The sequence below is a fragment of the Streptomyces manipurensis genome (assembly GCF_049570255.1).
Classification (GTDB): Bacteria; Actinomycetota; Actinomycetes; order Streptomycetales; family Streptomycetaceae; genus Streptomyces; species Streptomyces manipurensis.
In genome coordinates, this window is the sequence record NZ_CP186950.1 from 6,511,078 (window position 1) to 6,960,630 (window position 449,553).

The 449,553-nt window shown below is 72.2% G+C and carries 413 protein-coding genes, 13 pseudogenes and 3 riboswitches (2 of these 429 cut by a window edge); of the genes and pseudogenes, 199 read left to right on the forward strand and 227 right to left on the reverse strand.

What is annotated here, in order from left to right; all coding sequences use genetic code 11:
* On the reverse strand, window positions 1–2,026 hold the 5' portion of the coding sequence (locus ACPU2J_RS29520) for an ABC transporter (protein ID WP_423834383.1). The gene continues 386 nt to the left of window position 1, outside the view; 2,026 of the gene's 2,412 nt are visible here — the first part of the coding sequence; it begins with the start codon at window positions 2,024–2,026; its stop codon lies off the left edge, out of view.
* Window positions 2,027–2,056: 30 nt separating this feature from the next.
* Window positions 2,057–3,115 carry an MsnO8 family LLM class oxidoreductase gene (locus tag ACPU2J_RS29525; RefSeq protein ID WP_423834384.1) on the reverse strand — a complete coding sequence of 353 codons (1,059 nt, stop codon included), beginning with the start codon at window positions 3,113–3,115 and terminating at the stop codon, window positions 2,057–2,059.
* Window positions 3,116–3,172: 57 nt separating this feature from the next.
* Here ACPU2J_RS29525 and ACPU2J_RS29530 point away from each other — a divergent pair, with 57 nt between their 5' ends.
* Window positions 3,173–3,673, forward strand: coding sequence for an LNS2 domain-containing protein (locus ACPU2J_RS29530; RefSeq protein ID WP_420078860.1), 501 nt, complete (start codon window positions 3,173–3,175; stop codon window positions 3,671–3,673).
* 27 nt (window positions 3,674–3,700) lie between these two features.
* On the opposite strand, the gene ACPU2J_RS29535 is transcribed toward ACPU2J_RS29530, so the two are convergent.
* A complete protein-coding gene (locus ACPU2J_RS29535; RefSeq protein ID WP_361600480.1) occupies window positions 3,701–3,916 on the reverse strand; it encodes a dodecin in 216 nt (71 codons plus the stop codon).
* A gap of 163 nt (window positions 3,917–4,079) precedes the next feature.
* Between ACPU2J_RS29535 and ACPU2J_RS29540 the strand changes: the two genes are divergently transcribed.
* The 3 genes from ACPU2J_RS29540 (at window position 4,080) to ACPU2J_RS29550 (ending at window position 7,287) form a co-directional block, all read left to right on the forward strand.
* Window positions 4,080–5,342, forward strand: coding sequence for an extracellular solute-binding protein (locus tag ACPU2J_RS29540; RefSeq protein ID WP_423834385.1), 1,263 nt, complete (start codon window positions 4,080–4,082; stop codon window positions 5,340–5,342).
* A gap of 170 nt (window positions 5,343–5,512) precedes the next feature.
* On the forward strand, window positions 5,513–6,346 hold the full coding sequence (locus ACPU2J_RS29545) for a GNAT family N-acetyltransferase (protein ID WP_365138502.1): 834 nt from the start codon (window positions 5,513–5,515) through the stop codon (window positions 6,344–6,346).
* Entirely contained in the window at window positions 6,343–7,287 is a 945-nt protein-coding gene (locus ACPU2J_RS29550; protein ID WP_423834386.1) for a lysophospholipid acyltransferase family protein, read from the forward strand. The genes ACPU2J_RS29545 and ACPU2J_RS29550 overlap by 4 nt, the downstream gene beginning before the upstream one ends.
* Here ACPU2J_RS29550 and egtD read toward each other — a convergent pair.
* Genes egtD through egtA form a run of 4 tightly spaced genes read right to left on the reverse strand, consistent with a single transcriptional unit; the run spans window position 7,170 to window position 11,519 of the window.
* On the reverse strand, window positions 7,170–8,144 hold the full coding sequence (gene egtD / locus ACPU2J_RS29555; protein ID WP_423834387.1) for an L-histidine N(alpha)-methyltransferase: 975 nt from the start codon (window positions 8,142–8,144) through the stop codon (window positions 7,170–7,172). The genes ACPU2J_RS29550 and egtD overlap by 118 nt on opposite strands.
* Window positions 8,141–8,899: an ergothioneine biosynthesis protein EgtC gene (gene egtC, locus ACPU2J_RS29560; RefSeq protein ID WP_365071066.1), complete on the reverse strand. Its 759-nt coding sequence runs from the start codon at window positions 8,897–8,899 to the stop codon at window positions 8,141–8,143. The genes egtD and egtC overlap by 4 nt, the downstream gene beginning before the upstream one ends.
* Window positions 8,899–10,218, reverse strand: coding sequence for an ergothioneine biosynthesis protein EgtB (gene egtB / locus ACPU2J_RS29565; protein WP_420078855.1), 1,320 nt, complete (start codon window positions 10,216–10,218; stop codon window positions 8,899–8,901). The genes egtC and egtB overlap by 1 nt, the downstream gene beginning before the upstream one ends.
* Entirely contained in the window at window positions 10,215–11,519 is a 1,305-nt protein-coding gene (egtA, locus tag ACPU2J_RS29570) for an ergothioneine biosynthesis glutamate--cysteine ligase EgtA (RefSeq protein ID WP_420078854.1), read from the reverse strand. The genes egtB and egtA overlap by 4 nt, the downstream gene beginning before the upstream one ends.
* A 108-nt stretch (window positions 11,520–11,627) precedes the next feature.
* Between egtA and ACPU2J_RS29575 the strand changes: the two genes are divergently transcribed.
* Window positions 11,628–12,497 (forward strand): TIGR02452 family protein, encoded by an 870-nt coding sequence (locus ACPU2J_RS29575; RefSeq protein WP_420078853.1) that lies wholly within the window; start codon window positions 11,628–11,630, stop codon window positions 12,495–12,497.
* A gap of 191 nt (window positions 12,498–12,688) precedes the next feature.
* On the opposite strand, the gene ACPU2J_RS29580 is transcribed toward ACPU2J_RS29575, so the two are convergent.
* From ACPU2J_RS29580 to ACPU2J_RS29595, 4 genes are all read right to left on the reverse strand, one after another.
* Window positions 12,689–13,153 (reverse strand): type II toxin-antitoxin system PemK/MazF family toxin, encoded by a 465-nt coding sequence (locus ACPU2J_RS29580; RefSeq protein WP_423834388.1) that lies wholly within the window; start codon window positions 13,151–13,153, stop codon window positions 12,689–12,691.
* A gap of 76 nt (window positions 13,154–13,229) precedes the next feature.
* Window positions 13,230–13,889: an O-methyltransferase gene (locus tag ACPU2J_RS29585; protein ID WP_423834389.1), complete on the reverse strand. Its 660-nt coding sequence runs from the start codon at window positions 13,887–13,889 to the stop codon at window positions 13,230–13,232.
* 118 nt (window positions 13,890–14,007) lie between these two features.
* The gene (locus ACPU2J_RS29590; RefSeq protein ID WP_423835021.1) at window positions 14,008–15,444 is read right to left on the reverse strand and encodes an amidase; all 1,437 of its coding nucleotides are present in this window, start codon (window positions 15,442–15,444) and stop codon (window positions 14,008–14,010) included.
* Between the two features lie 108 nt (window positions 15,445–15,552).
* Window positions 15,553–16,221, reverse strand: a complete 669-nt coding sequence (locus ACPU2J_RS29595; RefSeq protein WP_389070884.1) for a hypothetical protein — start codon at window positions 16,219–16,221, stop codon at window positions 15,553–15,555.
* A gap of 208 nt (window positions 16,222–16,429) precedes the next feature.
* On the opposite strand from ACPU2J_RS29595, the gene ACPU2J_RS29600 reads away from it, so the two are divergent.
* Both ACPU2J_RS29600 and hemC read left to right on the forward strand, forming a co-directional pair.
* Complete coding sequence (locus tag ACPU2J_RS29600) at window positions 16,430–17,350, forward strand: DUF4344 domain-containing metallopeptidase (protein WP_420078851.1); 921 nt, start codon at window positions 16,430–16,432, stop codon at window positions 17,348–17,350.
* 99 nt (window positions 17,351–17,449) lie between these two features.
* Window positions 17,450–18,370 carry a hydroxymethylbilane synthase gene (gene hemC, locus ACPU2J_RS29605; RefSeq protein WP_420082308.1) on the forward strand — a complete coding sequence of 307 codons (921 nt, stop codon included), beginning with the start codon at window positions 17,450–17,452 and terminating at the stop codon, window positions 18,368–18,370.
* A gap of 54 nt (window positions 18,371–18,424) precedes the next feature.
* Here the strand turns inward: hemC and ACPU2J_RS29610 are convergent, their stop codons facing one another.
* Complete coding sequence (locus ACPU2J_RS29610; protein ID WP_420082307.1) at window positions 18,425–18,958, reverse strand: NUDIX hydrolase; 534 nt, start codon at window positions 18,956–18,958, stop codon at window positions 18,425–18,427.
* An 84-nt stretch (window positions 18,959–19,042) separates the two neighbouring features.
* Between ACPU2J_RS29610 and ACPU2J_RS29615 the strand changes: the two genes are divergently transcribed.
* Window positions 19,043–19,327: a hypothetical protein gene (locus tag ACPU2J_RS29615; RefSeq protein ID WP_420078850.1), complete on the forward strand. Its 285-nt coding sequence runs from the start codon at window positions 19,043–19,045 to the stop codon at window positions 19,325–19,327.
* Between the two features lie 22 nt (window positions 19,328–19,349).
* On the opposite strand, the gene ACPU2J_RS29620 is transcribed toward ACPU2J_RS29615, so the two are convergent.
* A complete protein-coding gene (locus ACPU2J_RS29620) occupies window positions 19,350–20,102 on the reverse strand; it encodes a GbsR/MarR family transcriptional regulator (RefSeq protein WP_420078849.1) in 753 nt (250 codons plus the stop codon).
* A 237-nt stretch (window positions 20,103–20,339) separates the two neighbouring features.
* Here ACPU2J_RS29620 and ACPU2J_RS29625 point away from each other — a divergent pair, with 237 nt between their 5' ends.
* Entirely contained in the window at window positions 20,340–21,482 is a 1,143-nt protein-coding gene (locus ACPU2J_RS29625; protein WP_423834390.1) for a serine hydrolase domain-containing protein, read from the forward strand.
* 77 nt (window positions 21,483–21,559) lie between these two features.
* Here ACPU2J_RS29625 and ACPU2J_RS29630 read toward each other — a convergent pair whose 3' ends face one another.
* Entirely contained in the window at window positions 21,560–22,939 is a 1,380-nt protein-coding gene (locus tag ACPU2J_RS29630) for a lipase family protein (RefSeq protein WP_420078847.1), read from the reverse strand.
* A 206-nt stretch (window positions 22,940–23,145) separates the two neighbouring features.
* On the opposite strand from ACPU2J_RS29630, the gene ACPU2J_RS29635 reads away from it, so the two are divergent.
* A complete protein-coding gene (locus ACPU2J_RS29635; RefSeq protein ID WP_420078846.1) occupies window positions 23,146–24,420 on the forward strand; it encodes a PucR family transcriptional regulator in 1,275 nt (424 codons plus the stop codon).
* An 83-nt stretch (window positions 24,421–24,503) separates the two neighbouring features.
* Here the strand turns inward: ACPU2J_RS29635 and ACPU2J_RS29640 are convergent, their stop codons facing one another.
* Together ACPU2J_RS29640 and ACPU2J_RS29645 are read right to left on the reverse strand one after the other, a co-directional pair.
* A complete protein-coding gene (locus tag ACPU2J_RS29640) occupies window positions 24,504–26,966 on the reverse strand; it encodes a CehA/McbA family metallohydrolase (RefSeq protein ID WP_423834391.1) in 2,463 nt (820 codons plus the stop codon).
* Between the two features lie 124 nt (window positions 26,967–27,090).
* Complete coding sequence (locus ACPU2J_RS29645; RefSeq protein WP_365489966.1) at window positions 27,091–27,882, reverse strand: SDR family NAD(P)-dependent oxidoreductase; 792 nt, start codon at window positions 27,880–27,882, stop codon at window positions 27,091–27,093.
* Between the two features lie 140 nt (window positions 27,883–28,022).
* Between ACPU2J_RS29645 and ACPU2J_RS29650 the strand changes: the two genes are divergently transcribed.
* Complete coding sequence (locus ACPU2J_RS29650; RefSeq protein ID WP_420078843.1) at window positions 28,023–28,613, forward strand: TetR/AcrR family transcriptional regulator; 591 nt, start codon at window positions 28,023–28,025, stop codon at window positions 28,611–28,613.
* A 45-nt stretch (window positions 28,614–28,658) separates the two neighbouring features.
* On the opposite strand, the gene ACPU2J_RS29655 is transcribed toward ACPU2J_RS29650, so the two are convergent.
* From ACPU2J_RS29655 to ACPU2J_RS29680, 6 genes and pseudogenes are all read right to left on the reverse strand, one after another.
* Window positions 28,659–29,072, reverse strand: coding sequence for an SUKH-3 domain-containing protein (locus tag ACPU2J_RS29655; protein WP_423834392.1), 414 nt, complete (start codon window positions 29,070–29,072; stop codon window positions 28,659–28,661).
* Window positions 29,073–29,093: 21 nt separating this feature from the next.
* The gene (locus tag ACPU2J_RS29660) at window positions 29,094–29,285 is read right to left on the reverse strand and encodes a hypothetical protein (RefSeq protein WP_420078841.1); all 192 of its coding nucleotides are present in this window, start codon (window positions 29,283–29,285) and stop codon (window positions 29,094–29,096) included.
* A gap of 127 nt (window positions 29,286–29,412) precedes the next feature.
* The gene (locus ACPU2J_RS29665; RefSeq protein ID WP_423834393.1) at window positions 29,413–30,294 is read right to left on the reverse strand and encodes an SDR family oxidoreductase; all 882 of its coding nucleotides are present in this window, start codon (window positions 30,292–30,294) and stop codon (window positions 29,413–29,415) included.
* 64 nt (window positions 30,295–30,358) lie between these two features.
* Window positions 30,359–30,835, reverse strand: coding sequence for a hypothetical protein (locus tag ACPU2J_RS29670; protein ID WP_420078839.1), 477 nt, complete (start codon window positions 30,833–30,835; stop codon window positions 30,359–30,361).
* 89 nt (window positions 30,836–30,924) lie between these two features.
* Window positions 30,925–31,446, reverse strand: coding sequence for a MarR family winged helix-turn-helix transcriptional regulator (locus ACPU2J_RS29675; RefSeq protein ID WP_423834394.1), 522 nt, complete (start codon window positions 31,444–31,446; stop codon window positions 30,925–30,927).
* 119 nt (window positions 31,447–31,565) lie between these two features.
* Window positions 31,566–31,799 (reverse strand): annotated as a pseudogene (locus tag ACPU2J_RS29680) (SDR family oxidoreductase); the annotation flags it as partial.
* Between ACPU2J_RS29680 and ACPU2J_RS29685 the strand changes: the two are divergent.
* A pseudogene (locus ACPU2J_RS29685) lies at window positions 31,793–32,041 on the forward strand (TetR/AcrR family transcriptional regulator); the annotation flags it as partial. The pseudogenes ACPU2J_RS29680 and ACPU2J_RS29685 overlap by 7 nt on opposite strands.
* A gap of 48 nt (window positions 32,042–32,089) precedes the next feature.
* Here the strand turns inward: ACPU2J_RS29685 and ACPU2J_RS29690 are convergent.
* Window positions 32,090–32,425 (reverse strand): hypothetical protein, encoded by a 336-nt coding sequence (locus ACPU2J_RS29690; protein WP_423834395.1) that lies wholly within the window; start codon window positions 32,423–32,425, stop codon window positions 32,090–32,092.
* 126 nt (window positions 32,426–32,551) lie between these two features.
* Here ACPU2J_RS29690 and ACPU2J_RS29695 point away from each other — a divergent pair, with 126 nt between their 5' ends.
* The gene (locus tag ACPU2J_RS29695; protein WP_423835023.1) at window positions 32,552–32,974 is read left to right on the forward strand and encodes a DUF2809 domain-containing protein; all 423 of its coding nucleotides are present in this window, start codon (window positions 32,552–32,554) and stop codon (window positions 32,972–32,974) included.
* Between the two features lie 48 nt (window positions 32,975–33,022).
* Complete coding sequence (locus tag ACPU2J_RS29700; RefSeq protein WP_399822237.1) at window positions 33,023–33,859, forward strand: SDR family oxidoreductase; 837 nt, start codon at window positions 33,023–33,025, stop codon at window positions 33,857–33,859.
* Window positions 33,860–33,928: 69 nt separating this feature from the next.
* Here the strand turns inward: ACPU2J_RS29700 and ACPU2J_RS29705 are convergent, their stop codons facing one another.
* From ACPU2J_RS29705 to ACPU2J_RS29730, 6 genes are all read right to left on the reverse strand, one after another.
* Window positions 33,929–34,810, reverse strand: a complete 882-nt coding sequence (locus ACPU2J_RS29705) for an ABC transporter substrate-binding protein (protein ID WP_361600618.1) — start codon at window positions 34,808–34,810, stop codon at window positions 33,929–33,931.
* Between the two features lie 121 nt (window positions 34,811–34,931).
* On the reverse strand, window positions 34,932–37,001 hold the full coding sequence (locus ACPU2J_RS29710; protein ID WP_423834396.1) for an ABC transporter permease: 2,070 nt from the start codon (window positions 36,999–37,001) through the stop codon (window positions 34,932–34,934).
* 52 nt (window positions 37,002–37,053) lie between these two features.
* Complete coding sequence (locus ACPU2J_RS29715) at window positions 37,054–38,157, reverse strand: quaternary amine ABC transporter ATP-binding protein (RefSeq protein ID WP_423834397.1); 1,104 nt, start codon at window positions 38,155–38,157, stop codon at window positions 37,054–37,056.
* Window positions 38,154–39,764: a GMC family oxidoreductase gene (locus ACPU2J_RS29720; protein ID WP_361600579.1), complete on the reverse strand. Its 1,611-nt coding sequence runs from the start codon at window positions 39,762–39,764 to the stop codon at window positions 38,154–38,156. The genes ACPU2J_RS29715 and ACPU2J_RS29720 overlap by 4 nt, the downstream gene beginning before the upstream one ends.
* 16 nt (window positions 39,765–39,780) lie before the next feature.
* Window positions 39,781–41,265 carry an aldehyde dehydrogenase family protein gene (locus ACPU2J_RS29725; protein WP_423834398.1) on the reverse strand — a complete coding sequence of 495 codons (1,485 nt, stop codon included), beginning with the start codon at window positions 41,263–41,265 and terminating at the stop codon, window positions 39,781–39,783.
* Between the two features lie 437 nt (window positions 41,266–41,702).
* Window positions 41,703–42,164, reverse strand: coding sequence for an Asp23/Gls24 family envelope stress response protein (locus ACPU2J_RS29730; RefSeq protein WP_423835024.1), 462 nt, complete (start codon window positions 42,162–42,164; stop codon window positions 41,703–41,705).
* A gap of 196 nt (window positions 42,165–42,360) precedes the next feature.
* Here ACPU2J_RS29730 and ACPU2J_RS29735 point away from each other — a divergent pair, with 196 nt between their 5' ends.
* The 3 genes from ACPU2J_RS29735 to ACPU2J_RS29745 are packed head-to-tail and all read left to right on the forward strand — an operon-like array spanning window position 42,361 to window position 43,915.
* Window positions 42,361–42,942 carry an RNA polymerase sigma factor gene (locus ACPU2J_RS29735; RefSeq protein WP_423834399.1) on the forward strand — a complete coding sequence of 194 codons (582 nt, stop codon included), beginning with the start codon at window positions 42,361–42,363 and terminating at the stop codon, window positions 42,940–42,942.
* Window positions 42,933–43,577 carry an Asp23/Gls24 family envelope stress response protein gene (locus ACPU2J_RS29740; protein ID WP_423834400.1) on the forward strand — a complete coding sequence of 215 codons (645 nt, stop codon included), beginning with the start codon at window positions 42,933–42,935 and terminating at the stop codon, window positions 43,575–43,577. Before ACPU2J_RS29735 ends, ACPU2J_RS29740 begins: the two co-directional genes overlap by 10 nt.
* Window positions 43,574–43,915, forward strand: coding sequence for an Asp23/Gls24 family envelope stress response protein (locus ACPU2J_RS29745; RefSeq protein ID WP_423834401.1), 342 nt, complete (start codon window positions 43,574–43,576; stop codon window positions 43,913–43,915). Before ACPU2J_RS29740 ends, ACPU2J_RS29745 begins: the two co-directional genes overlap by 4 nt.
* Window positions 43,916–43,942: 27 nt before the next feature.
* Here ACPU2J_RS29745 and ACPU2J_RS29750 read toward each other — a convergent pair whose 3' ends face one another.
* The 5 genes from ACPU2J_RS29750 to ACPU2J_RS29770 form a co-directional block, all read right to left on the reverse strand.
* Entirely contained in the window at window positions 43,943–44,644 is a 702-nt protein-coding gene (locus ACPU2J_RS29750; protein ID WP_423834402.1) for a helix-turn-helix domain-containing protein, read from the reverse strand.
* 66 nt (window positions 44,645–44,710) lie between these two features.
* Entirely contained in the window at window positions 44,711–45,595 is an 885-nt protein-coding gene (locus tag ACPU2J_RS29755; protein WP_423834403.1) for an aldo/keto reductase, read from the reverse strand.
* 210 nt (window positions 45,596–45,805) lie between these two features.
* Window positions 45,806–46,759 carry an IS481 family transposase gene (locus ACPU2J_RS29760; protein WP_420079920.1) on the reverse strand — a complete coding sequence of 318 codons (954 nt, stop codon included), beginning with the start codon at window positions 46,757–46,759 and terminating at the stop codon, window positions 45,806–45,808.
* A gap of 65 nt (window positions 46,760–46,824) precedes the next feature.
* Window positions 46,825–47,751 (reverse strand): alpha/beta fold hydrolase, encoded by a 927-nt coding sequence (locus ACPU2J_RS29765; RefSeq protein ID WP_423834404.1) that lies wholly within the window; start codon window positions 47,749–47,751, stop codon window positions 46,825–46,827.
* A 76-nt stretch (window positions 47,752–47,827) separates the two neighbouring features.
* A complete protein-coding gene (locus tag ACPU2J_RS29770; protein WP_420078828.1) occupies window positions 47,828–48,199 on the reverse strand; it encodes a hypothetical protein in 372 nt (123 codons plus the stop codon).
* Between the two features lie 86 nt (window positions 48,200–48,285).
* Between ACPU2J_RS29770 and ACPU2J_RS29775 the strand changes: the two genes are divergently transcribed.
* From ACPU2J_RS29775 to ACPU2J_RS29785, 3 genes are all read left to right on the forward strand, one after another.
* Window positions 48,286–48,900 (forward strand): hypothetical protein, encoded by a 615-nt coding sequence (locus ACPU2J_RS29775; RefSeq protein WP_420078827.1) that lies wholly within the window; start codon window positions 48,286–48,288, stop codon window positions 48,898–48,900.
* Window positions 48,901–49,064: 164 nt separating this feature from the next.
* Entirely contained in the window at window positions 49,065–49,376 is a 312-nt protein-coding gene (locus ACPU2J_RS29780) for a hypothetical protein (RefSeq protein WP_423834405.1), read from the forward strand.
* A 131-nt stretch (window positions 49,377–49,507) separates the two neighbouring features.
* Window positions 49,508–49,891, forward strand: a complete 384-nt coding sequence (locus ACPU2J_RS29785) for a hypothetical protein (protein WP_389070959.1) — start codon at window positions 49,508–49,510, stop codon at window positions 49,889–49,891.
* Window positions 49,892–50,083: 192 nt separating this feature from the next.
* On the opposite strand, the pseudogene ACPU2J_RS29790 reads toward ACPU2J_RS29785, so the two are convergent.
* Window positions 50,084–50,248, reverse strand: a pseudogene (locus ACPU2J_RS29790) (transposase); the annotation flags it as partial.
* 45 nt (window positions 50,249–50,293) lie between these two features.
* On the opposite strand from ACPU2J_RS29790, the gene ACPU2J_RS29795 reads away from it, so the two are divergent.
* Window positions 50,294–51,499: a hypothetical protein gene (locus ACPU2J_RS29795; RefSeq protein WP_423834406.1), complete on the forward strand. Its 1,206-nt coding sequence runs from the start codon at window positions 50,294–50,296 to the stop codon at window positions 51,497–51,499.
* A gap of 88 nt (window positions 51,500–51,587) precedes the next feature.
* Here ACPU2J_RS29795 and ACPU2J_RS29800 read toward each other — a convergent pair whose 3' ends face one another.
* From ACPU2J_RS29800 to ACPU2J_RS29815, 4 genes are all read right to left on the reverse strand, one after another.
* Entirely contained in the window at window positions 51,588–52,184 is a 597-nt protein-coding gene (locus ACPU2J_RS29800) for a hypothetical protein (RefSeq protein ID WP_365071144.1), read from the reverse strand.
* Window positions 52,181–53,350, reverse strand: coding sequence for an MAB_1171c family putative transporter (locus tag ACPU2J_RS29805; RefSeq protein ID WP_423834407.1), 1,170 nt, complete (start codon window positions 53,348–53,350; stop codon window positions 52,181–52,183). Before ACPU2J_RS29805 ends, ACPU2J_RS29800 begins: the two co-directional genes overlap by 4 nt.
* A gap of 1 nt (window position 53,351) precedes the next feature.
* A complete protein-coding gene (locus ACPU2J_RS29810; RefSeq protein ID WP_420078823.1) occupies window positions 53,352–54,044 on the reverse strand; it encodes a hypothetical protein in 693 nt (230 codons plus the stop codon).
* Between the two features lie 314 nt (window positions 54,045–54,358).
* The gene (locus ACPU2J_RS29815) at window positions 54,359–54,871 is read right to left on the reverse strand and encodes an XRE family transcriptional regulator (RefSeq protein ID WP_361607714.1); all 513 of its coding nucleotides are present in this window, start codon (window positions 54,869–54,871) and stop codon (window positions 54,359–54,361) included.
* Window positions 54,872–55,675: 804 nt separating this feature from the next.
* On the opposite strand from ACPU2J_RS29815, the gene ACPU2J_RS29820 reads away from it, so the two are divergent.
* Window positions 55,676–56,050 (forward strand): hypothetical protein, encoded by a 375-nt coding sequence (locus ACPU2J_RS29820; RefSeq protein WP_361607717.1) that lies wholly within the window; start codon window positions 55,676–55,678, stop codon window positions 56,048–56,050.
* A 191-nt stretch (window positions 56,051–56,241) separates the two neighbouring features.
* Window positions 56,242–56,607 carry an ArsR/SmtB family transcription factor gene (locus tag ACPU2J_RS29825; protein ID WP_361607729.1) on the forward strand — a complete coding sequence of 122 codons (366 nt, stop codon included), beginning with the start codon at window positions 56,242–56,244 and terminating at the stop codon, window positions 56,605–56,607.
* A gap of 19 nt (window positions 56,608–56,626) precedes the next feature.
* Here the strand turns inward: ACPU2J_RS29825 and ACPU2J_RS29830 are convergent, their stop codons facing one another.
* Complete coding sequence (locus ACPU2J_RS29830; RefSeq protein ID WP_423834408.1) at window positions 56,627–57,622, reverse strand: lysostaphin resistance A-like protein; 996 nt, start codon at window positions 57,620–57,622, stop codon at window positions 56,627–56,629.
* 252 nt (window positions 57,623–57,874) lie between these two features.
* On the opposite strand from ACPU2J_RS29830, the gene ACPU2J_RS29835 reads away from it, so the two are divergent.
* Together ACPU2J_RS29835 and ACPU2J_RS29840 are read left to right on the forward strand one after the other, a co-directional pair.
* Entirely contained in the window at window positions 57,875–59,074 is a 1,200-nt protein-coding gene (locus tag ACPU2J_RS29835) for a thiolase family protein (RefSeq protein ID WP_420078821.1), read from the forward strand.
* Window positions 59,075–59,285: 211 nt separating this feature from the next.
* Entirely contained in the window at window positions 59,286–60,725 is a 1,440-nt protein-coding gene (locus tag ACPU2J_RS29840; protein WP_423835025.1) for an aldehyde dehydrogenase family protein, read from the forward strand.
* A gap of 27 nt (window positions 60,726–60,752) precedes the next feature.
* Here the strand turns inward: ACPU2J_RS29840 and ACPU2J_RS29845 are convergent, their stop codons facing one another.
* From ACPU2J_RS29845 to ACPU2J_RS29880, 8 genes are read right to left on the reverse strand one after another with little or no spacing between them, the layout of a single operon-like run.
* Entirely contained in the window at window positions 60,753–61,832 is a 1,080-nt protein-coding gene (locus ACPU2J_RS29845) for an LLM class flavin-dependent oxidoreductase (RefSeq protein WP_420078820.1), read from the reverse strand.
* 34 nt (window positions 61,833–61,866) lie between these two features.
* Window positions 61,867–62,907, reverse strand: a complete 1,041-nt coding sequence (locus ACPU2J_RS29850) for an LLM class F420-dependent oxidoreductase (RefSeq protein WP_420078819.1) — start codon at window positions 62,905–62,907, stop codon at window positions 61,867–61,869.
* A complete protein-coding gene (locus ACPU2J_RS29855; protein ID WP_420078818.1) occupies window positions 62,904–64,550 on the reverse strand; it encodes an ABC transporter substrate-binding protein in 1,647 nt (548 codons plus the stop codon). The genes ACPU2J_RS29850 and ACPU2J_RS29855 overlap by 4 nt, the downstream gene beginning before the upstream one ends.
* The gene (locus ACPU2J_RS29860; RefSeq protein WP_420078817.1) at window positions 64,547–65,461 is read right to left on the reverse strand and encodes an ABC transporter ATP-binding protein; all 915 of its coding nucleotides are present in this window, start codon (window positions 65,459–65,461) and stop codon (window positions 64,547–64,549) included. The genes ACPU2J_RS29855 and ACPU2J_RS29860 overlap by 4 nt, the downstream gene beginning before the upstream one ends.
* Window positions 65,458–66,231 carry an ABC transporter ATP-binding protein gene (locus ACPU2J_RS29865; RefSeq protein WP_423834409.1) on the reverse strand — a complete coding sequence of 258 codons (774 nt, stop codon included), beginning with the start codon at window positions 66,229–66,231 and terminating at the stop codon, window positions 65,458–65,460. Before ACPU2J_RS29865 ends, ACPU2J_RS29860 begins: the two co-directional genes overlap by 4 nt.
* Window positions 66,228–67,052: an ABC transporter permease gene (locus ACPU2J_RS29870; protein WP_361607747.1), complete on the reverse strand. Its 825-nt coding sequence runs from the start codon at window positions 67,050–67,052 to the stop codon at window positions 66,228–66,230. Before ACPU2J_RS29870 ends, ACPU2J_RS29865 begins: the two co-directional genes overlap by 4 nt.
* Window positions 67,049–67,999, reverse strand: a complete 951-nt coding sequence (locus tag ACPU2J_RS29875; protein ID WP_423834410.1) for an ABC transporter permease — start codon at window positions 67,997–67,999, stop codon at window positions 67,049–67,051. Before ACPU2J_RS29875 ends, ACPU2J_RS29870 begins: the two co-directional genes overlap by 4 nt.
* Window positions 67,996–68,136 carry a hypothetical protein gene (locus tag ACPU2J_RS29880; protein ID WP_420078815.1) on the reverse strand — a complete coding sequence of 47 codons (141 nt, stop codon included), beginning with the start codon at window positions 68,134–68,136 and terminating at the stop codon, window positions 67,996–67,998. Before ACPU2J_RS29880 ends, ACPU2J_RS29875 begins: the two co-directional genes overlap by 4 nt.
* A gap of 328 nt (window positions 68,137–68,464) precedes the next feature.
* Here ACPU2J_RS29880 and ACPU2J_RS29885 point away from each other — a divergent pair, with 328 nt between their 5' ends.
* The 7 genes from ACPU2J_RS29885 (at window position 68,465) to ACPU2J_RS29915 (ending at window position 76,284) form a co-directional block, all read left to right on the forward strand.
* Window positions 68,465–69,373 (forward strand): response regulator transcription factor, encoded by a 909-nt coding sequence (locus ACPU2J_RS29885; protein ID WP_420078814.1) that lies wholly within the window; start codon window positions 68,465–68,467, stop codon window positions 69,371–69,373.
* A 299-nt stretch (window positions 69,374–69,672) separates the two neighbouring features.
* Entirely contained in the window at window positions 69,673–70,509 is an 837-nt protein-coding gene (locus ACPU2J_RS29890; RefSeq protein WP_423834411.1) for a hypothetical protein, read from the forward strand.
* A complete protein-coding gene (asnB, locus tag ACPU2J_RS29895; protein ID WP_423834412.1) occupies window positions 70,509–72,329 on the forward strand; it encodes an asparagine synthase (glutamine-hydrolyzing) in 1,821 nt (606 codons plus the stop codon). Before ACPU2J_RS29890 ends, asnB begins: the two co-directional genes overlap by 1 nt.
* Window positions 72,326–72,928 carry a flavin reductase family protein gene (locus ACPU2J_RS29900; protein WP_423834413.1) on the forward strand — a complete coding sequence of 201 codons (603 nt, stop codon included), beginning with the start codon at window positions 72,326–72,328 and terminating at the stop codon, window positions 72,926–72,928. The genes asnB and ACPU2J_RS29900 overlap by 4 nt, the downstream gene beginning before the upstream one ends.
* Complete coding sequence (locus ACPU2J_RS29905; RefSeq protein ID WP_423834414.1) at window positions 72,925–74,457, forward strand: 4-hydroxyphenylacetate 3-hydroxylase family protein; 1,533 nt, start codon at window positions 72,925–72,927, stop codon at window positions 74,455–74,457. The genes ACPU2J_RS29900 and ACPU2J_RS29905 overlap by 4 nt, the downstream gene beginning before the upstream one ends.
* On the forward strand, window positions 74,454–75,311 hold the full coding sequence (locus ACPU2J_RS29910; protein WP_420078809.1) for a class I SAM-dependent methyltransferase: 858 nt from the start codon (window positions 74,454–74,456) through the stop codon (window positions 75,309–75,311). The genes ACPU2J_RS29905 and ACPU2J_RS29910 overlap by 4 nt, the downstream gene beginning before the upstream one ends.
* 88 nt (window positions 75,312–75,399) lie before the next feature.
* Window positions 75,400–76,284: a helix-turn-helix domain-containing protein gene (locus ACPU2J_RS29915; protein ID WP_361606041.1), complete on the forward strand. Its 885-nt coding sequence runs from the start codon at window positions 75,400–75,402 to the stop codon at window positions 76,282–76,284.
* 48 nt (window positions 76,285–76,332) lie between these two features.
* Here the strand turns inward: ACPU2J_RS29915 and ACPU2J_RS29920 are convergent, their stop codons facing one another.
* Window positions 76,333–77,589: an MFS transporter gene (locus ACPU2J_RS29920; RefSeq protein ID WP_420078808.1), complete on the reverse strand. Its 1,257-nt coding sequence runs from the start codon at window positions 77,587–77,589 to the stop codon at window positions 76,333–76,335.
* 296 nt (window positions 77,590–77,885) lie between these two features.
* Between ACPU2J_RS29920 and ACPU2J_RS29925 the strand changes: the two genes are divergently transcribed.
* From ACPU2J_RS29925 to ACPU2J_RS29940, 4 genes are all read left to right on the forward strand, one after another.
* On the forward strand, window positions 77,886–78,302 hold the full coding sequence (locus ACPU2J_RS29925; protein ID WP_423834415.1) for a thioredoxin family protein: 417 nt from the start codon (window positions 77,886–77,888) through the stop codon (window positions 78,300–78,302).
* Between the two features lie 41 nt (window positions 78,303–78,343).
* Window positions 78,344–79,771 carry a dihydrolipoyl dehydrogenase family protein gene (locus ACPU2J_RS29930; protein WP_423834416.1) on the forward strand — a complete coding sequence of 476 codons (1,428 nt, stop codon included), beginning with the start codon at window positions 78,344–78,346 and terminating at the stop codon, window positions 79,769–79,771.
* A 181-nt stretch (window positions 79,772–79,952) separates the two neighbouring features.
* Window positions 79,953–80,492: a hypothetical protein gene (locus ACPU2J_RS29935; RefSeq protein WP_423834417.1), complete on the forward strand. Its 540-nt coding sequence runs from the start codon at window positions 79,953–79,955 to the stop codon at window positions 80,490–80,492.
* 58 nt (window positions 80,493–80,550) lie between these two features.
* Window positions 80,551–82,257, forward strand: coding sequence for a hypothetical protein (locus tag ACPU2J_RS29940; protein ID WP_423834418.1), 1,707 nt, complete (start codon window positions 80,551–80,553; stop codon window positions 82,255–82,257).
* Window positions 82,258–82,264: 7 nt separating this feature from the next.
* On the opposite strand, the gene ACPU2J_RS29945 is transcribed toward ACPU2J_RS29940, so the two are convergent.
* The 7 genes from ACPU2J_RS29945 to ACPU2J_RS29975 form a co-directional block, all read right to left on the reverse strand.
* The gene (locus tag ACPU2J_RS29945) at window positions 82,265–82,576 is read right to left on the reverse strand and encodes a DUF2087 domain-containing protein (RefSeq protein ID WP_420078803.1); all 312 of its coding nucleotides are present in this window, start codon (window positions 82,574–82,576) and stop codon (window positions 82,265–82,267) included.
* A gap of 171 nt (window positions 82,577–82,747) precedes the next feature.
* Window positions 82,748–83,398: a hypothetical protein gene (locus tag ACPU2J_RS29950; protein WP_423834419.1), complete on the reverse strand. Its 651-nt coding sequence runs from the start codon at window positions 83,396–83,398 to the stop codon at window positions 82,748–82,750.
* Window positions 83,395–83,868, reverse strand: coding sequence for a DUF6114 domain-containing protein (locus tag ACPU2J_RS29955; RefSeq protein ID WP_365071195.1), 474 nt, complete (start codon window positions 83,866–83,868; stop codon window positions 83,395–83,397). Before ACPU2J_RS29955 ends, ACPU2J_RS29950 begins: the two co-directional genes overlap by 4 nt.
* Window positions 83,859–84,488 carry a DUF6230 family protein gene (locus tag ACPU2J_RS29960; RefSeq protein ID WP_423834420.1) on the reverse strand — a complete coding sequence of 210 codons (630 nt, stop codon included), beginning with the start codon at window positions 84,486–84,488 and terminating at the stop codon, window positions 83,859–83,861. Before ACPU2J_RS29960 ends, ACPU2J_RS29955 begins: the two co-directional genes overlap by 10 nt.
* Window positions 84,489–84,595: 107 nt before the next feature.
* Window positions 84,596–85,363 carry a MerR family transcriptional regulator gene (locus ACPU2J_RS29965; RefSeq protein WP_420078801.1) on the reverse strand — a complete coding sequence of 256 codons (768 nt, stop codon included), beginning with the start codon at window positions 85,361–85,363 and terminating at the stop codon, window positions 84,596–84,598.
* 28 nt (window positions 85,364–85,391) lie between these two features.
* Entirely contained in the window at window positions 85,392–86,636 is a 1,245-nt protein-coding gene (locus ACPU2J_RS29970; protein WP_423835026.1) for a methyltransferase, read from the reverse strand.
* A 102-nt stretch (window positions 86,637–86,738) separates the two neighbouring features.
* Window positions 86,739–87,098 (reverse strand): tetratricopeptide repeat protein, encoded by a 360-nt coding sequence (locus ACPU2J_RS29975; protein WP_361606008.1) that lies wholly within the window; start codon window positions 87,096–87,098, stop codon window positions 86,739–86,741.
* 104 nt (window positions 87,099–87,202) lie between these two features.
* Between ACPU2J_RS29975 and ACPU2J_RS29980 the strand changes: the two genes are divergently transcribed.
* Window positions 87,203–88,168, forward strand: coding sequence for a pirin family protein (locus tag ACPU2J_RS29980; RefSeq protein ID WP_420078799.1), 966 nt, complete (start codon window positions 87,203–87,205; stop codon window positions 88,166–88,168).
* Between the two features lie 872 nt (window positions 88,169–89,040).
* Here ACPU2J_RS29980 and ACPU2J_RS29985 read toward each other — a convergent pair.
* The gene (locus ACPU2J_RS29985) at window positions 89,041–89,226 is read right to left on the reverse strand and encodes a hypothetical protein (RefSeq protein ID WP_389811169.1); all 186 of its coding nucleotides are present in this window, start codon (window positions 89,224–89,226) and stop codon (window positions 89,041–89,043) included.
* A gap of 566 nt (window positions 89,227–89,792) precedes the next feature.
* Here ACPU2J_RS29985 and ACPU2J_RS29990 point away from each other — a divergent pair.
* Together ACPU2J_RS29990 and ACPU2J_RS29995 are read left to right on the forward strand one after the other, a co-directional pair.
* Window positions 89,793–91,670 (forward strand): PAS domain S-box protein, encoded by a 1,878-nt coding sequence (locus ACPU2J_RS29990; protein ID WP_389811172.1) that lies wholly within the window; start codon window positions 89,793–89,795, stop codon window positions 91,668–91,670.
* Between the two features lie 979 nt (window positions 91,671–92,649).
* A complete protein-coding gene (locus ACPU2J_RS29995) occupies window positions 92,650–93,624 on the forward strand; it encodes a right-handed parallel beta-helix repeat-containing protein (protein ID WP_423834421.1) in 975 nt (324 codons plus the stop codon).
* A 27-nt stretch (window positions 93,625–93,651) separates the two neighbouring features.
* Here the strand turns inward: ACPU2J_RS29995 and ACPU2J_RS30000 are convergent, their stop codons facing one another.
* The gene (locus tag ACPU2J_RS30000) at window positions 93,652–93,957 is read right to left on the reverse strand and encodes a hypothetical protein (protein ID WP_423834422.1); all 306 of its coding nucleotides are present in this window, start codon (window positions 93,955–93,957) and stop codon (window positions 93,652–93,654) included.
* Between the two features lie 892 nt (window positions 93,958–94,849).
* Here ACPU2J_RS30000 and ACPU2J_RS30005 point away from each other — a divergent pair.
* Window positions 94,850–96,388, forward strand: coding sequence for a pyridoxal phosphate-dependent decarboxylase family protein (locus ACPU2J_RS30005; protein WP_423834423.1), 1,539 nt, complete (start codon window positions 94,850–94,852; stop codon window positions 96,386–96,388).
* Between the two features lie 267 nt (window positions 96,389–96,655).
* Here ACPU2J_RS30005 and ACPU2J_RS30010 read toward each other — a convergent pair whose 3' ends face one another.
* The 5 genes from ACPU2J_RS30010 to ACPU2J_RS30030 all read right to left on the reverse strand — a co-directional run bounded on the left by ACPU2J_RS30010 (window position 96,656) and on the right by ACPU2J_RS30030 (window position 99,106).
* Entirely contained in the window at window positions 96,656–97,012 is a 357-nt protein-coding gene (locus ACPU2J_RS30010; protein WP_420078795.1) for a hypothetical protein, read from the reverse strand.
* Window positions 97,013–97,065: 53 nt separating this feature from the next.
* Window positions 97,066–97,341, reverse strand: a complete 276-nt coding sequence (locus ACPU2J_RS30015) for an isoamylase early set domain-containing protein (RefSeq protein ID WP_389811189.1) — start codon at window positions 97,339–97,341, stop codon at window positions 97,066–97,068.
* Between the two features lie 398 nt (window positions 97,342–97,739).
* The gene (locus ACPU2J_RS30020; RefSeq protein ID WP_423834424.1) at window positions 97,740–98,300 is read right to left on the reverse strand and encodes a hypothetical protein; all 561 of its coding nucleotides are present in this window, start codon (window positions 98,298–98,300) and stop codon (window positions 97,740–97,742) included.
* Window positions 98,301–98,412: 112 nt separating this feature from the next.
* Complete coding sequence (locus ACPU2J_RS30025; RefSeq protein ID WP_389811194.1) at window positions 98,413–98,658, reverse strand: hypothetical protein; 246 nt, start codon at window positions 98,656–98,658, stop codon at window positions 98,413–98,415.
* 64 nt (window positions 98,659–98,722) lie between these two features.
* A complete protein-coding gene (locus ACPU2J_RS30030) occupies window positions 98,723–99,106 on the reverse strand; it encodes a hypothetical protein (RefSeq protein WP_390167710.1) in 384 nt (127 codons plus the stop codon).
* A gap of 71 nt (window positions 99,107–99,177) precedes the next feature.
* Between ACPU2J_RS30030 and ACPU2J_RS30035 the strand changes: the two are divergent.
* Window positions 99,178–100,704 (forward strand): annotated as a pseudogene (locus ACPU2J_RS30035) (GAF domain-containing protein); the annotation flags it as partial.
* A 33-nt stretch (window positions 100,705–100,737) separates the two neighbouring features.
* On the opposite strand, the gene ACPU2J_RS30040 reads toward ACPU2J_RS30035, so the two are convergent.
* Window positions 100,738–101,025: a hypothetical protein gene (locus ACPU2J_RS30040; RefSeq protein ID WP_423834425.1), complete on the reverse strand. Its 288-nt coding sequence runs from the start codon at window positions 101,023–101,025 to the stop codon at window positions 100,738–100,740.
* A 347-nt stretch (window positions 101,026–101,372) separates the two neighbouring features.
* Here ACPU2J_RS30040 and ACPU2J_RS30045 point away from each other — a divergent pair, with 347 nt between their 5' ends.
* Window positions 101,373–101,855 carry a pyridoxamine 5'-phosphate oxidase family protein gene (locus ACPU2J_RS30045; protein WP_420078791.1) on the forward strand — a complete coding sequence of 161 codons (483 nt, stop codon included), beginning with the start codon at window positions 101,373–101,375 and terminating at the stop codon, window positions 101,853–101,855.
* 44 nt (window positions 101,856–101,899) lie between these two features.
* Here the strand turns inward: ACPU2J_RS30045 and ACPU2J_RS30050 are convergent, their stop codons facing one another.
* The 3 genes and pseudogenes from ACPU2J_RS30050 to ACPU2J_RS30060 form a co-directional block, all read right to left on the reverse strand.
* Window positions 101,900–103,126, reverse strand: coding sequence for a glycosyltransferase (locus tag ACPU2J_RS30050; protein ID WP_423834426.1), 1,227 nt, complete (start codon window positions 103,124–103,126; stop codon window positions 101,900–101,902).
* Window positions 103,127–103,241: 115 nt separating this feature from the next.
* Window positions 103,242–103,943 carry a response regulator gene (locus ACPU2J_RS30055; RefSeq protein WP_420082301.1) on the reverse strand — a complete coding sequence of 234 codons (702 nt, stop codon included), beginning with the start codon at window positions 103,941–103,943 and terminating at the stop codon, window positions 103,242–103,244.
* Window positions 103,944–104,027: 84 nt separating this feature from the next.
* Window positions 104,028–104,447: pseudogene (locus tag ACPU2J_RS30060) on the reverse strand (CBS domain-containing protein); the annotation flags it as partial.
* 231 nt (window positions 104,448–104,678) lie between these two features.
* On the opposite strand from ACPU2J_RS30060, the gene ACPU2J_RS30065 reads away from it, so the two are divergent.
* Window positions 104,679–105,554 (forward strand): universal stress protein, encoded by an 876-nt coding sequence (locus ACPU2J_RS30065; protein ID WP_420078789.1) that lies wholly within the window; start codon window positions 104,679–104,681, stop codon window positions 105,552–105,554.
* Window positions 105,555–105,622: 68 nt separating this feature from the next.
* Here the strand turns inward: ACPU2J_RS30065 and ACPU2J_RS30070 are convergent, their stop codons facing one another.
* The gene (locus ACPU2J_RS30070) at window positions 105,623–106,348 is read right to left on the reverse strand and encodes a response regulator (RefSeq protein WP_423834427.1); all 726 of its coding nucleotides are present in this window, start codon (window positions 106,346–106,348) and stop codon (window positions 105,623–105,625) included.
* Between the two features lie 261 nt (window positions 106,349–106,609).
* Between ACPU2J_RS30070 and ACPU2J_RS30075 the strand changes: the two genes are divergently transcribed.
* Together ACPU2J_RS30075 and ACPU2J_RS30080 are read left to right on the forward strand one after the other, a co-directional pair.
* The gene (locus tag ACPU2J_RS30075) at window positions 106,610–106,936 is read left to right on the forward strand and encodes an STAS domain-containing protein (protein ID WP_420078787.1); all 327 of its coding nucleotides are present in this window, start codon (window positions 106,610–106,612) and stop codon (window positions 106,934–106,936) included.
* 126 nt (window positions 106,937–107,062) lie between these two features.
* Complete coding sequence (locus ACPU2J_RS30080; protein ID WP_423834428.1) at window positions 107,063–107,557, forward strand: pyridoxamine 5'-phosphate oxidase family protein; 495 nt, start codon at window positions 107,063–107,065, stop codon at window positions 107,555–107,557.
* Between the two features lie 16 nt (window positions 107,558–107,573).
* On the opposite strand, the gene ACPU2J_RS30085 is transcribed toward ACPU2J_RS30080, so the two are convergent.
* Window positions 107,574–109,256 (reverse strand): GAF domain-containing protein, encoded by a 1,683-nt coding sequence (locus ACPU2J_RS30085; RefSeq protein WP_423834429.1) that lies wholly within the window; start codon window positions 109,254–109,256, stop codon window positions 107,574–107,576.
* Between the two features lie 180 nt (window positions 109,257–109,436).
* On the opposite strand from ACPU2J_RS30085, the gene ppk2 reads away from it, so the two are divergent.
* From ppk2 to ACPU2J_RS30120, 7 genes are all read left to right on the forward strand, one after another.
* Window positions 109,437–110,231, forward strand: a complete 795-nt coding sequence (gene ppk2, locus ACPU2J_RS30090; RefSeq protein ID WP_423834430.1) for a polyphosphate kinase 2 — start codon at window positions 109,437–109,439, stop codon at window positions 110,229–110,231.
* 54 nt (window positions 110,232–110,285) lie between these two features.
* Window positions 110,286–111,986, forward strand: a complete 1,701-nt coding sequence (locus ACPU2J_RS30095; protein WP_423834431.1) for a SulP family inorganic anion transporter — start codon at window positions 110,286–110,288, stop codon at window positions 111,984–111,986.
* 427 nt (window positions 111,987–112,413) lie between these two features.
* The gene (locus ACPU2J_RS30100) at window positions 112,414–113,067 is read left to right on the forward strand and encodes a hypothetical protein (protein WP_423834432.1); all 654 of its coding nucleotides are present in this window, start codon (window positions 112,414–112,416) and stop codon (window positions 113,065–113,067) included.
* Window positions 113,068–113,704: 637 nt separating this feature from the next.
* A complete protein-coding gene (locus ACPU2J_RS30105; RefSeq protein WP_420078782.1) occupies window positions 113,705–114,928 on the forward strand; it encodes an arginine deiminase in 1,224 nt (407 codons plus the stop codon).
* Window positions 114,929–115,001: 73 nt separating this feature from the next.
* On the forward strand, window positions 115,002–116,003 hold the full coding sequence (gene argF, locus ACPU2J_RS30110) for an ornithine carbamoyltransferase (protein WP_386461497.1): 1,002 nt from the start codon (window positions 115,002–115,004) through the stop codon (window positions 116,001–116,003).
* Between the two features lie 31 nt (window positions 116,004–116,034).
* Window positions 116,035–116,988, forward strand: coding sequence for a carbamate kinase (gene arcC, locus ACPU2J_RS30115; protein WP_423834433.1), 954 nt, complete (start codon window positions 116,035–116,037; stop codon window positions 116,986–116,988).
* Entirely contained in the window at window positions 116,985–118,517 is a 1,533-nt protein-coding gene (locus tag ACPU2J_RS30120; RefSeq protein WP_423834434.1) for a YfcC family protein, read from the forward strand. The genes arcC and ACPU2J_RS30120 overlap by 4 nt, the downstream gene beginning before the upstream one ends.
* A 703-nt stretch (window positions 118,518–119,220) precedes the next feature.
* On the opposite strand, the gene ACPU2J_RS30125 is transcribed toward ACPU2J_RS30120, so the two are convergent.
* The 3 genes from ACPU2J_RS30125 to ACPU2J_RS30135 form a co-directional block, all read right to left on the reverse strand.
* Complete coding sequence (locus ACPU2J_RS30125) at window positions 119,221–120,153, reverse strand: universal stress protein (RefSeq protein WP_420078779.1); 933 nt, start codon at window positions 120,151–120,153, stop codon at window positions 119,221–119,223.
* Between the two features lie 86 nt (window positions 120,154–120,239).
* Window positions 120,240–121,037, reverse strand: a complete 798-nt coding sequence (locus ACPU2J_RS30130) for a sigma 54 modulation/S30EA ribosomal C-terminal domain-containing protein (protein ID WP_420078778.1) — start codon at window positions 121,035–121,037, stop codon at window positions 120,240–120,242.
* A gap of 305 nt (window positions 121,038–121,342) precedes the next feature.
* The gene (locus ACPU2J_RS30135) at window positions 121,343–122,029 is read right to left on the reverse strand and encodes a CBS domain-containing protein (RefSeq protein WP_420078777.1); all 687 of its coding nucleotides are present in this window, start codon (window positions 122,027–122,029) and stop codon (window positions 121,343–121,345) included.
* A gap of 345 nt (window positions 122,030–122,374) precedes the next feature.
* Here ACPU2J_RS30135 and gap point away from each other — a divergent pair, with 345 nt between their 5' ends.
* The 9 genes from gap (at window position 122,375) to ACPU2J_RS30180 (ending at window position 136,990) form a co-directional block, all read left to right on the forward strand.
* On the forward strand, window positions 122,375–123,403 hold the full coding sequence (gap, locus tag ACPU2J_RS30140; protein ID WP_420078776.1) for a type I glyceraldehyde-3-phosphate dehydrogenase: 1,029 nt from the start codon (window positions 122,375–122,377) through the stop codon (window positions 123,401–123,403).
* Window positions 123,404–123,640: 237 nt separating this feature from the next.
* Complete coding sequence (adhE, locus tag ACPU2J_RS30145; RefSeq protein WP_423834435.1) at window positions 123,641–126,298, forward strand: bifunctional acetaldehyde-CoA/alcohol dehydrogenase; 2,658 nt, start codon at window positions 123,641–123,643, stop codon at window positions 126,296–126,298.
* Window positions 126,299–126,485: 187 nt separating this feature from the next.
* Window positions 126,486–127,196 carry a response regulator gene (locus tag ACPU2J_RS30150; RefSeq protein WP_420078774.1) on the forward strand — a complete coding sequence of 237 codons (711 nt, stop codon included), beginning with the start codon at window positions 126,486–126,488 and terminating at the stop codon, window positions 127,194–127,196.
* A gap of 345 nt (window positions 127,197–127,541) precedes the next feature.
* On the forward strand, window positions 127,542–128,414 hold the full coding sequence (locus ACPU2J_RS30155; protein WP_420078773.1) for a universal stress protein: 873 nt from the start codon (window positions 127,542–127,544) through the stop codon (window positions 128,412–128,414).
* An 82-nt stretch (window positions 128,415–128,496) separates the two neighbouring features.
* Window positions 128,497–131,199: a pyruvate, phosphate dikinase gene (gene ppdK, locus ACPU2J_RS30160; RefSeq protein ID WP_423834436.1), complete on the forward strand. Its 2,703-nt coding sequence runs from the start codon at window positions 128,497–128,499 to the stop codon at window positions 131,197–131,199.
* A gap of 276 nt (window positions 131,200–131,475) precedes the next feature.
* On the forward strand, window positions 131,476–133,746 hold the full coding sequence (gene pflB, locus ACPU2J_RS30165; RefSeq protein ID WP_423834437.1) for a formate C-acetyltransferase: 2,271 nt from the start codon (window positions 131,476–131,478) through the stop codon (window positions 133,744–133,746).
* The gene (pflA, locus tag ACPU2J_RS30170) at window positions 133,743–134,471 is read left to right on the forward strand and encodes a pyruvate formate-lyase-activating protein (protein ID WP_420078770.1); all 729 of its coding nucleotides are present in this window, start codon (window positions 133,743–133,745) and stop codon (window positions 134,469–134,471) included. Before pflB ends, pflA begins: the two co-directional genes overlap by 4 nt.
* Window positions 134,472–135,812: 1,341 nt before the next feature.
* Complete coding sequence (locus ACPU2J_RS30175; protein ID WP_423834438.1) at window positions 135,813–136,718, forward strand: universal stress protein; 906 nt, start codon at window positions 135,813–135,815, stop codon at window positions 136,716–136,718.
* Entirely contained in the window at window positions 136,715–136,990 is a 276-nt protein-coding gene (locus tag ACPU2J_RS30180; protein WP_423834439.1) for a hypothetical protein, read from the forward strand. Before ACPU2J_RS30175 ends, ACPU2J_RS30180 begins: the two co-directional genes overlap by 4 nt.
* A gap of 121 nt (window positions 136,991–137,111) precedes the next feature.
* Here ACPU2J_RS30180 and ACPU2J_RS30185 read toward each other — a convergent pair whose 3' ends face one another.
* From ACPU2J_RS30185 to ACPU2J_RS30200, 4 genes and pseudogenes are all read right to left on the reverse strand, one after another.
* Window positions 137,112–138,023, reverse strand: a complete 912-nt coding sequence (locus tag ACPU2J_RS30185) for a universal stress protein (protein ID WP_420078767.1) — start codon at window positions 138,021–138,023, stop codon at window positions 137,112–137,114.
* 269 nt (window positions 138,024–138,292) lie between these two features.
* Window positions 138,293–139,183, reverse strand: coding sequence for a universal stress protein (locus ACPU2J_RS30190; RefSeq protein ID WP_423834440.1), 891 nt, complete (start codon window positions 139,181–139,183; stop codon window positions 138,293–138,295).
* Window positions 139,184–139,252: 69 nt separating this feature from the next.
* A pseudogene (locus ACPU2J_RS30195) lies at window positions 139,253–140,824 on the reverse strand (oleate hydratase); the annotation flags it as partial.
* A 341-nt stretch (window positions 140,825–141,165) separates the two neighbouring features.
* The gene (locus ACPU2J_RS30200; RefSeq protein ID WP_030648435.1) at window positions 141,166–141,366 is read right to left on the reverse strand and encodes a hypothetical protein; all 201 of its coding nucleotides are present in this window, start codon (window positions 141,364–141,366) and stop codon (window positions 141,166–141,168) included.
* Window positions 141,367–141,682: 316 nt separating this feature from the next.
* Between ACPU2J_RS30200 and ACPU2J_RS30205 the strand changes: the two genes are divergently transcribed.
* The 3 genes and pseudogenes from ACPU2J_RS30205 (at window position 141,683) to ACPU2J_RS30215 (ending at window position 144,548) form a co-directional block, all read left to right on the forward strand.
* Window positions 141,683–142,315 carry a hypothetical protein gene (locus tag ACPU2J_RS30205; protein ID WP_423834441.1) on the forward strand — a complete coding sequence of 211 codons (633 nt, stop codon included), beginning with the start codon at window positions 141,683–141,685 and terminating at the stop codon, window positions 142,313–142,315.
* A gap of 417 nt (window positions 142,316–142,732) precedes the next feature.
* Window positions 142,733–142,906: pseudogene (locus tag ACPU2J_RS30210) on the forward strand (pirin family protein); the annotation flags it as partial.
* 622 nt (window positions 142,907–143,528) lie between these two features.
* On the forward strand, window positions 143,529–144,548 hold the full coding sequence (locus ACPU2J_RS30215; RefSeq protein WP_423834442.1) for a sigma-70 family RNA polymerase sigma factor: 1,020 nt from the start codon (window positions 143,529–143,531) through the stop codon (window positions 144,546–144,548).
* Here the strand turns inward: ACPU2J_RS30215 and ACPU2J_RS30220 are convergent.
* Together ACPU2J_RS30220 and ACPU2J_RS30225 are read right to left on the reverse strand one after the other, a co-directional pair.
* Window positions 144,538–145,206 carry a DUF998 domain-containing protein gene (locus tag ACPU2J_RS30220; protein WP_423834443.1) on the reverse strand — a complete coding sequence of 223 codons (669 nt, stop codon included), beginning with the start codon at window positions 145,204–145,206 and terminating at the stop codon, window positions 144,538–144,540. The genes ACPU2J_RS30215 and ACPU2J_RS30220 overlap by 11 nt on opposite strands.
* 261 nt (window positions 145,207–145,467) lie before the next feature.
* A pseudogene (locus ACPU2J_RS30225) lies at window positions 145,468–145,758 on the reverse strand (NAD-dependent epimerase/dehydratase family protein); the annotation flags it as partial.
* A 240-nt stretch (window positions 145,759–145,998) separates the two neighbouring features.
* On the opposite strand from ACPU2J_RS30225, the gene ACPU2J_RS30230 reads away from it, so the two are divergent.
* Window positions 145,999–146,883 carry an MEDS domain-containing protein gene (locus ACPU2J_RS30230; protein ID WP_420078762.1) on the forward strand — a complete coding sequence of 295 codons (885 nt, stop codon included), beginning with the start codon at window positions 145,999–146,001 and terminating at the stop codon, window positions 146,881–146,883.
* Window positions 146,880–147,305, forward strand: a complete 426-nt coding sequence (locus tag ACPU2J_RS30235; protein WP_423834444.1) for an ATP-binding protein — start codon at window positions 146,880–146,882, stop codon at window positions 147,303–147,305. The genes ACPU2J_RS30230 and ACPU2J_RS30235 overlap by 4 nt, the downstream gene beginning before the upstream one ends.
* A 209-nt stretch (window positions 147,306–147,514) precedes the next feature.
* On the opposite strand, the gene ACPU2J_RS30240 is transcribed toward ACPU2J_RS30235, so the two are convergent.
* The 5 genes from ACPU2J_RS30240 to kdpF (ACPU2J_RS30260) form a co-directional block, all read right to left on the reverse strand.
* Window positions 147,515–147,844: a TfoX/Sxy family protein gene (locus ACPU2J_RS30240; RefSeq protein WP_420078760.1), complete on the reverse strand. Its 330-nt coding sequence runs from the start codon at window positions 147,842–147,844 to the stop codon at window positions 147,515–147,517.
* A 94-nt stretch (window positions 147,845–147,938) separates the two neighbouring features.
* Complete coding sequence (locus ACPU2J_RS30245; RefSeq protein WP_423834445.1) at window positions 147,939–148,544, reverse strand: hypothetical protein; 606 nt, start codon at window positions 148,542–148,544, stop codon at window positions 147,939–147,941.
* Window positions 148,545–148,584: 40 nt separating this feature from the next.
* Window positions 148,585–149,028, reverse strand: a complete 444-nt coding sequence (locus tag ACPU2J_RS30250) for a hypothetical protein (protein ID WP_420078758.1) — start codon at window positions 149,026–149,028, stop codon at window positions 148,585–148,587.
* 97 nt (window positions 149,029–149,125) lie between these two features.
* Complete coding sequence (locus ACPU2J_RS30255; RefSeq protein ID WP_423835027.1) at window positions 149,126–151,702, reverse strand: ATP-binding protein; 2,577 nt, start codon at window positions 151,700–151,702, stop codon at window positions 149,126–149,128.
* Entirely contained in the window at window positions 151,699–151,788 is a 90-nt protein-coding gene (gene kdpF, locus ACPU2J_RS30260) for a K(+)-transporting ATPase subunit F (RefSeq protein WP_376122898.1), read from the reverse strand. Before kdpF (ACPU2J_RS30260) ends, ACPU2J_RS30255 begins: the two co-directional genes overlap by 4 nt.
* Window positions 151,789–152,001: 213 nt before the next feature.
* Between kdpF (ACPU2J_RS30260) and ACPU2J_RS30265 the strand changes: the two are divergent.
* A pseudogene (locus ACPU2J_RS30265) lies at window positions 152,002–152,505 on the forward strand (cation:proton antiporter); the annotation flags it as partial.
* A gap of 166 nt (window positions 152,506–152,671) precedes the next feature.
* Here ACPU2J_RS30265 and ACPU2J_RS30270 read toward each other — a convergent pair.
* A complete protein-coding gene (locus ACPU2J_RS30270) occupies window positions 152,672–152,884 on the reverse strand; it encodes a hypothetical protein (protein WP_420082540.1) in 213 nt (70 codons plus the stop codon).
* Window positions 152,885–153,134: 250 nt separating this feature from the next.
* Complete coding sequence (locus ACPU2J_RS30275) at window positions 153,135–153,926, reverse strand: GNAT family N-acetyltransferase (RefSeq protein ID WP_420078757.1); 792 nt, start codon at window positions 153,924–153,926, stop codon at window positions 153,135–153,137.
* Window positions 153,927–154,638: 712 nt separating this feature from the next.
* Between ACPU2J_RS30275 and ACPU2J_RS30280 the strand changes: the two genes are divergently transcribed.
* On the forward strand, window positions 154,639–155,325 hold the full coding sequence (locus tag ACPU2J_RS30280; protein ID WP_420078756.1) for a response regulator: 687 nt from the start codon (window positions 154,639–154,641) through the stop codon (window positions 155,323–155,325).
* A gap of 66 nt (window positions 155,326–155,391) precedes the next feature.
* On the opposite strand, the gene ACPU2J_RS30285 is transcribed toward ACPU2J_RS30280, so the two are convergent.
* Window positions 155,392–156,171, reverse strand: a complete 780-nt coding sequence (locus ACPU2J_RS30285; protein WP_423834446.1) for a MerR family transcriptional regulator — start codon at window positions 156,169–156,171, stop codon at window positions 155,392–155,394.
* Window positions 156,172–156,177: 6 nt separating this feature from the next.
* Between ACPU2J_RS30285 and ACPU2J_RS30290 the strand changes: the two genes are divergently transcribed.
* Window positions 156,178–156,483 (forward strand): hypothetical protein, encoded by a 306-nt coding sequence (locus ACPU2J_RS30290; protein ID WP_420078754.1) that lies wholly within the window; start codon window positions 156,178–156,180, stop codon window positions 156,481–156,483.
* Between the two features lie 30 nt (window positions 156,484–156,513).
* On the opposite strand, the gene ACPU2J_RS30295 is transcribed toward ACPU2J_RS30290, so the two are convergent.
* The 3 genes from ACPU2J_RS30295 to ACPU2J_RS30305 all read right to left on the reverse strand — a co-directional run bounded on the left by ACPU2J_RS30295 (window position 156,514) and on the right by ACPU2J_RS30305 (window position 158,257).
* Window positions 156,514–157,290, reverse strand: a complete 777-nt coding sequence (locus ACPU2J_RS30295) for a GNAT family N-acetyltransferase (protein WP_423834447.1) — start codon at window positions 157,288–157,290, stop codon at window positions 156,514–156,516.
* Between the two features lie 71 nt (window positions 157,291–157,361).
* Window positions 157,362–157,436, reverse strand: coding sequence for a 50S ribosomal protein bL37 (locus tag ACPU2J_RS30300; protein WP_420082297.1), 75 nt, complete (start codon window positions 157,434–157,436; stop codon window positions 157,362–157,364).
* Between the two features lie 14 nt (window positions 157,437–157,450).
* Window positions 157,451–158,257 carry an SDR family NAD(P)-dependent oxidoreductase gene (locus tag ACPU2J_RS30305; RefSeq protein ID WP_423834448.1) on the reverse strand — a complete coding sequence of 269 codons (807 nt, stop codon included), beginning with the start codon at window positions 158,255–158,257 and terminating at the stop codon, window positions 157,451–157,453.
* An 845-nt stretch (window positions 158,258–159,102) separates the two neighbouring features.
* Here ACPU2J_RS30305 and ACPU2J_RS30310 point away from each other — a divergent pair.
* Window positions 159,103–159,558, forward strand: coding sequence for a hypothetical protein (locus tag ACPU2J_RS30310; RefSeq protein ID WP_423834449.1), 456 nt, complete (start codon window positions 159,103–159,105; stop codon window positions 159,556–159,558).
* A 39-nt stretch (window positions 159,559–159,597) separates the two neighbouring features.
* Here ACPU2J_RS30310 and ACPU2J_RS30315 read toward each other — a convergent pair whose 3' ends face one another.
* The 9 genes from ACPU2J_RS30315 to kdpF (ACPU2J_RS30355) form a co-directional block, all read right to left on the reverse strand.
* The gene (locus ACPU2J_RS30315; RefSeq protein ID WP_423834450.1) at window positions 159,598–162,144 is read right to left on the reverse strand and encodes an ATP-binding protein; all 2,547 of its coding nucleotides are present in this window, start codon (window positions 162,142–162,144) and stop codon (window positions 159,598–159,600) included.
* A 39-nt stretch (window positions 162,145–162,183) separates the two neighbouring features.
* Window positions 162,184–162,873 (reverse strand): response regulator, encoded by a 690-nt coding sequence (locus ACPU2J_RS30320; RefSeq protein WP_420078749.1) that lies wholly within the window; start codon window positions 162,871–162,873, stop codon window positions 162,184–162,186.
* A 124-nt stretch (window positions 162,874–162,997) separates the two neighbouring features.
* The gene (locus tag ACPU2J_RS30325; protein WP_420078748.1) at window positions 162,998–163,714 is read right to left on the reverse strand and encodes a potassium-transporting ATPase subunit C; all 717 of its coding nucleotides are present in this window, start codon (window positions 163,712–163,714) and stop codon (window positions 162,998–163,000) included.
* 6 nt (window positions 163,715–163,720) lie between these two features.
* On the reverse strand, window positions 163,721–165,823 hold the full coding sequence (gene kdpB, locus ACPU2J_RS30330; protein WP_423834451.1) for a potassium-transporting ATPase subunit KdpB: 2,103 nt from the start codon (window positions 165,821–165,823) through the stop codon (window positions 163,721–163,723).
* On the reverse strand, window positions 165,820–167,484 hold the full coding sequence (gene kdpA / locus ACPU2J_RS30335) for a potassium-transporting ATPase subunit KdpA (RefSeq protein ID WP_423834452.1): 1,665 nt from the start codon (window positions 167,482–167,484) through the stop codon (window positions 165,820–165,822). The genes kdpB (ACPU2J_RS30330) and kdpA overlap by 4 nt, the downstream gene beginning before the upstream one ends.
* Before the next feature lie 6 nt (window positions 167,485–167,490).
* Window positions 167,491–167,580: a K(+)-transporting ATPase subunit F gene (kdpF, locus tag ACPU2J_RS30340; RefSeq protein WP_037884112.1), complete on the reverse strand. Its 90-nt coding sequence runs from the start codon at window positions 167,578–167,580 to the stop codon at window positions 167,491–167,493.
* The gene (locus ACPU2J_RS30345) at window positions 167,577–167,732 is read right to left on the reverse strand and encodes a hypothetical protein (RefSeq protein WP_185921664.1); all 156 of its coding nucleotides are present in this window, start codon (window positions 167,730–167,732) and stop codon (window positions 167,577–167,579) included. Before ACPU2J_RS30345 ends, kdpF (ACPU2J_RS30340) begins: the two co-directional genes overlap by 4 nt.
* A gap of 88 nt (window positions 167,733–167,820) precedes the next feature.
* The gene (locus tag ACPU2J_RS30350) at window positions 167,821–168,243 is read right to left on the reverse strand and encodes a hypothetical protein (RefSeq protein ID WP_423834453.1); all 423 of its coding nucleotides are present in this window, start codon (window positions 168,241–168,243) and stop codon (window positions 167,821–167,823) included.
* A gap of 34 nt (window positions 168,244–168,277) precedes the next feature.
* The gene (kdpF, locus tag ACPU2J_RS30355) at window positions 168,278–168,367 is read right to left on the reverse strand and encodes a K(+)-transporting ATPase subunit F (protein WP_364852997.1); all 90 of its coding nucleotides are present in this window, start codon (window positions 168,365–168,367) and stop codon (window positions 168,278–168,280) included.
* Window positions 168,368–168,611: 244 nt separating this feature from the next.
* Between kdpF (ACPU2J_RS30355) and ACPU2J_RS30360 the strand changes: the two genes are divergently transcribed.
* From ACPU2J_RS30360 to ACPU2J_RS30375, 4 genes are all read left to right on the forward strand, one after another.
* A complete protein-coding gene (locus ACPU2J_RS30360) occupies window positions 168,612–170,495 on the forward strand; it encodes an APC family permease (protein WP_423834454.1) in 1,884 nt (627 codons plus the stop codon).
* A gap of 262 nt (window positions 170,496–170,757) precedes the next feature.
* A complete protein-coding gene (gene kdpB, locus ACPU2J_RS30365; protein ID WP_423834455.1) occupies window positions 170,758–172,908 on the forward strand; it encodes a potassium-transporting ATPase subunit KdpB in 2,151 nt (716 codons plus the stop codon).
* A 284-nt stretch (window positions 172,909–173,192) separates the two neighbouring features.
* Window positions 173,193–175,091, forward strand: a complete 1,899-nt coding sequence (locus tag ACPU2J_RS30370; protein WP_423834456.1) for an amino acid transporter — start codon at window positions 173,193–173,195, stop codon at window positions 175,089–175,091.
* A 77-nt stretch (window positions 175,092–175,168) separates the two neighbouring features.
* Window positions 175,169–175,342, forward strand: coding sequence for a hypothetical protein (locus tag ACPU2J_RS30375; protein WP_423834457.1), 174 nt, complete (start codon window positions 175,169–175,171; stop codon window positions 175,340–175,342).
* A gap of 8 nt (window positions 175,343–175,350) precedes the next feature.
* Here ACPU2J_RS30375 and ACPU2J_RS30380 read toward each other — a convergent pair.
* Together ACPU2J_RS30380 and ACPU2J_RS30385 are read right to left on the reverse strand one after the other, a co-directional pair.
* Window positions 175,351–175,620, reverse strand: a pseudogene (locus ACPU2J_RS30380) (diaminopimelate decarboxylase); the annotation flags it as partial.
* A gap of 974 nt (window positions 175,621–176,594) precedes the next feature.
* Entirely contained in the window at window positions 176,595–177,677 is a 1,083-nt protein-coding gene (locus ACPU2J_RS30385) for a polysaccharide lyase (protein WP_423834458.1), read from the reverse strand.
* Between the two features lie 500 nt (window positions 177,678–178,177).
* Between ACPU2J_RS30385 and ACPU2J_RS30390 the strand changes: the two genes are divergently transcribed.
* Window positions 178,178–180,424 carry a M4 family metallopeptidase gene (locus ACPU2J_RS30390; protein ID WP_423834459.1) on the forward strand — a complete coding sequence of 749 codons (2,247 nt, stop codon included), beginning with the start codon at window positions 178,178–178,180 and terminating at the stop codon, window positions 180,422–180,424.
* Between the two features lie 361 nt (window positions 180,425–180,785).
* On the opposite strand, the gene ACPU2J_RS30395 is transcribed toward ACPU2J_RS30390, so the two are convergent.
* The 5 genes and pseudogenes from ACPU2J_RS30395 to ACPU2J_RS30415 all read right to left on the reverse strand — a co-directional run bounded on the left by ACPU2J_RS30395 (window position 180,786) and on the right by ACPU2J_RS30415 (window position 187,104).
* Window positions 180,786–181,751 (reverse strand): DUF916 domain-containing protein, encoded by a 966-nt coding sequence (locus ACPU2J_RS30395; RefSeq protein WP_423834460.1) that lies wholly within the window; start codon window positions 181,749–181,751, stop codon window positions 180,786–180,788.
* Window positions 181,752–181,819: 68 nt separating this feature from the next.
* A complete protein-coding gene (locus ACPU2J_RS30400) occupies window positions 181,820–182,995 on the reverse strand; it encodes an RICIN domain-containing protein (RefSeq protein ID WP_423835028.1) in 1,176 nt (391 codons plus the stop codon).
* A pseudogene (locus tag ACPU2J_RS30405) lies at window positions 182,996–183,790 on the reverse strand (family 43 glycosylhydrolase); the annotation flags it as partial.
* Window positions 183,791–183,944: 154 nt separating this feature from the next.
* On the reverse strand, window positions 183,945–184,961 hold the full coding sequence (locus ACPU2J_RS30410) for a metallophosphoesterase family protein (RefSeq protein WP_423834461.1): 1,017 nt from the start codon (window positions 184,959–184,961) through the stop codon (window positions 183,945–183,947).
* Window positions 184,962–185,082: 121 nt separating this feature from the next.
* Window positions 185,083–187,104: a glycoside hydrolase gene (locus ACPU2J_RS30415; protein ID WP_423834462.1), complete on the reverse strand. Its 2,022-nt coding sequence runs from the start codon at window positions 187,102–187,104 to the stop codon at window positions 185,083–185,085.
* Between the two features lie 212 nt (window positions 187,105–187,316).
* On the opposite strand from ACPU2J_RS30415, the gene ACPU2J_RS30420 reads away from it, so the two are divergent.
* Window positions 187,317–188,363, forward strand: coding sequence for a LacI family DNA-binding transcriptional regulator (locus tag ACPU2J_RS30420; RefSeq protein ID WP_423834463.1), 1,047 nt, complete (start codon window positions 187,317–187,319; stop codon window positions 188,361–188,363).
* A gap of 7 nt (window positions 188,364–188,370) precedes the next feature.
* On the opposite strand, the gene ACPU2J_RS30425 is transcribed toward ACPU2J_RS30420, so the two are convergent.
* Entirely contained in the window at window positions 188,371–189,621 is a 1,251-nt protein-coding gene (locus ACPU2J_RS30425) for an ROK family protein (protein WP_423834464.1), read from the reverse strand.
* Between the two features lie 133 nt (window positions 189,622–189,754).
* On the opposite strand from ACPU2J_RS30425, the gene ACPU2J_RS30430 reads away from it, so the two are divergent.
* From ACPU2J_RS30430 to dgoD, 5 genes are all read left to right on the forward strand, one after another.
* A complete protein-coding gene (locus ACPU2J_RS30430; protein WP_423834465.1) occupies window positions 189,755–190,717 on the forward strand; it encodes an SMP-30/gluconolactonase/LRE family protein in 963 nt (320 codons plus the stop codon).
* A complete protein-coding gene (locus ACPU2J_RS30435) occupies window positions 190,714–191,343 on the forward strand; it encodes a bifunctional 4-hydroxy-2-oxoglutarate aldolase/2-dehydro-3-deoxy-phosphogluconate aldolase (RefSeq protein WP_423834466.1) in 630 nt (209 codons plus the stop codon). The genes ACPU2J_RS30430 and ACPU2J_RS30435 overlap by 4 nt, the downstream gene beginning before the upstream one ends.
* Entirely contained in the window at window positions 191,340–192,281 is a 942-nt protein-coding gene (locus tag ACPU2J_RS30440) for a sugar kinase (RefSeq protein ID WP_423834467.1), read from the forward strand. Before ACPU2J_RS30435 ends, ACPU2J_RS30440 begins: the two co-directional genes overlap by 4 nt.
* A gap of 61 nt (window positions 192,282–192,342) precedes the next feature.
* The gene (locus tag ACPU2J_RS30445) at window positions 192,343–193,095 is read left to right on the forward strand and encodes an SDR family NAD(P)-dependent oxidoreductase (protein WP_423834468.1); all 753 of its coding nucleotides are present in this window, start codon (window positions 192,343–192,345) and stop codon (window positions 193,093–193,095) included.
* The gene (gene dgoD / locus ACPU2J_RS30450; RefSeq protein ID WP_423834469.1) at window positions 193,092–194,237 is read left to right on the forward strand and encodes a galactonate dehydratase; all 1,146 of its coding nucleotides are present in this window, start codon (window positions 193,092–193,094) and stop codon (window positions 194,235–194,237) included. Before ACPU2J_RS30445 ends, dgoD begins: the two co-directional genes overlap by 4 nt.
* Window positions 194,238–194,262: 25 nt before the next feature.
* On the opposite strand, the gene ACPU2J_RS30455 is transcribed toward dgoD, so the two are convergent.
* Window positions 194,263–195,144: a peptidoglycan-binding protein gene (locus ACPU2J_RS30455; protein ID WP_423834470.1), complete on the reverse strand. Its 882-nt coding sequence runs from the start codon at window positions 195,142–195,144 to the stop codon at window positions 194,263–194,265.
* A 515-nt stretch (window positions 195,145–195,659) separates the two neighbouring features.
* Here ACPU2J_RS30455 and ACPU2J_RS30460 point away from each other — a divergent pair.
* From ACPU2J_RS30460 to ACPU2J_RS30505, 10 genes are all read left to right on the forward strand, one after another.
* Entirely contained in the window at window positions 195,660–197,219 is a 1,560-nt protein-coding gene (locus ACPU2J_RS30460) for a ricin-type beta-trefoil lectin domain protein (protein WP_423834471.1), read from the forward strand.
* A 429-nt stretch (window positions 197,220–197,648) separates the two neighbouring features.
* Window positions 197,649–198,701 carry a substrate-binding domain-containing protein gene (locus ACPU2J_RS30465; protein ID WP_423834472.1) on the forward strand — a complete coding sequence of 351 codons (1,053 nt, stop codon included), beginning with the start codon at window positions 197,649–197,651 and terminating at the stop codon, window positions 198,699–198,701.
* A 125-nt stretch (window positions 198,702–198,826) separates the two neighbouring features.
* Window positions 198,827–200,416 carry a sugar ABC transporter ATP-binding protein gene (locus tag ACPU2J_RS30470; RefSeq protein WP_423834473.1) on the forward strand — a complete coding sequence of 530 codons (1,590 nt, stop codon included), beginning with the start codon at window positions 198,827–198,829 and terminating at the stop codon, window positions 200,414–200,416.
* The gene (locus ACPU2J_RS30475; protein ID WP_423834474.1) at window positions 200,413–201,447 is read left to right on the forward strand and encodes an ABC transporter permease; all 1,035 of its coding nucleotides are present in this window, start codon (window positions 200,413–200,415) and stop codon (window positions 201,445–201,447) included. The genes ACPU2J_RS30470 and ACPU2J_RS30475 overlap by 4 nt, the downstream gene beginning before the upstream one ends.
* A 112-nt stretch (window positions 201,448–201,559) precedes the next feature.
* Window positions 201,560–202,369 (forward strand): DeoR/GlpR family DNA-binding transcription regulator, encoded by an 810-nt coding sequence (locus tag ACPU2J_RS30480; protein ID WP_423834475.1) that lies wholly within the window; start codon window positions 201,560–201,562, stop codon window positions 202,367–202,369.
* Window positions 202,370–202,598: 229 nt separating this feature from the next.
* Window positions 202,599–203,648: a galactose-1-phosphate uridylyltransferase gene (galT, locus tag ACPU2J_RS30485; RefSeq protein WP_423834476.1), complete on the forward strand. Its 1,050-nt coding sequence runs from the start codon at window positions 202,599–202,601 to the stop codon at window positions 203,646–203,648.
* Complete coding sequence (gene galE, locus ACPU2J_RS30490; RefSeq protein ID WP_423834477.1) at window positions 203,645–204,604, forward strand: UDP-glucose 4-epimerase GalE; 960 nt, start codon at window positions 203,645–203,647, stop codon at window positions 204,602–204,604. The genes galT and galE overlap by 4 nt, the downstream gene beginning before the upstream one ends.
* Window positions 204,601–205,734 carry a galactokinase gene (gene galK / locus ACPU2J_RS30495; protein ID WP_423834478.1) on the forward strand — a complete coding sequence of 378 codons (1,134 nt, stop codon included), beginning with the start codon at window positions 204,601–204,603 and terminating at the stop codon, window positions 205,732–205,734. The genes galE and galK overlap by 4 nt, the downstream gene beginning before the upstream one ends.
* Before the next feature lie 115 nt (window positions 205,735–205,849).
* On the forward strand, window positions 205,850–206,656 hold the full coding sequence (locus ACPU2J_RS30500; RefSeq protein ID WP_423834479.1) for a DeoR/GlpR family DNA-binding transcription regulator: 807 nt from the start codon (window positions 205,850–205,852) through the stop codon (window positions 206,654–206,656).
* Window positions 206,657–206,771: 115 nt separating this feature from the next.
* The gene (locus ACPU2J_RS30505) at window positions 206,772–208,523 is read left to right on the forward strand and encodes a beta-galactosidase (protein ID WP_423834480.1); all 1,752 of its coding nucleotides are present in this window, start codon (window positions 206,772–206,774) and stop codon (window positions 208,521–208,523) included.
* 83 nt (window positions 208,524–208,606) lie between these two features.
* On the opposite strand, the gene ACPU2J_RS30510 is transcribed toward ACPU2J_RS30505, so the two are convergent.
* Window positions 208,607–210,061, reverse strand: a complete 1,455-nt coding sequence (locus tag ACPU2J_RS30510; RefSeq protein WP_423834481.1) for an RICIN domain-containing protein — start codon at window positions 210,059–210,061, stop codon at window positions 208,607–208,609.
* Between the two features lie 279 nt (window positions 210,062–210,340).
* Between ACPU2J_RS30510 and ACPU2J_RS30515 the strand changes: the two genes are divergently transcribed.
* From ACPU2J_RS30515 to ACPU2J_RS30540, 6 genes are all read left to right on the forward strand, one after another.
* A complete protein-coding gene (locus ACPU2J_RS30515) occupies window positions 210,341–211,261 on the forward strand; it encodes a carbohydrate ABC transporter permease (RefSeq protein ID WP_423834482.1) in 921 nt (306 codons plus the stop codon).
* 4 nt (window positions 211,262–211,265) lie between these two features.
* Window positions 211,266–212,243, forward strand: a complete 978-nt coding sequence (locus tag ACPU2J_RS30520) for a carbohydrate ABC transporter permease (protein ID WP_423834483.1) — start codon at window positions 211,266–211,268, stop codon at window positions 212,241–212,243.
* A 68-nt stretch (window positions 212,244–212,311) separates the two neighbouring features.
* Complete coding sequence (locus ACPU2J_RS30525; RefSeq protein ID WP_423834484.1) at window positions 212,312–213,643, forward strand: ABC transporter substrate-binding protein; 1,332 nt, start codon at window positions 212,312–212,314, stop codon at window positions 213,641–213,643.
* On the forward strand, window positions 213,640–214,641 hold the full coding sequence (locus tag ACPU2J_RS30530; RefSeq protein ID WP_423834485.1) for an aldo/keto reductase: 1,002 nt from the start codon (window positions 213,640–213,642) through the stop codon (window positions 214,639–214,641). Before ACPU2J_RS30525 ends, ACPU2J_RS30530 begins: the two co-directional genes overlap by 4 nt.
* Window positions 214,642–214,671: 30 nt before the next feature.
* A complete protein-coding gene (locus ACPU2J_RS30535) occupies window positions 214,672–215,463 on the forward strand; it encodes a calcium-binding protein (protein ID WP_423834486.1) in 792 nt (263 codons plus the stop codon).
* Window positions 215,464–215,735: 272 nt separating this feature from the next.
* A complete protein-coding gene (locus ACPU2J_RS30540) occupies window positions 215,736–216,017 on the forward strand; it encodes an isoamylase early set domain-containing protein (RefSeq protein ID WP_420078741.1) in 282 nt (93 codons plus the stop codon).
* On the opposite strand, the gene ACPU2J_RS30545 is transcribed toward ACPU2J_RS30540, so the two are convergent.
* Window positions 215,954–216,520, reverse strand: coding sequence for an OsmC family protein (locus tag ACPU2J_RS30545; protein ID WP_420078740.1), 567 nt, complete (start codon window positions 216,518–216,520; stop codon window positions 215,954–215,956). The two genes, ACPU2J_RS30540 and ACPU2J_RS30545, sit on opposite strands and share 64 nt — an antisense overlap.
* A gap of 170 nt (window positions 216,521–216,690) precedes the next feature.
* Here ACPU2J_RS30545 and ACPU2J_RS30550 point away from each other — a divergent pair, with 170 nt between their 5' ends.
* The gene (locus ACPU2J_RS30550) at window positions 216,691–217,572 is read left to right on the forward strand and encodes a universal stress protein (RefSeq protein ID WP_420078739.1); all 882 of its coding nucleotides are present in this window, start codon (window positions 216,691–216,693) and stop codon (window positions 217,570–217,572) included.
* A gap of 126 nt (window positions 217,573–217,698) precedes the next feature.
* Here the strand turns inward: ACPU2J_RS30550 and ACPU2J_RS30555 are convergent, their stop codons facing one another.
* The 4 genes from ACPU2J_RS30555 to ACPU2J_RS30570 all read right to left on the reverse strand — a co-directional run bounded on the left by ACPU2J_RS30555 (window position 217,699) and on the right by ACPU2J_RS30570 (window position 221,522).
* Window positions 217,699–218,718 (reverse strand): 1-phosphofructokinase family hexose kinase, encoded by a 1,020-nt coding sequence (locus ACPU2J_RS30555; RefSeq protein WP_420078738.1) that lies wholly within the window; start codon window positions 218,716–218,718, stop codon window positions 217,699–217,701.
* Window positions 218,719–218,874: 156 nt separating this feature from the next.
* Entirely contained in the window at window positions 218,875–219,528 is a 654-nt protein-coding gene (locus tag ACPU2J_RS30560) for a CBS domain-containing protein (RefSeq protein WP_420078737.1), read from the reverse strand.
* Window positions 219,529–219,538: 10 nt separating this feature from the next.
* A complete protein-coding gene (locus tag ACPU2J_RS30565) occupies window positions 219,539–220,009 on the reverse strand; it encodes a Crp/Fnr family transcriptional regulator (protein WP_423834487.1) in 471 nt (156 codons plus the stop codon).
* 94 nt (window positions 220,010–220,103) lie between these two features.
* On the reverse strand, window positions 220,104–221,522 hold the full coding sequence (locus ACPU2J_RS30570) for an MBL fold metallo-hydrolase RNA specificity domain-containing protein (RefSeq protein ID WP_423834488.1): 1,419 nt from the start codon (window positions 221,520–221,522) through the stop codon (window positions 220,104–220,106).
* Between the two features lie 174 nt (window positions 221,523–221,696).
* On the opposite strand from ACPU2J_RS30570, the gene ACPU2J_RS30575 reads away from it, so the two are divergent.
* The 12 genes from ACPU2J_RS30575 (at window position 221,697) to ACPU2J_RS30630 (ending at window position 236,176) form a co-directional block, all read left to right on the forward strand.
* A complete protein-coding gene (locus tag ACPU2J_RS30575) occupies window positions 221,697–222,773 on the forward strand; it encodes a zinc-dependent alcohol dehydrogenase family protein (RefSeq protein ID WP_420078734.1) in 1,077 nt (358 codons plus the stop codon).
* A gap of 5 nt (window positions 222,774–222,778) precedes the next feature.
* Window positions 222,779–223,465 (forward strand): helix-turn-helix domain-containing protein, encoded by a 687-nt coding sequence (locus ACPU2J_RS30580; RefSeq protein WP_420078733.1) that lies wholly within the window; start codon window positions 222,779–222,781, stop codon window positions 223,463–223,465.
* Window positions 223,462–224,220: an HAD family hydrolase gene (locus tag ACPU2J_RS30585; RefSeq protein ID WP_423834489.1), complete on the forward strand. Its 759-nt coding sequence runs from the start codon at window positions 223,462–223,464 to the stop codon at window positions 224,218–224,220. The genes ACPU2J_RS30580 and ACPU2J_RS30585 overlap by 4 nt, the downstream gene beginning before the upstream one ends.
* Complete coding sequence (locus ACPU2J_RS30590; RefSeq protein ID WP_423834490.1) at window positions 224,217–226,739, forward strand: glycoside hydrolase family 65 protein; 2,523 nt, start codon at window positions 224,217–224,219, stop codon at window positions 226,737–226,739. Before ACPU2J_RS30585 ends, ACPU2J_RS30590 begins: the two co-directional genes overlap by 4 nt.
* A 6-nt stretch (window positions 226,740–226,745) precedes the next feature.
* Entirely contained in the window at window positions 226,746–227,195 is a 450-nt protein-coding gene (locus tag ACPU2J_RS30595) for a universal stress protein (RefSeq protein WP_399822331.1), read from the forward strand.
* A 558-nt stretch (window positions 227,196–227,753) separates the two neighbouring features.
* Entirely contained in the window at window positions 227,754–230,195 is a 2,442-nt protein-coding gene (gene ppsA, locus ACPU2J_RS30600; RefSeq protein WP_420078729.1) for a phosphoenolpyruvate synthase, read from the forward strand.
* Window positions 230,196–230,237: 42 nt separating this feature from the next.
* Window positions 230,238–230,735: a flavodoxin domain-containing protein gene (locus ACPU2J_RS30605; protein ID WP_420078728.1), complete on the forward strand. Its 498-nt coding sequence runs from the start codon at window positions 230,238–230,240 to the stop codon at window positions 230,733–230,735.
* Window positions 230,736–230,769: 34 nt separating this feature from the next.
* The gene (locus ACPU2J_RS30610; RefSeq protein WP_423834491.1) at window positions 230,770–231,366 is read left to right on the forward strand and encodes an Rv1733c family protein; all 597 of its coding nucleotides are present in this window, start codon (window positions 230,770–230,772) and stop codon (window positions 231,364–231,366) included.
* A complete protein-coding gene (locus tag ACPU2J_RS30615) occupies window positions 231,359–234,025 on the forward strand; it encodes a cation-translocating P-type ATPase (protein WP_423834492.1) in 2,667 nt (888 codons plus the stop codon). The genes ACPU2J_RS30610 and ACPU2J_RS30615 overlap by 8 nt, the downstream gene beginning before the upstream one ends.
* A gap of 17 nt (window positions 234,026–234,042) precedes the next feature.
* Window positions 234,043–234,336, forward strand: a complete 294-nt coding sequence (locus ACPU2J_RS30620; RefSeq protein ID WP_420078725.1) for a dsRBD fold-containing protein — start codon at window positions 234,043–234,045, stop codon at window positions 234,334–234,336.
* Window positions 234,337–234,440: 104 nt separating this feature from the next.
* Window positions 234,441–235,358 carry an ABC transporter ATP-binding protein gene (locus tag ACPU2J_RS30625; RefSeq protein ID WP_423834493.1) on the forward strand — a complete coding sequence of 306 codons (918 nt, stop codon included), beginning with the start codon at window positions 234,441–234,443 and terminating at the stop codon, window positions 235,356–235,358.
* Window positions 235,355–236,176, forward strand: a complete 822-nt coding sequence (locus tag ACPU2J_RS30630; protein ID WP_420078723.1) for an ABC transporter permease subunit — start codon at window positions 235,355–235,357, stop codon at window positions 236,174–236,176. Before ACPU2J_RS30625 ends, ACPU2J_RS30630 begins: the two co-directional genes overlap by 4 nt.
* A gap of 46 nt (window positions 236,177–236,222) precedes the next feature.
* Here ACPU2J_RS30630 and ACPU2J_RS30635 read toward each other — a convergent pair whose 3' ends face one another.
* The 5 genes from ACPU2J_RS30635 to ACPU2J_RS30655 form a co-directional block, all read right to left on the reverse strand.
* The gene (locus ACPU2J_RS30635) at window positions 236,223–237,218 is read right to left on the reverse strand and encodes an Acg family FMN-binding oxidoreductase (protein WP_423834494.1); all 996 of its coding nucleotides are present in this window, start codon (window positions 237,216–237,218) and stop codon (window positions 236,223–236,225) included.
* 23 nt (window positions 237,219–237,241) lie between these two features.
* Window positions 237,242–238,120, reverse strand: a complete 879-nt coding sequence (locus ACPU2J_RS30640; RefSeq protein ID WP_423834495.1) for a universal stress protein — start codon at window positions 238,118–238,120, stop codon at window positions 237,242–237,244.
* A gap of 108 nt (window positions 238,121–238,228) precedes the next feature.
* Window positions 238,229–238,825, reverse strand: coding sequence for a CBS domain-containing protein (locus ACPU2J_RS30645; protein WP_420078720.1), 597 nt, complete (start codon window positions 238,823–238,825; stop codon window positions 238,229–238,231).
* Window positions 238,826–238,943: 118 nt separating this feature from the next.
* Window positions 238,944–239,813: a universal stress protein gene (locus tag ACPU2J_RS30650; protein ID WP_420078719.1), complete on the reverse strand. Its 870-nt coding sequence runs from the start codon at window positions 239,811–239,813 to the stop codon at window positions 238,944–238,946.
* Window positions 239,814–239,844: 31 nt separating this feature from the next.
* Complete coding sequence (locus tag ACPU2J_RS30655) at window positions 239,845–240,513, reverse strand: CBS domain-containing protein (RefSeq protein WP_423834496.1); 669 nt, start codon at window positions 240,511–240,513, stop codon at window positions 239,845–239,847.
* A gap of 265 nt (window positions 240,514–240,778) precedes the next feature.
* On the opposite strand from ACPU2J_RS30655, the gene ACPU2J_RS30660 reads away from it, so the two are divergent.
* The 5 genes from ACPU2J_RS30660 (at window position 240,779) to ACPU2J_RS30680 (ending at window position 247,212) form a co-directional block, all read left to right on the forward strand.
* Window positions 240,779–241,687, forward strand: coding sequence for a universal stress protein (locus ACPU2J_RS30660; RefSeq protein WP_423834497.1), 909 nt, complete (start codon window positions 240,779–240,781; stop codon window positions 241,685–241,687).
* Complete coding sequence (locus ACPU2J_RS30665; RefSeq protein WP_423834498.1) at window positions 241,684–242,541, forward strand: universal stress protein; 858 nt, start codon at window positions 241,684–241,686, stop codon at window positions 242,539–242,541. The genes ACPU2J_RS30660 and ACPU2J_RS30665 overlap by 4 nt, the downstream gene beginning before the upstream one ends.
* A 7-nt stretch (window positions 242,542–242,548) precedes the next feature.
* Window positions 242,549–245,125: a cation-translocating P-type ATPase gene (locus ACPU2J_RS30670; protein WP_423834499.1), complete on the forward strand. Its 2,577-nt coding sequence runs from the start codon at window positions 242,549–242,551 to the stop codon at window positions 245,123–245,125.
* An 8-nt stretch (window positions 245,126–245,133) separates the two neighbouring features.
* Window positions 245,134–245,376, forward strand: a complete 243-nt coding sequence (locus ACPU2J_RS30675) for a DUF1918 domain-containing protein (protein ID WP_423834500.1) — start codon at window positions 245,134–245,136, stop codon at window positions 245,374–245,376.
* Between the two features lie 87 nt (window positions 245,377–245,463).
* Window positions 245,464–247,212: a GAF domain-containing protein gene (locus tag ACPU2J_RS30680; protein ID WP_423834501.1), complete on the forward strand. Its 1,749-nt coding sequence runs from the start codon at window positions 245,464–245,466 to the stop codon at window positions 247,210–247,212.
* A gap of 14 nt (window positions 247,213–247,226) precedes the next feature.
* Here the strand turns inward: ACPU2J_RS30680 and ACPU2J_RS30685 are convergent, their stop codons facing one another.
* On the reverse strand, window positions 247,227–247,691 hold the full coding sequence (locus tag ACPU2J_RS30685; RefSeq protein ID WP_420078712.1) for a cyclic nucleotide-binding domain-containing protein: 465 nt from the start codon (window positions 247,689–247,691) through the stop codon (window positions 247,227–247,229).
* Window positions 247,692–247,914: 223 nt separating this feature from the next.
* Between ACPU2J_RS30685 and ACPU2J_RS30690 the strand changes: the two genes are divergently transcribed.
* The 3 genes from ACPU2J_RS30690 to ACPU2J_RS30700 all read left to right on the forward strand — a co-directional run bounded on the left by ACPU2J_RS30690 (window position 247,915) and on the right by ACPU2J_RS30700 (window position 249,617).
* Complete coding sequence (locus ACPU2J_RS30690; RefSeq protein ID WP_420078711.1) at window positions 247,915–248,151, forward strand: SHOCT domain-containing protein; 237 nt, start codon at window positions 247,915–247,917, stop codon at window positions 248,149–248,151.
* A 54-nt stretch (window positions 248,152–248,205) separates the two neighbouring features.
* Window positions 248,206–248,676: a pyridoxamine 5'-phosphate oxidase family protein gene (locus tag ACPU2J_RS30695; protein WP_423834502.1), complete on the forward strand. Its 471-nt coding sequence runs from the start codon at window positions 248,206–248,208 to the stop codon at window positions 248,674–248,676.
* Window positions 248,677–248,915: 239 nt separating this feature from the next.
* Complete coding sequence (locus ACPU2J_RS30700; protein WP_423834503.1) at window positions 248,916–249,617, forward strand: pyridoxamine 5'-phosphate oxidase family protein; 702 nt, start codon at window positions 248,916–248,918, stop codon at window positions 249,615–249,617.
* A gap of 57 nt (window positions 249,618–249,674) precedes the next feature.
* Here the strand turns inward: ACPU2J_RS30700 and ACPU2J_RS30705 are convergent, their stop codons facing one another.
* The gene (locus tag ACPU2J_RS30705; RefSeq protein WP_423834504.1) at window positions 249,675–251,048 is read right to left on the reverse strand and encodes a nicotinate phosphoribosyltransferase; all 1,374 of its coding nucleotides are present in this window, start codon (window positions 251,046–251,048) and stop codon (window positions 249,675–249,677) included.
* A 249-nt stretch (window positions 251,049–251,297) separates the two neighbouring features.
* On the opposite strand from ACPU2J_RS30705, the gene ACPU2J_RS30710 reads away from it, so the two are divergent.
* Both ACPU2J_RS30710 and ACPU2J_RS30715 read left to right on the forward strand, forming a co-directional pair.
* Entirely contained in the window at window positions 251,298–251,759 is a 462-nt protein-coding gene (locus ACPU2J_RS30710) for an Hsp20/alpha crystallin family protein (RefSeq protein ID WP_423834505.1), read from the forward strand.
* A complete protein-coding gene (locus tag ACPU2J_RS30715; protein WP_420078706.1) occupies window positions 251,756–252,259 on the forward strand; it encodes a flavodoxin domain-containing protein in 504 nt (167 codons plus the stop codon). Before ACPU2J_RS30710 ends, ACPU2J_RS30715 begins: the two co-directional genes overlap by 4 nt.
* Before the next feature lie 72 nt (window positions 252,260–252,331).
* Here ACPU2J_RS30715 and fdhF read toward each other — a convergent pair whose 3' ends face one another.
* From fdhF to ACPU2J_RS30730, 3 genes are all read right to left on the reverse strand, one after another.
* Entirely contained in the window at window positions 252,332–255,088 is a 2,757-nt protein-coding gene (fdhF, locus tag ACPU2J_RS30720; RefSeq protein ID WP_423834506.1) for a formate dehydrogenase subunit alpha, read from the reverse strand.
* Complete coding sequence (locus ACPU2J_RS30725) at window positions 255,085–256,779, reverse strand: NAD(P)H-dependent oxidoreductase subunit E (RefSeq protein ID WP_423834507.1); 1,695 nt, start codon at window positions 256,777–256,779, stop codon at window positions 255,085–255,087. Before ACPU2J_RS30725 ends, fdhF begins: the two co-directional genes overlap by 4 nt.
* Before the next feature lie 192 nt (window positions 256,780–256,971).
* On the reverse strand, window positions 256,972–257,463 hold the full coding sequence (locus tag ACPU2J_RS30730) for a CBS domain-containing protein (RefSeq protein ID WP_423834508.1): 492 nt from the start codon (window positions 257,461–257,463) through the stop codon (window positions 256,972–256,974).
* Window positions 257,464–257,636: 173 nt separating this feature from the next.
* Here ACPU2J_RS30730 and ACPU2J_RS30735 point away from each other — a divergent pair, with 173 nt between their 5' ends.
* A complete protein-coding gene (locus tag ACPU2J_RS30735) occupies window positions 257,637–257,969 on the forward strand; it encodes a hypothetical protein (protein WP_420078702.1) in 333 nt (110 codons plus the stop codon).
* Between the two features lie 46 nt (window positions 257,970–258,015).
* Here the strand turns inward: ACPU2J_RS30735 and ACPU2J_RS30740 are convergent, their stop codons facing one another.
* The 9 genes from ACPU2J_RS30740 to ACPU2J_RS30780 form a co-directional block, all read right to left on the reverse strand.
* Window positions 258,016–258,675, reverse strand: a complete 660-nt coding sequence (locus ACPU2J_RS30740; protein ID WP_420078701.1) for a CBS domain-containing protein — start codon at window positions 258,673–258,675, stop codon at window positions 258,016–258,018.
* A 40-nt stretch (window positions 258,676–258,715) separates the two neighbouring features.
* Window positions 258,716–259,318, reverse strand: coding sequence for a CBS domain-containing protein (locus ACPU2J_RS30745; protein ID WP_420078700.1), 603 nt, complete (start codon window positions 259,316–259,318; stop codon window positions 258,716–258,718).
* A gap of 104 nt (window positions 259,319–259,422) precedes the next feature.
* Window positions 259,423–259,689, reverse strand: a complete 267-nt coding sequence (locus ACPU2J_RS30750; RefSeq protein ID WP_423834509.1) for an acyl carrier protein — start codon at window positions 259,687–259,689, stop codon at window positions 259,423–259,425.
* Window positions 259,686–261,011, reverse strand: coding sequence for a dihydrolipoamide acetyltransferase family protein (locus ACPU2J_RS30755; RefSeq protein WP_423834510.1), 1,326 nt, complete (start codon window positions 261,009–261,011; stop codon window positions 259,686–259,688). The genes ACPU2J_RS30750 and ACPU2J_RS30755 overlap by 4 nt, the downstream gene beginning before the upstream one ends.
* A 1-nt stretch (window position 261,012) precedes the next feature.
* On the reverse strand, window positions 261,013–262,020 hold the full coding sequence (locus ACPU2J_RS30760; RefSeq protein ID WP_423834511.1) for an alpha-ketoacid dehydrogenase subunit beta: 1,008 nt from the start codon (window positions 262,018–262,020) through the stop codon (window positions 261,013–261,015).
* Window positions 262,017–263,072, reverse strand: coding sequence for a pyruvate dehydrogenase (acetyl-transferring) E1 component subunit alpha (gene pdhA, locus ACPU2J_RS30765; protein ID WP_423834512.1), 1,056 nt, complete (start codon window positions 263,070–263,072; stop codon window positions 262,017–262,019). Before pdhA ends, ACPU2J_RS30760 begins: the two co-directional genes overlap by 4 nt.
* Before the next feature lie 24 nt (window positions 263,073–263,096).
* Window positions 263,097–264,887, reverse strand: coding sequence for an acetate--CoA ligase (acsA, locus tag ACPU2J_RS30770; RefSeq protein ID WP_423834513.1), 1,791 nt, complete (start codon window positions 264,885–264,887; stop codon window positions 263,097–263,099).
* A 156-nt stretch (window positions 264,888–265,043) separates the two neighbouring features.
* On the reverse strand, window positions 265,044–265,754 hold the full coding sequence (locus ACPU2J_RS30775) for a response regulator (protein WP_399822380.1): 711 nt from the start codon (window positions 265,752–265,754) through the stop codon (window positions 265,044–265,046).
* Between the two features lie 129 nt (window positions 265,755–265,883).
* The gene (locus ACPU2J_RS30780) at window positions 265,884–266,528 is read right to left on the reverse strand and encodes a CBS domain-containing protein (protein WP_420078694.1); all 645 of its coding nucleotides are present in this window, start codon (window positions 266,526–266,528) and stop codon (window positions 265,884–265,886) included.
* Window positions 266,529–266,961: 433 nt separating this feature from the next.
* Between ACPU2J_RS30780 and ACPU2J_RS30785 the strand changes: the two genes are divergently transcribed.
* Window positions 266,962–267,381 carry a CBS domain-containing protein gene (locus ACPU2J_RS30785; protein ID WP_420078693.1) on the forward strand — a complete coding sequence of 140 codons (420 nt, stop codon included), beginning with the start codon at window positions 266,962–266,964 and terminating at the stop codon, window positions 267,379–267,381.
* A gap of 240 nt (window positions 267,382–267,621) precedes the next feature.
* On the opposite strand, the gene mdlC is transcribed toward ACPU2J_RS30785, so the two are convergent.
* From mdlC to ACPU2J_RS30835, 10 genes are all read right to left on the reverse strand, one after another.
* On the reverse strand, window positions 267,622–269,208 hold the full coding sequence (gene mdlC / locus ACPU2J_RS30790; protein WP_420078692.1) for a benzoylformate decarboxylase: 1,587 nt from the start codon (window positions 269,206–269,208) through the stop codon (window positions 267,622–267,624).
* 48 nt (window positions 269,209–269,256) lie between these two features.
* A complete protein-coding gene (locus ACPU2J_RS30795) occupies window positions 269,257–269,637 on the reverse strand; it encodes a hypothetical protein (protein WP_420078691.1) in 381 nt (126 codons plus the stop codon).
* Complete coding sequence (locus ACPU2J_RS30800) at window positions 269,634–270,002, reverse strand: nitrile hydratase (RefSeq protein WP_420078690.1); 369 nt, start codon at window positions 270,000–270,002, stop codon at window positions 269,634–269,636. The genes ACPU2J_RS30795 and ACPU2J_RS30800 overlap by 4 nt, the downstream gene beginning before the upstream one ends.
* Complete coding sequence (locus ACPU2J_RS30805; protein WP_423834514.1) at window positions 269,999–271,777, reverse strand: CocE/NonD family hydrolase; 1,779 nt, start codon at window positions 271,775–271,777, stop codon at window positions 269,999–270,001. The genes ACPU2J_RS30800 and ACPU2J_RS30805 overlap by 4 nt, the downstream gene beginning before the upstream one ends.
* Before the next feature lie 395 nt (window positions 271,778–272,172).
* Window positions 272,173–272,328 carry a hypothetical protein gene (locus ACPU2J_RS30810; protein WP_420078688.1) on the reverse strand — a complete coding sequence of 52 codons (156 nt, stop codon included), beginning with the start codon at window positions 272,326–272,328 and terminating at the stop codon, window positions 272,173–272,175.
* Window positions 272,325–272,993, reverse strand: a complete 669-nt coding sequence (locus ACPU2J_RS30815) for a recombinase family protein (RefSeq protein WP_423834515.1) — start codon at window positions 272,991–272,993, stop codon at window positions 272,325–272,327. The genes ACPU2J_RS30810 and ACPU2J_RS30815 overlap by 4 nt, the downstream gene beginning before the upstream one ends.
* A 166-nt stretch (window positions 272,994–273,159) precedes the next feature.
* On the reverse strand, window positions 273,160–273,768 hold the full coding sequence (locus ACPU2J_RS30820) for a Fic family protein (protein WP_420078686.1): 609 nt from the start codon (window positions 273,766–273,768) through the stop codon (window positions 273,160–273,162).
* On the reverse strand, window positions 273,755–274,477 hold the full coding sequence (locus ACPU2J_RS30825; protein ID WP_420078685.1) for a hypothetical protein: 723 nt from the start codon (window positions 274,475–274,477) through the stop codon (window positions 273,755–273,757). Before ACPU2J_RS30825 ends, ACPU2J_RS30820 begins: the two co-directional genes overlap by 14 nt.
* A gap of 139 nt (window positions 274,478–274,616) precedes the next feature.
* Window positions 274,617–277,817 (reverse strand): Tn3 family transposase, encoded by a 3,201-nt coding sequence (locus ACPU2J_RS30830; protein ID WP_423834516.1) that lies wholly within the window; start codon window positions 277,815–277,817, stop codon window positions 274,617–274,619.
* 434 nt (window positions 277,818–278,251) lie between these two features.
* Complete coding sequence (locus ACPU2J_RS30835) at window positions 278,252–280,627, reverse strand: phosphoketolase family protein (RefSeq protein WP_423834517.1); 2,376 nt, start codon at window positions 280,625–280,627, stop codon at window positions 278,252–278,254.
* Between the two features lie 276 nt (window positions 280,628–280,903).
* Here ACPU2J_RS30835 and ACPU2J_RS30840 point away from each other — a divergent pair.
* Window positions 280,904–281,110, forward strand: a pseudogene (locus ACPU2J_RS30840) (hypothetical protein); the annotation flags it as partial.
* Between the two features lie 619 nt (window positions 281,111–281,729).
* Here the strand turns inward: ACPU2J_RS30840 and ACPU2J_RS30845 are convergent.
* From ACPU2J_RS30845 to ACPU2J_RS30860, 4 genes are all read right to left on the reverse strand, one after another.
* Window positions 281,730–282,098 carry a PRC-barrel domain-containing protein gene (locus tag ACPU2J_RS30845; RefSeq protein ID WP_420078680.1) on the reverse strand — a complete coding sequence of 123 codons (369 nt, stop codon included), beginning with the start codon at window positions 282,096–282,098 and terminating at the stop codon, window positions 281,730–281,732.
* Between the two features lie 255 nt (window positions 282,099–282,353).
* On the reverse strand, window positions 282,354–283,922 hold the full coding sequence (locus ACPU2J_RS30850; RefSeq protein WP_423834518.1) for an FAD-dependent oxidoreductase: 1,569 nt from the start codon (window positions 283,920–283,922) through the stop codon (window positions 282,354–282,356).
* A complete protein-coding gene (locus ACPU2J_RS30855; RefSeq protein ID WP_420078678.1) occupies window positions 283,919–284,638 on the reverse strand; it encodes a class I SAM-dependent methyltransferase in 720 nt (239 codons plus the stop codon). The genes ACPU2J_RS30850 and ACPU2J_RS30855 overlap by 4 nt, the downstream gene beginning before the upstream one ends.
* A 38-nt stretch (window positions 284,639–284,676) precedes the next feature.
* Window positions 284,677–285,864 (reverse strand): lycopene cyclase family protein, encoded by a 1,188-nt coding sequence (locus ACPU2J_RS30860; protein ID WP_420078677.1) that lies wholly within the window; start codon window positions 285,862–285,864, stop codon window positions 284,677–284,679.
* A 216-nt stretch (window positions 285,865–286,080) separates the two neighbouring features.
* On the opposite strand from ACPU2J_RS30860, the gene ACPU2J_RS30865 reads away from it, so the two are divergent.
* From ACPU2J_RS30865 to ACPU2J_RS30880, 4 genes are read left to right on the forward strand one after another with little or no spacing between them, the layout of a single operon-like run.
* Entirely contained in the window at window positions 286,081–287,352 is a 1,272-nt protein-coding gene (locus tag ACPU2J_RS30865) for a polyprenyl synthetase family protein (RefSeq protein WP_423834519.1), read from the forward strand.
* Window positions 287,349–288,869 (forward strand): phytoene desaturase family protein, encoded by a 1,521-nt coding sequence (gene crtI / locus ACPU2J_RS30870; RefSeq protein ID WP_420078675.1) that lies wholly within the window; start codon window positions 287,349–287,351, stop codon window positions 288,867–288,869. The genes ACPU2J_RS30865 and crtI overlap by 4 nt, the downstream gene beginning before the upstream one ends.
* A complete protein-coding gene (locus ACPU2J_RS30875) occupies window positions 288,866–289,876 on the forward strand; it encodes a phytoene/squalene synthase family protein (protein ID WP_420078674.1) in 1,011 nt (336 codons plus the stop codon). Before crtI ends, ACPU2J_RS30875 begins: the two co-directional genes overlap by 4 nt.
* Window positions 289,873–290,883, forward strand: coding sequence for a DUF5914 domain-containing protein (locus tag ACPU2J_RS30880; protein ID WP_423834520.1), 1,011 nt, complete (start codon window positions 289,873–289,875; stop codon window positions 290,881–290,883). The genes ACPU2J_RS30875 and ACPU2J_RS30880 overlap by 4 nt, the downstream gene beginning before the upstream one ends.
* Window positions 290,884–290,956: 73 nt before the next feature.
* On the opposite strand, the gene ACPU2J_RS30885 is transcribed toward ACPU2J_RS30880, so the two are convergent.
* From ACPU2J_RS30885 to ACPU2J_RS30895, 3 genes are all read right to left on the reverse strand, one after another.
* The gene (locus ACPU2J_RS30885) at window positions 290,957–291,403 is read right to left on the reverse strand and encodes a DUF2267 domain-containing protein (protein WP_420078672.1); all 447 of its coding nucleotides are present in this window, start codon (window positions 291,401–291,403) and stop codon (window positions 290,957–290,959) included.
* 29 nt (window positions 291,404–291,432) lie between these two features.
* Entirely contained in the window at window positions 291,433–291,828 is a 396-nt protein-coding gene (locus tag ACPU2J_RS30890) for a DUF2267 domain-containing protein (protein WP_423834521.1), read from the reverse strand.
* Window positions 291,829–291,933: 105 nt separating this feature from the next.
* Window positions 291,934–292,365: an Hsp20/alpha crystallin family protein gene (locus ACPU2J_RS30895; protein ID WP_420078670.1), complete on the reverse strand. Its 432-nt coding sequence runs from the start codon at window positions 292,363–292,365 to the stop codon at window positions 291,934–291,936.
* Between the two features lie 128 nt (window positions 292,366–292,493).
* On the opposite strand from ACPU2J_RS30895, the gene ACPU2J_RS30900 reads away from it, so the two are divergent.
* The gene (locus tag ACPU2J_RS30900) at window positions 292,494–293,159 is read left to right on the forward strand and encodes an HSP18 transcriptional regulator (RefSeq protein WP_420078669.1); all 666 of its coding nucleotides are present in this window, start codon (window positions 292,494–292,496) and stop codon (window positions 293,157–293,159) included.
* 53 nt (window positions 293,160–293,212) lie between these two features.
* A complete protein-coding gene (locus ACPU2J_RS30905) occupies window positions 293,213–293,581 on the forward strand; it encodes an STAS domain-containing protein (RefSeq protein ID WP_423834522.1) in 369 nt (122 codons plus the stop codon).
* A 286-nt stretch (window positions 293,582–293,867) separates the two neighbouring features.
* On the opposite strand, the gene ACPU2J_RS30910 is transcribed toward ACPU2J_RS30905, so the two are convergent.
* Window positions 293,868–294,029: a hydrophobic protein gene (locus ACPU2J_RS30910; protein WP_365490720.1), complete on the reverse strand. Its 162-nt coding sequence runs from the start codon at window positions 294,027–294,029 to the stop codon at window positions 293,868–293,870.
* A gap of 238 nt (window positions 294,030–294,267) precedes the next feature.
* Here ACPU2J_RS30910 and ACPU2J_RS30915 point away from each other — a divergent pair, with 238 nt between their 5' ends.
* Complete coding sequence (locus ACPU2J_RS30915) at window positions 294,268–294,441, forward strand: CsbD family protein (RefSeq protein WP_420078268.1); 174 nt, start codon at window positions 294,268–294,270, stop codon at window positions 294,439–294,441.
* Window positions 294,442–294,787: 346 nt separating this feature from the next.
* Here ACPU2J_RS30915 and ACPU2J_RS30920 read toward each other — a convergent pair whose 3' ends face one another.
* Together ACPU2J_RS30920 and ACPU2J_RS30925 are read right to left on the reverse strand one after the other, a co-directional pair.
* Window positions 294,788–295,078 (reverse strand): helix-turn-helix domain-containing protein, encoded by a 291-nt coding sequence (locus ACPU2J_RS30920; RefSeq protein WP_423834523.1) that lies wholly within the window; start codon window positions 295,076–295,078, stop codon window positions 294,788–294,790.
* 57 nt (window positions 295,079–295,135) lie between these two features.
* A complete protein-coding gene (locus tag ACPU2J_RS30925) occupies window positions 295,136–295,555 on the reverse strand; it encodes an arsenate reductase ArsC (RefSeq protein ID WP_399821456.1) in 420 nt (139 codons plus the stop codon).
* A 119-nt stretch (window positions 295,556–295,674) separates the two neighbouring features.
* On the opposite strand from ACPU2J_RS30925, the gene ACPU2J_RS30930 reads away from it, so the two are divergent.
* From ACPU2J_RS30930 to ACPU2J_RS30940, 3 genes are read left to right on the forward strand one after another with little or no spacing between them, the layout of a single operon-like run.
* Window positions 295,675–295,989, forward strand: a complete 315-nt coding sequence (locus ACPU2J_RS30930) for an ArsR/SmtB family transcription factor (RefSeq protein WP_399821458.1) — start codon at window positions 295,675–295,677, stop codon at window positions 295,987–295,989.
* A 41-nt stretch (window positions 295,990–296,030) separates the two neighbouring features.
* Complete coding sequence (locus ACPU2J_RS30935) at window positions 296,031–296,813, forward strand: aquaporin (protein ID WP_420078666.1); 783 nt, start codon at window positions 296,031–296,033, stop codon at window positions 296,811–296,813.
* Complete coding sequence (locus tag ACPU2J_RS30940) at window positions 296,810–297,865, forward strand: ArsO family NAD(P)H-dependent flavin-containing monooxygenase (RefSeq protein WP_420078665.1); 1,056 nt, start codon at window positions 296,810–296,812, stop codon at window positions 297,863–297,865. The genes ACPU2J_RS30935 and ACPU2J_RS30940 overlap by 4 nt, the downstream gene beginning before the upstream one ends.
* Window positions 297,866–297,879: 14 nt before the next feature.
* On the opposite strand, the gene ACPU2J_RS30945 is transcribed toward ACPU2J_RS30940, so the two are convergent.
* From ACPU2J_RS30945 to ACPU2J_RS30965, 5 genes are read right to left on the reverse strand one after another with little or no spacing between them, the layout of a single operon-like run.
* Window positions 297,880–298,263 (reverse strand): TIGR02391 family protein, encoded by a 384-nt coding sequence (locus ACPU2J_RS30945; RefSeq protein WP_423834524.1) that lies wholly within the window; start codon window positions 298,261–298,263, stop codon window positions 297,880–297,882.
* Window positions 298,223–298,627 (reverse strand): hypothetical protein, encoded by a 405-nt coding sequence (locus ACPU2J_RS30950; protein WP_423834525.1) that lies wholly within the window; start codon window positions 298,625–298,627, stop codon window positions 298,223–298,225. Before ACPU2J_RS30950 ends, ACPU2J_RS30945 begins: the two co-directional genes overlap by 41 nt.
* A 54-nt stretch (window positions 298,628–298,681) precedes the next feature.
* Window positions 298,682–299,179: a GNAT family N-acetyltransferase gene (locus ACPU2J_RS30955; protein ID WP_420078662.1), complete on the reverse strand. Its 498-nt coding sequence runs from the start codon at window positions 299,177–299,179 to the stop codon at window positions 298,682–298,684.
* Window positions 299,176–299,547: an ArsR/SmtB family transcription factor gene (locus tag ACPU2J_RS30960; RefSeq protein WP_420078661.1), complete on the reverse strand. Its 372-nt coding sequence runs from the start codon at window positions 299,545–299,547 to the stop codon at window positions 299,176–299,178. Before ACPU2J_RS30960 ends, ACPU2J_RS30955 begins: the two co-directional genes overlap by 4 nt.
* Before the next feature lie 43 nt (window positions 299,548–299,590).
* Complete coding sequence (locus ACPU2J_RS30965; protein WP_423834526.1) at window positions 299,591–300,655, reverse strand: flavin-containing monooxygenase; 1,065 nt, start codon at window positions 300,653–300,655, stop codon at window positions 299,591–299,593.
* A 105-nt stretch (window positions 300,656–300,760) separates the two neighbouring features.
* On the opposite strand from ACPU2J_RS30965, the gene ACPU2J_RS30970 reads away from it, so the two are divergent.
* The 3 genes from ACPU2J_RS30970 to ACPU2J_RS30980 are packed head-to-tail and all read left to right on the forward strand — an operon-like array spanning window position 300,761 to window position 303,617.
* On the forward strand, window positions 300,761–300,970 hold the full coding sequence (locus tag ACPU2J_RS30970) for a hypothetical protein (RefSeq protein WP_423834527.1): 210 nt from the start codon (window positions 300,761–300,763) through the stop codon (window positions 300,968–300,970).
* Between the two features lie 47 nt (window positions 300,971–301,017).
* Window positions 301,018–302,385 (forward strand): FAD-dependent oxidoreductase, encoded by a 1,368-nt coding sequence (locus ACPU2J_RS30975; RefSeq protein WP_423834528.1) that lies wholly within the window; start codon window positions 301,018–301,020, stop codon window positions 302,383–302,385.
* Window positions 302,382–303,617 (forward strand): MFS transporter, encoded by a 1,236-nt coding sequence (locus ACPU2J_RS30980; RefSeq protein ID WP_423835029.1) that lies wholly within the window; start codon window positions 302,382–302,384, stop codon window positions 303,615–303,617. The genes ACPU2J_RS30975 and ACPU2J_RS30980 overlap by 4 nt, the downstream gene beginning before the upstream one ends.
* A 410-nt stretch (window positions 303,618–304,027) precedes the next feature.
* Here ACPU2J_RS30980 and ACPU2J_RS30985 read toward each other — a convergent pair whose 3' ends face one another.
* Together ACPU2J_RS30985 and ACPU2J_RS30990 are read right to left on the reverse strand one after the other, a co-directional pair.
* Window positions 304,028–304,396, reverse strand: coding sequence for an ATP-binding protein (locus ACPU2J_RS30985; RefSeq protein ID WP_423834529.1), 369 nt, complete (start codon window positions 304,394–304,396; stop codon window positions 304,028–304,030).
* Between the two features lie 396 nt (window positions 304,397–304,792).
* On the reverse strand, window positions 304,793–305,707 hold the full coding sequence (locus ACPU2J_RS30990) for a SigB/SigF/SigG family RNA polymerase sigma factor (protein ID WP_423834530.1): 915 nt from the start codon (window positions 305,705–305,707) through the stop codon (window positions 304,793–304,795).
* A 243-nt stretch (window positions 305,708–305,950) separates the two neighbouring features.
* On the opposite strand from ACPU2J_RS30990, the gene ACPU2J_RS30995 reads away from it, so the two are divergent.
* Both ACPU2J_RS30995 and ACPU2J_RS31000 read left to right on the forward strand, forming a co-directional pair.
* Window positions 305,951–306,361: an STAS domain-containing protein gene (locus tag ACPU2J_RS30995; protein ID WP_423834531.1), complete on the forward strand. Its 411-nt coding sequence runs from the start codon at window positions 305,951–305,953 to the stop codon at window positions 306,359–306,361.
* Window positions 306,358–308,637, forward strand: a complete 2,280-nt coding sequence (locus ACPU2J_RS31000; RefSeq protein WP_423834532.1) for a SpoIIE family protein phosphatase — start codon at window positions 306,358–306,360, stop codon at window positions 308,635–308,637. Before ACPU2J_RS30995 ends, ACPU2J_RS31000 begins: the two co-directional genes overlap by 4 nt.
* A gap of 902 nt (window positions 308,638–309,539) precedes the next feature.
* Here the strand turns inward: ACPU2J_RS31000 and ACPU2J_RS31005 are convergent.
* The 6 genes from ACPU2J_RS31005 to ACPU2J_RS31030 form a co-directional block, all read right to left on the reverse strand.
* A complete protein-coding gene (locus ACPU2J_RS31005; RefSeq protein ID WP_423834533.1) occupies window positions 309,540–311,054 on the reverse strand; it encodes a hypothetical protein in 1,515 nt (504 codons plus the stop codon).
* 110 nt (window positions 311,055–311,164) lie between these two features.
* On the reverse strand, window positions 311,165–312,085 hold the full coding sequence (locus tag ACPU2J_RS31010; RefSeq protein ID WP_423834534.1) for an ATP-binding cassette domain-containing protein: 921 nt from the start codon (window positions 312,083–312,085) through the stop codon (window positions 311,165–311,167).
* A gap of 197 nt (window positions 312,086–312,282) precedes the next feature.
* A complete protein-coding gene (locus ACPU2J_RS31015; RefSeq protein WP_423834535.1) occupies window positions 312,283–312,582 on the reverse strand; it encodes a hypothetical protein in 300 nt (99 codons plus the stop codon).
* 22 nt (window positions 312,583–312,604) lie between these two features.
* Window positions 312,605–312,922 carry a hypothetical protein gene (locus ACPU2J_RS31020; RefSeq protein ID WP_423834536.1) on the reverse strand — a complete coding sequence of 106 codons (318 nt, stop codon included), beginning with the start codon at window positions 312,920–312,922 and terminating at the stop codon, window positions 312,605–312,607.
* Between the two features lie 128 nt (window positions 312,923–313,050).
* A complete protein-coding gene (gene nhaA / locus ACPU2J_RS31025) occupies window positions 313,051–314,388 on the reverse strand; it encodes a Na+/H+ antiporter NhaA (protein WP_423834537.1) in 1,338 nt (445 codons plus the stop codon).
* Window positions 314,389–314,642: 254 nt separating this feature from the next.
* Window positions 314,643–316,184 carry an alanine/glycine:cation symporter family protein gene (locus ACPU2J_RS31030; RefSeq protein WP_423834538.1) on the reverse strand — a complete coding sequence of 514 codons (1,542 nt, stop codon included), beginning with the start codon at window positions 316,182–316,184 and terminating at the stop codon, window positions 314,643–314,645.
* 682 nt (window positions 316,185–316,866) lie between these two features.
* Between ACPU2J_RS31030 and ACPU2J_RS31035 the strand changes: the two genes are divergently transcribed.
* Window positions 316,867–317,628 (forward strand): potassium channel family protein, encoded by a 762-nt coding sequence (locus ACPU2J_RS31035; RefSeq protein ID WP_423834539.1) that lies wholly within the window; start codon window positions 316,867–316,869, stop codon window positions 317,626–317,628.
* A 157-nt stretch (window positions 317,629–317,785) separates the two neighbouring features.
* Here ACPU2J_RS31035 and ACPU2J_RS31040 read toward each other — a convergent pair.
* Window positions 317,786–318,169 (reverse strand): annotated as a pseudogene (locus tag ACPU2J_RS31040) (HSP18 transcriptional regulator); the annotation flags it as partial.
* Window positions 318,170–318,267: 98 nt separating this feature from the next.
* Between ACPU2J_RS31040 and ACPU2J_RS31045 the strand changes: the two are divergent.
* The 4 genes from ACPU2J_RS31045 (at window position 318,268) to ACPU2J_RS31060 (ending at window position 321,240) form a co-directional block, all read left to right on the forward strand.
* Window positions 318,268–318,570, forward strand: coding sequence for a hypothetical protein (locus tag ACPU2J_RS31045; protein WP_423834540.1), 303 nt, complete (start codon window positions 318,268–318,270; stop codon window positions 318,568–318,570).
* A gap of 943 nt (window positions 318,571–319,513) precedes the next feature.
* A complete protein-coding gene (locus ACPU2J_RS31050; protein ID WP_365071203.1) occupies window positions 319,514–319,855 on the forward strand; it encodes a hypothetical protein in 342 nt (113 codons plus the stop codon).
* Window positions 319,856–319,939: 84 nt separating this feature from the next.
* Entirely contained in the window at window positions 319,940–321,028 is a 1,089-nt protein-coding gene (locus ACPU2J_RS31055) for a sulfite exporter TauE/SafE family protein (protein WP_420078652.1), read from the forward strand.
* Window positions 321,025–321,240, forward strand: coding sequence for a heavy-metal-associated domain-containing protein (locus ACPU2J_RS31060; RefSeq protein ID WP_365489536.1), 216 nt, complete (start codon window positions 321,025–321,027; stop codon window positions 321,238–321,240). Before ACPU2J_RS31055 ends, ACPU2J_RS31060 begins: the two co-directional genes overlap by 4 nt.
* Window positions 321,241–321,299: 59 nt before the next feature.
* On the opposite strand, the gene ACPU2J_RS31065 is transcribed toward ACPU2J_RS31060, so the two are convergent.
* From ACPU2J_RS31065 to ACPU2J_RS31085, 5 genes are all read right to left on the reverse strand, one after another.
* Window positions 321,300–321,905, reverse strand: coding sequence for a cation diffusion facilitator family transporter (locus ACPU2J_RS31065; protein ID WP_423834541.1), 606 nt, complete (start codon window positions 321,903–321,905; stop codon window positions 321,300–321,302).
* A 104-nt stretch (window positions 321,906–322,009) separates the two neighbouring features.
* Window positions 322,010–322,639 carry a methyltransferase family protein gene (locus ACPU2J_RS31070; RefSeq protein WP_423834542.1) on the reverse strand — a complete coding sequence of 210 codons (630 nt, stop codon included), beginning with the start codon at window positions 322,637–322,639 and terminating at the stop codon, window positions 322,010–322,012.
* The gene (locus ACPU2J_RS31075) at window positions 322,636–323,328 is read right to left on the reverse strand and encodes a cation transporter (RefSeq protein ID WP_420078650.1); all 693 of its coding nucleotides are present in this window, start codon (window positions 323,326–323,328) and stop codon (window positions 322,636–322,638) included. The genes ACPU2J_RS31070 and ACPU2J_RS31075 overlap by 4 nt, the downstream gene beginning before the upstream one ends.
* Window positions 323,328–323,663, reverse strand: coding sequence for an ArsR/SmtB family transcription factor (locus ACPU2J_RS31080; RefSeq protein WP_361592815.1), 336 nt, complete (start codon window positions 323,661–323,663; stop codon window positions 323,328–323,330). The genes ACPU2J_RS31075 and ACPU2J_RS31080 overlap by 1 nt, the downstream gene beginning before the upstream one ends.
* A gap of 27 nt (window positions 323,664–323,690) precedes the next feature.
* Window positions 323,691–325,862 carry a SpoIIE family protein phosphatase gene (locus tag ACPU2J_RS31085; protein WP_423834543.1) on the reverse strand — a complete coding sequence of 724 codons (2,172 nt, stop codon included), beginning with the start codon at window positions 325,860–325,862 and terminating at the stop codon, window positions 323,691–323,693.
* Window positions 325,863–326,229: 367 nt separating this feature from the next.
* On the opposite strand from ACPU2J_RS31085, the gene ACPU2J_RS31090 reads away from it, so the two are divergent.
* Window positions 326,230–326,955 (forward strand): peptidylprolyl isomerase, encoded by a 726-nt coding sequence (locus ACPU2J_RS31090; RefSeq protein ID WP_420078648.1) that lies wholly within the window; start codon window positions 326,230–326,232, stop codon window positions 326,953–326,955.
* A gap of 68 nt (window positions 326,956–327,023) precedes the next feature.
* Here the strand turns inward: ACPU2J_RS31090 and ACPU2J_RS31095 are convergent, their stop codons facing one another.
* Complete coding sequence (locus tag ACPU2J_RS31095; RefSeq protein ID WP_420078647.1) at window positions 327,024–329,198, reverse strand: protein kinase domain-containing protein; 2,175 nt, start codon at window positions 329,196–329,198, stop codon at window positions 327,024–327,026.
* A 190-nt stretch (window positions 329,199–329,388) separates the two neighbouring features.
* Here ACPU2J_RS31095 and ACPU2J_RS31100 point away from each other — a divergent pair, with 190 nt between their 5' ends.
* From ACPU2J_RS31100 to ACPU2J_RS31140, 9 genes are all read left to right on the forward strand, one after another.
* Window positions 329,389–330,024: a VOC family protein gene (locus tag ACPU2J_RS31100; RefSeq protein WP_361592827.1), complete on the forward strand. Its 636-nt coding sequence runs from the start codon at window positions 329,389–329,391 to the stop codon at window positions 330,022–330,024.
* A 149-nt stretch (window positions 330,025–330,173) separates the two neighbouring features.
* Complete coding sequence (locus ACPU2J_RS31105) at window positions 330,174–331,586, forward strand: alanine racemase (RefSeq protein ID WP_423834544.1); 1,413 nt, start codon at window positions 330,174–330,176, stop codon at window positions 331,584–331,586.
* 74 nt (window positions 331,587–331,660) lie between these two features.
* Window positions 331,661–332,641, forward strand: coding sequence for an ornithine cyclodeaminase (locus tag ACPU2J_RS31110; RefSeq protein ID WP_420078645.1), 981 nt, complete (start codon window positions 331,661–331,663; stop codon window positions 332,639–332,641).
* The gene (locus ACPU2J_RS31115) at window positions 332,638–334,152 is read left to right on the forward strand and encodes an MATE family efflux transporter (RefSeq protein ID WP_423834545.1); all 1,515 of its coding nucleotides are present in this window, start codon (window positions 332,638–332,640) and stop codon (window positions 334,150–334,152) included. Before ACPU2J_RS31110 ends, ACPU2J_RS31115 begins: the two co-directional genes overlap by 4 nt.
* Window positions 334,149–335,291, forward strand: coding sequence for a histidinol-phosphate transaminase (gene hisC, locus ACPU2J_RS31120; protein ID WP_423834546.1), 1,143 nt, complete (start codon window positions 334,149–334,151; stop codon window positions 335,289–335,291). Before ACPU2J_RS31115 ends, hisC begins: the two co-directional genes overlap by 4 nt.
* Window positions 335,292–335,302: 11 nt before the next feature.
* Window positions 335,303–336,271 carry a PLP-dependent cysteine synthase family protein gene (locus ACPU2J_RS31125; protein ID WP_420082293.1) on the forward strand — a complete coding sequence of 323 codons (969 nt, stop codon included), beginning with the start codon at window positions 335,303–335,305 and terminating at the stop codon, window positions 336,269–336,271.
* A gap of 63 nt (window positions 336,272–336,334) precedes the next feature.
* Complete coding sequence (locus ACPU2J_RS31130) at window positions 336,335–337,363, forward strand: ABC transporter substrate-binding protein (RefSeq protein ID WP_401168629.1); 1,029 nt, start codon at window positions 336,335–336,337, stop codon at window positions 337,361–337,363.
* Window positions 337,364–337,446: 83 nt separating this feature from the next.
* The gene (locus tag ACPU2J_RS31135) at window positions 337,447–338,475 is read left to right on the forward strand and encodes a FecCD family ABC transporter permease (protein ID WP_420082292.1); all 1,029 of its coding nucleotides are present in this window, start codon (window positions 337,447–337,449) and stop codon (window positions 338,473–338,475) included.
* Window positions 338,475–339,290, forward strand: coding sequence for an ABC transporter ATP-binding protein (locus tag ACPU2J_RS31140; protein WP_423834547.1), 816 nt, complete (start codon window positions 338,475–338,477; stop codon window positions 339,288–339,290). Before ACPU2J_RS31135 ends, ACPU2J_RS31140 begins: the two co-directional genes overlap by 1 nt.
* Before the next feature lie 73 nt (window positions 339,291–339,363).
* Here the strand turns inward: ACPU2J_RS31140 and rpsN are convergent, their stop codons facing one another.
* Window positions 339,364–339,669 carry a 30S ribosomal protein S14 gene (rpsN, locus tag ACPU2J_RS31145; RefSeq protein WP_399821524.1) on the reverse strand — a complete coding sequence of 102 codons (306 nt, stop codon included), beginning with the start codon at window positions 339,667–339,669 and terminating at the stop codon, window positions 339,364–339,366.
* Window positions 339,669–339,905, reverse strand: a complete 237-nt coding sequence (gene rpmB / locus ACPU2J_RS31150) for a 50S ribosomal protein L28 (RefSeq protein WP_365138326.1) — start codon at window positions 339,903–339,905, stop codon at window positions 339,669–339,671. Before rpmB ends, rpsN begins: the two co-directional genes overlap by 1 nt.
* A 158-nt stretch (window positions 339,906–340,063) precedes the next feature.
* Here rpmB and ACPU2J_RS31155 point away from each other — a divergent pair, with 158 nt between their 5' ends.
* From ACPU2J_RS31155 to rpsR, 3 genes are read left to right on the forward strand one after another with little or no spacing between them, the layout of a single operon-like run.
* Window positions 340,064–340,309, forward strand: a complete 246-nt coding sequence (locus tag ACPU2J_RS31155; RefSeq protein WP_420078640.1) for a type B 50S ribosomal protein L31 — start codon at window positions 340,064–340,066, stop codon at window positions 340,307–340,309.
* Window positions 340,309–341,460 (forward strand): CobW family GTP-binding protein, encoded by a 1,152-nt coding sequence (locus tag ACPU2J_RS31160; protein ID WP_423834548.1) that lies wholly within the window; start codon window positions 340,309–340,311, stop codon window positions 341,458–341,460. The genes ACPU2J_RS31155 and ACPU2J_RS31160 overlap by 1 nt, the downstream gene beginning before the upstream one ends.
* Before the next feature lie 47 nt (window positions 341,461–341,507).
* Window positions 341,508–341,747 (forward strand): 30S ribosomal protein S18, encoded by a 240-nt coding sequence (gene rpsR / locus ACPU2J_RS31165; protein WP_399821528.1) that lies wholly within the window; start codon window positions 341,508–341,510, stop codon window positions 341,745–341,747.
* 33 nt (window positions 341,748–341,780) lie between these two features.
* Here the strand turns inward: rpsR and ACPU2J_RS31170 are convergent, their stop codons facing one another.
* The 3 genes from ACPU2J_RS31170 to ACPU2J_RS31180 form a co-directional block, all read right to left on the reverse strand.
* Complete coding sequence (locus tag ACPU2J_RS31170; RefSeq protein ID WP_420078638.1) at window positions 341,781–342,200, reverse strand: hypothetical protein; 420 nt, start codon at window positions 342,198–342,200, stop codon at window positions 341,781–341,783.
* Between the two features lie 255 nt (window positions 342,201–342,455).
* Complete coding sequence (locus ACPU2J_RS31175) at window positions 342,456–343,442, reverse strand: DUF6193 family natural product biosynthesis protein (RefSeq protein ID WP_420078637.1); 987 nt, start codon at window positions 343,440–343,442, stop codon at window positions 342,456–342,458.
* A 98-nt stretch (window positions 343,443–343,540) separates the two neighbouring features.
* The gene (locus ACPU2J_RS31180) at window positions 343,541–343,978 is read right to left on the reverse strand and encodes an SRPBCC family protein (protein ID WP_420078636.1); all 438 of its coding nucleotides are present in this window, start codon (window positions 343,976–343,978) and stop codon (window positions 343,541–343,543) included.
* 199 nt (window positions 343,979–344,177) lie between these two features.
* Here ACPU2J_RS31180 and ACPU2J_RS31185 point away from each other — a divergent pair, with 199 nt between their 5' ends.
* Window positions 344,178–345,602, forward strand: a complete 1,425-nt coding sequence (locus ACPU2J_RS31185; RefSeq protein WP_423834549.1) for an MFS transporter — start codon at window positions 344,178–344,180, stop codon at window positions 345,600–345,602.
* 61 nt (window positions 345,603–345,663) lie between these two features.
* On the opposite strand, the gene ACPU2J_RS31190 is transcribed toward ACPU2J_RS31185, so the two are convergent.
* Window positions 345,664–346,506 (reverse strand): hypothetical protein, encoded by an 843-nt coding sequence (locus tag ACPU2J_RS31190; RefSeq protein WP_423834550.1) that lies wholly within the window; start codon window positions 346,504–346,506, stop codon window positions 345,664–345,666.
* 505 nt (window positions 346,507–347,011) lie between these two features.
* On the opposite strand from ACPU2J_RS31190, the gene ACPU2J_RS31195 reads away from it, so the two are divergent.
* From ACPU2J_RS31195 to ACPU2J_RS31210, 4 genes are all read left to right on the forward strand, one after another.
* Window positions 347,012–347,356: a hypothetical protein gene (locus tag ACPU2J_RS31195; RefSeq protein WP_361592883.1), complete on the forward strand. Its 345-nt coding sequence runs from the start codon at window positions 347,012–347,014 to the stop codon at window positions 347,354–347,356.
* Window positions 347,357–347,483: 127 nt separating this feature from the next.
* Entirely contained in the window at window positions 347,484–348,155 is a 672-nt protein-coding gene (locus ACPU2J_RS31200) for an ABC transporter ATP-binding protein (RefSeq protein ID WP_420078633.1), read from the forward strand.
* Window positions 348,152–350,362, forward strand: a complete 2,211-nt coding sequence (locus ACPU2J_RS31205; RefSeq protein WP_423834551.1) for an ABC transporter permease — start codon at window positions 348,152–348,154, stop codon at window positions 350,360–350,362. The genes ACPU2J_RS31200 and ACPU2J_RS31205 overlap by 4 nt, the downstream gene beginning before the upstream one ends.
* A gap of 216 nt (window positions 350,363–350,578) precedes the next feature.
* A complete protein-coding gene (locus tag ACPU2J_RS31210) occupies window positions 350,579–351,148 on the forward strand; it encodes an RNA polymerase sigma factor (protein WP_423834552.1) in 570 nt (189 codons plus the stop codon).
* 38 nt (window positions 351,149–351,186) lie between these two features.
* Here ACPU2J_RS31210 and ACPU2J_RS31215 read toward each other — a convergent pair whose 3' ends face one another.
* Window positions 351,187–352,566, reverse strand: a complete 1,380-nt coding sequence (locus ACPU2J_RS31215; protein ID WP_420078630.1) for a glycosyltransferase — start codon at window positions 352,564–352,566, stop codon at window positions 351,187–351,189.
* A gap of 184 nt (window positions 352,567–352,750) precedes the next feature.
* Between ACPU2J_RS31215 and ACPU2J_RS31220 the strand changes: the two genes are divergently transcribed.
* A complete protein-coding gene (locus ACPU2J_RS31220) occupies window positions 352,751–354,844 on the forward strand; it encodes a glycosyltransferase family 4 protein (RefSeq protein WP_423834553.1) in 2,094 nt (697 codons plus the stop codon).
* 186 nt (window positions 354,845–355,030) lie between these two features.
* Here the strand turns inward: ACPU2J_RS31220 and ACPU2J_RS31225 are convergent, their stop codons facing one another.
* From ACPU2J_RS31225 to ACPU2J_RS31235, 3 genes are all read right to left on the reverse strand, one after another.
* Entirely contained in the window at window positions 355,031–355,609 is a 579-nt protein-coding gene (locus ACPU2J_RS31225) for a fasciclin domain-containing protein (protein ID WP_365071266.1), read from the reverse strand.
* Window positions 355,610–357,060: 1,451 nt separating this feature from the next.
* On the reverse strand, window positions 357,061–357,720 hold the full coding sequence (locus tag ACPU2J_RS31230; protein WP_423834554.1) for a hypothetical protein: 660 nt from the start codon (window positions 357,718–357,720) through the stop codon (window positions 357,061–357,063).
* Complete coding sequence (locus ACPU2J_RS31235) at window positions 357,717–358,604, reverse strand: ATP-binding cassette domain-containing protein (RefSeq protein WP_423835030.1); 888 nt, start codon at window positions 358,602–358,604, stop codon at window positions 357,717–357,719. Before ACPU2J_RS31235 ends, ACPU2J_RS31230 begins: the two co-directional genes overlap by 4 nt.
* Window positions 358,605–358,986: 382 nt before the next feature.
* Here ACPU2J_RS31235 and ACPU2J_RS31240 point away from each other — a divergent pair, with 382 nt between their 5' ends.
* Window positions 358,987–359,556, forward strand: coding sequence for a hypothetical protein (locus ACPU2J_RS31240; protein WP_423834555.1), 570 nt, complete (start codon window positions 358,987–358,989; stop codon window positions 359,554–359,556).
* A 177-nt stretch (window positions 359,557–359,733) separates the two neighbouring features.
* On the opposite strand, the gene ACPU2J_RS31245 is transcribed toward ACPU2J_RS31240, so the two are convergent.
* Window positions 359,734–360,054 (reverse strand): hypothetical protein, encoded by a 321-nt coding sequence (locus ACPU2J_RS31245; RefSeq protein ID WP_423834556.1) that lies wholly within the window; start codon window positions 360,052–360,054, stop codon window positions 359,734–359,736.
* Window positions 360,055–360,204: 150 nt separating this feature from the next.
* Here ACPU2J_RS31245 and ACPU2J_RS31250 point away from each other — a divergent pair, with 150 nt between their 5' ends.
* Window positions 360,205–361,005: a HEAT repeat domain-containing protein gene (locus tag ACPU2J_RS31250; RefSeq protein ID WP_423834557.1), complete on the forward strand. Its 801-nt coding sequence runs from the start codon at window positions 360,205–360,207 to the stop codon at window positions 361,003–361,005.
* A gap of 6 nt (window positions 361,006–361,011) precedes the next feature.
* On the opposite strand, the gene ACPU2J_RS31255 is transcribed toward ACPU2J_RS31250, so the two are convergent.
* The gene (locus tag ACPU2J_RS31255) at window positions 361,012–361,884 is read right to left on the reverse strand and encodes a LysR family transcriptional regulator (protein WP_420078623.1); all 873 of its coding nucleotides are present in this window, start codon (window positions 361,882–361,884) and stop codon (window positions 361,012–361,014) included.
* Between the two features lie 71 nt (window positions 361,885–361,955).
* On the opposite strand from ACPU2J_RS31255, the gene ACPU2J_RS31260 reads away from it, so the two are divergent.
* The gene (locus ACPU2J_RS31260; RefSeq protein WP_420078622.1) at window positions 361,956–362,324 is read left to right on the forward strand and encodes a nuclear transport factor 2 family protein; all 369 of its coding nucleotides are present in this window, start codon (window positions 361,956–361,958) and stop codon (window positions 362,322–362,324) included.
* Between the two features lie 115 nt (window positions 362,325–362,439).
* Here ACPU2J_RS31260 and ACPU2J_RS31265 read toward each other — a convergent pair whose 3' ends face one another.
* Window positions 362,440–364,533, reverse strand: coding sequence for a S8 family serine peptidase (locus ACPU2J_RS31265; RefSeq protein WP_423834558.1), 2,094 nt, complete (start codon window positions 364,531–364,533; stop codon window positions 362,440–362,442).
* 582 nt (window positions 364,534–365,115) lie between these two features.
* Between ACPU2J_RS31265 and ACPU2J_RS31270 the strand changes: the two genes are divergently transcribed.
* Window positions 365,116–365,712: a hypothetical protein gene (locus ACPU2J_RS31270; protein ID WP_423834559.1), complete on the forward strand. Its 597-nt coding sequence runs from the start codon at window positions 365,116–365,118 to the stop codon at window positions 365,710–365,712.
* A 322-nt stretch (window positions 365,713–366,034) separates the two neighbouring features.
* Here ACPU2J_RS31270 and ACPU2J_RS31275 read toward each other — a convergent pair whose 3' ends face one another.
* From ACPU2J_RS31275 to ACPU2J_RS31290, 4 genes are all read right to left on the reverse strand, one after another.
* The gene (locus tag ACPU2J_RS31275; RefSeq protein ID WP_423834560.1) at window positions 366,035–367,354 is read right to left on the reverse strand and encodes a glycosyltransferase 87 family protein; all 1,320 of its coding nucleotides are present in this window, start codon (window positions 367,352–367,354) and stop codon (window positions 366,035–366,037) included.
* A 224-nt stretch (window positions 367,355–367,578) separates the two neighbouring features.
* Window positions 367,579–368,625 carry an ABC transporter permease gene (locus tag ACPU2J_RS31280; protein WP_423834561.1) on the reverse strand — a complete coding sequence of 349 codons (1,047 nt, stop codon included), beginning with the start codon at window positions 368,623–368,625 and terminating at the stop codon, window positions 367,579–367,581.
* On the reverse strand, window positions 368,622–369,599 hold the full coding sequence (locus ACPU2J_RS31285) for an ABC transporter ATP-binding protein (RefSeq protein ID WP_423834562.1): 978 nt from the start codon (window positions 369,597–369,599) through the stop codon (window positions 368,622–368,624). The genes ACPU2J_RS31280 and ACPU2J_RS31285 overlap by 4 nt, the downstream gene beginning before the upstream one ends.
* Window positions 369,596–369,997 (reverse strand): GntR family transcriptional regulator, encoded by a 402-nt coding sequence (locus ACPU2J_RS31290; RefSeq protein ID WP_361592931.1) that lies wholly within the window; start codon window positions 369,995–369,997, stop codon window positions 369,596–369,598. The genes ACPU2J_RS31285 and ACPU2J_RS31290 overlap by 4 nt, the downstream gene beginning before the upstream one ends.
* A 91-nt stretch (window positions 369,998–370,088) precedes the next feature.
* Here ACPU2J_RS31290 and ACPU2J_RS31295 point away from each other — a divergent pair, with 91 nt between their 5' ends.
* Together ACPU2J_RS31295 and ACPU2J_RS31300 are read left to right on the forward strand one after the other, a co-directional pair.
* A complete protein-coding gene (locus tag ACPU2J_RS31295) occupies window positions 370,089–370,796 on the forward strand; it encodes an Imm7 family immunity protein (protein WP_423834563.1) in 708 nt (235 codons plus the stop codon).
* Window positions 370,699–371,244 carry a YcxB family protein gene (locus ACPU2J_RS31300; protein WP_423835055.1) on the forward strand — a complete coding sequence of 182 codons (546 nt, stop codon included), beginning with the start codon at window positions 370,699–370,701 and terminating at the stop codon, window positions 371,242–371,244. The genes ACPU2J_RS31295 and ACPU2J_RS31300 overlap by 98 nt, the downstream gene beginning before the upstream one ends.
* A gap of 4 nt (window positions 371,245–371,248) precedes the next feature.
* Here ACPU2J_RS31300 and ACPU2J_RS31305 read toward each other — a convergent pair whose 3' ends face one another.
* Window positions 371,249–371,644, reverse strand: a complete 396-nt coding sequence (locus ACPU2J_RS31305; protein WP_423834564.1) for a hypothetical protein — start codon at window positions 371,642–371,644, stop codon at window positions 371,249–371,251.
* 134 nt (window positions 371,645–371,778) lie between these two features.
* Here ACPU2J_RS31305 and ACPU2J_RS31310 point away from each other — a divergent pair, with 134 nt between their 5' ends.
* A complete protein-coding gene (locus ACPU2J_RS31310; RefSeq protein WP_420082538.1) occupies window positions 371,779–371,988 on the forward strand; it encodes a hypothetical protein in 210 nt (69 codons plus the stop codon).
* Between the two features lie 72 nt (window positions 371,989–372,060).
* A complete protein-coding gene (locus tag ACPU2J_RS31315; RefSeq protein WP_423834565.1) occupies window positions 372,061–372,957 on the forward strand; it encodes an SDR family oxidoreductase in 897 nt (298 codons plus the stop codon).
* Between the two features lie 29 nt (window positions 372,958–372,986).
* Here the strand turns inward: ACPU2J_RS31315 and ACPU2J_RS31320 are convergent, their stop codons facing one another.
* Entirely contained in the window at window positions 372,987–373,529 is a 543-nt protein-coding gene (locus ACPU2J_RS31320) for a 2'-5' RNA ligase family protein (RefSeq protein ID WP_420078614.1), read from the reverse strand.
* 189 nt (window positions 373,530–373,718) lie between these two features.
* Here ACPU2J_RS31320 and ACPU2J_RS31325 point away from each other — a divergent pair, with 189 nt between their 5' ends.
* The 4 genes from ACPU2J_RS31325 (at window position 373,719) to ACPU2J_RS31340 (ending at window position 375,553) form a co-directional block, all read left to right on the forward strand.
* Window positions 373,719–374,231: a universal stress protein gene (locus ACPU2J_RS31325; protein WP_420078613.1), complete on the forward strand. Its 513-nt coding sequence runs from the start codon at window positions 373,719–373,721 to the stop codon at window positions 374,229–374,231.
* 241 nt (window positions 374,232–374,472) lie between these two features.
* Window positions 374,473–374,781 carry a hypothetical protein gene (locus ACPU2J_RS31330; protein WP_423834566.1) on the forward strand — a complete coding sequence of 103 codons (309 nt, stop codon included), beginning with the start codon at window positions 374,473–374,475 and terminating at the stop codon, window positions 374,779–374,781.
* Window positions 374,782–374,870: 89 nt separating this feature from the next.
* Window positions 374,871–375,098 (forward strand): hypothetical protein, encoded by a 228-nt coding sequence (locus ACPU2J_RS31335; protein WP_420078611.1) that lies wholly within the window; start codon window positions 374,871–374,873, stop codon window positions 375,096–375,098.
* Window positions 375,099–375,202: 104 nt separating this feature from the next.
* Window positions 375,203–375,553, forward strand: coding sequence for a hypothetical protein (locus ACPU2J_RS31340; protein WP_361592978.1), 351 nt, complete (start codon window positions 375,203–375,205; stop codon window positions 375,551–375,553).
* Window positions 375,554–375,643: 90 nt separating this feature from the next.
* Here ACPU2J_RS31340 and ACPU2J_RS31345 read toward each other — a convergent pair whose 3' ends face one another.
* The gene (locus ACPU2J_RS31345) at window positions 375,644–376,186 is read right to left on the reverse strand and encodes a DUF3995 domain-containing protein (RefSeq protein ID WP_423834567.1); all 543 of its coding nucleotides are present in this window, start codon (window positions 376,184–376,186) and stop codon (window positions 375,644–375,646) included.
* A gap of 77 nt (window positions 376,187–376,263) precedes the next feature.
* Here ACPU2J_RS31345 and ACPU2J_RS31350 point away from each other — a divergent pair, with 77 nt between their 5' ends.
* On the forward strand, window positions 376,264–376,872 hold the full coding sequence (locus ACPU2J_RS31350; RefSeq protein WP_420078609.1) for a TetR/AcrR family transcriptional regulator: 609 nt from the start codon (window positions 376,264–376,266) through the stop codon (window positions 376,870–376,872).
* A 25-nt stretch (window positions 376,873–376,897) separates the two neighbouring features.
* Here the strand turns inward: ACPU2J_RS31350 and ACPU2J_RS31355 are convergent, their stop codons facing one another.
* Window positions 376,898–378,430 (reverse strand): MFS transporter, encoded by a 1,533-nt coding sequence (locus ACPU2J_RS31355; protein ID WP_423834568.1) that lies wholly within the window; start codon window positions 378,428–378,430, stop codon window positions 376,898–376,900.
* 102 nt (window positions 378,431–378,532) lie between these two features.
* Between ACPU2J_RS31355 and ACPU2J_RS31360 the strand changes: the two genes are divergently transcribed.
* Window positions 378,533–379,408 (forward strand): helix-turn-helix transcriptional regulator, encoded by an 876-nt coding sequence (locus ACPU2J_RS31360; RefSeq protein ID WP_420078607.1) that lies wholly within the window; start codon window positions 378,533–378,535, stop codon window positions 379,406–379,408.
* On the opposite strand, the gene ACPU2J_RS31365 is transcribed toward ACPU2J_RS31360, so the two are convergent.
* The 3 genes from ACPU2J_RS31365 to ACPU2J_RS31375 all read right to left on the reverse strand — a co-directional run bounded on the left by ACPU2J_RS31365 (window position 379,378) and on the right by ACPU2J_RS31375 (window position 382,109).
* On the reverse strand, window positions 379,378–380,100 hold the full coding sequence (locus tag ACPU2J_RS31365; RefSeq protein WP_420078606.1) for an SDR family oxidoreductase: 723 nt from the start codon (window positions 380,098–380,100) through the stop codon (window positions 379,378–379,380). The genes ACPU2J_RS31360 and ACPU2J_RS31365 overlap by 31 nt on opposite strands.
* Before the next feature lie 58 nt (window positions 380,101–380,158).
* Window positions 380,159–380,530, reverse strand: a complete 372-nt coding sequence (locus ACPU2J_RS31370; protein ID WP_365071336.1) for a 5-carboxymethyl-2-hydroxymuconate Delta-isomerase — start codon at window positions 380,528–380,530, stop codon at window positions 380,159–380,161.
* Between the two features lie 148 nt (window positions 380,531–380,678).
* Window positions 380,679–382,109 carry an MFS transporter gene (locus ACPU2J_RS31375; protein WP_420078605.1) on the reverse strand — a complete coding sequence of 477 codons (1,431 nt, stop codon included), beginning with the start codon at window positions 382,107–382,109 and terminating at the stop codon, window positions 380,679–380,681.
* Between the two features lie 221 nt (window positions 382,110–382,330).
* On the opposite strand from ACPU2J_RS31375, the gene ACPU2J_RS31380 reads away from it, so the two are divergent.
* Window positions 382,331–382,672 (forward strand): ArsR/SmtB family transcription factor, encoded by a 342-nt coding sequence (locus ACPU2J_RS31380; protein WP_361592999.1) that lies wholly within the window; start codon window positions 382,331–382,333, stop codon window positions 382,670–382,672.
* Here ACPU2J_RS31380 and ACPU2J_RS31385 read toward each other — a convergent pair.
* From ACPU2J_RS31385 to ACPU2J_RS31415, 7 genes are all read right to left on the reverse strand, one after another.
* The gene (locus tag ACPU2J_RS31385) at window positions 382,599–383,993 is read right to left on the reverse strand and encodes a phthiocerol/phthiodiolone dimycocerosyl transferase family protein (RefSeq protein ID WP_423834569.1); all 1,395 of its coding nucleotides are present in this window, start codon (window positions 383,991–383,993) and stop codon (window positions 382,599–382,601) included. The genes ACPU2J_RS31380 and ACPU2J_RS31385 overlap by 74 nt on opposite strands.
* The gene (locus ACPU2J_RS31390) at window positions 383,990–384,904 is read right to left on the reverse strand and encodes an FAH family protein (protein WP_420078603.1); all 915 of its coding nucleotides are present in this window, start codon (window positions 384,902–384,904) and stop codon (window positions 383,990–383,992) included. Before ACPU2J_RS31390 ends, ACPU2J_RS31385 begins: the two co-directional genes overlap by 4 nt.
* Window positions 384,905–384,976: 72 nt before the next feature.
* On the reverse strand, window positions 384,977–386,743 hold the full coding sequence (locus ACPU2J_RS31395) for a thiamine pyrophosphate-binding protein (RefSeq protein WP_420078602.1): 1,767 nt from the start codon (window positions 386,741–386,743) through the stop codon (window positions 384,977–384,979).
* On the reverse strand, window positions 386,740–387,960 hold the full coding sequence (locus tag ACPU2J_RS31400) for an enolase C-terminal domain-like protein (RefSeq protein WP_420078601.1): 1,221 nt from the start codon (window positions 387,958–387,960) through the stop codon (window positions 386,740–386,742). Before ACPU2J_RS31400 ends, ACPU2J_RS31395 begins: the two co-directional genes overlap by 4 nt.
* Entirely contained in the window at window positions 387,953–388,834 is an 882-nt protein-coding gene (locus ACPU2J_RS31405; protein ID WP_420078600.1) for an alpha/beta hydrolase, read from the reverse strand. The genes ACPU2J_RS31400 and ACPU2J_RS31405 overlap by 8 nt, the downstream gene beginning before the upstream one ends.
* Before the next feature lie 15 nt (window positions 388,835–388,849).
* Window positions 388,850–390,514: a GH3 family domain-containing protein gene (locus tag ACPU2J_RS31410; RefSeq protein WP_423834570.1), complete on the reverse strand. Its 1,665-nt coding sequence runs from the start codon at window positions 390,512–390,514 to the stop codon at window positions 388,850–388,852.
* 94 nt (window positions 390,515–390,608) lie between these two features.
* Window positions 390,609–391,601, reverse strand: coding sequence for an aldo/keto reductase (locus ACPU2J_RS31415; protein WP_420078598.1), 993 nt, complete (start codon window positions 391,599–391,601; stop codon window positions 390,609–390,611).
* A gap of 342 nt (window positions 391,602–391,943) precedes the next feature.
* Between ACPU2J_RS31415 and ACPU2J_RS31420 the strand changes: the two genes are divergently transcribed.
* Together ACPU2J_RS31420 and ACPU2J_RS31425 are read left to right on the forward strand one after the other, a co-directional pair.
* On the forward strand, window positions 391,944–395,879 hold the full coding sequence (locus tag ACPU2J_RS31420) for a type I polyketide synthase (protein ID WP_423834571.1): 3,936 nt from the start codon (window positions 391,944–391,946) through the stop codon (window positions 395,877–395,879).
* Between the two features lie 124 nt (window positions 395,880–396,003).
* Window positions 396,004–396,654: a TetR/AcrR family transcriptional regulator gene (locus ACPU2J_RS31425; protein WP_420078596.1), complete on the forward strand. Its 651-nt coding sequence runs from the start codon at window positions 396,004–396,006 to the stop codon at window positions 396,652–396,654.
* Between the two features lie 42 nt (window positions 396,655–396,696).
* Here ACPU2J_RS31425 and ACPU2J_RS31430 read toward each other — a convergent pair whose 3' ends face one another.
* Window positions 396,697–398,850 (reverse strand): CHAT domain-containing protein, encoded by a 2,154-nt coding sequence (locus tag ACPU2J_RS31430; RefSeq protein ID WP_420078595.1) that lies wholly within the window; start codon window positions 398,848–398,850, stop codon window positions 396,697–396,699.
* Window positions 398,851–398,860: 10 nt separating this feature from the next.
* Window positions 398,861–399,271: a hypothetical protein gene (locus ACPU2J_RS31435; protein WP_423834572.1), complete on the reverse strand. Its 411-nt coding sequence runs from the start codon at window positions 399,269–399,271 to the stop codon at window positions 398,861–398,863.
* Between the two features lie 444 nt (window positions 399,272–399,715).
* Here ACPU2J_RS31435 and ACPU2J_RS31440 point away from each other — a divergent pair, with 444 nt between their 5' ends.
* Entirely contained in the window at window positions 399,716–400,807 is a 1,092-nt protein-coding gene (locus ACPU2J_RS31440) for a GNAT family N-acetyltransferase (RefSeq protein ID WP_420078593.1), read from the forward strand.
* A gap of 99 nt (window positions 400,808–400,906) precedes the next feature.
* On the opposite strand, the gene ACPU2J_RS31445 is transcribed toward ACPU2J_RS31440, so the two are convergent.
* Both ACPU2J_RS31445 and ACPU2J_RS31450 read right to left on the reverse strand, forming a co-directional pair.
* Window positions 400,907–401,380 carry a tRNA adenosine deaminase-associated protein gene (locus ACPU2J_RS31445; RefSeq protein ID WP_420078592.1) on the reverse strand — a complete coding sequence of 158 codons (474 nt, stop codon included), beginning with the start codon at window positions 401,378–401,380 and terminating at the stop codon, window positions 400,907–400,909.
* 176 nt (window positions 401,381–401,556) lie between these two features.
* Window positions 401,557–403,293: an amidase gene (locus tag ACPU2J_RS31450; protein ID WP_423834573.1), complete on the reverse strand. Its 1,737-nt coding sequence runs from the start codon at window positions 403,291–403,293 to the stop codon at window positions 401,557–401,559.
* 174 nt (window positions 403,294–403,467) lie between these two features.
* On the opposite strand from ACPU2J_RS31450, the gene ACPU2J_RS31455 reads away from it, so the two are divergent.
* Together ACPU2J_RS31455 and ACPU2J_RS31460 are read left to right on the forward strand one after the other, a co-directional pair.
* Window positions 403,468–404,208, forward strand: a complete 741-nt coding sequence (locus ACPU2J_RS31455; RefSeq protein ID WP_423834574.1) for a TetR/AcrR family transcriptional regulator — start codon at window positions 403,468–403,470, stop codon at window positions 404,206–404,208.
* 211 nt (window positions 404,209–404,419) lie between these two features.
* Window positions 404,420–404,665, forward strand: a complete 246-nt coding sequence (locus tag ACPU2J_RS31460) for a hypothetical protein (RefSeq protein WP_423835031.1) — start codon at window positions 404,420–404,422, stop codon at window positions 404,663–404,665.
* On the opposite strand, the gene ACPU2J_RS31465 is transcribed toward ACPU2J_RS31460, so the two are convergent.
* From ACPU2J_RS31465 to ACPU2J_RS31520, 12 genes are all read right to left on the reverse strand, one after another.
* A complete protein-coding gene (locus ACPU2J_RS31465) occupies window positions 404,645–405,997 on the reverse strand; it encodes an MATE family efflux transporter (RefSeq protein ID WP_423834575.1) in 1,353 nt (450 codons plus the stop codon). The two genes, ACPU2J_RS31460 and ACPU2J_RS31465, sit on opposite strands and share 21 nt — an antisense overlap.
* Window positions 405,994–407,016 carry an LLM class F420-dependent oxidoreductase gene (locus tag ACPU2J_RS31470; RefSeq protein ID WP_423834576.1) on the reverse strand — a complete coding sequence of 341 codons (1,023 nt, stop codon included), beginning with the start codon at window positions 407,014–407,016 and terminating at the stop codon, window positions 405,994–405,996. The genes ACPU2J_RS31465 and ACPU2J_RS31470 overlap by 4 nt, the downstream gene beginning before the upstream one ends.
* A 52-nt stretch (window positions 407,017–407,068) precedes the next feature.
* The gene (locus ACPU2J_RS31475; protein WP_420078586.1) at window positions 407,069–408,496 is read right to left on the reverse strand and encodes a YcaO-like family protein; all 1,428 of its coding nucleotides are present in this window, start codon (window positions 408,494–408,496) and stop codon (window positions 407,069–407,071) included.
* Between the two features lie 122 nt (window positions 408,497–408,618).
* Window positions 408,619–408,744, reverse strand: coding sequence for a hypothetical protein (locus tag ACPU2J_RS31480; RefSeq protein WP_361593090.1), 126 nt, complete (start codon window positions 408,742–408,744; stop codon window positions 408,619–408,621).
* A 278-nt stretch (window positions 408,745–409,022) separates the two neighbouring features.
* On the reverse strand, window positions 409,023–409,934 hold the full coding sequence (locus tag ACPU2J_RS31485; protein ID WP_423834577.1) for an ABC transporter ATP-binding protein: 912 nt from the start codon (window positions 409,932–409,934) through the stop codon (window positions 409,023–409,025).
* Window positions 409,931–411,034: a FecCD family ABC transporter permease gene (locus tag ACPU2J_RS31490; protein ID WP_423835032.1), complete on the reverse strand. Its 1,104-nt coding sequence runs from the start codon at window positions 411,032–411,034 to the stop codon at window positions 409,931–409,933. The genes ACPU2J_RS31485 and ACPU2J_RS31490 overlap by 4 nt, the downstream gene beginning before the upstream one ends.
* Before the next feature lie 5 nt (window positions 411,035–411,039).
* Window positions 411,040–412,026: an ABC transporter substrate-binding protein gene (locus ACPU2J_RS31495; RefSeq protein ID WP_423834578.1), complete on the reverse strand. Its 987-nt coding sequence runs from the start codon at window positions 412,024–412,026 to the stop codon at window positions 411,040–411,042.
* 173 nt (window positions 412,027–412,199) lie between these two features.
* Entirely contained in the window at window positions 412,200–413,066 is an 867-nt protein-coding gene (locus ACPU2J_RS31500; protein ID WP_423834579.1) for an ECF transporter S component, read from the reverse strand.
* A complete protein-coding gene (locus tag ACPU2J_RS31505; protein WP_423834580.1) occupies window positions 413,063–414,727 on the reverse strand; it encodes an ABC transporter ATP-binding protein in 1,665 nt (554 codons plus the stop codon). The genes ACPU2J_RS31500 and ACPU2J_RS31505 overlap by 4 nt, the downstream gene beginning before the upstream one ends.
* Window positions 414,724–415,911 (reverse strand): energy-coupling factor transporter transmembrane component T, encoded by a 1,188-nt coding sequence (locus ACPU2J_RS31510; protein WP_420078580.1) that lies wholly within the window; start codon window positions 415,909–415,911, stop codon window positions 414,724–414,726. The genes ACPU2J_RS31505 and ACPU2J_RS31510 overlap by 4 nt, the downstream gene beginning before the upstream one ends.
* Before the next feature lie 4 nt (window positions 415,912–415,915).
* Complete coding sequence (locus ACPU2J_RS31515; RefSeq protein ID WP_420078579.1) at window positions 415,916–416,839, reverse strand: hypothetical protein; 924 nt, start codon at window positions 416,837–416,839, stop codon at window positions 415,916–415,918.
* Complete coding sequence (locus tag ACPU2J_RS31520) at window positions 416,836–419,532, reverse strand: prenyltransferase/squalene oxidase repeat-containing protein (RefSeq protein WP_423834581.1); 2,697 nt, start codon at window positions 419,530–419,532, stop codon at window positions 416,836–416,838. The genes ACPU2J_RS31515 and ACPU2J_RS31520 overlap by 4 nt, the downstream gene beginning before the upstream one ends.
* Before the next feature lie 369 nt (window positions 419,533–419,901).
* Window positions 419,902–420,049, forward strand: a riboswitch (cobalamin riboswitch).
* Window positions 420,050–420,147: 98 nt separating this feature from the next.
* Here ACPU2J_RS31520 and ACPU2J_RS31525 point away from each other — a divergent pair.
* Window positions 420,148–421,560 (forward strand): hypothetical protein, encoded by a 1,413-nt coding sequence (locus ACPU2J_RS31525; protein ID WP_423834582.1) that lies wholly within the window; start codon window positions 420,148–420,150, stop codon window positions 421,558–421,560.
* Between the two features lie 138 nt (window positions 421,561–421,698).
* Window positions 421,699–422,412 (forward strand): alpha/beta fold hydrolase, encoded by a 714-nt coding sequence (locus ACPU2J_RS31530; protein WP_420078576.1) that lies wholly within the window; start codon window positions 421,699–421,701, stop codon window positions 422,410–422,412.
* Window positions 422,413–422,474: 62 nt separating this feature from the next.
* Here ACPU2J_RS31530 and ACPU2J_RS31535 read toward each other — a convergent pair whose 3' ends face one another.
* Window positions 422,475–422,963: a DUF4430 domain-containing protein gene (locus tag ACPU2J_RS31535; RefSeq protein ID WP_423834583.1), complete on the reverse strand. Its 489-nt coding sequence runs from the start codon at window positions 422,961–422,963 to the stop codon at window positions 422,475–422,477.
* Between the two features lie 412 nt (window positions 422,964–423,375).
* Window positions 423,376–423,546, forward strand: a riboswitch (cobalamin riboswitch).
* Between the two features lie 193 nt (window positions 423,547–423,739).
* On the opposite strand from ACPU2J_RS31535, the gene ACPU2J_RS31540 reads away from it, so the two are divergent.
* From ACPU2J_RS31540 to ACPU2J_RS31560, 5 genes are read left to right on the forward strand one after another with little or no spacing between them, the layout of a single operon-like run.
* Window positions 423,740–425,239: a CoA-acylating methylmalonate-semialdehyde dehydrogenase gene (locus ACPU2J_RS31540; RefSeq protein WP_423834584.1), complete on the forward strand. Its 1,500-nt coding sequence runs from the start codon at window positions 423,740–423,742 to the stop codon at window positions 425,237–425,239.
* The gene (locus ACPU2J_RS31545) at window positions 425,236–426,390 is read left to right on the forward strand and encodes an acyl-CoA dehydrogenase family protein (protein WP_365071421.1); all 1,155 of its coding nucleotides are present in this window, start codon (window positions 425,236–425,238) and stop codon (window positions 426,388–426,390) included. The genes ACPU2J_RS31540 and ACPU2J_RS31545 overlap by 4 nt, the downstream gene beginning before the upstream one ends.
* A complete protein-coding gene (locus ACPU2J_RS31550) occupies window positions 426,387–427,484 on the forward strand; it encodes an enoyl-CoA hydratase/isomerase family protein (protein WP_423834585.1) in 1,098 nt (365 codons plus the stop codon). The genes ACPU2J_RS31545 and ACPU2J_RS31550 overlap by 4 nt, the downstream gene beginning before the upstream one ends.
* Window positions 427,481–428,392: a 3-hydroxyisobutyrate dehydrogenase gene (gene mmsB, locus ACPU2J_RS31555; RefSeq protein ID WP_420078571.1), complete on the forward strand. Its 912-nt coding sequence runs from the start codon at window positions 427,481–427,483 to the stop codon at window positions 428,390–428,392. Before ACPU2J_RS31550 ends, mmsB begins: the two co-directional genes overlap by 4 nt.
* Window positions 428,389–429,168 carry an enoyl-CoA hydratase gene (locus tag ACPU2J_RS31560; protein ID WP_420078570.1) on the forward strand — a complete coding sequence of 260 codons (780 nt, stop codon included), beginning with the start codon at window positions 428,389–428,391 and terminating at the stop codon, window positions 429,166–429,168. The genes mmsB and ACPU2J_RS31560 overlap by 4 nt, the downstream gene beginning before the upstream one ends.
* Window positions 429,169–429,242: 74 nt before the next feature.
* On the opposite strand, the gene prpB is transcribed toward ACPU2J_RS31560, so the two are convergent.
* The 3 genes from prpB to ACPU2J_RS31575 are packed head-to-tail and all read right to left on the reverse strand — an operon-like array spanning window position 429,243 to window position 432,339.
* Window positions 429,243–430,175 carry a methylisocitrate lyase gene (gene prpB / locus ACPU2J_RS31565; protein ID WP_423834586.1) on the reverse strand — a complete coding sequence of 311 codons (933 nt, stop codon included), beginning with the start codon at window positions 430,173–430,175 and terminating at the stop codon, window positions 429,243–429,245.
* Window positions 430,172–430,864: a hypothetical protein gene (locus ACPU2J_RS31570; RefSeq protein WP_420078569.1), complete on the reverse strand. Its 693-nt coding sequence runs from the start codon at window positions 430,862–430,864 to the stop codon at window positions 430,172–430,174. The genes prpB and ACPU2J_RS31570 overlap by 4 nt, the downstream gene beginning before the upstream one ends.
* A 59-nt stretch (window positions 430,865–430,923) precedes the next feature.
* Complete coding sequence (locus ACPU2J_RS31575) at window positions 430,924–432,339, reverse strand: short-chain fatty acyl-CoA regulator family protein (RefSeq protein WP_420078568.1); 1,416 nt, start codon at window positions 432,337–432,339, stop codon at window positions 430,924–430,926.
* A gap of 386 nt (window positions 432,340–432,725) precedes the next feature.
* On the opposite strand from ACPU2J_RS31575, the gene aceA reads away from it, so the two are divergent.
* The 3 genes from aceA to ACPU2J_RS31590 all read left to right on the forward strand — a co-directional run bounded on the left by aceA (window position 432,726) and on the right by ACPU2J_RS31590 (window position 436,608).
* Window positions 432,726–434,009 (forward strand): isocitrate lyase, encoded by a 1,284-nt coding sequence (gene aceA, locus ACPU2J_RS31580; protein WP_389071300.1) that lies wholly within the window; start codon window positions 432,726–432,728, stop codon window positions 434,007–434,009.
* 119 nt (window positions 434,010–434,128) lie between these two features.
* On the forward strand, window positions 434,129–435,727 hold the full coding sequence (gene aceB / locus ACPU2J_RS31585) for a malate synthase A (protein ID WP_423834587.1): 1,599 nt from the start codon (window positions 434,129–434,131) through the stop codon (window positions 435,725–435,727).
* The gene (locus ACPU2J_RS31590; protein ID WP_365489263.1) at window positions 435,724–436,608 is read left to right on the forward strand and encodes a 3-hydroxybutyryl-CoA dehydrogenase; all 885 of its coding nucleotides are present in this window, start codon (window positions 435,724–435,726) and stop codon (window positions 436,606–436,608) included. The genes aceB and ACPU2J_RS31590 overlap by 4 nt, the downstream gene beginning before the upstream one ends.
* A 145-nt stretch (window positions 436,609–436,753) precedes the next feature.
* On the opposite strand, the gene metE is transcribed toward ACPU2J_RS31590, so the two are convergent.
* Together metE and ACPU2J_RS31600 are read right to left on the reverse strand one after the other, a co-directional pair.
* Window positions 436,754–439,078: a 5-methyltetrahydropteroyltriglutamate--homocysteine S-methyltransferase gene (metE, locus tag ACPU2J_RS31595; RefSeq protein ID WP_423834588.1), complete on the reverse strand. Its 2,325-nt coding sequence runs from the start codon at window positions 439,076–439,078 to the stop codon at window positions 436,754–436,756.
* Between the two features lie 168 nt (window positions 439,079–439,246).
* Window positions 439,247–439,472, reverse strand: a riboswitch (cobalamin riboswitch).
* A 155-nt stretch (window positions 439,473–439,627) separates the two neighbouring features.
* The gene (locus ACPU2J_RS31600) at window positions 439,628–439,894 is read right to left on the reverse strand and encodes a WhiB family transcriptional regulator (protein ID WP_423834589.1); all 267 of its coding nucleotides are present in this window, start codon (window positions 439,892–439,894) and stop codon (window positions 439,628–439,630) included.
* Window positions 439,895–440,103: 209 nt separating this feature from the next.
* Here ACPU2J_RS31600 and ACPU2J_RS31605 point away from each other — a divergent pair, with 209 nt between their 5' ends.
* Window positions 440,104–440,595 (forward strand): DoxX family membrane protein, encoded by a 492-nt coding sequence (locus tag ACPU2J_RS31605; protein WP_420078565.1) that lies wholly within the window; start codon window positions 440,104–440,106, stop codon window positions 440,593–440,595.
* Between the two features lie 137 nt (window positions 440,596–440,732).
* Here the strand turns inward: ACPU2J_RS31605 and ACPU2J_RS31610 are convergent, their stop codons facing one another.
* On the reverse strand, window positions 440,733–441,005 hold the full coding sequence (locus tag ACPU2J_RS31610; RefSeq protein WP_365071449.1) for a WhiB family transcriptional regulator: 273 nt from the start codon (window positions 441,003–441,005) through the stop codon (window positions 440,733–440,735).
* A gap of 192 nt (window positions 441,006–441,197) precedes the next feature.
* On the opposite strand from ACPU2J_RS31610, the gene ACPU2J_RS31615 reads away from it, so the two are divergent.
* From ACPU2J_RS31615 to ACPU2J_RS31625, 3 genes are all read left to right on the forward strand, one after another.
* The gene (locus tag ACPU2J_RS31615; protein ID WP_420082289.1) at window positions 441,198–442,193 is read left to right on the forward strand and encodes a magnesium and cobalt transport protein CorA; all 996 of its coding nucleotides are present in this window, start codon (window positions 441,198–441,200) and stop codon (window positions 442,191–442,193) included.
* Window positions 442,194–442,302: 109 nt separating this feature from the next.
* A complete protein-coding gene (locus ACPU2J_RS31620) occupies window positions 442,303–442,767 on the forward strand; it encodes a hypothetical protein (RefSeq protein ID WP_420078564.1) in 465 nt (154 codons plus the stop codon).
* 59 nt (window positions 442,768–442,826) lie between these two features.
* Window positions 442,827–444,071, forward strand: a complete 1,245-nt coding sequence (locus tag ACPU2J_RS31625; RefSeq protein WP_423834590.1) for a PP2C family protein-serine/threonine phosphatase — start codon at window positions 442,827–442,829, stop codon at window positions 444,069–444,071.
* Window positions 444,072–444,122: 51 nt separating this feature from the next.
* Here the strand turns inward: ACPU2J_RS31625 and ACPU2J_RS31630 are convergent, their stop codons facing one another.
* A complete protein-coding gene (locus tag ACPU2J_RS31630) occupies window positions 444,123–445,385 on the reverse strand; it encodes a S8 family peptidase (protein ID WP_420078562.1) in 1,263 nt (420 codons plus the stop codon).
* A 308-nt stretch (window positions 445,386–445,693) separates the two neighbouring features.
* Between ACPU2J_RS31630 and ACPU2J_RS31635 the strand changes: the two genes are divergently transcribed.
* From ACPU2J_RS31635 to ACPU2J_RS31645, 3 genes are all read left to right on the forward strand, one after another.
* The gene (locus ACPU2J_RS31635; protein WP_423834591.1) at window positions 445,694–446,917 is read left to right on the forward strand and encodes an NAD(P)/FAD-dependent oxidoreductase; all 1,224 of its coding nucleotides are present in this window, start codon (window positions 445,694–445,696) and stop codon (window positions 446,915–446,917) included.
* A gap of 10 nt (window positions 446,918–446,927) precedes the next feature.
* The gene (locus ACPU2J_RS31640; RefSeq protein ID WP_423834592.1) at window positions 446,928–447,956 is read left to right on the forward strand and encodes a sigma-70 family RNA polymerase sigma factor; all 1,029 of its coding nucleotides are present in this window, start codon (window positions 446,928–446,930) and stop codon (window positions 447,954–447,956) included.
* Between the two features lie 106 nt (window positions 447,957–448,062).
* On the forward strand, window positions 448,063–449,553 hold the 5' portion of the coding sequence (locus ACPU2J_RS31645) for a potassium channel family protein (protein ID WP_420082288.1). 426 nt of this gene lie beyond the right edge of the window; only the first 1,491 of its 1,917 coding nucleotides appear in the window; it begins with the start codon at window positions 448,063–448,065; its stop codon lies off the right edge, out of view.

Consider the following 449,553-nt stretch of genomic DNA (forward strand, 5'->3'; position numbering starts at 1 on the left):
GGTAGCCCAGCCCGATGTCCTCCAGCGCCCGCAGGCTGCGCGCCGCCGCCGGGACGTCCGCGAAGAACTCCGCCGCGGCCTCCACCGTCAGCGCCAGCACCTCGGCGATGGTCAGCCCCGCGTACCGCACCTCCAGGGTCCCGGGGTTGTAGCGGGCGCCCGCGCAGTCGGGGCACGGGGCGTACGTACTGGGCAGGAACAGCAGCTCCACCGAGACGAAGCCCTCGCCCTGGCAGGTCTCGCAGCGGCCGCCGGGCACGTTGAACGAGAAGCGGCCGGCCTTCCAGCCGCGCTCCCGCGCCCCCGGGGTCTGTGTGAAGAGACGGCGGACCACGTCGAACAGGCCCGTGTACGTCGCCAGGTTGGAGCGCGGGGTCCGGCCGATCGGCTTCTGGTCCACCTTCACCAGCCGCCGCACGGGGTAGTCCGGGTCGGCGGTCCGCTCGCCGACCTCCCGTGCCAGGGCCTGCCCGACGAGCGTGGACTTCCCCGACCCGGACACCCCCGTGACGGCCGTGAACACCCCCAGCGGGAAGCGGGCCTCGACGCCCTTCAGGTTGTGCCGGTCCACGCCGGTCAGCCGCACCTCCCCGGTCGGCGGGCGCACCGCCCGGCCGGACCCGTGCGGCTCCCGGGCCCGGAACAGGTGCCGTCCCGTCGCCGACTCCGCCACGCCCGCCAGGTCCTCCGGCGGTCCGCTGTGGAGCACCTGCCCGCCGCGCTCCCCGGCCAGCGGTCCCACGTCCACCAGCCAGTCCGCGTGCCGCACCACGTCCAGGTGGTGCTCCACGACGAAGACGGTGTTCCCGGACTCCTTCAGCCGGTCCAGCACGTCCAGCAGCGCTTCGGTGTCGGCCGGATGCAGCCCGGCCGACGGCTCGTCCAGCACGTACACCACCCCGAACAGCCCCGACCGCAGCTGCGTGGCCAGCCGCAGCCGCTGGAGCTCGCCCGCGGACAGGGTCGGCGCGGTCCGGTCCAGGCTCAGGTAGCCGAGCCCGAGCTCCACGACCGGCCCGATCCGGGACCGCAGGTCCTCGGCGAGCACCCGGGCCGCCTCCCCGTCCGGGACGGCCGAGGCCAGGACGGCGTCCAGGTCGGTCAGCGCCAGTGCGGCCAGCTCCGCGACGGTGTGTCCGGCGAAGGTGACGGCGAGGGCCTCCGGGCGCAGCCGGCGCCCCTCGCACACCGGACACGGGGCGTCGGTGAGGAACTTCTCGGCCCGAGCCCGCAGGGTGGCGCTCTTGGTGTCGGAGAACGTCCGCATGACATAGCGGTGTGCGCTCATGTACGTGCCCTGGTAGGGGCGTTGGATCCGTTCGGCGTCCCGTACGGGGTGCACGGTGACCACCGGCTGCTCCTCGGTGAACAGGATCCACTCGCGCTCCGCGGCGGGCAGCTCCCGCCAGGGCCGGTCCACGTCGTGCCCGAGGGCATCCAGGATGTCGCGCAGGTTCTTGCCCTGCCAGGCTCCCGGCCAGGCTGCGATGGCTCCCTGACGGATCGACAGTGCCGGGTCCGGGACGAGGAGTTCCTCGGAGGTCCGGTGGATGCGGCCGATCCCGTGGCAGGAGGGGCAGGCGCCGGCCGGGGTGTTGGGGGAGAAGGCGTCGGAGTCCAGCCGCTCGGCGCCGGGAGGGTAGGTGCCGGCCCGCGAGTAGAGCATCCGCAGGGAGTTGGACAGCAGGGTCACCGTGCCGACGGAGGAGCGCGAACCGGGGGAGGAGCGCCGCTGCTCCAGGGAGACGGCCGGCGGCAGCCCGGTGACGGAGTCCACCTTCGGGGCGCCGATCTGGTGGATCAGGCGCCGGGCGTACGGGGCCACGGACTCGAAGTAGCGGCGCTGGGCCTCGGCGTAGAGCGTGCCGAAGGCGAGCGAGCTCTTCCCGGATCCGGAGACCCCGGTGAACACGGTCAGGGCGTCGCGCGGGATGTCCACGTCGACGCCGCGCAGGTTGTGTTCCCGGGCGCCCCGCACCCGTACGAAGGGGTCGCCGGGGACCTGCGGTGCGGTGGGCTGGTGCATTCGCCCCAGTTTACGGGCCGGCCCGGGGCCCTACCCGGCGGCCCTCGCCGCCCTCGTCCCGGGCGCGGCCGCGGTCTCCGGCGCGGTGGCCTCGGGCCCGCTCAGGCCGGCGAGCCGGGCCAGGCGGGCGTGGGAGTCCAGCAGCGCCTCGCGGTCGTACGTGGAGGTGGTGACGAGGAGCTCGTCGGCGCCGGTCAGCTCCGCGACCCGCGACAGTTCCGCGGCGACCTGCGGCTCCGTGCCGTGGATGTGCCCGGCGAGGGCGCCCTCGAACAGTTCCCGTTCCTTCGGGCTCATCTCCAGCGCCTCGACCTCCTCGGCCGGGATCAGCGGCGGGAAGCTGCCGCGGGTGCGGGAGTACGCCACGGCCCACGCCTCCGGGAGGAGGATGCGCCGGGCCTGTTCGGTCGTCCCGGCCACGGCCACGGTGCCCGAGACCACGACATACGGCCGGGTGCCGTGCTCGGAGGGCCGGAACTCCCGGCGGTAGGCCTCCACGATCGCGGCGACCCGGTCGCGCGAGCGCAGGTCGCCGACGACGAGCGGCAGGCCGGCGCGGGCGGCGATGCCCGCCCCCTCGCCCGTGGCCAGGACGAAGGCCGGTATCCGCAGCCCCTCGGCGGGCCGGGCGTGCACCTCGGGGTGGGCCCGCTGGGTGCCGTCGATCCAGCCCAGCAGCTCCGCCAGCTGCTCCTCGAAGCCGTCGGCGTCGCCGGTGTCACGGCCCAGGGCGCGCCGGATGCCGCCGGTGAAGCCGACGGAGCGGCCCAGGCCCATGTCGATGCGTCCGGGGAAGAGCGACTCCAGCACCCCGAACTGTTCCGCGACCACCAGGGGCTGGTGGTTGGGCAGCATGACCCCGCCGGTGCCGACCCGGATCCGCTCGGTCGCCGCCGCGACGGCCGCGGCGAGCACGGTCGGTGCCGAGCCGGCGACTCCGGGCACGCTGTGGTGCTCGGAGACCCAGAAGCGGTGGTAGCCGAGTTCCTCGACGGTCCGCGCGAGGTCCACGGTGTCGCGCAGGGCCTGGGGGGCCGGCCGGCCCCGGCGGGTGCGGGAGCGGTCCAGTACCGAGATTCTTCCGATCACACAGGAATCAACACCGCGGGCCCGGAAGGATTCCCGGCACCCGCCTACGCTGGGCGGATGAGTGAGAAGAGCACCGCCGCGAAGCGCCCGCTGGCCGTCTTCGACATCGACAACACCCTTGCCGACACCGGTCACCGCCAGCACTTCCTGGAGCGGCGTCCGCGCGACTGGGCGGGCTTCTTCGGCGCGGCCCCGGCCGATCCGCCGCTCGCGCGGGGGGTCGCCCTGGCCGTCGAGCGGGCCGCCGACTGCGAGGTGGTGTACCTGACCGGGCGGCCGGAGCGGTGCCGGGCGGACACGCAGGAGTGGCTGACCCGGCACGGCCTGCCCGAGGGGCGGCTGTGGATGCGCGGCGACCGGGACCGCCGGCCGGCCCGTACGACCAAGCTGGAGGTGCTGGGGCGGATCGCCCGTGGCCGGGAGGTGCGCGTGCTCGTGGACGACGACGAGCTGGTCTGCCAGGCCGCGCGGGCCGCCGGCTACCGCGTGTTCCTGGCCGACTGGGCGGCGGAGGCGCCCGAGCTCAGGTCCGGACAGGAGATCGAGGGCCGGACCTGAGACGGGAGCCGCCGGGGCGGCGCGGGCTCAGTCCTCGCCCTCCAGGCGGAAGCCGACCTTGAGCCCGACCTGGTAGTGGGCGATCTCCCCGTTCTCGATGTGACCGCGCACCTGGACGACCTCGAACCAGTCCAGGTTGCGCAGGGTCTGGCCGGCCCGGGCAATCCCGTTGCGGATGGCCTGATCGATGCCCTCGTCGGACGTGCCGACGATCTCGGTCACCCGGTACGTGTGGTTGGACATGGGGTCTCCCGACAGTGGGTGGCTTTTGCCTGGTTCTACGGTGCCCCAGTAAGTCCGCCTCCGCGAACTTTGGGCGAACAATCCCGAGCGAAAGACCCTTGACCGGCCTATTGGTCTATGCCAATTTCGAGCCATCTGAGACCGAACCCCAGAAGGTGACCTCTTGAAGATGCGCTTCCTCGCCGTGTGCACCGCCCTCGTGGCCGCGACCGCCCTCACGGGCTGCGGCCAGTGGGCCGACCAGGCCGCCGGCCGGGAGAAGGTGACGCTCTGGCTGATGAAGGGCAGCGCGTCCGAGGACTTCATCGACAGGTTCACCGCGTCCTTCGAGACGGAACACCCCGGCCTCGACCTCGACGTCCGCATCCAGGAGTGGACGGGCATCGGAGACAAGGTCAACGCCGTCCTCGACGGCACCGCCACGGAGTCCGCCGACGTCATCGAGGTGGGCAACACCCAGGTCGCGCAGTACATCGAGACGGGCGGCCTCTCCGAGGTCACCCTCGAAGGGCTGCGCACCTGGGGCAGCAAGGACTGGCTCAAGGGCCTCGCCGAACCCGGATCGGTCAACGGCGCCCAGTACGGGGTCCCCTGGTACGCCGCCAACCGGGTGGTCGTCTACCACAAGGACCTCTTCGCGAACGCCGGCATCAAGACCCCGCCCCGCAACCGCCAGGAGTGGATCCAGGCCACCCAGAAGCTCGACAAGGGCGACCAGCAGGGCATCTACCTCCCCGGACAGAACTGGTACGTCCTCGCCGGACTGATCTGGGACGAGGGCGGCGAGCTCGCCGTCGAGACCGGCGGCAAATGGGTCGGCACCCTCGACGACGACAAGGCCCTCGCCGGCATGGACTTCTACAGACAGCTGCAGGCCCTCGGCGACGGCCCCCGCAGCGCCGACGAGGAGACGCCCCCGCAGTCCCAGGTCTTCGCCCGCGGCCAGGTCGCCCAGATCATCGCCCCGCCCGGCCAGGCCGCCGAGATCGAGGCGGCCAACCCCGCGCTGAAGGGCAAGATCGGCTTCTTCCCGATCCCCGGCAAGACCTCCGACAAGCCGGGAGCCGTCTTCACCGGCGGCTCCGACCTGATCATCCCCGAGCGCACGAAGCAGCGTAAGGCGGCCGTCGACGTGATCACCGCCCTCGTCAGCGAGAAGTGGCAGACCGAGCTGGCCCGGACCATGAGCTACGTACCCAACAAGACCAGCCTCGCGCACGTCGTCGCGGGAAACGAGGGCGCCGCCGCCATGGCCCCCGGAGCGGCCCAGGGCCGGGCCACCCCCACCTCCGCCCGCTGGGCCGAGGTCGAGGCCAAGAACCCGATCAAGCCCTACATGACGGCCGTGCTGACCGGCCAGGACGCCAAGCAGGCCGCCCGCACGGCCTCCGAGGAGATCGGCCGCGTCCTCAGCTCCGACCGCTAGTGCGGACCCGGCCCCGATGGGCCGGGGTCCTCCCGGCCCATCGAGTTCAGCCTCCGCACATCCGCCTGCCGCAGAGCGGTCATGTCGAATCCAGCCGGTCACGGAAGAAGTAGAGGAGCCGGGCCGGCCACCTGCCGGACCGGCCCTCCGCGCCCGGATCAGGAGCCGCCATGACCATCGCACCCCTGTCCCCGTCCCCCGCACCCGCGTCGCCCCTGACGTCCCCGCCGTCACCGACACCCGCCGCATCCCCCCTCCGCGCCGCGGCCGCCCCCGGCCCCCACTACACCGTGCGGCTCGCCCGCGACGAGGACGAGGTCCGCGCCGCACAGCGGCTGCGCCACCAGGTCTTCGCCGGAGAGCTCGGCGCCCGCCTCGACGGGCCCGAGCCCGGCCTCGACGCCGACGCCTTCGACGCCTACTGCGACCACCTCCTCGTCCTCGACCAGGAGACCGGCCAGGTCGTCGGCACCTACCGGATGCTGCCCCCGGAACGCGCCGCCGTCGCCGGCCGCCTCTACTCCGAGAGCGAGTTCGACCTCTCGGCCCTGGCCCCCATCCGGCCCGACCTGGTCGAGGTCGGCCGCTCCTGCGTCCACCCCGACCACCGCAACGGCGCCGTCATCGCCCTCATCTGGGCCGGCCTCGCCCACTACATGGACCGCACCGGCCACAACTGGCTCGCCGGCTGCTGCTCCGTACCCCTCGCCGACGGCGGGGTCCTCGCCGCCGCCACCCGCGCCACCGCCCTCGCCCGCAGCGCCGCCCCCGCCGAGTACCGCGTCACCCCGCACGTCCCCTGGCACCCCGGGGACCTCGTCGTCCCCGACCGGACGGAACTGCCCCCGCTGCTGCGCGGCTACCTCCGCCTCGGCGCCTGGGTCTGCGGCGAGCCCGCCCTCGACGCCGCGTTCGGCTGCGCCGACCTGTACGTACTGCTGTCCCTGCGCCGCACCAACCCGCGCTACCTCAAGCACTTCCGCTCGCTCATCCCGGGCGCATGAACGCCTGGCTGCCCACCTCGCCCTGCACCCCCGAGGCCTGCGCCGGACACGAGGGCCGCACCGCGAGCGTTCCGCACGCCGTCCTGCGGCTCACCACCGCCCTCCTCGTGCTCCTGGCCGGGATCCTGGGCGCCCCGTCCCTGCGGCTGCTGCCCGCCGCCGCCCGCCACACCGTGATACGGGCCTGGTCGGCCGCCCTGCTGCGGGCCTTCGGCATACGGATCACCGTGCACGGCGGGCCCGGCCCCCACGGCGGCCGCCTGCTCGTCCCCAACCACATCTCCTGGCTGGACGTGCCCCTCGTCGCCGCCGCCGCACCCAGCCGGATGCTCGCCAAGAGCGACATCCGCGCCTGGCCCCTCCTCGGCCGGCTCGCCGGCCGGGCCGGCACCCTCTTCATCGAGCGCGACCGGATCCGCGCCCTGCCCGCCACCGTCACGGAGATCGGCAACGCGCTGCGGGCCGGCGACCGGGTCACCGTCTTCCCCGAGGGGTCCACCTGGTGCGGCCGCGACCGGGGCACCTTCCGCCGGGCGGCCTTCCAGGCCGCCCTGGACGCCGCCGTCCCCGTGCAGCCCGTCCACCTCGCCTACCTGCGGCGCGAGGACGGGGACCCGGCGGGCGCCCCCGCCTTCGTCGGGGACGACCCGCTGACCGCCTCCCTCTGGCGGATCGCCCGGGCCCGCGGGGTGCGGGCCGAGGTCACCCTGCTGCCGAGGATCCCGCCGGGCCGTCACCCGGACCGGCGGGACCTCGCGGCGGCCGCCCAGCGCGCCGTGGCCGCCTGCGCCGCGCGGCGGGCTCCGGCGCGGGCGGTGGCGGCTCAGCCCAGCGGCCCCTCGGCCACCGACAGGGACAGCGCGAAGCGGCCGCCCGTGTCCGTCCACCACTGGGTCAGCTCCAGCCCGGCCGCCGCCAGTTCCTTGCGCACCCCCTCCTGACGGAATTTCGCCGACACCTCCGTGAGGATCTCCTCACCCGCCGCGAACGGCACGACGAGATCGAGCGCCCGGATCTTCACCACCAGCTCGGACCGGGCGCGCAGCCGCATCTCGATCCACTCCTGCTCCCGGTTCCACAGCGCCACGTGCTCGAAGTCGGCCGTGTGGAAGTCCGCGTCCAGCTCCCGGTTGACGACCGCCAGCACGTTCTTGTTGAACTCGGCGGTCACCCCGCTCGCGTCGTCGTAGGCCGCGACGAGCACGGACTCGTCCTTCACCAGGTCCGTTCCCATCAGCAGCGCGTCCCCCGGCGACAGCATCGCCCGTACGGACGCCAGGAACACCGCACGTTCCGGCGGCAGCAGGTTCCCGATCGTGCCGCCCAGGAACACCACCAGCCGGGGCCCGGGGGAGTCCGGCAGCCGCAGCGCCTGGGTGAAGTCCGCCAGCAGCGCGTGCACCCGCAGGCCCGGGTGCTCGGCCAGCAGGGTGTCGGCCGCCCCCCGCAACGCGCTCTCGCTCACGTCCACCGGTACGTACAGGTCCAGCGCGGGCATCGCCTCGATCAGGTGCCGGGTCTTCTCCGAGGAGCCGGAACCCAGCTCGACCAAGGTGCGCGCCCCGCTCACCGCAGCGATCTCCCCGGCCCGCTCCAGCAGGATCTCCCGCTCCGCACGGGTCGGGTAGTACTCCGGCAGCCGGGTGATCTCCTCGAAGAGCTCGCTGCCCCGCGCGTCGTAGAACCACTTGGGCGGCAGCACCTTCGGGGTGTGGCCCAGGCCTTCCGACACGTCCGAGCGCAGGGCCGACTCCGCGGCGTGCTCGTCGAGCGTCCGGGTCAACTGAAAGCTGGTCACGGGCTGTTCTCCTTGAGCGGGGTCAGGCGGACCCGGGTGGCGGTGGCGGTCAGCAGGGTCCGGTCGGGCACTTCGCACCACCGGGTGTCGTCGTCGTAGGGCTCGGACGCCACCACGGTGCGGCGTTCCGCGGGATCGGCCAGGTACCAGAGCGAGTCGCCCCAGGCCGTCGCCGCGATCGCGGCGCCGTCCGTCAGCAGCAGGTTCAGCCGGGAGCCCGGCGCGGCCGAGGACAGCTCCCGCACCGGCTCGGCGAGCGCGGTGCCCAGGTCGTCCCCCGCCCGCAGGCGGCGCAGGACCAGCGCCCACACGAGGGCGGAGTCCGTCCGGGCCGGCAGCGAGAGCAGCTCCTCGGCCGGCAGGGCAGCCGCGGCGGCCGCCACCGAACCGGGCCAGTCCCGCACGGCGCCGTTGTGGCTGAACAGCCACGGCCCGTCCGCGAACGGCGCGGCAGCCGCCTCCCCGTCCGCCCCGGCCGTGGTGGCGTCGCGCACGGCGGCCAGGAAGGCCCCGCTGCGCACCACCCGCGCCAGGTCGGTGAAGGACAGGTCGGCCCACACCGGCCCGGCCCGCCGGTAGCGGGCGGGCACCGGGTCGCCCTCCGCGTACCAACCGACGCCGAAGCCGTCGGCGTTGACCGTGCCGTGCCGTTGCCGGCGCGGCTCCCAGGACTGGCGCACCAGCGCGTGCCCGGGCTCGCTCAGCAGCCTCCCGAGCGGCACCGGCGGCCCCACGTAGGCGAGATGGCGGCACATCAGGCGTCCCTCGCGGTCCGGAAGCCGGAGAAGATCTGGCGGCGCACCGGGAGGTCCCAGTTGCGGAAGGTGCCCCGGCAGGCCACCGGGTCCACCGCGAACGAGCCGCCGCGCAGCACCTTGTGCTCGGGGCCGAAGAACACCTCCGAGTACTCCCGGTAGGGGAAGGCCCGGAAGCCGGGGTACGGGGTGAAGTCGGAGGCCGTCCACTCCCACACGTCGCCGATCAGCTGCCGTACGCCCAGCGGGGACGCCCCGGCCGGATAGCTTCCCGCGCGGGCCGGGCGCAGGTGTCGCTGCCCCAGGTTGGCGTGGGCGGGGGTCGGGTCGGCGTCCCCCCAGGGGTAGCGGGTCGAGCGGCCCGTCACCGGGTCGAAGCGGGCGGCCTTCTCCCACTCCGTCTCCGTGGGCAGCCGCCGCCCCGCCCAGCGGGCGTACGCGTCCGCCTCGTACCAGCTGACGTGCAGCACCGGCTCGTCGTCCGGCACCGGCTCGGTGACCCCGAAGCGCCGGCGCAGCCACTGCCCGCCCTCCCGGTGCCAGAACAGCGGGGCCTCGATCGCGTGCTCCCGTATCTGCTCCCAGCCGGCCGCCGCCCACCAGGCGGGCTCGTGGTAGCCGCCGTCGGCGATGAAGGCCAGGTAGGCGGCGTTGGTGACCGGCACCGTGTCGATGAGGAACGCGGCCGTGTCCCGGAGGTGCGCCGGCCGCTCGTTGTCCAGCGCCCACGGCTCCGCCGACGTGCCCATCGTGAACGGGCCTGCCGGTACGAGGACTTCGGCGGCCGGGGGCGGATCGTACGGGGCGTCCGGGTCGGGGGCGTCCAGGACCGGCACCCCTTGCCGCAGCTGGTGCGTGATCAGCATCGTCTCGTCGTGCTGCTGCTCGTGCTGGGCGATCATCCCGAAGGCGAAACCGTCGTCGAGGAGGGCGCTGCCCTCCAGCGGCGTGCGCTCCAGCAGGTCGAAGACCCGGCCGCGGACCTCGGCCGCGTACCGCCTGGCCTCGGCGGGCCCGAGGAGCGGCAGGCCCGGCCGTTCGGAGCGGGCGTGCCGGAAGGCGTCGTAGAGGGGGTCGATCTCGGGGTGCAGGGACTCGCGCCCGGCGACGCGGCGGAGCAGCCAGAGCTCCTCCTGGTTCCCGATGTGCGCCAGGTCCCACACCAGCGGGGACATCAGCGGCGAGTGCTGGGCGGTCAGGTCGGCGTCGGTGACCGCGTCGGTGAGCGCGGCCGTCCGGGCGCGTGCGGCCGTCAGCGAGGCGGCCGCCCGCTCCCGCAGCCCGGAGTGGAAGGTGCCGGATTCGGATGCGGTGGTCATCGGAGGGCCTCCTGCCCGGTGGAGGGGGCGTGCGGCGGATCGTCGCCCGGACATCGGCCGCGCAGGACGTAGCGCTCGGTGAACTCGCCCACCGTGTCGCGTACGTGCGCGCTCGCGCCGAGCCGGGGCAGCGCCTCGCCCGCGGCCCGGAAGCAGGCCGCCGCGGCGGTCCGCAGCTCCGGATCGGACAGGCCGTGCCGGGCGGCGGAACGCCAGAGGGGATTGCGCGGAGCGGGCTGCGAACCGTAGGCGTCGGCCAGCGCCTTCGTCACCCGGTAGGCGGTCTCGGCCGTCTCCGGATCGTCGAACAGGGCGTGCACGACGGCCACCGGCACCAGCCAGCCGTCGTCACCGGGCTGCGCGTCGATCATGCGCAGTTCCATGTGGCCGCGGGGCCGGACGGGCGGGAAGAGGGTGGTCAGGTGGTAGTCGAGGTCCTCGGCGGTGGGGGCCCGGGGTACGGCCCCCTCGCCCGCCCTCAGCCAGTCGCGGAAGGTCGTCCCCCGCGGGACGTCCCAGGGCTCGCCCTCGTACGAGCGCACGCACATCACCTCGGTGTCCAGCGCCTGCCGGACCCAGCCGGCCCGCGGCCCCGCGTCCAGCGGCGGGGCGAGCGAGCGGCGGCTGTCCAGGTCGCTCCAGATCCCCTGCCGGGCACACCGCCATCCGGCGTACGGGCCTTCCCGGGCGGGGGAGTTGGCGAACGCCGCCACGAGGACCGCGCCCAGCAGGTGGGCCATCCGCCAGCGCCGGCCGTGGCCGAGGGCCCCCGGCTCCTCGTGGCCCGCGTCCACGCACACTTGCACGGACGCCGAGGCGCACATCATCGCCCGGCCCGCCGGGCCGGTGCGGTCGAAGTAGGCCTCCATCGCGTCGTACCGCGGGCTGTTCAGCAGCCGGCGGTAGGGGAGGCGGGTGTCACGGCCGAGTCCCCGCAGTGCCAGTCCCCGGTCCAGCAGGGCGGCGCGGACGGCGGTGAGGTCGTCCTGCAGGGCGTCGACGCATCCGGTGAGCGAGGCCGCCGGGGCCGAGCTGAGTTCGAGCTGCCCGCCGGGTTCGACGGTCACCCGGGAGTTCAGGGGGAGGGCGCGGGCCGCGGCGTGCGCGGCCCGCAGCCGCTCGGGGGGCAGCGTGCGTCCGGGGTGCTCGGCGTCGACGACCAGCCATTCGAGTTCCGCGCCGATCAGGCGGGGCGGGCCGGTCTTGAAGCAGATGCCGTGGATCAGGTGCTCCGCCTCGGTCTCGGTGATCGAGGGGGCTGGGTCTGGCGCGTGCGGTGGAGCGGATGGGGCCTGGGGCATGACCGGGTCCTCGTCTCCTGTCGTCGGCCGTGACATCACCCGTGCCTACCCGTCCCTCCGTCACTAATTCCTTTGCCGCCGGGAACAGGAGGTGAAGAAAATGGCGGCGTGAGCAGTAGATTGCGCGAGATCGCGCGGGAGAACGCGGAGATCGTGGCGGCCGGGGGGTACCGGACGCGGTCGGGACGGCAGGTTCCGCTCGCCGCCGCCCTGGCGGAGGCCAAGGCCGGAACCAGGATATATGGGCCAAACCGGATCATTCCAGGTGAAGTGCCGCCCGGGAGGGGTGGTGTGACGGCGGTCGAGGTCACGGGGGAGAGCAGTACGGTCGCGGCCCGTAGGCTCGTCGAAACCGCCGGGGAAGCGGGTGGGCGGGCCGCCGGGCAGGCCCCGGAAGGGCCGTCGGTGGCGGTCCTGAACTTCGCCTCGGCCCGCAATCCCGGGGGCGGGTACGTCAGGGGGGCCAAGGCCCAGGAGGAGGCACTGTGCCGGGCCTCGGCCCTGTACGAGACGCTGCTGGAGGCCCCGGAGTACTACGCGGTGCACCGCGTAGGAGTCAGCACCTTCTACACCGACCGGGTGATTCACTCGCCGGGAGTGCCGGTGTTCCGCGACGACCGCGGAGAGCTGATGGAGTCCCCCTTCCGGGCCGGCTTCCTCACCTCGCCCGCGCCGAACGCGGGCACGATCCTGCGGCAGGAGCCGGAGCGGGCGGCCGAGATCCCCGCGGCACTGGCCCGGCGCGCGGAGCGGGTGCTGGAGGTGGCCGCGCTGCACGGATACCGGCGGCTGGTGCTGGGGGCGTGGGGCTGCGGGGTGTTCCGCAACGATCCCGCCATGGTCGCGGAGGCCTTCCGGGCCCTGCTCGCGGGCCGCTTCGCGGGGGTCTTCGAGCGGGTCGTCTTCGCGGTACTGGACCGCAAACCAGCCACCCGCGAGGCGTTCGAACGAGCCTTCGCGGGCTTCGGCACGGTCTGACGCCCTGCGGGCACGCTGCGGAGTGGGGCGGGCGGCCGGCCGAGCCCGCCCGGCGCTGCGTCCGGCGGGCGTGGTCCGGCGGTGTTACGTGCTCGGGGGCGGCGGGCCGGCGTGGTTCGGGCTCGGCGCGGGTCCGCGTGCTGCGGCGTGGGCTGTGGGGGTGCTGCCCCGGCCCGTGAGGTCGTCGGCGGCTACTGCCAGCCGTGGCGTTCGTGCAGTCGGTCGACGACCAGGGCGAAGCGTCCCCGGTCCAGGGCGCAGGCCTCGCGCCGCATCCCCGACTCGTGCACGCGCAGTACGCGGTCCACGTCCACCCACGACTCCCGGCCGGCGCTGTCCCACGGCCCCGTGCCGATCGGCACCCATTCCCGGTCGTGGTCGTGCCGCTTGCTGGACAGCTGCATCGCGAGCAGGGTCCGCCCGCCCGGTTCCCGGGCCACGACCAGCACCGGGCGGTCCTTGCCGCGGCCGTCGTTCTCCTCGAAGGGGACCCAGGTCCACACGATCTCCCCGGGGTCGGGGTCGCCGTCGGGATCCGGGGCGTACTCGGTGCGCACCGGGCCGATGGCGCGCGGATCGGCCTCGGTGGTGGCGGTGGCGCCGTCTCTGCCGGGCTGTTCGGTACGGCCGTCGCCGTGGTGGGAAAGTGCCGTCATCCGGGTGAGGCTACCGGCTGCGGCCGGCCCGGCGGAGCCCCGGGGAGCCGTCGGCCACCGGGCCGCCCGCCCCCGCTCACTCGGTGACCAGCGCCATCACGAGCCCGTCGTAGCCCTTGCTTCCCACGGTCTGCAGGGCCGTGGCCGTCAACTTCGGGTGCTCGGCGATCAGTTCGGTGAAGCGGCGGACGCCCTGGACGCGCGGGTCGGAGCTGTCCGCGTCGACGACGGCACCCTCCCGCACGACGTTGTCGCCGATGATGACACTGCCGGGCCGGGTGAGCCGGAGGGCCCACTCCAGGTACTGCGGGTTGGACGGCTTGTCCGCGTCGATGAAGACCAGGTCGAACGGGCCGTCGGTGAGCCCGGGCAGCAGGTAGAGGGCCCGCCCGTGCCGGATGTCCACCAGGTGGTCCAGCCCGGCCCGCGCGACGTTGGCGGCGGCGACCTCCGCGCACCGCGCGTCCACCTCCAGGGTGACGAGCCGCCCGCCGGCCGGGAGGGCCCGGGCGAGCCAGATCGTGCTGTAGCCGCCCAGGGTGCCGATCTCCAGGATCGTGCGCGCACCGCGGATGCGCGCCAGGAGGTGGAGCAACTTGCCCTGGTTCGGCGCCACCTGATGGGGTGGCAGTCCGGCGGCCTCGGAATCCGCAGCGGCGCGGCGCAGGGCCTCGTCCTCGCCGACGAGCAGCCCGTCGAAGTAGTCGTCGACGGCCGTCCACGTCTCCTGAACCATGACCTGCTCCCGTCCTGCGGTGCGCCCGCGGCGCCGCGCCTGAGTTCCCAAAGGGAACGTACAGGAGTGCCGGGCGGATCGGGAGTCCGGTCCGGCGGTTCCGCCGCGGGCGAGCCGGCTACGGCCCGGGCCACACCTCGGCCCACCCCTCCACCGCCTCCAGTTGGGCCGCCAGTCCCAGCAGCAGCGGCTCGGAGTCCGCCGGACCCAGCAGCTGGGCACCCACGGGGAGTCCGTCCCCGGTGAAGCCGGCCGGTACGTTCACCCCGGGCCAGCCGAGGACGTTCCACGTCCAGGCGTACGGGCAGGCGGCGATCATCGCCCGGTCCGTGGCCATCGCGCCCAGCCCGGCCAACGCCCCGACGCGCAGGGCCGCCGTGGCCGTCGTCGGCGTCAGGACCACGTCGAAGCGCCCGAAGATCTCCCCCACCCGCCTCCGCAGCACCGGCTCCGCGCGGCGGGAGGCCCGCAGCACCGCCCCGCCCAGGATCCGGCCCGTGCGCACCGCCTCGTGCGTGCGCGGGTCCAGCAGCGCGGGGTCGGGGACCCGCGCCGCCCAGTCCCGCACCCCGCTGGTCGCGCGGGGGACGAACGTCAGGCCGATCGGTCCATAGCGCGGGTCCGCGGGGACCACCTCGTGCCCGAGCGTCTCCAGGCGTCCCGCCAGCCGCTCCACCGCCGAACGCACCCGGGGGTCCAGGGACTTGGGGGTGGCAGTGAAGGCCATCCCGAAGGAGAGGGCGATCCGCAGCCGCCGCGGTGTCCGCGCTGCCGCCTCCACGGCCGAGATCGTCGCCGGCCGGTGCAGGTCCCCGGGGTGCGGCCCGCTCGCCGCGTCCAGCAGCAGCGCCGCGTCGGCGACCGTGCGCGCCAGGACCCCGTTCACCGTCAGCCCGTTGAACGACTCCGGCTCCGGCCAGGTGGAGATGCGGCCGCGCTGGGGCTTGATCCCGACCAGGTGGGTCCAGGCCGCGGGGATCCGCACCGAACCCGCACCGTCCGAGCCCAGCGCCGCGGGGACCAGGCCCGCGGCGACCGCCGCCGCCGAACCGCCGGAGGAACCGCCCGGGGTGTGCTCGGGGTTCCACGGGTTGCGCGTCGCGCCGAACGCCCCGCCCTCCGTGAACGGCCACTGGCCCAGCTCCGGCGTCTGGGTCTTGCCGACGACCACCGCCCCGGCCGCGCGCAGTCGGCGTACGGCCTCGCTGTCGACGGTCTTCGGCGCGAAGGACCCTCCGCAGCCGAAGGCCGTGGCCTCGCCCGCCACGTCCATGTCGTCCTTCACGGCCACCGGCACGCCGAGCAGCGGGAGCCGTTCACCGGCGGCCAGCCGCCGGTCGGCGGCGTCCGCCTCCGCGAGCGCGGCGTCGGTGCGCACGCTCCGGAAGGCGTTCAGCCGAGGCTGCGCCGAGTGGATCCGCCGCAGGGCCTCCTCGGTCAACTCCCGGGCCGAAACGCTTCCTTCGCGCAGCGCCGCGGCCATGGCCACGAGCCCCGGAGGGGGCGGGGTGCCCGCACCGGGGCTGCGGCCGGTTGTCGCACCGGAACCGGGCATGGAACCGGTGCCGGAAGAAGCGGAAGAACCCGCCATCGCCTGTCACTCCCCCTATTACCGTCCAGTAGGAAGACGGTAGCGGGCACCCCCTCCGAGGTCACGCCCCCGTCAGAGGAAGGCCGAGACGTCCTCACCCCAGGAGTGCAGCGTGTCGACCGCGCGCAGCCGCAGCGGCCCGTCGCCGAAGGCCGCCCGCAGGACGGTGTCGCGCAGGCCTGCGCGCCGGTCCGCGAGTGCGTTCAGGCGCAGGAGCGGCAGCACCGCGCCGAGCGCCGCCTCGCGCGCCGCCGGAGAACCGCCGTCGAGGAGCGGACGTACGGCCTCGTACAACTCCGGGGCGAGGTCGAGGAAGGCCTCCAGGTCCTCCGCGTCGCCGTAGGGCCGCGACCGCTGCCGCAGTGCCTCCACGGTCGAGTCGCCCAGCCAGGCCAGCAGGCCGACCCGCAGCTCGAAGGGGGTCTGCGGACCCAGGTCGACCTCCTCCTGCGGGGCGCGGTCGACCACCTCCGCCAGCGTTCGCGGATCGCCCAGGACCGCGGCCACGTAGCGGGCGGCGGGAGCCGTGGCGGTGTGGAAGACGTCTCCCCGCGTCAGGGTCTCGGTCAGGGTGCGCAGCGCGAGGCCCTGGACGCGGGGGTCCTCGTCCAGCAGCTCCAGGAGGATCACGGGCGTTTCGGGGGCCACGTCGGGGCAGCAGTGCTCCACGGTGTTCCAGTCCGTGCGCAGCAACAGGTCGCGCGGGTCGATGCGGCCGTCCGCTTCGGGGTCGTTCGTCATGGCCCCAGTGTGCCGACCGGCTACGACAGCGATGCCCGCCCCCGCGCGTCATCCTGCGGCAGCACGGCTCCGGGCCCGCTTCCCGCCGCCTCGCCGGAGCGGCGGGAAGGGGGCATGGTGGAAGCAGGGCGGGGTGTAAGGCGGTGAGGAGCCGATCGACGTGCCCGGTGGCGACGGAAGGTGCAGGGTCCCGGCGAGGGCCGTCCTCGTGGCGGCTCTGTTCGCCGGGTGCCTCGGGGTCACCGCGGCCGGGGCACCCGCCGCGGCCGGCGGCACGCCCGGTCCGGCCGGCCGGGTCACCGTCGTCTACGAGGACGACACCATCGGGCCCGAGGACCGGCCGGCCGTGGAGGCGGTGCGGAAGGCACGGGTCCTGGAGCAGCTCGCCGACTGGGTGAACGGCTCGGTCGCCCTCCCGCACGACCTGGTCGTGAAGGTCACCGCCGAGGTGCCGCCGGGGGTGACGGACGCCGTGACCCAGGCCGACGGCCGGACGATCTACATCCCCCCGTCCTTCCTCACCGAGCTCCAGGAGGCTCTCGACGGGGTGGTCAAGACCGTCAAACGTCCCGCCCTCTTCCCCGCGGACAAGTACAACGCGCGCGACCTGACCGCCCTCTCCACGCAGTTCGTCTTCGGCCACGAGATGGGCCACGCCCTCCAGCGCCAGTTCATGCTGGCCAACCTCGGCCTGGAGGAGGACGCAGCCGACGGGTTCGCCTCCTTCTACACCGTCAACGAGGTCGGGCCCGAACCCTCGATGGCGGCCGCGCTCCTCTTCGACGAGATCGCCCGCAAGCAGGGCCGGCTGACCCTGGAGGGCTTCGCGAGCGACCACCCCGTCACCCAGCAGCGGGTCTTCAACTTCCTCTGCTACTTGGACGGGAGCGATCCGGCACGGTTCGACGGGCCCCTGGTCGACGCCGGATACCTGCCGAAGACGCGCGCTCCGCTCTGCCCTCAGTCGTGGGCGATGCTGGACCACGGCTGGTGGACCCAGCTCCAGCCGCACTTCACCGAGGCCTTCAAGGCCCAGGGCGACAAGGCGCAGTCGGACGCACGGGCACGGCTCGTCGCCGAGACGAAGGCCTTTGCCGAGAAGCTCGACGAACTGCGCCGCTCCCAGTGAGCCGAGGCCCCGCCGCTCCCGGTACGCTCCGTCAACTCCCGTACCGTTCGGCTCCGGCAGCCGTCCGGCGGGGCGTATCGTGCCCCCGTGCCCGTCGAAATGATCCGCATCGTCTCCCGTGACTCGCCCATGGCCCTCGCCCAGGTCGAGCGCGTCCGCGCCGAACTCGCCGTGCTCCACCCGGGGATCGGGACCACCGTCCTGCCGGTGAAGACCACCGGCGACACCTGGATGGGTGACCTCGCCCTGGTCGAGGGCAAGGGCGCGTTCACCAAGGAGGTCGACGCGGCGCTCCTGGCCGGCGAGGCCGACCTCGCCGTGCACTGTGTCAAGGACGTGCCGGCCGACCGGCCGCTTCCCGCCGGAACGGTATTCGCCGCGTTCCTGGAGCGGGACGACATCCGCGACGCCCTCGTGCACCCCGACGGCCTGACCCTCGACCGGCTGCCGCCCGGCACCCGGATCGGCACCTCCTCCGTACGGCGGACCGCCCAGCTCGCCGCCGCGTACCCGCACCTGACCTGCGTACCGATCCGCGGGAACGCCAACAGCCGGCTTGCCAAGCTGGAACGCGGCGAAGCCGACGCCCTGCTCCTGGCCGTCGCCGGACTCCGGCGCATCGGGCGCGCCGACGTCATCTCGGAGGTCCTCTCCGTGGAGTCCCTCATGCCGCCCGTCGGCGCGGGGGTCCTCGCCCTCCAGTGCCGACAGGACGACACCGAGCTCATCGACGCCGTCAGCGGCCTCGGCCACCCCGGCACCCACCGCGAGACCGTGGCCGAGCGCACGCTGCTGCACGTCCTCCGGGGCCACTGCAACAGCCCCGTCGCCGGCTACGCGCGCACGGAACGCGGCGGGGAACTGTCCCTGCGGGCAGCGGTGTTCAGCCCGGACGGCAAGGTCGTGCTGAACGCCCACGAGTGGGCCGGACGTCTCGACCCGGCGACCCTCGGCACCTCGGTCGCGGTGGCGCTCCTGCGCCAGGGCGCCCGCGAACTCATCGACGCCATCCCCCACTGACACCCGACCACCCGCCCCCTCCGGCCCCCTCCGGCCCCCGCGGGGGCCGGAGGGTCAGGGCAGCCGGGTTTCCAGCAGGAGCGCCATGACCCCGACCAGCGTGGCGCCGCTGACGATCTCCCGGCGCGCGATCATGCCGGGGATCTGGGCCAGCGGGATCCACTCCACCCGGTCCGACTCGTTGCGCTCCGTCGGTTCGCCGACGCGGCGCACCTCGTCGGCACGGAACACGAAGTGCTGGGTGTCGGTGATCCCGGCCGCGGGCTGCGCGTAGACCAGCTCGCGCAGCGCCGAGGGCCGCCAGCCGGTCTCCTCCTCCAGCTCGCGCGCAGCGGCGGCCTCGGGGCTCTCCCCGTCCTCCACCAGGCCCATGGGCAGCTCCCAGGCCCAGGTGTCCGTCACGAAGCGGTGGCGCCACATCATGAGGACGCGCTGCCGGTCGTCTACGGCCGCCGTGACGGCGAGGTCCCGCAGCCGTACGACGTCGTAGGCCACGCGGGCGCCGTCCGGCTGCTCGACGTCCAGCGAACGCAGCCGCACCCAGGGGGTGTCGTGGACCGTCCGCTCTCCGTGAATCCTCCACCGCATGCCGTTCACGCCCTTCTTCGGTGCCTCCGCCTCCGTGAGACGGTAGGGCACGACCACCCTGTCCGAACGCCACAGGAGGCAAAGGTGGAGGAGAGCGAGGCCAGGCGGATCGCCGAGCGGTTCTGCCGCGGCCTGACCGATGCCTGGGACGAACGGGGCTTCGAGCTGGACCTGCTGGGGACCCCGGCCGTCCTGGGGGCGTTCGTCTTCGCCTGGTACCCCACGGCGCCGGACGGTGCGGGCCGCCCGGCCCGGCCGGGCGGGAACGTCCCCGTCCTCGTCGACCCGCGCACGGGCATGTGCCGGCAGGTCCGCGACCGGAAGGAGCTCAGGCCCCGGCCGGGCCCGGCCCGGTACGGCGCTTCGTGAGCCGCGGCGTCGCGGGCGGGAGTCAGGCCCGCGGGTCCGCCGGCGGGGTCCGGTCGCCCTCCGGCGCGGGCTTGGTGTGGAGTACCTCACGCGCCTGGTCCGCGGCGCGGGAGATGCTCTCCGACACGAAGTCCACGAAGCGGGCGATGTTCTCCAGGCGGTCGGCCGCCGGGGTGTGCGGGCCGAGTACGCCGACCCCCTGGCGGGCGGTCTCCGCGAGCGTGGCGGTGGAGCGGGCGCTCGCCATCATCGACTGGTACCAGACGTCGTCGTCCACGACGTACCGTTCGCGGCGCCGCTCGTCGCGCTCCCGCCGGATCAGCCCCTGGCCCTCCAGGAACCCCACCGCCTTGGAGACGGACCCCGGGCTGACCTGGAGGCGCTGGACGAGCTCGGCCGCCGTCAGGCTGCCGGTGTCGGTCGTGTAGAGGGAGACCAGGACCCGGGCGGTCATCCGGGGCAGGCCCGAGGCCATGAAGACGGCGGTGAACGCCTCCTCGTACGCCCGCACGGCCTCGGCGTCGCGGCCGTGGGCCTGCGGGGCGGCCCCGGGGCCCCTGGGCGCCGACTGCCGGCGGCGGTGGGCGCGGTGCTCGGTGGCCCGGTGGGCCAGGTCCGCGCGGTAGACGCCGGGGCCGCCGTTGCGCATCACCTCACGGGTGACCGTCGACGTGGGCCGGCCGAGACGTCGGGCGATCTCGGCGTAGGCGAGGCCGTCGGCCACGCCCAGCGCGATCTGCTGACGTTCCTGCTGGGTGAGTCTGCCTCCCGGCATCGCGGTCTCCTCCGTGTGTCGTCGGTCCGCCGGCAGCATAGCGTTCAATTCCCGTCCATTGCAATGAACCGGGCTCCTGGCGTTGCGTTGAATTCAGGAGCGATGCAACGAATTACGGCAACTGGCCTGCGGTAATTCGGAGTACGCGCAACGAAGGCGTTGCTGTAGTCGTGAACGCAACCTAGCGTTTCCCGTGTCGGAAACACCGACGGATGGTGCTGAAGCCAGGAGTTCACGATGGAGCAGGCCCCCATGTCACTCACGTCGACACCCGCCACCGGGCAGGACCGCCCGGAGCTGAGCAAGGCCCTCCGGGAGATCGCCGGTTCGGGCTGGTGCGGGGTGCAGGTGCGCGTCGACGACCCGCGCGGCGTGTGGACCGGCAGTGCCGGGTCCGCCCGGCTGGGCGAGAGCGCGCAGCCCCCGACCGACGGCCACTTCCGCATCGGCAGCAGCACCAAGACCTTCACCGCGGTGCTGGTCCTGCAGCTGGTGGCCGACGGCCTCACGGAGCTGGACCGTCCGGTGGACGACCACCTGCCCGAGTACGGCCTCGACCGCCGGATCACGGTGCGGATGCTGCTGCAGCACACCAGCGGGCTGTTCAGCTTCAGCGGCGAGGTCCACGAGGACGGGATGATCGTGCCCGGCATCCCCTGGCAGGGGCAGGAGTGGGTGGACCTGCTCTTCCACACCTACCGGCCGGAGGAGCTGGTCCGCCTGGCACTCTCCCGACCGGCCCGGTTCGAGCCGGGGACCGGCTGGAGCTACTCCAACACCAACTACGTCCTCGCCAGGCTGCTGGTCGAGAAGCTCTGCGGCCGCCCCTACGCGCAGGAGATGCGCCGGCGGATCCTCGACCCGCTCGGACTGACCGGGACCGTGGTCCCGGACGACTCGCCGGAGCTCCCCGAACCGCACGCCCACGGCTACTACACCTACCAGGACGCCGGGGAGTGGAAGACGGTCGACGTGACCCGCGCGAACGCCTCCTGGATCTCCGCCGCCGGCGACATGATCTCGACCACCCGCGACCTGCACTCGTTCTTCTCCGCGCTGATGCGGGGCGACCTGCTGCCCGGCCCGCTGCTGGCCGAGATGCGCACGCCGCACCCGACCCTCGGCTACGGCCTCGGGCTGTTCGCCCAGGAGCTGGCGGACGGCAGCACCATCTACCACCACAACGGCGGGTTCTGGGGGTGGGCCGCGCTGATGTACGGCTCCGCCGACGGGTCCACGACCCTGACGGCCTCGTTGACCACCGGCGACGCGCGGCTCGAACACGCCGCGGCGGGCGAGATGTTCGCGGTGGTCCAGCGCACCCTCGTCGAGGCGGTGTTCGGCCCCGTGGGGGCCGGGCAGACCGACCCGGAGGGCTGAGCGGCGCCGCCCCGGCCCGACGCGTCGGCCCCGCCCTGCCGGAGTGCGGCGGGGCGGGGCCGGGACCGGACGGGGACTCAGCGGAGCGTCGTGGGCTGCTCGGGAGCCAGGGAGTTGCCCGCGGGGATGCGGCCGCAGTCGGACGGGGCCGTGCGGCCCGCGAAGCGGTCGTTCAGCCAGCCCAGCGCGACGGGGGCCCAGGCGGCCGTCGCGCTGACGTGGCTGAGCACCTCGTACTGGCTGTACTTGACGGGCGAGTTGCCCGTGGCGCAGTACTGCCGGGCCAGCGTCCGTACGTCGCCCGCGACCATCACGCCGTCGCCGGTGCCGATGCCCGGGCGGTTGCCGAAGGTCCCCTCCAGGACGCCCGCGTTGCCCTGGGCGATGAACCCGGGGACGGTGGGGGTGGCGGCCGAACCGAGGTTGAGCCGGTTCATCGCCTCCACGAAGGCGGGGATCGAGTTGGGGTCGGCGTACTCCGGCTTCGCCATCTTCTGCCAGGTCAGCCCGGGGTACTGGCCGATGGCGTTGACGATGGAGCCGTGCTCCAGCTTCCGGTAGACCTCCAGGCCGTAGGCGTTGAGGTAGGACTTCAGGTCGATGTCGTAGGAGCGGGAGACCCCGATCACCGCCATGGGGATCACCCCCGACCAGGCCAGGGAGCCGCCCACGTACTTCAGGTTGTGCGCCGGGTTCACCAGCAGCCCGCCCTCGGCGTACCCGACCAGCCTGCTGTTGACCTCCGGCGCGTACGAAGGCGCCAGCGCGGCAGCCCAGTTGGTGGCGATGGCGCCGCCCGAATAGCCCACGAGGCCGAAGGCGGTCGACGGGCCCAGCCGGGTGTCGGACGACCGGGTCGCCGCGCGGATCGAGTCCAGGGTGTTCGTCCCGTACTCGGGCCCCGCGGCGAAGTTGGCCCGCTGCCCCTCGGTGTCGGGGATGACGAGGTCGTAGCCCTGCGCGAGGAGCGGGGCGATGAGGATCGCCTCGACGTTCGGGATGACCCCGCCCAGGGTCACGCCCCCGGCGATGGCCCGGGACGGGCCGTCCTCCGGGTTCAGCGAATCGTAGAACGACTGGTAGGACACCGCCTTGCTGCCGTCGCCCTTCGGACTGCGCACCACCGAGGTCACGTTGGCGGCGGGACGGCCCTGGGCGTCGGTGGTGCGGTAGAGGAGCTGGACCGCCTTGAGGGGCGTGGGGATGCCGACCAGGTGGTAGGGCACGGTCCGCGTCTTCAGCACGGTGCCCGGCGCGAAGGCGGACAGGGGCTCGCTGCCGCTGTACGCGTAGAAGGGGTCGGTGGTCCCGGCCGCTGCCGTCGCCGCGGTGCCGGCCTGCACCGACACCGGTACGGACGCGGTCGGCGCGGCCGTGGCCGTGGCGGCCGGCAGGGCGGTCAGCGCGGCGGTGACGGCGACGGCGACGGTGATCAGGCGGACGCCTGCCTTGGGCATGGATGCCTCGATTCGTGGGTGGGGGACCGACGCGCGGGGCGGGCGGAATGTGGGGATGCGGTACGGACGCGTGGCCTCGGTCCGGCACCTCTGGCCATTCACCCACCGGTCGTGTTACCAACCAGTAGGAGATGTCCCGGAAACATCATGCGGGCGGCACACGGGCTCGCCTCCCGGGTGGACTACAGAGATTGGTGGGGTGGATTGTGACCGCGTCCAACGCCGTGGAACGCGACCCGGTGCCGCAGTTCGGAGGCGTACCGGTCCACAACCTGCTGCGTTCCGCCGCCGGGGCCCTGGAACGCGCCGTCATGGTCCGGCTCGTGGAGCGGCTGCCCGTCTACGCGACCCTGCCCGCCGAGCACCTGCGCGGCGACATCGCCCGGCAGGTGGCCCTCGGCATCCGCAACGTCGCCGACGTGCTGCGCACCGGCGAGCTGCCCGGCCCGGCCGACCAGGCCGCGATCCGCGAGTCCGCCGCCCGTCGCGCCGACGAGGGCATCCCGCTGGAAGCCGTTGTCGGCGCCTACCACCTCGGCGCGGAGGTGTGCGCCGCCCATGTGTTCGCGGCCGCCGAACCGGCCGACCTGGAGCACGTGCTGCTGGTCCAGCGGCACATGCTCGCCTACCTCACCCTGGTGAGCTGCGAGGTCGCCTCCGGTTACGTCCAGGAGCGGCAGATGGCCCTGAGTGACGAACAGGTGGCCCTGCAGTCGCTGTTGTCCCGGCTGCTGGAAGGAGGGTGCCCGCAGGCCGCGGCGAGCCGCGCCGGAATCCTCCTGCCGCCCTGCTACCTGGTGCTGCGCATCGGCATCGGGCCGCACCCCGACGAGCTCGCCCCCGGCGTCAACCACACCGTGGCCGCCCGCCGCAAACTCCGGCGGCTGCGCAACGAACTGCAGCGGCGCACCTCGGGGGTCCCGCTGTCCGTGCTGTCCGCCGACGGCGGGCTGGTGCTCGTCCCGTACGACACCCCGGCCGCCGACTTCGGGCCCGCCGACCGCGAGTGGCTGAACGGACTCGTCGGCGAGCTCGAGCGGATGTGCGGCGCCGAGCTGCTGGCCGCCGCGGCCGCCGCCGCACCGGAAGGCGTCGCGGAGGCCGCCCGGCTGGCCGGCGAAGTGCGCGAGGTGGCACAGGCGTCGGGCCGCGGACCTGGCCTGTACCTGCTCGACGACGTCCTGCTCGAGTACCAGCTCAGCCGCCCCAGCCCGGCCAGGGACGGACTCGCCTCACTGCTCGGGCCGTTGGAGGCGCGCCCCGAACTGCTCGACACCGTACGCGCGTTCCTCGCGTGCAGCCTGGACCGGCGGCGGGCGGCGGCCCGGCTCCAGATCCACCCCAACACGGTGGACTACCGGCTGCGCAAGGCCGCCGACATCACGGGACTGGACGCTTCCCGCGGCTCCGACGTCCTGACGCTGCGCGCGGCCCTGGCGGCCCACGACGCCCTGCGCCAGGCCGGCCGCGAGGCCGGCTGACCCGGCGACGACGACAGGCCACACCGCCGGCCGGGCCGGGTGACACCGGCTCCGGTACCGCTCACCGCTCGTGATCCGTACGCCTACCCGGCGCTGATCGCGGTCACGTGCGTTCCGCCGTCGCGCAGGGAGCTGATGCGGACCTGCCCCGCGGGGAACGGATCGCTCCCACCGGGGCCGGGGACCTGCCCGAACGGCGTCCACGCCCCGTCCGCCCGCCTGACGGCGTGCCAGATCCGGCTGTCGAGCCCCACCGCCACCACCTGGGCCGAACCGTCCCCTGTGCCCGCGATCCCGATGGCACTGGCCCCCATCGTCGGGGTGGAGACGCCCTGCGGCGGCCGGAACCCCGTCCAGGAGCCGTCGGGCCGCCGCACCTGGTGGTAGACGATCCCGTCCAGCCCGATCGCCAGGACCTGCGAGGACCCGTCCGCCATACCGGTGATCGCCAGGGCGGGCCCGGAGAACGACGGGGCCCCGCCGGGGCCGGCGAGCCGGCCCCAGGGGCTCCACGTACCATCGCGACCGCGCACGCAGTGGTACATGGCCCCGTCCGTGCCGTAGGCGAGCAGCTGCGCGGACCCGTCCGGCATCGCGGTGATCGACACCTTCGTCGCCCCCCAGCGGCTCTGCGGCGCGAAGCCGGCCACGGCCCGGAAACCGCTCAGCCCCCCGTCGGCCCGCCGCGACTGGTGGTACGTGGTGCCGTCCAGGGCGGTCACCACCAACTGGCAGGAGCCGTCGGCGAAGCCCGCGACGTCCGCGTCCCGCACGGTGAAGCCGCTCGCGCCGTCCGGGCCCGCGACCCGCTCCCAGGGCCGCAGGACGGCGGTGCCGCGGACCTCGGTCAGCCACAGCCCGTTGTCGGGCGCGATGCCGAGCACCACCACGGAGCCGTCCGCCGTGCCGGCCGAGGCGCCGTGCAGTCCCGCGAACGACTCCGCGCCGGCCACGCCCGGAAGCGGGCGCATGCTGCGCCACGATCCGTCGGGACGCCGCTCGGTGTGGAAGAGCGCGCGCCGCTCGACGTCGTACGGGGGCAGCTGCGCGGAGTGGAACCAGACGGGGTTGGTGAGGCCCACCAGCTGGTCCAGGGTGGTGGAGGCGGGCTTCGGCCGACGGATCTCCGCGCGGGCGAACAGGGACCCCTTCCCCCAGCCCCGCCAGCGCAGCTGCCCCCTGCCGCTGCCGTCGATCCAGGTGGCGGCCATGACGCCCCACTCGGTGTACAGGGTGGCGAAGCTGTCCGGGGCGCCCGTCACGTTCAGGGTCACGTCGACGGCGTCGAAGAACGACAGGGGGAGTTCCTCGCCGGGCCCCGCGACGGCCCCGCCCGTGCGAGCCGTGAAGTCGAGCGTCACGGCCGCCGATTCGACGGCGTAGGAGCGGCCCCGGCGCAGGGCGTCGAGGACCGCGGACGTCGAGAGGCTTGCGGCGTACACCACGTTGTGGGGCCGGCCGACGGCGTCGGCGTGGCTGTGGGCGTCGCTGTTGCCGACGGCCGCGACCCGCTTGCCGAGGCAGAGCATGGCGTGCCAGGCGGCGATGTTGGCCGCGTCGTCGAGCGTCCACGGCCCGTTCCACACCTCCAGCGCGTCCACCCGGTCGAGGCCGAACTCCCACCAGGAGCCCGGGGCCGGGGTGAGCGGGTGGGCGGCGATCGTGATGCCGCCCAGAGCGTGCACGCGGCGGCTGCGCGCCTCGAACGCCCCCTGGTCCGCCGGCCCGTACCGCCAGTCGACCCACTCGCCCTGGGGCAGCCCGACCGCCAGCCAGTGGCCGTGCCGGGTCGTGACCTCCTCCGCGTTGACGACCAGCAGGTCGTCGGGGACGTTGCCGCGCCATGTGACCCCCGTGGAGCTGGTGTTGTGGTCGGAGGTCGCGAGGAAGTGCAGCCCTTCCCGGCGGGCCGCCGCGACGATCTCGTCCACGGTCCGGCTCCCGTCGGAGTGCACGCTGTGCAGGTGCAGGTCCCCCCGGTACCAGCCCGGCCCGCGCCCGGGGACCGCGGCCGGCAGGAGGTCGTACGGGGTGCCGGGCAGCGGGCTGCCGTGGTGCAGGGTGACGTCGACCCGCCAGGCCATGCCGGCCGGGGCGGAGACCATCGGGCCGAGGACGACCGACCAGCTCCCGGGCGCGACGGGACCGGGCACGTACCCGGGGGTGGCGTCCGCCGCGGAGAGGGTGAAACCGGCCCGGGCCCCTCCCGACCAGCCGCGGAAGCCGGACGGCCCGAAGATCCCGAGGTCCAGGATGCCGGCGGCGGCGTCGTGCGTGGTGTCGACCGAGATCCGCCGCACGCCCGCCGGGACCTCGAAGGACACGTACGCCCACTGGTCGTTGCCCTGGGGAGAGCGGCCCGTGTAGGTGGTCGTCACGGTGTCGCTCCCCGTTCCCCTGGTCGCGGCGTGCGCGACCGGCGCGGGAACCAGCGCGGCGGCACCGCCCGCGGCGAGGAGCGCGCCCAGCCGTACGAGGGACCTGCGGTCGAGGCCCGGCGCGGGACGGTGGCCGGGCGCGGCGTTCGGGAGGTGGTGACTCGGCACGGTCGTGTTCTCCGTTCACATGGGTGGCGGGGAAGGCGTGCGGTGCGAGTGCGAAGGCGAGTGCGAGTGCCGGTGCGGGGGAGCGGGGCCCGTACGTGTGCGGCCGCCGCCCCCCGGACATCCTCTAGCGGTGCGAGCGTTGCGCCTCGACGATCTGGCGCACCGGGCCGTCCAGGCCGGCCCGGGCCTGGACCCGCTCGGCGAAGGCGGGGAACTGCCCGGCGATGGCGCTCAGCACCCGCAGCTCCAGCGGCGCCACGTTGACCTCGCAGAGGTCGCGCCGGACGGCCCGTACGACGCCGTCGGCCACCTGACCGGGCGTCACGGTCCTGATGCCGTTCGGCGGGGCGGCACCGGTGTCCGCGAACATGCCCGCGTCGCGCACGAACCCGGGCTGCACGAGGGACACCCCGACCCCCGTGCCCCGCAGTTCCTGGCGCAGGGCGAGGGCGAACCCGCGCAGGCCGAACTTCGTCGCGTTGTACAGCGACGTCGACGGGGTCGCCGCCTTCCCCGAGATGGAGCCGACGAGCACGACGTGCCCGCGACCACGGGCCACCATCCGCTCGGTGAGCAGCCGGGTCAGCAGGACGGGCGCGCGGAGGTTGACGTCGAGGGCCCGGTCGAGCTGCTCCTCGCTGTAGTCGAGCAGGTCGCCGCTGGCGGGCAGGGCGGCGTTCGCGACGAGGACGTCCGCGTCGGCGCAGGCCTCGGCGAGCCGGACCACCTCGGCGCGGTCGGCGAGATCGGCGACGACGGTCCTGGCCCCGTGGGCCTCGGCGGTGGCCTTCAGCACCTCCTCCCGGCGTCCGGTGACGGTGAGGCGCGCTCCCTGCGCGGCCAGGCGCGCGGCGAGGGCGGCACCGATGCCACCACTGGCCCCGGTGAGCAGAACGTTCGATCCGGATATGTCCACGACGACTCCCGTGCGGCGGCCTTCTACTGTTCGTTCGAACGAACAGTAGGCATGGCCGTGCCCCGTGTCCACACCGGATCCGGCCCGGTTCCGCGGCCCCGCGCCGGTGGTGGACGGGGCGCATGGGGCAGAATGTCGACATGCCCGCTGCCTCCGACACCCGCCAGAGCATCATCGACGCCGTGCTGCGGATCATCGGGCAGGACGGCATCGCCGCCGTGACCAACCGGCGGATCGCCAAGGAGGCGGGCGTCTCCCTCGGCTCCGTCACCTACCACTTCTCCACGCAGCACGAACTGCTGCGCGAGAGCCTGCTGCACTTCGTGGCCGAGGAGACCCGGCACTTCACCGCGCTCGCCGACGACTGCTCCGACGACCGCTTCGACCTCGGCCAGGCCGCCGAGGTGGTGGCCCGGGTGGCGGGCGGCAACGCCTTCGACAGCCGCCACATCGCGCCCTTCGAGCTGTACGTCCAGGCCGGCCGCGACGAGCGGCTGCGCGCCGCGGCGACGGACTGCTTCGCCGCGTACGACCTGCTCGCGACCCGCATCCTGACGCAGCTCGGCGTGCCGGATCCCGGGCGTCTGGCGGGCGTCGCCGTGGCCCTGGTCTTCGGCCAGCAGCTGCGCCGCCTGGCCACGGGCGCCCCGGCCGAGGACCTCGTCGACACCCTCCTGGTCCTCATGAGCCTCGCGCCGGAGCGGCCCGCCGGGGACCCGTCCCGCATCTGAGCCCCCGGCCGGTCCCCGCGGCGCACGCCGCCGACCGCGGCGGGTTCACCGGCTGCCGGTGAGCCAGTCCGCCTGCTGGGCGCGATCGACGCCGCCGTCCCCGTCCACCACGTAGGCCAGGGCCTCGGCGAAGTCGGCGCCCAGGTGCCACATGACGCCCGGTCCCACGGCGATGACGCGCCCGCTCGCCGCCACGTACGACCTGAACCGGACCGACCACATGCCCAACGGGCTGTGGTTCTCGCCGTACCGGCGCTCCAGCCCGCGGGCCTCGGTGAAGCAGTCGACGCAGGCGTCGACGGGATCCACGTGGAGTGAGGAACCGGGAACGCGCGCGGGCGAACTCTCGATCCTCAGATCACCGAACTCTGCCCAGAGCGCCGGCGCAGCCCGTGGCGGAGACGGGCGGTGGGGGCCATCCCTTGTCGAGGATGGCCCCCACCGCCCGGACGCTGTCACGGGCCGTCCGCGGCGCGGCGGTCAGCGCGCGTGGTGCTGGATGCCGCGCTGTCCCGGGATCCCGGTCGACCGGGGTGCGGTCGTGCCGCGGCGGCCTGCCCGGTGGCGGCGGCCCGGGACGGGGTTGCGGCGCACGGGGGCACTGGGCGCCGCGACCAGCAGACCGACGACTGCGAGGACCGCGACGAGGATGAGCACGGTAACGAGGTTCATGTTTCCTGCCTTTCGTCGGGTGCTGACTGTCTGTCACTACATCTTGTTACCGAACTGACGAGGATTAAACACACACCGTGACAGCAATGGGGGTTTGTTCGTGGGGCGGTCGGGGTGCGAGCCTCGTCTACGGCTGGAAGTGGGCCCGGTTCCGTCGCAGGAAGGCGTCGAGGGTACGGGGCGGCCGGCCGAGCACCTCCGCGACGGTGGTGGTGGGGGATTCGGGCCGGGCGACGGCGAGTTGCTGGATCTCCGTGACGTGGTCGGCGAGCCAGTCGGGCAGGCCGGCGTTGCGGACGAGCTCGCGGCGCAGTGCGGCCGGGCCGAGGTGGACGTAGCGGACGGGGTGGCCGGTCAGTACCGCCAGGCGGGCCGCGACGTCCGGGTAGGACACCGCCTCCGGGCCGGTCAGCGTGTAGGTGCGGCCGGCCGGTTCCGGCCGGGTGAGGACGGCGGCGGCGACGTCGCCGACATCGCGGCCGTCGACGTGGTTCACGGGTGCGTCTCCCGTCGTGCCGAGGACGGCGCCGTGCGCGACGCCGGGGGCCAGGCGCAGCAGGTTCTGCATGAACGCGTAGGGGCGCAGGACGGTGTACGGGACACCCGAGGCGCGCAGGTGTTCCTCGACGGCGTGGTGGCCCCGGGAGACGGCGACGGGGGAGTCCGGTTCGGCCGCCGGGGCCGAGACCTTGACGATGTGCCGGATCCCGGCATCGGCGGCGAGGTCGACGGCCCGGGTCTCCCACGCCACCTGGGCGGGCCCGTTGGCCGTCGTGAGGAAGAGCCGGTCGGCGCCCCGGAAGGCGGCGCGCAGGGAGTGGGGGTCGGCCGCGTCGGCGTACCGGACCTCCACGGCCGCCGGCCGCGGGGAGGCCGGGCCGGTCGGGACGAGGGGGCCGGGGAGGCCGGGGAGCGGGCGGTGCGGGGTGCGGGTCAGCGCGCGGACGGGCTCGCCGAGCGCGAGGAGGCGGTGCAGCAGGGCGTTCCCGGTGGTTCCGGAGGCTCCCATGACGACGATCATCGTGTGCTCGTTTCCTGGTGGTCCGGCGGCATCCGGTGTCGCCGGCGCGGGGTCAGACGGAGGGCTTCGCGAGGGTGCCGCGCCAGCGCAGCGTGACGGCCGTGGTGGCGAGTGCCGCGGAGAGGGGGAGGTCGACGGGCAGCCGTTCCCGCCACGGGCCGTACGGGAACGGGGCGTGCGCCGGAAGCCACTCGGCGGCGCACCGGCCCAGCAGGGCGGCCGCTCCGGCGGTGGCGGCGACCAGGAGCAGGGTCAGGACGGTGCGCGGCACCTCGGTGGTCCAGGGGCGGGGCCGCCCACCCCGCCGCAGCCAGCTGCCGACGAGGAACGCCACCAGGGCGGACGTGCCCGCGATGGTGGTGCAGGCGGCCACGGCAAGATCCTGGCGTCCGCCGAGGACCCCGGCGGTGCCGGCGGTCAGGGCGGGGGCGGCGTAGGCGGTCAGTACCTCGCGCCGGAGGACGAAGCGCCGGGGTGGGCGCGGTGCCGGGCGGTTCCGGCGGCGGGCGCTGCCTCTCGTCGCTGCCATGCAGGTCTCCTTCCAAGTGGTTAGGTGGCTAACTATCGGGGCGGGAAAAGGGCCCCGCCGCAAAGGGGCGGGGCCGGATCGGTCCCGGGTCAGTCGCGGGTCAGCGCGGTGCTGCCGCGTACGACGCGGGCGAGCAGGTCGAGGAAGGTGGCCCGTTCCTCGGCGGACAGGCCGGCCACCATGGCCTCCAGTCGCCCGAAGTGCTCGGAGGCCATGTCCCGCAGGCGCTGTGCCCCGCGGGCGGTCAGGACGGCCACCGTGCCCCGTCCGTCCTCGGTGGACGGGCGGCGGGCGATCAGGCTGTCGCGTTCCAGGCCGTCGAGGAGGCCCGTGACGGTGGCCCGGGAGACGTCGAGGTCGGCCGCGAGGCGCGAGGGGGACTTCTCCCCGCCGTGGTCCTCCAGGTCGGCGAGGAGCCGGTAGCGCCCCGTCGACAGGCCGAACCGGGCGAAGTGCGCCTCGGCGGCGCGCCCCACATGGGCGCCGGCCGCGATCAGCCGCACCGCGACCAGCACCGCCTGGGGGTCGGTGTCCAGGCCGTAGTGCCGGATCTGGCGCCGGGCCTGGTCCAGGGTGGGTGCTTCGCCGTCGATCCCATCCGCCCTCGTCATGCGAGTAATATGGTGGCTAACTACTTCGGCTGTCAAGATCCCCGCTGCGGTGCGCCGGTGCGCCGCCGGACCGCCGTCAGGCCTGTGCCGTGGGCCGCACGACGATCTCGCCGACATCGGTGGGTGAAGCCGGGTGAGACGAGAGTGACGCGCAGGTCCGGGCCCGCCTCCTGGCGCAGCCCCTCCGTGAGCACCTTCACCGCCGCCTCGGTCACCGCGTAGACGGACTGCGGGGGCTTGACGGTGCAGGCCGCGGTGGAGCCGATGGCGACGAAGTGGCCCGAGCGCTGGCGGCGGAAGACCGGCAGGGCCGCCGCGATGCCGTTGAGCAGGCCGGTGACGTGGGTCCCTGCGCGCCATCGCCGCGACCGGCACCAACCCCTACGGGCACAGCCGGGAGCTGATCCGGGAGGCCGTCGCCGTCCTCATGGACGCGTGTGTCGCGGCCGGGACGATCCGTACCTACGTCGGCCCGGCCGACCTCGCCGCCGCGCTGGAGGGCATCGCCCTCACCTCGGCGGGCAGCGAGCGCCGGCCACAGGCGGAACGCCTGCTCGACCTCATCCTGGACGGCCTCGCGGTCCGCCGTCCGTGAGGTCCCGGCCCGGCAGGGCCCCGGCGGGCGTGCCGGGGCCCGGCGTGGTCACTCGGGGTGCGCCAGCGCCTCCTTCTGCAACTGCACGGCGGCGGCCAGACTCAGCCGCCGTTCCGCCTTGCGCAGCGCCTTCACCGCGGCGACCGAGGAGAGGTCCCCGGTGAAGCCGACGGCGTCCAGGCGCTCCCGGACCCAACGGGCCTTCAGCGTACCCTCCGTGGCGGCGGCGGTGGCCTCGACCAGGGCGATCGCTCGCTCCAGGCCCGGCCGTTCCCCCGGGGGCGCCTCGGCCAGGGCCCGGCCCAGTGCCGCCGCGACCGTGTCCGAGTCCCTCATGAGGAGAACGAAGTTGTGTGTGGCGATCGGAGTCAGGAATCCCGTCATACGGATCATGCTTGCGGCCGGTTTCCCCGCAGGGCAAGGCACTTGAGTATCCGCAGAGCTTCGGCCGGCGGCCGGCCCGGTCCCCGGCCGCGGCCCCGGAACGGCGCCCGGACCCGGACCCGGCTCCTGGCGGCCGCCGCCGCGGCGGCGACCGCCGCGGCCGGCCTCGCAGTGCGCGCCCTCGGGTCGGGCAGCGTCGCGAAGTACGCCGGCGACGCGCTCTACACCGTCCTGCTGATGGCGCTTCTCGTCGCCCTCGCGCCCCGCATCACCCCGCTGCGGGCCGCCGCGACGGCCCTCGCGGCCAGCTGGGCCGTCGAGTTCCTCCAGCTCGGCGGCCTGCCCGCGGAGCTCTCCCGGCACAGCACCGCGGCCCGTCTGGTGCTCGGTTCCACCTTCAACGCACCCGACCTGTTCTGGTACGCGGCCGGTGCGGCGGCCGGCTGGCTCCTCCACACCGCGGCCCGCGCGCGCCCCGGTCCGCGCCCGCGCGCCTCCGCGCGCCCCCGCGGGAGGGATGGCCGCCGGCCGGACGCCCGCCGACCATGAACTTCCGCCACCCGGCGGGCACCGCAGCACGGACACCTCGGGAGAGACATGGCTCGACGCTGGCTGGTCACGGGATGCTCCTCCGGGCTGGGGCGGGCGCTGGCCGCCGCCGCGGCCCGCGCCGGGGACGAACTGGCCGTCACCGCACGCAAGACCGCCGACCTGGAGGAGCTCGCCGCAGCCTGGCCGGGACGTGTCGTCCCCGTTCCGCTCGAGCTGCGGGACGCCGCATCCTGCGCCGAGGCCGTCCGCATCGCCGCCGACCGCCTCGGAGGCATCGACGTCCTCGTCAACAACGCCGGGGTGGGCCTGTTCGGAGCCGTCGAGGAGGTCTCCGACAGCGAGCTGCGCGACCAGCTCGAAACCCTGGTGGTGGGCCCCTGGCGGCTCACCCGACTGGTTCTGCCGCTGATGCGCGCCCAGGGACACGGGCACATCGTCAACGTGTCCTCCGTGGTCGGCCGGATGGCCTTCCCCGGGCTCGGCGCCTACGTCGCCGGCAAACACGCCCTCGAGGGGATGAGCCAGGCCCTGGCCGTCGAGGCCGCACCGCACAACATCCGCGTCACCGTCCTCGAACCGGGCATGTTCGCCACCCGCTACGGCACCTCCATGGCCGAGGCGCGCCGCCGCGTCCCCGCCTACGACGGGACCAACCGCGAGATGCTCGAAGGGGCCCGGGGCCTCGCGGAGAACCCCGGCACGGGCCGCCCCGAGGACTTCGCGGCGCACGTCCTCGACATCGTCGCGGCCGGCGCCGCCACGCCCCTGCGGATCCCCGTCGGCGAGGACGCCTACGGCTACCTGGACGAAGCCGAACGCGCCTACCGGGCCGACTTCGCCGCCGCACGGCTCCTCACCCGCACGCCGCCGCCCGCCGTCTGACCACCCGTCCGGCACGGCGGAGGGTGGGACGGCGGGCGGCGGGCGGGGTCACCGGCACGGCTGCCCGGATCAGGGCAGCCACTGCCGCCAGACCTTCTCGTTGGCCTCGACCCACTTCTTCGCGGCCTGCTCCGGCGGCAGCTTGTCCTCGGCGATCATCAAGGACACCTCGTTCTGCTCCTCGACGTTCCAGCGGAACTTCTTCAGGAACTCGGCCGCCTCACCGCCCGACTCCGCGAACCGCGTGTTCAGGAACTTCTGCAGCGGGGTGTGCGGATAGGCGCAGGCCACCTTCTCCGGATCGGCGTCGCAGCCCTCCTTGTACTCGGGCAGCTTCACCTCCGTCATCGGCACCCGCTCGAAGAGCCACTGCGGCTCGTACCAGTACGTCAGGAACGGCTTGCGCTCCTTGGCGAACTGCCGGATCTGGGTGATCTGCGCGGCCTCGGAACCGGCGAACACGACCTCGTAGTCCAGGCCCAGGTTCTTCACCAGCGCCTTGTCGTTGGTGACGTACGAGGGCGAGCCGTCCATCAGCTGGCCCTTGCCACGGCTCTCGGCGGTGCCCAGCTGGTCGGCGTACTTGTTCAGGTTCTTCCAGTCGAGGACGTCCGGGTGCGCCTCCGCGAAGTACGTCGGCACGAACCAGCCGATGTGGCCGGTCACGCCCACCTCGCCGCCCGGCGTGATGGTCCCCTTCTCCTTCACGTAGCGCTGTTCCTGCTCGGGGTGGCCCCAGTCCTCCATGATCGCGTCGACCCGGCCCTGGCTGAGCGCGTCCCAGGCGGGCACCTCGTCCACCTGGACGGTGTCCACCCGGTAGCCCAGCTCGTGCTCCAGCAGGTAGGCGGCGACCGCGGTGTTGGCCTGGGCGCCGACCCACGACTGCACGGACAGCGTGACGGTACGGGAGCCCTCCGCGGCGGCGTACGGGGACGCCTGGCGGGTCATGTCGGCCGCGCCGCAGCCCGTGAGCACGGCGAGCGCGGTGACGGCCGCCAGCGCGCCGGGCAGCAGGCGGCGGCGTCGGCCGCGCCCCTCCGCGGCGGCGGTGTTCGGCGTGTTCGGCATGTCAGGACTCCTTGGCGGGCTGGGTGACCCGGTCCAGCATCAGACCGAGGCAGACGATCGCGGCGCCGGCCACCAGCCCGGTGGCCAGATCGCCCTGGGCGAGGCCGAGCACGACGTCGTAGCCGAGCGCACCGCCTCCCACCAGGCCGCCGATGATGACGACGGCGAGCACCAGGACCACCGCCTGGTTCACGGCCAGCAGCAGCGCGTTGCGGGCCAGCGGCAGCTGCACCTGGCGCAGCTGCTGGGAGCCGGTCGCCCCCAGGGAACGCGCCGACTCCAGGGCCGCCGGGCTCACCGCGCGCAGGCCGTCGGCGGTGATGCGCACCACCGCGGGCAGCGCGTACACGACGGCCGCCGCCGCGGCGGGCGCCCGGCCCACCCCGAACAGCGCGACCACCGGAATCAGGTACACGAACTGCGGCATGGTCTGGCAGACGTCGAGCACCGGACGCAGCAGCCGCTGCGCGCGGTCGCTGCGGGCGACCGCCGCACCCACGGCGAAGCCCAGGAGCAGGGTGACCGCGACGGCCGCCAGCACCTGCGACAGGGTGTCGAGCGAGGGCTCCCACACACCGAGCACACCGATCGCGGCGAGCGCGAGGACGGCCGTGGTGGCGGTGCGCCAGGTCCCGACGAGCAGGGCGAGCGCGCCGACGACGAGCAGCAGCAGCCACCAGGGCGTCGACTGCAGGCCGGAGCGCAGCGGGTCCAGCACCCAGCCGGTGAATCGGGCCGCCCAGTCGGCGGTCCCGCCGACCACGGGCACTCCGGAGTAGAGGTGGTCGGTCATCCAGTCGACCGCGCGGTTGACGGGCGCGGCGATCGGCACGGTCCACGCGTCGGGCCACAGGGAGTGTCCCGCCATCCGGCCGACGACGGCGACCGCGACGGCCGCCAGGACGGTCAGGAGCCGTCCGTACCAGCCGCAGAACACCCGCCGCAGCAGGTGCTGCTCCTCGTCCGGGACCGGGGGGGCGCCCAGCCGGGCGCCCGCCGCGTCGGCGGTGCGGTCCAGGGCCACCGCGAGCAGCACGATCGGGATGCCCGCGGCCAGGGCGGCACCGACGTCCACGGACGCCAGGGCCTGGTAGACCCGGTCGCCTAGGCCGCCCGCGCCGATCACGGACGCGATGACGGCCATCGACAGCGCCATCATGATGGCCTGGTTGACGCCGAGCAGGATCTGGCGCCGGGCCAGCGGCAGCCGGGCGGTCAGCAGCCGCTGGCGTCCGGTCGTGCCCAGCGACTTCGCGGCCTCCAGCACGCCCGCGTCGGCCTCGCGCAGACCGAGGGCGGTGAGCCGGGCCATCGGCGGAGCCGCGTACACCACGGTGGCGAGCACGGCGGCGGGCACGCCGATGCCGAACACCATCACCATCGGCAGCAGGTACGCGAACGCGGGCAGCACCTGCATGGTGTCCAGGACCGGGCGCAGCGCGCGGCCGGCCCGCGGCGACAGGCCGGCGAGCAGGCCGAGCACCCCGCCGACCAGGACGGACGCGGCGACGGCCACGACCATCAGGGCCAGGGTCTGCATGGTCGGCACCCACATGCCGAGCAGCCCGCACGCGGCGAACACGGCCACGCAGGTCACGGCGAGGCGCACGCCCGCCAGGCGCAGCGCGACCAGGCCGGCCAGCACGGTCACACCGGCCCAGCCGGCGGCGAGCAGCAGCAGGTACACGGCGCGGACCGACACCACCACGAGGTTGCTGACGTGCCCGAAGAAGTACAGGAAGACCGGGTGGCGGTCCCGGTTGTCGATGATCCAGTCACCCGCGCGTTCCAGCGGGCCGGACAGGTCCACGGCCAGCGCCGACGGCCAGGTCCCGCTGCCGGGGAAGAGCACGGCGAGCGGGAGCAGGACCGCGGCGGCGACGGCGAGCGGCAGGATCCGGCGGGCGACGCGGGGGTCGAGCAGCAGGGTGCGCAGGCGTCCGCGGGTCCGGCCCGCGGTGGCGGGCCGGGCGCCGCGGTGCTCGCCGGCGGCACCCGCCGGCGGACGCTGCGGCCTGCCGGACCGGTCCCGGCGGCCGGGATCGCGTACGGGGGAGGTGGTCGTGGTCATCCGCACCACCGGCCCGTGACGGGGACGGCTGCCGTGCGCGGCAGGGCGCTTCTCATGCCGCCACCTCCTTGCCGCCGGCCGCCGGAAGGCCGGCGACCACCGCGAGCAGGGCCGCCTCGTCGACGACGCCCACGCAGCGGCCCTCGTCGACCACCCGGGCCGGGCCGCCGGTGCGGGCCACGGCCTCGATGGCCTCGACCACCGTGGTCGCCGGGTGCAGGGCGGCCCCCTGGCCGGCCTCCTCCCCGTTCGCGGCGGGACGCATGGCGCTGCGCACGGTCAGCACCTGCTCGCGCGGCACGTCACGGACGAAGTCGCGTACGTAGTCGTCGGCGGGGGAGCCGACGATCTCCTCGGGGGTGCCGAGCTGCACGATCCGGCCGTCGCGCATCAGGGCGATCCGGTCGCCCAGGCGCAGCGCCTCGGACAGGTCGTGGGTGATGAAGACCATGGTGCGGCCCTCCTCCTGGTGGAGCCGTGCCACCTCGCCCTGCATCTCCCGGCGGATCACCGGGTCGAGGGCGCTGAACGGCTCGTCGAACAGCAGGACCTCGGGGTCGGCCGCCAGGGCGCGGGCGAGCCCGACGCGCTGCTGCTGGCCGCCGGAAAGCTGGCCGGGCCGCCTGCCCTCGAGGCCCTTCAGGCCGACCTTGGCGACCATCTCGGCCGCGCGGGCGCGCCGTTCGGCCCGGCCCACGCCCTGGATCTCCAGCCCGTAGGCGACGTTGTCGAGGACGGTGCGGTGCGGCAGCAGGCCGAAGTGCTGGAAGACCATGGCGGCGCGGTGGCGGCGCAGTTCGCGCAGCCGGGCCGCGTCCATGGCGAGGACGTCCTCGCCGTCGACGGCCAGCGCTCCGGCGGTGGGTTCGATCAGCCGGGTCAGACAGCGGACCAGGGTGGACTTGCCGGAACCGGACAGGCCCATGACGACGAACACCTCGCCCTTGCGGACCTCGAAGCTCACGTCGCGGACGGCGGCGGTGCAGCCGGTCCGGGAGCGCAGTTCTGCGGCGGGCAGGGAGGCGAGCTCCGCGGAGGCGGGCACCGCGGAAGCCTTGCGGCGCGGGCCGAAGACCTTCCACAGGTTCCGCACGGAGAACACGGGCTCGGCGGTCTCCACCGTGGCGGCGACGGTGCGGGTGGGGGCCGTGGTCATCGGGTCTCACCTCCGGTCAGCAGGTCGGCGGCCTTCTCGCCGACCATGAGCACGCCGATCATCGGGTTGACGGCGGGCATGGTCGGGAAGACGGACGCGTCGGCGATGCGCAGGCCCTCCATGCCGCGCACCCGCAGGTCCGGTCCGACCACCGCCGTGGCGTCGGTGGCGGCGCCCATGCGGCAGGTGCCCGCCGGGTGGTAGACGGTGTGGGCCACGGAGCGGGCGTAGGCGCTCAGCTCCTCGTCCCCGGTGATCTCCGGGCCCGGGCACACCTCGCGGCGCAGCCAGCCGGCGAGCGGCTCGGCCGCGGCGATCTCGCGCGCCAGCTTGATGCCGTCGACGAGGGTGCGGGCGTCGTAGTCCTCCTCGTCCGTGAAGTACCGGAAGTCGAGGGCGGGCTTGACCTCGGGGTCGGCGCTCGTCAGGTAGAGGCGGCCGCGGCTGCGCGGCTTGGGGATGTTGGGGGTCAACGACACGCCGTGCGCGGGGCGTTCGTAGCCGATGCGCTCGGGGTTGTCGGTGAACGGCACCTGGTAGAAGTGGAACATCAGGTCCGGGCCGGGGGACTGCGGGTCGCGCCGCACGAAGAGGCCGGCGTCGCTGTCCATCGCCGAGTTCTCCGGTATCGGCCCGTCCGTCTCCCAGACGATCACCGACTCCGGGTGGTCGAGGAGGTTCTCCCCGACCCCGGGCAGGTCGTGCACGGGCGGGATGCCGAGCGCCTCCAGGTCGGCGCGGGGGCCGATGCCCGAGTGCAGCAGCAGCCGCGGGGTGTCCACGGCGCCCGCGCACACCACGACCTCGCGGCGGGCGGTGATCAGCGAGCGGGTGCCGTCCGCGGACCGTACGTGCACCCCGCGGGCCCGGGTGCCGTCCAGCTCCAGCCGGTACGCCCAGGTCTCCAGCATGATGCGCAGGTTGGGCCGCTCGTCCATCACGGGGTGCAGGTACGCCACCGAGGCGGACGAGCGCTGGTTGGTCTCGGGGTGGTAGGCGAGGTCGAAGAACCCGGCGCCCTCGTGGAAGGGCTTGGCGTTGAACCCGTCGACGTGCGGCACCCCGAGCGCGTGCTGGGCCGCCTCGACGAAGTCGCGGGCGATGGCGTTGCGGTCCTCCTCGGCGACGGGCACCACGTTGTTGAGGAGCCGGTCGAAGTAGGGGTCCATGGCGGCGGCGTGCCAGCCCTCGGCGCCCGCCTGCGACCACTCGTCCCAGTCGGACGGCAGCGGCTTGAAGGAGATGAGGGTGTTGTGCGAGGAACAGCCGCCGAGCACGCGGGCCCGGCTGTGCCGGATGTGCGAGTTGCCGCGCGGCTGCTCGGTGGTGGGGTAGTCGTAGTCCAGTTCGCCGCCGAGCAGGCCCATCCAGCGGCGCAGGGTGAGGACTTCGGGGCGGCCGACGTCGCTCGGGCCGCCCTCGATGACGGCGACGGTGACGTCCGGGTTCTCGGTGAGGCGGGAGGCGATCACCGAGCCGGCGGTGCCGCCGCCGACCACGACGTAGTCGTAGGCGTACTCGTGAACGGGTGCGTCCGCGGTGTCCCCTGCCGTGCCGCGGCCGGTGCCGGAGGTCCCGTCGGTGGTATGGCTCGTCCTGTCGTTCATGTGGCTCTCCTCCTGCTCAGCCCGCGAACCAGCGCACGGGGCGCGGAGCGAGGTTCTGGTACACGTGCTTGGTCTCGCGGTACTCGGCCAGCCCGGACGGGCCCAGCTCGCGGCCCGTTCCCGACTTGCCGAACCCGCCCCACTCGGCCTGCGGCAGGTAGGGGTGGAAGTCGTTGATCCAGACGGTGCCGTGCCGCAGCCGGCCGGCCACGCGCCGGGCGCGGCCCTGGTCGGACGTCCAGACGCCGCCGGCGAGTCCGTACTCCGTGTCGTTGGCCAGTTCCACGGCCTCTTCCTCGGTGCGGAAGGTCTCCACCGTCAGCACCGGGCCGAAGACCTCCTCGCGGACCACGCGCATCCCGCGGTGGCAGCGGTCGAGCACGGTGGGCCGGTAGAAGAAGCCCGGTCCGTCGGGGCGTTCGCCGCCGGCCCGCAGGACGGCGCCCTCCGACAGTGCGGAGGCGACGTAGCTCTCGGTGCGCTCGCGCTGCGCGGCGGAGACCATGGGACCGCACTCGACACCGGGGTCGGTGCCCCGGCCGAGCCGGATCCGCTCGGCGCGGTGGGCGAGTTCGGCGACGAAGCGCTCGCGCAGTGACTCCTCGACGATCAGCCGGGAACCGGCCGAGCAGACCTGCCCGCTGTGCATGAAGGCCGCGTTCAGGGCCTGGTCGACGGCGGTGTCGAAGCCCTGGGCGGTGGCGCAGGCGTCGGCGAAGATCACGTTCGGGTTCTTGCCGCCCAGTTCGAGGGCGACCTTCTTGACGCTGTCGGCGGCCGCGCGCATGACCTTCGTACCGCTGACCAGGCCGCCGGTGAAGGAGACCAGGTCGACGTCGGGGTGCTCGGCGAGGCGGGCGCCGACCGGGTCGCCGGCGCCGGTGACCAGATTGGCGACGCCGGCCGGCAGGCCCGCCTCCACCAGCAGCTCGATCAGCACGACTGTGCTCAGCGGGGTCAGCTCACTCGGCTTGATCACGAAGGTGTTGCCGGCGGCCAGGGCCGGGGCCACCTTCCAGCTGGCCTGGAGCAGCGGGTAGTTCCACGGGGTGATCAGGGCGCACACACCGACCGGCTCGTGGACGACCACGCTGTGCACGTCGGGGGAGCCGGCGTCGACGACACGGCCCGCCCCCTCGGCGGTGACGAGGTCGGCGAAGTAGCGGAAGGCGTCGGCGACGCAGTCCACGTCGACCCGGCCCTCTTCGTGGGTCTTGCCCGCGTCCCTGCTCTCCAGCAGGCCGATGCGCTCGCGGTCGCGCTGGAGCAGGTCGGCGGTGCGGCGCAGCAGGGCCGCGCGCTCCGCGACGGGCGTGCGCGGCCAGGGTCCGCTGTCGAACGCGGCCCGGGCGGCACTGACGGCCGCGTCGGTGTCGGCGGTGCCGCCCTCGGCGACGACGGCGAGGACGGTGGCGTCCGCGGGGTCCAGGATCTCCCTGGACGCTCCCGAGTCCGCCGACCGCCATTCGCCAGCTGTGTGGATGGTCTTCTGCTCCGACACGACGCTCTGTACCTCCGGAGTTCCGCCACCACGGCGGACCCGCGGTGACCTGACGAACGCCGCGCCTGCCCTCTGCCCGGACACTCATGTCCCATCCGCCACGAGAAGTGGCGGGAGTCACGTCCCCGGCCACGCCCGCGACCGCACGCACGGGGCCCCGCACCGGCATGCGGTGCGGGGCCCTGTGGACACGGCCGGGGGCGGGGGAGGAACGCGCGGCAGCGGCGCCGTCACCCGCCGTGCTGTGACGCGGCGCTCACCGGGCCCGTTCGTACTCGACCTGGACGAGCGGGTTGCCGTCGCCGAAGTCGAGGGCGCGCTCCGCACCCGATTAGGTGAAACCGGAGGGGACGGTGCCCGCGCGCCGGAGCCCCCGTCCGCCCCCCGTCCGCCCCCGGTCCCGCCCGGGTGCGACCGAGGGGCGAACGGGGCGGGCGTCAGGTCACCCGCGTCCCGGCGGCCTCGTACGCGTCCTCGTCGCCCGGCAGCCGGACGTCCGTGACGGCCACGTTCACCTCGACCACCTCGAGGCCCGTGATCCGCTCGACCGCGCCGATCACGTTCTCCCGGACGTCGCGGGCGACGTCGGGCACCGGCACGCCGTACTCCACCACCAGCTCCACGTCGATCGCGGTCTGGCGCTCGCCCACCTCGGCCTTCACTCCGCGCCCGACGTTGGGCCGCCCGCCGGGCACGCGGTCGCGGACGGCGCCCAGGGTCCGCGACAGCCCGCCGCCCATGTCGTGGACGCCGGGGATCTCCCGCGCCGCCATCCCCGCGACCTTCACGACCACCACGTCCGCGATGGAGGTCCTGCCCCGCGTACCCGCCGGTTCGTCCACCAGGCCGCGGCCCGGCGCCCGCACCGGGTCGGTCCCGTCGGTCTGCTCGTGCCGCACCGCATCCGTCTCCCGCGTCGCGATCAAAGCTGCTCCCTGCTCGGCTCGTCGTCGTCCTTCGCTCCCTTCGACACCCCTGCGGTGAATCCGTTACGGACTTCTTTCGCGAAAGGGGCACACAACAGTACGGATCCGGTGCCCGTAACGAACGCCGCGCGGAGGTGTCGAAGGTGCAGAAGGTGAAAGGAGCCCGCCCGTGAGCGCTCGATGGGACCCCGTGGGGACGGGGCCCGTGGTCGAAGCCGGCGACGAGCTGCTGGCCGTCCGGGCGGCAGAAGGAGACGAGGAGGCCTTCGAGGTGCTCGTACACCGTCACACACCGGCCATGCTCCAACTCGCCCAACGCCTCCTCGGCACCCGGGCCGAGGCCGAGGACGCCGTCCAGGACTCCTTCGTCAGCGCCTGGCGCGCCCTGCCGGACTTCCGCCGCGAGGCGGGGTTCGCGACCTGGCTGCACCGCATCGTCACCAACCGGTGCCTGAACCTGCTGCGCGCCCGCCGGGCCTCCGCGGACCTCGACACGGTCCCCGAACCGGCCGCCCCCGACCACCAGTCCTCGCCCGTGCGCGCCGCCGAATCACAGGCGGCGGCCCGGGACCTCCGCGCCGCGATGCGCGCCCTGTCGGCGGAGCAGCGGGTCTGCTGGGTGCTGCGGGAGCTGGAGGGACGGCCCTACGAATCGATCGCCGAGACGGTCCGGATCAGCCCGGAAGCCGTCCGCGCCCGTGTCTTCAGGGCCCGGCGCGTACTCACGGAGGCCATGGCGGCATGGCGATGAACACCCCGCACCCACCCGGCCCGTACGGCGCACCGGGACCCCGCGGCCCGTCCGACGCCGAGGAGCCCGTGCTCCTCGCCTGCGGCCGGGACCTGGCCGCACTGTGGGAGGACCCCGGCCGGGGTCCCGACCCGCACACCGACTCCTGCCCCCACTGCCGGGACGCGCTCGCGGACCTGCACCACCTGCGCACCGCGGCCCTGGCGGCCGGACCGCCGCCCGACGGCCCGGGGGACACCGACGCCCTCGCCCGGCGGGTCATGGACGCGGTCCGGCTGGAGCTGCGTCCCGGACGCAGCCTGCCGTTGGGCGACGCGGACGAGGACACCTGGATCCACGAGGCCGTCGCCGCCCGCGCCCTGCGCACGGCGGCCGAGGACGTCCCGGGGGTCCGCGCCGGCAGCTGCCGCATCGCCCCGCCCGACGGGCGCGTCGGCCCCGGGCGCGGACCCGTCACCGTCCACATCGAGGTCACCGCCGCGTACGGGTGCGACCTGCGGGCCACGTCCGGCGCCGTCCGGGACCGCACCGTGCGCGCCGCGGACGAGCGGCTGGGCCTGGCCGTCGCCGCCGTCCACGTCACCGTCACCGACCTGCACGACGCGCCGGACGACCGCGGGGAGGCCCGGAGATGACCACCGCACGGGCGGACACCGCCACCGGGGCCGTGGCCCGGGCCGTGCTCGACGTCCCCGGCGTCGCCTGCCTGCGCCCGGGGCTGCGCAGCCTGCTGCGGGCCGCCGTCCCGGGCCCGGCCGGCGGACGCACCGGCGGCCGGGCACCTGAACCGGAACGGTCGGCGGTACGCGTGACCCTCGCCCCGGACGGGACGGCGACCGGGATCCGGGTCGAGATCGTCGTACGGGCCCGGCACCGCGCGCTGGACGTGGCACGCGCCGTACGGGCGGAGGCGGCCCGCGCGGCCGCCGCACCACCGGCGGCGGTACGGGTCACCGTCACCGGAGTCGTCTGAGCCGGCCCGGTCCGGTGCGGTCGTCCGTCATGGAGCCGGAGGGCAGGTCAGCACCAGCCACCACAGCAGCGACACCAGGCAGGCCGCGGCGCCCAGCAGGCGCAGCCGCAGCAGGCGTTCGGGCGACAGCGGGTCGGCGGACCGGCGCGGGGCCGCACCCCGCCCGGGTCCCGACGGGGAGGACTTCGCGGCAGGCCCGGGCCCGGCAGGACCGGCAGGACCGGAGGCCGGGGCGGCCGCGGACGGCGCGACGGCGGCGGCGGCCGCCGACGGTGTCACGGCGGCTGGGGCGGTCGCGGCAGCCGGGGCAGCCGGGGTGGCGGGGGTAGCCGGGGTGGCGGGGGTAGCCCCGCCCGCCCCGGACGCCGAGGATGCGGGAGTGGCCGCGGGCAGGTGCCGTCGGCCATCGTCCGCGGCCGGTGGCCCGGCGGCTCCCGCGGCGCCGCGAGGCAGTGCGCTGCCGGTGGTGCCCTGCTGGGCGAGCCCCGCGAGGAAGCGCCGGTAGGCCTCGCGCCGTTCACCGCGCGGCGTGGACCGCCCGCGTTCCCAGGAACGCACGGTCGCCGGGGTCACCCCGAAGGCGGCGGCCACCTGCTGGGTCGTCAGGCCCCACTGCTCGCGCAGCCGACGCCGTGCGGACGGCTCCGGCAGCTCCCAGGGACGGAGTCCGGACGACCGCTTCCTGGCGGGGGAGCCCTGACGGGGGAAGATCTGATGCGCTGTTGTCATACAGGTCTGACAATCCGCACTGCATACCCGTGATGCCCGCACCCGACTCTTCACCCGTCCGGCCCCTCATGCCGGCGGGGTCGCGTCCAGCTCCGCCAGTTCCCCGGCGCTCAGCACGAGGTCGACGGCCCCGGCCGAATCGCTGATGGACGCCGGCCGGCCCGCGCCCGGCACCGGGATCACCGCCGGGGAGCGCGCCAGCAGCCATGCCAGCGCCACCCGCTGCGGGCTGACGCCGTGTCCGGCGGCGATCCGGTGGAAGGCGGTACCGGCGGACGTCGGACCGGAAGGGCCGTCGAGGGAGCTGCGGGAGATCCCGCCCAGCGGGCTCCAGGGCAGGAAGGCCAGTCCGAGCGCCGCGCTCAGCCGCAGCTCGGGCTCGCTGTCGCGGACGGCGGGGGAGTAGCGGTTCTGCACGGAGACGAGTCCCGTGCCGAGGATCGCCCGCGCTTCGCGGATCTGCGCCACGGTGACGTTGGAGATCCCCGCGGCACGGATGGTCCCGACGTCGAGCAGCTCGCGCAGGGCACCGACGGAGTCCGCCCAGGGCACCGCCGGATCGGGCTTGTGGAGCTGGTAGAGGCCGATGGCGTCGACGCCCAGCCGCCGGGCGGAGTCCTGGGCCGCCCGCCTGAGGTGGGACGGGCGGCCGTCCACGGTCCAACTGCCGTCGCCGGGCCGGCCCCGGCCGCCCTTCGTGGCGACCAGGACGTCGGAGGTGTCGCCGCCACGGGCGGCCAGGGCGCGGGCGATCAGGCGCTCGTTGTGGCCGACTTCGCCGGCGTGCCAGTGGTAGCTGTCGGCGGTGTCGATGAGGGTGACACCCGCGTCGAGGGCGGCGTGGACGGTCGCGACGGCCCGTGCCTCGTCTGGGCGGTGCTCGATGGACAGGGGCATGGCGCCGAGTCCGATGGCGCTCACGGTGGTGCCCGCGAGGGTCCGGTATTGCATGACGGCTCCTCAGTTGCCGTGCGCGTGGCGCGCGTCGAGGGCCGCGACGGTGGGCGGAGCGGGCGTGGTGGACCTGGTGACGGTGGCTGTGGTCGTGCCGGTGGAGGTTGCTGTCGAGTGCATGCCGACATCCTCGGCAGACGCCGTCACCGGCAGAAGTGCCCGCTTGCTGAACGGGTGTGAAGGAGAACTGCCGACGGCCGGGACCGCCTAGGTGTATTGCCCTGTGAGGTTGGGGACGCGGCTGGCGGGTGGTTTGCCTGCGAGCGCGGTGTGTCCGCGGTGGTGATTGTAGGAGTGCAGCCAGCCGGGGAACGCGTCACGTCGTTCCTGCTCTGACTGGTAGGGGCGGGCGTAGGCCCATTCGTCGAGCAGGGTGCGGTTGAGGCGTTCGACTTTGCCGTTGGTCTGGGGCCGGTAGGGCCGGGTTCGTTTGTGGGTGATCCCGGCCGCCGCCAGGGTGTCGCGCCAGGCGTGGGACTTGTAGCAGGCGCCGTTGTCCGTCAGGACGCGTTCGACGGTGATCCCGACGCTGGTGAAGTAGGCCTGTGCCCGGGCCCAGAACGCGGTGGCGGTCTCCTTCTTCTCGTCGGTGTGGATCTCGCTGTAAGCGAGGCGGGAGTGGTCGTCGACGGCGGTGTGGATGTAGCTGTAGCCCGTGCCGGACCTGGTCTTGCGGCCGGCCTGTCGGCCGAGGGCCTTGTGACCGCCGCCGTCGGGGATGTTGCCGAGCTTCTTGATGTCGACGTGGACGAGTTCGCCGGGCTTGTCGCGTTCGTAGCGTCGTATGGGCCGGCCGGTGGCCCGGTCCAGGTGAGACAGGCGGGCCAGGCCGAACCGGGTCAGCACTCGGTGCACGGTGGAGGGCACCAGGCCGAGCAGGTGGGCGATGCGGGCGGGTCCCCACCGGCGCAGGACGCGGACCTTGATGATCCGGCGTTCGGTGCGGGTCAGGGTGCGGCGCGGGCTGTGGTGCGGGCGGGAGGACCGGTCGTACATGCCGGCCTCGCCCAGGGTCCGGTAGCGGGCGGCCCACCGCTGGGCAGTGGTGGGCGAGACCTGGAACCGGTCGGCCGCGCGTCGCAGCGGCCAGCCGTCTTCGACCACGCAGCGGGCCAGGCGCAGTCGTCCGGTCTCGGTCAGGGGTGCATTACGGTGGGGCATGAGGGCCTTCTGCCGGTTGGTGTAGACGTCGCAATCCACACCGAACCCGGAAGGCCCTCACCCATTCAAGATCCCTCAGCCGAGACCTGCATCACCCGGCCACAACCTCCCTGGACAGAACACCTAGGCCCCGCGGACCGGGCGGCGGGCCGTGTGCTCCGCGAGCGCCGCGACCACGGTGTCCCAGGTGGGGCGCGGGGCATCCTGTGGCCCATGCCCGGCAACGGGACGAGGACGGCGCCGGGGATCTCCCGGGCGAGGGCCTCGGCGTGGCCGAAGGGGAAGAGCGGGTCCGCGGTGCCGTGCAGGACGAGCGTGGGGGCGGTGATCTCCCGCAGGCGGTCACGGACGGACCCGCCTCCCCCGATCAGCCAGTGGTTGCCGGCGGCGGCCGGGACGGGGCTGCGGTCGAAGGCACGGCCCGCGGTGCGGCGCAGGCGCTCCTCGTCGAGCGGGAGTGTCCCGGCGAACAGGCGCTCGGCGGAGAGGAAGTAGTCGAAGACGGCCTGCCGGTCGCTCCAGTCCGGGGCCGTGGCGGGTTCGGCGAAGGCCCGTTCCAGGGCCTCGCTCATCGGGGGCAGGGCGGTCTGCCCGCTCCCGTCGGGGCCGCCCGGAGTGGTGCACATCAGGGTGAGCGTCAGCACCCGGCCCGGATGCAGGACCGCAAGGCGCTGCGCGAGTCCGCCGCCCATCGACATGCCGACGACGTGGGCGGCGGGCAGGGCATGGGCGTCGAGGATCCCCAGCACGTCGGCGAGCAGGTCGTCCTGCGTGTACGGGGGTTCGCCGACCGGGAAGGTCGTCGAGCCGCCGGTGTCGCGGGTGTCGAAGCGGATGACGTGGTGGCCGGTCGCGGCGAGGCGCCGCGCGAACTCCTCGTCCCACCACTCCATCGACGCCTCCGCGCCGCCGATCAGCAGCACGGTGGGAGCGGCCGGGTCGCCGAACCCCTCGGTGACGATGTCGACACCGTTGACGTGGACGGAACACACGGCCTGCCTCCGGCTGAGCGGGTCGGTGTTCCCGGACCGCGCCACGGTACGTCCTCGCCGCGCCGGGCGGGCGCGATCAGACCCCTTCGACGGTGAGGACGCCGTACGCCACGAGGGCTGCCGCGGCGAGCGTCAGCAGGGCGAGCCGTACCGCCGCGAGACGCAGCGCGAAGGCGCGCGGCCGGCCGGCCGGTCCCCGGGTGACCATCCCCGTGGTCAGGGCGAGGGACGCGAGCAGGACCAGGGCACCGGCGAAGAGGGCGAGCGCGGCGGGGGAGGAGGGCCCGGCGGCCGGGCCGGGCTCCTCCGCGATCCGCGGCAGCAGGAGGCCGACCAGGCACAGGCCGAGGGCCGCCGCGGTGGTGGCCAGGAAGTCGAACGCGAGCGTGGCGGCCCAGCCGGCGGACACCCGCCGCCGCTGCGCCCGGGGCGTGGGGTGTGCTGCCATGGGGTCCTCCGTCGTGCGTGCCGCGGCCGCCACCGTACGACGGCCGGGCCCACGACGGCCGGGCGGGTTCTGCGAGACTTCCCGGCATGGATGCCGAGCAGGACGCGGGAGCCGCCCGTCACGGCGACCACGGAGCACCGCTGGAGCGGTACGCGGGCCGGATCCTGGTGGTGTGCCCCCGGTGCGGCGGACGAGCCGTCGTGGCGCCGCTTCCCGGCCTGCCCGCCCTGAGGTACTACACCGAGTACGCCTTCCGGCCGCGCAGGCTGACCTGCGGGGCGTGCGCCGCCACCGCCGCGTGGGAGGCCCGGGCCGACGGAGCGCGGCTGCTCGGCACGACCCCCGGCGGCACCACGGCCCCGTTCTTCCGGCAGCCGTTGTGGCTCCAGACCCGCTGCGCCGGACGAATCCTCTGGGCCTACGACGAGGAGCACGTCGACGCGCTGGCCGCGAACGTCGGCGCCCGGCTGCGGGAGCGGGGCGGTCACCGGCCGACCCGGGCCATGTTCGCGCGGCTGCCGGCCTGGATGAAGAGGGCCGACAACCGCGCCGCCGTCCTGGCCGGACTGGAGACCCTGCGTGCGCCGGCCGGGCGCTCGTCCCCGGCGGAGCGCTCCGACGCCGCCCACGACCGCGACGACCGCCCCCGGCCGTACCGCAGCAGCTGCTTCCGGGGCGGCCCGTACCGCCTGGAGCCCTGACCCGGGCGCCCCGGCACCGGGTGCAGAACCGGGGTGCGGAGCGGCAACCGGGCGGCTGCGCCGTACGGATGGATTCGTGCCGCACGGCGGCGGGTGCGTGGTCTCACGCCGCGATCGGGCCTACCTTCGCACTGCTCCCACAGCCCCCACGAAAGGCAGCACCCATGCGCTCGATCCGTTGCGCCCTGACCGCCCTCGCCGCCGGTGGAATCCTCCTGGCGGGCGCGTCCGCCGCCTCGGCCGACGACGACTTCACGGTCTCCGCACCGATCAGCAACACGTACTCCTTCGTCTTCGGTGACCTGAGCCAGACCGCCGAGGACGACGTCTTCAACGCGGGCCGCGACAACACGGTCGGCTCCCACAACGGCGCCGCGCCGGCCGGTGACATCGGCCTGGCGTCCCTGCCGGGGACCCAGATCCTGAGCGACGAGGAGCTGATGCAGGGTGCGGTCGGCGGCTTCCTCGCCCAGTAGCCTGTAGCACCCGCAGCAGGGGACACCCGGCGGCGGCCCTCCCGAGGCCGCGGACCCGCGGCCTCGGGAGGGCCGCCGCTCCCGTACGTGCGGCCCGCGCCGCGCCGCTCGTACGGTCGTACGCTGGAGGCATGGCCGATCACAGCCGTTTCCACCTGGACCGGGACGGCCACTCCGTCACCGTCCGGCTGGACGGCGCGTCGCGGCCCGCCGAGGTCCTGGTGGACGGGCGGGTCGTGGCCCGCGGCCGTCTGTCCCGCGCCGGCACGACCGTCCTGGACGCCGAGCTCCCCGGAGACCCGCCGTGCCCGCTGCGGGTCACCCTGGCGGGGGCGGGCGGGGAGTTCCGCTGCGAGATGGAGGCGGGCGGGGTCCGCCACCCCGTGCCGCGCGTCCCCCCGATCACCGCCGGCCGGGCGGCACCACGCCCCGGAACCCTCCGGGTCGCGCGCAGACTGCTGCGCAGAGCGGCCCGCCGCGCCGCGGGCGGCCCCGCCCGGGGCGGCCGCTTCTGACGGGCGCGGACGGCGACGGCACCGTACCGGCGGGACCCGGCCCGAACCGACCCCGACCGGTCCGTGACGATCCGTCAACATCTGCGACGACGCGTCCTGGTGTTGTGACCGCAGGGGTCGTAGCAGGTGCGTGGGCAGCCAGCGTGCTCAGCCCCCTTGTCGTCGCGGACGGGAACACGGTCCAGCACAGACGGTCCGCCACGGCCCATACCGCTCCGTGAGGTCACGCGACCGAGCACCGGTCTGCAATCGCCACAGCACACCGTTGAGCACCTGCCGGTGATCACGCCACGGCCGCTTCCGTCGACTCACCCCGGCCTGCCACAAGATCAAATTTTGGACAGGTGGCCTTAGCATGGGCACGCCATCCCCCGTGCCATGTCCAGCCGACGGAAGACACCCATGCGCCTCCAGCGGATATCCGCCGCGACCGCGGCCCTCGCCGCGCTCACCACCCTTGCCACCGCCTGCGAGGACTCCCCCAAGCCGGGCGCGCCCGCCGCGAGCCCTTCCGTGAGTGCTGCGGGCGCCGTCCCCGCCTCCCCCACGGTCGCCGGCGCCGCACCCGCCACGCTGGCCGGGGCGCAGGCCCACGTACAGCAGTACACGTCCTGCGAGAACCTCGGCACCGACCCGAACGACAGCCGGGTGCCGCTGAGCGGCTTCATCGCTGCCGGGGACTGGGGCATCACGGAGCGCGGCGTCTGCACGGACAAGAAGGCGCGGGGCGAGATCGTCCTCTTCCTGACCCCGGACATGAAGGCCTTCCAGCAGGCTGCCAAGGACAACACCGCGAAGCTGCTCGCCGAGGGCCGGGTCGACACCGACCTCGCCAGCCGCACCGTCGTGGGCAAGACCTTCGCCCTGACCGCGCTCGAGACCGCCACCGCCGTGTCCCTGGTCGACCCGCCCAACTCCGACCTGCGCATCCTGAGCTGCAACCCCGACGTCTTCGTCCCGGAGGGGTTCAAGAAGGAGAAGGCCCTGGTCGAGGGTTGCTTCCTGACCGACTATGTCAACAGCCCCGACGGCCAGGGCAGCCCCCACCGCGGGGCGGTCCGCGACCCCTCCACCGAGGGAGCCGCGAAGCCGGTCCGGCCGTTCACCGGCAGCCCGGGCCTGCCGAGCGCCGGCAGCATCGCCGAGCTGAAGAATCTCGTCAGCCCGCACACGGTCGACTGCACGAGCATGACGGTCACCGACGAGCAGGTGCAGTCGATCGACTACATGCCGGTCGTCGACGGCCCTCCGAGCGCCTGGGGCGTCAAGCAGCGAGCGGTCTGCGGCCAGCTCGGAGGGGAGCAGCGCGCGCACAACCTGAACTGGCTGGACATCGTCTCCGACATGAAGACCCTCCAGACCAAGGCCAAGGTGGCGCAGCTGGCCGATCTGAAGGACGACGGGCGCCTCAAGGCCACTGCCAGCAAGCTGCTGGTCGGCACGAACATCGCCGTGGAGACCAACAACGTGAACGTCCGACGCGGGCTGTACCAGCTCCAGTTCCTGTACCTGAACTGCGAGACCGGTTTCACCGCGCCGGCCGGCTACCGGGCGGAGAAGGCCCAGGTCGAGGGCTGCGTCCTGACCAACTACGAGCGCCCGAGCTGACACACGGCCGTCCGGGGCGTGCGCGGCGCGCCCCGGTGGCATGGACCGGGGTGCTCCGCCATCCGTGCACCGGTTGCACCAGGAGCCCTCAGCGGATCAGGCCGAACGTGGCCGACGCCACCGCTGCGCCCACGGCCGTACCGGCGAGGACCTGGGCCGGTGTGTGGTCCCTCAGCGCCACCCGGGACCAGCCGACGGCGGCGACGAGCAGGTAGGCGGCGAGCACCCAGGGCCCGTACGCCATGGCGAGCATCGCGACGCTGCCCGAGGAGACTGCCGCGTGGACACTGATCTTCCAGACCGGGGTCACGGCGAGCAGGGCCGCCATGGTGACCAGCATCGCCGCGATCAGGGCGAGCACCGCCCGCGGGGCGCCGAGGGTCCACAGCAGCAGGATGCCGGTGGTGACGGACGCGCTGACGAAGCCCATCACGACCAGGCGCTGCCGCTTGGGCCCGACGTGCCGGTCGGTCCAGCGGCCGCGGCGGATGCCGTACTTGATGAAGGCGAGCGGGAGCACCGCGGCGAACAGGCAGCCGAGCAGGCCCCAGCCGATCCCGCTCACACCGCCGGTGTGCCATCCGACGAGGACGGTGTCGGCAATGATCCAGGTCTTGGGATCGAGCTGGTCGGTGACCAGGCGTGCGGCCCGTGACTCCTCGGGGCGGGTGATCGTGCCGGTCACGCTGCTGCCTCCTTGCCGGCGGTGACGAGGAACTCGTCGGCCACGGGAGAGTGGTAGATCCGGCCGAGCCGGACGAGCCGTTCGACCTCGGTGGTGAAGTCCAGGTCGTCGATCCCGTCGGTGCCCTGCTCCTGCGCGCTGCCGGACGGGGACGCGCCACCGGCCTTCGCCTCCCGGGCGGCGCGCAGCCAGAGCGCTTCGGCGGCCGGGCTGGTCGCCGGGTCGAAGCCGGCCCGCAGCGCGGCGGCCTGCGCCCGCTCGCGCACGCCGGGTGCCGCGTACGGGTCGAGGGCGAGGGCGGCGTCGCGGATCTCGATCACGCGCCGGTACAGGCGCAGCCGCGGGCTGCGCAGCAGTCCGGCCCGCAGGACGATGTCGGGGGTGACGGCGGTCAGGTCCTGCCAGAGGGGCTGCAACTCCCGGTGCAGGCGGCCGTCCTGGACGGTGCGCCAGGCCACGCCGAACGCGGGGATGCTGCTGCCGACGAGGATGAAGCCGATCGCCATGTACTTGAGGGCGTCGGTGGCGTTGTCGACGGTCATGTCGCTGCCGCTGTCGGTGAGGCCCACGAGGCGGCTCGTCATGTACGAGGCGCGGACCAGGGTGTAGAGGACGCCGACGGCGGTGCCGATGCCCATGAGGCGTACGCCCGTGCGCAGCCACAGGGCGCTCGCGTACCGGGCGCTGTCCCAGAAGAGCCAGGTGGCGGTCGCCATGGCGATGCCGAGGTAGACCACGAAGACGAGGTAGTAGGCGGTCGCCCACCCGTTGCCCGCGTTGTGCTCGAAGAAGTCGGTCACCTCCTGCGGGCGGGGGACGAAGAAGGCGAACAGCACCGCCATGACCGTCATCGCCGTCAGCGCGACGTAGTGGCGGACCCGCAGCCGGCGGCCGGTCTCGGGGCGGGCGATGGCGACCACGAAGTCGACGACGGCGCCGGCCGCGATCATTCCCAGCCAGTGTTTGACGAGGGTGGACAGGTTGTTCACCCCGGCCCAGTCGTCCAGGCGGAGCATCACTCCGGGCAGGCGCAGCGTCATGGACAGGGTCAGGGCGGCGAACGCCATCCACAGCGCCCGTTGCTTGACGGTCCGGACCGCTGACGGGACCCGCCAGAGCGTCACCGTCCAGAGCATGACCAGGACGGCGATTTCGAGTTGTTTCACTTCACGACCAGGTGTTTCGAACGGGGTGCCCGAGGGCGTCATGGAGACGTGCGAGTCGGTCCTCGGCCTCGCCGGAGGTCGACTGCGTGGTGTAACGGCCGGCCCGCTCGTGGATGAGCGTGGCCAGCGTCTCCGCCTGGCGCTCCTGCGGGCTGGCGAACTTGCTCCGCCCCATGAGCTGCGCCAGGCGGTCGATGTCGAGGCCGAGTTCCTCGTCGATCGCCTCGGACCGCCGGGCCACGCTCCTGATGCGGGCCGCCTCGGCACGGATGATCGCGGCCACGGGCAGGTCGGGCCGGTCGAGGCCGGACACGGCCGTCTGGGTACGGGTCAGCAGGCGCTGGAAGTGCTCGGAGGCGCGGGCGATCTCCTGCTCCGAGGGGCGTTCCGGGATGTCGAGTTCGGGGGCGACGTGGCCGAGGAGCATGTGGGAGATCTCGTGCAGCACGATCTGCACCTTGAGGATCTCGGCGGCCACCGCGTCGTAGAAGACCAGGTCGGCGACCTCCAGGCCGATCCAGATCCCGCACGGCAGGGCCGGGTCGGGCGGTCCGTCGAGGGGCAGCAGGATCAGGGGGCGGCCGCGCTGCTCGGCGATGCCCTCGCAGAAGGCCTCCAGGTCGAAGGGCTGGGGGATGACCAGGCGGTCGGCAATGGCGGCGCAGTCCGCGTCAGCGCGCTTCCACCACCGCATGTCGCCCTCCCCGCCCGTCGGCTCTCTCCGGCGTGAAGCGCAACCCTCCACTCCGTCCGCCCCATTCGTACTCCTGACCGTCCCGAGGGTATCCGGAAGCACCTCGGGCAGCCGAAGGAGGGCGATTCGACCGACCGAAACACCGCCGTTGACGCGGGTCGCATGGCCGGATCCCAGCCATCCCGCGAGCGGCGGTCCGCCCGGGGGCGTCCCGCCACGTCGATGCGGCCGGGAGCCGGCGGCCGGGAACGAGGGGCGGCCGCGGTTCACCCCCGCCGCGGGGCCCGCTCTCGGGGCGGCCCCGGGGGCCTGTTCTACGGCTCCTTGCGGCGGCGGCGTCGGGGGCGGACGTCCGGGAGGCCCTCGGCCTTGCGGAGTTGCTTGATCAGGCCGGTGACGGACTTCATGGACCCGGCGGACAGGCCGCTGAGGCGGAAGGCGGCGGCCTTGACCTCCTCGTCCTCCAGGACCTGGGCGAACTCGTCGGCCGCCGCGGCCTTGTCCATCTCCTCGCGGAGCCGTGCGATGCGCTCCTCGATCCGCTGCTCGATCGCCTCGGCGTTTTCGCCGTCCGCGAGGTAGCCGACCGTGACGCCGAAGAAGTTGGCGATCGCGCGGATCGAGTCGATACCCGGGTTCGGGTTGTTGTTCAGGCGGATGGTCTGGACCGTGCCGTGCGAGACGGAGGGGCCGGGCAGTTGCCGCGTGCCCTCGGCGATCTCCTGGTAGGAGTACGGTCCGCGGCCCGCCGGGTGGATCGTCTCGATCAAGAAGCCGAGGCGGTCACCCATGGTGTCCCGCCGGCCGGTGGGGGTTCCCTCACCCATCACCGTCACTGCTCCCGTCTACTGCTGGATCCCTGGTCCACCGCTGAACCACCGTTCTCATTATCTACCGCACTAGACGGACGTCGCCATACGGTCCAGCAAAGTACGTCTACCCCGCTAGCGGGCACCCGGGAAAAGTGACTCATGCCACGCCGTCGGGCCGCGCCTGCCCTGACGCTTGACAGGCCGTATGTGGGGTGACGTATGTTCATTCAGCCATCTAGCCCACTAGATGGCTCGGTACCCGAAGGCCGGACGCTCCGCGTCTAGCCAGCTGGGTGCCGTGGCTGGTGGGCCAGGTGGAAACGGGGGAGGGGGGCCGGTGTCCTCGCGGCGTCGGGCCTCCTCGGTAGAACCGCTGTTCGGGGGGATTCGCGTCCCCCCGGGCGGCGGAACGCCTCCTTGTCGGGGCGCGGCTCGTCGTGAGCCGGACCGTCTCGCCCGTGGGCTGAGGCGCGGGGGTCCTCAGTCCACGGGACGAGCGGCTGTGCTGCCGCCCGCGCGCGCACGACGCGCGAAGTGCCCGCCGCCGCCCGGTACTTCACCCTCCACCACGCTGCCCCGCGTGCATCTCCCGCCCCCGGCAGAGATGTTCGCCGTCCGCCACCTGTCGCCCGCGGCCGTCCGCCGCCGCCCGCCGCCGTACGTGGCCGAGGACATGCGGTCGCCGGACGGACATTCCGCTCATTACATCGTTCTCCTCACGCTGTCGCGCACGCTCGGTAGCGTGAAGCTCACAAGTGATCCGGTGCGGGTGGGACGTGAGCGCCGGACGTGGACCGTAGAAACAAGGGAGCGGACGCCGTGGCGAACGTAGAGGTGTCGTTGAAGGAGACGATCACGTCGATCGAGGGGGCGATGGGAGCCGCGCTCGTGGACTACACCAGCGGCATGGCGCTGGGGACCATCGGCGGGGGCAAGGACCTCGATCTGACGGTGGCCGCGGCGGGCAACACCGACGTGATCCGGGCGAAGGTCCGGACCATGGAGATGCTCGGCCTCAAGGACGAGATCGAGGACGTCCTGATCACGCTCGGCGGCCAGTACCACCTGATCCGGCTGCTCAAGCGCCGTGGGAACGACGGGCTGTTCCTGTACGTCGTACTCGACAAGGCCAAGTCCAACCTGGCCATGGCCCGGCACCAACTCAAGCGCATCGAAGCCAACCTGGACCTCTGACCCGGATTCTTCCGTGCCCACGCATGCCCACTAATTGAAGAAATCTTCAATCCGGCAAGTCTGAAACCGGTAATACACGGGTGTGCGTGGGCCGGTCCGCACGAATGATGGGTACCGGTGGCCGGCCGGCGGGCCGCGAGCCCGCGCGGCCCCGGCCGAGGTCTGACGCAACAGCAGGAGCACCCATGGGAATGCAGGTACCCCTCTACCAGGCAAAAGCCGAGTTCTTCCGCATGCTCGGACACCCAGTCCGCATCCGTGTCCTGGAACTCCTGCAGAGCGGTCCCGTGCCCGTACGCGACCTCCTGGCTGCCATCGACGTCGAAGCGTCGAACCTGTCCCAGCAGCTGGCCGTCCTGCGCCGCTCCGGCATCGTCATCTCCATCCGCGACGGAGCGACCGTCAGCTACGCCCTCGCCGGCGGGGACGTGGCCGAACTCCTGCGCGCGGCCCGCCGCATCCTGACCGAGCTCCTGGCGGGCCAGACCGAACTCCTCGCCGAGCTGCGCCAGGTGGACCCGCAGAGAGAGGGCGCCGGGAGAGGCACCGGCCGCTGACCCGGTGGGCGCCCGGGGCTCAGGCCCCGCCCGCCGGGCCGGCGGCCCGGCGCAGGCGCTCACGGCGCGGGCAGTCAGGCCGCAGGCGCTCACGGCGCCGCGTCACCCACAGCACCGCCGCCGCGTAGAGCAGCACCAGCGGGACGTCCACGGCCACGGCCGCCCCGTGCATGTCGGCGGCGGTCTCCTGCGCGTCGAGGGCGCCCGCGATCGCGGCCGCGATGCCCATCGAGACCAGGTTGTTGAGGACGTGCAGGGCGATCGCCGCCTCCAGCCCGCCCGTACGGACGGTCAACCAGCCCGTCACCGCACCGAACACGACCAGGTCGGCGAAACCCCACACCGTGCCCCACCCGTGGGCCGCCGCGAACAGGACCGCCTGCGGTGCGACCGCCACCCACGGCGAGCGGCACCAGGCCCCCACCGCCTGCAGCAGCCACCCCCGGAAGACGTACTCCTCGGCCGCGGCCTGGAAGGGCACCAGGACGCACAGCACGGCGAGCCCCGTGAGGAACGCCCGCGTCCCCGCCCACTGCGTCGAGCCGTCCTCCCCCGGCGCGGCAGGCAGCAGTGCCAGGACCGCCATCGTCAGCAGGACCAGGGGCAGGGCCAGCCCCAGGCACACGGCCAGCCGGCGCCACCGCAGCCGGCCCTCGACCGACGACACCGTGCCCGCCGGACGGCCCTGCACGGCGTGGGCGGCCAGCAGGACGACGGGGAGCGCCACGGCTATGGACGCCAGCGACAGGGCCAGGTCGGCGTGGGTGCCCCAGGAGACCACGCCGTCGGCGCCCAGCGGCCGGCCCACGAGGTGGCCCGCCACCTCCGACGCGATGAACACCCCCAGCATGAGCGCGAACACCCCCGCGACCACCAGGCCGGTACCGGCCAGCGGCCGCCACCAGTCGTGCCGCCCCGCCGCACGGGCCATCCGGTGGTACGCCGGGGGCCCCGGCGGGACCGCGGCGGCCGGGGGCGAAGGCGGGGCGTCGGGAGCCGTCGTCTCACTCGTCATGGCCCCAGCATTCGTCATGCCACCGGGAACCGGACAATCCGCTCACGGGGTGCCGGTGCCCGTTCCGGCACCGCCCCCGTGCCGCCCCGTCCGGCCGGGGCCGCCGTGCGCCCCAAGGGGCCCGTTGACACGCGGTGACCTGCGGACGGAGACTGCGGGCGCGCCCCACCGGGCGTGCCCGGCGGCGTGCCCCGGTGCCCACACCGGCACCGCCGCGCCGCCGCCCGTACGGATCCGCCCAGGAGAGCCCCCATGAGCATCCGCACCGTCCGCGACGTCTACGTGGTCGACGCCGTCCGCACCCCGATCGGCAAGTTCGGCGGTGCCCTCGCCGGAGCCCGCCCGGACGACCTCGCCGCACACGTGGTCCGCGCCCTGGTGGACCGTACGCCCGACCTGGACCCGGCCCGCATCGACGACGTCGTCTTCGGCGACGCCAACGGCGCGGGCGAGGACAACCGCGACGTGGCCCGGATGGCGGTGCTGCTGGCGGGGCTGCCGGTGAGCGTCCCCGGGGTCACCGTCAACCGGCTCTGCGGATCCGGACTGGAGGCCGTGATCCAGGCGGCCCGGGCCATCGCCCTCGGTGACGCCTCCGTGGCCATCGCCGGCGGCGTCGAGTCGATGAGCCGCGCGCCCTGGGTGGTGCAGAAGCCGGAGAGGGCCTTCCCCGCCGGGCACCAGCAGATGTGGTCGACCACGCTGGGCTGGCGGATGACGAACCCGCGGATGCCCGCCGAATGGACCGTCTCCCTCGGCGAGGGCGCCGAGCTGGTCGCCGACAAGTACGCCGTCACCCGCGAGGCCCAGGACGCCTTCGCCCTCGGGAGCCACCGCAAGGCCGCGGCCGCCTGGGCCGCCGGGCTCTACGACGACGAGGTGGTCCCGTACGCCGGGGCGGACCTGGCGCGCGACGAATGCATCCGGGAGGGCTCCACGCCCGAGGCGCTGGCCCGGCTGAAGCCCGCCTTCCGCACCGACGGCCGGGGCACGGTCACGGCCGGGAACGCCTCCCCGCTCAACGACGGCGCCGCCGCCCTGCTGCTCACCGACGAGGAGGGCCTGGCCGCCACGGGCCGGGAGCCGCTGGCCCGGATCGGCGCCGCGGCCGTCACCGGGATCGAGCCCCAGCTCTTCGGTCTCGGCCCGGTCGACGCCGTGCAGCGCGCCCTCGGCAAGGCCGGGCGGGGCTTCGGCGACCTCGCCGTCATGGAGCTCAACGAGGCCTTCGCGGCCCAGGCGCTGGGCTGCCTGGCGGCCTGGCCGGAGCTGGACCCGGCCGTCGTCAACCCGCGCGGCGGTGCCATCGCGATCGGCCACCCGCTCGGTGCCTCGGGAGCCCGGCTGGCCGGGTCCGTCGCCCACCAGCTGGCCGCGGCGGGCTCCGGCACGGGCATGGCGGCGCTCTGCATCGGCGTCGGCCAGGGCATCGCCCTGGTCCTGGAGCGCTGAGCCCGCGCGCTCCCTCGCAGCGGCGGGCCGACCCGTTCCCCGGGCCGGCCCGCGCCTGCCGGGAGGCGGTCCCGTCGATCGTTTCCGGTCAAGGTGAACCGTCAACTGCCCAATAACTGAACAGAAGTGGCGCCTCCCTTCTGGCACGATGGCGCGTGCTGCCGCCCTCCTCGTCCGGCACCCGCCCATCCCCACCCGGAGGCCCCGCGCCATGCCGCTCCTCGACCCGACGCTCTGGCAGGACGGACCCACCCTCACCGGCGGTGAAGCCCCCGTCGTCGAACCCGCCACCGGACGCGCCCTCGCCACCCTGACCCTCGCCGCCCCCGCCGACGTGGCCGACGCCGCCGTCCGCGCCCGGGCGGCGCAGCACGACTGGGCCCGCACCCCGCACACCGCCCGGGCGGCCGTCCTCCGGCGCGCCGGGGACCTCTTCACGGCCCACGCCGACGAGCTGCGCACCTGGCTGGTCCGCGAATCCGGTTCCATACCGGGCAAGGCCGACTTCGAGCTGCACACCGCCGCCCAGGAGTGCTACGAGGCCGCCGCGCTGGCCTCGCGCCCGGCCGGGCAGGTCCTGCCCAGCGAGGCCCCCCGGCTGTCCTTCACCCGCCGGGTGCCGGCCGGTGTGGTCGGGGTCGTGGCCCCGTTCAACGCCCCGCTGATCCTCGGGATCCGCTCGGTCGCCCCGGCCCTCGCGCTCGGGAACGCGGTGCTGCTCAAGCCGGACCGGCGCACCGCCGTCTGCGGCGGCCTCGCCATCGCTGCCGTCCTCACCGCCGCCGGACTCCCCGCCGGCCTGCTCCAGGTCCTGCCCGGCGGCGCCGACACCGGCGCCGCCGTGGTCACCGACCCCTTGGTCCGGGTGGTGTCCTTCACCGGCTCCACCGCCTCCGGCAGGTCCGTCGGCGAACTGGCGGGCCGTCACCTCAAGCGCGCCCACCTGGAGCTGGGCGGCAACTCGGCCCTCGTCGTGCTGCGCGACGCCGACGTCGAGGCCGCCGTGGCCCAGGCCTCCTGGGGCTCCTTCTTCCACCAGGGCCAGATCTGCATGACCGCCGGCCGGCACCTCGTCCACGCCTCGCTCTACGACGAGTACGTCGAGCGCCTCGCCGCGCGCGCCGAGGAACTGGCCGTGGGGGACCCGTACCGCGAGCAGGTCCACCTGGGCCCGCTGATCGACCGCGCCCAGCTGGACCGCGTGCACTCCCTGGTGGTGGCCAGCACCGAGGCGGGCGCCAAGCTCGTCGCCGGCGGCACCCACCGGGACCTCTTCTACCGCCCGACCGTACTGGCGGGAACCGCGGACGACACCCCCGCCTACGCCGAGGAGGTCTTCGGGCCCGTCGCGCCCGTACGGTCCTTCCGCACGGAGGAGGAGGCGGTCGAGCTCGCCACCGCCGGACCCTACGGACTCTCCCTCGGGATCGTCACCGGCGACGCCGGCCGCGGCCTCGACCTCGCCGAACGCATCCCGACCGGGATCGCCCACGTCAACGACCAGACGGTCGGCGACGAGGCGGTGGCCCCCTTCGGCGGGGTCGGTGCCTCCGGAACCGGAGCCCGCTTCGGCGGCGAGGCGAACCTGGACGCCTTCACGGAACTGCGCTGGACCACGGTCCGCGGCACCCCCGCCCCCCACCCCTTCTAGGGCCCGGCCGACGGATCCGGGCCCGGGTCACCAGCCGCGTCGGGTGTGGGTGGCGCGCAGGTGGGCGACGAGGGAGCGGCGCAGGTCGCGGTCCTCGGGGGTCTCGACGGGCATGTCGAGCTGGATGATGCCGACACCGGCCGCGCGGAGCCAGCCGATGCGGGCGGCGACGGTCGCGGGCGAGCCGACGAACGCGCCCGCCAGGGCGCGCGAGACGTAGGCGGCGAGCTGGTCGGGGCCGGGGGAGCGGCCGCGTTCGCGGTCCCGGTCGAGCTCCACCGTGTCCAGCCAGCGGGCCGCTCCGGGGCCGGAGGTCAGGCGCAGGGCGTCCCGGCGGATGCGGCGGGCCCGCTGCTGGGCCTCCGCGTCCGTCGGCGCGGTGATCACGGTGACGTGGCGCCAGATCCGCAGGCTCCGGCCGTGGGCCGAGGCCGCCGCGTGGGCCCCGGCGATGGCCCGGCGGGTGGCGATGAGGGGCAGCGGCGACACCGCGTAGACGTCGGCGTACCGGCCGGCGAGCGCCACGCCCTCCGGGGAGGAGCCGCCGAAGGACAGCAACTCGGCGCGGGGGCGCGGGAACAGGCCCGCCCGGGCGCCCCGGACGGTGTAGAACTCGCCGTCGTGGTCGAAGCCCTCCGGCGAGGTGAGGGTGCGGTGGAAGAGGTCCAGGTACTCGGCGGCCCGGCGGTAGCGGGCCGTCTTGGGGAGGGTGTCGCCGTCGCGGGCCACGTCGGCGTCGCTGGAGCCGACGATCACGTGGGCGGCGGCCCGCCCGCCGGAGAGCCGGTCCAGGGTGGCCAGCGAGCGGGCGGCCGCGGTGGGCGCGGTGGTGCCGACCCGGTGGGCCACCGCCACGCGCAGCCGGCTGGTGGCCGCCAGCGCCCAGGAGGCCACCAGCCAGGGGTCGGGCCAGGAACTCGACTGCGTCACGAGAGCACTGTCGAGGCCGTCCTCCTCGTTCTCCCGGGCCGTGCGGGCCACGAACTCCGGGTCGGCGTCCCGCTCGCGGGGCGCGGGGGCGAAGCGCAGGGCCTGGCGTTCCTCGGGGGTGTCGCCCGGCACGGGCGCGGCGCGGACACCGCCGCGCAGGTCGAGTTCCGTTTCCATGGGGGTCTCTTGGGAGGAGGGGAGGGGGACGGGTTCAGTGGGCGGCGGCCGGACCGAGCCGGGTGAGGGTGTCCAGGACCCGGGCGCGGCTGACGAAGACCTCCGGCGGCAGGGACACGTACAGCTGGATCGTGGTCACGCCCGGGCGGTGGTAGCGCAGGATGCGCTCGCGGCACTCCTCGGGGGAGCCGCTGATGAAGAGACCGTCGACGACCTCGTCCGGGAGCGCCTTCTGGGCGCCGTCCACGTCGCCGTCGGCCCACCGCTGGTGCGTCTCGCGCAGCAGCTCGCCGTGGCCCAGCCATTCGTGGAACCTGCGGTAGGGCTCGCGGTTGAGGATCCAGGCGAGGAAGGGGCGGGTGGCCCTGTGGGCGTAGTCGGTGTCCTCGGTCGGGCAGACGAACACCTTGACGACGAGTTCCTTGCCCGGCGGCTGCGGGCCGACCGCGTCCAGGATCTTCGGTACGTCCTCGGGGAAGAGGAGATTGGTGATGGCCCCGTCGCCCTCGTCGAAGCCCAGGCGCAGCATGCCCGGCCGCAGCGCGCCGAGGATCACCTTGACGGGGTCGGCGGGCGGGTGCGGCAGCCGGTAGCCGGTGATGGAGAAGGTGTCGAAGTCTCCGGCGATGTGCTCGCCGCGCAACGCCCGGGTGACGAACCGCAGCACGTCCCGGGTGCGTTTGAAGGGTTCGTCGAACGGGATGCCGTTGATGTCGGTGACGTGCGCGGGCACCGAAGCGCCCAGGCCCAGCAGGAGCCGTCCCGGGGCCAGTTGGGCGAGGGTGGCGGCGGTCTGCGCCAGTACGGCCGGGCCGCGGGTGTGCACGGGGACGATGCCGGTGGCGATGCGCAGGGAGGGGGACCAGGCGGCGGCGGTGGCGAGCGGGGTGAAGGCGTCGGTGCCGCCCCCCTCCGCGCTCCACACGTCCGTGTAGCCGAGGTCGGGCAGCCGCTCGACGAGGAAGCGGTGGCGGTCGATGGTCAGTCCGGGCAGCGGCAGGGTGAGGCCCCACTTCGGGGGCAGACCGGGCGCCGGTGCCGTGTGCGGTAGGGGAGTGCGGTCGGAGGTCGTCATGACGCCACCCGGACGGTCGTGAGGTCGAGGAACCAGGACTGCGGCTGCACCAGGCCGTCCACCTTCGGGGAGAGCGCCCGCGGGTTGCGGTCGTTGACGACGAACAGCCAGGGGGCGTCCGCGGTGACGAGGCCGAGCGCCTTGGTGTAGGCGGCCTCGCGGAGGGTCCGGTCGGCCTCCGCGCCGGCGGTGGCCAGCAGCCGGTCGACCTCGGGGTTGCTGTAGTGGCCGGTCCAGAAGCGGCTGCCGGTGCCGATGAACAGCGGCAGCAGCGCCTCCGACTGGAAGAGGGTGGTGGACTGGGCGATGGCCTGCGAACCGCGCGCCACCTCGCCCTTGGCCTCGGCGCTGATCAGCGTCGACCAGTCGGTGGTGCGGATCTCCACCGTGATGCCGACGGCCGCCAGGTCGCGCTGCACGGCCTCGGCGATGGGCACCGGGACGAGGTTGCCGGAGCCGCCGGTGGGGACGGTGACGGAGGTGGAGAAGCCGTCCGGGTAGCCGGCTTCGGCGAGCAACTGCCGTGCTTTCGCCGGGTCGTGGCCGAAGGTGTCGCCCGCCGGGTCGTGGGCGAAGGTGCCGCGCGGGGCGGCCTGCAGCGCGGGCGCGGCGGTGCCGTGCAGCAGCTTCTCGGCGATGGCCTCGCGGTCGATCGCGTAGTTGGCCGCGCGGCGCACCCGGGGGTCCTTCCACGGCTCGGCCGCGGTGTCGAGGATCCAGTACCAGAGGTGGTCGTAGCTGTTGGTGACGATCTCGACCCCGTCGGCCTTCAGGCTCGGGATGTCGTCGGGGTTCGGGTACTCGATCCAGTTGACCGAGCCGGAGCGCAGTGCGGCCGTCCGCGCGGCGGCGTCCGGCAGCGCCTTCACCACCAGCTTGTCCAGCTTCGGCGCCCCGCGCCAGTAGCCGTCGAAGCGGGCGAGTTCGATCTGTTCGCCGGCCGTCTGCCGGACGAAGCGGAACGGGCCCGTGCCGACGGGCTGTTCGGAGAACTTCGCCGAGCCGGTCTTGCGGACGGCGGTCGGGCTGGCGATGAGGACGTGGGCGAGGTCCTGGGGGAAGTGCCCGTTGGGTTCCTTGGTGACGAGCCGGACCGAGTCCTCGGAGAGCTTGGTGTACGTGGTGATGCCGCCCGCGTACTCGCCCGCCGCGGCGCCCAGGGCGTCGGTGTAGTAGGGGCTCTGCTTGTTCAGGTAGCGGTCGAGGTTGAAGAGGACGGCGTCGGCGTCGAACGGGGTGCCGTCCTGGAAGTTCACGCCCTTGCGCAGCGTGAACGTCCACGTCCTGCGGTCCGGGTCGACCTGCCAGGAGGTGGCCAGGGCGCCGGTGATCTCGGACGGCCCGTCGGCCTTCGAGAGGTCGTAGCGGGTCAGGCCCTCGTAGAGCTGGAAGCTCACCAGGCGCTTGCCCTCGAAGCCGGCGCCGCCGATCACCGTGTCGGGGTTGGGGAGTTTGCCGGTCGCGCCGATGACGAGGGTGCCGCCGGACTGTCCGCCGCCCGCGCCGGCACCGGCGGTGCCGGCGCCGCAGCCGGCGGCGGCGAGGCTCAGGGACAGCAGGGCGACGAGGCCGCCGAGCCGTCTGCGGGCGGAGGGACGGGGGTGCCGGTGTGGAGGCCGGTGCGAGTGGTGGTCGTGCGTCATGGGTTCCTCGTCGTCGCTGTCGTCGCTGTCGTTGCTGTCGTCACTGAAGGGGTGGAGGTTTCGCCGGCCGGTCCCGGATCGCCGGGCCGGGGCGGCGTGGGGGGTTCGGGGGTGCTGCTCGTGCCCGTGGCGGATCCGGGGCCCGTGCCGGTGTCGTCGGCGGCGAGCAGGGCCCGGGTGTAGGGATGGCGGGCAGCGGACCACAGGGCCGCGCCGTCGCCCTCCTCCACGACCCGGCCGGCCCGCAGCACCACCACGCGGTGCGCGAGCCGCCGTACGACGGCCAGATCGTGGGAGACGAACAGGTACGCCAGGCCCAGGCGGGTCTGGAGGTCGGTGAGCAGCTCCAGGACCTGGGCCTGCACGGTGGTGTCCAGGGCCGAGGTGGGTTCGTCGCAGACGATCAGGTCGGGGCCGGTCGCCAGCGCGCGGGCGATGGCCACGCGCTGGACCTGCCCGCCGGACAGCCCGCCCGGGTGGCGCCGGGCCAGCTCCGGGTCCAGGCCGACCTTGCGGAACAGGTCGGCGACGATCGCGGGGCGTTCGCGGCGGGGCGTGCCCTGCGCGCGCAGGGCGAACGCGACCGCCTCGCCGGCGCGCAGCGCCGGGTTCAGCGAGCCGCGCGGCTGCTGCGGCACGAACTGCAGGCGGGCGCGCACGCGTCGCCCGGTGGCCCCGCGCAGCCGGTGGGGGTCGTGGCCGTCGAAGCGTACGGTCCCGGCGTCCGGCGCGAGCAGCCCCAGGGCGAGCCGGGCCAGGGTCGACTTGCCGGACCCCGACTCCCCGACCAGCGCGACGGTCTCCCCGCGCGCCACCCGGAGGGACACCCCGGCCACGGCCAGCGGCCCGCGCGGGTACCGTTTGGCGACGCCGTCGAGGCGGAGCAGGTCGTGGTGCTGCGTCATCGTCATCGGAGGGCTCCCGGCTGTGCGGCCACCAGGGCGGCGGAGTACGGGTGCCGAGGAGCGGTCAGGATCTGCTCGGCGGGACCGGTCTCGACGATGCGGCCCGCCCGCATGACCGCCACCCGGTGGCCGATGCGCCGGGCCACCCTCATGTCGTGGGTGACCACGAGCAGCGACGCGCCGCTCGCCGCGAGCAGGTCCAGGACCCGGGCGCGCACCAGGGCGTCGAGCGCGGTGGTCGGCTCGTCCGCGATCAGCAGCCCGGGCGAGCAGGCGAGGGCCAGGGCGATGACGGCGCGCTGGCGCTGCCCGCCGGACAGCTCGTGGGGGTGGCTGCGCGCCGCCCGCTCGGGGTCGGCCAGGCCGGCCGACTTCAGCAGCGCGGGCACGGCCGCACGGGCGGCCCGCCGGCCGGCCGCCACCCGGTGCCGCAGCAGCACCTCGACGAGCTGGGAGCCGATGCGGCGCAGCGGGTCGAGGCCGGCGTCGGGGTCCTGGGGGACGTATCCGATGCGGCGGCCGCGTACGCCGGACAGGGCCCGTTCGTCCAGGGCGCGCAGGTCGGTGCCGGACAGCAGGACGCCGCCGCCGACCCGGGCGGTGGGACCGGGCAGGCCGAGCACGCTGCGGACGAGGGTGGACTTGCCGCTGCCGGATTCGCCCAGCAGGACCACGGCCTCCCCGGGGTGCACGGTCAGGGACACCCCGTCCACGGCCCGGACCGCACCGTGGGTCACGGTCAGGTCCACCACGTCCAGACGTTCGGGAGCGCTCATCGGGCGGCCTCCGCGAGCAGCGCCCGGCCGGCTCCGGTGCCCGTGCGCAGGGCCTGGCCCAGGGAGTTGAAGACGACGGAGACGACGAGGATCGCCAGCGCGGGCAGCACGGCCACCTCCGGGCGGGTGAGCAGGCTCGGCCGCAGCTCGTCCAGCATGGCGCCCCACTCGGCGGCCGGCGGCGGCACGCCCAGGCCCAGGAAGGACAGCCCGGCCGCGTAGACGATGGCCAGCCCCACCAGCGAGGACGAGTACACGAGCAGGACGGGGGTGACGGCCGGCGCAACCTGCCGGACGGCCACCGCCACCGGGCCCGCTCCGCTGACCCTGGCCGCCTCCAGGTACTCCGCGCCGCGGATGCGCCGTACCTCGGTGAACGCGACGCGGGTGACCGCCGGGGTGAGGACGACCGTCAGCGAGACCACGGTGGCCGACAGCCCCGGCCGCATCACGGTCGCGACGGTGATCGCCAGCAGGACGCCCGGGAAGGCGTACAGCACGTCGAGGGTGCGCAGCAGGGCGTGCTCGGTACGGCGCCCGCCGAGGCCCGCGGCGATGCCGAGCAGTCCCCCCGCGACGGTGGCGACGGCCACCGGGAGGAGCCCGCCGAGCAGCGAGGGACCGGCCGCTACGAGCAGCCGGCTGAGGAGGTCGCGCCCCTGGGTGTCGGTTCCCAGCAGGTGTCCCGCGCTGCCCGGCGGCAGCAGCCGGTCCCGCAGGTCGCCCGCGTCGGGGTCCTCCGGGGCGAGCAGCGGCCCGGCGACGGCGAGCAGCAGCAGGGCCGCCGCCGCGACCGCGGAGACCGGGGGTCGGCGGCTCACAGCGCGGCCCGCAGACGGGGGTCGACGAGCGCGTGCGCGGTGTCGACCAGGATGTTGACGCCGACGAAGGCGACGGCGACGAGCAGCACCCCGGCCTGGACGAGCGGCAGGTCGCGCGCGGTCAGCGCGTCGTAGAGCAGCCGGCCCACGCCCGGCCAGGCGAACAGGGTCTCCACGAACACCACTCCTTCCAGCAGGTAGGCGAGCTGCAGCCCGCCGATCGTGAGCAGGGCCGGCGAGGCGTTGTGCACGCAGTGCCGCAGCACGGCCGCACGGCCCAGACCGCGGGCGCGCAGCCCGTCGGCCAGGTCGGAGCGCAGCACCTCGCCGAGGGCGGCGCCGAACACCCGGGCGGTCAGGCCGAGCGGGACCACCGCCGCCGCCACGGCGGGCAGGACGAGGTGGTGCAACCGGTCGGCCGCACCGCCGTCGGCGAACACGTTCCGGGTGCCGCCCGCGGGGAACCAGCCCAGCCCGACGGCGAACACGGCGATGAACAGCAGCGCCACCGAGTACTGCGGGGCCGACACGGCGAGCGTGGCCAGCGCCCGCGACAGCCGGGCCGCGGGTCTGCGGGGCCGGCCGGCACCGAGCGCACCCAGCAGGGTGCCGCCCACGAGCACCAGCAGGAACGCGGCGCCCGCGAGGAGCAGGGTCTGTCCGAGCGCCGGCAGCAGCAGCTCCCCGACCGGGCGTTGCGCGGAGATCGAGACGCCGAGGTCGCCGCCGAGCGCGTGCCGCAGCCACCGGACGTAGCGCACCGGCAGGGGTTCGCCCAGCCCGAGGCGTTCGGTGAGCTGCTCACGCGCCGCGACGGGGGCGCCGGGTCCGAGGAGCGCCGCCACGGGGTCGCCGGGCACCAGCGCGACGGCGGCGAACACCACGACGGTGACGCCCAGCAGGGTGGGCACGGCGAACAGCACGCGCCGCAGCAGGTACCGCCTCATCCGTCGGTCCCCCGGGGCAGACGTGGGTGGGCGGTCATGCGCTGGTCCTTCCCTGGCCGGTGGGCGGTGCGGGAGCAGCGTGCGGCAGGGCGGAGGGCGGGAACCAGCCAGGTGTTGATGCGGGTACTCGTGGTCATAGGACAGGTCGTACGGAATACACGCTTCCCTCATATGGGCGTGATCCGGCCTTGGTTGACCCCCGTCGAACGGCGGAATTAAGCTGTCCGCATGGTCAAACGGCGAACCGACTTCACCCTGGTCGGTATCGGCGGCTCGTGGCACCGCAGGTCTTTCGACGAGTCCTGTCGCCCCTCATCCGGGCGCTGAGCCGACGGTCCGCCCGTCCGCCCGCCCTCTCCGCGCTCCAGGCCGATCCGCCAACGCTGCCGAGGGACCCCCCGTGAAGCCGTACCGCCGTTCCCGCGCCGTCTCAGGTGCCATGTCCCCTTCCATACGCGGGGGTTCGTGGTGAACGCGCTGAACACCGCGAGCGCCGCCGCCGCGACCGCCACCGCGACGACCCCGTTCACCAGACCCCGGGCCCCGCTCCACGCGGAGATCGACAACCCGCTCGACCTGATCGCCGGACACCAGCTGCTGACCGAGGCGGGGGAGTGGACCGGCCGCCAGCCGCCGCTGCGCGCCCACCGGGCGGGAACCACCTGCTCCTGCGGCCACCCGGGGTGCGCCGGACCGGGCGCCCACCCCGGTCCGCCCGTCACCCGCGTCTTCCTCGCCGAGTGCCATCCGGTGGCCAGCGCGGGGCTGCGCAGCGTCCTGAACGCGGACCCCGGCATGAGCGTCGTCGGCAGTACGGGTGATCCGCTGCGGCTGCCGGACGCGCTGCGCCGGGTCCGGCCCGACGTGGTGCTGCTCGGCGGGGGCGGCTCGCTCGCGGAGGACCTGGCCCTGGTGATCCGGCTGCGCGCCCCCGACGTGGTGCCCACGGCACGGGTGCTGCTGCTGCGCCGGGCCGGGAGCACCGCCGAGGTGAGCCGCATGCTGCTGGCGGGCGCCTCCGGCTGCTTCCCCCTGGACCTGCCGGAGGACCGGATCGTGCGCGCGGTCGGCATTGCGGGCGCGGGCGGCTCGGTGTTCCTGCCCGCGCCGCCGCAGGCCCGGACCGGGGCGGCGGGCACGGCCGCGGCCGCCGCCGCCCCCGAGCCGCTGCCGCAGCACTGCGGGCTCACGAACCGGGAGAGCCAGGTCCTCGCGCAGCTCGCGCGCGGTCTGAGCAACGCCGAGATCGGACGGGAACTGGCGCTGGCCGAGGCCACGGTGAAGAAGCACCTCACCCACGCGATGCGCAAGACCGGTCAGTCGGACCGGCTGCGGGCGGCCCTGTACGCGCACCGCCACGGCATGGCGGGCTGACGGGCCGGCTCCGCACCCCGCCGGCGGGCGAGCGCCTGCGAGGCATCCGCACACCCTGCACACCCCGCGCACCCCGAACATCCCGAACACCACCTCCGACGGGCGGGCTTCCCCTGGGACGCCCGCCCTTTTCGCGCGCCGGGAAGGGCGACCTTCGGAGCAGTTCCGGGGCGCCGATGGTCGCCACCGGCGCCGCCCTTCGGGGCTTCTGGCGCGGTCCGCCCCTTCGTAGCGTTGCCGCACAACAGGACCCGACCGGGTCCGCCCCCCACCGTCACCCACCGCGAAGGAGGCCGGAGATGAGCGATGCGCCCGCAGGAGGCATCGCGCGAGGCGGTTCCGACGGGGTTCCGGCGGCCGCCGGGGACGGCTCCGCCGGCCCCGGACAGGCCCGACGTCCCGTCACCGCCGTACTGGGAGCCCCGCGCGCACCCGGCGCGTACCCGCCGCCGGCCGAACGGCTGCGCAACACCTACCGGAGCATGCCGGACGCCGAGCGGTCGGCGCTGTGGCGGCAGCGGCTGCACGAGACCGAGGCCGGACTGACCCGGCTGCTGGCCTCCCGGCACGACACCACCCACCTGGCCGACTGGTTCGCCCTGCAGTCGGGGATCTTCGCGGACCTGCCGGACGCGGAGGCCGCCGGTTCCGTCGAGTGGCAGCGGGTGTTCTTCCGCGGCCAGGCCCTGATGGAACGTTTCCTCGTCGCCCGCTACGGAGAGCACGCCCTCGCCGCCTGGGCCCAGGCCATCGCCGAGGTCCACCGCGACGTCGAGCCCGACCACGGCCGGGGCGCCGCCGACCCCGTGCACCGCATCGCCCGCCAGGCCGAACTGTACGGATCCGACTACGAGTTCGACGACGGCCCGGACACCGGGGACGCCACCCGGGCGGCCCTCACCATCACCCACTGCGCGATCTGGGACTACCGGGAGAAGGCCCGCCGCTCCGGCGTCCGCCTCACCCTCGCCTCCCCGTGCACGTACTGCACGAAGGCCCTGTCCTCGAACATCCGGGCCAAGGGCTTCGAGCCCTCCCACAGCCTGCGCACCGGACCCACCGGCCACGGCTGCCGCTGGGAGGCCACCGCCGCGCAGGCCCCGGCCGCCGACCCCACCGAGACCGAGGAGCACTGATGTGCGGCGTCAGCGGATGGCTCGACTGGGCCGCCGACCTGCGTACCCGCGGAGCCACCGTCCACGCCATGACCGAGACCCTGGCCTGCCGCGGCCCGGACGCCGCAGGCACCTGGCTCTCCCGGCACGCGGCACTCGGCCACCGCCGGCTGTCCGTCATCGACCTCGACGGCGGCGCCCAGCCCCTGGAGGCCCACGGCACGGCCCTCACCTACAACGGAGAGCTGTACAACCACACCGACCTGCGGCGCGAGCTGGAAGCCCTCGGCCACACCTTCCACAGCCGCTCCGACACCGAGGTCGTCCTGCGCTCCCACCTCCAGTGGGGCGCCGACGCCCCGCGCCGCTTCAACGGCATCTACGCCTACGCGCTCTGGGACGGGCCCGCCGAGGAACTGCTCCTGGTCCGCGACCACCTCGGCATCAAGCCGCTGTACTGGCACGCGCACGCCACCGGCGTCCTCTTCGGCTCGGAACCGAAGGCCGTCCTCGCCCACCCCGACTTCCGCGCCGAACTGGACGCAGAGGGCATCGCCGAGCTGTTCGCGCTGCCCGCCGCGCCCACCGCCGGCCACGGCCTCTTCCGGGGGCTGCACGAGGTCCGTCCCGGCCACCTGGTCCGGGTGCGCCGCTCCGTGACGCGGGAGACCCGCTACTGGGAGCCGGTCTCCCGGCCGCACACCGACGACGCGGCCACCACCCGCCGCACGGTGCGCGAGCTGCTGGCCGACGCCGTGGAACGCCAGCTGATGAGCGACGTGCCGCTGTGCACCCTGCTGTCCGGGGGAGTCGACTCCAGCGCCATCACCGCGCTCGCCGCCCAGGCCCGCGAACGCTCCGGGCAGGGCAAGGTCAGCAGCTTCTCGGTGGACTTCCCCGGCAGCGCGGACCGTCCGGCCGACGCCTGGCGCACCGGCGCCGACGCCCCCTTCGTACGGGCCGCCGCCGAGCACATCGGCACCCTGCACACCTCCGTCGTCATCCCCGACGACGATCTCCTCCAGGCCCGCCAGGCGGTCCTGCGGGCCCGGGACCGGCCCGGCTGGGGCGAGATGGACGCCTCGCTGCACCTGCTCTTCCGCGAGGTGCGGCGGCGCTCCACGGTCGCCCTGTCCGGGGAGGCCGCCGACGAGGTCTTCGGCGGCTACCCCTACTTCCACGACGCGGCCGCCCGCGCCGCCGACACCTTCCCCTGGCTGCACGGTCGCACCACCCCCGCCGCGCTGCTGCGCCCCGAAGTACGCGCCGAGGTCCGGCCGGAGGAGTACACCGCCGACCAGTACCGGGCCACGCTGGCACGGACCCCGTACCTGCCCGGCGAGAGCGGACCGGACCGCCGGATCCGCGAGCTGTTCCACCTGGCGCTCACCCGCTGGCTGCCGCCGCTGCTGGAACGCGTCGACCGGGTCAGCATGTCCGTCGGACTGGAGGTGCGCGTGCCGTTCTGCGACCACCGGCTCGTGGAGTACGCGTGGAACGTGCCCTGGTCGCTCAAGGCACCCGGCGGCCGGCCCAAGGGGCTGCTCCGCGACGCCGTGCGCGACCTGCTGCCGGCCGAGGTCGCCGACCGGCCCAAGAGCGGCTACCCGTCGACACCCGCCGTGCGCTACACGGAGGTCCTCACCGAAAGCGCCCGGGAACTCCTCGCCGACCCCGCCGCCCCGGTCTTCGACCTGGTCGACCGGGAGACCGTACGCCGCGCCCTGGCGGAGGGCCGCCCCCTGCCCAGCCCGCGCACCGCACCGAACCCGGTGGGCGGCCTGGACCACCTCGTGCAGGTCGACGAGTGGCTGCGCGCCTACCGGGTGGGGCTGCGGTGAGCGCCCCGCACACCGGGACCCCGGCGCGCGCCCCCGCCACCCGCCCCGGGCCGGCCCACGCCGGACCGGCCCCGGTCCGGCGCGCCGGCGCGGGCACCGAGGCCTTCCGCGCGGCCGCCCGCCGCTGGACCACCGGGGTCGCCGTGATCACCGCCCGGCACGGCGGGGAGGTCTTCGCCAAGACGGTCTCCTCCCTGTGCACCCTCTCCCTCGACCCGCTCCTGGTCAGCGTGGCCGTGAGTGCCCGCAGCCCGCTGGCGGCCGCGGTCCGCGCCGACGGCCGGTACGCGGTGTCGGTGCTCGCCGGCCATCAGGAGCCACTGGCCCGGCACTTCGCGGCGCCCGGCGCCGGCCGCGCCCGCGGACCGTTCCCCGCGGCCCCGATGAGCGCCCGCACCACCGGGGCGCCCGTACTGGAGGACTGCCTCGCCTGGTTCGACTGCCGCCTGCACACCGAACTGCCCGGCGGGGACCACGCCGTCCTCGTCGGACGGGTCACCGCGGCCGGTGCGGTGCCCGGGGAGCCCCTGATCTACCACCACGGCGAGTACCGCACGCTCGCCGACCCGCCCCTACCTCCGACGGGAGCCCGTACATGACCCTGCTGGACACCTCCGCCGCCACCGGCCGGGGGCTGCTCACCGGCGACCGGTACCGGAAGGAACTCGACGACGGCCGCGAGCTCTACCTCGACGGGCAACGGGTGTCCGACCCGGCCGGGCACCCGGCCTTCGCTCCCGCCGTCGACGCCCTCGCCGGCCTGCTGGACCTCCAGCACGACCCCGGCCACCGCGACCTGCTCACCTTCGAGGACCCCGGCAGCGGGGCCCGGCTCGCCCGCGCCTACCAACTGCCGCGCACCCCGCAGGATCTGCGGCTGCAGCGCCGCAGCGCCGAGTTCTGGCACGCCAACGCCTTCGGCCAGCACGGCCGTTCCCCCGCCTTCATGGCCTCGATCGCGGTCGGCGTCTACGACTTCCGCAACCGGCTGGAGGAGTCCCGGCCCGGCTTCGGCGCCAACGCCGAGGCCTGGTACCGGTACTGCGCCCAGAACGACCTCGTCCTCTCGCACGCCCTCGGCGACCCGCAGATCGACCGCTCCACCGACCCGGTGGACGACCCCGACCTGGCACTGCGCGTACTGGAGGAGAACGACCGCGGCATCGTCGTGCGCGGCGCCAAGCAGCTCACCACCCTCGCGCCGCTCGCCCACGAGGTGCTCGTCTACCTGTCGGCCTCTTTCGCCCAGCGGCGCGGCGAGCAGTTCGTCGTCTGGTTCGCGCTGCCGCTGAACACCCCCGGCCTGGTGACCCTGTGCCGGGAACCCCTGGGCGCCGAACCGTGGGGCCACGCCCACCCGCTGGGCGCCCGCTACGACGAGCAGGACGCCATGCTGTTCTTCGACGACGTCCTCGTCCCGTGGGACAGGGTCTTCCTGCTGAAGGACGCGGCCCTCGCCCGCACCGGACTGGCCCGGATCAACGCCTGGTCCGCGTACATCGCGCACGTCCGCTACCGGGAGCGGCTGCGTACCCTGCTGTCCACCGCCACCCTGGTCGCCGAGAGCATCGGGGTCGACGGCTTCCGCAACGTCCAGGAGGACCTGGGCCGGCTCGCCTCGTACGCCGAGCTGACGGAACTCTTCCTGGACGCCGCCGAGGCCCGCGCGGCCGTCACCGACGGCGGGCTGCTCGCCCCCGGCGACACCGCCGCGAGCCGGGTCTGGTCGGCCGAGGTCGCCGACGGGGCGGTGGACGTCCTGCGCCGCATCGGGGCCTCGGGGCTGCTGATGCAGCCCACCGAGAACGACCTCGCCCATCCCCGGCTGCGGCCGCTGCTCGACCGCTACATGCGCGGCCGGGGCATCGACGCCGAGCGCAAGTCCCGGCTGCTGCGGCTGGCCTGGGAGCTGACCGGCGACGGCTTCGGCCAGCGCCAGCACCTCTACGAGCTGGTCCACCGGGGCGACCTCGCCCGCAACCGGATCAACCTGTTCAAGCGGTACGACCAGAGCGAGGTGCGCCACCGCCTGGAGCGGTTCATCGCCACCCCCTCGGCCGCCCCGCAGGCCGTCCTGGCGGGCACCGCCCCGGCCACCCCGACCGCCACCCCCGAGGAGCGACCGTGACCGTGTCCGACACCGAGGCCCAGGCCGCCGTTCTCGGCGGCTACGACGACGCCAGCCGGCTGCGCCAGGTGCACGACCGCGACTGGGTGCTCGACCGGGTGACCGGCGATCCGGAGGTGCTCCTCGATCTCGGCAGCGGCATCGGCCAGTTGCTGCAGGCGGCCCTGGACCGGCACCCCTCGCTGCGGCTCGCCGTGGGCCTGGAGCGCTCCGGGCACCGGCTGGCCGAGGCGGCCGGCCGGCTCGGCCCGTACGGCTCCCGGGTGGCGCTCCACCGCGCCGACCTGACCGGGCCGGAGCCGCTGCCGTACCGGGCGGACGTGGTCACCATGACCTCCGTGCTGCACTGGCTGTACCCCGTGGAGCACCGGGTGCTGGGCTGGGTGCGGGACCACCTCGCGCCGGGCGGCAGCTTCCTGCTGACGACGTACCACCCGGACCGCGACGAGCACGGGTTCGGCGGCGAGGACGACATCGTGCGGGACGCCCTGGTGGAGCTGGGCACCGCACGGGAGTCGGTGCCGCCGCTGTTCCACGGGCACGGCGTGCTGCCCATCGCGACCCGCACCCGTCCCGCGGACGAACTGGGCGAACTGCTCGGCCGGTTCTTCACCGTCGAGGACCTGTGGGAGCGGGAGGCGGTGGTCACCGTACGGGACGCGGCGCAGTACGAGCACTTCCACGCGGCCACGTTCGGTGACTACTACGCGTCCCTGCTCGAGCCCGCCCGGCGGGCCGAGTTCTTCCGGGCCGTCGGCCGGGCGGGCTGGGAGCGCCAGCGCCGCCGGGGCCGGGTGAGCGCCATGCCGGTCCGGCTGTGGAAGCTCAACGCCCGTTCCGGCGGCACCGCCTAGAGTGAAGAGAGCGGAGTCCGGGGCGCCCCTCGCGGGGGCGCCCCGCACCCGTGCGCCCAACGACCGTGCGAGGCGAGGAGCTGTCACCATGTCCACTCCGGTCCCCGGCCCCAGCCAGGAACTGGGCGCCTTCCTGCGGGCCCACCGCGAGCTGCTCAAGCCCGCCGACGTGGGCCTCGCGGCCACCGCGCGGCGGCGCACGCCCGGACTGCGCCGGGAGGAGGTCGCCTCGCTGTCCGGTGTCGGCCTCGCCTGGTACACCTGGCTGGAACAGGGCCGGGTCACCGCCAGCCGCCAGGTCCTGGCCTCGGTCGCCAGGGCGCTGCGGCTGGACGCGGCCGGGCTGCGGCACGCGATGCGGCTCGCCGGCTATCACGAACCGGTCGCGGCCGACGACGGCCCGGAAGGCCTGGCCGCGACCGTACGGCCCATCCTCGACTCCTGGCCGGCCAGCCCGGCGGTGCTGCTCGACCGCCACTTCGACCTGCTCGCCTGGAACGCGCCGTGGAGCGCCCTGTGGGGCAGTCCGGAAACGGTCCCCGCCGACCGGCGCAACCTGATGTGGCTCATGGTGGCCGATCCGCGGCTGCGGACGGTGCTCCAGGACTGGGAGCCGCTGGCCATGAACATCTTCCAGCACTTCCGCGCGCAGGCCGGTCCCGCGCTCGCCGATCCGCGCACCGGCGAGCTCTACGACCGGCTGGAGGAGGACGCGCCGGAGCTCCGCCACTGGTGGGGCTGCCACTCGGTGGCGGAGCTGACGGCCCGTACGGTGACGGTCCGGCCTCCCGGTTCGGCGCCGGTCCTGCTGTCGCTGTCCTCCTTCCACCCGGTGGACGATCCGTCCGCCCTGGTCCTGGTCCTCACACCGTCGAGCGAACGGGACCGGCAGCGGATGACGGCGCTGTGCGAGCGGCCGCTGCGTGCGGTGGAGCCGGTGGACCCGGACGCGGACGAACGCGCGGCGGGCTGAGGGCGCTTCGGCGGAGGGCAGGGCAGGGCCGGGCCTCGGGTCAGGGCCTCAGGGCAGCGCCGGCTCCCCGGTCTCCTTCCCCGGGGCGGGAGCCGGGTCCGGAGCCGCTCCGGTCCTGCGCAGCCCCGCGCTCACGGCGAACGCCGCCGGCACCGACAGCAGGGCGAGGCCCGCCCCGATGACGAGCGTGCCGGTGCCCGGGCCGGAGAAGGCGCCGACGGCCCAGGCACCGAGCCCCGTGCCCGCGTACATCGTGGAGGTCAGCCAGGCGCTGGAGGTGGCCCGCAGATCGGGGGCGGCGGTGCCGGCCAGGGTCTGCTGGTCGATCACGAAGCCGCCGCTCGCCACGAACCAGAGGGTCACGCCGAGCAGCGCGAGCACGATGCCGGGGCCGACGGCGGTCAGGGCGATGCCCGCCGCGAGGAGCAGCCCCCAGAACGGCAGCAGCGGCAGGTGACCGCGGCCCGCGGCCCGCGCCCGGTCGCCCAGCCGCCCGCCCAGCAGCGAGCCGACGACGCTGCCCGCGCCGACCAGGACGCCGACGAGACCGAGCGCGGACACCGACAGGTCGAACCGGTCGACGAGCAGCACCCCGAGGAAGGTGTAGGCGCCGAGGTTGGCCGCGTGGAAGACGGTGTTCACCCCGAGGGCCCTGCGCAGCGCGGGATGGCCCCACGCCGCCAGTACGGCGCCCAGTGCCCCCCGGTCCGCCGCCGCTGCCTTGGGGACGGGGCCGCCGCTCACCTGGCGCAGCAGCAGCGGTACGGCCGCGGCGGTGCCCACGGCGAGCGCGAGGAACGCCGACCGCCAGCCCGACACACCGGCCAGCAGCCCGCCGAGCGGCACGCCGACGACCTGGCCGCAGGAGAACAGGGCCATGCCGAGGCCGAGCGCCCGGCCCCGCACCCGCTCGGGGGCGGTCTCGGCGATGTGCGCCCAGATCGCCGGACCCGCGGCGGCGGCTGCCAGCCCGGCCAGCGCCCGCGACACGATCAGCAGGGCGAGACCGGTCGACAGGGCGGCGGCCGCGTTGGCCAGCAGGAACAGTGCGGTGCCCGCGATCAGGGTCCGCCGCCGGCCGAACCGGTCGCTGAGCAGCCCCAGGAAGGGCGCGGTGACGGCGTAGACGAGGACGTACGCGGTGACGCTCTGGGCGGCGGCGGCCTCCGAGACGCCGATGTCCTCCGCCATGGTCGGCAGCAGCGGGGAGACCAGGAAGGTCTCCGTCCCGAACAGGAACAGGAGCAGGAAGACACCCGCGTACCGCCACCGGGCGAACGCGTCCTGCTGTCCGCTCGAACTCACGAGGGATCACAGCCTTTCGGAGGGCCGCCGGCCTGCGGCCGCGGGCCGGGGGAGAAGGGGAAGCGGGGCCGGGCACACCCGCCGCCCCGCCCGGCCATGGTTTCGCCCGCCGCCGGGCACAGCCAGACAGGCGTTGGTCCTGATACCGGCAGTCACAGGTTCGCGGGGCGGGGCTCGCGACGCCGCCGTCCGGGTCGACGGGCGCGTTAGGCTCGCGATGACGCGCCACAGCGTTCCCGTGCCGTCCCGGGGATCAGCCGGGATTCCGCCATCTACGCACGTCGGAGGCCCACAGCATGACAACCGTCGAACTCACCAAGGAAAACTTCGACCAGACGGTCAGCGAGAACCCGTTCGTGCTCATCGACTTCTGGGCGGGCTGGTGCCGGCCGTGCCTGCAGTTCGCACCGGTCTACGAAAAGGCCTCCGAGGCCCACCCGGACCTGCTCTTCGCCAAGGTCGACACCGAGGCGCAGCAGGAGCTGGCCGGAGCCTTCCAGATCACCTCGATCCCCACCCTGATGATCGTCCGGGACCAGGTCGCCATCTTCTCCCAGCCGGGCGCACTGCCCGAGGCGGCCCTGACCGATCTCATCGCACAGGCCCGCGCCCTCGACATGGACGAGGTCCGCGCCAGGATCGCCGCGTCGCAGCAGGACTCCCGGGGCCGACAGGGCGGTGACGGACCGGACTCCGGCACGCCGGGGGCCTGAATACGTGACGCGGCCACGGACGAGCGGTGAGACTGGGCCGCATGACTGAAGCCGTGGAGTACGACGTCGTGGTGCTCGGCGGGGGGCCGGCCGGCGAGAACATCGTCGACCGGACCCGCGCCGCCGGGCTGAGCACCGCCCTGGTGGAGAGCGAACTGGTCGGCGGCGAGTGCTCGTACTGGGCGTGCGTCCCCAGCAAGGCGCTGCTGCGCCCCGTGCTGGCGAGGGCCGACGCCCGCCGGGTGCCCGGCCTCGCCGCAGCCGTACAGGGTCCCCTGGACACGGCGGCGGTGCTGGCGCACCGCAACCACTGGGTGGGCGACTGGAAGGACCAGGGCCAGATCGACTGGATCGACTCGACCGGCGCCGACGTCTACCGCGGCCACGGGCGCCTCTACGGCGTCCGCAAGGTCGCCGTGACCAGTCGGGAGGGGGAGCACCACGTGCTGTCCGCCCGGCACGCGGTGGTGGTCGCCACCGGCACCCGGGCCGTGGTGCCCGACCTGCCGGGCATGGCGCAGGCCCGCCCCTGGACCAGCCGCGAGGCGACCTCGGCCCAGCAGGCCCCCGGCCGGCTGCTGATCGTGGGCGGATCCGTGGTGGCCTGCGAGATGGCCACCGCCTGGCAGTCGCTCGGCTCGCAGGTGACCCTCCTCGCCCGTGACACCGGCCTGCTGCCACGGATGGAGCCCTTCGCCGGGGAACTCGTCGCCGACGCGCTGCGCGCGGCCGGGGCGGTGGTCCGTACGGAGGTGGCCGTCGAATCGGTCGTACGGGACGGACCGACCGGACCCGTCACCGTGGTCCTGAAGGGCGGCGAGCGCCTGGAGGGCGACGAGCTGCTCATGGCCACGGGCCGGGCGCCGCGCACCGACGACATCGGCCTGGACACCATCGGGCTGCCCGCCGGGAAGTGGATCGAGGTCGACGAGTCCTGCCGGGTCCCCGGGCACGACTGGCTGTACGCGGTCGGGGACGTCAACCACCGGGCGCTCCTCACCCACCAGGGCAAGTACCAGGCCAGGATCGCGGGAGCCGCGATCGTCGCCCGCGCGGAGGGCGGGACGGCGGACACCGGCCCGTGGGGTGCGCACGCGGCGACCGCGGACACCCGGGCCGTCCCGCAGGCGGTCTTCACCGACCCCGAGGCGGCCGCGGTGGGGCTGACCCTGGCGGAGGCGGAGCGGGCCGGCCACCGGGTGCGCGCGGTGGACTACAACCTGTCCAAGGTCTCCGGTGCCGGGCTGTACGCCGACGGCTACCGCGGGCGGGCCCGCATGGTCGTCGACCTGGAGCGGGAGGTCCTGCTCGGGGCGACCGTCGTGGGACCGGGCGCCGCCGAGCTGGTGCACGCGGCGACCGTCGCGGTCGTGGGGGAGGTGCCGATCGCGCGGCTGTGGCACGCGGTACCGGCGTTCCCGACGATCAGCGAGCTCTGGCTGCGCCTGCTGGAGGCCTACCGGGGCTGACCGCGCACGAGCCCTCGATGGCTGTTCCCTCCGCAAGGCCCCAGGTACGCCTGGGGCCTTCTGCGTGTGACGTGGCCTTCTGCGTGTGACGTGGCGTGAACTAGCCGTGCACGCTTGATCGAGATTAGGTTAGCCTTACCTGAGTTTCTCGACTCCCCCTGCCTGAAAGGGCGTTACCGTCATGCGCGCTGCCACCATGCCCCGAACCGCCGCCCGCGCGGCCGTCGCCGTCACCGCCGCCGGCCTGCTCGCGGTCGCCACCGCCGACTCCGCCTCGGCCGCCACCTCGACGCGCACCGTCACCGACGGCGGGGCCACCTACACCCTCAGCGTCACCGCGCCGTCCACCGCCGCCGCTGCCGGTCAGAACATCACCGTCAGCGGCAGCGGCTTCAACACCGGCAAGGGCGTCTACGTGGGCCTCTGCGCGGTCAACGGGGCCCAGGGGGCCGCCAAGCCCACCCCCTGCCTCGGCGGATCCGACCAGGCGGGCACCACCGGTGCCTCCCACTGGATCAACAACACCTTCGGCGGCACCCTCGCCAACACCTCCCAGTACGGCCCCGGCGGCAGCTTCTCCGTCACCATCCACGTCAAGGCCGACCTCGGCGGCGGTCAGATCTGCGGCGAGACGGTCCAGTGCGCCGTCGTCACCCGCGCCGACCACTTCAACTCCTCGAACCGCAAGTACGACGTCCACGTGCCGGTCACCTTCAACTAGGCCGTCTCCGCTCGGAAGCCGGACCCCAGGACAGCCCGTTCCCGCAGACGAGGAAGCGATGACACCCCGACACCCCCTCCTCCCCGGCCGCGCCGGCGCCCTTGCCGCCACGGCCGCGGCGTGCGCGCTCCTGCTCGTCTCCGCGGCCGCGGCGAGCCCCGTACCGGTCGCCGGAGGAGGGGGTGCCGACGTACCGCAGGGCACGGCCGTCTACCGGCCGATCGCCCGGTTCACCACGGCGGGAAAGCCCCGGGATCTGCTCCTGCATCCCGACTCCCGCCACCTGTACGTCGGTTCGGAGGACCTCCCCGGCACGGCCGGGACCGACGAGGGCGGGCTCCACGTCCTGGACCCCGCCGACGGGAAGGTGCGCAGCACGGTCGACCGGGCACCCGGACCGACCGGCACGCTCGGCCGGCGGGCCGTGCGCAGGCTCGTCGCCCCCCTGCCCGGGGACGGCGCGGTGTTCGTCTACCCGCTGCGCGGCATCGGCACCGCCAAGGACGGCGACGCCGCGGCGGCGGGCGCGTGGGTACCGGGCGGGGCCGTCACCGATGCCGCACCGGGCACCACCCCCGCCACGGTCCTGGTCGCCCAGGGCTCCGTGCTCTCCGAGGTCGACATCGCCACCGCCGCCGTACGGCGCTCCGTCACGCTGGAGGGCGGCGAGGAGTTCGCGCACGACCCGGCGCGCGGCACGGTCTGGTTCACCGACGTCGCCCACCGCAGGATGTACCGGGTGGACACCGCGACCTTCACGGTCGCGGCGACCGTCGAACTCCCCGCGGGCGAGGGCTTCGGCGGCTTCACCGAGGTGGATCCCGAGACCGGTGCCGTGTGGGTCGGGCTGGACACCTCCGTGGTCGTCCACGACGCCGCGGGCCGGCGGTTCGACGTCATCAAGGGCACCGACATGCCCCGCGCCGCCGAGTTCGACGCCGCCACGGACCAGGCCTTCGTCGTCTGGCAGGACACGGGGGACACCTCGGAGCCGGGCAGCGACAACAACGGCAGCCTCACCGTCCACCGCACCGGCGACCTCCGGGAGGCCGCTCCGCGCGTCGAACTCCCGGGCAACCACGCCCAGTCGGGCGAAGCCGCGCTGGCCGTCGCACCCGGCGGGGCGACCGTGTTCGTGTCGGACCCGGCGGCCGGCGCGATCACCCGGCTGGAACGGGCCACCTCACCGAGGATCACCCTGAACCCCCTGGACGTCTCGGTGGCCGCGGGCACCGCGGTCTCCCTCACCGCCCGGGCCGAGGGCACTCCCGCCCCCGACGTCGCCTGGCAGGTCAGTACGGACGCGGGCCGGACCTGGCGGACCGTGCCGGGCGCGACCTCACCGACCCACACCTTCACGGCCGCGGCCTCCGACGACTCCCACAGCTACCGGGCGGAGTTCAGCAACGGCGCCGGCACGGCCCGCACCACCGCGGCCACCCTCACCGTCACCCCGGCGGGCGGCGGACCGGGCGGCGGAACACCCGGCGGGGGCGAGTCCGGCCCGGGAGCAACGGGCGGAGCGGGCTCCACCGGGTCGGTCACCGGGGGCTCCGGCGCGACCGGGAGCGCGGACGGCGGTACCGCCGCGGGCACGGTGGGCGGTACGACAGGCGGTACGGGTGCCGGCACGGGCCCCACGGCGGCCGGCGGTGCGCTCGCGTCGACGGGCGCCGCCGCGGCCCCGTTCGCCGGGGCGGCCGTCCTGCTCACCGCCGCCGGCTGGATCCTCGTACGCCGCACCAGGCGCCGGGGCGCGGTGTGAGAACCCCCTACGCGGTGGTGGTGGCGCGGCGGTAGCTGCGTCCGTCACGGGTGCGGGTGAGCAGGCCGGAGGTGACGAGGTAGCGCCGCAGCGCCGAACAGTCCTCGTGCACGGTGCGCAGCGCGTCGTTCACCTCGGGTTCGGTGTACGCACGGTCCGTCGCGAAGAGGGTCTGCGCCAGGTGCGTGAGGAGCTGCTCGCGGCGGGCCGCCTTGCGCGGGATCACGGTCAGGCGCCCGCCGGAGAAGAGGTCCGACACGTCCCGGCGGGCCGGTCCGGCGAGGGGGGTGTGTCCTGGGAGTTCGGTGCTCTGTGACATGACTGCGAGCCTCTCCCCGGAACCCGCCGCCCGGCAACGGGTTTTCCCGCCCTGCCTGCATGGACCGCCCTGCCCCGCCCGGCCGCTCACCGAACCGGCCCGCCCGGCTCCGACGTAGCGTCAGGAACCGGGCGGGCCGGGGCGGTCCGCGCGGGCCGGGCGGGTCCGCGGTCAGGGACCGACCGTGATGTTCTGCGCCGGGTCGGTCTCGTCGCTCACCTTGTAGACCGCGTTGAAGGTGGACGTCGTCGCGCTCGTCGGGCAGCCGAACCCGCCGGTGACCTTGACCGGCACCGTCGCGTTGGTGAAGGTCAGGCTCGACGGGGCCCCGTTGGTCCAGCTGCCGCCCACGTTCGCGGCGGCCGTGGGCGCGGTGGTGACCGTACAGCTGGCCAGGCCGGTGGTCTTGAGGACCAGCCCGCCGGGCGGCACCGTCATGGTCGCGGTGACGGGGGAGCCGTTCTGCATCGACACCGACCAGGCGCCGCTGGTGGTCACCGTCGGGGTCACCCCCGGCAGGCTGGCGGTGCACGAGCTGTACGTCGGGGCCGAGATGGGCGAGGACACCGGACCGGCCGGGTTGCTGTTGCCGGGGGCGGCCGGCACGGAGCCGGTGGCGACGGAGACCGAGCAGGTCACCGTGACCGATCCGGCCTTGAGGGTGGCCTTCCCACTGAGGACGGCCTTGAAGGTGTGCCCGGCCGGGGTGACGACGGTCGACCCGGCCACGGGCAGGGGGGCGGCTGACGCCGTGACCGAGGCGAGCGTGATGGCTCCGGCGACGGCCGTCCCGAGGGCGAGCGCGGTGCGCGTGCGGCTCATGGCTGTGCTCCTTGGGGATCGCGGTTCGGGGTGGGGGGAGGGGGCGCGGACTCGGGTGCGGAGGTGCTCGGGGCCGTGGGGGACCCCGTGCTCCCGGTGCCGTGCCGGGCGGTGTGCGGCTGCCAGGCGAACATCAGGCCGCCGCCGACGATGCCGAACAGGGTGCCGATCAGGAACCCGCCCAGGTTCGACAGCACCAGCGCCGCGGTGGCGATCAGGGTGGTGAGCACCCCCGCGAGAGCGCGCTGCTGCGGTGAGAACCAGACGGTGAGGCCGAGGACGACCATGACGATGCCCATCAGGACGGACGGGATCCCCGCCACCCCCTGCTGGAGCATGATCTTCAACGGTGCCAGCGGCAGGACGCAGATCCACGCCCCGGCCAGGACGGCGAACAGCCCGCCCCAGAAGGGCCTGCTGCGCCGCCACCGCCGCCAGCGCTGCCGCCCCTGACGGCGGCTCAGAAGCATTCCTTCTTGCCCTTGCTGACGTTCATGCTGAGACCGGAGAGCTTGAAGGTTCCCGCGTTCGTCGCCCAGGCCGTCTGCTGGAGGCCCGTGATGCGGACGGTGTCCGCCTGCTGGGCGAAGAGGTCCTGCATGCCCTGTGCCTCGGCGGGGCCCTTGTCCAGGGTGGAGGCGTCGCGCCCGATCTCTATGTTGGTGAAGACGGCGTCACCGGAGAGCTGGGTGGCGTCGACGAAGAGGTTGCTCGCCTCGACCGGGGTCTTCTTGCCCGCGGTGAGGTTGAGCGAGATGTCGCCGATCACCGGGAGCGTGGTGATCACCGACTGGCAGAGTTTGTTGAGCTTCGCCTCCCGGATGGCGGTGACGGCGACCGGGATGAGCTCGTCGCGCGCGTTGACGTCGACGCCGCCGTACTGCGCGAAGCCCTCGCCCTCCAGGCTGCTGGCCGAGACCTTGAACTGCTGTCCCGACACGGCGAACGAGGCGGCCAGCACCCCCTGCGAGAGGGCGATGCCGAGGCCCGCGGTCACCGCGACGGCGGGGACGGTCAGGACGGCGAACCGGCGCCAGCGCACGCGGCCCGAGTCACTGTGCTCGTCGGATAAATGGGGGGAACCGGTCATGGGATCGTCCCTTATTTCGGCTGTGCACCGTTGTTACCGACGAGTTGAATGTAAGAGTGCCAATGGTGGTTGGCAAGGTTGCGCGAGCGTGGCCTTTGAGCCGACTCCTACTGGTCCGTACGGAGCAGTTCCGCCACCTCGGCGTCCACGCGCCGGGCCATCGCGCGGGCGAACTCCGTGGTCACGACCTCGCCGGCCACCGGCCGAAGGGCCCGTACGGCCGCGGTGATGTGCTGGAGCTGCGCGGCCGAAAGTCGCTCCAGCCCCTCGAGGCCGATCACATGCCGTCGGAACAGTCCGACGAACCGGTCCGCGAGGGCGGCCGCCTGGGTCTGCACGAACTCCCCGGCGTCCAGGATCTCCGCCAGCGGCACCCCCTGGCGCACCAGGGCCAGGGTCGCCTCCAGCAGCCTCCGGCTCGGGTAGGTGACCAGGTCGCCCTCGACCGTCACGTAACCCAGCTCCGCCGCCCGCCGGGTGTCCGCGGCGGTCGCCGTCGGTCCGAACAGCTCGCGCAGTTCGGACCGGGTCAGGGTCACCGGCTCGTCCTGCACCCAGTCCCGGGTCATCTCCCGTTCCAGGCCCAGCAGTTGGGACAGGCCGCCACCCTCCTCCCAGGCCTGCAGCAGCTCCCCGATGCCGTTGACGGTGTACCCGCGGCCCAGCAGATCGTTGATCAGGCGCAGCCGGGTGAGGTGGTCGTCGGAGTACCAGGCGATCCGGCCCTCCCGGCGCGGGGGCGGCAGCAGCCCGCGCTCCTGGTAGTAGCGCAGGTTGCGCACCTTGACGCCGGCCGCGCGGGCCACGTCCTCGCGGCGGTAGCGTGCGCCGCTCCCGCTCCCGCTCCTGTTCCCGTCCTCCACCTGGCTTCCCACGCGCCAGAGTGTAGGACGTACCGGCAGGTCACATACCTCGCGAACGATCCTGACGCGGCCGGTCGCGGTACCGGTCGTCGTCCTGCGGCCGCTCCTGACGGGGCCGGTCCTCCTTGACCGCGCGCAGGACCACGAAGCGCGGCTCGCTCGCCACGACCTCGCTGTTGCCGAACAGCCGGCGCAGGTGGGTGTGGTAGCCCATGTGCCGGTTCGCGACGACCCACAGCTCGCCCCGGGACCGCAGCACCTTGCGCGACTGCGCGAACATCCGCAGCGCCGTGGCGTCCGTCGTTGCCTGGTGGGAGTGGAAGGGCGGATTGCACAGGACCAGGTCGACCGAGCCCGCGTCCAGCATGGCGGCGCCGTCGCCCACGAAGAAGTCGGCCCGCTCGCGCTCGCGGTGCACGTTGGCGCGGAAGGTGGCCTTCGCCGAGGCGACGGCCTGGTACGACTCGTCCGTGAACACGACCTCGGCGTCGGGGTCGGCGACGGCCACGGCCGTGCCGACGATGCCGTTGCCGCAGCCGAGGTCCAGGACCCGGGCGCCGTTGGTGTTCGTCGGGATGCTCTGCAGGAAGAAGCGGGTGCCGATGTCGAGACGGTCGGCGCAGAAGATCCCGGCGTGGTTGACGGCCGTCAGGCCCGCGCCCGACCCCGCCTCCTCGTCCAGCGTGTAGGTCACCGGCCACGGATCGGCGTCCCGCCGCGTCGTCGCGTTCGGCGTGCAGAAGATCAGCCGGGCCTTCTTCTCTGCGAGGGAGGTCCGGGTCGGGCCCAGGATCCGCTCGAAGAGGTTCAGCGTGGAGGTGTGGATCTCCTTGACCATGCCCGTGCCCACGACGACCGTGCCCGCGTGCACGTGCGGGGCCAGCCGGTACAGCTGGTCCTCCAGCAGCGCCAGGCTCTTGGGCACCCGTACGAGCAGTACGTCGATCCGCTCCGGCGGGGCGTCCTGCGTGGTCAGCAGCCGCACCGTTTCCTTGGCCGTGCCGATGCCGGCCCGGTCCAGGTTCGCCGCGGTACCGGCCCGCGAGAGGTAGGAGTCCGTGATCTGCGTCGGCCGGTAGGCGGCCAGTGCCGTCGTCAGCGCTCCCCACCGGTCGCCCAGGATGGTCAGCTGCCCGGCGCCGGCCAGGTCCACCGGGCCGCGCTCCCCGGTGCCGGAGTGCAGGTGCCGCAGCAGGTACTCGTCGGCGGCGTCCCAGGCACGGAGCCGGTCGCGCGGGTCCTCGGGGAAGCGGGTGAGCTCGTAGGAGCCGTAAGGCGTGGTCAGACGGTTCATCGTGACCCCAGGCTAACCGAGACGGCCGCCCGGACCCGCACGCGCGGGGCCGGACGGTGCCGGCCGAGCCGACGGGAATCCGAGGGAGACGTCCTAGTCGTCCTGGTCCTGGAACTCTCCCGCCATCGCGGCGGCCATCCGCAGGTACGGACGGGCCTCCGCGGCCCTCCCCAGCCGCTCCAGGGTGCGGCCGAGCATCAGCTGGGCGTAGTCCTCGACGGGCCAGCGCTCCAGGATGCCCCGCAGCTCCTGCTCGGCGCGGGAGAGCTGGGCGGAGTGGTAGTAGGCACGGGCCAGCAGCAGGCGGGGCGCCAGCTGCTCGGGGGCCTCGCCCGCCAGCGGGCCGAGGATGCGGGCGGCCGTGGCGTACTCCTTCGCTTCGAAGAAGAGCCGGGCGCGCGCCCAGCGCTCGGCTGCCGTCCCGTGCTCGAAGTACGTCGTCGGCGCGGTCATCGCGTCCCTTCCGCCGTTCGGGTGTGCTGTCCGTCGCCTCCAACACGCACGGGCAGTCGAACATTCCGCTCAACGCGGCGCCCGCCTCCCGCTACGTTGTGCACATGAGCAATCTCGATCGCCAGCCCGCCCTGTCCACCTGCGGTGGCCGCGGGTTCGTCGTGGCCGAACCGGTGCGCGAGCTCCTGAGCCCGCGCACGGTCAAGCTGGGTGAGTCCACCGAGGTGCGCCGCCTCCTGCCGAACCTGGGCCGCCGCATGGTGGGCGCCTGGTGCTTCGTCGACCACTACGGCCCGGACGACATCGCCGACGAGCCCGGCATGCAGGTCGCGCCGCACCCGCACTCCGGTCTGCAGACGGTGAGCTGGCTCCACGAGGGCGAGGTGCTGCACCGCGACAGCGTCGGCAGCCTCGAGACGATCCGCCCGCGCGAACTGGGCCTCATGACCTCGGGCCGGGGCATCAGCCACTCGGAGGAGAGCCCCCGCCCGCACGCCCGTCTCCTGCACGGCGCGCAGCTGTGGGTGGCCCTGCCCGACGCCCACCGGCACGTCGAGCCGCACTTCCAGCACCACGCCGACCTCCCGCGGGTCACGGCCCCCGGCCTGACGGCGACGGTCATCCTGGGCACCCTCGACACCGCGACCTCGCCCGGCACGGCGTACACCCCGATCGTGGGCGCGGACCTGGCCCTCGCCGCGGGCACCGAGACCCGGCTGCCGCTGGACCCCGACTTCGAGTACGCGGTCCTGTCGATGTCGGGCGAGGCCCACGTGGACGGCGTCCCGGTCCTGCCCGGCTCGATGCTCTACCTCGGCTGCGGCCGCACCGAACTCCCCCTGCGGGCCGCCTCGGACGCGGGCCTGATGCTCCTGGGCGGCGAGCCGTTCGAGGAGGAGATCGTGATGTTCTGGAACTGGATCGGACGGTCACACGATGATATCGCGCAGGCCCGCGAAGACTGGATGAACGGGTCCCGTTTCGGCGAGGTCAAGGGCTACGACGGCCCTCCGATTCCGGCTCCCGAACTCCCGCCGACGCACCTGAAAGCCAGGGGAAGAGTGCGCTGACCTGCTGGTCTGTGTCGGGCGAGGGTCGGGTGCGGTGCTTGCTCCCGGCCCTCCGCTTTTGGCTTCGTAGGGGAGGCCGCCGGACTTGGTGCGAGAGCCTTCGACGCCGACGGTCGAGTCTCATGTGTCGCAGGCTGTCACCAAGTTTGGTCGAACGAATGCTGACCTTTTGCTGACTTTACTGACGAGTAGTTAGATCTGGCCGCCGGCTGGCCGAGTCCGGTTGCCTGCGAAGGGCAGTGTGCGTCGCCGCTGCGCCGTCGGCTCCTACGATCGTTCCCTCGGACCCGGCCAGGGCGTTCGATCCGTGGATGAAGCGTGAGTGGCGGAACTTGTGCGCAAGTGACAACGCCCTTGCCTGTCCCAGCCCCCTCCGCCAGGCTGTGACGGAACGTCGTGCGTGCGCCGGAGGCCTACGGATCCGAGGTGACTGGCTGCTCCAGGCCTGCCATGTAGTACCAGGTCGGGCGCCCCGACATCCGTGCCGTCGTCATCTCCAAGGACCGCATCACTATGCACGGCAAGCTCGCCAACATGGTGACGCTGACCGGCCTTTGTCCGCTTGGGGTCCTCTCCCCGCGGCCCGCCTCCCCGCTCCGGGGCGAGTTCACCGACATCGACTACTACTCACCGTGTGCAAGGCGTCCCGCAGTTAGCAGTCCAGGGCCGTCCCGTCGTGGGTAGACAGTTCGCTTTTCAGCTCCCTGCTGTCCGGCCGTGGCCTCGCGTTCCACCACGCACCGAGTCCGGTCAGTGAACCGCGGCTTCGCCCTCCGAGTATTCGCCGGACCGCTGCCCCGCGCCGTGGGTACAGGGCCAACGGGGGGATCCGCGGCCGGGACGGCAGGCCAGTCGTAATCCCGTTGCCGTGCTCAGTCGCGCGGCATCCGTGCCTGCTTGCGGCCGAGGGCGGTGGTGGCGATGCCTGCGACGAGGAGCGGCAGGCCGAGCATGAGGACGGGCAGGCCGGGGCCGGGGAGGACGAACATCGCGGAGCCTGCCACGGTGACGACCGCGCCGATCGCGGTCAGTGCCATGCCGATTTGGTGTGTGCGCACGTGGGCTCCTTGGTGTGGGTGTCGCGGTCAGCGCGAGCGGTCTGCGGGCCGGAGCCCGCGTCCGCGGCTGATCAGTATCCCCATCAGATCCGCGGGGAGTAGACGTAGGTCCGCCTCGAACCGGGTCCCGCAGGCCATGGCGTCCATGGCGTCCCACCATGAGTACTGCTTCGAGTACCGAGCCCCAAGTCGTCGTGCTCCGCCCCCTCGGTCGGAGCTGCGCGTGATCGCCGACGGTCTGCGGCTGCGCATCCACCGTCAGGGGCGGGAGGCCGGGGTCGGCGCGATGCTGCTGGTGGAGCAGCGGGCCCGCCGTGCAGGAGATCCGGCTCGCCGCGACGCGGTACGGGGCCGGCTGACGCTTGCCCGGAGGAGACGTCGACGGGACCCCATACCCTTCGCAGCAAAAGCGGTAGTGGGATGCGCTTCGGGCAGGGCCCGCCGGTGCAAGCCATCACGCTCACAGCCGGTCAACTGTGGATGAATCCCGGTCAATCCAGGGCGCTGTTTCCGGCCACGTGGTCGGATGTCCCCTTCTGCCGGATCCGGGGAGTGCGAGGCGCAGCATGGCAGCGACGACCGAAGAGCCCTTCAGGGCTCTCCTGGAAGCGGCACCGGACGCGATGGTCATCGTGGACGACGCCGGGGTGATCCGTCTGGTGAATGCACAGACCGAAGCCCTGTTCGGCTACCCCCGCGAGGAACTCCTGGGACACTCCATCGACGTCCTGGTGCCCGAGCGCTTCCGCGGCCAGCACCCCAGCCATCGGATCGGCTACGCAGCCAGCCGCCAGGTGCGCCCGATGGGAGCGGGCCTGGAGCTCTACGGGCTGCGCCGGGACGGGCGTGAGTTCCCCGTCGAGATCAGCCTGAGCCCGCTGGAGACGACCGAAGGCCTGCTGATCTCCGCGGCCGTACGGGACGTCAGTGAGCGCAGAGCCGCCGATGCGCGCTTCCGGGCCCTGCTGGAGTCGGCGCCCGACGCCATGGTGATCGTCGACGAGAGGGGCACCATCCAGCTGGTCAACGCCCAGACCGAGGCGCTCTTCGGCTACGCCCGAGAGGACCTGCTGGGGCGAGCCGTCGAGGTGCTCGTACCCCACCGGTTCCGCGGCCGCCACGCCGACTTCCGGCAGGGCTATTTCGTCGACCGGCAGGTCCGGCCGATGGGTGCGGGCCTGGAACTGCACGGGCTGCGCCGGGACGGGGGCGAGTTTCCGGTCGAGATCAGTCTCAGCCCCCTGGAGACCCCTGACGGTACCCTGGTCTCCGCGGCCATTCGCGACGTCACCGAACGCAAGGCCGCCGAGGAGACGCTCGCCCAGCTCTACGAGCAGCAGCGTCATGTCGCCCTCACCCTCCAGCGCAGTCTGATGGGTTCACCGCCCGACGTGCCGGGGATGTCGACGGCCAGTCGCTACTTCCCGGCCCGGCAGGGTGCCGGCGTGGGTGGTGACTGGTTCGACCTGATCCCCCTGGGCGGTGGTCGCGTCGGCGTCATGATCGGTGATGTGATGGGACGCGGCCTGGATGCCGCCGCTGTCATGGGGCAGCTGCGATCCGCCTCCCACGCCCTGGCCAAGACCGGGATGCCACCCTGGCAGCTGATGCGCGCCCTCGACGCCGTGGTGAGTGAACTCCCGGACCAGTTCGTCACCTGCTGCTACCTCGTCGTCGACGCCGACGCGGCCGAGGTCACCGTCTGTTCGGCCGGACACCTGCCCGTCCTGCTGGCCGGCCCCGGGGGCGAGGTGTCCCGGCTCCCGGCGGACGTGAGCGTTCCGCTCGGGGTCGGCGAGGTACCCCACCACGAGAGCCGGCACCGAGTCGCGCCCGGCTCCGTGCTGGCGATGTACACGGACGGACTGGTGGAGACCCCGGGAAGCGATATCGAAGGGCAGGTCGACGGGCTTGCCGCTGTGCTGGAGAAGAGCCTCGCGACGACCGGATCCCTGGAAGCCGCAGCCGACCGGCTGCTGGGCGAGCTCCTGCCGGACATCGACGACAACCCGGACGACGTCACCCTCCTGCTCGTGCGCATCCCGGAGATCCCGGCCACTTCGCGGACCGTGGTCCTGGACGCGGATCCGAGCAGCGTGGGTGAAGGCCGCCGGTTCCTGCGCTCCACACTGACCGCGTGGGGCAAGGACGACGAACAGCTGCGAGAGACGGCCTGTCTGCTGGTTTCCGAACTCCTCTCCAACGCGGTGCGCCACGGCCGCGGCCCTCTCCGACTCCGGCTGCGGCAGGCCGGACGGGAGCTGGGAGTCGAGGTCTGCGACGGGAGCCCGGTGCTTCCCCAGGCCCGCTTCGCCGCACCGGACGCGGAATCGGGCCGAGGCCTGCTCCTCGTGGACTCCATGGCCAGCTCCTGGGGCACCCTCCCGACAGCGGAGGGCAAGGCCGTCTGGTTTGCCCTGCCGTTGCCCACCCCACGTCGTTGACGGGGGGTCGCGGCCGCCAGATGTGCGCTCAGCACGGCCGGTACCGGTTCGCGAGCGCGTGCGTGCGTGCCGGTGATGTGGGGCACGGCTCCAGGCATCGTGGAGCCCGCGCCGGTCGTCCAGGGCCCGGTACCGAAGCCGCGGGTGGCCCGCTCGTGGTCTTCGGTACGTAAACTGGCCGGACCCCCGAGGCTCGCCGGCTGTCGAACCTGACAGTGGCGAACAGCGGAGGACTTCGGGGATCTCCAGCCCGGTGACGACTACCGGCAGGTCAGGGGCGATCAGCAGCGGTGGCATATGGCCTGCGGTACTCCAGTGGAGTCGCCGACCCGATCCCTCGGGTTCGATGCGCGCCAGGGGCGTGGCGGTGATGGGATTGCTCGTGATGGCATGCAGGGTGTGGTCGAGGAACTCCATCTACTGCCTGATGCTGCCTCGGCACCGCAGCCTCGGCCCGAATCGCGCTCGGGGCCGCGCACGCCTGCGGATCGTCGAAGCCCGCAGCGGGCGGGCGTGGGAAAGGGAACGGAAGGGCGTCGAGCCCCAGTGGTCCGGCCGTCTGTGGCCCGAACAGGGATCCGGTGACGACTGAGACAGCCGCCTGCCGGCATCTCATACCGAACGCCGCACCCGATTGGATGAAGGGATCCCGCCGTGGCTCTCAGCGCGCGGTGGGGGAATGGCGTCGGCTGGGTGGAGTAGCCCGCGCCGGACATCCGTCCTGCTGGAGGGGGATAGGCAACCGGGGCCGGGCGTGGCCGCACCCTGGGGCGGCATCTCTCAAGGAAGCTGGGCGACTCGGCGTCCCGCGCTTCGATGCTCCCCACGCCGGAAGGAAAACCGCTGTGCCCAAACGAGCCGCCCTCACCCAGCAAGCCGCTTGTTGCCTCGGTGGAGCTGCCCTTGTCCTTTCCCTGACCGGTGCGCATGCTGCGGCAGACCCGGCATCCGGCCGGCAAGGTGGCAGCGTACAAGTACCTTGCGACACAGCCCCCTGATCTCCGCAATCCAGGCCGCGAACAGCAGCAACGACACCAGGCTGAGACTGGCTTCGCAGTGCACCTGCCATCTGACCACGGCCTATGCCGGCCAGGACGGACTGCCGGCCATCACCAAGCGGATCACCGTCCTGGGCAACGGCGCCACGATTCAGCGCGACCCGTCGGCATCCGGCCCGTTCCGGATCCTCGACGTGGCCAGTGGCGGGAACCTGGAAGTGCGCAAACTGACGGTCAAGGGCGGGAGCATCACCGGGCAGCCCGAGCTCGGTGGGGGAATTCTGGTCCAGGCCGGGGGCCGTCTGAAACTGGAACACAGCCGGGTGAGCCAGAACTCCTCCGAGCGCAACGGCGGAGGCGTGGCCGTACTCGGTACCGCCACCATCAACAACTCTGAACTGGCGGCCAACAAAGCCACGTTCGGGGCCGGTCTGGTTCAGTTCGGCAGCGCAGCCAAGACCACGATCAACAAGTCCGCGATCCGGTTCAACGTGGCGGGCTTCGAGGGAGGAGGCCTGGAGTTCGGCGAAGGCACCGCCGTCGTCCGAGACAGCCATGTCGATGACAACTCCGCGACGTCGGGTGACGGCGGTGGCGGCATCTACAGCGGCGCCGATCTGCAAATCACCGGCTCGACCATCGACCGCAATACCGCTGGTGTCATCTCGACCCAGCCAGGGGGCGGAGGCATCTACAACTACGGTCCGCTCCGGTTGGAGGACACTTCGGGCAGCAACAACACGGTGACCGGCGGTGCGGCCCAGGGCGGGGGAGTCTACAACCAGGGTGGGAACGTCACTCTGTCGAACACGCGGATCGCCGGAAACTCTGCCACCGTCGCTCCGGGAGGCGTGTGGACCGACACCCAGTGGGTGACCCGACGTTCCCGGATCATTGACAACACGCCGACCAACTGCCGGGGCAGTCGCTTCATTCCTTCAGGCTGCGTGAACTGACCGCGGCGCCGGCCCTGAACGCCGCAGCTACCCTTCAGGCCCCAGCTCGGCGTTCTGGTCGGTGCTGGGGCGGGGTGCCTGCTCGGCCCACATGCCGAGAGGCTGCGCGGGCCGGCTCGTCTGATGCTGGGCCGGGACGGTGCCGTACGCCTCCTCCTCACGGTGCCGGACCTGCTCCTGCCGGTGGCAGCAGCCTGCTCGCCGCCGACCAACGGCAGCCGCGCCGAGCCTCCAGGCCGCGCTGGCGACGATGAGGCGCCCCGGGGCGGAGGAGAGCGGGGCGATCCGCTGGAGTCTGTTCGGGATGATCGCCGCAGTCGGGATGTGGGACATCGACGCCCTCGGGGAGGGTGGCAGCCGCTACGCGGACGCCGCCCGCAGCCACGGCGCTCTGCGTATGCTCCAGATCAGCGCCCGCCGAATCCAAGATCGGCCAGATCGATTCTGCGGAAGCCGGCGGGCAGATCCTGCTCGGACTGCCCACACCGTGGCACGCACGGCAGCGGTGAATGGTCATCACGACCGTCCCCAGGCAAGCGTTTCAGGCCCTTCTGTGGCCGGTCGGGTGCTTTGGCGCCCCCACTGTCCCACGCCCCGCAGTCTGTATCGGTCTGTCGTCGCTCGACTACGAATGGTCCCAGCCCCAACCAGCGCGCTTCCCACGCTCCCGCGCTCGCCGGCAACGGCGCCGCGATGACCCTTCTCCTCCGCAGCAGCGACGCCTCCCTCTGGAGCGCCGAGTTCAACGGCTCATGGGCCGGCGCCCAGAAAGTCTCCGATATCACCATGACGGAGACACCAGTCGCGGTCTGCTTCGGAGGAGAACCGCACATGATGTACCGCCGCTCAGCCTCCTGACACACCCCTACCACGTTCCAGGTCTTGGGGGATGAGGAACCAAGGCCACCCGGTCCCGATGTTCCTCAACCCCTGTCACCTCTGTCAGTGGCCAGCGGATCTTCCCGGCTGGTGGCCAGCATGGTGCGGGCTGGTGGCCACGACGACTCCAGGCGGATGTTTATCAGGTGACAGTGTGTGATGAGTTCCGGTCGCCGTCGGGGCTCTTGCGCCGGGGACCGTTCGGGCCGCGTCGGCCTCCGGTCCGGCGAGTTCCGGAGTCGGGCCGTTGGACCGGGGGTGGGCCAGGACCGTTACCGCCCCGGGCGGCAGTCGTTGTGGATCATGGCCGTCCGGCCGACATCCTGAGCGAAGGTGCGACTGTCCGATGCCGCCGAATACCAGCCCTCCGTCCCGCCTGCCCTCGGCCCAGCTGGAGGCCGGTGGCAGCACCGGGCCGCTGGCGGTGCACCCGAAGGTGTTCCGCGACGAACTGGCAGCCGCGGCAGGCTGGGTCGCCGACTACCTCGGGCAGATCAACGAGCATCCGGTGGCCCGACCCATCCCGCCGGCGCACCGGCAGGCCCTGGCAGCCGGGGCGCTGCCGCAGGAGGGCCAGGACCTCGGCGCCCTGCTGGAGTTCGTCGACCAGGCGATCGCCCCGTACCCGACCGGGAACGGCCATCCCGCCTTCTTCGCCTGGATCAACTCACCGCCGTCCCCGGCCGGGGTGATCGCGGAACTGCTGGCCGCCGCGGTCAACGCGACCTGCGGCATGGGCGAGCACGCCCTGATGGACCTCGAACGCGGAGTGGTGCGCGACCTGGCCTCGCTGGCGGGCATGGCACCGACCACCGGCGGAGTACTGACCAGCGGCGGCTCGATGGCCAACCTGCTCTGCCTGGGCGCCGCCCGCACCTGGTTCCTGCGCCAGAACGGCGCCACCGACGGCCCCGCCTACGACCAGGCTCACGCGCGCCTGACCGCCTACCACAGCGACCAGGCCCACATGTCGGTCGCGAAGGCCGCCGCCGTGATCGGCCTGCCGCCGTGGAGGCTGCGCGCGGTGCCCACCACAGCGGAGCGGCGCATGGACGTCGAGGCCCTGGAGGAGATGATCGACGCCGACCGCGTGAACGGACTGCTGCCGTTCTGCGTCGTGTCCAACCTGGGCAGCACCGCCAGCGGCGCCGTCGACCCGATCGAGGCGATCACCGGCGTGTGCCGCCGTCAGGGTCTGTGGCACCACGCCGACGGCGCGTGGGGCGGGCTCGGCGCCCTCGTCCCCGAACTGGCCCCCCTCTACCGGGGCGTCTCCGACCTCGACTCACTCACCGTCGACCCGCACAAGACCCTGTCCGTCCCAGTCGGCTGCGGCGCCGCCCTGGTCACCGACCCCTCCCGGCTGCGCGACGCGTTCACCTTCCGCGCCTCTTACCTCGACGGCGACCAGGACTGGCCCTGGATGTCCGACTACACGATCGAGCTCACCCGTCCCGGCACCCGCGCCCTCACCCTCTGGGCCACCCTTCGCCAGCTCGGCCGCTCCGGCGTGATCGCCCTCCTCCAGCACTACCAGGACCTCGCCCAGCACCTGCGCCAACGCGTCCAGGAGCACCCCGGACTGGAACTGTGTACCGACGGCCCACTGCCTGTGGTCTGCTTCCGCCTGACCGACAGCCCCGACACAGGACGTCGGGATGCGCGAGCGGACCTGCACACGGCGGTGGCCGCACGCGTCCAGGCCCGCGGCCACGCCTATCTCGCCACCGTCTGCCACGACGGCGAAACGGTCCTGCGCGCCTGCGTCTGCAACTACCTCACTACCACCGACGACGTGGACACCCTCCTCCAGGAAGTCCAGGCCGCCGTCGACCATCTCCGGACCACCGACTCCTCAGGCACCCCGTTCGAACGTCAGACTTAGTCACCCTGCGTCATGCAATTCGAGGAACCTCCTGGTGGCCACCGGCCTGGACTTTCCGATGGCCACCAACAACCTCGGCAATGTCTGCTGGAGCTTGAAGCAACGGCGGAAGCCTTCCGGTGTCGAGACTTGGACATCAGCTTCGGCGGGAACCACCCCCGCTCGACCAGGTGGGTCTGCAACCGGTTCGAGGTAGGGGGTGACGGCACGGTGACAACGTGCCAGGCCCACGAGTCACGCCCCAGGGCGTCCGTGTCGGCCGCTGGCTCAGGCTGCCGGACCGGCAGTCTGAGGCGGAGCGTCGTCGGCCGCGTGGTCCAGAACGAGGATCCAGTCGTCACCTCGGGTCTCGACGACGAGTCCCGCCGCGCGGAGGGCTGCGGCCATGGCCAGGCCGAAAGCGTGCCGGAGCCCGTGAAGGTCGCGTGGCGCTGGTCGACGACTCCGGCGCGGTCCGCGCCGTCGAAGGGTCTGGGTGATCTCTTCAGGCAGCCAGCCGACCATGACGCCGCGAGCATGCCTGATGAGGTGTACGCCTTCAGCACCGGTGGCGATCTTCTCGAATCCAGCCTCGGAAAGCACTTCGCGGACACGGGCCAGCAGCCCCTCGCCCTGATCGTTCATGGGGCGACTCTAGAGCCCGGTCACTCTGCCGAACCTGATGGTGGGGGTGTCGGTCAGGTGTGAAGGCGGCTGTTGGCACCGTCGTGGCCGTCGGCCTGCTCATCGTCGAACCAGTAGTCACCGGCAGCAAGGTAGCGGAAGGAGTGCCGGCTGTGCGCCGGCAAGGAGACGCGTGCCGCGCGGGTACCGTCGCCACGCGGTTCAAGCGGATGGGCGGCGGGATTCCAGTGGTTGAAGTCCCCGACCACGCTCACGGGCCCCTCCGGGGTGTTCTCCGGGAGGACGAAGGTGACTTGGGTACGGCCCTTGAGCTGCTTACGTTCCAGCATGAGGATCCAGTTTCGAAGGGGCGGGGAGCAGGGTCCGTGCATCCTCGCGCACTCGTGGGCCGGCTCCGGAGCATGCGCGCCGGAGCGGGTGTGCCGGTCACCCGGCCGGATCTCCCCAGGGCCGTACGGGACTCGGAAGTGAGTGGCTGGGCGCACGATCCTGGGCAAGCGTCCGCGGTAGCGCGGTGACGCCCTGCTTCTGCATGGCAGCGGTTGTGCCTGCTGGTCGCATCACGTCGCCCCCTGACCACACGAGCTCTCAGCGCCACGCGAGGACGCCTTCGTAACCACCTGATCGCCCGGCTGTCACGGCAGTTTCAGGAGGCGGTACTTACGCTGCTGGCAGCAGCGCCCGAGCGGGATCGGTGACCGGCGTGAGAGCGTGAGTCGGGAGGGGGTCAGTACAAGCCGGAGACTTTGAAGACCGTGTGGGCCGTCTCCCGGTCGATGCGCTGCGCCAGCTGTCGCAGAGCAGTCGCGCCGTGCACCAGGGTGCCGTGCCGGAGGGACGAGCGGGTGTCTGTGTCGAGGAGGCGCCACATCGCCGGGTTGCGGACCAGGACCGTCGGGTCGATCTCGACCTGACTCCCGTCTGTGTCCCGGAGGATCATCCGCTGTGCCACCCCGTCGAACCAGTGGACCGAGGCCAGTGCGTCGGTACGGACCGTGTTCGTCATCAAGAGTCCGCGAGCGCTCCAGAGACCGGGACGTACGGAGACCCGGGGCGGCAGCAAGATGACGAAGATGAGGCCGGCCAGGCCGGTCCAGAGGACTCCGCGCGTCACGTCGAGGCTTCCGAAACCGGCGTCCGCGGTGAACAGGGCCGTGAAGAGGAGGAACGCGACACCGATCGCCGAGCGCCTCTCACCGGCCCATTGGACGTCGTGTGCGCAGGGTCCAGGAAGTGCCGCCTCGGCGCCCTGTGCGCCGGCCGCCGCCTGAGTGAAACGTCGTCCCATGAGAGCGACGTTAGGGCTGGTAGCGGCCCTGGAGCCGGACCCTGACACAGCGCTGATGTGATGGCTACGCCATCTTGATGGGGTTCCCGCCGGGCAGGAACCCCATCGGCGTTCAACGGCCCGGTGGGCTGCTCGAAGGTGACGGCGGCGAGTAGTCGTACTGTGGCGGGCTCCAGGGCGCGGGGGCGGGCGCGGGCTTGAACGGTCCGGCCCGGTTGGCCATGAGGATCATCATCGTGCCGACGACGAGCAGCGTGATGATGATCAGGGCGAGCCCGACGGGGTTGCCGGGGTTGTAGTGGTAGCGGTTCGTTCCCCACTTGCTGCGCTTGAAGACCGGTTCGTCGTCGTACCGCACAGGCTGTGTCCTCCGTCGAAGATTCTCGGTGGTCCGCTCTGCCGGAGAAGGCTGGCGCATACGGTCATGAAGTGCAGCCCGCCGCCTTCTTGGCGGCCGGGAAGTACACCGTCATGAAGTCGGCCAGAGCCGCCCGGCGCTTCCTGGCGTCATCGCGCTCGGGGTGAAAACGCTCGACCTGGACGACGAACTTGTCAGCCTTGCCTTGGTGGGCGCACGCGGCTACCGCGACCACATTGATGTCGCTCACACGGGCGTCGTCGCCGACTTCGATCCTTGCCGCATCGGGGATCTGCCACTCTCTCCGCGCGCTCGGGTCCTGATCTGCCGGTATGACCTCCCCCTGCACACCGAGGACGCTCTCCTCGTCCACCTGCACGAAGCAGTGAGGAGCGTCGGGCCGGGAAAGGACCGTCGACTGTTCCAGCTTCTCGCCCGGGAGCAGCAAAGGTTCCAGGACAGCGGGATCGACCGGGACCCCGCAGACATCACTCGGTAGGGCGTACTCAGGAGTCTTCCGTCGACGCCGAGTACGGCGCCCTCGGTGTCATCGGCGACGACCGCAAGCTGGCGGCGTTTCTGCCCGTCGGCATCACCGACGACCTCCGTGCGCGGATCGGCGACCTGCCTTCCGGCCACGGCATCCTCGGCGAGCTGATCCGGCACCCCGAGCCCCTGCGGCTGTCCGAGCTGTCCGAGCACCCCGCCTCCTACGGGTTCCCGCCCCACCACCCGCCGATGCACTCCTTCCTCGGCGTCCCCATCCGCGTACGCGAGGACGTCTTCGGCAACCTCTACCTCACCGAGAAGCGAGGCGGCGTCGCCTTCGACGAGGAGGACGAGGCGGTCCTGTCCACCCTCGCCGTAGCCGCCGGCATCGCCATCGAGAACGCCCGCCTCTTCGAAGAGGTCCGCCTGCGCGAACGCTGGCTGGCCGCCGGCTCCGACATCACCAGCGCTCTGCTCTCCGGCGCCCCCCAGGACGAGGTCCTCGCAGGCATGCTGGAACGGGCCAAGGACATCACCGGCGCTGACATGGGTGTCTTCTACCTGCTCGGACCATCCGGAGAATTGCTCGACTCTTTGGCCCTGGGCGATGGCGCCGAGGCACACCGGGGCATCGTCCTGCCGAGCACTGCCGGTACTTTGGCCGAAGCCGCCGTGGCGAGGGGCGGGCTGATCACGGTCGCGGACGTGGCGACCGACCCGCACGTCACCGTTCAGCCTGAGCGGTGGACGGGGTTCGGCCCGGCCGTAGCAGTCACCGTCGGCACCAAGGAAAAAATCAGCGGAATCCTGGTCCTGGCCCGGCGCCACGGCCGCGCAGGGTTCGCCACCGCCGAAGTCGCTGCCCTACCCGGATTCGCAGGCCAGGCAGCCCTCGCCCTCGAACTGGCCGAGCGGCGCCGCGACGCCGAGCAGATGAGCCTGCTCGAAGACCACGACCGCATCGCCCGCGACCTCCACGACCTGGCCATCCAGCGCCTCTTCGCCACCGGCATGACCCTCCAAAGTGCCCAGCGCTTCGTCGACCACCCCCAGGCATCCGAACGCCTGGCCCGCGCCATCGACGACCTGGACGCCACTATCAAGATCATCCGTTCGACCATCTTCGGGCTGCGCGATCACGAGGCGCCCGGCGCGACCCCCAAGCTGCGCTCCCGCACGGTCCAGGCTGTCGACGAAGCCGCTGCGGTCCTCGGATTCGCCCCGGCCCTGCGCATGGAGGGGCTCATCGACACCGACGTACCGTCCGCGGTCGCCGACGAGGTCCTCGCCGTACTCGGCGAGGCCCTGACGAATGTCGTCCGCCATGCCGAGGCCACTCAGGCGGAGGTTTCGATCGTCGCGGCCGACGGCGTCCTCACCGTCACCGTGGCCGACAACGGCATCGGCCTGCGCGAAGGCGGCCGACGCAGCGGCCTGAGCAATCTCGCGGAACGCGCGGACAGGCTCGGCGGCAGCATGAAGGTCAGCTCACGGGTGGCCGACGAGTCGGGCACCCGCCTTGAGTGGTGGGTGCCGCTCGTCTCACCGCCTGTGTGACCGCCACCGCCGACCGAGGCCTGTGGCCCGAGGTCACAGGTACCGGCCGCTGCCGTAGTGCGCGTGCAGATCGAGCAGGCGGAACCGAGCGGCTTGCAGCCGATGGGCGAGGACCTGCCCGACCCAGTGGCCGAGCGTCGAGCCGAACCCGCAGTCGGCCTCCATCAGCGCGCGGGCGCGCAGGGCGTCGAACTCGTGTGCGCGGACCGGCATCATGGCTTCGGCACGCAGGCGCCAGGTAATACGGCTTGAACAGCCCGAGCAGCCGACCAGCTCGCCGCCCCCGAGAGTCTCGATGACGGCGGCGCGTTGCCCGGGCACGTGGACGACCAGGGTGACCGTGCCCGACCGGACGATTCAGAACCGGTCCGCATGGCCGCCGTCGCGGGAAAATGCGTCCTCTCGTCGAAGGCGACCTCGTGGGCCAACTCCAGCGGACGGGTACGGCAGTCGACCAGCAGCGCCGCATTCATGCGGATGGGAGAAGGTGCTCATGAAGGGCCTCCTGGTTCGGGTCCGCCTTCAGTCCGGGCCGGCCGCCATGCCCCTGGTATGGGTCCTGTGGGCCCCCGGAGGGGACCGAACGGCCCATGTCCGGGTCGGCAGAACCGTAGAGCCTGGGGGAGGAGACGGCTTGTTCCTGACCTGCTGAACGGAGGGCGCCCGCCATGGAGAACCATCCGGTCAACAGGGCCATGGCTGTGCCTGCCTCCGGAACGCCGGAGCGGCGAACGGAGGACCTCGCCGCTGATGAGGCGCTGGAGCTCTTCGGAACGGTCGGGCTGGGCCGCATCGTCTACACGAGAAATGCCCTGCCCGCCGTACGCCCCGTCAACCACCTCCTCGACGGGGGTGACATCGTCGTCCGCGTTCAGGACGATTCGACACTGGCGGCCCTGCTCTCGACGCAGGACGGTTCGGAGGTGGTCGTCGCCTGTGAAGCCGACGCCATCGATCCCCACACCCATCTGGGTTGGAGTGCCGTTGCCACCGGCTATGCCGGCGCCGTCACCGACCCGACCGAGTTGAACCGCAACGCCCGACTCCTGGAGCCCTGGGCCGAAGGGCCGGTATCAGGCGCGGTTCGGATCAGGCCCGGCGTGGTCACCGGCTTCCGGATCCGTGCGGACGACTCGAAAGGCTCGGCCTGAGCCATGGGGACTTGTGATCGACGACTCCGTGCGGGTTCACCCGGTTACGGGCGGCCTTCCGCTCTGGCTACGCCGAGAAGCAGATCCGCGGCCACCGTCGCCCCGTCGAGGCGGATGGTGTCGGCCACGGCTGCAGCTCGTGTCCGGGTCCGAGGTGACAGGGTCGTGGTGAGCGCCGCGGACAGGGAGTCGACGGTCGGCGTCGCGCCCTCGTGTGCCACGCCGATGCCCAGCTCGGCCACTCGGGTGGCCCACCAGGGCTGGTCGCCGATCATGGGGACCACAACCTGGGGCGTGCCGGACCGGGTGGCCGTCGTCGTCGTACCCGCGCCACCGTGGTGCACGACGGTGGCTACCCGGGCGAACAGTGCCTGCTGGTTGACCTCGCCGACGAGGAAGCAGTCGTCGACGTCGTCGATCGGGGCCAGCCCGGCCCAGCCGCGGGCGAGCAGGACCCGGCGGCCGTGTGCGCGGCTGGCCTCGATGGCCACTCGGGCAGCGTCCTTCGGCGCGTGCGGAGCCATGCTGCCGAAGCCCACGTAAACCGGTGGCGTACCGGTGTCCAGGAACGCCACCAGCTCGTCCGGGAGCGGACGTTCGTCGGGCAGGACCCACGCCCCGGTCTGGACGACGTCGATGTCGGTCCTGTCCAGCGGGGCGGGACACAGAGTCGCGTCCGCCGCCAGCCACGGCCGGTTGGTGTAGACGTAGTCGGACAAGTCGTCTACCGGGGGTAGGCCCTTCTCCGCCCTATGGCTGTTGAGCGCGGCGCCGTACAGGTCGCGCGCCTGCTTCCCCTGCTCCCACTTCGCCTTGTCCGTCTCCTTCTGCGGGGGCCGCGTGCCCGACCGTGTCTCCAAGTGGACGTCCTGCGGCGGCAGTCCGCGCGGGTGGTAACACGCGTACACGTAGGGGATGCCCAGTCGGTCGGCCGCTCCCCGCGCGCCGGCGGCTGCCATCATGCCGTTCGCGAGCAGGACGTCGCACCCCCTGCCGGCCGCGTCGAGCGTGTCGAAGGCCGCGGTGACCAGCTTGGAGGCGAGCCGGAGCGCGTCCTCCGACGTCGGTGGCTTCTCGCCGGCGACCACCGAGCGCACCGTTGGGCCGAGCGGCACCAACGGCACCCCGGCGCGAGCCAGCAGCGACACGAACTCCTCGTCCGGTGGCGCGCACACCACCGTCTCCGCGCCCAGCCGTCGCAGTGCCACCGCCAGTCCCACCAGCGGTTCGACATCTCCCCGGGATCCCCACGTCGTCAACAACGCGCGCATTTTCTGAATCTTCCCTCTTCGCATAAGAGTGAAGGAGTAGGAATGGGTTCTTTCGTCAATACCTGATCCGCTTCGACGGCATCTGTGGCACGACCCCGTTCGGGGTGGCGACCAGCTAGTGACTCGGGGATGTTTCGTCACCTGCACGCTTTTGGTCGTGGACCTGGGCGGCGATGACGGCTGCCTGGACCCGCCGTTCGACCCCCAGTTTGCCCAGCAGCCGGGAGATGTGGTTCTTGACGGTCTTCTCCGACAGGTAGAGCCGTTTGGCGATCTGGCGGTTGGTGAGGCCGTCGCCGATCAGTTCGAGGACGGCGCGCTCCCGCTCGGAGAGGGCGGTCAGGCGGGTGTCCTCGGGCACCTTGGTTGCATCGGGGTCGCGCAGTGAGTGCATCAGGCGGGCGGTCGTGGCCGGGTCGAGCATGGACTGTCCTGTAGCGACCGTACGAATGGCGGAGACCAGGTCGGACCCCTTGATCTGCTTCAGCACGTACCCGGCCGCCCCGGCCATGATCGCGTCCAACAGGGCGTCCTCGTCGTCGAACGACGTCAGCATCAGGCAGGCCAGGTTCGGCATACGGGAGCGCAGCTCCCGGCAGACCGAGATTCCGTCACCGTCGGGCAGTCGTACGTCGAGGACGGCGACGTCCGGGCGGAGCGCCGGCCCGCGGGCCAGGGCCTGCTCCGCCGTGCCCGCCTCGCCCACCACGGTGATGTCCCCCTCGGCGTCGAGGAGGTCCCGCAACCCGCCCCTTACCACCTCGTGATCGTCGAGGAGGAACACCTTGATGGGGGCCTCCGCGGAGGCGCCCGGTATGTCGGAACATGATCGCCGCCTGATCCGGATGACGCTGCGCACGCTTCCACCCGGATTGTCTCAGGGTAGAGTGCTATGCACCTGTTAAGCAGGTGAGACGGCCCCGTCGAACTCCATCCGGACGTCGACGACCCCCTCGACGCTGCGGATCGCCCGGGCCAGGAGCGGGACCAGAGCCCGGTCCCGCAGCGGTCCCCGGAGGGCGACGACTCCGTCCTGCACGGAGAAGTCCAAGCGCGCGCCCGGTGCGAGCTCGGCCAACACGGCCTGGCGGATTTCCTCCTCCAGCTCCTCGTCGGGACGCAGGAACACCTTCAGGAGGTCGCTGCGACTGACGACGCCCTCCAGCATGCCGACCTCGTTCACCACCGGAAGGCGCTTGACGCCCTTGCGGGCCATGATGCGGGCAGCCTCCGCAGCAGTGGCGTCGGCGTGGACGGTGACCGCGGGGCTCGACATCAGGTCCTCGGCGAGCACGGCGCCGGCTTTGGAGGCTTCGTCGAGCTGGTCCGGCAGGACGGGCTCCTCGCGGCGGAAAGATACCGACACCCTGCCCCTGCTGTGGTGCGGCCGCGAGAGGAGGACCGGCCCTCGAGGAGGGACCGTTGGCCCTTCTGCGCCCCTGCCCGGCACGAGCAAGGTGAATCCCGGTGGCGCCGGTCTTCCCCCGGTCGGCGCCGCCCATCCCCGCCGGCCGACCCCGATGCCTCTCGCATCAGTACGGAGGACAGACCTGTGAAGCGCACCCTCGTTGTCGGAGTGGACGGATCCCCGGAAAGCCGGGCCGCCGCGGACTGGGCCGCGCGGGAAGCCGTACGGCGTGACCTGCCCCTGCACGTGGTCCACGCCTGGCTGTGGCAGCCGCTCGCCGTCCCGATCGTCCAGGACCGCGACACCGAATCCCGCCGGGCCGACGACATCCTGAAGGAGGTCGAGCAGGAGCTCACCCACCGGTACCCGTCGCTCGCGCTCACCGCAGAAGTCCTGTGCGACACGGCCGTGCCGGCCCTGCTGCGCACCGCCAAGGAAGCCGAGATGCTGATTCTCGGCACCCGCGGGCACGGAGCCCTGCTCGGCTTCCTGCTCGGCTCCTACGGTCAGCAGGTGATCGCTGCCGCCGAGTGCCCCGTCGTCTCCGTCCGCTCCGCCCACGGCAGGCCTCTGGCCGTGCCGGAGGAGGGCGAGGTCGTCGTGGGACAGCAGGGTGGAGTGGAGGAATCCGCCGAGGTACTGCGCGTTGCGTTCGAGGCGGCCGCGGCGCGCAAGGTCCCGCTCCGCGCCGTCCGGGCCTGGAACCTGCCCCCGGTGTACGGATACAGCCCCGGCTCGATGTGGATCGCCGAGCAGTTCGGCGGGCTGGAGCCGTTCGAGAAGGCCGCGCTGGACCAGGCGCTGGAGCCGTGGCGGCTGAGGTTTCCCGAGGTGGAGGTCGTCGCGCACGTGGAGCGGGGCAGCGCCGGCCACGTGCTGCTGTCGGAGGCTTCGGACGCCCAGCTGGTCGTCGTCGGCCGCCGGGTCCGCGAGTCGGCGGTGGGTACACACATCGGTTCGGTGGCCCATGCCGTCCTCCACCACGCGGCCTGCCCCGTCGCCGTCGTCCCGCACCACTGACGCCGAATCGACGGTTGAAGCCGGGCTCGCCGTCGTGCGGCGTGCCCGGCCCTTCCCGTGGGCGGTTCCTACTCCGCGGCCGGGATCGGGTGCCGGCCGGGTGGGGTCAGCGTGTGGCTGGCGATCACCGCGGCCTGGACGCGCCGCTCCACGCCCAGCTTGACGAAGAGCCGCGAGATGATGTTCTTGACGGTCTTCTCCGCGATGTACAGTCGCTTGCCGGTCTCCCGGTCGGTAAGACCCTCACTGACCATGAGGAGGATCTCCTTCTCCCGGTCCGTGAAGCCGGGAAGCCCCGGGGCCCGCTCCTCCCGGGGCACGTCGCCGCGCATGCGGGCCATCAGCCGCGTGGTGGCGCCGGGGTCGAGCATCGACTGGCCGGAGGCCACCGTCCGTACCGCGGTCACCAGGTCGGTACCGGTGATCTGCTTCAGGACGTAGCCGGAAGCCCCTGCCATCACGGCGTCCAGCAGTGCCTCCTCGTCGTCGAACGACGTGAGCATCAGGCAGGCCAGCCCGAGCATCCGCGAGCGCAACTCCCGGCACACGCTGACTCCGTCGCCTTCCTGGAGCCGTACGTCCAGGATCGCGACCCGGGGGCGCAGTGCGGGGATGCGGATCAGCGCCTGTTTTGCTGTGCCCGCTTCACCGACCACGGTCAGGTCGGACTCGGCGTCCAACAGGTCGTGCACCCCTCTGCGCACGACCTCGTGGTCGTCGAGCAGGAAGATGCTGATGGGAACGGTCGCGCCGCTCGCGCTCGTCGCGTGGGAGTGGGCACCGCTGCCGGTCATGACGCAACTCCTTCGCCTGGTTCGTCCTGAACGCACGAACACCGGCAACCTGCCTTCCGTACGGGCGGAACGGACAGTGCCGATCGGCACTCATCGGCCTGCCGCTGCGCGCGGCAGGGCCGGTGTGGGCAGAGGAGGAGGGACCTTCGGCCCTGTCCGAGGGCCTGCCGGGCCTTCCCGAGTGCACTCAGCACCCGATGAACTGCGGGTGCACGGGGAACGGCGCGACTCGACGGAGCCGCACGCAGCGCGGAGGACACCATGACGACCGCCTTGATCGACTTGCGGACCGTGGCACGCGAGGACCGCGGTCTGAGGATGGCCCTGGCCGGAGAGCTCGACTTCCATACGGCGGGACGAGTGGAACCACGCCTCGCCGAGCTCGCCGGATTCGGCCACCGCAACATGGTCCTGGACTTGTCCGGGATCTCCTTCTGCGACAGCTCAGGCATCGAACTCTTCCTCCGGCTCCACCAGCGCTGCCGTAGCGCGGGCACGCAGCTCCTGCTCTGCGGCGTACCACCCCTGCTGGTCAAGTCCATGCAGGTGCTCGGTGTCGACCGCAGCCTGCCGCTCGCCGTGACGTGATCGAGCGGGTGTCCGAATCTCACCCCTGGACGGGGACCGTTCGGCCCTGGTTCTCCCGTGGATCGGGGTGAAGGCTGGGACGCGGAAGCCGCAAGGGCCCATCGGGGCCGGACGAAGGTAAGCAGCATGGATCACGAAGGCAACCCGCTACGGGCCCGAGAGGTCGGTGACACGACAGCCCGCCGCTACATGCGGGAGCTGGACAGGGCCGAGGCCCTGCGGCTGCTCTCGACGGTGTCCCTGGGGCGCATCGTCTTCACACAGCACGCGCTGCCCGCCGTCCGCCCCGTGAACCATCTCGTCGAGAACGAGGCCATCATCGTCCGGATCCATGAGGACGGAGCATTGGCCTCCCTGGCGGCACCCGCCGATGCTCCCGGTGTGGTGGTCGCTTACGAAGCGGACGTCATCGATCCCGTCACGCACCTCGGCTGGAGCGTCGTCGTCACTGGTTACGCGAGGGTGGTGGCAGATGCCGACGAGATGGACCGGTACGCGCACTTGCTTCGTCCATGGGTGGCGCACCGGATGACCAGCGCCCTGCGGATCCGGCCGGATCTTGTCACCGGGTTCCTGCTGGAGGCGGACCCGACGCTGCCCGTGCCTGTGACCCGGGGCTGACGCCGTGCCCCGGTCCTCAGCCCCCGGTGGGGAGGGGCGCCCGCCAGACGAGCCTTGTACCCCCGTCATCCGGAGTCTCGTGACTGAAGGAGCCGCCCAGGCTCCGCGCCCGCTCGTCGAGGTTGAGCAGGCCGCTTCTGCGGCCTTGAGCCGGAATGCCCGTCCCGTTGTCCGAGACGGTCAGTACGATCTCGCCCTGGCCGGCCTTGAGGGTCACTCCGACCCGGGTCGCCTGTGCGTGGCGGGCGGCGTTGCTGAGCAGCTCGCCCAGCACAGCCATGACGTGGTCGGCGATCTGTGGAGGTACGTCGGTGTCGAGCAGGCCCTCCATGCTCAGGCGCGGCGGATGGCCGAGGGTGGTGGCCGCGTCGCCGACGGCGCGAGCGGCGCGCGCCCGCAGACCAGGGCCGCCCTCGCGGTCCTTGGTACGCAGCCCGAAGATCGTCGACCGGATGATCTTGATCGTTTCGTCCAGGTCGTCGACCGCCCGGCCGACCCTTTCGGCGGCCCCATCGTGCTCGACGAGCCGGGCGGCGCTCTGCAAGGTCATGCCGGTGGCGAAGAGACGCTGGATCGCCAGGTCGTGCAGGTCACGGGCGATTCGGTCGCGCTCCTCCAGCAGTGCTATCTGCTCGGCGTCCCGGCGCCGCTCCGCCAGCTCCAAGGCGAGTGCGGCCTGACCGGCGAAGGCGACGAGCGGCTCCAGCTCGCCCTCGCCGAACGCCGGCTCTCCCGCCGGGCGCGCGAGCAGCAGGACACCTCTGCTTTCGCCGCCCGCGGTGCCCAAAGGGACGGCCACGGCGGGCCCCAACCCTTCCTGAACCTGGGACTCAGCGGGATAGCGCTCGTCGGCCCAGGCCTGCACCGCTGTGACGGGTTTGCCGGCCAGGTGGGCCGCTCCTGCGAGCGTGCCCGCGAAGGGGACGACGAGACCTTGCCGCTCGGCTCCGTCCGCGTCGGCCGCGAACTCCACGACCAGGCCGTCGATACCGCTCACGGGCATGGCGATGTCCGCGAGGCGTGCAGCGGTGATCTCTTGTGCGCGGCGGGCGATGAGCTCCAGCACCGCCGGTCGGGAGCTGCCGGACAGCAGGCTCTCGGTGATCTCCGCATTGGCCCTGAGCCACCGCTGCTGGCGCTGAGAGCCTTCGTAGAGCCGCGCGTTGTCGATCGCGACACCCGCCGCCACCGAGAGGGTGGAGATGACCGTCTCGTCCTCGGTGTCGAAGTCGATCCCGCCGCGCTTGTCGGTCAGGTAGAGGTTGCCGAAGACCTCGTCGCGGACCCGGATCGGCACACCGAGGAAGGTGCGCATGGGCGGGTGGTGGGCCGGAAAGCCGTAGGAAGAGGAGTGCGCGCCGAGATCGGTCAGGCGCAGTGGCTCCGGGTGGTGGATAACCTCCCCGAGCAGGCCGTGGCCCGCCGGCAAGGGACCGATCTCGGCGATCTCCTCATCCGTGAGCCCCACAGTCAGGAACTGCGAAAGCGTGCGGCCGTCGGGGCCGATCACTCCCAGAGCGCCGTACTCGGCGTCGACGAGCAGCGCGGCCGCCTCCACGATCCGCCGGAGCACCTGGGCGAGATCAAGCTCCCGCCCCACCGAAACCACGGCCTCCAGGAGGCTGTGCACCCGGTCCCGGGTGCCGCGCACCTCGTCGATGCGCGCTTGGAGCTCGTCCAGCAGCTCGTCCAGCCGCATCCGCGGTACCTGCGTCAACGGATCCCTCACACCCACGTGCTTCCCCTCCGACGGCTCGCTCGGTTGCCCGATCCACGGTCAGCGTATCGACACGCCCGGACCCGATGGGCATCGTTGCGCGCGGATGCCAGCCGAGACTGACGTGACCGAAGCGCCGGACGACGACGGGGAGGAGACACCATGGGCCTGAAGAAGGCGGTCTACGAGGACGAGCTGCTGCGGCTCCAGACGGAGCTGATCAAACTCCAGGAGTGGGTGCGCGCGAAGGGTGCCCGGCTCGTGGTCGTCTTCGAGGGCCGCGACGCCGCGGGCAAGGGAGGCACGATCAAGCGTGTCGCGGAACACCTCAACCCCCGCCTCGCACGCATCGCGGCCCTCCCCACGCCGACGGAGCGGGAGCGCAGCCAGTGGTACTTCCAGCGCTACGTCGAGCACCTGCCCGCCGCCGGCGAGATCGTCCTGTTCGACCGCAGCTGGTACAACCGCGCCGGAGTCGAGCACGTCATGGGCTTCTGCACACCGGCGGAACACCGGCTCTTCCTACGCCAGTGCCCGGTCTTCGAGCACATGCTCGTGGAAGACGGGATCCTGCTCCGCAAATACTGGTTCTCCGTCAGCGACGCAGTGCAGGAGGAGCGGTTCCGCGCCCGGGCGAAGGACCCGCTGCGGCGCTGGAAGCTCTCCCCGATGGACCTGGAGTCCCTCACGCGCTGGGAGGCGTACTCGCGGGCCAAGGACGAGATGCTCGTCCACACCGACACGGCGGACGCCCCCTGGTACGTGGTCGAGAGCGACGACAAGCGCAGCGCGAGACTCAACATGATCGCCCACCTGCTGTCCTCGCTTCCCTACGCGGACGTGGCCCTGCCGTCGCTCACCCTGCCGCCCCGTCCTCCTTCCACGGGATACCAGCGGCCTCCCAAGGACCTCCAGAACGCCGTCCCCGACCATGCGTCCACCCTCGGGAACGACTGAAGCGCGGCAGATTCCGACGCGGAGTCGCCAAGTGCACCGTCAGCGAGGAGCACGATGTCCGCACGTGGAAGGCTGTCCCTGCTGCCTCCCGGTCTCAGGGGGTACCGCCGGGCGTGGCTCGGTCGGGACGTACTGGCCGGAATCACCGTGGCCGCCTATCTGGTGCCCCAGGTCATGGCCTATGCGGGGGTGGCCGGGCTGCCACCGGTCGCGGGGCTCTGGGCCGTGCTGCCCGCCATGGTGCTCTACGCCTCGATCGGTTCCTCACGGCTGCTGTCGGTGGGACCCGAGTCGACCACCGCGCTGATGACGGCCGTCGCCGTGGGGCCGCTCGCAGGAGGGGACCCGGGCCGGTACGCGGTGCTCGCGGCGGCCCTCGCCGTGGTCGTCGGCCTGGTGTCGCTGGCGGCCTGGGCCGTGCGCCTCGGGTTCCTCGCCGACCTGCTCTCGCGGCCCGTGCTCGTCGGCTACCTCGCCGGTGTCGCCCTGATCATGATCGTCGACCAGCTGCCCCGGCTCACCGGAGTACGAGCCGCCGGCTCCGGCTTCTTCTCACAGCTGTACACCTTCGCCCTCAACGTCTCGCACGTTCACTGGCCGACCGTCGGCCTGGCCGCCGCTGTGCTCGTCCTGCTCCTGGTGGCGCCGAGGTACTGGCGGCTGGTTCCGCGTCCCCTGCTCGCCCTTGTCGCCGTCACAGCCCTGGTGGCGGCATTCGGGCTGGACGAGCGGTACGGGATCGCCGTGATCGGAGCCGTACCCTCCGGGCTGCCGGTGCCCGCGCTGCCGTCCCTCGATGACCTTCCGCAGCTGGTGATCCCGGCGCTGGGCGTCCTTCTCGTCGGCTACTCGGACGTGATCCTCACCGCCCGGGGCTTCGCCGACCGGGGCGACCCACTTCCGCTCGACCCCAACCGTGAGCTGCTGGCCCTGGGGGCGGCGAACCTGGGGGCGGGCCTCATGCACGGGTTCCCCGTCAGCAGCAGCGCCAGCCGCACCGCGTTGGCCCAGTCGGCGAAGGCGCGGAGCCAGGCCTACTCCCTGTTCGCCGCACTCGCGGTACTGATGGTCCTCCTCTTCCTGGGGCCGCTCCTGGCCCACACCCCGAGCGCCGTCCTCGGCGCCATCGTCGTCTACGCCGCCGTCCGCCTCGTCGAAGTGGGCGAGTTCCGGCGTCTCGCGGCCTTCCGCCGGCGCGAGCTGCTGCTGGCACTCGGATGCCTCCTGGGCGTTCTGGCCCTCGGCATCCTGTACGGCGTGCTCGTCGCCGTGACCCTGTCCGTGGTCGAGTTGCTGGCCCGTGTGGCCCGCCCGCACGACGCCGTGGAAGGCATGGTGCCCGGGCTCGCCGGCATGCACGACGTGGACGACTACCCGACGGCGCGGACGGTTCCGGGGCTGCTGATCTACCGCTACGACTCGCCGCTGTTCTTCGCCAACGCGGAGAACTTCCGCCGCCGTGCCCTGGCAGCGGTCGACGAGCAGACCTCTCCCACACGATGGTTCGTCCTCAACACCGAGGCGAACGTGGAGGTGGACATCACGGCATTGGACGCCGTGGAGGCACTCCGCCAGGAACTCGAGGACTGCGGCATCGTCCTCGCCCTGGCCAGGGTCAAACAGGAACTCCGCGAGGACCTGGACGCTTACGGCCTGACCGCCTCGGTGGGCGCCGACCGCATCTACCCGACCCTGCCCACGGCTCTGGACGCCTATCGGGAATGGAACCGCGGGGCAGGGCCCGAGGCGGAATGAGCAGGACCTGCCGCCCCGAAAAGGGCCGCCCGGCCCCTGCTGGTGACTAAGTCGGGGGAATGCGGTCCGGGTGGTTCGGGTGTTCGCTGGGATCGTCTGCCGCCGTGCGCCGGGGGCGGCTGCCCATGGCGGGGGTGAAGTCTTTGGCACAGCATCCTGCGAAGACGGGAGCCCATGTGAGAAGGATTCCGTTGGCTTCCGTGAGCGAGGTCCATCTCGGTTCAGTCGGCCGCATCTCCAGGGCCAGGACGGGGCATACCCGAATGTCGGTGCGCCCGAGCTGTAGCTGGTGCGCGTAGTCGAGGACTTGCCCGATCCCCAGGCGAATCTGCTGATCCTCACTCGCGCCGGTCAAGCTCTTGACCTCGGCGATGAAGATGTCATCGCCACGTGACCAGCCGGCGTCGAATCGTGGGGCACTGCGTGCGTGCCCGCGTACCTCGACCTGCTGGTGGGCCAGGTGCTCGATGAGAGCGGCGATGGTTGCCTCGTGAGCCCTGGTGCCCCTGTCGAGGTGATCGAGGTCGAGCGACAGGGCTCCGGTTCCGTGCTGCCCGACCTTGCGTTGATGAAGGGGACCGCCCAAGATCCCGTCTCCGGAGCGGGCGAGGACGAAGACGCCGTCGTCCGCGCCCTGAGCCCGTTGCAGCTCTCGGCAGGGCGCGGGATTTCCATCGATCAAGTCGACGAATCCGTTCCCATCCACCACGCATACGTGATGTCCTTGCTCGCGTTCCCATGCGGCGAGGACGAGTTTCTTGCTGTACTCCCGGTGTCAGTCGGTTACGAGCTGACTGGCGAGATCACCGTGGACGACGACGGTGATCTTTCAGGAGAAGTCCGGCTTGGAATTCGCACCGAACTGCTGGATCATCTCCTCGCAGTCCTTTCGAATGACCCATTCGCCATCCATGAGGACTTTGCCGGTGAAGCAGAGGGTTTGCTCGCTCAAAGTATGAACCCAGCCGTCGCAGGGTTTGAAGTCCATGAGGCCTCTCCATGTGTCGGCACTTTGCGCAACGGTGACGGCGCTCGCATACGCGCCCTGGAATTTCGAGGGTGGATTCCGGGTGGCTGGTGATATGTCGTGGCAGGCGGCAGCGGACGGGGAGTTCCTAGCCCTTGCCGGGCGGGCCCTCGAGCCAGGCTTGATGGGTTCCTCGGCCGCAGTTATCAAATTCCGTTCCAGCTCCCGCACGAATGGCCTAACGATGTAGCGGCTGGATGGTCACTTAACTGCAAGAAAACCGGATCTCGGTGCGATTTCGACGTTCGCGCAGACCCTCAGTGTGTTCTCGACGTCTGTGTCGTCGTAGAGCGGTTTGGCGGGGCGGTCGTGGGGGTCGGCCGCTGTACGTGCCCGTCACCGGGTGGCGCGTTCTGGGGCGCCGTCATGTACGCCGCGCGGGACCACTGCCGGCCACCCCTGGCCCTTGCACGGCACGCAGACCTCTGACCGCGGGTGTCCCTCGTCCCCGCCGCGTTCGGTTCCCGACCGTCGCCATACAGGGCCGAAGGGCCCTGCGAAGCGACCGAACAGGTCCTCCCGGAGAGTGCCGACCGGCCCGCCACCAGGGACTGTTGCCGCCGGGCATGAGGGGGCGCAAGTGACAGAGTTCAAGTGCTCCCCGAGGCGCCCCCAGAGGACGCCCGGCCGGGCGCACATCCCATTACGGCGCCCGTCGAGCGCACCTTCCGTCTCACCTCCGGGGGACCCCATGACGTTTCACGTCGACTCCGAGACAGGCCGGCTGCGGCAGGTCATCCTGCACCGCCCCGACCGCGAAATGACACGACTCACACCCACCAACAAGGACGAGCTCCTCTTCGACGACGTGCTGTGGGCCAAGCGCGCCCGCGACGAGCACGACGCGTTCGCCGATGTCCTGCGGGACCGCGGAGTGCGCGTGCACCTCCTGGCGGACCTGCTCACCGAGACGTTGGACGGCATCGAGGCGCGGCAGCTCGTGCTGGACCGGGTCTTCGACGAACGCGAGTTCGGCATACTCGGCACCGACCAGCTCCGCACGTACTTCGACTCCCTGGAGCCGGCCGCCCTGACCGCCTGCCTCATCGGCGGCGTCACCAAGGCGGAACTGCTCGAGCGCACGGGCCCGATACCGAGCGTACGACTGCACGCCATGGCGCCCGACGACTTCCTCCTCGCGCCGCTGCCCAACCATCTGTTCACCCGCGACACCTCGTGCTGGGTGTACGACGGGGTGAGCGTCAACCCGATGAACAAACGGGCACGCCGCCGTGAAACGGTTCACTTCGAAGCCCTCTACCAGCATCACCCCCTCTTCGCGAAGGGGGAGTTCCACCGGTGGTCCGACGGGCAGGCGGCCTATCCCGCCACCATCGAGGGCGGCGACGTCCTGGTCATCGGCAACGGCGCGGTGCTCGTCGGCATGAGCGAGCGCACCACGCCTCAGGCCGTGGAGAATCTCGCCCTGCGCATGTTCGCGGCGGGTTCCGCTCAGCGGGTCGTGGCCGTCAGCCTGCCGAAGAGCCGCAGCTTCATGCACCTCGACACGGTCATGACGATGGTCAGCGGCGACACCTTCACCCGATACGCCGGCCTCGGCATGCTGCCTTCCTCCACGATCGAACCGGGGACCGGCGGGGAGCGGCTGAGGGTCACCGACCACGCCCCCGAGGACATGGACCGGGCCATCGCCGACGCGCTGGGTCTGCCGTCCATCAACGTCCTCACCCCGAGCCAGGACCTGCGGTCCGCCGAGCGGGAGCAGTGGGACGACGGCTGCAACGTGCTGGCCGTGGAGCCCGGCGTGGTCGTCGCCTACGAGCGCAACGTGACCACCAACACCCACCTGCGCAAGAGCGGTATCGAGGTGATCACCGTTCGAGGCAGCGAACTCGGCCGGGGTCGTGGCGGCCCGCGGTGCATGACCTGTCCCGTCGAGCGCGAGGCCGCCTGACCACCCCTCCCGCGCCCCCGCGTCCCCGTCATCCGCCCGCCGCACACACCCCGTACACATCAAGGAGCCCGCCATGCACGACGACCTGCACCAGCGCCCGTTCGTCAAGGAACTCGACTTCACTCCCGAGGAGTTCCGCCACCTGCTGGAACTCTCCGCCTCCATCAAGACGGCCCGCCGCGAGGGACGCGAGGAGCAGCGGCTGCGCGGCAAGAACATCGCCGTCATCTTCGAGAAGACGTCGACGAGGACCCGATGCGCCTTCGAAGTGGCCGCGCACCAGCAGGGCGCGCACGTGACCTACCTCGACCCGGCCGGCTCCCAGCTCGGGCACAAGGAGTCCATCAAGGACACCGCACGCGTCCTCGGCCGCTACTACGACGGGATCGAATACCGGGGCAGCGACCAGCGCCTGGTGGAGGAGCTGGCCCAGCACGCCGGCGTTCCGGTCTGGAACGGCCTGACGGACCAGTGGCACCCCACTCAGTCGCTCGCCGACGTGCTCACCATGTGGGAGCACACCGACAAACCGCTGAACCAGGTGTCCTTCGCCTACCTGGGCGACGCCAGGAACAACGTCGGCAATTCGCTGCTGATCGTCGCGGCGATGCTCGGCATGGACGTACGCATGGTCGGCCCGCGATCCCTGCACAACGCCTCCGAAGTCGTCGACCACGCGCGGCGGGCGGCGGCCGTCAGCGGTGCGCGCATCACCCTGACCGAGGACGTGACCGAAGGCGTGGCCGGCGTCGACTTCGTCTACACCGACGTATGGCTCTCCATGGGAGAGCCGCCGGAGATGTGGGACGAGCGCATAGCCCTGCTCAAGCCGTACCAGGTGACGGCGAAGACCCTGGAGGCGACGGGCAACCCGGCGGTCAAGTTCATGCACTGCCTTCCGGCCTTCCACAACAGCGACACCACCGTCGGCGCCAAGATCGCTGCGCGGACCGGCATGACCGCACTGGAGGTCACCGAGGAGGTGTTCGAGTCCTCGCACTCCATCGTGTTCGACCAGGCCGAGAACCGGCTCCACACCATCAAGGCCGTCCTCGTCGCCACCCTCGGCGACTGAACGGCATCCCCTCGACCTCGGAGAACACGTCATGCGTGTAGTCGTCGCATTGGGCGGCAACGCCCTGCTCCGCCGCGAGGAGCGGCCGGACGCCGCCGTGCAGCTCGCCAACATCCGCGCTGCCGTGTCCGCGCTCGCCCCCCTCGCGCACGAGCACGAACTCGTCATCACCCACGGCAACGGACCTCAGGTCGGCGTGCTCGCTCTCCAGAGCGCCGCCGACCGCTCCCTGAGCAGCCCCTACCCCTTCGACGTCCTCGGCGCGGAGACCCAGGGCATGATCGGCTACTGGCTGCTCCAGTCCCTGCAGAACGCCCTGCCCGAACGGCAGGTCTGCGCCCTGCTCAACCAGACGCTCGTCTCCGCGGCCGACCCCGCCTTCACCGACCCGGCCAAATTCGTGGGTCCGGTCTACGACCGGACCGAAGCGGAGCGACTGGCCGCCGAACGCGGCTGGACGGTCAAGCAGGACGGCGCCCACTGGCGACGCGTCGTACCGTCCCCCCGTCCACAACGCGTCGTGGAGACACGGCTCATCCGGCTGCTGCTCAACTCGGGAGCGGTGGCCGTGTGCGCCGGAGGCGGCGGCGTACCGGTGATCCGTGACGAACAAGGGCAGCTGACCGGCGTCGAAGCCGTGGTGGACAAGGACCTCACCGCCGCCCTCCTGGCCGAGGCGCTCGACGCCGACGCGCTCCTGCTGCTCACGGACGTACCTCATGTGTCGCTCGGATACGGCACCCCCAGCGCCGTGCCCGTCGGACGGACCACGCCCGCGGCCCTGAGAGCCCAGCAGTTCCCCGCCGGATCCATGGGTCCCAAGGTCGACGCCGTGTGCCGGTTCGTCGAGCTCACCGGCGGAATGGCGGCCATCGGCGCTCTCGAAGACGCCCGAGCCATCCTCGACGGAGCCGCCGGCACCGTCGTCACACCCAGCGGCGGCTACCGCGAAACCCGCCACGACGGAACACAGGACCTGACATGACTCTGCAGAGCGCACCCGCATCCCCGCAGCCGGCCAGAGCCAGAACGGACTCCGGCGCGCCCCACGCCCCACGGCGCAGGCTTCGGTTCCCGTCCGCCTTCACTGTCCTGATCGCCGTCACCGTCGCAGTCTGGGCCCTGACGTTCGTCATCCCCGCCGGCCGCTACAACACCAAGGACGGCAGCCCCGTACCGGGCACCTACCACTCCGTAGAACTGACCACCGGATTCTGGGAGCGGCTCAAAGACCTGTTCCTCTCCCCGGTCAACGGTCTCTACGGCGTCACCGATGCCGGGACCGGCCTCACCGCACCCGGCGGGACCGGCTCCTTCGCGGGCGCGGCCGGCGTGTTCCTCTTCATCCTGGCCGTGGGCGCGTTCATCACCGTCACGATGCGCACCGGGGCACTCACGGCGGGAGTGGCGCGCCTCGCGCAGCGTCTGCACCACCGCAGGACCCTGCTGCTCGTGGTCCTGCTGACGGTGTTCTCCCTCGGCGGGACCACGTACGGCATGGCCGAGGAAACCCTCGGCTTCTACGGGCTGATGATCCCCCTGATGCTCGGCCTGGGCTACGACCGCATGGTCGCCGCGACGGTCGTCATGGTGGGAGCCGGGGTCGGCACCCTCGCCTCGACCGTCAACCCCTTTGCCACCGGGGTGGCCTCCGACAGCGCCGGCATCGGCACGGGAGACGGCATCGTCCTGCGACTGGTGATGTGGGCCTGTCTGACGGCCCTGGCAGCGGCATACGTCGTGCGCTACGCCCGCCGCGTGACCGAAGACCCCTCACGGTCGCTGACACCCCTCACCGAGGACGACCTCCGCATCAAGGCCGAGGGCAGCGAAGCGGCGAAGCTCACGAGCCGCCGGCGCACCGTCCTGTGTCTCTTCGCGGCCACGTTCCTCTTCATGATCTTCGCCGTCGTCCCCTGGTCCGATCTGCACGTCACCTTCCTGCCCACGCTCGGGTGGTACTTCCCTGAACTCGCCGCGCTGTTCATCGTTGCGGCGGTCGCCGTGGGGCTGGTCGGCGGCTTGGGAGAGAAGGGCACGGTGAACGCCGTCACCGCCGGCGCAGGGGACTTCATCGGAGCGGCAATGATCGTCATGCTTGCCAGGGGAGTCACGGTGATCATGAACAATGCCAGTGTCACCGACACCATCCTCGACGTCCTGCAGAGTGCCGTGGCTGGCACGTCATCCGGGGTGTTCGCCGTCCTGATGTTCCTGGTGAATCTCCCGCTGGCCTTCTTCGTCCCCTCCTCGTCCGGCCATGCGGCCCTCGCCATGCCCATCCTCGCCCCCCTGGCCGACTTCGCCGGGGTGAGCCGGGCTCTGGTGGTGACCGCGTACCAGTCGGCTTCCGGATGGGTGAACCTCGTTACGCCCACCTCGGCCGTCGTCATGGGAGGCCTCGCCCTTGCCAAGGTCCGCTACGACCGGTACCTGCGCTTCATGGCACCGCTGATGGGTGCTCTGCTGGTGGCCGTCGCCGGATTCCTCGCACTCGGTGCGGCAGTGCGCTGAATCGCTGCGGAGCAGGCAAGTGGCCGGCTGGTCGGGACACCGACCAGCCGGCCACCGTCGTGTGCCCAGCACGAGGCGGACCTGTGGGCTCCGCCGGACGGCGCCAACTGGGCCTGGGGTGCTCCTCTGAGCCGCGACCGTGAGCTCCGGCGGGGCATGGTGTCCGTGGCCGCTCAAGGAGGTGGGGCCTCATGCCCGGACTGCCGGCCATCGGAGCGACTGCACGGGCGCGATTCCCGTCCTCGCTGTGGACTGGCGGTGCGACAGCGCCGACGGGCCACTGGTGGGGCGCCCGCCCCACCGGATGGCCGTCTCGCTGCGGCTGCTGATACGGATACGCTCGCGGCGTCGGGCGGCCACCCATCGGGGTTGGCAGGCCTGAGAGTTGCGCCAGCGCAGGCGGGCGGGCAAGGCCTGCACGGACGCTTTGGTCGAGGTGGTGGGGACGGGCGGGGAACTGCCGCAACGGTCCTTCCCGGCCGGCCTGTGGACCCGGACCGACCGCCCCATCGCGCCCCTCGCCGCGGTGGCTTCCGTCTTTTCCACCCGGTACGACAAGCAACGCACCGACCACTGCGGTCGCAGCACACCAGGAGCCCTCGTCGCGCAGCTGCGCGACGAGGGCTCCTGGTGTCAAGGGGCGACGGCGTCCGTCGGGGCACCGCAGCCGGGGTGCATCCGTCCTCGGTGAGGCTCGCGACGATCAGGGATGAGGGACGACCGCCACGGGCGTCGTGGCGTGGTGCAGCACTGCGTGGGTGACCGGGCCGATGTGCGCTCCGACGGCCGCCCGGCGTATGCGCCGTCCGACGATCAGCAGCGAGGCTTCCTTCGACGCTTCCACGAGGTGGCCCGCGGGCCGTCCCACCAGGCACTGCTCCTTGACCTCGACCTGGGGGAACTTGCCGCGCCACGAACGCAGTACGTCGGTGAGCGCGCTCGCCTGGCGCAGTCCCAGCGCGACGCCGTGGCCGGGGTCGGCCGCCGCAGGGTCGTACCCCTCGACCACCGGTACGCTCCAGCCGTGCACGACCCGCAGGGTGGCCGCTCGGGCAGCGGCGGCTTCGAATGCGTACGCGAGCAGCTCGTCGCACGGCCTGGAGAGGTCGAGGCCGAGCACCACGTCGAGGCACTGCCCCTTGAGGTCCCCGTGGTCGCCCGTCCCGGGGAGCGGTTCACACTCGGCCCGTTCCCCGGCCCGTACGGCGACGACCGGCCGCTCGGCGTGCGCGATGACGGGCAGGGACACCGATCCGGTCAGGAACCCGGCCAGGCCACCCAGCCCTCGTGAACCCACGACCAGGACTTCTGCCTTCTCTGCGGCGGACAGCAACACCTCCGCGGGGCGGCCGTGCACCTGCTCGACGCTGATCTCCAGGCCGGGGTACGCCGTCCGCAGCCGGTCGGACGCGTCGTGGGTGACCTGCTCGGCGTAGTGCTGAGCGGCGGTCGCCCCCTCACAGGGCGTGGTGTCCAGGCCGGTGAACGGGGCGTGGGCGAAGGCCCGTGACCAGTCCTGCCAGACGTGCAGGAGGTGCAGGGGCAGACGGCGCATCTGTGCCTCGTGGGCGGCCCAGTCCGCAGCGGCCAGCGACTCGGCCGAGCCGTCCACAGCGGCGATGACGGTACGTGACATGATTCCTCCGGTTGAGGGGTCTTCGGGTGGTTTGCGGCACTGGTCCGGGGACCGGCGGCCGGGCGCGCGGCGTCGCCCGGAACGTGCTACCGGGACGGAGTGATCAGCCCGTAGTGGCCGTCGTAGCGGTGGTAGAGGACGCAGCCCCGGCCGGTGGCCGTGTCGTTGAAGAAGACGAAGGGCAGCCCGGTGAGGTGCAACCGTGAAACGGCCTCGGTCACACTGCTCGTCGGCACGGGAACCGTGCTCACGCCGAGCAGACCGTCGACCTCCCGTTCCTGACCCAGAGGTCCCAGCGAAGCCATGCGATGCCGCCCGGTACGGACGTCGCGGTAGACGACGCTGTCGCGCCCGGAGGCCAGGTCCGTGAAAAGCCAGAAGTCGTGGTCCATGGCCTCCAGGTCGATCACGGCGTCCTCAGGGGTCTGGTGGACCAGGCTGAAGGACTTGTGCCGCACGATCCGGCGCTCTTCGGCGGGAACGTGATGCCGGTGCGGACGGTGGTCGTGCTCTGCGCCGTCCCGCGATGTCCGGCTGGGCGTGCCGTTGCGGTGGGGGCCGCCCGCCGCATACCGCCGTGGCCGGGTGAGCCGGGCAGCCAGGCGCTCCTGCAGGAGGTCGACCGCTTCGAACATGCTGTTCGCGGCCACGTGGGCGCGTACCATCCGGCCGTTGACGTCCACCACGGCCTGAGCCGTGGCCGGGCGGTTCGCCGAAGTGTTGACGGCTTGCGTGAGCTTCACCCGCACGGTCAGCACGGGTCCGCGCACGTGGCCGATCACCGCGAGCATCTTTCCCTGGGCGTACACGTCCGCGCCATCGGGCACCTGCCCTCGGTTGCGGACCTGGACGTCGGCTGTCCGGCTGGTCTTGAGACCGCTCATGAGAACTCCTCCTCGATCCCTTCCAGCCTGTCTGCCGGCAGCCGCTCCCGGGCAGAGCCGTCCGGACCCCGACACGGCGCCACTGGTACCGACACCACCCGAGAACCAGGGACTTGCGGTCGGCCCGGCAAGGCCGTTCGGCCCACAGACCCAGAGACGGGTAAGCCGACGAGCCCCGGCCCGATATCGCGTGACGTGCCGGACCGACAGCACGGCTCGGGTCGGCGGCTCCAGGTCGCCGCGACCGGCCGCGGTGACTGCGGCCGCTCAACCGACGGAAGAGCCCGTGGTGTCCCGCCCTGTTGTCAGTGATCGCTTTCGCGGCCGGTTGTCAGCCGGTTCACCACACCCACCACACCGTCCACGCGCCACGTGACCCTGATCAACGCCGCTGTATCGAGGGCAGGTTCGGATGATCCCACCATGGTGACCATCCCGTCGCGAACGTCGATGCGGAGCCCGTCGATACGGTGGGCGGCCGGCGCCCGGCCGGAGACGGCATCGGCGACGTCCGCGAGGATCTCCTCGTCCGTCCTCAGGAAGACGCGCAGCAGATCACGTCGCGTGGTGATGCCGATCAGACGGTCCTCCTCGTCCACCACCGGCAACCGGTCGACGTGGCGACGTTCCATGATGCGCGCGGCGTCGGCGACGCGCTGTTCGGGATGCACGGTTACAGCCGGGCTGGTCATCAGCTCGCCTGCCGCCAGGGCGGGTCCCGCGACGGAGTGGGCGTCGGCCGGTCGCCGTGGTGTGTGCGCCATCCGATGCCGCCCGGAGTCGTGCCGGCCGAGACAGCCCTGTTGCCTGGCAAGGTCTTTCCGAGAGACGACGCCCATGACCTTGTCGTCGTCATCCACCACCGGCAGCCCGCCGATCCGATGGACGATGAGCATGCGAGCCAGTTCTTCGAAGGAGGTGTCCGGGCGGGCCTGGACCACCTCGCTGGTCATGACTTGGCCCACCGTCCGTTCTTCGACCACGGTGCTCATCTCCACTCGTCTCGCAGGTTTCCGGATACCGCCGATGGCGCCCCGACCTCTGACTGCCCGCCGACCGCTGTGCTCAGCGCGCCGGGGGGCCGGGAAGCCCCGGGTTCGTCTGCTCCTCATGCTTGCCGTTGCTTCCAGAGTGGGGCGGAGGACGGCCGGGGGACAGAACCGGTCAGGACCCGCACGCCGGGCCGTTCGGCCCGTGACAGGCCGGGCCGGGCGGGGCCCGCCGGGGAGAGGGCCCAACGGCCCTGGCGTGCACCCCGTTCGACCCCTGCCCGCGGCGCGACATGCCCCCCAGGCTGGCACCACTCGCATCGGCACCCAAGGGAAGGGGCGGCGGAGATGACCGTACGCATCGGAATCAACGGCTTCGGACGCATCGGCCGGAACTACCTGCGCTGCGTCATGGAACGCGCGGAGACGAGTAACGGCACCCCCATCGAGGTGGTGGCCGTCAACGACCTCACCTCCCCGGCTGCGCTGGCCCATCTGCTCACCTACGACTCCACCTACGGCCGACTCCACCGCACCGTTGATCACGACGGCGAATCCATCACGGTGGACGGTCACCGCATCGCGGTCACGTCCCGGCGTGACCCCGCCGACCTCCGGTGGGACGCGCTCGGCGTGGACGTCGTCATCGAGGCCACCGGCCGCTTCCGCACCAAGGAGGAAGCGGGCCGGCACCTGACGGCAGGAGCACGCAAGGTGCTGCTGTCCGTCCCCGGCAAGGGCGTCGACGCGACCATCGTCATGGGCGTCAACGAGTCCGCGTACGACCCGCGCGTCGACCACGTGATCTCCAACGCGTCCTGCACCACCAACTGCGTGGCACCCATGATGAAAGTCCTCAGCGAGCGCTTCGGCATCGTCAAGGGACTGATGACCACCATCCACGGCTACACCAACGACCAGGTCGTGCTCGACGGCCCGCACAAGGACCTGCGCCGCGGCCGCACGGCCGCGGTGAACATCATCCCGACCAGCACCGGCGCCGCCCGCGCCGTCGGCCTGGTGCTCCCGGAACTCGCGGGCACCCTGGACGGCATCGCCGTGCGCGTGCCGGTCGAGGACGGCTCGCTGACCGACCTCAGCCTGGTGCTGGCACGGCAGGTGTCCGCACAGGACGTCAACGACGCGTTCCGGGAGGCTGCCGAGGGACCGCTGAAGGGCGTCCTGAGGGTGAGCGATGCCCCTATCGTCTCGCGCGACATCGTCGGCGACCCCGCCTCGTGCATCGTGGACGCCCCGCTGACGCAGGCCAACGGCGACCTGGTCAAGGTCTTCGGCTGGTACGACAACGAGTGGGGCTACACCAACCGTCTCGTCGACCTGACCCAGTACGTCGCCACGCTGCTCGACGCCCGGTGAGCCGGCGGCAGCCCGGGCAGCGGACGCCGTAGAGGCACGGAAGGCCCGGTGGTGGCGCAAGCCTCTGCGCTGCCACAGGTGCCGGAGACCATCGGGCCTCGTCGAGGGACCTTCGGGACCTCAGCCGAGGACGCGTCCAGGGCAAGGCTGTAGGTGACAGGACGGAACGGAACGGGTGGCCACCCCGGTGGCTGGCCACGTGTGGCCACAGTGCCACCCACACCCAGGGAGCTTTCCATGACACGGGCGACCAGCGACCCCCGCACCACCACCGACGGCACCCCGTCGGACACGCTCATCGCGGTGAACCTCTTGGTCGACAACGCCTCCAAGGCGCTCGCCGACTTCGAGTCCTTCACGCAGGAGCAGGTCGACCACATCGTCGCCAAGGCGTCGGTGGCCGCCCTGGATCAGCACACCGCCCTGGCCCGCTCGGCGGTGGAGGAGACCGGGCGGGGTGTCTTCGAGGACAAGGCGGTGAAGAACATGTTCGCCTGCGAGCACGTCACCCACAGCATGTCCCGGGCGAGGACGGTCGGCGTCATCGGCCGCGACGACATCGAGGGCATCATCGAGATCGCCGAACCCGTCGGTGTGCTCTGCGCGGTCACGCCCGTCACCAACCCGACCTCCACCACCATCTTCAAGGCGTTGCTGGCGCTGAAAACACGCAACCCCGTCGTATTCGCCTTCCACCCCTCCGCGCAGGTGTGCAGCACCGAAGCCGCACGCATCGTGCGGGACGCCGCCGTCGCCGCCGGAGCGCCCGAGCACTGCGTGCAGTGGATCGAGGCTCCCTCCATCGAGGCCACGAGCCTCCTCATGCGACACCCAGGCGTCGCGCTGATCCTGGCGACCGGCGGCAACGCCATGGTCAAAGCCGCCTACTCGGCCGGCAAGCCCGCCATCGGCGTCGGCGCCGGCAACGTGCCGGCCTACGTGCACCACAGCGCGGACCTGCGCCGGGCGGTCAACGACCTCGTCCTGTCCAAGTCCTTCGACAACGGCATGATCTGCGCGTCCGAGCAGGCGGTCATCCTGGACACCGACGTGTACGACGAGGCGCTCGCCGAATTCCGGCGCCTGCACGCGTACGTCGCCACGGCCGAGGAGAAGCGGAAGCTGGAGACCTACCTCTTTCCGCCCGACGCAGCCGGCCGACAGGGCCGCGTCAACCCGGCAGCCGTCGGACAGAGCCCCGACCGGATCGCCGAGCAATCCGGGTTCACCGTACCTGCGGACACCTCGCTCATCCTGGCCGAGGCGAGCCGGGTCGGGCCCGACGAGCCGCTGACGCGGGAGAAGCTCTGCCCCGTCCTCACCGTGCTGCGGGCAGCGTCCACCGAGGAGGGCTTCGATCTCGCGGCCGACATGGTCGACTTCCACGGGCAAGGACACAGCGCGGTGATCCACACCGGGGACCCGGCCCTCGCCGAGCGCTACGGCCGTCGTATGAAGACGGTACGGATCATCGTCAACGCGCCGTCCTCGCAGGGAGCGATCGGCGGCATCTACAACCGTCTGGTTCCGTCCCTGACCCTGGGCTGCGGTTCCTGGGGCAGTACTTCGGTCTCGGACAACGTCTCGGCCGCCCAGTTGCTCAACATCAAGCGCGTCACCACCCGGCAGAACAACATGCAGTGGTTCAAGGTGCCGCCGAAGATCTACTTCGAGCCTCAGGCCATCCGCTACCTCGCGGCGATGCCCGACGTCCAGCGCGTCACCGTGGTCACCGACGCGACCATGACCCGGCTCGGTTACGTGGAGCGCGTGAGCCGTGTTCTGCAACAGCGGCAGCAGCCCGTGACCATCCAGGTCATCGACGACGTCGAGCCGGAGCCGAGCATCGACTCCGTACAGCGTGGCGCCGCTCTCATGCGCGACTTCCGGCCGGACACCATCATCGCCCTGGGCGGCGGATCCCCCATGGACGCGGCGAAGGTGATGTGGCTGCTGTACGAACAGCCGGACGTCGACTTCGCCGACATGCGGCAGAAGTTCTCCGACATCCGTAAGCGTGCCTTCCGCTTCCCCGTGCTCGGCAAGCGGGCCCGTCTCGTCTGCGTCCCCACCACCTCGGGAACCGGCGCCGAGGTCACCCCCTTCGCCGTCATCTCCGACCCGGCGACCGGCAAGAAGTACCCGCTGGCCGACTACGCCCTGACCCCCAGCGTCGCGATCATCGATCCCGTCCTGACCAACGACCTGCCGCCGTCGCTCGCCGCCGACAGCGGCTTCGACGCCCTCACCCATGCCACCGAGGCGTACGTCTCCGTCTATGCCAACGACTTCACCGACGGTCTGGCGCTGCACGCCATCAGACTGATCTTCGACCACCTCGAGGCGGCGGTCACCGGCGAGGCGGCACGGCGGAGCGTGGCACGGGAGAAGATGCACAACGCGGGCACCATCGCCGGCATGGCCTTCGGCAACGCCTTCCTCGGCATCGTCCACGCGATGTCCCACACCCTGGGCGCCACCTTCCACATCGCCCACGGGCGGACCAACGCAATCCTCCTGCCGCACGTGATCCGCTACAACGGCAGCGTTCCCGGCAAGCTGACGGGATGGCCCAAGTACGAGAGCTACCGCGCGCCCGAGAGGTTCCAGGACATCGCCCGTGCCCTCGGGCTCCCCGCATCCACCCCCGCCGAGGGCGTGGCCTCGTACGCCGCCGCGGTGGAACGCCTGCGGGACGCCGTGGGCATCGAACCCTCCTTCCGCGCCCTGGGACTTGACGAGGTCGCCTTCATCGGCGCGCTGCCGCAGCAGGCACTGAACGCCTATGAGGACCAGTGCGCCCCGGCCAACCCGCGCATGCCGATGCTGGACGACATGGAGGACATCATGCGCGCGGCCTACTATGCCGGGCCGCGGCCCCTTCCCTCCTTCTGACGGCGCGTAGGGTGGCGGCCGCTCTGTGGGCGGGCCGCCGAGACCGTGTGGGACCCGGGTCCAGGGCAGCCATCTGGGGCGCGGCCGCGTATGAGGGCCATCCGGCCCTGGCCGAAGGTGCCGCTCGCACGGCACGATGCAGTGGATCCGCCGGCGGGCGGAAGAATCGGCGAACTCGGAGTGTGCGATGAGGGACAGCAGCGGCGGCCTCGCAGGGAAGGAACCGGTTAGGGTCTTCCTCCTCGACGATCACGAGGTCGTGCGCCGCGGTGTGCACGATCTGCTGGACGCCGAGCCGGACCTGACCGTGGTAGGGGAGGCGGGCACGGTCGAGCAGGCGCTCGTCCGTGTGCCCGCGCTGCGCCCGCAGGTCGCCGTCCTGGATGTGCGCCTGCCGGACGGGGACGGTGTGAGCGTCTGCCGGGAGCTGCGCTCCCGGATGCCCGACCTCGCCTGCCTGATGCTGACGTCATTCGACGACGAGGAAGCGCTGCTCGATGCGATCATGGCCGGCGCGTCCGGATACGTGCTCAAGCAGATCACCGGAACCGACCTGGTGAACGCCGTGCGGACGGTCGCCTCCGGCCAGTCCATGCTGGACCCCGGCGCTACGGCGCGGGTGATGGCCCGGCTGCGCGGCGGACCTTCTCAGGAGGAGCTTCCCCAGGGTCTGCCCGGCCTGACGGAGCGCGAGCGCGAGATCCTCGCTCTCGTCGGGGAAGGGCTGACCAATCGTGAGATCGGTCAGCGGCTCTACCTGGCGGAGAAGACGGTCAAGAACAACATCTCCCGGCTGCTCGCCAAACTGGGCGTCGAACGGCGAGTGCAGGCCGCCGTCATCGCCACGCAGGCTCTGGCCGCCCAGGGAGACCAGAGCGGGCGGCTCGGCAAGGTGTGACGGCTGTGCCGGGATCCGAGCGCAGGTTCACGCGCCCGCGAAACGGCTGAGCGGCCCGGCCCGGCGTCCTTCTCGGACGTCGGGCCGGGCCGCTTCCGCATGTCTGCCGGAGAGGCCGGCCGGGGCCGTCCCCGAAGCGGGGCGGGACCGTCAGGCGTGCGGCACGACAGCTACGGGGCAGCGGGCGTGATGCCAGAACTGCATGGGTACCGACCGCCCGGCGGTGTGCGGTCGTGTGGGGCCTACAGGACCCGCAGCAGGGACCTGTGGCCCCTCGGCGGGTGGGTCGTGGGCAGGTCACTGTGGAGATGCAAGGCCCTTCCCCGTTCTCCCGAGGAGCCGTTCATGTCCCGCACCGTCACCGTCGGCTTCGACGGATCCCGTGAGAGCCTCGCCGCCGTGGACTGGGCTGCCGGGGAGGCAGTGCGCCGCGCGGCGCCGCTCCGGATTCTCCAGGTCTGGAGCACGGACGACGATCCGCGTACCCGCCTGGTGGCGCCGGCGACCGCTCAGGGGTGGGGTGAGCGGGCGCTCGGTACGGCGGGGAGGCGACTGCGTCGACGCCACCCGGGTCTGCTGACCGAGACGCAATGGGTCTGCGGTGACCCGGTGGAGGAGCTGTGTGCCGCCGCGGACGAGGCGGAGCTGTTGGTGCTCGGCTCCCGTGGCCTGGGCAGGCTGGCCGGCTTCCTCGCCGGATCCGTCTCGCTGGCCGTGCTCGCCCGCACCCGGCGCCCGGTCGTTCTGGTCCGCCCGCACACCCGCCCGGCGGCCGGGGAGGACGGACCGGCCGGAGAGGTCGTGGTCGGCCTGGACGTGTCCGCACCCGGCGACGAGGTGCTCGCCTTCGGCTTCGCGGCGGCCGACCGGTACGGCTGCGGTCTGCGGGTACTGCACACCTGGGCCGTTCCGTCGCTCTACGGAGCCGACATGGGCGCCGCCCTGCAACTGATGTGGGCGGAAGTCGCGCAGGACGCGCGCCGGGCGCTCGACGAGGCGCTGGCCCCGTGGACGGAGAAGTACCCCGGTGTTTCCGTCGTCCGTGAATGCCGCCAGGGCCGGCCGGCGCAGGACCTCCCGGAAGCCTCGCGAGGGGCCCGGCTGGTCGTGGTGGGTCGCCGGAACCGGCGTGCGCGGATCGGCACGCACATCGGGGCCGTCACTCACGCCGTCATCCACCACTCCCTGGCTCCCGTCACGGTCGTGCCGCACGACTGACCGACCGAACCGGCCGCTACCGTGCGGCATGCCGCCCCGCTTCCCGGGACCCGACATCCACCGAAGAGACAGGCGAGCAGCCATGACCACCTATGTGTACGACTTCTCCGAGGGCGGCCGGGACATGGCCGGTCTCCTGGGAGGCAAGGGAGCGAACCTCGCGGAGACGGCGCGCATGGGCCTGCCCGTGCCGCCCGGCTTCACCGTCACCACCGAAGCCTGCCGGATCTTCCTCGCCACGGGGCAGGCTCCGGACGGCCTCGACCGGCAGATCGGCGAGCATCTCGCGGCGCTGGAACGAGCCGCCGGGAAGCGGCTCGGCCAGGTGGACGACCCGCTCCTGCTCTCCGTCCGCTCTGGGGCGAGGTTCTCGATGCCGGGCATGATGGAGACCATCCTCGACATCGGGCTGAACGATCTCTCGGTCCTGGGCCTGGCCAAGACCCCCGAGCGCGAACGCTTCGCCTGGGACTCCTACCGGCGCCTCGTGCAGATGTTCGGCAGTACGGTCATGGGCGTCGACGGCTCCCACTTCGAGGCGGCGCTCGCCGCCGTCAAGCAGCAACACAGCCGGGGCGACGACACGCAGTTGGACACCTGCGACCTCATCCGGATCGTCGAGACCTTCAAGGACCTGATCCACGAGCGGACCGGGGAGGAATTCCCGCAGGATCCGGCCGAGCAACTCCGGCGGGCGGTCCTTGCCGTCTTCACCTCTTGGAACGGTGAGCGCGCAGGTCTGTACCGCCGGCGTGAGCACATTCCGGACGATCTGGGCACCGCGGTCAACATCCAGACCATGGTCTTCGGCAATCTCGGTGCGGACTCAGGCAGCGGCGTCGCCTTCACCCGGGATCCGGCGACCGGCCGACCGGGCGTCTACGGCGACTACCTGCCCAACGCCCAGGGGGAAGACGTCGTCGCCGGCATCCGCAACACCGTGCCCCTCCAGGACTTGGCCGATCTCGACCCTGCGTCGTTCGCGCGGCTGCGCGGCTACATGGACCGGCTGGAGGCCCACTACCGCGATCTGTGCGACATCGAGTTCACCATCGAGCGCGGCACACTGTGGATGCTCCAGACCCGCATCGGCAAGCGCACGGCCCAGGCCGCCTTCGCCATCGCCTCGCAGCTAGCCGACGAAGGACTGATCAGCGAGCGGGAAGCGCTGGGCCGGGTCGGCGGCGAGGCGCTCGCACGGCTGATGTTCCCCCGCTTCGCCACCACGGACTCGAGCGAGGTCATCGCGCGGGGCGTGCCCGCCTCACCGGGAGCGGCCGTGGGAGCCGTCGTGTTCGACTCCGCGGAAGCGGTCCGCAGGGCGGCCGCCGGCGAGAAGGTCGTTCTCGTACGTCAGGAGACGACGCCCGACGACCTGCCGGGCATGGTCGCCGCCCAGGCGGTGCTCACCAGCCGGGGAGGGAAGACCAGCCACGCCGCGGTCGTCGCGCGCGGCATGGGCAAGGTGTGCGTGTGCGGCGCGGAGGACATCGTCGTGGACACCCGGCAGCGGCACTTCAGCGCCGGTGGCGTGACCGTCCCCGAAGGCACGGTCGTCTCCGTCGACGGGTCGGAAGGCGTGGTGCGCCTCGGCTCCGTACCCCTGGTCGACTCCGACGTCATGCGGTACTTCGAGGAGGGAGGCGTGCTGCCGGCCCACGGCACGGCCCGGCAGCCGGTGCGTGATGTGCACCGGCTCATGCGGCAGGCGGACGCCGTGCGGGGCCTGGAGGTCAGGGCGAACGCGGACACCCCCGAGGACGCGGCCCGCGCCCGTCGCTTCGGTGCCCAGGGGATCGGCCTGTGCCGTACCGAGCACATGTTCCTCGGCGACCGGCGCCCCCTGGTCGAGGCGATGATCCTCGCGCACGGCGACACCGAACGAGAGGCGGCACTCGCGGCGCTGCTGCCGCTCCAGAGGCACGACTTCATCCGCATCCTCGAAGCGATGGACGGCCTGCCGGTCACCGTCCGGCTGCTGGACCCGCCACTTCACGAGTTCCTGCCGGACCGCACGGAACTCGCCGTCCGTCTCGCACGCGGCGAAGCGCTCGGCACACCGGCCGATCCGCACGACAGCGAACTCCTGGCGGCCGTCACGCGCATGCACGAGGAGAACCCGATGCTCGGCCTGCGTGGTGTGCGCCTGGGGCTGGTGGTGCCGGGGCTGGTGGCCATGCAGGTACGGGCCCTCGCGGAGGCCGTCGTCGCGCGCAGGCGTGCGGGCGGCGACCCTCGGGCGGAGATCATGGTCCCGCTGGTGGACGCGGTCGAGGAGCTCCACCTCGTACGGGAGGAAGTGGACCGGGTCCTGGCAGAGGTTTCGCAAGAGACCGGCGTCGACGTCACCTGCCCGGTCGGAACCATGATCGAACTGCCCAGGGCGGCTCTCACCGCCGGCCGGATCGCGAAGGAGGCGGCGTTCTTCTCCTTCGGCACGAACGACCTGACACAGACCACCTGGGGCTTCTCCCGCGACGACGTCGAAGCCGCGTTCTTCTCCGCGTACCTCGACAAGGGCGTCTTCCCCGTCTCCCCGTTCGAGACGATCGACCGTGAAGGCGTCGGCCGGCTGGTGCGGATCGCGGTCGAGGAGGGCCGGGCAGCTCGCCCGGACCTGAAGATCGGCGTGTGCGGGGAGCATGGAGGAGACCCCGCTTCGGTCCACTTCTTCCACGGGGCCGGGCTGGACTACGTCTCCTGTTCGCCCTTCCGTGTCCCGGTCGCCCGCCTTGAGGCCGGCCGGGCAGCCCTGGAAGCGAACGGCACCGACGCGAGCGCATAGCCTCGCACCGTGCTGCCCGGGGGCGCGGAGAGCCGCGTCGTCATGGACCCGTACCCGCCGCGGCTGCCGGGTTGGGCTCGTGACGCTCTGCGGGAGGGCCCATGGTCCCTCGCCCCGACAGGACCACAGGCCCTCTCCGCCCTGCTCACCGGGGCCGGTCAGCGGGCTCCGCCTTGCCTCTTCGACCCTGGCCGGCGAGACAGCCGACGGGAACCATCAGCAGTGAGAAAGGGCGATCGCCCACCTCGCCTCCGCCCCGGCCCAGGAGATGACGACATGACCGTGACCGTCCAGCACTCTGCCGACCCCAGCCCCCTCGTCACCCGGTCGTGGCGTGGTTTCACCGGCGAGGAGTGGCAGCGACACATCGACGTCCGTTCCTTCATCCAGGCCAACTACATGCCCTACGAGGGTGATGCCACATTCCTCGCCGGTCCCACGGAGCGCACCCGAACCGTGTGGAAGACCGTCACCGCGCTCTTCCCGGAGGAGCGCCGCAAGGGTGTGCTCGACGTGGACACCGCCATGCCGTCCACCATCACCTCCCACGCGCCCGGCTACATCGACCGCGACCTGGAACTGATCGTCGGATTGCAGACCGATGCTCCGCTGAAGCGGGCGATCATGCCCAACGGCGGGCTGCGGATGGTGGACAACGCGCTGCGCGCGTACGGCTTCGAACCGGATCCGTTCGTCACCAAGGTCTTCGGCACGTACCGCAAGACCCACAACGACGGTGTCTTCGACGCCTACACCCCCGAAATGCTGGGTGCCCGCAGGGCCGGCATCGTCACCGGCCTGCCAGACGCCTACGGGCGAGGCCGCATCATCGGCGACTACCGCCGCGTCGCCCTGTACGGCACCGCCCGGCTGATCGAGGCCAAGCGAGCCGAGCGGACCCGGCTGGACGAGACACCGTCCACGGCCGACGTGATCCGCGACCGCGAGGAACTGGCCGAGCAGATCAGGGCACTGGGCGAGCTGGAACGAATGGCCGTCTCCTACGGCTGCGACGTGTCCCGTCCCGCAGCCACCGCGCACGAGGCCATCCAATGGCTCTACCTCGGCTTCCTCGCCGCCGTGAAGGAGCAGAACGGCGCGGCGATGTCCCTGGGCCGCACCTCCACCTTCCTGGACGTCTACCTCCAGCGTGACCTCGACGAAGGAAAAATCGACGAGAGCCGAGCCCAGGAACTCATCGACGACTTCGTGATCAAGCTACGGATCGTGCGGTTCCTGCGCACACCGGAGTACGACGCACTGTTCTCCGGCGACCCCACCTGGGTCACCGAGTCCATCGGCGGCATCGGAGAGGACGGCCGCCCCCTGGTCACCCGCACGTCCTTCCGCCTTCTCCAGACCCTGTACAATCTCGGCCCCGCCCCCGAGCCCAACCTGACCGTGCTGTGGTCCCCCCGACTGCCGGCGGGCTTCAAGCAGTTCTGCGCCCAGACATCCATCGACACCAGCTCCATCCAGTACGAGTCCGATGACCTCCTTCGCCCCCGCACCGGCGACGACACTGCGATCGCCTGCTGCGTCTCCGCGATGGCGGTGGGCAAGCAGATGCAATTCTTCGGTGCCCGTGTGAATCTGGCCAAGGCGCTGCTGTACGCCATCAACGGCGGCCGCGATGAGATGAACGGCGAGCAGGTCGCCCCGGCGACGGCCCCGCTGACCGGTGAGCAGCTCGACTACGCCGATGTGGCCGACGCGTACGACCGCACGCTGGACTGGCTCGCCGCGACCTACGTCAACGCGCTCAACGTGATCCACTACATGCACGACAAGTACGCCTACGAGCGGCTCGAGATGGCCCTGCACGACCACCCGGTGCATCGGACGATGGCCTGTGGCATCGCTGGGCTGTCCGTGGCGGCCGACAGCCTCTCGGCCATCAAGCACGCCCGTGTCAGAGTCATTCGGGATGCCACCGGGCTCGCCGTCGACTACCACGTCGCAGGCGACTACCCGACCTACGGCAACGACGACGACCGCGCCGACCGCATCGCGGTCGACCTGGTCCGCTCCTTCATGGCCAAGGTGCGCCGCCACCCGGCCTACCGGGGGGCCGAGCACACACAGTCGGTGCTCACCATCACCTCCAACGTCGTCTACGGCAAGCACACCGGCAACACCCCCGACGGCCGCCGTGCGGGTACGCCTTTCGCCCCGGGCGCAAACCCGATGAACGGACGTGACCGACACGGGATGGCGGCATCGGCGCTGTCGGTCGCGAAGATCCCGTATGACCAGGCCCGCGACGGCATCTCCCTGACGTCCACCATCACACCGGAGGGCCTGGGGCACGATCCGGCCGAACGGGCGGAACACCTCGTCGGAATCCTCGACGCCTACACCGCCGCAGGCGGCTTCCACATGAACGTCAACGTCCTCGACCGAGCCACCCTCGAGGACGCCATGGAACACCCGGACAACTACCCCGACCTGACCATCCGCGTCTCCGGCTACGCCGTCAACTTCGTCCGCCTCACGCGCGAACAGCAACTCGACGTCATCAACCGCACCTTCCACGGTGCGCGATGACCACGGGCCGCATCCACTCCTGGGACCTGTCCACCGGCGTGGACGGGCCCGGCACCCGGTTCGTTCTCTTCCTCAGTGGCTGCCAGCTGCGCTGCCTGTACTGCGCCAACCCCGACACCTGGCACATGCGCGACGGGCAGCCGGTCACCGTGGACGAAGTGGTGGGGCGCATTGAGCGGTACAGGCAGTTCACCACCCTGGCCGGTGGAGGCGTGACGCTGACCGGAGGGGAGCCTCTGCTCCAGTCCGCCTTCACCGCCGAGGTGTTCCGACGCTGCAAGGAGCTCGGCCTGCACACCGCACTGGACACCTCCGGCGCCCTCGGCAGTCGCGCCGACGACGCGCTCCTGGCCGATACCGACCTGGTCCTGCTCGACATCAAGTCCTTCGACGCCGGCGTCTACCGGCGCCTGACCGGCGGCCACCTTGCACCCACCCTCAACTTCGCCACCCGGCTGAACCGTCTCGGCGTCCCGACCTGGATCCGCTACGTCCTGGTCCCCGGCTGGACCGACGATCCGGCTGCCATCAATGGTCTGGGCCGCTTCCTCGCGGAACTGGACAACGTCGACCGCGTCGACGTCCTGCCTTTCCACAAACTCGGAACCCACAAGTACGACTCGCTCGGCATCCCCTTCCCGCTCCGCGACAATCCGGTTCCGGACGCCGCACTGGTCGAGCGCGTTCGCGACCAGTTCCGGGCGCACGGCTTGCGGGCACACTGAACCAGCCGGATGCGCGCCACATGAGACGCCTCTTCCGGCCCGTGACCATCAACTTCTCCTTGCAGCCGCCTCCACGCTACGAGGAAGGTCATACGCACCGAACGCCGAGTGTGGGGCGCAGCCCGGGTACACCGATGGCCGGCAACCCTGTTCGGGTGCAGACCCTGTGCCGAGCTGACACGCCAGGGCGCCGTTCTAGCTGCCGGACCCGTGCGGTAAGGCGCTTGTTGGCCTCCAGCGCGTTCGCGAGGTTGGTCTGGACGTCCGGCACACCGCCGCCATCCGCCCATCTCCCGTGGGTGCGCTGGCAGCGACGTGGACGCGTTCGAGCAGGTTGGGATGGCGGTAGAGGAATGTCCGGTCGACTTGAGCCGTGCGGGGTGAGGTTGGAGAGGGTGATGTCCCCGCCGGACTTCACCGCGGCGTCGATGGCCTTCAGGACGCGTTCGCGGCGGCGGGCAGAGTCGGCCCGCTTCCCGTCGATCACGGGGTTGGCCATCCGGGCCTTTCAGGGCGAAGACCTTCGGGCGGTCTGATCCTGGGCAGGTCGCGGGAGACGGCGCGGCGGGTGCGGCGGCAGCCGACGACGGGGCCGGTCTGCTCGACCGGCACGTCCCCCTCGACCCAGACCAAGCCGCGCGGCGGCTCGGCGTCCGCACCGTCGATTGGACCAGGTCGTCAAGCTCGGTTTCGTCTCGCCGGAGGGCTCGGTGGAGGTAGGCCTCACCGGGACCGATCGCAGACTGGACCGCGTACCTGGCCGTCGTCCGCGAGGCGGTCGTGCCCCCTGGCCGCGCTCCGAGAAGGCACGGCTAGCAGAGCAGTCTGCCTGGCAGTTGCGGCGCTGCCCCCTTCCTCGGCGAAGTCCGGAAGAGTCGCTTCCGCCGACTCTGCGCCTGGGCACCGCCGAGGCCGAGCACGTCGTGTGCCGTTGCATTAGCGGCTGGCCGTTGAACCGGCCGCCGCCGAATCCGCTATGCGGCGGTGAGCCGCGTACGGGCATGGGGGCCGCCCCGGGCGGTGGTCCAGGGCCGCAGGCCGGCTGGGTGGGTCGGTTAGGAGTCGAGAAACCCCGCGCATGCTCCGCCGACATCGGTGGCCCAAGCCCGGTCTGCGCCGAGACGGTGCTGTACCGGGCAGGCTGTGGCGACCGCGAGCTGATCGGGTGCCCTGCCGAGCTGTCCGACACGGTCTTGTGACAACGGTCGAATTCCATAGGGAGACGAGCAGAACCCTTGGTGGGGACCTTCGGCCCCGACGAGGTACCTAGGGCCCCTCTTCTGTCCGGCGCTGGGGTGTCAGCGTGGAGCTGCCCCCAACAGCGGTCGGCGAGGAGGAGCTATGGAGAACAACAGCAGAAGTCCGGACCTCGGATCGGTCATCGTCGGTGTCGATGGGTCCGAGCCTGCCCGGTGGGCGGCGCTCTGGGCTTCGGACGAGGCTGCGCGGCGCCGTCGCCCCCTGCACATCGTGTACGGGGCCGACGTCGACGGCCGGGTCCTCGAGCTTTCGGACGACGACATGGAACGGGTCCGTGTCGCAGGGCGTGAACTGCTGGACGTTACGGCCGAGGCCGTGCAGGCCCGGCATCCCGCGCTCTCGGTCACGACGGAGTTCAGCCGTAGCGGGCCTGCGATGAGCCTGCGCCGGGCCGCGAGCGACCGCGGGACCCTCGTCGTCGGCAACCGGGGACCGGGCGGATTCAGCTCCTTGACCCTGGGCTCGGTCGGCCTCAAGGTCGCTGTGGACGCTCGTACCCCCGTGATCGTCGTGCGGGGGAGCGAGCACGAGGCCGTGAACGGTGTCGTGCTGGCCGCCGTGCGCGACGAGCGCGATCTCGATTGCGTCCGTCACGCCGCGCGTGAAGCCGAGCTGCGCAAGGCCTCGCTGCGGCTGCTGCACGTACAGGGCGTCCTGCAGTCCGTCGTATCAGCGGCGGGAGCAGCCGATGGCCAGAACGGGGTCGCCGGCCACCGTGGGCAGAGCTTGAAGGTCGTAGCCGAGCAGATCCGGGCCGAGTGCCCCTCGCTGACGGTCCAGGCGGACGCGGAGAGGAGTGTGTCCGTCGCCGGGGTGCTGGTGGAGGCCTCCCGCCACGCCGATCTGCTGGTCATGGGTGGGCGCCGCTCGCCCGGCTACCTCGGGCGCACCCTGGGGCGCGTGACGCACAGCCTGCTGCACCATGCGTACTGCCCCGTCGAACTGATCCCGCGGCACGCCGACGAGCCCAGGAGCGAGGCGTCATGACGACCACCGAGATGGCCACCACCGAAGCCGGCGAGATTCTCGTCCGCATCGACCCGGCGGAAAACTGGTACGCGAGCCTGGCTCGGGCGGCAGCCGAGGCCGAGAAGCGCGGGCTGGGGCTTCGCCTCGTCCTCACCACAGCCCCTCAACAAGATCTGCCCCCTGTCACCGAGAGCCGAAGTGCCACTACCGGCCAGTGCCCCTCAGAGGCGGAACGCAGGGGCGAGGAAGACGTCCGCCGTGAAGAACGAGACACAGGCGGAATGCAGTAGCGCCAGGCAGACGCTGAGCCCGGCCGGTGGACATCACCCGGCCGGGCTCGGCGCGCACGGGTTGCTCCCAGGTCTGTGGTCAGCCGCGGACGGTCAGGTCAACCCGGCACACGTGCTCGCTTCAAGCGTGGGGTACGACCGCGACCGGGGCTGTGGCGTGGTGGAGGACAGCGTGGACGACCGGGCCGAGATGGGTGCCGATGGCGGAGCGGCGTATCCGCCGGCCGACGACTACCAGTGAGGCGTCTGCCGAGGCTGCGACGAGCTGGTTGGCGGGTTGCCCCACCGAGCAGTCCACTTCGACACGGACTTTGGGGTACTTGTCGCGCCAGGGCAGCAGTTCATCGGCGAGCGCAGTCGCCATGGAGGTCGCCATGCCGTCCCGTACCTCGGGCTCGAGCAGCGCCGGGTCGAACGCGAAGGCGGGCGGCATGCTCCAGCGGTGGATCACACGCAGTGGGGCCCGGCGTACGGCCGCCGCGTCGAAGGCGTGGTCGAGGAGCTCGGTAGACGGGTAGGAGAGGTCCAGCCCGAGCACGACAGGCCGGTCCTTGTCCTTCCGTGGTGCGTCACCATCAGATCCGGGCAGGCAGTCGGCGTCCAGCCAGGCGCCCGGCCGCACGACCACGACCGGGCGCTTGGCCTGGGCGAGCACGGCCTGGGAGACGGATCCGACGAGGAATCCTGTCATCGCCCCCAGTCCGCGCGAACCGAGTACCAGTACCTCGGCCTCCTGCGCGGCAGCGACCAGGACGGTCAGCGGCCGCCCGTCCACCTGCTCCGTGGTGATCTCCAGGCCGGGGTGCCGCTCGGTCAACTGCAGCGCCACCTCCCGGGGGATGCGCTCACCCCAGTACTGGGGTGACGGGGTGGCCTCGGTCTGCGACGCGTATCCGTAGGACGGGATCCACTCCTCCATGGCGTACAACAGCTTGAGGGGGACCCGGCGCCGCCGGGCTTCCCGGGCGGCCCACTCGGCGGCGGCAAGAGATGCAGGGGATCCGTCGATTCCCGCAATGACCGTACGTGACATGGTGTTTCCTCCGGAGCCTATGGGGCGAGTACCGTCGTCCGTCGTCGGCGGTGTGTGTCCCACCCTTCCCTTCCGTACCGTGGGGGAGCGATGGTCCAGGAGACCCGGGGAACGGGCCGAACGTCCCTCGTCGCCCGGCCGGGCAGTGGCTGTGCCGGACACGGACGTGCGCGGTGCCCACACCAGTCACTGAGCACCTGGTACGCGAAGCGGCCCGCGTCCCTCACAGAGGGAACGCGGGCAACGGCGATGCGGAGCGCTGTGAATGGTCAGTCGTGGGGGATGACGGCCATCGGCGTCCGGCAGTGGTGCAGGACCGCACGGGTCACACCTCCGGTGTGGGGACCGAGCCGGGATTGGCGGTTGCGGCGGCCCATGACGAGGAGGCCGGCCGTGTGGGAAGCCTCCACCAACCTTCGCGCGGGGTGGCCGGGGCGGATCTCCCCGGTGACGCGCAGGCCGGGGTACGCATGCCGCCACTGCTCGATCACCTGCGTCAGGTCTCGTGCGGTCCTCGCGTCCGCAGCTCCGCGCGCCATGGCCGAAGCGGCCGGCGCCGCATCGCTGCCGAGCCCCCGCTGGGTATGCGGGCTGTGCACGACGCGCAGGGGGACACCGAGCCGGTGGGCCCGGGAGAAGGCGTGGTCCAGAACTTCGTCGCACGGGTGCGAGAGGTCCAGGCCGAGGACGATGCCGCCGTTCGGGATCGGAGCGCGGCCCGGAACCAGGACGACAGGATGCCGGGTACGGGCGACCACGGACAGGGCCACCGAACCGGACACGACCCCGGCGACCCCGCCCAGACCGCGGGAACCGAGCACCAACAGCTCGGACTCCTCGGCAGCTCCGCACAGAACGGTGGCCGGCTCGCCGCACAGCTCCTGCGCGACCACGTCCAGGCCCGGATGCGTGCGCCGTATCCGCTCGGCCGTGGAGCGCGGGTCCACGTCGTACGGCTCCTGCCTGGTGCGAGAGCCGATGAGCGGTGAATGGACGTCCGGTTCCAGGCCCCACACGTGCACGAGGCGAAGGGCGAGACCGCGTCGGCGCGCTTCGTCCGCGGCCCAGGCGACGGAGGCCAGGCTCTCGCGAGATCCGTCGAGCCCGACGGTGATCGCCCGGGACCGGCGGACCCCGAGATCGGGTGGAGAGGTTGGCACGGGGTGGAACACGGAAGGACCTCCGGTCTGAAACGGCGAGCCGTGCTGTTGGGAGAGGCGAGCCACAACTCAGGCGAAGACGGCCTTGAGGGCCCGCAGCGCCGTCAACGGGTCGGACAGCGCGTGGTAGACGGCCGGAACCTCCTTGTCGACGCCCAGCAGTTCGTACACCGCGTGCATCGCCCCGCGGACGGAGTACTCGACGGTGAAGACGACGTCCTCGGGGATCTCGGTGAACTGGCCGAGGAAGGCGAAGTTTGTCGACCCTGAGGGGACCACCAGCGGCCGGTCGTGGATGTCACGGCGCTCGAACTGGCTGGTGATGTAAGGCATCATCACGGTCGTGACGGCAGTGGTGGCGCACACCTCGTCGGCGATGTCGTCGAAGCCGAGGTGCCCGAGCAGTTCGACGAGGATCTCCTGTCCCGTGGCCTCCGACATCGTCTTGCCGGTCAACTCGCCCGGTTCGTCCACGAACAGTCCGTACCCCCAAAGGGTGAAGACGTCCTCGGGCTGGCCGGCGAAGTGCGGCTGGTGGGGCACGACCACCGACATCAGCCAGCGCGAGTCCTTGAACGTCATCAGCGCCCCGGTGCCGGGGGCATTGTCGGAGAACTCCTCGATCCGCTTGAGCAGCGCCGGACTGCGCATCGTCAGGGTGAACGACTCCCACTTGGCCTCGTCGACGTTGCCGTTGAAGGCCCCGGGCCGACCGAAGTCCGGAGCCTTGCGGGCCAGGGTCTCCCACAGGTTCCAGGCCCCGTCGCGCTTGTCGCGGACCAGCTCGGGGACGGTGTAGTCGCCTCCGTAGCGGGCGTCCGCGGTCATGGAGCCGATGGTGATGAACGCGTAGTCCCGCGGCCCGATTCCGTACGATCCCGCTGTGCCGTCCCGCTCGAAGAGGATGCGCTCGGCCCGGCGCTCGCCGGCATCGCCGACGGCGAACTCCACGTCGGTGACCCGGGTTCCGTGCTCGATGCGGACCCCCTGCCGCTCCAGCCACGCCCGTACCGGCAGAACGATCGAGTCGTACTGGTTCAGCCGCGTGCGCCGAACTCCGGCGAGGGTGTGGATACGGGGGAGTTCCTGGAGGAAGCGCAGGAAGTAGCGCTTGAGCTCGATGGCGCTGTGCCAGTTCTGGAAGGCGAAGGTGGTGCGCCACATCGCCCAGAAGTTGGTGGTGAAGAAGTGCTCGGAGAAGAAGTCCTCGATCCGGCGCGCGCCGATGACGGACTCGGGCAAGGCGAGCAGGCGGGCCATCTCCACCCGGTCGGCAGTGGTGAAGTCCAGCTCGGAGGCGTCGAGGATTCGGCCGGAGGCGTCGATGAGCCGGGCGTTGGCGTGGGTGAGCCAGCGGGCGTTGAACTCCTCGGTCTCCTGCAGGACGGACACGTTGTCGTTGCCGAGCGTGGGGATCGCCGCCAGGAGGTTCCACAGGCAGACGTAGGCTTCGTCCTCCAGCATCCGGCCACCCCGGGCGACGTAGCCGGTGTCCGGTGCGCCACTGCCGTCGAGTGCGCCGCCGGTCTGCGGCAGTTCCTCGAGGATGCGGATGTTCTCGCCGGGCATCCCCGCGTCCCGTACGAGGAAGACCGCCGCGGCCAGCGAGGCGATGCCTCCGCCGACCAGATAGGCGTGGGAGTTCTGGGTTTTCGTTCGTCATGGCCATGCCCTTCGAAGGGCGAGGTGCCTCCCCGCCACTCCGTCCAGCCAACTCCCCTGCCAGCACGTCCCACAGGAGCCGAGGGGCCTGGCCGCCAGGTCCGTTGGTCCCTCCGGTGCTGCTGGAGATCTCGTATCCGGGGGACGTACACGTGCCCCGCCTTGCGATGAGTCGCGTGTCGGCAGCCGGTCCCTCACCGGGGCAGCTCCGGCCAGCTCTCCCTGGCCAATGCCTCCTTCCTCGCCTGTTGCCGACCAGTGCCCGGCCAAGAGGCTGTCCGGCTGGCTCCCGAGGGCCCTTCGGCCCAGGGCGGGGACGATCACAGGCCTGTCGACCTTCCGGTGCCGCTGCCCTGACGGTCCAGGCTCGTGGCGGCAGCGAGAGCGATGAAGCCGACGGCCATCATGATCAGTCCGACGAGCGGCCGGTCGGCGGTGGCCCATTGCCAGTCCACAGCGAACGTGAGAATGGCGCCGAGACCGATCGATGTGATGGCGCCGATGGCAAGGAGACCGGCCATGGCACTCACCTCCCTTGTCCGTCGTCCACGAGACTCCTTGCCCCGTGCAGACCTCACTGTTCCGAAGGGTGCAGCGGGCTCACAGGGGCCTGTCGGCCCTCTCTCGGCCAACAGGGCCCTCACAGCGGCGAGAGCGAACCTTCCGGCCCCCGGCACTCTGCCCCCGCTTCCGAGATCGACGGTGAACCGCGCGGCTCTGAGGGACCATTGGCGGCGCGGCGTAGGCCGTTCGCCCTCATGGCCCGCGCCCTCCGTGCGGGGACATTGGCCATGGGGGCACGCACAGGGCCTGCCCATGAGGAAAGGTTCCTACGACATGGCTCTCCACCAGCACCAGCACCAGCACCGTCAGCCGGGAATGCGCTTCGCCGGGTGGCGCAAGGCCACCTCGGCCACAGCGCCCGGTACCGCGGCTGATGAACTCACCACGCCTCTGACCGTCGCGCGCGTCGCGGCAGCGACCCGGCTGCTGACCGCGTTCACGTTCCTCTGGGCTTTCGGTGACAAGACGTTCGGCTGGGGATACGCGACCCCGGCGGGCAAGGGATGGATCGATGGCGGGTCTCCGACCAAGGGCTTTCTGAGCCACGTCTCTGCCGGGCCGCTGGAGGCGACGTTCCACTCCTGGGCCGGGGCGGCCTGGGCCGACTGGACCTTCATGCTGGGACTGCTCGGCATCGGTATCGCCTTGGCCAGCGGCGTCGCCCTACGCGTCGCGGCTGCTGCGGGCACCACGATGATGGCGCTCATGTGGGCTGCCGAGTGGCCCCCTGCCAGGCACCTGTCGGACGGCAGCCTCAGCATGTCCACGAATCCGTTGGTGGACTATCACGTCCTGTACGCGGCGGTCCTGGTGACCCTCGCGGCGATCGGAGCCGGACGCACCTGGGGTCTGGGCAGCCTCTGGCAGCGCCTGCCCCTTGTCCGCGGCAAGCGCTGGCTCGTTTGACGACGCCGGAGGACGGTCCGGGGCCGCCGCGACGGTGGCGGCCCTGGGCCAGCTGCAAACGATCAGGGTCGAACGGTCCTGGCGGTCCTCGGTCTGCCCGGCGGCACTGAGCCACTCGGCACCGCCGGTGTTGCCAGGAGCCTCGTCTCGGCCGACCTGTCTGTTTGGCCGCTCCGCTTGGACTGCCGTGTAACTCACGGGTGCATCCGTTGTCTCCCGGCGGTCGCGCCTGTTGTCGGCCAACTGGTCGCCAACCTGTTCTCGACGACGCGCGACGTGGACTCGGCGGCAGTGGCGGATACGTCGAGCGGCTGGGCGCACGTTCGGGTGCCTGTGCATGCCCGCCGGGAGAGGCGCCGATGCTGACTTTTGCTGACTTCCAGCGACTTTTAACGCTCTGACCTGCGGAAATGTCGAGAGATCCAATGGTTCTGGAACTGGATCGGACGGTCACACGATGATATCGCGCAGGCCCGCGAAGACTGGATGAACGGGTCCCGATTCGGCGAGGTGAAGGGCTACGACGGCCCTCCGATTCCGGCTCCTGAACTCCCGCCGACGCATCTGATGCCCAGGAGAAGGGTTCGCTGAGCTGCTGCCAGGCGCAGTCCGGCAGCTTCTCGTGTCGGTGGTCGAGTCTCGCGTGTTGCAGGCTGTAATCAACTTTGCCCAGATGAATGCTGACCTTTGCTGACTTTACTGACGAGTAGTCAGGTTTGCTCGCGGGCGGTGCTGAGTCCTGGTGTCCCAATGGCAGGGGAAGTCGCCATTGCGGACACCAGCGCCTGCGACCTTGTCGGCAGAGCAACCAAGGGCGGTCCGATTCCGCGGCGGGGTGCGTGTGTGGGGACGTTCCAGCTCTTGTGGGCAGGTGACAACAGCCATGCTGGTCCAGGCCGCGCCGGGCCCGCGGCAGGTGGCGCCTGTACGCCTTCCGCGGCCTCGGCGCCACCGGCGTCCTGGGCTTCAAAGAACCCTCGCCCACCGCCACCAGACGACCTCTCTTGGGTCGGCCAGCTCAGAGCGAAGTTGTGGGTCGTTGCGACCGCGCGGCCTGGCGCGGCCCGCCTCCGCCGCCAGGCGCTTGTCGCTGAGCGTCGTGGTCCGTCCGGTCAACTGCGTGCTCAAGGTCCCCGGGCGAGCCTGTGTGGGGCGTTGCTCCTACAGTGGTGCGCCAGGCCTTTGGCCTGGGCCTGCTGGGGAGGAGTGCGGCATGGGGGATACCGGGGCGTCCGGCGCAGCGGTCGAGGGTCTTGAGGAGTACCGCAGGGAGCTGACCGGTTACTGCTACCGGATGTTGGGGTCGTACGCCGACGCCGAGGACGCGGTGCAGGAGGCTCTCGTTCGGGCCTGGCGGAGCATCGACCGCTTCGAGGGCCGGTCGGGCCTGCGGACCTGGGTGTACCGCATCGCCACCAACGTGTGCCTGGACGCCCTCGCATCGGGCAAGCGGCGGGCGCTGCCGATGGACCTGTCCGGCCCGAGCGGAGGCGCCACCCCGCCGGAGCCCCCGCAGGAGTCCGTCCTGTGGGTGGAACCGTGCCCCGGCGGCAGTGATCCGGAAGCGGCCGCCGCGGCGGGCGAGTCGGTGCGGCTGGCGTTCGTCGCCGCGCTCCAGCACCTGCCGCCCAGGCAGCGGGCCACGCTGATCCTGCGGGACGTGCTGGGTTTCTCGGCGCGCGAGGTCGCCGGCCTGCACGGCTGTACCGTCGCCTCGGCCAACAGTTCCCTGCAGCGTGCCCGGGCCACGATGGCCGACCGCCGCGGCACGGCGGACGGGCCGGCCGCCCGGCCGTCGGGCGACAGCGTCCGTCAGGTGCTGGCCGAACGCTACGCCTCGGCGTTCTCCCGGTGCGACGTGGAGGAGCTGAACATGCTTCTCCACGTCGACGCCACGCTGTGCTTGCCCCCGTACGCGAAGTGGATGCGCGGTGTTCCCGACATCCACGCGTGGCTCACCGGCCCCGCGATCGGCTGCCGCGGTTCACGTCTTGTCCCGACCGTGGCGAACGGCTTCCCGGGCTTCGGCCAGTACCGCCCTCAGGTGGACGGCCCTGGCTACGTGCCCTGGGCCCTCCAGGTCCTCGAATTCCGAGACGACCGGATCAGCGGCATCACGGCCTACCGTGACACCGAACGCCTCTTCCCGCTCTTCGGCCTCCCGGACCGCCTCGCTGGGGGAGTGGGCGGGCCCGTAGCGCGAGGGGGCAGTGGGCGAGCGGTCAGCGGGTGATCGGTTCGAAGGCCAGGCGTGCCGATACCGCTGCCAGCCACAACAGCCCAACGCCTGCGCCGGCCGTGAAAGCCAGGACGGAGGCGGCGGAGGCCGCGAAGCCGGCGAGCACTGTGACGGGAACGAGGCGCGAGGCCACGGCCCACCCGGAGTGGCCCCGGGCGGCGAGCGAACCGGCGAGCACGAGGAGGGCGGCACACAGGGCGAGGTAGCCGGCCATGCCGGCGGCCATGTGGACCGCGCCGTGGCCGCTCATCACGGTCGCGTCGGGGGCTCCGGCGGGGAATCCGGCTCCGGCGTCGGCCGGGAAGACCGCCGCGGCCCAGAACGAGGCACCGAAGATGCCGATCAGGACGGGACCCGCGGTGCCTCCTGGAGTGCCGCCCAACACCCGGCGCAGGCCGACCGCCCCCATGACCAGCAGGGTGCCGGCGAGCAGGAAGTTCACTGTCTGAGCCCAGCCCCCTTCGCCGAGGGCAAGCTGGCTCAGCGCGTTCCGGCTGAAGTCGAAGCCGTCACGGGCGACGCCCTGTACGACTCCCGCCACGAGGAACACCGGTCCGGCCGCGATGCCACCGGCCAGCCACCGGCGTGCCGCCGCGCGGGACGTCGGCGCTGCGGCAGCGGCATGTCGGGATGCGCCGAGCGTGGAGGTCATGAACGTGCCTTCCTCAAGGTTGCGTTGTCACTTCTCCGACCGACCGGGACAGGCAAAGTCATCGCTCCTGGAAATGTGCGCCGGCTCACACGTCTTCGGCCAGGGTTAGTCGAGCGGTGCACGTGTCGGGCGAGGTCGACGTGTGAAGATCTGTTCGCTCAGGGGAACCTCGGATCCGGATAGTGATCAGGTCGCCAGACTTGGGCACAAGGCCCAAAGATTCGCCGATCGTGATCTGGATCACTGAAGAAGCCCACCCCTGGTCCCGATGTCGTTGCAGCCCACGTACGCGGGGGCGTCCGCGAAGTCCTTCCCGAGGCCGACCATGGCCGCCTGATGCCACACCGCGTCCGCACCCTGCAGCGCGTTCCGGACCGCGTCGGCGTCCCGTACGTCGGCCCGGACGAACTCCGTGTCCGGCAAGGAGGGTGTGTCGGGGTGGGCGGCCGGCAGCAGGGCGTCGAGCACGACTGGCGCGTGCCCGCGGTCCATGAGGGCGGTGTCGATGGGGGAGCCGATCAACTCGGCCCCTCCGGTGACGAGTACGCACATGCTCGGGACGTTACGGAGAACCGGTCTTCCAGGAGGTCTCCCACGCCCGGACGTAAGACTTCCGGCATCGGGGTTCGGGCGGCGCTTTTGCGTCGGGCTCGGGTACTTCCGGGTCGGCTTCGATCGGTAGCGGTCCTCTCGCTCCGCCCGGAGTGCTCGCGCTATAGCGTCACTGGCCACATGGAGGCTGTGTCGGCTCTTCATCGAGCTGGTGGACGCCGATCGGGTGGAGGGGTGGCTGTGGCCGTCGAAGTGGATGCTCACACTCTGGCTGTGGAGCAGATGCGGCTGGGGGATCATGCATTTGCGCACTACGCGGACGACGCGACGCGGTGGGGTGTGCTGGGAGTCTTCGCACAGTTCGGATTGGCGCGCGGCGAGAAGGTCATCGTGCTGGCGGATCCCGCCGTGCCACATGACGAGGTGTTCCAGCGGTTGTTTCCGTACGCGGAGTTGTATGAGGCCGAGCGGGAAAGCGGCCAGTTGGCGTTCACGAGCATGCGCGAGCTGATCCGTCCCCAACGACGTTTCACCGCGGAGAGACAGATGGGGCGTCTGCGGGAGGAGACCGAGCAGGCGATCGTCGAGGGGTTCGCTGGGCTGCGGTCGATCATCGACATGGCCTGGGTCCAGGATCTGGCGATGGACATCGAGGGCGTGATGCACCGCGAGACCCATGCGGACGCCCTGTTCGAGGACCGCCTCTACGCCGAGATCTGCACGTACGACCGTCGTCGCTTCGCTCCTGAGACGGTGGAGGCCATGCGCGTGGGGCACCCCGTCGCCCTGCTGGAGCAGCCGGGACAACTGGGTGCTTCCCACGTCGACCACGGGCTGCGACTGGTCGGCGAAGCGGACTGGTCGACCCGTGAGCAGTGGAGCGCTGCCTTCCATGCAGCACTCGCCGGCTCCGGTGGTGAGGAGACGCTGACGATCGACCTCACGCCGGTGACCTTCCTGTCCGTCACCTGCGCTGCGGAAGTACTCCGACAGGTCCAACGGTGCGCACTGCGGGCGCGCGTGGAGGTTCGCTGCTCCCCGTTCCATGCGCAGCTGCTCCGTCGCCTCGGAGCCTGTCAGGTGGAGGCTCTGGTCCTGGTCGAGACCGAGGGAGCTGCGCGATGACCGCACAGACGATCTCGGCGCGGGAAGAGGGAGAACTGCTTCTGGAGTCGCGCCTCGGCGCCGCGGACCTGGCGCGGACGAGGATCCAGGTCGAGCTGCACACGTCGCGCACCGCCCCTCTCAGCGAGGCGCGCCGCGCCCAGTTCGTGCTGGCCGTGTACGAGGTGATGTGCAACGCCGTACGACGTGGAGGGGGCCGGGGAACCATCAGGCTCTTCCGAAGCGCGGACAGTCTGTGCTGCCAGATCGACGACAAGGGGTCCGGCTTGGACGAGAACCTGATCCCCCGTGCACTGCCCTCGGTGGACGCTCCCGGCAGTCGCGGGCTGTGGCTCGTCCGCGAGCTGACCGACCGCATGGACATCGCGCGATCCGCGGGCGGTGCCAGCATCACCTTCGTGATGTGCTTCGACGCCGCGTGAGCAGACCTGTGGAAGGGCCGGCTGGTCTGCTGGAGGACGGGCGGGCCGCCTCTGTCGCCGGCTGGGTCCGTGCGCGTTCCGGGCCGGCCCGGGCCACCGGCTCCCGCAGCCGCGGCGCCTTCTGCTCGTTCGTGACGTTGACAGGGGTGGGCCGGTGGTGGGGGAGGCCGAAGGTCGGTCACGGCCCTGGACCATGCGGCTGGGGTGTGTCATTTGGGTGGAAGCGAGGCTGCGAAGGCCGTGGCCGTCGTGACCCAGTGATCCAGGACGGGGTCCTCGGCCAAGGCGGGTCCGCTGATCGTCACCCATCCGAGCATCGGCCGCCCGGTGAAGTCCGTTGGGCGGGCCTCACTGCGGGTGAGGGACTGCTCTGTCCCTTGCGCGCCCACGCGGGCGGTGAGCTCATCGCCGGAGACCGCGGCCACCATGTTGCCGTGCAGGAGGAAACCGATGCCGCCGAACATGCGCTTCTCGGTGACACCGTCCAGCCCGACGAGACGCTCGCGAACCCGCTGGGCCAGGACTTCGTCGTACGTCACGTCTCCACTGTGCTGCGCCGAACCGGTGATCGCACGTGGGCGTGGTGAGTGGTTGAGGTTGTTCCTGGTCCCGGGCATGTGAGGGCGTGAGCGGTCACTCCAAGCCGGAGACCTTGAAGACCGTTCGGGCCGTCTCGCGGTCGATGCGCTCCGACAGCTCTTGCAGGGCAGATACGCCGGAGAGCAAGGTGCCGCGCCGGATCGACGCGCGCGCGTCCGCATCGAGGAGGTGCCACATCGCCGGGTTGCGGACCAGGACGGCCGGGTCGATCTCGACCTGGCTTCCCTCAGCGTCACGGAGGACCAGCCGCTGGGCCATCCCGTCGGACCAGCGGACCGAGACGAGGCGGTCTGTACGGACCGTGTCCGTCATGAGCAGTCCGCGGGTGCTCAGCAGGCCAGGACGTACGGAGACCCGAGACGGGTACAAGATCACGAAGACGAGGCCGCCGAGGCCGGTCCACGCGGCGCCACGTGTCGGATCGAGGGTGTCGAAGCCGGAGTCCGCGGCGAACAGGGCCGTGAAGAGGAGGAACGCGACACCGAGCGCGGAGCGCCTCTCACCGGCCCAGCGAACGTCGTGTGCGATGGGCCCGGTGATGATGATGAGGGCGAGCCCGACGGGGTTGTGCGGGTTGTAGTGGTAGCGGTTCGTACCCCACTTGCTCCGTCGGAAGACCGGTTCGTCGTCGTACCGCACAGGCTGTCTCCTCAGGGGCGAAGGGGAACGGTGCTTCTGGTCAACGGGTGTGGCCGGCTGCCTTCTGCGCGGCCGGCAGGTAGGCGGCGATGAAGCGGGTGAGGTTCTCGCGGCGTTCGTCGACGTCGTTCGGGGTTTCCCGCGCCCAGACCTCCACCACGTACCGGTGTGGCTCCCCCTTGTGCGTGCACGCGCCATACGCCATCGCGACGCTGTCCGCGATCCGCGCATCCGTGCCGATGCCGGCTGGTTGGGGATTCCCGGCGTCCAGGAGGCTACGGCTCTTGACCTGCAGAGGGTCCACATCGGCAGCCACCAGGCTCGTCTGGAACGTCAGCTCGCGGCGCTCGTCGACCTCCATCCGGCAACCAGTGATGTCCCCTCCGCGTTCGAGGGTGTCGCCCCGCTCGAACGAACCGCCCGGCGGGAGCAGCGGTTTGAGCAGAGCGGACCGCACTTCGACGCCGCACACATCGCCGGGCACTGCGTAGCTCTGGCCCTGCGTGCACCCTGCCGTGCCGGTACGAGATCGATCGGCCCGATGCCGGCCCGGGGGTGGAGGGGCGAGCAGGCCCAGCCGGTCAGAGACGTCCTGTGGCCGCGGACGGATCGGCGGCCACGGGCAGCGACAGGACCATGGTCAGACCGCCGCCAGGGGTGTCCTCCGCCGTGAGCGTGCCGTTCATGGCCTCGGTGAGACCACGGGCCAGAGCGAGGCCGAGGCCGAGCCCGGCGGTGTTGTCGCGGTCGCCCAGGCGCTGGAAGGGCTCGAAAGCCCGCTCGCGGTCGTCGGCGGCGATCCCGGGGCCCTGGTCGGCGATCCTGACCTCGACCCGGCCGGCCAGGTCGCTCGCTGTCACCAGCACGGGACGGTCCCCGGGGGTGTGGCGGACCGCGTTGCCGACCAGGTTCGCGAGGACCCGTTCGAGCAGAGGAGGATCGGCTTGGAGTGCCGGTACGGTCTCCAGGTTCTGTACATCGATGCCGGGCCCGTCCGCGGGCAGCGGTTCGAGGGAGTCCAGAGCGGCCGGCAGGACCTCCTCGAGGGTGGTGGCCCGCAGTTCGAGGGGGAGGGCGCCGGCTTGGAGGCGGCTCAGGTCGAGCAGGTTTTCCACCAGCCGGTTCAGCCGGTTCAGGGACAGTTCTGCGGATTCCAGCAGCTCGGCCCTGTCCTCTTCCGAGAAGTCCACGTCCGGGGTGCGCAATGAGGTGATCGCAGCCAGGGCCCCTGCCAACGGGGTGCGCAGGTCATGGCTGACGGCCCGCAGCAGGGCGGTGCGCAGCCGGTCGGCGGCCTTGATGGGCTCGACTTCGGCGGCGGCTTCGGCCAGGCGGGCCCGCTCGACCGCGGCGCCGACGTGCGCGGCGAAGGTGGCCAGCACGCGGCGCTCGGAGGAGGGCAGCGTACGGCCTCTCAGGATGAGGAAGGCCCCCGATCCGGCCGCGACCACCAGGGCGGAGCCCGAGCCCGCGCTGACGTTGCGTTCACTCCCGGCGGCGTCGGGGGCGTCCGGAGCCAGATCGACGGTGTCCATGCCGAAGGTCTCCCGGGTGCGTTCCAGCAGCGCCGGTATCGTCTGGTCGCCGCGGACGATGCTTCCCGCGAGGGACGACATGGTCTCCGCCTCGGCCGTGGCCCGGGCGGCGCGGCGGGAGAGCCGCAGGGACCTGTCCGCTGCGGCGGCCACGGTGGCGGCGACCACGGCGAAGACCACCAGCGCCAGCACACTGTCGGGGTCGCTCATGGTGAACTCGCCCATGGGCGGCATGAACCAGTAGTTGAGGAGTAACGCGGCGGTCAGTGCCGCTACCAGTGCGGAGACCACTCCGCCGAAGCAGGCCACAGCGACGACCACCACCAGGAAGAGCAGGGCTTCGCTCGTGAGGTTCAGCGTGCCGCGCATCCGGTCGAGAGCCAAGGTGAGCAGCACCGGGAGCAGCACACCGGCCACGGGCCCGGCGATGAGCCGGGAGGTGGGCAGGGTGCGGCGGCGGGACGGCAGCAGTCGGCCATGGCCCGCACGTTCGTGCGTTACCATGTGCACATCGATGTCCTCGGACAGGGCCACCACGGTGTCGCCGATGCCCCGGCCGGTGAGGAAACGTTCCAGCCTCCGGCGGCGGCTCGTCCCCAGGACGAGCTGGGTTGCGTTCTCCGCCATCGCGAAGTCCACCAGCGCCGTGGGCACTTCGTCGCCGACGACGGAGTGGTAGCTGCCGCCCAGGTCCTCGACGAGGGCCCGCTGCGCGGCGAGCGCCGCGTGCGAGACCCCGGCGGCGAGTCCGTCACTGCGCGCGATGTGCACGGCGAGCAGCTCACCACCGGCGGACCTGCCGGCGATGCGGGCGGCGCGGCGGATCAGGGTCTCGCCCTCGGGGCCGCCCGTGAGCGCCACCACCACCCGCTCCCTCGTCTCCCAGACGTCCCCGATGCCGTGCTCGACGCGGTACTTGTGGAGGGCCTCGTCCACACGCCCGGCCAGCCACAGGAGGGCCAGTTCGCGCAGTGCGATGAGATTGCCGGGGCGGAAGTAGTGGGCGAGGGAGGCGTCGATCCGCTCCGGGGGGTAGATGTTGCCGTGTGCCATCCGGCGCCGGAGTCCCTCGGGGGGTATGTCGACCAGCTCGATCTCGTCGGCGCGGCGTACGAACTCGTCGGGCACGGTCTCGTGCTGCGGCACCCCGGTGATCTTCTCGACGACGTCGCTCAACGACTCCAGGTGCTGGATGTTGAGCGCGGTGACGACGTCGATGCCGGCGGCGAGGATGTCCTCGACGTCCTGCCAGCGTTTCGGGTGCGGGCCGCCGCCCGGGACGTTGGTGTGCGCGAGTTCGTCGACCAGAACCACCTGCGGACGTCTGGCCAGCAGCGCTGCGAGGTCCAACTCCGCGTACCGGCCACCTCGGTAGTCGTGGCCGGCCAGGGGGAGCACCTCCAGGCCTGCGAGCCTGGCCTCCGTGTGCCTGCGCCGGTGGCACTCCACGAAACCGGCCACCACGTCCGCGCCGCGGGCCGCCCGGCGGTGCGCCTCGTCGAGCATGCGATACGTCTTGCCGACGCCGGGAGCCGCGCCCAGGAACACTTTGAGCCTTCCGGGCCGGACGGCCGCCTGTGCCCCGGATGCCGGGCCTGCATCGTGCGTGGTCGTCACGCTCAGAACTTCTCGGGGAAGAACAACGCCAGGACCAGATATCCGACGAGGCTGACCGCCACGACGATGCCTACGACATTCTCAGTGCTCACCCGTACACCGACTCCTCCGTACGTCTTCAACCTGACCAGCGAACATCAACGAGACACTGAACGAAACGGCCCTGACGGCTTCCTGACGCAGGTCGGCCGGGACTTTGACGGTGCATTGACGGCCGCTCCATCGACAGGGTGAAGGTGGTGTGCCGGAAAGCCTGGTCGGCGTCGCGTGACCGCACGGTCCGCGTCGACTCGGGTGGGGGCGGAATGCGCAGCGTCGCTACGGTCTTGTTCCTCGTGGTGCTGGTCACGTTCGTGGCCACGGGTGCCCGCCGGTGGCGAATCCCGGCGCCCTCGCTGCTCGTCGTCGCGGGCCTCGCCGTGGCGCTGATACCGGGCACTCCGGAGATCCGGGTCAGTCCTGAGGTCATCGGACTCGTGGTGCTGCCGCCCCTCCTCTACGCCAGCGCGGAAGAACTGTCCTGGCGGGAGCCGCGCCTCGCGTGGAAGCCGGTCAGCGTGCTCGCCGTCGGCCTGGTCCTGGCCTCGGCGGCCGCAGTCGGGGTGATCGCGTCGCTGATCACCCCGCTGACCCGGCAGATGGCATTGGTCCTGGGGGCCATCCTCGCGAGTACGGACCCGGTGGCGGTGACCGCACTCGGCCGGCGCCTCGCGCTGCCGCCCCGCGTCCAAGTCCTCGTACAGGCCGAAAGCCTCTTCAACGACGCAACCTCGCTGGTGCTCTTCCGCGTCGCCGTGGTCGTCGCCGTTGCCTCCGCAGGGGTGTCCTGGCAGGCGGCCGGCATCGAGTTCGCCCTGCTCGCCGGGGGCCGACACGCGCGGTGTCGTCCCGCTGGCCGCTGCCCTGTCCATCCCCGTCGCCGCGGACGGCGGCGGCCTCCTGGACCAGCGGCCGCTCGTACTCGTACTGACGACATCAGTGGTGGTGGTCACCCTCGTGGCCCGGGGTTTCACCCTGGCCGACGTGGTCCGCCGCTCCGGAATCGCCCTCGAACCGGACCCCACCGAACGCGAGGAGGCTTCGGCCCGGTGTGCGCTCGCGGCCGCGGGCATTCGACGGCTGGACGAGATGTCCGACGCGGAAGCTGTACCGGACGTCGTGGCGGACCGCCTCCGGCGCAGTCTGCATGCACGCCTCGAACATGCCCGCGACCGCCTGGAGGAAGCGACCTGGCCGAGTCGGCGGACCACGTCTAGCGGCTGCTGCGCCGGGACCTCATCCGGGTCGAGGCGGCCGAGCTGCAGCGGCTCTACGACGAGCACCGCATCAGCGACGGCACCCGCCGCAGCCTCCAGCGCTCCCTGGACCTGGAGGAGGCGCGGCTCGACCTGGCGAGATGAGTTGTGCGGCCACCGAAGCCATCGCGCCGAGGCCTGGCTCACACGGGGACCGGGGTCGCCCGGACCTCGAGTGATACGGCCCGGCCGGTGGAGTGGTGGACGTACTCGCGGGTCAGCCGGAAGCCTGCCGTCCAGGCGAGCAGTCGGCTGGGCCGGTTGTCGCGCGAGCAGCACCAGCTCGCGGTGCGCCCCCGTGCCTGGATATCAGCCGTCAGACCGGCGACGCAGGCCAGCGCGAGGCGCTCGCGCCGGCGATCGGGCACGGTGACCACCGCGATGTCCTCGTAGAGGTTTCCGAGGAAGTAGGTGCAGGCGACGGAGAGGATCCGGCCCTTGGCGAACGCGGCCCAGGCGTGGCCCGAGCCGGCGAGGTCGGCGGGGCCACCCCAACTGGAATGGATCCAGGCGTTCTCGGGGTTCAGGCCGGCCAGAGCCGGAACGTCCTCGGGCTTCAACCGCCGCACCGTCACGCCACGCGGGGTGCGGGGAAGTGACACCGCTGGCTGGGCCTGGTGGACGTACAGCATCCGCTCCCAGGGGTCGACGCGCTCGAAGGCGGACCCGAGGGAAGGCCAGAACCGTGCGGGGGTCTCTATGTAGTGGCCTGCGAACCGGCTCAGGGCATCCGGGGCGAGCACGCTGGGGTCGCCGCGCAGCAGTACGTGGTCCGCGCAGGCGACGGCGAGCACGCGGGGCCGGTCGGGGCGGTCGGCCCACCACGTGCCGCGACCCGTGGTCAGCACGTGTTCGGCGAGGGCACCGGTACCGGGGGAGCCGGTGGGAAACCAGCGGTTGAGTGCAGGGAGCTGCTGCGGGGCGATCTCGATCACGAAGGGTCTCCAGACGGTGCACGGGTTCTTGGGCCGAGGGCAGGGGGAGCGGGGATGTACTGGCGTCCGGCGCGTTCAGGCGCCGGACGGTGCGCTTCTCGGCGGTTCGGCCAGGTGGGGCCACGCGCGCGTCCCGGTCTGCGTACCGCGGCCGGTGCGGACCGAAGACGCAGGGTGGAACACGGCGGGTCCGAGTGCCGGCTGCGGGGGAGCGGCTCCGAAGCCTGTGAAGGAGGAAGCGGCCGCCCGCTTACGGGCGGGGGCGGGCGGCCGCGGATCGTGCGGTGCTCAGCGCACCGGCGTGTGAGCAGCGCGCGGGGCCGGCCGCACCGTATGCGGTGGCCGGTCGTCGTGGCGCAGAGCGCTGTTCACGTCATTCATCCAACTGCTTCCCGAAACAGAGCTCAAGGCGGTCGGTCGCTCCTTGACACGGTTCTGATACAGGCATGGCCCGGACGGGTGATGCCCGCCACGGACCAGGAGGCGACACCGGCTATCAGCGGCGCGTCAAGAAGCACGCGCCGGCTGTCAGAGTGGCGTCAACGTGGCGCATCCGCTCATGGCGGTGGTCGCAGACTGGGCGGCAGGGGGCAAGCGGACGGCCGTCCGTGATGCCAGGTGGGAGGGCGTGAGGCCGTCTTCTCCGGAGGAACGCCAACAGGCCGGTCCGGATCCCCATGGGACGTACGTACGACAGGAAGGCGGCGCGCCGATGACCAGGGTGCTGGTGGTGGATGACGAACCGCAGCTCGCGCGGTTGCTGGTCATCAATCTGAAGGCGCGGAAGTACGACGTGGATCGCGCGCAGGACGGGGCCGCGGCCCTGGACGCCGTGGCGGCCCGCAGCCCGGACGTGGTCCTGCTCGACCTCGGGCTGCCCGACATGGACGGGATCGATGTGCTCAGGCACCTGCGTGGATGGTCACAGGTGCCTGTGGTGGTGGTCTCCGCCCGCCACGGTTCCGAGGAGAAGATCCGGGCGCTGGACGCCGGCGCGGACGACTACGTCACCAAGCCCTTCAGCATGGACGAACTCCTGGCCCGGCTGAAAGCGGTCGCCCGCCGCACGCTGCCACTCGGCTCGGCAGGCTCCGAGGAAGCGGTCGTCGAGACCGACGAGTTCACCGTGGACCTGATCGCGAAGAAGGCCAGGCGCGGAGGGGAGAACATCAGGCTCACGCCGACGGAGTGGCATCTGCTGGAGGTCCTGATCCGCAACCGGGGCCGGCTCGTCAGCCAGCGGCGTCTGCTCCAGGAGGTGTGGGGCTCCTCCTACGGGACGCAGACCAACTACCTGCGGGTGTACATGGCCCACCTCCGCCGGAAGCTGGAAGCGGACCCCTCGCACCCCCGCCACCTGATCACCGCCCCTGGCATGGGATACCGCTTCGAGGCGTGAGCAGGGCTCGGCCGGCGGGAGTGCAGCCCAGACACCGCCGATCCCGAGCCTTCCGCACACGTCAGGTCATACGCCCAGGTGTGCGCGAATGAGCATGTCGAGTCGCTGCCATGCCGGGGACGAGGCATTGACCGACCCCTGGATGAGGGCGGGAACGTCGGAGGGGGCATCCAGCCCGGGCAGTGCGTCGGATCCGTAGCGGTCCCGGGTCGCCACGGCTATGCGACGGGCGAGTTCGTCGATGCTGGGGTCGTCGGCGCTGAGGTCGTACGCGTGGTCGTAGTCGAGGTAGAGCTGCCGCAGCACCGGCTCGGCGGTGGTCTCGGCCTGGTCGTGGAAGAGGGCGAATGCCCGGTCCGGGTGCGTGGCGAACACGAGGATCCACAGATCGCGCTGCAGGCCCACCCACCGAGGCGTGAACCCCCAGCGATCCAGGCGCTCGAGATGAGCTCCGACCTCGGCGGGCAGCGGTGCCAGCTGCCCGGCGGCGAGCCGGCGCAGGCGCCCTTGCGTCGCTTGCAGACCACGGATGCGGGCGGTGAGCTCGTCGTTGATCTCGCCCAAGGCCTGCTGGAACTCCGTGTCCGTCGCCGATCGCAGGTCCCGGATACGCGCCAGAGGGACACCTGCTTCGGCAAGCGTCCGGATTTTGATCAGATCGATGGCGTCGTCCGCGCCGTACCGGCGGTAGCCGGACGCATCGCGGTCTGGTTCAGGGAGCAGGCCCTTGTCGTGGTACACGCGGATGGTCTTGGTCGACACTCCGACGTACTTGGCCAGCTGCCCGATGGTGATCACCCGGTCATCGTCCCACTTGACCTTTCCCCAGGGGCAGGGTTGCAGCATGGCGTCATGGCAGACATCGACGTGAACTTCGATCGGGAGACCCTGCGCGAGCTGGCGGATGAGGGGAACGAGACCGCGCTGGACCGGCTGGCCGACATGGCCGACGCGGCAGGCGACCTCGGGGAGCTCGGCGAGCTGCTGGACGAGGGGTGCATGCACGCCGGGTTCCTGCTCACGCGACGCGCGGTAGCGGCCGACGACCTGCGGGAGCTGCAACGGATCTCGGACGCCGGCTACGACGAGGCCGGGAACGAGCTGGATCGGCTCCTGAAGGGGCATGGGGAAGGCGGATCCGACGGACCGCTGTCGTAGGCGGTCCAGACCGTGGCGACCGGGGTCGCTTCATCCTGCAGCTGCTCTTCCCGTTGCTGAGGGTGCGCCGAGGGCGTAGTGCGTGTACTCCCGCTCCGGGCGGAAGCCCGCGGTCCAGGCGAGCAGACGTCCGGGGCGGTTGCTCGTCGAGCAGGTCCAGCTGGGCGTGTGCTCGCGGGCTGCTATGTCCGAGCACAGGGCGTTGACGCAGTCGAGCGCCAGATACTGCAGGCGCGGATCGGGCACGGTAACGCACGCGATGTCCTCGTACACGGTGCCGAGGAAGTAGGTACAGGCCACGGCCACGATGCGGTCGCCTCGGAGCGCGGCCCAGACGTGGCCGGAACGGGCGAGGGCCTCGGGGCCGCCCCAGGTGCGGTGGATCCAGCCCATCGCGGGCGGAAGCGTGGTGAGCGCCCGGGCGTCCCGCGCGCCCAGCCTGCGCACGGTGACACCCCTCGGCGGACGGGACGCCGGCGCGGACGACCGCTGGACGTACACCACGCGCTGCCACGGCACCACGCGCTGGAAGGCCGCACCGATCAGCGGAAGGAAGCGGTCCGGTGCCTCGACGTGGTGGTCCGCGAAGACCGCGAGATCCCCCGGTGCGAGGGCCTGCGGGTCTCCGCGCAGGAGCACGTGGTCCCCGCACTCGACGGCGATCGCACGCGGCTGGATGACGCGGTCCACCCACCAGCGGCCGGCCTCGGTGGTCAGGACGTGCTCGGTCAGGGCGCCCGAGCCCGGGGTTCCGGCGGGGAACCAGCGGGAGAGGGCCGGGAGCCGGTGCGACGGCAGGTTGATCACAGGACTTCCTTGCGGGGTCATGGAAGTGGGGCGGCCCTGTCGGAGGGCCGCCCCACGGCGTGGACTGATGACTAGCAGGCGGGCTTGCTGCCGTGGTTGGAGCCCTTCTTGCGGCGGGCCCTCTTCTTGCGTGCGCGCTTGGACATGTCCGGTTATCCCTTCAGGCGGTGTGGCCGACGAGGAGGTCGGCGAGCTTGTTGAGGCGCTTGACGGTGCGGTCCTCGGTGGCGGCGGGGGCCGGGGCGACGCGCTCGGAGCGGTCGTAGTAGGCGCCGTTGACGATCTCGGTGGCCGGGTCGCAGAGCCGTACGACGTGCTGCGCGCCCTCGGCGGCCGGCGCGCCCTCGTGCCCGTACAGCGGAAGGAGGCCGGTTTCGCAGACGCCGGGGTTGACGGAGACGGCCGTGACGCGGGGGTCGGCGGCGAAGACGGTCAGCGCCAGCTGGGACTGGGCGTACGCGGCGAGGCGGGAGTAGCGGCGGATGCGCTGCGGGTCGTTCCACTGGATGGCGCCGGAACGGTGCAGGCCGGAGGAGACGTTGACGACGCGCCCGCCGGGGTCGCTGGTGAGCGAGGGCTCCAGGAGGTTGGTGAGGAGGTAGTGGGCGAGGAAGTTGACCTGGAAGGCGATCTCGTTGCCGTCGGTGGTGAGCGTGTGGCGCTCGGGCGCGGCGATCGCCGCGTTGTTGACGAGCACGTCCAGGCGCGGGTGGTCGCGTACGACGGCGTGGGCGAGGTTCTCGACCTCCTCCAGGCGGGTGAAGTCGGCCACCATCGGCTTGAGTTGGGCGCCGTTGACGCCGGCGGTGGCGATCAGCCGGTCGGTGGCGGCATGGGCTTCCTCGGGCGTACGGCCGTGCAGGAGGACGGTGGTGCCGAGCTCGGCGAGCCGGCGGGCGGTCTCGTAGCCGATGCCGGAGGTGGCGCCGGTGACGAGGACGGTACGGCCGGACAGGGATGAGGACATGGCAGATTCCTGGAGGAGGGCATGCCTGACGTGCCCGGCGCGCCGGCGTGAGGCGGGAGCGTGGGCTCAGTTCATGCGGTGAAGGTGAAGGTGAGGATGCGTACGAGGGCTCGATCTGCGCCCTTCAGGCGGCTGATCGGCAGGTACGCGCAGGACGCGCGGCCTATGTCAGAGGGCCGGGCGGACAGCGGGCGCCGTCGGCTGCACCGGATTCGGTGGCCGATCGTCGTAGCGCGGACCGCTGTTCATGGCGCCATCCCAGCGCATCGGGGACGCCGAGGCAAGCGCTGGGCGGCTCCTTGATGACCTTCTGACGGGCATCGTCAGGGCCGCGTCAAAGATCCGCCGCAGGACGGAAGGAACCTGTCAAGGAGTGCCGCCGCCGATGCCGGTCAGGCACAGACTGGTCGGGCGACGAGCCGGACGACGGACCGGCGGCACACGCATGGCGGGGCGATGACCTGAACATCGCCCGGAGCAGTGCACGGTCCCACCGTGGGGGCACGGACCGATGCGACCGTGTGCCGGTCACGCGTCGCGCCATACATGAGCCGTTCGCTTCCCGGGGTGGGGATTCCGGGAAGCGAACGGCTCGTGTGCTTCGGCCATCCGTACGTGCTGACGACGGGCGATGGCCAGGGGCGACGGGCTTCGTGGGAGCGATCACGCGCCCGGCGCGCTCCGCTGTCAGTGCGCTGTCAGCGGCCTCTCAGCGGGCCCGGGCATCGTCGTGGTCATCGAGAGCGACGACACACCCGGTCAGGAGAATCCCATGAACGCACACAACACCGAGAAGTCCCCGGCACGGCGGATTTGCCAACGGCCAGTTCTGCGAGCTGCTGATCGTGCCCGAGCGGGACTTCGCCGTCATCACCATGGCCAACGCAGGTCCGGGCGGCATCCCCTTCAACCGCGGTGCTGTGCGCCGGGCCCTGGAGCACTACCTCGGTGTCGTGGACAAGGATCCGGAGCCGCTGCCGTACGACGAGGCCCGGGCCCGGGAGGTTGCCGGGGCCTTCGAGAACGACGCCATGACGCTCACCGTCGCCGCCGACGGGCAGGAGCTGACGATCGGAGTCGTGATCAAGCCGGAGATCCGTGCGGCGGCCGACCTCGAGATGCCCGCGGACTACGAGCAGGCCGCGCTGGGCCTGCTGCCGGGCGACGGCGACGAGTTCATCGTCACCGCCGGCGGACTGCAGGGACAGCGCGGCTCCTTCTCCCGGGACGAGAACGGTGCCGTCGCCGGTATCGACCTCGGCGGCCGGGTCTTCGACCGGGTCCCGACCGCCTCCGCGTAACGGACGGCTCACCCGAGCCGCCCTGCACTTCGCTCGACGTCAGGTGACCGCGGACGCGGGGAGTTCCGGCGGGGCCGCGGGGCCGTCCGCCACTATGGGGAGGGTGATGACCATGGTGAGGCCGCCGCCGGGGGTGTCCTCGGCCGTGAGGGTCCCGCCGATGGCCTCGGTGAAGCCGCGGGCCACGGCGAGCCCGAGGCCGACGCCGGCGCCGCGCGGCGCGTCGCCGTGGCGCTGGAAGGGTTCGAAGATGCGCGCCTTGGCTTCCTCGGGTACGCCGGGGCCGCGGTCGACGACGCGCAGTTCGACGCGGCTGGCGAGGGCACTGGCGGAGACGTTCACGGGCTGGCCGTCCGGGCTGTACTTGACCGCGTTCTCGACGATGTTGGCGACGGCGCGTTCCAGGAGACCGCGGTCGACGGCGACCATGGGCAGGGTCTCGGGGATGTCCAGCTCCACGCTGTCCTCCGGTACGCCGCCCAGGGCCATGGGAACGACCTCGTCGAGGTCGGTCACCCGGATCAGCGGCACGACCGTGCCGGTGTTGAGGCGGGACATGTCGAGGAGGTTGCCGATGAGGGCCGCGAGGCGGTCGGCGCCGTCCTCGATGCCTTCGAGCAGCTCGGCCCTGTCGTCCTCGGACCACTCGACGTCGTCGGAGCGCAGCGAGCTCACGGACGCCTTGATGCCGGCGAGCGGGGTGCGCAGGTCGTGGCTGACGGCGGCGAGCAGGGCGGTGCGGATGCGGTTGGCCTCGGCGAGCTCGCGGGACTTCTCGGCCTCGTCGACCAGGCGCTGGCGGTCGAGTACGACGGCGGCCTGGGCCGCGAAGGCACCCAGGACGCGCCGGTCCTCGGCGGGCAGGACCCGGCCGGTCAGGGAGAGGGCCATGTTGTCGCCTATGGGGAGGTCGACGTCCGCGTCCTCGGGCCGGCTGACGGGACTGGTGCCGACGGCCGCTGCCGTGGTCCACGCGTCGACCTCGCTGCTGCGTTCCAGGAGGGCGACCGATTGCATGGTGAAGGTCTCGCGGAGGCGTTCCAGGAGGGCGTGGAGGGAGTCCTCGCCGCGCAGGACGCTGCCTGCCAGGAAGGAGAGGATCTCGGACTCGGCGCGCAGCCTGGCGGCCTGGTGGGTGCGCCGGGCTGCGAGATCCACCACGGACGCCACGGACACGGCGACCCCGATGAAGATCGCGATGGCGACGATGTTCTTCGGGTCCGAGATCGTGAACTGGTGCAGCGGCGGCGTGAAGTAGTAGTTGAGCAGGAGGGAGCCGAAGGCCGCTGAGGCGAGGGCGGGGAGGAGTCCGCCGAGGAGTGCTGCCGCCACGGTGCAGGTGAGGAAGAGCAGCATGTCGTTGGCGAGGCCGAGGTCGGGTACGAGCTGGTTCAGCAGGACGGTGAGCAGGGCGGGTCCGGCGATGCCGGCCAGCCAGCCCCAGATGATGCGGGAGCGGCCGAGCCGTGCGCCCTGGGGGACGGGGAGGCTGCGGCGCCCCTTGGCGGCCTCGTCGTGGGTGACGATGTGGACGTCGAGGTCGGGTCCGGACTCGCGGGCGACGGTGGCGCTGACGCCGGGGCTGAGGACGGACTGCCACGAGCGGCGGCGGCTGACGCCGAGGACGATCTGGGTGGCGTTGCAGCCGCGGGCGAACTCCAGCAGGGCGTCGGGGATGTCGTCGCCTATGACGTGGTGGAAGGTGCCGCCGAGGCCTTCGACCAGGGTGCGCTGGACGGCCAGTTCCTTGGGAGAGGCGGAGGTGAGTCCGTCGCTGCGGGCGATGTAGACCGCGAGGACCTCGCCACCCGCTCCCTTCTCGGCGAGCCGTGCAGCCCGGCGGATCAGCGTACGTCCCTCCGGTCCGCCGGTGAGGCCGACGACGATGCGTTCGCGGGCCTGCCAGGTGGAGCGGATGTTGTGCTCGCCCCGGTACTCCTGGAGGTACTCGTCGACCCGGTCGGCCACCCACAGCAGCGCGAGCTCACGCAGCGCGGTCAGGTTGCCCGGGCGGAAGTAGTTCGACAGGGCGGCGTCGACCTTGTCGGGCTTGTAGACGTTGCCGTGCGCCATGCGGCGGCGCAGAGCCTGCGGGGACATGTCGACCAGCTCGATCTGGTCCGCGCGCCGGGCCACCTCGTCGGGGACGGTCTCCCGCTGCCGGACCCCGGTGATCGTCTCGACCACGTCACCCAGTGATTCGAGGTGCTGGATGTTGACGGTGGAGATGACGTCGATGCCCGCCTGAAGCAGTTCCTCCACGTCCTGCCAGCGCTTGGCGTTCCGCGAGCCGGGCACGTTGGTGTGCGCGAGCTCGTCCACCAGGGCCACGGTCGGCCGGCGGGCGAGGATCGCGTCGACGTCCATCTCGGTGAAGGTGGAGCCGCGGTACTCCAGCTCGCGGCGCGCGATGAGCTCCAGACCGTGCAGCATCACCTCGGTCCGCGGCCGGCTGTGGTGCTCGACGAAGCCGACGACGCAGTCGGTGCCCCGCTCGACCCGGCGATGCGCCTCGGACAGCATCGCGTACGTCTTGCCGACGCCCGGTGCCGCACCGAGGTAGATGCGGAGCTTGCCGCGTCCCATGTTCAGACTCTTCTTCTCTGTCGACGATCGGGCGGGTGATCAGGGTTCGAAGCGGTATCCCATGCCGGGCTCGGTGATCAGATACCGCGGATGCGAAGGATCCGCTTCCAGTTTGCGCCGAAGCTGGGCCATGTAGACGCGCAGGTAGTTGGTGTTCTCCCCGTAGGTCGGCCCCCAGACCTCCAGCAGCAGCCGAGCCTGCGTGATCAGCCGGCCCGGGTGGGTGATGAGGATTTCCAGCAGATGCCACTCCGTCGGGGTCAGTCGCACGGTGCGGTCTCCCCGCCGTACCTTTCGCGCGACCAGGTCGACGGTGAACTCGTCGGTCGTCACCACGGCGACCTCGTCCGGCTGAGACGCCGCCGGGGCCTCGTTCCTGCGGGCGGCGGCTCGCAGGCGGGCCAGGAGCTCGTCCATGCTGAACGGTTTCGTCACGTAGTCGTCCGCGCCGGCGTCGAGGGCCCGGATCTTGTCCTCCGAGGTGTGCCGGGCGGAGAGGACCAGGATGGGCACGCGGGACCAGCCCCGGACGTTTTTGATCACGTCGACGCCGTCCATGTCGGGCAGCCCCAGGTCCAGCACTATGACGTCCGGCTTGTGCGCGGCCGCGATGCGCAGGGCCGAGCCGCCGTCGGAGGCCTCCTCGACCTCGAACTTGCGCGCCTGGAGGTTGATCTTCAGTGCGCGGACGAGCTGGGGATCGTCCTCCACCACCAGCACCCGGGTCATCGGTGTGCAGCCTTTCCTTCGTTACGGGCACGGGGAGGAGCCGGCGGGGCGCTCGGGCACCCTCCCAGCGATTGCTGGGGGAGGCCCGCGCCCCGCCGGCTCCCGGTCCGTGCGATGTGGAGCATCAGCTCTTGGTCAGTGCCTTGAGGGCGGTGTTGAGTTCGAGGACGTTGACCCGGGGCTCGCCCATGAAGCCGAGCGTGCGACCCGTGGTGTGGTCCGCGACGAGCTTCTCGACCTGCTTGACGTCGAGCCCGTTCTGCTCGGCGACCCGGTGGACCTGGAGTTCGGCGTAGGCGGGGGAGATGTTCGGGTCGAGGCCGGAGCCGGAGGAGGTGACGGCGTCGGCCGGAACGTCCTCCGGCCTGACCGTGAACGAGCCGGTGGAGTTGTCGGCGATCACGGCTTCCTTGGCCGCGACGACCTGGGCGCAGAGGGTGCCTTCCTCGGCGTCCTTGGTGCACCGGCCGTTCACGGCTCCGTTGTCGGCGGAGCGGTTGGTGGCGCCGGACAGGATCAGCGAGTACTGGGTGTTGACGCTGTTGCTGCCGAGGCCGTTGGAGGGGCGCGGCTGGAACCACTTCAGGTCCGGCTTCGCGGCCTCCTCGGGGTCGTCGGGGTTCTGCTTGGGCAGGTTGTAGGTCTGCCCGATGAGGGAGGATCCGACGACGGCGCCGCTCTTGTCCTTGATCTCGGACCCGTTGGCCTTGTCGTTGAACAGGGCCTGGGCGATCCCGGTGACGGCGAGCGGGTAGATGACCCCGCAGATCACGGTCAGGACGAGGAGGGCCCGCAGGCCCGCCCCGATCAGGCGTGCCGTGTTGCTTACAGAGTTGTTCATCGCAGATCAGCCGATTCCGGGGATGAGGGTGATGAGCATGTCGATGATCTTGATGCCGATGAACGGGGCGATCAGACCTCCGAGTCCGTAGACCCCGATGTTGCGGCGGAGCATCTTGTCGGCGCTGGTCGGCCGGTACTGGACGCCCTTGAGGGCGAGGGGGACCAGGGCGATGATGATCAGTGCGTTGAAGATGACGGCGGAGAGGATCGCGGACTCGGGGGAGTGCAGGCCCATGATGTTGAGCTTGTCCAGGCCCGGGTAGACCACGGCGAACATGGCGGGGATGATCGCGAAGTACTTCGCCACGTCGTTGGCGATGGAGAAGGTGGTGAGGGCGCCTCGGGTGATGAGGAGCTGCTTGCCGATCTCGACGATCTCGATGAGCTTGGTGGGGTTGGAGTCCAGGTCCACCATGTTCCCGGCCTCCTTGGCGGCCGAGGTGCCCGTGTTCATCGCCACGCCGACGTCGGCCTGGGCCAGCGCCGGCGCGTCGTTCGTACCGTCACCGGTCATCGCGACCAGCTTGCCGCCGGCCTGCTCCCGCTTGATGAGGGCCATCTTGTCCTCGGGGGTGGCCTCCGCGAGGAAGTCGTCGACGCCCGCCTCTTCGGCGATGGCCTTCGCGGTGAGCGGGTTGTCACCGGTGATCATGACGGTCTTGATGCCCATGCGGCGCAGCTCGTCGAACCGCTCGCGCATGCCCTCCTTGACCACGTCCTTGAGGTGGATGACACCGAGGACGCGGGCGCCCTTCTCGTCCTTCACGGCGACCAGCAGCGGCGTACCGCCGGCTTCCGAGATCGTGTTCGCGAGGAGGTCGGCGTCGTCGGACACCCGACCGCCCTGCTCCCGGACCCAGGTGATGACGGAGCCGGCGGCGCCCTTGCGGGTCTGCTTGCCGTCCACGTTCACACCCGACATGCGGGTCTGGGCCGTGAAGGCGATCCACTCGGCGTGGGCGAGCTCGCCCTGGTGGCGCTCGCGCAGCCCGTACTTCTCCTTCGCCAGGACGACGATGGAACGGCCCTCGGGAGTCTCGTCGGCCAGCGAAGACAGCTGGGCGGCGTCCGCCAGCTCGGCTTCGGTGGTGCCCTTCACGGGTACGAACTCGGAGGCCTGACGGTTGCCGAGGGTGATGGTGCCGGTCTTGTCGAGCAGCAGCGTCGAGACGTCACCGGCGGCTTCCACCGCACGTCCCGACATGGCGAGGACGTTGCGCTGGACGAGTCGGTCCATGCCGGCGATGCCGATCGCCGACAGGAGCGCGCCGATGGTGGTGGGGATCAGGCAGACCAGGAGCGCGGTGAGCACGATCATCGACTGCTCGGCGCCCGCGTAGATCGCGAACGGCTGGAGCGTGACCACGGCCAGCAGGAAGACGATCGTGAGAGACGCGAGGAGGATGTTCAGCGCGATCTCATTCGGGGTCTTCTGCCGGGCCGCGCCCTCGACGAGGGCGATCATGCGGTCGATGAAGGTCTCGCCGGGCTTCGTCGTGATCTTGATGACGATCCGGTCGGAGAGGACCTTCGTACCGCCGGTGACGGCCGAGCGGTCACCGCCGGACTCGCGGATCACGGGTGCGGACTCGCCGGTGATGGCGGACTCGTCCACGGACGCGACGCCCTCGACCACGTCGCCGTCGCCGGGGATGACGTCCCCCGCCTCGCAGACGACGAGGTCGCCGATCTTCAGCTCGGTGCCCGGGACGGATTCCTCGTCGCCTCCCGCGGTCAGGCGGCGGGCGACGGAGTCGGTCTTGGCCTTGCGCAGGGTGTCGGCCTGGGCCTTGCCGCGGCCCTCGGCGACGGCCTCGGCCAGGTTGGCGAAGATCGTCGTCAGCCACAGCCAGGCGGTGATGGCCCAGCCGAACCAGTCCGTCGGGTCCGTGAGGGCGAGGACGGTGGTCACCACCGACCCGATCAGGACCACGAACATGACCGGGGACTTGATCATGATGCGGGGGTCGAGCTTGCGGATCGCGTCGGGGAAGGACTTGATCAGCTGCTTGGGGTCGAACAGGCCTCCGCCGACGCGGCCGGCCGGCGGCTTGTGGCCCGTGGGCAGGTCCTCGTGCGGAGCACGGGTCGGAGTGGCGGTGCTCATGATGCGAGCCCTTCGGCGAGCGGACCCAGCGCCAGGGCCGGGAAGTAGGTCAGACCGGTGACGATGAGGATCGTGCCGACGAGGAGCCCGGTGTAAAGCGGCTTGTCGGTACGGAGCGTGCCTGCCGTCTCGGGGACGGGCTTCTGCTCGGCGAGCGAGCCGGCCAGCGCCAGGACGAACACCATCGGCAGGAAGCGGCCCAGCAGCATCGCGATGCCGATGGTGCTGTTGAACCACTGGGTGTCGGCGTTCAGGCCCGCGAAGGCCGAGCCGTTGTTGTTGGCGCCGGAGGTGTAGGCGTACAGGATCTCGGAGAATCCGTGCGCACCGGCGTTCGTCATGGAGTTGCCCGGCGTGGGCAGGGCCATGGCGGCCGCGGTGAAGCCGAGGACGAGGGCGGGGGTGATGAGGATGTAGCAGGCCGCGAGCTTGATCTCGCGGGTGCCGATCTTCTTGCCCAGGTACTCGGGGGTGCGGCCGACCATCAGACCGGCGATGAACACCGCGATGATCGCCATGATCAGCATGCCGTAGAGGCCGGAGCCGACACCGCCGGGCGCGATCTCGCCGAGCTGCATGCCCAGCAGCTGGATGCCGCCGCCGAGACCGGTGTAGGAGGAGTGGAAGGAGTTGACCGCGCCGGTCGAGGTCAGCGTGGTGGCGACCGAGAAGATCGCCGAGGCGCCGACGCCGAAGCGGGTCTCCTTGCCCTCCATCGCCCCGCCGGCGACGTCGAAGGCCGGACCGTGGTGGGCGAACTCCGTCCACATCATCAGCGCCGTGAAGCCGATCCAGATGACGCCCATCGTCGCGAGGATCGCGTAGCCCTGCCGCAGGTTGCCGACCATGCGGCCGAACGTGCGGGTCAGCGCGAACGGGATGAGGAGGATCAGGAAGATCTCGAAGAGGTTCGAGAAGGGGGTGGGGTTCTCGAAGGGGTGCGCGGAGTTGGCGTTGAAGTAGCCGCCGCCGTTCGTTCCCAGCTCCTTGATGACCTCCTGGGAGGCCACCGCCCCGCCGTTCCACTGCTGGGTGCCGCCCATGAACTGGCCGACCTCGTGGATGCCGGCGAAGTTCTGGATAGCGCCGCACGCGACCAGGACGATCGCGCCGATCACTGCGATCGGGAGCAGGATGCGGAAGACGCCGCGGACCAGGTCCGCCCAGAAGTTGCCGAGCTCGCCGGTGCGGGAGCGGGCGAAGCCCCGTACGAGGGCCACGGCGACGGCCATGCCGACGGCGGCGGAGACGAAGTTCTGCACGGCCAGGCCGCCGGTCTGCACGACGTGGCCCATGGCCTGCTCGCCGTAGTAGGACTGCCAGTTCGTGTTGGCCACGAAGGACGCGGCCGTGTTGAAGGCCTGGTCCGGGTCGATCGACACGAAGCCGAGCGAGCCGGGCAGGACGCCCTGCAGGCGCTGCAGCAGGTAGAGGAAGAGGACGCTGACCGCCGAGAAGGCGAGGACGGCACGCAGGTAGGCGGGCCAGCGCATCTCGGCCGAAGGGTTGGCTCCGATGGCCTTGTAGATCCACCTCTCCGGCTTGTAGTGCTTCTCGGAGGAGTAGACGCGGGCCATGTGGTCGCCCAGGGGGCGGTAGGCCAGCGCGAGCGCGGCGATCAGTGCGAGGAGCTGGAGCACACCAGCGAGAACGGGACTCATCGGTGGCTAGAACCTCTCCGGCTTGACGAGGGCGAGGACGAGGTAGCCCAGCAGGGCGACGGCCACGACGAGGCCGACAATGTTCTCGGCGTTCACAGCTTGGTCACCCCCTTGGCGATGAGAGCCACCAGCGCGAATACCGCGACCGTGGTGACGACGAAGGCCAGATCGGCCATCGCGAGCTCCTGAGTGAAGTGGGAAGAAATGAATCGGCCAGATGGCCGATGACGAGATAACCGTGTCTTCATCCCGGCGTTAAGACGCCTTGACGGTGTCCATACGGGTGCACGGGAACTCTTAACGCCACCCTGACGGAAAGGGTCGGAAAAGGCCCGGTCAGCCCAGGTGGGACAGGTCGGCTGTGTCCAGGGCGGAGCCGGCCTGCGAGGCCGGCGCCACGGCCACCAGGCGGTCCTGTTCCGGGGGCAGCGGGCCGGGGAAGGGATCCAGGCCGTAGTAGTGGCCGCCGCCGCCGACCCGCGGCTCGGTCCCGCCGTTCGGCCGGTCGGCGTACTCCGTGATCCGGCCCGGGCGGCGCAGCCACAGGCCTCCGTCGTGCTCCAGGTGTGGCAGGTTGCCCATCAGGGTTCCGTACGCGAAGCGGCAGCCACGCAGCCCGTGCAGGCCGACGACGAGGAGCAGCGCCGCGTTCGTCGCCGAGAGATCCGTGCGGAACGGCACCAGCCCGAGCGCCACCAGGAAGGGGAGCACGAGGGCCGTGAGCAGCGCGGCAGCGTCGTGGAGCCGATACCCGGACATGTGGTGCCTCCTGTCCGGACATGAGGGCTTCGGATCAGAACTTCTCGGGCCTGATCAGTGCGGTCACGAGATACCCGAGCAGCGCGAGTGCGACGAGCAGACCGACCACGTTCTCCGCTTCCATCGGAACTTCTCCCTTTGTCGAGGGTGGGGTTGGGGAGCGCCCTTCGAACTCAACCCTGCCCCTTGTCAGAGGGACGGTCATCTCCCTGGGCGAGGTCTTGATGCACCCCGTACGACTCTCCGCCTCGGCATCAAGGAGGCGTGAGGACTGGAGCGGTCGGCGTATGGACCACGTCAGGAACCCTGGTGATCCGGCCATCGAATTCCGACGCTGTCCTCACTTTGTCCAACGGAGGAACAGCGAGATGTCGATAGACATGGGAAAGACGGGTACTGCGGGACGGGTTCCTGGCACGGAGGAACCTCCTGATACCGGGGTCGGCACACCGCCGCCGGGGGATCGCCACCGGCTGACCGCCCTCCAGGGTCTGGCTGCGCTGTCGCTGGACGCGATGGCGTCCGTGGCGTACGGGCCGGAGGCGATCGTACTCGTCCTGGCCGCGGCCGGCGCGTACGGCATGGGCTTCACCCTCCCCGTCACCCTGGCGATCGCCGCGCTCCTGGCCGTGCTGGTGGCTTCGTACCGGCAGGTGATCGCCGCGTTCCCGGACGGCGGCGGCTCGTACGCCGTCGCCAAGCGCCACCTCGGCCGGCGTACGAGCCTGGTCGCCGCCGCCTCACTGATCCTGGACTACGTCCTGAACGTGGCCGTCTCGGTGACGGCCGGCGTGGCCGCTCTGACCTCGGCCTTCCCCGAGCTGTACGCGGACCGGGTGTGGATCTGCCTGTGCATCCTGGTCCTGGTCACCGCGGTGAACCTGCGCGGTGTCGTGGAATCCGCCAAGGCGTTCCTCGTGCCCACCGCCGTCTTCGTCGGGTCGATCCTCGCGATGGTCGTCGTCGGTCTCTTCCGCGACGGTCCCGTCAGCACCACGTCCGCGGCCGGGCACGCCTCGGCCCTCGGCGAGGGCGCGACCACGGTGGGCGCCCTCCTGCTGCTGAAGGCCTTCGCCGCCGGCTGTTCGGCGCTCACCGGCGTCGAGGCGGTCGCCAACGCCGTGCCCTCCTTCAGGGCCCCGGCCGCCCGCCGGGCGCAGCGCACCGAGGTCGCCCTCGGCGCGCTCCTGGGCGTGATGCTGATCGGCCTGTCGATCCTCATCGGCCGCTTCCACCTGCAGCCCGTCGAGGGCGTGACCGTCCTCGCGCAGCTCGCGGACGCCTCCTTCGGCCACAACGCCGCCTTCTACGTCGTCCAGTTCGCCACCATGGCGCTGCTGGCGCTGGCTGCGAACACCTCCTTCGGGGGCCTGCCCGTCCTGATGAGCCTGCTGGCCCGGGACAACCACCTGCCGCACGTCTTCGCCCTCAAGGCCGACCGCCAGGTCCACCGCCACGGTGTGATCTGGCTGGCCCTGGTCTCCGGCCTCCTGCTCGTGTTCTCCGGCGGAGACACCAACACCCTCGTCCCGCTCTTCGCCATCGGTGTGTTCATCGGCTTCACCATCTGCCAGGTCGGCATGGTCCGGCACTGGTCCGGGGAGCGGCCGCGCGGCTGGCGGGCGAAGGCGGGCCTGAACGGCTTCGGCGCGCTGCTGACCGGGGTCTCGGCGGTCGTCGTCACCGCCACGAAGTTCACCGAGGGCGCCTGGCTGATCGTCGTTGCACTGCCGTTGCTCGTCCTCGGTTTCGGGAAGGTCCACCGCGCGTACACCGAGATCGGTGAACGGCTGGAGCTCGGCCGGATCCCGCAGGCCCCGCGGCGTTCCCGCTCCGTGGTCGTCGTCCCGGTCTCCGGTCTGTCCCGGCTGACCAGCCAGGCCCTCACTGCCGCCCGTTCACTCGGCGATGAAGTGCTCGCCGTAACCGTCACCCACCCGGCTCCCGAAGACCGTCAGGTGACCGAAGCCCTCCGGCGGGACTGGGAGTTGTGGAAGCCGGGCGTGGAGCTGGTCGAGCTCTCCTCGGAGACCCGCTCGCTCGGTCGCCCGCTTTCGGCGTATGTGAGGAAGCTGGCGCAGGCCCACCCGGACGTTCAGGTCACCGTGCTGATTCCGGAGACCGAACCCGCCCGCCTGTGGCAGCGGATGCTCCAGAACCAGCGCGGCTCCGTCGTCGCCCACGCCGTCCGCCGCGACACGGACGCCGTGATCTGCCGGCTGCGTTTCCGCATCACGGCCGACGCACGATGACGGGTGTTGACGCACCTCTGACGGCGGCTTGACGTGTCTCGTGCGCCGCCGTCAAGAGGGTGCCAATTCCGGCGCGCGCACGCGCCTTTTCTCTGTAACGGGCAGTAGTTTCCTGTCTGTTGCGCCGCCGGGGACCTCGAAACACTCACATGACGGCCGAGGGGGTCCATGGAGGCAGTCCCCGGCGGCGACACCCCTCTTCCGCGTCCTGGCCACGAGCCGCCAGGGCTGCCACTCCTCGACCACATCCCAGAAGGTATGCATGCCTCCCGCCGCCGCGCAGCACATTCCTCCGGGTCTCGGGACCCCGCCGCGGACTCCGACCAACCGACCGTCCCGGAAACGCTCCGGCCAGGTGAACGTGGTGGATCCCGAGCTCCTCGCCGCCTCCGCACGGGAAGCTGTCGGAAAGCTCCATCCGCGCGAACTGGTCAAGAAACCGGTGCTGTTCGTCGTCGCCGTCGGATCCGTGCTGACCACGCTTTCGGCGCTCATCCACCCGTCCGTCTTCACCTGGGTCATCAGCGTCTGGCTCTGGCTGACAGTCCTGTTCGCCAACCTCGCAGAGGCCGTTGCCGAAGGCCGGGGCCGGGCTCAGGCGGACTCGCTGCGCAAGGCGCGCACGGACACGGTCGCGGTCCGCCTGAACCACTGGACGTACGGTGCGAACCTGCGGCACGCGGAGACCGAGGTGGTCACCCCCGCCGAACTCCAGCCCTTCGACTTCGTCCTCGTCGAGGCCGGCGAGCTGATCCCGGCCGACGGCGACGTGGTCGACGGGGCCGCGATGGTGGACGAGTCGGCCGTCACCGGCGAATCGGCTCCCGTCCTGCGGGAATCGGGCGGAGACCGCTCCGGCGTCACCGGCGGCACGACCGTCCTGTCCGACGCGGTCGTCGTACGGGTCACCTCGCGCCCGGGCAACAGCTTCATCGACCGGATGATCGCCCTGGTCGAGGGCGCCACCCGGCAGAAGACCCCGAACGAGATCGCGCTGAACATCCTGCTGGCCGCACTCACCGTCATCTTCATTCTCGTGGTCGTCGCCATCCAGCCGATGGCCGCCTACGCGCACGCCGCACAGTCCACGACCGTGCTGGTCGCCCTCCTCGTCACCCTCATCCCCACCACGATCGGCGCCCTCCTGTCGGCGATCGGCATCGCGGGCATGGACCGGCTCGTCCAGCGCAACGTCATCGCGATGAGCGGACGCGCCGTCGAGGCGGCCGGAGACGTGAACACCCTGCTCCTCGACAAGACCGGCACCATCACCCTCGGCAACCGCGAAGCCGCGGCCTTCATCCCGCTTCCCGGCGTCGACCACCTCAAGCTCGCGGAAGCCGCCCAGCTGTCCTCGCTCGCCGATGAGACGCCCGAGGGCAGGTCCGTCCTCGCTCTCGCCCAGCAGTACGGCCTTCAGCCCGTGACCGCGGAGGAACTCAGCAATCCGCGGTTCACCGAGTTCAGTGCCCGGACCCGGATGAGCGGCGTGAACCTGAGCTGGGACAACGGGGCCGGCTGCGCCATCCGCAAGGGTGCGACAGCCCAGGTCTGCGACTGGGTCACGATGCGCGGCGGAACCGTACCGCCGGAAGCCGAGGCGTGGTCGGCCACCGTGTCGGAGTCCGGAGGCACTCCGCTGCTGGTGGCGGTCCACGACTGGGACGGGCCGAGGGTGCTCGGCATCGTCCATCTCAAGGACGTCGTCAAGGACGGCATCCGGGAGCGCTTCGCGGAACTGCGCAGCATGGGCATCCGCACGGTCATGGTCACCGGCGACAACGAACTGACGGCCCGCGCCATCGCCGCCGAGGCTGGTGTCGACGAGTACCTCGCCGAGGCCACGCCCGAGGACAAGATGGCCCTCATCAAACGGGAGCAGGCGGGCGGGAAGCTGGTCGCGATGACGGGCGACGGCACCAACGACGCCCCCGCGCTGGCCCAAGCCGATGTCGGCGTCGCCATGAACACGGGCACCTCGGCGGCCAAGGAAGCCGCGAACATGGTGGATCTGGACTCCAGCCCCACCAAGCTGATCGACATCGTCGAGATCGGCAAGCAACTGCTGATCACCCGCGGCGCCCTGACCACCTTCTCGATCACGAACGACGTTGCAAAGTACTTCGCGATCATCCCGGCGATGTTCACGGCGGCCTACCCGGGACTCGAGGCCCTCAACATCATGGGTCTGAGCAGCCCGACCTCCGCCATCACGTCGGCGATCATCTTCAACGCGCTGATCATCGTCGCCCTCATCCCGCTCGCCCTGCGCGGCGTCCGCTACAGGCCGGCGTCCGCGCACGACCTGCTGCGCCGCAACCTCGGCGTCTACGGCCTCGGCGGCCTGATCCTGCCCTTCGTCGGCATCAAGCTCATCGACCTGGTGGTGTCCACCATCCCCGGCCTCGGCTGATCCCGGTCAAGAGCCCCGGACCACGGCCGCACCAGGCCGGCCAGCGTCGATCCACACTCCGCTGGTTCCCCTGCGGGGGCGGCCCCCGTCCGGGCCGCCCCCGCTCACTACGCCACAGGTGGCACTCTTTGCGTTAAGGAACCGTCAGGATTCGCTCCCCGCGTGCATGAGTGATCAGCCTGCGTACGCTTGCTCAGCCGTCGGCGCCGACGGCTGATTCTTCGCCGTATGACAGGAGCACCACGACGGCCACCCCTGCCCGCACCTCGCGCCTGCGCGCGTGGATGCTGGAAGGCCTGACCGCCGAGACCAGTTCGCCCGCCGCCAAGGAAGCGGCGGCCCAGCCCCATGGCCGGCCGTGGTGGCGGGTGATGTGCCTGACCGGTCTGGACTACTTCTCCACCCTCGGCTACCAGCCCGGCATCGCGTTCCTCGCGGCCGGACTGCTCTCGCCGCTGGCGACCATCGTGCTCGTTCTGCTCACCCCCTTCGGCGCGCTGCCCGTCTACCGGCGCGTGGCCGAGGATAGCCCGCACGGTGAGGGCTCCATCGCCATGCTGGAGAAGCTGCTGTCGTTCTGGAAGGGGAAGCTGTTCGTCCTGACCCTCCTCGGATTCGCTGCGACCGACTTCCTCATCACCATCACCCTCTACGCCGCGGACGCCACCGCGCACATGGTGGAGAACCCGCACCTCACCAGCACCCTGCACGGCCATGAAGTGCTGATCACCCTGATCCTGATCGCGCTCCTGGGCGGGGTGTCCCTGAAGGGGTTCAGCGAGGCCATCGGCGTCGGCGTGGTCCTGGTCGTCACCCATCTCGGCCTGAACGTGGTCGTGGTGGTGGTCGGGCCGTGGCACGTGTTCACCGCACCGCAGGTCATCACCGACTGGACGGCCGCGCTGACCACCGAGCACGGCAACGTCTTCATGATGATCGCCATCGCGCTCGTCGTGTTCCCGAAGCTGGCGCTGGGCCTGTCGGGGTTCGAGACGGGTGTGGCGGTCATGCAACACGTCAAGGGCGACCCGGACGACGTACCCGAGAGACCGGCGGGCCGGATCCGTGGTGCGAAGAAGCTGCTGACCACGGCCGCCGTGATCATGAGCGTCTTCCTGATCTGCTCCAGCCTCATCACGACCCTGCTGATCCGGCCCGCCCAGTTCGAGCCGGGCGGCGAGGCCAACGGCCGCGCGCTCGCCTACCTCGCCCACGAGCACCTGGGCTCCGCCTTCGGCACGCTCTACGACATCTCCACGATCCTGATCCTCTGGTTCGCCGGCTCCTCCGCGATGGCGGGCCTGCTGAACCTGATGCCGCGCTACCTGCCCCGCTACGGCATGGCCCCGCAGTGGGCCCGCGCCCTGCGCCTGATGGTCATCGTGTTCACCCTCGTCGCGTTCCTGGTGACCTGGATCTTCAACGCCGACGTCGACGCCCAGGGCGGTGCCTGTGCCACCGGTGTCCTCGTCCTGATCACCTCGGCCGCGGTCGCCGTGACCATCGCCGCACGCCGGGCGGGGGAGCGCGGCTGGACCATCGGCTTCGGCATCATCTCCGCCGTCTTCATCTACACGACCGCCGTCAACATCGTCGAGCGGCCGGACGGCGTCAAGATCGGCGCCTGCTTCATCGTCGGCATCATGGCCCTCTCCCTGCTCTCCCGTCTCGCCCGCGTCTTCGAGCTGCGCGTCACCCACATCGAGTACGACGACATGGCCCAGCGGTTCATTCGGGACACCGCGAACCGCACGATCCGCTTCATCGCGAACGAGCCCGACAACCGGGACCTGGAGGAGTACCGGCAGAAGAAGGAACAGATCCGCGCGGACAACGACATCCCGGCCGGAGACGACGTCATGTTCGTCGAGGTCACCGTCCTGGACGCCTTCCAGTTCGAATCGGGCATGCGCGTACGCGGCGATGTCCTGCACGACCGCACCCGCGTCCTGACCCCGGAGAGCTCCAGCATCCCCAAGGCCCTGGCCGCGCTCCTGCTCCACGTCCGGGACCAGACCGGCCAGCGTCCCCACATCTACTTCGAGTGGACCGAGGGCAACCCCATGGCCAACTTCTTCCGCTTCTTCCTCTTCGGCCAGGGCGAGGTCGCCCCTGTCACTCGCGAGGTCATCCGGGAGGCAGAACCCGACCGCTCCCGCCGTCCCCCCATCCACGCGGGCTGAGCCGTTCGCGTCAAGGCGCCGACAGGAATCCCGCTGGACCCTCGCCATGGCGAAGATCCAGCGGGATTCTCACTCCTGTGAACACTCGCTCGCGTCCAGACCGCCGAATCCGCCAGACCGTAGTCGCCCTCGGGGCGGCCGGACTGACTGCCATCGCCACCGGAGCCGTCCTCGACGCCACGTGGCTGCTCGGCATCGGAGTCTGGGGCGTCATCGCCGGGATGCTGCTGGAGCTGGTCTACCGGCCGTAGCCGACACGCTACCCGCCGATGTCCCGGCTGCGGAAGTCCTCCAGGGTCTCGCGACGGACCAGAGTCCGGGCCGTGCCCTCGTGGACCCCGATGACCGCGGGGCGGCCGACCAGGCGGGGCGCGTAGCGCACCCCGTACAGGGCGGGGCGCGGGTTGTCGCTCATGCCGCCGTCGACGGCGACGAACACCTTCTCGCCGGTGTGCTTGACGGTGAGCACCCGGTACAGCGCGACTCCGGCCGGCCCTACGACGGCCCGCCCGGGTTCGACGGCGAGACGCAAGCTCAGGACCTCTGCCCCGCCGTCGGTGGAGAACACGATGTACAGCTCGTTTTCGGCCGTCCCGACCGAGCGCAGCTGCCAAGCGGTCCGTAGTGAGGGGCACGCGTTGGTGCACAGCCGTGTCGTCGAAGACGCCCGGGCTGAGTGGGCTCGGTTCGGCCACGGATCCGACGGCCGCGGGAGTGGCCGTCGCGGGCTCGCAGTGCATACGCGAAGAGGGGCTGAGAAGCCGGTCGGCGATGAGTCGCGGTACATACGGGGTGAGCTTGTGACGACCCCAGTCCGAGGCGGTGAGGTAGGTGAGGAGGACGCCGATCGCCCGGTTGTCGAGCCCGTCCAACAGGCCCTTCTCAGGCGGGAGCGGTCCGTACCCCTCTGCCTCCTGGATTTCCGGGAGGTGCACCGTCACGCCAGCAACCGGCAGACCGCTACGCGTGCTTCTGAGTACCCTGCGCGGTGGTGAGGTGGGCATGCAGCTTGGAGTTACTGCCCATCGCCGAGTAGGCGGGACTGGCATGGTCTTGGAACGGGCCGAGCGGCACATCGGCGGTCAGCGTACGGTCGGGCACGTAACTCCCCCTGTCGTTCTCAACTTGCGAGCCTGGCGTGGCGCGCTGACAGAAGTCCCGAATACGACGTCCCACCGGGGAGAGAGGGGAAACGGGAGTCGAGGCGGCCACGGCGCGTGCGAATGTGCGGGAGCTTTTCGATTCACGAACTCTTGCCCCTTCGCAGTTGGCGATGTGCGCGCCGCCGTACCTCCATGAAATGGAGGTGGCCGGCACCCTCAGCCTGTGACTGCACCCGACCACCATGGTCAGGCGGACAGTGACCAGGGGCTCGCCCTTGTCGGCGCGACGAGGGGAGGTCCACCGGAACTCGTGATCGGAGATGCCGTGGCCGGTCGATCGAACGATTTGCAGTCTCCCGCTGCCGACCAGTCATACCGCCCGGCAGCGGAACCGGTGTGATCAGTCCCTCCGGTCGGTCGCGCGGCGCCTTGTCGCCTTCTTGCGGCCGAGGACGATGCCGCCGGCGATCAGGGCGCTGCCGAGGGCGAGGATGATCGGGGTGCGGTCGGGCGTGCCGGTTTGGGCCAGGGGTTCGTTGTCGGTGTCCAGGTCGGCGCCGGTGTCCATCGGGATGTCGTCGGTGGAACCGGTGGCCGGGGCGGCCGCCGTCGAGCCGGTCGCGGAGGGGGAAGCGGTGGCCGACGCGACGGGGGGTGAGGTCGGCGCCGTGGACGGCGTCGACGTCTGGGGGGACGGGGGCGAGGAGGGCGCGGCGGCTCCTGGGGAGATGGGGGTGATGGTGATGTCGTCGTAGTAGTTCACCACCACCGGCAGGCCGCTTGCCCTGTAGCCCTTCCACGCCTGCCAGTTGGGGCGGTACAGGCCGATCTTGTGATACGGGGCGGTGTCCTGGTGGTAGCTGTTCGGGCCGCGGTGCGAACCCACCTGGGCTCCGTCGAGGCGAGCCGTGATGGAGCCGGTGGTGGTGGCGGTGGACCAGGTGATGTCGAAGGACCACTGGTTCCAGCGCCCGAGGCGGGCCGGGCCGAGGTCGTGCTTGGCCTCGGCCACCTCCCCGGAGCCGGTCTTCCAGTGGACGACCATCATCCATCGGTCGGCCTTGACGGAAAGGACGACCGCGGGTTGGGTTCCCGTCCCGCCGTGCCACTGCGAGACGATCGTCTGGTTCTCGTAGCGGACCCAGTCGGTGGGGAAGTAGTTGGCGAAGGTGTAGCGGTAACTGCCGTACGGCAGACGGTTGGTGGCGATCTCGGTGCGGTAGGAGCCGCCGTCGTCCGGCATGGCGAAGCGCACGGCCTTTCCACCTCGTCCGCCGGGCGCCGTCGCGACACTCACGGTGCCGGTGCCGTCAATGCCCTTGCGGGGGAACGCGGAGGTGGTGCCGGACTCGAAGCCGTCCTTGAAGGGGACGGGCGTGAGGGCGCGGTCGGCGGCAGCCTCGGTCGCCCCGAATCCGACTATCACGGCGGCCGTCGATATCGCGCCGATCCGACGTACACGGCGGCTGTGAGTCTGGAGCATGAACTGTCCTTGGAAGAGGGGGAGTCTGTGGTGCCGGGGAGCGGGCGGGCGGCCGGAGAGTGGAGGCAGGGCAGTGCGCCGGCCGCCACGGAATGCCACGTGGAACCGCGTAATCGCTCATAAGCGAACACGTTCGCACGTGATGACACATCAGACCCCGACGGCCGGTGTGCGTCAAGAGCCGATGAGGGGGCGAGATCCCCTCGTGATGTTCCAGTGGCCGGAAGCGCCCTTGGCCCACCTCGGTGTTCGCGCTAACATCCCGCTTTCCGGATGGCCTTGAACAGCGCGATCAGCTCCGCCGGGCGGACGCCGGACCGGTCCCGCCCGGACCGCCTCGGCCGGTGAGCGCCGGCCCCGCACCGGGAGACACGGTGAGACCAACCCTTCGAACGACGGCCCGCGCGGCTGCGCTCCTACCCGCAACCGCCCTGCTGGCCCTGGGACTTCGCCCGGCCACCGCCGCCACGACCGCCCCACCGTCGGCCGGCAACGCGCACGTGCAACAGACCCCGAACGAACGAGCCGCCCTCCTCACCGGCGCCCGGGCGACCGCGGCCAGGACGGCTCAGGAGCTGGGCCTGGGCGCCCAGGAGGCCCTGGTCCCGAGGTCCGTCCTCAAGGACGCGGACGGAACCCTGCACACTCGCTACGACCGCACCTTCGACAGGCTCCCCGTTCTCGGCGGCGACCTGATCGTCCACACCGCGCCCGGAGGCGCCCTCAAGGGCGTCAGCAGGGCCACACCCGCGACCGTGTCCCTACCCTCCACCACGGCAGCCGTGACGGCGGACGCGGCGTCCTCCTCCGCCCTCGGCCGGGCCGCGAGACTCGGCACGAGTGCAGCCCTGGTCCGGTCCGTACGCAAGGTCGTCTGGGCTGCATCCGGCAGCCCCGCCCTCGCGTGGGAGACGGTCGTGGGAGGTCGGCAACACGACGGGACGCCCTCGGAACTGCACGTGGTCACCGACGCGACCACGGGCGCCCAGGTATTCGACCACCAGGCTGTCGACGCGGGCATCGGCCACGGCCAGTACGGCGGCCGCGTCACCCTCGGAACCTCGTCAAGCGCCGACCAGTACCTCCTGCAGGACGCCCTCCGGGGCGGCAACCGGACCACCGACCTCGGACACTCCTCCGACGACGAGGCGCCGGGCACGCTCGTCACCGACTCCGACGACATCTGGGGCGACGGAAGCCCCGAGCACCCGCAGTCCGCCGCGGTGGACGCCCACTACGGCGCCCAGCTGACCTGGGACTACCTCAAGGACGTCCACAGGCGTGACGGCATCAGGAACGACGGGGTCGCCGCCCACAGCCGGGTCCACTACGGCAACGCCTACTCCAACGCCTTCTGGTGGGACGCCTGCTTCTGCATGACCTACGGCGACGGCGCCTACAACACCAACCCGCTGACCTCCATCGACGTGACCGCGCACGAGATGACCCACGGCCTGACCTCCGCCACCGCCGGCCTGCGCTACAGCGGGGAGTCCGGCGGCCTCAACGAGGCGACCTCCGACATCCTCGCCGCCGCCGTGGAGTTCTGGGCGGACAACCCCTCCGATCCGGGCGACTACCTCGAAGGCGAAAAGATCAACATCAATGGCGACGGCACTCCGCTGCGCCACATGGACCGGCCCTCCAAGGACGGCGAATCCGCCGACCACTGGTACCCGGGCATCGGCCGGATCGACGTCCACTACTCCTCGGGCCCCGCGAACCACTGGTTCTACCTGGCTTCCGAGGGCAGCGGCGCGAAGCGAGTGGGCGGGGTCGACTACGACTCACCGACCCACGACGGCAAGCCGGTCAACCCGATCGGCCGGGAGGCCGCCGCGAAGATCTGGTACCGGGCGCTCACGACGTACATGACCTCGACCACCGACTACGCGGGAGCCCGTACGGCCACCCTCGCGGCCGCGGCCGACCTCTACGGCAAGGACGGCGTGGTCTACAACAACGTCGGCAACGCCTGGGCCGCCGTCAACGTCGGCCCCCGCCCCGATCAGGCCGTCACCTTGATCAGCCCCGGCGACCAGGTCTCCACCACGACCCGGGCGGTGGACCTCCAGGTCCGCGCGGTGACCGGCCGGCCGGGTGCCACGCTGACCTACGAGGCCACGGCCCTGCCCGCCGGCCTGACGCTCGACGGCGCGACCGGCCGCATCACCGGCACCCCCACTACCAACGGCACCACGGCCGTCACCCTCACCGCACGGGACTCCACCGGAGCGACCGACGCCGTCTCCCTCTCGTGGCTGGTCTACACCCCCGGCACCTGCGCCACGACCCAGCTCCTCGGCAATCCGGGCTTCGAGTCGGGCCCGAAGGCCTGGGACACCAACAGCAAGCCGTCGCTGATCACCGACGACAACCGCTGGCTCCCGGCGCGCACGGGCCCGTGGAAGGCGCTTCTCGGCGGCCACGGGAGTTCGGTCACCGACACGCTGCGGCAGACCGTGTTCGTGCCCTACGGATGCCGCGCCACGGCCACCTTCTGGTTGCGCGTGGTCACCAGGGAGGAGACGTCCACCGTGCCCTACGACCAGCTGACGGTGCGCGTGGACGGAGCGGATCCGGTGACCTTCTCCAACTTGGACGCGAGCCCGGGATACGTCCTCCGGAGCTTCGATGTTCCGGATGCCGAGGGCCGGTTCGTGACCCTGTCGTTCACGGCCAGAGAGGACCTGGCCGCCCCGACCTACTTCCTACTCGACGACACCGGCCTCCAGATCCACCCCTGATACGGACGGCCGCCCCGCCGGTCCGTCAGCCCACCGGTATCCCGCGCGGGCAGGCGGCTGCGACCGGCTCGGGCAGCGGCCGGTGACGGTCAACCACGTGCGTGACGCCCATGCGGCGGGCGTACGTGACCGTCTCCGGCCGCGAGGCCGGTGCCGATCCCGGTCAGGCCGGTGAGCACGCGCCCGTTGGGTTCACCATCGTCCCGACACCGTCGGCTGCCGCGGCCATGAGCAGTTTTCCACCCTCCGCCGGGGCGCCCACGGGTAGGCTGGGCCGCAGCGTTGCGTTGCCGCCGGGGAAGCTCAGGGACTGGAGCGACACCCACCTTCCCGAGATCAGAGCGTGCAGGAGGCGTAGGCGTCAGCCGTGCGTCGTCGTCCCCGGCACGGGGACTTCCTCGCGCTTCCTCTGCCGCCTGCGGCGGCGCAGTTCCAGCAGTACGGCAGCCGGGAGTGCCAGGGCTGCCGTGAGGAGCCACGGAATGCGCAGGTAGCCGCCGGACCCCGTGCCGTGGACGGCGTCCGCGCTCGCCGTCACCGTGATCCGGCCCCAGCCCGCGAGGGGAGCGCCCGCCCAGGTCTCGGTCAGCCGTACTTGCTGGCTGGGGAGGAGTTCGGCAGGTACGCCGGCCAGTCGCCGTTCGCCCGGGCCGCCCAGGACCAGCCCCTCGGTACGCAGGGAGACGAGCGGTGAGAGCGTGACATTGCCCGTGTTGCGGACGGTGTACGAGACGGTCGATGCACCGCGGCCCGGCCACGGCAGCCACGGGCTCCGTGCCGTGAACCGTACGTCCTCCACCGCGAGGGCGGGCTGCTCCGGGCCCTCCACGCGCAGGTAGACGCGGGCTCCGACGGCGCGCTGGATGCCCACGTGGGAGCCGTCCGCGGGCCGCACCCGGGTGTCCACCGCGACGAGGGCCCCCACGTGGTCGCCGGGCGGGGCGTCGGCGGGGACGTTCAGGGTGAGGCCGACGGTCACCGAGGAGCGGGCGGGCACGGTGACGGTGTCCCACTCGGGCCGGCCCCACGCGCCGATGTCGCGCTGGGCCTCCTCGATGCCGCGTACGGCGAGTCCGCCGTCGCGTTCGGTGTTGTGGGCGTCGGCGACGTAGAGGCGGAACGTCAGCTCCCCGTCGGTGGTGTTGGTCACGACGGCGCGGTCCACGAGGGTCGCTCCAGGCCGCGCAGGCAGTTCGAAGGCGGCCCGCGGGGTGAGCGGGGAGTCGGCGGGCCTGACGGACCATTCGCCGTTGTCCGCCGCGCGGGCCGGTGCGGGGGAGAGGGCGGTCAGGAGGAGCAGGAGGAGGACTGCGAACGCGGTGCGCATGGGCCGTCGGCTTTCGGGCGGCACGTACCGGACGCCCGGACATCCGGGCGTCCGGCACGCGGTCGCGGTCAGAGAAGGGTCAGGGTGAGCGTGCCGGTGTAGCTGCCGACGGGCGTGTACCGGGGGATGTCGAGGGAGACGGCGGCGTCGGCCGTGAACTCCCCGCCCGTGAGTTCGCCGCCGGCGGGGGCGGAGGCCAGCGTGGCACCGTTCTTGCCGACGGTCCCCGGGGATCCCGCCGTGCAGGTGCTGGGGCTGTTGGGCTGCGTGACGCAGGCGGGGGTCCAGGTGAGCCCGTCGGCGTCGATCTTTCCGCGCGGTCCGGTGAAGTCGGTGACCTTGCCGGTGAGCGACCAGCCGGCCGTGCCGCCGCGGAAGTCCCTGACGGTGACAGCGCCCAGCTGTCCGGCCGCGGCACCACCGGTACCGAAGTCGACGGAGGTCAGCTGGACCGGATCCGCCGTGGTGGCCATGGTCAGGACGCCGGCGCCGACCGAGGCCGTGAGTCGCCGCTCCGCCGTTCCGGGCGCCGAAGGGTCGGTCGGGTCGGTCGGATCCCCCGGTTCGGCGGCGGAGGTCACCTTCCATGCCTGGCCGGGCGAGTCGTCACAGGTGGACTGGACGAGTCCGGCACCGGGCGCGGTGGATCCGTCCTGGACGGCCAGGCACTTGCTGCTGTGCTGGGCGACGATGCGCACGAACCCGTTGGCGAGGGTTTCGAAGCGCCAGCGCTGGTTGTCCCCCCAGCCGCAGTCGTACTGCTTGACCGCGCCGCCGTCGGCGGTCGAGCGGTCCGCGACATCGAGGCACTTGCCGCTGTGCTGCGCGAGGATCCTGACGTAGCCGTTGCTGTTGTCGGTGAATCGCCACTGGCTGTTGAGGGCCGGGGCGCAGGTCTCCTGGGTCACAGGCACCTGGTTGTCGGAGGAACTGCCGGGCACGGTGGCGCAGGAGCCGCTCCGCCTGTTGGTCATGGTGTGCAGCGGGTCGCCCCCGGCGCCGGCTATGCGGCCCGTCGCGGTGTCGACGGAGACCTGGGTGTACCAGGGCAGGATCATGGTCGTGGGGTCCGGGAACTCCAGGGGAAGCCAGACGTACCTGGAGTCGTTGACGTGCCTCGGGTCCGACCAGACACCCGCCCAGCGGTCTCCCATGTAGAGGTACGAGGTGGTCTCGCTGCCTTCGACGGGCAGGACGAAGGCCGTCTGCGAGTGGTGGCCGTTGTGGTTGCCGACGTCCTTCATCGGTGACCACGGCCCCGCCAATTCGGTGGCGGTGGCGTATTTCTGCTGGTTGGGATCCCAGTAGCTGGTCCCCGACGTGAGCATGAAGTAGACGCCGCCGCGCTTGAACAGGGCGGGCGACTCCCGGTGCTGGCCGGGCCATGGATTCGCCACCAGGTCCTTGACCTGGGTGTAGTCCTCGGTGAGTTCGTAGATGTGCAGGTCGGCGTTGTGGTTGGCCGCGGAGATCATGTACGCCTTGCCCGCTGCCTTGTCCTCGTACACGGTGATGTCACGGGACATGTGCTCCTTCCCGGCGGTGTCCTTGGGCCGGAAGGAGCCTTTCCAGGTGTAGGGGCCGTCCACGGTGGAGGAGACCGCCACGGCGGCGCGTGCCTCGGCGTAGGAGCCGTCCGCCTCCTTGTGCATCCACATGACGAACTGTTTGGTCTTCTCGTTGTAGAGGACCTTGGGTCGCTCGATCACGGCGGAGCGGATCTCGGGATCGGTTTCCTGGGTCAGGACGTGGCCGCGGGGCTCCCAGTTCTTGAGGTCCTTGGAACGGTAGGCGGAGACGTAGCGGAACATGTTGTCGTCGCCGCGGTCCTCCCCGAACCAGTAGTAGTAGTCGTCGACTGTGATAACGCCCCCGCCGTGTGCCTGCACCCGCTGCCCCGTGGTGTCGGGGAACTGGGTGCCGGTCTCGGTGGTGACGGGCGCCGCCAGCGCCGTCGGCGCTCCCCCGAGGACGGGGAGGAGCAGGCTCAGGCCGACGAGGACGGCTCGCATTCTTCGCATGCGGATCCTTGAAGTCATCGCGCAGGCAGGCTCCGGTGCATGCGGGTCCCGCCCCGCATGCGCACAGGAGTCAACATTTTTGCGCGTGAACCAACAATTTAGAGCAGAGGTTGGTGCACGGCCGGGGCGACTGTCAACGGCTAGTAAACAATTGGGACTTGTGGCCTTCCGGTCATAGGGAGGTCGCGAGCGGGACGGAGACCTGCTTCAGCCATGTCCCGGCTGCGAAGTCGCGGGCCCTGATGACCACGCGGTCGCGGTACACCTCCACCTGGAGCCCCTGGTTGAAGGTGCCCGGCACGGGGCTCTCGCCCCCTTGGCCGTTGTCGGTGAATCCGGTCTGCACGGCCCCGGTGTTGACCACCGAGAAGCCGTCCAGGTTCGCCGTGCCGGGCACGACCCGGCGCACGTACCAGTCGGACAGCGCCAGGTTCCAGTGCGTGTGCCCGCTGAAAAGGAACACGTCGCGGTGACGCCCCAGCAGGCCGAGCAGGGCGTCGGCCTGGAGGTAGTCGTTCAGGTAGAGCTTGTTCCGTGAGCCGGAGACCGTATCGGGCAGGGGGTGGTGGGTGATCACCATGACGGGCCTGCGGCGCCTCGCCCAGTGGCGCAGGCGCTCGTCGAGCCAGCGCAACTGCCCCTCGCTCAGCCACACTTCGTCCCACAGCCTGGCGTCGTGGTAGTGCATGTACCGCTCGGTGCCGAGGGAGAGCACGGGGATTCCGTCGAAGGCGGTCTCCGCGTAGACCGTGCCGCGCTCGGCGAACCGGTGGAAGCTGCGGAACAGGGAGTCCTCCGTGGCGCCGTTGGGCCAGGTGGACAGCGAAAGTGTCTCCGGATCCGCGTACTTGGGCACGTAGAACTCGTGGTTCCCGACGGCCCACGCGATCTCGCGCGGCCGCGGACCGCGGTCCAGGACCTCCCGCACCGCCGCGTACTCGAAGTCATAGCCGCGCGGGGTGATGTCGCCGGCGACAGCGAGCCCCGCGCCGTGCGGCGCGGTGGTCCGGATGTCGCGCAGGGCGACGGCGAAGTCCCCCAGGTCGCCCTGGATGTCGCTGATGACGTTGAACGTGCTCACGGGCCGGGCGGGAGCGGACCCGAGCGGCCGAGCCCGGGCCGGTGACTGGGCCGCGGCGCCGAGGGCGACGGCTCCGGCCGCCGCGGTGAGCAGGGTCCTGCGGTGCATGGTGGGGTCCTTCCGTGGGAGACGGGTCGTTCGGGTGAGCGGCCCGTGGGGGCCCGTCATGTTTACGCAATCAATGCGGCCGGCGGATGAATGCCGGGCAACGCCTCCGCCCGCCGCGGCCTCACGAGGGTGCGGCGATCCTCCAGGACTGGTTGCGGCCCGTGTTGGGGCGGTAGACGCCGACTTCGGCACCGTCCGCGGTGGAGGCGCCCGTGACATCGAGGAGCACGCCGGTCCCGGCGTTGACCAGGGTGTGGTGCCCGTCCCCGGAGGTCGACAGCATCCACTGCCGTGCCGCCGGCTGCCCCGGCGGGAGCAGGGTGAGCCGGCCGTCGGCGACTGCGAGCACTTTGCCGCTGCCCGCGTTCGTCACCCGGTAGGACGCGGTGCTGCTCCAATCCCCGGGCGTCGAACGGGTGAGCGTCCATTGCTGGGCGGGAGCGGTCGCGTGCGCCGGGTGCTGGACGAGCGCGTCCCCGTGCGCCGACGCGACAGCGGTGAGGGCCAGGCCGCTGTGGTCGTTGACGAGGAGCCGGGGACCGGCGGCGGGTCCGGCCTTCCCGGCGTCGACACCGGAGGCACCCGGGATGACCAGGGTCGTGACCGATTGGGGGGTGAGGGTGACGCTCAGGCGCCGGCCGGACACCGGGATGTCGGCTCCGCGCTGCAGGTTGTGGGCCGGGTCCGTCGTGTAGCGCTGCACGGGCGCGGGGGAGAGGGACTGGAAGGCGGAGAGGTCCAGGTCGATCGTGCGGTACGCCCCGGTGGAGTTGGTGTGAATCACCACCGCCCCCTGGCCGCCCGGCCGTACCGCCGCGAGGGTGTCGGGGTCGTTGGTGGTGGTGACACGGGAGCCGGGGCGGACGAACCGGCTGTACTGCGCCATCGCCCAGTACTTCTTGTTCCGGCGCAGCGGCTCGTGCGCGGCGTCGGCCGGGGTGAAGTCGGTCTGGATCAGGCCCCAGTTGGAGTTCTCGTGGGCCGGGGTCATGTTCTCGTAGTCCTCCACGGCCTGCCACATCACCCATGCGCGCGGTTCGAGCAGGGTGAGGTCGTCGGTGATGCGGTCGGCGAGTTCGAGGGCCGGCCGCATGTCGGTGAAGCTCTGGGGGACGGAGCCGCCGAGGTCCACCTCCGACATCCACAGCGGGGTGCGTGCCCCCTTGGCGATGTCCCGGACGCCGGTCCGTCCGCCGGTCCCGTAGGTGTGTGTGTTGAGCCTTCCGAGGGCGGCGCGGGTCTCGTCGTCGTAGCTGTCCCAGTTGGCGCGGAAGAGGTCCGGGTCCGTCTCGTCCATCGCGGCGATCGGTGTCTCCAGGCCCTCGCGGTCCAGCTGCGTGCGGAGCGCCTTGATCATTGCGGCCTGGGAAGCCGGCTCCCAGTGCGAGCCCTCCTGCCCTCCGCCCGCCCGCCAGTAGCTCGTGGCCGGCTCGTTGAGGGGTGACACGGACCCGAAGGTGACCCCCGTGCTGTGCTGCACGCGCCGCACGGCGCCGGCGAGATAGGCGGCGAAGCGCTCGTACTGGTCGGGCCGGAGGTTGTCCTGCCGGGGGTCGGCCGCGCCCGAGACGAGTCCGCTGCGGGTCATGAAGTAGGGCGGGGAGTTCGAGAACGCCTCGAAGGTGTCGGCGCCGCGCGCCCTGGCGGCGAGCAGCCACCAGCGCTGATGGGCATCGGCGTACGGGTCCCAGTGGGCGGGGTTCCCCGGGTCCCACCAGTCCGGGGCCTCGGGGCCGGGCCGCTTCCAGTGGCCCGGTACGGCGGCGCCGGCCCGCATGTAGGGCGCGGTCTCCGGGCTGTCGCCGCCGCCGATGTTGTAGCGGGCGATGGTGAAGCCGAGCCCGTCGGAGCCGTACAGGGCGTCGGCTAGGCGGTCGCGCTGCGCCTCGGGCCAGCCGCCCGTGACGTTGGCGAACCAGGCGAGGGCGGTGCCCCATCCCTCGAAGGGGGCCTGCTGGTAGCCGGGGTCGAGGCGGATGGCGACCGCTGCCGCCGGCTGGGCGGGCGCCGCCGCGGCCGAGGCTGCCGAGGGTAAGGACGCTCCGCCGACGAGGAGTACGGCGAGGGTGGCGAGCGCGCCTCTGAGCGCGGTACGCCGGCGCCGGCGGGTGGCGGCGCCGGGCGGGCTGCTGGTCCGGGACACAGGGGTCTCCTGTCGTGGCGGGTGCCGGTGTAGGCCCTCCAGGTAATGTTTGCGTTAACATCCGGAGGTGGGGTGAGTGTGGGAGCGGCGGTGGGGGGTGTCAAGAGAACCGGCGGGTAATGCCCGCGGGATCCCGTGCGCGCGGCAGCGCTACCATCCGTACGGAACGCACCACGCAGTCGCCTCGGAACACGTCGGGAGGCCCGGTTCACATGCCGCGCGAAGCCGGAGCAAGAACACCGCGCTCCCGTCCGCTGCGCCAGTCGCCCTCGATGGCCGACGTCGCCGCGATGGCGGGGGTCTCCTCGCAGACGGTCTCCCGTGTGGCCAACAACCGCGAGAACGTGGACGCGTCCACCCGCGAGCGGGTCCTCGCCGCGATGAAGATGCTCGGCTACCGGCCCAATTCGGCCGCGCGGGCCCTCGTCACCGGACGCTTCGGCACCCTCGGCGTCATCAGCTTCGACATCAGCGCCTACGGCAACGCCCGGACCTTCGCCGCCATCTCGGACGCCGCCCGCGAGGCGGATCTGCTGGTGAACTTCATGGGTGCCCGGGCCCAGACCGGGGCCGCCGTGCGCCAGGCGTTCCAGCACCTCATGGTGCAGTCGGTGGACGGGATCATCCTCATCGAGTCGCAGATCCTGGACACCCCCGAGCTGCGCCTGCCCTCCGGAGTCCCCGTGATCTTCGCGGACGGCGACACCGGCCACCGGTACGCGAACGTCGACATCGACCAGGCCGAGGGCACCCGCGAGGCCGTGGCGCACCTGCTGGGTCTCGGCCACCGCACGGTCTGGCACCTCGCGGGCCCCCGCGACTCCTACGCGGCACGCCGCCGGGCCGAGGCATGGCACCGCACGCTCCGCGAAGCGGGCGCCGCCGCCCCGCCGCTGCTTTACGGGGACTGGTCCGCGGCCTCCGGCTACCGCGCGGGCCGGGAACTGGCCGGGCGGCCCGAGGTCACCGCGGTCTTCGCGGCCAACGACCAGATGGCGCTCGGCGTCATGCGGGCCCTGAGCGAGGCGGGCCGGCGCGTACCGCAGGACGTCAGCGTCACCGGATTCGACGACATCCCCGAGGCGGCCTACTTCCCCGCCCCCCTCACCACGGTGCGCCAGGACTTCGACGCGGTGGGCCGCCACTGCGTGACGCTGCTGCTGGAGGAGATCGGCGGCGGGACGGGCGGCCCGCGTCAGGCGTCGGTGGCGCCCGTCCTCGTGGTGCGGGAGAGCACCGCGCCGCCCCCGGCCGACTGAGACCGCCTCATACGGTCCGGGTCCTCGCCGCGCGGGCGGCCCGGCGCCCCTCGGCCACGGTGGCGAAGGTCTCGCGGTCGTCGAGGAAGCCTTCGAGGGCGAAGGTGGCGGCTCCGAGGGCGACCGCGTTGCCCCGTACGGTGCTCCGCTGGAAGGCGGCCGCCTGGAGCGTCGCCGGGAGCGCGTGCTCCGCGACGACCTCGCGGGTCTGCCGGAGCAGCGGCTCGCCGAGCCGGTCGGCCACCCAGCCGCCCAGTACCAGGGCCTGCGGGTTGAACAGGTTGAGGAGGTCGGCCGCGGCCTCGCCCAGGTGGGCCGCCGTCCGGGCCACCGTCTCCGCGGCCGTGGCGTCGCCCGTCGCGGCCGCCTCGGCGACCCGGGTGACGACGGTGTCCTCGTCGGCCTCCAGGAGCGGGCTCGCGGGATCCAGCTCGCGCAGGGTGGCGGCCACCCCGCGCGAGCTGACGTACGCCTCCACGCACCCGCGCCGCCCGCACCGGCACTCCCGGCCCCCGCGCACCAGGCAGGTGTGCCCCCACTCCCCGGCGCTGTTGCCGGCGCCCCGGTAGAGCGCCCCGTCGATCGCGATGCCCACGCCCACACCGGCCCGCAGGGTCAGCACGACCAGGTCGTCGACGTCCCGGCCCGCGCCGAACCACATCTCGGCGACGGTGCCGGCCTTGAGCGGGTTGTCCAGGTACAGCGGCATCGCCAGGCGTGCGGCGAGCAGTGAGCGCAGCGGTACGTCGCGCCACGACCAGTAGGGCGAGAAGACGGACACCCCGCCCTCGCGCTCGACGAGACCGGGCACGCTGACGCCCGCCCCGAGGACGCGCGGCGGCGCTCCCTCAGCTCCCAGCAGGCCCGCCACTCCGGCCACGATGGTGTCGACCACGTGCTCGGGCCGAACCCCGGACGCCGGCAGCGGCAGCCGTACGCTGCTCAGCTCGGTCAGCGCCAGGTCGAACAGCACGACCTGCACGGAGGTCTCCGCCACGTCGATCCCGACCAGCGCCCCGCGCCCGGGATCGACCGCGAGGCGGGCCCTCGGGCGTCCGCCGCGGGAGTCCTCGCGGCCGGCCTCCCGCAGCACCCCGGCCTCCAGCAGCTCAGCCACCAGGTTGGCGGCGGTCGCGAAGGACAGCCCGGTCGCCGCGGCGATCTCCTGCCGGCTGACCGGGCCGGGGGCGGCGAAGACGCGGCGCAGGGCGTCGAACCGGTTGCGCCTGCGGATGTCCTGGGCGGTGCGTCGCGCCACGGCGTACGTCCCCTTCCCCTGCTCGTGCGGGCCGTCATGTGCTGGCCGAGCTTATTCCACGCGTTGGAGGATGGGTATTTACAGGGGTTAGAAGAACTCCTAGAGTTTCGCTCGCCAAGAGAGGAGCGACACCATGCACCTGACCGCACTGCCGTGCGCCCCCGGTCCGGGCCGCCTCAGCGAAGGGCCCGTCTGGGACACCGGACGCGGCGACCTGCTGTGGGTGGACATCACCGCGGGACTCGTCCACCGGGGCGAACTGGTGGACCGCGACGACGACAGTGGTCTGCCGGACCTGCGCCTGACGGCCACCGTCGAGCTCGGCCGGCCCGTCGGCGCGGTCGCGCCCTGCGCCTCCGGCGGGCTGCTCGCCGCCGCCGGGACCGCCTTCCTGCGGATCGACGACACCGGAGCGGTCACGGAGTACGCGGACCCCGCCCTGCCCGACGACGGGATCCCGCGGCGGATGAACGACGCCAAGTGCGACCCGCGCGGCCGACTGCTGGCCGGGACCATGGCCTACGACGCCACCCGGGACGCGGGCGCCCTGTACCGCCTCGACCCCGACGGCACGGTGACGACACTGCTGAGCCCCGTCACCCTCTCCAACGGCCTCGGGTGGAGCCCGGACGGGCGGCTGCTGTACCACGCGGACAGCCCGACCCGCCGCGTCGACGTCTTCGACCACGACCCCGCGACCGGCGCCCTCTCCCGCCGCCGCGCCTTCGCCGACACCGGGCCCGCGGGCGTGCCGGACGGCCTGGCCGTCGACACCGGGGGCCGCGTCTGGGTCGCCGTGTGGGGAGCCGGGCAGGTCCGGGCCTACACCCCCGACGGCACGCTCGACGCCGTCGTGACGGTTCCCGCCTCCCAGGTGTCCAGCTGCGCCTTCGCCGGACCGGAGCTCGACCTCCTGGTCATCACCACCGCGGCCGACGGGCTCACGGCCCGGCAGCTCGCGGCCGAACCGGACGCCGGCCGGCTCTTCGTCTGCCGTCCGGGGGCCCGGGGCCTGCCGGTGCCGCCGTTCGCGGACGGCCCGGCGCCGGTCTCCCCGTACTCCACCAGCCCCCATCGAGCCCGAGGTTCCGCATGACGACCGACCTGGCACGCGCCCTCGCCGTCGCACCCGTGATAGCCATCCTGCGCTCCCGATCGCCCCGGCACTTCGCCGCCACCGCCGACACCCTCCACGCCTCGGGTGTCCGGGCCATGGAGTTCACGCTCACCACCCCGGGAGTCCTGCACGCGCTGCGCGAGTACGCCGAGACCAAACCGGCCGGGACCGCCCTCGGCGCGGGCACCGTCATGACCCCCTCCGACGCGATGCGCGCCGTGGAGGCGGGAGCCACCTACCTCATCACCCCGGCCACCTGCCTGGACGTCATCCGGGAGGCCCGCCGGCTCGGCGTCCCGGTGATCCCCGGAGCCTTCACACCGAGCGAGATCGTGGCGACGTGGCAGGCGGGAGCGACCATGGTCAAGCTCTTCCCGGCCGCCACCGGCGGCCCCGACTACCTGCGGGCCGTCCGCGCGCCCCTGCCGCACGTCCCCCTCGTCCCCACCGGAGGCATCGGCCTCGACCGGGCCCCTGGCTGGTTCGCCGCCGGCGCGACCGCGCTCGGCATGGGCGGTCCGCTGATCGGGGACGCCTGCGAGGGCGGCGACCTGGACGCCCTCCGGGAACGCTGCGCCACCCTGCTGGAGGGCATCCGCCGATGAGCGCGCTCGTCACCCTCGGGGAGACCATGGCCGTACTGGCCGCCGACCGGCCCGGACGGCTCGACTCCGGGACCTTCCTCCGCATGGGCTTCGCCGGCGCGGAGGCCACCGTCGCCATCGGCGTCAGCCGCCTCGGCCACACGGCGTCCTGGACCGGACGGGTCGGGGCCGACAGCGCGGGGACGATGATCCTCGCCGGACTGCGCGGCGAGTCCGTCGACGTCAGCCGCGCTCGCGTCGACGACACCGCCCCGACCGGGCTCATGCTGCGCGAACGCCGCACGCCGGACCACACCCACGTCACCTACTACCGCCGCGGACTGGCCGGCTCACGCCTCGTACCGGAGGACGTCGACGCCGAACTCGTCACCGCGGCCCGCGTCCTCCACATCACCGGGATCACCCCGGCCCTCGGCACCGGGCCGCGAGCCGCCGTCCGGCACGCCGTGGACCTCGCGCGCGCCGCGGGCGTCACCGTCAGCCTGGACCTCAACCACCGGGCCCGGCTCTGGAGCCGGCACGAGGCCGCCGTCGAACTGACCGACCTCGTCGCCCACGCGGACATCGTCTTCGCCGGCGCCGACGAGGCGACCCTCATCGTCCCCGAGGACGAACCCGACGCCATGGCCCGCGCCCTGCTCACCCGCGGGCCGCGTGAGGCCGTCCTGAAACTCGGGGCCCGCGGAGCCGTCGCCGTCACGCACGACACCGAGGCCGTCCAGGACATCGTGCCCGTCACCCCGGTGAACCCGATCGGCGCCGGCGACGCCTTCGTCGCCGGATACCTCGCCGGACACCTCGACGGGGCGCCGCTCCCCGGGCGGCTGCTGCTCGCCGCGACCTGCGGGGCCTTCGCCGTGGCAGCGCCCGGCGACTGGGAGGGCCTGCCCCGGCGCGCCGAACTCGACCTCCTCCGGGGCGAGGACGTCCTGCGCTGAACGGGGCGCCCTCCCCGCCGCCCCGTCCCGGACCCCCACGACACCACACGAAAGACCAGCCATGAACCGATTGACAGGGCGCACGGCCGTCGTCACCGGCGCCTCCTCCGGCATCGGCGCGGCGAGCGCCGTACGCCTGGCCGCCGAAGGCGCCGCCGTCGTCCTCGCCGACATCGACCAGCAGGGCGGCACCGCCCTCGCCCGCAGGATCCGAAAGGACGGCGGCCGCGCCGAGTTCGTGCCCTGCGACGTCTCCTCCGAACAGGACTGGTGGAGCCTCAAGGTCCGGGCCCATCTGCTCTTCGGACCGGTCTCCCTCGTGCACAGCAACGCCTTCACCCACACGCACGCCCCCGCCCACGAACTGCCCGGCGCGGACTGGGACCGCGACCTCGCCGTCAACCTCAAGGCGCCCTACCTGGCGGTCCGCACCTTCCTCGACGACCTGCGCGAGACCCGCGGCTCCTTCGTCGCCACCTCCAGCGTGCACGCGCTGCGCGGACTGCCCGGCTATCCGGCCTACGCCGCCGCAAAAGGCGGCCTGTGCGCGCTGGTCCGCCAGCTCGCCGTCGAGTACGGACCGGACGTGCGCTTCAACTCCGTGCTGCCCGGCCCCATCCTCACCGAGAACTGGCAGGACGTGGACGAGGAGGGCCGTCTGCTCTCCGCCCGCGCCACCGCCCTCGGCAGGCTGGGCCGCCCCGAGGAGGTGGCGGCCGCCGTCGCCTTCCTGGCATCCGACGACGCCTCGTACATCACCGGCACGAACCTGACCGTGGACGGCGGCTGGACCGTGAAGAAGGAGTCCAAGTGAAGATCACCTCCCTGCGGACCTATCTGGTCGCCCCCCGCTGGTGCTTCCTGCGCGTCGACACCGACGAGGGGATCACGGGCTGGGGCGAACCGGTCGTCGAGGGTCGCGCGCACACCGTCGCCGCCGCCGTCGAGGAACTGTCCGACTACCTCGTCGGTCAGGATCCGCTGCGCATCGAGGACCACTGGCAGGTCCTCACCAAGGGCGGCTTCTACCGCGGCGGCCCTGTCCTGTCGAGCGCGGTCGCGGGCATCGACCAGGCCCTGTGGGACATCGCCGGAAAGGCACTGGGCGTGCCGGTGTGGCAGCTGCTCGGCGGCAACGTCCGGGACCGGGCGCGCGTGTACAGCTGGATCGGCGGCGACCGCCCCTCCGACGTCGCCGAGCAGGCCGCCGCGCGCAAGGCGGAGGGCTTCACCGCCGTCAAGATGAACGCCTCGCCGCAACTGGAGCTGATCGACACCCCCCGGGCCGTCCGTGACATCGTCGAACGGGTGGAGAGCGTCCGCGCCGAGGTCGGTGACACCTTCGACATCGCCGTGGACTTCCACGGCCGTCTCACCCTCCCCATGGCACGCCGGGTGCTGCCCCTGCTGGAGCCGTACCTTCCGTACTTCGTCGAGGAACCCGTCGTTCCCGAGATGAGCGCGCACATCGGCGAGGTGGTGCGCTCCACCGGCATCCCGATCGCCACCGGCGAACGGCTCTACTCCCGCTGGGACTTCAAGCCGGTGCTCCAGCAGGGCATCGCCGTGGCTCAGCCCGACCTCTCGCACGCCGGCGGGATCTCCGAGGTACGGCGGATCGCGGCGATGGCGGAGGCCCACGACGTCTCCCTGGCACCGCACTGCCCGCTCGGCCCGATCGCGCTGGCCGCCTGCCTCCAGGTCGGCTTCGCCACGCCCAACCTGCTGATCCAGGAGCAGAGTCTGGGGATCCACTACAACGCCGGATCGGACCTGCTGGACTACCTCACCGACCGGTCCGTCTTCCGTTACGAGGACGGCCACGTCGGGCTGCTCACGGCCCCCGGGCTGGGCATCGAGGTGGACGAGAAGGCCGTGGAACGCGCGGCCGAGGCGGGCCACCGCTGGCGCAACCCGGTGTGGCGGCGGACCGACGGCTCCCTCGCCGAATGGTGAGCGACAGCGGCAGGGGTACGCGCCGTCAGGACGTCAGCGACTGGAGCACCTTGCGTGTGGCCGGCCCGTAGACCCCGGGCAGGTCACCGCGCACGCCGTACCGCGTCTGGAGGCGGGCCACCGCCTCCTCCAGATGGCGGTCGAACCGGTCGCGCTTGGGGAGGTTCCACGCCCCGAGCTGGGCGAGACGCCGCTGCAACTCCGCGACCTCGGGTCCGGTGTCGTGCCGGCGGAGCGTCGGCGCGGCGGGCGTGGCCGAGGGGGTGCCGGGGGAGGGGGCCGCCCCGGGACGTTCCTGCGCCTGAGTGCTCGGCGGACCGGAGGGGACCGCCGGGACTCCCGGCGAAGCCGGTGGAGAGACCGGTGGAGAGACCGACGGTACGGGGGACCGCCGTTGGCCCGCCGGACCGGTACGGGCCGAGGACGCGGTCGGCTGCGCCTCGGCGGGGCCCCTGGTGCCGGGCGGGCTCGGCACCAGGGGCTTGGCGGCCGGTTCCTCCCCGTCGGAGACGTCGAGCCGGCTCGCCGGGGGCGGGGAGGCCGCGTTCCGGGTGTCCTGGTCACGGTTGAGCGCGTACGCGCCCGCGAGGGTGGCGGAGCCGATCAGGGTGGCCAGGGCGGCGGTGAGCCGGAGCGGGCGGTGCCGTCTGCGGGGCTTGCGCGCCCGGTGGCCGCCCACCGCGGACAGCACAACGGTGGCGGGGAACGCGTGGCCCTCGGGCGCCGGGCCGGTGGGCCCGGGCGGGGACGCGTACCAGTCCGCCGACGGTGCGGGGGTGCCGGGTCCGGGGCGGGCCGCCGGTGCGGGCAGGACGACGTACGGGCGGATCCATTCCTGGTCGAACTGCGCGGAGGCGCAGGCACAGCGCGCGGGATTGCCGCATCGTGCGCAGAAAGGGGTGCTCACCGAACTCCAGTCGAGTGTTCCGGGAAATGGGGAAATGGCCCTCGGTGCTGCGGGACCCGCAACTCCGGAATGGTCCGGGACGGCCGACGGCAGGCTGATGCCCTGAGGGAATGAGAAAAGCAGGGGATGAACGGTGAACCTACTGTGCAACAAGCCTGAGAGCCAGCCCAGTTGGGTCCTGTTTGATAACGATCGGCTAACCGGGGGGTGGTGGGGCGCGCGAGGAGCCCGTCCGCCGTGCGGATCACGGCTTACCGGTGGGTCGGTGCCGCTCGGCGGGGAGGGGCCGTCGTGTTGACTTCCTTGCGTGCGTGTCTGATTCTGTTCGTCGCGCGGGTGCCTCGTCGGGGGCCGCCTCGGCATGCCGTCGGACTTTCCCTTACCGGAAGGAGCGGGCGGAATTCCCCTCGGGAAAACTGTCGGCGGGGGTGTCATGTCCTGAACAATGGGGCGACTTCCACTCCGTACTCAGGATGTCCCACGTGTCGACGAATCAATTCCCCGCTGAGAGTCGCATGACCGACCAGCACCTGTGCGCCGCCCTCCGCGCCGAGGCCCCCGCCGCATCCGCGGCCCAAGCCGAACTGCTGCGGCGCCACGGGCCGAGGGTCATCGCCTTCGCCCGGACGACCGGGGGCGATCCCGCGTTCGGCCCCCAGGCCGCGGACCGCGCGACGGAGCGGTTCCTCCGTATGCGGGCCACCGGAGCCGACGACGCGGAACGGCCGCCTCGCCTGTCAATGCTGCTGTTGCTGCCTTCCTCCGAGGCCGATTCCGTGGCCGGTGCGTCCTCCGACCCGGCCCTCCAGCCTGTGATCCGCCAGGGATTCACCTCCCTGCCCTTCCGTACGCAGGCCCTCCTCTGGCACTCCGTCGTCGAGCGGGAGCCCGACGACCGCGTCGCGGCGATCACCGGGGACCGGCCCGAGGCCGTACCGGACCTGACCCGGCGGGCGCTCTCCGCCTGCCGCGACGCTTTCCTGCGGGAACACCTGCGGGCGCCGTCCGCACCGCACTGCCCCCGCTACGCGCGCATGCTCGACGCGGCGGCCGCGCGGGCCGACGTACGCGACAACCGCGATCTGGCGCGGCACATCGAGGGCTGTCCCGGCTGCGCGGCCGCCCTGCGCGGCCTGGTCGCCCTCGGCGAGGCCCCCGGACCGCTGCTGGCCGGGGCGCTGCTCGGTGAGCCGGGGCGGCGATACGCCGAGGCGAGGGCACGCACCGGGGCGGGCGCCGAGGACACCCTCTCGCTCCCGGTCGTGCCCGCGCTCGCCCAGCCGCAGCCGCCAGGCGCCGACCGCCGACGGACCGCCTTCGTCCGCCGGCCGGCGGGGCGCCTGGTCCTCGGCGCGGCGGCGGCCCTGGCCGCGGGGGCCACGGTCGCGTTCGCCCTCGGGCCGGACGGGGACCCCAGGCCGCCGCGTGCGGTCCAGGCCGACGCGCCGGCCCTGCGGGTGGACGGCGGGGAGGGCGCGGGGTCGCCCGTACCCCGCAAGAGCGGGGCGCGGCCGTCCGCATCGGCCTCGGCCCAGCCGTCGCGGAGTGCTTCGCCGACCGCCACGGCGCCCTCGCCCAGCCAGGACCCCACCACCAGCCCCACGGCGGAGGCCGTGGCGTCCCCTGAGGCCGTACGCCCCTTCCGGGCGGCCACGTTCGTCCCGGCCGTCAACTCCGCCTCCGGCTTGTGCCTGGACGTCCGCGGTGGCGCTCTTGTCAGCGGGACCGATGTGGTCACTGCCCGCTGCCGCCCCGGTGACGCGGTCCAGCAATGGCGCCTCGACGGCAAGGGGCTGCTCCGCAACGCCGCGGACCCGCGCTTCTGCCTGGATTCACGGGGGACGTCCAGCAAGGGCGTGGGCATCTGGACTTGCTCGGCCTACGGCAAGAACGGCGGCGACAATCTCGTGTTCTCCATGGACGCGACAGGGCGCATCAAGCCGCGCACGGCTCCGGGGTACGCCGTGACGGCGTCCGGCGGCGCATCGGGGGCCGCGGTCACCTTCGGCCGTACCGGTCCGGCGGCCGAGCAGCAGTGGACCGAGCCCGCCGGAACAACAACCATCACCCGGTAGTCAACAGATTCAAACATGACCGGCCCGGGGCGGAGTGGCAGCTTCCAGCGCCCCGGGTCGGCGGTGCGGGTGAGTTCCGGAAGGGTCAAACGTAGACGTGGCAGGGGTCCTGGGAGATTGAGGCCCCGCAAGGTCACAGGGTCGCATCAATCCGAAACCCCGGCTTCACACTGTTGACTTGTGGCGGAAATGGCGCTTTTCTCTGTTGCATCAAGTTTGAACGCGGCTGACTGTGGCGGATTTCGCCGGTGAAGAGGGCGCCTCGACGGGGCTGGTCGACCGAGGTCCGACGCCCCTCCCTCGACAGCAGTCCTCCGGCCCGCGGCCCGGGCGGCGCCCACGAGGACGGCCGGCCCCGCACCCCGCACTCCGCATCGCACGGTGCCCCATCGGTCGCCGCTCGCGACCCGTCCAAGCAAAGGGATCGACATGCTCACTCACCACCAGCACCGCCGTCCGGTGGCCGTCGGGGCTCTGGCCCTCGCCACGATGCTCGTCCTCAGCTCCTGCTCCAGCGGCCAGGAGACGACGGGCGGGACTGCGGACGTGGGGAAGGTCGACGGGAAGATCTCCCTGACCTACCTGCAGAAGCAGGGCGACCAGGAGTACTTCATCGGCGAGGCCGCCGGCGCGAAGGCGAAGGCGGCCGAACTCGGTGTCGACCTCAAGGTGGTGAACCTGGGCAACGACGCGAACAAGACCGTCAGCGAGGCGCAGGCGGCCATCTCGCAGAAGAGCAACGGACTGATCGTGGTCGTCCCGGACCCGGCCGTCGGCCCGCAGGTCGTGCAGCTGGCCAAGAGCGGCAAGGTGGCTCTCCTGACCTCCGACGACCAGATCTGCAGCACCGGCCCCGACCCCGCCGCCTGCGGCGCCGACGACCTGGTGCCCCGCATCGGGTTCAGCGGCCGGCAGATGGGCGGCGAGGTGGGCAAGCGCGCCGCCGAGGAGTTCAAGAAGGCCGGCTGGAACCCGGCCGAGACGCGGACCATCTCGGCCTGGAAGCAGGACGTCACCGTCTGCACCGACCGCGTCGACGCCGCGAAGAAGGCGTTCACCGAGGGCGCGGGCGCCCCCGTACAGAACATCGACGTGCCGACCGACAACTCCCCGACGGGCGCGCAGGACAAGATCGCGGCGACGATCACCGCCAACGCCTCCGTGAAGCACTGGGTGGTCTGGGGCTGCAACGACGAGAACGTCCAGGGCGGTGTCACCGCACTGGAGAACGCCGGCTTCAGCGCCGACAACGTGATCGGCGTGGGCCTCGGCGCCTACCTCGCCTGCAAGAACTGGAGCTCCGGCAAGCCCTCCGGCATGAAGGCCGCGCTCTTCATCAACGGCAAGGACGTCGGCGCCCTGGCGGTCCAGACCATGGTCGACAAGCTCAAGGACGGCAAGGACTTCCCGAAGGAGGCATTCGCGCCGACCAAGATGGTCGACGCCTCCAACTGGAAGGACGCGGGCGTCAGCTGCGGCTGAGCCCGAGCCACGGCACGGGTGGGTGCGGCAGCCTCCGCGGCGGCCGTACCCACCCGTGCCGATCACCGCCGGCCGGCGGCGCCGCCGACCCAAGCCCCACGTCACCCCCAGCTTGCGAGGCCCCCATGACCACAGCAGGTACAGAGCCACCCTCCTCCTCCAAGGAGCCCGACGCGGAGATCTCCGTAGCGAACATCACCAAGCGCTTCGGCGCGGTACAGGCCCTCAGCGGTGTCACCCTGAGCTTCCCGAGGGGCCGGGTCACCGCCCTTATGGGGGAGAACGGCGCGGGCAAGTCCACCCTCCTGAAGATCCTCACCGGTGACCACCAGCCCACAGAGGGGAGCATCCTCTGGGACGGGCGCCCGCGGACCCTGGCCTCACCGCACGACGCCCACAAGGCCGGGATCCGGATCATCCCGCAGGAGCCCGAGATCATCCCGCACGTCTCCGTCGCGGAGAACGTCTACGCGGGGGCCCTGCCGCGCCGGGCGGGACGCATGCTCGACCGCACCGAGCTGCGCCGCCGCATCACCGCGGACCTGGTCCGGCTCGGCTTCGAGAAGGTCATCCACCCCGACCAGCTGGGATCCGAACTCACCCCGGCGCAGCGCCAGCTGGTGGAGATCCTGCGCGCGCTCACCGGCGAGGCCAAGGTCATCGCCTTCGACGAGCCCACCTCCTCCCTCTCCGAGAACGAGGTGGAGGCGCTGTTCGGACTCATCGAGCGGCTGCGCGACCAGGGCATCGCCGTCATCTACGTCTCCCACCGCATGAAGGAGATCTTCCGCCTGGCCGACCGCATCGCCGTGCTGCGCGACGGCGCGGTCGCCGGGGTGCTGGAAGCCGGCGACACCAACGAGGGCGAGGTCGTGCGCCTCATGGTGGGCCGCGACCTGTCTTCCCTCTTCGTACGGCAGGACGTCGCCCGCGAAGAGGTCGTCCTGCGGCTGGAAGGAGTCACCACGGACGACGTTGAGGAGATCGACCTCCAGGTCCGAGCCGGTGAAGTGGTGGCCCTCGCCGGGCTGATGGGCGCCGGACGGTCCGAGCTGGCCCTCGCTCTCGCCGGCGACCGGCCCATCCGCTCGGGGCGAGTGTCCGTGAACGGCACGCCCCTGCGGCTGCGCAGCCCCCGGGACGCGATCCGCGCGAGCATCGGGCTGGCCCCTGAGGAGCGCAAGGCGCAGGCACTGTTCCTGCACCGCTCCATCCGGGACAACACCTCCCTGGTCAGCCTCGACCGGCTGCGCCGCTGGCGCTTCGTCCGCAGCGGCCAGGAGAAGGCGGTGGCGCAGGACTTCTCCGACCGGCTCCGGGTGCGCACCCCTTCGATCGAGCACGAGGTGCGCAAACTGTCCGGCGGCAACCAGCAGAAGGTGGTGCTCGCCCGCTGGCTGCTGCGCAAGCCCAAGGTCCTGATCCTGGACGAGCCCACGCGCGGGATCGACATCGGCGCCAAGGCCGAGATCTACCGGATCATCGCCGACCTCGCCCGGGAGGGGGTCGCCCTGCTGGTGATCTCCTCCGAACTCCCCGAGGTGCTGGGGCTCGCCGACCGGATCGTCGTGATGCAGAACGGCCGCATCACCGGCGAACTCGGCCGTGCGGAAGCCACCGAGGAGGCTGTCCTCCACCTCGCCATGGCCGACGACCTCGCGCCCGTCGTATCCGACCGACCGCTCACCGACTCCGCCGATGGAGACGTTCGATGACCACCACCCAGACGCCGCCCCCCGCCGAGACCGCCCTCCCCGCTCCGGGGCGCAAGAGCGCGGGAGCCCTGCTCTCCTCGCTCGGCGGGCAGAACCTCAGCCTGATCGGCGCCCTCGTCCTCGTTCTCGCCCTGTTCGGGTTCCTGAACGACAACTACCTCAGCCTCGCCAACATCCAGGTCATCGGCGAGGCGGTGACCATCACCGGCCTGCTCGCCATCGTCCAGACGGTGGTGATCATCTGCGGTGGGCTCGACATCTCCGTCGGCTCCCAGGCGGGCCTCGCCTCCGTGGTGAGTGCCATGGTCTTCACCTCCGGCGGCTCCAACGCCTACCTGGGCATGGCCGCCGCGATCGGCATCGGGATCCTGGTCGGTGTGGTCAACGGCGTCGCCATCGTCTACGGACGGGTCAATCCCACGATCGCCACGCTCGCCGGACTGGCCGCCTACAAGGGGGTGGCCCAGCTGGTCTCCGACGGCCGCGCGCAGGGCTACGTACTCAACGATCCGCTCTTCGTGTTCCTCGGGCGGGGGAAGATCGCCGGGATACCGGTGATGATCTGGATCCTGGTGGTCGTGGCCCTGGCGGTGCACGTGATGCTGAAATACACCGACATCGGCCGGAACATCTACGCGATCGGGGGCAACGACACGGCGGCCCGGCTGGCCGGCATCAACATCAACAAGTACCTGGTCGCCGTGTACGCGCTGATCGGTGTGGTGGCGGCGATCGCCGGAATCCTGCTGACCGCGCGCACCGGTTCGGGCCAGCCCGTCTCCGGGAGCGAGGGCCTGGAGCTCAAGGCCATCACGGCGGCGGCGCTCGGCGGCTGCGCCCTCAAGGGCGGCAAGGGCGGTATCGGCGGCACGCTGCTGGCGGTGGCGCTGCTCGGGGCGCTGGAGAACGGCCTGACGGTGGAGGGCATCAACACCTTCTGGCAGAACGTCGCCCAGGGTGCCCTGCTCGTCGCGGCGGTCGTCATCCAGCAACGCCGCAGCGGGGAACGGGCCGTCGGGCTGCCGCACTGACAGGGGGATGAACACCTCATACGGGTGCCTTTCCTCCTCCCCACCCCCGCTTATTTGACTCGGTGTACAATTGATCCCCGTCTGGATTCGCTAGAGATCAATGGGTGGGACTGTGACGGAGTCGGCACCGCTGGCGGCCCAGCGGCGAGAGGTGATCCTCGAAACCGTGCGCCGCAAGGGGGCGGTCCGCGTGGCGGCTCTCGTGGAACAGCTCGGCGTCTCCGACATGACCATCCGCCGCGATCTCGACGTACTCGCCCGGGCCGGCTCGGTGGAGAAGGTGCACGGCGGGGCGGTCAGCACGTCCGGGACCACCTGCGACGAGCCCGGCTTCGAGACCAAGTTCGCCCTCAAGTCGGCGGCCAAGGCGGCGGTCGCGGAGGCGGCCGCCCAACTGGTGCAGCCGGGCAGCGTCGTGGCGATCTCCGGCGGGACGACGACGTACGCCGTCGCCCACCGGCTGCGCGAGATCGCCGGCCTGACCGTGGTGACCAACTCCCTGCCTGTCGCGGACCTGCTGCGGTCCTCCGGTACGGAGGGCGCCTCCGTGGGCCCGACGGTGCTGGTCACGGGCGGCGCGCCCACCAAGTCCGCCTCCCTGGTGGGCCCGTTGGCGGATCAGGCGATCCGCTCCCTCCAGGTGGACCTGCTCATCGTCGGCGCGCACGGAGTCTCGGAGCGCGCCGGGGTGACCACGCCGAACCTGGCGGAGGCGGAGACCAACCGCACCCTGATCTCCGCCGCCACGCGGCTGGCCGTCGTGGCCGATCACAGCAAGTGGGGCGTCGTGGGGCTGAGCCGGTTCGCCGGACTGTCCGAGATCGACTACTTCGTGTCCGACGACGGCCTGGCCGAGGACGCGCGCGGCGTCCTCGGCGAGCACGTCGGCCGGCTGATCCTGGCGGACACCCAGGGCGCCTGAGCCTCGCGGTCCCGGTCCCGGGGCCGCATGTCCTCACCTCTTCGCCGACCGCACCGGTCGGCCTCTTGACGCGTGCGCCGGCGCTTTCCGGTGTACGTGTTCCCCAGCGGCGTGAGGAGTCCGCCCCTGCCCCGGCCTGGGTGTTGACTTTAGTTGCTTTCTGTTTATTCTTGTCGGCGTGTGGGCTGTACCGCCGCCGTTCCGTACTCCGAGAGACGGGCCCGTTTCCGTGAAGAGAACCACGACGAAGCTCGCGGACGGCCGCGAGCTGACCTACTACGACCTTGACGAGAGCGCCGCACGCGACTCCGTGGACCGCCGCGCCCTCGATCCCGTCGACAGCCGCCCCGAACTGCGCCTCGATCTGACGACCGGCGACTGGGTCACCATCGCCTCCCACCGGCAGGGGCGCGTCCACCATCCGCCGACCGACGCCTGCCCGCTCTGCCCCTCGGCGGACGGGCACCACAGCGAGATACCGGCGGCGGACTACGAAGTGGTCGTGTTCGAGAACCGCTTTCCCTCCCTGACGGGACGCTCCGGGCGCTGCGAAGTCGTCTGCTTCACGCCCGAACACGCGGCGAGCTTCGCCGATCTGACGGAGGGCCGCGCCCGGCTCGTCCTCGATGCCTGGACGGACCGCACCGCACGCCTCTCGTCCCTGCCGGGCGTGGAGCAGGTGTACTGCTTCGAGAACCGCGGTGTGGAGGTCGGCGTCACCCTCGCGCACCCGCACGGGCAGCTCTACGCCTTCCCCTTCGTCCCGCCCCGGACCGCCAAGATGATCGCCGTCGCCGGCACCCACCGGTCCGTCACCGGCGGGAACCTCTTCGAGGACCTGCTGGCCGAGGCGCGGTCCGCCGCCTCCCGCGTGGTGCTGGCGGGGAGGCACTGGACGGCCTTCGTCCCGTACGCCGCCCGCTGGCCGTACGAGGTGCACGTCTACCCTCATCGCCGCGTCCCCGACCTCACCCACCTCACCGAGGCCGAACGCGCCGAGTTCCCCGGGCTGTACCTGGACCTGCTCCGCCGCTTCGACCGGCTGTTCCGTCCGGAAGGCGGGTCGGAGCAGACGGCTCCGACCCCCTACATCTCCGCATGGCACCAGGCACCGAGGAACGGAGGCGAGGAACTGGCCCTGCACCTGGAGCTGTTCACGGTCCGGCGCTCGGCGGACAAGCTCAAGCACCTGGCCGGTGTGGAATCCGGCATGGATTCCTTCGTCAACGACATCGCCCCCGAGGACGCGGCCCACCGGCTCCGCGAGGTCGCGGCATGAGCCGGTACCTCGTCACCGGCGGCGCGGGCTACATCGGCAGCGTGGTCGCGGCCCAACTCATCGAGGCGGGCCACGACGTCACCGTGCTCGACGACCTGTCCACCGGCGCCCTGGAGGCCGTACCGGAGAAGGCCGACTTCGTCGTCGGCGGTGTGGCGCAGGCGGCCGCCGTCCTGGACGGCGGCTACGCCGGGGTGCTGCACCTCGCCGCCTCCTCCCAGGTGGCGGAATCCGTGCGCGACCCCGAGAAGTACTGGCGCAACAACGTCGTGGGCTCGCTGGCGCTGATCACCGCGATGCGCCGGTACGGGGTGGGCACCCTGGTGTTCTCCTCCACCGCCGCCGTGTACGGCGAGCCCGAGCGGGTGCCGATCACGGAGGACGCCCGGACCGCACCCGCCAGCCCCTACGGCGCGAGCAAACTCGCCGTCGACCACATGCTCACCGGCGCGGCCGCCGCCCACGGGCTGGCCGCCGTCTCCCTGCGCTACTTCAACGTCGCGGGCGCCCTTGCGGGCCGCGGCGAGCGTCACCATCCCGAGTCGCATCTCATCCCGCTCGTCCTGCAGGTGGCCCTCGGGCAGCGCGCGCACATCGACGTCCACGGCGACGACTACGAGACGCGCGACGGCACCTGCGTACGCGACTACCTCCACGTCGCGGATCTGGCCGACGCCCACCTCCTGGCCCTGGCGGCGGCCCGGCCCGGCGATCACCTGATCTGCAACCTCGGCAACGGCGAGGGCTTCACCGTCCGCGAGGTGATCGAGGCCGTCCGGCGGGTCACGGGACACCCCGTCCCCGAGGCCGTCCGCCCGCGCCGCCCCGGTGACCCGGCCGTCCTGATCGCGTCCGCGGACCGCGCGCGCAAGCTCCTGGGCTGGCGGCCGCACCGCACCGGCCTGGACCGTATCGTCGCCGACGCCTGGGACTTCGTACGCGAGGTGACCCCGTGAGGGAAGCCTTCCGGCGCGTCCACGGCGCCGACCCCGAGGGGATCTGGGCGGCGCCCGGCCGGGTCAACCTGATCGGGGAGCACACCGACTACAACGACGGCTTCGCCCTGCCGATCGCGCTCCCCCAGCGCACCCTGGTCGCGGCCCGGCGGCGGCAGGACGGGCGGCTGCGCCTGCACAGCGCGCAGGGCGGCGGCCCCGTCCTCGACCTGCACATCGACCGGCTCACCGCGGGAGCGGTCACCACCTGGGGCGCCTACCCCGCCGGGGTGGTCTGGGCGCTGCGCGAGGCCGGACATCCGGTGGGGGGCGCCGACCTGCACATCGACAGCACCGTGCCCACCGGCGCTGGGCTGTCCTCCTCCGCCGCGCTGGAGTGCGCGGTGGCCTTCGCCTGCAACGACCTGTACGACCTGGGCCTGGACGCACCCGCCCTGGCGCTGATCGCCCAGCGGGCGGAGAACGGTTTCGCCGGAGTGCCGTGCGGGGCCATGGACCAGCTGGCCTCCGCCTGCTGTGCCCAGGGCGCGGCCCTCCACCTGGACCTCCGCGCGGGCACTCATGAGCAGATCCCGTTCGCCCCGGAGGCCCAGGGGATGAGCCTGCTGGCCGTGGACACCCGCGTGAAGCACGATCTGGGGGACGGCGCCTACGCGCGGCTGCGGGCCGGCTGTGAGCATGCCGCCCGGCTGCTCGGCGTGGCGGCGCTGCGCGATCTCGGCCCCGAGGATCTGCCCCACGCGGCGGAAGTCCTGCCCTCCGCGCTGGTGCCCCTGGTCCGGCACGTGGTGACGGAGAACGCGCGGGTGTCCCGGGCCGTCACCCATCTCCGGGCCGGGCGGGTGACGTCCCTGGGCCCGATCCTCACCGACGGCCACACCTCGCTGCGGGACGACTTCCGGATCTCCTGCGCGGAGAGCGACCTCGTGGTCGACACCGCGTTGGCGCACGGGGCCCACGGGGCGCGGATGACCGGAGGCGGTTTCGGCGGCTCGGTCATCGTGCTGGCGGAGGAGGACCGGGTGGACTGGATCGGCGAGGCCGTCACCACGGCCTTCCGGAAGGCCGGCCACCGGGACCCGCACCTGCTCCCCGTCTCCCCGGCGGCAGGCGCCCGGCGGGTGGGGTGAGCACCGGATGACCGGATCAGGTGGCCGGCCGCGACGTAGACTGTTGGATTGTGGGGGATTGCCGTGGCATCGTGAGGGCAATCCCGGACATCGTGCGGAGGAGGGGGAGCAGGTCGTGACCGAGGCAGCACCCCTGGCACCTCAGCGCAGGGCCCTGATCCTGGAGATCGTGCGCCGCGACGGTGCCGTGCGCGTGGCCGATCTCGTGGAACAGCTCGGCGTCTCCGACATGACCATTCGCCGTGACCTGGATGCCCTCGCCCGGACCGGCTCCCTGTCGAAGGTGCACGGCGGTGCCATCAGCGCCGCCGCCACCACGGCGGACGAGCCGCCCTTCGAGACCAAGGCCGGTCTGGAGTCCCGGGCCAAATCGGCCGTGGCCGAGGCGGCCGCCGCCCTCGTGAAACCGGGCAGCGTCGTCGCCGTCTCCGGCGGGACCACCTCCTACGCCGTGGCCACCCGGCTCAAGGAGGTCCCCGATCTGACGGTGGTGACCAACTCCCTGCCGGTCGCCCAGCTCCTGCGGCCCACCGGCACCGAGCTCGCCCCCGCCGGGCACACCCTGCTGCTCACCGGCGGCACTCCCACCCGGTCGGCCTCGCTGGTGGGGCCGCTGGCGGACCAGACGATCCGCTCCCTCCAGGTGGACCTGCTCATCATCGGAGCCCACGGCGTCTCGGAACGCGCGGGGGCCACCACCCCGAACCTGGCCGAGGCCCAGACCAACCGCGCGCTGATCGAGTGCGCAACCCGGGTGGCCGTCGTCGCGGACCACACCAAGTGGGGCGTCGTGGGGCTCAGCCGGTTCATCGCCCTCCCGGAGATGGACTACTTCGTCTCGGACGACGGCCTCGACGCCGAGGCGTGCGCGGTCCTGCGGGCTGCGGTGGGGCAGCTGATCCTGGGTAGGACCCAGGCGTAACGCAGGGCAGGGCATACCTCTACGGACTTGCCACGCCCTGCGTGTTTACGTAAACATGCACAGGTGTCCGGTGCGCGCCCCGCGCGCCCGTCCCGCTCAGCCGAGGAGCACGCGTATGCCCCTTCTCCAGATCGAAGACGACGGATTCCGGCTCGACGGCGAGCCCTTCCGCATCCTCTCCGGCGGACTGCACTACTTCCGCGTCCACCCCGACCACTGGCGCGACCGGCTGCGCAAGGCCCGTCTCATGGGCCTGAACACGGTGGAGACGTACGTACCGTGGAACCTCCACCAGCCGCAGCCCGACACCTTCCGCCTGTACCACGGCCTCGATCTGCCCCGCTTCCTCGACCTCGCCGCCGAGGAGGGGCTGCGCGTCCTCCTGCGGCCCGGCCCCTACATCTGCGCCGAATGGGAGGGCGGAGGACTGCCCTCCTGGCTCCTGGCCGATCCCGACATCCGCCTGCGCAGCGGCGACCCCGGCTTCCTCGGCGCCGTCGCCGACTGGTTCCGGCAGCTCCTGCCCCCGCTCCATGACCGGCTGGCCACCCGGGGCGGGCCGGTGCTCGCCGTACAGCTGGAGAACGAGTACGGCGCGTACGGGGACGACACCGCCTACCTGGAAGGGCTCGCGGAGCTGCTGCGCCGCCACGGGGTCGACGTACCACTCTTCACCTGCGACCAGCCGGCCGACCTGGAGCGCGGCTCCCTGCCGGGCGTGCTCGCGACCGCCAACTTCGGCAGCGGATCCGCCCGCAACCTGACCGCGCTGCGCACCGCCCGACCGTCCGGGCCCCTGCTCTGCGCGGAGTTCTGGGTCGGCTGGTTCGACCGGTGGGGCGGCGAGCACATCGTCCGCGACGCGCGGGAGGCGGCGCAGGAGCTGGACGACCTGCTCGCGACCGGGGCGTCCGTGAACTTCTACATGTTCCACGGCGGCACCAACTTCGGCTTCATGAACGGTGCCAACGACAAGCACACCTACCGCCCCACGGTCACCTCCTACGACTACGACGCCCCCCTCGACGAAGCCGGCGACCCGACCGAGAAATACGCCGCCTTCCGCGAGGTCATCGCCAAGTACGCGCCCGTTCCCGCGGAGTTCCCGCCCGCGCGCGGCGCCCGGTTCGCCCTGGAGCCGCTGGAGCTGACGGAGAGCGCCGGGCTGCTGCACGCCGCGCCGGCCCTCGGGGAAGCGGTCGCCTCCCGTCGGCCGCTGACCATGGAGGAACTGGGCCAGGACTACGGCTTCGTGCTCTACGAAGCGGACCTTCCCGAGGCCGGCCCCGCCCTGCTGGAGCTGGAACGTGTCCGCGACCGGGCGCAGGTGTTCATCGACGGACAGCCCGTCGGCGTGCTGGAGCGGGAGGGGCACGAGCACTCCCTCAGCTTCGCCGTGCCGCGGCCGGGCGCCGCCCTGGCCGTCCTCGTGGAGAACCAGGGCCGGGTGAACTACGGGCAGGGCATCCACGACCGCAAGGGCCTGCTCGGCCAAGTGCTGCTCAACGGCGCGCCGCTCGACGGATGGACCAGCCGCCCGCTGCCGCTCACCTCGCTCGACGACGTGCCGTTCGCGCCCTCGTCGGCCCCGCCCACGGGCCCGGCCCTGTACCGCGGGACCTTCGCCGTGGACCGGCCCGCCGACACCTTCCTCCACCTCGGCGGATGGACGAAGGGCAACGCCTGGGTCAACGGCTTCGCCCTCGGCCGCTACTGGTCCCGCGGGCCGCAGCGCTCCCTGTACGTGCCCGGGCCCGTGCTGCGCGAGGGCCTGAACGAGCTCGTGCTGCTGGAGCTGCACGCCCCGGGGCGGGGCCGCCGGGTCGCTCTGCGGGAGGCGCCCGATCTCGGGCCGGTGGAGGGCTGACCGGCCCGGCGGGCGCCGGACGGCCGTGCGTACGGAGGGGGTACGCACGGCTGCCGGTGCTCATGGAGGCTCATCGGGGCGGCTCAGGCCGCCGTGCGCCGCCATTTCTGGTTGTCGCCGCCGGTGCACGTCCACTGGATGAGTGGTGCTCCGTCGGTCTGCGCCCGGTGGGTCACGTCGAGGCATTTGCCGCTGTGCTGGGCGACCAGCAGCATCCCGCCCGCGTCGGCCTGGGCCCGCTTCCACTTCTGGCCGGGGGCGTCCGTACAGGTGCTCTGGACGACGGCCGCCCCGTCATCGGTGGCCGCGTCCCGTACCGCGAGGCACTTGCCGCTGTGGCGGAGCACGATCCGGAACGTGCCGGCCCCCGCGCCCTGGAACCAGACCTGCTGGTTGACGCTGCCGGAGGCGCAGGTCCACTGGATCAGCCGGGCGCCCTCGGCCACCGACCAGTCGGCGGCGTCGGCGCACTTGCCGCTGTGCGCGGCGGACAGGGTGTTCCAGTCCCCGAGGCCCCGCACGGTGCCGGCCTCGGTGGAGATGGTGATCTGCGGGAAGTAGTCCATGGACAGGGTGGTCCGGGTGGGGAACGCCAGCGGAAGCCAGATGTACTGCGAGTCGTTGACCATGCCGCCCATGGAATTGCCCCAGCGGTCGCCCATGTACAGATAGCTCGTGACGCCGGAGACGCCCTCGACGGGCAGGATGTAGGCGGTCTGCGAGCCGTAGGTCCTGCCGTCCCCGAGGTCCCGCAGATGGCTCCAGGTGCCGGTGACGCTGTCGGCCGTGCCGTACTTCTGCTGGTTGGGGGACCAGCCCGTGGCACCTGACGTCACCAGGAAGTAGACGCCGTCCCGCTTGAACAGGGCCGGGGCCTCGCGCCACTGTCCGGGCCACAGCTTCTGCACCTGAGCCTCGACGGCGGTGTAGTCGGCGCTGAGCCGGTAGACGTGCAGGTCCGCGTTCTCGTTGGCCGCCGAGATCATGTAGCCGGTGCCGTCGCTGTCCACGAAGGTCGTGATGTCCCGGGACATGTGTCCCAGGGGCCGGAAGCTGCCGCGCCAGGAGTAGTTCCCGTCCACGGTGGACGAGACGGCCACCGCCGCGCGGGCCTCGCTGTAGTCGGTGGCGCTGCCCTCCTTGTGCATCCACATGACGAACTGGTCCGTGGCCCTGTTGTAGATCACCTTGGGGCGCTCGATGTTGGCGGTCGCCAGCTCCGGGTCCGTGGCCTGGGAGAGGACGTGGCCCCGGAACTCCCAGTTCTTGAGGTCGGTGGAGCGGTAGGCGGAGACGTGGCGGAAGCTGTTGTCGGGGTTCCGGTCCTCGCCGAACCAGTAGTAGTGCTCGTCCAGCTTGATGACCCCTCCGCCGTGGGCGTGGACGGGCCGGCCGGCGGGGTCGGTGAACTGGGTCGCGTTGGTGACGGTGACGGGTGCGGGGGAGGCCGCGGCGGTGCCGAAGCCGCCGAGGAGGCTCGCGAGCAGGGCCGTCACGACGGTGAGGAGGGCTGCCAGGTACGGGGGATGACGTCGCATGGGTACCTCTTGATGGCTGGCGGGTGGGAGAGGTGCGTGCGGGTTACGCCGGTGTTTCGCCTCAGTAATGTTTACGTAAACACCTGGCTGGCTGTGAGTCTGGGAGCCGCGCCGTGGAGTGTCAAGCGCGCGGACGGGATCCGTGGTGAGCGGTTTCAGGCCAGGGGCTTGGCCGCAAGACGCTTGACGCCCCCGAAGCGGCGGTGCCACGATCGTGGCCCTGATGTTTGCGTAAACATCTTCTCTCAGGACCCCTGGTCACTGACCCAAGGACCCACCATGACGCTCCTGCCGGCAGCGGCAAAAGCAGTCCCCCCACCCCGCCGCGGACCTCGCGCCCGTGGCACCGCCCTGGCCGGGTGGGGATTCGCCGGACCCTTCGCAGCCGTGTTCGCCCTGGTCTTCCTGGCACCCGTCGCGTACGCCTTCTACCTCAGCCTGATGCGCGACCGGCTCATCGGCGGCACCTCCTTCGTCGGCGCCGACAACTACCTCCAGGTGCTGGGCGATCCGCGCTTCTGGGAGGGAGCGAGCCGCGTCGGTCTCTTCCTGCTGGTCCAGGTGCCGGTCATGCTGGGCATCGCCCTGCTGGCCGCGCTCGCCATCGACAGCGGCCGGCTCTACGGCAAGGCGTTCTTCCGGGTGGCCGTCTTCCTGCCCTACGCCGTACCGGCCGTGGTGGCCGGCCTGATGTGGGGGTTCATGTACGGCTCCCGATTCGGCCTGGTCGGCAACCTGAACGAGAGCTTCGGCCTGGCCCTGCCCGATCCGCTCTCCCCCTCCCTCGTGCTCGCCTCCATCGGAAACGTCGTGACCTGGGAGTTCGTCGGATACAACACCCTCATCTTCTATGCCGCGTTGAAAGTGGTGCCGCGCTCCCTCTACGAAGCGGCCGCCATCGACGGGGCGGGGGAGTGGCGCATCATCACGGTGGTCAAACTGCCCGCCATCCGCAGCGCGCTGGTCATCGCGACGATCTTCTCGATCATCGGCAGCTTCCAGCTGTTCAACGAGCCGAACATTCTGCAAGGCCTCGCCCCGAACGCGATCACGACGGACTACACCCCCAACCTGTACACCTACTCGCTTGCCTTCTCCGGGCAGCAGCACAACTACGCGGCCACCGTCGCCATCGTGATGGGTGCCCTCACCGCGCTCATCGCCTACGCGGTCCAGCTCCGCGGCATGCGGAAGGGCTGAGCGCATGATCACCAACCCCGCCGGCACCTCCCCGCGTCCCGCGGAGCGCGGCGCCCGCCCCGCCCCGGACCCGGCCGCGCCGAGTCACGCACCGGCCACCACGCCGCCCCGCCGCCGCACAGCGGCCCACACCCCCCTCGCCCCCCGACGCAGTGTCCCGCTGACCGCGCTGGCGGGCCTGGTCCTCGTCTACACGCTCCTGCCGCTCGTATGGCTGGTCATCAACGCCACCAAGGACCAGGAGAGCCTGCTCGGATCCTTCGGCCTCTGGTTCGGCGAGAACTTCCAGCTCTGGGACAACATCTCCCGCACGCTGTCCTACGACGACGGCGCCTTCGTCCGCTGGACCCTGAACACCCTCCTGTACGTGGCCGCCGGCGCGGGAGGTGCGACCCTGCTCGCCGTCCTGGGCGGATACGCGCTCGCCGTCTACGAGTTCCCGGGCCGCCGGGTCGTCCTCGCCGTCGTCCTCGGCGCCGTTGCCGTGCCGGGGACGGCCCTCGCCGTCCCCACCTTCCTGATGTTCAGCGGCATGGGCCTCGCCGACACCCCGTGGGCAGTGATCATCCCCTCCCTCGTCTCGCCCTTCGGGCTCTACCTGATGTGGGTGTTCACCGCCGAAGCGGTGCCTGTCGAACTGCTCGAAGCCGCCCGCATCGACGGCGCCGGCGAACTGCGCCTCTTCTGCCAGGTGGCCCTGCCGCTGCTGATGCCGGGGACAGTGACGGTGCTGCTCTTCAGCATGGTCGCCACCTGGAACAACTACTTCCTGCCGCTGATCATGATCAGGGACCCGGACTGGTTTCCGCTCAGCCTCGGCCTCAACGCCTGGAGCGCGCAGGCCCGCACGACGGGCGGCGAGCCGGTGTTCGACCTCGTGATCACCGGCTCCCTCCTGACCGTCGCGCCGATCGTCGTGATCTTCCTGCTGCTCCAGCGCCACTGGCAGTCGGGCCTGGCCGCCGGAAGCGTCAAGGAGTGACGCGCCGCGCCCGGCCCCGGCTCCGCCCCGACACCTCCCGCCCGTACACCGAACCAGGAGCATCACGGATGAGAACGAACAGTCGCCGCATCTTCGCCGCCGTCGCCGCGACGTGCGTCCTGGGCCTCGGCGCCAGCGCCTGCGGCGGGTCGGAGCCGTCGGGGGGCACCACCGCGAAGGACGTCGCCTCCGCACTCGAAGCCGGGGGCAAGATCACGGTGTGGGCCTGGGAACCCACGCTGAAGAAGGTGGCCGCCGACTTCGAGAAGAAGTACCCCAAGGTGGACGTCGAGCTGATCAACGCCGGGACGGGGGACAGGCAGTACACCGCCCTGCAGAACGCCGTCGCCGCAGGTTCGGGAGCGCCCGAGGTGGCGCAGGTCGAGTACTACGCCGTCGGCCAGTTCGCCATCGGCAAGGCGCTGGAGGAGCTCTCCCCCTACGGCGCGGCCGCCCACGACCAGGCGTTCACCACCGGCCCTTCCAGCGCGGTGCGGTACGGCAAGGGGATCTACGCCCTCCCGATGGACTCCGGGCCCATGGCGCTGTTCTACAACAAGAAGGTCTTCGACCGGCACGGTGTCGCCGTCCCCACCACCTGGGACGAGTACGTGGACGCCGCGCGCGCCCTGCACAAGGCGGACCCGAAGCTGTACATCACCAACGACACCGGTGACGCCGGCGCCACGACCAGCCTGATCTGGCAGGCGGGCGGGCGTCCCTACAGGGTGGACGGGACCAGGATCCGCATCGACTTCGGGGACCCGGGCACGGCCCGGTACACGGGTACCTGGCAGAAGCTCATCGACGAGCGGCTGCTCGCGCCGGTGCCCTCCTGGAGCGACGAGTGGTACAAGGGCCTGGCGGACGGCAGCATCGCCACCCTGGCCACCGGCGCCTGGATGCCCGCCAACTTCGTCTCCGGAGCCCCGGCCGCTTCGGGCGACTGGCGCGTGGCACCCCTCCCGCAGTGGACGAAGGGCGCCGCGGCGGGCGCGGAGAACGGCGGCAGCTCGCTCGCCGTGCCGAAGGCGTCCAAGAACAAGGCGCTGGCCTACGCCTTCATCGAGTACGCCACCACGGGACCCGGCGCCGCGGCCCGCGTCGCCGAGGGAGCCTTCCCTGCCACCCGGGCCGACCTGGACTCCCCGGCCTTCCTGGACACCGCGTTCCCGTACTTCGGTGGCCAGCAGGCCAATCGGATCCTGGCCGCGGCGGCCCGCGAGGTCGCGCCCGGCTGGTCGTACCTGCCGTATCAGGTGTACGCGAACTCCGTCTTCAAGGACACCGTGGGCAAGGTGTACGTCTCCTCGGCCACCCTCTCCCAGGGCCTGGAGGCATGGGCGGCGACGAGCGCCAAGTACGGCACGGACCAGGGATTCGAGGTCGCGGGGCAATGACGTTCGAGGGGAACTACCGGCCCGCGCCGGAACGGTACACCTCCATGGCCTACCGCCGGGCCGGGCACAGCGGGGTTCGGCTGCCCGTGGTCTCGCTGGGACTGTGGCACAACTTCGGCAACGGCCGGCCCTTGGAGGCGCAACGGGCCGTCCTGCGAAGGGCCTTCGACCGGGGCATCACCCACTTCGACCTGGCGAACAACTACGGGCCGCCGTACGGCAGCGCGGAGTCCAACTTCCGCGTCGTGTTCGCCCGGGACTTCCGGCCGCACCGGGACGAGATGTTCATCGCCTCCAAGGCGGGCTACGACATGTGGGCCGGGCCGTACGGGGACGGCGGCGGCCGTAAGCATCTGCTGGCGAGCCTGGACCAGTCGCTGCGACGCATGGGCCTGGAGTACGTGGACGTCTTCTACTCGCACCGCTACGACCCGGAGACCCCGCTGGAGGAGACCATGGGCGCGCTGCACACGGCGGTGCGCTCGGGCAGGGCCCTGTACGCGGCCCTCTCCAACTACCCGGCTGACCGTCACCGCGAGGCGGCGCGGATCCTGCGCGACCTCGGCACCCCGGCCCTCCTGCACCAAGCCCGCTACTCGATTCTCGACCGTGCCCCGGAAGGCGGTCTGCTGGACGCAGCCGCCGCTACCCGCACGGGCCTGATCGCCTACTCGCCGCTTGCGCAGGGCCTGCTGACGGGCCGCTACCTGGCCGGGCAGGTGCCCGCCGGATCGCGGATGTCCGTCGGCCACTTCCTCAACGAGGAGGCCCTGGCCCACGCCAAGCTGGAGCGCCTGAGGGCCCTGAGCGATGTGGCGGCCCGGCGCGGGCAGAGCCTGTCGCAACTGGCCCTCACCTGGGTGCTCCGCGATCCCCGGGTGTCCTCGGTGATCATCGGCGCCAGCAGCATCCACCAGCTGGACCAGAACCTCGGCGCGCTGGAGGGCGGGCCGCTGTCGGAGGAGGAACTGAAGGAAATCGACACGCTGAGTCTTTGAGCACCCCCCAACGCCTTCAGGAGGTATCTCATGAACAGCAACGCAACGACCCACCGGAACAGCGTCGCCGCGGCGGCGGCACTCGCCCTCACACTGGCCCTCGCCGCACCGGCGGCCGCGACGACCCCCGGCGGACAGCGGCCCGGCCACGCGGCGGCGGGCACGCTGGTGAGGATGTCGGGCACCTCCATAACGGTCACCGCGGCAGAGGGAGCCGCCAATGCGATCGCCCTGTGGCGCACGGGTGACGCGGTCCACGTCCGGGACACGGCGGACCGTGTGGTGGCCACCGGAGGCTGTGTCCGCATCGCCGCCGACGAGGCCATGTGTCCCGGCGCCGGCCGTCTCACCGAGCTCGTTGTCGAGGCGGGTGACGAAGCGGACGAGGTGACCTCCTACCTCACGACGACGGGCGTCACCCTCAAGGGCGGCCTGGGCGACGACAACCTCTACGGCGGCGGCGCGAACGACACCCTGGAAGGCGGCGAGGGCGCCGACTTTCTCTCGGGCGGGGCCGGCAACGACCTGCTGATCGGCTCCAGCGGCCGGGACCGCATCCTGGGCGGCGCCGGTGACGACCGGATCGAGGGCCGCAACGGCTCGGACGTCATCGACGCGGGCGCGGGCGACGACGTGGTCGACGGGGGCGACGGCAACGACCAACTGATCGCCGGCCCCGGCAACGACTTCGTGGACGGAGGCACGGGCAGGGACACCATCGACACGGTCGACGGAGTAGCCGGCAACGACTACGCCCGCGGCGGCCCCCAGACGGACACCTGCCGCGCCGACCGCGCCGACCACGTCACGGAATGCCCTTGATCCTCACCCGCGGAGCCCCCGCCCCAGTGGGGCCGGGGGCTCCGCGTTCGCAAGGGGCCGCAGCACGTCGTATCCGGAGGAGCGGGGCGAGGTGAGCCGGTCGGCCGACTCAGGTGCGGTGTCGGACGCACGAGGGACAGGGCGTGCTCCAGGCCCCGCGCGTCCCGCCGGTGATCTGCCGCTCGGGTGCCCGGCCGTCGTGGTGTCCAGTGGCTGACCGCACCGGACACCAGGATGTGGTCAACGTTTCCCGACTTGGTAGGAGGCTTCCCGTGCTCGAGCGCAAGAACGTCAGAGGTCGCAACCAGAATCAGATCACCTTCGTCCTGCCTGCGGATATCCCGCCCGGGCCGGTCAGCGTCGTTGGTGACTTCAACGGTTGGCAGCCAGGCATGCACGAATTGCGGCCGCGCAGGGACGGCAGGCGAGCTGTCACCGTCGCCCTGCCCCGTGAAAGCACGCACGCCTTTCGCTACCTGGCCGCAGGCGACTACTGGTTCGACGACGAAGGCGCCGATGCGCTCGATGGCTCCAACGGCCTCCCGCACACCTGACCGACCAGATCGGCATCCGCCTGTGTCGTGGTCCGGGGAGAAGCCACGGACTCACGATCGTGGCCCAGCTCGATGTCGACATGCGGCGCCCGCTGGAGCGTGTTGTGGACGGTGCAGTGCGAGGCGACGGCGAGAAGGCCCGGGCGCCGCTCTTCGGGCAGCTGTGGGGGCGGCACGATCACGAGGCGCACCGCGGTCACCCGGGCGGGGCGGTCGGTGGCCATGGTGAATTCAGCCCGCACGCTCAGACCCTCGCACGGCAGGTCGTGGCGGAGCAGGTAGCGCCCCGCGTAGAAGGCGACGCACGTGGCCAGGGACGCGGCGAACAGCTCGGTCGGCGTGGGCGCGGTGTCCGTCCCGCCCGCGCCGGTGGGCTGGTCGACGCGGAGGCGGTGCCCGCGCACCTCGACCCCGTAGACGTCGCCTTCGAGGTGAGTGACATCGAGCCGGTGGACGTCCCCCGGGGGCCGCGTACCGGTCCGCTCCGGTGTCGTGTCCGTCATGGCGGACCTCCGATTCCTGTCGGTCGCTGCCATCGTGGGGGGATCCGTAGGCCCTGGACATGAGCCCTTCGGGCACGTGTCTGGCCCGGTCGGCCCCTCACGCTGCAGCGGCCGGCGCCCGAGGGTGGAGGGTGCGTCAAGCCATGTCGCGTCGGCGTGAGGAGGACCTCATGAAGGTTCAGGTCACCGCAGGTCTGGACGGATCCCGGGAGAGCTTCGCAGCAGCGGCCTGGGCCGCGCGCGAGGCCGTACGGCGCGAGGTCCCCCTGCACTTGATCCATGTGGAGGAGCGGCCGTTCACGCCCGCGATCCCCTACCCCATCGCCGCCTACGACGCGGAGCGGTCCGCGGGACTGCTCCGCGACACGGCAGAGCGGTGCCGGGGGGATCACCCTGGGCTGGAGGTGACGACCGAACGGGCGCACGGTCGCGCCGGTCCCCTGCTGACCTCGGCTGCGAACGAGTCGGACCTCATGGTGCTGGGCTCCCGCGGGTTCAGTGGGTTCATGGGGTTCCTGGTCGGGTCCGTGTCACTGGCCGTCGTCGGCAGTTCCCACCAGCCCGTCGTACTCGTACGGGCCGGTAGTGCGTCCGCCCCGGCTGCTGGAGGGGCGCCCGGACAGGGCTCCGGCGAGATCCTCGTCGGCGCCGACCTCCGGCACCCGAACGCACCCGTGCTCGCCTTCGCCTTTCAGGAGGCAGCGCGTCGGGGCGCGACGGTTCGCGTCGTGCACGGTTGGACCCTGCCCGGTCCGTCTGCATACGCCATCGTGGCCGATCCGGGGATCGACGAGATGGTCGGCGGCCACGTTGCTCATGCCCTGGCCGAGTTGGTCGGACCCTTGCGCAGGAGCTACCGGGATGTCCCGGTCATCGAAGAGGCTGTCGTGGGAGCCGCTGGAATCCAGCTCGTGGAGGCGTCGAAGGCCGCGGAGCTGGTGGTTGTGGGGCGCCGCCGACATCCTGCGCCGCTCGGGCCGCACCTCGGCCACGTCGCACATGCGGTGATCCACCACTGTGCCGCACCGGTCGCCGTTGTTCCCTTCGGATAGGCCCCGGATGCAATGGTGAACTCCGGCGAGGTCGCCTTCGAGCCCGTACGGCCGAGGCCCAGTCCCGCCACAGCATTCGAGGTGCCCCGGGCACAGGGGTGTGGCACGGCTGCGGCGCGACGCCTCTCAGCCACCGATGATCCTCACCTGTGAGCGGAGGGCCCGTGCCACGTCCAGGTCGAAGGACTCGGTGCTGGGTGTGAGCATCGCTGCGGCGGCTGTGGCCACGCCCAAGGCGCAGGCGCTGACGGGATCCGCTCCGGTGGCCAGCTGCGTGGTGAGGGCAGCGACCATACTGTCGCCCGCCCCTGCATCGCTCAACGGCTCGCCGGGCAGAGGCGGCGCGTAGAGCTCGGTGTGTCCGTGGCGCGTCGAGCACAGTGCGCCCAGAGCTCCGAGGGTGGTGACAGCGACCTCGGCGGCCCCCGTGGTGATCAGGTGCTCGTTGAGGGACCGGGCGTCGTCGAAGGTCCGGACGGTTCCACCGGTGAGACTCTCCGCCTCCGTACGGTTGCATCTCAGCAGGAACACGCCTTCCTCCAGCGCTTCACGAAGCGCGGGCCCGGAGGTGTCCAGGATCAGCCGGGATCCTGCTCCTCTGACGTGTCGGGCGACGCCCCCGTAGAAGTCGGTGGGCAGGCCGCCGGGCAGGCTGCCGCTCGCCACGACGTACGGGTGACTGCCGCCGGCCCGCTGCAGCACTTCCAGGCACCGCTGCCCCTCGCGATCGTGCAGTCGTGGGCCGGGTGGCACGATGTGGTGGCTGCGGCGCGATGCGGCCTCGACCAGTACGAGGGCTTCGCGGGTGTCGTCGTCGATGTCGACGGCGACGTGGTCGATGCCCTCTTCGTCCAGCAGCCGATTGAGGCGCAGGCCTACTTCACCCCCGGCGGTGTGGACTGCGGTGGCCGGTAGTCCGAACCGCATGATGTGGCGGGCGACGTTGATTCCGCCGCCGCCGGCGGCCACCGACCTGACCCGGGCACGGTTCTTGCCGATGAGTTCCAGGTGGTCGATCTCCCAGCAGAGATCGATGGTGGGATTCATCGTGAGAGTGAGGACTGACGGTGGGGCTCCGGTCTCCGCTCCCCGCCGACCGTCGGCCAACCCGGAGGCGGTGGGGTCGGGTGTCGTGGCCGGGCTCATCGCGGCTCCTCGTGAACAGCGTCTGCCGAAGCTCGCTGCACACCCAGGGACGGGTGCATGCGGTTCACCTCCGGAGACAAGGACGCGTCTCCATCGACTTGCATCCTCGGACAGCCCGGCATCACCTGCATACCGGGTCAGGAGGTCCACCGGAGCTCATGATCCGGTGCGGGCCCCCAGTCGGCAACGGACGTCCACGACGCCTTCGACCGACCGGGCGAGGCGTTCGGCCATGGGGATCAGGTGGTCGTCCCGGACGCTGCCGGTCAGGGTGGCTATCCCTTGTGTGACGGTGACGGTGATCCCGTCGTGGGAGATCGGGAAGAGGCGTTCGACGACACTTCGCTGGATCTCGAGTGCGAGGTCTTCGTCGGTGCGGAGGAAGACCTTGAGGAGGTCCGCGCGGCTGACGATGCCCTTGAGGGTGCCGTCGGCGTCGACGACCGGGAGCCGTTTGATGCGCCGGTTGGCCATGAGGTGGGCGGCTTGGGGGAGGGTGGCGTCCGGGCGGATCGTGACCGCGGGGGTGGTCATGAGGTTCTCCGCGCGGGTGGAGCCGGCCTTGGCCGTGTCGCCCAAGCGGCGCATCTGCTCGATCATGCCGGGGCTGTGTTCGTGGAACTCCTCCTTGGGCAGGAGGTCGGCCTCGGACACCACGCCGACGACGTGGCCCTCGCCCTCGACGACGGGGAGGGCGGTGACCTTCCACCGCTTCATCGCGGCGGCGATGTCCTTGAAGCCGGTCGTGGGGGTGACGGCGATGACCTTGGTTGTCATGACGTCGGCGACGGTGTAAGGGGTGGAGGTCATGGCGGGATCCTCAGCGTGCGTAGGCGAGCGGGATTCCGCTGCCTTGAGGGGCGAACAGGTCGAGGAGCCGGGTACGGGCGGAGTCGAGTCGGTCGGCGATGACCGCTGCCACGGCGACGGCGACGGAGCGGCCGACAGCCGAGTCCTCCTTGCAGAGCTCCCGTACTGCTGCGGCGTCGAACTCCAGGGCCCGCACCTCGTGGGAGGCGGTGGCCCCGAGGCGCCAGCCGTAGGGCGGGACCATCCAGGACCAGCCGAGTAGCTCGCCATGGCCGAGGGTGTCGATGACAGCGTCCTTGTGGCAGGGGATGTGGGTGCTGAGCTCCACCGTGCCGGAAAGGATGATCCAGAACTTCTCGGCCCGCTGGTGCTCCTTGAAGATGCGGGTGCCTGCCGCGAAAGTGACCTGGCGAGAGTGGGCGAGCAGGGCCTCGCGCGCTTCCGGGGTCATGTGTTCGAGGACGCTGTGCATGGTGCTCATGGTGTCCCTCCAACCCTTCGCCTCCACCTTGCTCGCTGGCCGCCGTGTCCGTCAGGGCCGTGCGGTGCACACCGCGGGGTCCGTACGGCCCCGGTCAGCGGACCAGGACGGCCTCTCCGGATTTGGGCACCACGGCCGTCCAGCCCAGTTCGCGGTCGATCCGGTCGCGCAGGGTCTCGGCGGAGCTCTCTTCGCCGTGGACGAGGTAGGTGGTGTGCGGGGGAGGGGCGGCGCGCAGCCAGTCGACGATCTGTTCGGCGTCGGCGTGGGCGGAGAAGTGCGGTACGTCGGCGACCTCGGCGCGTACCGGGACGTACTCGCCGAACATCTTGAGCGTGCGGGCGCCGTCGACGAGGTCGCGGGCGCGGGTGCCGGCGGCGGCGAAGCCGACGATGACGACGGCGTTGCGGGGGTCGGGGAGGGTGCGGTGGAGGTGGTGCAGGACGCGGCCGCCGGTGGCCATGCCGGCGGAGGAGACGATGATCGCCGGTCCGGTGGTGTTGTTGATGTCGATCGACTCCTGGACGGTCCGGGCGGCCAGGAAGGGTTCAGGGCTGATCGCCGCCTCGCCCTGGGCGAGGATGCCGGGGCGTATCTCGGGGGAGTGGGCGTGCAGGGCGTCGCGGTACACGTCGAGGGCGGCCAGAGCCATGGGGCTGTCGACGTACACGGGGACGTGGCGGGGCAGTGTGCCGTCGGCGCGAAGCGCGGCGAGTTCGTGGAGGACGACCTCGGTCCGGTCGATCGCGAAGGAGGGAATGACGACGGTCCCGCCCCGCGACAGGGCGCGGGTGATCACCGAGGCGAATTCCCGGCGGGCGCTCTCGTGATCGTGCCGCCGGTTGCCGTAGGTCGACTCCATCAGCAGCACGTCCGCCCCGCCGAACGGCTCGGGTGGCAGCAGAAGTGGGTGCCCCGGGCGGCCGAGGTCGCCGCTGACGGCGAGGGTGTGCCCGTCCTCCAGGGTCAGGTGGGCCCAGGCCGAGCCGAGGATGTGGCCGCCGTGGTGCAACGTCAGCTTCGTGCCCGCCATGATGTCGATCTCGCTGCCCACCGGCACGGGGTCGAAGAACTTCACCGTGTGGTCGACATCGTCATCGTCGTAGAGCGGCTTGGCGGGCCGGTGCTTGGACCAGCCGTGCCGGTTGGCGTGCTCGGCGGCCTCCATCTGCAGGCGGGCGCTGTCACGGAGCACGATCTCGGCGAGCCGGGCGGTGGCGGCGGTGGCCAGGACCGGCCCACGAAAGCCGTGCCGGACCAGGCGCGGCAGGTACCCGCAGTGGTCCAGGTGGGCGTGCGTCACGACGACCGCGTGGATGTCGCGGGCGTCGCAGGGCAGCTTGTCCCAGTTGCGGCGGCGCAGGTCCGCCAGGCCCTGGAAGAGTCCGCAGTCGACGAGGATCCGGACGTGGTCGCTCTCGACCAGGAACTTGCTGCCGGTCACCGTCCGGACACCACCGAGGAACCTCAGCAGGGCGGGGCGGGCAGCGGGGGACGGGGCCGACCGGGACATGGCAGCGGCCCTCCTTCCGGGGACGGGTGCCTTGTTCCACGGTTGCATCGCTGCGCTGCGGAGGCGAGACCCGACCGGTCCCAGCGGTAGGGCCGACCGGCCCAAGCGCTGCGGAGGGTCGCAGGCGCAGCCTGGCTGTGAGTCCATCCCGCGCAGCACAGAGAGGCCGCAACCATGAAGGCACTCGTCTTCCACGGGCCCGGACAGACCTCCTGGCAGGACGTCCCGGACCCCTCGATCAAGGACGCCGCCGACGCGATCGTCCGGGTCGACGCCGTCACCATCTGCGGCACCGACCTGCACATCATCAAGGGCGACGTCCCCGAGGTGACACCCGGCCGGATCCTGGGCCACGAGGCCGTCGGCACCGTGGTCGAGACCGGCGGCGACGTCCGCAGCGTCCGCCCCGGCGACCGGGTCCTGATCTCCTGCATCTCCGCCTGCGGCCGCTGCCGCTTCTGCCGCGAAGCGCACTACGGCCAGTGCCGCGGAGGCGGCGGCTGGGTCCTGGGCCACACCATCGACGGCACCCAGGCCGAATACGTACGCGTCCCCTTCGCCGACCTCTCCGTCCACCCGCTTCCCAGCGCCCTGGCCAGCCACGACGCCGTACTGCTCGCCGACATCTTCCCGACCTCCTACGAGGTGGGCGTCCTCAACGGCGACGTGCGGCCGGGCGACACCGTCGTCGTGGTCGGGGCCGGACCCATCGGCCTGGCCGCCGTCGCCACCGCACAGCTCTACAGCCCCGGGCGGATCATCGCCGTCGACCTCGCCGCGTCCCGGCTCGACGCCGCGCGCGACCTCGGCGCCGACGCCACCGCGAGCGCGGACGAGGAGCCCGAGCGGCTGGTGGAGGACCTCACCGACGGGCTCGGCGCGGACGTGGTCATCGAGGCCGTCGGCTTGCCCGAGGCGTTCGAGATGTGCACCCGCATGGTCCGCCCGGGCGGCCGGGTCGCCAACATCGGGGTCCACGGCAAGCCCGCCGTCCTCCACCTCGAAGACCTGTGGATCAAGGACGTCACCATCACCACCGGCCTCGTCGACACCCGGTCCACCCCCATGCTGCTCCGCCTGATGGCCGCCGGCCGCCTCCCCGGAGCCGCGATGGTCACCCACCGCTTCGAGCTGGACCAGATGGAAGAGGCGTACGACGTCTTCTCCCGAGCCGGCGACACCGGCGCCCTCAAGGTCGTCCTCGGCGGTCCCCAGCACGACACCGTCGCCGTACCGCCCCAGGAGCAGTGAGCCCCATGACGAGCACACCGAGCATGCGCCATCAGCAGTCCGGTGAGGCGGTCGGCCGCACCGACCTCGGACGCCGTATCGCGACCCGCCGTATCGCCCTCGGCCTGAGCCGTGAGGAACTGGGCCGGATGTGCGGAGCAGACGGAAACTACGTGGCGTACCTGGAGGAGCATGCCGCGTCCCCGGCCATCGGCACCCTCGTACGCGTCGCCCACGCCCTCGGCGTCTCGGTCGACGACCTGACCGGCGCGAACGCGGCCCGTGCCCAGGGCCGCTCCACCGCCCGCCTCGACGCAGCGCTGGTGCCGCTGGCCGAGGACGAGTGCCGAACGCTGCTGGGCACGCACGGAGTGGGACGCATCGCCGTCTTCACCCCCGAGGGCCCGGCCGTCCTCCCGGTCAACTACCTCGTCGCCGGGGCCGACATCGCGTTCCGTACCGCCGTCGAAGCGCTCGCGGCCCGAGCGGCGGGGACGGAGGTCGCCTTCGAGATCGACAACATCGACGACGTCACCGCCGGAGGGTGGAGTGTGCTGGCCGTGGGCGAACTGGAAGCAGTCACCGACGCCCGGGAGATCCAGCACCTGACGGCCACGGCCCGGTCCCAGCCCTGGGCCGGAGGCCCGCGCACCCACTGGATGAAGCTCACGCCCGTCCGGCTCACCGGCCGTCGCGTCATGCACGAGTCATGAACGCTCTGGGCGCGGTCGTCTTCGACACCGACGGGGTCCTTCTTGCCACGGCGGTCCGTCACGCGTCTGCGTGGAAGGAGGCCTTCGACGGCTGCCTCGCCCAGTGGCAGCCGACGCCTGCGGAGAGACGCCTGGAGCCCTTCGACGCCGTTCGGGAATACCGGGACCTGGTGGACGGCAGGTCCCGTCTCGACGGGGTGCGCGCCTTCCTCGCCTCCCGTCGGATCGAGCTGCCGGCGGGAACGTCGCAGGACGCACCCGGATGCGCGACCGTCCATGCCGTCGCGGCCCGCAAGGAGGAGACCTTCTGCCAGTCTCTTCGAACCGAAGGTGTCAACGCCTTCGAGGACGTCCTCCCCACGCTCCGGCATCTGCGTGATGGGGGTGTGCGGTGTGCAGCCGTCTCGGCCTCGCGGCATGCCCGCTCCCTCCTGGAAGCCGCGGACCTGGTCAGCTCCTTCGACGCCGTCGTGGACGGCACGGACGCCTCCGCGCTTGACCTGCCTGGAAAACCCGACCCGGCCCTCTTCCTCGAAGCCGCAGCCCGCCTCGGTACGGTCCCTTCACGGGCAGCCATGGTGGAAGACGCGCTCGTCGGCGTGGAAGCCGGGCACCGGGGAGGCTTCAGCCTGGTCGTGGGACTCAACCGTGAGAACGACCCGCGCATGGCCGAGGCCCTCCTGGAGAAGGGCGCCCACGTGGTCCTCCCCGATCTGACGGAACTGCCTGCCGTTCTCGAAGGCGGCCGCCCGTGAATGCCACCTGGCGCTGGGAGTACAAGCGCTACGACCCGAAGGCCGAGCGACTGGTCGAGTCGCTGTGCGCCCTCGGTAACGGGCGCTTCGCCACCAGGGGTTCGTCCCCGGAGACCATCGCCGACGACGTCCACTACCCGGCCACGTACCACGCCGGCTGCTACGACCGCCTCATCTCGACAGTCACCGGGCGGAAGGTCTCCAACGAGGACATGGTCCGCCTGCCCGACTGGACCTTCCTGCGGTACCGGTGCCTGCCCGACGGCGCGGCACCCGGCGACTGGCTCACGCCCGACCACCCCACCCTGCGGCACTACTTCGTCTCGCTCGACATGCGATCGGGAACCCTCACCCGCCGCATGCTCTTCCACGACGCCGACGGCCGCCGCCTGGGTGTCACCCACACGCGCCTCGTCCATGCCGGTGACCCCCACCTCGCGGCGCAGCGCACCGTCCTCAGCGCGTACGGGTGGCGCGGCAGGATCGAGGTCGAATCCGTGCTGGACGGGGACATCGCCAACGCGGGCGTCGACCGCTACCGCGCCCTGGCCGGGCGGCACCTCGTCGACCACCGAGCCGGAGTCGAGGCGGAGGGCACCGCATGGTTGTCCTGCGCCACCGCTGCCTCACATATGCGGGTCGGGATGGCAGTACGCCTCTCAGCACGGCCTCTGGCCTCCGTCCGGAGCGCCTGCACGGCCACCAGCGCTCGACAGTCGTTCGTCCTGCCGGTCAGGCGTGCCGAGCCCGTCGTGATCGTGAAGACCGCAGCGTTGTTCACCTCCCTCGACCGCCCCTGGGGCGATCCCGTCAGGAGCAGCATCGAGCACGCGGGACACGCTCGGGACTTCGCCACCCTGCTGGCCACGCACCGGTCATCGTGGCAACGGCTCTGGAGCGAGGGCGAAGTGAAGGCAGCGGGTGAAACCGGACGGATCCTGCGCCTCCACGCCTTCCACCTCTTGCAGACCCTCTCCCCGCACACCGCCGAACTCGACGTCGGCGTCCCGGCCCGGGGCCTCCACGGGGAGGCGTACCGCGGACACGTCTTCTGGGACGAGCTGTTCGTCATGCCCTACCTCTCCCTGCACTTCCCCGAGACCGCGCGCGCCCACCTGATGTACCGTCACCGACGGCTCCCCGCTGCGCGCGAGGCCGCACGCCTGGTCGGGGCCCGAGGAGCGATGTTCCCCTGGCAGAGCGGGAGTTCTGGAGCCGAGGAGACCCAGCGGCTGCACCTCAACCCGCACTCCGGCCGCTGGCTGCCCGACCATTCCCACCTCCAGCACCACGTCGGTTCCGCCATCGCCTGGAACGTGTGGCAGTACGGCCTAGCAACCGGCGACACCGGCTTCATGCACGGCCCCGGAGTCGAACTCCTGCTGCACATCGCCCGTTTCTGGGCCGCCACCGCGACGTGGGACACCGACCTCGACCGCTACCGCATCCGCGGCATCGTAGGCCCGGACGAATACCACGACGCCTACCCGGACGCCGCTGCACCCGGCATCGACGACAACGCCTACACCAATGTCACGGCTGCCTGGGTGCTCGCCCGCGCCCTCGATCAGTACGACGAAGTCTCGGGGGCCCGCCGCAGCGAGCTCCGCGCGCAACTGGGCATCGACCCCGACGACCTCCATACCTGGGAGGACATCTCCCACCGCCTGTACGTGCCGTTCCACCGCGACGTGATCAGCCAGTTCCACGGCTACGGCGATCTGGCCGAGCTGGACTGGGACGCCTACCGTGCCCGCTACCACGACATCCGCCGGCTCGACCGGATCCTGGAGGCAGAAGGGGACACGCCCAACCGCTATCAGGCGTCGAAGCAGGCCGACACCCTCATGCTCGGCTACCTCTTCCGTCACTCGGAGCTCGCCCGCCTCTTCTCACGGCTCGGCTACCGCCTGGACGACGAGCTCTGGAGGCGGACGGTGGCCTACTACCTGAGGCGCACCTGCCACGGCTCGACGCTCAGCAGTCTCGTCCACGGCTGGATCCTCGCCCGGCAGCAGGGCGCGAGTGCGTGGCGCTACTGCCAGGAAGCCCTGCTCAGCGACATCGCCGACGTCCAGGGCGGCACCACCGGCGAAGGGATCCACCTCGGTGCCATGGGCGGCACGCTCGACCTCGTCGAGCGTGGCATCGTCGGCCTCGAACCCGGAACCGACGGCCTGCACGTCGACCCCGTACCACTCTCCGAAGTGCCGGCCTCCACCCTCTCGGTCTGCTACCTCGGACACCGGGACATCCGCATCAGCTTCCGGCCCGGCCGGATCGGCATCAGGGTGCCGCTGTCCCCGGCGGGCCCCGTGCCCCTCGTTCTGCCCGGAGACAGGCGCGAGATCATCGACGCGGGGCGGGAGAGGTGGTTCCGGTTGCCGAGGAACCGAGACGGGGGATTCGGCCGCACCGGCCCACCCGAACCGGTGACAGATGCCGCCGGCCACGGCCGCTTCGCGTGGCGGGGGGCACCTGTCTCGCACACTGTGGAGATACAGCCATCGAAAGGGTGAGTCGGGATGAACGGGCAGCTTGAGACTCCGCGCGTCGTAGTGGGTGTCGACGGATCGCCTTCGTCCCAGGCCGCGCTGCGCTGGGCGGTCCGGTACGCAGGCCTGGTGGGCGGGAAGGTGGACGCGGTCACCGCCTGGGACCTGCCCGGCGCCGGATCGTGGTCGGCCCCCGCAGTGGACACCGACTTCGACGAGGAGGAGGCCGAGCGGCGTCTCGTCGAGGAGGTACGGACGGTCCTCGGCCAGGACGGTGCCTCCCAGGTGCACGAGCGTCTGGTACGCGGCAACCCCGCCGAGGTCCTGGTGGACCAGGCAGAGGGGGCGGACATGCTGGTCGTCGGCAGCCGCGGCCGTGGCGGGTTCCGGCGGGCCCTGCTCGGATCGGTCAGCCAGCAGGTGGCACTCCACGCCCCCTGCCCGGTCACCATCGTCCGCCCGGACGCGCCCGCCGAGTAGCAGCAAGGGCGGTGAACCCGACCGGAGACGCGCAGTCGACCCAAGCGTGCGGATCGCCACGACGCCTCGCAGCTCATGGGCACTCCGGCTCGCGCAGTGACCGTTCGTCCCATCTGCTGGTGGTGCGTGTCTCGGCATTCCCCACCAGACGATCCTGAAAGTGCGTTCCGGTGCGGTCAGCGGGGAGCTGAGCCGCTCCCGTGGCGCGTCACTCGTGCGTCACACCACGGTCCAGAGCAGGGCACACGAAGCCCTGATCCTGTCGGACTGCTGCCGCGTTGCCGCATGTGGGCCGATCGGCCTATCAGGAAAGCGGCCTGGTCGGCCCCTTGCGAGTGGCCCCGTCGGCACTGCGCCACAGCGGCCCGGCGGCGTGATCGTGGAAGCCGGACGCCGCCCCGGCGCCGATTCCCCGAAGAGGGTGACCACGATGCAGCGCATACGGAGCCAGCCTCGGCCCAAGGGTCCTCGTAAGCCCGCTCCGCTGGATCTGCGCACACCCTCCGGCCGCCCGCTGCCGTACTGAGCCCCAACCGCATGCAGCCTCGGGAGGACGTCATGGGACACACACGACGCGTCATACCGTTCACCGAACTCGGCCGCGCGGACGTGGGCCGGGTCGGCGGGAAGAACGCCTCACTGGGCGAGCTGACCGTACGGCTCGCCGCAGCCGGCGTCCGAGTGCCGCCCGGTTTCGCCACGACCGCCGAAGCCTACGAGGAACTACTCGACACACACGCGCTGCGCATCCGCATCCAGGACCAGCTCGACCTCCTCCGCGAGGGAACCGCGCTCGAGGACGTGGGCGCCCGCATCCGATCAATGATCATGGGTGAACCGTTGCCCGATTCGCTGTGCGCCGAGGTCACCGAGGCGTACGCGGCTCTCGGCCAGGGGCTCGGCCGCACCGACCCGGAGGTCGCGGTGCGCAGCAGTGCCACGGCCGAGGACCTGCCGGAAGCCAGCTTTGCCGGGCAGCAGGAGACGTACCTGAACATACGCGGCACCGAACAGCTGCTGACGGCCGTGCACCGGTGCTTCGCCTCGCTCTACACGGACCGTGCGATCGACTACCGCGAGCGGATGGGGTTCGACCATCTCCAGGTCTCGCTGTCCGTCGGTGTCCAGGCGATGGTCCGCTCCGATCTCGCCGGGGCAGGGGTGATCTTCACCCTCGACCCCGAGAGCGGATTCCCGGAGGTCGTCGTGGTCAGTGCGGCCTGGGGGCTGGGTGAGACCGTGGTCAGCGGGCAGACGGACCCCGACGAGTACACGGTGTTCAAGCACGGCCTTGAGGACCCGTCCCTGAACCCCGTCATCGACGTGCGGATCGGTGCCAAGCGACGCAAGGCCGTCTACGCGGAACGCGGGATGACCGACACCGTCGACACCATTCCCGAAGAGCAGGCACGACGTGTCCTGTCCGACGGTGAAGTACGCCGGCTCGCCGAGTGGGCCGTTGCCGTCGAGGACCACTACGGCTGCCCGATGGACCTGGAGTGGGCGAAGGACGGCATCACCGGTGACCTGGCGATCGTGCAGGCCCGGCCGGAGACCGTGCAGTCCCGACGACGCAGCACGACCCTGCGGCGTTGTCGCCTGACCGCCGCCCCGGGCGATCCCCTGGTCGAGGGGATCGCGGTGGGCGAAGCCATCGGATCCGGCGCGGTGTGCCGTATGGACACGCCTGTGGACCTGGAACGCTTCCCGGCCGGAGCCGTGCTCGTCACCTCGATCACCGACCCGGACTGGGAACCGGTCATGAAGCGCGCCGCGGCCATCGTCACCGACCACGGCGGTCGCACCTCCCACGCCGCGATCGTCAGCCGGGAACTCGGGGTGCCGGCGGTCGTGGGCACCGGGAACGCCACCGAGCTGCTGCACGACGGCGCCGACGTCACCATCTCGTGCACCGAAGGCAGCCGGGGGAAGGTGTATGCGGGGCGGCTCCCGTACGAGGAGCGGGAGACGGACCTGTCCGCCCTGCCCGCCACCCGTACCCGGGTGATGCTGAACCTCGCCGACCCGTCCGCCGCCTTCCGCTGGTGGCGGCTGCCCGCGGACGGGGTGGGCCTGGCCCGCCTGGAGTTCATCGTCGCCCACCAGGTCAAGGTCCATCCCATGGCCCTCCTGCACCCCGAGCGGCTGGACGCGTCCGACCGCTGCGCCGTCGACCAGCTCACCGAGGGCTACCTCGACCGCGGCCGGTACTTCACCGACCGCCTCGCGTACGGCATCGCCCGTATTGCCGCCTCCCGCTGGCCGGATCCTGTCGTCGTCCGCACCAGCGACTTCAAGACCAACGAGTACGCCAAGCTCCTCGGCGGCCGCCCCTTCGAACCGGTGGAGGCCAACCCGATGATCGGATGGCGGGGCGCCAGCCGCTACTACAGCGACGGCTACCGGGAAGGCTTCGCCCTCGAATGCCGGGCGTTGCGCCGGGTGCGCGACGAGATGGGCCTCACCAACGTCATCGTCATGATCCCGTTCTGCCGCACCCTCGAAGAGGCCGACAAAGTCCTCGAGGTCATGGGCGACGAAGGCCTGCGCCGCGGTGAGAACGGCCTCAAGGTCTACGTGATGGCCGAGATCCCCGCCAACATCCTCCTCGCCCAGGACTTCGCCGAGCGGTTCGACGGCTTCTCCATCGGCAGCAACGACCTCACCCAGCTGACCCTTGGCGTCGACCGCGACTCCGAAGCCCTCGCTCACGTGTTCGATGAGAATGATCCTTCCGTGACCACTCTGATCCGTATCCTTCTCCCACGGGTCCAGGCCCTGGGGCGCCCGGTGGGTCTGTGCGGGCAGCGGCCCAGCGACGACCCGGCCTACGCCGCCTTCCTCGTCCGTGCCGGCATCGACTCGATCTCCGTCGCCCCCGACAGCTTCGCCACGGTCAAGCAGCACATCGCCGCCGCCGAGGAGAGCCGCTACGGGGTGGACCGAACGGTCCCCACAGGGATCCGTCCGGCCCAAGCGGACCGGCCCCCGGCCGCGTGACAGTGGCATCGGCACGCACACCGGCAGCAAGGAGCACACGTCATGAGCACCAAGCGAGTCCTGGTCGCGTACGGCACGAAACACGGCGCCACCGCAGGCATCGCCGAGCAGATCGGCAAGACCCTCCGCGAGGACGGCCTCGACGCCGTGGTCCTGCCGGCAGGCGACGTCCACGACGTCCGCGCCTACGACGCCGTCGTCCTCGGCGGTGCCCTCTACGCCGGCCACTGGAGCACCAAGGCAAAGCACTGCGCCGAACGCAACGCCGACTCTCTGCGCCGCCGCCCCGTGTGGATGTTCAGCAGCGGTCCCCTCGACCGCTCGGCCGAGGAACACGACATCCCCCCGGTCGCCGCCGTCGCCCGGCAGATGCAGCTCGTCGGAGCGCGCGAGCACATGACGTTCGGTGGCAGCGTCACGGCCCGCACCCCGGGCTTCCTCGCCAAGGCACTCACCCGACAGGGCAAGGGCGGAGACTTCCGCAACCCCGAGCGGATCCAGAAGTGGGCCCACCACATCAGCGCCGAGCTCGCCGCCTGAGCAGTCGGCCGGTACTCACGTCTCGGAGGCGGCCATGCACCATCGCTCGCCGGCAGCAGGAGGAAACCCGCTCCGCCGTGACGCCGACCGCACGCGCACCCGTCTGCGAGCCGCCTTCGCGCTGGCCTGCCTGCTGGCTGTGGTCTGCGGCGTCGCGGTCGGCCGAACCGCTTGGACGGACGCCGGACGCGACGCGGCGGAGATCGCACGCCACCGGCACTCCGTCGCGGCCGTGACGGTCGGTGAAACCACGCACCGGGCGGGTGACGGGCCGAGCACGCGCCCCGTCACCGTGGCTCGGGCCACTTGGCGGGATCATGAGAACCGCGTTCACACGGAAACCGTTCCCGTCCCCGTGGTGACCCGGAGCGGAGACACCGTCCGCCTCTGGGTCGACGACGCCGGCCAGGCGGCGAGTGCCCCGCCCGGCACGCCCGACATCGCTCTGAACGCCATCGGTCTCGGCACCGGCGCCGCCGGTGCCGTCGCACTCGCAGCGGGCGTTGCCCTCTACGCACGCCAGCGCATCGTCGACGCACGCAGCGCACGAGCGTGGGAACGCGAGTGGGAGAGCGTCGAGCCCCGATGGTCCGGCCGCCTGCGCCCCGGGCAGGGAGCCGGCGATGACTGAGACCACCGCCGGCCAGGACCTCGTACCGGAGGTGGCGCCCGACCCGCTGGAGCCCCTTCCCCTGCTCCGCCGCGAACTGCACACCGGCCCCCTGGGCCTGTCGAGCCGAGAGGCGGAACGAAGGCTGGCCGTCTACGGAGCGAACGAGGTCCGCCGCACCACCCGCACGAGCATCCTGCGCGAACTCCTGAGACAACTGGTCCACCCTCTGGCCCTGTTGCTCTGGGCAGCGGCCGCGCTCGCCTTCATTGCCGACATCGACGTACTCGGGTGGGCCATCGTCGCCGTCGTCCTCGTCAACGCCGCGTTCGCCCTCGTCCAGGAACAGCAGGCGGAGAAGGCCGTCGAGACCCTGGCCCGCTATCTTCCCGCGCAGGCCCACGTGATTCGCGACGGACGCCCCCAGCAGGTTCCAGCGTGTGACCTCGTACCCGGTGACCTCCTGGTCCTCGACGAAGGAGACCGGGTACCGGCCGATGCCCGGCTGACCGAGGGAGGCATCGAAGCCGACCTGTCCACGCTGACGGGGGAGTCCACTCCCGTGGAGCGCCTCGCCGGCCCAGGCCTTCAAGGGGTGTCGCTCCTGCAGGAACCCAACCTCGTCTTCAGCGGAACCACCGCCACCGAAGGCCAGGCCCGGGCGATCGTCTTCGCCACCGGCGACCACACCGAGCTCGGCCGCATCGCCGCCCTCAGCCAGCGCACCCGCCGCGAGCCCAGCCCCCTGGAGACACAGGTCAAGAAGGTCGCCTGGCTGATCGCCGCCGTCGCCGTCGCCCTGGGGATCGTGTTCCTGGTGGCGGGTGTCGCCGTGGGGCTGCCACTCACCGACTCCTTGATGTTCGCCATCGGTCTGCTCGTGGCCAACGTGCCCGAAGGGCTGCTGCCCACCATCACCCTCGCCCTCGCGGTCGGCGTGCGCGTCCTCGCCCGGCAAGGAGCGGTGATCAAGCGGCTGAGCGCCGTGGAGACCCTCGGCTGCACCAACGTCATCTGCACCGACAAGACCGGCACCCTCACCCGCAACCGGATGCACCTCCACTCCCTGTGGACACCGCAGCACGCCACCCGGCCCGGACCGGGGACTGCGGACCTCGTCCGCGCCGCTGCCCTGTGCACCACCGTTGCGCGAGAGGGCGACGGCAGACTCCTCGGCGATCCGACCGAGATCGCACTGGTGGAGGGAGCCGAAGAACACGCGGCACCGATCGACCTGGCCGACCGGGACGCCGGCCGCAGCGCCTGCTTCCGTTTCGACCCGCGGCTGCGCCGCATGTCCGTGGTCCAGAACACGGGGACCGGCCACCCCTCCGTCATCGTCAAGGGCGCCCCGGAAGCCGTCCTGCCCCTGCTCGACACCGGAGAGCCGGCCCAGGAAGCCCAGGACGCCGCAGACGACATGGCGAAGGACGGGATCCGCGTGCTGGCCGTCGCAGTCCGTGCATGGCCACCCGGCGCCGAACCGCCCGCGCGGCGCCAGTCGGCCGAGCAGAACCTTCACCTGCTCGGTCTGGTGGGCCTGTACGACCCTCCGCGCCCGGAAGTCGCCGCCGCGGTGAAGCGCTGCCATGAGGCAGGCCTCACCGTCCACATCGTCACCGGTGACAACGGGTCCACCGCTGCCGCCGTGGCCCGTTCCGTCGGCATCGGAACACCGCACCTGCACGTGGTCGCGCAGTCCGAAGCGATCGACGACCACCAGCTGGACCGACTCCTCCGACAGGAAGGCACGGAGATCGTCTTCGCCCGATCTTCGCCCGAGACCAAGCTGAAGGTGGCCGACGCCCTGCGTGCGCACGGGCAGATCGTCGCCATGACCGGAGACGGTGTCAACGACGCGCCGGCCCTGCACCGCGCCCACATCGGCGTCGCCATGGGCCGCTCCGGCACCGATGTGGCCCGCGAGGCGTCGACCATGGTCCTGACCGACGACAACTTCGCCACCATCGTCACGGCGATCGAATCCGGTCGCCGGGTCTACGACAACGTCCGCAAGTTCATCGTCTACATCTTCGCCCACCTCACCCCCGAGGTCGTCCCCTTCGTCGTCTTCGCCCTCTCGGCCGGGGCCGTCCCCCTTCCGCTGACCGTCCTGCAGATCCTCGCCATCGACCTCGGGACCGAGACGCTTCCCGCGCTCGCCCTGGGCCGCGAGCGCGCCGAACCAGGAGTCATGTCCCGACCGCCCCGGCCCGGTTCCCAAAGCGTGATCAACAAGGACATGCTCGTCCGCAGCTGGGGCTGGCTCGGCTGCGTCTCCGCCGTCCTGGTCATGACCGGCTTCTTCTACGTCCTGTGGCGGGCAGGCTGGCAGCCCGGCGACCCCACCGGACCCGGAGCTCCGCTGCACCACGCCTACCTGACCGCGACCACCGCCACCTTCGCGGGCATCGTCACCTGCCAGGTCGGCACGGCCGTCGCCGCTCGGACCGACCACGCGGCCCTGCGTGACATCGGCTTCTTCAGCAACCCGCTCCTGCTCGTCGGCATCGCCTTCGAACTCGCCTTCACCGCGGCGCTCGTGTACGTCCCGCCGCTCCAGGACCTCTTCGGCACCGCAGCCCTCCCGCTGGACGTCGTCCTGCTCATCGCAGCCTTCCCGCCGCTGGTCTGGGGAACGGACGAGATCCGCCGCTGGGCCCGGCGCCGCCGCTCCTGAACCCATGGAGGAACACCATGTCGCACACGACCGAATGGCAGACCCACGTCTACCTCTTCGAGGAGGACCACACCACCAAGGTCCGCGTCGAACTCGACACCGGCACCAGCCGCCTCACGGGACACGGCACCGCCCGCTGCAACCCGACCGACAAGGACGTCCCCGAGATCGGCGACGAACTCGCCGCAGCACGCGCACTGGAGAACCTGGCAGGACAGCTCAAGCGCATCGTCTACCGGGACATGGTCGGAGCCGGAACTGCTCCCGAGCGCGACTCCCTGAAGCCCTACGGCGGCTGGATGGACGGGTGAAGGCGTCGGCTGACGGCGGCCGCAGCGGACGGTCCCAGGGGGCGGCGTCCCCGACCTCCACGGACGATCGGGCGAGTTCCGCCGGGCAGGCCCAGACTGGACGCATGGGTGAGCGGCCTGCGATCGAGCTGACCGGCCTGACCAAGAGGTACGGGCCGGTGGTGGGTGTCGACGGGCTGACTCTGAGCGTCTGCTCCGGCGAGGTGTTCGGCTTCCTCGGGCCGAACGGTGCCGGGAAGACCACCACGCTCCGGTGCCTCATCGGTCTTCTCCGGCCGACGGAGGGGCGTGCCCGGGTGCTCGGCCTGGACCCGGTGGCCGATCACCTCCGAGTGGCACCCCATCTCGGCTATCTGCCGGGCGAGCTGCGCCTCTACCCCGAACTCTCCGGCGCGGAGACGCTCGACCTGCTGTCGGCCCTGCAGGGCGCGCCCGTGCCGCGCCGCGGCGAGCTGTGCGAACGTCTGGGGCTGACCCCCGAAGTCCTCGCCCGCCCCGTCGGCGGATACTCACGAGGCATGAAGCAGAAGCTCGGCCTGGTGCAGGCGCTGCAGCACGACCCCCGGCTGGTGGTCCTCGACGAGCCGACCGAGGGGCTCGACCCGCTGGTCCAGGAGACGTTCTTCGCCCTGCTGAGGGAAGCCGCGACAGCAGGTCGGACCGTTCTGCTGTCGAGCCACATCCTGCCGGAGGTGCAGCGGACCTGCGGGCGGGTCGCGATCGTACGGGACGGACGGCTGGTGACGGTCGAGAGCGTGGCCGGCCTGCGTGCAGCGCGAGCCCGGCGAATCCGGCTGGCCTTCGCGGACGGCCTGGGACCGCGCCCCCTGGGTGATGCCGAGCGATGGAACCCGCACTGGGAGCAGGACCGCGTGGAACTTCTCGTACCGCCGAGCGAGGTGGTGGGCGCGTTGCGGGGCCTGCTCGGCCTGCCGGTGGCCGACGTGACGGTGGAGGAGGCAGGGCTGGACGAGGCCTTCCTGGACCTCTACCGCGACAACGACCCGGGAGAGCAGCCGTGAGACGACGATGGCCGTTGCTGTGGCTCGCCTTGTACCGGCGGCGCAGGATGCTGGTCGCCCTGATCGTCGGGATGGTCGTTTTCGAGGCCCTGATCGTGGTGGTCGCCCACACGATTGCGCCCGGGCAGCTCTTCTCGTCCGGAGGCAAGGGGCCGCCCTCGGCGTACCGCGCGTTCAGCGGGTCCAGCGGCGACGTCTCCATCGCCAGCTACCCGGGACTGCTGGGCGCCGGCCTCACCCACCCGTTCTGGATCGCCATGCAGCTCACCGCGATCGGCTCGCTCGCGGCGGCCGCGGTGGCGGCGGACGTGGAGTCGGGAACCGTGGAGCTGGTGATGGTGCGTCCGGTCAGCCGTAACCGGCTGCTGGCGGAGCGGACGGCCGCACTGGTGCTCGCGGCCCTCGCCCTCAACGCGGCGGCCACACTCACGGTCGCCGTGGGGGTGGCCTTGTCACCAGGCATCCACCGGGACGTGCCGATCGGCGGCGTGTTCGCCGCCGGGGTCATGGGCCTGGGGTTCGCTCTGTGCCTGATCGGGCCGGCGATGGCCGTGTCGGCGGCGGGACGACGGCGGGCCCAGGTGGTCGGGGCGACCATCGCGATCGGAGCGGTCGGGTTCGCCGTCAACTTCATCGCTCTGGCTTGGTCGCCCGCCGCACCCCTGCGCTTCGTGAGCCCGTTCCACTACTACGCACCGGGCGACGCCCTCGCTCAAGGCGGCGTGCTCTGGACCCAGCTGGGCATTCTGGTCGGGGCCGGCGCGATCGGCCTCCTCTTGGCCCATCTGCTGCTCCGACGCCGCGACCTCGCACCGTGAACAGGGCCGGAGGGCCTTCGCGTGAGGCCCCGGCACGTGCCGGGGCCTACGCGCGGAACTGGAGGACCTCGGTGACCGGGCGGCGGGGTGTGGCGGGTCCGGGCGGCCCGTAGCCGAGGCGCAGCACCATCTGTACGTGGCCCATGGCCGCGAGCGGGTCGCGGGCCGTCCACCGCAGCTCCGGCCATTCGAGGGGCTGCGAGGTCATCGAGGTGGCCAGGCCGTCGGCGGTGGCCTGGAGGAGGACGCGCTCCAGTGCCTGGCCGGCCCGCAGCCAGTCGACCCGTGTGTCCGTCTCCGTACTCAGCAGGGCGAGCTGAGGCCGCTTCTCGAACACGGCCCAGCCGCGGTCCGCCACAGGCTGGGCCCGCCCGAAGTCCCGCACGGGGGAGGGGCCTGCTGAGCTTCGCGGGCCGAACGCGTCGGCGGGGATACCGTCGCGGCGTGTGCCTGCCGCGGCAGACGCCGCGGATGTCCAGGCAGAACTCTCCGCTCGGACCAGCGGGTCGATCTCCTCCCGGTGCTCGGCGTCCCGTACCAGCCCGAGCACGGTCTCGATGTGCCAGTCACCCGGGACGGTCAGCCGACAGCCCTCGAGGCGGGCCGCGCTCTTGAGCCCGTCCATCAGGGCTTCGGGAACCAGCTCGTCGCTGAAGGGGAAGCGGCTGGTGTGGCGGCGCCTGAGAGCGTCGTACAGGGACCTGAGCTCGTGGTCCTCGCTGCCGGTGGGCGCCTCGAGGTGTGCCGTGGACAGCAGCCACGGGTCGGAGGCGTCAGGCAGCAACCGCACGCGGGCCCTGAGGCCGTGTCGGACGGCCGAGACGCGCAGGTTGTGCAGGGCAGCTGCGCACCCCAGGTGCAGGGCGCGGTGGTTCGGATCGGTCCGGGTCATGGCACGTTCCGGATCACCGTGCAGTTCGATGACGTTGACGTTCTGGCGGAACACGAACCTCCACGGCTGGGCGTTGTGCATCGACGGGGCGAGGACGGCGTCGCCCACGAGTGCGGCGACGGTGTCGGGAGTGAGGCGCGGCGCGGTCACGGGACTGCTCCTGTCTGGAAGTCTCAGGCGTGGGCGACGACGGCGACCGGTGAGGTGGCGTGGTGCATCACCGCATGGGTGATGGGGCCTATGTGGGTGCCGAGTGCGGCGTGACGGATGCGCCTGCCGACGACTACGAGTGCTGCGTCGGAGGCGGCGTACAGGATCTGGATGGCGGGCTGGCCGATGACGGTGCGTGCTTCGACGGCGAGCTGCGGGTACTTCTGCTCCCAGGGATTCAGCAGCTCCCGCAGGGAGGTCTCGAGCCCGTGGGCGATCTCCGTCTGGATGCCCGGGTCGAGTGCCGGCGCGTAGGAGAGGATGGGCGGAGGGGACCAGGCATGGACGACGATGAGCGGGCAGGCCCTGCGCTCCGCTTCCTGGCAGGCGAAGCCGAGCAGCCGGTCGCAGTTGCTGTGCAGGTCCAGGCCGAGCACGACGGGGCCGTCGCCGCTGTTGCTCGCTGCCGGCAGGTCCGGGGTGTCGGTCGCATGGACGAGGACGACTGGTGTTTCCGTTTGGGGGATGGTGTCCGCGCCCGTCGAGCCGACGAGGAATCCGGCGACGGAGCCGAGTCCGCGTGAGCCGAGTACGAGGAGATCCGCGTCCGCCGCGGCGGAGGCGAGCGCGGCGCCCGCCGCGAGGCCTTCGATCCGGCGGGTGCGGATGTCGAGGCCAGGGTGGTCCCTCAGCAGCCGGTTCCGAGCCTTCGCCAGGAGATCTTCGGCCCATTGGCGACGGGACTCGGGGAGAGGCGCCGCCAAGGGCGCGTACTGCGGCCAGTCCTCGGCGTGGAGGAGTTCAAGTGCGGCGCCTCGCAGTTCCGCCTCGCGGGCGGCCCAGTTCGCGGCGGTGGCGTCGGTGTCGGATCCGTCCAGGCCGACCGTGATCCGGTTCGACATGGCGCACCTCCTGTGCGGCGGGTCGGGTAGTTCCAGCTTCTGCCGCCGGACGCCGTCGGGGGAGGGCCGAGCGGCCCCATCGCGGACCGAAAGGCCCTGCTCGCGAAGTCAGTCGTGTGCCGCTTCGGCGCCGGTCAGCCGGTCGTCCACGCCGACGACCCCGTCGACGCTCTGACAGAGCCGGATGAGGACCGGCACCAGCTCAGGTCGTGGGCGTACGCCACTGAGCGTCACCAGACCGTCCTCGACCGCGACAGTGATCGTCGAGGGTGCGATGCGGAGCGTCCGGGTGAGGACGTCCTCGACGATCTCCTCCTGGATGGCGTGGTCACTGCGCAGGAAGAGCCGGATGAGATCGCTGCGGCTGAGTACTCCGATCACGCGGTCCTTCGCGTCTATGACGGGCAGCCGTTTGACCTGGTGACGGCGCATGATGCGGGCTGCGCGGACCACGCTCCACTCGGGGCGGGCGGTAATCGCCGGGCTCGTCATGAGCGTCCCGGCCGTTGCCGCCCCGCCGGCGGACCGCCGGTCGAGCAGGTCGGCTTCCGAGACGACACCGACCGGATGCCGCGATGCGTCGACGACGGGGACGGCGGTGATGTCGAACTCCTTCAGGAGCCGGGCGATCTCCTTGAAAGCCGTGGTGGGCCGCACCGTGATGGCGGTGGGGGTCATCAGGTCGCCGACGCTGCGGTGTCTCATGGGCCGTCCCTGAAGCCCGGGAGGGCTGAAGTCCGCCTGCACGTCCACGGCGCTGGTCACCCGCCGGTCATGACGTCGTCAGCGGTGCGTGGACGGAGCTGCATCGCCCTCGCTCCCCTCACTCATGGGCCACGACGGCCACCGGGGCCGCCGCGTGGTGCAGGACCGCGTGGGTGACCGGTCCCAGATGTGCGCCGAGGGGGGACCGGCGCAGGTGGCGGCCCACGACGACGAGCCCGGCGCCCTGCGAGGCGCGGACGAGGTGCTCTCCTGCCGAGCCCATGAACACGTCGTGGCTGACATCCACGTCGGGGAACTTGTGGCGCCAGGGCAGCAACATGTCCTCGAGCATGTGCGTGACGCTCCTGCCGACGTCCCGCTCGTTGTCCGGGTCGAAGAAGGGGACGTACGCGTAGGCGGGCGGCATCTTCCAGCCGTGTACGGCCCGCAGAGCGCAGCGGCGCCGGGCGGCCTCCTCGAAGGCGAAGGTGAGTACGCGGTCGCACGATGCGTGGATGTCGACACCCACGATCACGTCGGAGCCGGTTGCGTTGGCCGGTCCGTCGGGGTCGCCGGCGACCCGGACCAGCACGACCGGCGTATCGGTGGCGACCAGGGTGGACATCGCCACCGAGCCGACGATGAACCCGACCAGCCCGCCCAGGCCCCGCGATCCCAGGATCAGCAGCGCGGCACCGGAGGCCTCGGCCGCGAGGGCCGCTGCCGGACGCGCCGCCAGGCATCGGGCGGTGATCTCCAGCCGGGGATGGCGCCGGTGCAGTTCCCGCGTGGCGTCCGTGAGGGCCTGGTCGGCCCAGCGGTCCACGTCCTGGCGTCCCACGCCCGGGAACACCGGGTCCAGGGGCCAGTCGACGGCGTGCACGAGGCGCAGCGGCACTTGCCGCAGGACGGCCTCCTGCGCGGCCCAACGCGCGGCTGCCCGGCTCTCGGGAGAGCCGTCGACGCCGACGGTGATGTGTTCGTTCATGGCGTGTACTTCCTGCTGAGGGAGGAGTGCTTCACCACTGCGCGGCCTGGCGTGGTCGGTCGGCCCGGGCGGTCGTTGAGTCGTCCGTCCGCGCCGTGACACGGGATGCCACGGCGACGACCCCGTCGAGCTGTTCGACGAGGTTGACGAGTGCCTGAAGCTGGCTCCGGAGCTCGACGCGGCCTTCCAGAGTGACGATGCCGTCCACCACGTGGACCTCGACCTCACCGGTGGGCACGCCCAGCACATCTGTGAGGACCTCGTCGTCGACCCGTCTGCGTATCTCGGAGTCGGGGCGGACGAACAGCCGGAGCAGGTCCCTGCGGGTGACGATGCCGACCAGTCTGTCCTCCTCGTCCACGACGGGCAGCCGCTCGATGCTGCGCCGTGTCATCAGCCGCGCGGCATCGGCGGCCGTGTCCTCGGCGCGGATGGTGATCGCAGGAGTGGACATGGCGCTTCCCGCTGTGGGCGGGTCGGCCGCCGTGCCGGCCTCCCCCGACTGATCGGGCGCCCGGGCCGTGCGGGCCAGGAGATCGGTCTGCGAGACGACACCCACGACGCGGTCCTCCTCGTCCAACACGGGCAGCCCGGAGATGTCGTACTGCGCCAGGAGCTTCGCGACGTCCTTGAAGGCCGTGTCCGGAGTGACGGAGACGGCGTTGCCGGTCATCAGCTCACCCACCTTGATGTGTTTCATCAGGCCCTCCATCTCCGCCGTGCCGCTCGGGCCCGTATCGGTGTCGGTTGTCGTCCCACCCTTTCGCCGATGCCCGTGCGCGAGCGAGGGCCGAACGGGCCCCGTCCCGGGGCCGGGCGGTCCATGGCCACCGGGCCTAGCGGCGGCATGCGGAAACGATGGGGACCTTTGGTCCCGATCCCGGTCCCGGGCGGCCCTCGCCCGGGCTTGTCGAGGGTGTCAGCGTGAGGTGTGTCCTTCATCGGCTTCTCAGTTGGGAGGAACCGTGGAAAGCACCTTCCGTACCCCGGACACCAGCTCAGTGGTCGTTGGCGTCGATGGATCGAACGCGGCACGCACCGCCGCCCTGTGGGCGGCGGCTGAGGCCCAACGTCGCGACCGTCCCCTGCACATCGTCTATGGGGCCGACACGGACGGCCGAGCCCTGTACGTCGCGGCGGAAACCCTCGAACGGGTTCGCGCCAACGGCCGCGAGCTCCTCGACGAAACGGCGAAGGCCGTCACCGACGAGTACCCCGGTCTGCGTGTGAGTACGGAGCTCAGCCGGTCCGACGCCGTCGGCAGCCTGCACCGGGCCGGTGCCCTGCACGGGACCGTCGTGGTGGGCAACCGCGGCCTCGGAGGATTCGACTCGCTGATGCTCGGCTCGATCGGACTCGACGTTGCCGCCGCCGCCATGACCCCGGTCATCGTCGTCCGCGGCACCGAAGGCGCGGAGGAGACCGGCACCGTCCTCGCCGCCGTCCGCGACGAGCACGACCTCCTGTACGCCCGGTACGCCGCGTGCGAGGCGCAACTGCGCAAGGGCTCCCTCCGGCTCCTGCACGTCTGGAACATCCTCGAGTCCGTCGGCCTGGTGGTCAGCATGCTCGACGGTGTGGACGAGCTCGCGGGCGCGCACGCGGAGGCTCTGCGTGCCGTCACCGATGCGGTCCGTGAGGAGTTCCCCGACCTGGAGGTGCGGGCCGATGCCGAGAAGAGCGTCTCCGTGGCCGGCGTCCTGGTCGAGGCGTCCCGCCACGCCGACCTGCTCGTCATGGGCGGCCGGAGGGCACCCGGAGCCCTCGGGATGACCCGCAGCCTGGGCCGGGCCACGCACAGCGTCCTGCACCACGCGCACTGCCCCGTCCTCCTCATCCCCCGGACGGGCACCGACTTCGGGAGCCGGTCGTGACCGGCCACCGCGGCCACGGCATCGTCGTCGGGATCGACCCGGACAGGGACTGGCGCCTGCCCCTCGCCTGGGCCGCCGACGAGGCACACCGCCGACGGCTCCCGCTGCGCCTGGTGCTCGCGGTGCCGCCCCAGCACGACACACACCACGTCGACGACACCCCCGGCCACCTCGCCCTGCGACAGGCGGGAGCCGACCGACTCGAGCAGGCGTGCAACTGGGTGCGCGACCGGCATCCCGAGGCCGACGTCACGGGGAGCCTGCTGCACGGATTCCCGGCCCCTGCCCTGGGCACGGCGGCCGACGGCGCCCGCCTGATCGTGCTGGGCTCCCGGCGCCTGAGCCGCACCGCGGAGTTCTTCAGCGCGGGCTCCACCGTGGTCCCCGTCAGCGCCCAGGCCCCGTGCCCGGTCGTCGTCGTGGGCGACGCGGAACACATCAGCCAGCAGCCGCCGTACCTGGTCGTCGGCCTCGACGGCAGCGCATCGGCCACGGCCGCGCTGGCGTTCGCCTTCGATGAGGCCGACCGGCGCGGAGCGGCACTGCGGGTCGTCTGCGTGTGGCAGCCGCCGCTCTTCATGCTGAACGACGAGGAGGTCGCCCTGCAGGCTCAGCGTGCCCTGCTTTCCGAGGCCACCGCAGGCCTGTCGGACAAGTACCCGGACGTACACGTCACCCACGAGGTCATGACGGGCCACCCCGTCGAGGAACTGGCGCGGGTGGCCGAGCACGCCCTGGCCCTTGTGGTGGGACGCCGAGGACGAGGCGGATACACCGGCATGCGCCTCGGATCCGTCGTCCACGGCCTCCTGCACCGCGCGCACTGCCCGGTGATCACCGTACCCACCGAATGACGCTGCCATGACCATCCGGACGACCGCCGCACGTCCTTCCCCCTCCCCGGTGGGACAGGGGCTCACCCAGGCCGAAGCGGAACTCCGCCTTTCCCGGTACGGCACCAACGAAGTGGCGCCTCCACGGCCCACGCCGCTGTACCGACGGGTCCTGGCCCAACTGCGCGACCCGCTGATCATGGTGCTCCTCGGCGCCATGGTGCTGACCGTCGCGATCGGCGACCACCCGGACGCCATCGTCATCGGCCTGGTGGTCGTCTTCAACACCGCCGTCGGAGTGGCACAGGAAGTCCGGGCCGACCGCGCGGTCGCCGCGCTCTCCGCCCTCTCCGCCCCGCACGCGAGGGTGCTGCGTGACGGCGCCCCGCACGAGCTGCCGGCCAGACTGGTGGTGCCGGGCGACACCCTGCTGCTGGGGGAGGGGGACATCGTCGCCGCGGACGCCGACCTCACCGAGGCATCCGCGCTCCTGGTGGACGAATCCATGCTCACGGGCGAATCCGAGCCTGTGGACAAGACCGCCGACGGCACGGTCAGTGCCGGCACCGTCGTCGTGCGTGGCCGAGGGGCGGCCACCGCCACCGCCACAGGTGCGGCGAGTGCCCTCGGCCGGATCGCCGCCCTCCTCGACACGGGCCGGGACCTCACCCCGCTCCAGCGCCGCCTCGCCTCACTGGGCCGGATACTCGCGGTCGTCACCATCGCCCTGTGCGTGCTGTTCTTCGCTCTGGGCCTGGTACGAGGCCTCCCGTTGAGCACGATGGCAGTGACCGCCATCAGCCTGGCCGTCGCCGCGGTGCCGGAGTCACTCCCCGCAGTGGTCACCCTCGCCCTCGCGCTCGGCGCGCGCCGGATGGCGGCCCGCAACGCCCTGGTCCGCCGCTTGCCGGCCGTGGAAACCCTTGGCTCAGTGAGCGTCCTTGCCACGGACAAGACGGGCACCCTCACCGAAGGCCGCATGGTCGTCCAGCACCTGTGGACCCCCTCAGGCACCGCGGACGTGGTCGGCAGCGGCTACGAACCGCGGGGAACCCTCACCCGGGAGGGGCAGCCCCTGGCAGCAGACCGGCTCCGCCCCTTGCAGGAGCTGCTGACGACGGCGGCATTGTGCAACGACGCCGGCCTGCGACCACCGGGGAGTGCCTCGGACACGTGGACGGCCGTGGGTGATCCGATGGAGGCCGCCCTGCTGGCGGCGGCTGCCAGAGCAGGCTGCCCGGACCAGGACGCGCTGCACCGTGCCTGTCCGCGGTTCGCGGAGGCTCCCTTCGACAGTCTCCGCAAGCGGATGACCACACTGCACCACCTGCCCGACGGCAACGTCCTCATCTGCCTCAAAGGCGCGCCGGAGGCGGTGCTGAGCGCCACGGTGCTCGACGCGCCGCAGGAGCTCCTGGAAGAGGCCCGCCGCCAGGCCGCTCTCCTGGCCGCGCAGGGCTTCCGGGTCCTGGCCGTCGCCGGTACCGAGCGGCTCGTGTGGGACCGGCCGGCTCACGAGGCCGAGCACGGCCTGAGTCTCCTGGGGCTCGTCGCGATCAGCGACCCTCCCAAGGCATCGGCCGCCACGACCCTGGAGGCATGCCGCGCGGCGGGCATCACCCCTGTCCTGATCACCGGCGACCATCCGGCGACGGCCCACGCCATCGCCCTGCGTACCGGTCTCGTCCAGGACGGGGCCGCCGGTGAGGTCCTCACCGGGCCCGAACTCTCCGCCGCCTCGGACACCGACCTGACGGCGGTCAGGGTCTTCGCGCGCACCGATCCGCAGCAGAAGCTGGACATCGTCCGCGCCTGGCGCGCCCGGGGTGCCGTGACGGCCATGACCGGGGACGGGGTCAACGACGGCCCCGCCCTCCACCAGGCGGACATCGGTGTGGCCATGGGCGCCCGCGGAACCGAGGTGGCCCGGCAGGCGGCGGACCTCGTGCTCACCGACGACGAGCTGTCCACCGTGGTCAAGGCCGTCGAGGAAGGCCGACGTGTCTACGACAACATCCGGCGCTTCCTCGTCTACGCCATGGCGGGCGGAGCCGCCGAGATCCTGGTGATGCTGGCCGGCCCGATGCTCGGCCTGGCCCTACCCCTGCGGGCAGGACAGATCCTGTGGATCAACCTCCTCACCCACGGGCTGACAGGCGTGGCCATGGGCGCCGAACCCGCCACTCCGCAAGCCATGCGACGTCCGCCCCGTCCGCCCGGACAGCACATCCTGGCCGCGGGCGTGTGGCAACGCCTCCTCGTGCTCGCCGCAGTGGTGACGACGTTCAGCCTGGGCGCCGGTATCGCCGCGCGTGCCATGGACCAGCCCTGGCAGAGCGTGCTCTTCCTGGCCCTGCTCACGGCCCAGCTCGGCGTGGCCCTGGGCCTGCGGGCCCGCCTGGTCACCAGGCAGAACCTCTTCCTCCCCGCCTCCGTGGCGGTCTCGGCGCTCCTGGCCGTGGCCGCCCTCTACGTGCCCGCACTCCAGTCCCTGCTGGACACCGAGCCCGTCGGCCGGTCCGGTACCGGGCTGGCCACCGCGGCCGGCCTCGGGGCGTTCATCGCAGCCCGGACCCTCCGGGGCGCGTTCCACAGAAAGGCATGATCATGAAGATGTACGTACCGGGAACCGGCGTGCACGCCGAGGTGGGCGACCAGATCGTCGTAGGCGGCCCCACCGTCGGCACACCGGGCCGCGACGGTGAAGTGATCGCCCTCCACCACGAGGACGGCACCCCGCCCTACGACGTGCGCTGGTCCGACACCGGCCGCACCACCGTCTTCTTCCCCGGTCCGGACGCGCACGTCCGGCATCTCCACGCGGAGTCGGGCAGGCCCCGCCGTACGGAGCAATAGCGGCCCGGTCTGAAGGGAGAACCGCGCCCTCCGGGATTAGCGTGGAGGTGATGGCCCTCCATCGAATCCGTCGGCCGGAGGTGGGACATGAGCGCGGACGCCCGGCCTGCTCAGGGCGGTATGCCGCGGCTGCGACTGGACCAGCTCCTCGAAGAGCTCCAGGTACGCATCGACGAGGTCCGGGGCACTCGGGACCGGCTGAACGGCCTGCTGGAGGCCGTCATGTCGGTGGGCCGCGAGCTGGACCTGCCGCAGGTCCTCCACGGCATCGTCGAAGCCGCCGTCGTCCTGGTCGACGCCGAGTACGGGGCACTGGGCGTCATCGGCGACGACCGGAAGCTGGCCGAGTTCCTGCCCGTAGGCATTGCGGACGACCTCCGTGCCCGTATCGGCGACCTGCCGTCCGGCCACGGCATCCTCGGCGAGCTGATCAGGCACCCGGAGCCGCTGCGACTGTCGGAGCTGTCCGCGCACCCGGCCTCCTACGGCTTCCCGGCCCACCACCCCCCGATGCGCTCCTTCCTCGGGGTCCCCATCCGTGTGCGCGAGGACGTCTTCGGCAATCTCTACCTCACCGAGAAGCGCGGCGGCCTCGACTTCGACGAGGAGGACGAAGCGGTCCTGTCCACACTCGCCGTCGCCGCCGGCATCGCCATCGAGAACGCCCGCCTCTTCGAGGAGGTCCGCGTACGCGAGCGCTGGCTGTCCGCCAGCTCGGACATCACCAGCGCCCTGCTCTCCGGCACACCACAGGACGAGGTCCTGGAGGGCATGCTGGAGCGCGCCAAGGACATCACCGGCGCCGACATGGGCGTCTTCTATCTGATCGGACCATCGGGAGAACTCTGCGGTTCCATGGCCTTGGGAGACGGGGCGGAAGCGCACCGAGGAATCGTCCTGCCCAGCCCGGCCGGAACCCTGGCCGAGGCCGCACTGGTGAGGGACGGGCTGATCACGGTCGCGGACGTCGAGAGCGACCGGCGCGTCACCGTCCAGCCGGAGAGGTGGACGGGCTTCGGCCCGGCCGTCGCCGTCACCGTCGGCACCAAGGAGAAGCTCAGCGGGGTCCTCATCCTGGCCCGTCGCCAGGGCCGTCCCGCCTTCGCCACCGCAGAGGTCGCGGCCCTCCCAGGCTTCGCCGGTCAGGCCGCTCTCGCCCTGGAGCTGGCCGAACGACGTCGTGACGCCGAACAGATGAGCATGCTCGAAGACCACGACCGCATCGCCCGTGACCTGCACGACCTCGCCATCCAGCGCCTCTTCGCCACTGGCATGACCCTGCAGAGCGCACAGCGGTTCGTCGACCACCCCGAGGCCTCCGAACGACTCGCCCGGGCGGTCGACGACCTCGACGCCACCATCAAGATCATCCGCTCCACCATCTTCGGACTCCGTGACCACGACGGTCCCGGGACATCACCCAAACTCCGGTCCCGCACCGTCCAGGCCGTGGAGGCAGCCTCAACGGCCCTTGGTTTCGCCCCGGCACTGCGCATGGAGGGGCTCATCGACACCGACGTACCTCCTGAGGTGGCGGACGAAGTCCTGGCCGTGGTCGGAGAGGCGCTGACGAACATCGCCCGTCACGCCCGGGCCACCCGCGCCGATGCATCGATCGTCGCAGCCGACAGTGTGCTCACCGTCACCGTGACCGACAATGGCGTCGGCCTTCCCGAAGACGGCAGACGCAGTGGGCTGCGGAACCTCGCGGAGCGCGCCCGAAGGCTCGGCGGCAGCATGAAGGTCGGCCCAGCGGCGCCTGGTGGAGCGGGAACCCGTCTTGAGTGGTGGGTGCCGCTCACTTCGCCGAGCGGCTTGACCGCCACCGACGGCTGAGAGGCCGGCCCCTGTCAGAGGAAACTGCCACTGCCATAAGGGGCGTACAGGTCGAGCAGGCGGATCCGAGCAGCTTGCAGCCGATGGGCGAGAACCTGCCCCACCCAGTGGCCGAGCGCCGAGCCGAACGCCGTATCGGCGTCCATCAGGGCGCGGACCCCCTGCGCGTCGAACTCGTGGGCGCGCACCGGTGTCATCGCCTCGGCGCCCAAGCGCCACGTGTAGGGCTTGAACAGCCACGAGCAGCCGACCAGCTCACCGGCCCCGAGGGTCTCGATGACGGCGGCTCGTCGGCCAGGGACGTGGACGTCCAGGGTGACGGTTCCCGAGCGGACGATCCAGAACCGGTCCGCCCGGCCCCCCTCGCGGAAGAGGCGGGTCCCCTCGTCGAAGTTGACCTCGCGGGCCAGCTCCATCAAGCGGGAACGGCAGTCGGCCGGCAGCGCGGCATTGAAACGGATGGGAGAGGGCGTACTCATGGACGGCCTCCTGATTCGGTTCCGCCTCCAGTCTCGGGGAGCTGGCCCGCCGGGACATGGGTCTTATGGGCCACCGCAGGGACCGAACGGCCCATGCTGCGAGCGCCGGGAACGGGGATCCTCGAAAGCGGACGGCCTGATCACGGCCGCCGTCCCCGCTGAACCCGGCAGGTGTGCGATGTACTGGAACGGTCACGGCATGGGCTCCTGGGGGTGGTTCGCCATGTCCTTCACCCAGCTGATCATCTGGGCACTGATCCTTGCGGCAGCCGTCCTGATGATTCGAACCTTCAGACACGACACGGACAGCCGGGCGGCTCCGGACCGTGGGGCCGTGCTGTCCGAGAGGGCCGAGAGCCTGTTGGCGGAACGATTCGCCATGGGGGAGATCGACGAAGAGGAGTACCAGCGCCGGCTCGCGGCGCTGCGTAGCAACGCCCGAGGCCCAAAGGGGCGGTGAGATGTCCGCCGCGGGACCGAGCCTGCGGCTCGCTCGCTGAACGGAGGTCCGACGATGGAGCGTCGGCCGGTCCGCAACGCCCCTCTCGCTCCTGCCCGCCCCACGTCGCGGAGGCGAACGGAAGAGCTCGGCACCCAGGAGGCGCTTCGGCTGCTCGGAAGCGTCTGCCTGGGCCGCATCGTGTTCACCCGCGATGCCCTGCCCGCCGTGCGCCCCGTCAACCACCTCCTGGACCGTGGAGACGTCATCGTTCGCGTCCAGGACGGCTTGACACTGGCGGCGCTGCTCTCAGCGCCGGACAGCCCGGATGTCGTCGTCGCCTACGAGGCTGATGCCATCGACCCCGACACGTGTCTGGGCTGGAGCGTGGTGGCCACCGGCTACGCCAGCGCCGTCACCGACCCGACCGAGCTGAACCGCTACGCGCAGCTCCTGGAGCCTTGGGCCGACGCGCCGTCCTCGGGCGCCGTTCGGATCAGACCGGGCGTGATCACCGGCTTCAGGCTTCGGGCCGACGATCCATAGCGTGTCCCTCGCGTGCTCGCCGTCCGAGCGGAACTCCACACGGCACGATGGTCCGGCAGACGTCACCAGTGACTCCGGTCCACGCGCGCCGGATCCGTTCGGGTCGAGGGTGGGGACCGACCGGCCCAAGCGGGACGGCACGGTGGCGGGGCAGTCTGGCAAGGAGCAGTGGCGAGCCCGAGCCGTTGCCCGGACCACAGAACGCTGCAGAGGCCGGGAGCCTGAGGAGCGATGACGTCATGAGCACCATGGGTGGAAATGGGGCAGCCCGTTCGCCCCGCGAGTCCGGCGACCGGAGCGGGGGCCGCAGGACCGACCTGGGCCGTCGGCTCGCGGCCCGCCGTGCGGCGGCCGGACTGAGTCGCGCGGAATTGGGTGAGCGCTGCGGAGCCGACGCGCACGACATCGCCTCCTTGGAGGAGCAGGCCGCCCTCCCGGCGATCGTTACGCTCGTCCGCCTGGCCGATGAGCTCGGAACCACCGTCGAAGACCTGGTCGGCCACGGCAGCGGGAGCAACTCCCCGCCGTCAGCCGAAAAGCCGGACGCCCAGCTCGTCACTCTCGACGAACACGAGTGCCGAAGACTGCTGGGTGTCAGAGGCATCGGACGAGTGGCCTTCTTCACCCCCGACGGCCCGGCCGTCCACCCCGTCAACTACCTCGTCGTCGACACGGGCATCGCCTTCAGCACCGCAGCCGACACCGTGCTCGCACGCGCTGTGGGAACCGAGGCCGCCTTCGAGACCGAGAGGATCGACGATGTGGCGGCGAAGGGATGGAGCATCCTGGCCGTCGGCCGACTCGACGCGGTGACCGATGCGAGCGCGCTCGAACGCCGCGCCGCGGCAGCGCACTTCGCGCCGTGGGCAGGCGAAGACCGTACGCACTGGATGAAGATCACCCCGGTCAGGATCACCGGGCGCCGGGTCGTAGCCCGCTGAGCGGTCCCGCGGCCGTAGCCATGAACGAGCAGACCGGTCGGCGGGATCCCGCGGCAGTCAAGGGCGATCACTCGCAGGGTGTTCCCTCTTCGGGGCAGTGACTGCGCCGCCAAGGCCGGCGACCAGACGGGCCCGGACCATGGCCGTCAGTTCCGCCTGCCGCTCGGAGGCGATGGGCGCCGGGGGGCGCGGATCGCGGATCCGTCTCGCTTCCTCCGGCAGGGCGGCGAGGTCGGCCTCAAGTCGGGTATGCGCGGAAGCCAGGGAGTCGGGTGGCCCGGTCCTGCGACCGGCTCGCATCACCGCGCGCAGCAGCGGCTCCATGTCCGGCGGGGCAGGCTCGTCCCGCAGGGCGATCACGTCCGGCCGGCCCGTGCGCCGGTACACCTGCTTGGGGGCCGGGGCGGTGGCCTTCGCAGAAGACAGCTTCATCACCGGCCGCCCGTCGTAGGCCACCAGTTTGTACGCGGCGTCCAGATACGGTGCGTCCGCGGCGACACCCACGCGCGAGCCGACCGCGAAGACGTCGATCGGAGCTTCGGAGCGGACCAGATCGTCTATCGCGTACTCGTCCAGGCCGCCGCTGGCGATGATCCGCACCTCCGGCAGGCCGGTGGCGTCAAGCCGGGCGCGGGCGCGGCGCGCAGACTCTCCGAGGTCACCGCTGTCCAGGCGGATCGCGCACCCCGGGCCACGCCCCAGCTCGGACAGGACCTCGGCGGCGGTCGCCACACCACGGTCGGTGTCATAGGTGTCGACGAGGAGGGTGATCGGACCGGGATGGGTGCGCGCGAATGCCCGGAACGCCGTCTCCTCGGAGGGGAAGGACTCGATGTACGAATGTGCCATGGTGCCCGAAGCGGTCAGGCCCAGCCGGACCGCGGCATCGACGTTGCTGGTCCCGGCGAACCCCACGAGCGCCCCGAGACGGGCGGCCTGGAAACCGGCCTGGGGTCCGTGGCTTCGGCGCAGCGAGAAGTCGACCACCGGCGTTCCGCGGGCGGCCAGCACACAGCGTGCGGCCTTCGAGGCGACGGCGGTCTGGTGACAGACCTGGCCGAGCAGGTACGTCTCGACGAGCTGGGCCTGGGGTAGGGGCGCGGTCACTTCCAGCAGTGGCTCACCGGCGAGGACCAGCCGCCCCTCGGGGACCGCGTGCACCTCACCCCTGAACCGCAGGCCGACCAGCGGGGCAAGGTCGGCAGGCGGCCGGTGCAGTGCCTCGGCGAACACGCGGGCGTCGTCCTCCGTCACTTCGAACCGGGCCAGGTAGTCCAGGGCGGGCTCGAGACCGGCGGCGACGAGGAAGCCCCGCCCCGGAGGCAGGTCCCGGACGAAGAGGCTGAAGGTCGCTTCGGCGTCCATGCCCTCGTTCAGGTAGGACATCGCCATCGTGACCTCGTACAGGTCTGTTGTGGTCACATCCGACATACCTCCAGAGTGCGCGGCGCGAGCAAGGTGCGCCCTGGGCCATCCGGGCCGGGCCAGGGGGCCAGGAAGCCCGTTCTGCCGGTGCCGCGTACCTCGCGGCCGGTCCTCGCGCGGGCCCCATCGGGGCCGAACGGCCCCGGCGCTGCCCCGACAGGCCCAAGCGGACCGGCCGGCGGCAGGACCAGAGTGGAGACAGAACCCGCACGAAGGGCGCCGGGCGACACGGCGCCGGAGATCCAGGAGCACCCCATGTCAGGCACACAGATGGAGCGGAGGCGCAGCCTCTTCCCCGACCTCACGGAATGGTTCGGAGCCGACTTCCCGCGATTCCCGACGTGGCGGCCGGCCCTCGACGTGCACCCGATCCCGATCGAAGTGACCAGCAGTGACGGAATCTTCACGCTTCGCGCCGAGATGCCCGGAGTGGACCCGGAGAAGGACATCGAGATCACCGTCGACGGTGACACGCTCACCGTGAGCGCCGAGCACTCCGAGACCAAGGAGGACAAGGACCACTCCGAATTCCGCTACGGCTCCTTCAGCCGCAGCGTCCGCCTGCCCGGCACGATCCCCGCCGAAGGCGTCGAAGCCGGGTACACGGACGGCATCCTCACCGTCCGTGTACCGATGCAGACCGAGCCGCCGGCCGGGCGCCGCAGCATCCCCGTGAAGCGCTCCGAGGCCGCCCCGGAGACGGGCGAGCGGTCATGACTGCCAAACGGGTGCTGGTCGCCTACGGGAGCAAGCACGGCGCGACCGCCGGGATCGCCTCGGAGATCGGCAGGACCCTCCGCGAGGACGGTCTGGACGCCGTCGTCCTGCCCGCCGACGACGTCGACGACGTGCGCGGCTTCGATGCCGTCGTCCTCGGCGGCTCCCTGTACGCCGGCCGCTGGAGCGGCAAGGCCATGCACTGTGCGGAACGCAACGAGCACTACCTCAAGCACCGTCCGGTCTGGCTGTTCAGCAGCGGCCCGGTCGACAGCTCCGCCGAGCAGCACGAGATCTCACCGGTACCTGCCGTGGCACGTCAGATGGAACGGCTCGGTGCCCGCGAACACATCACCTTCGGAGGCAGTATCACCACGAGCACACCGGGACTCATCGCCAAGGCGGTCGTCCGCCACGGCAGGGGTGGCGACTTCCGTAACCCGGAGAGGATCCAGACCTGGGCGCACCACATCAGCAGCGAACTCGCCGCGGCCGCCTGAACGGCCACCATGACGAGCCGACCCGCCGGGAGGCGGGTCGGCTTTCGGACGTGAGCCCCGCTCCGGGGGCGGTCACGGTCGGTCGGTCCGTATCGGCTCCTGCTCACATGCCCCCACACGGACGGCGGTGACCTTGTACTCGGGGCAGGAGGTAGTGGGGTCGGTGTGACCGGAGGTCAGGCGGTTGACCCCGCTCGCAGGGAAGTGGAAGGTGCAGAACACCTGGCCCGGCGCGACTTCCGAGGTGATGCGGGCCGTGAGCCTGGCACGGCCGTGGCGGCTCACCACCGCGACGGGTTCGCCCTGTCGGATGGCGTACCGCGCGGCGTCGTCCGGGTGGAGATCCAGGAGGTCCGCGGGGGCGAGACCGAGGTTCCCGCTGCGCCGCGTCATGCTCCCGGAGTTGTAATGGGTCCAGCGCCGGCCGGTGACAAGGACCAGCGGGTATGCGTCGTCGGGTGTTTCGCCGGGCGGCAGGTACGGTGCGGCGGCCAGGTGCGCGAGCCCGTCCGGCGTGGCGAAACGCTCCTCGTACAGTTTCGGCGTGCCGGGCCCGGCAGGGTCGGGGCACGGCCATGCCACTGCCCCCTCGCGATCGAGGCGCCCGTGCGAGAGGCCGGCGAACAACGGTGCGACGTCCGCGCATTCGGCCAGCGCGGCTGCGGGTGTGGGGCAGCCCAGGTCGTGCCCCATGGCCGCCGCGACCACGTGGAGGGCGGCGAAGTCGGTGCGGGCCTGACCGGGCGGCGTGATCGCGGGCCGGACCCTTTGGAAGCGGCGGTCGAGGTTCACGAAGGTGCCGTCCTTCTCCAGCCAGGAGGCGGCCGGCAGGACGACGTCGGCGCGGCGAGCGGTCGGAGAGAGGAACAGTTCGCTGCAGACGACGAACGGGCAGGCGTTCAGTGCCCGTTCGACGCTTCCGGTGTCGGGATCGGTGGAGCAGACGTCTTCCCCGAGGATCCAGAGAGCCCGCAGTATGCCGGCGCGTGCCCCGCTGAACATGTCCGGGATCCGCAGACCGGGGCGTGCCGGTACCGATACGCCCCAGACCGCTGCCGCCCGGGAGCGGGCGGCCGGGTCGGCCACCTTGGCGTAGCCGGGCAGGAGGTCGGGGAGGGCGCCCATGTCGGAGGCGCCCTGGACGTTGTTCTGGCCGCGCAGGGGGTTCACGCCGTAGCCGTTGTCGGTGCCCACCGCACCCCGCAGGACGGCGAGGTTGGCCAGGGTGCGGACCCCGTCGGTGCCGTGGAGGTGCTCGGTGACGCCGAGCCCGTAGACGATCGCGGGCCGTTCGGAACGTCCGTACAGCCGGGCGGCCGCGACCAGATCGGCGGCGGCCACACCGGTCACGCCGGCGACGTGCTCGGGGGTGTACGAGGCGACGAGCTCGGCGAGTTCCGTCAGCCCGCTCGCCCGTTCCCGCAGGAACCGGTGGTCGACCAGGTTCTCGGCGAGCATCACGTGTGCGAGCCCGTGGAAGAGCGCGACGTTCGTCCCCGGCCGAGGGCGGAGGTGGACGTCGGCGTACCGGGCGAGGCCCACCTCCCTGGGGTCGGCGACCACCAGCCGCGCACCACGCAGGGCGTGTTGCATCAAGCGGGCCCCGACGACCGGGTGGGCTTCCACCGGGTTGGCGCCGACCACCAGCAGGCAGTCCGCGTCGACCAGGCTGTCGAAGGAGTCGGTGCCGCCGGAGAGGCCGAAGGAAGCGACCAGTCCGGCGGCCGACGGCGCGTGGCACAGACGGGAGCAGTTGTCGACGTTGTTCGTGCCCACCGCGGTGCGCATGAACTTCTGGAACAGGTAGTTCTCCTCATTGGTGGCGCGGGCCGAGGAGATGGCGGCCACCGAGTCCGGGCCGCCCTCTGCGATCGCGGTGGTCAGCCGCTGGGCGACGTACGCGGCTGCCGTGTCCCAGTCGACGGGCTCCAGCTGCCCGTCGCCCCGCCGCAGCAGGGGAGTGGTCAGGCGCTCCGGGGAAGTGGCGAACCCGTACGCGAAGCGGCCCTTCACGCACGCGTGCCCCTGGTTGACGGGCCCGTCCCGGGCCGGGAGCACGGCCGAGACCGCTCCGCCCTTGACGGCTACGTCGAGGGCGCAGCCGACACCGCAGAAGCCGCAGGTCGTACGGACCACCGTCGTCGCGGTAGGGCTGGCGGGGGCCTGCCGGGACAGCTCTGCCGATGTCAGGCCGCTGCCGGTCCCGGGCTGAGTGATCGCCCCGGTCGGACAGGTGTCGACGCAGCCTCCGCATGACACGCAGTCCGACTCGGCCCACGGCCCGCCCGTCCCGGGGGCGACGACGGTGTCCGCGCCGCGTTCGGTGAGGGTGAGAGCGAAGGTTCCCTGGACGTCGGCGCACATCCGTACGCACCGTCCGCAGGCGATGCACAGGTCCCGGTCGAGCCGGACGTACGGATGGGAGTCGTCCCGCCCCCGTCCGCCTGCGCCCCGCGCCTCGTCGGGGCCGATTCCGAGGTCCCTGCACACTCTGGCGAGTTCGGACGGTACGCGTGGCCCGAGGGCGGACGGCGGGACCGCCGAGACGATCGTCCGTACGGCATCCCGTCGCAGATCCGCGAGGTCGACGTCGGCGGTCGAGACCCGTGTCCCGGCAGTGGCGGGTGTGACGCACGCGGCAACGAGCCGTGCGTCGGCCCGCACCAGACAGGTGCGGCACGAGCCCACCGGGCTCAGCCGGGAATCGGAGCAGAGCGCGGGCAGTTCCACACCTGCGGCAGCGACGGCATCGAGGAGTGAGGCGCCGCCGGACACCTCGACGGGCCGGCCGTCGACTTCGAGCGTCACCTTCCCCGTGGCCGCGGTCATGAGGCCCATCCTTTCGGGAGCCGCTGCCCGTAGGCCTGGGCCAGACTGCTGACGGCTGCGGGCAGCCTCCGTCCGAAGGCGCACAGGCTCGCCTGCTCCAGCACGTGTGCGAGCCGGTCCCAGTCCTCCCCGGGCTCACCCCCCGCCGTCGCCAGTTCCAGCCCTCGACGGGAGCCGACACGGCAGGGCGAGCAGGCGCCGCAGCTCTCGGCGGCCGCGAACTGCCAGATGTGACGCAGGACATCGGTCGGCGCGATGGTGTCGTCGAAGGCCACGAGGCCGCCGTGACCCAGCGCGGCACCCCGGGCCGTCAGATCCGCGTCGGTCAACGCCACGTCGAGGCCGTCCGCACGCAGGAAGCCGCCGAGAGGGCCGCCGATCTGGAGGACGGCCAGCCGCGCCCCGTCCTTCAGTCCGCCTCCGACCCGGGACACGACGTGGGCCAGGGAGATACCGAGTTCGACCTCGTACACGCCGGGTCGCGCGAAGCGTTCGGAGAGGCTCACCAGCTTGGTTCCCGGTTCGGAGCGGGTCCCGCGACGGGCGTACGCAGCCCCACCACGGCTCATGATCCAAGGCAGCGCGGACAGCGTCTCCACGTTGCCGACCACCGTGGGGTCGTCCCACAGGCCCCGTTCGGTGGGGTACGGAGGCCGCGCACCGGCACAGCCGCGACGGCCTTCGAGGCTCGCGATCAGCGCGGTCTCCTCGCCGGCGACGTACGAGCCGTGCCCGGCACAGACCTCGATCTCGAGTCGCAGGCCCGTACCGTGCACGTCCGGCCCGAAGTGTCCGTCTGAGGAGGCCTGTTCGTACGCAGCCCGCAGGGATGCGAGTGCCATGGGGTACTCGGACCGGACGAGTACCCGGCCCCTGGAGGCCCCGCAGGCGAAGCACGCCAGCGCCAGGCCGGCGAGGACACGCTGCGGGTGGTGCTCCATCAGGAGCCGGTCGGCATAGGAGCCGGGGTCCCCCTCGTCGCCGTTGGCCACGACCACCGTGCCAGCCGAGCGCCGCACCGACCGCCATTTCGCTGCGACGCCGTATCCGGCCCCGCCGCGCCCCCGCAGGCCCGAGACGGCCACCTGCTCCTGGACCTCCGCCGGGTCCGAGCCCGTTACGGTCCGCCGCCAGACCTCCCAGGGATCGCGCGCAGCGCCGCCGGGGCTCAGGAGCACCGGATCGCCGGTGGTGTCGGTGCTGGGGATGCCGGGTACCGAGCGCGGGCCCCGTCCCGTCAGCTGGTCCGCCATCCCGGGGCCGGTACAGGCCAGGAGGCCGTCAAGCGCGGCAGGAGCCGCGTAGCAGTGCCCGAGACACCGCACGGCTTGAAGGGAGACGGTCCCGTCGGCGGAGACTTCGCCGGCGTGGACGCCCAGTGCCCGCTCCACGGCGTCGAGCGGGCGTCCGCCCGTCGCTGCGAAGCAGGCCGCGCCCGTACAGACGCGGACGTGGCGCCGGCCTTGCGGGGCGGCCAGGTCGGCGTAGAAGGTCGCCGGACCCAGAGAGGCAGCGGCGGGCAGGCCCAGGGGGGTGGCAACGGCCGGGGACCAATCCGCGCTGTCGGAAGAACTCCCGAGCCGGGCCCTGGCCAGGTCGTCCAGCAGCCGGTTCCCCGGGGTGCCCCGGCGTGACAAGAGCGCGCGGAACGCATCGAAGCGGCCCCCGTCGGATGTCGGCCGGTCGCTCATGCCTGCTCCCTGCGAGAGAAGAGCGTGCTCTCTTCCACCGTGACCGACACGTCCGAGGAGCGCGAGGGCTGTCCGGGGCCGGGAGGGGACCGTTCGGCCCTGGCGGGCACCGCCGGGCCGTGGTGTGCTGAAGGTGACGGAAGGAGTCCTGTGAGGATGCGGAGAAGCGGCTGACGGCCGTGCACCGCACGATCAGGATCCGCGAGAAGCGGGCGGGCTCCTTCCGTCCGTTCGTGCGCGCGGGCCCATCTCGTCCGGGGGACCTGGGGGCTCCTCCAGGACGCTCCAGGCGACCGGCCCCAGCAGGTCCGCCACCCTACGGAAGACGTCCATGAGCAGGTCGTCGATGGTCAGCATGCCCACGACTTGCTGCCCGTCCAGAACGGGCAGGCGCCGGACGCCGCTGTGGCGGAACATCCGGTACGCCGTGTGGATGTCCTCGGCGGCATCGACGGTCACAGCCGGACTGGTCATGACCTGCCCCACGGGAGCATCGCGGTCGAGCCCTCCGGCCACGGCCCGCACTGCGACGTCACGGTCGGTGACGATTCCGCGAAGTGCTCCCCCCTCCGTCACGACCAGGCAACCGACGCCGTGAAGATCCATGCAGCGGGCTGCCTCCCCGATCGTCGTCGTGGCGTCGACGGACACGGCGGGCGCGGACATGGAAGCGGACACGTTCATCACCCGACTCCTTCCCACTCGATCCACCTGGTTGACCGTAGGCCCGTGCGCAGGACCCGGCGAGGGCCGAGCGGACCCCCACGGTGGGACCACATGGCCCTGTACGGCCGCACCCGGGCGGCGCAGCATGACAAGCAACAGCCGCATCCATGGCCGTTCCGAGGTGATCTGACATGCCATCTGCAACCTGGACCACCCCAGCAGTGTTCACCGGACCCGGCGGGGTGCTCACCGCCGAAGCAGGATCCCTCGCTGGGGAACTCACGGTCCGCACCACCTGGGACGCGGAGCAGGCACACGTCGCCGTCCAGTACGTGGGCGCATCCACGTGGTGCACGCTGGTCGGTAGTCCCGTGCCCTGCCTGTCCTCCGAAGCGGCCCGCTCGGTGCACCAGTGCGCGGTGGAGGCCGTGCGCACAGGAGGATCCGTCCCGTTCGCGCCGTGGCCGCTCGCTCCTGCCGCTCTCCGGGGAACGGACGAGGTGTCGGCCCACGCCGTCGGGTGAGCGCGCACGCCGATGAGCCGACCGGATCGCGAAGGCGGAGGTCGGCTCAGTGACGTGCGCCCGTGTCGTCCGTCTCCCACGCGAGCCGCTCCGTGACGCCGACCACCCCGTCGACGGTCCGGCACAGCCGCTCGACGGCGGGGATGAGGCTCCGGAAATGCACCCTGCCGTGCAGCGTCACCTTGCCGTCGACCACGTCGACGGAGACGGCGGCCGGATCCAGGTGCAAGGTCCGGTCCAGGACGTCACCGGTGATCTCGTGGCGGATGGCGTCGTCGTCGCGCAGGAAGATGCGCAGCAGGTCGCCGCGGGTGACGATGCCCACGAGGACGTCTGCATCGTCGACGACCAGCAGTCGTTTGACCCGCTGGCTCTCCATGAGCCGCGCCGCCTCCGCCACGGTCCAGTCCGGCCGGGCGCACACTGCCGGGGCAGACATCAGCTCCTCCGCCTTCGTACCGGCCGCCTTCTCGCTCTCCCAGGACTCGGGACGCGGCAGCGAGCGGAACCAGTCTCCCTGGTCTGCGGGCTTCGGCAGCAGATCGCCCTCGGAGATCACCCCGAGCGGGCGGCCGCCGGCATCGGTGACCGCCACCGCGGACACCTTGTGCTCGTCGAGGGTACGGATGATGTCCTTGAACGTGGCCTGTCCGGGGACCGTGACGACGTCGCGTGTCATCAACTCACCCACTTCTCTGTGCCTCACCGCGATCTCCTTCCTTCGTTGTCGCATCAGCGCGTCGGCGTCAGGCCGCCACGCGGGAGTGGAGCAGGGACCTGACGTCCACGACCCCGGGTACCGAACGGGCGACGCGCACGAGTACGTCCGCCAGAGCCGCATCGGCCACCTCCCCCTCCAGCCGTACGACCCCGTGGTCGACGTGGACGTGCACGATCGCCGTCCCGGAGGGGAGCAGCCGTGCCGTGAGCACGTCCCGCAGTTCCTCCGCGATGTCGGCGTCGGGCCGGAGGTAGATCTTCAGCAGGTCGCCGCGGCTGACGACACCGACGAGCCTGCCTTCGCCGTCGACCACCGGCAGCCGCTTGAAATGGCCCTTCGCCATCAGGCGGGCGGCGCCGGCGATCGTGGCGTCCTTGGGTACGGTCACCGGTGGAACGGTCATCATCTGCCCGGCGGTCACGGTGTGGGACGTGTCGGTTCCCTCCACCTTGATCAGCAGGTCGGCTTCGGAGACCACGCCGACGACCCGGCCCTCGGCCGACAGCACGGGGAGAGAGCTGAATCCCCACCGCTGCATTGCTTCCACGATGTCGTGGACCGGTGCTCCGCTGTCGACCGAGACGACGGCGTGGGTCATGACGTCGTTCACGGTGCGCAAGTGCTTCATGATTCCTCCAGCCGCTGGATTCGAGGCCCCTATCAGCCTGACGTCACGGGTGAACGGTGAGTAGGGCCGACCGGGCCACGCGCGGGGCTGACCGGACCAGCCCCTTAGGAAGAAGCCCCCTGTGCGCCGCCGGTGCGGGCCGTCACGTAGCCGACGCAGCCGTTGAGGGTGGTGAGCGAGGCGTAGTCCTGCTCCGGCAGGTCGAGCCCGGTCCGGCCGCCGAGCAGCTCGATGAAGTTGAGGAAGTCCAGAGAGTCCATCTCCAGACGCTCCCGGAAGGGCTCGTCGGGCGACACGGCTGTGAGGTCGGCGCCGGGGACGGCCTCCTCGATCGCGGCCTTGATCGTCGCGAGGGCTTCGTCGTGGGTCACAGGTCCTCCGGATGCTGGAGCAGGCGGTCGAGCGCGGTGAGGAAGCGGGCGCCGGTCGCGCCGTCGGTGGCCCGGTGGTCGGCGGACAGGGTGGCGGTGACGGTCGGGTGGACGGCGAGCATGCCGTCCACCGCCACGGGCCGGTCGGTCACCCTTCCGAGGCCGATCATCGCCACCTGGGGCGGGTAGATCACGCCGAGGACCGACTCGACTCCCTGATCGCCGAGGTTGGTCACCGTGACGGTCGGGTCTGCGGTCTCCGAGGCGCGGAGTCTGCCGTGCCTGGCCCGGAGGACGAGGTCCTTCATGGTCGCCATGACGTCGCCCAGCGGCATGCGGTCCGCGTCCGCGAGGGCGGGTGCGACCAGTCCGCCTCCGCGCAGCGAGACGGCCGTACCGAGGCGGACTCCGGTCGCGGGCACGAAGCGGTCCTCCTTCCAGTGGCCGTTCAGCTCGGGCACCTCCCGTGCGGCCAGCGCGACCGCCTTCAGCAGAAGTGCGGCCGGCACGAGGCGTTCCGAGACGGGGAGCGTGCTGTTCTGCCGGTGCATCCATTCCAGGGCCGCGGCGAGGTCGATGGTCGTGGCGAGGTAGTAGTGCGGGATCTCCCGCTTCGCGCGGGACATGAGCCGGGCGATGGCAAGCCGATCACCGGCAGTGGGCGCAGCCGGGGTCACGGTCGCGGTGCCTGCGGGCGGCGGTTCGGCCAGTACGGCTCGTCGGCCGACGGCGGCGGCGTGGGTGCGCTCCTTGCTGCCGGCTCCAGCTGCGGCTGCGGCTGCGGCTGCGGCTGCGGCGCGGACGTCGTCGGCTTTGATCGCGCCCCGGCTGCCGGTGCCCTTGACGGTGGAGAGATCGACACCCAGGGAATCGGCGAGGCGTCGCGCGAGAGGCGACGCGGCGATGCGCGCCGACGCGGGACGGGAGGCCCGGGCCACGTCCGCCCGCCTGATCCGGCCACCTCTGCCGGTGCCGTGGACGACCTCGAGGTCCACGCCCTCTGCGGCCGCCTGGTGTCGGACGAGGGGAGTGGCCAGCGTGGTTTCGACGGGGACCGGGACGCGTGGGACGGAAGGTGGCCCCGGAGCTGCGGGGGTGATGACGGCCAGGGGTGTGCCGACCGCGACGGTCGTACCGGGCTCCACCAGGAACTCGGTGACCGTTCCGGACTCGAAGCATTCCACCTCGATCGTCGACTTGGACGTCTCCACGACGGCGACGACGTCGCCCCGCGCCACCTCGGCCCCCTCCGTGACCAGCCACTCGACGAGGGTGCCTTCGTCCATGTCGGCCCCGAGGGACGGCATGGTGAACTCGCCCACGTCAGGCCACCGCCTTCCGGGCCGCCGCCACGACGGAGGCGGGCTGCGGCAGAGCGGCCTCCTCGAGCTGCCGCGCATAGGGCATCGGCACCTCCTGGCTGCACACGCGCAGGACCGGGGCGTCGAGTTCGTAGAACGACTGCTCCGTGATGCGGGCCATGATCTCCGCCGAGATGCTGCCGCTGCGCCATCCCTCGTCCACGATCACGGCCCGGTGGGTGCGGCCGACCGACTCCAGGACCGTCGCGTCGTCCAGGGGGCGCAGGGACCGCAGGTCCAGCACCTCCGCGCTGATGCCGTCCTCCGCCAGTGTTCCGGCGGCGTCCAAGACCTTGGGCAGCGACCCGCCGTAGGTGATCACGGAGACGTCCGTGCCGGGGCGGCGCACCGACGCGGAGTCCAGCCCGACGGAATCGATCGTGCCGTCCAGCACACCCTCCGCGTTGTAGAGGCTCCCGTGCTCGAAGAGCACGACGGGATCGGGGTCGTCGAGGGCCGCCGCCAGCATGTGCCGCGCGTCGTCCACGGTCGCGGGGGCGAGCACCCGGATGCCCGGGATGTGCGCGTACCAGCCCTCCAGGCTGTGCGAGTGCTGGGCGGCGAGCTGGCGCCCCGCCCCGGTCGTCATCCGGATCACGATCGGCACGTTCAGCTGCCCGCCGGACATGTGCAGCAAAGTGGCCGCGTTGTTCATGATCTGGTCGAGGGCCAGCAGACTGAAGTTGACGGTCATGATCTCGACGATCGGACGCATACCGCCCAGCGCGGCGCCGATGCCGGCCCCGACGAAGGCGGATTCCGACAGCGGCGTGTCGCGGATCCGGTCGGGCCCGAACTCCTCCAGCAGGCCGAGACTCACCCCGAAGCAGCCACCGTAACGGCCTACGTCCTCACCCATGAGGAAGACCCGGTCGTCCTCGCGAAGCGCCTCGCGCAACCCCTCGCGCAAAGCCTCCCGATAGGTAGTGCGAGCGGCTTCGGCCTTCCCTGCCGACGGACGGGCGTTCATCTCGTGCTCCTGGGCGTGCTCGTCACGAACCGCAGCAGGTCCGCGACCGGTTCGTACGGGGCGGCCTCGGCGGTGCGCACGGACGCATCGATCTCCGCCGTCACGTCCTCCTCCAGCTGCTTCCTCACCAGGTCGTCCAGGCCGCCGTCTGCGCGCATCCGCTGCTCCAGGTCCGCCAGCGGGTCGCGTTCCTTCCATTGCGAGATTTCGTCCTTGCTCCGGTAGCGGTCCGGGTCGTACATGGAGTGCGCCCGGAAGCGGTACGTCCGAGCCTCGAGGAAATGCGGTCCGCCACCCGAACGCACGGAGTCGGCGGCCCGTCGTGCCGCCGCCTCGACGGCCGTCACGTCCATGCCGTCGACCGTCCAGGCAGGCATACCGTACGACGCGGCACGCATCGCGAGGTTCGTCTGCGCGTGTTCCCGCGCCAGACTGGTCCCCATGGCGTACAGGTTGTTCTCGCAGACCAGCAGCAGGGGCAGCTGCCACAGTGCGGCGAGGTTGGCCGTCTCGTGGAACTCGCCCTCCGCGTAGGCCCCGTCCCCGAAGAAGCAGCACGTCACCCGTTCGGTGCCGCGCATGCGGTCGGCCAGGGCCAGCCCGGCGGCCAGCGGCAGCCCGCCGGCCACGATGGCGTTCCCGCCGTAGAACCGCCGTTCCGCGTCGAACAGGTGCATGGACCCGCCGCGGCCGCGGCTGCATCCGGTGGCCTTGCCGAACATCTCGGCCATCACGGCATCGGTCGGCACACCCCGGGCGAGCGCGTGGCCGTGCTCGCGGTACGTGGAGACGACGGCGTCCTCGTCGCGCAAAGCCTGGCCGACGCCCACGGCGACCGCCTCCTCCCCGATGTACAGGTGGACGAAGCCGCGGATCTTCGCCGCGCTGTACAGCTCGACACAGCGTTCCTCGAACCGGCGGATCAGCAGCATCTGCCGCAGCATCTCCAGCCGATGGTCACGGCCGGGACGGGGCTCGCCGGCCTGTGGTTCCGGCGGCCGGCGACGCCCGCCCGCCCGCTTCGGGCCAGGGGCTCGCTTGGTGGTGCTCATGGTCGTCCCTCTCCTCACGTGCCTTCAGGCAGGGCCTTCCAGGGTTGACAGATCGCCCTCGGGCAAGCCGAGTTCACGGGCCCGCAGGAGCCGGCGCATGACTTTCCCGCTGCGGGTCTTCGGGAGGTTCTGGTCGAACTCGATCTCACGCGGTGCCACGGCCGGCCCGAGCCGCTGCCGGGCGAACGCCAGCAGTTCGCGCTTCAGCCCGTCCTCCGGCCGGAAGCCGGGGCACAGCGAGACGAAAGCCTTCACCACGGCGCCCACGACCGGGTCCGGTCGGCCGATCACGCCCGCCTCCGCCACGGCCGGATGTTCCATGAGGGCGCTTTCGACTTCGAACGGCCCGATGAGGTGCCCGGCGGATTTGATCACGTCGTCGGCTCGGCCGACGAACCAGAACCATCCGCCCGCGTCGCGTTTCGCCAGATCACCGGTGAGATACCAGCCGTCGGCGAAGCAGGCGTCGTACCGAGCCTGTTCGTTGAGGTAGCCGCGGAACATCGAGGGCCAGCCCGGCCGGAGCGCCAGCTCACCCTCCACGCCTGGACGGGTGACCTGCCGTACGTGCCCGTCGCTCACCGCGGCCCGTCCGTCCGGCCCACGTTCCAGAATCGCCGCCTCCACGCCGGGCAGCGGGCGCCCCATGGACCCGGGACGGATGTCGCTGGAGGCGTAGTTCGCGATCATGATGGCGCCGGTTTCCGTCTGCCACCAGTTGTCGTGAACCGGAAGACCGAGCACCTCTTGTCCCCACACCACGGCTTCGGGATTCAGCGGCTCGCCGACACTGGCGATGAAGCGGAGCGAGGACAGATCGTACGGTCCGGGAAGGCCGTGGCCGCCCCGGGGCGTGGCCCGCATCAGCATGCGGATCGCCGTGGGCGCCGTGTACCAGATCGCGACGTCCTGGGAGTCGAGGATCCGGTACCAGCGGTGCACGTCGAAGTCGCCCTCGTCGACCACCAGGGTGGCACCGTGGGTGAGCGGGGCGATGATCCCGTAGGAGGTGCCCGTCACCCACCCGGGGTCGGCCGTGCACCAGTACACGTCCTGAGGGCCCAGATCCAGCGCGAAGGCCGCCGTGGCGTGGTGCGCCACCACCGCCTCGTGCACGTGGACCGCGCCCTTGGGGGTGCCGGTCGTGCCGCTGGTGAAGTGGAGGAGGGCCATGTCCTCGGGGTCGGTCGGCGGTACGGAGAACACCGGCGAGGCCTGCGCCATGAGGTGCTCGAGCACAAGGGTGCCTGGTGGAGGGTCGGCGACGGGGCCGACCAGCAGTACGTGGGCCAGGCCCGGCAGCTGGTGGCGGACTCCCTCGACCTTGCGCCGGTACAGGGCCTCGGTGGTGACCAGGATCCGGGCGTCGCCCAGGGCGAGCCGCTGGCGCACCGGCTCAGGCCCGAACGCCGAGAACAGCGGGCACAGGACCCGTCGCGAACGCAGCGTGCCGAGCACCGCTGTGTACAGCTCGCGGCGTCGGCCCAGCAGTGTGAAGACCCGGTCCTGCGGCGCCGATCCCAAGCCGTCGAGGACGTTCGCGAACCTCGAAGAGTCTGCGGCGAGCTTCGCGTAGCTCACGCTGGTCACGGAATCGTCGGCGGCCACGCACCGCAGGGCCTCCCAGCCGCCGTGGCCGGCCTCGACGTGCCGGTCGACCGCCTCGAACCCCATGTTCAGGCCGCTTCCGTCCGGCAGGCCGCTCAGCCATGACCGGGCCTCGCCCCAGGTGAACGTCGCGCGGGTCTGCTCGTAGTCCGAGAGCCTCCAGGTGTCGTGCGGGTGGCGCTCTTTGCAGATGACGGGGTGGGTCATGACGGCTCCTCGTCCACCGCGAGGACTGTTGGTGGTGCGAAACCACCATCCGCCGGATGCGAAGTGCAGGGGGAGGGCCGAACGGGCCCGGGCGGGGACCGCTCGGGCCACCTGGGCGCCGGCTCGCGCCCGAGCGGTGCGGCACCGCTCGGCCGGTCAGTGTTTGGGCGATGTGGTCTCGCCGTCGTGCCCCTGCTCGTGGACCTGTGCGGCGATCACCGCTGCCTGCACGCGGCGTTCGACTCCCAGCTTTCCCAGGAGCCGGGAGATGTGGTTCTTGACGGTCTTCTCGGACAGGTAGAGCTGCTTGGCGATCTGGCGGTTGGTGAGGCCGTCTCCGATGAGTGCCAGGACTGCCCGCTCCCGTTCGGAGAGCATGGCCAGCCGGGTGTCCTCGGCTTCCTGGGCGGGTTCGGGGTCGCGCAGGGAGTGCATCAGTCGGGCGGTGGTGGCCGGGTCGAGCATGGACTGGCCGGTGGCGACCGTACGCACCGCGGACACGAGGTCGGAGCCCTTGATCTGTTTGAGTACGTACCCGGCCGCTCCCGCCATGATCGCGTCCAGCAGGGCGTCCTCATCGTCGAACGACGTCAGCATCAGGCACGCCAGGTCCGGCATTCGGGACCGCAGCTCCCGGCACACGGTGATCCCGTCGCTGTCAGGCAGACGTACGTCGAGGACCGCGACATCCGGGCGCAGGGCGGGACCGCGTGCAAGTGCCTGCTCGGCGGTGCCCGCCTCGCCGACGACGGTGATGTCCGCCTCCGCGTCGAGGAGGTCGCGCAGTCCCCGCCGGACCACCTCGTGATCGTCGAGGAGGAAGACCTTGATCGGCACCTCGGAGAGGCCGCCTGGTACGTCGGACATGTTCGCCGCCTGATCCGAATCACGCTCGGCACGCTTCCACCCGAATTGTCTCAGTCGGGGCGCCGGACGCACGCCCGACCGGACGCCGTCGAGGTCGCGGCTGTCCGTGACGGAAGCGGTCGAGCCTGCCTACGCAGCGGCTGAGACCGAGCCGTCGAGCTCCATTCGAACGTCCACGACCCCCTCGACGGCGCTGATGGCGCGCGCGAGCAGCGGTACCAGGGCACGGTCACGGAGTGGCCCTCTAAGGGTGACGACACCGTCCTGCACGGAGAATGCCAGGGTGGCGCCCGGTGCGAGCTCGCCCAGCACGGCCTGGCGGATCTCCTCCTCCAGTTCCTCGTCGGGGCGCAGGAAGACCTTGAGCAGGTCGCTGCGGCTCACGACACCTTCCAGCATGCCGACCCCGTTCACCACCGGCAGCCGCTTGACGTGCTTGCGGGCCATGATGCGGGCCGCTTCGGCGATCGTCGCGTCCGGGTGGACCGTGACCGCCGGGCTCGTCATCAGCTCCTCGGCAAGTACACCGCCGGCCTTCGAGGCTTCCTCGATGTGGTCCGGCAGGAGGGGCTGCTCGCGGCGGAACTCCTCCTTCGGCAGGAGATCGGCCTCCGAGACGACTCCGACGACGCGGCCCTCGCCTTCCAGGACGGGGACTGCACTCACCTTCCATTCGTGCATCAGTTTGACTATTTCCTTGTATGACGCCTCACGGCCTATTGCGATGGCCGTGTGCGTCATGACGTCACTGACGGTGTAGCGCGAGGCGGGCATGACCGACTCCTTCGCCGTTGTCCGGGCAGACGTGCTCCGGCTGCCTGATCTTGCGGTCCGGTCGAACCCTTCCATTCGAGCACCCTCGCCTGGTCCGTCCCAGGGCCTGTGGGGTCACGGCCGAGGTCCGATCGGCCCATAGGCTGGTACGTGCACGTCACGCCAGGCATCCGCCACGTGTGACACGGATCTGTGTCCGCCTGACGGGGGAGCCTGCTACGGGTGGCGTCCGGCGGTTCGCACGTGCGGCCAGAGCCCGATGACATCGCATGGTCGACCTGATCGCGCTCGCGCGGCCCGGCACGGGGACGGAGAATCGAGGTGTTCGCCGGAGTGGGACGACAAGCTGATCGCACAGGCCGGGGATGGCGCGCTGCGTACCTCCGGCTCCCGAGGAAGCTCAGCCGGCGTCCTCATGCGCGAGGAGGAAGCCATGGCGACCGCGCGAGAAATCATGCACCACGGTGCGACCTGCGTGAGGGAAGAAGAGACGCTCATGGACGCGGCGCGCCGCATGAGCGAACTGGGGGTGGGATCACTCCCGATCTGCGGACCGGATGACCGGTTGCACGGGATCATCACCGACCGCGACATCGTTGTGAAGTGCCTGGCGAGGGGCAAGGATCCCCATCGCATGACGGCAGGCATGCTCGCCCAGGGAAAGCCGTACACGGTTGCGGCGGATGCGGACACCGGACAGGTCCTGCAGATCATGCAGGAACATCGCGTCCGGAGGCTACCTGTCATCGAAGATCACCGACTGGTCGGCATGATCAGTGAAGCCGACCTGGCCCTGCACCTGACGGAAGAGCAGGTCGGCCATTTCGTCGAGACTATCTGCGCCGCCCCCTGACAGCGGTCGGCGCACGTCACTGGCCTCGGCTCTGCACGTTGATGCTGCGTCGGCAAGGCGGTGCCGGCTATGGAGCCGTCGAGGATGTCGGGCCGGTATTGAAGCCGTTCGAGCCGGTCGCCGACGGCGGACCGCTGGGCCTGGCGCACCTGCCGGCACGCTGTAGGTCCGCTCGTGGACTGGTCCGATGACGTACATGTCAGGCTCCGTTCCACGGCTGCGTCTGATCGGGGATCCCGATCAGACGGTGTTCAGGGGGCGCTGGGGTACCTCGATGAGGTGAGGCTCGGCCGTGGCCAGCGCGGTCCTCACCGCTGATGTCAGTCCGGTGAGGGTGTCGACACGGGTGCTGGGAATCCCATACGCCGTGGCGATGCCGGTGAGGTCGATGCCGGGCAGGTCGAGCCCCGGCACGCCGGGCGCCTGCATGGCCTCGGTGAACTTCTTGAGCGCCCCGTACTCGCCGTTGCGCGCGACGACGAACACGACGGGGACGCGGTATCGGGCTGCCGTCCACAGCGCACTCACGGTGTAGTGCAGGGCCCCGTCGCCGAGCATGGCCAGGACACGGCGTGAGGGATCGCCCAGTTGCAGCCCGATGGCGGCCGGCATGCCCCAGCCGAGACCCCCGGACGCCGGAAAGTACATGCTGCCCGGTCGGGAGATGTCGAAGCGGTCCCAGGTGGTGTCGACCGACGTCCATTCGTGGGCGAGGACGGTGTTCTCGTCCTTGGCGGCGTCGAGGGCGTCGACGATCGCCTCCGCGCTGAACGCCGGGCCGGGCTCGTCGAGGCGGCTGGCTCGTTCGAGTGGTGGTGGCGGCGGTCTGTGGCGGACGGGCACGGTCTCTGCGAGGCGGGCCAGGGCGTCGGAGGGGTTGCCGACCAGGATCTGGCCGAACGGGGCTCGGGTGGCTTCGTCGGGATCCGCGGTCACGGCCCACAGCTCGGTGCCCGGCGGCAGGTAGTCGCCTTCCTCGAACGCGTGGTAACGGAAGATCGCCGCGCCGAAGGCGACCACGAGATCGTGGCCGTCGAGGTGGCGTGCGACGCCGGGGATGTCCGAGGGCAGGACACCGCGATAGCGGGGGTGCCGGGTGGGAAACGGGCAGCGGGACGGGCTAGGCGCCACGAACACCGGAAGGGCCAGCCGGTCGGCGAGCCGACAGGCTCCGTCCCAGCCGGTTGCGTCGTCGATGCCGGGGCCGACGACCATGACCGGGTTGGCCGCGCCGGTCAGTCGGCGGCGCAGGAGGTCGAGGGCGGGTTCGGAGACGACCGGGTCGCCCTGCACGCTACGGGCCTTGAGGTGCTTCAGTGCACCGGGATCCGCCTGATGGTCCCAGTCGTCCAGGGGCAGCGAGAGGTAGACGGGGCCTGTGGGGGCGGATCCTGCCAGCAGGATGCCCTGGGAGAGTGCCTGGGGTACGTCCTCGGGGCGCAGGGGTTCGCAGCTCCACTTCACCAGCGGATCGGCCAACGCCGTGGCGTCGACGTTGGTGAGGAGTGCGTTCAGGGCGATGTAGCGCCGGGCCTGCTGTCCGGAGGTGACGACCACGGGGACGTGGCCGGACTGGGTGTTGGTCAGGTTCCCCATGGCGTTGCCGGTGCCGGCCGCGGCGTGAAGATTGACCAACGAGGGACGGCCGGTCGCCAGCGCGTAGCCGTCAGCCATCGCCACCGCCGCGCCCTCGTGCAGGGCGAGGACGTAGCGGAAGTCGTGGGGGAAGTCGCGCAGCAGCGGCAGCTCGTTAGAGCCGGGATTGCCGAAGACGGTGGTAATGCCGTGGCTCCGGAGCACCTCGAAGAACGCGTCGCGTACCTTCACACCACTTTCCTCTCCCATGATACGGAGCACAAAGCGCGCCCCGTACGGTCAGCACCCCGCAGCGCGAACGCCGGTGTCATCGCCGTCCCCGTTCGCCCAGAGCGCTCGCATGTCCCGAAGCACCCAGGTGAGTGCCTCGTCGGGAATCAGGTAGCCGCCGATGCCGCTGCTGTGCAGCATGTCGTAGATCCGTCCGGATACTTCGGCCAGTCTGGCGGCCGGATCGGCGCCTGGCTCGGGAGGAGCCGGGATGACCGCGGTGATCGTGTCCGCCCGTTGCTCGATGACCTCGATGCGGTACGCGCCCTCGACGACCGAGCCGAAGTAGGCGGCGAGCGCCGCCTTGGGGTCGGCCAGCAGGGCTGCCCTCATTGCCGGGTCGGTGCTCAGCAGCCGGTAGTGATAGCTGAAACGATCGGCACCGCTCATCGGCCGTCCCCGCCGCCGCGATTGCGGTACTGCTCGCGCATCTCCAATAGTGCCGTCTTCGCGTCCTGGGGCAGGATCCAGACGAACTGGTCGCCGCTGCGCCACAAGTCCATCTGGTTCACGGCTTCCTGGCCGCCTGCTTCCCCGGACGAAACGGGCGGGATGACGAGGTACAGCGTGTCGGGACGCTGGACGCGAACGTCGAATCGCAGATCGGGTGGTAGGACGATGCCAAGCCGGGCTGCCACCGCCCCGGAGTTGTCGGTCATGGCGGGATCCCTCCAGGCCAGCAAGGTCAGGGCCTGCTCAAGATCGAGGCCGGCCGGGCGTTCGGAGCAGAGGGCCTCGTCGGGTGCGTCTGTCATGTACTCCCACCTGCTTCCGGGTTGCGCCGACGGCGCCGGTCGGCCACGGACAGCACCAGCCTCGACGAAGAATGGACAGAGTTCCGGCTGCTCGTGCCGACGGGCGCGTGACGGAACCCCATGATGGCGGGGGTGCTCCGGTCCTGGTCGTCGCTGGTGACCACGAGCCGGATGCTGTGCCCTGTGGCGAACCTCCGGGCATTGGTGACGAGTGGAATCCGATACCTGGTGACCGAGCCCGGGACGACGATCTCGGATTCGCGGCAGGGGAGTTCCAGCGGCGCGGCCGCATCGGCGTGAGCGTCGGTCCGGCGCAGGCTGGCTCGGAGCCATCCGGCGGTGACGTTCACGACAGTGTCGTCGGGGGCCACGTCCTGGAGCGTGATGATCCATGCGGTGTCGGTGGCGGTGGCGGCGGCGTGCAGTTCGACCTCGACGTCGCCGACGAGGTCGAGCGTCTGGGGCAGCGGCTCGCTGGTCCAGGTCAGTCGGGTGGGAGGGTCGGCGTCGCTCGACTGCGACCGGCCGAGTCCCGCACCGAGCACGATGAACGACCGCTCGCCCGGACTGCCCTCGCCCTTGCCGAGCGTGCCATCGGACCGCAGGCTCAAAGCGAGTTGCCCTGTGTCCTCGGGCGGCCAGGTGTGGCTCGTGCGCCACTCGTCGGCGCCGGGCATCCAGTACCGGATCGGTGGGCCGTCGAGGATGCCCGTGTCGCGATCCTTCAGCCAGTGGTCGAACCAGGCAAGCGCCTCGACGTGGAGGCTCTCCCACGGCCAGGTGAGTCCGGACTCGCCGAGCATCGCGACCCGGACGACCGGAGCACCGGTCAACGCCCGCATGGCGGGAAACGTGGAAGGGAGGTGGAGCGGCACGTTCTGCCAGTCGCAGCCGAGATAAGTGGGGACCTCGACGCGGTCAAGGAGCGGCAGGAGATTGCGTTCGTCCCACCACGCGTCCCGCAGAGGGTGCTCGACCGCCATGGCACGCCACAGGTCGTCCCACGGGTGTGGATCGTGGTGGAGCTTGAGCGCGGCACGCAGGACCGTGACCGACGACTCGCCGTTCATCGTGGCGAACTTCTTGTGTAGCAGCTCCGTACGCAGAACGTCCCGGACCGCGTCGACGAAGCGGTTGCGCCAGAAGCGGCCGCTGCGAGCCGAGGTGAGTCCCACCATGGCGAGGAACGGCGTCACGAAGCCGGAGCTGAACAACCCGTGGTGCATCGCCGCTTCGTACAGGTCGGTGGTGACAGCCACCGGGAAGATTGCCCGCAGGTGCGCCGGACGCTCGACTGCCGCCTCCAGCTGCGCCATGGCGAAGTAGCTGATGCCGATCATTCCGACCCTGCCGTCGCACCACGGTTGGTCCGCTGCCCACTCGACCAGGTCGTGCAGGTCACGACGCTCCTGAGCGTCGAAGAACCCGAACGTCCCCCCGGACCCGCCCGTTCCTCGGAGGTTGGCGATCACGTGCGCGTAACCGCGCGGCACCCAAAAGTCGGATGCACCGGCCTCGATGAAGCCCATGGGCGCGCCGAGGTCCTGGATCTGACGCGGATAGGGTGACGCCGCGATCAGCGCGGGGAAGCGCCCGTCGCCGGCCGGTCTGTGCACATCGGCCAACAGTCCGATGCCGTCGCGCATCCCGACGGTGACGTCCCGGTCGCACCGCATGCCGTGTACGGGCTCCGACAGATTGCGGTACTCGCGGCCCGTCGTCTGCGGACCGTTCAGATGTCGCTGACCGGCTTCGACTCCTGCGACCCTGGGCACGGGCTTCCTTCCCTGTTCCGTTCGATCGACTCGGTGCGGCACCCGGCGTCAAATTAGCAGGACATATGGTCAAATCCGCGCTTACTCTTTGTTCGGTGCGCCGTAGGCCCGGCCAGGTGAATCCCGGCCCGGGCCAGAGTGACCGGCCGCCACCGACGCCGGACCACAGAAAGTGCCTACGGTCGGCCGACGAGCCTTTGGATCCGCGTGCGGTGAGCGACGCTGACCAGCGGATGCGGTGGAGCCGTGACGATCGGTGCCCACGCCCCACGGTGCTCTGTTCGGCTGAGCGGTGCCGGAGGTCACGGCACGGAGGGGAGGGCCTACTGCAGCATGGTCAGCCGGGGGTCCAGCCAAGGTGAGCCCAAAAGCCGCCACGGGATGATCTTGGTGAGTCAGCAGTGCGGTTCGGGGAGGAGGTGTTCGGCCGGTTCGGGCTCGTCGTCCTGGCCGTCGTGATCGGCCCAGGTTCCGAAGGGTCCGGGTAGGCCGGGCTCGTCGGCGCCGAGCTGGAGGGCGCCGCCCTTGGGCCGGTGTTCGCCGGGGATCACCGGTTGCCCGCTTCGAGCTGGGCGGGGATGCGGCTGGCACGGAGTTCTTGCAGGTCGGGGATGTGGTTGTAGAGGGTGCCGGGGCTGACGCCGAGGAGCTTGGCGATCGAGGTGATCGATTGCTCGGGGTTGGGGAGCATGTCGCGGGCGGCCCGGATGATGTCCGCGTTGACGACGGTCGGCCGGCCGCCGAACTTGCCGCGGGCTTGGGCGGCGGCGAGGCCCTCGCGGGTGCCGGAGACGATCAGCTCGCGGATGAACTCCGCGAGGGCAGCGAGGACGTGGAACACCAGGCGGCCGCCGGGGGTGGTGGTGTCGAGTCGTTCGTGCAGCGAGGTGAAGCCGATCTCGCGCTTGCGCAGTTCGCCGACCATGGCGATCAGGTCCTGGAGGGAGCGGCCGTACCGGTCGAGGGCGGGGACCACCAGGGTGTCGCCGGCGGCGAGGAAGGCGTGGCACGCCTTCAGCTCGGGCCGGGCGTCGTTCTTCCCCGACTTCTTGTCCGCGAAGATCCGGCGGCAGCCGACCGCGCCCAGGGCGTCGAGCTGGCGGTCGAGCTTCTGTCCGCCAGTGGACACCCGTGCGTATCCGATGCGGATCTCGGTACGGACGGCGGGCTCGGCGACTAGGAGTTCGAACTGGGCGTCTTCAAATGGCGTGCTCACGCCCGGAATCCTGTCAGAAAACGGTGGCCGGGGGTTGTTGAACCATCAGGGTTTTTGAAGGAGTTTTTGAAGGTCCTGGGGTGCTTCCGGCGGTCCGCCCGGCGATCTTCAGAAAACGATGGTTTGTTGAAGCCTGGCGGAAGGTCGGTGCTCTCGCCCGAACGCTTCAGCGTCGGCGGCGGTTGAGCACCCCGATGAGAGTGGCAAGGTCGGCGGCACCGGCCGGGTCATCCGCGTAGCGGGTGGTCTGGAGGGGGTCGACCTCAGGAAGGACGATGTCCTCCCGCGCCAGGACATAGACCAAGGTCAACAGTGCGGCGCGGGCATTGCCATCGGCGAAGGGGTGGAAGAACGCCACATCGAGGTAGGCGCGGGCCGCGCGGGCCGCCAGCGGGATGTCCGGGTCGGTCGTCTCGTTCAGGCAGGAATCGAAGTAGGCCTGCGTGTGAGGGGTCAGACCGTAGCGCTCGCGGCCGGCCTTCGCATAGGCGTCGCTCACGCGGAACGGTGCCCTTGTTGCAGCGAGGACTTCGCGTTGCCAACGGGCCAGCAGGGCGAAGTTCAGCGGGGTCTGGCGTGCGGCGTCCTCCCGGGCCAGGGTGTGCGCGGCGAGCAGACGCTCAGCGCGAATCGGGTCGCGCCGACGCACCGGTCCCTCGCACCAGGACCGAAACCCGTCGCGGCCGGCCGGGACCCGTTGCAGAGCCGGTGAATGCCGCCAGTCGACCTCGCGGCGCACGCGCAGCCAGAACGAGAGGCTGTCAGTAGCGGTCATGGAGCTTCTCCAGCGCTTCCCACTCGCGGTGGTCCCGGTACGGGGCGTGGCCGGTAAGGCCGACGGCGAGGTCCTCGCCGACGGATTCGATCAGCGTCCGTTCCGGGGTGACCCAGCTCTTGAATCGGCCGCCGATCGCGTTCTCCACCGCTTGCGCGGCTTCGGCCTGGTCCATGCCGGTGCTCTGGAGGAACCAGCCCAGGACGATCGAGGTCTGGCCGCGCCAGGCGTTGTCCGCGCCCGAGTCCATGGTGTGGGTCACGAGCCGGACGCAGGCCCGTTCCAGGTGCCAGCTGTGGTCCTCGGGCGAGGCGTCCGGCGGCGGCGCCAGCTCGGCGAAGCGCTGGGCCGTCCGCTCCAGCCACTCCCGCCACTCCAGCAGCGCGGCCACGGCCCGGTCCGCGGTCTCGTCGGGGGCCGTCACCGAGCTCGGCCCGCCGGTCCAGTTGCCGATGGGCCCGCCGCTGTAGTGGTACCAGTTCCATCCCCAGGCCCAGGTGCCGTATCGCTCCCGGATGATCGCGTCCACCTGGCCCTCGCACCAGCGTTCTCCCTGCCACCAGCCGGCCATACCGGAGAGCACGGGTGGCACCCACTCGCGGACCAGCGAGCGGAGGTGCTCCTCCTCGTCCTCGTCCCAGGCGAACGAGTGGCGGGCAGGGTCGGACTCTTCCCAGTCCCGAATGCCCTTGTACCTGATGGGGGGCACGCGGTTGTCGGGGAAGGGCAGGGTGTCACGGTTGTACGTCAGGGCTGGCTACTCTTCCTGTCCGATGCGATCGACCCATCAGTCTCGGCTCAATGCACCTGGGAACGCTAACGGTTTTCGGACCGCGTCGGCTTGTCCGTCATGCCGCTGCCGCCTTCTCGTCGCCGCCGAGCACGCTGAAGTCGACGTCCAGGCGGGCGTCGTAGGCGTCGGGAGTGAGGCTGAGTTCGTGGGTGGAGTACTCGCCGAACCGCTTGATGTGCTCGGTCAGGTACGGGGAGACCTGGGCGAGGTCGAGTGGGTCGACCGGGCGCCCCTCGGCCTGCAGCTCGCGGACCACGTCGGCGATGTCCAGGGTGTTGTGGAAGATCACCAGGTTGGCCAGCAGGGAGGTGAACTTCACGTCCTTCTCCTGCTCGACCGGGTCGTTCGCCGCGACCGTGCCGTTCTGGCCGAAGCGCACCCAGTCGGAGAAGCCGTTGAACGCCTCGACCTTGTTGGTCGCCGCCGTCACCCTCGCCCGCAGCGGGCTATCCGAGAGGTAGCGCAGCAGCTGGACGGTGCGGATCACCTTCCCCACCTCGCGGAACGCCGTGTAGGTGGCGTTGCGTCGCGAGCCCGAGCGCAGGCGCCGCAGCAGCAGGACGGAGGAGATGGCGCCCTCGCGGATCGAGACGATCCCCCGCATCAGGTCCCGGAAGTGGGTCTCGATCAGGGGCCAGTCGATGACGTTGCGCCCGGCCTCGCCGAACAGGGCGTCGATGTGCTCGTACTGGGCGGTGCTTGAGGGGCGGAAGAACAGCAGGTCCTTCCAGTTGCGGATGCGGGGCATCAGGTCGATGCCGAGCAGATGGGCGATGGCGAAGACCGGGTAGCTCTGCCCCTGGGTGTCCGCGTGGATGGTGGTCGGGCGGACCTCGGAGGTGTTCTTCAGCAGGCCCTCGATGATGTAGACCGCCTCCCACACCCCGCACGGCACGAAGTGCGTGAACAGCGCGATGTACAGGTCCGAGACGTGGTGGTAGGCGATACCGCCCACCGCGCCGTAGCGCACGGACGTCTCGGCGAGCAGGTTGTCCAGGTAGGTGTCCATGTGGGTGCCGTCGGCCGCGGCGGTGGTGCCGTTGCCCCACGCGCGGGACAGGTCGAGCTGGGCGTGCCGGTCGACGACGTCGCCGATCGCCTCGTTCAGCTTCGCCGTGGTGGCGTGGCGGCGGGCCGCGACGGACAGTTCGTGGCCGGAGACGCCAGCGATGTGCCGGGCGGCTTCGGCGAAGGTCATGTTCGTGCCCTTCACGAACGTCGTGATCACGTACCGGCCGAACGGGTCCCTCAGTTTCGGGTCGTTGCCGGACGCCGGTCCGAAGCGGTGCCACCACTCGATCCAGTAGGCGGTGCGGGCCACGATCCCCAGCAGGGTGCGCTCGGGCATCCGCTCCTTGACGGCCTGCTCCAGCACCTGCGCGCTGCGGCGCGGCTTCTCCGCCCGGCGGGCCTTGAGCTTGGGCGCCCCCGTGTCGGGGTCGATGAACAGCTCGTCGTTGTCCGGGTACTCGCTGTCCGCCGCGGCCGCCGCGGCGGACAGCCGCCCGCGCAGCTGGGCGACCAGGGCGCGGCCGTCGAACGCCGGCGCCTCGCCCGGGGGGCTCAGGCCGACCTCGACCAGGTATTCCGGGAGCTTCGCCTCCACCTGCTCCCAGGGCAGCAGCTGCTCGGACCAGTCGGCATACTCCTCCGAGCCGATCACCGCGACGTCGCCGGTGCGGAGCTCGTCGGCGAGGTAGTAGAACACCATCGCCTCGAAGTGGCGGCGCACGAAGTGGCCGGGCCGGCGCCGGTCGCGGATGGCCTTCTGCCAGTTCTGGGTGGCGAAGGCGACGTCAATCTTGCGGCCGTCCGCGTCGCGGTCGGGGATGAAGTCGCGCACCATCGCCCGGTGAGCCTTGGCGTGGGCGAGGGCGTCCAGCACGGAGGAGTCCTCGCTGGTGGCCTTCAGCTCGATCACGTCGGTCAGGTCGAACATCACCGGCCGGTCCGCCTTCAGGTGCCCGTGCAGCAGCACCTCCCAGTTGTCGCCGTGGTGCGCGGAGACCCGCTCGATCTGCGCGTACTGGGCGTCGAACCCGCCGAGCCCCTCCACCGACGCCACCAGCGAGGCGAGACCGTTCGCCTGCACCATCAGCCCCTCGGCCAGTGCCAGCAGCACGGGCGAGACCCGGCCCTCCAGCCTGCGGACGGCCTCAGCGGCGCTGGACTCCTCGTCCAGGCCCTCCAGCGCGTCCAGCGCCTGCTTGGTCAGCGCCGCGGCCTTCGCCCGCGCGTTTTGCGCGGGCCCGCCGACGTCGACCTGCTGCAGCAGCGTGCGGTAGTTGGCGACCAGCCTCTCCACGATCTCCTGCTGCTGGCGCCGGATCTCCTCCAGCTCCTCGCGGGCCTTCTTCGCCTTGCCAGCCATCCGCTTGCAGAACATCGTCGTCAGGTCGTCGCGGGCCCGCATCCGCGCCTTCGCGGCCAGGCAGGCGATCAGCGCGACCCGCCGGCGGGCGGTGTAGTCCTTGAGCGTCGCGGCGTCCTGGGCCTCTGCCTCGCCGGCGAAGTCCGCGACCTTCCCCGTCGCCACCGACTCCAGCCACTTGGCCGTCTCCCCGAGCCCGTCCACCCACGTCAGGTGGCCCTTGAGGCGCTTGAAGTTCGACCAGGTCGCCCGACCAGGGTTGTGTTTGAGCGCGTTGAACAGCGTCTTGCCGTCCGGGCCGACGACGTCGACCAGGCCCAGCAGCCGCGCCCGCTCGTCCTCGGTCATCCGTTCCCGAATGTCGGCCAGGATCTCCTCGTTCACCCGGGCCCGCACGGTGGAGGCCATCGCGTCCAGGGTCGAGTAGCGGGGGATCTCCAGCCCGGCCTCCACCAGCTTCTCCAGCGCGATGTTGATCAGGTCCGCCGGGTTGTTCTTCGACGCCGCCTCAATCCGCATCGTCTCCTCGGCTAGCGCCCGGGCGCCCGGCCCGTCGTAGCGCATCCCGCACCGCTCGCGGACCCACGAGCGGTGCCGCTCGGCGGTGCGGTCGGAGGCGTACACCGGCAGGGTGGCTTCCGGGAGCTCCGCCGCCCGGCGCACGAACTCCACCACCTGCTCCGGCACGTCGTGCGCCTTAGGGAAGCAGCCCATCCGCTGGTAGGACTTCAGCGCCAGCAGCAGCGCGAGCTGATGCTCGTCGGAGTCTGCGGTCTCCTCCGCCCAGGCCCGCTCCTCCTCGGACGGGGTGAAGAACACGTGCAGCTCACGCGCGGTGATCAGCCGCTTGAACCGCGGATACGCGGTCCGCTCGATCGAAGTCATCCCCACCCCACCCGATGCCCAGACCCTGCCGGGAACGCCGTGCGCACCCGCGCGGGATCATCGCGTCGTCAGCGCCGGGCCAGGATCGGAACAGTGGAACCCGGGACAGGGCCAAGCCCCCGGTGGTAGACGCGGAGTACGACTCAGAGCTTCAAGATCATCCCGTGGCGGCTTTTGGGCTCACCTGGGCTGGACCCCAGCCGAGCGGCGCCTCCGCCTCTCGGGCTCATGTTGCCGCCGTTCCCGGCGTGTCGCGTGCGTGGCGCCACGGCGTGTGCCGTCCGCGCCCGCTGTGACGCTCGCACTTGTGCATCCGGGCACGCTCCGCGGGGGTGGCCGGGTCTCCCCCGCGGTGGGGAGGGGCACGTGTTCCCACCAAGGTGGGATCGCGCGATGGCTATTCCCGGAACGTCCGGCACCGGCCCGCGAGCCGGTCAGTACGGCCAGGACCAGTCCGTGACCTCCGGCAGGTCGGTGCCGTGTTCGCGGATCCAGGCGTGGTGTCGGATGTGCTGGTCGGCCATGGCCTGGCGCAGTCCTTCGGCGCGGGTCGCGAGGCCGGGGACGCGGTCGATGACGTCCATGACGAGTCGGTAGCGGTCCATGTCGTTGCGCACGACCATGTCGAAGGGGGTGGTCGTGGTGCCGGACTCCTTGTAGCCGCGGACGTGCAGCTGGGGGTGGCCGGTCCGGCGGTAGGCGAGGCGGTGGATGAGCCACGGGTAGCCGTGGTAGGCGAAGATCACCGGCTTGTCGGTGGTGAAGAGGGCGTCGTACTGGGTGTCCGTCATGCCGTGGGGGTGTTCCTCGTGGGGCATGAGCCGGGCGATGTCGACGACGTTGACGACGCGGACGGCCAGCTCGGGGAGGTGTTCGCGCAGCAGGGCCGCGGCGGCCAGCACCTCCGTCGTGGGTACGTCGCCGGCGCAGGCGAGGACGACGTCCGGTGCGCGGGAGCCGTGGTCGGTGCCCGCCCACTCCCAGATGCCGGCGCCGCGCGTCACGTGGGTGCGGGCCTCGTCGATGGGCAGCCAGTCGAAGCAGGGCTGTTTGCCGGCGACGATCACGTTGACCTGGTCGCGGCTGCGCAGGGCGTGGTCGGTCACGGCGAGGAGGGTGTTGGCGTCCGGCGGCAGGTAGACCCGTACGACCTCGGGGCTCTTGTTGAGGACGTGGTCGACGAATCCGGGGTCCTGGTGGGATAAGCCGTTGTGGTCCTGGCGCCAGACGTGGGAGGTGAGCAGGTAGTTGAGGGAGGCGATGGGCGCGCGCCAGGACAGTTCGCGGGAGGTTTTCAGCCACTTGGTGTGCTGGCCGGCCATGGAGGCGACGATGTGGGCGAAGGCCTCGTAGGTGGAGAAGAGGCCGTGGCGGCCGGTGAGGAGGTAGCCCTCCAGCCAGCCCTGGCAGACGTGTTCGGAGAGGATCTCCATGACCCGGCCGTCGCGGGCCAGGTTGCGGTCCGTGGGCTCCGTGCTGCTCTGCCAGGCCTTTCCGGTGGCCCCGTACAGGTCGTCCAGCCGGTTGGAGGCGGTCTCGTCCGGTCCGACGACCCTGAAGTCCCGTCGCTCGGCCGTGTCCCGCATGATCTGCGTGAGGAACCGGCCGAGGACGCGGGTCGGTTCGTGGAGGGTGCGGCCGGGCTTGTCGACGGGGACGGCGTGCTGGTCGAGCGCGGGCAGGGGGAGCGGCCGCAGGAGGCGGCCCCCGTTCGCGTACGGCACGGCGCCCAAGCGGCGCTCGCCGTCCGGGACGCAGGCCAGGACCTGTGCCGTCGGGCGGCCGTCGGCGTCGAAGAGCTCCTCCGGCCGGTACGAGCGCAGCCAGTCCTCCAGCTGACGCAGGTGTGCCGGGTTCTCGCGCACGCCGGCGAGCGGGACCTGGTGGGCGCGCCACGTGCCTTCGACCGGGTCGCCGTCGACGTTCGCCGGGCCGGTCCAGCCCTTGGGCGTGCGCAGGACGATCATCGGCCAGCGAGCGTACCCCCGTGCCGGGTCCCGGCCCGGGTCCGTCGCCCGGGCCTCCTGCTGGATGAGGGCGATGCGGTCCAGGGCGTGGTCCATCGCGCGTGCCATGGCGTGGTGCACCTGGGCGGGGTCGCTGCCGGTCACGTACAGCGGGTCGTGCCCGTAGCCGCGCAGCAGCGCGTCGAGCTCGGCCTCGGGGATCCGGGACAGCACCGTCGGGTTGGCGATCTTGTAGCCGTTCAGGTGCAGGATCGGCAGGACCGCGCCGTCGTGGACCGGGTCGAGGAACTTGTTCGCATGCCAGGACGCGGCGAGCGGTCCGGTCTCCGCCTCGCCGTCGCCGATGACGCAGGCGACCAGCAGGCCGGGGTGGTCGAAGGCGGCACCGTAGGCGTGGGCGAGGGAGTATCCCAACTCCCCACCCTCGTGGACGGAACCGGGTGTCTCAGGCGCCACATGGCTCGGCACCCCGCCGGGGAAGGAGAACTGCCGGAACAGCTTGGCCATGCCGTCGGCGTCGCGGCTCACGTCCGGATACGTCTCGCTGTATGTCCCTTCCAGCCAGGAGTTGGCCAGGACGGCGGGACCTCCGTGTCCCGGACCCCAGACGCACAGGGCCTCCAGCGCACGCTCCTTGACCACGCGGTTGAGGTGCGTGTGCACCAGGTTGAGGCCGGGCGAGGTGCCCCAGTGGCCGAGCAGCCGCGGCTTGATGTGCTCCGGCCTCAGCGGTTGGGTCAGCAGGGGGTTGCCCATGAGGTAGATCTGACCGACGGCCAGATAGTTCGCGGCGCGCCAGTGGGCGTCCAGCTCCGAGATCGAATGCGCGCTCAACGCGGTCATGTCCGCTCCTGCGTACGAGGGTCCGGGACGTTCGTCGACTGAGCCGATGCCGACATCTTGTGCCCTGCCGGGGGACTGCCGGCAGGGGAGGGCCGTCCCTCGGACAGGGACGGTCGGCCCTTGTACGCGTCCGCCGGGCCCGGGAAGAGTGGATTCCGGTGGCGCCTGGTCCTCCCCGGCCGACGACCCCGATGCCCCCGCGCATCAGTACCGAGGACAAACCTCTGAAGCGCACCCTCGTCGTCGGAGTGGACGGTATCGCCGAGAGCCGGGCTGATGCCGGCTGGGCCGAACGTGAAGCCGTACGGCACGGGCCCCCTTCGGGCCGATTCCGTGGCGGCGCCCGTGGACGCCCTCAAGGGCGTCAGTGAGCCGCAGGGCGAGCTGCTCAAGGAGGCGTTCGGCATCAAGTCCGTCGCCGACCTCGCCGACCTCGAGTTCGCCCGGTGGGCCCAGGCCCTCGCCGCACTCGAGACCGCGAAGTACACCCCACCCCGGGTGGGCTTGCTTCGCTTTGACGGACGTCGGAGATCAGGGGCTTGGGCCCCGGAAGGACGATGTTCATCATGGAGAGCACGGGGAAGAGGAAGGCGCGTCCTCGGCGCTCGTTCACGTCGGAGTTCAAGGCCGAGATCGTCGAGCTGTGCCGGCGCGGTGACCGCTCGGTCGGTCAGGTCGCCAAGGGCTTCGACCTGACCGGGACCGCGGTCCGCGACTGGGTCCGCTGGTGGCGCCCGCCACCGACACCGCGACCAGGACCAGCAGCACGGCGGTCAGCGCCCGCACCGGGATGCCGGTGGCGTCGAGGAGCCGGCCCACCTGAGGCGCGAGCGGCCCCGTAAGCGCGAGCTCGCGGTCCGGCAGGGCATCGGCGTGGTGCAGGTCCGCGACGACTGCCCCGTCGGCTGTCTGGAGGGCTTCGACCAGGATGTGGACGGTATCGGCGTCGAGTTCACCGCAGACATGCATCAGGGTGCAGCCCACATGCTGCTCGGATCCCGTCCCCGCGACGGCAGGCTCACCGTCCGCTGGGGCGGGCAGCGCGGACGCGAGCCTGCCCCGGCCCTCCTGGTGGAGCGCCGGGGCAGACTACGCGGTCGGGTCAGGCGGGGCGGCCGCCGAAGGGGGCGCCGGTGCCGTAGTAGGTGCCCAGTTCCTCGCGGTAGCCGGCGTCCCCCAGGTGCTTGTCCCGGTGGAACTCGGGTGCGTCCTTGACCTGCTCCTTGGTGCGGTCCACGTAGACCTTCTTCTCGTCCTGGTCGATGCGGATCACCGTGCTCGCCGGGAGGAGCACCTCCTTGCCGAAGATCCACACGCCGGTGTCCACTACCAGATACGAGTCCCCGACTTCGTCGGAGTGCTTGTCGACCTTGCCGATACTGCCGTCCGTCGCCTCGACCTTGTATCCGGTCAGGTCCGTGGTCGCGATGCGGCCGGCGGTCGACTTGTAGCTCCACACGTTCTCGGTCATGCGAAACAACCCCTTAGAAATATGTGACGGCGTGACACATTCCGGAATTCTGCACTCCGTGCAGTGACCTTTGCTCCTGTGCCCCCACTCGGCTGGTCCATTCGCGATGCGGAGGAAAGAGTTTTTGCGCTTCTGTGCGTACTCGCCGGATCCGAGAAATTCATTCAGTGATTCCGGCGGTTTCGGTGCGCGTGCCCCTTTACTCATGCACGAAACCCATCCCGAGGCAGGCAGGCCGGTTCTCGTCGAGGGCTGCTACATATTCCGCTCTCTTGTCCACGCGGCTGCTTTGCGCAGTACGGCGACGCGGCCGCGGTCCGGCACGCTCCACAGGGTCTGGCCGCGCAGGCCCCAGCGTTCGAGCACGGCGTTCGCGGCCTGGAAGCCGGTGGTGGCCGCCCGCTCCATCAGCGCGACCGGCAGGTCGGTCCGGACGATGTCGCCGGCGACCACCAGCCCCGGATCGGAAGTGCGGACGGTGGGGCGGTCGGTGTAGCCGCCCGTGGCGAACAGCGGGCAGTCCGCACGCCATTCGTGGCGGACGTCGACGACCGTGGCCGTGCGCGTTTCCGGGTAGACCTGGTGGAGTTGCCCGACGAGTGCCCGCTCCTGGTCGGTACGCGGAGCGTGCGGGTCCACGGCGTAGGCGTGGAGTTCGACGACGGATCCTCCGCAGCGGGCTGCCCAGCGGGCCGCCTCGTCCTCCCATCGGTTCAGCACGCTGATGTTGTCGAGTCCGCCGAAGCCGCTGGTGCCCAGGAAGCCGGGCCGGTCGGGAGCCACGGGGCGGTCGAGCCAGAGCCGGGTGACGAGGAAGGGAGGGGCGGGCCGCAGGCGTGCCGTGCGTTCCCGCCAGGCGGGGTCGCCCAGGCGATGCGAGCGGGCCACGAGAGAGCGCAGGCCGCCGGCGTCGAGTGCGAGGACGACGGCGTCGTACCGGCGCGGCTCCTCGCCGTCGGCGGTCACTTCGAACCCGCCGTCCCGGGTGGGCGCGACGTGCTCGACGGGGCATCCGGTGCGCAGTTCGGCGTGGTGCCCTTCCAGGTAGCGGGCCAGGGGGTTCCACAGGGCCGTGGGGTAGGGCGAGCGGGGCACGTCGAAGAGCAGGCCCTCGGCGGAGCCCAGGAAGTAGATGTGGAACATGAGCGCCATCTCGGCGGCGGACAGCTTCTTCGGGTCGGCGAAGAAGCTGCGGGAGAACACTTCGAAGGCCAGGTGGCGGGCCCCGGCCGGGAAGCCGATGGCCTCCAGGAAGTCGTGTGCGCTGGTGTCGTCGAGCTGGTGGTACACGTCGGGCACGCGGACGTCGAGGAGGGGCAGGGCCGGGGCGGGCTTGAGAGCTCGCAGGTCCTGGAGGCGGAAGGTGGGGCTGAGGGCGACGAAGCCCAGTGCGCTCCAGGGCGGGGTGCGCGGTACGTGGCGGAAGCTGTCGCGCGGGCCGTCCGCGTGCAGCAGGGGGTAGTCGGGCAGCGCGGTGAGGTTGGCCAGGGCGGGGTCGGTCCGGCGCAGCAGGCCGCGCAGGTTGTAGTACTGGCGGAAGAAGGCGTGGAAGCCGCGGCTCATGGTCACGGTGGTGCCGTCGCGCAGGCGAGTGGGCCAGCCGCCTGCTCGGCCCCCGAGGTGGGCCTCGCGCTCGTACAGGGTGACGTTGACGCCTCTTTCGGCGAGGGCGGTGGCGGCGGCGAGGCCGGCGATCCCTCCGCCGATCACGGCGGTCGTGTGCCTGCCTTCGGCGTGCGCGGCTCCTGGGTGGGCGGGCAGGATGCGGGCGCGGCGGTCCTTGCCCCGGCGTGCGGCCGGTGGCCGGTCGGCGGGGCGGTTCACTCGGGCTCTTCGGTGCGGGCGGCGACGAAGGTGTGGGTGATGCCCGTCTGCCAGCCCGGCAGGGGGAGGGTACGGACTTGGTCGAAGCCGGCTCGCCGGAAGCGGGTGGCGAAGCGGTCGGCCCGGTCGAAGTGGACGACGCTGTGCCACAGATGGCGGTACAGGGGTCCGTCGCCGAGCAGGGTCGCGGTGGGCTGGACGATCCCACGGCAGACCAGCGTCCACACGGCCCGGTCGGCGGCACGGCCGCTGAGGCTGTACTCGTGCACGCCGAGGCGGCCGCCCGGGCGCAGCGCCTGGCGGATGGTGGTCAGGACGGTGTCGGGGTCGGTGAGGTTGCGGAAGAGGTAGGCGGCGAAGACCGCGTCGAAGGGGCCGTCGACGCCCGCGTCCGTCAGGTGCTCGGCGGGGGCGTGGACGAAGCGGACGCCGTCGGCCCAGGGCTTGGCGGCGGCTCGGGCGAGCATGCCCGCGGAGGCGTCGACGGCCGTGATGTCGGCGGCGGGCAGGACGGTGCGCAGCGCCGCCGTCGAGGCGCCGGTGCCGCAGCCGAGGTCCAGGATCCGCAGTCCCTTCCCTCGGGCGGGCAGGCCGAGGCGGCGCACCGAGCGGCGCAGGTGTGCGTGGTAGCCGGGGTTGGCGGCGACCAGGGTGTCGTAGGTGCGGGAGGCGTGGTCGAACGCGGCGGCGAGGTCCTCGTCGCGCAGGAGGCTCATGCGTTCTCCGATCGTGGGGGAGGGGGGCGTTGTGCGGGTCAGGGGGAGGGGCGGCGGGGCAGGCGGGGCAGTTCGACGGCGGTGCGCAGCATGGGGCCGACGGGGGTGTGACGGCCGACGGACAGGTCTTCGAGGAGGGTCGTGTGCCCGTCGAGGAAGTGCAGCAGCCGGGTCGGCGGGACGCGGGTGAAGAGCCGGCAGAACAGGTCGGGACCGTTGACGCGGCCGGTGGCCAGGGCGCGCAGGAGGACCGCGTCCATGGCGCGGGCGCGGGTGGAGTGGGCGGCCGGGGGCACCGGGTCGCGGCCTTGGTGGAGCGCGGCGGCGACGGCCCGGGTCTGGCGCTGGAGACCGGCGAAGGTGTAGCCGGTGGAGGGGCGGGTGGCGCCGCCGGCGGTGCCGATACGGAACACCGACGTGCCGGCCCGCGCGGTGAGAAAGGCGTCCGTCATGGGGATGCGGCCGGTCTCGGTGGCGGTGACTTCCAGGTCGCCGAGGGCCAGCACGTCCGCGGTGTAGTGCTGCAGCGCACTCTCGTAGCAGGTGCGGGTCAGCGGCCGGGGGGAGAACTCGGTGTACTCGACGAGGGCTTCGTGCGTGCCGGTGGGCAGGACGTAGCCGAAGGAGAGCCCGTCGGCTGGTTGCGGGGTGCGGAAGTCCATGAGTTCGGCGGCGCCGGGGTCGAAGACGGGACGGGCGGTCCGGACGAACCAGCCGTGGAAGTGCTGGAGCAGGCTGGTGCGGGCGGGCGGGAGGCTTTCCAGCGGGCGCGAGTCGAAGACCCAGCGCGCCCTGAGCACATCGCGGCTGCCGTCGGGGCGGACGATCAGAGCCTGCGCGCCGGTCGGGGTGTCCTCGACGGTTTCGGCGGTCGCCTCCAGGCGCCGGACGTTGGGGCTATGGGCGAGATCGCGGGCGACGAGGGACTCGAAGTCGTCGGAGCGGATCATCTTGTAGCGCAGCGGAGCGATGTCGCTGTCGATCGCGGGGCCGGCGGGCGGCCGTACCCGCAGGTGGCGCCACTGGGAGCGCACCGCGGCATCGAAGCGCCCGGGGCCGGCCTCCCAGAAGCACCAGGTGCGGGGGGCGGGCCGCAGGGGGCCGGGCGGGGCGTCGACGAGGATGACGGAGGGAAGCCGGGCCGCGGTCGGGGACCCGTTGAGCCGGTGTGCCAGCGAGAGGCCGGCGGCACCCGCCCCGATGACCGCCACATCCGCTGTCAGCACGATCGTCGTCTCCGTCCGGTCTGGGCGTGCCCGCGGAGAGTCTTCCCGCCGTGACGGGTGATCGGATGCGGCCGGGGGCGGGGCCATCCGGACAGGTGCGTCCATTCGGTGGGTTTACCGCGCGTTCGGGTATTCGCGCCGGACCGCATCCGTATCGCGGGAAGGCACCGAAGACACACGCGCCGAGCGATCGAGACCACGACGAGAGGATCCGGAATGCGCCGCACCCAGGCGAAGGCTCGCTCTGCGGCCCCGCCACCCCTCTCGCACCTGAGGGACGCCCCCGTTTCCGCTCGCAGTCAGGGGGTGGACGGCGCCGCCGTACTGGTCAACCCCGAGGAAGTGGACGCGGACGTGCCGGCCGCGATCCGGCAGGCACTGGAGGAGGTGCTCGCCGGACGTCTCACCCGGGCCGGCGTGCTCGATTCCCGCTTCGCGGAGGAACTGGCCGGGCGCGTCGCACGCTTCACCCGGGACGGTGGCAAGCGCATCCGCTCGCAGCTGCTGTGGTGGTCGATGCGTGCCTGCGGCGGGAGCGACAAGGCGACGGCCGCGGCCGCCCTGCGGATCGGTGCGGCGCTCGAGCTGCTGCAGACCTGTGCCCTGGTCCACGACGACGTGATGGACGGATCAGCTCTGCGGCGCGGCCGCCCGGCGCTGCACGCACAGGTGCGCGACGCCTGCGGCGGTGCGGTGCCCGCGTCGCGGGCGGCCCGTTTCGGGGAGGTGGCCGCGGTCCTGGCCGGGGACCTTGCGCTGGCATGGGCGGACGACGTGGTGGCGGACACTCCGCTGGCCCCGTGGACGGTCGCGGTGGTGCGCGAGGTGTGGAGCGACATGCGCACCGAGATGGTCGCGGGGCAGTACCTCGACCTGCACGGCCAGCTGACCGGGTCGCGTTCCCCCTCGCAGGCGCTGCGCGCCGCTCACCTCAAGAGCGCCCTGTACTCGGTCGAGCGGCCCCTCGCGCTGGGCGCGGCGGTGGCGGGCGCGGACGGGCGGACCATGCGGGCGCTGTGCTCGGCGGGCCGCTGTGTGGGCATGGCGTTCCAGCTGCGCGACGACCTCGGGGACGCCTTCGGCGATCCCCTGCACACCGGCAAGTGCTCCGGCGGGGACATCCGCGAGGGCAAGCCGACGTATCTGGCCGCGCTGGCGGTGGCGCGCGCCGAAGCCGCAGCCGACCGGCCGGCCCTGGAAGTGCTGCAACGCTCCCTCGGCAACCCGGACCTGACCGATGCAGGGCTCGACGAGGTGCGGGAGGTACTGGTGGGAACGGGCGCCCGCGCGGCCGTCGAAGCGAAGATCGAGCGGCTTTCGGCGCAGGGGCTCCGGCACTTCGACGGTGCCGTCCTCGACGCGTACCCGGCGGACCGGCTGCGCCGGTTGCTGACCACGCTGGCCACATCCCCCGCCGCTGGCCTGCCGCCCGCCCCCTCACAGCCCGCTGCCGCCACCCGCTCCGACACGTGCGAGGGCGGCCGATGACCCGCACCGTGCCGGGCCGCACCGACCACGTGGTGGTCGTCGGCGCGGGTCTGTCCGGCCTGTCGGCGGCCCTGCACCTGCTGGGGGCGGGGCGCCGGGTCACCGTCGTCGAAAGGGAGGGCCTGCCCGGGGGAAGGGCGGGGCGGCTCGACAGGGGCGGATACCGGATCGACACCGGCCCGACCGTGCTGACGATGCCCGACCTCGCCGACGAGGCCTTCGCCGCGGTCGGTGACAGCCTGCACCGACGGGTGGAGCTGGTTGCGCTGCACCCGGCCTACCGAGCGTCGTTCGCGGACGGCAGCACCCTGGACGTGCACACCGACGGCGAGGCGATGGCCGCGGAGGTCGAACGGTTCGCCGGAGCCGGCGAGGCGGCGGGCTACCGGCGGCTGCGCGGCTGGCTGGAGCGCATCCACCGGGCGCAGATGAACCGCTTCATCGACGCGAACTTCGACTCCCCCCTGGACCTGCTGACCGGCGACCTCGCCCGGCTGGCGGCACTCGGCGGATTCGGCCGGCTCGACCGGCGCATCGCCGGCTTCCTCAAGGACGAGCGGCTGCAGCGGGTCTTCACCTTCCAGGCGCTGTACGCGGGCGTGCCGCCGGCCCGCGCGCTGGCCGCCTACGCCGTCATCGCCTACATGGACACGGTGGCCGGGGTGTACTTCCCGCGCGGCGGCATGCACGCCCTGCCCCGGGCCATGGCGGACGCCGCCACCGCCGCGGGCGCCCAACTGCGCTACGGAGAGCCGGTCACCAGGCTCGAGCGCCGCGGCGAACGGATTACCGCCGTCATCACCGCCCAGGACCGCATCCCCTGCGATGCGGTCGTCCTCACCCCCGACCTGCCCGTCACCTACCGGCTTCTCGGCCGCCGGCCCCGCAGGCCGGTGCGGCTACGGCACTCACCATCCGCCGTCGTCCTGCACGCCGGCACGGACCGCACCTGGCCGCAGCTGGCCCACCACACCATCTCCTTCGGTGCCGCCTGGCGGACCACCTTCGACGAACTCACCCGGCACGGCAGTCTGATGAGCGACCCGTCGCTCCTCATCACCCGCCCCACGGCCACCGATCCCTCGCTCGCCCCGCCCGGCCGCCACCTCCACTACATCCTCGCCCCCTGCCCCAACACCGAGATCGGGCCCGACGGCGCCGCCTGGGCCGGCCTCGGCCCGCGTTACCGCGACGGCCTGCTGCGCGAGCTGGAACGACGCGGCCTCGACGGGATCGAGGCGGCCATCGAGGACGAGTCGCTCGTCACCCCCGCGCACTGGCTCGACCAGGGCCACGCCGCGGGCACCCCCTTCTCGGCCGCCCACACCTTCCTGCAGACGGGCCCCTTCCGCCCCCGCAACCTCGTACGGGGCACCGCAAACGCCGTCCTGGCCGGCTGCGGCACCACCCCCGGCGTCGGCGTGCCGACCACCCTGGTGTCGGGGAAGCTGGCGGCGGCCCGCATCACCGGCGGCGCCCGCCGCAGCCGGCCCGCGACCCGAGGAGCCGCCCGGTGACCGAACGCGAACTCGACGCCGCGGGGATCACCGACCCGGCACTCCGGGCGGCCTACCGCCGCTGCCGCGCCCTCAACGCAGCCCACGGCCGCACCTACTTCCTGGCCACCCGCCTCCTGCCGGCCGAACGCAGACCCGCCGTCCACGCCCTCTACGGATTCGCCCGCTGGGCCGACGACATCGTCGACTCGACGCACCCCGGGACGGACGAATCCCGGCGCGGGGCACGACTGGCCGCACTGCAAAGACGCCTGGACGAAGGACTGCGGCACGGCAGCAGCGAACCGGTGGTGGCGGCCCTCGCCGACACCGCGCGCCGCTATGCCATCGACCACGGCCTCTTCCGGGACTTCATGGCCGCGATGCGGTCCGACCTGGTGGTGACCGACTACCCCACCTACGCCGACCTGCGCCGCTACATGCACGGCTCGGCCGCCGTGATCGGCCTGCAGATGCTCCCCGTGCTGGGCACCGTGGTGCCCAGGGAGGAAGCCGCACCCCACGCGGCAGCCCTCGGCATCGCCTTCCAGCTCACCAACTTCCTGCGCGACGTCGGCGAGGACCTCGACCGCGGGCGCGTCTACCTGCCGGCCGACCTGCTCGCCGGCCACGGCGTCGACCGGGAGCTGCTGCACTGGTGCCGCACCCACGGCCGCCAGGACCCTCGCGTGCTCGCCGCGCTGAAGGAGTTCGAGGCGCTCACCCGCGGCGTCTACCGCGAGGCACAGCCCGGCCTCGCCCTCCTCGATCCGGTCTCCCGGCCCTGCATCCGTACCGCGTACGTGCTCTACGGGAGCATCCTGGACGCCGTCCGACGCCAGGACTACCCGGTGCTCCACCGCCGCGCCGTGGTTCCCCGGCGCCGGCGGGCCGCGGTCGCCGCGGGCGCCCTGGCGCAGGTCCTCACGCTCAGGCTTCGCCCCCGCCGGGATCCCGCGCCCCCTGCGCCGCCCGCAACTGCACGGGAGGCGGATCCGGTCCGGCCGGTATCGGAGGAGGTCTCGTGACTCCCGACCCCTCCGCACGGCGCGCCCGGCTGCCGCTCTCGCTGCGCCGCCGACCCGTCCCTTGGGACCGGCAGCGACCGACCTGGCGCGACGCGAAGCCGGGCCTCATCGCGCAAGCTCTCCAGCAGGCCCGGGCCCGCCCGTCAGGGAACTGGTACGTCGTCGGCGCATCCGCCTCCCTCCGCGACGATCGCCCCCTGGCCCGCACCATCGCCGGCCGGGAAGTCGTGCTCTGGCGCGGCACCGACGGCCGGATCCACGCCGGACCCGGAGCATGCCCCCATCTCGGAGCACCGCTTGCCGACAGCCCCGTTCGGTGCGGAACGCTGGTCTGCCACTGGCACGGACTCGCCCTGAACGGCACACCGTTCGCGGGCTGGGAACCCCTGCCCGCCCACGACGACGGCATCCTCCTGTGGGTACGGCTCGACGAACTCGGCGGGGAAGAACCCCTGGACGCGCCCGTCGTACCGGCCCGGCCGGCCCCCTCCCGCGGCCTGACCACGGTCTACGAAGACACGGGGCTGTGCGAGCCCGAGGACATCGTCGCCAATCGCCTGGATCCCTGGCACGGAGCATGGTTCCACCCGTACTCCTTCGTCGACCTGACCGTCGCCGACCCACCCGACCGGGACGGGACACAGGAGGGCTTCACCGTCGACGTCTCCTTCAAGGTGGCCGGCCGACTGGTGGTGCCGGTGCGGGCGGTCTTCACCGCTCCCGAACCACGCACTGTCGTCATGCACATCACCGAAGGCGAAGGCATCGGATCCGTCGTCGAAACCCACGCCACCCCTCTCGGACCCGATGAACTGGGCCGTCCGCGCACCGTGGTGACCGAGGCCGTCGTGGCCGTCTCCGACCGGCCGGGCTTCGCGCTGGCACGCTGGGCCGCACCGGCACTGCGCCCGGTGATGCGCAGTGCGGCAGCCCGGCTGTGGCGGGACGACCTCGCCTACGCCGAGCGCCGCTGGCAGCTGCGCTCCACGGGACGCTTCCCGGGGTGAACCGGGATCGCGGGCACGGGGGGCGGGGCTGAGGAGCTGTGCCAGCCTCCACTCGTCTGGCCTGCTGCCGGGGTCAGGCGGTAGCGGGTTCGGGCCTGCGCAGTTCTGCCTGGCCGAAGAGGAGGGCGTAGCCGCCGGGGAGCCGGCGCAGGATGCGGGCGAGGAGGTCGGGTCCGGCGAGGCGGGCGGTGACGGCGAGTACGGCGCCGGTGTCCCAGCGGGCGACGGCCGGTGTCGTGCCGGTGCGTTCGGCCAGGTCCTTGACGAAGCCCCAGCCGGTGAGTTGTCCGGTTGTGGGGATCTGGGCGGTGAGGGTGAGGGCGGCCTCGACGGGCAGGCACTGGGCGAGGTCGACGCGTTCCTCGCCGGTGAGCTGGCGGCCGAGGGCGGCCAGGACGGCGTGGACGGCTTCTTCGGCGCGTTCGCGGGTGGGATGGGCGCCTTCGTAGCGCACGCGTTCCAGCATCTGATCGAACGTCATGGCCGCCTGGGACGGGTTCGCTCGAGGCTGGTCGTACATGGATTCGGTTGCCCTTTCTGTTCGGAGGGTCAGGCGGGCCGGGGGTGGCCGAAGAGGAGGTCGTAGCCGGGCGGGAGCTGGAGCAGGATCTTGCGGGTGAGGGCGTCTCCTGCCGCGGCGGCGACGGTGGAGAGGACCGCGCCGATGTCCCACAGGGCGGTCTTCTCGGTGGCGCCCTCGATCCAGGCCGCGGTCGCGCGGACGAACCGCTCGGGTGAGAGCGGTTCCGCCGCCGGCAACGGGTTCAGCAGGATGAGGGCGCAGGTCTCGGGGAGCCGGGCTGCGAGCTCGGCCCGTACGGTGCCCACGAGGTGTGCACCCAGCAGGGCCAGAACGACGCGGGCAACGCGATCGGCTTCTTCCGTGGTCTCGTACTCGCCGCGTTCCTGGACGTGGGCCAGGAACGACTCCCTGCGCATGGACATCACGTCACCTCGGGGAACGGGTGAAGGGCGACGGGGTGCGGAGGGCGGGGCACCGGGGGGAATCGGATCCTTCCCGCCCTCCGCTGCCGGCTGCTACTGGAGGATTCAGCCGGAGATCTGCTTGTGGCCGGAGCCGCTGATGCTGATCTTGCGGGGCTTGGCGCGCTCGGCGATCGGGATGCGCAGGGTCAGGACACCTGCGTCGTAGTCGGCCTCGATCCGCTCGGTGTCGAGGGTGTCGGCCAGCATGACCTGGCGGGAGAAGACACCCAGCGGTCGCTCGGAGAGCTCCACCTTCACCGAGTCGGCCTGCGTGACCGGGCGGCGCTCCGCCCTGACGGTCAGCATGTTCCGCTCGACGTCGATGTCGACCGCGTCGGGGCTCACCCCGGGCAGGTCGAAGGCGATCACGTACACGTCGCCTTCGCGGTAGGCGTCCATCGGCATGACCGACGGCTTGGACCAGGTCCCCGACGTACCCGACAGCTGCTGGACGATCCGGTCCATCTCGCGGAACGGGTCGGTGCGCATCAACATCGCGAAACACCTCCAGTTGGTTCAGGCAGGAACTGCCAATGCGCTTCAACGTGCCACTGTTGTAGCATGTCATCGAAACGATGACAAGCGGGATGTCGCCTGATGGATGACGAGCCTCTGGAGGCGCCGTGAACGAGACCTCACCCCCCGTCCCACCGGTCCTGGCCGCCGAGGCCGCCGCGGCGCTGGAGACCATCCACCAAGCCGTCGAAGGCGCGCACCGGCCTCCCGCCGACGCCGGCGGGCCTGCCGCAGCGGACTCGGACGCCGGTCCGGAGCAGGCCCTCGCCGCACTCCGGATGCTCCGCGAGGTGCGTGAGAGGCTCAGCGGCTGGGAGAGCGTCCTGGTCGAAACGGCCCGCGCCAGGGGCGCCAGCTGGGCCGACCTGGCGGAGCCGCTCGGGGTCGCCAGCCGCCAGGCCGCCGAACGCCGCTACCTCCGCCTGCGCCCCGGCGCCGCAGGGAGCACCGGCGAACAGCGCGTGCAGGCCACCCGCGACGCCCGGGCCGCCGACCGCACCGTCACCGCCTGGGCCCGAGACAACGCGGCCGACCTGCGGCGCCTCGCCGGCGAAGTCACCTCCCTCACCGGCCTGCCGCCGGGCGCCGAGGAAGCCGTGGGCGCCCTCAACCAGGCCCTCGGCGCCGACGACGCCGCAGGCCTCATCGGCCCCCTGGCCGGCACCAGACCCCACCTGGGAACCGGCGACAGCGAACTCGCCGACCGCATCGACGCCATGACCCGCCACACCGACCGGCTCCGCCAGGACAGCAACGACCAGCGCAACCCCTGACCCGCCCGCGACCCGGCCACGACGCACGGGCCGCCGCCCGAGGAGGTAACCCCGTGTCCGACTCCTACCGCCCCGACCGACCCGGCGAGGAGAGCGGTACACCGCCCGCTGTCGAGATCCTCGGGCGCACGGCCGTCGTACGGCCCGCTGGCGAGATCGACATCGACACCGCGCCGTCGCTCGGCCGCGCTCTCACACACGCACTCGGCTTCGTCGCCATGTCCCGGGCCGACCGCGTCGTGGCCGACTGCAGCCGCGTCACCTTCTGCGACTCCTCCGGGCTCAACGCACTCATCGCCGCACGGCTGCAAGCGGTCGAGGCCGGCACCACCCTCCACCTGGCGAACCCCGCTCCCCAGTTGCAACGCCTGCTGCAGATGACCGGCGCGGCTCCCCTCTTCCCCCGGCAAGACCCCGCCTGACCCGGTGCGGCCCCAACCCTCCGGCAGGCCCCACCGGGGAACACCGCCGACGACGGCGACGGACCGGGACGGCCGCCGCACGTGGAGGTCTGCAGGCTCCCTGCTGCGTCACGACGACCGGCCCGGCCACTTCCCGGCTACCCCGGTACAGCCCGCACGCACATCCGATCCGTGCACGACGGCCACAACGGACTCGACCACCGACATGACGCTGGCCTGTTGCTCCCCCGCGCGGGGGAGCAACAGGCCAGGGATCGTGACCAGCGGCGTGGCGTTCGGTGCCGGGCTACCAGCGGTACCAGCGGCCGCTGCTGCCCTTGGGGCGGGCGACGAAGCCGATGAGCCACAGGACCAGCACCGCCAGAGCGATCCACCAGAGGATCTTCGCGGCGAAGCCGGCACCGAACAGGATCAGGACGAGGAGCAGGACGAGAAGCAGGGGAACCATGGTTATCAACCTCCGCAGCACCGCCTGCCCTGGCGCCGCTCGGCCATGCACATGACTTTTACGCGTTACTTACCTGCGCAGGCGGGCAGCAGTGAGCGCGCCCGCGGCGCGACGGACGCGCCCCGGGAAGGGGCTCGGGAGACCGGATCACGCGTCCTCGGGACGGGGGTTTGCGGCCGGCGATCGGGAGCAGGAGAGCGGTCACGACCAAGCCGGTACAGCAACGAGGAGGTCCCCGATGTCGGGTACGGAGAAGAGCAAGGCGCACGCCGAGCAGGCCAAGGGCAAGGTCAAGGAGACCGTCGGGCGGGCCGTCGGCAACGAGCGGATGACCGCCGAGGGCGAGGCCGAGCAGGCGAAGGGCAAGGCCCGCCACGCCAAGGAGGACGTCAAGGACGCCTTCCGCCCCTGACGGCAGCGGGACGCACCTGACAACAGCGGCCGGGCCCCGACCTCTCCACAGGTCGGGGCCCAACCGCATCTCCGGCGAACTGCTGAGCGGTGTCGTCGCAAGGCGGCAGCGCTGGCCACCCACTGCAATCCGAGCAGTGCTCCAGGCACCGCGCAGATCCGCACACCAGACGTCCCGCCAAATAGTCGGAGCCGACACGCCGGCTGTGCTTCGACCCCGGGACCTCCTTCGATGGTCCGATGGACCTTCAGGCCTCTGACGGCCGCCTGGGCAGTGGTCCGGCTCTTGCAACGGCATGGAGCCGGGCTGTGCCTCCTGTCTCCATGTCGGCTGGTACTTGCCCCCCTCAGGAGACCGTCCGCGGGCTCCACGGGACGTCGGCTGCCCCGTACCGCAACGGCCGGAGCTCGTTGCAGCCCTGTCGGATCCAGCCGTTGCGCGCCGCGTGAAGGGCCATCTGGAAGCGCGTCACCGATCCTGCACGGGCGTTGATCGCCTCCACGTGGCGGGACAGCGTCCGGCGGCTGATGCCGAGGAGCTCGGCGATGGTGTCGTCGGTGACCCCCGTGGCCAGCAGTTCCGGAATGCGCCGGTGGACCGGCTGCAGGCCGTAAGTCGCGCGGTCGTCCAGGTGCATCGGGAGCGCCGCCCGCCATGAGGTCTCGGACAGTCCTGCGAGGGGGGCGGCCCTGGGCTATGCCTGCTGCTTGGTGTCGATCTCGGCGATCAGGTCCTCGATGAGGGTCTTGATCTCGTCGCGGATGGGGCGTACGGCTTCGACGCCCTGGCCGGCGGGGTCTTCGAGCTGCCAGTCGAGGTAGGTCTTGCCGGGGAAGTACGGGCAGGCGTCGCCGCAGCCCATGGTGATGATGTAGTCGGAGGCCTGGGCGGCTTCAGGGGTGAGGACCTTGGGGGTCTGGTCGGAGATGTCGATGCCGAGCTCGGCCATCGCGGCGACGGCGGAGGGGTTGATCCGGTCGCCCGGCACCGATCCGGCGGAGCGGACCTCGACGCGGTCGCCGGCGAGGTGGCGCAGGAAGCCTGCGGCCATCTGTGAGCGCCCGGCGTTGTGGATGCAGACGAACAGCACGGACGCGAGCGGGGAGGGGGACATCGGCTCTTCCTTCGGGAGCGGGGCGGACCGTCGGTGCGCCGACAGGGGCGCGCCGCACATCGGCCAAACAGTTCAGCCCAGGCTGGCATCAGCCTTGGGTGATGTGACAGTATCAGCGCATGCTGACGTCAGTCGACACTGAACTGATCCGGGTGCTGGCCGACCCGCTCCGGCTCAAGATCGTGACTCTCCTCGCGCAGGAGACGCTGTGCACCACGCATCTCGTGGAGGAGACGGGTGCGAAGCAGACGAACCTGTCCAACCACATGAAGGTGCTGCGCGAGGCCGGGGTCGTGGACACGGAACCGTGCGGGAGGTTCATCTACTACCGGCTGCGCCCGGATGTCCTGGAAGCGCTCGCCGGCCAGTTCGCCGACCTCGCCCGGACCGCGCGTGCCACCGCCGAGGCGAACCTCAAGCGGTCCTGCCCCTGACCCTCCGCGTCCTGCCGCGCCTGCCCGAGGAGAACTCCGTCTTGACCGCCACCGAACCCGTCCCGAGCGGCGCCATATCCGCCGCTCCGGCGCCGCAGCCCGCACCGGGCGCGACCCCTCCGCGCAAGCCGCTCCTCGCCCGCGCGGCCGCCGAGCTGGTCGGGACTGCCGCTCTGGTCGCGATCGTGGTCGGCTCCGGCATCCAGGCCACCGCGCTGACCGACGACGTCGCCCTGCAGCTGCTGGCCAACTCCACCGCCACCGTCTTCGGCCTCGGCGTCCTGATCGTGCTGCTCGGCCCGGTCTCCGGCGCACACTTCAACCCGGCCGTCAGCCTCGCCGAGTGGTGGACTGCCCGCCGCGGTGGCGCCGGGGTGACCGGCCGAGAGCTCGCCGTGTACGTCCCTGCCCAGATCGCCGGTGCGATCGCGGGCGCCATCCTGGCCGACGCCATGTTCGGGGCGCCGCTGGTGAAGTGGTCCAGCCACGACCGCTCCGCGGGCAACCTGCTCCTCGGCGAGGTCGTGGCGACCGCGGGCCTGATCCTGCTGATCTTCGGCCTGGCCAAGTCGGACCGGCTGCGCTTCGCCCCGGTTGCCGTGGCCTCCTACATCGGCGCCGCGTACTGGTTCACCTCCTCCACCTCCTTCGCCAACCCCGCCGTCACCATCGGCCGCGCGTTCACGGACACCTTCGCGGGCATCGCCCCCGGCTCGGTGCCCGCCTTCATCGGCATGCAGCTGCTCGGCGCAGTCGTGGGCCTGGCCCTGGTGGCGGTCATCTTCATGCCCGGTGAGACCGGCAGCGGACGGCCCGCCGCGTGACGCAGCGCACGGATGTCGTGGTGATCGGCGGCGGCCAGTCCGGGCTCGCCGCCGGCTACCACCTGCGCCGTCTGGGCATCGAGCACGTCATCCTCGACGCCCAGGCGGTGCCCGGCGGGGCCTGGCAGCACATGTGGGACTCGCTCCGTCTGTTCTCGCCGGCCGCCCACTCCTCCCTGCCCGGCCGCCTCATGCCCATCCAGGAAGGCCAGACCTATCCGGACGCCGAGCACGTGGTCGCCTACCTGGCCGACTACGAGAAGCGCTACGCACTCCCCGTCCAGCACGGGGTGCGGGTGGACGGGGTCCACGACGAGGGCACGCTGCTGCGTGTGGAGAGCGGCTCCGGTACCTGGCGGGCCCGCGCGGTCGTCAGTGCGACCGGCACGTGGACGCGGCCCTTCGTGCCCGCGGTCGAGGGCCGACGCGAGTTCACCGGCCGACAGCTCCACACCATCCGGTACGCCGGCCCGGCCGAGTTCGCCGGGCAGCGCGTGATCGTGGTCGGCGGCGGCAACTCGGGCGCGCAGATCGCCGCCGACCTCACCGGCCACGCACACCTGACGTGGGTGACGCAGCGCCCGCCGCGCTACCTCGCCGACGACATCGACGGCCGCGCCCTCTTCGACGTGGCCACCGCCCGCCGCCGCGCCCTGGACGAAGGCCGTACCGACACCGGCGGCGTCGCCTCCCTCGGAGACATCGTCGCCGTGCCTCCGGTCCGCGCCGCCCGCGACGCCGGACTCCTGGCAGCCCGCGCCATGTTCACCCGACTCACCGCGACGGGCGCCCAGTGGGCGGACGGCACCCATCAGGGCGCCGACGCAGTCATCTGGGCGACCGGCTTCCGCCCCGCCCTCGCCCACGTCGCCGACCTGCGCCTGCGCGGCACCCGCGGGCGCATCGCCACCACCGGCACCCGCGCCACCGAGGACCCGCGGCTGCACTTCGTCGGGTACGGCGACTGGACCGGCCCGGCATCCGCCACCCTGATCGGGGTGGGTCGTACCGCCCGCGAAGCCGCCCGTGAGATCCGCGACCTGCTCGTCTGAGCCGGCCGGCCGTGTCAGGCGGTGGCCACGGTCGCGGCGTCCACCCAGCGGGCCGGGACACTGAGCGCGGCCAGCTGCTCCAGCGCTTCGTGCTGGGGCAGGTCCGGCAGGCCGTCGGCGTGGCTGTTGGGGTTGCGGATGGCGGCGAAGGAGCCTTCGGCGAAGGCTGACGCGCCGCGGTGGAGGCTGCGGTAGGTGTCGCTGCCGTCGTCGTCCATCAACCGCAGACGGGGCTGGCCGGCCCTGGGGTCGTCCTGGGAGAACGCCGGCTGGAACAGCCGCCTCTCACTCGCGTCCTTGCGGCCCAGCTTGTTCTGCGTCTCGGCGTTGACCTTCCGGGCGGCCGCTGTGACGGCTTCACGGAAGTGCCCGCTCTGCCACAGCGGCCGCGCACCCACCCTCCCACGCCCAGGGACGCATCGCCGCCGCGTTCAGGTCCGGGGCGTCATCGCCGAGCCGGGCACGGACTTCGGTGTCGCGTTCGAGGACGGCCTCGGCCCGCTGGGCGGCTTCCCGGTGTCGGCACCATCGGTTGACGCGGCTGTCCGGTGTCTCCGTGCGCCAGCGGGGCAGGACACGGTCCAGGATCTGCTCGACAACCTGCGCACTGGCAGCACTGTCCTTCTGCTCCCCGCGGTTGGACATGCGGGAGGTGATGAAGGTGACCCCTGGAGGGTCCGGCGGGTGGTACAGCGTGGTCAGCTCCAGGAACCGGGCCAGCTCCGCGCGGACCCATGCGATGTCTGCAATGGGAATGGCCATGGCCGAATCCTGCCCCCGCTCCCACTGCTCCGGAGGCAGAATTCCCAGATCAGTTCACATAACCACGGTGCTGCGGCGCTCCAGCAGGACCACATCTCGCCATGCGCCGTGATGGCGGCCGATGCGTTCGCGGGTGCCGATGACGCGGAAGCCCGCCCGCTCGTGGAGGGCGAGGCTGGCGGTGTTCTCGGGGAAGATCCCGGACTGGATCGTCCAGATCCCGGCCGCCTCGGTGGAGGCGATCAGCGCCTCCAGCAGCCCGCGGGCGACGCCGCGGCCGCGGGCGCCGGGGTGGACGTAGACGGAGTGCTCGACCACGCCCGCATACGCGCACCGGTCCGAGACGGCGCTCGCCGCCACCCACCCCAGCACCCGCCCGTCGGGGCCGAGGGCGACGAACCGGTGGCCGGGCAGCTTGGCCTTGTCGAACGCCGCCCACTCCGGGGCCCGCGCCTCGAAGGTGGCGTTGCCCTCGTCGATCCCGGCCTGGTAGATCGCCAGAACCTGCCCGGCGTGCTCGGGCAGCAGCGCCCCGATCCGCACTGCGCTCATGCGGAGACGCCGCCTGCGGCGCCGGACAGGAGCGCGCCCATCGCGGCGAGGACAGCCGGCTCGACCCGGTAGTACACCCACGTGCCGCGGCGCTCGGACGACAGCAGTCCGGCCTCCTTGAGCTTCTTGAGGTGGTGGGACACGGTCGGCTGGGAGACACCGACGTCGGAGATGTCGCACACACACGCCTCTCCGCCCTCGTGGGAGGCGACGGCGGAGAACAGACGCAGGCGGACCGGGTCGCCGAGGGCCTTGAACATCTTCGCCGCGACCTCGGCCTCGTCCGCGGACATGGGGCGCTCGTTCAGCGGCGGGCAGCACGCGACGACGTCGGGCTCCAGCAGCGGCAGAACCTTCACATTCGACATGTATCTATGTTGACACATGTCGAATCAGTCGGGTAGGTCGGGCTCACTGGCGGGCTCGGGCGAGGTGTGCGGCGAGGCGACGGGCCGCCCGGCTCGCGTCCCGGCCCACCCCGCGCAGGCTGTTCGAGGACAGGCTGCGCTGCCACTCCAACCCCACGAACGCGAGCCCCGGGTGGGCGAGGGAGGCGCCGTCGCGGTGGCGGGGGCGCCCGGCGGAGTCCAGCGCGCCGTCCAGGCGGGCGAGGTAGGGCAGGTGGGGCCGGTATCCGGTCGCGAGGATCACCGCGTCCGCCTTCTCCGCCGTCCCGTCCGCCCAGGTGACCGTGTCGCCGTCGAGGCCGGTGAAGACCGGTCGGCGCTCGGGCAGGCCCGCCGCGAGCGCAGCACGGTAGCGGCCGTCGTCGAGGACGGGCTGGGACGGCGGGGTGCGCAGCAGGCGGCCGAGCGGGGCGCCGTCCAACCCCGTGCCGGTCAGCCAGAAGTGCAGGTCCCTGCCCAGCAGGTGCTGGCGGGCGAACTTCACCGGCGCCCGGGTGGCAAGGGTGGTGCGGCTGGTGCGGGCCAGTTCGGCGGCGACCTGGACCGCGGAGTTGCCTGCCCCGACCACCACGACCCGCCGACCCTCGAATGCGTCGGGGGTGTGGTAGTCGGCGACATGCAGGACCTGGCCGGTGAAGGACTCCAGGCCCGGCAGTGCCGGCCGGTGGGGGTTGCCGAAGCTCCCCGACGCCGCCACCACGGCGCCGGCCGTGAGGCCGGCTCCGGCCTCCAGGTCGATCCTGAAGTGGCCTTTCTCGGCTGCTACCTCGGCCACCCGGGTGCCGGTGCGGATCTGGGCGTCCAGGCGGGCGGCGTAGCGGTCCAGGTAGCCGGCGACCTCGTCGCGGTGCGGGTAGCGGTCCGGATCCCCGCCGAAGGGCAGGCCGGGCAGAGAGCTGAACCGGGCCGGCGAGAACAGGGTCAGGCTGTCGTAGTAGTGCGGCCATGAGCCGACCGCCCACCCCGACGCCTCCAGAACCACCGGCTTCAGCCCCGCTGCGGCCAGTGCGTGCGCGGCCGCCAGCCCTGCCTGCCCGCCCCCGATGACGACGGCTTCCACGTGCTCCATCGCAACCCCCAAGGATTAGATAAACGTCTATGTTGACGCCTATCGATACAGGTGCCATGCTGATCACGCAAGCCATAGACAAACATCGAAACACCAGGAGTCGTCATGAACGAGCAGATCACCCCCACCACCCCCGACCGCACCGAGCCGGCGGCCTCCTGTTGCGGCCCCGCCCCCGTCCAGCCTGACGCCGAGGCGGCCCCAGCCCAGTCCTCACCGTGCTGCGGCACCCGCGAGGACGCGCAAGCGGCCGGCACCTGCTGCGGCCCGCAGGCCAAGCGCGCGGCCGCCGCCGCCGGCGCCCGCTGCTGCTGAACTCCACCAACATCCACCCCGCTGCCGCTGAACACCGGAGACACGTCATGAGCGAGACCACCACCGAACTGCCCGTCGTCGTGATCGGGGCCGGCCCCGCCGGCCTGGCCGCCGCCGCCCACCTCCGCGAGCGCGGCCTGGACTTCCTCGTCCTCGAATCCGGCCCCCACGCCGGGACCGCGACCCGCCAGTGGTCGCACGTGCGCCTGTTCTCCACCTGGGGTGAAGTCGTCGACCCGGCCGCCGAGAAGCTCCTCGCACCGACCGGCTGGGTGAAGCCCGACCCGGCCACCTACCCCACCGGCGGCGACTGGGCCGCCCGCTACCTCCAGCCCCTCGCCGAAGCCCTCGGCGACCGAGTCCGCTACGGCACCCGCGTCACCGGCGTCTCCCGGGCGGGCCGGGACCGCATCGTCGACGCCGACCGCGACGCCCAGCCGTTCGTGGTGCACACCGAAACAGGCGACGGCCGCGAGGAACGGCTCTTCGCCCGCGCCGTCATCGACGCCTCCGGCACCTGGTCCACCCCCAGCCCCGCCGGCGCCAGCGGCCTCGCCGCCCTCGGCGAGAAGACGGCCGCCGACCGGATCACCTACCGCGTCCCCGATCTGGCCGACCCCGCCGTCCGGGCCCGGTACGCAGGCAGGCGCACCGCCGTCATCGGCTCAGGTGCCTCCGCCTTCACCGCTCTCGCCTACCTCGCCGACCTCGCCAAGACCGGCGACGGAGCAGGCACGCACGCCACGTGGATCCTGCGCCGCGGGATCTCCGGCTCCACCTTCGGCGGTGGCGCAGCCGACCAGCTGCCCGCCCGCGGGGCCCTCGGCCTGGCCGCGAAGGCAGCCGTGGACGGCGGCTACGCGGACGCCGTCACCGGCTTCCGCACCGACGCCTTCGAGCGGGACCACGACGGCCGCCTGATCCTGGTCGGCGAGGACGGCCGCCGCCTGGACGCGGTGGACGAGGTGATCGTGCTGACCGGCTTCCGCCCCGACCTGACCTTCCTGGACGAACTCCGCCTCGGCCTCGACGAACGCCTCCAGGCCCCCCTCGCTCTCGCGCCGCTGATCGACCCCAACCAGCACTCCTGCGGCACCGTCTACCCCCACGGCCAGGCCGAGCTCTCCCACCCCGAGAAGGACCTCTACCTCGTCGGCATGAAGTCCTACGGCCGCGCCCCGACCTTCCTCGCCATGACCGGCTACGAGCAGGTCCGCTCCATCGCCGCCCACCTCGCCGGCGACCACGAGGCCGCCGAACGCGTCGAACTCACCCTCCCCGAAACCGGCGTCTGCGGCGGCGCCGGACTCTTCGACCAGCCCGAGACCGCGGAGCCGAGCGACGGCGGCTGCTGCGCGGCCCCGGCCACCCTCACCATCGGCGCCCCCGCCGCGGTCTCCTCCGGCGGCTGCTGACGGTGCCGAACACCAAGGCCAGCGTGACCGCGACCGGGACGGGGGTCCGGTCGCGGCCACGTGCCGTCCTGCCCGCCCTCTGCATCACGCAGATCACCAGCTGGGGCGTCCTCTACTACGCCTTCCCCGTCCTCAACCCCACCATCACCCACGCCACCGGCTGGCCCGCCAGCCTGACCACGGCCGCATTCTCCGCCGCACTCATCGTCTCCGCGGCCGTCGGCATCTACGTCGGCCGCGTCCTGGACCACCACGGCCCCCGCGCCGTCATGACGGCCGGCTCCGTCCTGGGCCCGCTCAGCCTCCTCATCGTGGCCGCCGCCCCCAACCTCGCCGTGTTCACCACCGGATGGCTCCTGGCCGGCGCGTCCATGGCCGCCACCTTCTACCCGCCCGCCTTCGCCGCCCTCACCCGCTGGTGGTCCCCCGACCACATCCGCGCCCTGACCGTCGTCACCCTCGCCGGGGGACTGGCCTCCACCGTCTTCGCACCCCTGACCGCCGTCCTCGCCGGCCACTACTCCTGGCGCACCACCTACGCCGTCCTCGCCGCGATCCTCGCCGCCCTCACCATCCCCACCCACGCCCTCGCCCTCCGCGCCCCCTGGCCACCAGCTTCCGACGCCGGCACTCACCCACCGGCCACGGGGCCGGACCCCGCCGTACGCAGCCGGGCGTTCTGGATGCTCGCCGCGACCTTCACCCTGTCCGCGTTCGCGATGTACGCCGCCGTCATCACCCTCGTCCCGCTCTTCCTCGAACGCGGCTACACCACCACCCAAGCCGCCTGGGCTCTCGGCCTCGGCGGCGCCGGACAAACCCTCGGCCGCACCCTCTACGCCACCCTCGCCCGCCACACCGGCACCATCACCCGCACCGCCACCCTCGTCGGCCTCGGCGGACTCACCACCGCAGCCCTCGCCTTCACCCCCAGCCCATACGCCCTCCTCGTCGTGCTGTCCGTGCTGGCAGGCATCGTCCGCGGCAACCTGACCCTCCTCCAGGCCACCGCCGTCACCGACCGCTGGGGCACCGCCCACTACGGCCGGCTCTCCGGACTCCTCGGCGCACCCGCCCACGCAGCAGCAGCCCTCGCCCCCTTCGCCGGAGCACTGCTGGCCGCTCCGCTCGGCGGCTACGCGTCCCTCTTCGTCCTGCTGTCCGCGATCGCCACCGCCGGAGCCATCACAGCCCTGGCCACCACTCCCAGACCGCCAGGCCGGAGCCCGTAGCCGGCTGCGTGGGTCGCTTGTGGTCTCCGTCGTATCCCGCGGTCTCGGCGTCTTTGAGGAGCCGGGCGTACGGTTGCCACGGGTACGTGCGCATGGCCGATTTCCCACAGCTGAGACAGCCGTGGCTGCGGCGGGGCGGGAGGGGGGAGAGACGTGGCCGTAGGTGATTCTGCCCGAGAGGATCACGCGGAAGCGGCCCGGGGACGGCGCGTCCGCCGTTCGATGCTGCGGGGTGCGGTCGGTGGGCTGTTGGCTGTCGCCGGGGTCGGGCTCTCGTTCGGCCACGCGCTGTGCGGAGAGCTGGGTGCCCACCTGGTCGGCGCCGTGCGCGCCGCACTCGCCGCCCGCGTGCCCGAGCCTTCGCCCTGATCCCCTCAACTCCCTGCAAGCCGCGGAGCCCTTACACCGGGTCAGTGTTCCGCTGTTGTGCCGTGCTCGAGCCGGTTCGTCTCGATCTCGGCCCATACGGCCTTGCCGTCCCCGTACGTGTGTGTGCCCCAGCGATCGGACAGGCGCTCCACTATGTACAGGCCGCGGCCGCCCGGGATGCCGGGTCGGGGCGCCGGGTGGCGGACGGGAAGGGCTGTCGTGCCGTCGTGGACCTCGATGCGCAGGGTCGCTCCGGCGGCGGTCAGGACGAGTTCGCGGCAGCCGTTGGAGTGCAGAGAGGCGTTGGTGAGCAGTTCGGACACGAGGAGCAGGGTGTCCTCGGAGGTCTCGGTCCCGTCCCAGCCCCAGTCCTGAAGCGCTTGGCGTGTGAAGTCGCGCCCCTTGGCCACATGCCGGGGCACACCTGCCAGGGCGAGCCGACGACGCTGCCTCCTGGGGTGTGAACGAGAGCCAAATGTGTCGTCAGAGCCTGCTTCCCTACTCTGCCCCATGGCTCCGCTGCCGTGCTCACCCAAGGATCCTGAAGCCGGCAACGAGCCCGTGTCACGGCACGTAGCGGGTGCAGGAGGCACGGTGGCGCGTTCCAGCCGGCGCGGGAAGGCCGAAAGCAGAGCCGATGGTGTCAGCGGTGCCAGAGCTGTCTCGCGGCGGGGTGATCGCTGGGGAGAACGGGGGACGATGATGTCTCCGGTGGTGGGGAGACAGACCTGTTCGCAGGCCGGGTGGGTCGCCGGTCGCAGTCCACGGCGCGCCGGGTTCCTCGGTGGGGACGTCATGGTGGGGTCCTAGGCAGTGATCATGCCGGCGCGCAGGCGCGTCAGGGTGCGGGAGAGGAGACGGGAGACCTGCATCTGCGAGATGCCCAGTTCGGCACCGATCTCGGCCTGCGTCTTGTCCTGGCCGAAGCGCATCGCCAGGATGCGCCGGTCGCGTTCGTCGAGTTCCGCCAGCAGGGGTGCGAGGGTGTGGAACTCCTCGAAGAGCTCCATGGCGGGGTCGGCCTCGCCGAGACGTTCCGCCAGCGGCCGGGCTGCCCGGTTCGCGGTGGACTGCGCGTCGTCGTCGGCACCCGCGGTGTCGAGGGAGCCGCTGGTGTAGCCGTTCGCAGCCACCAGGCCGTCGATGACCTCGTCCTCGGTCAGCTCCAGGTGCTGGGCGATCTCCTTGACCGTCGGCGCCCGGCCCAGGACATCGGTCAGGGTCTCCTGCGCCTTGGCGAGTTCGGTGCGGAGCTCCTGCAGCCGGCGGGGCACGTGCACGGCCCAGGTGGTGTCGCGGAAGTACCGCTTGATCTCCCCGGTGATGTAGGGGAGGGCGAGCGTGGAGAACTCGACCTCGCGGTCGAGGTCGTAGCGGTCGATGGCCTTGATCAGGCCGATGGTCCCGACCTGGATGATGTCGTCCATGTCCAGGCCGCCGCCCATCACGCGGGCCCGGAAGCGCCGCGCCGCGAACTGGACGAGGGAGAGGTTCATCTCGATCAGGGTGTTACGGGTGTACTGGTACTCACGCGTTCCCTCCTCCAAGGACCGCAGCCGCCGGAAGAAGTGACGGGACAGCTCACGGGCATCGGAGGGCGCCATCTCACGAGCGCTACCCGGCAGGACCGGCTCCAGCTCCTGCGTCGACGCTCCCGCAACGCCCGTAACCTGCGCGTCTTCTGCCTGAGTGAGGCCTATGACGGTGGCCGTGTGTGTCATGACGACCGCTCCCTCCCGGTTGACCAACGGCTGTCCGACCCCGTCTGCCCAGGCCCCGCAGTTCCATGCCCCCTTCCAGTCAATCGGTTTGCCCCCGTCCAGGCCCAGCACCACCTCGGCCGGCGCCCGGACGAGAATTCCTTGTCCAGGCCGATCAGCACCCGCCCGCGGCCGGGGCCGCCACCGTAGCTCTCTACGATGAGTGGGTTGTCAGTGCACGCTCCACGCGGAGGAATCTCAAGGGTGTTCTCGGTGCAGGTCATGCAGCAGGCGCGCGGTGCGGTCATCGCGCTGCGCGGGGAGCTCGATTTCGACAGCGTGGTTCAGTTGCACGAGGCCGGCGACGAGGAAGCCGCGCGGGGGCCGGGCGCGGGCGTGGTGGTGGTCGACTGTGCCGGCCTGACGTTCTGCGACTCTTCCGGTATCGGTGCGCTGCTGCGGCTCTACCACCAGTTGGCCGGGAAGGAACGGGTGCTGCGTCTGGCGGCCGTGCCCTCTTCGGTGGCCCGCCTGTTCTCAGTGACAGGGCTGGACCAGATCTTCTCCGTGTACACCGATGCCGATCAGGCGCTGGCCGCGGACGGAAGCGGGCATGACAGGGTGGCCGCCGGCGCGGACGACGCGGCACCGCAGAGGGAGAGGCAGAACACATGAAGCGCGTAGCGGGGCCCGGTGTCCCCCAGCCTGCCGGGCCGGCGGGCACGCGCACCGTGGGCCCCGCAGACCCCGACCAGGATCTGCGGGCCCTGTTCGGGCAGTCCTCCGCCATCTTCGCCTCCCTCGCTGGCCCCGCTCACATGGTGGAGACGGCGAACGAGGCCTTCTTCGAAACGATCGGCGGGCCCGAGCGCGCCCGCACCGGCCTGCCGCTGGGGCAGCTGATGCCCGAACTCGCCGAGCAGGGCTTCATCACGCTCCTGGACCGCGTCTACCGCACCGGCGAGCCCTCCACCGCCCGCGAGGCCCGGGTACTGCTGGGTGTCGGAGCCGGCGCGCGGGAGGGCTTCTTCGACTTCTCCTACGAGCCCCGCCTGGACGCAGGGGGCAACGTCATGGGGGTCCGGGTGATCGGGGTGGAGTCCACCCAGGTCAAGCAGGCCCAGCGGCTGACGGCCGAACACCGGGTGCTGCTGGAGCAGATCGCCCGTCAGGCGCCCCTGGCCGACGTGCTGGACGGCATGGCCCGGGCCATCGAGGACCTCGCCCCCGACGAGGTCTTCGTCTCCGTGCTGCTGGCCGATACCGACGGCCGCCACCTGCGCCACGGTGCCGCGCCCAGCCTGCCCGACTTCTACAACCAGGCCATCGACGGCATCGCCACCGGCGAGGGCGTCGGCTCCTGCGGCACCGCTGCCCACCGGCGGCACCCGGTGATCGTCAGCGACATCCGTACCGACCCGTTCTGGGACGACTTCCGTGACCTGGCCGACAAGGCCGGGTTGGCCGCCTGCTGGTCCACCCCGATCCTGGCCCGCGACGGCGGCTTGCTGGGCACTTTCGCCATGTACCACCGCATCCCGCGTGCCCCGCAGGACGCCGACCTTGCCCTCGCCCGGGTCTTCGCCGACACCGCTGCCCTGGCCATCGAACGTCACCACGCCGAACAGGCACGCACGACGGCCGAGTCCCGGGAGAAGGCCGCCCGCGACGACGTCGCCTTCCTGCTGGAGGCCAGCACTGTCCTGTCCTCCGATCTGGACACCACCCAGATCCTGACCCGTCTGGCAGCCTCCTGCGTACCCAGACTCGCCCCCTTGTGCGCGGTCGACGTCATCGAGAGCGGGCGGGTACGCCGTGTGGCGGCCGCTGCCCCCACTCAGCGTGACCAGGACCTGCTGGCCTCGCACATCCCGGTCTACGACGCCGATGACGACGCCGTAGCCCGCGTCCTGGCCTCCGCCACCAGCGAGGTCGCCCGCCGCACCCCCACCGGACCCGGCCCCTGGCACGACCTGGGCGTCACCGGCTACCTGTGTGTCCCACTGGTCGACCGGGGACGTGCCTTCGCCACCGTGACCCTTCTGTCCACCGGCGAGTACAGCTTCGACGGGCACACCGTCGCCCTGGCCGAAGAACTCGCCCGCCGTGCCGCCTCCGCCGCACGCAACGCCCGCCAGTACACCCACCGCCACACCCTCGCCCGCGACCTCCAGGCCGGCCTGCTCCTGCCCGACCTGCCCCAGGTGCCCGGCGCGGACGTCGCCACCTACTACCACCCCGCCGGCGAAGGCCTCGACGTCGGCGGCGACTTCTACGACGTCTTCCCCCTGGACGACGGCCGCTGGGCCTTCATGCTCGGCGACGTCTGCGGCCGCGGCGCCATCGCCGCCACCACCACCGCCCTGGTCCGCCACACTGCCCGCGCCGTGGCCCCCCTGCTCCCCGGTCCCGAAGACGTCGTCAAAGCCGTCAACCGGGCCCTGACCAACCGTCCCGGCAGCCACGGCACCGGCTTCGTCACCCTCGTCTACGGCCAGCTCACCCCCACCCCCACCGGGCTGGACATCGAACTCGTACGCGCCGGCCACACCCCGCCCCTCCACCTCGACGCCCACCGCACCGCCCGCGCCGTCGACGCCCAGGGGATCCTGCTCGGCATCGGCTCCGACCCACACGTCACGCCCCTCCGCCTGCACCTGCACCCCCACGAGAGCCTCCTCCTCTACACCGACGGCATCACCGAGGCACGCCGCCGGGACGGCGCGATGTTCGACGACCAGCGCCTCTTCGACGCCGTGAGCAGCGCCCCCGAACGGCCCACCGCGCAGGACATCATCGACGCGCTGACCCAAGCCGTCCGCACCTTCACCGCAGGCGACACCATCGACGACGACCAAGCCATCCTCGTACTGACCGCAACCACGCCCCCGACGGGGCCGGCCGCGCCATCGGCACGACCGAAGGCCGCCACCGTCACGGAAGGCCGATGAGGCCCCACCGTTCGTGGAGGCGCCGGGGAAGGCACCCCGCCCTCGCCGAAGGGGTCAGTGCCGCCCGCGCCGTCGAGGCATGGGATGCAGGCCCGGTGCAGCCGTTGGCGAAGGCTGGGGGTCCGCCACCGGTTTCGCTATCGGCGGCGTATACGGAGTGTTCAGGGGATCAGAATGAGTCGACGTATAAATAGCTTGATGAGTTCCAGGCGCAGTACATCTGCGGCGCACTGATAGGTTGTATCGGATACCTGCTCGCAGGCGCATCTCAGGGCGACTCGACTATATCTGTAGGTTTACAGGCAGGCGCTGGCGTGATTGTCGGCCTTGCTGTCGTGGCAGCTAGGCGGAGACTGAGGAGGCCTGGCTCCCGCCATCGGGACTAACTCGACCCGTTTCTACGATGACGGTCCGCCAGGAATCCGGCGGACCGTCTTCTCGGCTTCCCTGTTCGATCAAATCCTTCCCGCAGCCATGCCCCCCAGGGCGTCTGAGTCCGGGCCTCTGGCCGCGATGTCCACAGCGATTCCAGAGGCCAAGACGCCGAATCCAGTGGTGCAGAGCGCCGACAGGGCGCTGAAGGACTTCCGGTGGAATACCTTCCTGAACGGCAGAGGCAGGCATTCGAGGTGACGCTGAGACCCCCGGTGGAGCCGATACTGGCGCAGGCCGCCGAGGCGATCCCACCCTCCGGTGCCAAGCGGAATGTGGCATACGAGCAGAAGTTCGACAGCCACCGCGCCCTGCTGTTCACCCCGCCCGAGCCGGGCTGGCGAGTCCTGCTGCAGACCAGGCGCGGTTCTCTGATCCACGACCGGTTTCCCGACCTGGCCGCGGCCGCTGTCCAGCAGCTGCCGCCCGGCCTGGTTCTGGACGGCGAATCGTCAGTTACACCGACGGCTTTACAGGCTCAGGTCGCGCCGTCGGTATCGGAGGATTCCGGTCGCTGTGGTGAGCGCGGCGATGGCGGCCATCATGAGGGTGGCTGGCCAGTTGACGGTGGTGCCGGGGACGGCGGCCAGGTGGGTGAAGGGGGACAGCTGGCCGACCCACGTCGGCCATGCGGAAGTGTCGGCGATGACCTTCAGCAGGAATCCGCCTGCGGCCGGGAGTGATCCGATGAGGGTGACGGCGCGTGGGGCCCAGCCCAGGGCGAGTGTGCCGGTGCCGAGGCAGAGCAGTGCGATGGGCAGCACATTCCAGGCTCCGGCCAGTGCGGCAGAGAGACTGAGGCCCGCGCCTGCGGCCTTTGTTCCTGTCCAGGTGGCGAGGCCGGCGATGGTGGTGAGCGCGATGACGCCGCCGATGGCGGTGCTGATCTCGGCGGTGAGCATTCTCGTGCGGGTGAGGGGCTGGGCGAGCAGGAGGGTCAGGCGCCGGCCGGCCTCGTCGGCGGCGAGTGCGGCGAGCCGGATCGCGGCGAAGGCTCCAGCCGGGATGGCCAGCAGCGCGAACAGCGTGGCGGCATATCCCCGCACGGTGGCGAGGCCGGTGAAGCCCGCCTGGGCGGCGAGGTCGGCGAAGTGCGGGTTGTCGGCGAGGAAGTCGGTCATGGACTCGGCAAGGACCCCGATGAGCAGGTAGTAGGCGCCGACACCGGCCGACCAGGCGGCCAGCGGCCGTGCCAGCCGGCGCAGCGCGAACGCCTGCACCGAGCCGAGCAGCCATATCCGCGGGGCCCGGCCGGAGGAGGAACGCAGGTAGCCGCCGCGGATGTCCCGGCCGCCGGCGGCCACCGCGGCCACGGTGGCGAGTACCACGCCGGCGGCGAGCAGGACCAGCAGCGGCACCAGCCGGTTCTGGTCGTACGGGCGGGCCAGGGCCGTCAGGCCGAACGGGGAGAGCCAGCGCAGCCATCCCAGGCCGGCGGCACCGTCACCGACCATCCTCAGCAGCATGGCGATGCCCAGGACCGTCACCGCCGCGCCGCTGGCCGACGCCCGCGTGGCGAAGACCTGAGCGGCCAGCGCACCGACCGAGGCGAAGAACATGCCGCACAGGGCGAGCCCGGCACTGTGCACCGCGGCGCCGCCCGGAGTTGCTCCCGCGGCGGCCAGGCCGGCGAACGCGGCCGCGCCCGCGAGAAGTGAGGCCGCCAGCAGGACGGCGAGGTGGTGTGCCACGACGGTGGTGACCGGGACCCGCCCCGCGAGCAGGGCGTCCCACCGGCCGGCGTCTTCCTCCCCCCGCGTGATCCGCGTTGCGGCGAGCAGCGCCCACACCGCCAGTACGACGGCCAGCGCCGTTCCCGTGCGCCACACGGCGAATCCGCCGGCTTCGTCCAGTGCGACCGGTTCGCCGAACAGGGTGCGGATCGCGGGGTTACCCGCCAGCGCCTGGAGGGCTTCGGCGCCCACCTGGTCCTTGACGGCGCTGCGGTGGGCGGCGACCGCCACCGCCGACATTCCGGCGGCCACAGCGGTTACGACGAGTGCGCCGCGCCTGGTCTGGCGCAAGGCCAGAGCTGTCACGGCCCGCCGTGCCACTGCGCCGCTGTTTGTCGGGGTGGTGGCTGGGGCGAGGGCGGTCACCGCTGCGTCCCGCCGTAGTAGCCGAGGAAGATCTCCTCCAGTGAGGGCTCCCGCACGGCGAGGCTGACCACGTCCGCCACCGCGAGTCGTTGCAGGGCAGGCCCCGGGGGGCCGGTGAGGGTGAACCGCAAGGAGGCGGGGCCGGTCGCTTCGACTGCCTCCACGCCGGGAATGCGGGCCAGGTCCGGTGGCGTGCCGGTGAAGCAGACGGTCACCTCGGTGCGGTGCAGTCGTCGCAGGTCGCTCACGGAGGCGACGTCGACGAGCCGGCCCGCGCGCAGGATGGCCACCTTGTCGCAGACGGCCTCGACCTCGGCGAGCTGGTGGGAGCTGAGGAACACGGTCTGGCCGTTGTCCCGGGCTTCGCGGACCGCGTGGCGGAACTCGCGTTCCATCAGGGGGTCCAGGCCGCTGGTCGGCTCGTCCAGGACGAGCAGAGGTGCGCGGGTGGCGAACGCGGCCACCAGTGCCACCTTCTGCCGGTTGCCGGTCGAGTACGTCCCGCCCGGCTTGGACAGGTCCAGGTCGAAGCGCTCCACCAGCTGCTCCCGGTAGGGAAGGTCGGTGCCGGGGCCCGTGCGGGCCAGCAGTTCGAGGATCTCGGCGCCGGTCAGCCGGGTCCACAGCGCCACGTCGGCGGGTACGTACGCCAGATGCCGGTGTGTCACGACGACGTCGGCCGCATCGGTGCCGAAGACCGATGCCCGACCGGTGGTGGGGCGGGCCAGCCCGAGCAGTAGCCGGATGGTGGTGGACTTGCCGGCACCGTTGGGACCGAGGAAGCCGAACACCTCGCCGGCCGGGACACTCAGGTCCAGCCCGTCCAGGGCCAGGACGCGGCCATAGCGTTTGGTCAGGGACTCGGTGCGGACGGCGGGCGAGACCATAAGGGCCTCCAGTTGTCGCGCGGCGGGCACAGGGGCCCCTCATCGCCGACCAGGCTTCCCGGCACACCGCTGGTGAACATACTCGCGCCAGCCGCTGCCGGACAAGACGCGGCACACAACGAATCCGGTGTCCGAGCAAGGCATCGTTCAACAGGGGGCCAGCGCGGCGTGCGCCCCCCGGAGCGAGCCGTCCAGCGGCGCCTTACCCAGTCACCGGGGCTGCGCTGTCATCGGACGCCGCGCCTGTCCGTGGCGAGACGGGCCACGCCGGCCGACAGACACCCCGCCACCGCGACGATGCCCCCGGCGGCGGTCAACACCAGGCTCGTCTGCGGGGACGCCCCGGTCAGGCGCGGGAGCGCGTTCAGGGGCGCCACGGCGTACAGGGCCAGCAGCCCCCAGCCGTGTGCGCGCACCGGCGCCAGCCGGGCACGCAGACGTGCTGGTGCCCAACCGGCGGCCATGGCCAGGCCGGCGGGGAGCAGGGTGAGCGAGAAGACCGTCAAGCCGATCCACTGCCAGTTCATCGGTACCGGTTCCTGTGCGGGGCTATCGGCGAGCGGCCGCGGTCATGACCAGGCCGGTGATGAGCAGGGCCAGACCGGCGAGGAGTACGGGAAAGCCAGGGCCCGGCAGGAAGTACATCGCGGCACCGGCCAGGGTGAAAGGCACGCCGGCCGCGACGAGCACCCTGGCGAGACGTCGCTCCGACACGAGCTGCTCCTTGTCCGGATTCACGAGGGGCCTCGCGCCCGTCCTGGCGTGGTCGGCGAGGGGCGCGGCGGGCGCCCCGAGGAGCAGCGCCCGGCCGTACCGGACGGCGCCGATCAGGCTCGTGGCCGTGGCGACGGTTGCGCCGGCTGCCATCGGCTTCGGGGCGGTGGAGTGCCCACTGGCCGCGGGTGCTGCCTGGTCTGCGGACTTCGCTGAGCGCGGTGCGGATGACCGGGACGGCGATGTGATCACGGGAGCCGGCAGTGAGGTCACGCCGCCGTTCACCCGGTGACCTTCCCGTCCGCACGAGCGGCGCCGCCGGTGTTCGCCGCGGTGTCGTACTGGTAGATGTCGGGGATGCCGTCGGCGTCGGCGTCTACGGTCTCCTCCTCGTAGAGCCGCTTGTACACCGTGTTGCGGCGGCGCAGGAGGAGGGCGGCGAGGGCGGCGGCGGCGACGGAGCCGACGAGGACGGCGGCCTTGATCTGCTCGGTGACCGCCTGTCCCGGGAAGGCGAGTTCGCCGATGAGGAGGGCGACGGTGAAGCCGATGCCGGCGAGGACGGAGAGGCCGAAGACGTCGGCCCAGGCGAGGTCGGGGTTGAGGCGGGCGCGGGTGTAGCGGGCGGCGAGGTAGGTGCCGCCGAACACGCCGAGGATCTTGCCGACGACCAGGCCGACCACGACACCGAGCGGCTCGGGCCGGGTGAACACGTCGGCGATCGCGGAGCCGGAAACGGTGACCCCGGCGGCGAAGAGCGCGAAGAGGGGGACCGCCACACCTGCCGAGAGCGGGTGGACCAGGTGGGCGACGCGAGCCCCGGGCGAGGCCTTCTCGCCCTTGTCGAGGGTCGTGCGCAGGATCAGGCCCATGGCGACGCCGGCGACGGTGGCGTGGACGCCGCTGTTGTACATCAGCGCCCAGGTCGCGATGCCGAGGGGGACGTACCACCACCAGCCGCGGACGCGGAAGCGCTGGAGGGCGTAGAAGAGAGCGAGGCCGGCGACGGCGCCGCCGAGCGCCCAGAAGTTGAGGCTGCTGGTGAAGAAGATCGCGATGATGAGGATGGCGCCGAGGTCGTCGACGACGGCGAGGGTGAGGAGGAAGGCGCGCAGGGCGGACGGCAGGTGGGTGGAGATGACCGCGAGCACGGCGAGGGCGAAGGCGATGTCGGTGGCCATGGGCACGGCCCAGCCGTCGAGGCTGCCGCCGCCGAGACCGGCGGTCAGCGCGTACAGGGCGGCGGGCACGACCATGCCGCACAGGGCGGCCACGACGGGCAGGGCAGCCGTGGCAGGGGTACGCAGTTCACCGACGACGAGTTCCCGCTTGAGCTCGATGCCCGCGACGAGGAAGAAGACGGCGAGGAGGCCGTCGGCGGTCCAGTGTCCGACGGACAGGTCGAGGCCGAGGGCGGGTATGCCGAAGTGGAAGTCACGTATCTGCTGATAGGTGTCGCCGAGCGGGCTGTTTGCCCAGATCAGTGCGATCACCGCGGCACCGAGCAGGACCAGACCGCCGATGGTCTCGGTCCGCAGGGCCGCGGCGATGGCGCGACGCTCGGGCCAGGGGAGGAGGCCGAGGAACGGAGAGCGCTGTGGGGGCGGGGCAGCGGTCATGAGAGGGGTACCTCCGGGGCGTCGGCTGACAGCGGGCACGCGGCCCCTTGGACGCCGACCAGACTTCCCGGCACACCCCGCGCCACTCCTTGATGTGATGAGCACATTGACGCGTTCTTTACACCCTATAGGGAGGGCGGGGATGTTGCCAGGGGGGCTTTGACGTGCGGGAACAAGGGGCAGCGGGCCCGTGGGCACCAAGGCGCGAGGTGCTCACGGGCCCGCTGCGAGGAGCCGGGCCGCCGGGGGGACGGTCAGACGGTGGTCTTCACCGGCTCCTGGTCTTCGTCCTCGTCGGATTCGGTGTCCTGGCCGGCGTCGCGGCGGCGGGCGAAGTCGAGGAAGGTGTTGAGCTCCCGCTTGACGACGGGGGCCAGCAGGTACAGGCCGATGATGTTGATGACGGCGAGCATGAACAGCACGGCGTCGGCCATGTCGATGAGGGTCTGCAGGGTCAGCAGGGAGCCGCCGACCGCGAAGAGGGTGTACATGACCTTGAACGTCAGCTCGCTGGTCCTGCTGCGGCCGAACAGGTGGGTCCAGGCCTTCATGCAGTAGTAGCCCCAGGTCAGCACCGTGGAGATGGCGAACAGCATCACGGCGATGGTGAGGATGTAGGGGAACCAGGGCAGGACGGTGGCGAAGGCGTCGGAGGTGATGGTCACGCCGCCGATGGACTCGCCCTTGCGGGCCTCGCCCCAGCTGGCCGGGTTGGCGATGACGATGGTCAGCGCCGTCATGGTGCAGATGATGACGGTGTCGATGAACGGCTCCAGCAGGGCGACCAGGCCCTCGGAGGCGGGGTGCTTGGTCTTGACCGCGGAGTGCGCGATCGGGGCGGAGCCGAGGCCGGCCTCGTTGGAGAACGCGGCCCGCTTGAAGCCGATGATCAGTGCGCCGAGGACACCGCCGGCGACGCCCTCGGGGTTGAAGGCGCCCTCGATGATCGTGGAGATCGCGGCCGGGACGGCGGTGACGTTGACGGCGATGACGACCAGGCACGCGGCGATGTAGATGCCGGCCATGGCCGGGACGAGCTTGCTGGTGACCGAGGCGATGGAGCGGATGCCGCCGAGCAGGACGACGCCGACCAGGGCGGCGATCAGGATGCCGAAGAACAGCGCGCCGGCCGAGGAGCCCATCATCCCGTCCTCGCCGCCGGTGACGGAGACCAGCTGGGCGTAGGACTGGTTGACCTGGAAGAGGTTGCCGCCGAAGAGGCCGAAGAACAGGATGAACGCGGAGGCGAGGACCGCGAGGACCTTGCCGAGGGTCTTGCCGCGGGCGCCGAAGCGCTCGGCGAGGCCCTTGGGCAGGTAGTGCATGGGGCCGCCGGAGACGGTGCCGTCGGCGTGGACCTCGCGGTACTTCACGCCGAGGGTGACCTCGACGAACTTCGTGGCCATGCCCAGCAGGCCGCAGAGGATCATCCAGAACGTGGCACCGGGGCCGCCGATGGAGACGGCGACGGCGACACCGGCGATGTTGCCCAGGCCGACGGTTCCGGAGACGGCGGCGGTCAGCGCCTGGAAGTGGTTGACCTCACCGGTCGAGCCCTTCTCGTCGTATTTGCCGCGGACCACCTTCAGCGCCAGTGGGAACTTGCGTATCTGGATCAGGCCGAACCAGGCCGAGAACACCAGACCGGCCACGACCAGCCAGGCCACGATCAGCGGGAGTTCGGTGCCGTTGACGGGCACCGAGTAGAAGACGACGTCTCCGAGCCATTTGGCGATGGGCTCGAAGAATCCGCTGACGGCCTCGTCGACGGAGTCGGTGAAGGAATCGAGTGACATGTGGCAAAACCTCGATGGCGCAGACCGGCCCCGTGCGGAGGGCCGGTGTGTGAAGGCGGGCTGTGAGCGAACGCCGTTGTCCGATCGGCGACCCGTGGCGCCACCGGTCCGCGGACACGGATCGGGGGAGGGGCGCCTTGGTCGTGCAGGTGGAACATGTACTGCAGGTGGTGCCGCGACCTGGTGCGGCCGCCACTCCGGACGTTCCGGCGAGGGTGGGCCGGATGCGGAGTTGCGTATTCCTAGCACGCTCTTTACCTCTTCTTTAGTGACGCCCATCACATTGGCTGAACTTTTGTGGTGTTTGCCCAGCTCTGGTGACCGGATCGTTATTCGGATCTGAGGTTCTCCTGAGCGAACAGCTGACTGGTTCCTCTCCTCCCACGGGGCTCCCGGCTGCATCCCCGGGTCTTGGTGGACGTCCGGCGCGTCATATTTCACCTCTCTGGTACTCGCTGGTAGGCAGGGTGTCGCGGCGGTCGACCGTGCCGTTCTGGCCTCACGGTGAACAGCGCCGCCAGGCGGGGCCGAACCTGATGCGGCCTGCATCGTGGCTGTCGAGAGGAGGCGCATGGGCTGGCCCGGAGCCGTCGTTGGCGCTGTTTTGGTCCTCTTCGTCCTTCGGGACGTGTTCCACACCCTGTGGCACCCGACTCGTCATGGGGGGCTGAGCCGCCTGACCATGACCGCCGTGTGGCGTCTGGCCAAGGCATTGCCGCGCCGCGGTGCCGCAGGGCTGGCCGGCCCCGTTGCCATGGCGGTCGTCGTGGCCGTGTGGTGCCTGACGGCGGTGGTGGGATGGGCCCTGGTCTACTGGCCGTTCATGCCGGAAGCCTTCGCTTACGCTCCCGGCCTACGGCCTGACGACCACGCCGGATTTGACGACGCCCTGTACGTCTCCCTGGTCCACATCTCCACGCTCGGGCTCGGCGACATCGCCCCCACCGAGGGATGGCTTCGCATCGTTGCACCGATGGAGTCCCTGGTCGGATTCGCTCTGCTGACCGCGACGGTGGCATGGACCCTGGGGGTCTTCCCCGCTCTTGCCCGCCGACGTTCCCTGGCCCTGCGGATCTCGCACCTCGTGCGCACCCACCCCACCACGGACCAGGTCGACGCCGATGCGGGCGCGGCCGTCCTCGACGGACTTGCCGCTGACGTGTCCGTCGTCTGCGTGGACCTCCTGCAGTACGCCGAGTCGTACTACTTCCATGACGGGGACAGGCGCATCTCGCTCGCCGGGCAGATCGCGGGTGCCGTCGGCCTCGCCGATCAGGCCTCAGCCGCCCGGCACCCCGACGTCCGGAGGTCGGCGGCTGTCGTCCGTGCCGCGCTGGACGATCTGGCGGCCATCCTGGACAGCCGCTTCCTGCATACCCAGGGGGCGGCGCGTGAGGTCTTCGAGGCGTACGCCCGCGACCACGGCCACCTGGGTGGGGGCTGACATCGGATGGTTCCCCTGCCCCCGGGCTCATGGGTGAGCGGGCTTGTCGACTGTGCGCTCGCCCCGTTCCCCGCTCGGCTGGATCTCCACCTTCCTGAGGGCCCCTTCGACGGCGGCGAGGCGGTCGGCGATGAGGTCGAGTGCGGCCACGGCCCGGATCAGCGGATTCGGCGAGCTCGGTGTCCTCGGGCCGCAGGTGGGCGCGGGAGTCGGTCAGGGGGCGGACGAGCCGGGAGGCGTCGTTGTCGGCGAGCGCCTGGTTCAGGTCGTCGATGGCGCCCTCGGCGCTGGAGGGCAGGCCGGTGAGGGCGGTGACCTGGCCGGCGAGGCGGCGCAGGTCGGCCGCGTTGCCGCGGGCCCAGGCGGTCACCGTCCGGTCAGCAGCCCGTGTATTGCGGGTGGCCTGGACGCGTTCCTCGCCGGTGCTTCCGGCCTTGCCGGGGCGCAGGCGGAGGTAGCGGCGCTCTGCGGCCTGGCGGCTGGAGACTCCGAGGGGGCCGGCAAGGTCGGCCCAGCTGGCGCCCTGATCGCGGGCGAGCTCCCGCCCGGCTACGACCTCCTCGTCGGCCACCCCCAGCCCACCTGACCGGCCGACGCCACCCGCCAGAAGACCCTTTGACAGAAAGGCGATGCAGCACCATGTACGACCAGCCTCGACCGCACCAGGCCCACCCCGCCATGACGTTCGAGCAGATGCTGGAACGCGTGCGCTACGAAGGTGCCTACCCGACCCGCGAACGTGCCGGGGAAGCCGTCCGCACGGTCATGGCCGCCCGTACCGGCACCAGCCCTGCCATCGCCCGTTGGGACACCGGCGCGGTACTCGCCGTCGTCTCGCGTCTCGCCGGCTCCGACCTCCTCGCCCGGATCCTCCACCAGCTCCCGGAGGGCTACGCGCTCCTCTTCGGCCAAGCGGAACTGCGGCAGCCGCAAACTGCCTGAGCCAGAGGCCGACTCGGTCGCATACGGCCGGTCCCCCGAAGGCGAGTTCGACGCACTCGGCAGCTTCGCGGTGGTCGGCGAGGACCGCGGCAATGGAGCAAACCTTCTCGTGGCGTGAGTCGCCTGGGTGCGGCTCTCCGACTCTCATCCCTCGAAGAGCGTTTCTTCCACTGCGGTCGGCCTTGCTGCCTCCTGCTGTGCGCGCTCGAACTCGAGCTGCCATGCTCGCGCCTCGGCGTAGGCGACATGGGCCATGCTGCCCGGACACAGGACCAGTGACCGGGGCTCGGTCCTGTGGTCCTTGACCGATCCGTACCCGATCCGTTTGGTCGGCAGCAAGGCGTGCGGAACGGAGCAAGAGGGGCATGGAGCCTTGGGAAGGGTCGCCATGCCGCCAGAATGACCGAACGAACCCCCATGTGACAGGGAGCGTACGGGCGCGCACTGAGGGGTGGAGGGCGCCATCGGCGGGACGTGGTGAGGTGGCTGCTGCCCCGACGAGGTGGTTCTTCGTCGTTCGGTCCATACAGGAGGGGTGGTCCGGGGCGCGTTCTCCGGGGGGTCTTTAGCCGAAGTTGCTAGAACGGCTCGGCCCTCTCGGCAGCCGCACTATCGTCCACAACTCAGCCGCCGTCGGACGGACTTCCGGTGGTGGCGGTGCCGGACGGACCGGTCTCAGGCCGCCGTACGCGGGAGCCTTCGCGTCGTGCCGCCGGTGCCGAAGCGATGGCCCACCTGCCGGAACCGTCCCGGGGAGGAAAAGTTGACCGCTCCCGTACCGTCCTGTCCGGTCCCCGCCCGCAACGCCCGTACGTGGCGGCCGCGCGGACCGGTGCGGTGGGCGCCGGCCGCCGTGTGCGCGCTGCTGGTCTCCGGATGCTCCGGGGGTGCCGAGTCCGCCGCGACTGCGGTCGTCAGTCCCAGCCCCGCCACCGTTCCGTCCATGACCGTGGAGCAACTGGCCTCCGCCGTGGGCTGCACGGCCGAGATCACGTCGCAGGCCTCCGACTACCGCCAGGCCACGTGCAGGTCCGCCCAGGCGGACCACGTCCTCCTGGACTTCGACACGGCCGAAGGGCAGCGGGCCTGGCTGGACTACGCGCAGATGTACGGCGGGGTCTACCTCGTCGGCGACCGGTGGGCGCTGTCGGCGAAGTCCAAGGAGTACATGGAGTCGCTGCGGGCCACGCTGGGCGGCACGGTCGAGGAGCGCGGCCCCGTCGGCCCGGCCCCGGCAGCGCCCCCGGCCTCGGGCAGCGCGCAGCCGACGACCGGCGGACGGTGACGGCCCGGTGGAACGGTTCGGGCGCGGCGGCCGGTGTGCATCTCCACGTGTCCTGCTCGCGACGCAGACGAGGGAGCTTCCTCGATGACCTCATCCATCACGCTGTTCGTCACCGGTGTCACCACAGGCCTGTTCGCGGGCGGCGCCTCCTGCGCGGCGGTGCAGGGCGGTCTGCTGGCCGGCGCGGTCGGCCGCCGCGCCACAGCATCGGCCCCAGAAGCCCCAGCCGCCGCGGAGACTTCGGAACGCAGCGGGCTCTTCGCACCCGTCGGCGTGTTCCTCGGCGCCAAGCTGGTCTCGCACACCCTGCTCGGCGCGGCCCTCGGGCTGCTCGGCGCCGCCGTCCAGCCCGGTCCCCGCACGCAGGCCGGGCTGCTGATCGCCGCCGGTGTGCTGATGGTCCTCTTCGCCCTCGACATGTTCGGGGTGCGGGCCGTACGGCGCTTCGTGCCGCGCCCGCCCGCGTCCTGGGGGCGGCGCGTGCGCCGCTCGGCGAAGTCGACGGCCGTCTCGGCCCCGGCCGTCCTCGGTTTCCTCACCGTCCTGATCCCCTGCGGGGTCACCCTCAGCGTCGAGTTGATCGCCGTGACATCCGGCTCGGCGACGGCCGGAGCCGCGGTCATGGCGGGCTTCGTGCTCGGCACGGGCCCGCTCTTCGCCGTGCTCGGATTCTTCCTGCGGTCCGCGGCGCGGCTGTGGCGGGGCCGCCTCACCCTCGTCACCGCGGTCGTCGTCCTCCTGGTCGCGGTCTGGACCCTGGGCTCAGGCCTTCGGCTCGGCGGCTGGTGGCCCACGCCCGCCACACCCGCCGCGGCGGCCGCCACGCCCTCCGGGGCCGTACTGACCAACCCCGACGGCAGCCAGACCATCACCGTCCAGGCCCGCTCCGACTCCTACACCCCGGGTGCGATCACCGCGAAGGCCGGAGTGCCCACGATCCTCGTCGTCGCCACGAACGACACGGGCGGCTGCGCCCGGTCCTTCGCCGTCCCCGACCTGGGAGTCCGGAAGGAGCTGCCCGTCACCGGCACGACCACCGTCGACCTGGGCACCCGTAAGCCCGGCACCCTCGAATTCACCTGCGCCATGGGCATGTACGGCGGCCGGATCACCTTCCAGGAGCCGGCCGCCCAGAGCCTGCGCACCGCACCCGAACAGGAGACCGTCTCGTGACCACACGCATGGAGTTCGCCGTCACCGGCATGCACTGCGACAGCTGCGGGCTGCTCATCGACGACGAGGTCGAAGAGCTGCCAGGAGTCGCCTCCAGCACCACCGACGTCCGCAGGGAACGCACGGTCGTCGACCTGACCGCTCCCGTCGCCCCGGACACCGTCATCGCCGTGATCACGGAAGTCGGGTACACGGCCGTCCACGTGGCCTGACCCACCGACGAGGATCCGCGGGACGGCAGGGTCGTACGCGTGGCCGGTCCCGCGGCCGGTCAGAAGCCGACCGGTTCCTCCGTGTGGTCGGCGGGCTCGACCTGCACGCCGACGGAACCGAGCATGTCGGCGAGGACCTCGAAGTAGGCGCCCTTGACGTTGAGGCTCTCCTTGGCGCCGGCGGTCAGCAGGCGGAAGGAGATGAGGTTGACGACGAGGCCGACGACGGCGACGACCAGCACCGGGAGGCCCGGGACCTCGACGGGGTCGCGGAAGCGTTGCACGGCTTCGTAGAGGACGTAGAAGGCCACGCCGAAGAGCAGCAGGCCGTTGATGATCGCGGCCAGGACTTCGAGGCGGTAGGTGCCGTACGTGCACCGGCCGGCGGCCGGGCGCCTTGCGAGGCGGATCGCGGCGAGGGCCAGCCCGAGGCCCAGGACGTCGGTGCCCATGTGGGCGGCGTCGCTGATCAGGGCGAGGGAGCCGGTGGCGACGTCGGCCACCACCTCCACCAGGGCGTACGCCGCGGTGATGGAGAAGGCGATGGCCAGGGGCTTCTGGTGGCGCTCGCCCGCGCTGCCGATCCGCGGGCCGTGGGCGTGCCCGTCGCCACCGGCGCCACCGTCGTCCCCGGTGGGGGAGTCGTGGCTGTGGCCGTGTCCCATGGTGCTGTACCTCCGGGTCCTGTGGCGCCGGCCGGCTCCCGTGGCCGGCCTGGCAGGGGTGGGCCCGAAGCCCGCCGCGCCACGGGCATGACGGGCCGGCGTCTTCAGGCCGCGGCCGTACCGGCGCGCCTGCCGACGCCGGGGACGAACCGGCCGGCCCGCGCCGTGTAGTCGGCGTACGCACGGCCGTGCACCCCGGCCAGGTACGGTTCCTCCACCACGCGGACCTGGAGCTCGACGGCGAGGACGAGCACGAGCCAGGCGAGGACGGCGAGGGCGTTGGGCACCATCAGGGCGAGCCCCGCGGCGGTCACGGTCATCGCGGTGAAGACCGGGTTGCGCACGTACGCGAAGAGTCCGGAGGTCACGAGGTCCGTGCGCTCGGCGGCGTCCACCCCGACGCGCCAGGACGCACCCATCCTGCTCTGCGCGACCTGGGTGGCGGCCATGCCCGCCAGGGCCACGGCCAGCCCCGTCCACCGAAGGTCCGAACTGCCGCCCGCGCCGGGCAGCGTGGGCATTCCGGCGAGTGCGGCGGCGGGGGCCGCGGCTCCGCCCAGGAGCGCGAGGACGAACAGGACGCCGGCCCACCACGCGGCGGACCCGGGCCGGCCCGAGACGCCCCGGAAACCGGCGTCTCCGGTGCGGCGCCGCTGCACGGCGGCGCGGAGCCCGAAGGCGGTCACGGCCCAGGCGGCGAACAGCGCCAGCGTGGTCCAGGCCCAGTTGTTCACTTCTTCTCCTCCGTCTTCGACGTGGTCTGTGGGGTGCGGCACGCGCCGGACGGCCCCGCGGCGCAGCAGCCCCTGCCCCGCCACGCGTCGCGGCCCTCCTTGACGGCGACGGCCGCGATGACGAGGGCGGCGATCGGGTCCGCCCAGGTCCAGCCGAGGGTGGCGTTGAGGGCGAGGCCGGCGAGGACGACGGCCGAGAGGTAGGTGCACAGGAGGGTCTGCCGGGAATCGGCCACGGCGGATGCGGAGCCGAGCTCCCGCCCCGCCCGGCGCTGGGCGGCGGACAGGAAGGGCATCACCGCGAGCGACAACGCGGCGAGGGCGATGCCCGGCACGGAGGGCGACGCCCCGCCCGCGCCGGTCAGGGCCCGTACGGCGTCGACGGCGACGTAGGCGGCGAGGACGTAGAACGAGACGGCGACGATCCGCAGAGCCCGGTGCTCGCGGGCCTCCCGGACCGCATGGTCGTGGGCGGAGAACTGCCAGGCGACCGCGGCGGCGGAGGAGACCTCGATGACCGAGTCGAGGCCGAAGCCGACCAACGCGGTGGAGGAGGCCATGGCGCCGGCGGTGAGGGCGACGCCCGCCTCGACGACGTTGTAGGTGATCGTCGCGGCCACGAGCAGCCGTATGCGGCGGGTCAGTACGTCGCGCCGGGCGGGCGACGGGCCGAGCGCCAGGGCGGCCATCAGCAGCAGCCCTTCTCGTCCGCCTCTGTGCAGGTCCGGTCGGCGGCGACGGTGACGACCGCGGAGCGGAGGTCGTCGAGGGCGTGCCCGAGCCGCGCATCGGCGAGCTCGTAGCGCGTGCGGCGGCCTTCGGGGACGGCGACCACGAGGCCGCAGTCACGCAGGCAGGCGAGGTGGTTGGAGAGCCGAGTGCGGGAGATGCCCAGCTTGTCGGCGAGGTCGGAGGGGTGCGCAGGGGCCTCGCGGATCTCGAGGAGCAGACGGCAGCGGATCGGATCGGCGAGGGCGCGTCCGAAGCGCGCCAGGACCTCGATGTCTTCGGCGATGTTCAGCACGTCCCGACAGTACATCGACTTCTGAATTCAGGAAAGCCTGAACTGTCGGCTCAGGGGGGAGGAAGGGGAGTCGTGACTCCCGGCGGCGGCGGCGGCGGTGGCGGCGGGCGGGTGGGGACGCACCTGGGCGATCACGAGGGCGACGTCGTCGGCCGCGTCGCGGTGGCGCAGAGCCGACAGGAGCCTGTCGCAGGTGGCCTCGGGTGGCAGGGCCGGATCGGAGAGCAGGTGGAGGAGCAGGTCGAGGCGGTCGTCCAGGGCGTCGCCGCGGGTTTCGACGAGGCCGTCGGTGTAGAGGACCAGTCGGTCGCCGGGCAGCAGGTCGACGGTGGTGTTCTCGAAGCCCGTGCCGCCGAGGCCGCCCGTACCGAGCGGCACCCCGGCCGGGAGGTCGACCAGGGCCGGGGCCCGCCCGGACCGGATGACCACCGGGGGCGGGTGGCCCGCCAGGGCGACGCGGCACCGCGCGAGCCGGGGGTCCCACGTGGCGTACACGCACGTCGCCATGGTCCCGTCCAGTTCGGTGGCGATGTGGTCGAGGTGGCGCAGCACCCGGGCCGGATCGAGCCCCAGGTCGGCGAGGGTACGGGTCGCCGTGCGCAGCTGTCCCATGGTGGCGGCGGCGTGGACGCCGTGCCCCATGACGTCGCCGACGACGAGTGCGGTCCGGTCGTCCGGCTGCGGGATCGCGTCGAACCAGTCACCGCCGATCCCGCTGGCGGCCGCCGCCGGCTGGTAGCGGTAGGCGATCTGGAGGCCTGCGGCCCGGGGCGGGGGATGGGGGAGGAGGTGGCGCTGGAGGGTCAGGGCCGTGTCCGTGGCGTGCTGGTACCAGCGGGCGTTGTCGATGGCGATGGCGGCGCGGGTGGCCAGCTCACGGGCCAGGGCGACGTCGTCGTCGCCGAAGGGCAGCGGGTTGCGGGTGCGCAGCAGGCCCAGCGCGCCGAGGACCTGCCCGCGGGCGGTGAGCGGTACGGCCAGATAGGAATGGGCTCCCTCCGCGGCGAGGAGCGCGGCCGCGGCCGGGTCGCGGGCGATGTGCTGCAGATCCGAGCCGCCGATCCGCGCGACCAGGACGGGGCGCCGCGTGCTCACGCAGCGGGTGACCAGGCGCTCGGCCGGGTACGTGGTCCGCCGGCCCACCGGATCCGCGGCGCGTACGGCGTCCGTCGCGTAGGACGTGCCCAGCGCGAGGGCCATGAAGCGGGTCGGCCCCGACCGGGAGCCGGGATCCAGTTCCACGCTTCCCTCGAGGACGGAGTCCAGCACGTCGACCGAGGCGATGTCGGCCAGGTCGGCCACGACGAGCTCGGCGAGCTCACGGGCCGTGCGTTCCAGGTCCAGGGTGGTGCCGACGGTCACCGACGCCCGGGCGATCAGGTCGAGCCGGCGACGGGCCGCGGCGGCCTCCCTGGCGGCGCGGTAGCTGTCGGTGACGTCCACGACCACCAGCGCCACGCCGATCACCCGCCCGCCGGGGCCCTCGAGCCGGTAGTACGACCCCGACCAGGCGTGCTCCTCGTACGGGTCGGCGGGGGTGCGCCCGACGCCGTACTGGTCCAGCAGCGGTACGCCGGTCTCCAGGACCTGGCGCATGGAGGCTTCGATCGCGTCGGTGTCGAGGAAGGGCAGCGCTTCGTGGGGCGTACGGCCCAGATGCTCCTCGGCGGGCAGACCGTTGATCCGCTGCAGCATCGGGTTGACCAGGACGTACCGCAGCCCGGTGTCCAGCACCGCCAGCCCGAGCGGGGACTGGGCCACCAGCGGCACCGAGAGGGCCAGGTCCCGTTCCACGTCCCGCAGGACAGCCTCGTCGCAGGCGATCCCCAGGGCGTACATGCCGCCCGTTTCGTCCTGCAGCCGCATGTTGCGGAATTCGGCCAGCCGGGTGGAGCCGTCCTTGTGCCGGACCGGGAACACGCCGGCCCAGGCACCGTCACCGGCCATGACCTTGGCGAACAGCTCCAGCACGAGGTCGACGTGATCCTCGGCGACCAGCAGTTCGGCCGCGTAGCGGCCCAGCGCCTCCTCGGCCGACCAGCCGAACAGCTCCTGCGCCTGCGGGCTCCACAAGGTGATCCTGCCCCGGGAGTCCAGGACCACGGCGGCCACGCTCAGGACGTCCAGCAGGCCGCCGGCCTCGGAGGGGACCGCCCGGACGGGGCCGGATCCGGCCCGGAACGTCTCGGACGCGACCATGACCGGACCTCCTTCGCCAGGGGCGGCGGGCCGCGGACCGGTGGTCCGGCCCGGACAGCCGTCGGCCCTCTCATCCTGCCCCCGTCGCCGCCGCGCGGCAGATCTCGGCAGCGGTCCTCTGTCCAGAATCGCATCCGTGGCGTACGCGGTCGATGTGCCGGGCAGGTGCGAGCCCCTGTGCGCAGATGTCCTGGTGGATGCGTGACCGGTCCGGGTGGAACTCCGGCGGCGCGGGGCGAGCACGCGGCCGTGGCGAAGGGCATCGGCCGAAGCCGCCGGATCGGCCGGAAGTTCCCCTCCCGCCGACCGGACCACGCCCTAGACTGCGACCGCTCCGCACCTGGCGATCATCGGGAAGGCGTGCAGGATGAACCGAGCAGTCATCAGCGGATTGGCGGCCGTGACGTTGGTCGTGTCCGGAGGGGGTGTCGCCACCGCGTCCGACGGCGCTCCGCCGCGCACCACGCACGGACCCTGCCAGTACACGCAGACCCCGGACGAGCCGCCGGCGCGCGCCGTTCCGCTGCCGCCCGATCCGCGGCGCACCCCCAGCCGCGGCACGGTCGACGTGTCCGTTCCGACCAGCCGGGGCCCGCTCCCGCTGACTCTGGACCGGGCCAAGGCGCCGTGCACGGTGCAGAGTTTCCTGCACCTGGCGCGCCACGGGTTCTACGACCGCACGGTGTGCCACCGTCTGACGGCGTATCCGACCCTGAAGGTCCTGCAGTGCGGCGACCCGACCGGCACCGGTGAGGGCGGGCCCGGATACAAGTACAAGGACGAGCTGCCGGTGGACCTGCCGCCGGCACCGACCGATCCGACCGGCGCGCGCCGTGTCTACGAGCGCGGGCTGCTGGCGATGGCCAACGCCGGTCCGGACACGAACGGTTCGCAGTTCTTCGTCGTGTGGGGGGACTCCGCGCTGCGACCGAACTACACCGTGTTCGGTACGGTCGACGCCGCCGGCCTCGTGACGCTCGACAAGGTCGCCGCCGGAGGCATCCAGCCGACCGCGGACGACCCGGCACCGGTCGACGGCACCCCCGTACTGCGGACCGAGCTGCTCCGCGTCCGGCAGTCCTGCCGGCCCTGACGCGCCGCGGCCACGTCCCCGATGAGCGTGCCCGGGGACGTGGCCGCCTCCGCCTCCCTCTGCGGGAGTCAGCGCCAGGCGGGATGCCCCTCGGTGCCGACGCCGGTGGTGAGCTTCTGCTCGCCGGTCCCGTCCGCGCGCACGGCCCAGACCGCGGGCTCCTCGTACGGACCGCGGACGAAGGCCACCCAGTTGCCGTCGGCGGACCAGGAGGGGTCCATCTCGTGGGCGCTGGTGGCGACCAGTTCGCGATCGTCACTGCCGTCGGCCTTCACGAGGCGGATGTCGCCCTGCGTTTCCGTGCCGTACGTCCCCGCCGTGTAGGCGAAGGTGGTGCCGTCCGGCGACCAGACGGGGTCGAGTGCCGGATGGGGCAGCCGGGTCACCTGCTGCGGGGCTCGGTTCGCATCGGCGGGGTCGACCAGGTGGAGCTGCCAGTTACCGGGTCCCGTCTCCAGGCAGACCGCGATGCTCTTGCCGTCCGGCGACCACGCGGGATCCTCGACCTGGCCCTTGCCCGACGTGACCTGCTTCGCCGAGCCGTCGGCGACGTCGACCACGAACAGCTGCTGCACGCCGTCCTTCTTGCGCAGCACGGCCAGCCGGCTGCCGTCCGGGGACCAGGACACCCTGCCGTTGGCGATGGCGGTGATCCGCCGCGCGTTCGAACCGTCGGCGTTGGCGGTCCAGACGGCCGTGCCCTCGGGAGTGCTGCGGGTGAACGCGAACGACCTGCGGTCGGGGGACCACTGGGGCAGGGTGTCGCATGCTCCCGCAGCCGAGGCGATCAGCTGTACGGGCTTCTCCGCGTCGGTGTCCCGGCGGGCGATGACCCCGTTGCACGTCCCGGGCCAGCCCGGGGCCGTGTCCAGCCGGACCAGCAGGGGATCGGTGGGGAGCAGGGCGGGGTCCGGTTCGGTGGGTCCGGTCGCGCCGGGCTTGGCGTTGTCCTTGACGGAGTCCTTCCAGGGCTGCCACACGAACAGGCCGGCGGCCGCGAGTGCCGTCACGAGCGCCACCGCCAGCACCACGCGGCGACGCGAGGGCTTGCCCGGAGTCGCCTGCGGCGCCTGAGCGAGGACGGGGGAGAGCGGTGCACCGGGCTCCGTCAGGGTGCGCGTCCGTTCGGGACGGGGCTCCGCGCCGCCCGGCGGAGCGCCGGCCGACGAAGCGGCGTCCGGCGGGGCGATGTCCGGGACGGTGACGGCCGGCGGGGCGGTCTCCGCGACCGGGGCCGCCTGTGCGGTCTCCGCCGCTGGGGCTTCCCGTGCCGTGACCGGGAGCGGGGTTTCCTGCGCGGTGTCCGGGAGCGGGAGCTCCCGCGCGGTGTCCGGCAGGCTCTCCGGGGGGCTGTCCGGCGTGGTGGGGCGCACGGCCGGTTCCGGGACCGGGAGCAGCTGCGTCGCCGCCTCCGGCAGCCAGGAGCCGTCGTCCGGGTGGTGGACGGTGAGGCCGGCGAGGAACGCGGCCGGTGTGGGCCGAGCCGCCGGGTCCTTGGACAGGCAGGCGCCGATGGCCGCGCGGAGTTCACCGGGCACCGCGGTCAGGTCCGCCTCCTCGTGGACCACCTTGTAGTGCCTGGCCGCGGACGGCCCGTCGCCGAAGGGAGTGCCGCCCGCGGCCTGCGTGAGTACCACCCCCAGGGCGAACATGTCGACCGCGGGGGTGAGTGCGCCACCGCCGGTGAGCTGCTCGGGCGCCAGGAAGCCCGGCGTGCCGACCTGCAGGCCGGTCTGGGTGAGGGCCGTACCGTCCAGGGCGCGCGCGATACCGAAGTCGATGACGCGCGGTCCGTCCTCCGCGACGATGATGTTCGCGGGCTTGAGGTCGCGGTGGATGACCCCCGCCCGGTGGATCGCCTCCAGCGCCTCGGCCAGGCCGGCGGCCAGCACCGTGAGCGTGTCCAGGGGCAGCGATCCGACACGCGCCAGTACCGCTTGCAGGGTGGGGCCGGGCACGAAGGCCGTCACCAGCCACGCCGGCTCCCCGTCCGGGTCCGCGTCGACCACCGGCGCGGTGTGGAAGCCTCCGACCCGCCGGGCGGCCGCGACCTCGTCGGCGAACCTCCGCCGGAACCCGGGCTCGGTGCTGAGCTCGGGGCGTACGACCTTGATGGCGACCGCGCGACCGGACCGGGAACGGCCCAGGTAGACCACCCCCATGCCCCCCTGGCCGAGCCGTCCCACCAGTCGGTAGCGGCCGTCGCCGAGCGAGGTGGGATCACCCGTTTCGAGCGGCTTCATTCGTCCCCCATTTTCACATCTTGCGTGATGAACAGCCTCTCCCTACCTGTCGCGCCGACCGCCAGTCAAGCGAGGCCCTCCCGGAGGCCCGGCGGGCCGTCGGCCGCGGCGGAGGAAGCGGCGGTCTCCGGTGGGGGACCGGCGGGCGTGGCGTAGGGATTTGTCCCGGTTGTCGGGCCATGATGGCGTGGTGCGACTTGATCACGTGTCCTATGCGGTGGCCCGCGACAGCTTCGTCTCCACCGTCCAGTGGATCGGATCGGCCCTCGGCGGCGGGTTCGTCGACGGGGGTGTGCATCCGCGCTTCGGCACCCGCAACTTCATCCTCCCGCTGAGCGGCGGCACCTACGTGGAGGTCGTCACCACACTCGACCACCCCGCCGCCGACCGCGCACCCTTCGGCCAGGCCGTCGCGCGCCGCGCCGCCGAGGGCGGCGGCTGGCTCGGCTGGGTGGTCTCGGTCGACGACATCGCCCCGGTCGAGGCGCGCCTCGGCCGCACCTCCGCCGAGGGGCACCGGGTCCGCCCCGACGGGTTCGACCTCAGGTGGAAGCAGATCGGCCTGCTGGAACTGATGGAGGACCCGCAGCTCCCGTACTTCCTGCAGTGGACCGTTCCGACCGAGGAACGCCCGAGCGCCGACCCGCGCACCTCCACCACCATCCACGGGGTCTCCATCGCCGGCGATGCCGCCTCCATCGCCGAGTTCCTCGGTGAACCGGCCGACCACCCCCTCGACCAGATCGACGTCACCTGGGTCGAGGACGAGGAACCGGGCCTGGTCTCGGTCGAGTTCGCCACCGCCCGAGGCCCGGTCACCATCTGACCCGGGCCCGACCGCCCGAAGGGCGGCGGTGAGGGGCCCTGATGTCCGTGGGGTGCCATTCCCGACCGATTGTCCGCTTCGTATCGATTGGGTGAGGCGCCCTCCTCGCCGTATTGAAAATGACTGCCATCTTCATATAGAACTACCGGGTGCTCATCTCGCGACCCGTGTTCGAGCGCCCGGCCGCAGCGGTGCGGCCCTTCGCGCTTCCCGCACTCCGACACCCCGCCGTCTCCGCGCTCCTGGCGGACCACCGCGCCCTGCTGGCCGAACTCCTGGACGGCCTGGGCTCACCGCTGCACGTGGTGCTGCCCGAGGTCTTCGAGGAGAACGTCGCCCGGCTCCGCCGTGCGTTCGCCGGGGCGGGCGTGACCGCGGACGTCCTGTTCGCCAAGAAGGCCAACAAGGCCGACTGCTACGTCAGGTCGGCCGCCGCCCTCGGCATCGGGGTCGACGTCGCGAGCGCCCCGGAACTGGTCGGCGCCCTGGCGGGCGGAGTCCCCGGGCACCGGATCGGTATATCCGGCCCGGAGAAGGACGACGCGCTGCACACCCTCGCCGTCCAGCACGGCTGCCTGGTGGCCGTCGACTCCGTCGGTGAGCTCCGCCGGCTCGCGGCCACCGCACGCACCGCGCGGCGGCAGGCGCGGGTGCTGCTGCGAACCCGTACGGCCGGCCAGTTCGCCAGCCGCTTCGGCCTCTCGGCCGCCGAGCGTGCCGCCGCTGTCGGAGTCTGCGCGGAACGCGCCGACGACCTCCTCCTGCGCGGCTTCTCCTTCCACCTCGGCGGCTACTCCACGACGCAGCGCGCGACGGCGGCGAACGAGATGATCGAGCACTGCCTCGACGCCCGGCGGCGCGGCGCGAGCTCGGCCGAACTGGTCGACATCGGCGGCGGGTTGCCCGTCCGGTACGTCGAGCCGCGGCTCTGGGACGCGTTCCTCGCGCAGAACCGGCCGGCCCACTACCACGCGGCCAGGAACTTCCAGGACTTCTACCCCTACGGCGGTCAGACCGCGGACCGGGCCGTGACCGCGATCATGGAACACCGGGTCGACGGCGCCGAGAGCCTGTCGGCGAAAGCGGGCCGAAACGGGATCCGCTTCGTCGTCGAACCGGGCCGGGCCCTGCTGGACCAGGCCGGATTCACCCTCTTCCGCGTCCAGCAGGTCGACGACCGGCGCGATGCCGACGGGTACGCGATCGTCACCGTCGCCGGGAGCAGCTTCAGCCTCTCCGAGCAGTGGTTCAACAGCGACTACCTGCCCGACCCGCTCCTGCTGTCCACCGTGCCGGAGGCCGCCTCGGCCCCCGCGGCCGACGCGCTGTTCCCGGCCTGCGTCGCGGGCGCCACCTGCCTGGAGAGCGACGTGCTGACCTGGCGGAAGATCGGCTTCCCGCGCCCCGTACGCCGTGGCGACCACCTGGTCTACCTCAACACCGCGGGCTACCAGATGGACTCCAACGAGTCGCCGTTCCACGACGCCCCCCTGCCGCGGAAGGCCGTCCTCCGGCTCGGCGACGGCAGCGGCCCGCCGCACTGGCGACTCGACGGCGTCTGACGCACCCCCCGGCACGTCCCCGCACGCATCCCATACGCATCCCGTACTCACCCCGAATGAAGGAGGACCCCCGCATGTCACCGACCTACGCCCCGCCCGGGCAGTTGTGGCTGCTGCCGCAATCGCAGCAGGAAGGGCTGGACGTCGACCACGCCAAGGTGATCGAGGTGGTCGAGCAGGCCTACCGCGCGCTGCGCGAAGGAGGCTCGCGGAACCCGGTCAAGACGATCGTCGACGGCCCCGCCCACCGCTCCCTGAGCTACTCGATGGTGGCCCGCGACGCCGGCAGCGACACCGTCTGCTTCAAGGCCGTCTACGAGTTCGACCCGCGCCGCACCCGGGACGCCTACCGGTTCCACTCCTTCGTCTTCCTCGTGGACGACACCACCGGCGCGCCCATAGCCCTGATGGACGTGGTGAAGCTAGGGCCCCTGCGGTCCTCGGCCACCACCGCGCTCTTCGCCCGCGCTGCCTGCCCCGACGCCCGGACCGCGTTGGTCGTCGGAACCGGAGTCCAGGGGCAGACGGCACTGCCGATGCTGGTCGCGGCCCTGCCCGAACTGGAACGGCTGATGGTGTTCGGCACCTACCCCGAGGGTCTGCGCGCGGTCCAGGACAGCGTCGAGGGCCGCGAGGTCGAGATCGTCGAAGACCTCCGGGAGGCCGCCGGGCAGGCGGACATCGTGATCGGCGCCGCCGGCCTGTCCGCGACCCAGGAGGTCCGGCGCGACTGGATGAAGCCGGGCTCGGTCGCCGTGCTCCTCGGCTACGGCGTGCACGCCGACGTGTGCCGGGGAGCGGACCACCGGATGGCCACCGACACCGCCCAGATGCACGCGACCTGCGACGATCTGCGCGGACCGGACGGAGAACTGCCGACGGTGGACGCCGAGTTGCCGGACGTCCTGCTCGGCCGGGCGCCCGCCCGGCGCAGCCCGGACGACGTGGTCTTCGCCTACAACAGCGGCATGGCGGTCACCGACGCCGCGCTGGGCCGCTACCTGGCCGATCTCGCGCGGGCGGCCGGACGCGGCGAGAAGGTCACCTTCTGGTGAGCGCCGACACGACGGACACGACCGGTACGCCCACCACGAGCCGTGCGGAGCCCCGTGGGACCGGCGAGACCAGCGGGACCGGCGGGGCGGGCGCAGGCTGGTGGGTCGCGCACTCGCGCGCGCTCCTGAAGCTGGCCTTGCCGCTGATCCTGACCAACTTCGCCTACGTCGCCCTCACCACGGTCGACATCGTGATGCTGGGCAGACTCGGCGCGCTGGAGATCGCCGCCGCCGGGCTCGCCCTCGCCCTGTTCAACCAGCTGCGCACCACCGGGACGGGCCTGGTGACCGGGGTGAGCAACCTGGTGGCCGAGGCGCGGGTGCGGGGCGACCACGAGCGGATCGGCGCGCTGCTGTTCGCCGGGTTCTTCTGGGCCACCGTCTGCGGTGTGCTGTTCTGCGCCGTGCTCCTGCTGATCGGCCCGCTGCTCGTCCTGCTGGGCCAGGACCCGGCCGTGGTCGACGGGGCGGGCGAGTTCCTGATGGTCCTGGCGCCGGGCATGCTGCCCTGCCTGTGGTTCCAGACCCTGCGGCACTTCACCACCGGCCTGAAGCGGCCCGGACCGCTGCTGGCCATCACCCTGGTCTCGGTGGGCCTCACCATCGCCCTGAACCACGCCTTGATGTACGGGGAGTTCGGTCTGCCCGCCTTCGGGTTCGTGGGCGTCGCGATCGCCACGGTCACGGTGTTCCTGCTGTCGTTCCTGGCCTTCGTCGCGGTGATCCTCCGGGACGGCGTCCTGCGGGCGTACCTCCGCTCGCCCTCGGCGCGGCGCTGGAACGGGGACGCGGTCCGGTCCGTCTGGCGCCTCGGCCTGCCGATCTCGGGCACCTACGCCTCGGAGGCCGGGTTCTTCAGCGTGCTCACCCTGGTCATCGGCTCCCTGGGCGCGGACGCCCTGGCCGCGCAGACGGTGCTGAACCAGATCGTCTACATCGTCTTCATGATCTCCGCCGGCCTCTCGCACGCGGCGTCCATCCACATCAGCGAGGCCGCCGGCCGGGAGGACCACCCGACCGCGCGCCGCGTGGGCCTGCTCGGCACGGCCTGGGGCGTGATCGCGACCCTGGCGGTCGCCGTCCTGTACCTGGCGGTTCCGGAGCCGATCGTGTCCCTGTTCATCTCGGCCGAGTACGCCGGCAACGCGGACATCGTCGCGCTGACCGTCACCGGGCTGATGATCGCCGCCCTCATGCAGGTCTTCGACGCCACGCAGAACATCGGCAACGGCATCCTGCGCGGCATCGGCGACACCGCGGGCCCCTTCCGGATCTCCCTGGTCGGCTACTGGCTGATCGGTCTGCCCGCGGGCTACCTGCTCGGGGTGACCGCCGGCGGCGGTGTCGAGGGCGTCTGGATCGGCCAGACCATCGGCCTCGCGGCCACCGCCGCCCTCCTGCTGGCCGCGTTCCTGCGCCGCGTCGGCCGGCTCCACCGCGAGGCGTCCGCCGTACCCGCCCCCGGCCCCGTACCTGCCCCCGACCCCCACCCCCGACCGGAGCCGTCATGAACCCCGTTCCCGCACCGGCCGCCTCGGCCTCCCTGATCCGCCGGGAAGTGGCGGGGCTCCCCGGTTACGACCCCGGCGCCGACCCGGACGAGGTGGCCGCCCTCAGCGGCGCCGGCCGCGTGATCAAGCTCTCCAACAGCGAGAGCCCGTACGGTCCGTCGCCCGCGGTGGCCGAGGCCGTACGCCTCGGGTCGGCCGACGGCTTCGCCCGGTACCCCGATCCCGCGGGCAAGCGGCTGACCGAGGCCATCGGGACCCATCTGGACGTGCCGGCCGACCGCGTCGTGCTGGGCAACGGTTCCGAGAACCTCCTGGAGCTGCTGTGCCGGGCCGTCCTCGATCCGGGCGACCTCGTCGTCACCCAGGCCCCGGGATTCAGCCTGCACGAGATCTTCCCCCGCGTCATGGGGGCCCGGGTGGAGAAGGTTCCGGTCACCGCGGAGTTCGGCTTCGACGCGGACGCCTGGCACCGCGCGCTGGCCGCCGGCCCGAAACTCGTCTTCCTCGCCAACCCCTGCAACCCCACCGGCGCCATCCTCACCCCCGGTGAACTGGAACGGGTCGTGGCCGGCACCCCCGAGTCGGCCCTGCTGGTCCTCGACGAGGCGTACGGAGAGTTCGCCCGCCCCGACCCCGCCTACCCGGACGGGCTGGAGGCCCTGCGCGGACGGGACCGGCCGTGGATCGTGCTCCGTACCTTCTCCAAGGCCTACGGTCTGGCCGGCCTGCGGGTGGGGTACGGGATCGCCTCCGACACCGCCCTGGTCCGGGCGCTGGACCGGGTCCGCACCCCGTACAACGTCAACGGGCCGGCCCAGGACGCGGCCGTCGCCGCGCTCGGCGACCACGCGCACCTGGCGGACACGGTCCGCGGCACCCGCCGGGAGACGGCCAGGGTCGCGGACGCCCTGCGCGCCGCCGGCCTGCGCGTGGTGCCGTCCTCGACGAACTTCCTCTTCATCGACACCGGCCGCCCCTCGGACCGGATCGCCCGCGAGCTGCACCGCGCCGGAATCATCGTCAAGGCGTGGCGCGAACCGGGATACGAGACCTACATCCGGGCCTCTCTCTCGACCCCCGGGGACAACGACGTCTTCGTGCGGTGCCTGACGGAGACCTGCGCGAAGGAGCAACCGTGATCAGGAGCAAGATGTCCGAGCTCATCGGGCGGACACCGCTGCTGGAACTGTCCGTCGCGGACGGTTCGGCGACCGTCCTGCTGAAGATGGAGCAGTTCAACCCCACCGGAACGGCCAAGATCCGGATGGCCCGGAGCATGGTGGACGAGGCCGAGGCCGCGGGCCTGCTCGCCCCGGGCGGCCGGCTGGTCGAGTCCACCTCCGGCAACACCGGGCTGGGCCTGGCCCTCATCGCCGCGGAACGCGGCTACAAGTTCACCGCCGTGGTGGACAACCACTCCAGTGCGGACAAGCTGCGCGGCATGCGGGCCTTCGGGGCGGAGATCCTCAACGTCGCCGGTGAGGCCGACGGACTGGCCACCGCCGAACGCGACACCACGGCCGAGCGCCTGGCCGCCGAGCACGGGGCGTACTGGACCGCGCAGCACCGCAACCAGGGCAACCCCAACGGTTACCGGGCCCTCGCCCGCGAACTCCACGACGACCTCGGCGACGGCATCGACTACCTGTACGGGGCCGTCGGCACCGGGGGCTCGCTCTGCGGCACGGGCCGCTTCCTCCGCGAGCGCATCCCCGAGCTGAAGATCGTCGGCGTCGAGCCGGTGGGGTCCGTGGTCTTCGGCGGCGAGGGCGCGCCCTATCACCAGTCCGGCACGGGCACGCCCGAGGGCTCGGAGATCGGCGGGGTCGTCGACTACGCCCTCTTCGACCGGGGGGTGAAGGCGAGCGACTCGGAAGCCTTCGAGACCTGCCGCCACCTGGCCCGGAACTTCGGCATCCTGATCGGCGGTTCGGCTGGCGGGGTGGTGTACAAGGCCTTGGAGCAGGCGCGGAGCGCGGGGCCGGGGAACACCATCGTGGTCCTCGTGTGCGACGGCGGCGACAAGTACCTGGACACCGTGTTCAACGACGACTGGATGGCCGCTCACGGCCTCTTCGACGAGCGGGTCGCCCGCCGGCTCGCCGCGATGCTGCGGTAGGCCCCGCCCGTCCGACCTCATCCGTGCGTCCTCTCGATCGAAAGAAAGCGGAACCATCAGGCAATGAAGACGAAAATGATTACCAAGGTCGTTGTGGCGTTGGCGGTGCTCGCGGCCACCGGGTGCGCGGGCGGCGGACCGGCCGGCGGCGCCGACGGGAAGGCGGGGGCGGCGACGGGGACGACGACCGCGTACCCGTTCACCCTCGAGAACTGCGGCACCGACGTGACCTACGAGGCCGCGCCGAAGAAGGCCGTCACGCTCAACCAGACGGCCGCCGAGATCCTCATCCACCTGGGAGTGGGGGACCGGATCGCCGGAACCGGATACGAGATCGAGAAGCCGCCGGCCGCGATCGCCGAGCAGTACGGGAAGATCCCGGTGCTCTCCGCGCCCGGTGCGGAGATCAAGCACGAGAAGCTGCTGGAGGCCCAGCCGGACTTCGTCTACGGCTCGTTCGCGAGCATGTTCACCAAGGAGCAGTCCGGCGACCGGAAGCAGCTCCACGACCTGGGCGTGCCGACCTATCTCACCGAGTTCGACTGCGCGTACCACGAGAGCGTGGCGGGCGCGGACTTCACGATGCTGTTCGAGGAGTACCGCCGAATCGGCAGGATCATGGGCGTGCCCGAGGCCGGAGAGAAGCTGGCGGCCGAGCAGAAGGCAGTGGTCGACAAGGCCGTGGCCGGGGTGAAGAAGCGGGACACCCCGCTCAAGGTCATGTGGTTCTACTCCACCTACGAGGGCACCCCGTGGGCAGCGGGCCCCGGCGGCCTCCCGCAGCACATCTCCGAACTCGTCGGAGTCGAGAACGTCTTCGCCGACGCCAGGACCAAGTGGGCCGAGGTCGGCTGGGACGAGGTCGCCGCCCGCAACCCCGATGTCATCATCCTGGCCGACCTGAACCGCGGCGAGCCCAACGACACCGCCAAGGAGAAGATCGAGCTCCTCAAGAAGGACCCCGTCACCAGCAAGCTCGCCGCCGTGCAGGGCAACAGGTTCGTCACCCTCCCCGGCAGCCACATGGACCCCTCCTACGGCAGTGCGTCGACCGTGCCCGCGCTGGTCGACGGACTGAACGCACTCGGGTGAACCCCCTCGAAGCCATGACCACGACCTCGCGCGAGGCCGCCGCGCGCACCGGGGATCCGCTCACCGACCGTGAGAGGACCCCGGTGCGCCGGCGGCGCGCCCCGGCCGCGGCCCTCCTGTCCCTTGCCGTGGCAGCACTCCTGGGTTCGGTGGTCGCCGCATCGCTCTTCGGGAGCGCGGACATCCGGCCCCTGGACGTCGTCTCCACGATCCTGCGCCACGCCGGCCTCGGCGCCCTCGCCCCCACCGAGCCCCTGCCCGGGCTGCTGGACGCCCTGATCTGGGAGTCCCGCTTCCCCCGGGTGCTGCTGGCCGCGGCCGTCGGTGCGGCCCTCGCCGTCTCCGGCACGGTCCTCCAGGCCGTCACCCGGAACCCCCTGGCCGATCCCTACCTCCTGGGAGTCTCCTCCGGCGCCTCCACCGGCGCGGTCGCCGTGCTCCTGCTGGGCATCGGCGGCAGCGTCTCCCTCTCGACCGGTGCTTTCGCGGGCGGTCTGGCGTCCTTCGCCGTGCTGCTGCTCCTGCTCGGCGGAGGACGCGTCGCCAGCCCCTCCCGGGTGGTGCTCACCGGCGTCCTCGTCTCGCAGTTCTTCGCCGCCGTCACCTCGGTGGTCCTGATGGTCGGCGGCGACGCCAACTCCACCCGCGGCTTCACCTACTGGCTGCTCGGCACCCTCGCGGGCGCCCGCTGGGAAGGGGTGACCCTCACCGTCGTGATCATCCTGACCGGGGTGGTCGCCGTGCACTTCTTCGCGCCCGCCCTCGACGCCTTCACCTTCGGGTGGGACTCCGCCGCCGCCCTGGGGATCAATGTCACCGCGGCCCGCGTCTGGCTGATGGTCCTCACCTCGGTCATCACCGCGGCCGCCGTCGCCGCCTCCGGCGCGATCGGCTTCATCGGCCTGCTCGTCCCGCACGCGGTCCGCATCCTGGCCGGGCCCGCGCACCGCTCACTGCTCCCCCTGTCGGCGATCACCGGCGCCGTCTTCCTCATCTGGGTGGACGTGTTCGCACGGACGGCGTTCGCGCCCCACGAACTGCCCGCCGGCGTCATCACCGCCCTCCTCGGCGCGCCCGCCTTCGCGCTCGTCCTGAAGCGTCTGGAGTCCTGATGGGACGCATCACCACCACCCGGCTCTCCTGGTCGGTCAAGGGCCACCGGCTGCTCGACAGCATCGACCTGCACGCGCCCGAGGGCCGGACCGTCGGCCTCCTCGGCCCCAACGGCTGCGGCAAGTCCACCCTGTTGCGCCTTCTCGCCGGGCTGCGCCGCCCCGACACGGGATCCGTCCGCTACGACGACACCGCGATGGAGGACCTCGGCCGCCGGGTGCTCGCCCGCCGGCTCGCCGTCGTCGAGCAGGACGTCACCGCCCACCACCACGTCACCGTCCGTCAGGTCGTGGAGCTCGGCCGTACGCCGTTCCGCGGCCGGTTCGACGCGCTGACCGGGCAGGACCGGCGGGTCGTGGACGCGGCTCTGGAGCGGACCGACCTCACCCACCGGCAGGACCGCAGCTGGCACACGCTTTCCGGCGGGGAGAAGCAGCGCACCCAGCTCGCCCGGGCCCTCGCCCAGGAGCCCCGGGAGATCCTCCTCGACGAACCCACCAACCACCTCGACATCCGCCACCAGCTCGAACTCCTCGACCTGTTGACCACCTTGGACGTCACCTGCGTGGTCGCCCTGCACGACCTCAACCTCGCCGCCCGGTACTGCGATCACCTCGTCGTCCTCCACCACGGAGAGGTGGCCGCCGCGGGCCCACCGGAGTCCGTACTGACCCCGGACCTCGTCGAGTCCGTCTACGGGGTGCGGGTGCTCGTGGACCGCGAACCCGCCACCGGCACCCTGCGCATCACCTATCTCGCCACCGCCCCGCGCGGGCCCGCCCCGAGGGCGCCGCAGCCCGACTTCTGTCCCTGAACACGGAAAAGGGCCACCGACCGCGTCGGTGGCCCTTCTCCGTACCGGTGGCCTCAGTCCCGCTGCGGAGGATTCACCAGGAGGACTTCGTCACGCCCGGGAGGAAGCCGGCGTGCGCCTGCTGCCTGGTCCGCACGCGCGAGAGGCCGAACCGGCGCAGGTAGCCGCGGGGGCGGCCGTCGACGGCGTCGCGGTTGCGGACGCGGGTGGCGCTCGCGTCGCGCGGCTGGCGGCGCAGTTCCGCGGCGGCGGCCTGGCGTTCCTCCGGCGTCGACGAGGGGCGGCGGATGATCCCCTTCAGCGCGGCCCGTCGTGCCGCGTGGCGCTCGACCGTCGCCCTGCGCTTCTCGTTCTGCGCGATCTTGCTCTTCTTCGCCATCAGACCGTGCCTCCGCGGGCCCGGATCCGGGCCACGGCGGCCTCGATGCCGATCGTGTCCACCGTCCTGATCGCCCTGGCGCTCAGGGTGAGGCGGACGTGGCGGCCCTCGCTCGGCAGCCAGTAGCGCTTGTGCTGGATGTTCGGGTCGAAGCGGCGGGAGGTGCGCCGGTGGGAGTGGGAGATGCGGTTGCCGAATCCCGGCCGGGCGCCGGTCAGCTGACAGTGGGCGGACATGGGGGTGTTACCTGCCTCTCTCCGTGTCCATCACGTATTGGTAATGGAAATCATTCCCATATAGTAGCGTCATGGAGCGCCGCCGACGCGCCGCCCTCCGTCGGGAACACCCACCACGAACCCGGACCCGACCCGTACCGACCAAGAAGGACACCCCCATGAAGCCCGGAATCCACCCCGCCTACGGCCCCGTCGTCTTCCGCGACAGCGCCAGCGGCACCGCGTTCCTGACCCGCTCCACCCTCACCAGCGAGAAGACGATCGAATGGGAGGACGGCAACACCTACCCGCTCGTCGACGTCGAGATCTCCTCGGCGAGCCACCCCTTCTACACCGGCACCGCCCGCGTCATGGACACCGCCGGCCGCGTCGAGCGCTTCGAGCGCCGCTACGGGGCCCGCTGATGGAGCCCGACACCCGACTGCCCGTCGTCATCGTCGGTGGACTCCACGCCGACGCCCGCAAGGAGACCGTGGACCGGCTCCTGCGGACCGTCCCCGGCAGCGTGGCGCTCCACCACGACCTGGCCGGCGCGGCCGAAGGCCGGGTGCGCAGGCTGATCCGCGATGCCACCGGGCCCCTGTCGCAGGACAGCGCTCCCCTGGTCAACGACTGCGCCTGCTGCGCCCTGCGCGAGGACCTGGTCCCGGAACTGCAGCGGCTCGCCGACGGCCGGCTGACCCGGCTCGCCGTCGTCGAACTCTGGGACTCCGTCGAGCCGAAGGCCATGGCCGAGGTCGTCGCCCTGCACGGCGGGGACGCGATGGAACTCACCAACGTGATCACCGCCGTGGACCCCGCGTTGGTCCTGCCCTACCTCTCCAACGGCGACGACCTCGCCGAGGCGGGACTGGCGGCGGCGCCGACCGACCGGCGCACCGTCGGCGACACCTGGGCCCGTCAGCTGGAGTACGCGCCCGTGCTCGTGCTCGTCGACCACGACGGGGCCGACGAGGAGGACCGGGCGCTGCTGGCCCAACTCCACCCCACCGCCCGCCGCGTCGCGGCCGACTCCGCGGAACTCGCCGCAGCGGCCCTCGCCGGCTTCGACGTCGAAGCCGCCGCCGCGGCGCAGCACCCCGCGTGCGCGCTGCTGCCGCAGGAGGCCGACGACGCCGGTGTCACCACACTGGTCTGGCGCCGCCGGCGCCCCTTCCACCCCGAGCGCCTCTACCGGGCGCTGGAGGACCTGTGCTGCGCGGCCGCGCGCAGCCGCGGCAGGTTCTGGCTCGCCGACCGCCCCGACACCCTCCTCGCGTGGGACGCCGCCGGCGGTGCGCTGTGCGTCGAGAGCGCCGGCCCGTGGCTGGCGTCACTGCCCGACGCGGCCTGGGAGATGGTCCCGCCCGTGCGCCGGGCCGCAGCGGCCCTCGACTGGCACCCCGAACACGGCGACTGCTGCCAGCACCTCGTGTTCACCTCACCCGGCCTCGACCGCGACGGCCTCGAACGCCTCCTGGAGTCCTGTCTGCTCACCGACGCGGAGTACGCGTCCGGACGGGACGGCTGGAAGCGCCTGCCCGCCGCCTTCGACGCCCTCCTCGACCCCGTCTGAGCACGGGACCCATCCCCGCATCCACCCCTGCGACCAAGGAGAACCCCGTGGCACGCCGCCAGGAAGCCCGCAAGCCCGTCACGTCCCGGCCCAACCCGTTGGACGCGGCCGGGATCACGTACGTCGACTACAAGGACACCGACCTGCTGAGGAAGTTCGTCTCCGACCGCGGCAAGATCCGCAGCCGCCGGGTCACCAGGGTCACCGCCCGGCAGCAGCGCCGGCTCGCCGCCGCCGTCAAGAACGCCCGCGAGATGGCGCTCCTGCCATACGGAAGCAGCCGCTGAGCCTGTCCCGTTCCCGTGCCGAGGGGCGGGCTGTCACGAGGCGTCGGCGGCCGTGCGGTGGAGAACGCGGTGGTCGAGGACGATGGTGTTGCCGTTCCGGACGGTGCCGTGGAGGTCCGAGAGGTTGCCGTCGAGGTGGATGGTCCTCCCCGCCGTACGGTAGGTGCCCGTGTTGACGCCGATCTTGAACGCCGGACAGTTGTCCTGGTTGCAGATCACGTTGCCGATCTGCTCGAAGCGGCCGTCCGCGGTGAAGGTCAGCTTCTCGGTGTAGAAGGTGATGCCCGGGCGGTTCCGGTCCACGCGCTCGGTCCACTGCCCGGTCACCCGAGCCCGCTCCGCGGCCGGGGCCCCGGACTCCACCCCCTGGGCGGCGGCGGAGCCTGTGGTGGCCGTCATCGCGGCCAGGAGCAGCAGTGTGGTGCCCAGTGCCGACTTTGTCGTCGTCTTCATCCGTGCGCTCATTCCTTGTTCGTCGGTCCGCGGTACGTGGTCCGCGGTCCGTGGCGGGCCAGACCATATCGGCTCAAATGTCGGTCCTGTTCCGCCGCGCGAGGGGCCGCGTCTCGTTTCGGTTGCTCCGTACACGCGGTGTGGACCGCGCGTCGACCGCAGGGGCGCACGGGGACGTCTCCCCGGCCGCCGGCCCGTGTGCGGCGCGGAGGGGAACACGCATTGGCCGAGAGGCACCGGGTGCCGGAACCCTGCTCATGTCCCGAGGGGGAAGGAGGCCCGGTGCTGCCATCTCGTACCGTCGTGGACCATCAGGTCGACCGACGAGACATGAGCGGAGAAGGGGAGACGGCCCCCGAGGTCGGCCTCCACCTCGTCCAGAACGGCGGACGCCTGACGCTGGGCGACGGTGAGATGCGGGACGACGTCGGCGAACCGGCCTCCATAGGGCGGGGCTTCGGGCCATCGTGCGGCGACGGCCTGGGTCAGCTGCCGCAGGTGCGTGTCCGGCTCCGGAGCGAGGTACAGGACCTCGGGGAGGTGACCGCACCTCTCGAACCGCAGGTCGAAGGCCCGGTGCCCGCCCACGACGTCGGCGATGGCGGCATGGACGGAAGCGTCGATGCGGCTCTCGTCCAGGAACGGGAAGAGCACGGTCACATGGGCGGGGACACCGGCTCGCGCCGAGGGGTCGAGCCGTTCACGCCAGGCGCCCACGACCGGTTCCGCCTCCGGGATCCGCACGATGAGTCCGGTGTGGCCCGCCCGGAAGCCCTCGGGAGCCGTGATGACGGGATCCGCGTCGGGCAGGAGCTCCAGGACGAGGGACACGGCCTCTTCGGGGGAGTCGACCTCGCTGATCACGGCGTGGGGATCTCCCGGGCGAACCCTGAACCGCCCGTCGTGCAGGGGCTCGACGGATCCGCCCTGCACCGTCCAGGGAAAGGTGGTCGAGCTGCTGAACCGCAGGATGGAGTGGCTGGTGAAGGGATACAGCCGCCGGAGCCGTGGCTGGGCGCCGGCGGCCTCCAGCAGGGGGAGGAGAACCGGGAACGGGCCCCCGGGCCTGTGGATCCGGTGCGCGGCCTGCCTCCACTCCCAGACGAGCCGCAAGGACTCCCACTGGGCCTCCACGGCGGCGGCAGGCCCGCGACGCCGTGCCGCGGCCATGTCCGGCAGTACCGGCCGGGGAGGCAGGTCCTGCCGCTGGTGTCGTACGGGGGTCTCGTCGTCGGCGTCCACGCCCCCAGTGTCGCCGCCGGATCATGGAAACGGGCGGCCTCGTGCGATGCGGGACCGACGCGAGGGGGAGGTCCGTACGCGGGCCGGCCGGTTCCGGGTCAGGTGCGCCTCGCCGTGGCGGCGGCCGGCAGACGCAGGGCGACCCCGTCGCCCAGCCGCTCGAACTCCGACCGCAGGAACGGCGCCGCCACCTTCGCCAGGCCCTTGAACGTCAGCGAGGCCCGGTACGTCAGCCGCGTGCCGGTGCCCTCGGCCGAGAAGCGGAGGTCGTCGACCGCGGTCACGGTCCTGTTCTCCCCGACGAACACCAGCCGGGCGCGCTCGCAGACGTCGAGCCGGTACTCCAGGTCGGTCGTCCGGCCCCGGAAGACCGACGTGTTGCGCCAGCGGGCGCCCTCCCGCACCGGGCCGTCGTCGAGGCGGACGCACGCCACCGTCCCCGGGTCCCATTCCTCGGTGTGGGCGAAGTCCGCCAGGTACGCCACCAGCTCGGGCAGCGGCAGGCCCACGACGAGAATCCGCTCCACACTGATCACCGCACGGCCTCCCTCTCCCGCGCCGCCGGTCCTCCGGCGGCCTCCCGGACACTGATGCTTCCGGCTGCGGGGGAGCGCCGGATGCACCGGCCCCGCAACGGAGGCGCCTGAGCCCCCACCCGCCGCTCCGTGTGCCGGTCGTGTCGCCGTCGGCGCCGGGCGGTGCAACGATGAACGGGGGCGCGGATCGAGGTGGGCGATGAAGGCTCCTTCCGACAACCGGGCCGGGCGTGGCGGCGGGAGCCTGTTCAGCGGGCGTGACCGCGCGGTCATCACGGCGGCGGCGCTGTCCATGCTCCTCGTGCAGATGGACTGGTTCGCGCTCAACCTCACGCTTCCGGTGATCGCCCGGGATTTCGGCGAGCCGACCACCGACCTGCAGTGGCTGGTCAGCGGCTACATGCTCACCCTGGGTGCCTTCATGATCACCGGGGGCCGGGTCGCCGACGTCCACGGCAGACGGCGCACCCTCGTCTGCGGGCTGATCGGCTTCGGCGCCGTGTCGGTCTTCTGCGGCCTGGCACCGTCCACGGCCTGGCTCGTCGCGGGGCGGGTGGTGCAGGGAGTGACCGCCGCGTTCGTCTTCCCCGTCGCCGTGGCCGTCGTCACCGGCTACTTCCGGGACGACCGGCAGGGCCGGGCCGTCGGCACGGTGCTGGCCTTCAGCGCGGTGGGCACCGCCCTGGGACCGTTCGTGGGCGGCACGCTCGCCGAACACGTCAGCTGGCGGGCCGTGTTCTACCTCAACGTGCCGATCTGCGCCGCCGCCGCCGTCCTGATGCTCCGCCACGTCCCCGAAACCCGCGACACCCACGCCTCGGGGCGGCTCGACCTGTCCGGCGCGGCCGCGATCGCGGGCGGCCTGACGCTGATCATGCTCGGCGTGGACCAGGGCAGCGGCTGGGGCTGGACCTCCCCGGCCACGTGGGGCTGTCTCGTCGCGGGGGTCGCTCTGCTGGCCCTCTTCGTCCGGATCGAGCGGCACAGCGACGAGCCGCTGCTCGATCTGGGGCTGCTGCGGAACGGCCCCTTCCTCACGATCACCCTGGCCGGGTCCCTGTCCAACGTCGTCTACTGCCTGGTGGCCGTGTTCTCGGCGCTCTACCTCCAGCAGGCGCGGGGCCTGTCCCCCTTCACCGCCGGCCTGGTCTTCCTCGCTCTCTCGGTGGGCGCGGGCACCGCCAGCTACTTCTCGGGACACCTCGCCCGCCGATGGCGGCCCGAGCTGCTCATGGCCGGCGCCATGCTCCTCAGCGGCACCTCGGTGCTCGTCCTGACCTGGTCGACGCCGCTCGCCCTGTACGTGGTGGTCTTCGCGGTGGTCGGCACCGGACTGGGCCTCGGCTGGGCGCTGACCAACGTCGCCACGCAGTCCTACGTCCCCCCGAACCGCCTCGCCGCGGCCTCCGGCTTCGTCCTGACCTCCCTGGTCCTGCTCGGGGCGCTCGCGGTCGCCGTCGCCTCCACGGTCCTGGAGGCCCTCAGCGGTTCGGCGTCGCGCGCGGCGTCCGACGGGGAGGCCATCGAGACGGTGCTGCGCGCCGCGGCCGTACTCGCCCTGCTCGGGGGAGCACTGCTGCTCCGCCTGGTCCACACGCCGGCCGACCGCAGCCGGTCCGGGTAGCTCGGGTACGCGCGGTCCGGGACGCAGAGGCCTCGCGAACGGGCAGGGGCGGCAAGGGACTTCACTCGGCGGCGGGAGCGGCCTGCCTGTCGCCGGTCTCCGGGCGGCGGGCGTGTTCCGCCCAGAACACCTCGGCCACTTCGTAGGCCCGGCCCGGGTGGTAGACCGACACCGTTTCCGTCATCGCATCCCGGGGTGTGTACCGGTACACGCGGACGCCATGGCGTTCGGCGAGTTCGTCGACCGCGCCGGCGGGTACGCGCCACAGGGCGGCGAGGTCCGCCTGCGTCCACCAATCCGCCGGGCAGGAGAAGTTCTGGTCGGTCTCCTTGCGGTACTCGACCGTCGTCCGCCCCGCGCCGACCCGGCCGTTCAGCCACTCGAGCAGTACCCGCGTGTCCACCCGGGACACCGGGGCGGGGTAGACCGGCTCGCACTCGGTCGTCCATCCGCGGCCCCGGTCCAGCACGACTGTGATCGACTTCCGTTCCCCCAGCCTGAACCGCTCGACGACGACGATGCGCTCCAGATCGGCCACGGCGATCCTCTTCGAACGGAGGAATGCCGCGACCGTGACCTGCGTCGGATCCTCCCGGGGCCGGAACTCGACCCACCGGACCGCCGCCGTCGCCAGCCACGTCGTGCCCAGGATGAGCCCGGCCACGGCCAGGACCGTCAACCCGACGACGATCCAGAGGAGGGCCCAGGCCGCCGGGGAGTCCGTGAGCAGGATGACGAACAGGAACGCCAGGAGGAGGGGGGCCGCGATCCACACCGGGAGCAGGATGCTCGACCCGATCGCGAAGCCGACCGCCCGGACCCGACTCGGCACGAACACCAGCCGCGCACCGGCTGCCGTCTCCGACACAACTCCCGCCAGCGGTCCCGGTTCACGAGTGGCCATGGGACGAATATAGGCACCGGCGGCGGAACCGGTAAGAGGGCGGACAGCGCGTCAATTGCCCAGGATCCGGACGAAGAGGGCCGCGCCCGCTGAGCCCCGAGCCCGTTTGCCGGAGCCTGATCCGGCCATTCTCGACCGGAGCTGTCCCGAAGCGGCCCTCGATTCGAACAGGTGAACCAATCCCGGGGAGATCCTTCCGCCTGGCCGTCGCATCGGGGGGCTCCCCTGGCTCGCCCGCACGTATCCGCCGTTCCGGATCTTCCGAGCCACCCGCGCAACGGCCAACGGCATATCCGATGTGCGTCAGCGTGCCTTTCGCGCCACGGGCGGATATCTCCTGGCGCTCCCGTGCGGCTGCTGAGACTGTCGTGACACGGGTGGTTCGCCCCGTACACCTCGGTGTCTGAGTGCCCAACTCGGCCTGCTCACAGCCGAGTTCACTTCGAGGTGGCTGCTACGCACGACTCGGACCCAGCCAGGGTCCGTGACTCAGGGAGGGGTAGAGATGAAGTTCAAGCAGAAGGTCGCGGTGCTCGCCGTCACCGGCGCCGCGCTGCTCGCCGCCACGCCGGCCATGGCCGGTGACATGTACGGCAAGCGCGGGGGCGCGGAGGCCTGGAGCCGGGGCACCAACGGCGCGGTCGCGGTCAAGGACAACAAGGCGGACGGCGACGAGACGTACGCCGAGTACCACCGCCGTCGCACCGACGGTCACGAGCTGCGCAACAAGAGCGGCTCGGGCACGACCGTCTACAGCGGGATGGACACGGACAACTACGTCCGCGCGCTGAAGGCGTGTCAGGAGATCGACTTCCAGCCGGACGAGTGCTCCGCCTGGTCCTACCGGTAGTAGTTCCGCGGTCTGATCGGTCGCGGTGTGCAGCGGGGTGGCACGGTTCTCGTGCCGCCCCGCCTCGCGCTTGAATGAGCACGTGCAGGAACGCTGTCGGAGGCGGGGCGCTGTGGTTGAGTCGGTGTTGTCCATCAGGGGACTGACGTACGAGGTTCCCGGGCGGACCTTGTTCAGCTCGCTGGACCTGGAAGTCGTGGCCGGAGAGTCCGTCGCGGTGATGGGGCCGAGCGGATCGGGCAAGTCCACGCTGCTGTCCTGCGCTCTGGGACTGGTCCGGCCGGCAGGCGGGACGATCGCGGTGGGAGGTGCGGACCTGACCGGCCTGCGCGGCGCCGCGCTGGCCCGGCACCGCGCCGAACACATCGGCATGGTCTTCCAGTTCGGTGAACTGCTCCCCGAGCTCTCGCCCGCCGACAACGTCGCCCTGGCCGCGCTGCTCGCCGGAGCCGGCCGGGCGGACGCCTACGCGCGGGCGGAGGAACTGCTGACGGAGCTGGGAGTACCGCTCGCGGAGTCCAGCGAGGAGCTGTCCGGCGGAGAACGGCAGCGGGCCGCGGTGGCCCGCGCGGTGATCAATTCACCGACGTTGCTCCTCGCGGACGAACCGACCGGCGCGCTCGACGAAGTGGCCAGGGAGAAGGTGGCGGACACCCTCTTCGCGATGCCGCGCCGCTACGGGTGCGGTCTGCTCCTGGTGACCCATGATCCCGCCGTGGCGCGCCGGGCCGACCGGGTCCTCGGCCTCGCCTCGGGGGTTCTCGGCCCGGTCGCGGACGAGCAGGCGGCGCAGCGATGACCCGGCACGGTCTGGCCCGTCAACTGCTGTCCGTCGGCGCGGCCGCGGGGCGCCGCGCGGAAGCGGGAAGGGTGCGGTTCGTCGCGCTCCTGGCCGCTGCCGCGATGCTGGCCCTGGCCGTCGCGTCGGTGATCGCCGCCCATGTCACGTACGAGGGGCAGTCCGCACGGGGGGCCGCGCGGACGCCCGTGTTCCAGGAGGACGTCCCGGGCAGCGCCGCGCACGCCACGTGGAGCGTCGCCGGTGACTCGGTGCCCGGCAGTGGCCCGTACCAGGTCGTCTTCCTGACCCGGCTGACCGCGGACGCTCCGCTGCCGCCCGGCCTGGAGAGCTGGCCCCGTCCGGGCGAGGCCGTGCTGTCGCCGGCCTTGCGCGACCACCCTGCGGCGAAGGACATCACCACCCGGTACGGAAAGACCGTGGGCACGATCGGTGCCGAGGGTCTGCAGTCTCCCGACGAGCTGTACGCCTACGTCGTGCCGCACGTGCCCGCCCAGGGCGAGAACGTCAGGCCGATCACCGGCTACGGCCCTTCCGTGGGGCCCACGTTCTACACCACGGGGCAGCAGGACTACGCCAAACCCGAGTGGACGTTCCTGGTCGTGATCGGGATGCTCCTGGTGCTGCCGGCCGCCGTGCTGCTGACGGTGGCGGCCCGGACCGGCTCGCACTCCCGGGACCGGCGCACAGCGCTGGTCGAGGTGCTCGGTGCGACCCCGCGCAGCCGGGCGCTGATCGTCGTGGGCGAGGCCCTCCGCCCCGTCGTCGCCGGAACCCTCCTCGCGCTGTGCGCCGTCGCCGCCGCTTCGGCCGTCGACGTACGCCTGCCCTGGACCGGACACGTCCTCGTCGCCGCGGACCTCCTCGGCCGGTGGTGGGCGTTCCTGCCGGCCGTCCTCGCAGCCGGGGCGACCGTGCTGGCCGTCGTCGTGCTGACCGACCGCGTCGGACGCAAGCGCACCACCGGCAACCGGATCAGGGGCTCCCGGCGGTCCCCGCGGGTGTGGGCCATGGCCTGTCCGATCCTGCTCCTCATCGCCGTGCGCGGCCCCGATCTCTTCACGCCGGGTACGACCGCCTACGTCATGACCAACTGGGTCGGCGCGGCCGGGACCTTGGTCACCCTTCCCGCCGCGATCGCGGTCGTGACCGGCGCCCTGGGAGCCCGCCTGGCGAAGCTGGGGCGCCGCCACGGCCGACCGGGGCTGGTCATCGCCGGCCGCCGCGCGGCAGCCCACCCGGGGCCCCTGGCCCGGATGACCGCGGGGGTGGTGGTCGCCATCGGGCTCCTCCTCCAGGCGGTCGCCTGGCAGGGCCAGCTCGGCGAGAGCACCGTGCTCGCCCAGGCGACGGTGAAGCGCATCGGCTCCACCGCCCTCGTCGTCCAGCCGCGCGCGGCAACCGCCGACCAGGTCGCGGCGTTCTCCCGTCAACTCCCCGGTGACGTGGCGGTCCTGTCGCTGACCATCGACCCCGAGGCCGGGCGGCTGACGGTGAAGGGGCAGTGCGCGGCACTGCAGACCCTCCGACTGACCTGTTCGCCGGAACCCGCGCTCCTCACAGGGCCACCCGCCGATCCGCGCATGCGCGAACTGCTCGGCTGGAACGGGGGAAGCCAGGCCGAGGTGAGCGTCCAGCAGGCCGAACCGGTCACCGCCGCCTCCGAAGACGACGGCAGCGGATTCACCCAGACCGTGCTCGCCTCCCACAGCGCCACCGACCTCTCCGTGCCGCAGATCAAGCGACAGGCGTACGCGTCCTTCCCGATGGGAGCCGAAGTCAGCACGATCGGCGGAGAGTGGCTCACCAGCAGCAAGGTCAACCAACTGCAGGGACGCTGGATCACCCTGTTCGGCCTCGTGGGGATCGCCATGCTCGCGGCGGCCTCCGGACTGGCAGGCCTGGCGGAGTTCCTCCGCAACGGACGTGCCCTGGCACCCGTGACCACCCTGACCGGCAACCCGCGCGTCTACTGGTCCACGGCCGCCCTCGGCATCCTGCTGCCCTTGGTGCTGGCCGGCCTCGTCGGCGCCGTCGTCGGCGCGTGGCTCGCGTTCCCCCGGACCCATTCCGGCGCCTCGTACATCGGCAACGGCCTGCTCGGCGCGTGCGTCGCCGCCGCCGCGGTCATCGGTGTCGTCGGCTGGGTGTGGGGAGCCCTCGTGTCCGTACGGCAGGCCCGCGCCTGGCGCCCCCGAGGCGAGTGACCGGACGAACAACCGGAGCGACCCGATCGCCTCCGGGACGCCCCGCCTGCCCGGCGTCGCCCACCCGAACGGCTCGCGGGGATGGCACCGGGCAGGCGCCCGTGGTCCCCTGGACCGGCGGGCACCTCTTCGCTGCGGCCTCGTCCCGAGGGACCCGATACGGCCGGCAGCATCGCGACCCCTCCTCTGATTTCCGAGATCAATCGGAGACGACCGGTGTCCGAACGCCCGCCCCCGCCCGTCTGCGCGCACTGCACCGCCGACCACCCGGACGATCCGCACCGTGACGTCCTGCGGGACACCTTCGACGCGGTCTACACCGAGTGGTGTCCGGCGGTCCTGCGCTGGGCCCGCCGCCGCTGCGCCGACCTCCAGGACGCCGAGGACGTCGCCCAGCAGGTGTTCGCCGACGCGTGGCTGCACTCCGGGCGGTACTGCCCGCGCCGCGGCGGGCTCGGACCGTGGCTGTACGGCATCACCGTCCACAAGGCCGCGGACGCCTCGGCCGCCGTCGTACGGAGGCAGGAGGGGCTGCGCCGCCTGATCCGCCGGCCCTCCGACGAGGGCGGCCCGGACACCTCCGCCGCCGTGGTCGAACGGCTGGACATGACACCGCACGTCGCCGGCCTCTCCGGCCGACGTCGCCAGGTCGTCTTCCTCGCGTACTACGTCGACCTCACCCAGCCCGAGATCGCCCGGCTCCTCGGCCTGCCCCTGGGAACGGTCAAGAGCCACACCCGACGGGCGCTGAAGACCCTCGCCCGCCTGGTCACCGAGCGGGACTGACACGACCCGCCGGTCCGCCGCGTACGGGCGCGGACGGATCAGTCGTCGGCGGGCACGGCCGCCATCGTCCGCAGCAGTGCGCGGGCCGACCAGTCCGGGCCGAGGTCCCGGACCGCCCGCGTCCACCGGGGCAGCCCCTCGGGGACCTCGGCGAGCAGCCGCCGTACGGCCGCCCCCGCCGCGTCGTGGCTCAGCACGGAGGGGTCGAGGCAGGTGGCCAGCCCGGCCCGTTCGGCATCGTGCGCGATCGAGAACTGATCGCTGGAGAAGGGCAGGATGAGCGCGGGGGTGGCCGAGGCCAGGCACTCCGTGAAGGAGTTGTTCCCGCCGTGGTGGACCATCGCGTCCACCCGTCTCAGCAGCCACCGTTGGGGCACGACCTCCGCGATGTGCACCCGCGGACCCGACAGGCCGGAAAGCGCCCGTGCGCGGTCCCCCGCGGCGACCACCACCGCGCAGTCCGGGACCTGCGCGAGCACACCGCGGACCAGCGCGGTCAGCACGTCGTCCCGGGCCGAGAGGAACGTCCCGAGCGCGATGAGGACGAGCCTGCCGCAGGCCGCCCGCAGGCGGCGCACGACCCCTTCCCACGCCGCGCCCGGACTCGGCTCCTCGGCCGGCGAGCAGTGTCCCCCGTAGAGGAACCGGGTGCCGCCCGCAGGATGTTCGGGAAGCCACGGGAAGCGCGGGTAGTTGAACAGCACCGCGTGCCCCGAGGTGAGCGCGAACGCACGGCCGGGAGCCCGCGCCAGGGGAGCGTGGTCGCGCGCCACCGCCGCGAACCGCTCGGTGAAGGAGACGTCGTTCGCCCGCGCCGCCCGGCGCAGCGCGTCGAGGTCCTCCTCGGCGGGCCGGATCGCCCGCGGCCAGGCGTACGGGACCCCGAACAGCGCGTCGGGCGCGTGCGGCACGTACGTGGGATGGCCGGGACAGAACGTCGCGTAGCGGAGCCCGAGACAGTGCAGGGCCAGGGTGACCGGATAGCTCAGCTGGTCGACCACGTACCAGTCGGGCGCCAGGCGCGCGTGCAGCGCCCTGATCCCGCCCAGCACCCGCCCGGGATCGGCCAGCATGTCCTCGCCGCGGTGCCGGGACTGGGTCAGCAGCGCGGCCACGGCACCCTTCCGGGTGGAGACGAGGAACTCCTCCAGTCGCCGCGCCTCCCGCACGCCCTGCCGGGTGGTCCGGGCGACGCCGGTGTTCGCGTTCCGCGTCACCGTCAGCGGCACGAACCGCACCCCCGCCGCCTCCGCCAGCGGGGCGAAGGCCGGCGCACTGGCGAAGTGCACCTCGCCCCCGGCCCTGGCGAGGGATCCCGCCAGCACCGACAGGGGCTGGGCGTGGGACAGGAACGGGGGGCTGGTGACCACGATGCGCGGCCCCCGGCTCCCCTCGGTGCCATGACGCGAGGACTCCATGCCCCTCCCTTCGCTCCGAGGGGGACCCGCGGATGCACCGGGCGGAACGCGCGGTCCGGCGGACCCGCCCCGGCGCCGCCCGCCCCGGACCTGCCCGCCGGACGGTCGTGCGGCACGGCGTGCATCCGTGTCGGTGATCGCCGCCGAATCACTGCTCGCTGACCGTCGTCGTCGAGGAGTCCCGATGAAACGCTCCCGTCCTGCCGTGGTCACGGCTGGTCGCACCCCGCGAGACCACGCGGGGGAGGCGTCCGACCCGTTCGTCGCCGCCAGGGCCGCACACTGGCGCAGGACGGCCTGCGGCTCGCCGGGGTGGCCCACGCCGCCCCCGACCCTGCTCGCCGAACTCGTCCGGGCCGAGTACCGCCCGGACGGCCTGCGCAGCAGCCCCGCCAAGGCGTCGTCCGCGGACCTCGCCCTGGCGCGCCTGCGCCGCCGGCTCCGGGCCGGGGAGGTGCCCGCGCCCGCCGAGTGCGTGCGGTTCGCGGCCCGGTGCGACCTCGCGCGGGCCGCCGTCTTCGAGGCCTGGCCGCAGGCCGTGCACCGCCACGGGGCGGCGGCGGCCACCGCTGCCGTACGCCGCGGCCTCCACGCCACCCGGGACGCCGAGGCGGTCGCCTTCCTGCTCGATCTGGCTGCTGCGGCGGGCCTCCGGCCGCTCTCGACGGCGGGACTGCTCGCGTACGCCGACACGCGCGAGCGGCGGATCCGCCACGCCGCCTGGCGCCTGCTCCGCGCCCACGGCCCCGCGTGGCCCCGGCCCGCCGACCCCGCACGGCCCTCCGACGCCTACGAACGGCTGCTCCTCGACGCCGTGCGGAACGACCTTCCGTCCGGCGGGGAGAACGCCCGCCTGACCGGCGGGGAGACCGTCGCGCCGGGGCGCGGGATGCTCGTCGCGCAGTCGATGCTGATGGGGCACCTCGACCGCCCCGGGGAGGGGCTCAGCGGCGGCCTCAGCGTGCTCCTCGGTTCCCTGGGGGACGCCCTCGCCCGGACCGAACGCGTCGCCGGAGTCGTCACCGTGGTCACGGCCTGCCGCCCGGAGCTGGAGGAGGACCCGGTCCTCCTCCGCCCCCGGGGGCCCGGACACTGGGTCCTGCGGCTCCCCCTCGACAGCCTCCACCAGGTGCGCCCCGAGGAAATGGGGCGGCACCGCGAGGCGCTGGCCTGGTGGGCCGCACGGCTCCTGGGCGCACTGGGCCGGCCCGTCGACGTCCTGCACCTCCGGTACGCCGACGACGGGTCCCTCGCCCTGGCCGAGGCCGGGCGCAGGACGGGCGCGGGCCTGGTCTTCACCGCCACACCGGACCCGCACCGCCAGATGACGGAGCGGCACGACGATCCCGGCGCGGACGCGGCCGCCGTCCGCCACGACCTGCACCGGGTGTTCGTCGCCGACCGCCTCGTGGAGCGGGCCGACCGCGTCGTCGGCATCGCCGGGCGGGGCGGCGGCACCGCCGAGCTCCTGCGGCACTTCCCGCAGCTCGCCGCAGGGCATGACGGGGCCTCACTCAGCGCGCCGCCCGAGGGCATCGCCCCCTACCGGACGGCCGCGGACGGGGCCCGCCGGCGCGAACTCCTCCTCGGCACGATCGACGCGGTCGCGGGGGCCGACGAGTCGGGGACCCCGACGGTGCTGCTCAACGTCGGCCGGCTGCACCCCGTCAAACAGCAGGACGTCCTCGTACGGGCCTGGATCGACTCCGGGGCCTTCCGGGACTCCGTGCTCGTGCTCGTCGGAGGCAGCCCGCGCACCGGGGACCGCGTGGAACGGGCCATGCTGGAACGCATCGAGCAGGCCGTCACCTCCCACCCGGAGGCGCGTCGGAGGCTGATCCTGCTGCCCGCGCTCTCCAACACCGACGTACGGATGCTCGAACGGTCCCTCGCCTCCCCGCGGCGCCGCTTCCCCACCCGGTACGTGTGCCCGAGCGCGAAGGAGGAGTTCGGCCTCGCGGTGCTGGAAGCGATGGAGGCGGGTCTGCTGGTGGCCGGCCCCCTGCGGGGCGGCGTCCCGCACTACCTCGACGACGGCGTCAACGGGCTGCTGCTCGACACCTCCAGCGCGCGAACGCTCGGCGAAGGCCTCGGCCGCCTGCTGGCCGTCGGCGACGAGGACGCGTCGGCCATGGCCCGCCGTGCCCAGCGGCTCGTCCGCTCCACGTACTCGTCGACCGCGATGGCCGAAGCACTGGCCGGGCACTACGCGGAGGTAGCGCGGCCAGGCCGACGCAGTGGTGGGGGTGATGCCGCCCGGGGCCCGGGCGAGCCGTAGGCACCGGGGCCGTGCCGCGGGGCCGTGCCGGGAACCGGGACCGCTGAGCGGGAACGCGCCCCGGGACACGGCCGGGGCCCGTTGCGCGGCGGGGTAGGTCCCGCCGCGCAACGGGCCCCGGCCGGCCGTGCCCACGCCCGCACCCGTGGCCGCTCCAGCACACCCGGGACCGGGCTCGGCCGGGCCTCACATGGGCGTGAGCACCGTGTCGATGACGTTGACCGTGCCGTTCGCCGTCTGGACGTCGCCGCAGACTATCTTCGCGGTGCCGTTGACGGTGTAGGTGTCGCCGGATGCGGCCGTGGTCAGGTTGCCGCCCTGGAGGGTCTTGAAGGAGCCCGAATCGAGCTGCTGGGGCGTGATCTTCTCGCCGACCACGTGGTACGTGAGGATCTTGGTCAGCTGCTCCTTGTCGGCGAGGATCTTGTCCAGGTCGGCCTTCGGGATCTTCGCGAACGCCTCGTTGGTCGGGGCGAACACGGTGATGTCCTTGGCGTTGTTCAACGTGTCCACCAGCCCGGCCTGCTTGACGGCGGTGACCAGCGTCGACAGGGCCGGGTTGTTCGACGCCGCGGTGGCCACGGGCTCCTTTGCCATCCCTTCGAGACTGCCCGGCCCTTCCTTCGGAACCGACGCGCATGCCGGACCGTACGGGTCGGCGCTGTGCGCGTCGGCATGCGCCGGAGCCGCCCAACTCAGCATCAGGGGCAACGTGAAAGCGGCGGCCGCGAGCGTGGCTGTTCGGCGCGCGTGATGCATGGCCATGACCTACTCCTCTGACGAAGGCAGCACGCGGCCCGAATCGAGCGTGCGCCACCGGAACGATGTTTCGAGGTGCAAAGCCCCTCACTGTTGCTTCGTTGCCGAGGTGGTGAAGGATGCGAGGAAATGGGCGGTCTTCCAAGTTTTGTACCTTCGTACGTGAAGGGTGAATTCCCGAAGGGCGCAGGCGGAGCCTCGTGTCACAGCCCGCACCCGAGAAGAAGGGTTCCGTGACGGTATGCGGGCGGGGTGGGCTCTGACCTGGTAGATCGTTGTTCCTGTGATCCGTTGGCGCAGTGAATCCCGAACCCGGGGCGGACATTGCCCCGTCTCGCCCAACGGCACGGCGCTGTACGGGCGGCCGGACCCTTACGGCGTCAATGCCCGGCCACCCGAAGTCGCGTTCCTTGTAAAGGCTTTCCATGGCAAGCCGATTGAGACTTGTGCGTTTGCGATGCTTTTGCGCTCGTGGAGTTCTGTGAGCCGATCGCGCAACTCCTCGCGTTGCAGACTTCCCTACGTCGGATCAGGTTCTCGACTGCCGGCAAGTTGATCGGCTCGCCGAGGCGCATTCTGCGCCGGGGGCGGCACGCGAGCCCGCGTGACGAGAAGTCATGGAGGAATTCCGTGCGCCTGATAGCCGGCGTCTTCGCTGCGTCACCGTCCGGACACGGGGCGTGGCGGTAGGCGACCGGAACGGGGAGAACGCCGACTTCCCCGAGCCGGCCCACGACGTACGGATATGCCCGCGGGGGCTGACCATCACCACCGGGCAGCGCACCTTCAGCGCCGGCGCGTACATCATGTTCGGCTTCTACGAGAGCGCCGGACGCTTCCACGACCTCTCCACGCGCGGCCTCACCCTGACGCCCACGACGGCCCGGCATCCGCCGGCCGCCGGACGAAGGCTCGCCTTCAGCGAGGACTTCAACCGCATCGCCTGGAAGTCGCGCTGGAACGGAGACCACTCCAGCGCCTACGAGTTCGGCGACCACAACCCCAAGGACAACAAGCTCGACTGGCTCACCCCGGCCGCGGTGTCGGCGCGGAACGGAGTGGCGACCTTCACCGCGAGGCCCGCCCGGCGCCTGCTGGAGAACGGCCGGCATGCCTGGTCGACGGGACTGCTGACCACGGAGGACACGGCGGAGGAGTTCACCGCCCGGCCCGGCGACTACGCCGAGACCAGGGTGCGCCTACCCCAGGCACAGGGAGCCTGGCCGGCGCTGTGGACCTGGAGGGACGTCAACGGCCGCCGGGTCCACAGCGACGGCACGGGCGTGGGCGAGGACTGGTCGGCCCACCTCGTCCTCAACCTGTCGGTCTGCGCCGGTGAACACCACCCCGTGCCACAGGGCACCGCCCCCTCACGTTCTCCGTCGACTAGCTGCGCGTCTGGAGATGGCGGACCACCCAGGACACCCGGCCGGGCCCCCGGGCCCGGTCGGCTCCTCCTAGTCCCGGCGCCCGGCCACGAAGTGCGTGGCCGCGGTGCACCCGGCCAGGACCGCCGCGGAGATCGCGAGCACGGCACCCGCGGGGGCGAGCAGCCTCGTCGCCTCGGGGGTGGTGGCCATCAGGGTGAACAGACGGTTGACCGGGGACACGCCCTTGGCGAACAGGGCCACCACCACCAGTGTGAGGGCGGTGACCAGCGCGTGTCCCCGCCGTCTGAACACCTGCCCGGAACACAGGACACCGATGGCGATCCCGACGAGGGCGCAGGTGAGCTGCGCTTCGAAGCCCAGCAGGAGGTCGGTCGCGGTCACGACGTGGTCGCCCGTCCACAGCGGGAAGAGCAGTCCGAAGACCATCATGACGAGGCAGCTCAGCAGGGCCGTGGCGATCACTGCGAGCAGCACCCTGAGCGACCGGCCGCCCGCGGTGATGACGACGATCGCCCGCTGCGGCGGGTCGTCCAGGCTCATCAGCGCGACGGTCAGCCAGGTCGAGGAAACGAACAGCGCGCCTGCGGAGGAGGCGTAAGCAGGAGGCAGGGGCCCGCTGCCGTTGACGGTCAGCACGCCCATGAGGCCTGTGAACAGCAGCAGCGGGGCGAGGTAGCGCTGCGTGTGCAGCACGGTCGCGAAGGTGTAGCGGATGAGCGCGATCACCGCAGGTCTCCGTTCGTCGCGGGGCCGGGTGCCCGGTGATCATGTGTGGCCGACTCCGTGACGCTCTGGACGGACCAGCCGTCGCGGAGGGCGATGAGCAGCACGGCATCGACGGACTCGCGCCGCACGCGCAGCCGCACCCCCGCCGCTTCCTGATGTTCCGTCAGTACACCGTCCAGCTCTGCCCAGGTGCTGTCCGGTGGCACACGGTCGCCACGGCCCGCGGTCAGGACGACATCGGAGGTGGGCCGTCGTCCGGCGGTGCACGGCTCCGGTCCGCGCAACGCAACGCGGCCCTCGGCGACCGTGTAGGTCCGGGTGGCGGGAATCCGGGTCACCGACTCCCGGTGGTCGGTGAACACCACAGTGCCCCCACCGGCCACGACCTCTGCCATGATCTCGGCGAGCACCCCGTGGGCATCGGCGTCCAGCCCGGACCACGGCTCGTCCAGCACGAGCAGCCCCGGTTCGACCAGGAGGGCCTGGGCCAGCGCGACCTTCTGCGCGTTGCCCTTCGACAGGCTCCGCAGAGGGGCGTTCCTGCCGCCCGCCAGCGCGAGCCGGTCCAGCAGCAGGCCGGCCCGGGCCGCGGCGACCGGTGTGGTCAGCCCGCGGATGCGGCCCATGTGCGTCAGGTAGGCCGCTGCCGACATCCGCTCGTCGGGGGAGAACCGGTCCGGGACGTACCCGACGACGTTCGGCCGGGAGGTCACCGTTCCCCGGGTCGGCCGGGACAGCCCCACTGCGATGCGCAGCAGGGTCGACTTCCCGGATCCGTTCCCGCCGACGAGAGCCACGACCTCGCCGGCCGGAGCCTCCACCTCCACGTCCTTCACTATCCAGTCGCCACGGCCGTAACGCTTGCTCACCGACTCAAGACGCAACAACAGATCTCCCCCGTCCGACACGAAACCCGGTTTCCCGCATTCCGGCAGACTACGAAGCCCGGCGGACCGGTTGACGGGTGTCGGCCGTCGTCCGGGTACGGGAGGGCGCCTCCGGCAGCGTAGGGCGGGTGGGCCGGATGGGGGCGCGGGGCGGGACGGTCACGACCGGTTCGGGGCGCGCGTCGGCCGCACGGCAACAGGCCCCTTTCCCCCGCCTCGTCCACGCTGCCAGCGGGGACCGGGGCGGGGCGGGTGTCTGTGCGGTGCACGCGTTCCGCCGCGGCGGAGACCTGCCCCCTTGCCCGGTGCCGGACCCCACAGGAGCCTGTGCGCGCCCCTCACACCCCGACGGGAACCACCGACGACGGAAGGTCGGCACATGAGGCACAGGCCCCGCTCACCCCGGCTGCTCGCACTCCTCACCCTGCTCTTCGGCGTCCTGGCGCTGGCCCCCGGCTCCCCGGCCTGGGGCCGGACGGCCGTCCTGGACGGCACCTGGTCCTGCACGGTCCCGGCCGGGTACGTGTGGGACTCGATCCGCAACGGCTGCTCCAACAGCATCCAGTACCGGCTGCAGACCCCCGCGGACGGGAAGTGGAGCTGCAAGGTCCCGGACGCGTGGACCTACAACGCCATCGACGACACCCTGAGTGGTGAACCGTACGGCCCGTGCCAGCTCGGCGCCTCCAGGGGCAAGGCGACACGGCTGGCGGCGCCCGTCGACGGCCGGTGGGTCTGCGAGCTGCCCCGGCAGGGAGTCTGGACCTACGACCGGATCTCGACCTCGCCGGTCCTCAGCGGATGCAGCGTCTACGGGGGCAACTTCTACCTGCGCAAGCCGGTCACGGGCCTGTGGGCCTGCACGGTCCCGGCAGGATTCACCCGGGCTCAGACGTCGGGCTCGACCACGACCTGCCGCGGTCCGCAGTACCTCCTCAGGCAGCTCTAGGTCCCGTCGCGGGGGACCAGGCGGTGCTCGTGGGCGAAGACCACCGCCTGGATCCGGTCGCGGGGTTCCAGCTTGAGCAGGATCCGCCCCAGGGGGGATTCACGCGATTCGACGGGACCCCGGGGAGCGCGACGCCGCCCTCGTGACCGGCCGGACCGGCCGCGCCTCCGGGCGGGTTCAGTCGTCCTCGAAGGGCTCGTCACTCCACCTGAACCACGCCCGACCGTCCTCGATGTGCAGGAGGAACTCCGCGACCGGGCCGGACGGGGCCACGAGCGACAAGGTGTGCGCGATCCGGTCGTAGACCTCGTCGAACCGTTCGAACTCCTCCGCCTCCACCAGCGACAGAGACTCGTCGAACCACGGCTTCACCTCGTCGAACGCCGGCGTCGGAACGAACCGGCCGTGCAGCCACGGAAAGTCGGCCTCGTCGACCACGACCTCGCCGAGCAGTTCCTCCTGCCGTACCAGTCGCCAGACCTCACCGTCGAAACCCACTGCCGCAGCTCCCCTCCACGTCACGCTGTCGCCGGACAGCCTCCCACGCGGCACTGACAGCGCGGCAGGAGCACCGTGGCCGGCCGCAGGCTCTGCCGCCGGGCCGGCGGCGTCTCGTGCCGGGGAAGGGGCCGCCTAGGATCACCGGTCATGGCGATGTTCGTGCACCTGACCTCGGCGGCGAACGCCCCGCGCATCCGCCGGTCCGGGATCCGGGCGGCCGGCGAGGGGCCGGGCGGCGCGCGGGGCGTCTACTGCTTTCCCGTCCTGCCGTCGTACACCCTGACCCACCAATGGCTGCGTGAGCTGGCCCGGTTCGGCAGCCGAGGGGGGCTCGTGGCGGTCCATGTGCGGCTCGACGACGCCCAGGAAGTGCTGGTCGGACGCTATACGGACCGGGCGCGGGGGGACCTGGCCTCCGTCGCCGCGGCGGAGGCGGTGCGGCGGATCGGGGTGCTGGAGGACCCGCGCGGGTGGGAGGTGTTCGTCCCCCGGGCGATCCGGCCGCGTGAAGTGCACCGGGTCCGTACCGCGCCGCAGGTGGCGGGCTGGCGGTACCTGCCGGACGCGCACGGTGTGCGCCCCTGCACCTGCCACGGGTGCCGCGTCCGCGGCGGGTACGGGGCGCGGCGCCTGCGCGAACGGCTGCCGCACCCGTTGGACGGTCCGCCACCCCCGGTCAAGGTGCTGCTCGCCCGGGTCGAAGCCGCTGACCCCGCCGATCCGGCCGTGCTGCGGGAGGCGCTGCACTGGTTCGGAATGCGTCGGCGCGGCCCGCTCGCCCGGCTGGGGCGCCTCGCCGGCCACCCCGACCCCGCGGTCCGGGAGGACCTGGTGTGGGCGGTCGGCCGTTGGTCCACCCCGGGCGTATCCGAACTGCTCGACGCCCTCGCCGACGACCCGCACCCCGACGTCCGGGAGGCGGTGGAGGCGGCCCGGGACCGGGACTGACTGCCGTCAGGCGCACAGGGCCGCGAGGAGCCTGCTTCGCAGGAGCTGCACGGCGGGGGAGTGCGGGCCCCGGCGGGTGACGAGTCCGAGCCGGGCGTGGGTGGCGGCGTCGGTGAACGGGACCGTCCGGAGGGCTGTGCCCTGCGCGGAGGACGCGCTGAGGACCGCGACGCCCGCGCCGCGCTCGGCAAGGCGGAGCAGGGTGGCCGGAGAGCTGGCGTCGATGTCCACGCGCGGGCCGAGGCCGATCCGGTGGCAGGAGTCCTCGTAGGCCGCGCGGATACCGGTGCCCGGGGAGAGGCAGAGGATCTTCTCGTTGCGCAGGTCGCCGAGGCGCAGGTCCGGCCGGTCGAGGGGGTGCCCTGCCGGGACGGCCGCGGTGATCGGCTCGTCGAGGACGACGCTCGCCTCCAGACCCGCGGCGACGGTGCTCGCGTAACCGATGAGGGCGAGGTCGAGGGAGCCGGACAGGGTCTGGGCCTGGAGGTCGTCGGAGGGGCCCTCGTGCAGGCTGATCTCGACGCCGGGGTGGGTGCGGCCGACGTCGGCGACGGTGTGGAGGAAGGCCGGGATCGAGCAGCCCATGATCATGCCGAGGCGGACCCGCCCGCGGAGGGCATCGGCGAACTCGGCGGCGGTGTGCGTGATGGCCTCGAAGGTGGCGAGGGCGTTCTTCGCGAGGGGCAGAACCGCCTCACCGGCCGCCGTGAGGCGGATCCGCCGGCCGGAGCGGTCGAGCAGCTGCTGGCCCAGCTCCGACTCCAGCTTGGCCACTTGGGTGCTGATGCCGGACTGGCTGACGTGCAGTCGCCGGGCTGCCGCGGTGAAGGTGCCCTCGTCCACGATCGCGGCGAAGTAGCGCAGCTGATGGATCTCCATATCCAGGAACGATAGCTGCCATCCGATCCATCTGTTGGACAGATGGATCGGGCGGGCGGAGGGTGGGGAGCATGACGACGACGAGGACTGCGCGCGAGCTTGCCGAGACCTACTTCACTGCCTGGGAGGCGGCCGACTTCGACGCGTTGCGGGGAGTGCTGGCCGAGGACGTCGACTTCGTCGGACCGCTGGGGAAGGCGGCGGGGGCCGAGGAGGCGCTCGCCGGGCTGGAGGGGCTCGGCCAGGTGCTGGAGAGGATCGACGTGAAGGTGCGGGTGGCGGAAGGCGACGAGGTGATCACCTGGTACGACCTCTGCACCAGCGTTGCACCGCCGGCGCCCACGGCGAACTGGATGCGGGTGGAGGACGGGAAGGTCACCCGGATCCGGGTGACCTTCGACCCCGGGCCCCTTCTCGCGGGATTCGAGGCGCGGAACTGAACGAACGGAACGAACGGAACGAACGGCACGGACCGGAGGACGAGGCCGGCCGGGCAGCACTGCGTGCAGCGCTTCCCGGCCGACCAGGGGTGGACGTACGCGGCGCCGGCCGGCGTCAGCTCAGGGACGCGATGGCGCCCCAACCGCCGCTGCCGACCTGGACGCTCGGGCCGTCCACCGGGCCGTGGACCGAGGTGCCGCCCTTGTAGAACTTCAGCGTGCCGTCGCCCGCGGTGGCCCACATGTCGGCCGTGCCGTCACCGTTGGCGTCGGCGGCTCCGGCGATCAGGGGCCGGAAGGCGGTGGTGTAGCCGCGCCCGTACTCGGTACGCCCGCTGAAGGTCTTGCGGTCGGGCTGGCCGCGGTAGAGGTGGAGGGTGCCGTCCCGGGTGTCGCGGGCGAGCAGGTCGACGTCGCCGTCCCTGTCGGCGTCGCCGGGGGCGGTCAGGTCCATGACGTCCCATCCGGAGGCGCCGATGACGACGGGGGCGGCGACGGACGGGGTGGAGCCCACGCCGCCCGCGTACAGGTAGAGCTTGTCGGAGTGCTGGACGACAAGGTCGGGGCGGCCGTCCTTGGTGACGTCGCCGGCGCCGACGACCTGGGCGGTGGCGGGCAGACCGCCGGCGAGCCTGATCGGCGCGCCGAGGGCGCCGGTGCCGCGGTTGGGGTACACCCGCAGTTCGGTGCCGACCCGGGCGACGACGTCCTCCCTGCCGTCGCCGGTCCAGTCGCCGCGGTGCGTCACGGACGATCCCGACCAGCCGCCGGTGCCGATGACGCTGTGCGCGCCGAGGCCGCCCGTACCGGTACCGGGGTAGAGGCGCAGTTTGCCGGTGTCGTCGACCGCGACGAGGTCCGGCTTGTTGTCGCCGGTCATATCGCCGGGGACCGGGCTCGGGCCCAGCTGGAGCCGCGCCGTGGTGACACCGTCGTAGGCGAGGGGCTTGCCGTCGCTCTTGAGCATCGCTTCGAGCTGGTCGACCGTTTTGCCGGGGTGGGCCTGCTTCAGCACGGCGAAGGCCCCGGTGACGTGGGGGGCCGCCATGGACGTGCCGTCGTCGGGGGCGTAGCCGCCGCCGGGCACGGAGGAGATGATGCCCGTGCCGGGTGCGAGGAGATCGAGCAGCGGGCCCCGATTGGTGAACGGGGACAGCTGGTCGTCGTTGGTCGTGGAGCCCACCGTGATGGCGGAAGGGACGCAGCCGGGGGCGTTGACGGCGACGGGGTCGTGGTTGTTGCCGGCGGCGACGACGGTGGCGACGCCCGCGGCACGCAGCTTGTCGATGATCGGCGCGCGGTGGTCATCGGGGCACGGGTCGCTGAAGAGCCCCTCGCCGAACGACAGGTTCGCCGCGACGACGTTGACACCGGACTTCTTGAGGGCGTGCACCTTCTCCAGAGCCTTGATCTGGCTGCTGGTGTAGCTGAGGATGCACGGGCTCACGCGGAGGCAGCGGGTGTCGGAGTCCAGCCTGGAGAACACCTGGATGGCGATGATGTCCGCGCCGGGCGCGACTCCGCGTACGGGTGCGCCGCTGAGGCCCGTCCCGTCGCCCGCGGCGATGCCGGCGACGTGGGTCCCGTGCGCGCAGGCGGAGCCCAGTGCGGCGCACCGGCCGCTTCCGGAGTCGGCGCTGCCGGGAGCCTCCTGCTGCTCGGAGCCGTTGGGGCAGAGGCTGGTGGCCCCCTCTGCCGGGTCGTTGACGGAGAAGCAGGCCTCGGTCTTCACGCGGCCGCCGAGGAAGGGGTGCTTGACGGCGACGCCGGTGTCGAGGATCGCGACGGAGGTGCCGGCGCCGGTGTTCCCGGCGACGGCGGTCCTGTTGCTGCCGATCCTGACGGTGGATTCGTTCAGCGCGGGTGGGACCGGAACGTCCTCGGTGACGCTGACGACGCCGGGGCTGCGGTTCAGCCTGTCCAGACCCGCGCGGTCCACCCGGAGGGTGACCAGCGGCAACGTGTCGTAGGAGAGGAGCGTCTCGCCCGCCGCGGAGGCGGAGTCGAGGTCCGTCCGCCGGTCCGTGACGACGTTCACGCGGACGGTGTCGCCGCCCCGGGCTTCTTCGAACAGATGCGGGGTGACCGGGCCGGGCTCCGCGGCGTAGGCCCGGGTGGAGCCGAGCAGGGGGCTCGCGTCCACCGGTATCGCGGTGAGCGCCGTGGCCGCTGCCGTGGCAGTGACCACGGCCCATAGGGGTCTCTTCACGCGTGACTCCATGCTGTGCTGTGGAAGGTGGTTCGGGTGTTGCGGTGTCGGGGGGCGGAACGGAACGGCAGCCAGGCACGGGGCGGGTGCGGCGGCAGGACGGGAACCGCGGCTCTGCGGGCGTTCTTTCTTGACCGAAGTTGACCGTTGATGATCAACGAGCACGGAATCTAGGCAGGTGGGAGAGCGTCGCGCAAGTTCCGAATCTGGATGCAATCATTCCTTTCTCTGGGCGAGTTGACGCACTCGGTCGCACGCAGAGGGGGCTCCAGGACCGATCCGCGACGGCCGCCGGCCGCCCATGTCGGGGCGCGGCGCGCCCATGATCGAGAACCGGACAGCCGCAGAGGGAAGCTGCCTCGATCGGAGCCGTGGGGTCGATCAGAAACCTGCCCGTAGCGCGCACGAATCGCACCGCATCGGCCGCAAAGGCGGGTTGAGCGGTCGACACGCCGAACTCCCGATCACCCGCACAGGGGCGCGCCCCACCATTCATGGTCACCTTCCGTAATGGATCTAGTGCGCCTGGTCACTCTCCGCTTACGGTCGGTGTGACGTCCACACCGTCTTCATGGAGGAAACGTGACCCACTTCCGTACACGTCTGGCCCTGCTCGGCACGGCCGCGGTCCTCACCGCAGGGGCCGCCGTCCCGGCCCAGTTCGCCGGGGCGCAGCCCGCCGCCGCGGCCGACCGGAAGCAGTGGGTCGCCCTGGGCGGCTCGTACACCGCCGGGGTCATCCGGGCCGCGGGCAACACGTTCGAGGTGCCGCGTGACGGATGCGAGCGCACCGACCGGGCCTACCCCCAGGTCATCGACCGTGATCTCGGCGGTCTCTTCGAGCTGACGAACGTCAGCTGCGGCGCCGCCACCATCGACAACGTCACCGACACGCCCCAGCACCCGATCGGCCGTCACCAGCCGCCCCTCTCCGTCCCGAACCGGCTGAAGACCATGCGCCACGACTACGACCGGATGCTCGCCGCGCTCCACCAGCGGGACCCGCACGCGAAGATCCTGGCCGTCGGCTACCCCACGGTCATCCCCCGGGACGCCGCCACGTGCAGCTTCGGCGACCTGACCCGGTTCGGCACGATCACCCAGGGTGACCTGGCCTGGCTGCGCCAGGGCGTCCTGGAGTCCCTCAACAAGGCCATCGACGACTCCACCGGCACGTAGGACGCCGCGAGCTTCGTCGACCTGTACGCCTCCTCCCGGGACCACAGCGTCTGCGACGACAGCAAGTGGGTCGAAGGCTTCGTCACCCTCCCCGACCAGCTGTCCTTCGTGCACCCCAACGCCCTCGGCCACCGCAACGCCGCCGACCACGTCGAGGAGGCGATGCCGAACACCCTCGGCTGAGCCCGACCGGGCAGCCGGGCAGCCGGGCAGCCGGGCGGTCGGGCGGCGGGGCGCCCGGCCCCGGTACCCGGAACCAGGCGGCGATCCCGCAGCGGACCGGCCTTCGACATCCGCCGGAGACCTGTCCCGCGGGCGGGGACTAACCGGCTCGGCGGGAGTCGTCTGCGCCCACCGAGTGGCGGGTGCCGGTCCGGTGATGCTCGCGGTGTGGTCGGCGCCGGGCATTGCAGGCGGCCGGGGAGGGGCCGGCGGTGCACAGCCGACTGGTCACGGTCCGGTGGTGGTGCGGCGGTTCGCTCGCCGGGCGGGTCGTGGCGGGGCGGTCGCCCGACAGACGGGCCGTGAAACGGGGCCAGACGACCAACACGACGGGGTAGACGGCGTAGCCGATACGGGTGGCCGGGGACAGTGCGATCGCCAGGAGCAGCCCCAGGGCCAGCCTGTCGGCGGCGGCGACGGTGCTCCGAGGCGGGCGGACCAGCAGCGACACGCCCACACCCAGCGCGCTCAACGCGATCAGCGCCGTGGTCACGGCCTTGCCGTGGGGGAGCAGGAGGACGATCAGATGGCCGAGCAGGGGACTCTGGGCGGAGGAGGCCGTGGGGCCGAGGCCCAGCGGGTAGAGGACGACGTTCTGGTAGAAGGCGCCGGTGTCGATCAACACCGCGGGGACGATGGTCAACGTGGCAGGCCCGATGGCCGCTGCCGCGCACCTGAGCGCGGCGCGCCTCCCGCCCCGTACCGCGAGTACGGCGACGATCACCGGGATGGCCGGCCAGGCAGTCCACTTCAGAGCGGCGGCCACCCCCACGACCAGCCCCGCGCGCCCGGCACGACCCCGCTGGGTGAAGGCCAGGGCCAGGCAGAGCAGGCCGATCACCGGCGGATCCACGCCGCCGATGCTCAGGGGCAGCGCGACGACCGGACAGGCGACGAGCCACAGGGCGCCCGTCAGCCCGGCACCCGTACCCGTACCGGCGACGGGGGCGGGGGCGGGTCCGCCCCGCCCCGCGGGCAGGCTCCCGCCGCCGGTCAGTACCCGCACGGCTCCCGCCACGGCCGCCAGGAACGCGACGAGGAACCACACACGGGCGCCGGCGAACGGGGTGTCACCGAACAGCAGGGCCGGTATCCCGAAGAGCGCCATGCCGGGGAGGTAGGGGTTGAAGTCCCTTACGGCCTGCGGCGTGGGGCTGTACGGAGTTCCGGTGGAGAACAGCAGCTCGGCGGCCCGTTCCACCACGCCGACCTCCATCTGCGCCCTGCCGATCAGCGACAGGTACAGCAGCGGCACGGCCGCCGCACCGGTGACGGCGACCACGGCGGGGGTACGGGCCCACGGCGTGGGCGACCGCGCGGCGATCAGGGCCGCGCAGGCGTACCCGGCCGCGCCGACCAGCCCCCACACCTTCTGCGAGGTGTGGTCGGGAGACGCCGGCCCCACCACGAGTGCCGACACCGCGCACACCGCCAGAACCAGCCGGTCCCACCGCCGCCGGTCGACGAAGTGCCTGAGCGCGGAGCGATGCCGGGAGCAAGGCCGAACGGAAGGTTCCTGTTTCGGGGCATCTTGCGACATCGGCATCGACCTTCGAGAAGAGGTGAGGGCATGAGGGCATGACGGAGTCGGGGGCAGCGGCCCGACGGCCGCCTCCCGCCTGGTGTGCGACTCCGTACCCCTCGCTACGAGGTGGTGCGCGCGCCGCGCGGGGTGCCGCCCGTACGGCTCTTCAGCACGCGGTACGCGACGAAGACGAGTACGCCGACGAGGGCGCAGAGGAGGGCCGTGGCCATGAGCTGGAGGGGCCAGTAGTGGGAGAAGGGGTGGAAGTCGCGGTAGTAGCCGACGGCGTCCAGCTTGTCGTGCGCGGTACGGCAGTCGGGGAAGTCGTCACCGCCGCAGTAGGGGTTCGGCAGGCGGGCGCCGGTGGAGGTGACGATGCCCTCGTCGACCAGGATGCCCGCGCCCGACGGGCCACCCTGCCCTCGGGGGCGCACCTGGGTGACGCTGGGCCACAGGTGGGGCAGTGCCGTGTGGACGAGGGCGAACACGCCGGCCGTGGCGGCGACGGAGGTGCCGAGGGCGGGCAGGGAACGGCGCCAGAGCAGACCGACCAGGACTCCGACGACGAGGCCCAGGAGGGCCAGGGCGACCGTGAGCGGCCCGCCGGCGTAGAACGTCGGCATGTCGGACCAGGGCTTCGTGGTGTCCACGCGGCCCCACGCTGCCGACCAGGCGAGGTGGTGCAGCGTGGCCACCAGTCCCGTGCCGACGAGGACGAGGGCGGCCGGGAGAGCGAGCCGGGTGGTGAGCCAGCGGACCGGGGAGACCGACTGGGCCCAGGTCAACTGGGCCGTGCCCGTCTCCAGTTCCCTGCTGGTGAGCGTGGCTCCGGCCCAGGCGGCCACGAGGAAGGGGAGGGTGAGGACGGCGATGGTGGTGGCGGAGTAGACCTCCTTGTAGAGGAGGATCGAGGGCTGGTCGTAGGCGCACTTCGACGTTCCGGCGCACGCGTTGTACTGCTCCCACGCCGCCGCCGAGGCGTCGGTGAGCGGGCCGCCCAGCCACAGCAGCGCGACCGAGAGCAGGACCACGAGGCCTGCCCAGACGCACAGCGCCGGCCGGTGCAGTCGCACCAGCCACGGGGTCAGCCGCGGCGCGGGGGACGGATGCCGGGTGGCCGCGGGAGGGGTGGGTGCGGTGGGTGTGGTGGGGGCAACGGCGGTCATGCGGTCTCCTCCTGGGATATGGCGGAGGCGGAGACCGCTTCCTGGGACGTGGGGGAAGCGGAGGAGGTGAAGTCGTGGGCGTGGGCGGTGTCGAGAGTGAGCGGGGGCGCGGCCGGGTTGCGCAGGTGGGCGAGGACCAGTGCCTCCAGGGAGAGGTCGTTCGTCCGCCAGCCGGCGGGCAGCGGCCCGGAGGGGCGCACGAGCGCGGTGGCCTGGCGGCCGGTGACACGGGATTCCACCGTGGTGTGCGGGGCCAGGTCGACGTCGGCGCCGGAGGCGGCCTCCCGTGCGGGCCCGGTGATCAGGGAGTGCGCGGCGAGCAGGTCGTCGATGTCACCCGCCAGACGTACCCGGCCGTTGCCGATCAGCAGCAAGTGGTCGCAGGAGTCCTCCAGTTCGGCGATGACGTGTGAGGACATCGCGATGGTGGTGCCGTACCGGGCGGCCGTGGCCATGAGGGTGCCCATCAGCTCGTGCCGGGCCAGCGGGTCGAGGTCGGCCATCGGCTCGTCGAGCAGTAGCAGTTCCGGCCGCTTGGCGAGGGCGAGGGCGAGCGCCACGCGGGTGCGCTGGCCGCCGGACAGCGAGCGGACCCGGGCCCCCGGGTCCAGGCCACCGCCCGTCGCGACCCGCTGCGCGGTGTCCGCGTCCCAGCTGTCGGGGTTGAGATCGGCGCCCATGCGGAGCGTCTCGGCGACGGTGAGCTGCGGGTACAGCGGCTTGTCCTGGGAGACGAAGCCGATCCGCGACCGCACCTGGGCCGGATGCCCGCCGAGCACCGTGACCGCACCCTCGCTGGGGGCGATCAGGCCTGCCGCCAGGGCGAGCAGCGTCGACTTGCCCGCGCCGTTGGGCCCCACGAGCGCGCTGACACGTCCGGCGGGCAGCCGGAACGTGCAGTCGCGCAGGGCCCACCCGCCGCGCCGCCGGAACGCCTTCCCCAGCCCGGTGGCCTCGATGGCACTGCTCGTCATCGGTGATCCTGTTCCTTGTCGGTGGTCTCGAAGTGCTCGTCCAGCACGACAGCGAAGAGTGCCGCCACGTCATCCCGCTCCAGGCCCGCCGCCCGGGCGCGCGCCGCCCACTCGGAGAGCTCGCCCCGCAGCGGGGAGTCGCTCGGTGCGGCACCGAGTGACCTGCGTACGAAGGTGCCGAGGCCCCGCCGGGCCTCGACCAGGCCCTCGCGTTCCAGCTCCCGATAGGCCTTGAGCACCGTGTTCGGGTTGACTGCCGTGGCCTCCACGACCTCCCGGGCAGCCGGAAGCTTGTCGCCGGGCTCCAGCAGTCCCAGGCGCATGGCCTGCTTGGTCTGCTGGACGATCTGTACGTAGGTGGCAACCCCGCTGCGCCGGTCGATCCGGTATTCGATCATCCCGGCAAACACCCTTTCACTATTTGAGTAGTGAATAGTGGATCCAGAGGGGTCCGGATGTCAAGAAGAGCTGCCTCGCCAGGATCGCGGCGTGTACGAATACCACGGCTGGATCACCGGCAGGGAGAGCGCGGTCGGTGACGATGATGACGTCCGGCTGCGGGGGATCGTCGACGGGTTGCGGCTGCGCATCACGCAGATGGCCAGTCCCTACCTGCTCGACCTCCGCTGGATGAACGGCGAGCCGTTCATCCACGTGGGAGGCAATTCCCATCACAGCTCGTCGCTGGACGTCGTCGGCCTGTTCGACCACGTCGCGGAGGTCGCTCCCGGCGCCTACGGGCTCCTGCACGTGCGCGATGACGAAGACCCGGGCCGCGAGAACGAGGTACGCGTACTCAGGCTCGCCCGGGGCACGGTCACCCGGCACACGGAGCGACTCCTGTCTCCCTGCATCCCGACCCTGGAAGACCCCTTTGCCCAGCGCGCGATGGTGATGCTGCTCGAAGAGGAGGGTGATCCCGGCGAGCATGCCGTGGACCCCGCGGCCAAGGGGATGAGCGGCGGGGGCGCGACCGGGCCATGGGCGAGACGCCAGGACCTCAAGAGTGCTTGCGGGCAAGCGAGGCCGTGCAGGCCGCGCTCCGGCCTCGGAGACGGCGGACCGGGAGGGCGCGTGGTGGGGCGCTATGCTCCGGCGCGTGGAAGAGATCGACATACGACAGCCTCGGCAGAACCAGGTCACGCGGGAGGTCGTCCTCCGGGTCACGGGCAGCGTGGAGAAGGGCGAACTCCGTGAGGGTCTGAAGGCCGCAGGGATGTTCCGCCGACTGCGTTGGATCGCTGCCGCGTGCGCGTTGGGCTTCGTGCTGCCGGGAGTGCGCGTCGACGCCGAGGGCGGTTCGGTCAACGTCGCCCTCGTGGCCATGGCCATCGTCTCCGCGACGGTGTTCGCCCTGCTCGTGCCGCGGTGGATGGTCGCGCAGGCACTGCGGGCCCAGCGGGCCTACGAGGGCGCGGAGTGTGTCATCGACGGCACGGGCATCGCGGCCGTCCGTGACGGGGCGGACATCGAGCGCCTGGGCTGGGACGCGATGACGCGGTATCACGAGACCCCGGGTCTGTACGTCGTCGTGGGCAGGGCCGGTCTCGGGATCTGGATGACCGTCGTGCCCAAGCGGCTGCTGGCGACCCACGACGTCGAGCTCCTCGGCGCGGTCCTCGACTCCCGGCTGCGCCGGGGCTAGGCCGTCAGCGCGCGGCGTGGTCGGGGTGGTGGCGGGCGCAGGACTCCGTGGGTGACCACGGGACCCAGGTCTGCTCCTCGCGCCAGCCGGGTCGCCCGGCGGCCCAGCCCTGGAGTACCTCGGCCGCCGGCTCCACCGTGAACACCCCGGGTCCTCGCGCGATCCACGTCTGGAAGTGCCCGTCAGGTCCGCCTTCGCGGTATTCCACCTGGTAGCTCAGGTCGTCGTTCAGGTAGACCTGCATGTAGTGCTGGTCTGCGGGTTCCGCGTCGAGCCGCCGCACGACGACGAACCGCGAGGAAAGGCTCATGTCGGCCAGCAGGTCGTGCAGTCGGTCCTCGGACGGGTCGTCCCAGGTCGTTCCGTCCGCCTCGACTGCCTGAAGTACCGGTGTCGCCATGCGGTCGACTCTAGTGAAACGCTGGACGGCCGTCCCGGGTGGGGCTTCGTCGGGGAGTCGCCGTCCGTCAGCCCTTGACCCGTACGGGGCTCCGGCAGCAGAATCGATGTGCCTGTTGATCTTCACTGGGGGGTGTGGACGGCTTGCTCGTCTTCTACGCGTGTCTCGGACTGCCGGTGGCTGCTCTGGTCGGGTACCTCCTCTGGAGCGACAGGGCCACGCGGACGAGGAACCTCGACGGGCTGCAGGCGGAGGAACGAGCCCGCCAGGAGGCCCGCTTCGACAAACTGTCGCCCGCGCGCAGGCTCTACACCCCGTTGAGTGACCGCAAGCGCCGTCCCTGACGCCGGTCGCGGATCCGGGCGCCGGGATACGGACCGACGGCGCGGCGAGGTGCGGTACATGACGATGACCCAGTGGCAGGACCGGTCCGTGGTGGTGACGGGTGGGACGCGGGGCATCGGGCGGGGATCGCGGAGCTGTTCGCGCGGCGCGGTGCGGCGGTCCTGCTGACGGGCCGTACGGAATCGGTTGCCGCCGCGGTGGCGCGCGAGATCGCCGGGTCCACCGGGGGACGGGTCTCGGAGATGGCCGTGGACCTGCGGGACCCGCAGGCGATCGAGGACACGGCGGCCGCGGCCGAGGACCGGCACGGGTGGCTCGACGTGCTCTGTGCGCACGCCGGGGCCGGGTCGGCGGCCTTCGGTAGATGGCTGCGGCTCACCGACCGGCTCCTGACGCCGCACGGCGACGCCGTGCGCGAGGCGGTCCTCCTCACGGACCTGACAGCCGCGGCCGGGAGCCGTGAGGAGCTGTCGGCCGTGCTGGCCTCGTGCGCGGGCCGCTTCACCTGCCACGCCCGCGGGATCGGCACCCACTGGGACGTGGCGCAGCTCAGGTCGATCACCACGGCGCTGTCCGGCACGCTGGACATCGTCACGGAGCCCGCGGCCCCCACCTCGGGCCTGACCGCGGACCTGACCGGGCTCGCCGACCGGACCCGCAGGGCGGCCGCCCGTACCCTCGCCCTGCGGATCGCGGTGCTGGACGGCTGCCGGGTGCGGTTCCTGAAGCAGCTCACGCCGTCCGTGGACGATCTCACCGTCCGCGGTCACCCGGTCGGCCCCGGGTCCACCGCATACCCCGTCGACGTTCCGGACGGCGCGTCGTACGGCTACCACCTGCGGTTCGACCTGCCGGACGGCCGCGAGGGGGACCGGGTCGGCGCGGAGCTGAGCATCGTCCTGCTCCCTCCGACGGGCGATGGGCAGACCCTGGTCCGCGTACCGGTCACCGCGCGCCGCAGGCCCTGACCCGGGCGTCGCGGGTCACGGGTCACGGGTCACGGGACCAGGCTCGTCACCGTGCGGGTGACGGAGTCGTAGCGGCGGGCGGAGGTCCACTCACCGGTCACCGCAGCGAACGCCGTGCCGGCGGTGAGGGCGGCAGACTCCTCGTCCGCCGCGGCCCAGCGCGCTGCGGCGCCGCGACCGAGCGTGATGTGGGGGACCCACCGCGCCGGCGCGAGGAGGGGAGGGAGAGCGCCGGTGCCGGGCGTGTCGCGCAGGATCCGCCACACCGCCTCGTGCAGGCGCAGCAGGGGCGGTTCGGGCCGGACGGTCCAGGCCAGCACCCGGACGCGGCCGGACCACCTCACCACCCCGTCCAGGCGCAGCGGAACGGGAAGGGCCTCGGCCAGTACGCACAGCACCTCGGCCCGCGTGTCCGGTGGGAGGTGGTCGGCCGTGGCCAGCGTGAGGTGGGGGCGGTTCGTGGGGTGGCGGTGGTGCGCCTGGCTGGGCAGGCCCCGGTCCGCCAGCTGCCGCCACACGTCCCGGACAGCACGGTCGGTGTCGGCGTCGGGCAGCAGCTCCACACTGTGCACGGTCACCAGCCTACGTCGGTCGTGAGCGCCGGGTCCGCGGCCCGCGGCCCCGTCCGGGTGCCCGGTGGGCATCAGGGGACCGTCAGGGTCGTCGGCATCCGCGTGAGAAGGCCGTCAAGAAGTCCGTCCCGTGCTGCGTCGCGGCCCTTCCATGGAGGCCTGGGCAACACCGACGAGGGAGAAGAGGCCGTGCGGAGAGTCGTGGTGGGTGCCACGGGCACCCCGGGGAGTCTGGCCGCCCTGCACAGGGCCGCCGCCGAGGCCCGTGTGCGCGACGCGGAGCTGTGGGTCGTCCTGGCGTGGCAGTCGCCGGGCGGCGAACTCGGCAGCCGCAACGGCCTCGGCACCATCGCCCTGGCCGAATGCCGCGCCGCGGCCGTGGAAAGGCTCCGCGAGGTCCTGGACACGGCCTTCGGCGTCCTGAAGCCCGGCGTCACCCTCTCCGGATTCGCGGTGCGGGGGACTCCGGGTGCCGCCCTCGTGGGCACGGCCCGCGACCCCGAGGACCTCCTCGTGGTGGGTACGGGCCCCCGCGGCCCGCTGCGCCGCCTCGTACGCCCCTCGGTGGCCCGCTACTGCCTGGCGCACGCCGCCTGTCCCGTCCTGGTGGTCCCCCCGTCCCCGCTCCAGTCCGACCTGGAGGCCGTACACCGCCGCAACACCTGGAGGCTCCGCCTGGACCCGCGAGAGCTGACCCCCTGAACCGGTCCCCGACGGGCCCGATTCGGATCACGTGCGGGGCCCCGGTCCACGAGGATCGGACACGCCGGGCGACGAGCGAAACTCATTCGACACACTGTTCGAGGCCGTGGCAGCCTGTCCGGCATGACCGACCGAAAGGCCCATGCCGCGTAGACGACCTGGACGCGTCCGGGTCGGCATCCCGAACCGGCACCGGCCCCCACGCTCGAGTCCGGCCGTCGATCATCTCTCTTCTCGGGCGATGGCCGAGATCGTCCGCCTCGAACACACGCGGAACTACCTCCGGCCGGGATACGTCAGCGCGGCCCTGCGCTTGTGGAAGGAGTACGTTCACAAACCCGCGCAGGAGCTCTGGCACGACGACGAGTTCGGCAACGTGCACTGGTACTGCTGCGGCAGCCCACTCGAAGGCCGGGCCCTGCTCGACGGTGTGATCCGGGCGATGTCCACTCGGGGAGCCCGTGAACTCCGCAAAGTCGTCGAAGAGCTCGACGCCTTCATGGGCCCGCTCCGGCCCGCGGCAGCCCGCCGGAGGGGGAGAGCGAGCTGAGCGACGGCCACGCGCAGCGACGGTCCGGATCGGCGGTCTCGTGCCAACTTGTTGATCATGACGGGTCCCGGGCGCAGAATGGCCTTGCCATGAACGACGATTCCCCCTCTCCCCTCCTGCGCATCGTCCTGCGCGCGGACTCCTTCGCCACCTCCGCGGCCGGGACGGTCACGCTGATCGCCGTCCTGTTCGGGCTCGTGTTCACCGACACCGGCGCCGGCATCGTCGCGGCCGTGGTCCTCTTCGCCGCCTGGGTCGCGGTCGGTTGGACCGGCCGTCGCCATCAGCGGCGCGGCGGGAGCGCCGAACTGCCGTAGGACCGGCTCGGCGCGGAAATTGCGTGGCTGCCCGGTAGGGGGTGCCGGTAGCGTCCGGTCTCCCGAGCCGCCGCACCGGCGGCCACGTCCAGAGAGCCACGTACATGATCAGCCAGCCGACGACGACCCTGTGGCGCCCCACCGGCCCCGAGGAGCTTGCCCTGGTCAGGGAGCTGAACTGGCGTGCGTGGCCGCCCCGGTTGCCCGAGCAGCCGATCTTCTACCCGGTCCTCAACGAGGACTACGCGATCAGGATCGCGCGGGACTGGAACGTCAAGCACAGCGGAGTCGGCTTCGTCACGCGCTTCGAGGTCGACTCGGAGTTCCTGAGCCGGTATCCCGTCCAGCAGGCGGGCGGGCGGACGATCCTCGAGCTCTGGGTTCCGGCCGAGGAGCTCGACGATTTCAACGCCCACATCGTCGGCGAGATCCAGGTGGTCCACGAGTTCCGTTGAGGGGCGGGGCGGGCCGGGCCGGCGTGATCGCGCCGGCCCGGCCCGCCCCGCCGTCGCACCCCGAAGTCGCCGGTGCGCTCGGCGCGTTCCTCAGATGCGGGCGCGGGTGCGACCGGGGCGGGTGCGCACCGCCAGGTAGCCCGCCAGGCCGCCCAGCGTGACGCACAGCGGCGAGTAGAGTGCGAGGTCCCAGCGCTGGAACGCGGCCGGGGCTTCCCCCAGCCCGAGGCCGGAGACCACGAGGCCGCCGAGACCGCGGACCGTCAGGACGCCGGAGACCGTCCACAACCCCGTCCGTACCAGCCGCGAGGGGGCGAGCGGGTGCGCGGGCCGGGCGGCCGTGGCGACGAGCCATGCTCCCGCGCCGAGCAGCCCGGCGACCGCCAGCGTCGCCGGAGCCGAGGGCAGCCGGCCCTCCTCGACGCCGACCACGACGGCCGCGAACTCCGCTCGGGTGGCCAGCGGCCAGGGGGAGACGCTCCAGACCGCGTGCAGGGCACCCGCCGCCGCCAGTCCGAGCGCCGCGACACCGGCCGCGGCGCGCGGGCCACCGCCGACGCCGTCCCCCGCACCGCTGACCGCCTGCTTCCCCGCGCCGCCGGCCGAACCGAGCAGCCATTTCATGGGCTTCATGCTGCCGCCCCTCCCTCGCAGATCCGTTCAGATCCATACAGTGCTGTATGGATTATCCGTACAGTACTGTACGGAACATGGCGAAGGGCAAGGTCAGCAAGGACGAGTGGACGATGGCGGCGCTGCGGGCGCTGGCCCGCGGCGGTGTCGCCGCGGTGGCGGTCGACGCGCTCGCCAAGGAACTCGGCGTCACCCGCGGCAGCTTCTACTGGCATTTCGAGAACCGGGAGGCCCTCCTCGTGGCCGCCCTCGAAACCTGGGAGCGGCACGGCACCGCCGAGGTCATCGCGGCCGTGAAGGAGGTGGGCGACCCCCTGGCGCGGGCCCGGACCCTGTTCGCCGAAGCCCTGGGTGACGAGGAGATCGCCGGGCTGGAGCCCGCCCTCGCCGCCCAGGTCGATCACCCCGCCGTCGCCGCGGTCGTCGCGCGCGTCACCCGGGCCCGGCTGGCCTTCCTCGAAGAGGTGTACACCGGGCTGGACTTCGGGCCGGCGGCCGCCCGTCACCGGGCCCTCGCCGCGTACGCCGCCTATCTCGGCTGGCTCGACCTGCGCAGGACGGCACCCGACCTCGCCCCCGAGGCGCAGCTCCGCGACCCCGGGGGCGCCGCGGCCCTGGACCACCTGGTCGACATGATCCTCGCGCCGGGCGCCCCGGGCACCGGCACCGGCACCGTACGGGAATGACGGCTCCGCGCTGCGCCCGCGCCGGTCAGGCCCTGCCCGACAACTGCTCGCGCGTGAGCTCGGGTTCGTCCGGGCGGTTCCTGCCGGGGTCCCCGGCCGTCGGCCCGGAGAGCAGGCGCAGGGCGACGGCCCCGAGCGCCGCGTGCAGTACGGCGGCCACCGCGACGGCGGCGTGCAGGCCGGTGACGAAGGCGCCCTTCGCGTCGCGGAGCGCCGTGGCGGCGAGGTCCGGGAGGTGGATGGTCTCGTCCAGGGTGGGGGCCAGGTCCGGCCCCTGGAGGCGGAACACCAGGGTGGCGAGCGACCCGAGGACGGCGATGCCGAGGGCGTTGCCGATCTCGTTGCCGGTCTCCGCGATCGCCCCCGCCGAACCGGCACGCTCCGCGGGCACCGCACCGACCGCGGTGTCGGCGACCACGCTGAAGGAGATGCCGTAGCCGAGTCCGGTGACCACGGTCGAGGCGACGTACCAGCCGATGCCGCCGGTGACGGTGGTGGGCAGGAGCAGCAGCAGGCCGCCGGCGATGGTGAGGTGACAGACGACGAGCGCGGCCTTCTTGCCGATGCGGTCGACGACGGTGGGCGTGACGACGCAGGTGAGGGTGAGGACCGCCGCTCCGGGGAGCGCGAGCAGCGCCGCGTTCAGGACGCTCAGGCCCAGGACGGACTGCAGGTGGATGCCGGACAGGTACGCCGTCGCCGACCAGGCCGCCAGCGGCAGCAGTCCGGTGATGATCGCGACGGTGAAGGTGCGGTCGCGGAAGAGGGAGAAGTCGATCAGCGGGTGTTCGAGGTGCCGCTGGCGCAGGACGAAGAAGGCCAGGACGGCCAGGCCGAGGGACCCGGTGACGACCGGCAGGACCGAGAGTCCGGCCGCGGCCAGGTGCTTGACGCCGTGGATCGTGAGCAGCAGGCCCCCGGCGGAGGCGACGAGGCTGAGGACGTCCACGCGGCCGGTCCGGGACGCCCGTACCTCGCGCAGCAGGACCGGTGCGAGCACCAGGAAGGCGGCGATGACGGGCAGGTTGACCAGGAACACCGAGCCCCACCAGAACGCCCCGAGCAGGGCTCCGCCGACCACCGGCCCGACGGCGAACCCGGCGGCGAACGCCGCGGCGAATATCCCGATCGCCCGGGCGCGCCGCCTGGGGTCGGGGAAGAGCTCGCTCAGCACGGCGAGCGCCGACGGCAGCAGGGTCGCACCGGCCACACCCATGAGCGCCCGGCAGGCGATGAGGACTTCCGGGTTCGGTGCGAACGCCGCGGCGGTGGATCCGATGCCGAACACGGTCGAGCCGATGAGCAGGAGCCTGAGGCGGCCGTAGCGGTCGCCGATGCTGCCGAAGGCGACCAGCAGCGAACCCACGGCGAAGCCGTAGACGTCCAGCATCCACAACGCCTGGTCGGCGGTGGGCGACAGGGCCGCGGTGATGCTCGGCACCGCCAGGAAGAGGATGGAACCGTCCATCGAGACCAGCAGGACCGGGCCGAGGACCACGGCGAGCCCGAGCCAGGCCCGTCGGCCGCCGGGTGAGGTGTGAGCATGCTGTCGAGTCATGCCCCGACGGTCCGCCGGCGGGAGGGTGACAGCCATCCCCGGCCCGTGGGTACACCCGACAGGTACACCCACGGGCCCGGACCACGGCCTAGGCTCGCACGCATGGAGAGCCTGGGAACGTTCCTGAAGAGCCGTCGCGACCGGGTCACGCCGGACGAGATCGGCCTGCGCACCTACGGCGCCTCCCGCCGGGTGCCCGGCCTCAGGCGGGAGGAGCTCGCCCACCTCGCCGGAGTGAGCGCGGGCTACTACACGCGCCTGGAGCAGGGCCAGGCCGACTCGGCGTCCGGGCAGGTGCTCGACGCGTTGGCTCGGGTGCTCAGGCTCGACCGGGTGGAGACCGTCCACCTGCACAACCTCGCGCGGCAGTCCGCGAAGCCCGGCCTGGGCGAACCGCCCGCCGAACAGCCGCACGCCCGCGTGCTCACGCTCCTGGACTCGCTCGGCGAGAGCGTCCCGGCGGTCGTCCTCGGCAGGCGCGGGGACGTCCTCGCGTGGAACCGCACCGGGCACGCGCTCTTCGCCGAGCACGTCCCGTACGACCTGCCGCAGGACCCGCGGGCGCGTCCGTCGATGCCCCGCATGTTCTTCCTCGACCCCCACACCCGCGCCCTGTACACCAACTGGCACGAGCTGGCCCGCGTCCACGTCGCCTACCTGCGGCTCACCGCGGGCCGGTACCCGACCGACGCGCGGCTCGCGGGCCTCATCGGGGAACTCGCCATGCGCAGCGACGACTTCGCGACGATGTGGGCCACCGGAGACGTCTCCGAGTGCACCGTGGGGTCCATGCACCTGCGGCACCCCACCGTCGGAGCCGTGAGCGTCGACTACCAGGTGTGGCTCCAGCCGGACAGCCCCGACCACCGGGTGGAGATCTACACCGCGAACGATCCGGCCTCGTCCGACGCGGTGCGGGTCCTCACCCAGCAGAGCGGCGCCGGACGTCAGGCGATGGTGCCGCCCCCGTCGACGTAGACCGTGGAGCCCGTGGTGTACGGGTTGTCGGCGAGGAAGAGCACCGCGGCGGCGACGTCCGCCGGGGTGCCGACCCGGCCCACGGGAAGGCGGCCCGCCGCCGCCTCGTACATGGCGTCACGCGCGTCCGCCGCGAGGCCGTCCCACAGGGGCGTGCGCAGGAGGCCGGGCGAGACGGTGTTGACGCGGAGCGGGGCGTACTCCAGGGCCAGGCCGCGGGCCAGGGCCTCCAGGGAGGCGTTGATGGCGCTCTGCAGGGCGGAGGCCTTCGAGGGGCGCTGCGAGAGGTATCCGGCGACCAGGGTCAGCGAGCCCTGCGGGTCGATCGGGACCGAGCGGGCGATGCGGTACGCGCCCCAGAACTTGCTGTCCATGGCGGCGTAGGCATCGGCCTGAGGGAGCGTGTCGACGCGGCCCATGGGCGTCTCGGCGGCGGACACGACGACATGGTCGAAGGTGCCGGAGGACCGGGCGAACTCCTCGACCTCGGTGTCGGAGCGGATGTCGAGGGGCGTGGCCGTGGACGTGCCGGGGAGGGACGCGAGTTCGGCGAGGGCGGCCTGCAGCTTGTGGGGCGAGCGGGAGACGACGACGGTCTCGGCGCCGCGCTCGGCGAACGCCCGGGCGGTGGCGAGGCCGACACCGGAGGTGCCGCCGACGATCAGGGCGCGCCGGCCCTCGTAGCTGTTCATGGTGTGGCTCTCCTGGACGTGTCGTGGTGCGGGGTGGGGCGGAGGGGCGGTGGAGGGGTCAGGCGTGTTCCGAGCGGGCCCGGGCGTAGGAGGCCCGGTCCAGTTCGGTGACCTGGACCGAGACGTCGCAGGTGGTCTCGCTCATCGTCCGGGCGAAGGCGCGCGTGAGGACGGCGAGCGCGGCTTCGGCGATGGCGGCCCTGGTCTCGGGGGACTTGCCGGCGAAGGTCCGCACGTCGAGGTTGACGAAGGACTGTTCGCGGCTGCCGTCACCGACGGCGTGGACGTCCTGGCGGACCGCACGGCTCTTGAAGTCCTGGGGTCGGAAGCCACCGGCGGTCGTGAGTGCGGAGTGGACCTCCGTGAGGACGGTGGCGGGGTCGAAGGAGTCGCGGACGTTGCCCGAGTACTCGAGGACGAGGTGCGGCACGGCGGGCCTTTCGGTTCGTGTCGGTTCGTGTCGTGTCGGGGAGTGGGAGGGCTGCCGGTGGAGAGGCGCGGGTCCGCGGTCGTGCTCGTACGGGCCCGCGCGGGCGGCAGGCCGGCGCGTGCGCCGATTCCCGCGCCCGCCACCGCGCTCAGCGGCTCGGCGCGGCCGAGGGGGTCGCGGCGCGGGCGGCGGGAGCGGCGGCCCTGCGGATTCCGGTGGCGCTCAGGACGGCGGCGACGGCGAGCGCGACGACGGCGGAGAGGAGGGCGGCGCGCAGCCCGGCCAGGAAGTGCCCGGTGGCGGCCTGGCCGACGAGGAGGCCCATGACGGCGACGCCGACGAGGCCGCCCAGCTGGCGGGAGGCGTTGAGGACACCGGAGGCGATGCCCGCGTTGGCCGGGTCGGCCGCGCCGAGCATGGCGTTGGTCATGGCGGGGACCACGAGGCCGATGCCGAATCCCGCGACGAGGAACTGGACGATGACGGCCGGGTAGGAGTCGGACCCGACGGCCGGGACGACGGCCAGGTAGCCGACGGCGGCGAGGAGGTTTCCGGTGAGCAGCACGCTGCGCGCACCGTACTTCTTGACCAGGGGTCCGCAGGCCAGGTTGGCCGCCATGATGGCGCCGGTCATGGGCAGGAAGGCGAGCCCGGCGGTGAGGGGGGAGTACTCCCACACCTGCTGGAAGAAGAGGCTGAAGACGAAGATGAGGCCGTAGAAGGCGAAGTTGAGCAGGACCCCGATGAGGGAGGTGGCGCTGAACGCCCGCCGCCCGAACAGGTGCAGGGGCAGCATCGGGTCGGCGCTGCGCCGTTCGACGGCCAGGAAGCCGATCAGGGCGGCCACGAAGACGACGATGCAGGTGACGACGAGCGCGTCCCCCCAGCCCCGGGCGTTGGCCTCGACGATGGCGGCGGTCAGCGCACCGAGGCCGGCGATGGCGAGCGCCTGGCCGGGCAGGTCGAGCGAACGGCGGCGGGAGGGGTCGCGCGGCGGGGCGGCCTGGGCGTAGCGCTGGGTCAGCAGGATGCCGACGGCGGCGATGGGGAGGTTGACGTAGAAGATCGAACGCCAGCCGAGGGTGTCGACGAGGAGTCCGCCGACGACCGGCCCGAGGGCCAGGGCGAGGCCGCCCGCGGCCGCCCAGAGGCTGACGGCCCTGGTGCGCTGGGCCGGGTCGGGGAAGTTGGTGTTCACCAGGGAGAGCGAGGACGGCACGATCAGGGCCGCGCCGACGCCCTGGAGGACGCGGGCGGTGATGAGGGTGGCGAGCGTGGGGGCGGCGCCGCAGGCCAGGGAGGTCACGGCGAAGAGGGCGAAGCCCGCGACGAAGATGCGCCGGGGGTCGAAGCGGTCGCCCAGTGCGCCCGCGGTGAGGAGGAAGGCGGCGAAGGTGAGGGTGTAGCCGTTGATCACCCATTCCAGGCCGGCGAGGCTGTCGCCGAACTCGGCGGTGAGGGCCTTGGAGGCGACGTTGACCACGCTGACGTCGAGGATGACGACCACGAAGCCCAGGCAGGCGGCGAAGAGGGCCGGGCCGGGCCGGGCCGCGGGTGCGGCGGGTTCATGGCGAGTCACGTGCTCGTCCTTCCGTGCTGTGCTGGATGAAAGAGAGGGAGGGGAGAGGGGGAGGAGAGGAGGGGCGGGCCGTCCGGGCGGGCGGACGGGCGGCGCGGTACGGGGCCGGACCCCGTAGACTGTTCGTTACGAGACGAACACTCGGGAGTGTACGCAGATCATCGAACACTCTGCAATCGGTGACCGCTGGTTCCGGTCACCCCGACGGACGGAGAACCGCCATGACGGCAGCGGACACGCCCCCCGGCCCGGGACACCGGCTCCCGCCGGTCCACACCGACCCGGCCGAGGTTCCGCTGGAGGCGGCGCTGCTCGCACTCGCCGACCCGGTCAGACGCACCCTCGTACGCGAACTGGCCGGGGCCGACGACTGGGAACGCTCCTGCGGGAGCTTCGACGTACCGGTGACCAAAGCCACCCTGAGCAGGCACTTCGCGGTCCTGCGGGACGCAGGCCTGCTGGAGCAGCGCGACGCCGGCCCCAAGCGGCTCAACCGGCTCCGGCGGCCGGAATTCGACGCGCGCTTCCCCGGCCTGCTGGAACTGGCCCTGCGGCAGGACTGACCCGCGGCGCCGCGACGGCGGGTCCGGTGAGCTCCGACCCCGGCTCCGACAGACGTGCGCGCAGCTCCCGGGCGACCGCGCGCACGGTCGCGGGACGGGTGGCCGGAACCCCGTGGGCGAGGGCGAGGGAGAGGGCCCCCGCGAAGGTGGCGGCGTGGAGCACCAGCGCGTAGTTGCCGCCGGTGCGGTTGACGACCGTACGGAAGCCGGTGACACGTCCCGCGTGCGCACCGAACGCGGTATCGGCCACACCGACGTTGGTGAGGCAGATCCCGGGCGCCTCGGCGGCCTCCGCGGTCCGGGCCACCGCCCGGCGGATCTCCGCGTGCCCGCGCCGGGGCGGCCGCCACCGCGCGTCCGCGTCGCGCAGCGCGGCGCCGTACTTCCGCGCCGTCTCCTCGGTCCCGGCGGCGTGCGGCTCCACCGGGACACCGGCCACGGAGATGAAGCAGCCGACGTCGGGCAGCGGGCCCGGATGGCGGCCCCGCAGGGAGACGGCGGTGAGCAACCGGACGTCCGCGCGGCCCGTGACCCGGGTCCAGGACTCGGCGAGCGCCGCCCCCAGGAACTGGTTGACCGACACCCCGGCGGCCCGGCAGCGCGAGCGCAGCCTCCCGGTCTCCTCCGCGGAGAGGTCGAGCGTCGTGAAGTCGGCCGTGCGATCGGCCCACCGGGCGGTCGCGTCGAACGGAATCGGTGCCGGTGCCGGTGCCGGTGACGAACCGGCCGCGGGTGCAGGTACGTGTTCGGCGCTCCGCGCGGCGGGAGCGGCCGGCGGCAGGTACTCCAGGGCGTCCGCGTCCGGCGGCAGCCGCCGCACGTCCTCGAACGGCCCCGCCCCGGCCGCCGGAGGAACGGGCGGCCCCGGCAGGTGGTCGAGCAGCGCCCGCAGGACCGCTCCCGTCGAGTGCCCGTCCGAAATGGCGTGGTTGCGGGTGAAGAACAGGTGCGTCTCCCGCGCCTCGCGGACGACGCGCAGCCGCCACAGCGGCCCCCCGGTGGGCAGTACGTCGTTGAGCTCCGCCCGCAGGACGTCGTCGGGGCTCCGCGCGCCGGGCGGCGCCCCATGGTGCACCCGCTCCGCCGCCGCACCCGGCGCCTCCCGGAACCACAGGCCGTCCGGCCGCTCCTCGATGCGCAGCCGCAGCAGGGGCAGGTCCCGCTCCCACCGTTGCACCGCACGCTCCACGACACCGTCGGGCACGGCCTCCCCCAGCGACAGCCGGGTGGTGACCTGGGTGGTGCCGGCCAGCAGGGCGTGGGTGTACGCGAAGGCCGCCTCGGTGTCGCTCAGCCGGCGCGGCAGGTCCGCCGCGCTCACCGCCCCCACTCCTGTGCGGCGGTCCCTTCGGCGGGCCCGGTCCAGGCCAGCGGGTGGGCGAACCGGACCCCGTGGCTGGTCACGTCGATGGTGACCCGGTCCCCGTCGGCGGTGCGGAAGCCGTCGTGGAAGCTGCTGCGGTCGGCGCCGATGTACACGTAGTGCACGCGCCCCGGCCGGTGGAGGGAGCGGTGGGCGAACAGACGGTCCATCATGGCCGCCACGTCGTAGTGGATGGCGTCCGTGCCGGTGGTGAAGGAGCCCTTCCACGCCGGGGAGCCGCCGCGTTCGATCACGACCTCGCCGGTGGCCGACCGCGGCGGCGGGCCCAGGTGCAGCGACGGGGCGATGCCCGCGTCGCAGAGCTTGGCGTAGGAGAGGTGACCGGCGTGCCGCTTGAAGCGGCCGATGTCGGTGAGGTCGTTGCCGAAGGTGTGGCCCGCGTACCGCGGTACGCCCCGGGCGTCGCCCACGTACACGAGGACCACCTCGGCCTCCTCGCACACGGCGAGGGCGCCGTCGGGCACGGAGAGCGGTTCCCCCGGTACGCGCAGCACGTCCCCGAGTCCCTTGACGAACCAGTTCGGCTGGTCCTGCGTATCGGCGTCGATCTTGACGTTGTGGGTCATCATGAAGCCGCTGACCAGCGCGTCGCCGACGTGGGCGGGCAGCAGGGGCGGTCGGGGGCGCACCCGGTGCCGGTCCTGGGCGGCCACCTCGACGACGGGCCGGTCGGCCAGCAGGGCGGTCACCGCGGCGGTGCGCGCCTCCTCGTCGGCGGCTCCGGCGAGCAGTGCGGCGAGGTCGTCGTCCGCGCGCAGGCGGTGCAGCCGCAGCGGCTCGCCGGCGTCGGGGATGCCCAGGCCCACGTGCCGGACCTGGTCGTGGAGGCATTCGAAGAGCACCGTCACGGTGAGAACTCCTTGGGGTGTGGGCTGCAAGGTGTGTGGGGGTGGGGGTGAGGCGCTGCGGCGGGTGGGCGGTCAGTCCATGAGGATCTCGACCAGCACCGGCGCCCGGTGCGTCTTCAGGTGCCGGACCGCCTCGCCGACGGTGGGGGCCACGTCACCGATCTTCTCGACGCGGGGGAGCGCGTGGATCCCGTACGAGCGGGCCATGGTCACGAAGTCGACGGGGTGGTCGTAGAAGCTCGTGGCGATGTGCGCGCGGTCGATGTCGCGGTCGCGGTTGCCCGCGATGCGCTGCGCGTGCTGGGTGGAGTTGAGGTAGAGGCGGTTGTTCATGACGACGACGAGCAGGGGCGCCTGCTGCGCGGCCAGCGTCCACAGGGCGCTGGGCGTGTAGAGGAAGTCGCCGTCCGACTGGAGGTCGATGCACAGGGTGTCGTCGTCGCGGTGGGCGAGCGCGGCGCCGATGGAGGCGCCCAGCCCGTAGCCGAGGCCACCGCCGCCGTTGAGGCCGAGGTAGCTGCCGGGACGCTCCAGGGGCCACAGCTTCTTGACCCAGCCGTCCACGGTCAGGCTGCCGGTGTTGGTCAGGATCCACTCCTCGTCGCGCACCGCGCGGTGGATCTCGTCGACGGCGCCGGCGACATGGATGTGCTCGCGCCGCTTGGTCTCCTCCGCCTCGCGGGCCCACGCGGCCCGGCTGCGTTCGTGCACGTCGGCCAGGACGGCGGCACGCCGGTCGCGGCGCTCGGTGAAAGCGGGAGCCGTGAAGGGGCCCCGGGGGTCCTCGGCGACGGCGCGCAGCGCCTCGACCGAGGCCCGGGTGTCCGCGGCGACGGACCGGGTGACGGGCACGAGCTGCTGGTAGTCGGCGGCCCACTTGCTGGTGAGGAGGTCGTTGAAGCCGATGGTGACGATGTCGGCGCCGTTCTCGGGCAGCCCCTGGTCGGTCAGGGAGAGGAAGGAGCCGAGGGCTCCGACCAGGTCCTGCACCTCCAGGGCGATCACGAGGTCGGCGCCGGCTATCGCGTCGGTGCCGGTGTGGCTGACGTTCAGGGGGTGGGTGGAGGGGAAGTTGAGGCGGTTGCCCCGGTCGACGACGGCCAGTCCGAGAGCCTCGGCGAGCGCCACGAGCGGAGCCACCGTCTCCGGGTCCCGGCCGGAGAAGTCCACCACCAGGACCGGTGTGCGGGCGGCCAGCAGCCGTCGGGCGAGGTCGTCGACCGTCTCCGGGTCGAGCGGGGGCAGCAGGGTCGGCGCGGTCGCGGTCGCGGGGTAGAGGCGTACGCCCTCCTCCAGCTCCTGCTCCTGCGTGTCGAAGTCCAGGGCCACGAACACCGGGGCGTGCATGGGGGTGTTCATCAGCTTGAAGGCGCGGGTCAGGGACTCGACCGTGGCACGCTGGCCGATGGGCTGGTCGCACCACTTCACGTAGTCCTTGACGACGGACTCGATGTTCTGCGAGGTGTGGATCCAGTCGATCCACGGCCGGCGCTTGCCCGCGTCCACGGGGCCGTTGCCGCCCAGGACGAACAGCGGGACCCGGTCGCACCAGGCGTTGAACACGGCCATCGAGGCGTGCAGCAGGCCGACGTTGGCGTGGACGAAGACGCCCATGTGGCGGCCGCCGGCCTTGTGGTAGCCGTGCGCGATGGCCACGGCGATCTCCTCGTGGCAGGCCATCACGATCTCGGGGGCGACGGCCGCGTTGTCGGCGTGGACCAGCGAGTCGTGCACCCCGCGGAAGGAGGCGCCGGGGTTGAAGACGACCGTGTCGATGTCCTGCTGGTGCAGGAACTCCACGACCAGGTCGGAGAAGTAGGTGGGAGCCGGCGTCGTCATGCGTGGTCCTCGCTGCGTGCGGTGTGGGTGGTGGCGGGAGCCGTCGGGTGCCAGCCCGGGTCGCCCTCGGTGCGGCGGGCCCGTGCCCAGCGGTCGGCGTGCTGGTTCAGTTCGAGTCCGAAGCCGGTGCCGGGGAAGGCTCCGACGGTGTTGCGGTCCCGGTCCACGACCGGCCGCGGGGAGACGACCATGTCGGGGAAGAAGCGGTCCGACTGGCCGCCCTCGACGGTCAGGGCGTCGGTGTGGCGCAGGGCCAGGGCCCGGCCCGCGGCGATGAGCGGGCCCACCTCGGCCACCTGGACGCCGATCTGGAAGGCGAGGCCGTGCTCGCGGGCGAACGCGGCGAGCCCGGCCGCGGCGACCGGACCGCCGTTCTTGGCGATGCGGATGTTGAACGCGTCGCACGCGCCGTGGGCCACGGCCGCCCGGGCGTCCGCCGCGGTACGGACGGACTCGTCCAGTACCACCGGCAGCGCGCCCTGCTCGCGGAGGCGGGCCAGCTCCCGCCACGAGCCCCTGGCGAGCGGTTCCTCGACGTACGTGGCTCCGGCTTCGTGCAGGGACCGGGTGTGACCGACGGCCGCCTCGGCGGCCCAGCTCATATTGGCGTCCACCATGACCGGGACCCGGTCGCCGAGGCGGTCCCTGATCGCCGCGACCGTGCGGACGTCCCGGGAGATGTCGGACGAGGCCTTGGTCTTCACGAAGTGGAACGGGCCGCGGGTGTCGAGGAACTCCTCCACGTCCAGACTGAGGTCGAGCACCTGGGAGACCGGGAGCGAGGCGGGGGCCGCGCCGCTCACCGTGCCGGGGCCGGGGCCGGGGACCAGCTCCGTGCCCGGCAGGCCCAGGCGCCTGCCGAGCAGGTCGAGCAGCGCGGTCTCCACCAGGCAGTGCAGGTTGTTGCCGCCCGGCAGCGCGTAGTGCGCGGCCGCGCCCTCGTGCAGCAGCAGGGCCAGGAGGGCGGCCGGGTCGGTGGCGCGCAGGCTCGCGGCGATGGCCTCCAGGGGCAGCGCCCGCAGGGCGTCGGAGACCAGGTCGGAGGTCTCCCCCGTGACGTACCGCCGGGGAGCGCACTCCCCGATGCCCGACCAGCCGTCGACCGTCAGCCGCAGCAGGAGGCTGTCGGAGGTGGTGCGCCGGTGGGCCGGGTGGTCGAAGCCGACCGCCATGGGCAGCTCGACCCGGTACAGCTCGGCCGTGGCGGGCTCAGACATTGCGGTCCAGCCCCTGGAGCAGGGTGAAGGCGGAGGCCCAGTCGACCAGCCGGGCCCGTACGTCGGTGTAGAAGAGGTAGTGCTTGTCCGTGGCGAACCGGATCAGGGCGCCGTCGCTCGCGGTCATCCGCAGGAAGGTGCGCTGCGCGTCGTCCAGGTCGACGATCGGGTCGGTGATCCCCGAGACGAAGGCCGACGGCACCGAGGGCGGCGTGTGCACGGGCTCCAGGTACATCCGCTCGAGCTCCAGCAGGACCGCGCGCGAACGCCGGGTCAGCCGGCGCACGGCCAGGTCGTCGTTGTCGATGAAGTGCCGGTGGCGCGGTTCGTCGGTGAAGTCCCGGGCGAGCAGCCCGGCGTCCCACGGCTCCTCCGAGGTGTCGGCCGCGAGCGCGCCGCGCTGCTCCTCGTCCAGGGTGGCGTGCAGTTTGCCGAGCCAGGCCGAGCAGAAGACGGCCGCGTCGTAGCGCGTGGTGAAGGCCGGGTCGTGGAGCAGCGCGGCCAGGAAGGAGCCGCCCAGGCAGTGGCCGAACAGCGACAGGGGCGCGTCGTCCCCGATCATGGTGCGGACGTGTGCGACGGCCGCGGCGTAGTCGTCGAGGACGGTACGGGCGGTGGGCAGTTCGTGGCGGGCGCCGCCGCTGATGCCGCTGCCGCGCCGGTCCAGGACGAAGAAGGCGACGTCGTTGTCCGCGAACTGGGGCCCGACCTCCCAGAGCCAGCCGGCGTGCGACTGCAGGCCGTGGAAGTAGAAGACGGCGCCCTTGACCTCGCCTCTGGGGCGCCACAGGTGGAGGGCGAGTTCGGCGCCCTCGACCGGCAGGCCGATGATTTCGCGGCGGATGTTCTGCGGGGGCCTCTTGGTCTCGATCATGTCGGAACGTTCCCTTCAGCGTCCGCCGACGACGTCGACGAAGTCGGTGTCGCGCTGGAACGGCTTGTACTTGTACTGGGTGGCGTTGCCCGCCTGCCGACGGCTCTCGACGTACGCGGCGATGGCGTCGGCCGGCACCGCGTGGACCTCGATCGGGCCGAGGCGGCCGCTGTCGCGCTTGGACGCGTACTCGATGTTGATCTCGTGGAGGGCTTCGTCCACGGCGGTCGAGAGCGCGCGGCCCAGCTCGGGGGAGGGCTCGGGCACCTCGGCCACGACCACGTAGCCGGGCAGTTCGCCCCAGCGGGGACCGCACATGTACAGCCCGGTGCGCAGCCCGGAGGCGGCGAGTCCGCGGGTGATGGCCTCCGTGACCTGGGCCTCGGTGATCTTCTCGCCCGTGAAGGAGTGGAAGACGCCGTCGCGGTGGACGAAGTGGACCCAGGGAGTGCCGTCGGCGATCCGGTCCACGTGGTAGACGTCCCCGGTCCACAGCCGGTAGAGGCCGTTGCCCTGCGTCATGATGAGGTGGTAGTCGCGGCCCTGCTCGACCTCGTGGACGAGCAGGGTGTCGATCGGCCCGCCGGACTCGACGAGTTCGCCGAGCGGCACCTCGGCGGGGACGAACTCGAAGAACGCCTGGCCGACGGCGAGCGGCTGGCTGTGCAGGGAGTCGTCCACCGGGATGGTGGTGACACCCTCGGTGCCGCAGCTCATGAAGGGCAGCTTGGCCACGCCCGGGAACACGGCGTCGAGCTTGGCCGCGTAGAGCCCGGCCGAGGCGGACAGCCAGCAGGTGTAGAGGGTGAGCGAGGGCCACAGGTCCTTGAAGGTGAAGTCGGGCGTCCGCAGGACCTGTTCGAGGTGGGACGCGGCCCGCTCGTCCGGGTCGCCGTACGGTCGGCCTTCGAGGGTGCCCTCGCGCAGGTCGCGCACCAGGGCGGGGCCGTGGACCTCCACGAGGTCGCGCAGGGAGATCAGGGTGCTGGGGTTGATCGCCGAGATGTGGTGCAGGTCCTTGCCGACCAGGTGGCGCAGCCGGTGGTACATGCGGCCCTCGTGCCCGGTGGGCACGTCCGGGCCGAACCAGGGGGACTCGAACCACGGCGGGTTCCAGTCACGGCTGTTGATCTGCGGGTGCCGGTTGCTGACGGCCTGGTGCTCGATGCCGTGGACGAAGTCGAGGACGTCCTCGCGGACCGTCTGGGTGTCGAGGGTGGCGTAGGGGTGGCCGAGGAGCTCGGGATGGTGCTCCAGATAGGTGCCCCACATCGCCTTCATGGCCGGGATGCGGTAGGTGAGCAGCCAGTGCAGGGTGTAGGGGACCCGTTTCGGGGTCCCGGTCGTGCCGCTCGTCTTGAGCCAGCGCATCACGGGGCTGCAGGTGAGGATGCCGCCCTTGGTGCGGGTCTCGCGCTCGATCTCGGGCACGAAGTCCTCGTAGCGCATGACCGGCAGGACCGAGCGGAACCGGTCGTGGTCCGACGCCACGACGTCGTAGCCGCGTTCGCGCCAGTGCACGGATCCCGCGCTCATGTCGATGACGTCGGCGAGCACGCGGCGCTGGGCGGTGCCCGGGTCCTTCAGGTCGGCCAGCAGGTCCTGACGGGCCTGCCGGCACTCCTCGGCGAAGGGCTCGCGCCGTTCGTGCCAGTGCTCCTGCCAATACGGTATGTCCACAACTGCTCCCGAAGGTCTGGGATCCGGGCGGGACGGCCCGGAAGGGGTCTCGAACGCCGGTGTGAGAAAGGGGTGGGAGAGCGGCCGCGGGTGGTCAGCGGTCGATGTAGGCCATCATCCGCTCGTTGTAACGGGGCCCGGCGACCCGGTCGGGGCGGACCGCCGCGTCGATCGCGGCGAGCGTCGCGGCGTCGAGGCGGACTGCGGCCGCGGCGGTGTTCTCCTCCAGGTAGGTGCGCCGCTTGGTCCCGGGGATCGGCACGATGTCGGTGCCCTGGTGCAGCACCCAGGCGATGGCCAGCTGCGCCGGGGTGAGGCCCCGGGCCTCGGCCAGTTCGCGCACGGTGGCGGCGACCGCGGTGTTCTGGTCGTAGTTCGCGCCCTGCAGGCGCGGGTCGTGGTGGCGGAAGTCGTCCTCGGGGTAGTCCTCGGCCCGGAGCACCCCGCCGGTGAGGAACCCGCGGCCCAGCGGGCAGAAACCGACCAGTCCGATGCCGAGTTCGCGCAGCACGGGGAGGACGTCGGCCTCCAGGTTGCGCTCCCAGACGGAGAACTCGCTCTGGACCACGGAGAGCGGGTGCACGGCATGGGCGCGACGGACCGTCGCGGCGCCGGCCTCGCACAGGCCCAGGTAGCGCACCTTGCCCTGCTCCACCAGGCCGGCCATGGCCCCGACGGTCTCCTCGATGGGGACCCGGGGGTCGACGCGGTGCTGGTAGAGCACGTCGACGTGGTCCGTGCCCAGTCGCCGCAGCGAGGCCTCGACGACCTCGACGACGTGCTCGGGTCGGCTGTCGGCCTCGGCGGTGGTGCCGTCCTTGAGCTTCATGGGGAAGCCGAACTTGGTCGCGATGACCGCCTGTTCGCGTCGCCCCTTGAGCGCCTTGCCGAGCAGTTCCTCGTTGTCGTACGGGCCGTACGCCTCGGCCGTGTCGAAGAGCGTGTAGCCGAGTTCCAGGGCGCGGTGGATCGTGGCCGTCGACTCCCGGTCGTCGGTGGCGCCGTACCACTGGCTCATCCCCATGCAGCCGAGGCCGAGTTCGGAGACCTCCAGGCCCTGGGTTCCGAGCTTCCTGATTCCGAGCATGCGTCACTCCTGTGGCGGGATTTCGGGGTTGGGGGAGGAGGGCCGGTCCGGGCGGGGGAGCCGGACCGGCCACTCACGAGCAGGACTCAAACACAAACATGTACTGCGATTCAACTCTTTACCGAAGGCCAGTTTCGATCTTGACCAAGTCCTGACGGAGTCGGGGATGCCGGAGGTGGTCGCGCTGAACTGCGGTGATGCCTAAGCGGCATGGGATGTAACGCGGCTGGTCGTACAGGCTTAACGTGCTCTTCACGTGGGATCTGAGAGCAACTTTGACCTGGCGTGTACTTTTGGACTGCACCTAGATCAGAAAGGCCCGCAGTGGACACAGTTGGCGCGATGGCGATCGTCGGAACCGGATGCCGGTTCCCTGGGGCAGCGGACACCGCCGCCTTCTGGGACCTGCTCTCCACGGGCGGCGAAGCGGTCACCGCCGTACCCCGCGACAGGTTCGACGCCGCATCCCTCTACTCCGGCCCCGCTCCCGCGCCGGGCCGGCTCAGATCCCTGCGGGGCGGCTTCCTCGACGACGTCCACGGCTTCGACGCCGCCTTCTTCGGGATATCGCCCCGCGAGGCCCGCACCATGGACCCGCAGCAGCGGCTGCTCCTCCAGGTCGTGTGGGAGGCGCTGGAGGACGCGCACGTCCCGCCGTCCTCCCTGGCCGGCAGCAGGGCCGGCGTCTTCGTCGGCCAGGCCACCGCGGAGTACGGCGAGGTGCTGGGAGCGGCCGGCTCCGGCGACGTCCGGGCCCTGGCCGGCAGCGGCCTGCGAGCCGTCACCTCCGGCCGGGTCAGCCACGCCCTCGACCTGCGCGGACCGAGCATCACCCTGGACACGGCCTGCTCCTCCTCGCTCGTCGCGGTGCACGCCGCCCGGCAGAGCCTGCTGACCGGCGAGTGCGACCTCGCGGTGGCCGCGGGAGTCAACGTGATCCTCTCCCCGCGCGACGCCATCGCCTACTCCCAGGGCGAGATGCTCTCGCCCGACGGCCGCTGCAAGTTCGCCGACGCCGCCGCGGACGGCTTCGTACGCAGCGAGGGCGTCGGAGTGGTGGTGCTCAAGCGGCTGTCCGACGCACTCGCCGCGGGCGATCCCGTCCACGCGCTGCTGCTGGGCAGCGCCGTCACCAGCGACGGCCGCGGCAGCGGCCTGCTGCTGCAGCCCGCCGTCTCCGGGCAGGTGGAGATGCTCGCCGAGGCCTGGCGCAGCGCCGGGGTCCGGCCCGAAGAGCTGGACTACGTCGAGGCGCACGGCACCGGCACCACCGTCGGCGACACCGTCGAACTGCGCGCCCTCGCGGAGGCGCTGACGGGCAGGGACCCCGCGCGACCGCTGCTGACGGGATCGGTGAAGAGCAACATCGGGCACGCCGAGGCGGCGGCCGGCATCGCCGGGCTCATCAAGGCCGTCCTGATGGTCCGCCACCGCACCGTGCCCGCCTCGCTGCACGTGACCACTCCTCATCCGCTGCTCGCCGACGCGGAGTTCCCGGTGGAGGTGGTGCGGGAGAACAGGCCGCTGGAACCCGTCGGCGACCGCGCCGTCCTGGGCGTCAGCTCCTTCGGGATCTCGGGCACCAACGCGCACGTGGTGGTCGGGGAGTACGTGGCCGGCGAACGCGCGGGTGCGGAAGCGGGTGCGGGCACGCATGCGGGTGCGGGTGCGGGTGCGGGTGCGGGAGCGGCGCCGAAGCCCACGGCTGCCGAGCCCGCGCACCCGGTGGCGGAACCGCCCGCCGGCACGCCCGAGCTGCTGGTCCTCGGCGCGCGCTCGTCCGCGTCCCTCCGCGCGCTCGCCCTGCGTCACGCGGCGCACCTGGAGCCGGGCGGGGCGGGCCGTTCCCACACCCTGCGCGCCCTGTGCCGCTCGGCGGCCGCCGGCCGCGACACCCACCCGTTCCGTCTCTGGGCGGTCGGCAGCAGCCACGACGACCTGGCCCGCACCCTGCGCGACCTGGCGGCCGGCGAGCCCTCCGCCCACGGAGGCGTCCACGAGGCCGGCTTCGGCGGACCGCGGCGGGTCGCCTTCGTCTTCCCCGGGCAGGGATCCCAGTGGCGCGGCATGGGCGCGGGACTGATGGCCTCCTCCACCGCCTTCCGCACGGCGCTCGAGGAGTGCGACGCGGCCGTGCGGGAGGAGCTGGGCTGGTCCGTCGCCGACCTGCTGCGCGGAGGCGAGGAGATACCCGACGCGGTCGAGGTGGTGCAGCCCGCGCTGTGGGCCGTGGAGGTCGCGCTGGCCGCGCACTGGCGGGCGATGGGTGTGGAGCCGGACGTCTGCCTCGGCCACAGCATGGGCGAGGCGGCTGCGGCCTGCGTGAGCGGGGCGCTGTCCGTACGGGACGCGGCCCGGGTCATCTGCCGGCGCAGCACGCTGATGCGACGGCTGGCCGGACGGGGTGCCATGCTCGCCACCGAACTCGCGCCCGCGGCCGCCCGTGAGCTGGTCGCGCGCCACGAGGGGGACGGCGTGTGCGTGGCCGTGGAGAACTCCCCGCGCGCCACGGTCCTCGCCGGTGACCCCGCCGCCCTCGCCGCGATCGCGGCCGAGCTGGACCGGGCCGGCGTCTTCAACCGCCCGGTCAAGGTGAACGTGGCCTCCCACTCCCCGCTGATGGACGAACTGCGCGAGGAGCTCCCGGCCCGGCTCCGCGAGCTGCGGCCCAGGGAACCGCGCATCGAGCTGTTCTCGACGGTGCGGTGCGAGACCGTGCGCGGCGCGACCCTGGACGGCGCCTACTGGAGGGACAACCTCCGCGAGCCGGTGCGGTTCGCCGAGTCCGTGGGCCACGTCGTCAAGGACGGCGAAACGGTCTTCGTCGAGATCGCGCCGCACCCACTGCTCGCCCAGGCACTGACGGACTGCCAGGAGAAGGCGGGCGTACCGGTGGCCGTCGTGAGCACGCTCGTCCGGCAGCAGGACGAGACCCGCTCCGCCCTGTGCGCGCTCGGCCGGGCCCACGCCCTGGGCGCCGCGGTCGACTGGCGGCGTGTGTACGGAGACCGGGACGCGGGCGGCGGGGAATGGGCCCCGCTGCCGGCCTACGCCTGGGACACCGAGGACTTCCGCCCACCGGCCGCCACGACGGAGGCGGCGAACACGGTGCCGACCGTGCCGGCCGCGGCACCCTCCGGCGTGCGGGGAGGATACGTACGGAGCGTGCGGCTGTCCCGGCTCGGCACGGCCGCGTTCGGCCGGGGCGTCGAGGTGGCGGGGGAGGCCCTGCTGCCTCCGGTGGTGCCCCTGGGGCTGGTCGCGGAGGCCGTCCGCGACCTCACCGGCGACGACGGTCCGGTGACGCTGGAGGGCGTACGGCTGGAGGGCGCCCTGCCGCTGCCCGCGCCGGGCTCCGCACAGGAGCGGCGGACCGCGCTGCGCGTGGTCCTGGAGCCGGTGGACACGGAGGGCGCCGAGGGTGCTGAGGCCACGGGAGACGCGTACCGGTTCACGGTGGACGTGGTCGTGGACGCCGCCGGTACGGACGTGCGCTGCGTCTCGGGCACGGCGCGGCCCGGCGGCCGGCGGGATCCGGTGGACCTGGACGGCACGCTGACGCGGTGCGGGGAGTACGTACCGGCCGCCGAGTTCTACCGGCGGGGCGAGGTCCACGGCTACACCGTGGCGCCGGAGCTGCGCGCCGTGCGGCAGCTGTGGCGGCGCGAGGGCGAGGCCGTGGCGCGCCTGCACACCGACGGGGGCGGCGCCGTCGCGCTGGAGGCGGGGCTCCTGGCCATGCTGGCGTCGTGGCCCCGGTACGGCGCGGGGCGGGAGGCGGGCCGTTCCTTCCTGCCCGTCTCCTTCGAGCGGGTGATGCTCGCGCAGGACCCGGACGGGGAGTTCTGGAGCGCCGCGCGCTTCGCCGGGCCCGCGGACCCCGGGCGGGGCGCGGGGCCCGCCCGCTGCGACGTGCTGCTGAGCAGCGCCGGCGGACGTGTGATCGCGGCGTTCGAGGGCATGGCCCTGGAGCCGCTCGAGGACGTCCCGGCCGCGCCGCCCACCGTTTCCGCGCCGCCGCCGCCGTCCGTCCGTACGGCGGCCCCGGTCGCCGGCCCGGGCGTGCGCGCCCGGATCGCCGCCGTGCTGGGCACCGGTGCCGAGCGTCTGGACGCGCGGCGGCCGTTGACCGACCTCGGCCTGGACTCGCTCATGGCGATGCAGCTGCGCCGCATCCTGCTGACGGAGTTCGGGGGCGACTTCGCGGTGGGCCGGCTGCTCGGCGGGGAGAGCGTGGCGGGGATCGAATCCGCCCTCGCCGCACACGTTGAACTCTGATGTATCAATGAACTATGGTTCACCTATGGGTGAGTGTGGCGTGCAGCCCACGCGTCCGGGGGCTCGCCACCCGTCAACAGGAATCATGTGACGAGCCCATCAGGGCCTCAGGAGGAGACACCCTATGACCGTCGAGCACAGCGAGGTGCAACCGGTCGGCAGGCGCGAACGCAGCCGGCGGCGCATGCACGACAATCTCTACACCGCCGCGGTGGGACTGTTCGCCGAGCAGGGGTACGACGGCACCACCATCGACCACATCACCGAACGGGCCGACGTGGCCCGGGGGACCTTCTTCAACCACTTCCAGAAGAAGGAGGACCTGGTCACCACGTGGGCCGAGCACCGGCGCAGGAGCCTCGAAGCCGCGATGGAGAAGGCCCTGGCGCTGGAGGACGACGTCACCGTGCAGCTGGAGCGCTGCATGGCCACGCTCGCCGACTTCAACGAGGCGGAACAGGACCTGACCCGGGTGATGCTCACCGCCTGGGTCAAGTCGGGCCAGCCGCTGCTGGAGGAGCCGCACTACGCCGGGTCCGTGTTCACCCAGGTGATCGCCGCCGGGCAGGCCCGCGGCGAGGTGGCCGCCGACGTCGACCCGCTGCTCGCCGGCAACCTCCTGCGCGACGCCTACCTGGGCCTCCTCTACCGCTGGACCCAGGAGACGGAGTCCAGGGCCCCGCTCCACGTCGAGCTGCGCGCCCTGCTGAGGATCGCGCTCACGGGCATCCTGTCCTACGCCCAACGCGGCTGGACCCCCCGCAATCCGGCCTGACCCCCACCCCGCTGCCCCTCCGTCCCCGGAGCGGCAGCGGCGTCAGCCCCGCCCGATGAGGGCGAGTCCCGCGGCGAGGGGCCGCAGATCGGGCGGCAGGGCCAGATGTGCCTGACGCAGGGCCTGCGCCAGGGGTGCGCCCCGGCGCAGGTGGAGATCGTAGGTGTCGGCCATCAGGCGCGCGGCCAGCTCGTCGTCGATGGCCCACAGGCCGCCGATGACCTGTGAGGCTCCCGCCACCAGGCAGGACAGGGCTGCGGCCGTGGTGTCGGCACGCTCGGTGGGCTTGGCCGAATAGCAGCAGGCGAGGGCGACCACCTCGGGGAGCCCGAGCCGCAGCAGGGCGGACGGGGAGGAGGGGCCGTCCGGCAGGAGCATGCGGTACTCGAAGCCGTCGTTGTTCGTGCCGTGCACGCTGATGGTCAGGATGTCGTACGGAGCTGCCTGGAGCGCGTCCTGGAGTTCGGCGAGCGAGTGCACCTGGGTGAAGCGGATGTGCCCCTGGGCGTCGAGCCGGTCCAGGGCCTCGACTTCCGAACGGGACTTCTCGAGGCCGACCTCGTCGAAGATCCCGATCACCCGGGGCACGACGGCCGGCCGGGCGGGCCGGGACCGCAGGACCGCTGCCGCCGACATGCTGATGGTCAGCTCCGCGGCGCCCTGGGGAGCGAGTTCGTTCCAGGGCATCGCCCAGGTGGCCGAGTCGGGAACCACGAGGACGCGGGAGCCCGCGGCCTCGGGGCCGACGTCGGCGAAGAACAGGTCGGAGACCCGCCGGACGGATTCCGCCGGGGCCTCCTCCGAGTCCTCGTCCAGGCACTGTGCCAGCGCTTTTCCGTCGGCCGTGGAGAGGCGGGTGCGCCGGACGAGCGGCACGGGGTCCGAGGGGCGCAGCGTCACGACCGTGAGGGAGTGCTCGCCGATCTCCTCACCGGTGACGTTCACCCAGACGACGTGGTGCGCGGGGAGTTCCGCCGTGATCGCCGCGGTCGACACCGGCGCCCTGGTCCGTCCCAGGAAGTCCACGAGCGTCATGTCCGCGCGGGCGTCGTTGTCGTAGGCCCCGCTGTCCTGGGGGTTCCCGACGGCCGTACCGCCCCGGAACTCCCCGAGGAAGTCGGCGACTTCGGCGACGACCTGGGGATCGTGGCCCGCCTCGTGGAGGTCCACGGTCCTGATCAGCAGGCTCGCGAGGACGACCTCCACGTCGGCCATGGTGCGGGCGGCGAAGACGTTGTCGGCACAGAGCCGCGACAGGCACTGTCGCACGGCGGTGGGTGAGGGCAGCAGACCGCCGTGCACCCTCGCGGCTTCGGCGTACAGCCGCATTGCCGCTCGAAAGGGCCCGGCAGGTGTTTCCTCGGCGCACTGTCCGTACCACCCCGACGCCCCCACGTGGTCGCCCCGGCGGGCGGCCTGGGACGCCTGCTCCATGGCGCTGTTGTCCGGGGTGAGGCTGTCCACGGCCAGGGCCACCATGTCGTGGGCCCGGTCCCTCCGGCCGACCCCGGCCGCCGCTCGCGAGAACTCCCGTTCCATGGCCAGCCCCTCGTCGGTGCGGCCGCCGACGAGCAGGATGCGGGACCGGTAGAAGGTGGCGAGGGCCCGGTACCCGGGTGTGTCGGCGGTCGCCGCCAGCGGTTCCACCGTGGTCCGGAGGCGCTCGAAGTTGCCGGTCGAGTGTGCGGCGTAGGCGACGGCGGCCAGAATCCGCGCGCGTCTGATCTTCCGGCCGCTGCGGCCCACCTCGTGGAGCAGGGCGCGCAGGACGGCGTCGACCGTGTGGGATCCGAGGGTGTGCAGCTGGTACTCGCCGTGGATCGCCGACAGCAGGTGGAGGATCGTCCGGTCCGGACCGTCCGGAGCCAGCCCGGCCGCGATCCGGTTGCAGTGTGCGGCCTGCTCCTCACGGCCGAGTCGCTCGTAGTGGCCGCCGACCTCGTCCAGCAGGGAGGCCAGGAGCCGGCGGACCAGCGGTTTGGGCGTGGTGCGGGAGTAGTGCTGGTCGACGGCCTGGACGATGTGGTCGAGCGCCGTCGAGTACACCGGCGGACGGTCCAGGACCTGGTAGAGCCTGGTGACGGCCCGGACGTCGATCGCGTCGAGGCCCTCCAGATCTGTCAGCAGGTCCACTTCCAGGTGCTGCCGGACCGCGGTGACGATCTTCGAGGCGAGGCGGCCGCGCCAGTTGCCCATGGCGGGCTGCTCAGACGGCGCCGGTGTCGGGGGCGGCGGCCGGACCGCCGCCTTCGGCCGGGCCGCCGCTCTGTGGGGGAAGCATCGCGCGCCCCAGCAGTCGCTCGACCTCCTCCACGGTCGCCGCGGCGCAGTCGATGCGGATCTGGCCGTACGGGCCGACGGCCTCGACGAAGATCCTCCCGCGGTCGTCGGCCCGGTCGGCCCGGCGCCGGGACGCGAGCGAACGGATGACCCCCGCCAGGTAGGCGACGGTCTGCGGGGCCTGCATCAGGGCGATCACCGTCGCCGTCCCCTGGATGAAGTCCCCGTCGAGCCCCCACTGGGAACTGCGTCGCGCGCGGGTCGGTGTGGCGTGCCCCTCCGCGATCAGGAGCTCCGCGAGCTCGCCCGGAACGCGCACCTTGATGGCATCCGTCATGTACTCCCCCTCGACGGGGGTCGCCCGCACTGCTCCCGGCGACGGACGTGTCCCCCCAACTGGCCTGTTCCGGTTGCAGTATGGCGTGGCGGCCGCCATGACGTCCGGCATTCCGGAAATTTCTGTTCCGCTTCCCGGCATGGAACCGGTCGGTTTCCGGCGGGCGGGCGGGCGGGCGGGCCGGGGCGGGCCGGCAGAGGCTGCTGCCGGGGTTCGCGGTGACTGTGCCGTGGGACTTTGCCCGACGTGGCTGGTTCTTTACCGCTGCTTGATACTCCGACAGTCGTTTATCACCGCAGGGAGCCCTCACACGGCCCCACCGACCGAGGCCGGAGCCCGAGGTCGGCGGGGCCGGGTGGTGGGCGCCCCGGCGCGGCCGCAGCGCACTGCTCGTGTGTTGGCAGTCGGCCATGACCGGTGAGTTTCCGACGTATTGGAGCCGTAGTGACCGTCCAACGCATCGACGTGATCCGCCCCGCCGAGCTGACCCCGGAGGACCTGGAGCTGTGGGGCGACCTGCGGGCCAGTACGGCGCCGCAGGCCAACCCCTTCATGAGCCCGGAGTTCTGCCGGGCCGTCGGCCGCGTCCGGCCGGGCGCCAGGGTCGCGGTCGTGCGCCAGGCCGGGGAACCGGCCGGCTTCTTCCCCTTCGAGCGGGGCCGGTGGGGGCGCGGCCGCGCCATCGGCCTGGGCGTCTCCGACTGCCAGGGGGTGGTGCTGCGCGCGGGCGCGGTCGTGGACCCGCACGAGCTGCTGCGGGCCAGCTCCCTGTCCGTCTGGGAGTTCAACCACCTCGAAAGCGGCCAGGACCTGTTCCTGCCGTTCACCACCGGGGGGTTCGCCTCGCCCGTCATCGACCTCACCGGCGGATACGCCGCCTACGAGACCCTGCTCCGGGCCAACTCCCGCAGCTTCCTCAAGACGACCCGCGCACAGGAACGCCGCCTGGCCCGGCAGGCCGGGCCGCTGCGCTTCGTGTTCGACGAGCGCAGTCCGGCCGTTCTGCGGGCGCTGATGGCGTGGAAGTCCGCCCAGTACCGCCGCACCGGCCGGCGCGACCGGTTCGCCCAGGACTGGATCAACAACCTGGTGACGGCGCTCTCCACCACCCGGACACCGTCCTGCTCGGGCCTGCTGTCCGTCCTCTACGCGGGCGACCGGCCCGTCGCTGCCCACTTCGGCCTGCGCTCGCGCACCGTGCTGTCGTGCTGGTTCCCCGCCTACGACCGGGACTTCGCCACGTTCAGTCCCGGACGTGTCCTCTACCTCCGCATGATCGAGGCGGCCGCCACCGCCGGGATCGACATGCTCGACCTCGGCAGGGGCGACGCCCCCTACAAGGACTCCCTCAAGACCCGGGAGTTGATCGTGCACGAGGGCGCCGTGCTGCGGGCCGGGGCCGGGGCGGCCCTGCACTGGCTCAGCCACGAGCCGCCGCGCGCCGCCCGCGCCTTCGTGCGCGAACGGCCGTACCTCAAGTCCGCGGCGCTGCGCACCCTGGCCGCGGTCGGCAGGATGCGCGACCGCCGCTCGTGACCGCCGAGCGGCCGGCCCCATCGATCCCACCGGCACCAACGACCTCCCGTGCACGGCGGGACCGACCGAGGAGGATCCCACCCCAGTGCGGGCCGGGCCCTACCGGCGCAGGCGGTCGAACTCGGCGCTGAACCCGCACCGGTCCGCGACGGCACGCAGCTGGTCGTCGGGCACAGCGTCCGGACCTTCCAGGATCGCGGCCATGGCCTCGGCCGTGAGGCCCAGTGTGGCGAGGACGCCCGGGTCTCCGGCCGGCCGGGCGCCCGGAGCGTCCGCCGCGGGCGCGGTCAGGCCCAGGACGTCCAGCGCCTCGGCCGCGAGCGTGTGCCGGTGCGCTGCGCGTGCGTCCGAGAGCAGCAGGGTGGTGCCGTCCGGTGCCGGACGCAGGATCAGGAAGAACGACTCGTCCGCGTTGAAGAACCCGAACACCGGCTCCCGGGCCCCGACCGCGCCCACGGCAGCGATCGCCTCGTCCAGCCCGGTGAGGGCCGTGCGGTCCAGACGGGTGCACTGCCAGGCGCCGTCGCGGCGTTCGACCGTGATCGCGTATCGGTGGTTCCTGTGTTCTCTCACGGCCCCAGAGGTGCCCCGTCGGACCACCCGCTAGCCGCACGCGGGCCTGGCGTGGTCCGCACGGACCAACGCCGGCCGGCGCACCGGCGGCCGTTCGACGCAGCGACGGCCCGTCAGGCGGGTTCGAGCAGCTCCGTGTGCACGGCGGCGTGGCCCCGGCGTCCCCGTCCCCGGGATCACCCGGCCGACAACCTCGGTGTGCGCGTCGGCACCGTGCGCCGGCTGCCCGTCCGCTCGAAGGCCGCGGCGAGGGTCAGCAGGGCGTTGTCGTCGTAGGCGCGGCCGGCGAAGGTCAGTCCGACGGGCATGCCGGTGTCCGCCATGGTGCCCATCGGCACGGTCACGGTGGGGATGCCGAGGTGGCGGGGGACCAGGTTGCCGTTGGCGACCCAGACGCCGTTGCGCCAGCCGAGGTCGGCGGAGGCGGGGGAGACGTCCATGTCGGCGGGGCCGACGTCGGCGACGGCCGGGAACACCACGGCGTCCAGGCCGAGCCCGTCCATCCACAGCTCCAGGTCCAGCCGGCGGGTCTCCTCGAGCCCGCGCAGCCCTGCCTCGAGGTGCGGCATGTCGGTGAGGGAGGCGTACGGGCGTTCGCGCACGAAGCGCGGGTAGTCGCCGATGGTGTCGTCGAAGCCGTCGTAGCGGTCGGGCAGTTCGCCTTCCTGCTTGGGCCAGATCAGGCTGCCGTCGACCTCGGCCAGGGTGGAGAGGGCCGGGTCGCCGTTGGCGCGCAGGAAGTCGTCCCACGCCCAGGCGGACAGGTCCTCGATCTCGAAGGCGAGGTACTCGCGGCCGACCAGTCCGCGGGTGAGCAGCGAGGGCGCACCGGGGCGGTCGGACTCGTAGTTGGTGACCACGGGGAAGTCGACCTCGACCACCTCGGCGCCCGCCGCCTCCAGGTCGCGGCGGGCGGCCTCCCAGAGGGTGATCACCGAGGGGCGGGTGTCGATGCGCTGCCCGGTCTGGCCGCCGATGCCCCCGTCCGGGTTCGTTCCGGCGTCCGGGTCGGCGTTGACGTACATGCGGGGGACGCCGACGCGCTTGCCCGCGAGCACGCCGGACGCGGCCGCGGCGTCGGCGGGCGCGAGCGCCGGGTAGGAGGCGGGGCGCACCCGCGAGGCCGGGGGCAGTTCCACCCACGGCTGGGCGCGCCACAGGTCGCCGCGCGTGTGCGGGTCGTCGGCGACGATCACGTCGAGCAGTTCCAGCAGGTCGGCCATGGTGCGGGTGTGCGGGACGACGACGTCCATGGTCGGTACGAGCGGCCAGTTGCCGCGGACGGAGATCACGCCGCGGCTGGGCGTGTAGGCGCACAGCGCGTTGTTCGAGGCGGGCGCGCGGCCCGAGGACCAGGTCTCCTCACCGAGGCCGAACGCGCCGAAGGACGCCGCCGTCGCCGTGCCGGAGCCGTTGGAGGAGCCGGAGCCGTAGGCACTGGTCAGCCAGTCGGCGCTGTACGGGCTCTCCGCGCGGCCGTACACGCCGCGCTGCATGCCGCCGTTCGCCATGGGCGGCATGTTGGTGAGGCCGATGAGGACGGCTCCGCCCGCGCGGAGCCGTTCGATGGCGAAGGCGTCGCGCTGGGCGACGAGGTGCTCGAAGGCGGGGGAGCCGCACGCGGCCGTGAGCCCCTCGGCGAGGTAGCTGTCCTTGGCGGTGTACGGGATGCCGTCGAGCGGGCCGAGGGTCTCGCCGCGCGCGCGGCGGGCGTCGGAGGCCTCCGCATCCGCGCGGGCCCGCGGGTTCATCACCACCATCGCGTTCAGCGCGGTGCCCGTGCCGGGCCGGTCGTACGCCTCGATCCGCGCGAGGTAGGCGTCGAGCAGGCCGACCGCGGTCGTCTCGCCCTTCTCCAGCGCCGCGCGCAGGTCGGCGATACAGGTCTCCACGACATCGAATCCGCGCGTCATGTGGGTGTCTCCTGGGTGGTTGGTGGGACAGGCGGGCCGCGGGCCGTCGGGGCGACCGCGCACAGCCGGCCGTGACACTCCCCATCGCTCTGACTAGATTTTCAGTCTAGACTAACGGTCTAGATTTTCGGAACCTAGACTGGGGAGCCGGATTTCCGGAACGAAAGTGAGCCCATGCCGACGTCAGAGACCGGTCCCGCGGTGCCCGACCGCTCCTCGCCGGCGGGTGCGACCGGGCCGTCCGGCGCGGGGACCGCCTCCTCCCGGCCCGCCGGTCGGGGTGCGGGCAGGGCTGCGGGCCGGGTCGCGGTCGACCGGAAGCGTCAGCCGAGCGGGGACGAGGCGCGCGGGCGGGCGATGAGGGCCGCGATCAGCGTGATCGCCGAGAAGGGCACGGCCGCCCTGCGGATGTCCGACATCGCCGAGCGGGCCGGCATGAGCACGGGGCACATCCTCTACCACTTCGGCAAGAAGGACCGGCTGCTGCTCGAAGTGCTCGCGTGGAGCCAGGCGGACCTGTGGGCCGGCTTCCAGCAGGCCGCCGACCGGGCCGCGTCGCCCGCCGAGAAGCTGGACCTGTTCGTCGGCCACTACCTGCCCCGCCACCAGGGCGACGAACGGTACGCGCTGTGGACGCAGGTGCTGGCCCAGCGCCACGACGAGGCGGGCCGCCGCATCCTCACGGAGCTGCTGGACGGCTGGGACGAGCGCCTGGAGGCCATCGTGCGCGAGGGGCAGAACACCGGCGACTTCGCCGACGTGGACCTTCCCGGATTCACCATCCGGGCCGTGGCCATGCTCAGCGGGCTCTCCGAGGACGTGATGTTCGGCCGGTCCCGCTGGCAGCACACCTCCGCGCACGCCTTCGCCCTGTCCGCCCTCGAACGCGAACTGCGCCCCGCCGGCCGGGAGTGACGGCGCGCGGGCCGGCGGTCATGGCGCGGGGCCCCGCTCAGGAGCCGCTGCGGGAATCCTCCGCCGTCCTGCGGGCGTAGGTGCCAGGGGTACACCCGAAGTGGCGGCGGAAGGCCGGGATGAAGCCGTTGGTGCTGGTGAACCCGACCTGGGCGGAGACTTCTCCACCAGCGCGACCACCCTGCGCCGCGCCTTCCAGGCGGGGACCGGGATGCCCTTCTCGGAATGGCGCACCCGCGTGCGCCTCAACCACGCCCTCGGCCTGCTGGAGCAGGGGCAGACCGTGCAGGCGGCCCCCGCGGGCTGCGGCTGCGGGCTCCGGGCCCGGGAATGCCGGGCGGCCCTGCGGGGGCCCTTCTTCGAGCGCGGTCACGGCCATGATCCCTCCCTGGACGGGAGGCTCCCTCACCCCCGACCCGTGCTAGGGAAGGCTCACCTAAGTCTCGGTGGTGGTTGATTGACGCGAGGGTAACTTCAGCTCGGGGGACGGCCGGGTGAACCGTGCGTGGCGCAGGTGGACGAGGCCGGCGTAGAGGACGGCGAAGGCGGTCCAGGCCAGGTAGAGGCCGGGCAGACCGAGCCCCAGGCCGAGGCCGAGGAACCAGCCCAGCGGGATGAGCAGGACGTAGTCGCTGATCACCGAGGCCACCATCAGGGCCCGGGTGTCGCCCGCGGCGCGCAGCAGGGCGCCGCGCGACATCGCCGGGACCATCGGCGCCATGCTCAGCAGCGCGAGCGGGGTGGTCTCCCAGGCCGCTGCCGCGACCGCCGGGTCCGCGGTGACCAGCGAGATCAACGGCCGGCCGAACGCGAACACGAGGACGGAGGGGACGGCGAGCAGCAGCAGGAGCAGCCGGGCCCCCGCGCGCTGCCAGGCATCGGCCCGCTCCCGGTCTCCGCCCCCCAGTTCCCGCCCGGCCAGGACCGTGATCGCCGAGGCGCCGGACGCCAGTGCGGTGAAGACGACCAGGAGCAGGTTGTCGACGATGCGGTGGGCGGCGAGCTCATGGGTGCCCATCCGGGCGGCGAATCCGGCCAGCAGCGCCTCGTTGAGGTAGCCGATGCCCAGGGTGCTCATCTCCGGCCAGCCGATCCGCCACAGCTCCCGCCGGACCTCGCGCGGGTCCCCGGGCCTCCCCACGGCCCGCGGCAGCCGGCGGCGGGCGTACAGCAGGAGGTACCCGCATCCCGCCGCGGTGGCGGCGAGGGTCGCGAGGGCCGCGCCGGTGACGCCGAGACCTGCGCGGAAGACCAGCAGCAGGCCGACCGGCAGGTTGACCGCGTTGACGAGCAGCGCGTGGTACATCGCGGCCCGCGTGGCCCCGATGCCCGCACAGGCCCCCTGCAGGGTGAAGGAGACGGCGGCGAAGGGCACGGCCCAGGCGAGGACGTGCAGGTACGCGGTCGCCCGGCCCAGTACGTCCTCCGGAGCCCCGAGGAGCAGGAGCACGGGCGTGGCGGCGGCGTACAGCACGGCCCCGACGGCGGCGCCGGCGGCCAGCGCGGTGAGCACGCCGGTGCGGACCACCCGGGCGACCTCGTCGGGCCGTCCCGCGCCGTGCCGCCGGGCCACCTGCACCTGCACGGCCGTCGCCCAGCCCCGGACGACGATCAGGGCGATCAGGTACACGGGGGCGGCGAGCGAGAAGGCGCCGAGCGCCCCGGAGGAAAGCCGGGCGAGCAGCACGGTGTCCACGATGTTGACGGTGATCTGGGTCAGGCCCGCGATCAGCAGCGGGTAGGCGAGTCTCCACACCCCGCGCGGGCCCGGTGGCTCCGGTGCGGTCACAGGACCGCCTGGGCCGCGTCCAGGAGTTCGGTGTCCCGGGTCAGCAGGATGAGGGTGTCGACGCGGGAGTCCTTCCAGGCCAGGATCCGCTCGACGAGGGCGGGCAGCGGACCGGGCAGGGCGACCTCGTCGAGCAGGGTGTCGGGGACCGCGGCGAAGGCCTCGGCCTTGCGCCCCTCGGCGAGGTGCCCCCGCACGGTGTGCGCGGCGCCCTCGTACCCCATCGCGCAGGCGACGTCGAAGTAGGTGTTCCGTCCCGAGGGGCCGACCGCGCCGATGAGGTGCGCGAACAGCGGGCGCAGCCGGTCGCGGCCCTCCTCCGCGGTGTCGGCGCGGGCCACGTACAGGATCGGGCTGATGCGCACCTCGCCCGGTGCGCGGCCGGCACGGGCGAGGCCTTCGTCCAGGGGAGCGGTGAGCACGGCCTCGTGTTCCGGGGCGTACAGGCCGGCGAGCCAGCCGTCGGCGATCTCCCCGGTCAGGGCGACGTTGCGGGGGCCGATCGCGCCCAGGTGGACGGGGATGTCGGGGCGCAGCGGAACCATGTCCGACTTCACGGGCCGGGCGGTGCCGCTGGAGCCGGGGCCGCGGTAGGGGAGCCGGTAGATCCGGCCGTCGTGTTCCACGCGGGTGTCGTGGGCGACCGCCCGGCGGACGATCTCGACGTACTCGCGGGTGCGGCGCAGGGGTTCGGAGTAGGGCTGCCCGTGCCAGCCCTCGACGATCCACGGGACGGACAGCCCCAGGCCCAGCCGGAAGCGGCCGCCGGAGAGCATGTCGAGGGTCATGGCGGTCATCGCGGTCGTGGCGGGGGTGCGCGCCGGGATCTGCATGACGGCGGTGCCGAGCGCGACCCGGTGGGTGACGGCGGCGAGGTAGCCGAGGATGCTGACGGCGTCGGGGCCGTACTCCTCCACGCTCCACACGGAGTCGACGCCGATCCGTTCGGCGTGCTCGACGACGGGGAGGAGCTCTTCGACGGGTTCTCCGCCGTAGCCCAGGGCCAGCCCGAGGTGCATGCAGGTGCTCCTTCTCGTGTGGGTGGACGGTGTGCGCCGCCCCGTCCGGGGCTCAGGAGAACGGCAGGGGGGAGAGGACCAGGTCCGTCTCGCGGGTCGGGCGGGGGATCCAGCCGCGGGCGGCGGGCTCCCGGTGCAGGCGCCTGCCGCCGAGGAAGGGGAAGGCGGCCGGCGTGTTGGAGGTCAGGCCGGGCACGATCACACGGGCCACGTGCAGCCCGGCGGCCCGCACCCGCGGAGGGGTCAGGTCCACGGCGATGGCGCGCAGCCCCTGCGCGGCGAGCATCGCGAGGCAGCCGTCCAGACCGGGGGCCGCGGGCCCCGCCGGGGGCGAGGTGCGGGTGCGGTGGCCGGGCCGAGGGGTGCGCAGCCGGTCCAGCCGGGCGCCCTGCATGCGGGGGTCGAGGTGGACCTGGACGTGCAGGCGCACGTCGTTGACGTCGTGCCAGTCGGGACGGAAGTCCTGGAGGTAGGCGCGGTCCTCCCGGTGGTCCCGGTAGGGGCTCCGGCCGGTGCGGCCCGCACGGACGGCGGTCCAGAACCCGCCCGCACCGTCCAGCAGTTCCATGGCGGTCTCGTGCATGCCGACGGCCTCCGTGAGGGCCTTGGCCGCGGCCGCTCCGGGTGTGGCGCGGCAGGCGCTGCCGAAGCCGACCAGGCGCCGTACCGGATCCTCGACGAAGACGCCGGCCACCGTGACGTCGAAGGTGGAGGGGATCCGCAGCAGCGTCACGCGCAGCCCCGAGGCGGCCGCCTCGGCCAGCGCGGTGGCCAGCGGCCCGTCCGGGGCCGTGTCCAGCGGCGCGGCCGGTGCGCCGCTGAGCCACCACAGGGTGACGGCGTCGCGTTCCAGCACCTCGTGCAGGGCCGCGAGCCGGGCGTCCCGCACGGTCGGGCCCGCGGCCGTGCCCGCCAGCACGGGATGGTGGGTGTGCGGCTCGGCGCGGCGCGCACCCCTGAAGTAGTTCACGTACGTCAGGGAGGCGGGGACGAGGACCTCCGTGCCGTCGTGGAGATCGAGCCCGGTCGTCCAGGCGAGGGGCAGGTCGCGTGTCATCGGGACGAACGGGAAGCCGCGTGCGGCGTACTGGGCGGGCGAGTGGAGCGCCGCCTCCCGCGGATCGAGGGCGGCGCGACCCGCCCGGACCATTCGGTCGTACGGGGCGGTCGGCAGCGCGTCGGGGACGAGATTGGCGCAGTGGCGTTCGACGGCCTCGCCCACGGCCGCCCGGCGTGCCTGCCCGTGGTCGCCGAGGGCGGCCCCGCCGGTGACGGTGTCGACCGCGGCCGGCGCGGTCGCGGGGTCCGTGGACAGGTGGGCGCTGTACGAGACGCAGCTCGGCACCGTCCGTACGCGGGGACGGTCCAGGACGACCCTGCGGACCAGGTGCACGCCGGCGTCCGCGAGCCGCGCGGTCAACTCCGTCTCCTCCGGGGCGTGTTCCGCCGGTGCCGTCGGGTCCTCGGGTGCCACGGGCATCTCCCTCTCCCTTGCGTCGGTCGGCGGGACGGTCGGCGGGCACAGAGCGAGGGCGGGCGCGGGGCGGTGTCGGATGCGACGGCGTGCGGTGGGGGCGACGACGGCCGCCCCCACCGCACGGTTCAGCTGTCGCTCTGCTCCTCCTCGGTGTCCTCGCGCCACTCGAACGGCGCGTCGACCGCCGGGGTGTGGGACTTCAGGCAGCCCGCCTGGGGCTCTTCGGGCTCGGCCCAGCCTGCGTGCGCCATCTGCGTCCTCCTCGGGATCGGCACAGGATGCACTGTTGCGCACCAGGTGCAAGAACAAATGACATGCGGGAATGTAGAGCGGGGTCGTGCGGCCGCTCAACACCCCCCGTACGGCAATGGCGTCTTCCGGCCGGTGCCGCCGGCGGTGCGGTACGCACTCCGCGGACGGACGGCAGCGACGCGCGCGTGCCGGACGGGGCGGAGGGGACGCACCACGACGTACGGGCCGCCTGACGGGCCGGTGCGCGGGGGCGGCCCGCAGGACCGCCCCCGCCTCCTCACCCGGTCCGGTTGACCGGATTCCCTCCCCCTGCGCGACCGTTGTTCGAGACGTCGGGCCCGGCCCCGGGCAGCACGGTGATCTGCGGGATCCCGGTGTCCGCGTGCCGGCTCACCTCCGCCTCGACGCGGTAGACCCCGGCGAGCAGCTCCGGCGTCAGCACCTCGCCGGGAGTCCCCGTGACGACCGTCCGGCCGCCGTCCATGACGCAGATGCGGTCGCAGAAGGCGGCGGCCAGGTTGAGGTCGTGCAGGGCGATCACGGCGGTGACCCCGGTCCTGCGGACCAGCCGCAGCGCGTCGAGCTGGTGGCGCAGGTCGAGGTGGTTGGTGGGCTCGTCGAGCACCATGGTCCCGGCCCGCTGGGCCAGGGCGCGGGCGATGAGCACCCGCTGCTTCTCCCCGCCGGACAGCCGGTCGAACGGCGCGTCCGCCAGGGCGGCCACGTCCAGTTCGGCCAGCGCTTCCATGACGACGGCGCGATCGGTGGCGTCGTCCCCGGCGAAGGCGCGCTTGTGCGGGGTGCGGCCCATCGCGGCCACGTCGTACACGGTCAGCTCGAAGTCCCCGCCGCTCTCCTGCAGTACGGCCGCGAGGCGACGGGCGAGGGCCTTGCCGGGCATCCGCCACACGTCCTCGCCGTCCAGCAGGACCCGTCCCGAGGTCGGGCGCAGGGCCCGGTAGAGGGTGCGCAGCAGGGTGGACTTGCCGGCGCCGTTGGGGCCCACGAGCGCCAGCACCTCGCCGGGCTCCGCCCGCAGGGAGACGCGGTCGACCAGGGTCCGTCCCTCCACCACCACCGACACCTCCTCCACGGCGAGCGCGCCGGGCGGGGAGGCCGGTGCGGCGGAGGGCGCTCCGGGGGAGGGCGCCCCGGCCGAGGGCGCCCCGGGGGTCGCGAGGTCCGTCATCGTGCCGCCTTCCGTCGCATCAGCCAGAGGAAGAACGGGCCGCCGACCAGGGCGGTGAGGATGCCCACGGGTATCTCCTCCGGGCTCATCAGGGTCCGCGCGCCCAGGTCGGCGGCGATCAGGAACGTCGCTCCGAGCAGGGCCGCGGCGGGCAGGGCCCGGCGGTGGTCGGCGCCCACGAGCAGGCGCACCACATGGGGCATGATCAGGCCGACGAAGCCGATCTGCCCGCTGACCGCGACGATCGTCCCGATCATCAGGGCGACGAGGACGAACAGGGCTCCGCGGAAGCGGTGGACGTCGAGCCCGAGGGCCGCGGCGGCCTCCTCCCCGGCCAGCAGCAGGTTCAGGGACCGGCAGACGGCCAGCAGCACGGCGGTGCCGGCGAGTACGGCCCCGACGGGGATCCAGACCGTCGTCCACGTGGTCCCGGCGAGGCCTCCGAGCATCCAGCGCAGGGCGGACTGCGTCTTGTGCGGGTCGTTCGACGTCACGATCAGGAAGCTGGCCACGGCGGAGAGGACCTCGGCCATGGCCACGCCCGCGAGTACCAGGCGTACGGTCGTCATCCGGCCGCCGGAGCGGGCCAGGAAGTACACGGCGACCAGCGCGGCCAGCGCCCCGCAGAAGGCCGCGACGGGCAGGGAGAACATCCCGAGGGCGGTCACGGGGACGACGAGGACCAGCACCGCGCCGACCGAAGCGCCCGAGGAGACCCCGAGGAGCATCGGGTCGGCCAGCGGATTGCGGACCAGGGCCTGGAGGGCCATGCCGGCCACGGCCAGGCCCGCTCCCACCACACCGGCCAGCAGCACCCGCGGCAGCCGCACGTCGACGACGATGGTCTCCCGCACCGGGGTCCAGGTCGGGTCGGCCAGGGCGGGGTGCAGCCGGTGCAGCAGGATGCCCCACACCTGTCCGGCCGGCACGCCGATCGAACCGATCGCGATGCCCGCCGTCACGGCCGCGGCCAGCAGCAGCCCGAAGGCCGCGAGCAGCACGGGATAGGGGACGGCCCGGCGACGGCGGCGGACGGGCGGGGCCGGGGCCGGTCCGCTCCCGGACCGGGCCGGCGGGGGCGCCGCGGCGACGTCCTTCAGCTCGGTCACTGGAACCGGTCCGGGTGGATCTGGCGGGCGAGGGAGTCCACGGCCGCCGGTACCCGCACGCCGAGGACGGTGGAGGACAGCGGCAGCACCGCGAACCGCTGGTTCTTGATGGCGGGGACGTCCTTCAGGGCCGGGTGCGCGAGGAGGAACTTCTTCTTCTCCTCCACGGGCTGGTCGCCGTAGTCGTAGATCACGACCACCTCGGGGGCACGCTCGGCCACCTGCTCGAACGAGACGTCGCCGAAGGCCTTGTCCAGGTCGGCGAAGAGGTTGACCCCGCCGGCGCGCTTGATCATTTCATTGCCGATGCCCTTGCCGCCCGCGGTGAACGCGGTCTTGTCACCGCTGTCGTAGACGAACAGCTTGGCCGGGGCGACACCGGCGAGCCTGCCCTCGACCTGGTCGAGGACGCCGTGGAGCTTGTTCACCTGCTCCTCGGCCCGCTGCGGCACGCCGAATATCTTCGCGACGGTGCGGATCTCCTCGTCGACCATGGCCATGGTCACCGCTCCGGACGGGCACTCCTCGATGTTGAGGTGCGTGTTGATCCCGGCCTTGGTGAAGGCGGCGCGGCCGCGGCCCTCCTTCTCGTCGAAGGTGGAGCCGAACCCGCCGTAGACCAGATCGGGTTCGGCGGCCAGCAGCGCCTCGAAGGACGGGTACTCCTTCGACAGCACCTTCACCGAGTCGTAGGCGGCCTGGTACTCCGGCAGGATCCGGTCGTCGAGGTAGCCCGTGCCCACCATCGACTTCTCCAGCCCGAGGGCGAGCATCACCTCGGTGGCGTGCTGGTTCAGCGACACCGCGCGCTGCGGGGGCCGCTGGTACGTCGTCTCCACACCGCAGTTGGACACCGTGACGGGGAAGCCGTCGGCGGCCGGCGCCGAGGCGGATCCGGGGTCCTGGGAGGTGCTGCCGCAGCCCGGTACGAGCAGTACGGCGGTCACGGCCAGCAGGACGGAAAGCGGGCGTGTGCCCCTCATGTGGTGGGTCCTTTCGGGGGTTTTCGTCGATCTCTTGCAAATTAGATGCAGTTGCATCCAGGCAGCAACAAGGTGCGCGGCCGCACGGGGGCGTACGGCAGCACAGCGGGTTGCGCGTTGTGGGGGTGTGGTCCGCTCCGGTGCCCGCTGTCGGGCGCCGGCGCAACGCGTGCTCAGGAAGGGGCGGCGGTGGCGGGCCTCTCCGGTGGTGCCGGAGGCTCGCTCCGGTGCGCGGAGCCTCCCGGGTCGAAGCGGACCGGCGCCCGGAAGCGGGCCTTGCGGGCGGCGCGGCGGAAGGTGGTGAGGACGGCGGGCCCGGCGAGGCAGATGCAGAGGAAGTTGGTGGCGGCGCGTCCGGTGTCCCAGCCCAGGGACGTGGCCAGGTCGAAGGCCAGGTAGCGCTGGAACTGCTCGGTGAACGGCAGGCCGGGAAGGTAGGCGATCGAACTGTTCGGGTCGAGGGAGAACGGCCAGAAGGACAGGTTCAGCAGGAATCCGAAGAGGTAGCCCGACAGGGAGCCGTAGACGGCCAGCAGGGCGACCTCGCGACGGCCGGACGCCTTCGGCAGGAAGCCGGCGAGCATGCCCACGAACGCGCAGCCGAACATCTGGTACGGCATCCAGGGCCCGACCCCGCCCGTGATGAGCGCCGAGGCGAACAGCGAGGTGCAGCCCAGGGTGAAGCCGAAGCCCGGCCCGTACACCCGGCCGGCCAGGACCAGGATGAAGAACACCGTCTCGATGCCGGCGGTGCCCGCGCCCAGCGGGCGGACCGCGGCGTTGACCGCGGACAGCACGCCCAGCATGGCCAGGGCCTTGGAGTCGATGCCGCCCTCGGCGATCTCCGAGATCACCACGCACAGCACGATCACCAGCAGGACGCCGAAGATGAGCGGCGGGGCGTAGTTCGACCCGAACTTCCCCGGCGCGACGAGGAACGGCCAGAAGAACGCGACGACGCCGAGGAACGCGGCCATGGCGATGACGACGCCGGCGCGGGCGTTGATCCGGACGGCCGCGGTGCGCACGGCGGCGGTCATCGGGCGGGGTCCGTTCCGGCGCCGGACAGGGTGGCGGTCACCTGGACGACCGTGAGGTAGGGGAGCGGAGCGAGGATCTTCGCGGTCTGCGGGGCGAACACGGGGGAGGCGACGATCACCTCGGTGGTGGGGCCGTCGGCGACCACGTCCCCCTCGGCCATCACCACGACGCGGTCGGCGGCGCGGGCGACGAACTCCACGTCGTGCGTGGAGACGACCACCGCGCGCCCCTGGGTCGCGAGGCCGTCGACGATGGCGATCAGCTGTTCCTTGGCCCGGTAGTCGAGGCCCCGGGTGGGCTCGTCGAGCAGCACCACCCGGGGGGCCGCCGACAGCTGGATCGCGAGGACCAGGGCGAGCTTCTGGCCCTCGGAGAGGTCGCGGGGGTGGGTGGAGTCGGCGATGCCGGGTGCCAGGCGGTCCAGGATCTCGCGGGCTCCGGGGGCGTCGGCGCCGACCTCGGACTCGGTGTCGGCCTGGTCGAGTTCGTCCTTCACGCTCTCCAGGTAGAGGAGGTCGGTCGGGGTCTGCGGGACCAGGCCCACCAGACGGCGGGCCTCGGCGGCGGACAGCCTGCGCGGGTCCCGGTCCTCGCCCCCGGCGCCGCCGGGTGCCCGCACGTGCACGCTGCCCGCCTTGCGCGGGCCGGAGCCCTGGAGCGCCCACAGCAGGGAGGACTTGCCCGAGCCGTTGCGGCCCATCAGGGCGGTGACCTCCCCGCCGCGCAGGTCGAGGTCGACCTCGCGGACCGCCGGGACGCCCTGGTAGGCGACCGTCACCCCGCGCGCCCTGAGCAGCGGGCCGGAGCCGGTGGCCACGGGTGCCGGGCGCACCGGCGGCGGGGCGGCCGCGGCGAGCCGGGTCCGCAGCGGCGCCGCGGCGCGCCGGGCGTCGCGGATCGAGAGCGGCAGCGGGTCCCAGCCGGCGGCGCGGCCGAGCTCCACGACGGGCGGCGCGATGGAGGACGTGACGAAGATCCCGGCGGGCGGGCCGGACACCACGCGGCCGTCGCCGGGGAGGTGGATGACCCGGTCGGCGTACTGGACGACCCGCTCCAGGCGGTGTTCGGCGAGGAGGACCGTCACGCCCAGGTCGTGCACCAGCCGGGTGACGGCGGCCAGGACCTCCTCGGCCGCGGTCGGGTCCAGGGCGGAGGTGGGCTCGTCCAGGACCAGGACCCGCGGGTGGGCGGTCAGGACGGAGCCGAGGGCGACGCGCTGCTGCTGGCCGCCCGACAGCTCGTGCAGGGCACGGTGGCGCAGGTCGGCCAGGCCGAGGAGGTCGAGGGTCTCCTCGACCCGCTTGCGCATCGTGGCCGGCGGGATCGCCAATTGCTCCATCGCGTAGGCGAGTTCCTCCTCGACGGTGTCGGTGACGAACCCGTCGAGCGGATCCTGTCCCACGACCCCGACGACGTCGGCGAGCTCCCGGGGCGGGTGGTGTGCGGTGTCCCGGCCGTCGACCAGGACGCGGCCGTACAGGGTGCCGCCGGTGAAGTGCGGGACGAGACCGTTGACGGCGCCGAGGAGGGTGGACTTGCCGACGCCGGTGTGGCCGACGACCAGGCAGAGCTCGCCCTCCTCGACGGTGAGGTCCACGTCGCGCAGGACCGGTTCGGCCGTGTCCTCGTACCGGACGGAGACCTGGTCGAAGGTGATCACTTGGGTTCCTCGGTGCGCTGGGCGGGGACGGTGGGCCGGGCGGGGGCCGTGGGCGGGGGCGCCAGGAAGCCGGCCGCCCCCGCCAGGAGGATCGCCGCGGCCGGGACGAGCGGCAGGGTCGGCCAGCTCAGCGGGTAGATCGACGGGTTCAACTCGGCTGCGTTGAAGCCGACGTTGGTGAAGAGGAGGACGGCCGAGAGGACGCCGCAGCCCGCCACGGCCCATTCGGCGGCGCGCCACGGATCGGGCCGGTAGCTGGTCCGCCTGATCCGTCGGCCACCGAGCCGCAGGCCCGCGAAGCACAGCACCGCCCCCGCACCCATGGCGGGGAGCCCCAGCAGCTTCGGCGCGGTCGCGTCGAGCAGCCCGTACGCACCGGCGCACAGGCCGCACATGCCGAGGAGCATCAGGGCGCCGGTCAGGCGGCGCGAACCACGGGTGGCGGTGCCGGCGCGGCCGTAGCCGCGCGAGTCCATGGCCGCCGCGAGCCGCAGGGAGCGCTCCAGGGCGTCCTCCAGGACGGGGACGACGATCCCGCGCAGGGCCCGGAGGCCCTTGGAACGTCCGGCCCGCAGCCGCTTGGCGCGGTGGACCCGCTGCACGCTCTGGACGAGCTGCGGCGCGACACTGAGTGAGACGGTGACGGCCACCCCGAGCTCGTAGAGGGCGCCGGGCAGGATGCGCAGGGCCCGCTTGGGGTTGGCGAGGGTGTTGGCGGCGCCGATGCAGCACAGCATGCAGGCCAGGCGGAGCCCGTCGGTGGCGGCGGAGAGCAGCGCTTCCAGGGAGACGGGTCCGCCGAGCTGGATGCCCGCGTACCAGTCGGGGGTGGGGATGCGCGGCAGCGAGAAGAGGAAGTGGTCCCGCGGGGTGATGCCGGTGGCGAAGACCGCGCGGAAGACCACCCGGATCGCCACGACCGTGAGCGCCAGGTACAGGTAGTACTTGAAGCCGCGCGCCCAGGGTGCCTCGGTACGGCGCATGGTGATCACGTAGCCGAGGACCGCGAGGACGAGGAACAGCAGCAGCGGGTTGTTGGTACGGCTCACGGCGGTGGCCAGGGCGAGCGCCCAGACCCACCAGGCGACCGGGTGCAGGGTACGGGGCAGGCGGCGTCCGCCCGTGTCCGGCGCGGGAGCGGACACGGGCGGCTTGGCCGCCGCCTCGACGGTGGTGCGGGGCACGCGGCTACTCCGTACGACGGCGGCGCCTGGCCGCGAACACGGCGGCGGCACCGATCAGCAGCACCAGAGCCCCGGTGGCGACGGCGGGCAGGTACGACCCGGCGTCGTGCCGCGCGTCGGCGGCGGGAGCCGCCTCCACCACCGCGGGCCCGGCGGCCGCGGCCGGTGCGGCGGACGTCGGTGGCGCGGACGGCGTGGCGGCCGCGCTCTCGGAGGCGCTGGGCGACGGTACGGGGCTCGCCGGGGCGGTGGGGCTCGGCGGCGGGGTCGTCGGCGGGGCGGCTGGGGGCGGGTTCTCGGGCCTGGGGCCCGTGTCGACGTTCGGCGGGAGGGGCTTCGCGGTCCGGGTGTCCTTCGGCGCGGGGCCGCCGGTGGCCTTGGTGTTCTTGGCGCGGAGCTGGTCGGGGGTGACCGTGGGCTTGCCCTCGGTGCCCTCGATGTTCGTCCCGCCGAAGATCCACAGGTCGACACTGCCGGGCTTCGGCTTGTAGAGCATGGCGCCGAGCTGGCTGTACTGCCAGGTGTTCTGCCCGGGGTCGGCGTGCCAGTACGACCAGTACGCGGAGGCCGGCGGGGTCAGGACGCAGTCGTCCTGCTGCGGCGTCGGGTACTGCCGGCCGCCCTGGTGGCCGCTGTAGCCGATGCGGCAGATGAAGGCGGGGCCGTCGTGCCCGGTGCCGGTGGTGGCCCAGCCGCCCTGGTTGAGCAGCTCGTAGCCGGTGGTGGGAGTGGTCCCGCAGGAGCGGTAGACGGGGCCGCCCCAGTGGCTGAAGTCCACGGCGAGCACGACCCCCGAGGAGGTGGTGCACTGCCCCATGGGCTGCGGTGCGGCGCCGGCCGGGGCGGCGGTGGCGGCGAAGGCCGCCACGGTCAGCCCCAGCGCGGCGGCGGTCCGGGCCAGGGCCCGGACGACCCGGTGGCGGCTCATGCCCCGCTCCCCGGGGTCGCGCGGCGGCGCTTCGCGGCGCGGGTGAGGGCCCAGCCGCCCAGGGTCAGGGCCGCGGCCGCGGCGGCGAGGGCGCCCACCTGAGCCCCGGTGGAGGCGAGGGGGCCGCTCGCGGAGGAGCCGGCGCCGCCCCCGTTCTCGCCCGGGGTGACGATGACGGGCGAGCCGTTGCCGCCGGAGCTGCCGCCGGACGTGCTGGGCAGCGGCTGGGGGGTGGTGCCGGTCAGGTCGCGGGTCAGGAGCCCGAAGGAGATGCCGGTGGCGCCGCCGACGGCCTGGGTGGAGGCGCGCAGGTCGGAGCCGGTCTGGCCGCCCTTGGCGACGTTGAAGCCGCCGTCGGCGTTCTGCTGGCCCGCCAGGAACGCGCGGGCCTTGGCGATCTGGGCTCCGTACGTGGCCGCATCCAGTGAGAGACCCTGGACGGCCAGGGCGGCGGAGTTCACCGAGTTGCCGGAGGCTCCGGGGAAGCCGCCGTCCTCCTTCTGCTGGGCCGCGAGCCAGGCGAGGGCCTTGTCCACGGCCGCCTGGGAGGAGGCGTCGGGGAGGAGGTCGACGGTCATGGCGGCCATGGCGGTGGAGTCCACCTCGGGGCCGCTGGGCTCGCCGATCAGGCTGACCCAGGCACCCGAGGGGTCCTGGAGGCTCTTCAGGTATGCGGCGGGCTCGGCCGCGGCGGCCTTCTCCCCGGCGCGCAGCTGGGCCATGACGCCGAGGGACTGCTTGAACACGGACGTGGCGTAGGCGTAGTTGCCCTTCGCCGCGCACTCCTGGCGGGTGGTGGTCTTCGCCTGGCAGGTGGCCTTGGCGAGAGCGGCGATCAGGTCCTGGCCGCCGAAGCTGCGGGGGTCGCGGCCCACGGACTGGGCGAGCACGGCCGCCTTGCCGAGGGAGCCGCCGTTGGCGTACTTCGTGCCGACGAGGGTCCACTCGTGGATGCCGCGGCCCGTGCCGTCCTTGCCGCCCTTGTCCATGAAGTCGACGATGTTGCGCAGGGCGGCGTTGTCCTCCCCGGTGGCGGCGAGGGCGTAGGCGCCGTCGATGGTCAGCCCGTAGTCGGCGAAGCCGCTCCCGGGCCGGCTCTCGTAGAAGCGGCCCTGGACCAGGCGGGACGGTGCCGTCAGATACGTGACGCCCTTCTTCACGTCGGGTCCCTGACCGGGCGGCGGCGTGGTCGGGGTGGGAGGTGTCGTCGGGGTGGGCGGTTCGGCGGGCTTGGCGGTCAGGGTGGCGAGGTCGGTGCCGGCGCCCGCGATCGCGGCGGTCGCGGTGGGGTACACCCGCGATTCGGTGTCGTCCTCGGCGAAGCCGAATCCCCCCGACGGGAGCTGGCGCTTGGAGAGCCAGGAAACACCGGCGTCCGCGAACGCCTCGTCGCCGAGGGCGCGCAGGGCCTGCGCGGCCCAGCCCGTGGCAATCGGGTTGCCGGTCGTCTCGTAGTGGACGGCGGGCCAGGCACCGGTCGCCAGCTGGGACCTCTTCAGGTGGTTGCGGGCCTTCTGCAGGACCGCCTCATGGCCACCGGCCCGCTCCAGGGCCAGGGCGATCAGGCCGGTGGAGCCGGCCTCGCTCTCGCACCCCTCGGCTCCCGGCCGGATGAGGACACTGGTGAACCCGCCGTCCTCGCACTGCAGGAAGGTCAGCCGGGCCACGGAGCCCGCCGGGGGAGTGACCCCCGCGTTGACCAGGGCGATGACGGCCATGGCCTGCGCCTCGGCCTGTCCGGTCGTACGGAAGTCGCCCTTGGTGAAGCAGCCTTCGACCGTCTCCCCGTCGCCGATGTCGCGCGGGCAGGCGTACTTCACCAGGTCGCCGAGCAGGTCGTGGCCGCCGAACGCGCGGGGATCCTTGCCGGTGGCCTCGGCGACGAGGGCCAGCCGGGCGGCGGCGGTGGCGTCCGGGATGCCGTCCTTCCCGGCCGGGTAGGCGTACGCGTCGGTCTGCGCGGGCGTGGCGAGGAAGTCGGCGATCTTCTTCGCCACCGGGCTCTTGCGGTCGGCCGCGGCGAGCGCGAACACGGCCTCCGTGGTGAGGAAGTGGTTCGGGGTGGTCGAGCCCTCGTCGACGACACGCTCGCCGTCCGTGAGCGCTCCGGTGACCCAGCGGGTGGTCGCCCGCACGTCCACCGCGCCGGCGGGCACCTTGGGCGGGGCCGTCGGCACGGTCGGGTCGGGAGTGGTGAAGCCGCGGACGTCGTCGGGGGTGAACGACGGCTTGCCCTTGGTGCCGGCAATGTCGGTGCCGCCGTAGACCCAGGCCTCCACGTCGCCCGGCTTCGGGCTGCGGGCCATGGCGCCCTGCTGGCTGTAGGACCACTTGCGCTGCCCGGGAGAGGCGGTCCAGTACGACCAGTAGGCCGTGGCCTGCGGGGTGAGGACGCAGTCCTCCCGGTCGGGCGTGGGGTACTGCGTCCCGGTGCCCTTGCCGATGCGGCAGATGAAGGCGGGGCCGTCGTGGACGGTGCCCTGCAGGGTGAAACCGGCGGTCTGCAGCAGCTCGTAGCCGGTGGTGGGCGTGGTGTCGCAGCCCTTCTCCAGCGCGCCGCCGAACGGGCCGAAGTCCACGGCCACGATGGCGCCGGTGGTGGCCGTGCACTGCTCGATCGGGTCCGCCGAGGCGGGCGCCGACCCGCCGGCGAAGGCCACGCTCGCGGCGCAGGTCAGCAACGTCGCCGCCATGAGCGACAGCGGTCCCCTGCTCCTCGGGTGTCGCTCTGCATGCTGTGCGGTCCCCACCACGGCCCCTCGTGTCGGCCGGGCGGAGCAGAGCGTGGCGGAGGGCTCCCACGGCCGTGCGGGCACGGGGGAGCCGTTCGAACCACGCCGTAGTCCGCGACGGCGCTTCTCGCTGCAAAAACCTGGCCCCAGGCATTCCGACTCGCCCGGACGGACCGGGCCTACGGTTGCGGGTCAGCGCCGGACTTCGACCGGCTTCCCCTGGGGCTGAGTGCTTATCAGTCGGAGTGGACCACGCGGTCCGAGACAGCGTCAAGGTGCGCTGGGTCTCAGGGGACCGGGCTCCGCCGGCGCTCGACCGGCCCCGCACGCGGTGGCTGGCGGACCCTTGATCACTCGGGTAGCGTCCTGGGCTGCCACATGGGGGAACCTGGTGCGAATCCGGGGCTGACGCGCAGCGGTGTGGGACGGCAGGGGGCCGTCACCGAGCCCGAATGCCCATCTGGCGTTGCCAGTTCACCAGCCGTACCACGCGATCCGGACGGCCGCCACCGAGCTCCGGGCCGTCGCCCGTGCGAGCTCCGGTCGGGCCGGCGTCCCTCATTCCAGGAGCAGGCCATGTCCCGTACCCGCACACAGCGCCGCCTCACCCTCGTGGTGCCCGCAGCGCTCGGCGCGCTCGCCCTCACCGTACTGCCCGCGTCCGCCACGTCCTCGCCCGCGCAGATCGCCACGTCCAAGGCGAACGGTGTGACCTATCTCAAGTCGCTCCAGGCCGCGGACGGTTCCTACGCGGGAGCCGGTCTCTCCAACGAGTGGGCCTTCACCACCTTCGCGGCGGCCGGCACGGCCGTCGTCGACGTCCACCCCGGCGGCGACACCACGAAGAACGCCCGGACCGTCTACCGCAACCTGCTCTCCACGGCGGGCTGGCCGCAGGCCTCCCCGGTGGTCACCGACTACGAGCGCGGCACCCTCAACGCCTACGCGGCCGGCATCGACCCGATGCGGGTCTCGGCCTCCCGCAACCTCATCGCACACGTGTACTCCTACTGGCAGACCGCCGAGGCCGGCTACTTCGGCCCCTCGGGCAACTTCAACGGCACGGTCTTCGCGGCCCTCGCACTCGGCGGTGCCAAGACCCAGGCGGGCGGCGCCCGTGTCCCGCAGGCGCTGACCGACGCCATGGTGGCGCGCCTGCGCGCCAACCAGCACGTGGACGGCGGCTGGACCTACCAGAAGGGCGAGGGCAACCCGACCGTCCTGAACTCCGCGAGCGACGTCGACATGACCGGCGCGGCCATGGCGGCCCTGTGCGTGTCCGGGGTCCCGAACACCGACACCGACGTCGTGCAGGCGAAGAACTTCCTCAAGAGCACCCTGGTGTCGGGCAGCGGCGCCTTCAACTCCCTCTACGGGGTGAACACCAGCTCCAACGGCTGGGGCGTCGCGGGTCTGAACGCCTGCGGGTTCAACCCCCAGACCGGGGACTTCCTCACCGGCAGCGGCAAGACCCCGATCGACTTCCTGATCGCCAACCAGTACAACCCGGCCGGCGGTTTCAAGTACAAGCCCGCGGACACCGCGCCCACCGCCTACGCCTCCATCGACGCCCTGCGGGCCGTCGCCGGGGGAGGGTTCACCACGGCCCCGCCCGTCCCCGTCACGCCGGGGGCCCCGCAGTGGGTCGCCCAGTCCACCTTCACCGCCGGTACGGCGACCCGGCTGGCGCTGACCGTCGACGACGGTGCGGGCAGCCTCAAGGTCTGCTCCGTCTCCTTCACCCCGACCGGTACGACCACCACCCTCGGCGACGTCCTGGCCGCCGCCACGAGCGGCGCCACCCCGGCCGGCTGCGTCACGAGCGTCACGCCCTCGTCCGGCACCGGCACCATCACCAACATCAACGGCAAGGCCAACAGCGGCTCCCACACCTGGAAGGTGAGCGTCGACGGCTCGGCCTTCGCCGGAGCGGCCCGCAACAAGGTCATCAACGTCGGCGACACCATCGCCCTGCGCTGGGGCGCCTGACCGCCGCGACCACCCGCCCCCGCGGAGGACCGCGGGGGCGGGCGCCCGGCGGGTAGAGGGAGCGTTGGGCGCCTCTGACCAGGGCGTTCACGAAAATACGCCTGGAGGTTCGGCGGGCTCTCCGGCTACGGTGCGGGCATGGTGAATTTCGTGCTGGTCGCAGGTGCACGGCTCGGGGCGTCGGCGTGGGGCGAGGTGGTGCCGCATCTGCGCGCGGCAGGCCACGGCGTCCATCCGCTGACGCTGTCCGGTCTCGCCGACAAGCAGGGTGTACCGGCGGGGCAGCAGACGCACGTCCAGGACATCGTCGACGAGGTGGAACGCGGCGGTCTGCGTGACGTGGTCCTGGTGGGTCACAGCTACTCGGGCATCCCGGTGGGCCAGGCCGCACAGCGGATCGGTGACCGGCTAGCCCGCGTGGTGTTCGTCGACTCGAGCGTTCCGGCCGACGGCGAGTCGTTCGTCTCCGCCCGGCCGGACGGCGGGGCGGCCCTGGAGGCGGCCATCGCCGGGGGCGGAGGGTTCTGGCCGGTCCCACCGGCCGCGCACTACGACGGCGAGGGTCTCACCGACGAGCAGATCGCACGCCTCGTGCGGGGCTCGACGCCGCACCCGGGCGCCACGCTGACCGAGCCCGCCGTGCTGTCGGGGCCGCTCGGCGCACTTCCGGCGACGTACGTCCTGTGCGTGATGCCGGGGACCGCTCCCGAGGACGCCGAGCCCGACGACGAGGTGGCCGAGCTGCTGAACGGCGAGAGCTGGCGGCTGGTCAGGCTGGACACCGGCCACTGGCCGATGTTCTCCCGGCCGCGCGAGCTGGCACAGGTCCTCCTCGACGCCGCCGCCGAGTGAGATCACCCCGCCCCGTGAATTGAAGATCATTCACGGGGCGGGATGCCCTTCCGGCGCAGGCTCTAGAAGGACGTCCAGGTGAAGGAGACCTGGTCACCGGCGCTTATCCTGAACTGGCAGCCGCCGACGGGGGTCGGGGTGCCGTTCACGGCGATGCTCCAATAGGCGGAACCCCCGCCGCTCACGTTCTTGACCGTGTCGACGGAGAAGTCGTCGAAGGACGCGTACCACGCACCGTCCCAGGTGAAGCCCTTCTTGCGGGCGGCGTCGTCGAGGGCGGCGGTGGGCGTGGGCACCTTCGACGCGTGGGTGCCGCCGTTGGTCCCGTCGCACTTGTGGGTCCCGCCGGTGGCCGTGGTGACGTCGTGGCCCTTGGTGGTGACCTTGCCCTTGAACAGCTGCCCGTCGGGGCCCTGGACGGTGACGGTCACCTTCACGGCCTTGTTGGTGTTCGGCTTGGCGTGGGCGTCGGCCACGGCCGGGGAGGTGACGAGCGCGAGGGCCAGGGCGACCGTGGTGATCGCGGAACGGCGGGCGAGGGTCTGGCGCATGGAGTGCCTTCCTGGTGGGATCTACGGGTCCGCCGGAGCGGCCCGTCGACCCGCGCTCGCGCACTCCCGCGGCGGCGCCCTCGCGGAGGGCGCGCCGGAGTACCGGGCCGGGCTGGGGGCTTCGTCCTGCAGACCATGACAGTGGGAAGCGGTGCACATCGCACCCCGGGTACTCCGACTCACGGCGCCGGGCGCCGTTCACGGTTGCAGGTCAGCGCCGGATTCCCACCGGCTTCCCCCAGTTGTGCGGGTATTCGATTGTCGGTCCCCGCCGCACGGGCCGGAGCAGAACGCATCGTACGACCTGGTGGGCGGCGCCGGAAGCCGGTTCCCGAAGGAGGGCGATGTGAGTGAACCGGCCGTGGGCGCGCGGGCGATGGCCCTGGACTTACTAGGACGTCCAACTATATGTTCGTGGCACAAGGTCCGCGGTGCAGGGAAGCCGGTGTGAATCCGGCACGGTCCCGCCACTGTGACCGGGGAGTGTGCTGCCATCCACACGCCACTGACGAGGTCTGTCGGGAAGGCGGGCGGCGCGCGGGGATCCGGGAGTCAGGATACCGGCCGCGGATTGTTCCGTGTTGTCCACGAGGATGGAGCAGACACGCATGGCACCGGTTTGTACCCACGACCCTGGTGATCCGGCGGAGCGCGCACACACCGATTCCGCGCGCTCGTAGTTCCCTCGGCGTTCCGCGGCGGCGCATCCCCATCGGGGTGCGGCCCGCCGGTCTGCCGTGCCATCCCCGGATCCCACCTGACGAGAGCAGGCATCCATGGTCCGTGAACTCACCCATTTCATCGGCGGAAAGCACACCACCGGCCTGTCCGGACTCTTCGCCGACGTGTACGACCCGAACACCGGCACGGTCCAGGCGCGGGTCCCGCTGGCCGGGCGCGCCGACACCGAGGCGGCCATCGCCAACGCCGAGGAGGCGCAGGCGGACTGGGGCCAGTGGAACCCGCAGCGCCGGTCCCGGGTGCTGCTGCGCTTCCTCCAGCTCGTCGAAGGCGAGCGGGAGAGCCTCGCGCGGCTGCTGTCCGCCGAGCACGGCAAGACCGTCGCCGACGCCCACGGAGACCTCCAACGCGGCCTCGAGGTAGTGGAGTTCGCTGCGGGCATCCCACACCTCCTCAAGGGGGAGTTCACCGACAACGCGGGCACCGGCATCGACGTGCACTCCCTGCGCAGCCCGCTCGGCGTCGTCGTCGGCATCACCCCCTTCAACTTCCCGGCCATGATTCCGCTCTGGCAGGCCGCACCGGCGCTGGCCTGCGGCAACGCGTTCATCCTGAAGCCCTCCGAGCGCGATCCGTCCGTACCGCTGCGACTGGCCGAGCTGTTCCTGGAGGCCGGTCTGCCGCCGGGCGTCCTCAACGTGGTCAACGGGGGCAAGGAGGCCGTCGACACCCTCCTCGAGGACCCGCGGGTCCAGGCGCTCGGCTTCGTCGGCTCCACTCCGATCGCCGCGCACATCTACGCCACCGCCGCCGCGCACGGCAAGCGCGCCCAGTGCTTCGGCGGAGCCAAGAACCACATGATCGTGATGCCCGACGCCGACCTCGACCAGGCCGTCGACGCCCTGATCGGCGCCGGCTACGGCTCGGCGGGCGAGCGCTGCATGGCGATCTCCGTGGCCGTCCCGGTCGGCGAGGAGACCGCGGACCGTCTCGTCGCCGCCCTGAAGGACCGCATCGCCACCCTCAGGATCGGCCGGTCCGACGACCCCGCCGCCGACTTCGGCCCCCTGGTCAGCCGGGACGCCCTCGACCGGGTGCACCGGTACGTGGACATCGGCGTGAACGAGGGCGCCGAACTCGTCGTCGACGGCCGCGGGTTCACCCTCGACGGGCACGAGAACGGCTACTTCGCGGGAGCCACCCTCTTCGACCGCGTCTCCCCGCAGATGCGCGTCTACCGCGAGGAGATCTTCGGTCCCGTCCTGTGCGTCGTACGGGCCGCCGACTTCGAGGAGGCGCTGCGGCTGCCGAGCGAGCACCCCTTCGGCAACGGCGTGGCGATCTTCACGCGGGACGGGGACACCGCCCGCGAGTTCACCCGCCGGGTCAACACCGGCATGGTCGGCGTCAACGTACCCATCCCGGTGCCCGTCGCTTACCACACCTTCGGCGGCTGGAAGAAGTCCGGCTTCGGGGACCTCAACCAGCACGGCCCGGACTCCATCCGCTTCTACACCCGTACCAAGACCGTCACCTCGCGCTGGCCCTCCGGGGCCAAGGAGGGCGCGAGCTTCACCATCCCGACGATGGGATGAGCGCCGTGACCACCACCCTCACCGAGGACCAGCTCGCCCTCGCCGAGGTCACCCTGGACTTCGCGCAGGAGCAACTGGCCCCGCACGCCGTCACCTGGGACCAGGACAAGCACTTCCCCCTCGACGTCATCCGCCGGGCCGCCTCCCTCGGCCTCGCCGGCGTGTACGTACGCGAGGAGCACGGCGGTTCCGGCCTCAGCCGCAGCGACGGCGTGCTCGTCTTCGAGACCCTCGCGACGGGCTGCCCGTCGATCGCCGGATACCTGTCCATCCACAACATGGTCGCCTGGATGATCGACCGTTACGGCGACGACGTCCAGCGCGCCGCCTGGCTGCCGCGTCTCTGCTCCGCCGCGAGCCTCGGCAGCTACTGCCTGACCGAACCGGGGGCCGGCTCCGACGCCGCCGCCCTGCGGACCCGTGCGGAGCGGCAGGGCGACCACTACGTCCTGACCGGGGTGAAGCAGTTCATCTCCGGTGCCGGCGCCTCCGACCTCTACGTGGTCATGGCCCGCACGGGCGAGCCCGGTCCGGGCGGGATCTCCGCCTTCGTCGTCGAGCGCGATGATCCCGGGGTCTCCTTCGGCCCCAACGAGCGGAAGATGGGCTGGAACGCCCAGCCCACCCGTCAGGTGGTCCTCGACGGCGTCCGGGTCCCCGCCGGCCGGCGGCTCGGCGCGGAGGGCGACGGCTTCCGCATCGCCATGAACGGCCTCAACGGCGGCCGGCTCGGCATCGCCGCCTGCTCCCTGGGCGGCGCGCAGAGCGCCCTCGACCGGAGCCTGTCCCACCTCGCCGACCGGGAGGCGTTCGGCGGGCGTCTGCTGGACGCGCAGGCGCTCCAGTTCCGGCTGGCCGACATGGCGACCGAGCTCGCGGCCGCCCGGGCCCTGGTGCGGCAGGCGGCCGAGGCCCTGGACGGCGCCGACCCCCTGGCCCCGCGCCTGTGCGCGATGGCCAAGCGCTTCGCCACCGACACCGGGTACGCCGTCGCCGACGCGGCCCTCCAGCTGCACGGCGGCTACGGCTACCTCAGCGAGTACGGCATCGAGAAGATCGTCCGCGACCTGCGGGTCCACCAGATCCTGGAAGGCACCAACGAGGTCATGCGCGTCATCGTCGCGCGCGGACTCACGGAGACACTGCGATGACCCACGACAAGCCCGTGGACCACCACGACACCCACGAGGACGTCCTCGTGCACACCGAGGGCCGCGCCGCGTACCTCACCCTGAACCGGCCCAAGGCCCTCAACGCCCTCTCGCACCCGATGGTCCTGCGCATCGAGGAAGCGCTCACGGCCTGGGCGGACGACCCCGCGGTCGAGGCGGTCGTCCTCCGGGGCGCCGGCGAACGCGGCCTGTGCGCGGGCGGGGACATCCGCGCCATCCACGAGGACGCCCGCACCGGCGGAACCGCCTCGGCCGGCTTCTGGCGCGACGAGTACCGGCTCAACGCCCTGATCGCCCGCTACCCCAAGCCGTACGTCGCCCTCATGGACGGCATCGTCATGGGCGGCGGGGTCGGCGTGTCCGCCCACGGCAGCGTCCGCGTGGTCACCGAGCGCTCCCGCGTCGCCATGCCGGAGACCGGCATCGGATTCGTGCCCGACGTCGGCGGCACCTACCTGCTCGCCCTGGCCCCCGGTGAACTCGGCACCCACCTCGCGCTCACGGGAGCCCCCGTCGGCGCGGCCGACGCGCTGCTGTGCGGACTCGCCGACCACTTCGTCCCCTCGTCCGCGCTGCCGGCGCTGGCCCGGGAGCTGGCCGCGGACCCCGTGCACGCCGTACTGGAACGGCACGTGGAGGAGGCGCCGGCCGGGAGCCTTGCCGCCGCCCGCGAGTGGATCGACCACTGCTACGCCGCCGACACCGCCGAGGGGATCGTGGCACGGCTGCGGGCCGCGGGCGTCCCGGCCGCGGCCGCGGCGGCGGACACCCTGACGGCCAAGTCCCCGACGGCCGTCAAGGTCACCCTGGCCGCACTGCGCCGGGCACGCCGGCTCGGGCCGCTGGAGAAGGTGCTGGAACAGGAGTACCGCGTCTCGTGCGCGGCACTCGCCTCGCACGACCTGGTGGAAGGCATCCGTGCCCAGGTCATCGACAAGGACCGCGATCCGCGCTGGGCCCCGGCCGCGCTGGAAGACGTCACCCCGGCGGACGTGGACCGGTACTTCGCCCCGCTCGACGCGCACGAGCTGCGGCTCGTCGCGGCCGCTTCGTCGCAGGAGGTCGTCTGGTGAGCAGCACCGTCGCATTCATCGGGCTCGGACACATGGGCGGCCCCATGGCGGCCAGCCTGGTCAGGGCCGGTCACCGGGTCCGGGGCCACGACCTGGTGCCCGGCCTGGTGGACGCCGCCGCCACGACCGGTGTCGAGCCCGCCGGGTCAGCGGCCGAGGCCGCCGCCGGAGCCGACGTGGTGATCACCATGCTGCCGGCCGGCCGGCACGTCCTCGCCCTCTACCGGGAGGGGCTCCTGGCCGCGGCCCGGCCCGGGACCCTGTTCGTCGACTGCTCCACCATCGACGTCGCCGACGCCCGGGCGGCGCACCGGGCCGTCACCGACGCCGGACACCGGGCGCTGGACGCCCCGGTGTCCGGGGGAGTGGTGGGCGCGGAAGCCGCCACGCTCACCTTCATGGTGGGCGGCGGCGAGGCGGAGTTCGCCGCCGCCGGGCCCCTGCTCGACGCCATGGGCAGCAAGGCCGTCCACTGCGGCGCCGCCGGTGCCGGCCAGGCCGCGAAGATCTGCAACAACATGATCCTCGCCGTCTCCATGATCGGCGTCAGCGAGGCCTTCGTCCTCGCCGAGAGCCTCGGCCTCGACCACCACGCGCTCTACGACGTGGCCTCCACCGCCTCCGGCCAGTGCTGGGCCCTCACCGTCAACTGCCCGGTCCCCGGACCCGTCCCGACGAGCCCGGCCAACCGCGCCTACCGGCCCGGCTTCGCCGCCCCCCTGATGGCGAAGGACCTTGGCCTCGCCGCGAACGCCCTGAGGTCCGGCGGGGTGGACGCCCCGCTGGGACTCAAGGCCGCCCAGATGTACGCCGACTTCGCCGAGGGCGAGGGCGCCGACCTGGACTTCTCGGCGATCGTACGCACCCTCCGCCACGACGGAGCGAACCCGAACGGAACCCCCGCATGACCACCGCCTACGAGACCGTCCTGCTCGAACGCAAGGGCCGCGTCGCCGTCCTCACCCTCAACCGGCCCGAAGCCCTCAACGCCCTCAACCTCCGGGTGATGACCGAGGTCGTCGCCGCGGCGGAGGAACTCGACCGGGACCCCGAGGTCGGCTGCATCGTCCTCACCGGCTCCGCGAAGGCCTTCGCGGCGGGCGCGGACATCAAGGAGATGCGCCCGCAGAGCTACATGGACATGTACCTCTCGGACTGGTTCACCGCCTGGGACCGCCTCGGCCAGGTCCGCACGCCCACCCTGGCCGCCGTCTCCGGCTACGCGCTCGGCGGCGGCTGCGAACTGGCCATGCTCTGCGACATCCTGCTCGCCTCCGACACCGCGAAGTTCGGGCAGCCGGAGATCAGGCTCGGCGTCATTCCCGGCATCGGCGGATCCCAGCGCCTCACCCGCGCCGTCGGCAAGGCGAAGGCGATGGAGCTCTGCCTGACCGGCCGCACCATGGACGCCGCCGAGGCCGAGCGCGCCGGCCTGGTCTCGCGGATCGTCCCCGCCGACGAGCTGCTCGCCGAGGCACTCGCCGTGGCCACGACCGTCGCCGAGATGTCGAAGCCGGTCGCGATGATGGCCAAGGAGGCCGTGAACCGCGCCTTCGAGACCACCCTCACGGAGGGCGTCCGCTTCGAACGCCGCCTGTTCCACGCGGTGTTCGCCACCGCAGACCAGAAGGAGGGCATGTCCGCCTTCGTGGACAAGCGTCCGCCGCACTTCACCCACGGCTGAGCCCGGCGTCCTCGACGCCGCGCCTCCTGCCGGGGCCCCGGGTGTTCCCGGGCCCCGGCAGGCCCCCGGTGGCGTCAGGTGCCGGGCGGCAGGGTGAAGTCGTAGACCCCTCCGTCGAAGGCGGTGTACGCCTCGTAGTCCAGGACCTCGTACAGGCGCGAGCGGCTCTGCATGCGGGGGAGGAGGGGCTCCTGGCTCCCCTCCTCCGCGAGCGTGCGCAGGCCGTCCTCGACCGCGCCCATGGCGAGGCGGAAGAGGGTCACCGGGTGGATGACGAGGTTGTAGCCGAGGTCCTCCAGGACGCGGGCGGACAGCAGGGGGCTCTTGCCGAACTCGGTCATGTTGGCCAGCAGCGGCACGTCGACGGCCTTGCGGAAGGCCTCGAACATGGCCTCGCTGCGCAGGGCCTCCGGGAAGACCGCGTCCGCTCCCGCGTCCACGTACGCCCTGGCGCGGTCGATCGCCGCCTTCGGGCCCTCGACGGAACGGGCGTCGGTGCGTGCCATCAGGAGGAAGTCCGGATCGCGCCGGGCGTCGGCGGCGGCCCGCACACGGCGCACCATCGCCTCACGGGGAACGAGCGCCTTGCCGTCGAGGTGACCGCACCGCTTGGGGTCGGCCTGGTCCTCCAGGTGCAGGCCGGCCAGCCCGGCGTCCTCCATCAGCTGGACGGTGCGGGCGGTGTTCATGGGTCCACCGAAGCCCGTGTCGGCGTCGACGAGTACGGGCAGATCGGTGACACGGGTGACCTGCCTGTCCCGCTGCGCGACTTCCGCGGAGGTGGTGAGGCCGAGGTCGGGCAGGCCGAGATCGGCGGCGAGCACGGCCCCCGAGAGGTAGACCCCGTCGAAGCCCGCCTCCTGGATGAGGCACGCCGAGTACGGGTTGACCGCGCCCGGCATGCGCAGCAGCCGGCCCGAGGCCAACTGCTCACGGAGACTCCGCCGCCGGGCGATCAGGCTGCGCAACGTGCCGCGGCGCCGATCCGGCACGGCCGGTGACTTCACTCCCCGCCCAGCTCCTGTGCGTACGCGGTGAGCTCTGCTTCCTGATCCCAGGTCAGGTGCCGTACCTCCCAGACGAGCGAGGCGGTGGCGACCACCTCGGGTCCCGGATCACGAGGCGCGGCCGACGGCCGGACGCCGGTCAGCTCGGCCAGCACGGCGACCGGTGTGCCGAGGGTCGCGGCGAAGCCGTCGAGCATCTCCCCATCGAGGGGCTTGGTGCCGCGCCCCACCGCGCCGATGGTCGAGGCCGCCTTGCACACACCGGACATCAGGCACATCACCTTGGCCGTCCCCAGCCAGTTCAGGTTGCGGAGCGCGAGCATCCGCAGGAGGAGCGAGCCGAAGCCCGGCGGGTACTGCTCGTGCGGGCGGGGCCGCCAGGGGGCGAGCGTGCCCTCCGGCGCGGTCATGGACCGGGCCCGGGTCCGCAGTTCCCTTCTGTCGGAGTCGGTGAGGCCGAGGGCACGCGACACCAGGGAACTGGAGGCGCCGGCGGTCCCGTCGAAGAGCCACGCCGTCGCCGGTACGGGGAGGTCCGCGACGAGCAGGAGGTCGTGGGTGCGCAGCCTGGTCCGCTCCGCAAGGCGGTGGAGGAAGCCGTCGGTCGGTGGCCAGGTGGCCGGGAGACCGGCCACGCGCGCGAGGCGCGCCAGGCGCACGTCGGGTCCGGGATGGTTCGAAGGTTCCATGAGCGCCTCGGTCGCTGGGGTGGAGGGGCGTGTTCGCGGTGTCCGGGACGGAGCCGGTGTCAGCCGCGGGGGGACGAGGACGACGGTGTGACCGGGTACGGGACGAAGGTGCTGCTGTTCTCGTCGACGGCGAGGGTGCGTCCGAGCGGGGGCACGGCCCGCTGCGGGCAGTCGAGACGTTCGCAGAGGCGGCAGCCCATGCCGATCGGGGTGGCGGCCGCCGTGTTGTCGAGGTCGAGTCCGTCGGCGTACACGAGGCGGGAGGCGTGCCGGATCTCGCAGCCGAGGCCGATCGCGAAGGTCTTGCCCGGTTCGCCCCAGCCGCCGCGGTGGCGGGTGACGGCCCGCGCCGTCCAGAGGTACCGCTGCCCGTCGGGCATCGCGGCGACCTGGACGTGGATGCGGCCGGGCGCGGCGAAGGCTTCGTAGACGTTCCAGAGCGGGCAGGTGCCGCCCGCGCGGGAGAAGTGGAATCCGGTGGCGGACTGCCGCTTGGACATGTTCCCGGCCCGGTCGACCCGTACGAAGGAGAAGGGCACCCCGCGCAGCCTGGGGCGTTGGAGGGTGCTGAGGCGGTGGCAGACGGTCTCGTAGCCCAGGCCGAAGTGGTCGGTGAGCCGCTCGATGTCGTAGCGGAACTCCTCGGCGGCCCTGTGGAAGGCCGTGTACGGCAGGATCAGCGCGGCGGCGAAGTAGTTGGCGATGCCGATCCGTGCCAGGGGACGCGCCTCGGAGCCCGCCGGGAAGTCCTCCGCGGCCAGCCGGTCCAGCTCGTCCCCGTACTCGAGGAGGGCGAGCTGCGTGGCCATCCGGAAGGCCTGCTGGCCGGGGCGGAGCCTGCTCGACAGGTGCAGGACGCGGCCCTCGGCGTCGTAGTGGTGCAGCCGGTCGGAGTCCGCGGTGATCCGCACCCCGTGCCGGTCGGCGAGCCGGCGGGTCAGGGCCCGGATGACCTCCCCGGGACGGACGGCGATCTCCCGGGCCAGGTCCTCGGCGGCCAGGTCGGTGTCGTGGAGGTAGTTCTGCCGCCGGTAGAAGAACTCGCGGATCTCCTCGTGGGGGGAACGAGGGGCCTGCGCCGGGCCGCCCCGGCCCTCGGCCGCGTCCGCGAGGCGCTCCGCGAGGAGCTGGCCGCGTCGCCCGAGGTCCAGCAGCACGGAGGCGACCGCCGGCATCCGGGTGGCCAGCTCGGCCAGGTCGGAGGGGGAGACGCGGGCCTCGGCGACCTCGTTGGCCAGTGCCTCGCGCAGGTCGGCGACCATGCGGCTGGTGTCGCGCTCTGAGAAGAACCCCGGGTCCACCCCGAAGGCCTCGGTGAGGCGCAGCAGCACCGGGACGGTGAGCGGGCGGGAGTCGTGCTCCATCTGGTTGAGGTAGCTGGGGGAGATGCCCAGCACCCTGGCCAGGTCGGCCTGCGTCATGCGCCGTTCCTCACGCAGCCGCCGCAGCCGTGCTCCCGCGTAGGTCTTGCTCACCGGACTCCTCCACCGTCGGACGGGCCCCGTCAGCATACGGCGGAACAGCCGGTCGGCAGCCTTCGCAACCTTGGCAATTCCGGCCTCGAAGATTTGCAGACCTTGGCATGCGTACCTTCTTGATGGCACCCAGTGCCAATGTCAGAGTCGGTCCTGCGGCCAGCCGGAACCGGTGGCCGGGAAGGAACCGGAATCCCGAATCATGCCCTGATGACGGGGATCCGGTCGTCCTTCTCCCGGCAGATCGGTAGATCGGCAGCATTGCTCAGCTCCGGCCCCATGGCGGATCCGGCGGCCGCACCTTCTTCATCAGGCACAGCGTGCCAATGCGTGGATCCCGGTCGGGGGCATTGGCAAGACCAGCGACGACGGAAACGGTGACGGTCATGGCAGAGGCGAACAAGGCGGCGGCCGAGCAGCTCAGGCAGCGCTGGGCGGACGATCCGCGCTGGGCGGGGATCGAACGGACCTACGCGGCCGAGGACGTGGTCCGGCTGTCCGGGAGCGTCCGCGAGGAACACACCCTGGCCCGGCGCGGCGCCGAACGGCTGTGGCGCCAGCTCCACGAGCGGGACTACGTCCACGCCCTCGGCGCGCTCACCGGCGGACAGGCCGTGCAGCAGGTCCGGGCGGGACTCCAGGCGATCTACCTCTCCGGCTGGCAGGTGGCCGCCGACGCCAACCAGGCCGGGCACACCTACCCCGACCAGAGCCTCTACCCGGTCAACTCGGTCCCGCAGGTGGTGCGCCGCATCAACAACGCGCTGCTGCGCGCCGACCAGATCGCCACCGCCGAGGGCGGCACCGACACCACCGACTGGCTCGCGCCGATCGTCGCCGACGCCGAGGCGGGCTTCGGCGGCCCCCTGAACGCCTTCGAACTCACCAAGGCGATGATCGCGGCTGGTGCGGCGGGCATCCACTACGAGGACCAGCTCGCCTCCGAGAAGAAGTGCGGCCACCTCGGCGGCAAGGTCCTCGTCCCCACCGCGCAGCACGTCCGCACCCTCAACGCCGCCCGCCTCGCGGCCGACATCGCCGACACCCCGACCCTGATCATCGCCCGCACCGACGCCCTCGCCGCGACCCTCCTGACCAGTGACGTCGACGAGCGGGACGCCGAGTTCTGCACGGGCGAGCGCACCGCCGAGGGCTTCTACCACGTCCGCAACGGCATGGCCCCGGTCATCGCCCGCGGCCTTGCCTACGCCCCGTACGCCGACCTGATCTGGGTGGAGACCGGGACCCCGGACCTGGCGCAGGCGCGCGAGTTCGCCGAGGCGATCCACGCGCAGTACCCGGACCGGATGCTGGCCTACAACTGCTCGCCCTCCTTCAACTGGAAGGCGGCGCTGGACGACGACCAGATCGCCAAGTTCCAGCGGGAGCTGGGAGCCATGGGCTACAAGTTCCAGTTCATCACCCTGGCCGGCTTCCACTCCCTCAACCACGGCATGTTCGACCTGGCCCGCGGCTACGCCGAGCACGGCATGACCGCGTACGTGGACCTCCAGGAGCGCGAGTTCGCCGCCCAGGCCCACGGATTCACCGCCGTCAAGCACCAGCGCGAGGTCGGCACCGGCTACTTCGACCTCGTCTCCACCGCGGTCAACCCCGCGTCCTCCACCACCGCCCTCACCGGCTCCACCGAGGAAGAGCAGTTCCACTAGGAACCCCCGTTCCCCGGTCCGGCCGGGCCCGGCCCGGCGTTCTGCCGCACGCCGTCCGAAGGCGCCCGGGGGCTCCCCGCCCCCGGGCGCCCGACGCCCCACGCTGAGGAGAACCACCCATGTCACCCACGCCCCCGACCAGCAGCGTCCGGGTGCTCGGCGCGCCGGCCGAGCGTCACGAGGAGATCCTGACCCCCGAGGCCCTGGAGTTCGTCGCCCGGCTCGACGCCGCCTTCGCGGACCGCCGCCTGGACATCCTCAAGGAACGCCGCCGCCGCTCCGCCCACCTGGCATCCGGGACGCCGCTGGACTTCTCCCGCGCCACGGCCGCCGTCCGCGCCGACACCGACTGGCGCGTGGCCCCGCCCGCTCCCGGTCTGACCGACCGCCGGGTGGAGATCACCGGCCCGCCGGAGCGCCGTATGACGGTCAACGCGCTCAACTCCGGTGCGCAGGTCTGGATGGCCGACTTCGAGGACACCACCGCCCCCACCTGGGACAACATCATCGGCGGTCAGCTCAACCTGCTCGACGCCATCGAACGGCGCATCGACTTCACGACACCCGGGGGCAAGGAGTACCGCCTCGGCCCGGACCCCGCGACCATCATGGTCCGCCCCCGCGGCTGGCACCTCACCGAAGACCACCTGGAGATCGACGGGCGGCCCGTGCCCGCCTCCTTCGTCGACTTCGGCCTCTACTTCTTCCACTGCGCGCAGCGGCAGATCGACGCCGGGCACGGCCCGTACTTCTACCTGCCGAAGCTGGAGAACCGCACCGAGGCACGGCTGTGGAACGACGTCTTCGTGGTTGCCCAGGACCTCCTCGGCATCCCCCGCGGCACCGTGCGCGCCACGGTCCTCATCGAGACGATCACCGCCGCTTTCGAGATGGAGGAGATCCTCCACGAACTGCGCGAGCACAGCGCGGGACTGAACGCGGGCCGCTGGGACTACCTGTTCAGCCTGATCAAGACCTTCGGGCACCGCACCGACTTCCAGCTCCCGGACCGCGCCGCCGTCACCATGACCGCCCCCTTCATGCGGGCGTACACCGAACTCCTCGTCCGCACCTGCCACCGGCGCGGGGCGCACGCCATCGGCGGCATGGCCGCCCACGTCCCCAGCAGGGACCCGGACGCCAACGCCGCCGCGTCCGCGAAGGTCAGGCTCGACAAGGAACGGGAGGCCGAGGACGGCTTCGACGGCTCCTGGGTCGCCCACCCCGGCCTCGTCCCCCTCTGCCGGGAGGTCTTCGACGGCGTGCTCGGGGACCGGCCGCACCAGCTGGAACGCACCCGGGAGGACGTCGAGGCCACGGCCGCCGATCTGCTGTCCGTCCGCAGGATCGCCGCGCCGCCGACCACCGAGGGCGTCCGCTCCAACGTGGCGGTGGCCCTGCGCTACTTCGACGCCTGGCTGCGCGGCAGCGGCGCCGTCGCGCTGAACGGCCTGATGGAGGACGCCGCCACCGCCGAGATCGCCCGCGTCCAGATCTGGCAGTGGCTGCGCCACGACCGGGTGGACCGCAGCACCGTCGTCGACTTCCTCGACGCCGAGTGCGCCGCCCTGGAGGCCGAGGACCCGCAGGCGCTCGTCCTCGCGGCGCGGGAGCTCTTCGTGGACTGCGCGCTCTCCGTGCAGCTCCCGCCGTTCTTCACGCCCGAGGCCTACACCCGGCACCTGGTGCGCCGCGCGCCCGCGCGGGTGAACGCGTGAACGCCCGCCCGCAGCCGGCCGGCATCCGGCGCGTCGGCGTCGTCGGCGGGGGACAGATGGGCGCGGGCATCGCGGAGGTCTGCGCCCGGGCCGGCCTGGACACCGTCGTGGCCGAGGCGGACGCCACCGCGGCCCGGGCCGCCGCCCAGCGGGTGGCCGTGTCCCTGGAGCGTGCGGTCCAACGGGGCAAGCTCGACCGCCTCTCGGCGGAGGACGCCCTCGCCCGGCTCGTGTTCACGGGCGACCTGGAGGACCTCGGCGACCGGCAGCTCGTCATCGAGGCGGTCACCGAGAACCCGGAGGCGAAGACCGAGGTCTTCACGGCCCTCGACAAGATCGTCGCGGACCCCGGGGCGATCCTCGCCACGAACACCTCCGCCATCCCGGTCATGCGCCTGGGCATGGCCACCGGCCGGGCCGACCGCGTCGTGGGACTGCACTTCTTCAACCCCGTCCCCGTCCTCCCCCTCGTGGAGGTCGTCTCCTCCCTCCACACCTCGGCGGACACGCTCGACGCCGTCGAGACGTTCGCCCGTGACGCGCTCGGGAAGACCACGGTCCGCTCCCAGGACCGGGCGGGATTCGTCGTCAACGCGCTGCTGATCCCGTACCTGCTCTCCGCCGTACGGATGGCCGAGTCCGGTTTCGCGAGCGCCGCCGACGTGGACGCCGGGATGGAGCTGGGCTGCGCCCACCCCATGGGCCCGCTGAGGCTCGCCGACCTGATCGGCCTGGACACCGTCGCCGCGATCGCCGAGTCGCTGTACGAGGAGTTCAAGGAACCGCTGTACGCCCCGCCCCCGCTGCTCCAGCGGATGGTGCAGGCGGGGCTGCTCGGCCGCAAGACCGGCCGCGGGTTCCACACGTACGGCCGGGTCTGAGGGGCCCGGCACGGCTCCGGGGCCGAGGGTGCGCCGGAGGTACGGGGAACGGCGGGGCGGGGCGCGTGGTGTCGCCCCGTCCCGCCGTTCCCCTCCCGTCGTGGCCGGGCCGGACGCCGTGGCGTTCGGCCCGGCCGGCGGGTCGTCAGCCGTGGTCGGCCGGGAGTTCCGCGCGGACCTCGCGGGCGGCGGCGACCAGGTTCTCCAGCGAGGCCCGGGTCTCGGTCCAGCCGCGGGTCTTCAGGCCGCAGTCGGGGTTGACCCACAGTCGCTCGGCCGGGATCGCCTCGAGTCCCTTGCGCAGCAGGGACGCGGCCTCCTCGGCGCCGGGAACGCGCGGGGAGTGGATGTCCCAGACGCCCGGGCCGGCCTCACGGGGGTAGCCGTGCCCGGCCAGCTCACCGGCCACCTGCATGTGCGAACGGGCGGCCTCCAGGCTGATGACGTCCGCGTCGAGGTCGTCGATGGCCTGGACGATGTCCCCGAACTCGGCGTAGCACATGTGCGTGTGGATCTGCGTGTCCGGCCGGACACCGCTGGTGCTGAGCCGGAACGCCTCGGTCGCCCAGGCCAGGTACGCGCCGTGGTCCGCGGCCCGCAGCGGGAGGGTCTCGCGCAGCGCCGGCTCGTCGACCTGGATGACGGACGTGCCCGCGGCCTCCAGGTCGTTCACCTCGTCGCGCAGGGCGAGCGCGACCTGCCGGGCCGTCTCGCCGAGCGGCTGGTCGTCGCGGACGAAGGACCAGGCGAGCATGGTGACCGGGCCGGTCAGCATGCCCTTGACCGGCTTGGACGTCTGCGCCTGGGCGAACGTGGTCCAGCGGACCGTCATCGGCTCGGGGCGGGAGATGTCGCCGGCCAGGACGGGCGGGCGGACGTAGCGCGTGCCGTAGGACTGGACCCAGCCGTGCTGCGTGGCGACGTAGCCGGTGAGCTGCTCCGCGAAGTACTGCACCATGTCGTTGCGTTCGGGCTCGCCGTGCACGAGGACGTCGATGCCGGTCTTCTCCTGGAAGGCGATCACCTCGCGGATCTCGTGCTCGATCCGCTCCTCGTAGCCGGCCGCGTCGATCCGACCGGCCCTGAGGTCGGCGCGGGCCACGCGCAGTTCGTAGGTCTGCGGGAACGAGCCGATCGTGGTGGTCGGCAGCACCGGCAGGCCCAGGTGCGCGCGCTGCGCCGCCGTGCGCTGCTCGTAGGGCTGGGAGCGGCGGCCGTCCGCGTCGGTGACGGCCGCGGTGCGCGCCCGGACCGCCGGGTCGCGGGTGATCGCGGAGCCGGCGCGGGAGGCCAGGTCGGCGCGGTTGGCGGCCAGTTCGGCGGCGATGGTGTCGGTCCCCCGGGCGAGGCCGCGGGCGAGGGTGGCGATCTCGGCGGTCTTCTGCCGGGCGAAGGCCAGCCACCGCCGGATCTGCGGATCGATCTCGCGCTCGGCCGAGGCGTCCAGCGGGACGTGCAGCAGCGAGCAGGACGCCGCGACGTCGACCCGGTCGGCCAGACCGAGCAGGGTGCCCAGGGTGGTCAGCGACTTCTGGTAGTCGTTGATCCAGATGTTGCGGCCGTCGACCACACCCGCGACCAGACGCTTGCCCGGCAGCCCGCCGACGGCGGCGAGATCCTCCACGTTCGCGGCGGCCGAGCCGGTGAAGTCGAGGGCCACCCCCTCCACCGGGGCGGCGGCGAGGACCTGCAGCGCGTCGCCGAGCCGGCCGAAGTAGGAGGCGACCAGCAGCTTCGGCCGGTCGGCGGCCGCGCCCAGCTCACGGTAGGCGCAGGCGGCGGCGTTCAGTTCCGCCGGGGTGCGGTCCTGGACGAGTGCGGGCTCGTCCAGCTGCACCCACTCGGCGCCGGCGGCACGCAGGTCGGCGAGGACCTGCGCGTAGACGGGCAGCAGCCGGTCCAGGAGGGTGATCGGCTGGAAGTCCGCGGCCACGCCCGGAGCGGGCTTGGCGAGCAGCAGGTACGTCAGCGGGCCGACCAGGACCGGGCGGGCCGTGTGGCCGAGGGAGAGGGCCTCCGTCAGCTCGGCGACCTGCCGGGCGGAGTCGGCGGTGAAGACGCTGTCGGGGCCCAGCTCGGGTACCAGGTAGTGGTAGTTGGTGTCGAACCACTTGGTCATCTCCAGCGGCGCCACGTCCTGCGTGCCGCGCGCCATCGCGAAGTAGCCGTCGAGGGGGTCCGAGGCCACCGCCTCGCGGTGCCGGTCGGGGACGGCGCCCAGCATCACGCTGGTGTCGAGGACGTGGTCGTAGTACGAGAAGTCGCCGGTCGGCACCTCGTGGATGCCGGCCTCGGCCAGCTGCTGCCAGTTCGAACGGCGCAGATCGGCGGCCGTCTGCCGGAGGGCTTCGGCGGTGACGAGGCCCTTCCAGTAGCCCTCGATGGCCTTCTTCAGTTCACGGTTCTGCCCCTGGCGGGGGTAGCCGTACACGGTGGCCCGTGCTGCCGCGGCTGCGGGCTTCGCTGTCACGGAACTCTCCTTCGCGAGATGTGTCCAGGAACGTCCCGGTGACGGGACACGGACGCGAAGGGGACGACGGAGGGCACGGACCACGCCGCGGTACACCACCGCACGTGCCGTTCTCCGTGTACGCCGACCCGCCCACGAGGTCACCGGAACCTCCGTGCGCGGAACGTGTCCGCGTACGGGCAACGGGCAGGTCTTCGGACTCGCGGGCACGTCGGCCTCTGTCGAGGCGGACACCTAGTGGCCGTCGCTTCCCAGGACCGTTCTCCGGTCCCAGTGCGTATGACGGCGGTCGTTCCCGCTCACCGCTGCGGGGCAGTCCCGGATTCCCACCGGGTTCCCTCTTACGACGCATCCCGCCTGGCGGACGGGGCGAACCAGCTGCCCGGCCAGCGTAGGGGCCAGGATCGCTCAGCGGCGAGCTTTGTCCATCATGCGGACGCGGGAACGAGACAATCTGATGGCCGGTTCGCGCCGGGCCGCCCTTCGGGCGACCTCGGGGACCGAGGGGACCGCGGGGAACGCCCACCGCACGGCGTGCGAAGGGGCGTGTCACCGGGAGGAGGCGCCGGAGCGGTTGCGGGCCCGGGCCGTACGCCGTTTCGTGGCGCGGCGCTCCTCCTCGCTCATGCCGCCGCACACACCGAACTCCGGGCCGCTGCCCTCCAGGGCCCACCGCAGGCAGGCCTCCTGCACGGGGCAGCGGCGGCACACGGACTTGGCCTCCTCGATCTGCAGGAGCGCCGGGCCGCTGGAGCCCAGGGGGAAGAAGAGGTCGGGGTCCTCCTGCCGGCAGGCCGCCTCGTGGCGCCAGTTCATGGTCTTTCCTCCATCCGGTCGGTGCGGATCCTTGCCGGATCTCCTGACCGTTGTGGCCGGGTCTATTCAGGAAATCGGTGACCGTTCGCGGCTGTTGCACCGATTCGAGCGCCGGATGCGAGCCGCCGCCCGATCCGCGCGGGCGGACTTGGCGGGGGCGGACCGGACGGGGCCCGGATGAACCCGCGGCGTCCGGGCAGCAGCGGAGCATGGCCGTACTGCGAAAGCTCGCCCGCCCCCTGCTCGCCGCCCCGTTCGTCACCGGCGGCCTGCACGCCCTGCGCCACCCCGACGCCGCTGCCGTGGACTCCGTACGCCCCGTCGTCCAGGCGGTCGGGGCCCGTTTCCCGGCGCTCGACGGAGATCCGCGCCACCTCCTGCGTGCCACCGGCGCCGTCCAGGCCGGCGCCGCACTGCTCCTCGCGACGGGGCGTGCCCCGCGGCTGGCCGCGCTGACCCTCGCCGCCACCCTCGTACCGACCTCACTGGCCGCGCACGCCCACCGGACGCCGGAGGACCCGGACGAACGCGCCCGGCAGCGCGCCCGCCTCCTGACGGACCTCTCCGCGCTGGGCGGCCTGCTGATCGCCGCGGCCGACACCCACGGCAAGCCCTCGCTCGCCCACCGCTCCCGCCACGCGCTGCGCCGTTCGGCAAAAGCGGCGGCGAAGCACACGCCCGGCGGCGGCCTGCGGTCATGACGGCGCGGGCACCTCCTACCCTTCGCGGGAGGGGGCCGCACGAGCACCCGCACAGGGAGCTGAACATGGGGTCGACCGCGTCACGTCCGGTGTTCCGGCGCTCCGTCGTCGCGGTCGCGCCCCCGCCGCCGGCGTGTCTACGGGACGAGGAGGCGGCGGCGCTCGCGGGCCGTCAGGCCGCCCCAGACACCGTGGGGTTCGCGCGTGGCCAGCGCGTGCTGCAGACAGACCTTCACCACGGGGCAGGACCCGCACACCGACTTCGCCTGTTCGTCCCGCTCCCGGCGTTCCCTGCGCCCCTCCTCCGCCGCGGAGAAGAACGGCTCCGCCCCCACCTCGCGGCAGACCGCGTGGGCCTGCCAGGCCCAGTTCTGCAGCAGGGGGGCCGGGAGGAGGGAGGACTTCGGCATCGGTGGCTCCTTGGCATCGGTGTTCTGCGAGCACGTCTGTTCGCATTCGCCCCGCTGAAACCCACCCGGGCCCACCACTCCTGACGGCGGGTGAGTCCGTACGGCGTCACGGCGTGACGGCGCCACGGCACCCGCCCCGACGAATGCGGGGCGCGGGCGCATGAAACGGCGACGGCGAAGCATGTGCGGGAGATGGAGTGCGTCATCTACGACCAGGCCTCGGGCCTCTCGGAGCACGTCGAGTGCGAGCTGCCGGAGGACGGCTGCAGGTCGGCCCTGAAGCGGTTGCGGACCCTGGGGACGGCCGAGTTCGCCTGGGTGCGGCTCGCCGACCCGTCGGAGGCCGAACTGGTTCTGCTCACCACGGAACTGGACCTGCACCCGCTGGCCGTCGAGGACGCGCTGCACGGACGCCAGCGTCCCAAGAGCGAGCGGTTCGGCGACGTCCTCGCCGTCGCCCTGAAGACCCTGCGGTACGTGGAGGAGGAGACGGCGGTGGAGACCGGCGACGTCATGATCTTCGCGGGCCCGCGCAGCGTCCTCACCGTGTGCCACGGGCCGATCGACCCGTGCGCGGAGGCGGCCCGGCGGCTGCACGCCGACCCGGACATGCTGCGCCTCGGCCCCTGGGCCGTCGTGCACTCCGTGCTCGACGTCGCCGTCGACGCGTACAGCGACGCCGCGCGCAGGGTGCGCGCCACCCTGGACCGGCTGGAGGACCAGGTCTTCTCGACCACCCGCGTGGACCACACCGAGAGCATCTACTCCCTCAAGCGCGAGGTCCGCGAGTTCCGCGACGCCGTGCAGCCGCTGGTCCCGGTGGCCCAGGGCCTCCCGGGCGGCCCGGCACGGGAGCACCCCGAGCCGAAGATCGCCCCGTACCTCCGGGACGTCGCCGACCACCTCCACCGCACGGACCTGGAGGTGCGGACCCTGGACGAACTGCTCGACTCGGTCCTCGGCGCGCAGCAGGCCCGCGTGGGCACCTGGCAGAACGACGACATGCGGCGCATCTCCGCGTGGGCGGCGATCTTCGCGGTCCCCACCATGGTCGCCGGGGTGTACGGCATGAACTTCGAGCACATGCCGGAGCTGCGCTGGTCCTACGGCTACCCGCTCGCCGTCGCCCTCATGGTGCTCGCCGCGGGCTCCCTGCACCGCGCCTTCCGGCGCAACGGCTGGCTGTAGGGACGCCCCCGTAGGGACGCCCCCGCCCCTGCCCGAGGAGGCTGGTCCGTTCGGGGGGCCTGACGCCGACGGGGCTTACCCGGCGCGCGGGGCGGGGCATGTCCCCCGTATGCCCACGAGCGACGCAGACGGCCCGGACCGCGCCCACGTACGCCCCGAGGGGGTCGGTGACGCCACGGTGGAGGCGCTGGGCTCGCTGTCGAAGGCGCTGGAGACGGTGGAGCGGGCCCGCGGCCACCTCTACGGGTTCCACCAGCTGACCGGGACGGCGGACCTGGAGCTGGACCGGGCGGTGCGGCTCCTGCGCGAAGCAGGCCACGGGGAATGGGCGGACCGGGTCGCGCGGGAGGTCCTGGGCCGCAATGTCATTCCGGGCCACTGGACCTTCCAGGTCGTGGAGGCGTACAACCGCACCTACTACGAGCCCTTCCGCGACCTCGAACGGCAGGCGCGGGAGGCCCTGGCGGCCGGCCGCGACCACCTCCACGAGGCGGAGATGAAGGAGGCGCGCCGCACCGTCGGCCACCCCGACCACACCGCCCGCCCGCCGGGAGACCCCGGGTCGCCGCCCTAGGCGTGTGGTCCGGCCGTCTCCGGCAGGGCGGCGGGCGGTGCGCGGGGGATCGGGGGAGGATGGGGACGACAGGGCCGGCCGCCTCGGTGTCCGGCGGTGCGCACCAGGATCGGAGCGATGTGCGGGCGGACGCGACCGAGGCCGGACTGGCACAGGTGCTGGCCGGCGCGCACCTGGTCACGGCCCGACGGATGCCGTCCCTCGTCGACGCGGCCGCACGCCGCCTGGGCGTCGCCGACACCCGCCTCTACGTGGCGGACCTCCAGCAGCTGCGCCTCGTCGCGCTGCCCCGGCCCGGCTCCGACGCCGAGGGCGAGGAGCTGGACGTCGACGCGTCCCTGGCCGGGCTGGCCTACCGGACCCACCAGATCCAGCAGGCGCGCGACGGCACGGTCGCCTACATCCCGATGATCGACGGGGTCGAGCGGGTCGGCGTCCTGCGCGTCACCGGGCCCCGCCTCGACCCCGCGACGCTGCAGGCGTGCGCGGCGCTGGCGGACCTGGCGGCCCTGCTGGTGGTCGCCAAGTCGCTCCACAGCGACCTGCTGGTCACCCGCGAGCGCGCCCGCCCCATGAGCGTCCAGGCCGAACTGCTGTGGGCGTTCCTGCCGCCGCGGACCATCGGCACCGCGTCCGTCACCTCTTCGGCGGTGCTGGAGCCCGCCTACGAGGTCGGCGGTGACGCCTTCGACCACAGCCTGGACGACGACGCGCTGCACCTGACACTGCTCGACGCGATGGGGCACGACCTCGCCTCCGGCGGCGCCAGCGCCATCGGACTGGCGACCTGCCGGGCGACCCGCCGCGCCGGCGGCTCCCTGCCCGAGATCGCCACGGCCATCGACCGCACCCTGGACCAGTGGATCCCGGGGCGCCTCATGACCGCGGTGATCGCCAACCTCGACACCCGCACCGGCCGCCTCTCGTGGATCAACTGCGGGCACCCGCCGCCGCTCCTGGTCCGCGAGGGACGGGTGCTGCCCCGCATCCTGGAGCGCACCCCGCACCTCCCGCTCGGGCTCGGCTTCCACACCGAGCAGCCGCCCACCCTGCACCACGAGCGCCTTCAGCCGGGCGACCGCGTCCTCGTCTACAGCGACGGCGTCACCGAGGCCCGCTCGCCGGGCGGCGACCTCTTCGGGGAGGAACGCCTCGCCGACGCCGTCATCCGCTCCGCCACCGAGGGCGAGGCGTCCCCCGAGGCGCTGCGCCGCCTCATCCAGAACCTCCTCGCGCACCAGCGGACCAGGCTCCGCGACGACGCCACCCTCCTGCTCGCGGAATGGCACCCCGAGGCGGACTGACCCGCGACCCGCCGGCCACCCCGGCACCGCCCCGCCTCCCGGGCCGGGGCGTCACGAGCCGCCGGTGAAGAGCAGCCGGTCGGGGGTGCCGGGGCCGGCGCCGCGCACCGCTCCGGTGGTGGCGGCCGCGACGAGCGCCCGGTGCACCTCGGCGGGTGCGGCCCCGGGATGCGCCGAGAGGAACAGGGCGGCGGCGCCGGCCACATGGGGAGCGGCCATCGACGTGCCGCTGAGCGTCCGCTCCGCGGTGTCGCTCTGGTGGCCGGCCGACAGGATCCCGGTCCCCGGCGCGAACAGGTCGGTGCACGGGCCGAAGTTGGAGTCCGGACGGCGGACGTCGTCGGCCGTCGAGTTGTTCACGACGAGGGCCGCGCCGATCCGGCCGGGGGAGTTGTCGCACGCGTCGGTGCCGCCGTTGCCCGAGGAGACCACCCAGGTGATCCCCGAGGCGATGGAACGTTCGATGGCCTCGTCCTCGGCGGAGTTGGCCGCGCCGTTGACGCTCATCGTGACCACGGCGGGCCTCACGGCGTGGGCGGTGATCCAGTCCGCGGCCGCGATGATCGCCGAAGTGGCGGCCCGGTCATGGCAGTCGGTGACCCGGACGGCCACCAGCCCGACCCCCTTGGCCACGCCGAAGTCCTTGCCGCCCACCGTGGCGGCGACGTGCGTGCCGTGCCCCGTGCAGTCGGCCCCGTCGCGGCCGTCGCCGACCGTGTCCACGCCGATGCTCGCCCGCCCGCCGAACTGCGCGTGGGTGGTGCGCAGGCCGCTGTCCACGAGGTAGACGGTGACGTTCGCCGCGGTCCCGGCGGCGGCGTACCTCCCGTCCAGCGGCAGCCCGCGCTGGTCGACCCGGTCCAGGCCCCACGGCGGTTCGGCCCGGCCCGACGACGCCGGGTGCGTCCCGTCCTGCTGGACGTAGGCGACCGAGGGATCGGCAGCCACCCGCGCCGCCTGGGCCGCGGTCATCCGGGCGGCGTAGCCCCGCAGGGCCGTACCGAAGACCGCGCGGACGCTGCCGCCGTGGACGCGGGCGGTGCGCGCGGCCGCCGCCGCGGCGGCCCGCCGCCCGGCGTCCCCGGCCGGCGCGTCCCGTACGGACGACCCGGCTCCCCGCGCGAACACCACCACGTAGCGGCCGGGCACCGCGTCCTCGGCGGTACGGACCTCACCGCGTGCGGGACCGGCGGCCGCAGGTCGGGCGTCCGCGGGTCCGGCGGCGAGGGCGATCGCGGCGCCCGCCGCACCCGCCAGGGCCGTCACGGCGAGGGCGGTCGTCCTGCGGTACGGGCGGCGGAACGGGACGGACACGACGGACTCCGGTGAAGGGGGCGGTGGCCGCCCCCGGCGGATCCGGGGTGCGGGTGCGTGCTCCTGCGCACCCCTCAACGCGGCCAGGGGCGCACGGTGACGCCCGGTGGCGCCGGAGTACGCCGTCCGCGGCGCGCGGGCCTTCCGCCCGCCGCGGTGACGCAGGTCCCACCGCATTCCTGTCAGGAACCGGCGGGCTGCTCCGCTCATCCGTCGAGAACCGCCACCGGGAACCCGGCCGCCATCCGCCCCGGGCCCGTCCCCTTCCCGCCCCGACCCGTCCCGTCCCGATCCGCAGGGAGCACCTCATGAAGCAGAAGCACCGCATCGTCGTCCTCGGCGCCGGCTACGCAGGCTGCCACGTCGCGGGGACCCTGGCCCGCCGGCTGTCCCGGGCGGACGTCGAGATCACCGTGGTCAACGCCGAACCCGACTTCGTCCAGCGGCTGCGGCTGCACCAGCTGGCCGCGGGCCGGGACATCGAGGCGCCCCGGCTCGCCGACGTCTTCGCCGGAACGGGCATCGGGCTGCGCCTGGGCCGGGTCACCGACCTCGACCCCGCGCGCCGGACCGTCGTCGTGGCCGACGCCGACGGCGGTGGCGAGCTGCGCTACGACACGCTCGTCCACGCGCTCGGCAGCCGTCTCGCCGGCCACGGAGTCCCCGGTGTGGCGGAGCACGCCTTCGACGTCACGTCCCGGCCCGCAGCGCTGCGCCTGCGCGAGCGCATGGACGCCCTGGAGGCCCCAGGCGAGCTCGGCGCTCGGCGTGGGGGCGGGAGCGTGCTGGTCGTCGGCGACGGGCTGACCGGCATCGAGACGGCCACCGAGATCGCCGAGTGCCGGCCCGGCCTGTCGGTGACCCTGGTCGCCCGGGGCGAGCTGGGCGCCGCGCTGTCCGCGGGCGCCCGCGGACACCTGCGCCGGGCCTGCGACCGGCTGGGCGTCACGGTGCTGGAGCACACCACCGTCGAGGCCGTGGAGGCGGAGCGGGTGCTGTGTGCCGGCGGCGCCGTACTCGCCTGTGACGCGACGGTGTGGGCGGCCGGGTTCGAGGCCGAGCCCGTCGCGGCCGCCGCAGGGCTGCGGCCGGCCGCGGACGGGCGGATCGCCGTCGACCACCTGATGCGCTCCCTCTCCCACCCCGAGGTCTACGCCGTCGGCGACAGCGCCTGCGCCCTCGGGGACAACGGCCGGCCGCTGCCGATGTCCTGCGCCTCGGCCGGCTACACCGGCATGCGGGCCGTGGCCGCGATCGTGGGCGCCCTGACCGGCCGCAGGATCCCCGACACGAGGATGGAGTACGTGGGCAACCACATCAGCCTCGGACGCCGGGACGGCATCCTCCAAGCGGTCGACGGCACGGCGCGGGCGAAGCCGGCGTACGTGGGGGGCCGGAGCGCGGCACGGATCAAGGCGGTGATCGTCTTCATGTCGCTGTGGGCCACCTCCCACCCGACCTTCGGGCTGCCGAGGCGGAAGCACCGCGTGACCGCCGCGCCGGCCGTTTCCGCCGCACGGGCGGCCGCGTAGGGTGACCTGCATGGACGCAGCCGCCGTGGAGCGCGGACACACGGACGGCCCGGACAACGCCCGGACGGACGACGCTCATCCGGACAACGCCCGCGCGGACACGGACCCTTCGGACACAGCCCGGTTCGAGGCCGGCCGGAGCCGGCTGGCCGCCCTGGCGTACCGGCTCCTCGGTTCGGCCGCCGACGCGGAGGACGTCGTACAGGAGGCCTTCCTGCGCTGGCAGGCGGCGGACCGGGAGCGGATCCGAGTACCGGAGGCCTGGCTGACCAAGGTCGTCACGCACCTGTGCCTGGACCTGCTCCGCTCGGCGAGGGCCCGCCGCGAACGCACCGCCGGCGCCTGGCTGCCCGAACTCCTCCTCGACGGCGACCCGATGCTCGGCCCGGCCGAGACCGCCGAGCAGCGCGAATCGGTCTCCCTGGCCGTGCTCACCCTGATGGAACGGCTCGCCCCCCGGGAGCGCGCCGTCTACGTCCTGCGCGAGGCGTTCGCGTACGGGCACGCCGAGATCGCGCAGATCCTCGACATCACCGAGTCGGCGAGCCAGCAGCACCTGCACCGGGCCCGGCTCCGCGTCACCGCCGCGCGCCGCGGCGGCGCGGCCGACCCGGCGTCGGCCCGCAGGATCGTGGAGGAGTTCCTCGCCGCCGCGTCCTCGGGCCGCACGGAACGGCTCGTGGCCCTGCTCACCGACGACGCGATCGCCCTGTCCGACGGAGCCGGCGGCACGGCCAGGACGCTGCTGCGGTACGACACCCCGTTGCGGGTGGCTGCCGTCGCGCGGGCCGGTTTCCGGCCGACCCCGGCGAAGCGGCGACTCGCCGGCGGCACGCCCGCCGTGCACTACGCGGTGGTCAACGCAGCCCCGTGCCTGCTCTTCGTGGTCGGCGAACAGGTACGCGGAGCCGTGGCGTTCGACATCGCGCACGGCAGGGTCGCCACCGTCCGCGGCATCGCCGCCCCCGCCCGGCTGGCCCGGCTCGCCGAGGCGTGGCGGCGCCGCGGACCGGACGCGCCGCTGATCGCCCGGTGGTGACACCGGACCGCGGCGCCGGTTCGCCGGGCGGGCTGTCGGTGCCGCACGGCATCCTTGATCCGTGTCACATCCTTCACGATCCCAACTCCCCCCGCCCGAAGGCCGGATGGTCGTCTGCGGCGACGACGGACTGGCCAGGCGGCTGGCCGGCGAGCTGCGCGAGGTGTACCGCGAGCGGGTCACCCTCGTCGTGCCCGTGGACCGGAGCCGGCCCCCCGAGGTGGGACGCCGGCCCGGCCGCGCCCTGGGGCTGCTGGGCCGCGTACCGGTGGCCAGGAACCCCCGGCTCCCGGGAGCCGAGCCGGCCGACCCGCACCTGCGGGTGGTGGAGGCGGCCGAACCCGACGAGGAGGCGCTGACCGCGGCCGGTGTGGCCGGCGCGGCCGCGCTCGCGCTGGTGTACGAGGACGACGAGGCGAACGTACGGGCCGCCCTGGTGGCCCGCCGGCTCAACCCCCGGCTCCGGCTGGTGATCCGGCTCTACAACCGCAAGCTGGGACAGCACCTGGAGGGCCTGCTCGACCAGGCGGCGATCATCGCCGAGCCCGGACTGGACCTGCGGGAGCTGGACGCCTCCACCACGGTCCTCTCCGACGCGGACACCGCGGCGCCGGCCCTCGCCGCGTCCGCCGTCGCCGGCACCAGCAAGATCGTGCAGGCGGACGGGCTCCTGCTGCGCGCCGTGGAACGCACGCCGCCGGGCCGGGGAGAGGTCGCCGACCCGGGACTGTGCACCCTGGCGCTGCTCTCGGCGACCACGGGGGACCCGGCCGGAGCGGAGGGCTCCGAACTCAGCGGCGCGCGCGGGCCGCAGCTGCTGCCGGACGACCGGGCGGTCGCCGCCGCGACCGGCCGCGGCACCGTGGCCCTGGAGGCCGTCGCCCACATCGGCCCCGCGGGGTCCACGGGCCGCCTGGCCGGGGCCGCGTTCCCCGTCGCCTCGCTGTTCTCCCGTCGGCTGCGGTGGTCCCTGGCCGCGATCACCGCAGCCGTCGGCGCCCTCGCGGTGGCCTCCTGGATCACGACCGGCGACCACCCCGTGCACGCCGCGTACATCACCCTCCTCGACCTCTTCGCGATCAACGAACCCGCGGTGGGGGAGTCGCCCGAGCGCAAGACCCTGCAGATCCTCGCCGGTTTCACGGGGCTGCTCCTGCTGCCGGTCCTGGTGGCCGCGGCCCTGGAGGCCCTCGGCGCCTTCCGTACCGCGACCGCACTGCGCCGGCCGCCCCGCAGGACCTCGGGCCACGTCGTCCTGCTGGGCCTCGGCAAGATCGGGGCGCGGGTGCTGCCCCGGCTGCGGGAGCTGGAGATCCCCGTCGTGTGCGTGGAATCGGACCCGGAGGCGCGCGGCATCGAGCTGGCCCGGCGGCTGCGCGTGCCCGTGGTCCTCGGCGACGTGACCGAGGAGGGCGTGCTCGAAGCTGCTCGGGTCAGCCGGGCGCACGCCCTGCTCGCGCTGACCAGTGCGGACATCACGAACCTTGAGGCCGCCCTGTACGCCCGGGCCGTCCGGCCCGACCTGCGGGTCGTGATGCGGCTCTACGAGGACGACTTCGCCACGGCCGTCTACCGCACCCTGCGGGCGGCCCATCCC

Bases quoted from the DNA above. Each gene is read 5' to 3' on its own strand.
- ACPU2J_RS29530 (WP_420078860.1), top strand. From the start codon at position 3,173: ATGAGTGAGAAGAGCACCGCCGCGAAGCGCCCGCTGGCCGTCTTCGAC.
- ACPU2J_RS29535 (WP_361600480.1), bottom strand. From the start codon at position 3,916: ATGTCCAACCACACGTACCGGGTGACCGAGATCGTCGGCACGTCCGAC.
- ACPU2J_RS29545 (WP_365138502.1), top strand. From the start codon at position 5,513: ATGACCATCGCACCCCTGTCCCCGTCCCCCGCACCCGCGTCGCCCCTG.
- ACPU2J_RS29550 (WP_423834386.1), top strand. From the start codon at position 6,343: ATGAACGCCTGGCTGCCCACCTCGCCCTGCACCCCCGAGGCCTGCGCC.
- egtC (WP_365071066.1), bottom strand. From the start codon at position 8,899: ATGTGCCGCCATCTCGCCTACGTGGGGCCGCCGGTGCCGCTCGGGAGG.
- egtB (WP_420078855.1), bottom strand. From the start codon at position 10,218: ATGACCACCGCATCCGAATCCGGCACCTTCCACTCCGGGCTGCGGGAG.
- egtA (WP_420078854.1), bottom strand. From the start codon at position 11,519: ATGCCCCAGGCCCCATCCGCTCCACCGCACGCGCCAGACCCAGCCCCC.
- ACPU2J_RS29580 (WP_423834388.1), bottom strand. From the start codon at position 13,153: ATGACGGCACTTTCCCACCACGGCGACGGCCGTACCGAACAGCCCGGC.
- ACPU2J_RS29585 (WP_423834389.1), bottom strand. From the start codon at position 13,889: ATGGTTCAGGAGACGTGGACGGCCGTCGACGACTACTTCGACGGGCTG.
- ACPU2J_RS29590 (WP_423835021.1), bottom strand. From the start codon at position 15,444: ATGCCCGGTTCCGGTGCGACAACCGGCCGCAGCCCCGGTGCGGGCACC.
- ACPU2J_RS29595 (WP_389070884.1), bottom strand. From the start codon at position 16,221: ATGACGAACGACCCCGAAGCGGACGGCCGCATCGACCCGCGCGACCTG.
- hemC (WP_420082308.1), top strand. From the start codon at position 17,450: ATGATCCGCATCGTCTCCCGTGACTCGCCCATGGCCCTCGCCCAGGTC.
- ACPU2J_RS29610 (WP_420082307.1), bottom strand. From the start codon at position 18,958: ATGCGGTGGAGGATTCACGGAGAGCGGACGGTCCACGACACCCCCTGG.
- ACPU2J_RS29620 (WP_420078849.1), bottom strand. From the start codon at position 20,102: ATGCCGGGAGGCAGACTCACCCAGCAGGAACGTCAGCAGATCGCGCTG.
- ACPU2J_RS29625 (WP_423834390.1), top strand. From the start codon at position 20,340: ATGGAGCAGGCCCCCATGTCACTCACGTCGACACCCGCCACCGGGCAG.
- ACPU2J_RS29630 (WP_420078847.1), bottom strand. From the start codon at position 22,939: ATGCCCAAGGCAGGCGTCCGCCTGATCACCGTCGCCGTCGCCGTCACC.
- ACPU2J_RS29650 (WP_420078843.1), top strand. From the start codon at position 28,023: ATGCCCGCTGCCTCCGACACCCGCCAGAGCATCATCGACGCCGTGCTG.
- ACPU2J_RS29660 (WP_420078841.1), bottom strand. From the start codon at position 29,285: ATGAACCTCGTTACCGTGCTCATCCTCGTCGCGGTCCTCGCAGTCGTC.
- ACPU2J_RS29665 (WP_423834393.1), bottom strand. From the start codon at position 30,294: ATGGGAGCCTCCGGAACCACCGGGAACGCCCTGCTGCACCGCCTCCTC.
- ACPU2J_RS29670 (WP_420078839.1), bottom strand. From the start codon at position 30,835: ATGGCAGCGACGAGAGGCAGCGCCCGCCGCCGGAACCGCCCGGCACCG.
- ACPU2J_RS29675 (WP_423834394.1), bottom strand. From the start codon at position 31,446: ATGACGAGGGCGGATGGGATCGACGGCGAAGCACCCACCCTGGACCAG.
- ACPU2J_RS29690 (WP_423834395.1), bottom strand. From the start codon at position 32,425: ATGACGGGATTCCTGACTCCGATCGCCACACACAACTTCGTTCTCCTC.
- ACPU2J_RS29700 (WP_399822237.1), top strand. From the start codon at position 33,023: ATGGCTCGACGCTGGCTGGTCACGGGATGCTCCTCCGGGCTGGGGCGG.
- ACPU2J_RS29705 (WP_361600618.1), bottom strand. From the start codon at position 34,810: ATGACCCGCCAGGCGTCCCCGTACGCCGCCGCGGAGGGCTCCCGTACC.
- ACPU2J_RS29710 (WP_423834396.1), bottom strand. From the start codon at position 37,001: ATGACCACGACCACCTCCCCCGTACGCGATCCCGGCCGCCGGGACCGG.
- ACPU2J_RS29715 (WP_423834397.1), bottom strand. From the start codon at position 38,157: ATGACCACGGCCCCCACCCGCACCGTCGCCGCCACGGTGGAGACCGCC.
- ACPU2J_RS29720 (WP_361600579.1), bottom strand. From the start codon at position 39,764: ATGAACGACAGGACGAGCCATACCACCGACGGGACCTCCGGCACCGGC.
- ACPU2J_RS29740 (WP_423834400.1), top strand. From the start codon at position 42,933: ATGGCGATGAACACCCCGCACCCACCCGGCCCGTACGGCGCACCGGGA.
- ACPU2J_RS29745 (WP_423834401.1), top strand. From the start codon at position 43,574: ATGACCACCGCACGGGCGGACACCGCCACCGGGGCCGTGGCCCGGGCC.
- ACPU2J_RS29750 (WP_423834402.1), bottom strand. From the start codon at position 44,644: ATGACAACAGCGCATCAGATCTTCCCCCGTCAGGGCTCCCCCGCCAGG.
- ACPU2J_RS29755 (WP_423834403.1), bottom strand. From the start codon at position 45,595: ATGCAATACCGGACCCTCGCGGGCACCACCGTGAGCGCCATCGGACTC.
- ACPU2J_RS29760 (WP_420079920.1), bottom strand. From the start codon at position 46,759: ATGCCCCACCGTAATGCACCCCTGACCGAGACCGGACGACTGCGCCTG.
- ACPU2J_RS29770 (WP_420078828.1), bottom strand. From the start codon at position 48,199: ATGGCAGCACACCCCACGCCCCGGGCGCAGCGGCGGCGGGTGTCCGCC.
- ACPU2J_RS29775 (WP_420078827.1), top strand. From the start codon at position 48,286: ATGGATGCCGAGCAGGACGCGGGAGCCGCCCGTCACGGCGACCACGGA.
- ACPU2J_RS29780 (WP_423834405.1), top strand. From the start codon at position 49,065: ATGCGCTCGATCCGTTGCGCCCTGACCGCCCTCGCCGCCGGTGGAATC.
- ACPU2J_RS29785 (WP_389070959.1), top strand. From the start codon at position 49,508: ATGGCCGATCACAGCCGTTTCCACCTGGACCGGGACGGCCACTCCGTC.
- ACPU2J_RS29795 (WP_423834406.1), top strand. From the start codon at position 50,294: ATGCGCCTCCAGCGGATATCCGCCGCGACCGCGGCCCTCGCCGCGCTC.
- ACPU2J_RS29810 (WP_420078823.1), bottom strand. From the start codon at position 54,044: ATGCGGTGGTGGAAGCGCGCTGACGCGGACTGCGCCGCCATTGCCGAC.
- ACPU2J_RS29815 (WP_361607714.1), bottom strand. From the start codon at position 54,871: ATGGGTGAGGGAACCCCCACCGGCCGGCGGGACACCATGGGTGACCGC.
- ACPU2J_RS29825 (WP_361607729.1), top strand. From the start codon at position 56,242: ATGCAGGTACCCCTCTACCAGGCAAAAGCCGAGTTCTTCCGCATGCTC.
- ACPU2J_RS29830 (WP_423834408.1), bottom strand. From the start codon at position 57,622: ATGACGAGTGAGACGACGGCTCCCGACGCCCCGCCTTCGCCCCCGGCC.
- ACPU2J_RS29835 (WP_420078821.1), top strand. From the start codon at position 57,875: ATGAGCATCCGCACCGTCCGCGACGTCTACGTGGTCGACGCCGTCCGC.
- ACPU2J_RS29840 (WP_423835025.1), top strand. From the start codon at position 59,286: ATGCCGCTCCTCGACCCGACGCTCTGGCAGGACGGACCCACCCTCACC.
- ACPU2J_RS29845 (WP_420078820.1), bottom strand. From the start codon at position 61,832: ATGGAAACGGAACTCGACCTGCGCGGCGGTGTCCGCGCCGCGCCCGTG.
- ACPU2J_RS29850 (WP_420078819.1), bottom strand. From the start codon at position 62,907: ATGACGACCTCCGACCGCACTCCCCTACCGCACACGGCACCGGCGCCC.
- ACPU2J_RS29855 (WP_420078818.1), bottom strand. From the start codon at position 64,550: ATGACGCACGACCACCACTCGCACCGGCCTCCACACCGGCACCCCCGT.
- ACPU2J_RS29860 (WP_420078817.1), bottom strand. From the start codon at position 65,461: ATGACGATGACGCAGCACCACGACCTGCTCCGCCTCGACGGCGTCGCC.
- ACPU2J_RS29865 (WP_423834409.1), bottom strand. From the start codon at position 66,231: ATGAGCGCTCCCGAACGTCTGGACGTGGTGGACCTGACCGTGACCCAC.
- ACPU2J_RS29875 (WP_423834410.1), bottom strand. From the start codon at position 67,999: ATGAGGCGGTACCTGCTGCGGCGCGTGCTGTTCGCCGTGCCCACCCTG.
- ACPU2J_RS29880 (WP_420078815.1), bottom strand. From the start codon at position 68,136: ATGACCACGAGTACCCGCATCAACACCTGGCTGGTTCCCGCCCTCCGC.
- ACPU2J_RS29890 (WP_423834411.1), top strand. From the start codon at position 69,673: ATGAGCGATGCGCCCGCAGGAGGCATCGCGCGAGGCGGTTCCGACGGG.
- asnB (WP_423834412.1), top strand. From the start codon at position 70,509: ATGTGCGGCGTCAGCGGATGGCTCGACTGGGCCGCCGACCTGCGTACC.
- ACPU2J_RS29905 (WP_423834414.1), top strand. From the start codon at position 72,925: ATGACCCTGCTGGACACCTCCGCCGCCACCGGCCGGGGGCTGCTCACC.
- ACPU2J_RS29915 (WP_361606041.1), top strand. From the start codon at position 75,400: ATGTCCACTCCGGTCCCCGGCCCCAGCCAGGAACTGGGCGCCTTCCTG.
- ACPU2J_RS29925 (WP_423834415.1), top strand. From the start codon at position 77,886: ATGACAACCGTCGAACTCACCAAGGAAAACTTCGACCAGACGGTCAGC.
- ACPU2J_RS29930 (WP_423834416.1), top strand. From the start codon at position 78,344: ATGACTGAAGCCGTGGAGTACGACGTCGTGGTGCTCGGCGGGGGGCCG.
- ACPU2J_RS29935 (WP_423834417.1), top strand. From the start codon at position 79,953: ATGCGCGCTGCCACCATGCCCCGAACCGCCGCCCGCGCGGCCGTCGCC.
- ACPU2J_RS29940 (WP_423834418.1), top strand. From the start codon at position 80,551: ATGACACCCCGACACCCCCTCCTCCCCGGCCGCGCCGGCGCCCTTGCC.
- ACPU2J_RS29945 (WP_420078803.1), bottom strand. From the start codon at position 82,576: ATGTCACAGAGCACCGAACTCCCAGGACACACCCCCCTCGCCGGACCG.
- ACPU2J_RS29950 (WP_423834419.1), bottom strand. From the start codon at position 83,398: ATGAGCCGCACGCGCACCGCGCTCGCCCTCGGGACGGCCGTCGCCGGA.
- ACPU2J_RS29955 (WP_365071195.1), bottom strand. From the start codon at position 83,868: ATGCTTCTGAGCCGCCGTCAGGGGCGGCAGCGCTGGCGGCGGTGGCGG.
- ACPU2J_RS29960 (WP_423834420.1), bottom strand. From the start codon at position 84,488: ATGACCGGTTCCCCCCATTTATCCGACGAGCACAGTGACTCGGGCCGC.
- ACPU2J_RS29975 (WP_361606008.1), bottom strand. From the start codon at position 87,098: ATGACCGCGCCGACGACGTACTTCGAGCACGGGACGGCAGCCGAGCGC.
- ACPU2J_RS29980 (WP_420078799.1), top strand. From the start codon at position 87,203: ATGAGCAATCTCGATCGCCAGCCCGCCCTGTCCACCTGCGGTGGCCGC.
- ACPU2J_RS29990 (WP_389811172.1), top strand. From the start codon at position 89,793: ATGGCAGCGACGACCGAAGAGCCCTTCAGGGCTCTCCTGGAAGCGGCA.
- ACPU2J_RS30000 (WP_423834422.1), bottom strand. From the start codon at position 93,957: ATGTCCCACATCCCGACTGCGGCGATCATCCCGAACAGACTCCAGCGG.
- ACPU2J_RS30005 (WP_423834423.1), top strand. From the start codon at position 94,850: ATGCCGCCGAATACCAGCCCTCCGTCCCGCCTGCCCTCGGCCCAGCTG.
- ACPU2J_RS30010 (WP_420078795.1), bottom strand. From the start codon at position 97,012: ATGAACGATCAGGGCGAGGGGCTGCTGGCCCGTGTCCGCGAAGTGCTT.
- ACPU2J_RS30015 (WP_389811189.1), bottom strand. From the start codon at position 97,341: ATGCTGGAACGTAAGCAGCTCAAGGGCCGTACCCAAGTCACCTTCGTC.
- ACPU2J_RS30020 (WP_423834424.1), bottom strand. From the start codon at position 98,300: ATGGGACGACGTTTCACTCAGGCGGCGGCCGGCGCACAGGGCGCCGAG.
- ACPU2J_RS30045 (WP_420078791.1), top strand. From the start codon at position 101,373: ATGGAGAACCATCCGGTCAACAGGGCCATGGCTGTGCCTGCCTCCGGA.
- ACPU2J_RS30050 (WP_423834426.1), bottom strand. From the start codon at position 103,126: ATGCGCGCGTTGTTGACGACGTGGGGATCCCGGGGAGATGTCGAACCG.
- ACPU2J_RS30070 (WP_423834427.1), bottom strand. From the start codon at position 106,348: ATGACCGGCAGCGGTGCCCACTCCCACGCGACGAGCGCGAGCGGCGCG.
- ACPU2J_RS30075 (WP_420078787.1), top strand. From the start codon at position 106,610: ATGACGACCGCCTTGATCGACTTGCGGACCGTGGCACGCGAGGACCGC.
- ACPU2J_RS30080 (WP_423834428.1), top strand. From the start codon at position 107,063: ATGGATCACGAAGGCAACCCGCTACGGGCCCGAGAGGTCGGTGACACG.
- ACPU2J_RS30085 (WP_423834429.1), bottom strand. From the start codon at position 109,256: ATGCGGCTGGACGAGCTGCTGGACGAGCTCCAAGCGCGCATCGACGAG.
- ppk2 (WP_423834430.1), top strand. From the start codon at position 109,437: ATGGGCCTGAAGAAGGCGGTCTACGAGGACGAGCTGCTGCGGCTCCAG.
- ACPU2J_RS30095 (WP_423834431.1), top strand. From the start codon at position 110,286: ATGTCCGCACGTGGAAGGCTGTCCCTGCTGCCTCCCGGTCTCAGGGGG.
- ACPU2J_RS30105 (WP_420078782.1), top strand. From the start codon at position 113,705: ATGACGTTTCACGTCGACTCCGAGACAGGCCGGCTGCGGCAGGTCATC.
- argF (WP_386461497.1), top strand. From the start codon at position 115,002: ATGCACGACGACCTGCACCAGCGCCCGTTCGTCAAGGAACTCGACTTC.
- arcC (WP_423834433.1), top strand. From the start codon at position 116,035: ATGCGTGTAGTCGTCGCATTGGGCGGCAACGCCCTGCTCCGCCGCGAG.
- ACPU2J_RS30120 (WP_423834434.1), top strand. From the start codon at position 116,985: ATGACTCTGCAGAGCGCACCCGCATCCCCGCAGCCGGCCAGAGCCAGA.
- ACPU2J_RS30125 (WP_420078779.1), bottom strand. From the start codon at position 120,153: ATGTCACGTACCGTCATCGCCGCTGTGGACGGCTCGGCCGAGTCGCTG.
- ACPU2J_RS30130 (WP_420078778.1), bottom strand. From the start codon at position 121,037: ATGAGCGGTCTCAAGACCAGCCGGACAGCCGACGTCCAGGTCCGCAAC.
- ACPU2J_RS30135 (WP_420078777.1), bottom strand. From the start codon at position 122,029: ATGAGCACCGTGGTCGAAGAACGGACGGTGGGCCAAGTCATGACCAGC.
- gap (WP_420078776.1), top strand. From the start codon at position 122,375: ATGACCGTACGCATCGGAATCAACGGCTTCGGACGCATCGGCCGGAAC.
- adhE (WP_423834435.1), top strand. From the start codon at position 123,641: ATGACACGGGCGACCAGCGACCCCCGCACCACCACCGACGGCACCCCG.
- ACPU2J_RS30150 (WP_420078774.1), top strand. From the start codon at position 126,486: ATGAGGGACAGCAGCGGCGGCCTCGCAGGGAAGGAACCGGTTAGGGTC.
- ACPU2J_RS30155 (WP_420078773.1), top strand. From the start codon at position 127,542: ATGTCCCGCACCGTCACCGTCGGCTTCGACGGATCCCGTGAGAGCCTC.
- ppdK (WP_423834436.1), top strand. From the start codon at position 128,497: ATGACCACCTATGTGTACGACTTCTCCGAGGGCGGCCGGGACATGGCC.
- pflB (WP_423834437.1), top strand. From the start codon at position 131,476: ATGACCGTGACCGTCCAGCACTCTGCCGACCCCAGCCCCCTCGTCACC.
- pflA (WP_420078770.1), top strand. From the start codon at position 133,743: ATGACCACGGGCCGCATCCACTCCTGGGACCTGTCCACCGGCGTGGAC.
- ACPU2J_RS30175 (WP_423834438.1), top strand. From the start codon at position 135,813: ATGGAGAACAACAGCAGAAGTCCGGACCTCGGATCGGTCATCGTCGGT.
- ACPU2J_RS30180 (WP_423834439.1), top strand. From the start codon at position 136,715: ATGACGACCACCGAGATGGCCACCACCGAAGCCGGCGAGATTCTCGTC.
- ACPU2J_RS30185 (WP_420078767.1), bottom strand. From the start codon at position 138,023: ATGTCACGTACGGTCATTGCGGGAATCGACGGATCCCCTGCATCTCTT.
- ACPU2J_RS30200 (WP_030648435.1), bottom strand. From the start codon at position 141,366: ATGGCCGGTCTCCTTGCCATCGGCGCCATCACATCGATCGGTCTCGGC.
- ACPU2J_RS30205 (WP_423834441.1), top strand. From the start codon at position 141,683: ATGGCTCTCCACCAGCACCAGCACCAGCACCGTCAGCCGGGAATGCGC.
- ACPU2J_RS30215 (WP_423834442.1), top strand. From the start codon at position 143,529: ATGGGGGATACCGGGGCGTCCGGCGCAGCGGTCGAGGGTCTTGAGGAG.
- ACPU2J_RS30220 (WP_423834443.1), bottom strand. From the start codon at position 145,206: ATGACCTCCACGCTCGGCGCATCCCGACATGCCGCTGCCGCAGCGCCG.
- ACPU2J_RS30235 (WP_423834444.1), top strand. From the start codon at position 146,880: ATGACCGCACAGACGATCTCGGCGCGGGAAGAGGGAGAACTGCTTCTG.
- ACPU2J_RS30270 (WP_420082540.1), bottom strand. From the start codon at position 152,884: ATGCAGACTGCGCCGGAGGCGGTCCGCCACGACGTCCGGTACAGCTTC.
- ACPU2J_RS30280 (WP_420078756.1), top strand. From the start codon at position 154,639: ATGACCAGGGTGCTGGTGGTGGATGACGAACCGCAGCTCGCGCGGTTG.
- ACPU2J_RS30285 (WP_423834446.1), bottom strand. From the start codon at position 156,171: ATGCTGCAACCCTGCCCCTGGGGAAAGGTCAAGTGGGACGATGACCGG.
- ACPU2J_RS30290 (WP_420078754.1), top strand. From the start codon at position 156,178: ATGGCAGACATCGACGTGAACTTCGATCGGGAGACCCTGCGCGAGCTG.
- ACPU2J_RS30305 (WP_423834448.1), bottom strand. From the start codon at position 158,257: ATGTCCTCATCCCTGTCCGGCCGTACCGTCCTCGTCACCGGCGCCACC.
- ACPU2J_RS30315 (WP_423834450.1), bottom strand. From the start codon at position 162,144: ATGGGACGCGGCAAGCTCCGCATCTACCTCGGTGCGGCACCGGGCGTC.
- ACPU2J_RS30320 (WP_420078749.1), bottom strand. From the start codon at position 162,873: ATGACCCGGGTGCTGGTGGTGGAGGACGATCCCCAGCTCGTCCGCGCA.
- ACPU2J_RS30325 (WP_420078748.1), bottom strand. From the start codon at position 163,714: ATGAACAACTCTGTAAGCAACACGGCACGCCTGATCGGGGCGGGCCTG.
- kdpB (WP_423834451.1), bottom strand. From the start codon at position 165,823: ATGAGCACCGCCACTCCGACCCGTGCTCCGCACGAGGACCTGCCCACG.
- kdpA (WP_423834452.1), bottom strand. From the start codon at position 167,484: ATGAGTCCCGTTCTCGCTGGTGTGCTCCAGCTCCTCGCACTGATCGCC.
- ACPU2J_RS30345 (WP_185921664.1), bottom strand. From the start codon at position 167,732: ATGAAGACACGGTTATCTCGTCATCGGCCATCTGGCCGATTCATTTCT.
- ACPU2J_RS30350 (WP_423834453.1), bottom strand. From the start codon at position 168,243: ATGTCCGGGTATCGGCTCCACGACGCTGCCGCGCTGCTCACGGCCCTC.
- kdpF (WP_364852997.1), bottom strand. From the start codon at position 168,367: ATGGAAGCGGAGAACGTGGTCGGTCTGCTCGTCGCACTCGCGCTGCTC.
- ACPU2J_RS30360 (WP_423834454.1), top strand. From the start codon at position 168,612: ATGTCGATAGACATGGGAAAGACGGGTACTGCGGGACGGGTTCCTGGC.
- kdpB (WP_423834455.1), top strand. From the start codon at position 170,758: ATGCCTCCCGCCGCCGCGCAGCACATTCCTCCGGGTCTCGGGACCCCG.
- ACPU2J_RS30370 (WP_423834456.1), top strand. From the start codon at position 173,193: ATGCTGGAAGGCCTGACCGCCGAGACCAGTTCGCCCGCCGCCAAGGAA.
- ACPU2J_RS30385 (WP_423834458.1), bottom strand. From the start codon at position 177,677: ATGCTCCAGACTCACAGCCGCCGTGTACGTCGGATCGGCGCGATATCG.
- ACPU2J_RS30395 (WP_423834460.1), bottom strand. From the start codon at position 181,751: ATGCGCACCGCGTTCGCAGTCCTCCTCCTGCTCCTCCTGACCGCCCTC.
- ACPU2J_RS30400 (WP_423835028.1), bottom strand. From the start codon at position 182,995: ATGAAGGACGTCGGCAACCACAACGGCCACCACTCGCAGACGGCCTTC.
- ACPU2J_RS30410 (WP_423834461.1), bottom strand. From the start codon at position 184,961: ATGCACCGCAGGACCCTGCTCACCGCGGCGGCCGGAGCCGTCGCCCTC.
- ACPU2J_RS30420 (WP_423834463.1), top strand. From the start codon at position 187,317: ATGCCGCGCGAAGCCGGAGCAAGAACACCGCGCTCCCGTCCGCTGCGC.
- ACPU2J_RS30430 (WP_423834465.1), top strand. From the start codon at position 189,755: ATGCACCTGACCGCACTGCCGTGCGCCCCCGGTCCGGGCCGCCTCAGC.
- ACPU2J_RS30435 (WP_423834466.1), top strand. From the start codon at position 190,714: ATGACGACCGACCTGGCACGCGCCCTCGCCGTCGCACCCGTGATAGCC.
- ACPU2J_RS30440 (WP_423834467.1), top strand. From the start codon at position 191,340: ATGAGCGCGCTCGTCACCCTCGGGGAGACCATGGCCGTACTGGCCGCC.
- ACPU2J_RS30445 (WP_423834468.1), top strand. From the start codon at position 192,343: ATGAACCGATTGACAGGGCGCACGGCCGTCGTCACCGGCGCCTCCTCC.
- ACPU2J_RS30460 (WP_423834471.1), top strand. From the start codon at position 195,660: ATGACCGACCAGCACCTGTGCGCCGCCCTCCGCGCCGAGGCCCCCGCC.
- ACPU2J_RS30465 (WP_423834472.1), top strand. From the start codon at position 197,649: ATGCTCACTCACCACCAGCACCGCCGTCCGGTGGCCGTCGGGGCTCTG.
- ACPU2J_RS30470 (WP_423834473.1), top strand. From the start codon at position 198,827: ATGACCACAGCAGGTACAGAGCCACCCTCCTCCTCCAAGGAGCCCGAC.
- ACPU2J_RS30475 (WP_423834474.1), top strand. From the start codon at position 200,413: ATGACCACCACCCAGACGCCGCCCCCCGCCGAGACCGCCCTCCCCGCT.
- galE (WP_423834477.1), top strand. From the start codon at position 203,645: ATGAGCCGGTACCTCGTCACCGGCGGCGCGGGCTACATCGGCAGCGTG.
- ACPU2J_RS30505 (WP_423834480.1), top strand. From the start codon at position 206,772: ATGCCCCTTCTCCAGATCGAAGACGACGGATTCCGGCTCGACGGCGAG.
- ACPU2J_RS30510 (WP_423834481.1), bottom strand. From the start codon at position 210,061: ATGCGACGTCATCCCCCGTACCTGGCAGCCCTCCTCACCGTCGTGACG.
- ACPU2J_RS30515 (WP_423834482.1), top strand. From the start codon at position 210,341: ATGACGCTCCTGCCGGCAGCGGCAAAAGCAGTCCCCCCACCCCGCCGC.
- ACPU2J_RS30520 (WP_423834483.1), top strand. From the start codon at position 211,266: ATGATCACCAACCCCGCCGGCACCTCCCCGCGTCCCGCGGAGCGCGGC.
- ACPU2J_RS30525 (WP_423834484.1), top strand. From the start codon at position 212,312: ATGAGAACGAACAGTCGCCGCATCTTCGCCGCCGTCGCCGCGACGTGC.
- ACPU2J_RS30530 (WP_423834485.1), top strand. From the start codon at position 213,640: ATGACGTTCGAGGGGAACTACCGGCCCGCGCCGGAACGGTACACCTCC.
- ACPU2J_RS30535 (WP_423834486.1), top strand. From the start codon at position 214,672: ATGAACAGCAACGCAACGACCCACCGGAACAGCGTCGCCGCGGCGGCG.
- ACPU2J_RS30545 (WP_420078740.1), bottom strand. From the start codon at position 216,520: ATGACGGACACGACACCGGAGCGGACCGGTACGCGGCCCCCGGGGGAC.
- ACPU2J_RS30550 (WP_420078739.1), top strand. From the start codon at position 216,691: ATGAAGGTTCAGGTCACCGCAGGTCTGGACGGATCCCGGGAGAGCTTC.
- ACPU2J_RS30555 (WP_420078738.1), bottom strand. From the start codon at position 218,718: ATGAGCCCGGCCACGACACCCGACCCCACCGCCTCCGGGTTGGCCGAC.
- ACPU2J_RS30560 (WP_420078737.1), bottom strand. From the start codon at position 219,528: ATGACCTCCACCCCTTACACCGTCGCCGACGTCATGACAACCAAGGTC.
- ACPU2J_RS30565 (WP_423834487.1), bottom strand. From the start codon at position 220,009: ATGAGCACCATGCACAGCGTCCTCGAACACATGACCCCGGAAGCGCGC.
- ACPU2J_RS30570 (WP_423834488.1), bottom strand. From the start codon at position 221,522: ATGTCCCGGTCGGCCCCGTCCCCCGCTGCCCGCCCCGCCCTGCTGAGG.
- ACPU2J_RS30575 (WP_420078734.1), top strand. From the start codon at position 221,697: ATGAAGGCACTCGTCTTCCACGGGCCCGGACAGACCTCCTGGCAGGAC.
- ACPU2J_RS30580 (WP_420078733.1), top strand. From the start codon at position 222,779: ATGACGAGCACACCGAGCATGCGCCATCAGCAGTCCGGTGAGGCGGTC.
- ACPU2J_RS30585 (WP_423834489.1), top strand. From the start codon at position 223,462: ATGAACGCTCTGGGCGCGGTCGTCTTCGACACCGACGGGGTCCTTCTT.
- ACPU2J_RS30595 (WP_399822331.1), top strand. From the start codon at position 226,746: ATGAACGGGCAGCTTGAGACTCCGCGCGTCGTAGTGGGTGTCGACGGA.
- ppsA (WP_420078729.1), top strand. From the start codon at position 227,754: ATGGGACACACACGACGCGTCATACCGTTCACCGAACTCGGCCGCGCG.
- ACPU2J_RS30605 (WP_420078728.1), top strand. From the start codon at position 230,238: ATGAGCACCAAGCGAGTCCTGGTCGCGTACGGCACGAAACACGGCGCC.
- ACPU2J_RS30610 (WP_423834491.1), top strand. From the start codon at position 230,770: ATGCACCATCGCTCGCCGGCAGCAGGAGGAAACCCGCTCCGCCGTGAC.
- ACPU2J_RS30615 (WP_423834492.1), top strand. From the start codon at position 231,359: ATGACTGAGACCACCGCCGGCCAGGACCTCGTACCGGAGGTGGCGCCC.
- ACPU2J_RS30620 (WP_420078725.1), top strand. From the start codon at position 234,043: ATGTCGCACACGACCGAATGGCAGACCCACGTCTACCTCTTCGAGGAG.
- ACPU2J_RS30625 (WP_423834493.1), top strand. From the start codon at position 234,441: ATGGGTGAGCGGCCTGCGATCGAGCTGACCGGCCTGACCAAGAGGTAC.
- ACPU2J_RS30640 (WP_423834495.1), bottom strand. From the start codon at position 238,120: ATGTCGAACCGGATCACGGTCGGCCTGGACGGATCCGACACCGACGCC.
- ACPU2J_RS30645 (WP_420078720.1), bottom strand. From the start codon at position 238,825: ATGAGACACCGCAGCGTCGGCGACCTGATGACCCCCACCGCCATCACG.
- ACPU2J_RS30650 (WP_420078719.1), bottom strand. From the start codon at position 239,813: ATGAACGAACACATCACCGTCGGCGTCGACGGCTCTCCCGAGAGCCGG.
- ACPU2J_RS30655 (WP_423834496.1), bottom strand. From the start codon at position 240,513: ATGAAACACATCAAGGTGGGTGAGCTGATGACCGGCAACGCCGTCTCC.
- ACPU2J_RS30670 (WP_423834499.1), top strand. From the start codon at position 242,549: ATGACCATCCGGACGACCGCCGCACGTCCTTCCCCCTCCCCGGTGGGA.
- ACPU2J_RS30675 (WP_423834500.1), top strand. From the start codon at position 245,134: ATGTACGTACCGGGAACCGGCGTGCACGCCGAGGTGGGCGACCAGATC.
- ACPU2J_RS30680 (WP_423834501.1), top strand. From the start codon at position 245,464: ATGAGCGCGGACGCCCGGCCTGCTCAGGGCGGTATGCCGCGGCTGCGA.
- ACPU2J_RS30685 (WP_420078712.1), bottom strand. From the start codon at position 247,691: ATGAGTACGCCCTCTCCCATCCGTTTCAATGCCGCGCTGCCGGCCGAC.
- ACPU2J_RS30690 (WP_420078711.1), top strand. From the start codon at position 247,915: ATGTCCTTCACCCAGCTGATCATCTGGGCACTGATCCTTGCGGCAGCC.
- ACPU2J_RS30695 (WP_423834502.1), top strand. From the start codon at position 248,206: ATGGAGCGTCGGCCGGTCCGCAACGCCCCTCTCGCTCCTGCCCGCCCC.
- ACPU2J_RS30700 (WP_423834503.1), top strand. From the start codon at position 248,916: ATGAGCACCATGGGTGGAAATGGGGCAGCCCGTTCGCCCCGCGAGTCC.
- ACPU2J_RS30705 (WP_423834504.1), bottom strand. From the start codon at position 251,048: ATGTCGGATGTGACCACAACAGACCTGTACGAGGTCACGATGGCGATG.
- ACPU2J_RS30710 (WP_423834505.1), top strand. From the start codon at position 251,298: ATGTCAGGCACACAGATGGAGCGGAGGCGCAGCCTCTTCCCCGACCTC.
- ACPU2J_RS30715 (WP_420078706.1), top strand. From the start codon at position 251,756: ATGACTGCCAAACGGGTGCTGGTCGCCTACGGGAGCAAGCACGGCGCG.
- fdhF (WP_423834506.1), bottom strand. From the start codon at position 255,088: ATGACCGCGGCCACGGGGAAGGTGACGCTCGAAGTCGACGGCCGGCCC.
- ACPU2J_RS30725 (WP_423834507.1), bottom strand. From the start codon at position 256,779: ATGAGCGACCGGCCGACATCCGACGGGGGCCGCTTCGATGCGTTCCGC.
- ACPU2J_RS30730 (WP_423834508.1), bottom strand. From the start codon at position 257,463: ATGAACGTGTCCGCTTCCATGTCCGCGCCCGCCGTGTCCGTCGACGCC.
- ACPU2J_RS30735 (WP_420078702.1), top strand. From the start codon at position 257,637: ATGCCATCTGCAACCTGGACCACCCCAGCAGTGTTCACCGGACCCGGC.
- ACPU2J_RS30745 (WP_420078700.1), bottom strand. From the start codon at position 259,318: ATGAAGCACTTGCGCACCGTGAACGACGTCATGACCCACGCCGTCGTC.
- ACPU2J_RS30760 (WP_423834511.1), bottom strand. From the start codon at position 262,020: ATGAACGCCCGTCCGTCGGCAGGGAAGGCCGAAGCCGCTCGCACTACC.
- pdhA (WP_423834512.1), bottom strand. From the start codon at position 263,072: ATGAGCACCACCAAGCGAGCCCCTGGCCCGAAGCGGGCGGGCGGGCGT.
- acsA (WP_423834513.1), bottom strand. From the start codon at position 264,887: ATGACCCACCCCGTCATCTGCAAAGAGCGCCACCCGCACGACACCTGG.
- ACPU2J_RS30775 (WP_399822380.1), bottom strand. From the start codon at position 265,754: ATGTCCGACGTACCAGGCGGCCTCTCCGAGGTGCCGATCAAGGTCTTC.
- ACPU2J_RS30780 (WP_420078694.1), bottom strand. From the start codon at position 266,528: ATGCCCGCCTCGCGCTACACCGTCAGTGACGTCATGACGCACACGGCC.
- ACPU2J_RS30785 (WP_420078693.1), top strand. From the start codon at position 266,962: ATGGCGACCGCGCGAGAAATCATGCACCACGGTGCGACCTGCGTGAGG.
- ACPU2J_RS30795 (WP_420078691.1), bottom strand. From the start codon at position 269,637: ATGAGCGGTGCCGATCGTTTCAGCTATCACTACCGGCTGCTGAGCACC.
- ACPU2J_RS30800 (WP_420078690.1), bottom strand. From the start codon at position 270,002: ATGACAGACGCACCCGACGAGGCCCTCTGCTCCGAACGCCCGGCCGGC.
- ACPU2J_RS30820 (WP_420078686.1), bottom strand. From the start codon at position 273,768: ATGACCGCTACTGACAGCCTCTCGTTCTGGCTGCGCGTGCGCCGCGAG.
- ACPU2J_RS30830 (WP_423834516.1), bottom strand. From the start codon at position 277,817: ATGACTTCGATCGAGCGGACCGCGTATCCGCGGTTCAAGCGGCTGATC.
- ACPU2J_RS30835 (WP_423834517.1), bottom strand. From the start codon at position 280,627: ATGACCGCGTTGAGCGCGCATTCGATCTCGGAGCTGGACGCCCACTGG.
- ACPU2J_RS30845 (WP_420078680.1), bottom strand. From the start codon at position 282,098: ATGACCGAGAACGTGTGGAGCTACAAGTCGACCGCCGGCCGCATCGCG.
- ACPU2J_RS30855 (WP_420078678.1), bottom strand. From the start codon at position 284,638: ATGAGCCTCCTGCGCGACGAGGACCTCGCCGCCGCGTTCGACCACGCC.
- ACPU2J_RS30865 (WP_423834519.1), top strand. From the start codon at position 286,081: ATGCGCCGCACCCAGGCGAAGGCTCGCTCTGCGGCCCCGCCACCCCTC.
- crtI (WP_420078675.1), top strand. From the start codon at position 287,349: ATGACCCGCACCGTGCCGGGCCGCACCGACCACGTGGTGGTCGTCGGC.
- ACPU2J_RS30885 (WP_420078672.1), bottom strand. From the start codon at position 291,403: ATGTACGACCAGCCTCGAGCGAACCCGTCCCAGGCGGCCATGACGTTC.
- ACPU2J_RS30890 (WP_423834521.1), bottom strand. From the start codon at position 291,828: ATGTCCATGCGCAGGGAGTCGTTCCTGGCCCACGTCCAGGAACGCGGC.
- ACPU2J_RS30895 (WP_420078670.1), bottom strand. From the start codon at position 292,365: ATGTTGATGCGCACCGACCCGTTCCGCGAGATGGACCGGATCGTCCAG.
- ACPU2J_RS30910 (WP_365490720.1), bottom strand. From the start codon at position 294,029: ATGGTTCCCCTGCTTCTCGTCCTGCTCCTCGTCCTGATCCTGTTCGGT.
- ACPU2J_RS30915 (WP_420078268.1), top strand. From the start codon at position 294,268: ATGTCGGGTACGGAGAAGAGCAAGGCGCACGCCGAGCAGGCCAAGGGC.
- ACPU2J_RS30920 (WP_423834523.1), bottom strand. From the start codon at position 295,078: ATGCACCTGGACGACCGCGCGACTTACGGCCTGCAGCCGGTCCACCGG.
- ACPU2J_RS30925 (WP_399821456.1), bottom strand. From the start codon at position 295,555: ATGTCCCCCTCCCCGCTCGCGTCCGTGCTGTTCGTCTGCATCCACAAC.
- ACPU2J_RS30930 (WP_399821458.1), top strand. From the start codon at position 295,675: ATGCTGACGTCAGTCGACACTGAACTGATCCGGGTGCTGGCCGACCCG.
- ACPU2J_RS30950 (WP_423834525.1), bottom strand. From the start codon at position 298,627: ATGGCCATTCCCATTGCAGACATCGCATGGGTCCGCGCGGAGCTGGCC.
- ACPU2J_RS30955 (WP_420078662.1), bottom strand. From the start codon at position 299,179: ATGAGCGCAGTGCGGATCGGGGCGCTGCTGCCCGAGCACGCCGGGCAG.
- ACPU2J_RS30960 (WP_420078661.1), bottom strand. From the start codon at position 299,547: ATGTCGAATGTGAAGGTTCTGCCGCTGCTGGAGCCCGACGTCGTCGCG.
- ACPU2J_RS30965 (WP_423834526.1), bottom strand. From the start codon at position 300,655: ATGGAGCACGTGGAAGCCGTCGTCATCGGGGGCGGGCAGGCAGGGCTG.
- ACPU2J_RS30970 (WP_423834527.1), top strand. From the start codon at position 300,761: ATGAACGAGCAGATCACCCCCACCACCCCCGACCGCACCGAGCCGGCG.
- ACPU2J_RS30975 (WP_423834528.1), top strand. From the start codon at position 301,018: ATGAGCGAGACCACCACCGAACTGCCCGTCGTCGTGATCGGGGCCGGC.
- ACPU2J_RS30990 (WP_423834530.1), bottom strand. From the start codon at position 305,707: ATGACACACACGGCCACCGTCATAGGCCTCACTCAGGCAGAAGACGCG.
- ACPU2J_RS31000 (WP_423834532.1), top strand. From the start codon at position 306,358: ATGAAGCGCGTAGCGGGGCCCGGTGTCCCCCAGCCTGCCGGGCCGGCG.
- ACPU2J_RS31015 (WP_423834535.1), bottom strand. From the start codon at position 312,582: ATGAACTGGCAGTGGATCGGCTTGACGGTCTTCTCGCTCACCCTGCTC.
- ACPU2J_RS31020 (WP_423834536.1), bottom strand. From the start codon at position 312,922: ATGGCAGCCGGCGCAACCGTCGCCACGGCCACGAGCCTGATCGGCGCC.
- nhaA (WP_423834537.1), bottom strand. From the start codon at position 314,388: ATGACCGCTGCCCCGCCCCCACAGCGCTCTCCGTTCCTCGGCCTCCTC.
- ACPU2J_RS31030 (WP_423834538.1), bottom strand. From the start codon at position 316,184: ATGTCACTCGATTCCTTCACCGACTCCGTCGACGAGGCCGTCAGCGGA.
- ACPU2J_RS31035 (WP_423834539.1), top strand. From the start codon at position 316,867: ATGACCGCCGTGTGGCGTCTGGCCAAGGCATTGCCGCGCCGCGGTGCC.
- ACPU2J_RS31045 (WP_423834540.1), top strand. From the start codon at position 318,268: ATGTACGACCAGCCTCGACCGCACCAGGCCCACCCCGCCATGACGTTC.
- ACPU2J_RS31050 (WP_365071203.1), top strand. From the start codon at position 319,514: ATGACCGTGGAGCAACTGGCCTCCGCCGTGGGCTGCACGGCCGAGATC.
- ACPU2J_RS31055 (WP_420078652.1), top strand. From the start codon at position 319,940: ATGACCTCATCCATCACGCTGTTCGTCACCGGTGTCACCACAGGCCTG.
- ACPU2J_RS31065 (WP_423834541.1), bottom strand. From the start codon at position 321,905: ATGGGACACGGCCACAGCCACGACTCCCCCACCGGGGACGACGGTGGC.
- ACPU2J_RS31075 (WP_420078650.1), bottom strand. From the start codon at position 323,328: ATGGCCGCCCTGGCGCTCGGCCCGTCGCCCGCCCGGCGCGACGTACTG.
- ACPU2J_RS31085 (WP_423834543.1), bottom strand. From the start codon at position 325,862: ATGGTCGCGTCCGAGACGTTCCGGGCCGGATCCGGCCCCGTCCGGGCG.
- ACPU2J_RS31090 (WP_420078648.1), top strand. From the start codon at position 326,230: ATGAACCGAGCAGTCATCAGCGGATTGGCGGCCGTGACGTTGGTCGTG.
- ACPU2J_RS31095 (WP_420078647.1), bottom strand. From the start codon at position 329,198: ATGAAGCCGCTCGAAACGGGTGATCCCACCTCGCTCGGCGACGGCCGC.
- ACPU2J_RS31110 (WP_420078645.1), top strand. From the start codon at position 331,661: ATGTCACCGACCTACGCCCCGCCCGGGCAGTTGTGGCTGCTGCCGCAA.
- hisC (WP_423834546.1), top strand. From the start codon at position 334,149: ATGAACCCCGTTCCCGCACCGGCCGCCTCGGCCTCCCTGATCCGCCGG.
- ACPU2J_RS31125 (WP_420082293.1), top strand. From the start codon at position 335,303: ATGTCCGAGCTCATCGGGCGGACACCGCTGCTGGAACTGTCCGTCGCG.
- ACPU2J_RS31130 (WP_401168629.1), top strand. From the start codon at position 336,335: ATGAAGACGAAAATGATTACCAAGGTCGTTGTGGCGTTGGCGGTGCTC.
- ACPU2J_RS31140 (WP_423834547.1), top strand. From the start codon at position 338,475: ATGGGACGCATCACCACCACCCGGCTCTCCTGGTCGGTCAAGGGCCAC.
- rpsN (WP_399821524.1), bottom strand. From the start codon at position 339,669: ATGGCGAAGAAGAGCAAGATCGCGCAGAACGAGAAGCGCAGGGCGACG.
- rpmB (WP_365138326.1), bottom strand. From the start codon at position 339,905: ATGTCCGCCCACTGTCAGCTGACCGGCGCCCGGCCGGGATTCGGCAAC.
- ACPU2J_RS31155 (WP_420078640.1), top strand. From the start codon at position 340,064: ATGAAGCCCGGAATCCACCCCGCCTACGGCCCCGTCGTCTTCCGCGAC.
- ACPU2J_RS31160 (WP_423834548.1), top strand. From the start codon at position 340,309: ATGGAGCCCGACACCCGACTGCCCGTCGTCATCGTCGGTGGACTCCAC.
- ACPU2J_RS31170 (WP_420078638.1), bottom strand. From the start codon at position 342,200: ATGAAGACGACGACAAAGTCGGCACTGGGCACCACACTGCTGCTCCTG.
- ACPU2J_RS31185 (WP_423834549.1), top strand. From the start codon at position 344,178: ATGAAGGCTCCTTCCGACAACCGGGCCGGGCGTGGCGGCGGGAGCCTG.
- ACPU2J_RS31190 (WP_423834550.1), bottom strand. From the start codon at position 346,506: ATGGCCACTCGTGAACCGGGACCGCTGGCGGGAGTTGTGTCGGAGACG.
- ACPU2J_RS31195 (WP_361592883.1), top strand. From the start codon at position 347,012: ATGAAGTTCAAGCAGAAGGTCGCGGTGCTCGCCGTCACCGGCGCCGCG.
- ACPU2J_RS31205 (WP_423834551.1), top strand. From the start codon at position 348,152: ATGACCCGGCACGGTCTGGCCCGTCAACTGCTGTCCGTCGGCGCGGCC.
- ACPU2J_RS31215 (WP_420078630.1), bottom strand. From the start codon at position 352,566: ATGGAGTCCTCGCGTCATGGCACCGAGGGGAGCCGGGGGCCGCGCATC.
- ACPU2J_RS31220 (WP_423834553.1), top strand. From the start codon at position 352,751: ATGAAACGCTCCCGTCCTGCCGTGGTCACGGCTGGTCGCACCCCGCGA.
- ACPU2J_RS31225 (WP_365071266.1), bottom strand. From the start codon at position 355,609: ATGGCCATGCATCACGCGCGCCGAACAGCCACGCTCGCGGCCGCCGCT.
- ACPU2J_RS31240 (WP_423834555.1), top strand. From the start codon at position 358,987: ATGAGGCACAGGCCCCGCTCACCCCGGCTGCTCGCACTCCTCACCCTG.
- ACPU2J_RS31250 (WP_423834557.1), top strand. From the start codon at position 360,205: ATGGCGATGTTCGTGCACCTGACCTCGGCGGCGAACGCCCCGCGCATC.
- ACPU2J_RS31255 (WP_420078623.1), bottom strand. From the start codon at position 361,884: ATGGAGATCCATCAGCTGCGCTACTTCGCCGCGATCGTGGACGAGGGC.
- ACPU2J_RS31260 (WP_420078622.1), top strand. From the start codon at position 361,956: ATGACGACGACGAGGACTGCGCGCGAGCTTGCCGAGACCTACTTCACT.
- ACPU2J_RS31280 (WP_423834561.1), bottom strand. From the start codon at position 368,625: ATGACCGCCGTTGCCCCCACCACACCCACCGCACCCACCCCTCCCGCG.
- ACPU2J_RS31285 (WP_423834562.1), bottom strand. From the start codon at position 369,599: ATGACGAGCAGTGCCATCGAGGCCACCGGGCTGGGGAAGGCGTTCCGG.
- ACPU2J_RS31290 (WP_361592931.1), bottom strand. From the start codon at position 369,997: ATGATCGAATACCGGATCGACCGGCGCAGCGGGGTTGCCACCTACGTA.
- ACPU2J_RS31305 (WP_423834564.1), bottom strand. From the start codon at position 371,644: ATGGCGACACCGGTACTTCAGGCAGTCGAGGCGGACGGAACGACCTGG.
- ACPU2J_RS31330 (WP_423834566.1), top strand. From the start codon at position 374,473: ATGGCCGAGATCGTCCGCCTCGAACACACGCGGAACTACCTCCGGCCG.
- ACPU2J_RS31335 (WP_420078611.1), top strand. From the start codon at position 374,871: ATGAACGACGATTCCCCCTCTCCCCTCCTGCGCATCGTCCTGCGCGCG.
- ACPU2J_RS31340 (WP_361592978.1), top strand. From the start codon at position 375,203: ATGATCAGCCAGCCGACGACGACCCTGTGGCGCCCCACCGGCCCCGAG.
- ACPU2J_RS31345 (WP_423834567.1), bottom strand. From the start codon at position 376,186: ATGAAGCCCATGAAATGGCTGCTCGGTTCGGCCGGCGGCGCGGGGAAG.
- ACPU2J_RS31350 (WP_420078609.1), top strand. From the start codon at position 376,264: ATGGCGAAGGGCAAGGTCAGCAAGGACGAGTGGACGATGGCGGCGCTG.
- ACPU2J_RS31355 (WP_423834568.1), bottom strand. From the start codon at position 378,430: ATGACTCGACAGCATGCTCACACCTCACCCGGCGGCCGACGGGCCTGG.
- ACPU2J_RS31360 (WP_420078607.1), top strand. From the start codon at position 378,533: ATGGAGAGCCTGGGAACGTTCCTGAAGAGCCGTCGCGACCGGGTCACG.
- ACPU2J_RS31365 (WP_420078606.1), bottom strand. From the start codon at position 380,100: ATGAACAGCTACGAGGGCCGGCGCGCCCTGATCGTCGGCGGCACCTCC.
- ACPU2J_RS31380 (WP_361592999.1), top strand. From the start codon at position 382,331: ATGACGGCAGCGGACACGCCCCCCGGCCCGGGACACCGGCTCCCGCCG.
- ACPU2J_RS31395 (WP_420078602.1), bottom strand. From the start codon at position 386,743: ATGACGACGCCGGCTCCCACCTACTTCTCCGACCTGGTCGTGGAGTTC.
- ACPU2J_RS31400 (WP_420078601.1), bottom strand. From the start codon at position 387,960: ATGTCTGAGCCCGCCACGGCCGAGCTGTACCGGGTCGAGCTGCCCATG.
- ACPU2J_RS31405 (WP_420078600.1), bottom strand. From the start codon at position 388,834: ATGATCGAGACCAAGAGGCCCCCGCAGAACATCCGCCGCGAAATCATC.
- ACPU2J_RS31415 (WP_420078598.1), bottom strand. From the start codon at position 391,601: ATGCTCGGAATCAGGAAGCTCGGAACCCAGGGCCTGGAGGTCTCCGAA.
- ACPU2J_RS31420 (WP_423834571.1), top strand. From the start codon at position 391,944: ATGGCGATCGTCGGAACCGGATGCCGGTTCCCTGGGGCAGCGGACACC.
- ACPU2J_RS31425 (WP_420078596.1), top strand. From the start codon at position 396,004: ATGACCGTCGAGCACAGCGAGGTGCAACCGGTCGGCAGGCGCGAACGC.
- ACPU2J_RS31430 (WP_420078595.1), bottom strand. From the start codon at position 398,850: ATGGGCAACTGGCGCGGCCGCCTCGCCTCGAAGATCGTCACCGCGGTC.
- ACPU2J_RS31435 (WP_423834572.1), bottom strand. From the start codon at position 399,271: ATGACGGATGCCATCAAGGTGCGCGTTCCGGGCGAGCTCGCGGAGCTC.
- ACPU2J_RS31450 (WP_423834573.1), bottom strand. From the start codon at position 403,293: ATGACGCGCGGATTCGATGTCGTGGAGACCTGTATCGCCGACCTGCGC.
- ACPU2J_RS31455 (WP_423834574.1), top strand. From the start codon at position 403,468: ATGCCGACGTCAGAGACCGGTCCCGCGGTGCCCGACCGCTCCTCGCCG.
- ACPU2J_RS31460 (WP_423835031.1), top strand. From the start codon at position 404,420: ATGCCCTTCTCGGAATGGCGCACCCGCGTGCGCCTCAACCACGCCCTC.
- ACPU2J_RS31470 (WP_423834576.1), bottom strand. From the start codon at position 407,016: ATGCACCTCGGGCTGGCCCTGGGCTACGGCGGAGAACCCGTCGAAGAG.
- ACPU2J_RS31475 (WP_420078586.1), bottom strand. From the start codon at position 408,496: ATGCCCGTGGCACCCGAGGACCCGACGGCACCGGCGGAACACGCCCCG.
- ACPU2J_RS31480 (WP_361593090.1), bottom strand. From the start codon at position 408,744: ATGGCGCACGCAGGCTGGGCCGAGCCCGAAGAGCCCCAGGCGGGCTGC.
- ACPU2J_RS31485 (WP_423834577.1), bottom strand. From the start codon at position 409,934: ATGACGGACCTCGCGACCCCCGGGGCGCCCTCGGCCGGGGCGCCCTCC.
- ACPU2J_RS31495 (WP_423834578.1), bottom strand. From the start codon at position 412,026: ATGAGGGGCACACGCCCGCTTTCCGTCCTGCTGGCCGTGACCGCCGTA.
- ACPU2J_RS31500 (WP_423834579.1), bottom strand. From the start codon at position 413,066: ATGACCGCCGCCGTGCGCACCGCGGCCGTCCGGATCAACGCCCGCGCC.
- ACPU2J_RS31515 (WP_420078579.1), bottom strand. From the start codon at position 416,839: ATGAGCCGCCACCGGGTCGTCCGGGCCCTGGCCCGGACCGCCGCCGCG.
- ACPU2J_RS31520 (WP_423834581.1), bottom strand. From the start codon at position 419,532: ATGGCGGCGACGTTGCTGACCTGCGCCGCGAGCGTGGCCTTCGCCGGC.
- ACPU2J_RS31525 (WP_423834582.1), top strand. From the start codon at position 420,148: ATGTCCCGTACCCGCACACAGCGCCGCCTCACCCTCGTGGTGCCCGCA.
- ACPU2J_RS31530 (WP_420078576.1), top strand. From the start codon at position 421,699: ATGGTGAATTTCGTGCTGGTCGCAGGTGCACGGCTCGGGGCGTCGGCG.
- ACPU2J_RS31535 (WP_423834583.1), bottom strand. From the start codon at position 422,963: ATGCGCCAGACCCTCGCCCGCCGTTCCGCGATCACCACGGTCGCCCTG.
- ACPU2J_RS31540 (WP_423834584.1), top strand. From the start codon at position 423,740: ATGGTCCGTGAACTCACCCATTTCATCGGCGGAAAGCACACCACCGGC.
- ACPU2J_RS31545 (WP_365071421.1), top strand. From the start codon at position 425,236: ATGAGCGCCGTGACCACCACCCTCACCGAGGACCAGCTCGCCCTCGCC.
- ACPU2J_RS31550 (WP_423834585.1), top strand. From the start codon at position 426,387: ATGACCCACGACAAGCCCGTGGACCACCACGACACCCACGAGGACGTC.
- ACPU2J_RS31560 (WP_420078570.1), top strand. From the start codon at position 428,389: ATGACCACCGCCTACGAGACCGTCCTGCTCGAACGCAAGGGCCGCGTC.
- ACPU2J_RS31570 (WP_420078569.1), bottom strand. From the start codon at position 430,864: ATGGAACCTTCGAACCATCCCGGACCCGACGTGCGCCTGGCGCGCCTC.
- aceA (WP_389071300.1), top strand. From the start codon at position 432,726: ATGGCAGAGGCGAACAAGGCGGCGGCCGAGCAGCTCAGGCAGCGCTGG.
- aceB (WP_423834587.1), top strand. From the start codon at position 434,129: ATGTCACCCACGCCCCCGACCAGCAGCGTCCGGGTGCTCGGCGCGCCG.
- ACPU2J_RS31600 (WP_423834589.1), bottom strand. From the start codon at position 439,894: ATGAACTGGCGCCACGAGGCGGCCTGCCGGCAGGAGGACCCCGACCTC.
- ACPU2J_RS31605 (WP_420078565.1), top strand. From the start codon at position 440,104: ATGGCCGTACTGCGAAAGCTCGCCCGCCCCCTGCTCGCCGCCCCGTTC.
- ACPU2J_RS31610 (WP_365071449.1), bottom strand. From the start codon at position 441,005: ATGCCGAAGTCCTCCCTCCTCCCGGCCCCCCTGCTGCAGAACTGGGCC.
- ACPU2J_RS31615 (WP_420082289.1), top strand. From the start codon at position 441,198: ATGGAGTGCGTCATCTACGACCAGGCCTCGGGCCTCTCGGAGCACGTC.
- ACPU2J_RS31620 (WP_420078564.1), top strand. From the start codon at position 442,303: ATGCCCACGAGCGACGCAGACGGCCCGGACCGCGCCCACGTACGCCCC.
- ACPU2J_RS31625 (WP_423834590.1), top strand. From the start codon at position 442,827: ATGGGGACGACAGGGCCGGCCGCCTCGGTGTCCGGCGGTGCGCACCAG.
- ACPU2J_RS31635 (WP_423834591.1), top strand. From the start codon at position 445,694: ATGAAGCAGAAGCACCGCATCGTCGTCCTCGGCGCCGGCTACGCAGGC.
- ACPU2J_RS31640 (WP_423834592.1), top strand. From the start codon at position 446,928: ATGGACGCAGCCGCCGTGGAGCGCGGACACACGGACGGCCCGGACAAC.